The sequence below is a fragment of the Streptomyces sp. NBC_00083 genome (genome assembly GCF_026343295.1).
In the GTDB taxonomy this organism is placed as follows: Bacteria; Actinomycetota; Actinomycetes; order Streptomycetales; family Streptomycetaceae; genus Streptomyces.
Map to the genome: position 1 here is coordinate 3,297,674 of NZ_JAPELY010000001.1, position 355,061 is coordinate 3,652,734.

The window sequence follows — 355,061 nt, forward strand, 5'->3', positions numbered from 1 at the left end:
TGCTGCTCACCGCGCGGGCGTTGACGCCAGTGAGCAGTGCGGAGGCCGCGCGGTCGGACTCGTGGACTTCCGCCGAAGCCATGGTGTGCCCCGAACGGTGGAGCGTCGCCAGCGCGTGGGCGAGGAGTGCCCGCGCGATGCCGCGGCGCTGCTCGCCGGCCCTGACCGCGACCAGCCCGATACGAGGCCGTCTCGCGTGCACCACCCGGATGAGCCCCAGATAGCGGTCGGGCCCGGCGGCCACCGCGTACATCGACGGGTCGATGATGGTGTCGCCTGCGGGGCGGGGGCGTACCTCCGCCGGCATCGAATGCCACCCGACGGTCGCCTCGACTTCGGCACGGATGGCGCTGTCCACGTCCCGGAGCGCACGTTCGTCCACCTGACCCGCCGGCACGATCGTGACACCCCGGGGAGGCAGGAGCCCGCCGAGTCCGGTGGCCTGCGGGTCGGTCGGCAGGACGTACTCCCACTCGCGGCGCCACCGCGTGAAACCGGCCCGCAGCCAGCGGTCCGTCAGCTCGGCGTCGGCTTCGTCGACCACCGTGTAGAGCGGTGTGGGCAGCGCCGCCGGCAGCGCACCCACGAGCTCGTCGAAGACGGCGTCGTGCCAGGCGTCGATACTGACGAACAGACGGCCGTCGGGCCGGTGCTCCGCATGCGCCCGCCCGACGACCAGGTCGTCGTCGAGTGCATGCCATTGCCGGTCCGCGACACGCGTGATGACCACGTCGTTGCCGCGCGGGGCAGAGGTGAAGGGTTCTGTATTCATCGGAGTTCCTTCCAGGAGCCTTGATCTCAGGCGCTCCTGGCGACGCCGAACGTCAGCCGCCGGACCGTGACGGGTTGAGGGAGCACCCACGGGTAACTGCGTTCACGGGGCTCACCTCCATGCGTCGATCTACGGTCCACCGCGAAAGTAGCAGCGTGACGCCGCGCGGCTCAAACCCTTTTCGGCAGGGCAGGGCGGGGCGAGGCGGGGCAGGGCAGGGCAGGGCGGTGTGAGGCGGGGGCTGAAGGTGGGAGGCACCGGGTCCCCGGCGCCCCGTAGCCGACGGTCACGCCGTGGCACTTTACGATGGCGGCCATGTGGAGAGCGATGGCCCTGCAGGCCTTTCCCGGTGTCGAGTTGCGGGAGCCGGCGCGTGAGGCCGACCTTGTCGAGGCCGGGCGGCGCCTCGGGTGCGAACTCCCCGAGCAGCTCGCGCAGTTGCTGCGCGCGAGCGATGGCCTGACCGGACCGTCATCGGTCGACACGATCTGGCCGATCGCTCACATCGTGGAACACAACCTCCTGTTCCGGTCGGACCCGTCCTTCGCCCAGCTGTACATGCCCTTCGAGCCCCTGCTGTTCTTCGCGGACAACGGGGGAGGCGATCAGTTCGCCTTCGTACAGAAACCGCGACGCCCCGACGTCTTCGTCTGGGAGCACGAGACGGACAGCAGACGGTGGGTGGCCGGCGACCTGCGGGACTACCTGGAGCGCGCGCTCCAGGAAGACGGCGACGACGACTGGTACCGGCTGTAGGCGGACGGCCCGCCGCGAACGGGGCGTGCCGGCACGGGGGCGTCACCGAGGTGGGCGACTTCACCACCGAGCGCATATACGTCCACGGTCATGCGTCAACCGGCACCCTCGGCCCTTTTGGGCGGCAGGGGCGCCGCACCGGTCGGCCGGGCGCCGGGCCATGCGAAGAGGGTTGAGAACCAGTCCCAGCCGGTTCTCAACCCTCGGATCACGCAGTAGCGGGGACAGGATTTGAACCTGCGACCTCTGGGTTATGAGCCCAGCGAGCTACCGAGCTGCTCCACCCCGCGTCGGTAGGACCAGCCTACGCGCCCTTGGGACCGTTCATGACCACGGGCCCCCTCACGCCTTCGCCACGCGGGCACAGCACTGCGGCCCGCCGCCGGAACCGGCCCAGATGATCGTCACCGCGCAGACGCGGACGTTCCGCGCCGGGCGGCCTGGCCGGCCTGGAAGCGCACCCCGTCTTGCGGCGCGATAACCCGGGCCGCGATGTGGCCAGTTGGCAGGGGGCGAAGGTTGTCGCGCACGCGTACGCGGTCGTCGCCGACCCCGTCGACCGCTCCTCGCGCGCCCCCCTGGTGCCCGGTGTCACCGGCTGTACGGGTGCTGTTGTTGCCCGCTGCCGGAGTGTCGCCGGGGCGGGGTGGTGGACTGGCTGGGCAAGGCATGACGCCGGCAAAGCGGGCTTCCCCGAACAGAAGGAGCGTTCCGACGTGCGTATCCGCAAGAGTCTGGCCCTGGTGGTGGCGGCCACCTGCATCGCGCTGTCCGGCGCGGCGAACCCGTCCCAGGCCCGCGTCCCCGCGGCCGGACAGGCGCCGAGCGCGGCCGCGCTGCAACGGGCGGCGGCGCAGTGTGCGGCGGGGGAGGTCTGTTTCTGGCACGACAGGAACTACTCCGGCACCCCGTGGCGCTGGATGCCATCCAACGGCTACCGGGACATGCCGCCGAACCTCCACGATCACGTGTACTCCTTCTACGCCAACGTCCGCGCCTGCTTCATCGACTACAAGCCGCGCGATTTCCGCAAGGTCAACATCGGTGACTACGCGATGGCGTACGACACCAACTTCGGCAAGCGGATCGACGCGGTGGGCCTCAACAGTGCCTGCTGAGAAGGCCGTTGAGAGGTTCGGGGAACGCTCGTCCGCGGTCGTTCCCCGAGCGGTCGACGGCCCGGCACAGGACGCGCAGGGGTCGGCAGCCGAGCGGTTCCTTGGTGTCCAGACCCTTCGACGATCGATGTGGAGCGATTCGGGCGCCCGAGACCTCGGTCCGACGATCGTCCGCCTTCGGATCTGGGGCCTAGGCCGCCGTGTCCTGCGGGAACGTGACGGGGTACGGCTCCGCGAAGTCCGCAGAACGGCCGACCGCGCTCCACTTCTCGTCCTGCGCCAGCAGACGCCGGCTCTGGGCGATGGAGCCCTCCGACGCCATCACGCCGAGCGTGAGGTTGGTCGGGATGTCGCGGCGCTTGGCGACGCGTACCAGGATCTCCGCGGCGCGCACCGGGTCGCCCGCCGGCCCCTCGGTGTTCTGCCGGATGAGCTGGTTGATCGCGCCGACGGTGGTCTCGTACTGCTCGGGCACGTCGTGCACGGTCATCGAGGAGCCGGCCCAGTCGGTGCGGAACCCGCTCGGCTCGACGACCAGGACCCGCACCCCGAACGGCGCGGTCTCCACGCGCAGCACCCGGCTGAAGCCGTCGATCGCGAACTTCGCCGCCTGGTACGACGCGATGCCGGGGGAGCCGCCGACGCGCCCGCCCATGGACGAGAACTGGACGACAAGCCCACCGCCCTGCTCCCGCAGCAGGGGGATCGCCGCCTTGCTCACGTTGTAGACGCCCCAGAAGTTCGTTTCGAACTGGTCGCGGAAGTCCGCGTCGTCGGTGGTTTCGATGGGGGAGACGTTGGCGTAGCCGGCGTTGTTGACCAGTACGTCGATCCGCCCGAAGCGTTTCCTGGCCTCCTCCAGCGCCTCCTTCGCGGCCTCCGGGTCGGTCACGTCGAGGGCGATCGGTGCGATCCGGTCGCCGAACTCGGCGGCCAGGTCGTCGAGTTGCTCGGGCCTGCGGGCCGTCGCCGCCACGGTGTCGCCCGCCTCCAGGGCCGCGCGGACCAGGGCGCGGCCGAAGCCCCGGGAGGAGCCGGTGATGAACCAGGTCTGCTGCGTGTTCTGCACGTCCATGTTCTCGGTCATGCCACTTAGTGAAACACCGTTTTGTTATTAACGCAACCTCGTTGCGCTAGCATGGGCTCGTGGACACCAACGACTTCCGGCGCGCCCGGTCCCCGCAGGCCAAGCAGCAGCGGGAGGCCGCGATCCTGGACGCCGCGCGGGCCCTGGGTGCCGAGCACGGCATCCGGCAGGTCACGCTCACCGACATCGCGACGGCCGTCGGCATGCACAAGTCCGCGCTCCTGAGGTACTTCGAAACGCGCGAGGAGATCTTCCTGCGCCTGACCGCGGCCGACTGGCAGGAGTGGGCGCCGGTCCTGTGCACCGAGATCGATCGCGTGGACGACGGCGACGCGGCGGGCGTGGCCACGGCATTCGCCCGCACCCTCGCGGCCCGCGGCATGTTCTGCGACCTGCTGGCGCAGGCGCCGATGAACCTCGAACGCAATGTGTCGGTCGAGGCGGTGCGCGCGTTCAAACTGGTGACCCTCACCGCCGTCGGCGCGATCGTCACCGCGGTCCGCGCACGGCTGCCGGAGCTGACCGAGGCCGACGGCGTGGACCTGATGGCCGCCGCGACCTCGATGGCCGGCACGTTCTGGCAGATCGCGACGCCGGGGCCGGAGGTCGCAGCGCTGTACCGCGACGACCCGCGCCTCGCCCACGCGATCGTGGACGTGGAGCCGCGATTGGCGCGGATCCTCACGGCGATGCTGGAGGGCGTCATCGGGCAGCGCGCAGGCAGGTGGCCGGGACGCTGAGCCCCTCCGGCGAGGGAGCCGACCATGGGGTGGCGCCCCTCTTCGACCGAGCGGCGAACTCAACTCCGCTCACATGCAAGGCTGTTGGGCTCATCACAAGCGCGACGCTCGACGCTCTGGAACCCGACCGGGGCGAGGGGCCCCGGGCCGGGCGCTGCAGGGGTGCGGCTGCGCACAACGGGGGCGGAAGCGGCGGAGGCCGCGCCCGCACCGTGCCCTCCCGACGTTCTAGACGGCGCCCTGGCGAGCGGGCTCCCGGGGTTCCGGCTGGTCCGGAACGATGGCCCCGGCGGCGGCCGCCTGGTCCGCGACGCCGGCCCCGGTGGCGGACGGCCGGTCGGCAGCGCCGGCCCCGCCGGCCGTGACCCGGTCCGCACCCTCGGCCCCGCCCGCGGCACGCAGGGCCGCCTCGACGCGGCGGTTGCTCGTCATCGTCGCCGTGATCGCGGTCATGGTGAGGAGGAGACCGGCAGCGGTGTAGATCGGGGTGCGCACGCCGTAGGCGGAGGCCAGCCAGCCACCGAGGAAGGCGCCGAACGGGGCCGCGCACATCGCCAGCATCCGCGAGGTGGAGGTGACGCGGCCCATGAGGTGCGCGGGGACGATCGTCTGGCGCAGAGACGGGGCGAGCACCATCGTGGCGCCCATGCCCGCACCGCATACGGCCAGCGAGAGCCCTGCGACGTACGGGTTCGGGGCGGCGGCCAGCCCCAGAATGGCGAGCCCCTCGACGGCGGCCGTGCAGGTCAGCGCGGTGCCCGTGCCGAGCCGCCGGCCGAGGAAGGAGGCGATGCCCGCGCCGAGCAGGCCGCCGGTGGCCTCCGCGGTGAGAAGCAGGCCGAAACCGAAGGTGTTGATGCCGAGACGGTCGTGCGCGAAGAGGGCGAGCACGGTCTCGACGGCGATGAACGCGATGTTCCCGACCGCCGGACGCAGCGCAAGCCCCAGCAGCAACCGATCCCTGAACACATACGACGCGCCCGCCCGCGCCTGCCGCAGCAGCGACTCCCGTGCCTGCGGTACGGGCCGGGGGGCAGCGGGCAGCGACCGTACGAGTACGGCCGACAGAGCGAACGACACCGCGTCGGTGAGCAGCGGGACCGCCCGCCCGAGCGCGAGGAGGGCACTGCCCGCGGGCGGGCCGGCGAACCCGGACGCGGCGGTCTGCGCGCCACGCAGGCGGGAGTTGGCCCGCTCCAGGAGCGCGGGGTCGCGGCCGAGCAGGTCCGGCAGATAGGCCGTGGCGGCCGTGTCGAAGAAGAGCCCACCGAGACCGAGCAGGAAGGCCACGGTCGCGAGCAGCGGAATGCTCAGCACGTCGAGCGCGGCCGCAACCGCCGGAATCGCGAGCAGTACCGCACGCAGCGCGTCCGTCATCCACAAAGTGCGCCGACGGTCCCAGCGGTCCACCAGCGCACCGCCGAGCACCCCGAAGAGCAGCCACGGCAGCGTCCCGGCAGCCGTGACGACGGCGAGCGCCATCGGATTCCGCGTCAACGTCAGCGCGATCAGCGGCAGCGCGGCATGTGACACCCCGTCACCCAGCGAGGACACCGTCTGTGCGGTCCAGAGCAGACCGAACCCGGTCGCCAACTTCTCTCTCTTCACAGTCACTTGGAGCCCCCCTTGGGCTGCTGGTGCGATGCCGGGTGAAACAGTGCGAAGACCAGCGACGTGTCGGGGAGCGACGGATCGGACAGCTCCCGGTACTCGTCGGCCAACGCGTCGAGCCGGGCCCCCAACTCCGCGAACTGCTCGTCGGTGAGCCGCAGATGAGCCATCCGGACGTGCCGCTCCCCGTCCGCCGGTGACGCCTCCAGGTCCGCCACCGCATGCCGCATCAGCGCGTCCCGGCCGCCCTCGCCCGGATCCGGCAGCACGATCGACCGGGCGGCCATCGCGTAGTACCGCTCGGTCACGCCGCGGACCTTCCGTGTCCGTACGACCTTCACGAGACCGGCTCGTTCGAGCAGCCGCACGTGGTAGCTGGAGCTGCCCTTCGCGAGGCCCATGCGCTCGGCGATCTGCGTGATCGTCGCGGGCTCGAAGCGGAGGACGGCCATGATCCGGTGACGCGTGAGGTTGGAAACGGCGCGTAGCTGCTCGTCCGTGGTGACGTGAACTGACTCGGGAAGGTCGTCGGTGGGCATGTCGCCAATGGTCAACGTTTCTTGACTATTGGGCAAGGGGGTCGGGTTCGATCTCTTCAAACGAAGTCGCAGGTTCCGTTTGGCTGAGTCGCCGACGGGAGGCATCCGGTGCCTGACCCATGTCCCCGGGTACCGTCGGCAGGGCTGTTGTGTGTTGCCTGCCACGCTGGTTGACCCTCACACCGTGTCAGGCGCTGAACTCGGAGACATCATGTTCACCATCGGAGACTTCGCCCGGCACGGCCGCGTCTCGGTCCGGATGCTGCGCCACTACGACGCAACCGGCCTGCTGCGTCCGGCCCATGTCGACCCCGCCACGGGCTACCGCTCGTACACGGCCGCCCAGCTCAGCCGCCTCAATCGCGTCATCGCGCTCAAGGGTCTCGGCCTCACCCTCCAGCAGGTGCGGCAGATCTTGGACGAGGAGGTCAGCACTGAGGAACTACGGGCCATGCTGCGGTTGCGGCAGGCCGAGGTGGAGGCCGACATGGCGGCCGCCGCCGCGCGGTTGGTCCAGGTCGAGGCGAGGCTCCAGTCGATCGAGAGCGAGGGGCACATGCCCACGAATGATGTCGTCATGAAGAGCCTTCCGGCCGTCCGAGTGGCCGAGCTGACCGCGACGGCCGCGAGCTTCGAACCCGAGGACATCGGGCCGGTCATCGCGCCGCTGTACGCGGAGCTGTTCCGGCGTCTGGAGGCTGCCGGGGTCACGCCCGCTGGGGCCGGCGTCGCGTACTACGAGGACGCGCCGGGCGGCGGCGGGCAGATCAGCGTCCACGCCGCGGTCGAGGTGGCGGCGCCCCTGCAGAACGGTGCCTTCCACGTGCTGGATCTGCCGTCCGTCGAGCACGCGGCGACGATCGTGCACCAGGGCTCGATGGACACGGTGCTACCGGCGGCCCAGGCCCTGGCCCGCTGGATCGACGGCAACGGCTACGCGTCGACCGCGTACCCGCGGGAGATCAGCCTGGACTGCCCGCCCGACCGGGACGAGTGGGTGACCGAACTGCAGGTGCCGGTGACCACGCTCTGACAGGCCACAGGTGACAACTGTCAGGTGACAGCTGACAGGTATCAACTATCGGCTGACGGCTGACATGTGGTGTGGCGGTCCGGAGGCGGGGACCGTGAAGGTCACCCGCCGCCCGGCGTTCGCTACTCCGTGCCCGGTTGGGGCAATCTCCGCGTGATCCGGTCGAACAGGTCCGTCAGGGGCTCGCCGAGCTCCCGGCCGAACTCGGTGAGGCCGTAGGTGACTTGAGGCGGTGTCGTCGGCTCGACTTCGCGCCAGATCAGGCCGTCCTTGAGCAGGGCGCGCAGGGTCTGGGCGAGCATCTTCTCGCTGATGCCCCGGATGCTGTCGCGCAGTTCGAAGAACCGGAGGTCGTTGGTTCGAAGGGAGATCAGCACCCAGATGCCCCACCGGCTCGTGACGTGGTCGACCACGTCACGAGCCGGGCAGTCCGTGTGAAACACGTCATACCGGGGGCCTCTCTCGACCCGCGTAAGCTGCGCGCCTTCGCTCATGTCCGGAGCTTACCTCTGGGTATGTTCTTACGAAAAGTAAGTCCGGCTCCTAGCGTCAACATCCTTGGTGCACAGCCACTTTGTGCACAACGATGAGGAGCTGAACATGATCGTGGTGACCGGGGCTACCGGAAACATCGGCCGGCCTTTGACGCAGGCTCTGGCCGAGGCGGGCGAGCAGGTGACGGCGGTGTCGCGGCGTGCCGCGGCGGTGCCGGACGGGGTTCGGCACCTGGTGGCCGACCTGGCCGAGCCGGCGGGTCTGACGCCCGCGCTGGAAGGGGCGAAGGCGTTGTTCCTGCTGCTCTCCGGCGATATGCACGCCCCCGACGCCAGGCCGGGCGACATCATCGACGCCGCCGCGGCCCAAGGTGTGCGCCGGGTCGTCCTGTTGTCCTCGCAGGGTGTGGCCACCAGGCCGCTCGGCCCGACGCGGGTCGCCATGCGCGCTCTGGAGGACAAGGTGAGGGAGTCGGGACTCGACTGGGCGATCCTGCGGCCGGGTGGCTTCGCCTCCAACGCCTTCGCCTGGGCGGAGTCCGTCCGCACGCGGGGAGTGGTCGCCGCACCCTTCGGTGATGTCGGGGTGCCGGTCGTCGACCCTGCCGACATCGCCGATGTCGCGGCAGCCTGTCTGCTGGACGACCGGCACAACGGTGGGATCTACGCACTCACCGGGCCACAGGTGGTGACACCGCGTCAGCAGGCGGAGGCCATCGCCGCCGCACTCGGCACGCCGGTACGTTTCCATGAACTGACCCGCGACGAGGCCAAGGCCGGGATGACCCGGTTCGTGCCGGCAGAACTCGCCGACGACACCCTGGACATCATCTCCGCCCCCACCCCCGCCGAACTCGACATCAGCCAGGACATCGAACGCGTCCTCGGCCGCGCTCCCCGTGCCTTCGGCGACTGGGTGGCGCGCAACATCGCCGCCTTCCGCTGAGCGCGACTCCTGTGACGGGCCCCGGCCGCCGAGCGCGACGACGATCGCAGGCGCCGGCCGGGGCCGCCCCCCTCACAGCGATGCCGTACCCAGCGGTCGCTCGCTCTGTCCAAAGGCATAGGGCGGGATCGGTCCTGCGGCCCACGTCCGTGCCCCAGGCGCGATCCATACTGAGGGGCATGCCCCTCATCAGCCGTTTTGATCCTCCTGCCCGATCTGGGGCGGACGCCGTGCCGGGTCCCGGTGGTGTGCGTGGTCCGAGCGGTCCGCACCGGAGCGGCCGGGCTTTCGCGGAGACCGTCGCCGTGGCGGGCGCAGCCCTGTTTCTCCTGGCCGTCGCGGGGCCGCTGTGGTCGCTGCCGCACCCGGTGTTCCAGCTGGGTGCGATCGTGGGCGCCGTCCTCCTCTTCGCCGTACGCCGGCATCGGCCCGGGGCCGTACTTCTGGGCCTTGCCGTGCTGGCCGGGGCGGCACCTGTCGCGGCCCCGGTGGTGGCGGCCGCCGCCTACGCGACAGCCCTCGACGTGGTCCGCCCACGGCGCCGCGCGTGGCTGCTCGGGGGCGCGAGCCTGTTGATGATGGTGTCCGCCATCGGGACGGGCCCTGCGTTCGGCCCCGGCTCGGCCGTGTACAGCGCGGAACTCGGCTTCCTCATGGCGGCGACAGCCGTCGTGGTGCCGGGGCTCGTCGGGACGGTCCACGGGCAGCAGGCCCGGCTGCTGCGGGCGCTGCGCGAGCGCGGTGACGCGGCCGAGCGGGCCCGGCGCTCCGCCGACAACGAGGCACGCGTGCAGGAGCGCTCCCGGATCGCCGCCGAGATGCACGACCTCGTCGGCCACCGCCTCAGCCTCGTGTCGCTGCACGCGGGGGGATTGGAACTCGCTCTCGACCGGGCGGCGCCGGAGCTGCGCGAAGAGGCCGTCCTGGTCCGGCGCACCACGCGGGACGCGATGCGTGAACTGCGCCAGACCCTCGGCGTGCTCGGACCGCTCGGCCGTGACACCGGCCCGGACGCGCTCACCGATGACACCGGCACCACGAGCGATGTCGCAGCACTCGTCAAGGAGTCCCGCGACGGCGGCATCGACGTCCGCCTGACCTGGAACGGCCCCGACGTGGACACGCGCCCCGCGCCCGTGCGGCGCGCGGTCCACCGCGTGGTGCGGGAGGCGCTGACCAACGTCCACCGGTACGCCCACTCCGCCCAGGTGACCGTGCGGGTCGAGCACGACGAACGCGCGGTGAGGGTGATCGTCCACAACAGCGCGCCCGCCCGGCCATCGGACACCACGCCCACGGAGGGAACGGGGCGCGGCCTGACGGGGTTGCGCGAACGGGTCGACCTGCTCGGCGGCACCTTCGCGGCGGGCGCCGGTCCCGACGGCGGGTTCCTGGTGAGGGCGACCCTGCCCGCGGAGCCCGCCGACACCGTCATGAGCAAGGCACTCGGCGCCGGGGCCGAGGAGCCGCCGACGCCCAGGAATGCCGGGGCGTCGTTGCCGGACGGCGACCGCCGCACCGTGGGCGCCCTGATGGCCCTCCTGGGCGCGTCCGCGCTCTGGGTGCTGATGGCGCTCGCGATCGCCCTCGTGTACGGCCAGCCCCGGCACGAGACCCGCCATCCGCAGCCACGGCTGGGCATGACGTACGAGGAGTTGAACGGGGTGTTCGACAGCCCCGCCGAACGCGCCGCCGCCACCGGGCACGAACCGCCGCGCCCGGCCCGCGCGGTGGGCTGTGTCTTCCCGGCCGCCGGCCGCGGACCCCGCCCGGGATCCTTCGGCATCACCCGCTACTGCTTCGACGCGGCCCAGCGCCTGATCTCCATCGACCGCTTCACCGTCCCGTCCGTACAGGACGCCCAGCCATGGGAGAGCCGATGACCGAGCCGCCCCGTCCGATCCGGGTCCTGCTGGCCGACGACGAGGAGATGATCCGGCACGGCGTCCGGCTGATCCTGCGCCATGCCGACGGCATCGACGTGGTCGCCGAGGCCGCCGACGGGCACCGGGCCGTCGCCGAGGCCGCCGTCCACCACCCGGACGTGGCCCTGGTGGACATCCGCATGCCGCGGTGCGACGGTCTCGCCGCGATCCGGCCGCTGCTCGCTCTCGACCCCGCTCCGCGGGTCGTGATGCTGACGACGTTCGGCGACGACGACAACGTGATGCGGGCCCTGCGCGACGGCGCCGCGGGGTTCCTCCTGAAGGACGAGGGGCCGCAGGAGCTGATCAGCGCGGTCCGCGCGGCGGCGGCCGGCGATGCGGTGCTCTCCCCCGGAGTCACCGGCGCGGTGATCACCCGCATGCTGCACCGGGGCGCCGCGGACACCGGCGCGCGGGGTCCTGCGGATGAGCGGATCGCCCGGCTGACCGTTCGCGAGCGGGAGGTCCTGACGATGCTGGGGGAGGGCATGTCCAACCAGGACATCGCGGCCCGGCTGACCATCGGCATTGGCACCGTGAAGACCCATGTGAGCGCCGTGCTGGACAAGACCGGGTCGACGAGCCGCGTACAGGCGGCCCTCCTGGCACACCGGTCCGGACTGTGCCCCTGACCGCCGATCGGCCCGCAGTGCGGGCGACGGCAAGCGGCCGGCCTCTGCCGAAGGGCAGAGACGATCCTCTCGCCCCTGCCCTTCGGCAGAGCCCACATCACCACCTGGCGGCCGATGTTCACGCAGGTGAGAACGCCAAGGATGGGAACCTCCCGGCTCGCGAACGCTCGTGGGCCACCGTTCCCCATCCGGAGTCCTCGTGCCCAAGCCGCCTCTTCCCTTCGAACCCTTCGAACCCTTCCGACCTTCCGCAGCCCCCGGCGCCACCGCCGAGCCGGCGGCCCGCGCCACCCGACTGACCAAGGTCTACGGGAGAGGCGACACCCAGGTCACGGCGCTGGACGGGGTGACCGTGGAGTTCGGCCGGGCCCGCTTCACCGCGGTCATGGGCCCCTCCGGGTCCGGCAAGTCGACCCTGATGCACTGCATGGCCGGTCTCGACCGCGCCACCTCGGGTTCCGCGCGCATCGGGAGCGTCGAACTGACCGAATTGACGGACCGTCAACTCACGGCGGTGCGGCGGGAGAAGATCGGCTTCGTCTTCCAGGGCTTCAACCTGCTGCCCACCCTCACGGCGCACGAGAACATGACCCTCCCGCTGCGCCTGGCCGGGCGCCGCCCCGACCCCGCGTGGTCGGACACCGTCATCGCCGCCACGGGACTCGCGGAGCGCCTCGCGCACCGGCCGGCCGAACTCTCCGGCGGCCAGCAGCAGCGCGTCGCGGTGGCCCGAGCCCTGATGTCCCGACCGGAGATCGTCTTCGCCGACGAGCCCACCGGCAACCTCGACTCACGTTCCGGCGCGCACGTACTGGGCTTCCTGCGCGACTCCGTCGAGGAGTTGGGCCAGACCGTGGTGATGGTGACCCACGATCCGGTCGCCGCCGCCCACGCGGACCGCGTCGTCTTTCTCGCCGACGGCCGGCCCGTGGACGAACTGCACGCACCGACGTCCGGGGCCGTGCTCGACCGGATGCTCGCCTTCGAGGAGACCCAGGACCGGCACGCCGACTGACCACCCGCACCGGCCTCACTCCTCACCGCCGCCCTCCTTCCCCGCCGCCCTCCTTCCCCGCCCCGCACCGGCCCCCCTCCCTTCCCGAACCGCGGAAAGCCCCCATGCTGCGAACAGCCCTGCGCAACGTCCTCGCGCACAAAACCCGTCTGATCATGACCGTCCTGTCGGTCTGTCTCGGCGTCGCGTTCATCTCCGGCTCCCTGGTCTTCGCCGACTCCACCACCTCCGCCCACCGCGCCGCGATGTCCCGCGACTCCGCGGACATCGCCGTGAGCGTCGGCCCGAAATCCGTCCCCGGCGCCTCGCCGAAGGAGCAGTACGCGGCCCTCGACGACACCCTCGTACGCCGGCTCTCCCAGGTGCCCGGCGTCGCTGCCGCCCGCCCGACGGCCGACGGCACCGTCACCCTGGCCGCCAAGGACGGCACCCCGATGCGCGCCGACACCGCGATGGGCAAATTCGGTGCCGGCTACCTGCCCGGCCCCGACGGCAAGGACAGCCGCTACCCGCTGACCGAAGGCCGGGCCCCCGCCGGCGCCGACGAGATCGCCCTCGACCGCGGCACCGCGAAAGCCGCCGGTTACCGCCTCGGGGACGCGGTCACGCTCGCCGGCGACGGACCGGTCCTCACCCCACGCCTGGTGGGCCTGGTGTCCACCACCGACAGCCGGGTGAACGCCGGAGGGACCCTGGCGGTCTTCGACAGGGCGACCGCCCAGAAGCTGTTCGCCGCCCCCGGGCGCTACACCGGGATCGACCTGACGGCCGCACCCGGCACCAGCCAGTCCGAGCTCTCCGATCGGGTCACCGCCCTGCTGCCCACCGACCACGCCGAGGCCGTCACCGCCGGCGCCCGAGCCGCCCAGCAGTCCCTCTACATCGGCGCCAGGATCAAGAGCTACGAGCGGCTCCCGCTGCTCTTCGCGGCGGTCTCCCTGTTCATCGGGACCTTCCTCATCGTCAACACCTTCACCATGGTCATCGCCCGCCGCACCCGGGAGATCGCCCTGCTCCGGGCGATCGGCGCCACCCGCCGCCAAGTGGTCCGCTCGGTCCTGGCCGAGGCGACCCTGGTCGGCCTCGCCGCGTCCGCGCTGGGCTTCGTACTGGGCCTCGGCGTGGCCACCGTCCTGCCCCAACTCCTCGACTCGTCCGGCGACTTGCTGCCCAGCGGGCCCTTGGTGGTCGGGCCGATGCCGGTCATCGCCTCACTCGTGGCGGGCGTCGGCGTCACCGTGCTCGCCGCCTGGCTGCCGTCACGCGGCGCCGCACGCATCGCTCCTGTCGAGGCCCTGCGCACGGCCGATCAGCCGCCGTCTCCCGCGCTCTCCCGCATCCGCGGCGCCGTCGGCCTGGCCCTGCTCGTGCTCGGCGCCGGTCTGCTGATCTCGCTGAGCGACGCGGTCGGCGCCACCGACGCCAACCTCCAGACGGCCCTGCTCGGTTGCGGCATCCTCGTAGTCGCACTGATCCTGCTCGCCCCGCTCCTCGCCGGCCCCGTCATACGCCTCCTCGGCCGGCTCGTCGCCCGCTTCGGAGCGGCAGGCGACCTCGCCCGCGAGAACACCCTGCGCAATCCGCGCCGTACCGCGGCCACCGCGGCGGCGCTGATGATCAGCACGGCGCTCGTGTCCGGCCTCGCGGTCATCGACCACTCCACCAACCGGGCCCTGGACTCCCAGGCCGCCGCCGGTCTCAGCGCCGACTGCATCATCAGCACGCGCACTTCCACCACCGCCATCGACTCGGCGGCCGTCCGACGCGTCGCCGCGGTGCCCGGCGTGCGCACCGCCTCCGCCGTGGCGGACTCCACCATCACCCCGGGCGGCAAGCAGATCTCCGGAGTCGACCCCCGGACCGTGGGCGAGGTCATGAAGCTCCGCTTCGTCAGCGGCTCCGTCACCGACATCGGCCCCGGCAGGATCGCCGTCTCGCGCGGCTACGCCGCCGAACACCACCTCGCCACCGGGATGCCGCTCGACGCGAGCATCGGCGCCGGCGACCACGACCAGCGCTACACCGTGGTCGGCGTGTACGAGGACAACCCCACCGCCCAGGACGTCCTCGGCTACCGCGCCGACGTACAGAACCACGCGTACCTGCGCGACTCCGTACAGCGCCTCCTGGTCCGCACCGATGACGGCACGCTCTCCGCGGGCCTGGAGGAGCAGCTCCGCGCGGCGGTCGGCAACAGCCCGCTCCTGACCGTCCAGAGCCGCGGTCAGCTCGTCCGGGCTCAGGCCGGCACCGCGGGCGAACTCATGACCATGGTGATGGGGCTGCTCGCCATCGGCGTACTGATCTCGACGCTCGGCATGGTCAACACCCTTGCCATGTCGGTCTCGGAGCGCACCCGGGAGATCGGCGTCCTGCGGGCCATCGGCATGGACCGCCCGGCGGTGCGGACCATGATCCGTCTGGAGGCCGTGTGCGTCGCCGCCTTCGGCACGCTCCTCGGGCTGGCCGGCGGATTGTTCGGGGCGTGGAAGGTCAGCGGGCTGGCCAATGGCGCGATCCCGCAGTATTCCTTCTCGCTGCCCTGGGGCACGCTCGCCCTGGTCGTGGCGCTCGGCCTCGCGGTGGGCACGGTCGCGGCCGCAGTCCCCGCCCGGCGTGCCGCCCGGCTCGGCCCGCTGGAGGCGGTGGCGCGGGCATGACGAGGCGCTACCGGTGGGCAGTGCGCCGGCGCCGCGATGGTCGGCGTCGGGGTGACCGTCCGGTCCGCACTGCCTCAGGCCGTCTCGTCCCGGGGCGAAGTGAACAGGCTGACCATGGCGGTGATCGGGTCCGGGCCGAAGCACAGGTCGATGCCGTCGGCGGATTGCCGGGCCTTCTCGGCGCTGCGCGGGAAGAGGGCCTCTTCGTACACGGCGATCGCCTTGTCGACGTCCCCACGGTGTGCCGCGACGGCCTCCCCGAGTTCGGCGCCGTCGAGCATGGCGAGGTTGGCTCCCTCGCCGGCGAACGGGGACATCACGTGGGCGGCGTCGCCGAGCAGCGTCACACCCGGCACGGGGTCCCAGCGGTGACCGACGGGCAGCGCGTGGATCTTCCGGGGGACCAGCGGGCTGTCGGATTCCTTGATCAGTGCCTGGACACTCTCGTCCCATCCCTCGAACTGCTTCAGCACTGCCGTCGTGGCCGTCCGCGGATCGCTGAAGTCGATGCCGTCGAGCCAGTCCTCGGCGATCTGGACCGCGGAGGAGACGTGCAGGCTGCCGTCGGTCTCCCGGTGGGCCAGCACGGCCCTGCGGCCGGCGAGGGTGAAGAGCGCGCCGCCGCCGACGACGGCCGCGGCGGCCGGGTGCCGGGCGTCGGCGTCCAGCAGGTCGCTCTCCACGAACGAGATGCCGGTGTACGCCGGCTGGGCGTCGGAGACCAGCGGACGGATGCGGGACCAGGCGCCGTCAGCGCCGACCAGCAGGTCGCAGGTGATGCGCCCACCGTCGGCGAAGACGACCTCGTGCCGGCCGTCGCTCAGGGCACGGGCCCCGGTGGCCTTGCGGTTCCAGCGGACCGTGGTGGCGGGCAGGGAGTCGATGAGGAGGTCGCGCAACTGGCCCCGGTCCACCTCGGGGCGGTCGCCGTCGCCGTCGTCCGGCTCTTCGAAGTGGACGACGGCGTGTTGGTCCAGCACACGGCAGGCCTGCCCGCCGGGGTGGACGAGATCGCGGAAGCCTTCGTACAGCCCGGCGGCGCGCAGGGCGACCTGCCCGCTCTCCTCGTGGATGTCGAGCATGCCGCCCTGGCCGCGGACGTGACGTCCGGCCTCCAGGTCGAAGACGGCCGCCTCGACACCGTTCACGTGGAGCACGCGGGCGAGCGTCAGGCCGCCGAGACCGGCGCCGATGACGGCAATGGGATGGTGCGCCGTGGTGGTCATGGTGGTGCTCCTGTTCGCGTGGGGTGGTGGGGAGGGCCGCACGGGCGGGCGGCACGGCGGGTGGGCCGCACGGGCGGGCCCCGGGAACACCTCCACCGTAACGAACATGTTCGCAACGAACAAGTTCGTTACGGTCTTGTTCGGGTCACTCATGGCAAGCGAGGCCTGAGCCGGCGAATCTGTTCGCGACGAACGTGTTCGCTATGCTGAGGGCATGACCCCGAACCCCCAGCCGCGCAGCCGCCGAGAGCGCCCCGCCAAACCGGCACTCACCCGCGACGGCATCATCGGCACCGCGGTGCGGATCATGGAGGCCGAGGGGCTGCAGAAGCTCACGATGCGCAGGCTGGCGCAGGAACTCGACACCGGCCCCGCCTCGCTGTACGTGTACGTGGCGAACACCGCCGAGCTGCACGCGGCGATCCTCGAGGCGCTGCTGGGTGAGGTCGACCTAGTGGCCGCCGCGGCGACCGGCAACTGGCGCGAGCGGGTCAAAGCCGTGCTCGCCTCGTACATCGAGGTGCTCTACGCCTACCCCGGCCTGGCCCAGTCGGCGCTCATCGCCCGCCCTTCGGGTCCCCACTACCTGGACCTCGTCGAGGCGCTGCTCGCGCTGCTCGACGAAGGCGGCGTACCGGCCGGCCAGGCCGCCTGGGGCGTCGACGCGCTGCTCCAGACCGCGACCGCCACCGCGGCCGAGCACTCCGGCCGCCGCCAGAGCGCCGGCGCCGAGGACGACTGGAAGGCCCTCGCCGCCGGCCTGGACCAGGCCTCACCCGCGCGGCACCCGCACGTCGCCGCCCTCGGCGCGGACCTGATCTCCGGCCCGCCGACGGCACGGCGCGACTGGATCCTCCAGGCGCTGGTCAACGGGATCGCGCACACGCCACGCCCGCGCTGACGGGCACTCCGTAAACCGGTTGACCGGCGCCAGGCGGTCCCTGCTACCTTTCGGGTGGCCGTGCGAGAGATCGAGGAGGTGGTACCCGTGAACGCAGTATCGACATGGGTGCTCCCCTCCGGGGCCACGGTCGGGCGATAGGCCGTCGTCCGGGAGCGCCGTTCCAGCGCACTCCCGAAAGGCACGATCGTGCACTTCACTTCCGAACGACGACTCGACGACGACGTCATCGAGCGCGCCTTCTCCCTCGGCGAGATCCCCGGGTTCCTGTGGACACCCGCCCCCGCGTCCGTTTCCGCCCCGGTGCCGCTGATCCTGCTCGGCCACCCGCCCCTCGGTCTCGGCAGGATGTACCCCCGGCTCTTGGCGCGGGCTCTGCACTCCGCGGGAGAGGGTTTCGCCACCGCGACCATCGAACTCCCGGGAAGCGGCGACCGGCCCCGTTGGCCGGCCGTCGACCAGGCCCGTGCCGACCTGCGCCGGGCCATGGGGGCGGGCGAGCCGGTGAGCGACGAGATCGTCGACGCCCTCGTCCTGCCGCTCGTCGACAAGGCGGCACCGGAGTGGCAGGCCGCTCTGGACGCCCTTCTGTCGCTGCCCGAGATCGGCGGCCCGGTCGGGTACTCGGGGGGAGTCATCTCCATCGGTGTCCGGCTGGCAGTGGTCGAGCCCCGCATCGTGGCCGCCGGTCTCTTCGCCGGGAGTCTCGTGCCGCGCGCCATCTTCGACGAGGCGCGCCGGGTCACCATTCCGCTGCACGTCCTGCTGCAGTGGGACGACGAGGGGAACGACCGGCAGGCCGCCTTGGATCTCTTCGACGCGTTCGGCTCCAAGGAGAAGTCCCTGCACGCCAACATGGGCGGCCACACCGGGGTTCCGCAGTTCGCGGGGGAGGCCGCCGCCCAGTTCTTCTCCCGACATCTGAAGTAGGGCCGGCCCGGCGGCCGGCGTGCCGCCGGGGCGCCTGTTACGCCTCGGCCCCGCCCCCGGTACTCGGAGGCGGGGGCGGGTGCCCGGGAGGCCGGTGGCTCTCGACTGCGAGCCTCATCGTCGGCACAGTGCGAGAGCGGTGAGGCAGAGCGACAGGCTGGTCAAGGACATCGCGGCGACGGCGGTAGCGGTGACCCGTCGGCGCAGATGCGTGTAGCGACGGCGGTAGTCGGCATCCAACTCCCGCTTACGGTCGGCCACTTGGCGCGATGCATCGGCCTCGCGGGCGAGATGCCGGGGAATGTAATGGCGGATGACGTCGTCGCGCTCGGCCGTCGTCAGCCAGGGCAACTGCCCGGCGAACGCTTCGGCCTCCTCGCGGGCCTGGTGCCGGGCGGCCTGAACCATGAGGTAGCCCTCGAGTTCGGCAAGGCCGCCGCTCAACTCCTGCCGGTTCACGCTGAGTTCGCCTCCTACTGGTCCCGGTCGCCGGGCAGGTGCGGGTGCATCCCGTGGTCGTCGTCCACGATGTCGCGCCGGCCCTGGTTCACCAGGCGGTCGATCTGGGCCACGTCGGGGTGGTGCAGATCGAAGGCCGGTGATTCGGAACGGATGCGGGGGAGGGTGAGGAAGTTGTGCCGCGGAGGCGGGCACGTGGTGGCCCATTCGAGCGACCGGCCGAAGCCCCAGGGGTCCTCGCCGCGCACCCGCTGTCCGGTCCGAGCGGTCTTCCACACGTTGTAGAGGAACGGCAGGGTGGAGGCGCCCAGCAGGAACGCGCCGATGGAGGACACCGTGTTGAGGGCGGTGAACCCGTCCGCCGCCAGGTAGTCGGCGTACCGGCGGGGCATGCCTTCCGCACCGAGCCAGTGCTGGACGAGGAACGTGAGATGGAACCCGACGAACAGGGTCCAGAAATGGATTTTCCCGAGACGTTCGTCGAGGAACTTTCCCGTGAACTTCGGCCACCAGAAGTAGAAGCCGGCGAACGTCGCGAAAACCACCGTTCCGAACACCACGTAATGGAAGTGGGCCACGACGAAGTACGAGTCGGTCACATGGAAATCAAGAGGGGGCGAGGCCAGGATGACGCCCGTCAGGCCACCGAAGAGGAAGGTGACGAGAAATCCGATCGACCACAGCATCGGTGTCTCGAACGACAGCGATCCCGTCCACATGGTGCCGATCCAGTTGAAGAACTTCACGCCGGTGGGCACGGCGATCAGGAACGTCATGAAGGAGAAGAACGGCAGCAGCACCGCGCCCGTCGCGAACATGTGGTGCGCCCACACCGTGACGGACAGACCGGTAATGGCGAGGGTGGCACCCACCAGGCCCACGTAACCGAAAATGGGTTTACGGGAGAACACCGGGAAGATTTCGGTGACGATGCCGAAGAAGGGCAGCGCGATGATGTAGACCTCGGGATGCCCGAAGAACCAGAACAGGTGCTGCCACAGAAGGGCGCCCCCGTTCTCCGGGGCGAACACACGCGCCCCGAACCGGCGGTCGGCCTCCAGGACGAGAAGGGCGGCGGCCAGGACCGGAAAGGCCAGCAGCACGAGAACCGACGTCAGCAGGATGTTCCAGGTGAAGATGGGCATGCGGAACATGGTCATGCCCGGCGCACGCATACAGACGATCGTCGTGATGAAATTGACCGAACCCAGAATGGTCCCGAATCCTGAAAGCGCCAGCCCCATGATCCACATGTCGCCGCCGACGAACGGCGTGTGCGCGGCACCGCTCAGCGGCGTATAGGCGGTCCAGCCGAAGTCGGCCGTGCCCTGAGGGGTGACGATGCCGCCGATCACGATGAGGGCGCCGAAGAAGAACAGCCAGTACGCCAGCATGTTGAGCCGGGGGAACGCGACGTCCGGCGCGCCGATCTGCAAGGGCATGATCGCATTGGCGAAACCGGCGAAGGTCGGCGTCGCGAAGAACAGCAGCATCACCGTGCCGTGCAGCGTGAACATTTGGTTGTACTGCTCTTGCGACACGATCTGCAGTCCAGGGCGGGCAAGTTCCGCCCGGATGAGCAGAGCGAGCACGCCGCCGAACATGAAAAAGACAAATGATGTGATCAGGTAGAGATGGCCGATCGTCTTATGATCCGTCGTGGTGAGCCAAGAAACGAGCACCTTCCCTTTAGAACGTTTCTTGGGGTGGGACTCCGCGACCGGTTGAGCCGTAGTAACCATCAAAACCCCTCGCACACAGGCGGACAGACGCCACGTCAGTGCCCTTGAGGGGAAAAGCGAAACGCGAGAACCCGGACAATCAGCCATGTGGGCCTGTAATTGCTCGGCTCGGCTCGGCTCGGCTCGGCACGGCCGCCCCGCCTCGCATCGCATCGCGCCGGATTCAACCGGGGCCCGCTCGGCGGGGCGAAGGGGTAACCCGGTTTCCGGTATGCCTTGACGTCCTACGAGGCGGCGGCGCAGATTGATAGGGACCGGCGTAGCGCGGTGGAGTCGTGTGGGAGGCAGCCATGAAAGCTCCAGGCCCGCTCGCGCGAGCTGCGGGCAAAGGCCCGTACTCCTCCCGAGGGCTCGCGGCGCGCGCGAAGGGCGCCCGCACCGTCCTCGTGGAGGGCGAGCTCGATCTCGACAGCGCCGACGCCCTCTACCAGCACCTGCGCCGGGCGCTTGACCACTCGGCGGCAGGCGTGGTCCTCGATCTGCGGCAGGTCGCCTTCTGCGACTGCTCAGGACTGAGCGCGCTGCTCAGGGCCCGCCGGCGCGCGCTGGCGCAAGGTAAAACCCTCAGCATCCGTTCCGCGAGCCCCGCGATGCGCCGGCTCCTCGCGCTGACCCGCACCCGCGCGCTGTTCACCGCCGCCACCAGCTTTCCCGGCGACGCCTCGGCGGTGACCCGGGCTCTGGAACGCCCCGCGTGAGCGACCGGGCCCGCGGAGCAGGCGAACGCTCCGCTCACTCCCGTGAACGGAGCCCGTCCGCGCTGTCCGGAACGATGAGGCCGTCTTCGCCGGGCCGGGACGCCGCGGCGGTCAGGACGAGGACGGCCTGGTCGTCGTCGATGTCGTGACCCCCGGTGAACGTACGCACGGCGCTGGTCACCGCGTCGATGACGTGACCGGCGCCGCCCTCGTGCAACGCGCCGGCCAGGACGCCGACGAGGCGCTCTTCGCCGAACTGCTCGCCATCGGCGTTGCGGGCCTCGGTGATGCCGTCGGTGTAGAGCAGCAGGCTCTCGTGCGGGCGCAGGCGCAGATGGTGGGGTGTCACGTCGGGGTCGGCGGAAATGCCGAGCAAGGAGCCCTGCGCGTCCACGACACGGGCCGTGTGGTGGTCGCCGAGGTGCAGGGGGAGCGTGTGACCCGCGCGCACCAGCTCGATGTCCAGACCGTCCGGCGTGGGAGTGAGCTGCCCGTAGACGAGCGTGACGAAGCCGCCGCCGTGGCTGTCGGGACGATTGGTCAGGGCCCGGTTGACGGCCTTGACGACGGCCTCGGGACCCGGCAGGAACGGGGCGACGGCGCGTGCGGTGTGCCGGACCAGAGCGGTGGTGGTCGCGGCGATGGCGCCGCGACCGCAGACATCGCCCAGCATGAACGCCCAGCGGCCGTCATCGAGGGGGAAGACGTCGTAGAAGTCGCCGCCGATGTCGAGCCCCTCGCCGGCCGGATGGTAATAGGTGGCGACATCGGTGCCCGGGACGGCCGGCAGGTCGGGCAGGAGCAGGCCGGCCTGGAGGTCGCGGGCGAGAGTGGTGCGGTGGGCGTACTGCCGGGCGTTGTGCGCGGCCGACCCAGCGCGACGGGCCAGCTCCTCGGCCAGGGCGACGGTGTGACCGTCGAAGGTGTGCTCGCCGGTGGACAGCAGGGTCACGGTGCCGAACGCGCTGCCTCGGTCCATCAGCGGAACGCACAGGTAGCCGGTGACGCCCAGCTCGTGCCAGGGACCCGGACCGGTCGGTGTGCGACGGGCGACCTCGCTCGTGCCGGAGGCCAGGACGCGGGAGACGGCGTCGTCGTCGGCGTCGTACACCGGGATGTGGGAGGCGAGCAGAGCGCTCTGCTTCTCGGTGGGCGCGGCGGTGGCGACGCGGCGCACCCGCCCGCCCTGGACGACATCGACGGCGCACAGGGGAGCCAGTCTCGGGACGCACGAGTCGGCGAGACGGCGGAGGGTCTGGCTGGCGTCCAGGTCGGAGGTGAGCGCGGCACTCGCGTCCAACAGGAAGGCGAGGTCGTCGCGGGCGGCCTTCTCGCGGGCCTCGGCCGCCAGCCGCGCCTTCTCCGCGGCGTCCCGCTCGATCGCCAGGGCGGCGGTGCCCGCGAAGACCCGGGCCAGCGCGAGGTCGGCCTCCTGCGGTGCGCGGGGCACACGGTGGTACATCGCGAAGGTGCCAAGGAGCGAGCCGTCGCGGGCCAGGATGGGCGTGGACCAGCAGGCGGCGACGCCGGCCTGGCCGGCCAGGCCGCGGAAGTCCTCCCAGAACGGATCGGTGGCGATGTCCGTGACGATCACCGGCTGCCGCCGGTGCGCGGCCGTGCCGCACGAACCTATGCCCTCGCCGGTGGCTATGCCGTCGATGGCCTGGTTGTAGAAGTCGGGCAGACTCGGCGCCGCGCCGTGACGCAGGTGCCTGCCGTCGGCGTCCGCCAACAGCACCGAGACCAGTACCTCCTCGGGCGCCAGGTCCTCGATGACATGGGCCATCCCGTCCAGCACGTCCAGGAGCGGAGCCTGGCGGGCGATCTGCTCCAGCAGGGCCCGGTGCTCCGCCGTCAGCCGCTGGGCGTGCTTGACCTGGGTCGTCTCGACCCCGATCACCCGGACACCCATGACGTTTCCGCCGGCGTCCAGGCGGGGTTCGTAGGAGAAGTCGAAGAACGCCTCCCTGGCCGTGTCCCCGCGACCCAGCACCGCGCGGGCGTCGCGCCCCGTATGGGGTTTCCCGGTGCGGTAGACCCGGTCGAGGAGGGCGATGAAACCCTGCGCCGCCAGCTCCGGAACCAGCTGCCCCAGGGGCATGCCGGTCCGGATGTGTTCGCCGCCTCCGATGGCGGCGAAGAACGCGGCGTTGGCGGTCTCCACCATGTGCGCCGGACCGGCCAGGGACGCGAACACGGCCGTCGACTGCCCGAACAGGGCCCGCAGATCGTCCTCCGCCCCGCCCCTGGCAGTGCCGGATGCGCCCGCCCCCACGACAAGGCGGGCGGGCTGCGGCTTCGGTACACGCGTCATGCGCGGTGCCCCTCGTTCGGTAGGACCGGGCCTTCAGCACCGGCGGCGACGGCATCGCCTCTGTCCACGGCCAGCGCTCCGTCCACGTCCGCGTGGACGGAAAGCACCTGATGGAGACCCGTCAACTGGAAGAGCCGGGAGACCGGCGCCGGCACGGACGCCAGCCGCACCGCCCGGCTCCGCAGGGCCATCTGCTGGTGCAGACGGACGAGTTCACCGATGCCCGAGGAGTCGCAGAACGACAGCGCGGCGCAGTCGACCACCACCGGCCCCGCCGCCCGCCCCTCGGCCAGCTCCTGGTTCCCCGCGTCGCGCAGTTGCTCCACGCTGTCGTGGTCGAGCTCCCCGCGCAGCGCGAGCACCACGCTGCGCCCGTCCCGCCTGACATTCACCGAGAACACCCTCAGCTTCCTCCGTGTGAAGCGCTGACCGCCAACCCCCATGGGAAGAAACCGGCTTCCCGCGCCGCCTACCCCGGAAGCCCCCTGCGGAATCACACCATCCTCACGGAGAGCAGACGGCTCAGGGGCGGCCCGCCACGAACCAGCGGGCGGGGAGCTCCACCGCGGTGCCGTCGGGGTGGGTCTCGCTCATGACGAGGGCGGTCGTGCCCTCCGCGAGGAGGGTGAGGCCGGTCTCGCGCAGCAGGGCGGCCACCTCGCCCTCGGCCACCTCGCCGGGGCGCAGGTCGTGTTCCTTCACACGGCGCAGTTTCAGGGAGGGGCCGCCGGGCTGCGCGGCGATGGCGGCGATGACCTCCTTGGCCGCGCCGGTCGGTTCGAGGACGAGGGCGCGGCCGTGCGCGCCGACCAGCCGGGCGACCGTCGCGGCCACCGCGGGACGGTCCTCGGGGTCGCTCTGGTGCAGGACCGCCCGCATGTAGACGTTGGTGTCCCCGAGGCGGTCGTGCAGCGCGTCGGCCTGCGCCGGGTCTGCGAGGTTGAGCTGCTCGTACGTGGCGACCCCGTCCGGGTCGGCGCGGCGGGCGTGGGCGACAGCCGCGGCGGAGAGGTCGACGCCGACCGCGGCGGAGAAGCGGGTGGCCAGGAAGCGGGTCTGGGTGCCGTTGCCACACCCGAGGTCGGCGATGGGCAGTGTGTGGTCGGCGTACGGAGTGAGGTGGTCGAGGTCGCGCCGCGCGGTGAGGGCGGGGTCCGCGTCCCAGAAGGGCTCGCCCGCCTCGCCCGAGCTCTGCTCCCAGTAGCCGTCCCAGGAAGAGCGGTAACGGTCGGACACGGTCATGACGTCTCCTTGCGGTGGGTGATGCGCGATGTTCGGTCCGGCCGGTGCGTGGCGTGCGCTGTGTGTGCGGGGCGAGCAACAGGCCTGGTCCGGACGATAGTTGAGTGGGCGAGGTGAGAATCGCTGTTCCGGCCGCGCACCCTCGTACGAGCTACGCGGGCCGTCACGTTCACGTCCTGCCGCCGTGGGTGGGACGAGCGGTCCGTCAGTGCTCAAGGGCTCGGGCGGACACCTCTGCGGCTACCGCGCCGCGCGGATGCATGAGGTGTTCGTAACGCTCGACGGCGGCATCGAGGCCGGATCCGGTCGTGACGGCGTCGACGATGGCTGTGGCGAGGTCGGCCCCGTCGATCAGGGCGAGGTTGGCGCCCTGGCCGGCCGGGGGCATGAGGTGTGCGGCGTCTCCGAGCAGGGTGGCGCCTGCGGTGTGCTCCCAGGTGTGCGGGTAGGGCAGGCGGAAGACGGGCCTGCTGATGAAGGGGCCCTCGTTCTCGGTGAGCAGCCGCAGCAGATCGGTGTGCCATCCGGCGAAGACGCTCTGGAACCAGGCGCGTACGGCGCCGGTGTCGGCCGGATCGACACCGGCGTGTTCGGCCCAGTCCTGCTCGCACTTGAGCCCGATGTACACGCGGATGCTTTCGTTGCCGTTGCGCTGGCCGATGAGGACGTGCTCGGGGTCGTCGGCGTCGGTGGCGAGCATCATGCCGGGGCCGATCATCGCCGCCAGGCCGGGGTGGCGGCGGTCGACGTCGTGCAACCACGTCTCGACGAGGGTGTTGCCGGTGTACAGGGGTATGGCGTCGGACAGCAGGGGCCGGACCGTGGACCAGGCGCCGTCGGCCCCGACGACCAGGTCGAACTCCTCGGTGGGGCCGGCCTCGGGAGTGATCCGCGCCCGGCCGTCCGCCGTCAGCGTGACGGCCCGTACGGGGCTGCCCCAACGGACGTGGTCCGTGCCGAGCGCCCCCAGCAGCATGTCGCGCAGCTCGGTGCGGTCGATCTCGGGGCCGGTGTGGTCGTCGTGGTCCTCGGCGGCGACGCGGTGCCCGGCGTGGCCGCCGTCGTCCTGGCCGATGCGTCGCCCGGTGTGGTCGTACGCGCGCAGTTCCTGCGCCTCGGGACGGGACAGGGCGAGGAAGGTGTCGTACAGGCCTACGGTACGCAGGGCGGCCTGCCCCGTGTGCTGGTGGAGGTCCAGGCTGCCGCCCCAGTCACGTGCGCGGGGGCTGGTGTCACGCTCGAAGACGGTCGCTTCGATGCCGTGCTGACGCAGGACGGCGGCGCACAGCAGGCCGCCGGGGCCGGCGCCGACGATGGCGATGCGGGGGGTGTTCTCGCTCATGGGGTCCCTTTCAGGGGTGGTTGACCGGAGGCCCGGCGGGACCGGGCGGAGCTTCAGCGGGCGGGGCGGGTGTTGGCACGCAGGAGCAGCACCGCGGCGGCGGCGAGCATGACGAAGCCGAGCGTGTACGGCGTCGCGCGGCCGGAGCTCACGTACAGCCATCCGGCCAGCAGGGGGGCGGTCATCTGGATGGCGGAGCCTATGGAGGAGATGCCTCCTGCCAGCCAGCCCTGTTCGCTCGCCGCGACGGAGTTCGACATCATCGCGTCGAGGGCCGCGGTCGTGGCGCCCTGTCCGGAGGCGAACAACAGGGCTGCGGCGACGAGGAGTTGGGGTGCGTCGAGCGAGTGGGCGACCAGAGCCATGCCGGCACACCCCACGGTCTGGCCGACCAGGCCCGCGATGACCACGCCTCGTTCGCCGATCCTCGGCAGCAGCAGGGCGAGCAGCCCGCCCTGGATGACGATGTCGAGAACTCCGGCGACCGACATCAGCAGGCCGATCTGGGTGGCACCCCAGCCGACGGTGTCCCTGCCGAGGACCGGGAGGTTGTTGGCGTAGAAGTAGAACGGGATGCCGGCCAGGGTGAACCCGCCCAGGAGCAGGCGTAGTTCGGGGCGGGCGAAGGCGTCCTTGAGGACCTTGAAGGGGTGCAGGTCCTTCAGTTTCACCTTCGCCGTCCGGTTCTCGGGGGCGAGGCTCTCCGGAAGCGCGAAGACCGACACCGCTCCCACGGCCACGGCCATCAGCGCCGTGACATGGACCGGTGCGTCGAGGTGCCAGGTGGACAGGGCTCCGCCGATCGCGGGGCCGAGCATCATGCCCACCCCGGCGAGGGCCCCGAGCATGCCGTAGCGCTTGGCGCGGTCCTCGGCCGGCGTGATGTCCGCGACGTAGGCGAAGATCGCCGGCATGTCGCCCGCGGTGAGGCCCTGCAGCGCTCGGGCGGCGACGAGCACCCACAGCGCTCCGCCGACGCCGAACACGGCATAACCGGCGGCGGCTCCGAACGCGCTGATGATCAGGATCGGCCTTCGGCCGAAGCGGTCCGAAAGGCCGCCGAGCAGAGGCGCTACGAGGAACGCGCACAGCGCGTTCACCGATTCCAGCACCGCGACCCACAGGGCCAGCGAGCCCTCGTGGACGTACTCCAGGGTGACGAACGGGAGCACCGGAAAGACCACGGTCATCCCGATGGTGTTCAGCAGGGTCAGGCACACGATGACAACCCACGCCCGGCGGAGCGCCGGCGCGGCGGGTCCAGGTGGGGGTGCGGCCATGGGTGGGGCGGGGGCGGTGGTCTCGATGACGTCCTCCAAGCTAGAACGGAACTGTAAACAGAACCGTTCTGATTACGCAACTGTTATAGTTGGGTCATGGAGACGACACCGCAGGTCAGCCGCCGTGAACGGAAGAAGGCGGAGACGCGCAGAACGATCGCGGATACTGCGCTGCGGCTCTTCTTCGAGCGCGGATACGACGACGTGGGGATACGGGAGATCGCGCAGGAGGCCGATGTCGCCGTCGCGACGCTGTTCGCCCACTTCCCGTCGAAGGAGGCTCTCGTCTTCGACCAGGACGCCGAACAGGAGGACATGCTCCTCGACGTGGTGCGCCGGCGGCCGGACGGCGTGGCCATCCCGGAGGCCCTGCGTGGCTGGCTCCACGAGGTGGTGCGGGCCGCCCGTGCCGAGCCCGAACTGGAGCGCTTCCACCGCCTCGTCGACTCCACGCCGGCCCTGCGCGAGCACGCGGCCCAGATGTGGCTGCGTCACGAAGACGCGCTCGCCCGGACCATCGCCGCCGACATCGGCCTCGCCGCCCCCGACATTCCGTGCCGGCTGCTGGCCCGCAACTGCCTGGGCACCATTCCGGCGCTGCGCGACGCCGACCGGGCGGCCCGGGTCATCGACGAGACGTTCGCCTTCATCGAAGCGGGCTGGAACGCGACGACAAGCGCCAAGGGCTCCGGGCTCCCGGCCTGAGGGGCTGGTTCGCCCGGGGCTCCATCAGCCAGGCCGATGGGGCCCATCGGGCTCGACGGGCGGTCCGACGGGCGGCCCGGCAGGCGACTCGACAGGCGGCGGGGATGACTATTCGGGCAGTGGCCTGTCCTGAACGACGTTCTTCATGACGAGGGTCGACGTCAGGCGTTGCACACCGGGAAGCCGGGCGAGGCGCTGGTCGTAGAGCTCCTGGAACGCGGCCAGGTCGGCGGTCGCGACCCGCAGCAGGTAGTCGGGCTCTCCGAACAGCCGCTGTGCCTGCAGCACATGCGGCACCGCGGCGACGGCCTCTTCGAACGCCGTGACGGTGTCGGGGGTCTCCCAGCGCAGCGTGGCAAAGACGAGGGCCTCGAAGTTCAGGCCCACGGCCGCCGGATCGAGGATGGCCCGGTAGCCGCGGATGGCGCCCCCGCGTTCGAGATCGCGCAGCCGGCGGTGGCAGGGCGACACGCTGAGCTGCACGCGGGCGGCCAATTCGGTGACCGTCAGACGACCGTCCACCTGCAGCTCCGCAAGAATCTTCCGGTCCATGGCATCCATGAGAAAGATTCTCCCTCAGATCGCGCGATCATGAAGTAAAGACGCAAACACCTTCTGGCTCATCCCGCCTAGCCTTCCCTCGGAGCACGACATGTGAGAGGGAACAACCGATGAGCACGACGACACTGGCCGCCTTCCTGGCTGTGGACCTGCTACTGGTCTTCACCCCGGGCGCCGACTGGGCCTACGCGATCTCCGCCGGCATGGGGGGACGCCCGGTCCTCCCGGCTGTGACCGGACTGATCGTCGGCCACGCCGCCTACGCCCTGGTGGCCATCGCGGGGCTGGCGGCGATCGTCGCGAGCTTTCCCGCCGTACTCACCGCGTTGACCCTCGCGGGGGCCGGCTATCTGCTGTGGCTGGGCTGGGGCGTCCTGCGCGAGCCGGCCGTTCCGGAGGCCGCGGGCGCCGGTGAGACCGCACACGTCCCTCGCCTCCAGGCAGTGCTGCGAGGCGCCGGGATCAGCGGCCTCAACCCCAAGGCGCTCCTGCTGTACTTCTCGCTCTTCCCGCAGTTCATCGACCCGGCGACGGGCTGGCCGGTCGCCGCGCAGACCGGTGTGCTCAGCTCGATGCACCTGGCCGCGTGCGCGGTCGTCTATCTCGGCGTCGGCGTCCTCGCCCGTACGGTCCTCGCCACCCGCCCCGCGGCCGCCCGCCTCGTCACGCGCGTCAGCGGCGCCATGATGATCGCCATCGGCGCCTTCCTGCTGGTGGAACGCCTGGCCGCCTGAGGGCGCGCCCCCTCGGCCCGCCTCGGCCCCGGGACCGGACTCCCGGGGCCGAGGCTCCGCGTCACTTCCGCCAGAACAAGTGGTGCGTCACGCCGCTGGGGCTCGGCACGACCTCCAGGTGGTACCGGTCGGTGAGCTCGTCGGGCGAGTCCCACAGGCGCAGGCCGCTCCCGAGCTTCACGGGCGAGACGGCGATGTGCAGGGTGTCGACGAGCCCGGCGTCGAGGAACTCCCGGATGCTGGTGACTCCGCCGCCGAGACGGACGTCCTTGCCCTGTGCGGCCTCCCGCGCCCGGTCCAGGACCGTGGCCGGATCGCCGTCGGTGAAGTGGAACGTCGTGTCGGAGAGCGTGATCGAGGGGCGCAGGTGATGGGTCAGGACGAACACCGGAGTGTGGAACGGAGGCTCCTGGCCCCACCAGCCCTGCCACTCGTGGTCCGTCCAAGGGCCGCGCTGGGGCCCGAACTTGTTGCGGCCCATGATTTCCGCGCCGATGTTGCGTGCGAAGTCCCGCGTGAAGTAGTCGTCGAGACCCCTGCTTCCCCCGGAATCCGTGCGCATCGGCCAGCTCGCCGTGGCTCCGGCCCACGAGAACAGCCTCTCGGGGCTTTCCAGGCCGAACGGCAACTCAAGAGTCTGGTGCTCGCCGGCGGCGATACCGTCACTTGAGATGTTGAAGTTCATGACTCTCAGGAGTTGGTCGTTCATGCGTGCCTCGTCTGGTGCTGTCGTGTGGTCGCGCGGCAGACCGCCGCACACTCTGACGTCGATCGAGGTGGTGCCGGATCGACACATCGGCCCACATCTTTTTTCGCACGCCGCCGCGCCACCCCGCCACTCCGGAATCTGCCGGGGCCCACCGCTGCCACCTCTTGCTCCGTCTATCGAAAGTCGATAGATTTCGATCGTAAGGCGTTGGGTGAAGGGGTGGGTCATGGGCCGGATGACTGTGCGTGCGTTGCGCGCCGTGCTGGTGGTGGTGCTCGCCGGCACCGTGTTCGTGCAGGCGGGAATGGTCTGGGCGCTGGTCAGTGGGAGCGACCCGGAGGACGGGTCGCTCCCACTGACCCCGTTGCGGGTGGTCACGATCCTGGGCATGGGGGCGGCCCAGGTCGCCCTGGTCTGCGTGTGGCGACTGGTGACGATGGTGCGGCGCGGCACCGTGTTCTCGCACGCCGCCTTCCGGTACGTGGACGGGCTGATCGGCGCGATCGTGGCGGCCGCCCTGGTCTGGTTCGCGGTCACCGCCATCAATGCGCCGGGTCAGCGGGAGGACCCGGGAGTCTCCGTCATCATGGCCGGCATCGGTGTGGCCGTCCTGGGGGTCGCCCTGATCGTGCTCGTCCTGCGGATGCTGCTCGTTCAGGCCGTCGACCGGGATGTCGAAGCGGCGCGGATGCAGGCCGAGTTGGACGAGGTGATCTGATGCCGATCACCGTCGACATCGACGTGATGCTCGCCCGGCGCAAGATGTCGGTGGGCGAACTCGCGGACCGTGTGGGCATCACGCCCGCCAACCTGGCCGTGCTCAAGAACGGCCGCGCCAAGGCGGTGCGATTCACGACCCTCGCGGCGCTCTGTGAGGTGCTCGAGTGCCAGCCCGGCGATCTGCTGCGCTGGGAGGTCGAGGAGGGCGTGCCGGTCGAGTGAGCGGACGCGGCCGCTGCACCGGTCGGCGCGCGGCTCACTGCCCGCGGCGACAGGAGGGCCGCATCCGGCCGGAACGCCCCGTGCCGCCCGCGGCGACCTCCGGCCGGCTGGCGACAGGAGGGCCGCATCCGGCCGGAACGCCCCGTGCCGCCCGCGGCGACCTCCGGCCGGCTGTTCAGGCCCGCAGCGTCGTGAGCCAGTCGACGAGCAGCCGGTTGACGTCGTCGGGGCGTTCTTGCTGGATCCAGTGGCCGCAGCCCTCCAGGAGGTGGGAGGCGGAGAGGCCGGGGAGGGTGGTGGGATAGGCGTCGATGGCGTCGGCCATCCAGGTGGTGGAGGCGTCCCGGGCGCCGCCGATGAAGAGGGAAGGCTGCTCGACCGGGGCTCCGCGGTGCGGGGCGAGGTCCTCCCAGTCGCGGTCCATGGCGCGGTAGCGGTTGAGCGCGCCGGTGAACCCCGTGCGCTCGAACTCCCCGGCGTAGAAGTCGAGGTCGTCCTCGCTCAGCCAGGCCGGCAGAGCGGCGGTGGGGAAGCGGTCACGCAGCCGGCCGTCAGGGGCCACGAAGTGCGGGTCGGGCTCGCCGTCGGCGGGCATGGTGTCGGCGGACAGGGCCGCGTAGAACCCCGCGAGCCAGCCCCGCACGTCCGGCTCGATCTCCGCCTCCGCGCGGCCGGGCTCCTGGAAGTAGGAGACGTAGAACTCCTGCTCGGGGCCGCCGATCTGGCCGAAGACGTCGGTGGGGCGGGGGCCGCCCGGAGGGGCGTACGGCACGCTCAGCAGGCCGACGGCGTGGAAGACCTCGGGGCGGAGGAGGGCGGAGACCGCGGCGATGTTGGAGCCCCAGTCGTGACCCACGATCACCGCGCTCTCCTCGCCCAGGGCGCGCACGGCCGCGACGTTGTCCTCCACCAGGTCGACCATGCGGTACGCATCTCGCGCGGTCGGCTTCGAGGAGCGGCCGTAGCCACGCACATCGAGCGCCGCCACGCGGAAGCCGGCCGCGGCGAGGGCCGGGATCTGGCGCCGCCAGGAGTACCAGGACTCGGGGAAGCCGTGCACGAGCAGGACCAGCGGGCCGGCACCCTGCTCGACCAGGTGCATGCGCCCACCCGGGGTTTCGACCGTCCGGTGACGGAGAGCGGCGTACGGCTCGGACTGCATAAGTTCCTCCTCGGTGGGCCGACGGAAGCGGCCACGCGTCGATCATGCGTCGTGTCCGCCCGGCGGGGCCATGTTCATTGCCAGGCTGGCAAACTTGCAGGGCAGGACGGTGTGACGGCGTGTTCGGGAGGTACGGCGACGATGGCGGGCGACCACGTGGCACAGACGCTGGCGGCGATGGGCCCGCGGCTGCGCGCAGCGCGCGAGCGTCGAGGCGCGACGCTCACCGGCGTCAGCTGTGCGACCGGGATCTCACCGAGCACGCTGTCGCGCATCGAGACCGGCCGGCGCAAGCCCACCCTGGAGGTGGTGCTGCGGCTGGCGGAGGAGTACGGCGTCTCCCTGGACGAGCTGGCGGGCGGCGCGGCTGCCCCGCCGGCCGGGCCCCGCGCCCCGGCGCTGAGCTTCGGCGACGACAAGGCGGTGCTGCCGCTGACCCGCTACGTCGGAGGCCTGCACGCACACAAGCACGTCCTGCCCGCCGTCGAGGAGCCGCGGCAGGCGAGACCGCGGCAGGTCTCCCACGACGGCTACGAATGGCTGTGCGTCCTGTACGGCCGACTGTGGCTCGCGCTCGGCGGCCAGGACCTCGTCCTGACCGCCGGGGAGGTCGCCGAGTTCGACACCCGCACCGCTCACGGAGTCGCCAACGCGGGGTCCGAGGGCCCCGTCGAGTACCTGATCATGTTCGGACCGCAGGGTGAACGACTCCGGCCGCGCACCTGAGAAACGCTCTGACTGATATGCGCCGTCGCTGTCATCGGGTCCGGGTGTCATCTGCTCGGGGTGAGGTACCGGGTGGGTGTGTTCCAGCCGGAGAGGCGGATGCGGGGGAGGCCGTGGCGGGGGGAGGGGGTGCGGTAGGTGGCGGTGAGGGCGGTGCTTTCGCCGGGCCATAGGCTGACGTGGTTGTCGCTCCAGCGGACGGGGAGCAGAGGGGCGCCGTCCCGGTCGACCAGGTGAACGTCCGTCATCAGGGCGGGCGTACCTGCGGTACGTCCACGGGCCCCCACGTTGCGCAGGGTGACGGTGGTGGTGGACAGGGCGCCGGGGTGGCGGACGGTGTGTGCGGTGGCGACCATGTCGGCTGCGGGGGCAAGGGAGTTGAGGCCGGTCAGGTCGGCGTAGCCGGTGGTGGGGGTGTAGTACCAGTCGGTGGCGTCGTAGTCGAGGGTGTCCTGGCGGCCCGAGAGCCAGTACACGTTGCGGCTCACCTCGCGCCCGAAGCGGTCGCGCAGGGTCAGCCGTGCCAAGAAGGTGCCGCTCAGACCACGCACGTGGGCGGGCAGGGTGAGCACGGTGGTCTTCGCGCCGTCCCCGCGCACCCGGATGCCGTGCACCACGCGGTGGTAGTGACGGGTGCCGTCCATGCTGAACAGGGCGACGTCGGCGGTGAGCCCGGCGGCAGGAACGGGCCGACGGTTGACGACGGCCACGCTCCTGTCGTCGTACGCGTACTGGATGTGCAGCGGCTCGTTGGCCTTCTTCGCACCGTAATAGGCACCACCCTCGTCGAGATAGCGGTCGACGAGCTGCCAGTGCAGCGACGTCCAGCCGCTGTTGAACATCCAGTAGATGACGCCCGTCGCCGGTGCCGTCGCGTCCGAGGCGTTGCGGGCGTAGGCCTCGAACTGCGCCCGGACGTTCTCGTACTGGGCCAGCTGCGCCTTCGCGGTGTAGTCGGCGAGGCTGCGTGGAGCACCGTAACGGTGGGCCAGCGCGCTGTTGAACAGGCCCAGGGTCTGGAAGGTGCGGGAGGGAGAACGGTGGTATTGCGGCGCGGACGGCTTCGTCCAGAGGATGTCGAGTTCGGCGGGGGAGAGGGTGCGGCGCAGGGTGTCGAGGGTGGGGATGGAGGGGCCGGCACTGGTCTCGGAGTTGAAACCGCTCGCGCCGCCTTCGCGCTTGTCGTACCAGTACGCGGGCGGAACCCAGTCGTAGGGCCCGGTCATGCGCATGCCCGAACGGCCGCTCAGGGGAGTGGTGGTGTCGGACGCCGCCGGGACCACCGGAGTGCGCCAGTCAGCTGCGCGCAACGCTGCGAGGTACTCCCTCTCGGTGGGGAGGTCGGGCGCGTAGTCGCTGCCGATGAGGAAGGACAGGACACTGGGGTGGTCGCGCAGCCGGGCGGCCTCGGCGGCCATCGAGGCGCGGGCGGTCAGCCGGTCGGCGCCCGTCCACCTCTCAGCCGTATCGACGTGGTTGACCTGCGCCTCCCATTTGTCGCAGCACTCCCAGCCGGGCAGCGTCAGGATGCCGTGCCGGTCGGCGAGTTCGAAGAACTCGTCCGGCTCGATACGGCCCTCCAGTCGCAGCGTGTTCAGGCCGGCATCGAGCGCCGCCGTGATCCGGTCCTCGGCCCCGACCGTGTCCCAGCGCAGCAGTTGATCGGGGGACCAGCCGCCGCCGCGGATCAGCAGGGGGCGGCCGTTGATCGCGTACTGGCGGGCGCCCTCGCTGTTGAGCGGGGCTTTGACGTCGCGGATGCCGAAGGTGTGGCGGGTGGCGTCGGCCGTTCTGCCCGCGACCGTGGCGGTCAGGCTGAGGCCGTACAGGTTCTGAGGACCCATGCCCGCCGGCCACCACACTGCGGGCCGGCGCAGACGCAGTTGGGGGTGGTCGTCCGGCCCGAAGACGAGTGACCCGGTCTCGCCGGGCCGCAGCGTGACCCGCCGGCGCATGACGATCGCACCGCCCCCGCGAGGAGGTGGGGAGAGGACCGGGGCGGGAGGTGCGGTGGCGACTACGGCCGTGACCGTGGTCGTCGTGGTCGACCGGGAGTCGTTGCGCACCTGCGCCTTGACGGTGAGTTCGGCCGAGCCCAATGAGGGAACCGACAGGTCGGTCAGGACGTGCGCGTCGTGGAGCGCGACCGGCCCGCGACGGCGTACGAGAACGTCGCGGACGATGCCCATGTTGGCGTCGGGCGGCGGTTGCAACCAGTCCAGCCACCCCACCGTGAAGTGCCTGCGCGGGTCGTTGGGTTGGACGCGGAAGGCGACCGTGTTGACACCCGCACGCACCAGCGCGGTGATGTCGACTTCGTGGTGCCGGTAGAGGCCGGCGGCCGTGCCCGCGTCGACGATACGGCGGCCGTTGAGGTAGACGTCGGCGGCGGAGACCACACCACTGAAGTCCAGGTAGGCGCGGGCGCGCGTGTCGGCGAGAGTGAAGTCGCCGCGATACCACCAGGGCGTGGTGAACGCACCGGACGGGATGCGTTGTTGGTTGGTGGAGTAGAACGGGTCGGGATAGGTGCCGTCGGCGACCAGCGCGGCGAGCACGGTGGAGCGGGGCGCGGCCCGGTGCCAGCCGTCCGTCCGGAATCCGGGCGACGATACGGCGGCCGCCGAGGCGGTGACCTTGGCCGTGGACTGGATCGCGTAGCCGGTCAGCGCGGTGGCACTCCCCGCCGTCGACGACACCACCGTGGGCGCCGGGAAGCTCGGCGGCGGCCGGTCGGTCGAGGCCGCGGCCGGTGCCGCGGCGGCCATGGCCAGCAGGGCGATGACGACGACACGGCCGAGGTGTGCACGAAGGGCCGTGCGGTGCCGCCGAGGACCGCCTCGCCCGAGCGGAGCCCAGGCCCAGGCCCAGGCCGGAGTCGGTCCCGGCACCGGAGTTGGAGCCGGGGCCGCGGCCGCGGAACGAGGGCCGGTCCGTGTGAGGGGGCGCGGCGCGCGGTACATGGAGCTCCTGATGAAGGCCGTCACGGGACGCCGAAGTCTTTCGACTCGGGACGCGCCGGTGGGGGAGGCGCGAGGAAGGCAGGGAATCTCTCGGAACTGAGCCCCCAGTACCCCAGTACCCCAGTAGCTGAGTAGCCGAGTACCCGAGTACCCGCGTACCTGTGTACGAGACTGAGTAGGACGACGGTGTCAGCGGCCCCTGCCCAGCGGTTCGAATGGCTCCATGACATCGACTCCTCCCGCCCCCTCGGCCCCTCCCGCCCCTCCCGCCCACGAGGCCCTCGCTTCCTTCCGCCCCGCTCGTGTCATCACCTTGTCCGCGGTCGCGGTCGTCATGGTGCTGCTGCTCGTGGGGGCTGCCCAAGGCTGCGCGGCTCTGGAGGGCGGTTCGGTCCGTTCCGAGGCGGCGTTCCTGGATCACGTGCGCGACACGCAGACAGCCGGCGAGACCGCCGTTCGCGCCCTGGGTTCGGAACCCGCTTCCGTGCTCCTGCGCAAGTCCACGGACAACGCCTCCTGCATGGACGACCTCGGCTTCGACGACGGCGGCACGACGCGTGACCAGCCGTCCCTCTCGTGGGCCCCGGCCATCGCGGAGAGCGATGCCGGATACCGCACGGCACTCGCCACCCTGCGCGAGCGCTGGTCCGAGCGGGGATGGAAGGTCACGGCGCAGCCGGTGACGGACCCGGCGACCGGCCGCGCCACCGGCTTGCAGACGATCAGTACGACCGACGACAAGGGCGTCACGCTCTCCTTGCGGCCCGGCCGTCGCCCGGGTGAGGGACTCGTGGTCGCCGACGGCGGCTGCGTCCGGCACGAGGGTTCCTGGAACGCGAGCAGCTGGAGCTTCTACTGAGCCGAGCCGCAACTCCCGTCCCGCATATGGGGCGAGCCCCGCCTCTCGCCCCGACCTGTGGGGCCTCCGTACACGATCGACGCCCGGTTCCTCACGCGCTCCCCGCCCGGCCGCTTGCCCGATCCATACCTGACTCGACGCTCAACAGAGGCCAGCTCGGAGCAAGTTGACGCGGGGACGCTGCCGCAGACTCCGCCTCCCCGAGTGACGGCCCCGGCCCGCACCGGCGCGTGCGAGACCTCTTTACGGCCCCATGACGAACGAGTATCTTCCCGGTGCGCAAGAAGTTGCAGCAAGTTTCCGGCACAGCTTGCAGATTATGGGGTTCCCCACCCAGGACCCCCACGTCGGAGGTCGCGGTCATCGGCTGCGGCGCACCCTTGGAGAGTTCTCGATGAGACGCACGAGACGCACCAGACGCACCACCCCCTGGCGGCTCAGACGACCCTGGGCGGCGCTGGCCGCCGCAGCGGTACTGATCAGCCTTCTGTCGGCCCTGCCCCTGACCGGACCCCTGCTGAACGCGGCGCCCACCGCAGCCGAGGGCAGCAACACGGCGACGGTGTTCTACTACACCAAGAGCCGCAACTGGCCGCAGCCCTACCTGCATTTCGCCGCCGACGGCGCCGCCTGGACCCAGGCCCCCGGCGTCGCGATGGACGTCGGCTGTACGGACTGGGCGAAGAAGACCGTCACCTTGGGCACCGCCACCACCTGGCAGGCCACCTTCAACAACGGCAGCGGCACCTGGGACAACAACGGCGGGAAGAACTACGCCCTGGGCACCGGCACGATCACCGTCAAGGACGGGGTCATAGCCCACAGCGATCCGTGCGGCGACGGCAACGGCGGCCCCGGCCCGTCGCCGTCACCCACTCCCCCCACCGGCGGGACCAGTGCGACCGTCTTCTACTCCGCGCAGACCGTGGGCTGGAGCACCGTCAACCTGCACTACGCGCCGACCGGCGGTGCCTGGACGGCCGTACCGGGCGTCGGCATGGAACAGGCGTGTCCGGGATGGTTCAAGAAGACCGTCGACCTGGGCGGAGCGGCCGGGCTCGCCGCGACCTTCAACAACGGCAACGGCACCTGGGACAACAACAACGGGGTCAACTACGCCCTCGGCACCGGCATCAGCACCGTGAAGGACCGGACGGTCGCCAAGAACGCCGCAGATCCCTGCGCGTCCCGGCCGCCGGACACCAAGGCGCCGACCGTACCCGGCGCCGTCAAGGCGGCCGCCACGGACACGTCGATCCTCCTGACCTGGGACCCCTCCACGGACGACACCGGCGTCACCGGCTACCAGGTGACCCGCACCGGCGGCACCAAGGGCAGCCAGGTCACCAGCGTCGGATCCACCGTGCTCACCGAGTCGGGTCTGGAGGCGAACACCCAGTACAGCTACACCGTCAAGGCACTCGACGCGGCCGGCAACGTCTCCGCCGCCTCCGCCGCGGCGAGCGCGACCACGGGCCAGGCGCCGCCGCCGGCCAAGCAGGGCACCATGCTCGGCGGCGACCCCCGCAAGGACCCGATCTACTTCGTGCTGACCGCCCGCTTCTACGACGGCGACACCAGCAACGACCGCGGCGGCAACCAGAACGTGGCCTCCGGCAACGCCGCCAACAACGACCCGATGTTCCGCGGTGACTTCAAGGGCCTCGTGCAGAAGCTGGACTACATCAAGGCCCTCGGCTTCTCCGCCGTCTGGATCACCCCCGTGGTCCTCAACCGTTCCGACTACGACTACCACGGCTACCACGGCTGGGACTTCTACAAGGTCGACCCCCGTCTGGAGTCCGCGGGCGCCTCGTACCAGGACCTGATCAACGCCGCCCACGCCAAGGGCATGAAGATCTACCAGGACGTCGTCTACAACCACAGCTCCCGCTGGGGCGCCAAGGGCCTGTTCGTCCCCACGGTCTACGGCGTGCGCGACTCCCAGTGGTCCTGGTACTACGACGAGAAGCAGCCCGGCTTCGAGTACGACGGCCTGACCGTCGACCCCAAGACCGGCAAGTCGTACTACAACGGCGATCTCTGGTCGACCGCCGAGCCGTCCGGCAACACCTGCCTGAACTGGGGCAAGCCCACCGGCTACAAGTCCCCCGAGGGCTACACCATCTACAACTGCCAGTGGCCCAACCCCACCAGCGGCATGTTCCCGTCCGCGTACTACCACCAGTGCTGGATCGGCAACTGGGAGGGCGAGGACTCCCGTTCGTGCTGGCTCGCCGACGACCTCGCCGACTTCAACACCGAGAACCCCACCGTGCAGAACTACCTCATCGGCGCCTACAACAAGTACATCGACATGGGAGTCGACGGCTTCCGCGTCGACACCGCCGTCCACATCCCCCGCGTCACGTGGAACCGTCGCTTCCTGCCGGCCATCCAGCAGCGCGTCGCCCAGGACTGGGGGGCGGACAAGGCACAGGACTTCTTCGTCTTCGGTGAGGTCGGCGCCTTCGTCAACGACAAGTGGAACCGTGGCTCGGTCAACCACTCCGCGCAGTTCTACACCTGGAAGGAGCGCAAGGAGTACACCGACGACGACGTCCAGGCCGCCCTCGACCAGTACAACTACGAGGAGAAGCTCGGCACGGGCAACCAGCCCACCTCCACCAACGCCTTCCTCGCCGGGAACGTCTACCACACGCCCGACCACTCGAAGTTCTCCGGCATGAACATCATCGACATGCGCATGCACATGAACTTCGGTGACGCGCACAACGCCTTCAACAACGGCAAGGACTCCGACGACTCCACCAACGACGCCACCTACAACGTCGTCTACGTCGACAGTCACGACTACGGACCCAACAAGTCCAGCGTGCGCTATACGGGCGGGCAGGACGCCTGGGCCGAGAACATGGCCCTGATGTGGACCTTCCGCGGCATCCCGACCCTGTACTACGGCTCGGAGATCCAGTTCCAGGCCGGCAAGACCATCGACTGCGGACCCAGCTGCCCGCTGGCCACCACCGGCCGCGCCTACTACGGCGACCACGTCGAAGGCAGCGTCACCGCCTCCGACTTCTCCAAGGTCGCGAGCGCGTCCGGTGAGGTCGCCACGACCCTGGCCCAGCCCCTGGTCAAGCAACTCCAGCGGCTCAACGAGATCCGTCGGGCCGTGCCGGCCCTGCAGATGGGCGAGTACTCCACCGAAGGCGTCTCGGGCGGCGGCATGAACTTCAAGCGCCGCTACACCGACGCCGCCGGCGGCGTGGACAGCTTCGCCCTGGTCGCCGTCACCGACGGAGCCACCTACACCGGCATCCCCAACGGAACGTACAAGGACGCCGTTTCCGGCGACGTCCAGCAGGTCACCGACGGCTCCCTGGCCGTCGCCGCCCCCGGCAAGGGCAACCTGCGCGTCTACGTCCTCGACCTCGGAGGCAAGAACGCCGCGCCGGGCAAGATCGGCACCGACGGCCCCTACCTCAAGTAGCAGACACCAAAGGGAGTACGGCACCGCGCAGTGGAACGCGGAATGGTCTGGACCTTGACAGGTGCAGGCCATTCCGCTTGAGTCTGCCCAGACTTCACTCAACTCCCAGAAGGAGTGGTCGCGTGTCGAGACAACGGCTCTTCGCTCTGCTCACCGCACTCGCCGTCGCGGTAGGACTCGCCCTCTTCGTGCCGCTGGCGTCCCCCGCCTCGGCCGCCGCCGGCTGCGCCGGTGCCTGGAACTCCTCCTCGGTCTACACCGGTGGTACGTCCGCCTCGTACAGCAGCCACAACTGGCAGGCCAAGTGGTGGACCCAGGGCGAGACGCCCGGCGTCGCCGCGGTCTGGGCCGACCAGGGTGCCTGCGGCGGCGGCTCGGGCGGCACCGGCGGGACCTGCAACTACCCCGCCTGGGCCGCCGGTCACTCCTATGTGGCCGGTGACGTCGTCAAGTACACGGACGGCAACTACTACATCGCCGAGCACGACAACCCGGGCTACGACCCGGTCATCAGCACCTGGTACTGGGACCCGTACAGCTGCAACGGCGGCGGGGGCCCGACGGATCCGCCGTCCAGCGGGTCCTTCGTGGTCAGCGAGGCCCAGTTCAACCAGATGTTCCCGAACCGGAACGCGTTCTACACCTACAGCGGTCTGACCGCCGCGCTCAGCGCCTACCCGGGCTTCGCGAACACCGGCAGCGACACGGTGAAGAAGCAGGAGGCGGCGGCGTTCCTCGCCAACGTCAGCCACGAGACCGGCGGACTCGTCTACATCGTCGAGCAGAACACCGCCAACTACTCGCACTACTGCGACGCGACACAGCCCTACGGCTGCCCGGCCGGCCAGTCCGCCTACTACGGGCGCGGCCCGATCCAGCTGAGCTGGAACTTCAACTACAAGGCGGCCGGCGACGCGCTCGGCATCGACCTGCTGCACAACCCGAACCTCGTGCAGACCGACTCGGCCGTCGCCTGGAAGACCGGCCTCTGGTACTGGAACACCCAGAGCGGTCCCGGCACCATGACCCCGCACAACGCCATGGTCAACGGAGCCGGGTTCGGCGAGACCATCCGCAGCATCAACGGCAGCATCGAGTGCAACGGCGGCAACCCCGCCCAGGTGCAGAGCCGCATCAACGCCTACCAGAGCTTCGTCTCGATCCTCGGGGTCCCGGCGGGCAGCAACCTCAGCTGCTGACAGCTCCGGAAACCCATGTGCCCCGCTCCCGGAAGGGAACGGGGCACATCGGCGTACGTGGGGTGGTCACAGCTTCATGCGGTGCACACCTCCCTGCACCGTGCCCACGTACAGCCAGCCGCCGGCGGTCGCCAGGGTCGTGGCGTTCAGGTTCTGCAGGCCGTTGGAGATGTTCTGCCAGCTGCGGCCGCCGTCCGTCGACCGCAGGACGCCCCGGCCGCCGCGCGGCAGGGCCGCGTCCCACGAGCTGGTGGTGGCGGCGTAGAGCGCTCCGTCGACCTGGAGCAAGTCGCTGACCCGCAGCGGCAGTTGACCGGTGTCGGCGGCGCGGAAGGTGCGTCCGCCGTCCGTCGAGACCTTGATGGCGTCACCGCCGGTCAGCATCTTCGCGCCGGCGAACTCGATGGTGTCGACGCGGCCGTCGGCGACCTTGGTGAGGGTGTCGCCGCCGTCGTCCGAGCGGTACAGGCCGTCGGGGGCGCCCAGCCACAGCCGGTCGGGGTTCTTCGGATCGCCCGCCACGGCGGTGAAGTGCGTCCGGTCGTTGAGGAGGTTCTTCCACGTGGCGCCGCCGTCCACGGTGGCGAACAGGCCTGTGCCCAGCAGATTCGCGTACGAGACGTACACGCGGTCGGGGTCGGCCGGATGCACCGTCATGGCGTACACCGTGCCATTGCTCTCGCCCTTGTCCTGCCAGGTGGCGCCGGCGTCTGCGCTCCGCTGCAGATGGAAGTCGCCCCAGGCGCCGTAGCGCACCCGCCACACGATCCGTGAGTCCTTCGCGGAGGCCTGGAGCAGCCGGGTCTCCGCGCCGATCATGCCCTCGCCGCCGGTGGTCCCCCACTCCGCGCCCGTCGCGGGCAGCGGTGTCCGGTGCGTGCCCTCTTGACCGGCCGCGAGCAGCTGATTGCCGCTCACCGCAAGGGAGTTGACGGTGCCCCCCTGGACGCCGAGGCGGTGGTAGTCCGTGCCGTCCGGGGTGCCCCGGTAGACACCGGCCGCGTCGGCGGACACGGTCAGCGAACCGTCGGCCCAGCGGTCGAAGTCCGATGTGGTGGAGGCCTTGTTCACGGACGGGATGCTGCTCCACCGCCGGCCATGGTCGCGGCCGACCCGGATGTCCTTGCCGTAGCCCGCGTACATGTCGCCGCCGGTGAGGGTCAGGCCCGTCGCACCGTAGCCGTGGTTGTCCAGCGTGGCCCAGCTCCTGCCGCCGTCGAACGATCCGACGATGCCCGAGCCGATCTCGTAGATCGCCACGACCTGGCTGTCCGCCACGACGTTGACGGAGATCCCGCCGCTGGGGGAGTCGTACACCTTGGTCGCCTTGCCGAGCGTGCCCGAGGCCAGGCCGTCGCGCTTCCACAGCGACTTGCCCGCCGAGAAGTAGAGGCTGTCCCCGCCGATGGCCACGTCGTAGACCGCGTCGACGGGGATGCCGAGCGGCTCGGTGGCCCAGGTATCGCCGCCGTCCTTGCTGATCAGCAGGTCCGTGGCGGTGACCGCGACGAGGGTCCGGCCCGTCTCGTCGGTGAGGAAGCCGGTGAGCCGGGCGTCCGGAGTGTTCAGGGTCTCCCAGGTGCGTCCGCCGTCCTCGGTGCGCAGGATCGAGCCCCTGCGGGGAATGCCGGACGCGCTGTTGGCGGCGTACCACCAGCGCTCGGCGTTCTTCGGGTCGATGACGGTGAAGGCGCGGCCGTCCACGTCACCGAGCGGCAGCCGGGTGTGCTGCTGCCACGTGGCGCCGTTGTCCGCGGTCGACCACGGGCCGAGCTTGTCGTACTGGGTGAGGACGGCGGCGCCCGGCGCGCTCGGCGCCGTCGTGATGTCCCCGCTCTCGGAGTTGGGCCCCACGGGCTGCCAGCGGGAACGGCGGCTGTTCTCCGGAGTGACCTCGAAGCCGTCCTGGTTGGCGGTGAGGGTCTTGCCGTCGGTGGTGCGGCCGGTCGCGGAGACCAGATGGGCGCCGGTGCCGCGCCCGGTGATCTGCGCCTGGTAGACGTTGCCGGAACGGAGTGTCGTCGCGACCGTGTACGGCCTGCCGTGCGGCGGTGTCACGGTCAGGACGGGCGGCTCGGCGAGCGGCGCCGGGGTGAAGACGACCGCGGTGGAGGTCCCGTCGCTCGGGTCGGGGCCCGCCTGGAGGAACAACTGCCGCACGACCAGCAGGTACGGGACGCGCAGGGCGGTGCCGCGGTCCGGGGTGACGGTGACCGTACCGGCGATCTCCGCCTCGCCCGCGGGGCGGTCGGCCCGCAGCGTCACCGTCGCCGTGGCGCTGCCGCCGGCCGGGACGCGCAAGGTGTCCGGGCCGACCCCGGCCTGACCGCTCACCTTCAGCCGTACGGTACGGGCCTTGGCGGTGGAATTGGTGACGGTGAGCTGCTTGCTGCCGCCCACGGTGCGCGCGGCGAGGTCGGCGAGTCCGTAGGACAGGGTCGCCGGGCTGGTGGTGATGCCGGTGTCCGCCGCGTCGGCGGCCGCCGCGACGTCGAGGCGGCCCGAGCCGACGGTGCTCGCGCCGTACTCCTTGAGCTGCCTGGCGGAGCCCACCAGCTCGGAGGTGACCTTCGCGGGTGTCTCACCCGGGTGCAGCTGGCGCAGCAGGGCGGCCGAGCCCGCGACGTGGGGCGCCGCCATCGACGTACCCGACATGCGGTAATAGCCCGGCGCGTAAAGGGACTTGGGGATGGTGGAGCGGATGTCGTAGCCCGGCGCGACCAGGTCCGGCTTCAGGTCCCACCGCTGGTCGGGGCCGCGCGAGGAGAACGAGGCCATCCGGTCGGTGACGTCCGTGCCGGTGACCGTCACCTCGACCTTGCCGTGCGCGAGGCGGCGGCCGAGCTCGGCGTACTGGGTGGAGTCCATGCCGAACATGACGATGTGGTCCATGCGCAGCGAGTCGCCGGAGTCCTTGAGGGAGGTCTGCGGCGCGAGCGGGACGGAGCCGTCGGCGGCGGGGGAGCGGGACCCGTCCTCCTCCAGGGCCCGCGGGGCGGCGAACACCGGGCCGCTGCTCCCGGAGGGCCCGCCGAAGAGGGCGACCGCGCCGCGCCGCTCGGCCTCACGGGCCATGTCGATCTCGGTCAGGTAGAGATCCTGCGAGGACTGGGCGACGAGCATGTCGACGCGGACGGCCTTGCCCTTGACGTCACCCGCCTTGCCCCAGTCCTCCGGGGTGCCCCGGCCCACGTCGACGAGCGGGACGGTGACGGGCCTGACGGGCGGGTTCGCGGAGACGAGCCCGCGGTAGGCCTGGATCTTTCCGCCGCCCTTGTAGGCGGCGCTCGGTATGCGCAGGCCGCTGATGGACGCGCCGACCGCGATGACGCCGTCGGCGGCGGCCGGGGTGCTGATGGTGCCGCTGCTCGGGCCTTCGTTGCCGGCGGAGGCGACGACGACAACTCCCGCTCGCACGGCTGCCGTTGCGGCGGCCCCGAGCGGGTCGGTGCCGTCGCCCTGGCCGCCGAGGCTCAGGTTGATGACATCGGCGCGATGGGGATTGGCCGGGTCGATCGCGGCCTCGATACCGGCCACGATGTCGGAGGTGTAGCCCTCCCCGGCGTCGTTCATGACCTTGTACGCGAGGATGCTCGCGCCCGGCGCCACACCGGTGACGCCGCCCTTCTCGGCGGCCCTGCCCGCGATGATGCCGGCGACGTGGGTGCCGTGCCCGTTGTCGTCCATCGGGTCGGCGTCGCCGTTGGCGAAGTCGTAGCCGCCGACCACCTTGTGACCCTCGCCGAAACCGCCGCCGAGGTCGGGGTGGGTGTAGTCGACCCCGCTGTCCAGGACGGCGACCGTGGTGCCCCTGCCGTCGGCGCCGTTGCCCGCGGGGTCCTTGCGCCGCCAGACCTGCGGGGCGTTGACGAGCGGCACACTCGTGTCGGTGAGGACGTGCATCTTCGCGTCGGGGACGACGGAGGCCACCCCGGGCAGTTGCTTCAGGGCGGCGACCTCGGACGACTTCACGGTGACCGCGACCGCGTCGAGCAGGAGGGTCAGTTCGCGTGGTGCGGCGGTGTGCAGTCCGGCGGCCCTGGCGCGGTCCAGGAACGTGTTCTGGCGGGCGGCCACGGCAGCGCGGTCGGCGCCGACTCGGCCTGCGTCCGCGGAGCGCAGGACGCCCTTGCCCGCGGCGGCCGCGCCCCCGGTCAGCGTGACGATGACGCGCTGCTCCGGGTCCTGTCGGGGATCCGCGGTGGCGGAGTGGGGCACCGCGGACAGCAGGCCGCCGAGGACGGCGGCCGTGAGTGCGGCGGTGAGGGTTCTTCGAGGGGTCATGCTGGACCAAGTAATCGGAGTCCAGTGGTCCAGACAACGATTTCGCGTGGCCCATTGCTGCCCCTGGCACCTAGGGGCCAAGATCCAGGGCATGCCCCAGCTGACCGCCGCCGGAATCGAGCCGTTCGACGAGAGCGTCTACCGGGCGGTCCTCGTCCGCCATACGGCCTCACCCGTCGAACTGGCCGAGGACCTGTCGTGTTCCCCCGAGCGGGTCGCCCGCGCCCTTGACCGGCTGCGGGAGAACGGCCTGGTGGGGCGGTTGTCCGGAACGCGCCGCCGCTACGCGGCGATTGAGCCGGCGGCGGCCCTGGAGTCGCTGGTCCGCTCCCGGGCCGCCGACCTCGACGCCGTGCGCGCCGCGGCCGGCGAGCTGTCCCTGCTGTTCACCACGGCCCAGCGGGGCGGCGCCGAGCAGATCGAAGTCATCAGCGGTGGCGAGGCGTTGGGCCGCTGGTTCGTACGGCTCCAGCAGGAGGCGCACGAGGAGGTCATCACGCTCGACCGCCCGCCGTACGCCCTCACCACCTCCAACCCCGTCGAGTCGACCGCCCTCACCCGGGGCGTCCACTACCGCGCGGTGTACGCCCCGGAGGCCCTGGAGTGGCCCGGAGTCCTGGGCGACATCCGCGAGTTGGTGTCCCACGGGGAGCAGGCCCGCGTGCTGCCGGGGCTGCGCGTCAAACTCGCCATCGCCGACCGGCGCCTGGCCCTGATGCCGCTCACCCTCGACTTCACGACGGAGGTACGGGCCGCCGTCATCCGCCCCTCCGCCCTCCTGGACGCCCTCATCGACTACTGGGAACTGTGCTGGCGCACCGCCACCCCACTGGGCGCGCCCGCCGACGACCCGCTCGGCGAGGAGGACCGCCAGATGCTCACGCTGCTCGTGAGCGGCCTCAAGGACGAAGCGATCGCACGGCAGTTGGGCTGGTCGGTACGGACGATGCGGCGCCGCATCAGCCGCCTCCACGAGGAACTGAACGCGGCGAACCGCTTCCAGGCAGGGGTGATCGCGGCCCGGCGGGGCTGGATATGAGGGCGGCGCATACAGTCCGGGTGCGGCCCTTACCGACAGCATCGGCGCCGCGGCCGGACCGCTGTCCGCCCTTGCCTCGGCGCTCCCCGATCCGCCCGCCTCGATCCGCCCTGGCCCTTTCGGCCGGCAGGGCGGATCGAGGAGCGGGTCCTAGATGACGCCCTGGGCGAGCATCGCGTCGGCGACGCGCTCGAAGCCGGCGATGTTGGCGCCCGTCACATAGTCGCCGGGCGCGCCGTACCGCTCGGCCGTCTCGTGCGTCACCGCGTGGATGGACCGCATGATGCCGGCGAGCTCGTCCTCCACCCGCTCGCGGCTCCACGCGACCCGGCCCGCGTTCTGGGCCATCTCCAGAGCGCTGACAGCGACTCCGCCCGCGTTGGCGGCCTTGCCGGGGCCGAAGGCCACGCCCGCCCCCTGGAAGAGGTGCACCGCCTCGGGGGTGGTGGGCATGTTGGCGCCCTCCGAGACCGCCTTGACGCCGCCGGCGATGAGCGTGCGCGCGTCGTCGGCGCCCAGCTCGTTCTGCGTGGCCGAGGGGAAGGCCACGTCCGCCGGCACCTCCCAGACCCGGCCGTCGCGCACGAAGCGCGCCGAGGGGCCGCGCCGCACGGCGTACTCGCTGATGCGGCCCCGCTCGACCTCCTTGATCTGCTTGAGGAGAGCCAGGTCGATGCCCTTGTCGTCGACGACGTAACCGGAGGAGTCCGAAGCCGTCAGCGGGTTGGCGCCGAGCTGCTGGAGCTTCTCGATGGTGTACAGGGCCACGTTGCCCGAGCCGGATACGACCGCGCTGAGCCCGTCCAGGGACTCACCGCGCACCTTCAGCATCTCGGCGGCGAACAGCACGGAGCCGTATCCGGTCGCCTCGGGACGGATCGCGGAGCCGCCCCAGCCCTGGCCCTTGCCGGTCAGGACGCCGGCCTCCCAGCGGTTGGTGATGCGCCGGTACTGGCCGAACAGGTAGCCGATCTCCCGGCCGCCCACACCGATGTCGCCGGCCGGGACGTCGGTGTGCTCACCGATGTGCCGGGACAGCTCGGTCATGAACGACTGGCAGAAGCGCATGACCTCGGCGTCGGACCGGCCGTGCGGGTCGAAGTCGCTGCCGCCCTTGCCGCCGCCGATGCCGAGACCGGTCAGGGCGTTCTTGAAGATCTGCTCGAAGCCGAGGAACTTCACCACGCCGATGTCCACCGACGGGTGGAAGCGCAGGCCGCCCTTGTACGGGCCGAGCGCGCTGTTGAACTCGACCCGGTAGCCGCGGTTGACGTGCACGCGGCCGTGGTCGTCGGTCCACGGCACCCGGAAGATGATCTGGCGCTCCGGCTCCAGGAGCCGCTCGACGAGCCCGCTCCCGGCGTACTCGGGGCGGGCCGAGAGGACGGGGCCCAGAGTGTCCAGGACCTCTCGCACGGCTTGGTGGAACTCGGGCTGTCCGGGGTTGCGGCGCTCGATGTCCGTCCGCAGTGCGTCCAGCCTGTCCTTGGGGTCGGTCACGATCAATTTCCCTTCCGACGTGGGTTCCAGGGGCGTGCGGGCCCAGATCACAGTGCCACACCTTGCCCCGGGCGGGGGAAGCCGGTCCACCCCTCGGAAGGCCGTCGTGGGGGTCGCGCTCCACGGCGCGCTGTCGTGATCCACGGCTCGATGGCCGCCGTGGATCACGCAGGACGCCGCACAGGGCGCGACGTGCGGTTACCGGCTGAGCGACTTCAGGGCCGCCGGGTTGTACGGCTGCAGCTCGTCGAAGCGGTTGCCGAGGATCTTGGCCGCCCACTGCGGGTCCTGGAGGAGCGCCCGGCCCACGGCGACCATGTCGAATTCGTCGCGCTCCATGCGGTCCAGGAGGTTGCCGAGGTCGCCGACCTCCGAGCCCTCGCCGGCGAACGCGCCGATGAAGTCGCCGTCGAGGCCGACCGAGCCGACGGTGATGGTCGGCCGGCCGGTGAGCTTCTTGGTCCAGCCGGCCAGGTTGAGGTCCGAGCCCTCGAACTCCGGGAGCCAGTAGCGGCGCGTGGAGGCGTGGAAGACGTCGACGCCCGCGGCGGTCAGCGGGGCCAGGATGGCCTCCAGATCCTGCGGGGTCTGGGCGAGCCGGGCGTCGTAGGCCTCCTGCTTCCACTGCGAGTAGCGGAAGATCACCGGGAAGTCGGCCGCCACGCGCTCGCGGACCGCCGCCACGATCTCCGCGGCGAACTTCGTGCGGGTCACCGCGTCGCCGCCGTAGCCGTCGGTGCGGCGGTTGGTGCGCTCCCACAGGAACTGGTCGAGCAAGTAGCCGTGGGCTCCGTGCAGTTCGACGCCGTCGAAGCCGATGCGCTCGGCCTCCGCCGCCGCCTCGGCGAACGCGCCGATGACGTCGTCGAGGTCGGCGCGGGTCATCGCCCTGCCGGTTCCCTCGGTGCCGTCGACGCGGATGCCGGAGGGGCCGACGGCGGGCGCGTCCGCGTACGGGGCCTCGCCCTGCTTGCGCACCATGCCTATGTGCCACAGCTGCGGCACGATCGTGCCCCCGGCCTCGTGCACGGCCGCGGCGACCTTCGCCCACCCGGCCAGCTGGTCCTCGCCGTGGAACCGCGGCACCCGGTCGCTCTGCCCGGCGGAGTCGTGCCCGACGTAGGTGCCCTCGGTGACGATCAGGCCCACACCCGCGGCGGCCCGGCTGGCGTAGTAGCCCTGCACATCCTCACCGGGCACGCCGCCCGGGGAGAACATCCGCGTCATCGGCGCCATCGCGATGCGGTTGGGGACGGTCAGGCCGTTCAGCGTGATGGGCCGGGACAGGATCTCGGACGCGCGGGAGGCGGTGGACGTGGTGACGGTCATGCGGGTCCTCCGGGTGAGGCAGTGGCTCGTCGGGGTGAGACGAGAAGTGCATAGTACACATGTTATGTATCATGCATATTGCAGGCCGAGGTCCCGAGCGGCTCCGCCGGGGTGGCGTCGGCGATAATGGACCGATGGAAAGGGCGGGAGGCGACGTGCTGGAGAAGCTGGAACGGGAGCTGATGCTGCTCTCGCGGCACCAGGTGCTTGCCCGGCGCGAGCGCGACCCCGAGCGCCTGGAGCGGTCGGCCTACCTGCTGCTCTGCCGGATCGACACCCAAGGCCCCATGTCCATCGGGCAGTTGGCGGACGCGTTCGGGCTCGACACCTCGACCGTGAACCGTCAGACGGCCGCCCTGCTGCGCTGTGGGCTCGCCGAACGCGTCGCGGACCCAGGCGGCGGCATGGCCCGCAAGCTGCGCATCACCGGTGAGGGCGGGCGTCGGCTGGCCGAGGACCGGGAGTTCAACCGGTCCTGCCTGGCGCGGGTCGTCGCGGACTGGTCCCCGGAGGAGGTACGGGAGCTGGCGGAGGTGCTGGTCCGTCTGAACCGGAGCGCCGAGGCCCTGGAAGACCGGCTCTGGCCGCGCGCGGAGGAGAGTGAGGACCCCGGTGCGGACTGCCGGCTCCCGGTCGCGCGACCGGCGCCGCGAGTCCCGTAGGGGCTGTTCGACCTGCGCGATTCGGTAACCGGCGGCATGCCCCCACGGCGTCCATCGGGAGACCGCGGCAGAGCGCCACGCCCCACGGCGTGCATCCGGGGATCGCGGCGGAGCGCCGACGTCAGACGGGCCGCACCGTGCGGGGGCCGACGCACTCGGCGCCGTGCGCCCGCACCCGGTCGCGCAGCGCACGGTCGGCGGTGACGACCGTGCAGGGCCGGCCGGCATGGGCGGCGGCGAGCTCCACGATCAGATCGTCCCCGCTCGCGGGCGCGGACTCGACCCGCACCCCGGGTACGGACTCGACACCCCGGGCGGCGCCCTCGACGACGAGGATCACCTCCTCATCGGCGGCCCGCCGGGCCAGCAGGTCCCGCAGCCGCTCGGCGGCTCCCCTGCGGTCGCGCCACCATCCGTCGGGCACCGACCCGACGACGTTCGCGGCATCGACGATCAGCACGGGGCGCGCACTCATGACGCCCCCGGGCCGCGGCGGGCCCGGGAGGGCCTGACGCACATCGCTCTTGTGAACACGTGGCGTGATTCTGCCACGCCGCCGGGTGGGCGCCGCCGACGGTGAGGCGCTGGCCGTCGCGACCGGCCGGGGCCGGCGGGACCTCGCCGACATCGCGTAGCCGCGATATGCCGGCCTCGACCTTCACGAGCCACCATCCCGATCTCGACCCGGTCGGCGTGGCTCAGTCCTCGAAGGCGGGGCGCCTGCTCGCGCGGCGCCGGACGAAGCCGCGCCGGCCTGCGAGCAGGGTGATGCCCGTCCATCCGCCGACACCCATGGCGAGCGAGCCGAGGCGGTTGGCCGGATCGACGTCGGACGACACCTCCAGCGGTATGACGCCCTTCGGGTCACGTATGACCTCGACGCGGTCGCCCACGTGCCACGACGGGTCGTCGCCGTCGTAGTCCAGGGTCTCCTTGAGCCGCCCTGCCGGTCCGATGAGGGTGAAGCGGTGGTTCGAGTCACCGGCCGCGGCGCTGTCCGCCGCGACGCGGCCCGATTCCCGCACACCTCGGTCGTCGAGCGTGGCCTCGGGGGCGTACTGGACGGAACCCACCAGGACGAGGACCGCGGGCAGGAAGGAGCAGAAGGCGAGCCACCAGGCGCAGTGCAGGAAGCGCAGGAGGATCGCGAAGGCGAGGCACCCGATGAGACCGGTCACGATCGGGATCACGTCCATGCCCAACGCGAGGTAGGAGATGCCGGTGTTGACCGCCGCGATGATCCAGCCGATCCCCATCACGGCCAGCGTGAACAGGACGTACGAGCCCTGGTCGAGGGTCTTGTCCTGCGGCTTCTTCAGGTTCGCTTCGAGCATTGAGGCAGCATAAACATTCGCGTCGTGCCGACTTGGATCCGGGGCGGGGGCATCGGCGCTGGAGGAGTTCGGAGGAAGGCCTCACTCGGCCGTCCCGCATGGTCCTTTGGGCGCATTGGAACGCGAACTGGCAAGTAGCGAGCGCCACTTGGCTAGGCTCGCGTGCAGACCGTCGTGTCCGACCGGGAGGGGATCCCGCCATGTCTGAACGAAAGCCTGTTGAGATCCTGGAGTTCTCCGACGACCTGCACTCCGCCGACACCGAGCCCCTGCGGGACTTCCTGCGGGCCCGGCTCTCCGAACTCGCCGAGCAACAGGAGGAGGGCAGCGGCGCGGCCTGGGCCGTCCACCGGCTCCGGCAGAGCACGGACCGTATCGCGGTGTGCCTCTCCGACCTCCTGACCGGCTGGGGCATGGAAGTGGCCGAGGGGCGCACCGACGAACCGGGTCTCACCCAGCGGCTGCGCCAGGACGTCCAGATGTGGTGGAACGAACTCTGCCTGACCGCCGCCCAGTTCTCCGACCATCCCGACCACCTCCCGCGCTGGCGCACTCTGGAGCATCTGTGCCTGGAGTTCGCGGAGTGGCACGAGCACTGGAACGACGGCTTCTCCTCCGGTACCTACCAGGACGGCGCCCACCCGTAGCCGGAACGGCCGGTGAGGTGGCGCGCCGCGTCCGGCCGCAACCCTCCGCGGGCCGGGCAGCCACCCCTGCCCGGCCCGCTTCCGCCCCGGTCGGCGCGCCGAACCTCAGCTGCGGGGCAGGGTGCGGTCAAGGAGCGGAAGCAGACGGTCCCAGTGCAGCTGACGCGCGGCGGGATCGAAGGCGTCGGTGTCGGCCATCGTGTAGCCGTGAGCGGTGTCGGGGTAGATCTCCGAGGTGTAGTCGACGCCCGCCGCGTCCAGGGACTGGTTGAGCTCATCCAGGGCTTCCGGCTTCAGGTCGCTCGCGGCGTGTCCGAAGTGAACGGGGGCGGCGAGCTGCGAGAAGAGGGCGGGTCCGTCCGCGTCCACACGGGCGTGGAAGGCGGCGACGGCGGCCACCTCGTGGGGGTGCGCCGCAGCCGTGCGCACCGCGAGGAGCCCGCCGATGCAGTAGCCGGTCACCGCGACGGGACCGGCGGCGACCTCGGGCTGGGAGGTGAGGAACTGAAGGTAGGCGTCGGCATCGCGAACGGTCTGCTCGGCGGTGTGCCCCTGGATCAGGGGCATCAACTGGGCGAACACCGCGGGCCGTTCCTCGCTTCCGATGAAGTCGGGAAGCTCGATGACCGGCGTCGCGCCGTGCCGGTAGAAGAAGTTGGGGACGAGCACGTAGTAGCCGTGCCCGGCCAGTTCGAGGGCCATCTCCCGCAGGACGGGCCGAATGCCGAAGCCGTCCGCGTACATGAGCACCCCGGGGTGCCGGCCGCCGCCGTCGGGGAAGGCGGCGAACGCGTCGGACTGGCCGTCGGCGGTGGGAATCTGCAGGGTCTTGCTGGGCATGAATGCTCCTGTCGTGGTCGAAGTCTCAAGCCTGGGGGCAACACACAGGTGGCGGTACGGCTACGACAGCGCCGCCTGCCCGATCCAGCGCGGGGCGCGCACCGGGTTCGCGGAGCGGTGGGGGCGTACTTGGTTCGCGCGGAGTCCAACTGCTCTGATCCGGACCGTATTTGGCTAGTCTGCCACGACCCGGGTGAAGACTCAGTGCGCTCCTCTCGTCCGTGTCCTGTACGTGGCTCACTACACCGATGGTTGGTCGGCCGGGTGGGCCGCGGTTCGAGCGAGGGGGAGGTGCATGAGGGTGAGGTCGAGCCAGCGGCCGAACTTGGTGCCGGCCTCCGGGACGGTCCCGGCGTGACGGAAGCCGAACCTTTCGTGCAGCCGGACGGACGCCGTGTTCTGGGCCTCGATGCCCGCGACCATGACGTGATGGCCGGCCGCACGGGCCGAGCCGATGACCTCGGCCAGCAGCGCGGAGCCGAGCCCGAGTCCGTGCATGCCGTCGCGGACGTAGACCGAGTTCTCGACCGTGTAGCGGTACCCGTCCTTCTCGCGCCACGGCCCGTAGACCGCGAAGCCCGCCGTCTCGCCGCCCACTTCGGCGACGAACGCCGAGCCCCGCTCAAGGTGAGCGGCGACCCAGGCCTCGCCCTCGGCGGGGGACTGCTGGGTCTGCGTCCAGAGCGCCGTCGAGTGTTCGATCGCGTGGTTGCGGATCGCCACGATGGCCTCGGTGTCACCAGGGAGCGCTCGGCGTACCGTCACCCTCTCGCCTCTCGCATATATTGGATTCATGTCCAACATAGTAGATCCCCTGGTGGCCCGGATCTCGGCCCGCGTCCGCGCCGAACGGGAGCGCCGCCGGTGGACGCTGGCTCGGCTCGCGGTGGCTTCCGGAGTCTCGCAAGCCATGATCAGCCGGATCGAGCGCGGGGAGAGCAGCCCCACCGCCGTGGTCCTCGGCAAGCTGTCGGCCGCCTTCCAGCTGAGCATCGCCTCCCTGCTCACGCAGGATGAGGAAGCGTCGGACGGCAGAGCCGGGATCGCGGACGTGCAGCGACAGGCGGACGCCGCGACGTGGCACGATCCCGCCACCGGCTACCGTCGGCGGCAGATCACGGGGCCGCGGTTCCCCACGGAGATCGCCGAGATCCGGCTGCCGCCGGGAGCCCGCGTGCCCTACCCCGCCGCGGCCTTCGCGTTCGTCCGGCAGGTGGTCTGGGTGCTGAACGGACACCTGACCTTCCATGACGGAGACACCGTCCACGAGCTCGACGCGGGCGACGTCATCGAACTCGGTGAGCCCGCCGAGCGCGTCTTCGCCAACACCACCGACGGCGAGTGCCGCTACGCCGTCGTGCTCGCCCGCGGGACCCGGCCATGACGGCGGCCTAGAATGGACCTTTCGGTCCATTGTGAGTGAGTGGAGGCGGGCTTTGCCCAAGGAGCTGACGGCGAAGGGGAAGGCGACGCGGCGCCGCATCGTCGAGGGGGCCGCGGTGGTCTTGCGGGAGAGGGGCGTGGCGCTGGCGACGCTGGATGACGTCATGGCGCAGACCAGCACCAGCAAGAGCCAGCTCTTCCACTACTTTCCGGCCGGAAAGGACGAACTGCTGCTGGCCGTCGCCCAGTTCGAGGCCGACCAGGTCCTTGAGGACCAGCAGCCCCACCTCGGCCGCCTCGACTCGTGGGAGGCGTGGGACCGGTGGCGGGACGTGGTGGTCGAGCGGTACGAGGCCCAGGGCGACCAGTGTCCGCTCGGGTCGCTGTTCCTCCAGGTCGGTCGGACCACCCCCGGCGCACGGGCGATCGTGACCGAGCTGCTTCGCAGGTGGCAGGAGAGCCTGGCGACAGGCATCCGTGCCCTGCAGGCGGGCGGCGAGCTTCCTCGCACTCTGGATGCCGACGCCAGGGCGGCGGCGCTGCTGGCCGGGATCCAGGGCGGGGTGTCGATCCTGCTCTCCACGGGGAAGTCCGCGCATCTGCGTGCCGCTCTTGACCAGGGGATCTCCGGTCTGCGTGCGGCCGGGCGCGCGATGGCGTGAGGTGGAGCCGGTCGCCTTCGGGGGTGGTGGCGGGCGGTCGCGTGCCCGGAACGCCTGCGCGTCGCGCCGCGCGTCCCGCGTGAGGGGGTGCGCCGGACGGGGTTAATCGCGAATCCGGACGCTCGCCGGACAGCGAGAAGCGGCCGGGTCGATGCGGGAACGCGCGACGGTGTCGATGTGCCGGCGCGCGAGGGCGGCAGTGCCGGTGCGTCAGGCGGCGATGACGGCGACGCCGGTGCGGCCGCCGTCCACGTCCAGCACGACGCCGTGCACGAACGAGGACTCGTCGCCGGCCAGGTACACGGCGGCGTGCGCGACGGCGTCCGGGGTGCCCATGCGGCCCGCGGGGGTGCCCTGCATCATGACCTCGGCGGCGTGGGTCTCGCCCGGCGCTGGGGTTTGCACCACGCCGGGTGAGATGGCGTTGACCCGCACCCCGTACGGCCCGAACTCCGCCGCCCACGCGCGGGTGAGGGTCTCCATGGCGCCCTTGGTCGAGCTGTAGAGGGCGCCGACCGGGATGCCCAGCCGTGCGATCCAGGAGCCGAGGTTGACGATCGCTCCGCCGCCGGCCTCCACCATCGCGGGCGCTACGGCGGCGGTCAGGAAGAACGGTGCCTTCACGTTGACCGCGTAGACCTCGTCGAAGGTCTTCTCCGCGGTGGCCGGCGTGGTGTCCCCGGGATAGATGCCCGCGTTGTTGACCAGGACGTCGATCCTTCCGCCCAGAGCCCGCGCCGCCTCCCGGGCGAGCGCCTGGGAGGACGCGGCGCTTCCGTCCAGGTCGGCGCGTACGAAGACGGCGCGGCCACCGCGTGCGCGGATCCCGTCGACGACCTCCGCCCCGCGCTCGGCGCTGCGGCCCGAGACGGCGACGTACGCCCCCTCGGCGGCGAACGCCTCCGCGATCGCACGCCCGATGTTGCTCGTCGCTCCGGTCACCAGGGCGGTCTTGCCCTCAAGACGCACAGACACGGTCCACTCCATTTGCTCGGCTCTCCACCGTGAAACCGGACGGCGGGGCCGCACGGGACGACCCCGGGCCTCCGGCCGGACGGCGCCCGGGAGGTCCAGGGCGCAGAGACACTGTGCGACGACAGGATTGGACCCGCAAGTCCATAATCGGGCCGCGGAATCGGGCCGCGGGCTTCCGCGTGCCGATGGGGGTGTGGACCGCCCGGCGGTACATGCGGGCGCGGGCGTCACGCGGCTGAGATCCGTGCGTGCTTTTGGGTGGGCTGCGCCCTGATCGTGGCGATTGCGCCCCGATTCATCCGGTCGCCAAACGGTCGCTGACCTGGGGCGACGCGTGCTATTTTTTTGGTGAGCGATCGTTCAACTATCGAGCATCCATAGAGGTGGCCATGGGTCGTAAACAGCTCTGGGACGAGGCGGAGGTCCTGACCTCGGCCATGCGGCTGTTCCGTCGCCAGGGGTACCTGGGTGCCTCGCTGCGGGACATCGAGGCGGCGACGGGTCTGCACCCGGGGAGCCTGTACCGGGTCTTCGAGAACAAGGACGGCCTGTTCCGCGCCGCCCTGGACGCGTACAACGACCAGGTCGTCCAGGGCCGAGTCCGGCAGCATCTGCTGGAGTCGGCAGACCCCCTGGCGGGCATCCGCTCGTTCTTCACCTCGACGTTCGAGACCGGCCCCGGCCCGGATCCGGGCTGCCTGCTCACCAACACCGCCGTCGAGTCCTTCACCGTCCCGCAGGCCGCCGCCGGGGTCCGCCGGGGGCTGGACGCGATCGAGTCGGGCTTCGCCGAAGCGCTGACGCGCGCCCGCTCCCTCGGCCTGCTGCCCGCGGATCTGGACGTCGACGTGTCCGCGGCCCACCTGCTGGCGCTCTATCAGGGTCTGCTGGTGCTGGTCCGGGCCGGCACGGACCGCACGAAACTGCACACGATCACCGACGGCGCGATGGCGTCGATCGGCCCCAAGAAAGAGGAACAGCGATGAGCGACTCACAGCAGCTCTGGGAGAACTACGCGGCGTGCTGGTCGGCTTCTCCCGGCGAGCGGATCGTCGCGCTCGGCGCGGTCGCCGTCGACGACGTCGCCTACCGCGACCCGGGCACGGAGGTCGGCGGCCTGACCGAACTGGCCGAATACATGGCCGGATTCGCGGAGGCCTTCCCGGGCCACCGGTTCCGCATCGACGAAGTCCTCGAGCACCATGACCGGTCGCTCGCACGGTGGACCCAACTCGGCGAGCAGGGCGAACCCGCGATGGCCGGTGTGAGCACCGCACTCCACCGTGAGGGCCGGCTCGCCGACATCACAGGCTTCTTCCTGCCCGACCCGCCCGGCCTGCCCGCCTGAACGAACCCCGCAGCCTCGCCGCGTCCCGTCCGTGTCGGCCGGGACGGTACGCGCCGAGGTAACGCCCCCGTGAAACAACGTGGTTGCGGCCACGCGGCGCCAGGCCGACGAGCGTGCCGATCCCGGCCCCGGCTCCGCCCGCTCAGCATGGATCAGTGGCGGGAGCGGGGCGGGGCGGCCGGTGCCTTCGCCTTCGGGCGGCCTGCGGGCGCCTTGGCCGGGGGAGCGGTCTTGGGTCTCGTAGTGTCCTTCGAGCCGGGTGTGCCGGTTATTCGGGCAGTACCGCCGGGGTAGTTGGACGCCGGGCGCGTGCCGCCGGTGCGGCTGGGGGTCGCGCTCGCTGCCGTCCTCTGGCCGGTCAGGATGCACGGCCGTACACCGGCCGGGACGAGGTCGCCGCCGGTGGTGCGAACCGGGGAAGGGCAGGGCGGTGCGCCGCCGGGGTTCTTCTGATCGCTGCCGCAGCCGGTGAGAGCCAGGGCGGCGACGGCGGTCGCGGTGAGGACGGTGACAGTGGCACGGTTCATCGGGGGTGCCTTTCGTAGCGGCTCGAATGGGTGAAGACGAGCCGCTGACCATACTGGTTGCACCCGAGCACGACCGATGAGCCCCTCGCGGAGCGGCAGCGCACCGAACCGGCGGAGCCACAACTGCCGCTCCCGAGGCGGCCGTCGGCTTGGAATACGCGGAACCCGGCGCTCCCCCCACGGACATGGGGACGCGGCCCGAACGACCGTGCCGCACCGCTGGAAGCGCCCTGCCCACGCGTACTGGACGATCAGTGCAGTTGTTCCGCGAGCCCGATGATGACGCCCGCCGGGCCGCGCAGGTAGCAGAGCAGATAGCTGTCCTCGAACCGGGCGATCTCGCCGATGACTTCGCCGCCGTGGGGGCGCAGGCGGGCCACGGTGTCCTTGATGTCGTCGACCGCGAACATCACGCGGTGTGTGCCAAGGATGTTGTGGGGACGGTTGCGAGGGCCGTCGCTGATCAGCGCGGGACTGCGGTACTTCGCCAGTTCGAGCCGGCTGTGTCCGTCCGGGGTACGGACCATCGCGATGTCACAGTGGACGCCGTCGAGCCCGGTGCACTGGTCGGCGAAGAGCCCCGAGACCTCCCCCCTGCCCTCCAGCTCCAGACCGAGCTCCACGAAGAACGCGATGGCGGCATCCATGTCCTCGACGACGATGCCCACGTTGTCCATGCGCTGAACCGCCATACTGCTTCTCCTTCTCCTTCGTGCGGCCGCTGCCGGCCGCTGATGTCTCCGGGACGGAGCCGACGGCACGTTCTCGACATCCGAAGGCCGGCGCGTCCCCGACGGACTTCCCTCACTGCGACACCTTCCCGGACCCGCAACTCCCGCTCCAGCCGACACACCTGTGGCTGTGAGCCTACGGAGGGGCACGCGATGTTGCAGGGGCCGGCCGACGTCACACGGCCACCGGCGCGCACGGGGCCTCATCGAGGCGCTGCGCGAGGTCGAGCAGGTCCTCGTGGCGCAACACGCGTCCGTCGAAGCCGGGGAGAGGGACGTGGAGGGGCTGGATCCAATGGGCGGGGATCGCGTCCAGACCGTAGTACGCGCCCGCGAGGCCCCCGGTCACCGCGGCCACGGTGTCCGTGTCGCCGCCGAGGTCGATCGCCGCGCGCACCGCCTCTTCGAAGCCGGCCGTGGTGCGCAGAGCCCACACTGCGGAACCCAGACAGGGCCAGACGGCGCCGTTGAACTCCGTTGCCTGATCGGGGTGCCAGTGGGGCGAGAGGACCCTGGCGTAACGATCGCGGTGGTCCGGGTGGACGAGAGCCAGGACGTCCGGGAGTGAGGCGAGGGGATCGGAGTCCTCGAACGTGACACGGATGAGTTCGTGGAAGATCGCGGTGCCCTCCCAGGCCGCGCGGTCCCCGTGAGTGAGGGCGGCGATGCGGCGGGCCGCGTTCATGGTGGGCTCTTGTCCGGCGGCGGCGAAGTGGACCGCGGAGGTCGAAGCCCGCATCAAGGAGCCGTTTCCGGCGGCGCGTTGATTGACCTGGAAGTGGAGTGCGGCGGCGAGATCCCACGACATGCCGTTGGTCAGGACGTCCTCGGTCTGCAGGCCGATGTCCTTGGGCTCCGATGCCGCCCATCGCTGGAAGCGGGCGAAGATGTCCGGCAGATCCAGCTCACCCCGTTCGAGCAGCGATTCCGCGACCAGGACGGCCATTTGCGTGTCGTCCGTCGCCTCGCCGGGGTCCCAGCCGCCGCCTCCGCACATCTCACCGCCGACTCCGGGCGCGGGAAACCGCGCGGAGAACGCGCCCGGGGGGCCGAACTCGAAGGGGCCGCCCAGGGCGTCACCCACCGCCGATCCGACGACCGCGCCGGCGGTCCGCTGAGTCCTCTTCATTCGCGCAGGCTATCTGTGCCGCGCCGTGGGCATGCGCGGAAGGGGTGGCTCGCGTGGGCCACTGACCCGGGGCCCTGCTGTGCCGCCGTAGGCCTTCGCGTGTACGGGTGGGGTCACGAGGCTCAGTTGAGCTCGCGTACCACCCGGGCGGGGTTGCCGACCGCGAGTACGCCCGGCGGCAGGTCGCGGGTGACGACGGCGCCCGCGCCCACCACCGTGTTCGCGCCGATGGTGACCCCGGGGCAGACGATCACCCCGGCGCCCAGCCACACGTTGTCCCCGATCGTCACGGGCTGGGCCTTCTCCCACCCGGCCCGGCGCCGCTCGGCATCCATCTCGTGCGTAGGGGTGAGGAGTTGGACGTTGGGTCCGATCTGGACATCGGCTCCGACGCTGATGGCGCCGGTGTCGAGGAACACCGCGCCGAAGTTCACGAACGTCCCCGCGCCGATGCTGATGTTGTAGCCGAAGTCGCAGCGGAACGGCTGCCGTACGCGGACGGACGGGTCGACCGAGCCGAGCAGCTCCGCGAGGATCGCGTGCCGCTCGGCGGCCGGTGCCGTAACGGCCGCGTCGTAGGCGGCGCACAGCTGGATCCGGCGCCGGGAGTCGGCGAGGAGTTCGGGATCGTCCGGCAAGTACCACTCGCCGGCCAGCATCAGGCGCTTGTTCTCACCCACGGGCGTCCTCCCGGCTCGTCTGCCCAAACCGTACGCCATGCGAGGACGCGCGCGGCGAGCCTGGGCCGTATCAGGAACGGGCCGTCAGGAAGTCGATGAGCGCGGCGTTGACCTCGTCCGGGCGTTCCTGTTGGGTCCAGTGTCCGCAGCCCGGCAGCACGATGGGCTCGCGGTGCAGGCCGGGCATGCGGTCGGGCAGGCTCGCGATGAATTCGGGTGCGCCGGGGAAGGCGGGGACGAGGTCGCGGTCGCCGTAGAGGTAGAGGGCGGGCGAGGTGATGACGGCGTCCTGCCAGGGCGCGGTCAGTTCCCAGTTGCGGTCGAGGTTGCGGTACCAGTTGAGCGCGCCCGTGAAGCCCCGCGAGAAACTCTCCGTGAGGGCGTCGAGATCGCCCTCGGTGAACCAGCCCGGCATCTCCTCGGGGTCCTCCATCGCGGCGAGCCAGCCCCGGTCGGGGTCGACCAGCGGCTGGGTGACCTCGCCGGCCGTGTCGCCGGAGGCTCCGTAGAAGAACTTCCGGAGTGTGAGGCGCGGGTCCTTCGCGAACTCGGCGTCGGCGACACCGGGCCGGTCGAAGTAGTTCCAGTAGAAGCGCCCGCCGAACTCCCTCTCCATGGCCACCAGCGGAGGTTCCGGCCCGCGCGACGGTGGCGGCACACTCAGCCCGGCCACCCCGAGCACCATGTCCGGCCGCAGCAGCGCGGTGTGCCAGGCGACCGGTGCGCCCCAGTCGTGCCCGACGACGTACGCCTTCTCCTCACCCAGCGCCCGGATCAGCCCGACCACGTCGCCGACCAGATGCAGGATGCTGTACGCCGCCACGTCGGCGGGGTGGTCGCTGCGGCCATAGCCCCGCTGGTCGGGGGCGACCACCCGGAAACCGGCGGCGGCCAGCGGCCCGAACTGGTGGCGCCAGGAGTGCCAGGACTCGGGGAACCCGTGCAGAAGCACCACCAGAGGGCCCTCGCCCTCCTCGGCGATGTGCAGCCGGACCCCGTTCACGTCAATCATCCGATGCTCAACCATGCGTCCGAGCGTACGCGGCGCTCCGCGGAGTGCGCGGTCGGGCGCGGAACGCCCCGCACGGAACGGGGAAGTCGGGGGGTTCACGTGCGGGGCCGAGCTCACAGGGTGGGGGTACTGGTCGATCAACTCCCTTTCCGGGTAACGGTCGTGGGCCATCATGGAGCCGGTGTACTTGTTCTGAAGACCGATCTTCGAGATGCCGGGCACGTCGCGGTAGATGGAGAAGCGCTGGAGGTCGTCCTCCCCACGCAGGTGGCCGTCGTCAGGTAGGCCTGCTCCTGGTCGGCGATGTTCGCCGGGATGGTCGCACGCACTGGTCGGCCAGTACTCCGGCCGCATGGTGATGGGCCACTCACGTCATGCGTGCAGCCACAGGCGTGTCGCTGCACGGTCACGCCGCCCGGTCGGCTGCGCGGGTCACTTGCTGGTGATGCTCCATGTGCCGTCGCCGGCGCCGGTGTTGAGCGTGGTCCACGGGGCGCTGTCGAGCTTGAAGGCGTCGAGGAGGAAGGCGGCGATCGCGTCGGCCACGAGGGCGACGCGGGCAGGGTCCTCGTCGGTCGTCTCGGCGACCGCCTCGCCGGCGACGCCGCCCAGGGTGTGCTCGCCCTCGGCGATAGCGAGCATGCTCTTCGGGGCCGGGCTGAGGTGGTAGGCGTCGGTGAACCACTCCGGCCCCCGGGTGGAGAGCTGGGACTGGTCCCTGCCGCCCGCGATGACCAGGGTCGGGGCGGTCATGGTGGAGTAGTCCGGCCTCATGAACGGCAGATGTTCGGCGGCGAACGGAGTGAGGGAATCGCCCGTTCCGGTCGCGGCGATGAGCGCACCGGCCGAGACCGCAGGGTGGGAGAGGTCCTCTCCTGGAGTCCCGTCGGCGTCGAGTACGCGCGTGCCGAGCAGCGCGCCGGCGGTCTGGGCGCCCCAGGAGTGACCGACCACCGCGACGCGGTCCCGGTCGGCACGGGTCCCCAGATCGCCCGCCTGGCGAAGGACGGCGCCGAGGCCGTCGAGAATCGCGTGGAGGTCGGCGATCCGGACGCGCCAGATGGTGGCGAAACGCGGGTCGTCCCAGGTGATGCCGTTGCGGCGGGAGTCGAGATGGGTGGGCTGCACGACGATGAACCCGGCGGCTGCCCACCGGTCGACCAGCGGTTCGTATCCGTCCATGGACCATGCGTTGCCGTGGGAGAACACGAGGACGGGAAGGTGGTGGCCCACCAGTGGGGCGGTGACCTTGACCTGGAGGTCGGAGTCTCGACCGGGCGAGGGAACGGCGATGGGCTTGACGGAGACGATCGGCCGAGCGGGGTGGCGCGAAGACATGGGGGACCTGTGCTCTCTGCAGGGGTGCCCTGCCATACTTTGGCGGAGCAGCGTTCCGCCAAACTAGCGGAACAACGTTCCGCGAGTAAAGGGAGGGCCCTGTGCCGGATTCGGTCGGAGTGCGCCAAGCGCAGGCACAACGCACCCGTGGCGCCGTCCTGGCGGCCGCGGCGGCGGTCTTCGTGGACCAGGGCGTCCAGGCCCCCATCCGCGACATCGCGGAACGCGCCGGCGTCGGCGTGGGAACGATCTACCGCAACTTCCCCACCCGGGCGGACCTCGTCACCGCCGTCTACCGGCACCAGATCGACACCTGCACGGCGCTCGCGTCCCAGCTCCTGGAGGAGTCGGCCTCCCCGTTCACCGCCCTGACCCGCTGGGCGGACGCGTTCGTGGACTTCCTGGTGACCAAGCACGGTCTCGGTGCGGCCCTGGGATCCGGTGATCCAGGGCTGGAGAACCTCCACACCCTCATGCTGGACACCCTGGTCCCGGCCTGCGCGACTCTGCTCGAGGCGTGCGCCGCCGCCGATGAACTCGGCCCCGGCATCACCGCCTACGCACTCATGCGCGCCATCGGAAACCTCTGCATCACCGGCCCCGACTACGACCAGGCCGACGCCAAGCACATGGTGGCAACCCTGCTCGCCGGATGCCGTCGCACGGCGTAGGTCACGTAGCGCAGCAACCGTCGGTCCGTCATGGAGCCGCCGGTAGGTCGGCGGCGGGTCGTCGACCGCCATGACCGGCGGGCACGGCAGCAGGCGGCGACCCCCCCGGTCAAGCGATGTGACACCGGCGTTCCGCTCCGCGCACTCCGTCCGCTGCGGGCCGCGAAGTACGGAGCCCGAGAAAGACGTTGTGGAGGGATCGCCGAGGTTGGTAGCTTTCCTTCGACCGTGACACCGCCCAAGGAGGTGAGACCCATGAACGCTGTATCGATGTGGGTGCTCCCCCTTGCCGTCACGGCCGGCGATTGACGTAGATGTCGCCGGGAGCGCCCCGACAACAGGGCACTCCCGAAAGGCGTCACCTATGTACTCTCTGCGCTTCACCCACGAATCGTCCTCGAACGGCATGCTCCAACGCGACTTCATCCTGGGCGATGTTCCCGGTGTCCTCTGGTCGCCTGCCTCCCATGGAGGCGGCCGCGCGCCCCTGGTCCTGATGGCCCACGGCGGCGGCAACCACAAGAAGCACCCGGCGATGTCGGGCCGCGCCGGTCTCCTCGTGAACGGATGCGGGTTCCACGCAGCCGTACTGGACGCGCCCGGTCACGGCGACCGGCCGCGTACGGCGCACGACGAGGCGGAGGTCGCCGAACTGTTCCGGGCGAGGGCGGCGGGCGAGCCCGAAGGCCCGATCGTCGTGCGCTACAACCATCACCTGGCGCAGCTCGCCGTACCCGAACACGTGGCGGTCCTGGATGCCCTCCAGGCGCTTCCCGAGATCGGCGACGACGGGCCGGTCGGGTTCTGGGGCATCAACATGGGCACCGCGATCGGCGTGCCGTTCGTGGCGGACGAACCCAGGATCACCGCCGCGGTGTTCGGCCAGCACTGGCCTGACGCACTGGCCGAGAAGGCGAAGCAGATCACCGTTCCGATCGAGTTCGACCTGCAGTGGGACGACGAGCACATCTCGCGCGAGGAGGGCCTCGCACTGTTCGACGCCTTCGCGTCCAAGGAGAAGTCGCTGCACGTCAACGCGGGCAGGCACAAGGAGCTGCCGCGGTACGAGGCCGAGAGCGCGGTCCGCTTCTTCGCCCGGCATCTCGGTCGGGTTTCCACCTCGCCGGCCGCCTGACCTGCGAGGCCGCGGCGCCCGGCGAGCCGGCCGGGCGCCGCGCTGACCCGAGGCCGTCGGACGGCCAGTGTGCTCGGGCGGGCATGGCGTGAGAACCGGCCGGGGGAGGTGAAATACCGGCTTCCTGAATCCGAGCGCGATCGTAATGCCCCCGCCGCTCGAAATGGCTTGTACACGAGGGCACTTGGACGACAAAAACACAACGTCGACATGGCCCGCCGAGTCAGCTACCTTCACCCCACACCAGACACCCCCTATCAGGAAGCGATGCATGCCCCACCTCGCGCTGTACACATTCGGCGTCCTCAAGACACCCCTCGCCGATCCCGCGCCTCTCACACGCGAATTCCATGAACGCGGCGCGGCCATTTACGAGAAGTTCAGCCAGCACCCCGGATACCTCGCGCGCGCCGAGCCGAAAGCCGGCGACCAGGGCTCACACTTCGAGTTGGACTGGGGTGTGTGGGGAGAGTTCGCCGTACCGACCTGGTACGACAAGGGCCACGCGGTGGACACCACTGCCTTCGCCGCGTCCCTCTCGCTCTGGACCGACCTTCACTCCGCCTTCGACGCCATCTACACCGGTCTGCACCGTGCGGCGCTGAACAGGCGTTACGACTGGTTCGAGAGGTCGGCACGCCCCGGGTACGTGTTCTGGTGGGTCTCCGACGGCGAGACACCCACCTGGGGGGACGGGGTTTCCAAGCTGGAGCACCTCCACGATCATGGCTCCGCGCCGCACGCCTTCAGTTTCCGCGACGCGTTCACCCCGGAGGGAACGCCGAGCAAGGGCTACAGCAAGGGCAGTGGCGTCGGGCTGAGGAGCGACCACGCGCATTGACAGGAAGGGCGGGGCGGGGTCGAAGTCCCGCAGCGACTGACGCCATGTTCCGTGGGCATTCGCAGGAACGTCGTGGAGCGGCTGATCGGAGCGTCGAAGGTCAACCGGGCGGTTGCCGCGAGGCCGACAAGCGGGCCTCTTTCTTTTACGGCATCGTAACCGTTGGGGCCATACGCCTGTGGCTTCGTGCCTGACCCCTCATACGGAACCCAACAGCCGCACTCGGCCAGGGGGTTGGGCCGCCCCCGTGACCGGGGCGGCCCTGAGGCACCGCCCCGATCACGGGGCGATGATCACCTCGAAGGCTTCGTTGTCGATGATGCGGTCGGACTGTATCGCCCGCCCGTACTCCAGACCCGCGTCACCGTTGTCCTTGTTGTCGACATGGGCCCGAATGCAGGGCGCGTTGTAGGGCGGGGTGGGCTGGGCGGCCCGGTCGACGGTGACGTTCGCGATGTCCCACACGTCGCCGACCGGACGCGGAGTGATGTCTACACACTGGTTCCCGTCCTTCCCGCCCTGTCCGGACCCGGCGAAGGGGTACTCGTCACAGGAGTCGTTGAGGACACCGGTGGCGCCCCCCACGAACTTGTTCGGCCCGCCAATGCCACAGGTCTTGTCGCGCCGTTTGTCGTTCTTCGGGTCGAGGGGGTCGGTGAACCGGTTCAGCGGGTGGTCGTGGTCGCCGTACTTGCCGGCCAGGTTCTTCTGCGCCCACTCGTAGGCGATGGCCGCCCCCCGGTACCGGGCCTTGCTGAACGTCACATTGGCCAGGTGGCCCGGGACGATGCAGCCGGGCCAGCTGCCCGAGTCATCGTCGCAGCGAACCTCGATGCCGTTCCACTCCGGCCGAATGTGGGTGGGCGGCCCCGACCCGTTGAGGATGGCCCCCTCCACGTGGTAGGTCGGCAAGATCGTCGTGTTGAAGCCCTTGCCCACCGACGAACGGTAGCTCAGGGCGCCGTCCTTGCCCTCGTGGAGGCGGCGGAAGCGGACGGCCGCGCCGTCCCAGGCTGACGACCCGGACGTGCACTGGCCGCTGCAGGTCGAGCTCAGGGCCATCGTGACGGGGGGCATTGTCGCCGTCATCTCGACGACCTCGGTAATGATGTCCTCCGACCATGCCGCCTGGGGCAAAGAGTCCATGGACGCCGCCATCGCGACGAACACCGTGGCGTGGTCGGCTACGCTCCCGTCCTTGCCGAGGGCCTCATAGATGACCCAGTGGCGTACGCAGTAGGCCTTGCGGCTGGACTGGCGGGGATCGGCCCCGGTACACATCCCCAGCCCGGGGTTCGGCTTGGGATCGGCGGCCTGGGCGCGGGCCGTTGGTGCGAGGGCGGCGGAGGTGGGGGCGGCGGCGCCTGCGGGGGCGGTGTCGGTGGTCCTCACGCACGTCCAGGCCGTGCCATGGCGCTGGAGTGGGGTACCGGGTGCGGTGGCGACGCACGTTCCATGACCGGGCGGGGCCGCGCTGGCGGGCGGCGCGGCGGTAGCGGGGGCGGTGCCTGCGGCGCACAGGGATGCGGTGAAGACCAGTGCGGCTATCGCCGACAGGCCGCGTCTGCGGTGTTTCACAAGGTGATCCCTTCCGTCGGTGGCCCCGTGGCGGGCCACCGAAGGTATGGAACCTGGCAACTCCCTTTCATATCAACCGAGAACGCGACAGTTCTTGATCGCATTTGGCCAGTTGTGGTATGGACCTGCCGCCCTCGGCGGCGCTAGTTTCCCTCACACTCGCCTCACAGACCACGCACAGGGGGAAGCTACGATGCGCCGCACAAGAAACCGCCTGGGCAAAGGGCTCGGAGCGCTCTTAGCCACCGCGACGGCCGCCGTGGGCCTGGCCGCCAGCCCGGCCGCCGCCGGCCCGGCCACCCCGGCCGGCGCCTCCGGGCAGACGGTCCAGGCCGGCCAGACCTGCACGGCAGCCGATCTCGGTACCCGCCACCCGGTCATCAAGAGCACCGAAGTGTCCCCGGCCATCACCCACTTCAAGGGGTGGTACGTCACCCAGGGATCAACCGGTACCCAGACCATCTCCACGAACGTTCAGGAAACCATTTCGGTCTCCGTGGGCGTCAACGGCAGCGTTCAGGGCAGCTTCGCCGTCGAGGCCCTCGGCACCGTCGGCGCGAGCCTCGGCCTGAACGTCCAGGTCAACTACACCACCACCAGCAGCACCAACAAGTCCATCACCTGGGACTTCTACCAGCCCGGCTACTACGGGCTCTACGAGGGCACCAAGAAGGTCACCGGCACCTACGGCAGCCTCAACTGCAACCGCGTCCAACAGGGCGACGGCAGTTGGGCGTTGAAGTGGACCGAGGGACCCGACACCGGCAGCTACACCACCTTCACCACCCTCGAAGAGGGCGCAGTGCGCTGCGAGGACAAGGTCCCCGCCAACAGCATCATGCGCAAGGCACAGGGCCTCCTCGACTGCGGCTCCGCCTCCGCCGCCGCGAAGCACTCGGCCGGGCCGGTTCCCTCGGCGAAGGCCGCCGAGGCCAGGCACGAATCCGAGCAGGCGGCCCAGGCCGCCAAGCCCGAGAGGAGCGTGAAGGCCACGGGAAGCGCGGCCCCTGCCGCCCAGGCCGCCGCTCTGAACTGCCAACCCGCGGTCTACAGGATCGACGTCCCCGGCAAGCCCCTGAACTGGAGTGCACCGCTCCTCGCCAACGACGGCATCCGCCTGCGCGAATCCAACTTCTTCAGCGCCCACCTGGACAACTGGCGCCTGTGCAACGTCACGGAGAACAACGGAGTCATCGAGGCGACCCTGTGGAACTGGGGCAACGGCGGATGCGCGACCGTCCCGGCGAACATCGCCAACCAGGAGCAGGCCTACCTGACGACGGCCACCTGCGGGGAGGACGACCTCCAGCGGTTCTACATCTACCGCGACGTACCCGGCAGCTCGAAGATCGGTCTTCAGAACAAGTACACCGGCTCCATGATGGGCCACGACCGGTACGCGGACGGGGAGTTGATCCGCCAGTACTCCAGCGGCCGGCCGGACGGCACGGGCACGTACGCCCTGACCGCGGTCTGATCACCTCCACGCCGTGAACACGGCCCCGCACGTGAACCCCGGCCTCGCGGTTCCGTGCGGGGCCTTCCGCGTCTTTCCACCGCGGCGTGAGCCTTGGCGAGATCCCAGACGTGGACGCGGCGCGAGCTCAGTCGGACGGCGTGGCCGAGGACCGCGTTCCGAACCACTGCTCCGCGTCCCACTCCTCGAACCGTTCCACCTCGGTGAAGCCGAGCCTGGCCGCGAGGCGGAGTGAGGGCGTGTTGGCGGTCTGGGTGCAGAGCACCACTGGCTCGCCGGGGAGCGTGCGGGCGAACCAGTCGAGTGCCGCCCCACACGCCTCCGTGGCGTAGCCGTGCCCCCACGCCTCCGGCAGGAACATATAGCCGAGCTCGGCCTCTCCGGCTTCCGCACGGACGTGCCCCGGACGTTCCGCGTCGCGTCGATCGAACGAGACCGTGCCGATCATCGATCCGTCGAGTTCGATCACGAACAGGCCGGGGCGTCGCCCGGGGACCTCGGGAACCGTCTGTTCCAGGTGTTCGCGAGGGAGAGCGCCACCGAGGAAGGTGCGAACCTCTGCGGAAGCGAACACCTCGATGAACGCCGCACGGTCCCGCGCCTCGGAAGCGCGGAGTACGAGCCGCTCTGTCCTGATCGGAGCAGGCGGCCAGGCGACGGGCCCCAGCTCACTCATGGCGGGCAACCTATCGGAAGTCGCCGTCTCGTACGGCGGAAAGGAGCTGCCGGGTGGGGATGAGGGTGGCTCCGTCGCGTGGGGGAGGAGCCGGCGTCGTGGTCGGCTCAGAGGGTGAGTGACCGTCAGTCCCGGGCTCGATGCCGGGGGATGCGGGGCCGTGGAACCGTGTCTCGGGACACCGTCTTCCAACGCGTCAGGAGGCCCGTCCGTGTCCGAATGCGCCATCTCCCGTTCAGGGACAGCAGTTGCAGAGGTTCCCTCCCCGCCCCGGTGGGCCGTCCGAGCCGCCTATGCCTCGGCGCTCTCCGCGACCGCCGGGTTCATCCCGCTCCACGCCGTGTGGGCGCTCGGGATTCCCCTCTGGGCACACAAGGAGGAGTTCCGTGAGTGGTACGCGGTCGGTGGCGGGCCGTACCTCTTCGTACTCAGCGGCCTGGCCCTCCTTGCGGGCATCCTGGCATTGAGTCTGGTGCGGCCGTGGGGGCTGGAGTTCCCGGGGTGGACCCCGTTCCTCGCCGGACGCAGGGTGCCGCGCCGGATGCTGGCCGGCGCGGCCTTCACGGTCTCGGTGTTCCTCCTCGTGTACACCGTCTGGGCAGCGGTGCAGACGGTCAATGACTTCAGTGACGACGGGATATTCAGCCCCTGGATCCCCGTCTACGGAATCCCGCAGTTCTTGGTGTGGGGCATCGGCTTGGCCGTCGCGGCACAGTCCTATCGCCGCCGGACGTTCTCCGGGACGTAAGGACGCTCGGGCGCGGTGGAGTCGAGCTCGGCCAGGGAGGCCCCCGGGCGGCTGGTGCCGGGTGTCGCGTTCAATCCAGGCGACCTCCCGACAGTCATGGTTTATCCGTTTTGCATGTGTATTTGGCATATGCATGGGTAGGGGTTGGGGGCCCGATGGACGCTGTTGTGCGGCGTGGAGGTGTTGAGGATGACGGCTGGCAAGAAGGTCAAGAACGCGGCCCAGAAGACCAAGGGCAAGATGAAGGAGACCACGGGCCGGGCTGTGGGGAACGAGAGCCTGGAGGCGAAGGGGGCTCGTGAGCAGATCGCCGGGGATGCCAAGCAGACCGTGCAGAAGGGGAAGGACACGTTGAAGCACTGAGAAGTGCCGGGGGAGCGGAGCGCGGGGGATCGCAGAGCAAGGGCCGGCGATGGGTGCCGGCCCTTCTGCGGTCGCGGTGGTCAGCGCCGCTGCCGCCTGCGTCCACGACGTGGCGTCCCTGCCTCTTCCTCGTCGTCCTCATCGTCCTCGCGGTCGTCGTCGGATTCCTCGGGCTCTTCGTCCTCTTCGGGCTCTTCGTCCTCGTACTCTTCGTCGCCCTCCTCGTCGTCCTCCGGGTTGTCCGTCTCCTCCTCGGGCTCGGAGTCGTCCTGCTCGGGTTGTTCGTCGTCGTACTCGTCGTCGCCCTCCTCCCCGGTGCCGTCCTCGTCCTGGCCCTCCTGCTCCTCTTCCTCCAGTGCCTCTTCGTGTGTGCGCACGACCTCACCGTCACGGATCTCGCCGCGCCAGCCTTCCGCCTCGTCGGTGGTGAGCGAGACGTGCCGCAGGAAGTGCTTGAGGTCCAGACGCAGTCGTCGTCCCTGAGCGCGCCAGATGTTTCCGGTCTTCTCGAAGAGGCCGGAAGGGTAGTACTCGACGACGACCACGATGCGGGTCAGTGTCGGCACCAGCTCGTGGAAGCTGACACACCCGCGCGTGCTGCCCTTCGCCCCTTCGGAGGTCCACACGATCCGCTCGTCCGGGATCTGTTCCTGGACGGTGGCCTTGTACCCGCGCGTGGACGGGCCGACCTTCACCTTCCAGTCGCTGGTGGTGTCGTCGCTGCGGGAGACGCTGCGTACGCCCTTGGCGAAGGTGCTGAAGTCCTCGTACTGCGTCCAGTGGTCGTACACCGTGCGCAGTGGCAGGCCGACGTCGATGAACTCGATGATGTTGATGACCTTGCCGCCGCCCTTGCGGCCCTTCTTGCCCTTGCCGAACAGGTTCGATGCGGCGTCGGTGACCGTGTCCTTCACGTTGCCGAGCTTCTGGCCGACCATGGCCTTGACGGGGGAGTCGCCCTGCAGCAAGCGGCCCCCGATGCCGGCGACGTCGGAGAGCTTCCCCTTGCCGTCGGCCACGTCCTGGAGCTGGTCGGTGACGTCCCAGAGTTTGTCGGTCGCCTTGTCCGCCAGCTGTCCGGCCTGGGCCCCCAGGAACGAGGTCGCTTCCTCGATGAGCTGGTCCAGTCCTGACTTGTTGTCCCGTTCTCCGGATCGCTGTCCTCCGGATCGCTGTGACTGTGCCATGGCCTACCTCCCCGCGGACGGCCTGCGGCTCGCCGTCTTCTTCGCTGCCGTCTTCTTGGCCGTCGTCTTTTTGGCGGCCGTCTTCTTCGCGGGCGTCTTGCGCGCCGGTGTCCGCGCCGCGGTCTTCTTCGCCGCGGTCTTACGGGCGGGCCCGCTCGCGGTCTTCTTGGTGCTCGCCTTCTTCGCGGGGGGCTTGGTGGCCGTCTTCTTTGCCGTCTTCTTGGCCGGCGCGGTCTTCTTCGCGGCGGCGGTACGGCCGTCGGTCCTGGATGACGCGCTCTTCTTGGCCGTAGCCGGGCGGCCGCCACTCCGGGAGGACGCGCTCTTCTTGGCCGGAGTCTTCTTCGCCGCGGTCTTCTTCGCGGGTGCCGAGGATGTGGAAGGGCTGCGGCGCCGTGTGGGCCGGCGCGGCGAGGGCTCGGAATCGGCGGTGCCGCGGGAGCGGGGGGAAGGGCGACTGCGTCTGCGCGGAGGGGGAGCCTCCTGCTCGTCCTCCTCTTCCTCTTCCTCGTCTTCGGGTTCCGTCTCGTAAGCCTCGTCTTCGTCTTCGTACTCGTCTTCGCCTTCCTCGTCCTCCGGCTCCTCCTCCGGTTCCGCTTCGTCGTCGGCCTCGTCCCGCGGCCGCTCGTAGTCCTCTTCGTCCTCGTAGGAGCCGTACTCCTCGTCGTCCTCGTACGGCTCCTCGCCCTCGTCCTGGTCCTTGCCGGACTGTGCGCTGCCGAGTTCGAGGGTGCGTTGGTGGAGGGAGTCGGCGAGGTCGGCGAGCTTGCGGTTGGCGGCCGCGCTCAGCGCCTTCTTCCCGACATCGAGGGCTTCGCCGCGCAGTTGGTCGCTGATCTCGGCGAACTGCGGCGTTTCCTTGAGCTTGGCAAGGCCCTGCGTCATGAGCTGGGCGGGGTCCAGACCGAAGCGCCGTCCCGCGAGGTACGTGGCCACGGAGAAGGCGAGGCGGCCCTTCTTGGCGCGTCCCAGTAGATAGCCCCCGGCCACGGCGGCCGCGAGGGTGATTTTGGTCGTGTCCTGCATGAGCTGCAATCCCTTCCACCCGGGCTGCTGCGTGCGCGCCGCCCGGGAACGTCCGGGGTCCGCGGCTACGCCGGTGTGCTCGTGATGTGGGCTGCCGACGCAGGGAGACCGCCCCGCTCAGAAGGCTTGGACGCCCTCTGCCCCCGAGGCGAGAGTGATATGTACATATATGATGGCATTGTATTCGGCACGTTGTGTTCCCTCAGTGGAGTGACCGATGGCCGCACCAGAACCGGCACGACCGCGCCGCGCCCGCCCGCGTCCGGCAGCAGAGGACGCCGACGACGCGGACAGGACAGCGCCCCGCCGCGCGCCCGCCAAGAAGGACCGGGCCGGAGTCCCGGACGCGGCCGCCGCGATGCGTTCCGCCGCCGGGCAGCTCGCCCAACTCCTGGGCCGGGTCCCCGACTCCGTGACCTCGCTCAAACCGACCGAGGACGGGTGGGAGGCACAGGTGGAGGTGGTCGAACTGGAACGCATCCCCGACACGACCAGCGTGATGGCCAGCTACAAAGTGGCCCTGGATTCGCGCGGAGCGCTGGTCTCCTACGAGCGGACCCGCCGCTACAGCAGAGGCATGATCGACCGGCCGACCTAGCAGGGCCGCCCCGGGAAAGGAGGCGCCATGACCATGGTGCCGCAGAGCGGCAGCAGCATGAGCAGAGGCGGCGGCGGCAGCGGCAACCTCTACGACGTACTGGAACTCATACTCGACCGCGGGCTCGTCATCGACGTCTTCGCCCGTATCTCGCTGGTGGGCATCGAACTCATCAAAATCGACGTGCGGATCGTCGTGGCCAGCGTCGACACCTATCTGCGCTTCGCGGAAGCCTGCAACCGCCTCGACCTCGAAGCCGGCCGCAAGGCGCCCGCACAGCTGCCCGAGGTCGTCGGCGGCCTGATGGAGGGCGGCGCCCACGGCAAGTCCAAGGGCGCGCTCAGCGGCGCTGTCGAAGCCGTCACCGAATCCCTGTCCGGCCGCTCCGAGAAGGATGACGAGCCGGAAGAGGAGCCGGAGGAAGAGGAGCCCGCGCCGCGGCGCCGGCGTCCCGCCCGGCGGCCGGTGCGCCGCGAGAAGGAGTGAGCGATGGCGCTCTACGTGTACGCGATCACGGGCAAGGACCACCCGCGCCGTCCCGACGGCCTCACGGGAGTCGGCGCCGACCCGGCCCCGGTCCGCACCATCACCTCAGGGCCTCTGACCGCGGTCGTCAGCGACATCTCGGAGGAGATCAGGCCCAAGCGGCGCGACCTCCAGATCCACCAGGAGGTCCAGGAACACTTCATGGCCGGTGCGGTCGTCCTGCCGATGCAGTTCGGCTACGTCGCGGCCGACGACCAGGAGGTGCGCCAGGCCCTCGATGCGAACACCGCCGCCTACCTCGACACCCTCGAACGGCTCGACGGCTGCGCGGAGTACCACGTGCGGGCGTCCCAGAAGGACGAGGACCAGCTCCTGCGGGACGTACTCGAGGAGTCCGCCGAGGCCCGCGAACTCAACGACCGCATCCGCGCAGGCGATCAGGACCCGCAACTGCCCCTCGCGCTCGGGGAACTCGTGGCCCGCGACATCCAGGAACGCCAGGAAGCACTCGGCGCGGGACTCATCCAGGCGTTGACCGGATACGCCCGCGAACACGTCGTGCACCCGCCGGTCTACCCCGACTTCGTCAACCTGTCCCTGCTGGTTCCGCACGAGAAGAAGGACGACTTCCTCACCGCCCATCAGGGGCTCTCCGACCAGATCGCGGACGGCGTCGACCTCCGCGTCACCGGACCGCTGCCCGCCTACAGCTTCGTCCAGTGACCGCCTCGGAACCGCCCACCCCATCAACCGCTCGCCCCATCACCAGGAGAGGAGGACGACGACCATGGGCCTCCTGTCGTACTTGGTCACCCTCCCCGCAGCGCCGGTCCGGGCCGTCGTCTGGGCCGCCCAGCGCGTCACGGAGGAAGCCGAGAACGAGTACTACGACCCGGCGCCGATATGGCGCGAACTCGCCGAGTTGGAGCGGCGCCTGGTCAACGGCGAGATCGACGAGGACACCTTCGACCGGTACGAGGACCAGCTCCTGGACCGGCTGGCGGAAATCAACGAGTTCCACCAACGCCGCGGATGACAGGAGGCCGCCATCGTGAACGAACCGCTCCCCGGCCGACTCGGATCCTTCCCCTCCCGCGCCGCCCCCGCGTCCTACGGGCAGAGCTCCTCCAGCCTCGCCGACATTCTGGAGCGAGTCCTCGACAAGGGCATCGTCATCGCCGGCGACATCCGCATCAACCTTCTCGACATCGAGCTGCTGACCATCAAACTGCGGATCCTCATCGCCTCCGTCGACAAGGCGAAGGAGATGGGCATCGACTGGTGGGAGCACGACCCCTCCCTCTCCTCCCGGCACACCGGCAGCCCGCTGGAACAGGAGAACCGCCGTCTGCGCGCCGAACTGGAACAACTGCGCGGCACGGGTACGGGTTCCGGCGCCCCGCGCGAAGCGGCGGCGGACACCGCCGACCGGGAGCCCGAGGACGAGGACGACAGCGGGCCGCCCCGGAGGCGAGCGCGGTGAGCCACAGCGGCAGCACCCTCACCTACGTCTACGCGGCGGCCTACCTCACCGATGCCTTGCGCGACACCCTCACCGATCTCCGCGGCGTCTACGGTGCGCCGGTCCACCCACTGGCCGAGCCCGCCTCGTCCGCCCCCGAGACCCGGCGCGCACCCCTGGCCTTCCTGGCCAGCCACGTGCCCGCCGACGACTTCAACGAGCACGACCTGAAGGTCCACTTCGAAGACCTCGAATGGCTGGAGGGCGTCGCGCGGGCCCACAACGACGTCGTGCAGGCACTCGCCACGCGCGCCACGGTCCTGCCCCTGCGCATGGCCACTGTCTACCAGGACGACGACCGGGCCCGCCAAGCTCTGAGCCGGCAGCACACGCCCTTCACCGCGCGGCTTGACCAGCTCGACGCCCACACCGAATTCGGCGTGAAGATCTATCTGGCCCCCGTCACCGATCCCGCGGAGGCACCAAGCGGCGCCGAGGGCCCGGAGCCGGTCTCGGCCTCGCCCGGCAAGGCGTACCTGCAACGACGCAGGACGCAGCAGCACGCCGTCGAAGCCCGCTACAGTCAGGCCCAACAGGCAGCGGCAGCCCTGGAGGCCATAGCCTCCCAGTACGCCACCCACCGCGTGAGTCACCCCGTCCAGAGCGGCGCCCTGAACGGCCCGGCGGAGAACGTCCTCAACGACGCCTATCTCGTGCCGGACGAGGACGGACAACGCTTCAAGGCCGCTGTCGAGGAAGCCACGTTCGGTTTCGACGGCATCCGTGTCGAGGTCACCGGCCCGTGGGCTCCGTACTCCTTCGCCATGACGCCCTCCGAAGAGGAGCGGGATGCCCCCGCCGGCCAGGAGCGGCGCCGATGAGCGTCGTGCACCACGAGGAACCGCTGCCAGGGCGCCAAGTCGCCCTGGTGGACCTCCTCGACCGGCTGCTCAGCGGTGGCGTCGTCATCACCGGGGACATCGTCCTGTCCATCGCCGACATCGACCTGGTCCGGATATCGCTGCGCGCACTCATCGTGTCCGTGAGCTCGGAGCTGCCAGGGAGTGACGCGGAGGAGATCCCCGACCATGAGTGAGAAGCGGACCCCCCAGGGCGCCGACCCGGGCCTGCACGACGTCGGCGACGCGATATCCCACGCGTTCAGCCTCCTTCAGGCACCTCCCACGCCCGACCCGTCCCCGCGGCCCGCCCGCCGCCTGTACACCGACCGCGACACCGTGGAAGAGGACCTCCTGAAACTCGTCCTGACCCTGGTGGAACTCCTGCGCCAACTCATCGAGCGTCAGGCGCTGCGCCGCGTGGAGGCGGGGGGCCTCTCGGACGATCAGGAGGAGGAGCTGGGAGCCACCCTCATGGCCCTCCACGACCGCCTGTCCGACCTGTGCGCGGAACACGGCTACGCGCTGGAAGACCTCAACCTGGACCTCGGCCCGCTCGGGCCCCTGCTCCCGCCCCGCGCCTGATGCGAACAAGCTGCTCGCACGCCCCGACGAACGCGGACCCTAGAACTGCGCGGCGTCGGTATCGAGCTGATGGTCGGCCCAGACGTAGCTCGCGGGGAGCAGATCGGTGATGGACATGGTCCGGAGCCCGTCCGCTGCTCCGACGATGACTCGTACGGCGGGAAAGTAGTCGAGGAGGACCTGGCGGCATCGTCCGCACGGGGAAACCACCCCTCGGTCGCGGTCGCCCACCGCGACGATCGTCTCCAGCTCGTAGGCGCCCTGCGCCGCTGCCGCGCCGATCAGAACCAGCTCGGCGCAGGGGCCGCCCGTGAAGTGGTAGGCGTTCACTGCGGTGATGATCCGGCCGTCCCGGGCGCGGCCCGCGGCAGCCATGGTGTGGTGGTCGCCCCGGCAGCGTGTCCGCGCGACGTGGGCTGCGGCCTCGACGAGCTCGTGGTCGACGTCGTGGTCGTCGGTCTGCGTGGTCATCTGGTCTGCCTTCGTGAGGTGTTGGACGACGTCGGCCCACATGACGGTGGCGCGCGAGCGGCAAGTGACCGCTGCACGGCCGCCGTCGGACCGAGTGGAGCTTGAGTCTCCCGTAGGGGGAGGCGCGCGGGTGAGGGACATGGACGGCGACACGCTCCACTCGAGCCGAAGACGCGCGCGTAGCGGGCCATGAGTGTTCACCGAGGCGCTGCGGGAGGGGTTTCGACGGGGCTCTACTGACGGGTGAGGACGTTGATCTCGGCGGCCGAGGTCCACGGGCTGCCGTTGATTTCCGACAGGGCCCGGAGCCGCACGAAGCGGCCATCGACAGCGCTGGTGAAGGCGACCTGTTTGGGGGTGGTGTCCGCGGCCCAGGTGCCCGTGGCGACCGGAGCGCCCCAGCTGGTTCCGTCGGCGCTGATGTAGATCTCGTACGCGGCTATGGTGCCGTTCTTGCTGCCGTCCTGGCGGGGTACGTACTGGAGGCCCGCGCAAGGGTACGTCTGTTTCATGTCGAGCTGGATCTCGTGCGGCGGTGCGGGGTTGGCGGCGGACCACTGGGTGTGCCAGATGGTGCCGATGACGCCGTCGAGGACGTTGACGGCCGCGCCGTTCTCGCCCGCCTTCTCCTCGCTGTCCGCGTACGTGACGGTCCAGCCCGCTCGGGAGAGGGGAGCGAGCGCGCCCCGAAGCGGGTCCGTGATGCTCGGCAGGCCGTTCTCGATGTGGCCGGCCAGGCGGCGGGCGTAGGAGGTGTCCACGGAGGTGGTGACCGTCAGGTCGTACCAGCCGTGGTCCGTGGGACAGTCGGCCCGCGCCGTGCCGGACGCGGGGACGACGACCGTCCAGGGGCCGCCGGTGAGGTACGCGCCGTCGGTGACCGTCACGGTGACGGCCGAGGAGCGCAGGTTGGTGAAGGTGAGCGTGAGCTGCGAGGCGTCCGCGGCGTAGCTGGAGGCTACCTCGACCAGCGGGGCGGATATCTTGCCGGCGAAGCGGCGGTGGAAGCCGTTCGGCCCGTACAGCGAGACGTCGAACCGGTCGTCCTTGCTGAAGTAGTCGGACAGCGGCGTCGTGGTGGTGTGCGCGCCCACGGTGTAGTGCCAGGGGCCGTCGGTGCGGATGGCGTTGGGCAGCACGGTGAAGGTGACGGCTGCGCTTCCCGTGTTGGTCATGTCGAGGTAGAAGCGGCCCTCGGCGCCACTTGTGCGGCCGACCACATTGGGCTGCCAGGGCAGGGGCCGGGCTGGTTTGGTGCCGGCTTCCTGCGTGGCGGCGACCGGGTTCGAGGGAACGCCGACGGTGTAGCAGGCGGCACCGATGGCTCCGCCCAGCGGACTGGGATCGGGCATCACGGCGGGCCAGCCGCCGGGCGACGAGAAGGTGAACACCGAGGTCAGGTCGCCGCACACGGCTCGGCGCCACGGGCTGATGTTGGTTTCGGTGAACGGCTTGCCGACCGCCGCCGACCAGGTCTCCAGGAATCGAAGGAGCGAGGTGTGGTCGAAGGTCTGGGAGCAGACGAAGCCGCCGGTGCTCCAGGGCGACACGGCGATCATCGGGACGCGCCAGCCCGGTCCGGTCGGCACGTTCTGGTGGATCTCTCCCGTGACCACGCCGTTCGCGTCGACGCCCACATTGCTCTTGCTGCCGCTCCCGCTGGCGGGCGACGGCGGGACGGGCGGCGGCACATGGTCGTAGAAGCCGCCCGCCTCGTCGTAGGTGATGATGAAGATGGTGTCTTCCCAGACGCCGTGCGGGGAGCCGTCGAAGGGCGCGTACAGAGCGTCGATGATCTTCGAGGTGAATGCCTCACCGGCCGGCGGCTTGGCCTCCGGGTGCTCCGACTCCGCGTAGTCGGCCACGATCCAGGAGACCTGCGGCAGCGTGCCCGCCACCACGTCGGCCCGCAGAGCGGCCGGAATGTCGGAGACGGTACGCATCCCACGCCGGTAGAGGTCGCTCGCGGGGTCCTGGTACTGCTCGAACCAGACGAGCGGGTTGTCGTCGAAGTTGCCGCCGTCGCCGCCGAGCGGGCCCTGCTGGTAGAACTTCCAGCTGATGCCGGCCTCCGAGAGGCGCTCCGGCGTGGTCTTCCAGGTCAGGGTGCGATTGCCCGCGTTGTAGGAGTTGTCGATCGCCACCGGGCCGCCGGGCAGCGATATGCCGTTGGTGCCGGTGAACATGTACAGGCGGTTCGGATTGGTCTGTGTGAACGACGACTTGTGGTAGTTGTCGCAGATGGTGAAGGCGTCGGCGAGCTCCCAGTAGAAGGAGAGCTCGTGACGGCCCAAGTAGCCCATCTTGACGCCGCTTTCGGACAGCAGCCACTGGTCGCATCTGCCCGCGTTCCACCACTTGTGGTCGGACGCCCAGTCCTGGCTTCCCGCGGCGACACAGAACGGCGACGTCGAGGTCCAGTTCATGCGGAACGGCTGGGTCTTCGCCGCCCCCTGGGTGAACACGGACTTGCCGTTGACCTTGAGGGCGTTGCGGTCGTTGAACCCGCGGACGCCGCGGTAGGCGCCGAAGTAGTGGTCGAACCCCCGGTTCTCCTGGCTGAGGATCACGATGTGCTTGACGTCGCCGAGCGAGGTCCCGGACGCCGCCACGGCGACCGCCGAGCGCAGTGATGCGGGCAGGAGCGTCGCGGCCGCGGTGGCGCCGGCCGCGGCGCCGAGGAACCTGCGGCGGCTGAAGCCGTTGCCCTGCGGGGTGTCGGCGATGCGGGCATCGCCTTCAGGTGCGTTGCATTCCGGTGCGTGGCCTATGGGTGCGTGGCCTTCGGGTCTGGCAGACATGTGAAGTTCCCTGGGGTCGGGTCGTTCTGCGGTCGGGGGTGGGCCAACTCGCCCGTGGATAAAGGCGAGTTGGAAGAGGTCGGTCCGGCAAGGGGATCGAACCGCTCCTGCTTGCTTCCGCTCGCCAAGACCTTGGCGCCCCCAGGTGGCTCTCGGCGGCACCTTCTCTGAACGCCATCGGAACACGAGCGCACCATCGGGCTAGACCGGTTATCTATTCGTTATCAATGGCTGCGCGGGTCCCGAACCACCACCGCCGCGCCGTTGCCAACCCGGCCTTCCCCGGAGCGGGAGCCACCCTGGCACGCCCGAATGCCAGGGCTTCGGCTCGTGGTTCAGGCGGTGCGGCGGTTGCCGTCGGTGTCGCAGGGCAGGTCGGTGCCGGGGTGGTTGGCCGTGAAGTCGCGCTCCGCCTGGTGCTGGACGTCGGTGATCGCGGTCGGTGCCACATCGATGACGCCGCCGAAGGGCCGGTCGACGTCGCGGATGATGAGCAGGGCTGTGGTCATCAGGGCGGTGATGACGATGAGGGTGATGAGCTGGCCGCGGTTGTTCTTCCTTGGCAGGCAGACGCCCAGGGCGGCGACGGTGATGACGAGGGTGGCGAGCAGGAACCAGAAGATGGTGCTGGGGATGCTGGAGCTTGCCTGGGTGAGGCGTTCGTCGCGCTCGTCGGAACGCTTGTTGTCGGCGGCGACCAGCATGCCGAAGACCGGCTGACCGACCACGTTCTTGAACGACTTGCGCAGGTCGGTCGACCACACGCTGGGCGCCGCCGATCCGTTGCCGTCGGACATCGCGGGCCACTCCTGGGCGACTACGGCACGGGCGTAGCAGGCGGCGTCGGCCTGGACGATGGCCTGTTCGGCCTTGGGGGCGTAGTCCGCGGTCTCGACGAGCTGGTCCAGGGCGCGGGCCTCGCCCCTGGAGGCGTTCTCGGCTCTGCCATAGGAGCCGTTGGCGGTGACCAGGACGAAGGACAGCAGCAGGATGGTCATCGTCAGCAGCGGGCCCACGAGGTCCTTGACCGCCATCCCCTCGGTGTCGTCGACGTTCAGCAGACGCGGCCGGAGCCAGCGGTTGGCGGCGAGGCCGGCGAGCAGGGCGAGCACGGCGACGACGATAACGAGGACCACAGGGGCCACCTCCGGAGTCTGGGAATCCCGGCGGATGGGCCGGGCTCGTGATCATTTCGACGCCGGTGCGGCCCGCGGAAGGACGGAAACGTTCCCTCGCCTCCACACGGGGGACGTCTCATCCGCCAGACGGATCAGGCGCCGTCCCGGCCGATGGACGGGTGCGCGAGCGCGCTGGACCTGGTCGAGATCACGACCGCGCTCCGGGCGGGTGGGAGCAGGACCGGGGCCGATGCGTACGGCTACAAGCAGGGCGCCCACCAGAGGGGCGCGGCTTTCGGGATCGGCCGGGACGCGGTCACCGTGGGGCGGAGATGAGCCCGAACCGGGCGACGGTCGCCCGTCAGGCCGAGCGTCCGTTCGCCGAGAAGTGCTGGTAGTCCGGCGGGCTCCAGCGGCCGCCCCAGCTCCAGCCGATCGCGCGCATCGCCGTGCTGATCGCGTCCCCCCGATGGATCATGCCCTTCTCCTGCCGCGACCGGTCCAGGAAGGCGGCGCCGGCCGGAGGGTAGACCTTCTCGTTCACATCGACGTACGGGTTCTCCAGGGTGTTGATGTCCACCGCGTCCCCGTAGGAGTGCTGCGAGACCTCGGACGGGTCGCCGGTGACCTGGCGGCAGTTGAACGCCGAGGTGTTGTCGGCGGCCATCGCCGCCTCGTCGTTGCCGTTGAACTCGGCCATCACCCGCATCTGGCGAATGGGGAACCTGGCCTGCAGAGCCTGCCCGAAGACCTGGAGCAGCGGTGCCACCGCCCGGTCGCGCACCACGAGTTCGCCCCGGTGCACCTGGCCGTCGAAACCCCAGTGGTTCAGCTGCACGAGCCGGAGCCCGGACGCCGGGACCGGGCAGCCCGGGTGCCAGCTGAGGCCCAGCTTCGCCTGCGGGACGTCGGTGACGACCGCGTCGAGCGCGTCGAGCGTGTCGAAGGCATGGCCCGGCGTCCCGGCGGGGCCCGGCGGGCGTGCCTCGGCGTCGGGGCCGGGGAGCCCGCAGAGGGACAGGGCGCACAGCGCGAGCGCGGCGACGACGGTACGGGGCCGAATCTTGATCACTGGACAGGCATAGCGCGTCCGGGTGGCCCGATGGTGCTTGCTCTCGGCGATGGTGAGGAGTGTCCGGAAACTTCCCCCGAATGCGGCGATCGTTCCCGATGGCGAGCGCTCGAAGGGGCTGGGCAGGGCTTGCGCTCGGTGGTCGGGACGGGCCCGCACGCGCCCTGCCGGTCCGGGCGCGACGTGCGACGCCCGCATCGCGCCTTCTTCCGGTGTCGCGCCGAGCGCCCGGGGCCGACGCTCCCGCGCTCTTCCCTGCCTAGTCAGATGCCCCATCCCTGGGAGCCAAGTGCACTGGATTCAGGGCGTGTTGACGCCATTCGTCCCGGCGAGTCCTTGAGGATCCGTGGTGACGCCGACCATGCTCCCGCCGTGTGAGAGCGCTCTCAGATGAGGAGTGCCGCTAGGGGAACGAGGTGTCGGCGTATGAAGGTCGGGAGATTGAGCGGGGTCGCGGCTGCCGCGGTGGTGAGTGTCGCGTTCGGCGCCGGTACGGCGCACGCCGACATACCCATCGGCCAGTCGATGTCCGGTAAGGCCACGTACTACAACGACAAGGGGTACGGCGCCTGCGGCACAGTCATCGACGCGTCGAGTCAGGACCTCGTCGCCGTGTCGCCTGCCTGGTGGACCACCGCGAATCCCAACAACGACCCGCTCTGCAGAGGGATTTCGGTCCAGGTCACCTACCAGGGCAAGACGATCAGGGTGCCCGTGCGGGACAAGTGCCTCTCCTGCGCCTCGACGCACATCGACCTCAGCCAGACCGCGTTCCGCAAGTTCGCGGCGCTGGACGTCGGCGTCCTCAACGGGGTCACCTGGAAATTCGTGAAGTAGCCCGGAACCGGAGCGAGTTCGCGCCGGATCGATCGGGAGAGGTCCGGCGGCCGGTGACGGGGCGGCCCTTCGGCACCGCATCCGGAGGAGGGGGACAGGTCGGCGCGGTCTACACGTGCGGTGGCCGGGATGCGCCGGGCGGGTCGGGCGTGCCGGGTTCGGCGGGGCGGTCGTGGGCGCGGGCGATGTGGGTCAGGTCGGTGAGCAGCGAGCCCAGCCAGGACTCGGTGGCGTAGTACAACCGGGGCGCGTCGGGCGGTTCCACGGCGAGTTCGGCGAGCGCCGGATCCAAGGGCCGCAGGACCGCCGTGGGCGTGTCGTCCCCGGGGTCGAGCGCGGCCGAGGCCAGCAGCATCCGTCCCGCCACCCGCTCGCCCAGCGCCGCGACGGAGGCGGAGGCCACCGGACCGAGCCGCGGCTGTGGCGGTTCGAGCAGCCGGGCCGAACCCCACAGGGCGTGGTGTCCGGCGATCAGGGTCGCCTGCCAGTCCACCTGGCGCGGCGCCGCGCCACGGGCCGCGCCCCCGAAGGGTGTGGGCTCGCTCTGGTACTGAGCGTACGCGGACTCGGCCAGGATGACGGCGTGTTGGAGCGAGTGGTGGCCCGGGACGGCGGGCGGCGCAGAGCCCGTGGGACCGGCCGCCGCCGTCGCTTCTTCTGCCGGCCTCGTGTCGGCGACCGCGGCCGCGGTCGCCACCGCGGTCTCGGCCGCCCTGCGCAGGAGTTCGGCCGCGGTGCGGCGCAGCTCGTCGTGGGCGCCGCGTGGCCAGGCCAGCAGGCCGAAGACGGTTCCGATGGCGCTGCCGATGAGCACGTCCAACATCCTGACCTCGGCCAAGTGCCAGGTAGGAGGCGACAGTTGGGCGAAGACCAGGGCTACGAGGACGGTGAAGAGTCCCTGCGCCCAGCCGACGCCCCTGACCGGCCCCACGGTGAAGGCGAACAGCATCCACAGGGGCAGCACCGCCGCGTACCAGCCGGTGTCGGTGCCCAACAGGATCAGTACCGCAGCGGTCACCAGAGCGCCGACGAAGGTGCCGGTGAGCGCGGTGCGTACGGTGCTCCAGGTCTCGTCCACGGTCGTACGGGTGAGGGTGAGTGTCGCCAGCATCGCCCAGAATCCGTGCGGCAGGGTGTCCAGGCCGGCCACGAGCCGGGCCGCCGTGAGGGCCAGGGCCAGCCGCACCGCGTTCTGGAAGAACACCGAACGCTGCCCGGCGTGGCCCTGGATCCGGTGCCACCACAGGGCAGGGCTCCTCAGTGACGCGTACCAGAAGCGGCCGGGCGCCGCCGTGATCGAGCGGTGCCGCCCGTGCGTGGCGAGGTCTGCTGCGGTGCCCAGGGCGAGTGCCGCGTCGGCGATCTCCAGGACGGCGGCGTGCCGTCGCAGCATCGCGGGGGAGTACGCGGGGGAGGCCGGCGCGGCGCCGGCAGGGACCGGGAGGCCGGCGGACAGGGCCGACAGGCGTGCGCGGACCGTGGAGAGGCGGGCGTAGGGCGTGACCGGTGACGGGCCCCCGCGCAGGCAGGCGGCCGTGGCTCTCGCCAGGTCCGCCACCGCCGCGAGTACGGCCGTGACCTGCGGCGGCGGGGGTGTTCGCGGAGCAGGGGGCAGCAGCGCGAGCCGGCCGAGCAGGGTGCGGGTGGCGAGGCCGGTGTGGGTGAGGGCCCGGTCGCGCGCCGAGGGCCCCGCGGGCCGTTCCGCCTCCGGGACGGTCAGCAGCCGCAGTTCCTGGCCGGCTCGTTGTGCCGCGCGGAGGCCGTCGGCCGTCAGGGCGTACGGGGGCGTGGTGAGCACGTGCGCGGTGCGGGCGGCGGTCAGCGCGGCATCGGCGGCCCGCGCCCGGTACGACGGCGGCGCGGGCTCGGGAAGGACGAGCGCTTCGACGGCGACGAACAGCAGCAGGCCGGCCGTCGTGCCGATCAGCCGCTCGGAGAGCGAGCCGGGGTCGTACGGGGGGAAGGACGGCAGGATGTAGAGCAGTTGCAGGCCGGGCGCCGCTCCGGCCGGGCGCGGCCCCCCGACGGCGGCGAAGGCCAGGGCGAACCCGATCAGCAGCATCCCGGCGACCGCGCACCAGGTCCTGACCGACAGATAGGTGCCGACCACCACGAGCAGCCAGCACACCGGCAGCGCCCGGACCACGGTGGCCGCACGCTGGCGCCCGGTGCCGGGAATGCGCGAGAGCCCGCCGACGGCGACGGCGGCGAACAGGGCGTAGGTCGCGGCGACGGGTTGGCCGAGACCGTACCGGAAGAGATAGAACCCGGCTGCGGCGGCCAGCGTCACGCGTACGGCCCGGCGGCCCGCGGCGGCATAGGCCGCCGGTGCCCGACGGGCGGGGGCACCCCACACCCCTCCAGAATCACTCATCGTCCGATGCCCGGCACCTTGTCGCGGGACCGGGCGCCGTACACCGCGGTTCGGCGGCATCCGCTCCCAGGAGCGCCGTCGCCGCGGAGGCCGGCGCGCCCACCCCTTGCGGCTACTGGCCCCTGCGCACCTTGACGCCACCGGCCAGGGCATACGAGCGCACCGTGACCACCGCGCCGCCCGGTTCGCCCGCCAGGGCGCGGCTGCGCCCGCCGAACAGAGAGAACCCCTTGACCTCGACCGTCGTACCGGCCGGAACGGTCAGGTCGACCCCTCCGAACAGGGCGAAGGCGTCGACCTCGGCAGAGGCGCCCTCGGGGCAGATCAGCTCGACGCCGCCGACGAGGGACACCTTCACCAGGCGCGTGGGACCTGCCGGGAGCGTCGCGTCGGTGTAGTCCACCGTGGCGCCGCCGACCGCGGCAACGTGCACGATGCGCTCACGCGCCGCGTAGGCACCCTGGCGCCGCAGACCGCCGAGCAGGGACACACTCCACTCGGTGCGGTGGGCGGGGGACGAGGCGTTCTTGGTGAGGTCCATGCCCAGAACGTACGTCCGTGGCGTGCCGCCTCGGCAGTGTGCACCGGCACCAACTCCGCATGACAGACGTCATGCCGCGCCGCTGGGTCAGGGGCGGCGCTCCGCGTCTCGCCGCACGTTCGCGGAACGTGGTGCCGAGGCCGCTCCGAACCGGTCGATCACGCGGAGCACGTTCACTCGAATGGCCCTATGCGGGTGGCATACGCCCTCGGTGAGGCGGAACGTCGGGCACGTCGAGACCGCCGACGCGCTGCCAAGGAGGCCGTCATGGCACAGACCGCGCCCCCGCCGGGGGGACCGTCATCCACACCTCCCCGTACCGACGACAGGCCGAGCGGCGCCCCATGGGCGAGCGGCGGCGCCGTGTTCGCCGGGGTCCTGCTGTTCGTCGACGGTGTGCTGGCCGTGCTCAACGGCATCGCCGGTATTGCCAGGGACAACGTGTACGCGCGCATCGGGGGCTACACCTACGAGTTCAGCCTGACCACCTGGGGCTGGATCCACCTGGTCATCGGCGTGCTCCTCGTGATCACCGGAGCGGGCATCCTGAAGGGCGCCGAGTGGGCCCGCGCCCTCGGTGTGGGCCTTGCCGCGCTGAGCATCGTCGCGAACTTCATCTGGCTGCCCTACCAGCCGATCTGGGCCGTCATCGCCATCGCCATCGGTGTCTTCGTGATCTGGTCGCTGCTCACGGACCGGCCGAGGGCGCCCCGCTGACCCGGTCGGGGACGCCGGGTCGCGAGGCCTGGTCCTGGCCCGCACGTTCCTGATGCTCCGACAGGAGACACCGCACCGGCCGAGGAAGGCCGGTGCGGTGTCTTCGCGTGCGAAGGCCCTGGCGGACCTGGCCGTCAAGACCGCGGGGCGCGTGCCCCGTCGGGGAGTCGGTAGCGTGTGCGGGTCGCCGTGGACGATCAGTGGCGACGTGAGACGCGGCCCCGGACTCGCGGGGCCCGGTTGATGGGGAGTGTGGCCGATGAGCAGGGATCTGGAACGGCCTGTGGTTGACGTTCCGCAGGGCAGGGCGCCGCAGCTCCTTGAGATCAAGGACCTGTGGGTGGGGGAGGGGGACGAGGCGGTCAAGGGCAGCCGGGTCTCCGTCCACTATGTCGGCGTCGCGCACTCGACGGGGCAGGAATTCGACGCCAGTTGGAACCGGGGAGAGGCGTTCGAGTTCGACCTGTTGGCCGGTCAGGTCATCAAGGGCTGGGACATGGGAGTGAAGGGGATGAAGGTCGGCGGCCGCCGTCGGCTCGTCATCCCCGCGCACCTGGGTTACGGCGACCGCGGGGCGGGGGCGGCGATCAGGCCGGGCGAAACCCTCGTCTTCGTCGTCGACCTGCTCGCGGTGAAGTAACCGCGACCGACGCGGACCTCGGCGGATGGGGCCCGCCCGCCACGGCGGCCCGGCCCCATCCGCCGGTCGCCCGCGCTTCCTGCGACACGACCGCCCGGCGCGCCCCCCGCCGGCGCGCGAGCGGCCGCGGCCCGTGCGGACCGCCGCCGGCACGGTTGGTCACTCCCGCCGTGCCGAGGAGACGCACAACTTGGGCACACCCCGGCCCATGTCATCGGGGCCATCCGTGTGGCGCAGGCGCCTCAACGCGCGGCAGTGCCGTCGGGCCGGGGCAAGGTGGCCGTGACGGGCGACTGACCGGCCCGGCAGGCGACGGCGACGAGGCGGAGCGGTATGGCGTCCGAAGAACACACGGCGGTCCACTGGCTCTTCGGAGACCAGCTCGGCCCGCACTTCGTCGACCCGGCCCGCGGTGGCCCCCACCGGAACGCGCCGCTCCTGATGATCGAGTCCCGCGCGGTCTTCCGGCGGCGGCGTTTCCACCGGGCCAAGGCACACCTGATCCTCTCGGCGATGCGCCATCGCGCGGCCGAGCTGGGCGACAGGGTGCGGTACGTCAAGGCGGACACCTATCGGCAGGGCCTGAGCCAGGCGGCGCAGGACGGGGGGATCACGGTCCACCACCCCACCTCCCACGGGGCCCTCGCCCTCGTGAGGTCGCTTCCCTCCGTACGTGTTCTGCCCGCGCGCGGCTTTCTCGTGACCCACGACGCGTTCAGGACCTGGGCGGACGGCCACGGGGGTGCCGAGCGCCTTCGCCAGGAGGACTTCTACCGGTGGGTCCGCCAGACCCACGACCTGCTGATGGAGGGCGACCACCCGGCCGGTGGCCGGTGGAACCTGGATCACGACAACCGTCAGCCGCCACCGCGTGGCGCCCGCACGCTGGACGTCCCCCCGCCCTACCGGCCGAGGGAGAGCGACATCGACGCGGAGGTGCGTGCCGATCTGGACCGCTGGTCGCGTGAGGGCGACGTCGAGTTCGTGGGCGAGGACGCTCCGCGCGGCTTCCCCGCCACCCGCCGGGAGGCCCTCGCGGCCCTGCGCCGCTTCGCCGACCGCCGCCTCGCGACCTTCGGAGCCTACGAGGACGCGGTCCTGGCCGAAGACGCGACCATGAGCCACAGCCTGCTCTCCTCCTCGCTCAACCTCGGTCTCCTGGACCCGGCCGAGTGCGTCGAACTGGCCGAGGAACGCCTGCGGTCGGGAGACGCACCCCTCAACAGCGTCGAGGGGTTCGTGCGGCAGATCGCCGGATGGCGCGAGTTCGTCTGGCACCTCTACTGGTACTTCGGCGATCGGTACCGCGGCAGCAACGTCCTGCGCCATCGTGCGCCGCTCCCCGACTGGTTCACGGAGCTGTCGCCGGCGGGGACGGAGGCGAACTGCCTCTCCCACGTCCTCGAACAGGTCAGGACCACCGGCTGGACGCATCACATCCCGCGCCTGATGATCCTGGGCAGCTTCGCGCTGCAACGGGGGTGGGAGCCACGGGCCGTGACCGACTGGTTCCACCGCAGCTTCGTCGACGGCTACGACTGGGTCATGGTGCCGAACGTCGTCGGCATGTCCCAGTACGCGGACGGCGGGCGCATGACCACCAAGCCCTACACCTCCGGCGGCGCCTACATCGACCGCATGAGCGACCTCTGCGGCCCGTGCCGGTACAAGCCGTCCGTGCGCGTCGGCGAGGACGCCTGTCCGTTCACGGCCGGGTACTGGAACCTGCTGCACCGCCACCGCGACCGGTTCGAGCGCAACGCGCGGATGACACAGGCGGTACGCGGCCTGGACCGCCTCCGGGACCTCGACGAACTCCTGGAACAGGAAGCCGCACGCGACGACTGAGGCCCCGGTGGGCGCCCGGCGTTTCCCCCGCCAGGGTCCCGGTTACGCATGGCGCATGCTTGCCTCCCGCGTCACCTGCGCGAGGAGCGTTCACGTGGCCCGACGACGACCGGCCGGGGCGCTAAGCTCCGGGCAACCGTGCCGCCTCGGGGGCGTTCGTCACGACGTCCCGCCGACCATGAAGGAGACGTGTCCGTGCTGCGCCGACCTCCCGTTCTCGCCCTCGTCACGACCGCGGTCCTGGCAGCATCCACGGCGCTCGCCGCGCCGTCGGCCGCTGCGGCTCCCGCCGCCGTGCCGACCTCCGCCGTGTACGTCACCGACGGGGCCGGCAGCTCCATCAAGGGCACCCTGCACTGGTACAACCGCTCGGCCACGTTCACCGGGACGCTGACGTCCAAGGGGTGCCGACGGGCCTGGTACAGCGTGTTCGACGGTTACGCCAACCCGCTGGGAGCCAGGAGCAGCAGCACCCACTGCAACACGGTGACCTCGGTCCCCGCCACGCTGCCCGCGGACGTCGTCGGGGGCGGCTCCTACGCCGGCGTCTGCCTCGACGACGCGAAGGGCAAGCCGATCACCTCGTGCGGGGTCTACCCGCGCCCCCACTGACCGGATCCTTCCGGCGGCCGGCGCCGTCCGCGGGGTCGGCCGGCGAGCGGAACGGCCGTCAGGCCATGGGGCGCAGGCGCGCGGGGACCGCGGAATTGGCCGACGGGTACGCGACGGCCGGCGAACTGCCCTTACGCCACTGCTTCCAGGTCAGGTTCCAGTCGCCGTACCCGTTGTCGAAAGCGGTCATGGGAGTGCCGTAACCGCGCACGACGTCGACGATGTCGCCGGGGCGGACCGTGTTGAAGAACCAGGCGGCGTCGTCCGTGGACATGCCGGTGCAGCCGTGGCTGACGTCCTCGGAGCCCTGGGATTCCAGGGACCAGGGAGCGGCGTGGACGTACTCGCCGCTCCAGGTCAGGCGCGTGGCGTACGAGACCGGAAGGTCGTAGAAGTCGCTGGTGCCACGGGCGATGCCGATGGAATCGCCCCGCATCCGCACCGCGCGCTCCTTGCCCAGGACCACCTTGATGCCTCCGCGCGTGCGGAATCCCTGCTTGCCGGTGGTCACGGCGATCGTCCTGACCGTGCGGCCGTTGCGCTTCACGGTCATCTCGTGCGCCGCGACGTCGGTGACGGCTTCGATCCGGTCCCCGGTGGTGAGGGTGAGCGGCTCGGACGCCCCGCCGTACAGCGAGTCCGTCACATGAACCCGGTCGAGGCCGCTGCGCACCTGGATCGTGGCGTGGGCGGGCCAGTACGTCCGCGGGCGGTAGTGCAGCGTGCTGTCGTCCACCCAGTGCCAGGCGCCCTGCACCGAGGGCTGCGAGGTGACTTGGAGGGACCGTTCGACGAGCCTTCGTGCCTGGGGGTCGTCGGCCGGGACCGGCCGGGACAGTTCGGCCACCACGGGCTGTCCCACTCCGTAGACCCCGGCCGTAGGACCGAAGGTGGCCGTGAGCCGGCTGCCCGGCCGTGGCCGCGCGGTCGCCAGGGCCCAACTGGCCTGCCCCGCGGTGCCGTCCTGGTCCTCGGCAGTGGCCCGGATCCGGTAGTGGGTACCGGCGCGCAGCGGAGCCGTACTGTGCCAGCAGGCACCGTCCTCACTGATCCGTCCTGCCAGGTGCCGCCCCAGGGTGTCAATGACGCTCACGTCCGTGAGCCGGCCGTCCGCGCGCAGCCTGATTGTCAGCGCATCGGCCGCATCCGCCACTTCGGCGGCATCGGCGGCATCGGCGGTCCCGGTCGCTTCCGGCGCTTCGGCCGAGGGAGCGGCTCCGGTCGTTCCGGTCGACGAGGTCCTCGCCCCGGAGCCCAAGTCGGCGCGCTGGAGCAGCAGTTGGCGCCGGTCGGAGTCGTCGCTCCGGTGCAGCCGGTTCTCGTCCCAGAAGCCCGTGGTCGAGCAGGAGCCCACGGGACAACTCCCGGCGCACCGCCCGCCCGTGGGCTCCTTGCCCATCAGAGCCTCCAGCGCCGAATCCGCCAGGAGGGGGACGGTCGAGGGCGCAGGGCGCGACGAGGCGGGCATGGGCGCCGCGGCAGCCATCGTCATGGCGCTCGCCGCGGCGAGCGCCATGCTCCAGTTCCTGACCCGGGGTCTCACCGTGTGGCCTCCCAAGCATCGACAGCGGGGTGGCGTCATCAGAGCAGACCTCAGGAAAGATCATATGACCGCGCCGTCGACGATGACCCCGAACGGGTGCAGGGGACCGCCCGGTTGCACCAACCGTCGCGGCCGGGATGTGCGGCTCGGGCCGTGGTCAGGCCAGCAGCTTGGTCTTGGCCTGCTGGAACTCCTCCGGGGTGATGTCGCCCTTGTCCTTGAGCGCCGCGAGCCTGCTCAGCTCGTCCACCGAACTCGGAACGCTCCCGGAGCCCGCCGCCTTCTGGATGTACTCACGCACGGCTTCCTCGTTCTCCCTGACCTGCGCCACGTGCCGTTCGCCCATGCCTTTGCCCCGGACGATCAGATACACGAAGACGCCCAGGTAGGGCAGTACGAGCACCAGGATCAGCCATCCCGCCTTGCCCCAGCCGCTGAGGCTGTGGTCCCGGAAGATGTCCGTGACCACCTTGAACAGCAGGAAGAACCACATGACCCACAGGAAGAGCCACAACATGGTCCAGAACAGGTTGAGAAGGGGATAGTCGTCCATGCTCCACTCCGATCATGGATGTCCTCCCTCATTCATACAGTCGGAGCAACGAGGCCGCACGTCGGACGGCTGCGCCGCACGTTGGAGCGGCACACCCGCAGCACGTCGGCACTGCGCCTGCACACGGCGGGAGAACCGCAGTCCGGCGGCCGGTCTTCGTGTTGCGTTCGGCCGCGACCGGGCATAGCGATGGAGCTGTGCGTGCCCGGGGAGCCGGGTCGACGGGACGGGAGGACAGCGATGGCCGAGCCCAGCCCCCGAACCGGACCTCGATCCGACGGGCCCTCGTCCACTGCCCCGTCCTCCGAGCCCTCCCAGCCCCGAGCGGCAGACCGCCTGCGGGACATCCTGCTGACCCCCGGCTATCTGAAGGTGCTCGTCTTCTGCGCGCTCATCGGCATTCCGGTGTCCCTCGCCGCCTTCTGGTTCCTGGTCGGGCTGCACGAACTGGAACACTTCCTCTGGGTCACCCTGCCCCACGACCTGGGCTGGGACAGGCCCACGTGGTGGTGGCCGCTGCCCCTCCTGCTCATCGCCGGTCTGGTCGTCGGCCAGGTCGTCTCGCGCCTGCCCGGCCGGGGCGGTCACATCCCGGCCGCCGGACTGCACACCGGAGGCACGCTCCCCGTCACGCTGCCGGGCGTGCTCCTCGCCGCGATGGCGAGCCTGCCGTTCGGCGCCGTCCTCGGCCCGGAGGCGCCGCTGATCGCCCTGGGCGGAGGACTCGCCCTGCTGTTCCGCGACCTCGTCCGGGCACCCGCGACCCCGCAGAGCACGGCACTGCTGGGAGCGGCCGGAGCCGCCGCGGCCATCGCGGTGATCTTCGGTAGCCCGCTGGTCGCCGCGGTCCTCCTCATCGAGATCGCAGGGGTGGGCGGTCCGCGGCTGTTCGCCGTCATGCTGCCCGCCCTGCTGTCCAGCGGGGTCGGAGCCCTCGTCTTCACCGGCTTCGGGCGCTGGACCGGGCTGCAGACCGGCAGCCTCGGCCTCAAACTGCCCTCGCCGGTGCCACGCCTGGACGGACCCGACGTGGGGTGGGCGCTGCTCATGGCCGTGGCCATCGGCGTCGCGATGCGTGGGGTCCTCGGCGCGGGCCGGAGGGTGGCCGCCTTCACCGAGAAGGCCGTGATCGTACGGACCGTACTGTGCGCGCTCGGCGCGGCGGCCTGCGCCGCCCTCTACGCCCTCATCACCGGCCGCTCACCCGCCGAGGTCGCCTCGTCCGGCCAGAGCATCATCAGCGACCTGGCTTCCAACCCCCACACCTGGAGCGTCGGCGCGCTGATCGCCGTCCTCGCTCTCAAGGGGACGGCCTACACCCTGTGTCTGGGCAGTCTCCGGGGCGGCCCCATCTTCCCCGCCCTCTTCCTCGGTGCCGCCGCCGGTGTCCTGCTCGCACCCCTGCCGGGCCTCGGAGTGCTCCCCGCGATGGCGGCCGGCATGGCGGCGGCCACGGCGGCCACCCTGCGGCTGCCGGTGAGCAGCGTCGTACTCGTCGCCCTGCTCCTGGGCAGCCCCGACCTGATGCCCCTGGTGATCATCGCGGCCGTCGTCGCCTTCATCACCGCGGAACTGCTGCCCGCGGTCTCCGTCGAAGGGGACGTGCCCCGCGCCTGAGGCGGAGCCCGCCGTGTCAGGGATTCACCCAGGCCCCGGGCGCCTCGGCCAACGCCGAGACAGTCGCGGGCAGTTGGGCCCCGGCGACATCGGCGAGCGATACGCCGTCCAGGATCTCGCGCACGTTGGACCGCAGCGCGATCCACAGGGGGAGCAGTGACTCGGCGGGGCCGGTGTAGGACAGCTCCGGCGGGCGTACGCCGCGCACCGACACCAGCGGACCGTCCACGACGCGGATGACGTCCGCGATGCTGATGGACTCGGCGGGCCTGGCCAGCCGGTAGCCGCCGTTGCCGCCCCGCTGGCTGAGCACGAGACCGCCGCGGCGCATGTCGTTGAGGATGCTTTCGAGGAACTTGTGCGGGATGTTCTGGGCGTCGGCGATGGCCTCGGCCTTCAGCGGCCCGGCATCGCGTGCCGCGGCGAGCTGCAGCGCGGCGCGTACCGCGTAGTCGGCCCTGGCTGAGATCCTCATGTGCGCAGTATTCCGTATGGCTTTGATCGGTGTCGGGGGCCGGTGGGCCGGTGGGCCGGTGGGCGGTCGGGCGGGGGACGCCGCCGCCCGCGCGATGCCGTGAGGGTCAGGGCCGGACGGGCAGGACGAACGGAGGGTGTGCGCCGTTGAGGAAGTAGTCCCCGACGTCGCGGAGCCGGTGGGTGACGGGCTCGTACAGCGTGTGGGCCCTGGCGTTGCGCCAGAAGCGGTCGAAGCCCAGTCGGGAGGAGACGGAGCGGGCGCCGATGACGTCCAGCGCGCGGGCGGTGGACTCCTGCGCCGCCCTGGAAGCGGCGGCTTCGGCGATGGCCACGAGGGCGGAGACCTCCGCGTACTCCTCGAAGGTGAGGCCCGCGCCGCGGGCGAGGCCGCCGTGCACGGCCGTCAGCGCCTGATCGGCGAGGGCCGCCGCGGAGCGGGCCAGAACGGTGAGCTCTCCGTAGGTGGTCAGCACCTGCGGGTCCTGGGGAGAGCCGACCGGCCAGTCCGGGTGCCGGGGTGCGTGGTGGCCCGCCCTGCTGTAATCGCGCGCTTCGGCGAGCACCCCTTCGGTCATGCCGAGCAGGAGCTGGACCGAGAGGAGACGGCCGACCGGCGCGGACAGGGCGGCCCGGGGGGACAGGACGTCCTCGTCCGCGGACAGGGAGCCGAGCACGTCCTGGGCCGCGACCGGCACGGCGTCGAACTCCACGTTCCCGCCGGCCGCGAGCCGCTGGCCGAAGGTGTCGGCGTCGTCGTCGATCCGCACGCCGAGCCGGGCGGCATCGACGACGACGGCGAACGGCTGCCCGGTGTCGGCCCGCTCGGCCCGTACCGCGAGGCGGTCGGCGACCAGGATCCCGGTGGCGTAGCTCTGGCGGCCGTCGAGCACATAGCCACCGGCCTTCCTGGTCAGCGTCAGAGGCAGCTCCTGGGGGCCGAGCCCGCCGCCCCAACACCAGCCCTCCGCCGCGGTCCTCCGCTCGACCTCGGCGGCGCGGGCGGCCTTGGCGAACAGCCGGGTGCTCCACGACAGGAAGTAGTGACAGGCGAGCAGTTGACCGATCGCGCCGTCGGCCGCGGCGATCTCCCGGACGACGGCGTAGGCCGTGGGCCAGTCGGCGCCGCCGCCCCCGAACTCGTGCGGGACGAGAAGCGTCAGGAGCCCCGCCTCGCGCAGCCGGGACACCTCGTCGAAGGGTGCCTTGCCGGCCTGTTCCCTGGCCACCGCGTCCGTGGCCAGGTCGTCCGCCGTCTCGCGGGCCACGCGCTGCCAGTGCGTACGGCCGGGCCCGGTCCGCTCGGAATCCGAAGCGGGGACGGACGGCGCTGTGGCAACGCCCATGGCGGTGGCCTCCTCAAGGTCGCTGACGGGGGTGGGGTGGTGGGCGCGTGATGGGGGCATGCCCCAACTCCCGTGACAAGTAAGTGAGTTCGGGTCGGCCCAGGTGCCCGATATGGCGTGCGATCGCTGGATCGGCCCGGCCGAGGGGGCGGGGCGGAACGTGGGGGCGACGCGCCCTACGCGTGACGACAGGCGGCGCTGGCGACGTGGCCGAAGTCGACATGCCGACGGCGTACGAGTCGCTGCTGTGTGGGGGCCATGCGCCCATCCTGCGCACCGGCCGTGCGGGTCGTCAATGCTTTCCTATTAAATCGATGGGAAATATAGGGAACACGGCGCAGGTCGTGGCAGCACCGGTCGTCGGCGACGGGCCGGGGAGCGTCGGATGCGGTCACTTCGAGTCGGACGCGGTCACTTCGGCCAGCCTGGCACGCAGCGCGGCCCCGCGGATCCTGAGCTTCCGCAGGGGAGTTGGCGGCAACGTGCGGGCCGAGCCCCGGGCGTAGCGGCGTTCGACGTAGAACTGCCCCACGCTGAGCACGGTCGTGACGGCGATGTACCAGAGGGTCGCGACCATCAGCAGCGGGATGACCTGGTAGGTCTGGTTGTAGACCAGTTGCACCGAGTACAGCAGGTCGTGCACGGCGAGCACACTGACGATGCTGGTGCCCTTCAACGTGCCGATCAGCATGTTGCCCGCGGTCGGGACGATCGAGCGCATCGCCTGCGGAATGACGATGCGGCGCAGCGATCGGCGCCGGCCGATCCCGAGGGCCTGGGCGGCCTCCGTCTGGCCCGCGTCCACCGAGAGGATGCCGCCGCGCACCACCTCGGCGGCGTAGGCGGCCTCGTGCAGGGTCAGGCCGATGACGGCGGTGAGGGTGGGGCCGAGCAGATTGACCGTCTTGACGGTGACGAACTGCGGCCCGAAGGGGAGGCCGAGGCCCAGCGTCGGGTAGAGGGCGCCGATGTTGAACCAGAACAGCAGCTGCACCAGCAGCGGGGTGGACCGGAAGATCCACACGTAGCCCCAACTGAGCGTCCGCAGAACCGGGTTGGCGGAGAGCCGCAGCACGGCCAGTGGAATGCCGAGCAGGAAGCCGAGCACGGTCACCACGCCGGTGAGCCACAGGGTGAGGAGCAGCCCGTCGACCACGGCGGCCGTGGTGAAGTACTGGCCGACGACGTCCCATTGGAAGGCGCGATTGCGGACGACGGAGTTGACGGCCATCGCGAACACGAGCAGCGCGACGACGGCGGCCAGTCGGCGGCCCGTCCGCCGGCGCGGCACGATCCGTGGCAGACCGCCGTCAGGGCCGGACCGGCCGGGGGTCGTCGGCCGGCCCGCGAGAGGGGCGGGCGCGGAAGTGGGGGAGGAGGCGGAGGTGGCGGCGACATCGGGCGGCGAGACCATCAGGAGGCTCTCCAAAGGAGGGAGGTGCCCGTGGGTGACCACCCGGGCGGCGCAATGGCGCAGCGGGCGGTCAAGTCCCGTGGGGGCTAAGGGGGTTGGGGCCGGTTCGGCGTCATCGCGCGCACCGCGTCCCTCAACGCGGCCGGACGGCTCCCGCTGCGCGGCGGAGCCGGTCCGTCCCAGATCGTAGGGGCCCACCAGGCGGATGTGTCAACCATGCGGAACGGTCGCAGGGGCTGGTCCGGCATCCGGGCCGTGGTTGACGAGAAGCGAGATGTACTGCTCAATTAGGCGCATGAACGCCGGACAGCGCCTGGTCACCCGCGACCACATCGACTTCGGTCGCGTGTGGTCCGCGGCATGTTGCGCCTGACACGGCAGCGGGCCCTCTGACCGGCCCTTCCCTCCCTCGGTAACCCCGTCGCGGGCCGAGTTCCTCTCCGCCGAACCGTCGTACGCACGCACGGAACACGCCTGAACCGTGCCGGATCCGCGTACGAGGAGACCGGCGGGACCTGACGCGCGCTGCTGCCGCCCCCCTCTGCCCCGCCCCGCCCGGGGCCCATGCCCCGGCGGCTCATCACCGTGTTCGTCACCTGCCTTCGAGCGCTCTGCCGCACCGTCGCGCCCGCGCGCCCCGAGGGCCGCTCCGTCGTACCCGGCCGCTGCCCGCAACGCGGCCCGGAACCATAGGACTTGAGGAAAGGCCGCCTTTCATGCCAGTGGAATTCCTTGGCATCGCCGCCACCAATGACGGCTCCGAAACGACCCCGCGCTCCGGCGCCGCATTCGACAAGGAGTTCACCCTCCGGATCGCCCGTGCGCACGAGGAACACGGCTGGGACCGCGTGCTGTTCGCGTACGGATCCGGATCGCCGGACCCCGCGCCGGCCGCCGCGTACATCGCGAGCAGACTGGAACGCCTCCAGATCCTGCTGGCCCACCGGCCGAACGTCTCCTACCCGACGTTCGCCGCGAAGACCTTCGCCACCCTGGACCAGATCAGCGACGGCCGGCTGACCGTGCACTTCATCACCGGCGGCAACGACCGCGAGCAGGGCCGCGAGGGAGACACGCTCACCAAGGACGAGCGCTATGCCCGCACCCGCGAGTACATCCGGATCGTCAAGAAGATCTGGACCACCCACGAACGCTTCGACCACGAAGGCGAGTACTACCGGTTCCAGGACTTCGTCAGCGATGTCTTCCCGTCGCAACAGCCCCGCCCCGGCGTCTCGTTCGGCGGGTCCTCGCCGGCCGCATACGCCGCGGGCGGTGCCGAGGCCGACATCTACTGCCTGTGGGGAGAGCCGCTGGAGAAGACCGCCGAACAGATCGAGGCCGTGAAGACCGCCGCGCGGGCCGCGGGACGCACCGACGTGCCCCGCATCCAGGTGGCGTTCCGTCCGATCATCGCCCCGACCGAGGACCTGGCCTGGGAGAAGGCCCACCGTACGGTCGGCGCGATCAAGGCCCGTACGGAGAAGGGCGAGCCGCTCACCAACGACCACCGGGGCACGGGACGGACGCAGGCCCGGTCCCCTCAAAACGTCGGCTCACAGAGGCTGTTGGCCATTGCCGAGGCGGGGGAGCGCTACGACCGCGCCCTGTGGACCCCGACCGCCGCGGCGACCGGAGGCGCGGGCAACTCCAACGCGCTGGTCGGAACCCCCGAGACCGTCGCCCAAGCACTCCTGGACTACTACGACCTCGGCGTCGACATCCTCTCCGCCCGGGGCTACGACCTGCTGGACGACGCGATCGACTTCGGGCGGTACGTCATCCCGATCGTCCGCGACGAGGTGGCCCGGCGGGACGCCGCGCGAGCGGCCCGCTCCGCACGGACGCCCGCGGCGGCGACAGCATGACGACCACCTCTCCAACTCCGATACCCACAACGGATCTGACGATCATTCAGGTTCTCATGTCGGACCCACGGGTCGCTCCCCTGCTGCGCGAGCTCGGTGACGAGTACTCCACGCGCTACGGAAGGGACGCCCACACCGAACTCGCCCGTTACCCGGACGAGGAGTTCACCGCACCGTACGGAGGGGCGCTGCTCCTACTCCTTCAGCACGGCGATCCCGTGGCGGGCGGCGCCTTCCGCCGCTACGACGGGACCACGGCCGAGCTGAAGCGGATCTGGACGCACTCCGCCCACCGCAGGCGGGGCCTGGCGCGGCGCGTCGTTGCCGCACTGGAACACGAGGCGGCCGGCCGCGGCTACCGGCGGATCCATCTGACCACCGGACCGCGCCAGCCCGAGGCCCGTGCCCTATATCTGACGACCGGCTACACGCCGTTGTTCGACACCGGGGCCGATCCCGAAACCATCGGCCCGCTGCCCTTCGAGAAGCACCTGCGACCCGCCCCGCCCCAACGAGAGGCAGCCGGACTGTGAGCACCCGTGACACCCGAACACGACTGCGTGCGGCTGCCGCCATCGCGCTGCTGCCCGCCCTGACGCTGACCGCCTGCGGAGCCGGTGCCGCCTCCGGCCCCGCGGCGGGCGGTGTCCAGGCGCCGGCTGCGCCGTCCGGCGACCCGGTCGCCGCCGTACGCACCGTGGACTCCGTCGCCGCGTTGCTCCCCGCCGAAGTCCGCGCGGCGGGCACGCTGCGGGTCGGCAGCTCGATCGGGTACCCGCCGGGCGCGTACTACCCGAACGGACAGGACAAGCCCGCCGCCGGCCAGGAGATCGACCTCGCCAACGCGGTGGCCAAGGTCCTCGGCGTGAAGCTGGAGCGGCAGGACGCCTCCTTCGAGACGATCCTGCCCGCCCTCGGCAGCGGCAAGTACGACTTCGCCACCGGCAACTTCGGCGTCACCGCCGCGCGTCTGAAGACCATCGACTTCGTCACCTACATCAACGACGGCCAGGGCTTCGCGGTGAAGAAGGGAAACACCGCGCTCAAGACCAAGGTCACGGACCTCACCCAGCTGTGCGGCCTGACCATCGGGACCGGCGTCGGCACCACCTTCGAGGCGACCCTCACCGCGCAGAAGGGCGTCTGCGCCAAGGCGGGCAAGAAGCCGTACGACGTGAAGGTCTACTCGGAGAACGGGGCGACCCTCACCGCGCTCCAGCAGGGCCGCACCGACGTGATCATGTCGACCATCAACGGCCTGCGCTACCAGGCGGCACAGCCCGCGTCCGGGACCGCCTTCCTCGGGGAGTACCACCGCCTCGACGTGGGCTTCGCCTTCAAGAAGGGCTCCCGGCTCACCCGGGCGTTCCAGGCCGCCGTCAACGAGCTGATCAAGGACGGCGCTTACGGCCGCATCCTCAACAAATGGGGCACCACGTCGTCCGCGATCGAGACATCGCGGATCAACCCGCCCGAGCACGCATGAGAGCCGAGCCGAGCCCCCCGGACACACGTGACCGTCATGCCGGACCGCCCCGGCACACCCGAGAGCCGAGCAGGAACACCACGATGAGACCGATCACCGACACGGCGCCACCCGGCGCGGCCGTCCCGGACGGAGCCCGCGAGGCCCCGCCCGCGCCGGACGGCCCGGCGTCCTTCAAGGTCGTCCCCGCCCGCCACTACGCCCGCTGGGTGGCGGCAGCCGCCGTGACCGTGCTGACGGCCCAGTTCGTGCACGGGCTCTTCGCCAACCCGGTCTGGGAGTGGAGCGTCTTCCGTGACTACGTCCTGTCCGAGACGATCGTGCAGGCGGTGTGGGTGACCCTCCAGCTCACCGCCTACGCGACGGTGCTGGGCTTCCTCCTGGGGACCGTACTGGCCTTCATGCGGCTGTCGCGCAGCCCGGTCCTGCAGACCGTCGCCTGGACCTACATCTGGATCTTCCGGTCCATCCCGATGATCGTCCAGCTGGTGTTCTGGTTCAACCTCAGCGCGCTGTACCAGGAGTTGGGCATCGGTGTCCCCTTCGGACCGGTGCTCTGGTCGGTGGACAGCAACAGCATCATCGGCACCATGGGCGCCGCCGTCATCGGGCTGACGCTGCATCAGGGGGCGTACGCCGCCGAGGTCGTACGGGGCGGTGTCCTGGCGGTCGACCCCGGACAACTGGAGGCCGCCGCGGCGCTGGGCATTCCCCGGCTGCGCCAGATTCGCCGGATCGTACTGCCGCAGGCGATGCGCGCCATCCTGCCCACGGCGGGAAACGAGATCATCGGCCTGCTCAAGGGCACTTCGGTGGTCTATGTGATGGCGATCGGAGAGCTGTTCTACCAGGTGCAGGTGGTCTACGGCCGCAACGGCCGCGTCATCCCGCTGCTCCTCGTCGCCACCGCCTGGTACGTGGTGCTGACCTCCCTCCTTTCGATCGCGCAGTACTACGTGGAGCGCCGCTACGCCCGAGGCGCCGACCGCACCCCACCGCCCACCCCGCTCCAGCGCGCGCGCCGCTTCGCCCGTGCCGTGCGCGGGGCGGCCGCCCGGCCCGACCAGCCGGTCGTACCCCTTCAGCGCCTGGGAGACAGCAGATGAGCGACGTGAGCGTGGCCGACGACGAAGCGAAGCCGGCGCACGACGGCGTGATGGTGGACGTCCGCGGCGTGCACAAGAGCTTCGGACCGCTGAACGTACTGCGTGGCGTGGACCTCCAGGTCCGGGCCGGCGAGGTCACGGTGCTCCTCGGCCCGTCGGGTTCCGGGAAATCCACCCTGCTGCGCACCATCAACCACCTGGAGAAGGTCAATCACGGCTGGATCAGCATCGACGGCGAACTCATCGGCTACCGCCGGTCCGGAGACAATCTGTACGAGCTGAAGGAGAAGGACGTTCTGAAGCAGCGCACCCACATCGGGTTCGTCTTCCAGAACTTCAACCTCTTCCCGCACCTGACCGTCCTGGACAACATCGTCGAGGCTCCCGTCTCCGCGCTGCGCCGCCCGCGCAAGGAGGCGGAGGAATCAGCCCGGCGACTGCTGCGCAGAGTCGGTCTCGCCGACAAGAGCGACGTCTACCCGAGGCAGCTCTCCGGAGGACAGCAGCAGCGCGTGGCCATCGCCCGCGCACTCGCGCTCGAACCCAAGGTGCTGCTGTTCGACGAGCCCACCTCGGCGCTCGACCCCGAACTCGTCGGCGAGGTCCTCGACGTCATCAAGGACCTGGCCCGCTCCGGAACCACCATGATCGTCGTCACCCACGAGATCGGCTTCGCCCGCGAGGTCGCCGACACCGTGGTGTTCATGGACGCCGGCGTCGTGGTGGAACAGGGCCCGCCCGCGGTCGTCCTGGACCACCCGCGCCACGAGCGCACGCGCGCCTTCCTCTCCAAGGTCCTCTGACCGCCCCCGTACCCCATCCCCGTCCCGCAGTGCCACCAAGGAGCACGACCATGTCCCCCTCGATCACCCGCCGAACCACCGCCGCCGTGCTGGGACTGACGACCGCCCTCGTACTCGCCGCCTGCGGCAACCCCTCCGACGGCGGCACGACCGAGATCGCGGCCACGTCCGGCAGCACGACGAAGATCAACCTGAGCCCGGACCAGCACCGCCTCACCACCGGCAAGGTCGACTCCCTGGCAGCCGAGGTCCCGGAGAAGATCCGCAGACGAGGCACCCTGGAGATCGTCGGCTCGACCGGCTCCGCAGCGCCCTTGACCTTCCACGCCACCGACAACAGGACCGTCATCGGGGTCGAACCCGACCTCGCCTCGCTCGTCGCCGACGTGCTGGGCCTCGAACCGCACTTCACCACGGTCTCCTGGGAGAACATCTTCGTCGGCCTGGACAGCGCCAAGTACGACGTGGGCTTCAGCAACATCACCGTCACCGAGGAGCGCAAGGAGAAGTACGACTTCGCTTCCTACCGCAAGGACAACCTCGGCTTCGAGGCGAAGAAGGGCAGCGGTCTGAAGGTCACCGGTCCCCAGGACGTGGCGGGCAGGACCGTCGCCGTGGGCAGCGGAACCAACCAGGAGAAGCTGCTCGTCGAGTGGAGCAAGGAGAACGAGGAAGCCGGCCGCAAGCCGGTGAACATCAAGTACTACCAGAACGACAGCGACACCTACCTCGCCCTCCAGTCCGGCCGCATCGACCTCTACCTCGGCCCCAACCCGACCGCCGCCTACCACGCGGCCAGCACGGGCAGGACGGAAGTGGTCGGCACCTACTCCGGTGCCGGCGCCACGCTCCAGGGCCTCATCGCAGCCACCACGAAGAAGGACAGCGGCCTGGTCAAGCCGCTCACCGACGCGCTCGACGCGATCATCCACAACGGCACCTACGCGAAGGTGCTTGAGCGCTGGGGCCTGTCCGGCGAGGCCGTGACCAAGTCCGAGACCAACCCGCCCGGACTGCCCAGGACCAACAAGTAGGCGCCGGTGCGCGGCGCCGCGTCGCTCCGCCGGACAGTCGTCCCGCACCAGCCGTCCGCACCCCCCAACGCTTCCCGCACGCACCCCCCACGCTCCCCGCACGCACACCCACGCTCCCGAAGGGTCACCCATGGCCACCGTCCTTTCCGTCTCCGGAAGCCCCTCCGCCACCTCGCGCACCGCCCGCCTGCTGCGGCATCTGGACGCGCGGCTCATCGCACAGGGACATGACGTCATCCCGCTGGACGTCCGCACCCTCCCCGCCGAGGCCCTGCTCGGTGCCGACTTCCGGCACCCCGCGATCGCCGCGGCGAGCGAACTGTTCGCCCGCGCCGACGGCGTCGTCATCGGCACGCCCGTCTACAAGGCCGCGTACTCCGGGCTGCTGAAGGCCCTGCTCGACCTGCTGCCGCAGTTCGGCCTCGTAGGCAAGACGGTTCTCCCGCTGGCGACCGGCGGCAGCACGGCGCACGTCCTGGCGATCGACTACGCGCTGCGCCCGGTCCTCAGCTCCATGGGCGCCGCGCACATCGTCCAGGGCTGGTTCACGCTCGACCGGGACCTCCTGGTGGGCGCGGACGGCACCCTCACCATCGCGCCGGCCGCGGCCGAGGCCCTGGCAGGGGTCGTCGACCAGTTCTCCGAAGCCGTCGGCAGCCGTACGGCCCTGACGGCCCGACAGGCCGCCTGACCGCGAAGGCGCCGGCCGATGCCCGTCCTCGTGTGCGGGCCCTCTTGACGCGGAGCCAGGACCGCCGGACACTCCGAAGGAGAGATCCCTAGTGAATCAGTAGGAAATGATGGAGCGTCAGGAGTCGTGCGCCGCCGGCCCGGACCGCACCGGCGGCATCGGCCACGCAGTGCGTGCCGACCGTACGGTGCGAGCACTGCGTGCCGACCGTACGGTGCGAGCACTGCGTGCCGTGCGAGCCGTGCGAGCTGTGCGTGCCGTGCGTGCGGTACGTGCCCTGCGGCCAGGGCGGCCGCCCCTCCTGCTGACCTCCCGCCGTCACATCGATCTCCTGCGTGTCTGCAGCGCGGCGGACTCCCAGCGCTGACACCGGGGGTGCCCAGGGCACCCCATCGCTGCCGGGTACGGGTGCGCGCCCACACCGTCGCGCACCCCCCACGCCACGTGCACCGCTCGACGCGCCGCCGGGCACCGGAGACCGGAACCCGGCCCCAGGGAGACACATGACCGCCGCACCCCCGCCCACCCTGCCGTCCTGCCCCCCTTCTCCGGCGTTCCGGGGACGGATCGGCTCCGACGCGAGCAGCGGCTACTACGCCGTGTCCCGCCGCTACCGTCTTCACCTCTCGCCGTCCTGCCCCCACTGCCTGCGGATCGCCATCACCCATAGCCTGCTCGGTCTCGAAGAGACCCTGCCGCTCGTCGTGCTGCCCGCCGTGCCCGACAGCCCCGACGGCGGCTACCGCGCACTGCGCCCGCTCTACGAGGCCGGTTCGCACAGGCATCAGGGGCCGGCCACCACACCGGTACTGAGCGACGACTGGACCGGGCGGATCGTCAGCACGGACACCCCCGGCATCCTCCGAGACCTGGCGCGGCACTTCGGCGACGACCGCCCCGACCGGCCCGTCCTCCACCCCGCCGAGGCCCAGGAGGAGATCGAGCGCATCGGACGCCTCTGCGAGCAGGGCGTCAACGAGGCGGCGCAGCAAGCCGGTCGGGCGGGCGCCGATGCCGGGGCACGCCAGACCGCCGTCGGCTGCCTGCTGCGGGCCCTGGACTCCCTGGAACGGCGACTCGCCCACCACGACTTCATCCTGGGCGACCACATCACCGCCGCCGACGTGCAGGTGTGGGTGACCCTGATGTACCTCGACGTCGTGCACCGTCTGCACCTGGACGCCGTAGCGGTTCACCACATCGCCGGCCATCCGCAAGTGTGGGCCTACGCCCGGCGGCTGGCCGCCCACCCCGCCTTCGCCACCCACCTCGACCTGCCGGGCATCGCCCGTCGCCACCATGCCCACTGCCAAGGTCTGGAGGCCGCGGGTGCGGCGGTTCACATTCTGGACTGGTCCGCCCCCGCCCTGGAGGCGCCCGCCGCAAGGGCGGCCCACCACGGGCCGGACGGTTTCATGGAACCGCAATACGCCCTACACCTCCGCCCGTCCGGATGCGCCTAACGTGCGATGACAGGGGCTGCCGCGGCAGCGCGGCAAGGCCCGAACGGGACCCGACAGCGGATGACAGGGCGGAGGGAGGCGACGGTGATGTTCTCCCTTCCCCGCCTCCTCGCCCCGGCTGCTCCGGGCCGCACCGCACGGGGCTGCGTCCGTCTGTACTCCCGGCTCCACATCGATCTGCAGCGGGTGGCGTGCGCCCTTTGTCGTTCCTGACCCGTTCCTCGCAGCCGGCCCTCCGCATCAGGGCGCGGTGATCACGTACGGTCGACCAGGAAGGCACCCCTTTCGTGTCCGCACACCCTCCCCTTCACCTTGCCGTGGCGCTGGACGGCGCCGGCTGGCACCCGGCCGCATGGCGCGAGCCGGGCGCCCGGCCCCACGACCTGTTCACCGCCGGCTACTGGGCCGGTCTCGTGACCGAGGCCGAACGCGGCCTGCTCGACTTCGTGACGTTCGAGGACTCGTTCGGGCCGCAGTCCTCCCACCCGACCGAGCCCGACGGGCGTACCGACCAGGTACGGGGCCGGCTCGACGCGGTGCTCGTCGCCGCACGGGTCGCCCCGCTGACCCGGCACATCGGATTGGTGCCGACCGTGGTGGCCACGCACACCGAGCCGTTCCACATCTCCAAGGCGATCGCCACACTGGATTACGTCAGTGCCGGTCGCGCCGGGCTGCGCGTCCAGGTCGCGGCACGGCAGGACGAGGCCGCGCACATCGGGCGCCGCACCCTTCCCCGTCTTCACCCCGCCGACTGGGACACCCCGCAGGGCCGCGCACTGGCCGCCGAACTCTTCGAGGAGGCCGCCGACCACATCGAGGTGGTACGGCGCCTGTGGGACAGCTGGGAGGACGACGCGGAGATACGCGATGTCGCCACCGGGCGTTTCATCGACCGCGACAAGCTGCACTACATCGACTTCGAAGGCCGGCACTTCAGCGTCAAGGGACCCTCCATCACCCCTCGGCCACCCCAGGGACAGCCCGTCGTCAGCGCTCTCGCGCACCACAGCGTGCCGTACCAACTGGTCGGCCGTGCCGCCGACATCGGCTACATCACTCCGCACGACACCGACCAGGCCCTCGCCACCGTGGCCGAAATCCGTGCCGCGCAGGCCGCGGCGGGGCGTGAACACGAGCCGCTGCACGTCTTCGGCGACCTGGTGGTGTTCCTGGACGACGACCCCGCGGCGGCCAGGGGCCGGAAGGACCGCCTCGACGACCTCGCGGGCACCGTCTACACCAGCGACGCCGAGGTGTTCACGGGCACCCCCGGGCAACTGGCCGACCTCCTCCTGGAGTGGCGCGAGGCCGGTTTGAGCGGCTTCCGGCTGCGCCCCGCAGCGATCGGTCACGACCTGGAGCAGATCACCCGCCACCTGGTGCCCGAGCTCCAGCGCCGGGCCGCCTTCCGGCACGCCTACGAGGCGAGCACCCTGCGCGGACTGCTCGGACTCGCCCGCCCCCTGAACCGCTACACCGCTGCCTGAAGCCGGAGGAGTCGTACGACCATGAGCAAGCACACCTCGGGCAGGCCCAACCCGGACGGGCCGCTCTCGGGCAAGCCCCTGAAGCAGATCCACCTCGCGGCCCACTTCCCGGGCGTCAACAACACCACCGTGTGGAGCGACCCGCGGGCAGGCAGCCACATCGAGTTCAGTTCGTTCGCCCACTTCGCACGGACCGCGGAACGGGCCAAGTTCGACTTCCTGTTCCTCGCCGAGGGGCTACGGCTACGCGAACAAGGGGGCCAGATCTACGACTTGGACGTGGTGGGACGGCCCGACACGTTCACCGTCCTGTCCGCGCTCGCCGCCGTGACCGAACGCCTCGGCCTGGCCGGGACCATCAACTCCACCTTCAACGAGCCCTACGAGGTGGCCCGCCAGTTCGCCGCCCTGGACCATCTGTCGGGTGGCCGCGCGGCCTGGAACGTCGTCACCTCCTGGGACGCCTTCACCGGCGAGAACTTCCGGCGCGGCGGATTCCTGCCGCAGGAGCAGCGCTATTCCAGGGCCAAGGAGTTCCTCTCCACCGCCACCGAGCTGTTCGACTCCTGGCACGACGGCGCCATCGTCGCCGATCAGGAATCGGGCATCTTCCTGAAGGACGCGCAGGCCGGAGCATTCGCCCACCGGGGACAACACTTCGACATCGCCGGGCAGTTCAACGTGCCGCGCAGTCCGCAGGGCCGCCCGGTTATCTTCCAGGCCGGCGACTCCGACGAGGGGCGCGAGTTCGCCGCCGCCGGCGCCGACGCCATCTTCAGCCGACATGGCACCCTGGAGGCGGGCCAGGAGTTCTACGGCGACGTCAAGGGACGCCTGGCCCGCCACGGCCGGGCCCGTGACCAGTTGCTCATCCTGCCCGCGGCGACCTTCGTCCTGGGCGACACGGAGGCCGAGGCACAGGAGCTGGCGCGCGAAACTCGCCGTCAACAGGTCAGCGGCCAGACCGCGATCACGTACCTCGAACACATCTGGAACCGCGACCTGTCCGGCTACGACCCGGACGGCCCGCTCCCCGACATCGACCCGGACCCCGGCGAGCACACCATCGCCCAAGGGCGGGCGAGCGTCCGGATGTTCCGGGATCCGATCGCCGTCGCCAGGCAATGGCGCGAGCGCGCCGAGGCGGAGAACCTGTCGATCCGCGAGCTGGTCATCGAGACGACCGGCCGCCAGTCGTTCATCGGCTCTCCCGCCACCGTTGCCGAGAGCATCAACGACTTCGTCCAGGCCGACGCCGCCGACGGCTTCATCCTGGTCCCGCACATCACCCCGGGCGGCCTGGACGCGTTCGCCGACACCGTCGTACCGCTGCTCCAGGAACGCGGCGTGTTCCGCCACGACTACGCGGGCACCACGCTCCGCGACCACCTCGGCCTGACCGAGGCCGCCGCCTACGCCGACCCCGGCCTCGACCCCGATGCCCGCGCGCAGCGGGAGACCGGGAGGGCCGCGTCGTGAAGTTCCTCGCGGTCACCCTCATCGTGCACGCCCCGGATCCGGTGACCGGTGTCCAGAAGTCCACCAACGAGCGCTTCCGCGAGGTCATCGACAACGCGCGGCTGGCCGAGGAACTCGGATTCGACGGCTTCGGCGTCGGTGAACGTCATGAGCGGCCGTTCATCTCCTCCTCGCCACCGGTCGTCCTGAGCCACATCGCCGCGCTCACGTCCCGGATCCGGCTGTTCACCGCCGTCACCACGCTCAGCCTGCTCGACCCGGTACGGGCGTACGAGGACTACGCGACCCTGGACCACCTGTCGGCGGGCCGTCTCGACCTGATCATCGGCAAGGGCAACGGCGCCGCCCAGCGGGAGCTGTTCAGCGTCACCCCCGGGGACCAGTGGGACCGCAACGCCGAGAGCTATGAGCTGTTCCGCCGCATCTGGCGGCAGGACAAGGTGAGCGCCACGCCGCGCTTCCGCCCCGAACTCGCGGACGCCGAGGTGTGGCCGAGACCGCTCCAGCAGCCTGTCAGGGTCTGGCACGGCAGCGCGACCAGCCGCGAGTCGGTGGATCTCGCCGCCCGTTACGGAGACCCGCTCTTCTCGGCCAACGTCACCCATCCGATAGGGCCGTACGCCGAACTCATCCGCCACTACCGGGAGCGGTGGGAGCACTACGGCCACGACCCGCGCCAGGCCGTCGTCGGCGCGGGAACCGCAGGCTACTACGCGGCCCGTACCTCACAGGAGGCCATCGCCGCGTACCGGCCGGTCTTCGAGGGCCACCTCGCGTTCCAGAAGAGCCAGGGCCTCGAGCCGGTGTTCGCCACGCTGGAGGACTTCGTCGAACGCAGCTCGGCGCTGATCGGCAGCCCGCAGCAAGTGATCGACAAGGTGCACCGCTACCACGAGGAGTTCGGACACAGCGTGCTCCACCTGCATGCCGACGCGAGCGGGCTCACCCCTTCCCGGCACCGGGCCTCGCTCGAACTCTTCCAGTCCGACATCGCACCCGTTCTGCGACGTGCCATCCCCGATCCGCCGTTCCCCTGGGCCCCGCGCGTTGCCGAGCGCGAGCCGGAGTCCGAGCGCGAGCCGCAGGCCGAGGCCGGGCCCACGCGCCGGCCCCAGCCCGGGTCCACGCGCCCGATCGAGTCCGTGCCGCCGCCGGAGGGCGAGCCGGGGACCGTGCCCACCAACCGCTGAGGAGCACCACCAGATATGTCCGGCATCCATCTCGGAGTCCTCGACCTCATACCGATCCCATCCGGCTCCACCGCCGCGGACGCGCTGCGCAACACCATCGACCTCGCGCAGCAGACCGAGCGGTTCGGCTACACCCGGTACTGGTTCGCCGAGCACCACCTCAACCCGGGTGTGGCCGGGACCTCGCCCGCCGTCGTACTCGCCCTGACCGCCTCCGCGACCTCCACGATCAGGATCGGGTCCGGGGCCGTACAGCTCGGCCACCGCACCGCCATGTCGACCGTCGAGGAGTTCGGACTGATCGACGCCCTGCACCCCGGACGGCTCGATCTCGGCCTCGGCCGCTCGGGCGGCCGGCCACCGGGACGGACCGAGGGCCCCCTGCCGACCACGATCCCCGTCGTCGACGGGCGCGCTCCCAACGGCCTGAGGATCCCGCCACGGTTCTCCTTCGAGCACCTGGTCGGGTCGCCGCGCTTCCTGGCCCAGCAACACCTGTTGCGCCAGCCGGACGCGCGCGCCCAGGACTACGGCGAGCAGGTCGACGACATCCTCGCGCTCCTGCGGGGCGACTACCGCTCCAGGGACGGCATCGACGTCCATGCCGTCCCTGGCGAGGGCGCCGATGTGGAGGTGTGGATCCTGGGCAGCAGCGGCGGCCAGAGCGCGGAGGTCGCGGGCCGCAACGGCCTGCGCTTCGTGGCCAATTACCACGTCAGCCCGGCCACCGTACTGGAGGCGGCGGAGGGCTACCGCGCCGCGTTCCAGCCGTCCGACCACCTCGACAAGCCGTACGTCAGTGTGTCGGCGGACGTCGTGGTCGCCGAGGACGACGAAACCGCCCGGGAACTGGCCGCGGGCTACGGTCCGTGGGTCCGCAGCATCCGCACCGCCGAGGGTGCCATCCCCTTCCCGACCCCGGCCGAGGCACGCGCCCACCCCTGGACCGAGGAGGACCGGGCCCTGGTCGCCGACCGGGTCGACACCCAGTTCGTCGGCTCTCCGGCGCGGGTCGCCGACCAACTGGAACAACTGCAGGAGGCCACCGGCGCCGACGAGCTGATCATCACGACCATCACCCACGACCACGCCGACCGGGTGCGCTCCTACCAACTTCTCGCAGAGGAGTGGCACGGCCGGTGAGGGCGCGTGCGCCGCTCACACCGCCGGTGCCGCTGCCTCCGCCGGCGCCTCGGAGGCGAGGGCGTACCCGGTGGTGGGCGTCGTGCGGATGAGCGGCCGGTGTGTGGCGCCGAGCTTGTCGCGCAGGCTGTCGATGTGGGTGTCGACGGTGGCCAGGTCGGCCGGCGCGTTGCGCTGCCAGACCAGCTCCATGAGCCGGGCTCGGGAGAAGTCCCTGTCCGGGTTGGCCGCGAGATGGGCGAGGAGTTCGAACTCCATGCAGGTGAGCCGCAGTTGGAGCCCGTCGACCCAGGCCCGACGGCGGCCCGCGTCCACCACGAGGCGCCCGACCTGATGGCAGGGCGCCGCGGGCTGCTCGGCCGAACCGGGACGTTCGGCCGCGCGGGCCGGGGCCGTCGTCCGGAACTCGGCAAGGGTCCGGCGCCGGTGCCGGCGCTCGGCTGCGCTCGCCGGAGCGTTGCGGACGTCCGTCCGGTGTTCGTGGGTGGTGCCGCCGGAGCGGCGTGAAGTGTTGGGGACGTATACATGAGTCATGTTGTCACCTCCGTAAGGTGTCAGTGAGTGTTTGATGTGTGTGAGTGATCGATTGCCGAGGACCTGTCGCCGCGCGCGGCTCAGTACAGCCCGGATGGGCTGCACGCCGACGGATGCCTTGGCGAACAGAGTGGCGGGAGCAGGCTGAGGTGCGGTCGAGCCCCGAGCGACAGGGCCTACGCCGACGGCGCCGCGTGAGCGGGTGGGTTTACGCCGCGTGGCCGCACGGATGACGGGCCGGCCTGTACGGAGGCGGCCTGAGCGCAACGCAGTCGAGGTGGCCCAGCCCGCGGAATACGGGCGCAGCGCATGCCGTGAAAGCCGATCCGGATCCTCGGCAGGGCGGCCGAAGGGCAGGGCGCGAGCGCGGAGAACCGCGAGCGTCAGCGGATGCCGTAAGGAGACGAGTGAACGCGCTTGTGCGCGCGGAGTCGCTCCCGACTCGGACTGATGTCCATGCCCCGCCTCCTTTCCTCGGCTCCAGGACCTGCCCGCGTTCACGAGAACCCGGGGTTGCTTCCACCGTAACGGGCCGGGTGAAGCACCGAACAGGGACTAAAGACCCTTGATTGCGCGGGTGTGCAAATAAGTCCCGGATCCGGGTCGGAGGACGGCATTCGCTACGTCTCCGCTGTCGCGGGCCCGACCGGTCGGCGGGCCGTACATGGGCCGGCGCCGCTACGGCTTCGGCCTGGTCGTGGCCCGAGACGTCTCCGTTCCGGGATCGGTATGGGGTGCGTCTGGGTGGCGGGATCGGCTTGGGGTGACTCTCCTGGTGCGTAGCACCTTCTTCACGTATCGCGTATCGCGGGAGCGCCCCCATGGACCGTGCAGGCTCGGGAGTCAGCCGTCTGTCCCGGACGGTCCACGTGCTGCGCGCCCTCGCGTCGGCCGTCCTGGTGACGGCCCTGTACTACGTGGCGCCGCTCGACTGGGGCGTCGGTGTGGGCACGGTGGCGGTGCTCGTGGGGGCGCTGGTCGTGTTCGGATGGCTGCTCGCGCGGCAACTCGCCTCGATCACCCGTGCGCGCTTCCCGTGGCTGCGCGCCGTGCAGGCGCTGGCGGTCGCGGTGCCGCTCTTCCTGGTGATGTTCTCCGCCGCGTACTTCCTGCTCGCCCACGACTACCCGGAATCGTTCTCGGAGCCGCTGAGCCGGACGGCTGCGCTGTACTTCACGATCTCGGTGTTCGTGACCGTCGGCTTCGGCGACATCGTGCCGACCAGCGAGGTGGCCCGAGCGTTGACCAGCGCGCAGATGATCGTCGACCTGATCGTCCTGGCGGTGCTCGGCAAGGCGGTCTTCGGCGCCGTCCGGGTGGGCCTGCGCCGCCGAGGCCGCCCGGAGCCGGGCTACGGACTGGACCCGGGAGCGTCCGTCGAGGGCGGACCTGACGATCAAGGAAGCTCTTGATGGGCAGGTCATGAGCAGGCAGACCGGACAGCCGTCCCCATCCCACGGGTAGCCCGTCGTTCAGCCGGAGCGGGCGCTCCAGTCTCTGGTCCGGGCAGCGGAGCAAGCGGGATGAGGGCGATGCCAGAGCAGATCAAGGAACAGCTGCTGCTGTCCGCGACTTCGAGCCGTACATAGCCTCGATTGGGCGACCGACCTGCGGATCTACCCCTTCTGGCTTGAGGAGCGGCAATCTCCCACATTCACTGACCGGTAGACCGAGCTGTAGTGGAGCGCCGCAGCCGCGCCCGGTGAGGCCGAGGGGGCGGCTGCTGATCCGGGGGAGCGCGTTCCGAAGCAAGCACTAGCTCTTCAGTCCGAGTACGCCACCGCGGGCATCGACCGAACGGACGATTTCGTGACCCCGTTCAGAGGCGACAGACGCCCTGCCCGGACAGGCCGTCATGCCAGTTATCCCATGCGCGCGGACGGGAAATCTCATTACAGCGGCGACGTGCGCACCCGCGCGCCCCCCATTGCGCCCACTTGATCATCGAGAGAGGGAGACCCCGTCATGGCCTTCGCAGTACTCGACCCGGTGGAATCGACTCGGATCGATGCCCTTGCGGCTCGCGCCCAGGTCACGCATCTGATGTGCCGGCAGGCTCCTGCGACACCGCAGCACGTCGTCGACGATGCGCGTCTTGTGACGACGGAGCTGGTCACCAACGCCTTGCGGCACGGCGGGGGAGTGGAGTCGTTCATTGCGCGCGTCGTCGATGGTCGCCTGATCGTCCGTGTGGCCGACTACAGCGACACCCGTCCCGTCTCGCCGCCGCGCAGCTCCAGCGGGCCGGCGGTGGGGGGATACGGATGGGCGCTCGTGCGTCAGCTCAGTGATGAGGTGACCATTCAGAGTGGGATCGGCGGCGGCAAGTCCATCTGTGCCGTCCTCACTCTCCAGGACTGAGCTGACCTTCTCGCGTGCCTGAGCTACGGGTTGAACCTCGTGCGGGCGGTTCGGGGAGGACGGCGGCCGGGCCGGCCGCCGGCTCTCCTCGGCCAGGCGAACGTCTACCGGGCCAGGTGGGCAAGGATCGCGTCCAGCCCGAACGTGAAGCGGCTTTCGAACGCATCGTGCCCCATGTGCGCGACGACCCGGTGCAGTGCCGGGTACGTACCGGCCTCCAAGGCCTGGGCCAGCCGGTTGTCGAGCCGGCCGGGCGCGGCCTGTTCTTCCTGGACCAGCCCCAGGAGAAAGTAGATGACCGTCCACGCCGTCCAGGCGGCCTGTTCCTCGTCGGCCCCCGCTTCCAGCAGGGCGGAGATGAGGCCGTCGGCGAAACGCAACGTGTGCGGCTCGGCCGGGTAGGTCCCGGTCATCAGAGCGGCGCCGTCGCGGTGCGCGAGCAGCGCACGCCGGTACCGGTGCGCCAGTTCCCGGGCCCTGGGCAGCGGCGAAGAAGGCAGGTCCGCGTAGCCGATTTCGCCCACGATCGCGTCGGCCAGCAGCTCCAGCATTCGCGCCTTGGTCTTCATGTGCCACAGGACGGTGTTCATGCGCACCCCCAGGGCGTCGGCCACCGCCCGGGTCGACAGACCCTCCAGTCCCCGTTCCTCCAGTACCTGGAGTGCGGCATCGATCACGGCCGCGCGCGTGAGCCGGCCTGCGGCGTCTTCCCTGCCTTGCTTCTTGGTCACTGACCTAGTTTACTTCCCATCGGATCTTGGTCACTGACCAATGGGACGAGTGAGGGAGAAGAATCATGAGCTACGAGGTCGTCGTCGCCGGAGGCGGGCCCGTGGGTCTGTGGCTGGCCGCGGAACTTCGCCGCTGCGCAATCACCGTGGTGGTCATCGAAACGCGCACCGAACGCGACACCCGCTCCCGCGCTCTGACCGTGCACCCCCGCACCATCGAGACGTTCGCCTCCCGCGGCGCACACGCTCCCTTCATCACAGAGAGCGTGCCGCTGCCCGGCGGGCACTTCGGCGCACTGGACACCCGGCTGGACTTCCGCCGCCTCCCCAGTCCCTTCCCCCACACGCTCGTCCTGCCGCAGCAGCGCACCGAGGCACTGCTGGAACAGCAGGCGCTCGAACTGGGGGCGACCATCCTGCGCGGTCACGAAGTCACAGGCCTGAGCGAGGGACCAGACGGCATCCGTGTACAGGTCCAGACCCCCAATGGGCTCCTCACCATGGAGGCGGCCTACCTGGTGGGTTGCGACGGCGCACGCAGCACCGTACGCAAGGCTGCCGCCGTCGACTTCCCCGGTACCCCGGCCACCGTGTTCGGCTGGCTCGGCGACGTCGTACTCGATGAGCCCCCGGCTCCAGGCCACAGCTGCTTCGGCCCGGCCGGGACCCTGATGGTCGCGCCGATGCCCGGCGGCCTCCACCGTCTCGTCGGCCTCACGCCCCGCGACATCGCCACCACCTGGCCCGGCGACCTGACCCTGGAGGAGCTGCGCGAAAACGTCATCACCATGGCTGGGACCGACTTCGGCATGCGCGACCCTGTCTGGCTCTCCCGCTTCGGCAACGCCACCCGGCTGGCCGCCCAGTACCGCAAGGGCCGCGTCTTCCTCGCCGGCGACGCCGCGCACCAGCACTTCCCCGCTGGCGGAGTCGGTATGAACGTCGGCATCCAGGACGCCGCCAACCTCGCCTGGAAGCTAGGCGCCGTGCTCAACGGCTGGGCCCCCGACACACTCCTGGACACCTACCACGGCGAACGCCACCAGGTCGGCGTCGACCTCACCGAAACCAGCCGCGCCCAAGTCGCCCTCATGACCGCCTTCACCCCGGAGGGACTCGCCCTTCGCGGCCTGCTCGGCCAACTGATCGCGGGCCTGCCCGAGCTCAACGACCGTCTTGCCGCCCAGGTCAGTTCCCTCTCCGTCGCCTACCGGCCGACCGCACCCGACGCCCACCCGCTGACCGGCACCCGCGCCGACGACCTCGCCGTCGACGACACCGGCCTGTTCGCCCTGCTGCGCGCCGACGGCTACCTATTGCTCGACCTGACCAGCAGCCCGGACCGGCCCCTCCACCACCTCGCCCGGCCCGGCCTGCGCGTGCACACCGCCACTCCGCACCTTCTCCCGCCCGACTGGTCCGGCATACGTGCCGCCCTCATTCGCCCCGACGGCCACGTCGCCTGGGCAGGCACAGACAGCCACGACGCGACGCTCGTCAACGACCTCTCCGCCGTCCTCGCCACTACCCACCGGAAGCCATCCGGCTCGTAACCATCCAGCACAGGGCCCGCGCCCGGCTGCCCCGGCCGAACTGCGCCGCTCTGGATGGGCGACCTCTGGTGGGGCGTCAGGCGGCAGTGCGACTTCTCGGCCGGGGTGCACGGTGTCGACGCCGTCCTCAAAGCGGCCGCATCGCGTGGCGAAGTGCGGCGGCGACGGTCGGGCTCCCGTTGCTCCGGTCGAGGGATCCGACTTCCAGCTCAACGCCGGGAATGTGCACCTCCGCAGGGACTTCCTGGAAGACAGCGTCGCCAACTGAGTCGCCCACATGGGTGAGGACCAGGCCCACCTGGGTCAGGCAGACACGCTCCATGCCAGCGAGGCGACCGCAGTCGCGAAGTAGAAACCGGGAAACGCGAGGTTGTACAGCACGCGGGTACGCAGATGAAAGGCGAGCGCGCCCAGGTAGAGCAGTACGAGACCGCAGGCTGCGACGACGCCGACGGGGCGCAGCGCGGCGCTGAAGAGACCGAGGAGGAGGCCCGCCGCACCAGCCAGTTTGAGGGCGGCCAGCCGTGGCAGCCAGGTTCGAGGGACTCCTACCTCCGCCGAGTTGGCCAGTACGAAGCGTGCTCCGGCGAGATCGGCGGCGGCGACAGCGACGTTGAGGGCGGCGGTGAGCAGGGTAACGACGAAGAGCGTGAGCTGTGTACCGGTCATGCTTTGAGGGTGTGCGCGGATCTCGGCACCGTCCAATACCTGCTTCTATAACCTGGCGGCATGGACGTGGACACGCGCTTGCTCCGGTACTTCGCCGCGGTGGCGGAGGAGGGCAGCCTGACGGGGGCGGCGGAAAGGCTGTTCGTCTCGCAGCCCGCGCTGACTAAGCAGATACGGCGCCTGGAGGACGATCTCGGGGTGCGCCTCTTCGTGCGATCGCGGTCCGGGATGGCCTTGACCGAGGCCGGTCGTGAACTCGCCTCGCGGGTACCCGCGGTGCTGGACGGCTGGGACGAGGCAGTGCAGGCGACCGCCCGATCGGCACGGGTACTGCGCCTGGGTTTCCTGGACGCAGGCGCGGTGGGTGCCGTCGCCGAGGTCATCGCCGGCTTCCGCCGAGCGCAGCCGGAGTGGCGGGTGGAATTGCGGCAGTTCGACTGGTCCGACCCGAGCGCCGGCCTGGCCCGGGGTGAGGCGGACGCGGCAGTGGTGCGATTGCCGTTTCCGGGTCAGGAACGTTTTTCGGTACGCGAGCTGTTCGTCGAGGAGCGCGGGGTGCTGCTACCAGCTCGGCACCCGCTGGCGCACAACGAGACGGTGGAGTTCCGGGAGTTGTGGGACGAGCCGTTCGTATCGGCCGGGGTCGAGACCGGAGCCTGGAGGGAGCACTGGCTGGCGGTGGGGGAGCGGGACGGTCACCCCGTCCGGATCGGCGCCGTCACAAGCCGCCCCGATGAGTGGCTCGGAGCCGTCGCTGCCGGCTGCGTGGCGCTGGCACCGGAGTCGGCGTCCCGCTACTACTCCCACCCCGACGTCGTGTTCCGCCCGGTCCGGGGCGTCTCACCCAGCCGCGTCGGATTGGCCCGGCCTCGGGGAAGGACGCACGAGGCATCCCTGGATGAGCTGCTGAAGGCCATCACCCGTCGGCTGAAACGGAGTTGACGACGGGGCCGAAGGCAACGAGACCGCTGTCTTTGATCATTTGACGGAGGAATTGAGCTCCTCAAGCCGGAAGGAACTCCCGAACTCCCGGAACCTATGCCAACGTTGAGGTGGTGCTGCACAAATGAGAGATCCGAAGGTGATTGCGCTTGGTCTTCGCGAGCGCGCGATGCGTGGTGACGACACGGTGGATATTGCGCTGTGGGTAAGGGGAGAGCTTGGTAGTGAGACCACCTTCTTCGCTTTCGTCAGCTGCTTCTTCCATGGTCTGAGAGTTCCTGTCTCTGCGATCAGGGAGCTCGAGGGATGGAGGGGTGTGGGAGGAACCCGTGACGTGTCGGATGCGGAAGTGCGAAGGAGTCTGGACCCGTATGTCCTTCCGCTCAGGCACCAGCTGCCAGAGTGCGGGGAGTCGGAGTGAGGGCCTCTGGGGCGACGTGAGGAACCAGCTTTGCCTCATCCTCAACTCGCCTACCGCGCAGCCGAATTGGCACCAAATTCGGAACGTGGTGGTCCTCGGGCGGCGATCGTCGGCAGCGGGCTGGTCGCTGGGCTCAGCGGAACCTGGCCCGGACGGTCTGCGTGGGGGAGGCCATCCCCGACCACCGCCCCGATGGGCGGGCGCGACCGGTCAAGGTGCTTGACGCGCACGCCCTTCCACCCGCGAGGACGTCTGAGATCGCCGTACTGACGTCCACCCGCATCAGAGCTGGCCCGGCCCGGCCCGAACGCCCAACTGGACAAGGACCGTGAGCACCCTGGTGCCGGAGCGGAGCGCCGCAGCCCCTTCCGGGGCCCGAGTGCCGCATGCATCGGCAGGCTCCGTCTCAGCCGCCGAGCTTGACCGCACGATGTACGTCCCCCGCGTAGGCCTCGGGCTGTTCCCAGGCTGCGAAGTGGCCGCCCGCAGTGTGTTCCACGTAGTCGCAGTTGTTCAGGAACGCCTCGGCGTAGCTCCGCGGTTCCGGTTTGGTGTCGCGCGGGAACACGGAGAGCACGGTCGGTGTATCGATGCGGCCAGGGAGGGTGGCTGGTTCGACATAGGTGGCGAACGAGGTGCCGATCGTGCCGGTGACCCAGTAGGCGGTGGTCCAGGTGAGGAGCTCGTCTGTGGTGAAGGCCGACTCGTCGGACCAGGCCTCCAGTTTCTCGGTGATCCACGCTGCGAGGCCGGCGGGTGAGTCGCCGAGGGCGACGGCGAGCGTGTTCGGCCGCGTCGACTGCTGGGCGATGTAGCCGCCCTCGGCCCGGAACCACTGTGCCGACCGGGCGAGGTAAGCAGCCGCGTCGGGCGCGAGGGTCGCTGGGTCCGCCGTGAGCGCACGCAGCGGGGCGATGTTCGTGAGGTGCAGGGCAGCCACGCGGTCCGGGTGCTCGGCCGCGAGGATCTCCGCGACGGTGCCGCCCACGTCGCCGCCGGACACCGTGTACCGCGCGTAGCCGAGTTCATCGAGAGCATCCGCAATGATTCCGGCGATCCGGTTGGCCGACATGCCGGGACTGACGAGTGGGGCCGCGAACGGGAAGCCCGGGAGCGCGGGCACCACCACATGCAGGTCCGTGAGTAAAGGCAGGACGCGCTCGAACCGCAGTACCGAGTCCGGCCAGCCGTGCAGCAGCACAACCACGGGAGCATCGGGATCAGCGGATCGCTGGTGGATTACGCGCAGCTCGGTGTCGCCCGCCTGCACCGCCTCCCAGGGGTGGGCGCGAATGCGGCGCTCGTGCATGCCCCAGTCGTACCCGTTCGCCCAGCGTTCCAGGAGCTCGTCGAGGTGGGTGTCGCTGATGCCGCGCGTACCGTCGTTGCTCCACGGGGCCGTGACACGCCGCGTCCGGTGGAGTCGTTCTCGCATCTCGTCGTTCATGTGTATCAGCGTACACATTATGTGTATGATCGTATACATGACTTCGCGAAATGCGGCCGCCACCAGACAGCGGATCCTGGAGCACGCGCAACGCCAGTTCGCCCAGCACGGGTACGCGGCGACCACGGTCAAGGGCGTGGCCGACACGGCCGGCGTGTCGCCCAATCTCGTCACGCGCTACTTCGGCGGCAAGGACGGCCTTTTCCTGGCGGCGACCCGTGTGGAGATCCCGGTCTCCGACTCATTCGACGGCGACCGTTCCACGCTGGGTGCGCGCCTCGCGGCGAGCATCGTCGAGCGCTGGTTCGAGGCCCCCGGGGACGATCCGCTGCTCGTGCTGCAACGCGCGTCCGGCGAACGCCCGCAGGCGGCGGAGGAATTGGCCGCGTTCCTTGACGCGAACTCGCTGGAGCCGCTGCACCGCTACCTGCGAGACAGCGGCCTGGACGACGAGGAGGCTCGTAGCCGAGCCGCAGCGATCGACGCCTTCGTGCTCGGCGTCTCGACCCGCCGCAGGGTCCTGCGCTGCGGACTGGGCGACCCTGCTGGTCTCCAGTCCTGGCTGAGCGCCACCATCCAACGCCTCGCCGACGGCTGATGCACGACAGTAAAGGGGCAATGCGTGGCGGCAGCGCCCCGGGCCATGCGGGAGGTCCGGGGCTGCGTCATGCGTGCGCTGGCTCGTGACCCCAGTGCCACCCACTGATGGTTGTACAGCGAGGTTCTGCCTCGTATCAAACAGATGGTGCTGCAGGTGAGTTGGAGGAGTTCAAGGTGGAGGTCGCCGTGTATCTCGCCAATCCCGGGGCGCCAGGCCGTCACTCCGCTGCCGCCGATCTGTTCCGCGGAAACGTCGCGCGAGCTCACACGCTAGAGCAGCACATAGACGATTCGGCGAAGCGCGTTGCGGTCGTCCACCGGCAACCGACCGGGATACCGGTGCCGCCGGGGCAGATACACCGGCAACCGCGGACCAACACGTTCCCCCAAGTCATCAAGCTCTGGACCGGAAGCCGCACAGCCGATCCTGCCGACACCTCACCGGACTCACGAACCACCAGGCGAAGTTCATGCTGAGACCATCAGTTATGCGGGATCATGCAGTATGAATCATCTGGGCGAGGTGCACATCCGCAACTGGACGCTGCGATGGATGGCTCTCCTCGCGGCCGACCTCCAGGATCAGCTTGCCTGGCTGGGGATGCGTGAGTTGGAGACGGGGTCGGTTGTTGAAGAGGTGGGGCTCCTCTGCCGAACCTCAGAAGGGCTTGCGCAGCGCGGGGTTTTGGAACCCGATGATCTGCGCGTTCTTCAGGCCATTGGCCTTTTGCTCGGCGAAATCGATGCCACCTGTCGCGCCAGCCTCTGGGGCAGTGCCCTGGCCGCAGATCCGGCCTGGGAGCGAATACGTGCTCTCGCCCGCCAATTTCTTCTCACGACGCAGGGTGACTGGACCACGGCGGCCCTACCCGCTATCAACGGGAGCCGTACATCGCGAAGCGCTGGGGGAGAGTCACACAGGCCGCCTCGACGGGCTCAGTGATCACCCGCGTGCGGGCCCACGGCTAGGCAACTGCTGACACCCGTGCCTGAACTGGGAACGCACTCGCCTAGGTGCGGCTCGGCGCCCTACCTCGCCTGTGTCCACGAGCGGTGCTTCTGATCTGTGCCTCATGCGCGCACCGCGTCCACTGCGCGATCTTCACCCACGCACCGGCCCCCGCGCCCCGCATGGCCGCGCCAGTGCGGTCAGCAGGTGGCTGAAATGGGTGGTCCGGCCGTACGTGGTGGTCTGGGCCTGGTTGCTGGCGGGCGGGGGAACCGCGGTGCTGGTGAGAGAGGTGGTTGTACGCGGTGCCCAGGGATAGGGTCGCGTTAAGCGTTCGCTTAGCGTGTCGCATCCGCGGCGGGCACCGTGAGAGAGGCGAAGGAGTCCGATGCCGGTTATCGACGTGTGGATGCAGCACCCGACGCTCCGTCACTCCAACCATGAGATGTTCGAGTCGCTGCGCCAGTGGACCAGACAAGGTCTGTTGGAGGAGCCCTTGCCGGTCAGGGCGACGGTGGCCGCGATGGCCGCGGCGGACGTCGAGATCGGTCTCTCCGCGGCCTGGTACGGCCCTCAGGGGCCACTCATCAGCAACGATGAGGTGGCCGCCTTCGTCGCCGAGTCCCAGGGGCGGCTGCGCGGGGTGGCCGGCGCGGATCTCACCCGCCCGGTCCAGGCGGTGCGGGAACTGAGGCGCGCGGTCGAGGAACTCGGCTTCGTAGCCCTGCGGATCGTTCCGTGGCTGTGGCAACTCCCGCCCACCGACCGGCTGTACTACCCGCTGTATGCCGCCTGCGTGGAACTCGGCATCCCCTTCTGCACCCAGGTAGGTCACACCGGCCCGCTGCGTCCGTCCGAGACCGGTCGCCCCATTCCCTACATCGACCAGGTCGCGCTGGACTTCCCCGAGCTGACCATCGTGTGCGGGCACATCGGGTATCCGTGGACCACGGAGATGATCGCGGTCGCCGACAAGCACGCCAACGTGTACATGGACACCAGCGCCTATACCACCCGCCGCTACCCGCGCGAGCTGGTCGACTACCTGCGCGGCCGGGGTCGCAGGAAGGTGCTGTTCGGCACGAACTACCCCATGATCACACCGGCCCAGGCGCTCGAGCACCTCGGTGATCTGGACCTGGAAGAGGAAACCACCGAGCTGTTCCTGTCCGGCAACGCGCGCAGGATCTTCAATCTGTGACGTGAGTGGGCTCCGGAGGGGCGGGCGCGGGAGCTTGGCTGCGTCAGAAATTCAAGACGGCGTTGGGGTGCTGGGGGCAGGGCTGGTCGAGTCCGGTGATGCGCTGGGCGCGTTCGGCGTCGAGAGGGGGGGGAGGGGGCGGCGTTCATGTACGCGTCGATAGAGAGACCGGCCGTAGTTTTACCCGGAGGTGGCCCACTTGGAGACGATGTCCTTACGGCATCGTTGTCGCCGTGGCTTTCGTCAGGGGAGCCAGGCGTGTGCGGAATGCAAGGTAGCTATAAATCCGTGCCCCGGTTCATTTTCTGCTGACGGTATGGATGCCGGCGTAGCGGTCGCGGCTGCCCGAGAAAGCCGCCCCGGGCAGGGCCAGCGCTTCGTGGCGGGCCGCGCGTTGGGCCGCCTGGCCCGCTGAGACCCGCTGGGAGGCCCTTCGGCTGGCCGGCCGGGCGGGAGTGAGGGGGCGCCCTGGTGGGTGGGGGCGTGCCGGCCGCCCGGTGTCGGTTGGGCGTCGTCCCGCGGGTATTGCCACCTGTCGGGCGACGTCGAACTTCCCTTTGTCGTGTGATCAAAGGTTCTGATGGAGGGTCATCAGCGGCGCGGCTGGATTTCTCACCTGCACCGAGGGGCGCGCTGCAACTCGGCTGCCGATCCTCGGAGTTGGCCGAATCGCGGATGGCGATCGCCTGATGTGATTCCCCTCCAGAGGGTCGGCCAGAGTGCGCGTTGAGTTCCCTGACTTGGGCACGTTTTTCCTCACACCTCCTTCTTTGAGTGGGGTACCCCGTGAATTCGCGTACTGATCCGTAACGGCCGCACTGCGGATGCGAGGATGTAGCCAGTCATGGATGCCGGGTGGTGTGCACGAACGGTACGGGCCGCAGTGTTCGCGGCCATGTGCGTGCTGCTCGCTGCCGTGGGGCACATCCTGATGTCGGACTGCACTGTGCCCTGGTGGGCGCTGCTGGCAGGGTTCGTGACCACCGGTGGCGCCGGCTGGCTGGTGGCCGGCCGGGAACGCGGGCCGACCCTGATCGTCACGCTCGTGGTCGGAGCGCAGACCGTGCTCCACTGGGGATTCGCGCTCGCGCAGTCCGCGGAGGCGGGGGCCGTTACGGGCCCGGCCGGCGAGGGAATGGGCGCGATGGGGATGGGCTCCATGTCCATGAGCTCCATGCCCATGGGTTCAGGACCCATGAGTGGCATGCACGCGCACTCCATGTCCATGCCGATGCACATGGATATGGGCAGCTCGGCTCACGCGGGCGTCGTTGAGGGTGGACTGGGGCACTGGCTGGCGAGTGGTGTGCCGTCGTGGGGCATGTCAGGGGCTCACCTGGTGACCGCGGTGCTGTGCGGCCTGTGGCTGGGGTACGGCGAGCGGGTCGCCTACCGGCTGTTGCGCGCCGTGGCCGGGTGGCTGGCCGCGCCGCTGCGGCTGGTGCTCACTCTGCCCGCCCTGCCGCGCCGGCCGAGGCGTCTGGCGCGGCGGAACCGTTCGCGCTGGGTGCCGTACCGGCTTCATCTCGTCCATGCGATCACCACTCGGGGACCTCCCACGAGGACCGCTGTCGTCTAGAACAGCAGTCTGCCCGAGGCGGAATTCATGGTGTCGTCGACACCTCGCCTCGGTTCGCGGCCGTGCCCGCGCGCACCGCCGCCGTCCCCTTGTTTGCTGGAACCGGCGCGTCCGTGTGCCGCTGTTCCACGCGTGATTCGTGAAGGACACAAGGTGCTTGCTCCTGCCCTGCCCGCATTACGCGGGCTCCGCGAGAAACGTAGGAAACACGAGAACACCCCGGAGGTCGACGAACTGATCACGGGATGGGCCCTGGCGGCCCGCAGCGGCGACGCCGAGGCGGTGGAGCGGTTCATCCGGGCCCTGCACCACGACGTGAAGCGCTACGTCGCGCACTTGAGCGCGGACCCGCAGTCGGCGGACGACCTGACCCAGGAGACGTTCATCCGGGCGCTGGGCAGTCTGCACCGCTTCGAGGGACGCTCCTCGGCTCGGGCCTGGCTGCTGTCGATCGCGCGTCGTGCGGTGATCGACGACTTCCGGCGCGCCGCCGCTCGGCCCCGTCTGGCCGACCGTCATGACTGGCGGCGGGCCGCCGAACAGACCCAGCCGGTGGACCTGCCGGGGTTCGAGGAGGGCATCGCGCTCCTCGACCTCCTCGCCGCGCTGCCGGAGGAGCGCCGCGAGGCGTTCCTCCTGACCCAGCTGCTGGGTCTGTCGTACGCGGAAGCGGCCGATGTCACCGACTGCCCCGTCGGGACGATCCGGTCCCGGGTGGCCCGCGCCCGCGTGACGCTGCTGGAACTCCTCGCCGAGCCGGAGGAGCCCTGTCCGAAGATCGGTGATCCGCTGCCGGCCATCGGCCCGGCCCCCTGCGTGGTAGCCGTTCCGACAGCCGTGGCAGCCTGACCAGGAGGCTCGGCGCGTTCCCCGGCGGGGTACGCACCGAGCCTCTACATCTCGCCCAACTCACCCAATTGAGGAGCGAGTTACTGAGGCTTCGTCTCCTGATGGGCCTTTCCTGCCCCGAAGTGGAGTCGGCACCCGGGCCACCCCGATGGGGTCGGCGCCGATGCAACGATGCGCACGTCATTCGTTCGGGTTCTTCGGTCGCCCCATAGCGTCCCGGCGCCGCCACTCGTGACAGGTTGGGGCCCGAACTGGTCGGCCCGCAGGGAGAGTGGGTGAGCTCGTCGGCATGGATACGTCTGTGACCGTCGGTGTCTTCGTGTTCGATGACGCCGAGGAACTGGATGTCGTAGGTCCGTGGGAGGTTCTGGGTTTCTGGGGCGCGCACGTCGCTGCGGCGCCCGTCCGCCTCGTCACGGTCGGCCGGGAGGAGGGGTGGGTGCGCTGCGCCAAGGGGCTTCGCCTGGGCGTGGATCACGACCGTGACGCGGTCCCCGCACTCGACGTACTGATCCACCCCGGCGGCGACGGCACACAGGTGCTGGAGAAGGACAGCGCCCATCTGGACTGGCTGAGGCAGCTGCACGCGGATGGGGTGCTGCTGGCGAGCGTGTGTACGGGCTCGCACGCGCTGGCGGCGGCCGGACTGCTGAGGGGGCGTCCCGCGACCACGCACCGGGACTTCGCCGGCACGCTGGCGGACATCGACGCCACCATCGACATCCGTGCCGGCGAGCGGTATGTGGACGATGGCGCGATCGTCACCAGCGCGGGCGTGTCCGCCGGCATCGACATGGCCTTTCACCTGGTGGAGCGGCTCGGCGGCGCCAAGGCGGCGGACGAGGTCCGCCGCGGGACGCAGTACGACCGTCCCGTCAACTGATCTTGGCCTCCGCCAGCCGGTCCACGGCAAGGGGCTGCGCCGCGTAGGTGATGCGGACGACGCCGTCGGCGTGGCGGTCCGCGGTGGCGGCCACGCCGAACACCTCACGCAGCAGTCCGGAGGTCAGTACGTCCAACACCGGCCCCGCGGCCACCACTTGGCCACAGTGGAGTGCCACGAGATGGTCGCACAGGCGAGCCGCCAGATCGAGGTCGTGCAGGACGGCGAGGGTCGTGATGCCGGTGGCCCGGATGAGATCGAGGACTTCGAAGCGCGCGCGGATGTCGAGATGGTTGGTGAGCTCGTCCAGGACGAGGAGCCGGGGCCGTTGGGCGAGTGCGCGGGCCAGCAGCACACGCTGACGTTCGCCGCCGGACAGGCGGGTGGCGTCCCGTTCGGCCATGTGCCGGATGCCGCACAGGCCGAGCGCCTCCTCCACGGCCTCGCGGTCCTCGCGACTTTCGCGGCCGACGAGTCCGTGGTGCGGGGTGCGGCCGAGGGCGACGACCTCGGAGACGCACATGCCGGTCGGGCTGCCGCCGCTGTCCTGCAGGACGGCGGCGGTGCGGCGCGCGGCGCCGCGCGCGGTCAGGGCCCACACGTCGTCGCCGTCCACCCGTACCACGCCGCGGTGGGGGCGCAGGGAGCGGTAGACGGTACGCAGCAGCGTGGACTTGCCGCTGCCGTTCGGGCCGATGAGGCCGACGATGTCGCCGGGCTGGGCCTCCAGGCTCACGCCATCGAGGATCGGGCGGTGGCCGAGTTCGACATGGATCCTGTCGATGGTGAGCTTCATACGGCGTCCAGGCTCTTGTTGCGGCGCAGCAGCCACAGGAAGAAGGGTGCCCCGAACAACGCGGTGAGGATGCCGAGGGGCAGTTCGTTGGGGCGGTTGACGGTGCGCGAGACCAGATCGACGACGACCAGGTAGATGGCGCCGACCAGGGCGGCCTGGGGGAGCAGTCTGCGATGGTCGGCGCCGGTGGTGAGGCGGACCAGGTGCGGGATCATCAGGCCGACGAAGCCGATCCCGCCGGCGACGGCGATGACCGTGCCGGTCACCAGCGAGGCCAGCGCCAGCAGCAGGGCGCGCAGGCGGTGCACGTCGACGCCGAGGGCGGTGGCGGACTCGTCGCCGACGAGCAGTGCGTTGAGCCGGCGGCCGAACAGCGTCAGGACCACGGTAGTGGTCAGGACGACGGAGGCGACGACGGGCAGCTGTCCCCACTGGGCGCCGGCGACGCTGCCGAGCATCCAGAACATGACCGTGCGCAGTTCGGTCGGGGTGGCCTGCAGCTGGAGGTAGCTGGTGGCGGCCAGGAACAAATACCCCACGGCCACTCCGGACAGGACCAGACGCGTGGGTGCGAGCCGTCCTTGTTTGCGGCCGAGGAGCAGGACCAGGGCCGCGGCGGCCGCGGCGCCGAGGAAGGCGGCGGAGGACACGCCGAGCCCGCCGAGCGCGCCACTGGTGAGGGTGATGACGAGCACGGCGCCCAGCGAGGCACCGGACGAGACGCCCAGCACATAGGGGTCGGCCAACGGGTTGGCGACGACGGCCTGGAGGACCACACCGGCGACGGCAAGACCCGCGCCGACCAGCGCGGCCAGCACGACGCGCGGCGTGCGGAAGGTCCAGACGATCTGGTCCCTGGCGGGATCCGCGGCCGTCCCGCCGCCCGTCAGGTGGTGCCAGATGATGCGCCACACCTCGCCCGCCGGCACGGTCACCGCACCGATGCCGATGGCCACGATCATGGCGCCCACCAGCACGGTCAGCAGCGCCAGCAGCACGAGGAGGGGGTGGGGGTCGAGCCTGCGCCGGTCCTTGCGCGTCAGAAATCGTCGGGGTGCAGCATCTTGGCGATCTTCTCCACGGCGAGGTCGTTGCTGGGCCCGAGATAGACCGAGTCGGACAGCACCAGGGAGCGCTCGTTCTTCGCGGCCGGCCACTGGGGGAACTCCTTGAGCAGTTTGCGGGCGTACGCCTCGGGGTCGGGGTCGTTGTAGCTGATCACCACGAGGGCGTCGACCTGCTCGGCGGCGACCTTCTCCTTGCTCAGATCGGCGAAGGCGCTGTTGGAGGTGGCGGAGAAGGCGTTGGTGCCGCCCGCCTTGGCCAGGATGTCGTTCCAGATGCCGTGGGCCGCGATGGAGCTGAAGTCGTTGCCGCCCATGCTCATGTTGGAGAACACCACCATGACGTTCGGCTTCTTCTCGCTCCTCACTTTGGCCGATACGTCGCTGATCCGTCGGCGTGACTCGGTGATGAGCTGTTCGGCACGCCCGCTCACATGGAAGATCTTCCCCAGATCGCGCAGCAGTTGATAGCTGTCGTCGACGGTCATGCGGGAGGTGTCCTGGTCACAACCCTGAGGTGAGACATAGGAGTTGGCGCCGACCGCCTTGAGGTCGTCACGGGTCGCGAAGCCGTTCTTGGCGTCGAGGCCGTACGACGTGGTCGACAGCACCAGGTCCGGGCTCAGGCCCAGCATCGCCTCGCGGGGGATGTCGTAGGCGTCGTTGAGTGCGATGTGGCCGGTGGGCAGCTTCTTGATGGCCTCGGCCCGGCCCGGCACCTCGGAGCGGCCGTACGACTGCTCGTTGGCCACGATGCGGTCGCCGAGCCCCAGTGCCAGCAGCGAGGACGCCTCGGCGACGGAGGCACCGTTCATGACGACCACCCGGCTGGGTGCCTTCGTGTAGGTGGTGGTCGTTCCGCAGTTCTTGAGGGTGACCGGATAGCCCGGGGCGCCGGCGCCCGCGGCGGCCTTGGCCGTCGGGGACGGCGAGGCCCCGCATGCCGTGGCGGCCAGGCACAGGGCGCCGGCCAGGGCCACGGCAGCGGGCCGTTTCGTCTGCACACGATCTCCTAGGGGGTGGGAGGTGCTCCACCCAAGGAGTCGGGGCGAAGGGCGCCCCAGTTCCCGGGAGTTCAGTCCTTCCGTGCGCCGGGCGGTGTCAGGGTTCCGGTTTTCACACAGTGGTCCAGATATCGGAACACCAGGGCCCGGTCGGCCGAGGGGCAGCTGATGGTGGTGCCGTCGAGTCCGCGCAGCACGTTGTCCGCACGGACGCGGCCCAGGGCGAGCTCCGGCTCGGCGTCCCCTTCGGCGGCGAGGGAATCGAAGAACGCGCCGGTCGTCGCCGCCACGTCGGCCGACCGGGGCAGCTCCGCGCGCCATCGCGTCAGAGGGATCTGCTGGACGGCGTAACCGTATTCCCGCACCCAGTCGTACACGTCGGCCAGGCGTACGGGGGCGACGGGGGCGTGGTTGAAGACCGTGCCGGGTGCGGCGGTCAGGGCCAGCCGTACGACGGCGCGGGCGACGTAGTCCGCGGGGGTCCACACCTCGGCGTCGAACAGCTCGGGCACGATGCCGGCGGGTATGCCGGCGGCCAGGACGCTCCACAGGAAGTCCCGCCGGTTCACCTGGCCGGTCTCCGGTGTTCCCGTCACGCGGCCCAGACGGTGCAGGGTGACCGGCAGGCCGCGTTCGGCGGCCTGTTCCAGGAGGCGTTCGGACGCCCACTTGGACTGCTGGTAGCCGCTGACCAGCCCCGGATGCGGCGGGAAGAACGCCTCGGGCACTTCCGGGTCGTGGCTGCGGGGTGGTGCGACGGACAGCGTCGACACCAGGTGGACCGGGATCGAGCGTGCGGACGCCATGCGCAGCAGCTGACGGGTCGATTCGGTGTTGGCGGCGCGCAGGCTGGCGTACTCGCGCATGATGCTGACCGTCGCCGCGTTGTGGACGACGGCGTCGCAGGTCTCGGCCAGTTCGGTGCACCGCTCCGCACCGAGGCCCAGGTGGGGGCGGGCGAGGTCGGCGGGGACGGCGGTGATCCGTTCGGCACCCGCGGGCAGCGGGATCTCCTGAGCGGTCAGGGCGTGCCGGATGCGCTCGGCGGCCTCGGCGGGCGTGGCGGCCCGGACCGGGCAGACGAGCTCGGCGTCGGTGGTGGCCAGCAGTTCGGCCAGCAGATGGGGGCCGACGAATCCGGTGGCCCCGGTGAGCAGAATGGTGCGCGGTGGCCGGGCGACGGTACGCGACGAGGGGCCGGGCCGGATGTCGTCGTCCAGGACGGCATCGGCCAGGACTGCCGGGGGCAGCGCGGACGTGGTGGGCGGCGCGTCCGCCCGGCGTTCCAGACGGTGTGCGAGGCCGGCGGCGGTCGGGTGCTCGAAGAGCCAGGCGACGCGGACCTCCCGCCCCAGCTCGACGCCGAGCCGGTTGGCGACCTGGATGGCCTGGAGCGACTGGGCGCCGAGGTCGAAGAAGTCGTCCTCGGGTGCCATCCGATCGAGGCCCAGGATCTGGGCCCAGGTACGGCTGATGGCCGCCACCAGGCCGTCCCCGTCGTCGGCCGGAACAACGTCTTCCGCCACCGCCCCGCTGAGAGTGCTCCTGTCGATCTTTCCGGTGCTGGTGCGGGGCAGCCGGTCGGTGAACTCCACGGCCGACGGAACCATCGCCGCGGGCAGGACCTTCCGCAGCCCCTCGCGGACCTCGGTGGCGGTGGGCCGGGGGTCCTCCACGACGACGTGGGCGGCGAGCCGGCGTGTTCCGTCCGGCAGGACCTGCCCGACGACGGCGGCCTCCAGGATGTGCGGCTGGGCGAGGAGGGCGGCCTCGACCTCCGAGGGATGGACCCGGTGCCCACTGATCTTGAACTCGTCGTCCGCCCGCCCGAGGAACCGCAGCTGCCCGTCGTCACCGAGCCGCACCAGGTCGCCGGTGCGGAACGCCCTCGGGCTGCCCGGCAGTTGGGGAAGCGGAGCGAACCGGGAGTCGTCCGCCGCGTCCGCGCCCCGGTAGCCGAGCGCCAGTGCGTCACCGAGGAGGTGGAGTTCGCCTCCGACGACCGCGGCGCGCATACCGGGCAGCGGAACTCCGATCGGCACGTCGTCCGCGTCCGCGGGGCTCTCGTGGAGTGCGGCGACGGTGGCCACGACCGTCGCCTCGGTGGGGCCGTAGGTGTTGAACAGGCGCACCGATGGGCCGACCGCGTTCCGCCAGCGGGCGACGCGTTCGGGCAGTGCGGCCTCTCCGCCGATGATGACGGTCCGCACGCCCTCGGGCAGTGCGGCGGTGCCGGTGGAGAGGGTGTAGGCCAGTTCGTGCCAGTAGGCGGTGGGGAGATCGAGCACACTGATGCGCAACTGCTCGACCGCGCGCAGGAACTGCGGCACCGACTCGGTCATCTCACGTGTGCGCAGGACGAGGGTGGCGCCCGAGCAGAGGGTGAGGAAGACCTCCTCGACGCTGGCGTCGAAGTGCAGCGGCGCGAACTGAAGGACGCGGTCCTCGCGGCGCGGACCGTAGCGGTGGGCCGCGCCGGCGACGAAGGTGGCGAGCGCGCCGTGGCTGATCTCCACGCCCTTGGGCCGGCCGGTCGAGCCCGAGGTGTGGATGAGGTAGGCCGGCTCGCCTGCCGTTCCGGGCGGGGCGAGGGGTGCCTCGGTGTCGTCCCCCGGGGCGTCCAGCAGAAGCAGGGACCACCCCGCGCAGCCGTCGGCGCCCGAGCTGTCGGTGACGACGAGCGACGGCTTGGCGCTGTCCAGGAGCGTGTGCGTCCTCGACGTCGGCGCGCCGGGATCGATCGGGCAGTACGCGGCGCCCGACAGCAGGACGGCCAGGATCGCCGTGACGGCGTCGATGCCCCGCGGCAGGGCCACGGCCACCACCGCGCCGGGACCCGCGCCCCGGGCGGCGAGGCGTCGCGCGAGCCGCCGCGCCGCGCCGAGCAACTCCGCGTAGGTGACGCTGTGTCCGTCGTGCTCGACAGCGACGGCGTCACCGCGCCGGCCGGCCTGCCGGGCGATGAGCTCCAGTACCGGGAGGGCCGGGCCGGGCAGGGGGCCGCCGTCCACCACGGTGCACGCACGCCGGCCGATCGCACGGTCCGGTGCGGCGAGGGCTTCGCGCAGCAGGGCCAGCAGCTCCCGCTGGTGCGCGGCCAGGGCCCCCGTGTCGTAGAGGTCGGGGTTGGCGTCGAAGGCGATGCGCAGGCCCGCACCCTCGGCCCGGTCGTACACGTTGACCGCGAGGTCGTCGACGGGCCCCGCGGAGACGTTGTGGACCGTGCTGCGGTGCCCCGCGAACCGGAGGTCGTACTCGAAGGGCATGATGTTCACGCCCGGCCCCGACAGCCGTCGTCTGCCGCCCACCAGCTTCAGGTCCCGCCGCAACTCCTCATAGCGGTACCGCTGGTGCGGCCGGCCGGCCCGAAGCTCCGCGGCCACCCTGGCGGACAGATCCCGAAGGCTGTCCTGCTCGTCCACCGGGACGCGCAGGGGCAGGATGTTGCGCACCATGCAGGGCACGCGCAGGGACACCGAGCCGAGCCGGCCCATGGCGGGCAGACTGAGCACGACCTCGGGGGCGCCGCTGACCCGGTGGACGTAGGCGGCGGTGACCGCGAGCAGGACATCGGACCACGTCACCGACAAGGCGTCCGCGACGGCACGCAGCCGTGCCGTCTCTGCGGGATCCAGGTCGACGACGCGGCGTAGGAAAGTACGGGCGGGCAGGGCCTGTTCGTCGGTGAGGCTGGGGACCGACGGACGGTCTTCGAAGCGCTGCGTCCAGTAGGCGCGGTTCTTGGCGAAGCGTTCCGAGGCGCGGTAGGCGGCCTCCTCCTGCCGGACCGACTCCACGGTGCCGAAGCCGCTCTCGCCCGGGGGAGCATCCTCCATCAGGGCGGTGTACACCTGCGCCACACGGTGCGCGACCAGGGACAGGCCGAAGCCGTCGAGGGCGATGTGATGGACGCGGTGATACCAGAGGAACGCGTCGGGGGCCGTGCGCAGCAGGGCGTGGCCGAAGACCGGGTCGCGTTCCAGGTCGACGGGGCGGGCGATGTCCTGGGCCATCCATGCGAGCGCCGCCCGGTGCGGGTCGGCCGCGTCGGTCAGGTCGGCGATGTGCGGCTCCCACGCGACGTCCCCGGCGCGCACCTGCCACGGCCGGCCCGACGCGTCGGTGACGAAGCGTACGTTCAGCGCCTCGGCCTCCGCGACGGCGTGACGCAGCGCCCTCGCGAAGACGGCCGGATCCACCGAGCCATGGATGTGTACGTATTCGGCGGTGTTGTAGGCGGGACTGCCGGGATCGAGGTGGTGGCCGGTCCAGATGCCTTCCTGGGCGGCGAGGAGGGGGTGGCGCTCGGCGTGCCGGTCAGACGTCGGCATGGGCCGCTCCCGCCTGGCGTTCGGACAGCAGCTGCCACCACTGGCCGAAGGACGCGCGCTCGGCGAGCTCGATGAAGCTCACCTCCGCACCGGTGCTCCGCCAGCGCTCGGCGAGGGTGGTGATGCGCAGCGAGTCCAGGCCGGCGTCCAGGGGGTTTTCGTCCAGGTCGACTTCGTCGGGCTGCTGGTGCAGGAACTCCGCCAGATCCGCTCGGAAGGCGTCCAGTGTCAAGGGCTCAGACATGGTGTTCTCTCTTGGTAGCCGCACGGGGTGGCGGTGGCGGTCAGTTGACCTTGCGGTCGGCGTCGCTCCAGAAGCGGTCGCGCAGCTCGCGGCGGAGGATCTTGCCGCTGGGGTTGCGCGGGACGTGTTCGATGAACTCGTAGGCGGCGGGCAGCTTGAAGGCGGCCAGGCGGTCGACGAGGAACCGGTGCAGGTCCCGCGGGGAGGGTTCCCGTCCCGCCACGGGTACGACGAAGGCGTGGACCTTCTCGCCCCATCGTTCGTCCGGGGCTCCCACGATCACCGCCTCGGCCACCCCGGGATGGCGCTCCAGGACGTTCTCGATCTCGGCGGGGTAGACGTTCTCACCCGCGACGAGGATGGCGTCCTTGATGCGGTCCTGGATGAAGACGTAGCCGTCCTCGTCGACGTATCCGGCGTCGCCGGTGTGGATCCAGCCGTCGACAAGGGTCTCCGCGGTCTTGTCGGGCAGCCCCCAGTACTCGACCATGCGGGCCGGCGTGGCCAGGCAGATCTCACCGACGGCACCCGGCGGCAGCTCCTTGCCGTCTCCGTCGACGACCATGGTGGCGACCCCCGGATAAGGGTGGCCGGCGGCCTTCATGCGACGGTGGCCGGGGACGTGGTCGGCGGGCGGCAGGCACACGGCGGTGTTGCCCGTCTCGGTCAGGCCGTAGATCTGGGCGAACTCGCTGCCGAACATGACCAGGCTCTGCTCCAGAAGGGCCTCGGAGATCGGAGACCCGCCATAGACGATCTTGCGGAGCGTCGTGAAGTCGGCCGCCCGCACTCCGGGTTCGGCCAGCATCATGCGCAGCATGGCCGGGACCACACAGGCGGTGGTGACGCCCCGGTCGCGGATGAGGTCGATCGCGTCGCGCGGGGCGAAGGCGCGCATCGCCACCACGGTGGTGCCGGCGTTGAAGTTCTGAGCGGCCCACCACAGGCCACCGACGTGGAATCCGGGGATGCCGACCAGGGCGACGTCGCCGACTCGCCAGTCGATCCAGTCCAGTTGACGGCTCGCCAGGGCGTCGCGGATGGCGAAGAAGCTCCGGTGGGCCAGGACGACGCCCTTGGGAAGGCCGGTGGTCCCGCTGGTGTAGAGCTGGGCGACAGGTGTGTCGGGGGTCGGTGCGCAGGCGGGCTCGGTGTCCGGGTGGCCCGCCTTCCACGCGGCGAAGCCGTCGTCCGGGCCCAGCCGGACGACCGTTTTCGGCAACGCGGTCGGAAGCCGGTCGAGAACGGGAGCGAACTCGTCCTCCAGGAAGAGGAGTTCACTGCCGGAGTCCTGGAGGATGTGGCTGATCTCGGGAGCGGTCAGCCGCCAGTTGATGGGCACCAGAACGGTTTCGCTCTTGGCGCATCCGAAGAGGATCTCGTAATAGTGCTCGGATTCCTTGCCCAGGTAGGCGACGCGTGCCCCGGGTCGTGCGCCGGCGGCACGCAGGGCGTGCGCGGTGCGGTTGCTCTCCGTGTGCAGCTCGGCGTAGGTGAGGTCGCGCCCCTCGCAGGTGACGGCGGTGACCCGCGGAGTGTGGGCGGCGTGGAAACGTGCCGTGTCGACGAGGGTCTTGAGCTGGGGGTGGTGCAGCCTTTCGCCGGGTGTCTCGGGCGCGGACGGTTCGGCCATGGGCGGGTCTGCCTCTCGGTCTGTTCCGGGGCTGCCGGAGGGCGTGCCGCCACCGGACGCGATGGCGGCACGCTAGAGGTGAAGGGCCGTATGTCTAGGGGGCGTTGACGAAGGCGAGCTTCACGCTGCCGTCGCAGCGCCCGCCGGCGTCGTCCCAGTACCGATAGGCGGTCTCCGCGACGAGCAGCGGTTCTCCGCCGGGTGAACGCCGCTCCACGGACAGGAACTCGATCTCTCCGAAGAAGGACCGCGCGTTGATGGGACGCCGGAAACTGCCGCTGAAGCGGGCGATCAGGATGTCGGGCAGCTGGTGGCGCCAGTAGTCGTCCAGCGTCCAGTCGGCGAACTCTTCGAGCAGTCCCTCTTTCACCGCCTTGGCGACGGTGTAGTACATCATCTGGTTGTAGCTGATGTTGACTTCGACAGCGTTGAGATGGCCGGTGTCATCGATGTAGCAGGACTCCGGGATGGCCAGTTCGCAGCGCGCGGACACCAGGCTGGACCGGGTGCTCACGGCCGCCGATCGCAGGTATGCGCAGTGCGCCTTGTACGGCCGCAGAACCTGGGGCAGCAGTTCGTCGTCATGGGCGTAGTCCCGGACGGGCGGCTTGTGCTGTACGGGGGTACGCATCTCACGCGGCCCCGTCGTAGAGCTTGCGCTCGTCGTGCACGGTCACCCGGAAGGAGACGGTCGGCTCCGGGGTGGTGGTGTGCCGGGCGCGGTGGATCAGGCTGCGGTTGTCCCAGACCAGGAGGTCGCCCTTCTCGAAGGTCTGGAGGTGGATGTTGGGGTGGGCGAAGGTGTCGTCGAGCTGGCCGGTCGCCGCGAACAGGCGCTGGAGCAGGTCGCCCTCCAGCGGTTCGCCGTCGCCGTCCTCCATGCCGACGGTGAAGCCCTCGCTGATGTAGAGGATGGTCTCGCCGGTCATCGGATGGATGAACGTGCTGGGCTTGACGGCCGGCGGGGTCTTGGTGTCGACCTCCTCGATGATCTCCGAGAGCGGCCGGTAGACGTCCGAGGGCCGGATCTTGAAGTACTTGCGCACCGAGTGCCGCGAGAAGGTGCCCGCCGTCTCCTTCTTCAGGTCCTCGGGGAGCAGCCCGTACGCCTTGCCCATGTCGATGAAGTAGGTCCCCCGGTTCTTCTCCGGAACGACCTGCGGGTAGATGAACGTCAGGCCGAAGGGGTCCGGCATGAACTGGTAGTCGGCGTGCCAGAACTTCCCGGTCTTGGGCACGCCGATCTGCTTGCCGTCCTCGGGCACGTTGGAGGAGACGAATATCTCCTCCACCTCGGGGTGCTTGTACATCGGTTCGTAGTAGGTCTCGGGACGGCCGAACAGCCGCCCCAGTTCCAGGAATTGACGGGGCGCCAGATCCTGGTCCTTCAGGACGACGATCTTCTTCGTGTAGACGGCCGCCTTGATGGCGTCGATGTCCTCGGCCGAAGCGTTGGCGTAGTCGAATCCGTCGACCGTGGCGCCGAGGTTGGTGCCCGTGACTTCGTTGATCTGCATGGTCCCTGCTCTCGGTTGAGGTCCTGACAGTGGTGGTGGCCGCGGCTACTGGGTGAGCTTCGCGTCGATGAGTTCGGTGGTCGCGCCGAGGGTGAGGTCTTCCTCCAGTTCGTTGTCGTCGATGTGGACGCCGAGATCGCGCTCGATCCGCATGCTGATCTCGACCATCGTCAGAGAGTCGACGTCCAGCTGGGCGAAGGTGGCCTCCGGGCTGATCCGGTCGCGCGGCGCGTCGTGCAGTTTCGTGACGATCTCGACCAGCTGGTCATAGGTAGTGCTCATGACTCCTGCGTTCCTCCTGTGTCGTGCGGGTGATCGGTCCGGGCGAGAGCGGGCCAGGTCAGGAGGCAGGACCCCCAGGTCAGCCCGCCGCCGAAGGCAGTGAGCAGCACGCGCTCGCCCGCGTGGATGGTGTGCCGGGCAGCCGCGTCGGCCAGGGCGAGCGGGATGGACGCGGCGCCGGTGTTGCCCACCGACTCGACGTTGGTCACCAGTCGCTCCGGGGGCAGTCCGAGCTCCTCCGCCACCGAGCGCAGGATGCGCAGGTTGGCCTGGTGGGGGACGAGGCGGTCGATGTCGTCGGCCTTGTGGTCGGCCAGCGTCAGCGTGGCGCGGGCGGAGGCCGTCATGCGGGTGACCGCGTGCCGGAAGACCTCCTTGCCGCGCATGGCGAAGTAGTGGTCCTGCGCGGCGGCCGGCGCGGCGGCCGAGCGCTGTCGTGCACCACCGGCCGCCACCATGATCAGTTCCTCGCCGGCGCCGTCGCTGCCGAGGTCGAAGTGGCCGACGGCGCCGGGTTCATCGGCGTGTCCGGCGCGCAGCACGACGGCGCCGGCACCGTCGCCGAAGATCATCGCGTTGGTCCGGTCGTCCGGGTCGACGATCGTGGAGTAGGTGTCCGCGCCGATGAGCAGGACGCGTTCGGCCACCCGGGCCGCGATGAGCCCGGCGGCCGTGGCGAGGCCGTAGACGAACCCGGTGCACACGGCGCCGACGTCGAAGGCAGCCGCTCCCGTCAGGCCGAGCCGGTCGGCCACGAGGGGGGCGGTCGCCGGGCAGGAGCGGTCGGGGGTCGTCGTGGCGACGACGACGGCGTCGACGTCGTCCACACCCGCGGACCGCAGCGCCTGTCGGCCTGCCTCCGCGGCCAGGTCCGAGGTGGCCTGGCCGGGGCCGGCGATGTGGCGGCGGCCGATTCCGGTGCGGGAGCGGATCCAGGTGTCGCTGGTGTCGAGCCGTCGGGAGAGTTCCTGGTTGGTCACCACACGCGGCGGGAGCCAGCCGGCGAGCCCGCACAGGACGGCGGCGCGATCGTGCGGCGGGGAGGTGGGAGGGGCGGGTTTGCTGAGCGGTCGGTCGAGCGTGCTGGACACAAGAGCTCCTAGGTCTCCCGGCATGCATGAAGGGATATCTGGGATGGCGGGTACGGAAGGGGCGTGGGAGGGGGAGGAACCGGCGCGCTCAGACGTCGGCACGCCTTCGAAGGGGCAACAGGGCCAGAGCGCCGACACCGATTCCGGCCGCGATCACGAAGACGGCGCCGCGGACCCCGTCCAGCAGGCCGGCGGCCGTCAGGTCGTGGCTGCCCGTGCCGGCGACGGCCACCAGGACGGCCAGGCCCACGGCGCTGCCGACCTGGAGGGTGGTCGACGCCATGCCGGACGCGATGCCCTGGTCCTGGTCCGGGACGCCGGTGGCCGCCGCGATCCACATGGCCGTCCAGGTGGCGCCCTGCCCCAGGCTGAGCAGCGCGATCCCGGGCAGCAGACGCGCATAGGAACCGTCACCGCTGAACGCGAGGGCGAGGAGGAGGGCGCCGACGGCGCCGGTCGCCATGCTGCAAAGGAGCGTGGTCCGCACGCCCAGCGCTGCAACCGCCCGCTCGCCGGCCTTCGTCCCGGCGGCCACGACGACGGCCGGCACGAGGAAGGCGGCCCCCGTGGCCATCGCGCTGTAGCCGTGCACCGTCTGGAAGTAGAGGGTCAAGAAGTACGGCAGCGAGCTGAACGTGGCGCTGAACAGCGCGGTCAGCGCCATGGCGCCGAGCAGACCGCGGTGGCGGAACAGGTGCCCCGGTGTCAGCGGGGCTCGGCTGCGGCTCTCGGCGAGGACGAACAGGGACAGGGAAAGCGCCGAGAGGGCCGCGCAGATCAGGACACCGCGGCTGCCCCAGCCGGCCTCCGGCGCATGGATGAGGACGAAGACGAGCAGCGTGATGCCGACGGTGGCGGTCAGTGCGCCCGGCAGGTCGAAGTTCCGCTGCCGGGTCAGGGGTTCGTCCGGGGGGAAGAGGAACGTTCCGGCCAGGGCGATGGCCCCGGCGAGCGGGACGTTGACGAGGAACACCGCCGGCCAGCCGAAGGAGTCGACCAGCACCCCGCCCAGCAGCGATCCGAAGCACAGCCCGCCGGCCCCGGCGGCGCCCCACGCGGCCAGCGCCCGGTTACGACGGGGGCCTTCCTCGTACAGCGTGTTGATGAGGGAGAGGGCGGCGGGGAACAGCAGCGAACCACCGACACCCTGGACCGCGCGCACCGCGACCAGCACGCCGGGCGACTCCGAGAGGCCGCCCACCAGAGAGGAGACCGCGTACAGCGACGCGGCCACGACGAAGACCCTGCGCCGGCCCAGCAGATCCGTGGCCCGGCCGCCCAGGAGCAGGAACCCGGCGGTCGTCACGACGTAGGCGCTGACGACCCACTGAAGGTCCTGTCCCGAGAAGCCGAGCGTGCCGCCGATGCTGGGGAGGGCGACGTACACGATGTTGTAGTCGAGTGAGATGACCAGTTGCGCGGCGGCCAGGACCAGGAGCGGCAACCCGAGGCGTTGACGGGACGGAGCAGACGGCGAATTCACTGCACACATTGCGGAACGCTTCCCCCTAAGAATCCGTCCCCCTGAAACAGGACGGCGGCTCACCCCGGGAGCGTGGCTCACAAACGTCGCCATCCACAAGTTCTCGCCTCTTGTTTTCGGACTGGCTTGCGAGCCGGTTGCAAGAATCATGGATGTCTTGATTGAAGCTCGAACATTCAACAAGGGTGCTGGAGGAGCCTGCTGTGGAACATGCCAGGTGGGCATGCAGGTTACGGGGCAGAAGAGCGGGGTCGCTGCGTGTTCGAAGAGCGGGCCGGCGGGCTCCCTATGCGACAAGTCGGCTGACAGTGCCTGTGGGTTCCAGCCCTTTCGGTCGAATCTCGACGCGTCATGGATGGCTGATTTCAGCGCCCTTGAAAACGTACCAGCTCCCTTCGTCGATATCGTTCCGGGCGATCCGGAGTGCGATATTTCGAAAGGGCCGACAAGTGCTCAATCATAGGGAGTCGGATGGAAGAGTCATCCAGTTCCCGGCAGTAGCCAAGTTCTTTGTCACACGCCCGAATCGGGTCATTGGCAAGGTACCCCCCTACCGTATGGATGCATGGAGAAGTCGAGGCGTGCTCTTTCCGTCCCCCCAGCTTTATTGGCGTTCGTCGTGCTGCTCGTGACATTGACGGCGGCGTCCTATGCCGCGGGGCGCGCGGCCGGTCCGGTGGCCCCGGGGATGCACCGCACCGTGCCGGCGTCCGAGGAGTCGCCGGACCGGCCGGGAATGCCGGGCATGCGAGGCCTCGGCCCGCTCGACGGTGAAGGCCAGGTGAGCCGATGACCGCCGCCAATGCGCGTGAGGGCGCCGGTGAACCCGGCGCGACCACCGACCTGCTGGTCGGCGGCATGACGTGCGCCGCGTGCGTGGGCCGGGTCGAGAAGAAGCTGGGCCGCGTCGAAGGCGTGACCGCAACCGTCAACCTGGCCACGGGGCGGGCCCGTGTCGCCCACCCCCCGTCGGTCACCGCCGAGCAGCTGATCTCCGTGGTGGAGAGCGCCGGTTACACGGCCGAGCTTCCGCCACCGCCCGCGGAGGAACAGCCAGAGGGCGCGGCACCCGAGCGGCCGTCGGCTCGCGCGGGCGTCAGCGACGGGGGCCGGCTGCTGATCACGGCGTTGCTTTCGCTGCCCGTCCTGGTGCTCTCCATGGCGCCGTCCCTGCAGTTCACCTACTGGCAGTGGCTCTGCTTCAACCTGGCGGTCCCGGTGGTGTGTTGGAGCGCGCGGCCGTTCCATGAGCGGGCCCTGAAGGGGCTGCGGCATGCCACGGCCACCATGGACACCCTGATCTCCCTCGGCGTGTTCGCCTCGTTCGCCTGGTCCGCGTACGCCCTGTACTTCGCGGGCGCGGGCCGGCCGGGCATGCGCATGCCGTTCAGTCCGCTGCCCGAGGCCGGCGGCGGGAGCGCGCATCTGTATCTGGAAGCGGCCGTGAGCGTGCCGCTGTTCGTGCTGGCCGGCCGGTACCTGGAGGAACGCGCCAAGCGGGGGACGGGATCGGCGCTGCGCGCGCTCGCCGAAATCGGCGCGAAGGACGTCGAGTTGCGCGCGGGCGGCCAGGGCCGGCGGGTTCCGGTCTCCGCCCTGCGGGCCGGCCAGGAGTTCCTGGTACGGCCGGGGGAGAAGGTTGCCACGGACGGGGTCGTCACCGACGGCAGCTCCGCCCTGGACCTGTCACTGGTGACCGGCGAGAGCGTGCCGGTGGAGGTCGGCCCGGACTCGGCCGTGGTGGGCGGCGCCGTCAATGTGGGCGGACTCCTCGTGGTCCGGGCCACGGCGGTCGGCGCCGACACGCAACTCGCGCGGATCACGCGTCTTGTGAGCGACGCACAGGCGGGCAAGGCGCGTATCCAGCGGCTCGCCGACGCCGTCGCGGGGGTTTTCGTACCCGCCATCGTGACCGTGGCGTGCACGGTACTGGGCTTTTGGCTCGGCGCCGGAGCGGATCCCTCGGCGGCCGTGACCGCGGCGGTCGCCGTCCTGGTCGTCGCCTGTCCCTGCGCCCTGGGGCTTGCCACCCCGACCGCCTTCATGGCCGCGACCGGCCGCGGCGCGCAACTCGGCGTCCTGCTGCGCGGCCCCGAAGCACTGGAACGGCTGCGGCACATCGACACCGTCGTCTTCGACAAGACCGGCACCCTCACCACCGGACGCATGACCCTGACCGGGACGACGGTGGTGGACGGGGAGGACGCGGGCGCGATCCTCCGCCTGGCGGGGGCGGTCGAACACGGCTCGGAGCATCCCATCGGCCGAGCCGTCGCCGCCGCCGCGCGCCAGGCCGAGGACGGCGACCGGCTGCCGCCGGTGACCGGCTTCCGTGCGCTTGCCGGACACGGTGTCCGGGGCCGGGTCGACGGCCATGAGGTGGTCGTGGGCCGCCCGCGGCCCGACATCCCGCTCCCGGACGCCCTGCAACGGGCCCTGGAGGACGCCCATTCCGCCGCTCGCACGGCCGTGGTCGTCGAGAGGGACGGGCGCCCCGTCGGCGTCCTCGCCGTGGGGGATACGCTGCGGCCCTCCAGCTACTCCGCCGTACGGCACCTGCGCCGGCTGGGCATCGAGCCCATCCTGGTGACCGGCGACGGACCCGCCGCCGCCCGCGCCGTCGCCGAGCAGGTCCGCATCGACGAGGTGCACGCCGAGGTCACCCCGGAGGGCAAGGCCGCCCTCGTCGCCCGGCTCCGGGACGAAGGGCGCCGGGTGGCGGTCATCGGCGACGGCGTCAACGACGCCGCCGCGCTGGCCTCGGCCGACCTGGGCATCGCCATGGGCGGCGGCACCGACGCGGCCATCGGCGCCGCCGACATCACCCTCGTACGCGAGGACATGCAGGCCGTGGTCGCGGCCGTACACCTCACGCGCCGGACCCTGAGCACCATCCGCGCCAACCTCATCTGGGCCTTCGGCTACAACGTCGTCACCGTTCCCCTGGCCGCCACCGGCTGGCTCACCCCGATGTTCGCCGCCGTGGCGATGTCCGCCAGCTCCGTCCTGGTCGTCGCCAACAGCTTGCGGCTGCGCGCCTACGCGCCACCCGGACACCGCCACCGCTCCGGATCGGCATCCGCCGCCGGCAGGGGCGGTCGGACCCAGCCGTCCACGGCGCACGACGGCACCGCCTCGCCCCTTGAGGAGATCCGATGAGTGCCCCCTCGTCCACCGACCCGGCCGAACGCTCCTCGCCACCCCGGCGCCGGGCGGGGGCCGGAGCGCTGAGCGCCGCTCTGGTACCCGTGGTCACATGCGTGACGGCGCTGTTGCTTCTGACGGCCTATACGTCCACGGGCGCCGCTGGTGACGCGCCGGCGAGGATCAGCGTCAGCAACGCGCGTATCTTCGTGCCGCCCAACTCCGAGAACACGGCCGCCTTCTTCGACATCAGCAACACGGGAGCCACCGGTGACGTGCTGACCTCCGTCTCCTCCCCTCGGCTCGGGGGCGTCATGCTGGGGCGACGGGTCACGAAGGACGGAGCGGGACACATGGAGCCGTTGGACAGCCTGCCGATCCCGGCCCGAGGACGGGTTCAGATGACCCCGTACGGCGTCGACGTCATGGTCGAGGATCCGCCAGAGCTGAAGGCCGGGGACAAGGTCCGCTTCGATCTGAGGTTCCGTGACTCGGGCCAGGTGACGGTGGAGGCGGTGACGGTGCCCGTGCGGTCGTGACGAGGACGAGCGGCCATCGCGTCCTCCTCATGGGTCAGCCTTCGCCCATCAGCGTGCGGATCTCGGTGACGGCCGCGACGAGCGCCTTCCGCTCGGGGACGGTGGTCTCCGGGTGCCACAGGTCGACCAGCAGGCACGTCCGTGGACGCGTCCCGCGGTTCCACGCCTCGTGCTCGAAGGAGTAGTCGAAGAGCAGGCACGCACCCTCCTGCCACAACCGCGTCTCGCCCGCGACCGTGATGCCGCACCCCTCGGGGATGTCGACCGCCAGATGCAGGTTGATGCTGAAGTTCCACAGATCGCAGTGGGGAGCGATCGCCGCGCCGGGCAGCAGGGTCGAGAAATGGCTCTCCAGCAGGGGACAGAGCTTCCCGGTGTCGACCGCCTCCTCCTTCAGCATCTGGAAGGCGGTCGGCACCGCGGCGGCCGATTCCTCCACCAGGCCGCCCTTGCGGTAGAGATAGAGAGCCTGCCAGTCCGTCTGACGCGTGAGGTAGTGCTCGTAATCGGAGAACGCGCCTCGCCGGGCGGCCCAGGCGTCCTCCAACTCCTTCTTGATCGTGGCGTGGTTCGCCTCGAAGGCGCGCACCACGGGTGCTATCTCGGGGTGGCCGTATGGATCGTGCCAGGCCTGCTGGGAAACCCCCGGTAAAATCCACTTGGCCCCCTTCTGCATCGGGTGGCGGTCTTTCTTTCCCGCTGCCAGCATCTCCTCCACCCGAGCGATCGAATCCGATCCGTGCTCGCTCTTGATTCCGGCGAATGCGTCGTCTATCTCCGGGGTCATGAATGCTCCAGGATGTCGGGCGTCACAGTCTCTGCATACCGTGTGGAGGCTACCCAGCGGGCGCCCGCCCCGTCCCCGGGGAAAGGGCCCCGCACGGCCGGATCGGGTCACGGCTGGAGGGATTCGTGGTGCAGTGCGCCGGTGGTGCTTCCGGTGCCCCAAGAATTCTGCTGGTGCCGGGAACCGGGGAGGGAAATGAACCGACTCCCTTGAGGGAAATGCGCGCGGTGTGCGCGGTAGGTCGGGCCCTAGCCGAACAGCCCTAGCCGAACAGTCTGTCCAGGTGCTGATCCACGGCCTTGAGTACGTCCTGGGGATCGATCACACTCAGTTCGATCAGGGTGGCGAAGCCGGTGAGCGCGAGAAAGAGGTCGGTCTCGGTCGCCGGGTCACAGGCGGAGCGGATGTGCCCGTCCGCGACCGCTTGGCGGATCAACTGCTCAATCCGCGCGCGCCCTTGGGCCATGGCGTCACGCGTGCGAGCGAGCACCTTCTCGTCGTGCAGTGCCTCCAGAACGTACGCGGCGTTCATCCGGCTGGTCGCGCGGGCGTCGGCGTGGAGCGGAAGCATTTCCGTGAGCGTCAGTCGGAGTACGTCGCGGGGGTGCGGCGGGTCACCGAGTTCCGCCAGGCTCCGGCTGATGCGCTGCGTGGTCTGCTCGGCGGCGAAGTCCATGGCGAAGGTGAGCAGGGCCTGCCGGGAGGCGAAGTAGTGCTGCAGCTGTCCGTGGGAGATGCCTGCCTCCCGTGCCACCTCGCGCAGGCTCAGGTGCAGGACGCCGCGCAGGTCCACCACTCTCCACAGCGCTCTGGCGATCGCTTCGCGGCGCTCGCGGTGATCCACTTGTTTCGGCACGGTCTGCTCCGCTCTCGTTCCCATACGGTTGACATAATACAGCTGACCGATAACGCTGGGGAGCCTGCGGATACCGGCCGGAGAGGACAAGCTATGCCTGAGCAGCCGAGAGTGCGTACCGCCGACGGCGTCGTGGAGGGCCGCTGGCGACAGGGGCACGCGGTGTTCCGCGGCATCCCCTATGCCCAGCCGCCCGTGGGTGCGCTCCGCTTCGCCGCTCCCGCACCGGTCCGTCCCTGGGAGGAACTCCGGCAGGCGGCCGAATTCGGGCCCGTCGCACCCCAGTCCGGGCCCACTCGGGCGGAGCCGTCGGAGGACACGGGCTGGCTGACGCTCAACGTATGCACGCCGGACCCCGGCAGCGCGGGCCTGCCGGTGTTGGTGTGGATCATCTGTGGGGGCTACATGGCGGGGGACCCCGGTGACCCGATGTACGACCCCACGGCGCTGACCGGGGCAGGGCTCGTCGTGGTGAGCGTCAACTGCCGTATGGGTGCGGAAGGGTTCGCTCTCCTCGACGGCGCCCCGGCCAACCGTGGCCTGCTCGACCAGGTCGCGGCACTGGAGTGGGTACGGCAGAACATCGCCCGGTTCGGCGGGGACCCGGAGCTGGTCACCGTGGCCGGGCAGTCCGGCGGGGCAGGGTCGGTCGCCGCGCTCCTGACGATGGCGCCGGCGCGTGCCCTGTTCCGACGGGCCATCACTCACTCGGTGCCGGGCCTGCACTGCATGCCCGCCCTGGCGAAGCAGGTCACCGCCACGCTCGCGGACCGCCTCGGCACGGCGCCCACCGCCGCCGCGCTGGCCGGCATCGCCCCGCAACGCCTGGCCGACGAGCTGACCGCTCTGTGCGTCGACCTCCCCCAGTACCGGGAGCGCTGGGGGAGGCTCACCCACCTGGGTATCGCGGTGTGCCCTGTGATCGACGGCGAGGTCCTCACCGAGACGCCCTGGACCGCCCTGGCCAACGGCCGCGCCGCCGGAGTCGACCTCCTCATCGGCCATACACGCGACGAGTTCCGGCTGTTCAGCGTCATGATGGGGCGGCGGGGAACGTTCACCGCGCAGGACGCCGATACCGCCCTGGACATGTTCGCCCCCGCGCCGGGCGGTCCGGACGCGTACCGCGCAGCCCATCCGCACGCGGGCCCGGAAGAACTGCTGGAGACGGTGTACTCCGACGCCACCTTCCGCATGCCGTCGCTGCTGCTGGCCGAGGCGAACGCGGCGGCGGGCGGCAACTCGTTCCTTTTCGAGCTGCACCTCAGCTCACCGACGATCGGTGGAGCCTGCCACAGCCTCGACGTCCCCCTGGCGTTCGGCACGATGGACAGCCCCACAGGCAAGCAACTCCTCGGTGACGAGCCCACGCCCGAGGCCGTCGAGGTGTCGCGCGAACTCCAGCAGGGGTGGGTCCGGTTCGTCGCCACCGGAAACCCCGGGTGGGCGGCTTACGACCCCGACCGGCAGCTGACCCGCGTCCTGGCCACCGAACCGAGGACCGTGCCCTATCCCGAGGAGGCTTCCCGCCGGATCTGGCAGGGCGTCCCCCCAGCTCCCTTCGACCTCACCTGAAACTGAAAGGGCCGCGTAGGGCCCCCGGGGTGCCATCGCGTGAGAGACCAGGACGCGGACGCCGTGGCCTTGCGCGTGGCACCTGAAGACACTTCCCGACGAATCAGCACCACGAGCTCCGCGGTCCTGTTCGCCACCCGGGTCGTCGCGGCGCTCGCCAACGCAGGGTTCCATGCGGTCGCCCTGACTGCTGCCGCCACGATGGTCCCAGCCGACAAGGGGATTGCCCTTGTTCCACACATGGTTGGGCCGGCGAGCCCCCCTCGGCGCCCCGTGGACGAGCCCGGCATTGTCCGGGTCCGGGCTCCTTGCGACCGTTACGGGCCCTCGGACTTGCCCATGCCTTGACGATCCGTTTTCTGCTTGTTCAACCGGCCGACCACACCCCCGCAGCGTGACGTCCCTAGGTTTCCTGAGGCTTGGGAAGAAGGGACTATGGACGAACGCCTCGCGGTCCGCGCCCGTGGGATCACCAAATGTTTCGGCGACGTCGTCGCGCTCGACGACGTCGCCCTAGATGTGGCCCAGGGACAGATTCACGGTCTGGTCGGGCCGAACGGTGCCGGCAAGACGACCCTGCTCGGTCTGCTGCTCGGGCTCGCCGTCGCCGAACGCGGCACTCTCCAGATCCTCGGGACGCCGGTCGGGCGGACTCTCGCCGCACCGCGAGAGGTGGCCGGCTTCGTGGACAACCCGGGTCTCTATCCCACGCTCACGGCCCGGCAGAACCTCGCCGCGCTGGCCGCCCTGCACGGAAGTGCCGTCGATGCCAGGGGAGTTGACGAGGCCATCGACCAGGTGGGTCTCACGCAGGTGGCCGACGAGCGTACCCGCGGCTTCTCCCTCGGCATGCGCCAACGCCTCGGCCTCGCCGCAGCCCTGCTCACCCGGCCCCGGCTCCTCGTCCTGGACGAACCGTCCAATGGGCTCGATCCGGCGGGCAAGCAGCACGTGCACGGCGTCCTCACGCGGCTGGCCGAGGAGGGCACGAGCATCGTGCTCTCCAGCCATCGCATGGACGACCTCGAAGCGCTGTGCTCCGAGGTCACCATCCTCACCACCGGACGTGTCGCCTTCTCCGGGCCGCTCGACAAACTCGCCGCGGGAGACGGTGAGGTGCGCTACAGGCTGCGTACCTCCGACCCCTCGGGCACGCGCAGGGTGGCCGCCGGCATGGCGGGCCTGCGGATCGTCGAGGACTCCGCCGCACGGTACGACGCGGGGGTCCTCGTCCTGGACGCATCGCTGTCCGCGCTCGATCAACTGATCGCGCAGCTCGTCCGATCGGGCACGGCCGTGCGGGAACTCGCTCCGCTGGTATCGCCGTTGGAGGCCGCGTTCCTCGCCTTGACGGAACAGCAGGAGGCCGGACCGTGACAACGACCCTCGACCGTGCCGCCGCGTCCGCGTCCGCCGCCCGCCGCGTGCCCGTCGCGCGGGCCTACCGCTTCGAACTCGTCAAACTGATGTCCCAGTGGCGGGTCCGGCTGCTGCTCCTGGCCTGCTGGGCGGCCCCGGGGCTGTTCGTGGTCGGCGTGAGCCGGCAGAGCACGCTGCCCTCCGACACACTCTTCGGCCGCTGGATGCACGCCACGGGATGGGCCGGACCGCTGGTCATCCTGGGATTCGCGGGCACCTGGGCCCTGCCTCTGCTGATCTCACTGGTCGCCGGCGACGTGTTCGCCGCCGAGGACCGGCTCGGAACCTGGCGGCACCTCCTGGTCGCCGTCCGCTCGCCCCGCCGGATCTTCGTCGCGAAGACGCTGGCGAGCCTCACCGTGATCGGGCTGATCGTGGCCGGGCTCGCCTGCTCCAGTACGGCGGGCGGACTCGTGTCGGCCGGCAACCGGCCCTTGGTCGGCCTCGACGGCCGGCTGCTGACGCCGGGAGACGCGGCCTCAAGGGTGCTGCTCGCGTGGCTCTGCGTCCTTGCCCCGACCCTGGCCCTCGCCGGCCTCGGACTGCTCGGCTCGATCGCCCTGGGGCGGTCTCCCATGGGCCTGCTGCTGCCTGCCCTGGCAGCCCTCGTGATGCAGGTCGCGCAGATGCTGCCGCTGCCCGTCGCCGTACGCCTCGCCCTGCCCGGCTACGCCTTCATCGCGTGGAACGGGCTGTTCACCGGCCCCGCGCAGCTCGGTCCGCTCCTCATCGCCACCGCGGTCGACCTGGCGTGGGTCGTGCTGGCGACAGCGCTGGCCCACGCGCTGTTCGTGCGGCGGGACTTCACGCACCCCGCCCACGACGGCTCCGGGCGGCGCGCCATCGCGACGGGGCTTCTTCCGCTCGCCGCACTGACCGCCCTCACCGTCGGCGTCATCCGGGTGGCCGCGCCCACGTCGGGCTCCGGGATCGGGCAGGCCAAGGTCGAGAGCTCCGTCGCCACCGCGTTCGGCCACCTCTACCGCATGCAGACAGGGGAGTTGAACCGTCCCGCCGTCACCGAGGCCCAACTGCGCGTCTCCGCGGCGTGCACCAAGAGCGACGGCCGAACCGCCCAGGAAGGCGCGGGCAATGACTGGCGATGCGTGGTGACCTGGCATCTGCCCGGTGTGACGCCCACGGGCACGGCCGTCTACCAGCTCGACATCGGATCGGACGGGAGGTTCGTGGCCGACGGCGACGGGCCGAAGGAGGTCAACGGCTACTTCCTGGTACGGACTTCGGCCGGGAACGCCCCGAATCCGCTGTGGCAGTTCGACGGCTACGTCGAACTGCTCGACACCCACTGAAGGGACAGTTCCGTGCAGGTAACACGTCGGCGCCGGATCAGCGAGGACCGGCAGATCGCGCTCTTCGGCAGACGCCCCGGCCGCCGCACCACCCTCGTCACGGCGGGCATCGCCGTGGCCCTCGGCGTCACGGGAACAGCCGTCGCCTCGACCTACCAGTTCGGCACCCAGCAGGTCGGCCAGGTCACCGCCAGGGGCCAAGTCATCTCCAGCGACCAGTACATCGCGCCGTACGGCACCCGCACCGTCATCAACGACGGCAAGATCATGTCGTCCGCGCCCAGCCCGGACGGCACCCGTCTCGCCGCCACGGTCACCGACGGCGACGCCTCGCTGGTCATCATGGATCTCGCGTCCGGGCAGGTGAAGCAGCGCATCGGCACCAACGCTGCCGACGGCCTGCGCATCAAGAGCGGCGCGGTCGGCCAGGAGGGGCCGACGTACTCACCGGACGGGAAGCAGCTGTGGCTCGGCCAGAGCGACGGATACACCAGGTTCACCGTGGGCGCCGACGGCATCCTGTCCGACCCGGTCGTCTTTCCCATCGCGGCCGACGGTTCGAAGCACGCCCTGGTGGGCGCCGCGGTGTTCTCGGCCGACGGCGCGACCGTGTACGGCGCCGTGAACGGCCAGAACCGGGTCGTCGCGATCGACGCGGCCACCGGCGCCGTCCAGCACAGCTGGGCCGTGGGCAACGCCCCGCGCGGCCTCGCGCTGGCCGGCGGCAAGCTGTACGTCAGCAACGAGGGCGGCCGCCCGGCCAAGGCGGGCGACACCACGATCAACTCTTACGGCACTCAAGTGCCGGCGAACCCGGCCACCGGCGCCACCACCACCGGCACGCTGAGCGTCATCGACGTGTCCGACCCTTCGGCGGCCGTCCGCAGTATCGACGTCGGTCTGCACCCGACCGCGGTGTACGCGAAGCAGGGCACGGTGTTCGTCACCAACACGGCGGACAACTCGGTGTCGGTCGTCGACTCCCGCAAGGACAGGGTCGTCCAGACCATCGCCACCCGGCCATGGCCCGAGGCATCGGTCGGCTACGAGCCCAACGCCGTGACGCTCACCGACGACGGCCACCTGCTGGTGACGCTCGGCCGCGCCAACGCGGTCGCCGTATTCCGCTACGCCGCTCCCCAGCAGCCGGCCAACTACATCGGCCTCCTCCCGACGGACTACTTCCCCGCACAGGTCACCACGGTCGGCCGGGAAGTCATCGTCTCCAACACCCGTGGCATCGACGCCCGGCGGCCCGGCGGCACCGCGCACGGCACTCACGACACGACGTCGAGCCTGACACGGTTCAACCTGCCCGGCGACCAGGTCATCAGGGCCCAGACGGCCAAGGTGTTCCAGCAGAACGGCTGGACCAACGGATCGGTCACCTCGGCCAAGGGGAAGAGCCACACCAAGCCGGTGCCCGTCCCCGCCCGGCTCGGCGACCCCTCGACGATCAAACACGTCTTCCTGCTCGTCAAGGAGAACCGCACCTACGACCAGGTCTTCGGCGATCTCCCGCAGGGCAACGGCGACGCGTCGCTGACGCAGTTCGGCGCGAACGTGACCCCGAACCAGCACGCGCTGGCCCAGCAGTTCGGCCTCTACGACAACTTCTACGACATCGGCACGAACTCGGCCGAGGGCCACAACTGGCTGATGCAGTCCGACAATCCGGAGTACACCGAGTCCTCGGCCGGCGAGTACACGCGCAGCTACGACACCGAGGACGACGCCCTCGGCCACCAGAAGTCCGGCTTCCTCTGGACGGGTGCGCAGGCAGCGGGGAAGACGGTCAAGGACTACGGGGAGTTCCAGTCGCTGGAGACCAAGCCCTCCGGCGCGACCTGGCAGAACCTGTACTGCGACTCGAAGACCATGGCCACGACCGGCCGTCCGAGCGCGTATCCCATCAAGACCGGCTCGGCGATCCCCTCGCTCAACAAGGTCTCGGTGCCCGGATTCCCGCTGTTCGACCTCGACGTCCCGGACATCTACAAGAACGAGATCTGGAAGCAGGACTTCGAGAAGAACGGCCCCGCGAACCTGAACATGTTCTGGTTCTCCAACGACCACACGGGTGGCCCGGCGAGTCCAGCCGCGGCGGTGGCGGACAACGACCTCGCCGTCGGCAGGATGGTCGACGAGATCTCCCACAGCACGTACTGGAAGGACTCGGCGATCTTCGTCGTCGAGGACGACTCCCAGGCCGGCCTCGACCATGTCGACGGCCACCGCGCCCCGGTCCAGATCATCAGCCCGTGGGCCGCGCACGGCACTGTCGACCAGCACTACTACTCGCAGATCACCCTGATCCGCACCATCGAGCAGATCCTCGGGATCCACCCGATGAACCAGAAGGACAGCGCGGCCACCCCGATGTCCGGTGCCTTCACCCGCAAGCCGGACAACACCCCCTTCACCGCTGTCCCCAACCGGACGTCACTGACACTCGGCGTGAGCCCGCAGCCGTCCTGCGGCACGGACGCCCCGGCGGCGCAGGACACCGCCGCCGCGCCCGCGCCGACGTCCGTACGGGTGCCGGCGGCCGAGCAGGGACTCGCGGCGCAGTGGAAGACCTGGGCCGCGCACCAGCGCCTGACCGGCCCGAACGCCGTCCCGGACTACGCCAACCCCGCCCAGATGAACCGCTACACCTGGTACCAGACCCATGACTGGACCAAGCCCTACCCCGGTGACAGCAAGATCTACGCCCCGAACGCCGTGCCCGGCGCCTACCTGCCGTCGCCCGACTCCGACGGGTGACGGGCGTCGGCAGCGCGGGCTGAACGCACCGGAGTGTCGGCGCGACGGCCCCCGACGGCCCGGGTGGACCTGCGAGAGGAAGGTGGAGGGGGCCTCCTACGGCACCACCCGGGCCGGCACCGGACAGCGCACGAACAGGACCGCCTCCACATTCTCCGAGGCGGCTGCGTACACGTGGGGCACATCGGCCGCCCAGTGTGCCTGCTCGCCCGGGTGGACCAGCCGGGGCGAGCCGGCCGGGCCCACCCGGGCCGTTCCCGACAGGACGACGATGCGTTCCTCCGTGCCGGGGGCGTGGGCGGCCGACTCTTGGGTCGCGTCCGCCCGGATCCGGATGCGGAACACGTCGGTGACCGCCTCGGCGCTCTCGAACCTCTCGCTGAGGGTCGCGTCCACGGCCGCACCCGACACCCTGACCGGCTCGTCGACGTTCAGGACGCTGCTGAGGGGGACGTCCAGAGCGCGGGTGAGCGCGTACAGGGTCTCCAGTGTCGGGTTGCGCTGGCCGGTCTCCAGCTCCGACAGCGTGCCCTTGCCGATGGCGGAGCGGCGCGCCAGTTCGGACAAGGACAGCCCCTGATCCGTTCGGAGCTCCTTCAAGCGCCGTCCCACCTGGTCCGCAAGAGCCACGCTTCTTCTCCGCTCAGTTGTCGGCACCCTGCTGCCCGTTGACTGCGACGACGCCTCCGGCTTAACGTTTCGCAAGCATAGCGTTCTGTATATGGAACGCAGGGGCAGGTCTCGGAGCGGCCTCGGTCTCCCCGGAAGCCCGTGCCCAGCAGAACGGGAGTACTGAAGTGTCCGATCGAACCATCCGCCGACTCGCGCCGGCGTCGGCCGTCACGGCGGGGCTCATCGCGGTGCTGGTCGGCGTCACCAGTTCCGCCGCGATCGTCTTCACCGCCGCCCGGACGGCCGGCGCCGGGCCCGGGGAGGTCACGTCGTGGATGCTGGCGCTCGGCGTCGGCATGGGAGCCACCTGCATCGGGCTGTCCCTGCGCTACAAGGCCCCGGTGGTCACGGCCTGGTCCACACCGGGCGCCGCGCTCCTCGTGTCCGCACTCGGCGGGGTGACGATGGCTCAGGCGACCGGAGCCTTCCTGGTGTCAGCCGCACTGATCCTGCTCAGCGGTCTGACGCGATGGTTCGAGCGGGTCATGAGCCGCGTCCCGGTCTCCCTTGCGGCGGGGCTGCTGGCCGGGGTGCTCGTACAGTTCGGCACCGGTCTGTTCGCCCGCATGCACGGCCATTTCACGCTCGTCTTCCCGATGTTCGCGGTCTACCTCGTGGGGCGGCGCGTCGCCCCACGCTTCGCCATCGTCGGACCGCTCGTGGTGGGCGTGGCGATCGCCGCCGCGCAGGGCTCGCTGAAGGCGGCCGGGGTGCGCTTCGACTTCGCGCAACCGGTGTTCACCGCACCGGAGTTCTCCGGGCAGGTGATCATCGGTGTCGCGCTGCCGCTGTTCGTCGTGACGATGGCCTCGCAGAACCTGCCGGGCGTCGCGGTACTGCGGGGCGCCGGGTACGAGCGCGTGCCCATTTCGCCGTTGATCAGCTGGACCGGTGCGGTCAACCTGCTCCTCGCTCCCTTCGGTTGCTTCGGCCTGAACCTCGCCGCCATCACGGCGGCCATCTGCACCGGCCGCGAGGCCCACGAGGACCCCGAACGGCGCTACCTCGCCGGCGTGTGGGCCGGGGTGTTCTACCTCCTTGTCGGTGTGTTCGGCGGGGCCGTGGGTTCGCTGCTTGCCGCGATGCCGGACGCCCTGGTCCTGGGCATCGCAGGGCTCGGACTGCTCGGCACCATCGGCAACTCGCTGGCCTCGGCGCTGGGCGACGACGACGGGCGGGAGGCCGCCGTCATCACCTTCCTCGCGACGGCATCAGGTGTGACGCTGCTCGGCATCGGATCGGCGTTCTGGGGACTGCTGGCAGGGGTGCTGACACTCGCGGTGACGCGCGTCCGCATGCCGCGCCGTCCCGCAACGCCGAACCGCCGCCCGACCGTTCCTGCCCCCGCCCCTGCCCCCGAGGCCGAGGTGACGGGCCCGGCCACCGCCGCGTGAGGTGGCCCTGGTCCTGGTCTACCGTCCGGCGCGGGACCGGCTCAGGCCAGACCGCCCGTGGCCCGCAGGTTCTGGCCGGTGATCCAGCGACCGTCCGGACTCGCGAGGAATGCGACGACGTCGGCCACGTCCGACGGCTGTCCCAGCCGGCCGAGAGGCGTCATCCCGGCGACCGTCTGGAGAGCCTGCGGGGGATTGGTGCCCCGCAGCATCTCGGTGTCGGTCGCGCCGGGAGAGACGGTGTTGACCGTGATGCCGCGCGGCCCGAGCTCCCGGGCGGCGACCGCGGTCAGCTGTTCGATGGCGCCCTTGCTGGCCGCGTAGGGCCCGATGCCCGCCACGGGACGCACGGTGTTCATGGTGGAGATGTTCACGATCCGTCCTTCGTCGCGCATGTGCCTGGCGGCGTAGCGCATCGTCAGAAAGACCGACCTGGTGTTGCCGGCCATCACGTCGTCGAACACCTCGGCCTCGGTCTCGGCGAGCGGGGAGGGAGTGAACGACACCGCCGCGTTGTTCACCAGGAGGCTCAGGCTGCCGAGGTGCGCTTCGGCGGCTTCCATCAACCGCTCCGCGGCGTCCCGTTCCTTCAGGTCCATCCGTATGGCTCGGACCGTGCCGCCGCTCGCCTGTACGGCCCGGACCACATCGGCTGCGGCTTCCTCGCTGGTGGCGTAGTTGAAGACAACCTCCGCTCCGTCGCGGCACAAGCGTTCAACAATCGCCCGGCCGATTCCTCGGGAGCCACCCGTGACGACGGCAGTCATGTCTGTGAGCATCGATCCTCCGCGCTGACGCAGTGATGATCCTGGAAGCTCGAACGTACTGAGGGCGCCGCTTCCGTGCCGCCGCTTTCGCCGAGCGCGCTACGGCACCACCTCTGCGGCTGCCACGAGGGCGCCCGGTTCGCGGACCGTGCCCACCGGGTCCGCGTGTCCGCGAGCGGGGCCCGGCTGAAGAGGGAAGGCTTCACGGATGCATGCCATCCTCCACGCCCTGTCCATCACCGGAGCCATGACGTGGGACATCACCTGGGCCCTGATCCTGGGCTTCGCCCTGTCCGCCGTCGTCCAGGCCGTGGTACGCCGGTCCACCGTCGTCGCCCTCCTCGGCGACGACCGCCCCCGCACGCTCGCGCTCGCCGCCGGCCTGGGCGTGGCGTCCTCTTCCTGCTCCTACGCCGCGGTGGCACTGGCCCGCTCCCTGTTCCGCAAGGGCGCGAACTTCACAGCGGCGATGGCCTTCGAGATCGCCTCCACCAACCTGGTCGTCGAACTCGGAGTGATCCTGGCGCTGCTGATGGGCTGGCAGTTCACCGCCGCCGAGTTCGTCGGCGGACCCATCATGATCGTCCTGCTCGCGGTGCTGTTCCGACTGCTCCTGCGCGACAAAATGCTCCGCGAGGCTCGCGTGCGGGCCGAACGCGGCGTCGCCGGCTCGATGGAGGGCCACGCCGCGATGGACATGTCAGTCAAGCGCGAAGGCTCCTTCGCCCGAAGGCTGTTCTCCCCGGAGGGCTTCACCTCCACGGCGCACGTCTTCGTCATGGAATGGGCGGCGATCCTGCGCGACCTGGTCATCGGGCTGCTCATCGCCGGTGCCATCGCCGCCTGGGTTCCCGACTCGTTCTGGCGCGCCTTCTTCTTCGACGGCCACCCGCTGGCATCCAAGCTGTGGGGTCCGGTCATCGGCCCGCTGGTGGCGATCGCCTCGTTCGTGTGCTCGGTCGGCAACGTGCCGCTCGCGGTCGTCCTGTGGAAGGGAGGCATCAGCTTCGGCGGGGTGGTGGCGTTCATCTTCGCCGACCTGCTGATCCTGCCGATCCTCAACATCTACCGGAAGTACTACGGGGCCAGGATGGCCGCCTTTCTCCTCGGCACGTTCTACCTGGCCATGGTCGTCGCCGGATACGTCGTGGAGTTCGCCTTCGGGGGCCTGGGTCTTGTCCCCGACCGCGAGGACGCGAAGATCCCCATGGAGGGCGTGACGTGGAACTACACGACGTGGCTCAACATGGCCTTCCTCGTGGTGGCGGCAGCCCTGCTGCTGCGCTTCCTGCGCACCGGCGGAGTGCCCATGCTCCGCATGATGGGCGGCTCACCCGACGCCGGTCATGACCAGGGCGACGACGCGGGGCATGGCCACGGCCGGGGGTAGGTGCCGCACCCGGAGGCAAGCGCACGACGACGGTCTCGCCGAGGGGGGGGGCCTCTCACTGAGAGGGGCGACGGCCTCACCCCGGGGGGTGGTGCTGATCCGGTTCCGGAACCGCCGGTCGGCAGGAACGCCGTCCTCGCGCCGACTCGAGCAGGGAGTGCAGAGATGGTCAACAGGGTCGTGCGGCGACGCAGGTTCGTTGGCGCGAGGGGTGGCCCGTCAGACGAGCGAGTCGGGCCCTTACGTGTACGGCGCCCGGCAGGGCGGGCGCCGTACACGCGCGGCGAGACCTACCGGTCCCATGTCCCCGAGTTCCGCGCCGCTGGCCTTGGCTTAGTGCCGCCCGGCCGCCGTGCGGCGGCGCATCGCGAACAGGACTCCTGCCCCGGCGGCGATCACCACGGCAGCCGACCCGGCGATCAGAGGGGCGTCGCTGCCGCCACCCGTCTCGGCGAGCGCAGTGCCCGCGGGCGAAGACGCGGCGGCCGAGGGGGCGGAGGGGGCCGGAGAGACCGACGCGACCGGCGCGGCTGCTGACGAAGTCGGCTTCGCGGTGGTGACCGTCGAGGCCGAGGGGACGGGCTTGGCCGAGGTACCGGCCGGGTGGGAGGCCGTCGGCGCACACGGAGTGTCCGGGGAGACCGGCAGGTTCGTCAGCCGCTCGTCGACGAGGGGGCCCGCCGTCACGGAGACGTTCCACTGGTAGCCCTGGAGCCACGGCACCAGGATCGTCGTGCTCACACCCTTGGCCGTGGGATGGGCGATGTGTGCCGTACCGAGGGTCTCGCCGTCGAAGCCGGACGCCATCCGCACCCGTACGGTGATGTCGGCAGGCGTGCCGGACGGGTCCTTGTCCGTGATCGTGATGGCGGCACGGGCTTCCCCCGTGCTGGTGTCGCAGGTTGCCTTCGTGGTGAAGTCGCCGATGCTGCAGGCATCGGCACTACCGGCGGCGAGGAGCACGATGCCGGCCGAGGCGGCGGCTATGAGGGCAGGCTTGATCTTCACGGGTCCCTCCCCAGGGAAACGATCCAAGAGCGGTCCCGGAAGCGGGACACAGCTCGCCGCGGGTGCACACCAGCGGAAGGCCTCGCGGCCGGAGGAGCCTGACGAAGCGGCTCATCATTACACCCCCGCCGGACCACCACCACACCAGTCCCAGCAGTGAAACCACGCCCGTCGGCCCCCATGGGGCACGGGGGAATGACATCAGATCCAGGTAGTCGGAAGGCGCTGCTGATGCCGTCTGATGACTGCGGCTGAGATGGGCCACAGGCACGACGCGCTCGGCCCAGGGCGCATCGGTGCGAAGCACCATGGGCCTCCCGGGCAACGCCACCCGGTCAGCAACGGGGGCGCCCTCCCCACGCTTCCTCGTACAGAACGGACACCCAAACAAGGACAGCTCTACCGATAGAGCCCACGAGTGCGCTGCGTTGGGCGAGCGCCGTCCTTCAACGGCGAGGGGGCGGGCGCCGGGCGAAGGACATGGGCGTGGCCACGTCCGGCCTGGGCGAGGAGGCGTACGCCGCGCCGTCCGTCGACCCGGCCCGAGCGACTGACGGCGGTACGGGTGACGGTCGTCGTGGGCCCTCGCGCGGAGGAATGACCGAGCGGCCGGCCCATGCGGAATTTGCGCCTCCTTGACCAAGGCTTGTATAGGTGAAGATCACGGAATCCTCACGGGGTTGAGCGCCCTGGATATCCTCTGGTGCGCTCAGGGGGACGAACGGCGGACGCCGATGCCTCCGCCGCACCGCTCAAGTGGCGCGGACGCTGCCGCGCTCCGCACAGCATCAGCACAGGAACAAAGGGTGGGGACCAATGTCTGACAAGTCGCGCAAGCCCGCGCACCGGCTCTCCAAGAGAAACCGCTACATAGGCTGGGGTGTGGCCGGTGCCGCGGTGGCCGCGACGGGCGGCCTGATCGCGCAGAGCGCGTCGGCGGCTCCCGCGTGGCCCGCGCAGAAGACGTTCACGGGTCTCGCGTTCGACACCTGTGCGGCTCCTTCCGCCGCTGCGATGAAGGCCTGGAAGCCGGGTCCGTACGGGGCCGCGGCGGTCTACGTCGGCGGAAAGAACCGCGGCTGCGCGCAGCCGAACCTCACCGCGTCCTGGGTGAAGACGGTCACCGCCCAGGGCTGGAAGCTGATCCCGTTGTACGTGGGAGCCCAGCCCTCCTGCCAGACCGGCAAGAGCCCGGAGAAGATGACGGCCGCCAACGCGACCTCCCTCGGCGCCTCGGACGGCGCGGACGCCGTGGCCAAGGCGTCCGCGCTCGGCATGAAGGCGGGCAGCGCGATCTACCTGGACATGGAGCCGTACGACGTCAAGAACACGGCGTGCAACAACGCGGTCCTCTCTTACGTGCGCTCGTTCACCAAGACGCTGCGGGCCAAGACGTACCGGGCGGGTTACTACGGCTTCAGCACCTCGAGCGCCGCAGCCGTCGCCACGGCCACGGACCGCACCGACCTGCCGGGCAACCTCTGGTACGCGAAGTGGGACAACACCAACACGACCACCAGCGACTGGCCCTGGGCGAGCAAGCTCTACACCGACCACAGCCGCGGCCACCAGTTCATGGTCAACAGCAAGGAATCCCACGGCGGTTACACCATCACCGTCGACCGCGACGCGTGGGACGCCCCGGTGGCCATCGTCGGCTGAGTGGACCCCAGCAGCCGGTCCCGATAGGTCGAGAGCCCACCAGCGGCCGGGCAGCCCGTGACGCTCGGCTCGCCGACGGGCAGTGTGGCGCGAGGTGATGGCGGGTGCGCGTGGACGTCTCCACGAGCCTGAACCAGCCGGACGCTGCCGGCATGGAGAAGCCCGCTCCTCTGGCTCTGTTCACGAGAACGGGTTCTGGCTCGACTTCTGTGGCGTGGCCACGCTGCGCGAGCGGTCCAGGTAGCGGGCGGGTGACCCATCCAGGTTGGCGAGGATGGACCGGTGGTCAGACCCCCGCCGCCTCGGCTGCCGGCCCCGTGCTCAAGAACTGCTTCGCCGCCCCAACCGCTTCCCCGTTGAGTTCCTCGACGGAGACTCCCCAACTCTCCTCCCAGCCGTCCAGGTTATGCGCGCAGCGGACGAGCGGTTCCAGTTCGTCGGGGTAACCGAGGTCGTAGGCGATGTCTGCCCAGATGAGATGGGTGCCGACGGCGGGATCCAGGGATCCGTCGGCGATCCGACCGGCGACCCAGTAGGCCATTGCCCACGTCGCGGCCCGAGGGTCAGCGGGCGGGTGGAAGAGCAGTCCCAACTCCTCCAGCACCTGGTCGAAGAGCGCCGGAGCCTCCGGCTCTTCGCTCCGGAGGAGACCGGCCAGCAGTGCGAGGGAGCGACTCTCAACCCCGGCCATCAGGGCGTCCAGCCCAGCCTGGATGAGCCGGTCAGACCCGACGTGCCTACCGAATGCCCTCTCGCGCGCGAGGTGATTGAGCTGTTTGAGAGCGTCGTCGCGGGTCATGGCAGTCCTCTCGTTCGGTGTCTGGGAGAAGGAGGTTTGCATATCCGATCCTCGTTGAGCACGGACATGATCTTGTCGAGCGACGCAGTCTCGGAGCCGGTGGGGCCGGCGCTGTCCAAGGCGCCGAGCACAATGCAGACGGCTCCGGGAGTAACCCCTTCCAGCGGGGCGAGTCCCGGTGTCTCAGGAGCGAGGAGCCCCTGGGTGGCCCGCGGCGTACATGAATGCTTCGATCCCGGATATCCGGTCATCCATGGTGCGATTTGGGGCCGTAGCCCTACTCATAGCGTGTGCCGCCGCAGCGGTGACCTCGGCGTTCGTCGTCTCGCCGTGGTGGTGGTTCGCGGGTGCCCTGCTGGGCGCCGTCGCCCTGCTGGGCTGCTACGACCTGCTCCAGCGGCGCCATTCGGTCCTGCGTAACTATCCGGTCCTCGGGCACGCCCGTTTCGCCCTGGAAGCGATCCGTCCCGAACTCCAGCAGTACTTCGTGGAGCGCAACTACGACGGCCGCCCCTACGACCGAGACACCCGCAGCATCGTCTACGAGCGGGCCAAGGGCGTGGACGCCGAGGAGCCCTTCGGCAGCGAGCGCGACATGTACAGCCGCGGCTACGAGTTCCTGGTGCCGTCGATGCACCCGGTCGACATGCCGAAGCAGGCACCCCGGGTGCGGGTCGGCGGCCCCGACTGCACCCGGCCGTACGACATGGCGCTGCTCAACGTCTCCGCGATGAGCTTCGGCTCGCTCTCCGGAAACGCCGTCCTCGCCCTCAACACGGGCGCCGCGCGGGGAGGTTTCGCCCACGACACCGGGGAGGGCGGCTTGTCCGAATACCACCTGCGTCCCGGCGGCGACATCATCTGGGAGATAGGCACCGGCTACTTCGGCTGCCGCACCAAGGACGGCGACTTCGACCCGGACAAGTTCCGCGAGAAGGCAGCCCACCCAGCCGTCAAGTGCGTCTCCCTCAAGCTTTCCCAGGGCGCGAAGCCGGGCATCGGCGGAGTGCTGCCCGGCGACAAGGTCAACAGCGAGATCGCTCAGGTCCGCGGCGTTCCCGAGGGAGAGACGGTCGTCTCACCGCCGTACCACCGCGTCTTCTCCACCCCGCGCGAGATGGTGCGGTTCCTGGCACGCATGCGCGAGCTCGCCGACGGAAAACCGGTCGGCTTCAAGCTGTGCCCCGGCGCCCGGGTGCAGTTCCTCGCCGTGTGCAAGGCGATGATCGCCGAGAGCGTCACCCCGGACTTCATCGTCGTCGACGGTGCCGAAGGCGGCACCGGCGCGGCCCCGCTGGAATTCGCCGACCACCTGGGCATGCCGCTCACTGAAGGGTTGATCACCGTCCACAACGCGCTGGTCGGCGCCGGACTGCGCGACCGCATCCGGATCGGCGCGAGCGGCAAGGTCGCCACCGGTTCCGACATCGTCAAACGCCTCGCCATGGGCGCCGACTGGACCAACGCGGCTCGCGCGATGATGTTCGCCGTCGGTTGCATCCAGGCCCAGCGCTGTCACACCAACCGCTGCCCCACCGGCGTCACCACCCAGGATCCGCGCCGGGCTCGCGCCCTGGACGTCCCGGACAAGTCCGAGCGGGTCCAACGGTTCCAGGAGGCGACCGTCTCCAGCGCCCTGAAGATCATGGCCGCGATGGGCGTCTCCGACCCCGGCGCCCTCGGCCCGCACCTGCTGCGTCGCCGTGCCACCGACAGCGACGACTTCCGCTCCTACGCGGAGCTCTACGAGTGGCTCAAGCCCGGCGAGCTCGCCCTCAACCCGCCCGCAGGGTGGGCCGCCGACTGGAAGGCCGCCGACCCCGACAGCTTCACCGGCTGATCCCTTCCTGTGCCATGTGTCCTCATTCTGTTTGGCACGGTTCGCGACGGGCGCACCGGATGTGCAGAACCGACGTCGGCACCACTGAAATCCCCCAGGCCGGACCCCGCAGGTCGCCCCCTGGAAAGTTCCACAGAAAGCCCCACAGAGAGGACATCCATTCATGTCTCGCACCGTCGCCCGCCTCCTCGCCGATGCCCTGGAAGAGCTCGGAGTGCGGCAGATCTTCGGCGTCGTGGGCGACGCCCTCAACCCGCTCACCGATGCCATCCGGACCTCGGAGGCCCTGTCCTGGGTGGGGTGCCGCCACGAGGAGGCCGCCGCGTTCGCGGCCGGAGCCCAGTCGCAGCTCACCGACACGCTGGGCGTCTGCATGGGCACCGTCGGACCTGGTTCCGTGCACCTGCTCAACGGCCTGTACGACGCGGCCAAGAGCGGCACACCCGTGCTCGCCATCGCTGGGCAGGTCCCGCGCTCCGAGGTCGGCACGGACTACTTCCAGGAGGTCGACAACGACCTCCTCTTCAAGGACGTCGCCGTCTTCCGCGCCACGGTCACCTCGCCCGAGCAGCTCCCCGCCCTCCTCGAGGTCGCCGTGCGCACCGCCATCGGCCGCCGAGGCGTCGCCGTCCTGACCCTTCCCGGCGACATCGGTGACCAGGAGCTGCCCACCGACCGTCCGCTGCGGCTTTCCGTCGCCCGCTCCGAGAACCGGCCCGACGACCCCGCCCTCGACGAGGCCGCCGACCTCATCGACCACGGCGGGAACGTCACCCTGCTCGTCGGCCGCGGGTCACGTACCTCTCGCGAGGACGTACTGGCCCTCGCCGACCGGCTCGCCGCGCCCATGGTCCTCACCCTCAAGGCCAAGGAGGGCTTCGAGGGCGACAACCCGTTCCAGGTCGGCCAGACCGGACTGATCGGCAACCCGGCCGCCGCCCACGCCATGGACCACGCCGACACGCTGGTCCTGCTCGGCACCGACTTCCCCTACCGGGAGTGGTACCCGGAAGGCAAGAAGGTCGTCCAGGTCGACCGTGTCGCCGAGCACATCGGGCGGCGCGTGCCCGTCGACGTGGCGCTCGCCGCGGACGTCGGCCCCACTGTGCGCGGGCTCCTGGAACGCGTCGCGGTCCGAGAGGACCGCAAGCACCTCGACTCCGCACGCGAGAAGTTCACGCACTGGCAGGACGGGCAGCGCCGGCTCGCCGCGCCCGGCCACGACAAGGGCCTGATCGGCAAGGTCCGCTCCGCCTTCGACAACCGCGACCACCTCATACGTCCCGAGGCACTCGCCGCCGCCGTGGACGCGGCGGCCGACGACGATGCCGTGTTCACCTCGGACACCGGCATGGCCACCGTCTGGCTCTCCCGCTTCGTCGAGATGCGCGGCAGCCGCCGGCTGATCGGCTCGTACAACCTCGGCTCGATGGCCAATGCGATGCCGCAGGCCATCGGCGCGCAGTTCCTGGACCGCGAGCGCCAAACCGTCGCGTTCTGCGGCGACGGCGGCCTGTCGATGCTGCTCGGCGACCTGATGACGATCCGTAGCGAACGACTGCCCGTCAAGCTCGTCGTCTTCGACAACCGGCGCTTGGGCATGGTCAAGCTCGAACAGGAGCAAGCGGGGCTCCCCGAGTTCGGCACCGTCCTGGACAACCCGGACTTCGCGGCGGTTGCCGAGGCGCTCGGCATCAAGGGCATCCGCGTGGAGCGCGCCGAGGATCTGGCCGACGCGGTCGAGCGCACCTTCGCCGAACCCGGACCCGTCCTCCTCGACGTGCTCACCAACCCCGACGAAATCGCGGTGCCCGCCAAGCCCACCGTCCAGCAGGGCTGGGGCTTCGCCATCGCCAAGGTGCGCGAGAACCTGCGCAGCATGGGGAGTTGAGCTCCACGGGCCGACCCGTTCCCGGCCCGGCGTACGGCCGCACTGCCTCGCCGGGCCAGGGTGGGCACCCGGGCCCGGCACCAGACTCCAGGACCCACCTCCTCCGCCGCCCTCTTCGAGCTGGAGGGCCAGGGAGTGCTGTTGGTTTGATCTGGGTGGCCGCCGCGCGCAGGCACTCCGTACAACGTGTCAGGAGCCGTCCAGCGGAAGCAGGGCCAGCAGGTGGGCCCCGGGCCCCGAGTCCTGGACGGTGAGTGAGCCGCCCAGATGGGTGGCGATGTCGCGGGCGATGGCCAGGCCGAGGCCTGAACCGCCTTGATCGCGGCTGCGGGCGTTGTCCAGCCGGGTGAAGCGTTCGAAGACCCGTTCACGATCGGCCGCCGGGATGCCTGGTCCGTCGTCGCGGACCACCAGCAGGGCTGTGCCGTGGTCCTCGTCCACGCGCAAGGTGAGCGAAACGCGGTGGTCGGCGTGCCGTTGTGCGTTGTCGAGCAGGTTGGTGACGAGCCGGGCGAGCCACAGCGTGCTTCCGCGTACGGTGATCTCCGGGGTGATCTGCGTCTCTACCGGGACCCGGTCCAGCTTGCGCGTGCGGGCCGCTTCCCGGACGACTTCCGTGAGGTCGACCGCAGCGGAGGGCGGTGCCTGCGCGGTGTCGAGCCGGGCGAGCAGCAGCAGGTCGGACGCGAGGTCCTGGAGCCGGACGGTGTCCTCCAGCGCCCCACTGACGAGCTCACTCCACAAGTCGGGGTCGGGGTGGGCCTGGGCCACTTCGAGTTGCGTACGGATCACGGTGATAGGGCTGCGCAGTTCGTGGGAGGCGTCGGCGATGAACTGGCGCTGGCGGGACACGGATGCTTCCAGGCGGTCCAGAGTGGCATTCATCGTGGCCGCGAGCCGGGCGATCTCATCCTGGCTGTGCGGTACGGGTACCCGGCGGTGCAGATCACGGTCGCTGATCTCGGCGACCTCGGCGCGGATCGCCTCGACGGGGCGCAGCGCCCAGCCGGTGACCCGCCAGGTGACCAGGGCGACGGTGAGGACGAGCAGCGGCACCGCGAAGATGAGCGAGGCCCGGATGAACTCGTCCGCCGCGTCGGCCTCCCGCAATGACGTGCCCGCGTACACGGTGATGAGGCCGTTCCCGGTGGCGGTGGTGACCTGGACGACGCGCTGTCGGTGCTCCTCGCGCACCGGACGGCCGGTCCAGGTTCCTCGTACGGTGCCCGGTGCGCTGGGGCGGGCGGTCGAGAGGGCGGGGCGGCCGGTCAAGTTGGGGCTGGCCGCGAGCACCCGCCCGTGGGCGTCGACGACCTGGAGGAAATCGGTGCCTCGGTCCGGCGTCAACACGGCGTCCAGCCGGCCTTCGGCCGCGAGACCGGCGGTGAGGACGGCCTGCCGTTCGGCGTCGGTCTGGGCGTTGCGCATCAGGTTGTTCTCCAGCAGCCCCAGCAGCCCGAAGGAAGCGATGCCGAGCGCCAGCGCGACCACGACGGACGCGCCCAGCGTGGCGCGGGCCCGCACGGACCGGGGACGGAGCCGCCGGGCGAGACTGCGGAGCAGGGCGGCGATCCGGCGGGGCGGGCCGCCAGGCGCTGCGTCGCCGTGCGCGTCCTGCTCAGCCACCGTCGGCCGCCAGCCGGTAACCCGCACCGCGGACGGTTTCCACAGCAGCCCGCCCGAAGGGGGTGTCGATCTTACGGCGCAACGCGCTGACGTGGACCTCGACGACGTTCAGGTCTCCCTCGTACGCGGCGTCCCACACCTGCTCCAGGATCTCCCGCTTGGGCACGACCTCGCCGGCGCGGCGAGCCAGGTGCACGAGCACCGCGAACTCGCGCGAGGTCAGCCGGGCTTCGGTCCCGCCCCGCGTGCAGCGCTGGCCGGCCGGGTCGATCACCAGGTCGCCGAATTCCATGATCTGCGGGCTGCGCCGGCCCGTGCGCCGGATGAGGGCGCGCAGCCGTGCCACCAGGACGACGTACGAGAACGGCTTGGAGAGGAAGTCGTCGGCGCCGGTGTCCAGGGCTTCGGCCTCGTCGTACTCGCCGTCCTTCGCGGTGAGCATCAGGATGCCGGACTCGCAGCCATCGGCGCGCAGTCGGGCGCAGACCCGGTAGCCGTTGATTCCGGGCAGCATGATGTCGAGCACAATGACGTCGTAGTCGTGCTCGCCCGCCAGCCACAGACCCTGCGGGCCGTCGTGGGCGACGTCGACTGAGAAGCCCTCTGCCTGAAGCCCTCGTTGCAGGGCCGCGGCCAGCCGCCGCTCGTCCTCGACCACCAGTACGCGCATGGGGCAAGGTTCTCAGGTCGAGCAGCCGGCTTGCTGAAGGGTTCTTCAGGTCGCTTCAGCAAAGCTTCAGCATGTTCCCCGCATGATCTGCCCGAGCCGGGCGCGTGCCCGGTGGAACGCGAGGAGCAGCCAGATGACTCAGTCCAACCCCCAGCCTCCCGAGCACCCCGTGGGTCCGGGAGATGAGGCTGCCGGGCCGACCAAGGCGGCGCGGCGCCGCGGCAGCTTCACCCGGCTGACCCGACAGGGGCGCACGCGATGGGTGGCGCTCGGGCTTGTGATCCTGATCGGCGGAGGTGTGGCGGCTGCGGCGGTGGCGGAGCACCACCACGAGGAGCGCGCCGGCGGCCGGTACGCCTCCGAGGGCCCGGACCACCGGGGCGGGCCGCGATCGGAAGGCCGGGGCGGGGAGAAGAAGACGCGGGAAGCCGGCCAGCAGCGATGGGGTGCCGCGACCGGTGGACTTGAGCAGGCCCCGGCACCGCTTCCCGCGCTGCCGGCCGCGCAGGCCGTGGACAAGGCGACCGGTGCCGTTTCCGGCGGCAAGGTCGAATCTCTGCGAGTGGTCGCCCAGCAGGGTGGCGGCAGCGCGTGGCAGGCCGTGGTGCTCGACCCCCAAGGGGTCCGGCACGTGGTGACCCTGGCCGGCGCCGACGGCACGCCCACCAGCAACACGGTGGCCCAGCAGGGCCCGGAAGCGACCCGCTGACCGAGCGGCCATGAGCCGTTCGACATATCCCTCCGGCCCGGCAGGACGGATATGTCGAACGGCGCGAGGTTCCTGCCGTGGAGCTCCGCCGTCCGCGCTCCTGCCCGCTCCGGACCAAGGACTGACCCGCCGAGCCAGAACCCCTCCTCGTGAACGGAGCCAGTCCGGATACCGATGACTGCCAAGGCCTTCTTGGGCCTTTGTTCTCGACGGACCCCGCGCACTCGGTCAGAGGTGCACGTCGATGAGGAAGGGGCGGTGGGTGGCGTAGCCGCGGACGAGGGCTTCGGTGAGGTCTGTGGCGGATTCGACCCGGCATGCCGGTACTCCCATGGAGTGGGACAGGGCGACGAAGTCCATCGCGGGTTGGTTGAGGTCCATGCCCAGGAGACGGGACGGTTCGGGTTCGCGTTGGTGCCAGTTCGCTTTGAGGACTCCGTACTCGCTGTTGTTGGTGATCACGAAGGCGATGGGGAGTTCCAAGTGGGCGGCGGTCCACAGGGCTTGAGGGCTGTAGAGGGCGGCGCCGTCGCCGATGGTGCACAGTACGGTGCCGCGGCCGCGCGCCAGGCTGGCGCCGATGGCTGCGGGTATGGCCCAGCCGAGTCCGCCGGCCACCCATTGGTACTGGTTGGCGTGGCGGAGGTCGAGGGCGGCACGGATGTGCGGGGCGGCCTGGGGGGCTTCGTCGACGACGATGGCGTGGGCGGGGAGCGTGGCGGCCAGCGCCTCGGCTGCCGAGGGGAGGCCGAGGCCTGACGGAGCGGGGGCCTCTTGGGGTGGGTCCGGCAGGGTGTGCGTGGCTGCGGCACAGGCGGGAAGAACGTCGAGCAGTGCGCTCAGGGTGGGCTGCAGTTGGCCGTGCAGGGCCAGGTCGATCGGGGTGTCGCGGCCAGGTGCGGAAGGATCCTCGGTGATCTGAACGGCCGTGGTGCGCTCGTGCAGGAGAGGGCCGGGGGCGTAGGGGTAGTAGAGGGGGAAGGGCTGTGCTCCGGCGCTGATGACCAGGCGGTAGGGGCTGAGTGTCTCGTGGATGCCGGGTACGTGGGTGGGCAGGTATCCGCGCCACAGCGGGTGCCTGGTGGGAAAGGGGTTGGTGGCGGGCCAGCCTGTTCCCCATACGGGCGCCTGCAGCTTCTCGGCGAGGGCGAGGCCCTCGGCGGGGGCGTGGCGGGCGAGTTCGTCGCCGTAGACCAGGGCGATGCTGCTGTGCGGCGTGTCATGGAGGAGTTTCGCCAAGTCTTCGGTGGGGGCTGCCGCCGCGTAACGGATCGTGGTGATTCGTGGCGCGGCCGGCCCGATTTCGTCGAGCAGATTCATGGGAAGCGACAGGAAGACCGGCCCGGTCGGCGGTGCCATGGCCATGCGGAATGCCTGACGCAGTGCCGTGCCGAGTTCTGTTCGTGTACTGACCTGGTGGGCCCACTTGACGGTGGCGCGGGCCAGGCCCGTGAGGTCGCCGGCGAGCACGGGTGCGTGGATGAGGTGGCGCAGATCCTGCTGGCCCGCCGTGACCACGAGGGGGACGCGCGCGGCGGCGGCGTTGGTGAGCGCGCCGATCCCGTTGCCGAGCCCGGCCGCGGCGTGCAGGTTGACGAAGGCGGGCCGGCCGGTGATCCGTGCGTGGCCATCGGCCATGGCAACCGCGGAGGCCTCCTGCAGTGCGAGCACGTATTGGAGGCTGCGCCGGCTCGCGAGCTGCTGGATCAGGGGGAGTTCGGTGGTGCCGGGGTTGCCGAATACGTGGCGGACGCCCTCGTCCTGGAGGACGTCGAGTACCAGCGCGGCGCCGCTGAGGCCGACGGGATCGACCGCTGTGGGGGAGTGGGTGGAGGTCATCGGGGCTCCTGGTGGTCCCGGCGCGGGCCCGCTGCGGAACGAGTGTTGCCTGCCGGGAGCTTCATCGCTGGGTCGGTGGGGTGGGTTCCGGCGATCTGCAGGTGTCCGCAGTGGCTGTGCGGGGCGTTGAGGGTGCGCAGCAGGTACGAATCGGTGGGAGCGATGTCACTGCCGCAGGCGCCGAGGCTCTCCCGGTGGCGCCCGACGGCAGCGTTCTCCCGCACGCTGTCGGTGGGACAGCCGCCACGCGCGACGCGGGCTGACTGCACGGAAGACGAGAAGGACACTCGTTCTGTCACGGCGCGGATGATCTGCTGGTCCAGCGTGTAGAGACGGTCGCGCGCCTGGGTGAGTTCAGGGCCTTCGGAGTGTCGGGCGTACGGCATGGCGAGCCCTCCGTGGGCACGGTGACGGCATCGGTGAGTCCGCTTCTGCCCGTGCCGGTGCGCGCGCACCTGCGGTCTGCGCAGAAGCCTTGGATGTTCGACTGACCCGATATCCCATGATCATGAGAGTCCAGGCGGTGGTGCGGAAGCATTCGGCAGGCGCGCAAGACGGCACCCGCACTACAAAGAGCGCCCCTGCGCGCCCGTCATGGAGCTGTAGGAGCTCCTGCCGCAGGACCTGCCCGCACTCGGGCTGAGACGGGAGGCGGCATTGACCCCGGGTCAGTGTCGCGGGCGGGCGCCGTCGGGCCGGTTCAGGTCATCGCCCAGGTGTCGATGCAGGAGCAGGAGGGCGGCGAAGTCCGGGCCGAGGGCGAGGCGTTCGAGCAGGACTCGGATGTGGGACCCGGCGCCCTTGCGGACGCTCCGCAGTAAGCGTCTGCCCTCATCGTCGTCGCCCTGGCGCACGCGTACTCGTTCCGCCACGTGATCATTTGTGACCGCTCGGCCGTGGGCGACACTCAGGCGCCTCCACACGACGAGGCGAGCGACGGTCACCCCATGGCACTAGATTGCTAGCATGCTAGCATCGCCTGTGTGAGTGACGAAGAGGTCAAGCAGTTCAACGTGTACTTGCCGATCGGGCTGATCAAGCGGGTCAAGCATCACGCCATCGAGTCGGGCCTGTCCCTCTCGGCAGTGGTCGCTGACGCCCTGCGCGCTTACCTCGACGACACCCATGGGCAGCGACAGCAATCGCCTGAGAAGGAGACCTGACATGGCGACCGAAGGTATTGAGGCCGTGTTCCTGGAGACCCACAACTGGGGCAAGGCGGCGAAGTTCTTCCAGACGCTGGGCTTCGAATTGGAGTTCTCGACCGATCACAGCTCCGGCCGGCTCCGCAAGGGCGACGGTCCCTACGTGTTCATCGCCGAGGTCCCCGAGGGCCGCGAACTACGGACGCAGATCGTGCTGAAGGTGGCCGATGAGGATGTGTTCCATCTCGATCCCGCAGTCGAGGTGGTCACGCCGTTCGAGGACACCCATTACGGGACCAGGGAGATGACTGTCCGTGACCCCGACGGACGTCAGTGGAGCCTCCAGGCCCCGGCCAAGAGCTGACCGCAAGGAGAGGGGCATCGTGGCAGACGAGGAGAACGAGGCGCCGGACAGCACCGCGGTGCGGGTCGCCCTCTGGCGGGCACTGCACGTGCAGGTCGACCCCCCGCCCCATGTGTTCGACGACGAGATCGGCCTGCAGCTGGCGGCCCCTGACGGCGGATGGCGGCGTCGCCCGGACATGGACCCGCGCACCACCAGCGGGTTCCGGGCGGCCATTGTGAGCCGCGCTCGTTTCATCGAGGACCTGATTGCCGAGCGGATCGACCACGGCGTCACCCAGTACGTCATCCTGGGGGCGGGACTCGACACCTTTGCCCAGCGCAGACCGGAGATCGCCGCCCGCCTGCGGGTCTTCGAGATCGACCAGCCGGGCACCCAAACCTGGAAGCGACGACGCCTGATCGAGCTCGGCTACGGGATCCCCGACTGGCTGCGACTGGTGCCGGTCGACTTCGAGGCGGGCGGGGACTGGTGGAAGGAGTTGGCCAACTCCGGCTTCGACCCTGGCCGGCCGACGGCCGTCGTCTCCACGGGCGTCACCATGTACCTCACCAAAGAGACCACAGCGGCGACCCTGCGCCGCCTCGCCGACCTGGCTCCCGGTTCGACGCTCGCCATGACGTTCATGCTGCCGACCGAGCTCATCGATGACGCCGATCGCCCCGCACTCGAGTCGACCAAGCCGCAGGCGCGAGCAGCTGGAACACCGTTCATCAGCTTCTACACCCCGCAGGAGATGCTGGCGCTGGCCCGCGACGCCGGCTTCAAAGACGCCCAGCACGTGTCGGGAGCCGCGCTGGCCGACCGCTACTTCGCCGATCGGACCGACGGCCTTCGCCCGTCAAGCGGAGAGGACCTACTGGTGGCCAGTACCTGACGCTCCTCGGCCACGCCACCAGATCCGAAAAGGAGGTTGGGGGAGGGGTCGTGGCGCAGGGGGACGGCACGTCGGCCGGCTCGAAGTCCCGGGCGCCGGTCAGTGGGGCCTGGGGGCGAGTTCGAGAGCGGTCAGCCAGCGGTCGAGCGCATCGATCGCGTCGTCGTCGACTGCCCCACTGATCCATTCCTGTGCTCGTGCCCAGGCCGGCTCGGCGTCCATCAGTGCCTGATGGCCGGCGTCCGTTACGACGACGCGAGTCGTCCGGCCGGTGGCCGAGACTTCCGCGGCGCTGACATAGCCGAGCTGGGCGAGCAGATCGAGATTGCGGCTGATCGTCGAGCGCTCGATGCCGAGCCAGCCGGCGATCTCGGACGGTCGGACGGGTTCACCGGAGACGGCCATCTCGGAGAGCACTTCGAGTTGGGGCAGGGTGAGTCCCGACTTTCGCAACTCCGCTTCGAAGCGCCGCGAGACCAGACGGTGCAGCCGTGCGATGCGCCTGCCAAGACACCGGTCCGCCATCCACAGAGCCTGCTGTCGAGGCCCGTTCGACTCTTGGTGTTGCATATGCACCTCCTTCTCTGTAGCGTAGCCCATCCGATCATTGTTGTAGCTACAACACATGGAGAAGCTATGCCGGACTTCGGCGATTTTCTGGAGCGCAATCAGGTGTTCGCGGCAAACGTCGACCTCGCCCGGTTGGTGATGCCGGCATCGATGCCGGAGCGTCTGCCGCTGGTGCTGACGTGTGCCGATCCGCGAGTCGAGCCCGCGGGCTTCCTCGGACTCGGAACCGGGGACGCCGGGGTCCTGCGGAACACGGGCGGCCGGGTGGACGGCCGGGTGATCGAGGACATCGTCTATCTGGCGGTGCGGCTCGGAGTCAGGATGGACGTCGCGGTCGTACACCACACACAGTGCGGCACCGGAATGCTTGCCGACCCGGCGTTCCGCCGCGCGTTCGCGGTTCGCACGGGAGGCGACGACATGGCACTCGCCGAGCGCGCGGTGACGGATCCGGTCGCGACCGTACGGCGCGATGTCGCGAAGCTCCTTGCCGACCCGCTGATGACGAGCGAGATCCTCGCGTCGGTGTCGGGTCACGTACTACGCCTGGAGACCGGGCTCGTCGAGACCGTCATCGAGCATGGCGCGCTGGCCGGCAGGTAGCCGTACGGGAGGCGAGCGGCGCCGCCGGTCCGGTCGAGGAGTGTCGCCGCCGCCTGTCAGGTGCCAGGGCGTAGACCCGCGACATTCGGAAGTGGAAGCGGCGTTCGATCATGGGCTTGCACGATCCGCCCTCCTAAAATCACTCTGGTTCCGGGCAATTGCCGTGCAAGGATCTCGCCCGTGATGACCAGGCCCACTCTGACGGAACGGCGCTCCCCGTGGGTCGTGACCCGTGGCTGGCGTCAGAAACGGCCGCGCTCGTGCAGCGAAACGGTCTGGTCCTGCGGCTTGACGGTCGGGAAATGCACGATCCGGCCTCCGTCTTCCGCACCTTCGCCCGGGAGTTGATGTTCCCCGGCTACTTCGGCCACAACTGGGACGCGCTCGTGGACTGCCTCCACGACTGGCACGGTCCCGGCCACGGGAACCAGGACCTCGCGATTCTGATCGAGCACGCGGATGACCTGCTGAAGTCGGACTTTCTCGAGCTGCTCGTATCGGTGCTCGCACAGGCGGCCTGGAACTCCAACCTCCGCCTGGTCGGCGACGGTGAGCCCGATGACGGGTGGCGGCAGCGTATGGCTCAGCACTTCGTCTTCGTCCTCGACCGCTCTGCACCCGCTGCCTTCACAGAGAAGGTGGCCCGCGGCATGGACGTGGCGGTGGCGCTCTCGGACGGTCGCCTCCTCGCCACCCTGACCGACATCGACTGGCCAGGCGGTGACCCCGTCTTCGCCCCCTGGACGGCCGGCCCGCTCTCCTTCGCGGACGAGGAGATCCTCAGCGGCAGGAACATCAAGGCCATCAAGATGTTCCGAGACCAGCTCGGCTGCTCGATCCACGAGGCCCTCGACATCCTTGAGTCCCGCTCTGAGCACCTGCGCCGCGAGCCTTCGAACGACTGAATGGCGGGCCGCGCCGGTCGAGCAACGGGATTCGCTGAGCAGCCCCTCGCCTGGCGAGATGGGGCCGGAGGAGCGGATTTACCCGGCGAACTTCACTGCGTCCGCCAGAGCGAGACGGGTATCGCGCGGGTGGAACTCCTCTCCGCGAAGTCGCGGGTGCCCGGCTCCTGCCGTGGCCGAGGCGGTCCGCGGGGACTGACCAGTGGTGGAGACGCGGGCCGCGGGCCGGACGTGCCCGACGGCTCCGCTGATGGGCAGGGGCAGCTCTGCCAACATCAACACCACGTCAGGCTCGCGCACGGGGGCATGGGCACGCACGCTCAGCTCTTTGGCGGCTGGGGCACGATCATCGAGCGTCGTAGTGGTCTCGCGCGCTCTCGATCTCTTCATGGTGGTCCGTGACCCACTGGGCGAGCGCGTGGACGATGGTGCGCAGGCTCTCGCCGAGGGGCGTCAGTTGGTACTCGACGCGTGGCGGCACCTCGGCGTAGACGGTGCGGGAGACGACACCGTCACGTTCCAGGTGGCGCAGGGTGAGGGTGAGCATGCGCTGGGAAACGCCTGGAACCCGCTGGTGCAGGGCGCCGAACCGCAGGGGACCGCGGCTGAGGATGCCGATGACCAGGACCGACCACTTGTCGCCGATCCGGTCGAGGGTCTCCCGGAACCGTCCGCCGTTGTCCGGCCAGTTCTCGCAGGGGTGGGGGGCATCGGCAGGCCAAGCGTCACCCGGGTGCGGGGCGGCAGCACGGTCAGGATCAGTGGTGTGCTTTGCGTACATCAATGTGCCTTTTGTGAGGTCCTCGATGCATCCCTATGGTGGGGCTACGTACAAATCGTAACTGACCGAGGAGTGACATGCCGGTTCAGCGTCTCAACCACGCCGTCCTCTATGTACGCGACGTCGAACGCAGCGTCGCCTTCTACACCGACCTGCTGAGCTTCCGCACCGTCTTCCGCGTCCACGCCGACGGTGGCAAGGCAGCCGAGGGCGCGTTCCTGCAAGCCGAGGAGTCGACCAACGACCACGACCTGGCCCTCCTTCAGATCGAGGGCCCGGCTTCCCCGCAGGGCACGGACCGGCGCCCCGGACTCGCGCACCTGGCATGGGAGGTGGACACCCTGGCCGAGCTGCAGCAGATCCGCGGCAAGCTGCTGCGGTCGGGGGCGCTGACCGACGAGATCGACCACGGCACCACCAAATCGCTCTACGCCAGCGACCCGGACGGCCTGCAGTTCGAGGTGTGCTGGCTGGTGCCCGCCGACAGGATCAACGAGGTGGGCCGCGAAGCCTTCGCACCGTTCGACCTGGACGCGGTCATCGCACAATTCGGCGCCGACCTCCCCGGCGGGACCGGCATCTCCGTTCCAGCCCGCCACTGAACCAGCAGACGCGGTCTTTCGGCCCGGTGGCCTATCTGATCGGCCCACCGGAGACCCACTCAGGGCCTGCCCTACGCGGTCGACCTGCCGACCGGCAACACTCTTGCCCGAACTGCGCGCCATGCAGGCCGAGTTGTCCAGCGCAACGCAGACGCCTTCGAGCACGCCGCCCTGGTCCGGCTCGGGTGGGCATCCACGGGGGTAGATCCGTGAAGTGCCGGCGGGGGGACCAGTACGCCAACCGCGTGCGCGCTCACCAGGACCAGTCCGTGCGCCACACATAGAGGCACCCCCTGTGGCCGAGCGGGCCTCACGCCCACGGCCCCACCCCGTCACCGATCTCTCCGACGCGCGGCCTTCCGCCTTCGACGCCGGCATCATTCCTGAAAGGTCATCATCCCCATGTCGTACCTGCTGCACATAGACGCCTCCTCGCTGAGCGAAGCCTCCGTCTCCCGCAACGTTGCCCAGTCCTTCCGGGCGGCTTGGCGCGGTCCGGTCGTCCACCGCGACCTCGCCGCCTCGTCCGTGCCCCACATCACCGCTGCGGGCGTCTCCGCCCGAGTCACCGACTCCGCCCGGCACACTCCGGAACAGGCCGAGGCCGCGAGGCTTCAGGACGAGCTCATCAACGAGTTCCTCGGGGCCGGGGCCTATCTGTTCACTGTGCCGCTGTACAACCTCTCCATGCCCTCGGTGTTCAAGGCATGGCTGGACCAGATCATGGTCGCCGACCGCACTTTCGGCTTCGCCGACGGCGCCCCTACAGCCGGCCGCCCGGCCGTGGTGATCTCTGCCCGCGGCGGCGGATACGGTCCCGGCAGCCCCAACGAGGGCAAGGACTATCTGGTCCCCACGCTGGAGACCATCCTGGGCTGGTCCCACATGCTCGGACTCGACGTGACCACGGTGACTCCCGAGCTGACCATGGCGCCCCACGTCCCGGCCATGGCCGAGCTCGTCCCGCTTCACCAGACATCCCTGGCCGCAGCCCACGCGCAGGCCCAACGGCTGGCGGAAGCCATCGTCAGCCGTGCGACCTGAGGTGCGAGGCGGGCGCCCCTTCCGGGATCGGCGGACTCGACCGCATGTGCACCACCGTCCGGGATCACACCTGCCGCCGATGCCCGTACGCTCTCCGCTAGAACGGCCCCATTGAACGGCCCCTAGAACGGCCCCTAGAGCGGCCGGGGAAGAGGCTGCGTGCTCGGCTCGGATCGTCGGGCGAGTTCGGGATCGCCGCCGGGGGCCGCTCGGACAGCGGGGGTTCAGGATGCCGGCGGGGCAGTTCGCTGCGTGCCTCGCGGGCTCCTGCGAACTGCACCGGGCCGCGCTTCAACAACACTGCTCCCTCAAGCGCGCTCACAGCGCTGGGCACGGCCTCGGCCCCACCACTCGCCGGCCTACCCGACCGAAACGGGCACGGATAGTCGGGTGGGGCAGGCACGTTCCCTCCTACGGTGATGGATCAGAAGGGAAGGAGACCGGAGTGCTGGACCGGCTGAACCGGCTCATGGAGCACATCGAGACTCATCTCGATCAGCAGATCGAGGTGTCAGAGCTGGCGCGTATCGCTGCGACGTCCGAGTACCACCTGCGGCGGTTGTTCTCCGCGCTCGCGGGCGTCCCGTTGTCGGAGTACATCCGGCGCCGGAGGCTCACCATCGCGGGAGCCGAGGTGCTCGCGGGCGAACGGACGCTGCTGGAGGTGGCGGTGCGCCATGGCTACGGATCGGCCGAGGCATTCGCGCGGGCGTTTCGTGCGATGCACGGCGTCAGTCCAGGGGAGGCCAGGCGCACAGGTGCGGCTCTGCACTCCCAGCCCCGGATGTCCTTCCGCCTCGTCGTCGAAGGGAGTACCACCATGAAGTACCGGATCGTGGAGAAGGACGAATTCCACATCGTCGGCCGAAAGGCTCGCGTCCCACTTGTCCACGAAGGAGTCAACCCGCACATCCTCGAGATGATCCAGGGCATCGCCCCCGAGACCGCGCAACGCATCACAGACCTGTCGGACCAGGATCCCGAAGGCATCCTCTCGGCGATCGTGCACCACTCCGACAGCCGGGAGGAGGGCGCCGAAATGGACTACTACCACGCGGTCGTGACCGGCTCTGCCCCTCCCGAGGACCTCGATGTCCTCACCGTCCCGTCCGGCACCTGGGCCGTCTTCGAGAACACCGGTCCTTACCCGCATGCACTGCAGCACCTCTGGCGGGACGTCTTCACTCAGTGGTTCCCTTCCAACCCCTACGCGAGTCGGCCGGGCCCCGAGATACTCCGCACCCGACCGACGCACGACTGGTCCGAGTCGACCAGTGAACTGTGGATCCCGGTCGAACGGACCACTGCTTGAGGAACCCCACCACGGCGCGGCCCGTTCGGCGGGGGTGAGGGTGCGGGGGTCTCGCGGAGGAGCCGCCGCAGGTCGCGGCCGGGACCCAGCGGGCAGCGGCGCGGCGTCTCGCTCGTCGCCTCAACTGGCCAGTGTCGAGGCCCATTAGGCGCTGCGTTTCAACCCGTCCTCAGGCCACCCTGATGTCTGACGGCACCTCACCCAGAGTCGCCATTCCGACCCGCTCGCCCCCGCCCATCGCCAGTGCGCGGGGGCGTCCGGAGGCCCAGCCGCCTCCTCGTAGTAGTCCATTTCGGCCGGCCGGCTTCCTTCTGCGCATTATGGGCTGCATGGCGCGGTCGTCGAGTTCTGTCTCTGCCTCGGCGCCGCGCTCGTCACGCTCCGCATGCCGCTCCGCCGTGGTCCCACTCGCTACCGGTGGAGCGGCCGTCCCACAACAAGGCGCCTCAAGTGAGCCATGTGTCTGTCGGGCTAAGCTCGGGACGACTGATAGTTGATCAGATGGGGGGCGGTACCACCATGGTGGACGAGAACAAGAGGGCGGTCCTGGGATTCTTCGAGGCGGTCAGCAACCGCCGGCTGGAGGACCTTCCCAGGTTCATGGCAGCTGACGTGGTGGACCACAACAAGATCATTCACGGTGAGGTCGACGAGCCGGGGGCGGCTTTCGAGGGATTGCGCCAGCAGTTGGTCGCCTTCGATCCGCTCACGGTGCGCGTGGATGAGCTGATCGGAGAAGCAGACCGCGTGGTTGCCCGGGTGACCCAGAGCGGTGTTCATGGCGGAGTCCATCCGCGCATGCCTGCGCCGACCGGCCGGAGCTTCGAGAACGAGGCCATCTGGATCTTCACTCTGGCCGACGGCAAGATCACACAGATCCGAGCCGTCAGCGACCGCCTCGGACTCTTCCTTCAGCTGGGCTGGCCGTGGCCACAGGCCGACTGAGACGCCATTTCGTTTGGTGTGATCTTGCGGCAGTCCGGTGTCGTGACGACTGGGCTTGTGCAGCGGATGGTGCCGGACGGCTTGTGGGAGTTGTTCGCACGCGTGGTGCCGTCGGCGCCGGAACGTCCTCAGGGCGGTGGCCGGCGTCGAGCGAACCATGTCCTGGCTGAACGGATGCCGACGCCTGCACCGCCGCTACGAACGCAAGCCTGAGCACTTCCTCGCCTTCGTCTGCATCGCCAGCACCCTGGTCTGCTACCGCCGCATCATCAAATGAAAGGGCGTCTTACGGCGAGTGGCCAAGGTGCACCGCTCAATTCGGTGTGGGGCGGGGCTGCCAATGCGCGCCGAGCGGAGTTGAACATGTTCAGCTTTCGTGGCAGCGTGAGCGCTTGACGATCTGGTGTGCGAAGCAACCAGGGTTTGACGTACGCAAGGGGGAGTCATGCGTGATGAACGAGGGCGAGTCGCTGCGGGGTTGCGTGGAGTGGTCTTGGCGGTCGCGGTGTTGACGCTGGCCACGGGGTGCATATGGCAGCCACAGACATTGGCTCGGGCCGACATCGTAGGCACCTGGACCGAGGGCGATACCGGGACCCTGCTCTTCAAGGACGACGACACCGTCGTCGTAACCAACCTTGCCGAGTTCAATAACGACGGCGACAAGGTGTCGGAGTGCAGCGGCACCGGCGAGTGGGGCGCGTATCCCGACGACAAGGAAGCGCAGAAGGTGTGGACCACCGTCTGCGACGGCAACCCGTGGGAATTCGGCGGCTCGAAGGCGCATCCGAAGATGCGGCGCAGCGTGGGAGATCCTGATAACGGGGACGATCAAACCCTCAGCCGCAAGTAGCAGAAGCCACCCGGGGCCTCCAGCCCGCCATCCAGGTGCACCCAGAGGTGGCCACGAAGATAATCGCAGCCGGCACCTCCCGATCCCCATGCCGACGCCGGCCACCGCCCTGAGGACGTTCCGGCGCCGACGGCACCACGCGTGCGAACAACTCCCACAAGCCGTCCGGCACCATCCGCTGCACAAGCCCAGTCGTCACCACACCAGACGGCCGCAAGATCACACCAAACGAAATGGCGTCTGAGTACCCTCTCCCGTCACCTGAGACAGTCCTCGATCAGCGACAACGTCGGCTGAGACGAAGCCGCCTGAGAAGCAACGCCGTCCGAGACACTGGACCGCGCCTCGGTCGGAGGTGGCGACAGCGGCGGAGACCGGCTGCGCATCCAACAAGGTGGCAGGGCGCGCCGGCCTCGCGGTGCCTCGGCCTACCAGGCCGGGCGCGGGTCGCGTAGTTCCGCAGGAGTCTGCTGGGGCAGCCATGTGTGCCCGACGTCCGTGCGTCGCAAATACCCAGGGCGGGGTGCGTACTCCTGCGTGGGCGGGGCCGGCTCGTGGAAACGTTCAGTGCCGGGCAGCGGCAGCTCCACCAGCTTCCTCTCGCGGAACATCCACAGCCCGAAGCAGTCGTCTTCTGCGTCGTGGAGCATGACCTGTACGCACTCCGGGCTGTTCCACGGCAGTGCCTCCAGGTCTTTGAGGATGCCGGTCCGCTGACGTTCCCGGAAGAACTCCAGGTACCAGCCGCCGACGAACCAGCCGGGTATCGGTTCGAACCGGCCGCGCCATGTACGCGACTCGTCGTGCTGCGTGAGCGGCTCCATCACCTCGTCCTCGTACCGGGCCAGCACGAGTACCTGCGCCATTCTGCTCATGGCCGCATATGACCGGATGCGGTTCCCGTGGGAAAGCCGATTTCCGTGAGGTGTCCGCTGGGAAGCCTTCGTCGCCAAAGTGTCGTCCGGCTGGCGGCCGGATGGCTGCTGTTGCCCCGAGCCGGGCGGTGTGGGCAGGAGGCTGGCCGGACGCCTGGGTCTCACGGATAGGAAAAGCAACCATGTCGCCGTGGGTCGACGAGCCCAGGTACTGCGAGTGCTCGCCGCCTCCGTAGTCCGTCTACCCCGTGGGCGGCGCGGAGCCGGTAGAGAGCCGATGGCCGCTCCCCGAACGCCGGGACGACCAGGTCCCTCGATCCCGAACTCCACCGTGCCGTACCCATGGCCAATGAGGAGAATTAGGGATGAGAAATCGGGAAGTGGCTAAACCGGCCGAGATGGGGGAAGGGCGATCGCCGAAACGCCTCGACGGCTACATCCTGCTGCGCCTCGGCCGGCACGTGACTACACAATGGGTCCATGGCCACTGCTCCGATCTCTCGTCATGTGCTCCGCGCCAAGGATCTCGCGGACGCCCGCTATGCCGAGTCACTCACCGTGGCCGACATGGCAGCGGCCGCGGCGCTGTCCCCGGCCCACTTCAGCCGTTGCTTCAAGGCCGCGTTCGGAGAGTCGCCCCACCAGTACCTGCTGACCCGACGCCTGGAGCGCGCCGCCACCCTGCTGCTGGCGACCGACTGGACGGTGGCCGCGATCGGTGTTGCCGTCGGTGTGCGGAGCATCGGTTCGTTCACGACGAGTTTCCGCAGGATGTACGGGATGACCCCGCAGGCGTACCGGAATGCGCACCCTCCCGCCGCACGGCATGTGCGCATCCCGCGCTGTGTGGCGATGGCATACGGCCGGCCGCGGAACCGCACGTTTCGAGAAGACACAGGAAAGCCGACTGATTAGCGTCGAAGGCAGGCAACACACCAGGGAGCGACAATGACAAAGATCAAGATCGCCAATGCGCAGTTCTGGGTGCACGACCAGGATCAAGCGCTTGACTTCTACACGCAGAAGCTCGGCTGGGAGGTTCGGGCGGACGTCACGATGGAGGCATGGAACTTCCGGTGGCTGTGCGTCGCGCCATCCGGCGCGGATGGTCCGGCGCTGGTGCTGATGCCGGTACCGGGGCAGCCGATGCTGGACGAGGCGAGCAGTGGTCAGCTGTCGGAGCTGGTGGCCAAGGGCGCGGGCGGCACGCTGTTCTTGGAGACCGACGACTGCAAGGCCGCGTACGACGAGCTGTCCGCCCGGGGTGTCGAGTTCAACGACCCGCCGACGGTGCAGCCCTACGGGATCGACACGTCGTTCCGAGATCCGTCGGGCAACAACATCCGGCTCACGCAGATGATGGAGTTCGATCCGGAACGGCACTGACTGACTTCCGCAGGGTTCGATTCCTGACCAGGCTCGCAACGTACTGCAGATTGACGAGGCGCACCCCGCGGTGCGGGCCGGGGCCCCGGCGCTCCACGATGTGGGGACACGAGGCCCTCCCGGGTGCCCAGCTTCACGCGGAAAGGTACGTGGCGGTGAACAGCAGCGCCGGGTATGCGCCGACGAAGGCGAAGACGAATGTGCTGAGCCCCATGGTGAACGCGATGCCGACGTGCAGCGCCGCGCCCGCCGCGAGCAGACCCCAGCGCGGCCCTGCCGGCAGGACGAGGGTGACCCAGAACGACACTTCCAGGACCATGACGCTCCAGGCGAGGAGTGCCGCGATGAGCGGGCGGGTCCGCAGAACCGCGGCGATCCCGGGCGAGCCATAGGCGTCGGTGGAGAGGATCTGGGCAAGGCAGGAGCCGTCGCGCCAGGTGCGCGAGACCAGCTTGGCCGAGCCGGCGATCAGATAGCTCAGGATCAGCTGACAGGCGAGGAAGCCGAGGAAGAGCCGGCCCACCGTGCCGCCGACGACCAGAGTGGCGGTGGCGGTGAGAAGGCAGAGCGCGGCCATCTGGTCCGCTCCGTCGGTCCCGTAGTCGTTGCGGTGCAGGCCGAGGAGCAGGGTGGTCAGCAGGACGCAGGCCAGCGCTGCCGCGCCGTTCGTGGACAGTGCCGCCACGGCCGGGGCGGCGCACCCCGCCGTGAACTGGACGGCCAGCACCTTGCGATACCGCTCCCAGACGAAAAGGCCCCGCACCGCCTGCGGACAGCGGTGCTGATCCGCGCCGACCACGGTCCAGGCCAGAGCGCCGCCCTCGCCGAACTCGTGGCTCTGGCGCAGATCGCGGAGCGCCGAGACCGCGAGGCCGACACCGCAGACGGCCAGGATCGCGCGGGCCGTCTCGCTCTCGTTCAGCATCGGTTGCCCTCCCGCACGCCGCTCTCCCGCACGTCGCCCTCCCGCACCCCGGTGTCCCATGCGCCGACGCCCTCCGCCGCGTTCTCCAAGCGGTGCACCGCGGAGACGAAGACCACCTCGGGCGCCTCGTCCCGCAGGCTCGCGTGCGCGATGACGAACGCGAAGCCGATGGCGGTGGCGTCGTGCGCCGCCGACGCGGCCCGGTTGAGCAGGACGAGATAGGACGTACTGATCATCAAGTGGGCGTCCCGGGTCCGCGCGTCCTCCTCCTCCCATCCGTGCGCGGCCTGCCGTACCAGATGCGAGGCGGCGTCGAACAGCGCCTTGCCCGGCCGGCCCCGTGCGCCGCCCTCCGGCAGCACGAGCCGCAGGGGTCCGAACGTGCCGTTGGCCAGGACGTCGCGGTACATCAGCACCTTGTCCTTCGTCGCCGGATTGGGTGCGAAGAACGTCCACGACGGGAGCAGCGGAACACACCAGGCAGGCAGCCGGCCCCGGACGGTCTGGCCGAGTCGGGGCAGCGCCGCGGCCGCCGTCAACAGCAACCACGTGGCCAGCACGACGGCGACGCAAAGGGAAGCCACAGGACGCCCCGTCAGCGGGCGAAGTGGCGCCGGCGCAGCGCGAGCAGGTCGGCCACGGTGGCCGCGGGCTCACCCGACTCGCCCGCGATCTGCTGGATGTCGGCCTCCGAGAGTTCCGCCGTGGCCCCGGCCGTGGCGTAACCACCGTGCGCATGCTTCTCGTTGACGGCGTGTTGCGCCGCGCGCTGGATATTGTCCGTAATCATGTCCATCGTCGTGATCGTCTGACACGGCTCGGGCCGACGCATGTGCAGGTACCCGTCATCCGGATGCTCCATGTCGAGCAACTGCAGCTCAAGACGCGTCAGTTGGGGCGCTCGGCGCATCATCAAGTAGGTGATGTCCACGGCGGGACGGTCGGATCCGGTGTGCTCGACGATGCTGAAGTCGGTGTCACGCAGCGGCCCTCCGGTGTACGGGAAGGTCAGCGTCCGGAACGGGAAGCCGTGCGGCAGTGCCAGGTCGCGCACCAGCGTGTGTCCCGCGCAGACCAGGTCGAATGCGAGCGACGCGGCCACCAGCTGGGTTCCGGGGGCCGGACGTTGGGGTACGGGTGTGTCCCGAACCGTCTGCCAGGCGCCACTGAGCGCCGCCGCTCGCAGCCGCTGCCACGCGGGGGCCGAGGCGTCGCCCACGTAGATGACCACGGACCCCGCCGGGGGAAGCAGACCGCCGTCCGCCACGCCCCCGGCGTCGGGCGGCACGGTCACCACATCCACACGTTTCACCGCGGCCGCCAAGGCTGAGGCTCGCATCATGTACGTCTCCCATCATGCGTGGTTCTGTCCCGTTGTTGGGACACGGCCATCAGTGTTGCGGGCCGCCGGTGTGGCCAACACCCCCCGAATGTTGGGGGGCGGACAACGGGCTGCGCGCGAGTGGTGGGTTCGCGGGGCTCTACTGCCGTAGACCCGCGACGAGCTCCTCGCGTCCGGATGTGCCGGTCTTGCGGTAGACGGACCTGAGGTGGTCGGAGACCGTATACGGGGACATGTCGAGCAGCCGTGCGATCCGCTTGGTCGAGAGGCCTCCGAGGATGTATTCGACGATGGCCCGCTCGCGTGGTGTGAATCCGTACCAGACGAAGATCGCCGGCAGAAGTTGCGAGGCGGGCGCGGACTGGAAGGTGAGAGCGATGTCCCCGTGCGGTCCGCCGAGCGGCTGCGCGTGCACTGCGACCCACCCTCCGCATGTCGGGATCCGGCTGAGGGCGATGCTGTGGGTGCGCCGTGTGAAATAGGTGATGCCCCACAGGAGATGGGGCAGCGCGTCGTCCTGGGAGCGCGGGGAGCCGGGGACGAACTCGTTCAGCCAGGTTTGTGCCGTCTCCGTCATGCCCTTGATCGTGTCGTCCGGGCCGATCACGACCACGCCGGGGAACAGCCCGCGTCGGCCGGGGCGCAGGGGTTTGCCCGCCACGTACTGGCGCAGGGCGAGCGCGAGGGTGTCGCCAAGCCGCTCGGCGTGCCGGGTCTCGGCCGGCGTGAACGGCCGGCTCGCCCACCCCCGCAGCAGAACGAGGCCGCCCCACACCACCCCCCGGTGCGTCAGGGCGATGGGCATCTCGTGACCGGCGCCTTCAGCGGGCCTGGAATCGTGGTGAAGGCAGCCGACACCGGTGAGCGGATCAAGACCGGCCAGTGTGTAGCCGTCGTGCGGCAGATAGCGCTCAATGCGTTGGGACAGGGCCGATGCCAGCTCGGGAACGGTGCTGGCGGCGGCCGCCGCACAGAGCAGAGCGCGGCGGAAGTCCTGCGCCTCGGGTGCGCGCACCCGGAGCTCGGACTTTCCCGATCCCGTGGGGGCCTCCGGCTGCCTTGGCGGCCCTGGATTGCCTGGTGGGCCGGGCTTGGACGGGGTCCCGGGTGTCCCGCTGATGTGTGGGTACCGCATCAGAGGCCGGGGCGGCGGACGGCTGCTGCCGTCGTGACGGTGCGCTGTGAGAGTACGGGCATGAGCGGCACCACTCCTGGGGACGACATCCCGGACGGCGAAGGTAGTGATTGAGTCGTGCCCTATGGCTGTCCCGCCCGGCACGGCCCATGCCGGTCAACACTCCTGTGGGCGACGCCATTTCAGGCCACCTTGCGCGTCACGCCGACCCGGCCGACCATCGGCGCGCGATAGCCACGGCGTGCGACGGATGGCCCGTACGGCGGCGGAGGGACCGACGAACGGCGGCAGGAGATCCGGCAGTCCTCATGGCGGAGCGAGACGGAGCACCCACCTCGAGTTCGACCTGTAGCAGGCGTGCCCCGAACAGCCCGCGAGCCCCGGACCGATGCGGTCCGGGGCTCGCTCGCGTATCCGCGGGGGAGGGGTGCTCTGCACGCGGTGCCGTGCTCAACGACGGCGTCGCACAGCGATGCCCCCGCGCCCGTGGCCGTGCCGGTAGAAAGCCGGCCTTCATGGGCCGTGAGGGCCGCGTCGATGGAGGGTCGAACCCCGCCGAATCGAGAGGGTCACCGCCTGCATGGCCATCCGGCGGGCACGGAGTCGCGCCACTTCAGCGAGTCTCAGCGAACGTAGCCGACGGCTGTTCGGCGTTCTGGGCCTGGCGGGCGCGCTCGGCCACCATCCGGGCGATGCGCGTCAGCACCGCCGGATCGAGTGGGCGGTCACCGCCGCCGTAGACGATGTAGATCATGACGGTCCCCGCACGAGCGATCGTTTCCATGTGGAACTTCGTGGCTGAACCGTTTGACTCCTGGCCCGAAAAGGCCACGCTCTCATCGCCGATCGACCCCAAGGACATCGGCGAGTCGCCGCCTTCCTTGCCGGCCCCTTCGCTCCACCGTTTGTAGCCCTCGGCCGCCGTCCGGGCGCTGTCAAATGCCTCGACTGCGATGTCGGCCTTGGTGGAAGCGCCCGGATCGGTATAGACGACCTCGCCCAAGCCGCGCAGCCCTTTGCATTCGCCCCCACGACAGGAGTTGTCCGTGGTTGCTTCCTGGACGTTCGCTTTCCCGGACAGCGACCAACCGGACGGCATGCTGGATACATCGGGCAGGATCTTCTTGAGGAGGTCGAGGTCCTTGATCGGTACGGCCTTGTGCCCCTGTCCGCCACCCTTATCCGCCTCGGATCCGCTGCCGGCGGCCGGAACATCCGACCCGTTCGCCCCCGCCCCCGCCGACGGCGCCCGTGTTGCCTGGTCATCACCCCCCAGGACTTTGGTGAGCCCGTAGGACGCGAGCCCCATGACGAGCGCCACGGCGAGCAGCATCAACGCCACGGTGGCCGGAGTCCGGCTTCCCTTGCGCACGGTCAGGGGGCCGAACGAGATGGTGTTGTGCTTCGAGCGGTCGCCGATGTGGGCCTGGTTGATGTCTCTTCCCGCCTGCTGCGCCCCTGTCGGGCTGCGTCGCGCCGCCTCGTACAACTGCTCAAGCCGACGAGCGAATACAGCGTCCGCGGCGAGGGCGGCGGCGACTTGCCGCTCCGTCTCGCCGGAATCCCCGCTCCCCGGATCGAGGGCCGCGCGGCCCTCGGGGGAAGACCCCAGTCGCTCCCGCATCAGCCGTGCCGCCTCGGCGCCGGCCGCTCCGCCGATGGCACCCGCCGCCCCGTTCGATGCCTGGTTCAGCAGCGCCATGACCCAGGTCGTCAATTCGGATGCTTCCATGTAGTGAGTATCCGCAGAGTCACCGCAGTTCGATGGCTTCTTTTCAGCCCTTCGTCCCGGTCAGTCATCTCGATCGCGTAACCCCTCAAATGCGCCTGGGTGATGGGCTATTGGGTGGTCGGGGTCCTCGGTGGTGGTGACTCTTTTTCGGCCGGTACCGCGCTAGGCAGTTTCGTTTGGATCACCGGGCAGACCAGAGGAAGATGCCCGCGATATGGAGTCCGGCGAGGTAGATGGTGGCGGTCTTCTCGTAGCGGGTGGCGATGCCTCGCTACTGCTTCAGGCGGTTGATGCACCGCTCGACGGTGTTGCGTTGCTTGTACGCCTCGCAGTCGAAGACCGGTGGTCTTCCGCCAGCCGGTCCGCGCCGTCGGCGGTTGGTCTGCTGGTCGGCCTTTTCCGGGATCACCGCCCGGATGTCGCGTCTGCGCAGATGGTCGCGGATCGCGCGGGAGGAGTACGCCTTGTCAGCCAGGATCAGGTCCGGCCTGGTGCGGGGCCGTCCCAACGAGCGGGGAACGCGCAGACGGGCCATGACATCCGTGAAGGCCGGTGCGTCTCCGGCCTGACCGGGGGTGAGGACGAACACCAGCGGCCGGCAGTGGCTGTCGGCCGCGAGGTGGATCTTCGTGGTCAGTCCGCCCCGGGACCGGCCGATGGCGTGATCGCCCGGCTCTCCGGCCGGGCCCCTTTTTGCGGGCTCCGGCCGCGTGCTGGTGAGCGCGCACGATGGTTGAGTCCACGGACACGGCCCAGCTGACGTCTTCGTCCGCGTCGGCCTGGGCCACCAGGGCGGTGAACACCCGCTCCCACGTGCCGTCGACGGCCCACATCCGCAGCCGGTTGTAGATGCCCCGCCAGTTGCCGTACTTCTCCGGCAGGTGCACCCACTGGGTACCGGTCTGGAACTTGAAGGCGATCGCGTTGATCACCTCACGATGGTCCCGCCGGCGGCCACCCCGCTTCGGCGTGCGCGGTCAGGGAGCAACGGCTCAATCCGCGCCCACTGCGCATCAGTCAACGGCACACCCGGACCAACGACCGACTGATCCAAACGAATCTGCCTAGGGGTTGAGGCGCTTGCGGACCTGCTCCATCGCCGCCCGTCCTTCAGGGCTCTCGTATGCCTGCATGAGCGCCTCATAGCTCGGATTGACGAGGGCCGCGATGCTGTCCCGCACCTCAAGGATCCAATTGGGCTGGGCGGACGCGGCCCAGGAACCACGCTCCGCGAGACGACCACTGGCGGACACCTCGTACAGGCGGACCTGGACGACGGGGTCCGATTCGCCGATGACCGAAAGAACCCAATCGCCGGGCGAAAGTTCCACGTGGGCACCGAAGTTGGCGTACAAACCGTCGAAGGCGCGCCTGCCGATCTCCGATGTATCGACCGACGACAGCAGCATGAGCCAGTTGTCCCGCGCTGGCCTGCCGGGCTCGGTGGGCATGTTGACCATCATGGATCGAACGGTAGCAGCGACGCTTTCGCGGAGCCATATTCCGTCCTGAACTGCCGTGCACAGCATGCCACTTCGGGCAACGGAGGTCGCGTGCCGGCCACCCGCCCCGCTCAGCCACGTCCGCCGACACCGGCGCCCGCACCGTGTCCCAGCCTTGCCCCGACCTGGCACTAGGTAGTTTCGTTTGGATCACCGGGCGGACCAGAGGAAGAGGCGGGCACACCCGGTCCAACGACCGACTGATCCAAACGACAGGACCTAGTGCGACCCCTCGCCGGGACTCACGAGCGGGAGCCTCTGCGCTGCCCGAAGGGCGTTGCTGCGCCCTGCCGACGTCGAACATCGGAGAGGCGCCCCCGTGTCTGATGACACTTCACCTCGGGGCGCGCCAGACTTATCCGCCACCCAGGCCGTCCCGAAGTTCTCCGGGGGAGCACCCCGCGGATCCAGGCGCTACACGTACACCGGAGCGGTGCAGCCGCCTCCGGGCCTTTCGGTATCGCACCCCGGTGACTGTCCTCGGCAGGGTGCCGCCCCAGCCACCCCCCACCCAGGCTGGCAGAGTCCCCCCGGGGCTTACGGTGGCGACAATGCATCGCTCGCAGTAGCTCTCCGCAGAGGCACGATCATTTTGCATTCCGCCGACCGCAGCCCTGCGAGCGTGGCGTCCCCTCCATGCGAATCAGCCCCGCGCTGTCAGGGCGTGTATCGGAAGTGGTTTGAGAGGCTGTTGGTTAGTCAGTCCCGAGACAGGGCAGCGAGCCAGCGGTCGTCCTGGAACTCGGCTGGGACTTCGTCCTCCCACGGATCAACCCCACGGCGTTCCATTTCGTCGAACCATCGGTCCCGCTGTGATTCGGGCAGGCGTCGTCCGCACCAGGGGCAGAAGCCGATAGTGATGCTCGATGTTCCGCCGTCGTGGATGATCAGCCCGTACTCCTGGAACTTGGCACTGAACTTGATCAGCGCGTCCGGGCATGCGAAGGGGTCATTGTGCTGGTCGCAGGGCATGTTCACGCGTCGGCTCATCGCCTCGCAGCAGTGGTTGGTCATGACCTCGGCTTCTCGTTCATCGGCACTATGCCCAGAAGTAGATCACGGTCTGTGATGATCTCCGGATGGCACGTGAAGGTCTGACGGATACGCAGTGGACCCGGTTGGAGCCGTTGTTACCCAAGGCCAAGAAGCCGGGCCGTCCGCCGATATGGACCAGGCGGCAGCTGATCGACGGCATGCGGTTCCGCACCCGTACCGGCATCCCGTGGCGGGACGTCCCCGAGCGGTACGGACCCTGGGCCCGGGTGTACGACCTGTTCCGCCGCTGGCAGCGGTACGGCAGCCGGCAGCGGATCTTGGAGCAGTTGCAGGCCCAGGCCGACGCCAGGGAACTCATCATTTGGGACCTCAACGTCGACTCGACTGTCTGCCGGGCCCACCAGCACGCCGCCGGGGCACGGAAAGAAGGGGCCTGCAGGCCGAGTCGCCCGGCGGCGACACCGTCGAGCCGGACGACCACGGTCTCGGACGCTCGCGAGGTGGCTTGACCACCAAGCTGCACCTGGCTGTCGAGCAGGGCCAAAAGCCCATGTCCATCGTGATCACGGCCGGGCAGCGTGGGGACTCCCCGCAGTTCGAGCCCGTCCTGAAGAAGGTCCGCGTCGCCCGCCCGGGTTCCGGCCGGCCGCGCACCCGGCCCAACCGGGTCCGTGCCGACAAGGCTTATGCCTCTCGCAGGGATCGCGCCTACCTGCGCCAACACGGGATCCGCTGCACCATCCCGGAAAAGGCCGGCCAGGCCCGCAACCGCAGGGAACTCGGCTCTCGTGGCGGCCGGCCGCCAAAGTTCGACGCCGAGGACTACAAGGCTCGGAACGCGGTCGAGTGCGGCATTAATCGCCTCAAAAGACACCGCGCCGTGGCAACTCACTACGACAAACTCGCGGTCCGCTACGAGGCGACCGTGCTCGTCGTAGCCATCAACGAGTGGCTGTGACCAGCACATTCGATACACGCCCTAGACGGGCGTCGACCCGCGCTCCAGCCCAAGGGAACACCCTTCCGCGGTCGTCCTTAAGTCGGCGAGGCCCCCCCCGCACGGCGGACCCACTCCCCACCATGCGGAGGACGCCGGCAGAGGGGGCGGGCTGGCATCTTCGAGATGTGTCACACGAGCGGTGTCTGACGAATCGAAGGAGCGGCGATGTCCAGCTTCAGCCCCGAAGCACCTCTGGCGAACGGGTACTTGACCACCACTCAGGGCGCCGGCCGTCTACCCGATTCCCCTGTGCCCCGCTGGGCACGGATCGCTGCGCACGCAGTGCCCTACACGATCCTGCCCTCGGGGTTGTGGCGCCTGGGAGTGATGCTGGCCATCCCTGGTTTCGGAACAGTCGAGGCCCGCGACCACGGTGCCGGACTCGATCTGTACCTGGTCCTGCTCTTCGTGGTTTCCGAGGGACTCGGCCTGCTTACCCTGGGGCTGGTCCAGCCCTGGGGTGAGTGGGTGCCGCGCTGGATACCCCTACTGGGCGGACGCCGCGTCCCCCCGCTCGCCACCCTGGTCCCGGCCGCACTGGGCACGCTCGCAACCACAGGGGTCGTGTACTACTTCTTCCTCCACATCCTCTTCGCGGGATTTCCCCCAGGACACACGACCACGGAACAGGTCGTCCTGACGGCCTGCTACCTGCCGCTGCTCGCCTGGGGACCGTTGCTCGGATCGGTGACGTATGCCTACTACCGTCGACGTGCGAGCGGACAGAGGTCCGGTCAGTTGGGCGGGGCTGGAAGCGCCGTGTGCTCCGCTGGACGATGTGTTGGCGGGTCCGGTCTGGCGGAACAGTCCGTGGGCCACGGTGCGCGGCCTGGTGAGTGAGGTGCCGCGTAAGAACATGGGCGGCCGGCGCTGGTGGTAGGCACACCAACTTTCGTCCGGCCGCGGGGCCTCCTTGCAGGGCATCCCGTGCCGTGGGGCGGTCGAGTGGCACGGGATGCCCATCAGTCGGCTTGAGGGGTTCAGCCGATCTGTGCCCCGTACGCCTGGAGTGCTTCCGGGACGGGCTGGAAGAAGGTCTCCCCGCCCGAGGAGCAGTCGCCGCTGCCTCCGGAGGTCAGGCCCAGGGCGGTGCTGCCGTCGAAGAGCGAGCCGCCGCTGTCGCCGGGTTCGGCGCAGACGGTGGTGTCGATCAGGCCGTCGACCTGGCCCTCCGCGTAGGTGACCGTGGCATCGAGTCCGGTGACCTGACCGCCGTTGACGCCGGTGGTGGAGCCGCTGCGCTGGACCTGCTCGCCGACGGTGGCGTCACCGGCTCCGCTGATCTGCTGTGAGGAACCGTCGTACAGGTCGACCGCGCTCGGGTGGTCGATGTCGCTGGTGTAGCGCACCAGGGCGTAGTCATGGCCGGGGAACGTGGACGCCTCGGTGACAGCGATCTCCGAACCGCCTTGCTGGTCCGACCAGTTGGAGACGGCATTGCCGCAGTGGCCGGCGGTGAGGAAGTACGGCTGTCCGCCCACTGTCACGTTGAAGCCGAGCGAGCACCGTGCGTTGCTCCCCCAGATCGCGTCGCCGCCCGAGATGAGGGGCTGGAAGCGGCCGGCCGTTCTCTTCAGGGTGACGCTGTCACCGAGGTCGCGGACGGCCTTGTCGAGCTGGGCCAGCCGGGTTCCGGTGACGGTACGGTCGGCCTTGACGACCACCGTGTTGCTGACGGGGTCCATCGACCACGCCGTGCCCGGTATGGACGCCCTTGCTTTCAACTCCCTCTTTGCGGAGTCGAGTTGTGCCATCGAGTGCTTGACGGTGCGAGGTTGGGCACCTGCCGTGCGGACGGCGTCGGCGGTCGCGGCGTCGACCACATTCACGATGAGTTTCTTGGTTTTGGCGTCGTAGTACGAGCCCGCTGTTCGGTCGGCGAGGGTGGCGTCGATCCGGTGAGCCAGCCGGCCGGCCGATGCGGCGCTCATAGGGGCGGCGTTCGGCGCGGGGGCCGCGGCCGCGCTCTGCATGGTCAAGGTCGCGCCGAGCGCCAGGGCTCCGGCCGCGGCGGTGGCCGCACGTCGTCCTGACATCCATCTCTGCTTCAACTCACAACCTCCTGTGGGGGGTGAGCCCGGCCTCGGGTCGCGCACCGGGCCCATGAAGCGTGCCGGCGGCGGGCGCGCCTGCCGGGATCCCCGGCAGGCGACGCGTCCATGCCAACTCGCCGGGACGAGTATCGTCATTCCTTGCTTCCTTGCGCAAGTGATGAACTCGCGTTGTACGTAAGGGATTTGGCGATACTTGCGAACAAGTAGAGGTCCTACGTGAAGTCCTGCCGCCCGTTCGCAAAGGAAGCCGGCTCGTTCGTGAGGAGGTCGAGACAGCAGCCGCCTCGGGCACGGCTTGGCCGATGAGACCCGCGAATCGGCGCGTGGATGCAGACCGGTATCGAGGACGCCCGGATCTGTCAGCGGAATACTGGCAGGACGTTAGTGGCGCTTGCGCTTCTTCCTGCTCCGGTTGTCGGCGTTCGGCTTGCCATGGGTCGACCGGGCGGGCGCTGTCGGGCTCGCCGCCGACTCGTGCAGGCCGATCCGGCGCGTCTGCCAGACGGTCAGCTCCCACAACCCGATCGCGACGCCGACTCCCCAGACGCCGAGGGGGAGGGCGCTGAAGTCGGCATCGTCGGGCTGGGGGCCAGCCAGCCGCTCGGGTCCACCAGCAGGTTCTCGGTGGTGCCCGCGACCCTTGCCCTGTTGCAGCCCAGGCCGACGATGTCGGCGTGGTCCATCGGCTTGTCGTCGGTCCGCTTCAGCCTGCAGTGGTGGATCGGGCCGGTCTTGCCCTCGGTGGTGTGTACCGAGGTGATCCGCACCTCGGTGCGCTGCCCCTGGCTCTGCATCAGTGCGGCCTGGAAGACCAGGCCGGCGCCGAGCGTGACGGCGAGTCCGAGGACCAGCCCGGCGAAGAACACCCACCCCTTGGTCGCGGTCGATATCAGCACCGCGATCGCGAGGGCCACGGTCAGAGCAGTGAGGATGAGCGCCGCCGGGAACCAATCGGGGTTGGTGCCGAGCATGCCGATGCCCACCATCAGCAGGGGGGCGAGCGCGGTTGTCCGGGCGTGCCTCCGCACCACGTGCGCAGGCCAGGCCACGTTCTTCCGGGACCCGGGCGCCATCAGCGGCCCTCGAACCGACGCAGCCCGACCCGCCGGGACAGCCAGACCAGCAGCTCGAAGAGCCCCACAACCACAGGCAGGGCCCACGCGGCGATGTCGATCCCGCTGTAGTCCGTCTCGGTCAGCTCCGGCGCCATCCAGCCGTGCGGGTCGGTGAGGACGTCCTTGGTCTGCCCGACGTCCATCGGCCCGTCGCAGGAGTCGTTGCCCAGCTCGGCGTGGTTGAGCGGCTTGCCGTCCACCCGCTCCAGCCGGCAGGTGTACTCCGGCCCGTGCTTGGCCTGGTACCTCTTCACGGAGGTGACCCGCACCTCCGCCCGCTGCCCCTGGTGCGCCATCACCTCCGCTTCCAGCAACGGCCCCGGCAGTGACAGCGCGGCGATCCCCAGGATCACGCTGCCGACGATCAACCACCCGTTCGGCGCGGCGGTGATCATGAGGAAGAGAGTCGCGATCAGCGCGCAGGTCCCGAGCGCCAGTGCGAGGCCGCTCCAGTCCGGATCGGCGGCCAGCAACGACAGCCCGAGGATCACCGGCGGACCGAAGAACGCGATCGTGGTGAGGCGGCGGACCTTCCGGGACGAGGTGACGGTGGCTATTCGAGGCACGGCTCAGTGTGACGAACGGGGGCGTCAGGCAGAAGAACGGGGGTCCGTCATCACAGTCGTCGATCTCGATCAGCCTGGGCCTGGACCAGGACTCCCCGACCAGGGCCGTCTCCTTCACGCAGTGCACCACGCGCCGCCGCCAGGAGGCATCTTGCCGTGGCGGACGCTGACGTAGTTCGACAGGACGGCTCGTCCGGAAGGCTCGCCCTGTCGTGCGTTCCGTCGTGGGCGCCGCGCACGACGGGGTCTCCGTGGTGGTCCAGGACATCGCACACCTCGATGCTGACCCTGTCGCCATGGCGTCAGTCAGAATCGAGGCCGTCGATCAGGCGGTTGAGGAACCGCGTGAAGGTGGCGTCGGGGGTGAGGGGACGCCCGGGGGCGGAAAGGGCTTCGGCGAGTTCCGGGTGGCGGCCGTCTGCGGCGACAGCCGTCAGGTAGCGGCCCTCGGCTGCGGCTCGGTCCGGTGATCGTGAAACCGCGGCCTGCGCGATCTCATGACCAACGTGCCCGGCCACGAATGCGGTGATCTGGGCGAAGACCTCCAGCTTCGCCGCGCCGTCCAGCCCGGCGGGCCGCAGTACGGCCAGCACGTGTTCCAGGAAGGCCAGTGTGTTGGGGCCCGGAACGCGACGGGTGGACAAGGCCGCGGGCAGCCAGGGGTGGCGCAGCATGTGGGCGCGCTGCAGACGGGCCACGGCCTTCAGATCGGCACGCCAGTCGCCGGTGGGTGGGTCGGTGACCGCGAGTTCGCCGCAGACGTGGTCGACCATCAGTTCCAGCAGCGTCTCCTTGTCAGGGGCGTAGCTGTAGAGCGACATGACGCCCGCCCCGACCTCGGCGGCCACCCGCCGCATGGTGACCGCGTCGAGTCCTTCCGCGTCCGCCAGGGCGACGGCCGCCGCAGTGATCTTCTCCCGGCTGAAGGAGGGCCTGCGGCCCCTGCGGGGCTCGGTGGGACGCAGCCAGAGCTGTTCGGGATCGACGCTCTCGGCGCCGGGCTTTCCGTCGCTGGACACGGTCTCACGCTCCTTCCTGGGGCGGCTCTTGCCAAGGTCATCCAAGCATCCTCTATTCTCGTACAACGTACGGAAATAGAGAAGGGGAACGATGTCATCACGCACGCCCGACGCCGTAGCCAGGCCGGCCTGGGTGCCACCCGCCGGAAAACCGCCGCTGTCCTCACGGATGATGAGGGCGACCTGGCGAGGTCTGCCGGCGAAACGGCACGAGGTCGGATGGGAGCCGGGACTGTTGGTGCCGGCCGCCGACGGCAGCCCATTGATCACTGACCACTACTTCCCGCGCGCCCAGGGAGACTTCCCCACCCTCCTGGTCCGCTCGCCCTATGGCCGAGGCCTGCCGTGGTCACCCCAGTACGGCCTGCTCTTCGCCGAACAGGGCTTCCACGTGGTCCTGCAGAGCTGCCGCGGCACCGGAGGTTCGGGCGGCGTGTTCGATCTGTGGCGCAATGAGGCCGCCGACGGCCAGGCCACGGTGTCCTGGCTGCGCGAGCAACCCTGGTTCAACGGAACACTGGGGACGGTCGGTCCCAGCTACCTGGGCTACACGCAATGGGCCCTCGCCTCGGACCCACCGCCAGAACTGAAGGCAATGGTGGTGCAAGTAGGGCTGCACGATCCCTACGCCATGTTCCACACGGGCGGTGCGCTCCGCCTGGAGAACGCCCTCGCCGTGGGCATGGGCATGAACTACCAGCACCAGGGCATGGCACCGTTCCTCAAGGCGACGCTGCGCCTGCATCGCCGCCTGCGCGACGTCACTACCGCGCAGCCCCTGCGCGGGGCGTACGTGCCGGCCCTCGGCAGCGAACTGCCTTGGTTGGACGACGTGATGACACACCCGGACGCCAAGGACGCCTACTGGCACGGCGCGTCGATGGCGGAGTCGGCCCGACGGCTCCGCGTGCCCACGGCTCTGATCGCCGGATGGCACGACGTACTGGTCGACCAGACCTTCGAACAGTACGACCGGCTGCGCCAGGCCGGATGTGAGACCGCCCTGCTCGTCGGTCCCTGGACCCACACTTCGGCCCTGCAGCAAGGATGGCCCGCGGTATTCACCGAGAGCCTCGCGTGGCTGCGCGCGCACCTGTACGCCGATCCCTCCCGCCTGCGTCCCACCGCGGTGCGTGTGCACATCGGCGGCGAAGACACCTGGCGGGACCTCGACGACTGGCCACCGGCCGCGGTTACCACCTCGTGGTACCCCACCCCCGGCGGGCATCTCACCCGGCTGGCCCCCACGGAGTCCGCACCCGTGGCGGCGTTCCGCCACGACCCGGCAGACCCCACCCCCTCCCTCGGCGGTCCGCTGCTCTCCCGCACCGCCGGTCCCCGGAACAACGCCACTCTGGAGGCCCGAGACGACGTCCTGACATTCACCGGCCCGCCACTGACCGAGCCCATGGACATCCTGGGTCCCGTCTCCGCACGGATGAGCATCTCCACGGACACCGGACACGCCGATGTCTTCACCCGCCTTTGCGACGTGGACGCACAAGGCCGCTCCGTCAACATCTGTGACGGGTTCGTCCGACTCCGGACGAACCCGCCACAGGAGCCCTCGCAGGTCACCGTGCCGATGAGCTCCACCGCCCACCGCTTCCCCGTCGGCCACCGCATACGGTGGCAGATCAGCGGAGGCGCCCACCCGCGCTACGCCCGCAATCCGGGCACAGGTGAGTCGCCGGTGGACGCCACCACCTTCACACCGGTGCGCATCACGCTCCACACGGACTCGGCACTGATCCTTCCCAGCAGCTCTGAGCTCGCGTGATTCGTCAACTCTCCGGGAAACGGTAGACGAGCCGGGCCGTGCGGCCCGGCTCACTCCTCCTGATGTGCGCCGGGTACCCGCGGTGTCGTACCGTGGCTGGGATCCTGTGCCGAGGTTTCGGTGGCAGTGACCGGATTTCCTGTTCCTTCTGCGTGTCGATCTTGAGGTGACGTCCTATCAACCAGGCCATGTAGTCGTCCGTGTTCCCCGCGTGCTGTGTTGTCGCACGTGTCCGGGGGGCGGACGTCGCGCTGGCCTGAGTTGCGTCACCGTTCCCCGCAGTTCTCTGTCCCGGGTGCAGCTCTGCCGTCTGCCCCGGGTTCGTGTTTTCCGGCTCCGGTGCGGCTGTCGGCAGGGCTCCCCGATCTCTCTGGATCAGGAGTTCCCGCTTTGTCTTCCTCCGCGCTCGACAACGAGCCAGAGCACACCACCACCCCGACCCCGACCCGCCCGTCACCTCGGCCCTCGAAGATGGCCTTGAGAGCCTGGATCGCCCTCCTGGTGCTGCTGACGGCCGAGCTGATGAACATGCTCGACCAGTCGGTCGTCCTGACCGCCCTGCCCGCGATCCAGGAGTCAACCGGTGCAGGGCCGGTCGAAGTGCAGTGGCTGACCACCGCCTATTCCCTGCCCGTCGCCGTCGGGCTGATCACCGGCGGACGTCTCGGTGACATCTACGGCCGGCGCAGGATCCTGCTCATCGGCACCGCCGTGTTCACCGCCGCCTCACTGCTGTGCGGTCTGGCCACCGGCGCGGGCGTGCTGATCGGCGCCCGCCTGCTCCAGGGCGTCGGCGTGGCTGTGATGCTCCCGCAGGTCCTGGCGACCCTGCACGTCACCTTCGAAGGCCAGAACCGCAGTAAGGCGTTCGGTCTGTACGGGGCCGTCCTGGCCATCGCCAATGTCCTGGGCCCGGTCCTGGGTGGCGTGCTCACCCAGGCCGACCTGTTCGGGCTGTCCTGGGGGCCGATCTTCCTGGTCAATGTGCCCGTCGGGCTGGCCGTACTCCTCCTCGGACGTAAATTCATCTCCGAATCGAGCGTCCGCAAGGCTGACCGGCTCGACCTGGTCGGCATGCTGCTGTCCAGCCTGGCCATCGTCCTGATCCTCTTCCCGCTCAGCGAGGGTCACGCCCAAGGCTGGCCGCTGCGGTGCTTCGTCATGCTCGCCGCCGGCGTCCTTGCCCTCGGTGTCTTCCTGCGCCAGCAGCTGTGCAGGCAGGGCAGCTCCCCGCTGGTGACCCTGTCCCTCTTCCGGGTCAGGCAGTTCTCCGGGGGCATGGCCGCGGACCTGCTGCACGGCCTGCTGTGCGGCCTGTTCTTCATGACCTGGACGCTGTACTTGCAGCGTGGACTCGGCATGAGCCCACTTGAGGCGGCCGTGGCCTTCGTGCTGCTCTCCGTGGGAGAACTGGGCGGCGCCACGGTCGCGGCGAAGTCCGCCGGACGTTTCGCCCGCCGTCTGCCGCAGACCGGAGCCCTTGTCGCGACCGCTGCGATGGTCGCCTACGGACTCCAGATCGGCGGCCACCAGGCCGACTTGACCCTGCCGGCGATGACCGCTCCGGTGGTCTTGATCGGCTTCGGCCTGGGCATGGTCTCCGGTCCGCTCGCCGATTTGTCGTTGGCCAGGGTCCCGCACAAGGACGCAGGCTCGGCCTCGGGTTTGTTCAACACCGCCATTCACCTGGGCATCGCGCTGGGCACCGCGCTCACCGCGGTGGTGTTCTTCGCCATCACCGGCGGCTCTCCCGACGGCGCGGTGAACCGCGACGCGTTCGTCACCGTGCTGTGGTGGGTCGGCGGCCTTCTCGCCCTGATGTGGGCCCTGATGTTCTGCCTGCCCAAGCAGGCTGACAACCAGGCCGACTGAGCCACCTCCCGGTCCGCTGGCGGAGATGTTGAACAGGTAGCGGTAGCGGCCCGGGAAGTTGATGTGCCGGACCCTGAGCAGTGAGAGACGCGGGTGTCCTCATCCTTGACGACTTGTCCGCGGCGCGGAGCTGGGCGACGGCGGCGCCCAGGTGGCGGCCCTGGCTGATCCAGCTGCCTGTCCGCAGCCGCCACTGGTGGGCGCCGCGTCCCCGCGGAGCGGGCTGAAGTCGATGTCCAGGTGGGGGTCGTATGCCTCGGCGGAATACCGAGTTCGTGGGTGGAGTACTCGCCGAAGCGGCGGACGCGCCTGGTCAGGTACGGCGAGATGTAGGGCAGGTCCTTCGGGTGAATCGGTGGCGGCCCGTCCCCTTGTGAGGTCAGGATCCGGAGACGAAGCCTGCTGACTGATCGAGGTGGAACGGAGAACCGGGACTCTCGGGCATCCAGCCCCTGGCCCGAGCGGTGCGGATGGTATCGGCGACATCGGAGGGCCGGACGGGGGTGGCGGACTGGCCGAAGACACTGCTGGGGTGGGGCTGGTTCGTCGTGATCACCAGTGTCGTGCCCGGAGCGTCGGCGTGCTCGACCGCGTAGGTTGCGGGGCTCCAGCACATGTCCTGGCTGTAGGTGGGTCGCCTGCGCAGACGCCATCGGTAGTCGACGCCGTCGACGGTAATGCGCCGCGAGCCCTTCCTGGCCAGTGCCATGGTCTCCTCCTTCTGTCGAGTGGAGAGTAGTAAAGGTCTGTCGGCTGTGTCCTGGGGCTTTTGCCGGGGGATTCAGTCTCTGCGCCTGGGGATCACGTCCGGGAGGACCGGCGGGACGGCGGGGCGGGCGGCTTCCGGGGTGGCCAGCGGGGCGACGATGGTGACCGGCTGATCGCAGTGCGGGCAGTTCGGGTCGTGGTGGGTCCAATGGGTCGCGCCCTTGAGGGAGTTGGCGGGGGACCGCCGGGCGAGTGCGGGCCGGACGAGCGCTGGTTCGGGCCGGGTGTGTGTGGGCGGATTCTCGCCGAGCCGGCGAGTGGGGTCTTCGCCGCGGGCCCGGCGGCTGTGTCGGCATGCCCCGCCGACACGTGTGTCGTCGTCATACGGGATGCGCGACGGTCACCAAAGATCCCTCCGCGTACGGCCAGTTGGATGGCGGGTCTCATGGATCGCAGCGGAGGCTGGGCGCATCTGCGGGAGTGCTTACATGCGTGCGCTCAGAAGACGTGGGGGAGAGCCCCTGCAGGGAATCCGGAAACGGCCCTGAGTTGTGGAGCGTTGCGGTCAGGCACCTTGCGGATGGAGGTCGAGTGCGATGTGCGGGGCGAGTGCGCGCAGGAAGTCCGGCGCGTCGAAGATCTCGCCGGCGGACGCGACGCCGACCGTCTTGATGCGGCCGGTCAGGACGCGTTCGAGGGCCTCGGCGACGAGAGGTGCGGTGACGGCGTAGATGTCCTGACCGCCGGCCGTGGCCCGGCGTTCGACTCCGCCACGGCGCACGACGGCGTCGACGAGGAAGGCCTGGTCCGAGCGCCCGCTGCGGTCGGCGGCGGTCGGGGCCGGTGTGTGGGGTGCGGCGACATCACGCACTGCCTCGACCGTCATGTAGGTGGTCACGTCGGGGATGGACAAGTGCTGCGGAACAGTGACGACATCCGCCATCGTGAACTCGCCGATGACCTCCCGCGCTCCCATCGGTTGGGGGAAGGTCCACTGAAGGGCGGGCGCGGCGTCGGTGCGGCGCTCCCACTGGCCGCCGCGGTAGCGCAGGCGGACGTCGCCGCGGCGCTCGCGGGAGACGGCGCCCGACAGGCGAGTGCCGGCAGTGGGGTGCCAACTGCTGAGCGCATAGGCGATGTGGGCCTCGTCGGCTGCGGTCCAGTCGCCCATGGCCGCGGTGGCCAGCAGGTCGCCGAGGCCGCCGAAGAAGGCCATGGCGGGAACGATCACCGCGCCCGCTTCCCGGGCTCGCTCCTGGTAGTGGGCGAAGGTGTCGAGGTTGGCCTCGAGTTCGGCGGCCACGTCCAAATACGGGATCTTCGCTCGGAGCGCGGCCTCGATGACGGGAGCGGTGGTCGTTGCGAAGGGGCCCGCGCAGTTGACGACGGCCGCCGCACCGGCCAGGGCCCGCTCCAGTGACGAGGCATCGTCGGCCGACGCGACCCGCGCTTCAAGGCCGTGCTCCTGGGCCAGCTCCTGCAGCGCCTGGGCGTTGCGCCCGGAGGGCACCGGTACATATCCGCGCGCGGCCAGTTCCGCGACCACGAACCGCCCGGTGTGACCGTACGCGCCGAACACCGCCACCTGCTGACCTGACCCCATGAGAATCCCCCGTGCACTGGAACACCCGCCGCGACGTCGATCCGCCGCAACCTGACACGTACATCCTGTCCTCGCGGCAGCACCCGCACGAGCGTCGGAAACGACAAGGCGCGTACAGTTTCGGACATGCCCACCGTCGCGTTGGCCGTCACCGACGGCATGCTCCACTACGAACTGTCCGTAGCGATCGAGATCTTCGGCGCTGATCTGACGCACATCGTGGACCCCTGGTACGACTTCGCCGTCTGCGGAAGCGGCCCGGTACACGTCGACCGCTTCCGCCTGACGCCCGACCACGGACTCGACCATCTCGCGCACGCGGATACGGTGATCGTCCCCGCCCTGGCCGACCCTGACTGTCAACCACCCATCGCCCTGGTCCAGGCGGTGCGCACCGCCCACGAGGCCGGCGCCCGCGTGGCCTCGCTGTGTACGGGCGCCTTCGTCCTGGGCGCGGCCGGACTGCTCGACGGCAGGCGCGCCACCACCCACTGGGCCCACACCCAGGAACTGGCCCGACGCCACCCGGCGGCCACCGTGGATCCGGACGTCCTCTACGTCGACAACGGCGACGTCCTCACCTCTGCGGGCAAGGCCGCCGCCATGGATCTGTGCCTGCACCTGGTCAGCCTCGACCACGGCTCGGCCAACGCGAACAAGATCGCCCGCCGTCTGGTCATCCCGCCCCACCGCGACGGCGGCCAGGCCCAGTTCATCTCCACACCCCTGCCCGAGCCCGGCAACCATCCCCTTGACGGACTCTTCCCCTGGGCGCTGGAACGACTGGACCAACCGCTCACCGTGGAGGACCTAGCCCGCCGGGCCCGCATGAGCTCACGCAACCTCGCCCGCCACTTCAAACAACTCACCGGCACCACACCACTGCAATGGCTCCACACCCAGCGCATCCGCCACGCCCAGGAACTCCTGGAAACCACCAACGCCACCGTCGACACCATCGCAACGGCCACCGGCATGGGCACCGCCACCACCCTGCGCCGCCACTTCCACCGCAGCGTCGGCGTCCCGCCCGACACCTACCGCCGCACCTTCCGCCCCTAGAGCCAGTCTCACGTCCGCATCACGGAAGCTGACAGATCATGGTCAGCAGCGACCAGCGACCAGCGACCAGCGACCAGCGACCAGCGGCCAATGGGCTTCCCCGCCGCAGTTCGAACCGTGCTGGACCAGGTCCGCGTGCCTCGCCTCGGATCGGGCCGGCCACGCGTCCAGCCCGGTCGCGTGCGGGCTGCACTCGTCGCGCCGCCGCAGGAGGGTCGTAGGGCCCACAGGGCCTATGCCTCCCGCAAGAACCGCGCCCTACCTGAAGTCTGGCCGACCGGGGCTCGCAGGCGTTCGAGTTCCCGAATCTCCCCCGAACTGGGTGCGTTCGCCCTCGCCGCCGGTGCGTTTGCTCCGGACTCGGCGCACCGTTGCACTGTCAGGGGGAAACACGAGTCGTGGTATCCCTATCTCACGAGGCAGGGGAGGCCATGGAGATTCGTTCAACGACCAGCGAGGACTTGGATGTCTTCGTCAATACAGTGCATGCGGCGTTCGGGCACTTCCCGGAGAGCCCGGTCGAGGGCGGAGGGCTGTGGTGGTCGGCGCTCGAAACCGACCGTTGTCTGCTCGCCCTGACAGAGGAGGGGCGGCCTGTCGGCACCGCCGCCACGCACTCCTTCGAACTCACTCTGCCCGGCGGGTCCCTCGTCCCGGCTCCCGGGGTGACTGCCGTGGGTGTTCTGCCCTCGCATCGGCGTCGGGGCGTGCTCAGCGCGATGATGCGGCACCAGCTCGCCCAACTGCGGGCCCAGGGGGCGTCCCTGTCGGTTCTGTTGGCCTCTGAGGCCACGATCTACGGGAGGTTCGGCTACGGGCCGGCGACCTATACGGCGCGGTTGACGGTACCGCGTCACAAGGCCGCCCTTGCCGTTCCCCGGGCGCACAAAGCGGCCGGCGCGCCGGCGGTCGGCGAGGAGAACGGCTCGGTGGAGGTGCTGCGTCGGGCCGAGTGCGGCGAGATCCTGGAGGAGGTCTACGACCGGTATCGCCGCGCACAGCCCGGCGCGTTGTCCCGGCCGCACCGCTGGTGGGCCCTGCGCGCGGGACAGCCCCCGATATCGCCGGCCCCGCGCTACATCGCTGTCCACCGGGACAATGACGGCGTCCCTGACGGGTACGCCAGCTACTCGATCACGTCCGGCACCTTGACCGTCGACGAGACCATCGCCCTTGACGATGCCGTCTTCACGGCCCTGGCCCGCCTGGTGCTCGGGCACGACCTGGTCACCCAGGTCGTCTTCAGGCACGTTCCCCCCGATCACCCGCTGCGCTGGCAGTTCGCGGACTTCTGTGCCGCCGAGGTGAGCGGTGACAGTGACTGGCTGTGGGTGCGGCTGCTGGACGTTCCGCGTGCGCTGACGGCACGCGGCTGGCTCACGGACGGCGAACTCGTCCTCGACGTCGACGACCCGTTCCTCGGCGAGCGCAATCGCTATCTGCTGACCACGCGGGCCGGCAAGGCCGAGTGCGTCCCCACCCACCGGGAGCCCGACCTGTCCCTGGACATCAGCGACCTGGGCTCCATCTACCTCGGCGGCACCACCCCGAGCACACTCGTGCGCGCCGGCCACATCCATGCCCACCACCCGGGCGCCGCCCCCCTGGCCGATGCCCTCTTCCGCGCGGAACGCTCCCCGCACTGCCTGCACTGGTTCTAGCCCCAAGCCCGTCAACCCCACCCTCGCAAAGGACAGGCAGGCGCGCTCTCGGGCCGTGTGCGCCGGCGTGTCAGAGCGAGCCGGACGGCGCCCGCACCACCGGCGACGTAGGGGCAACAGGCTGCGCCAGGCGAACCGTCGCGGGCGCCCGGCGGGGACGAGGGGGAGGGGCTCTCGCCACCGCGTCCCGCCCAGCCGCCACGGTGCCCGCCCAGGCGCCGTACCGGCCGCTGCAGCAGAGCGCCGCCGGGCCCGGATGGCCCGTCGCGCCGCCCCGCAGTCCGACCCTGGGAGGGTGCTGCTGCACAAACTCGGAACACTCGCCGCCCGACGGCGCGGCGCGCACCGCGCAAGCACGCCGCGCACTCCCGCAGGAGCACGCCCCCGGGGCCCCCGTGCGCGCCCTACCGGGGCCGCTCCGGGCCGGAAATGATGAACACACCGCGTGAACCAGATGATCCGCACCCTCCCGCCTTCGGGCCGGTCGTGGGCGCGGCGAAAGGAGACCGTTGGTGTTGCTTCTCATTTCCCCGGACAGCGTCGAGGAGGCCCTCGACTGCGCGAAGGCGGCCGAACACCTCGACATCGTCGACGTCAAGAAGCCCGACGAGGGCTCGCTCGGTGCCAACTTCCCGTGGGTGATCAGGGAGATCCGGGATACGGTCCCGGCCGACAAACCGGTGTCCGCGACCGTCGGGGACGTCCCGTACAAGCCCGGCACGGTAGCCCAGGCCGCCCTCGGCGCCGTGGTCTCCGGCGCCACGTACATCAAGGTCGGCCTCTACGGCTGCACCACGCCCGAGCAGGGCATCGACGTGATGCGTGCGGTGGTCCGCGCGGTCAAGGACCACCGCCCCGACGCCCTCGTCGTCGCCTCCGGCTACGCCGACGCCCACCGCATCGGCTGCGTCAACCCGCTGGCCCTGCCCGACATCGCCGCTCGCGCCGGTGCCGACGCCGCCATGCTCGACACCGCCCTGAAGGACGGAACCCGGCTGTTCGACCACCTCGCGCCGGACGTCTGCGCCGAGTTCGTCACCCGGGCCCACGCAGCGGGGCTGCTCGCCGCTCTCGCCGGCAGCGTCCGGCAGGGCGACCTCGCCGCGCTGACCCGGATGGGCACCGACATCGTGGGCGTCCGTGGCGCCGTCTGCGCGGGGGGCGACCGGGTCGCCGGACGCATCAGGCCCGACCTGGTGGCCGCGTTCCGCGCGGAGATGGACCGCCAGGCACGGGAACACGCCGCCGGCGACCCCGTCGCGAGCTGATCCGCCCATGCCGACCTCCGACACCGGAGCGGAAAGCGACGCGCACCCCACACCAGCAGCCCGCCGAGAAGCGGGGCCGGGGTCCGAACTGCCCGCCTCCGCAGCCACTCACACCTCCGCCTCCCCAGCCGCACCCACATCCATGGCGCGCCGCGCCCCCGGCCCCACCCCCCGCCACTTCGCCGTCATCGACCCGGCCACCGGCGAGGCTTTCGAGGAGGCCCCCGACCAGCGGCCGGAGGAACTCGACGCCATCGTCGAGCGGGCCCGCCTGGCGTGGGCGGGCTGGCGGGCGGACCCGGACGCTCGTGCCGACGCGTTGCGGGCGGCCGCCGATGCCGTCGAGACGGCCGAGGACGTACTCGCCCGCCTGCTCAGCCGGGAGCAGGGCAAGCCGCTCACCGAGTCGGGCGCGGAGATCGCCCGTACGGCGGCCCGGCTGCGGTACTTCGCCGGTCTGACTCACCCCCGCAACAGGCCGATCCGCGACGACCGGCCCATGCGCAGCGAGGTCCGGTGGCGCTCGATCGGCCCGGTCGCGGCGATCGTGCCCTGGAACTTTCCGCTGCAGCTCGCCGCCGCGAAGTTCGCCCCCGCGCTCGCCGCCGGCAACACCATGGTCCTCAAACCGTCCCCGTTCACGCCCCTCGCCACCCGGCTGCTCGGCTCCGTCCTCGCGGCCGCCCTGCCGCGCGACGTCCTGAGGGTCGTCACCGGCCGCGAACCGCTCGGCGCCCGGCTGGCCTCCCACCCGTGCATCCGCCACGTCACGTTCACCGGCTCGGTGGCCACCGGGCGCAGCGTCGCCGCGTCGACGGCGGGCTCCCTCACCAGGGTCACCCTCGAACTGGGCGGCAACGACGCGGCCGTCCTGCTGGACGACGTCGACGTGGACCGCATCGCGGACCAGCTGTTCTGGGCCGCGTTCCGCAACTGCGGGCAGGTCTGCATGGCCGTCAAGCGCGTCTATGCGCCAACTCGGCTGTACGCAAAGGTGGTTGAGGCGCTCGCTCAGCGCGCGAGCACCGTCACCGTCGGGCCGGGTTCGGAGCCCGGCACCCAGCTCGGCCCGGTCAACAACGCCCCGCAGCTCGCCCGCGTCGAGGATCTCGTCGGGCAGGCCCTGGCCGCCGGAGCCAGGGCTGCGGCGGGCGGGCAACGCCTTCAGCGTCCCGGCTACTTCTTCGCCCCCACCATCCTCACCGACGTCCCACCCGACAGCCCCGTGGTGACCGACGAACAGTTCGGCCCCGTCCTGCCCGTGCTGCCCTACCGCACCCTCGACGAAGCCGTCGAGGCGGCCAACGGCACCCGCTTCGGGCTGGGCGGCTCCGTCTGGGGCACCGACCTCGACCGCGCCGAAGCCGTGGCCGAACGGCTCGAATGCGGCACCGCCTGGATCAACCACCACGCGGAACTCTCCCTCGCCCAGCCCTTCGCGGGCATCAAGGACAGCGGCCTCGGCGTCGCCGGCGGCCCCTGGGGGCTCTACGGCAACCTCCGGCCCTTCGTCGTCCACCGCCCCTGCGACCGCCCGCCCGCCGAGGAGGCTCCGCGATGAGGTTCCGGGCGGCGGTACTGCGTACCTACGACGCTCCGTTCACGATGGAGGAGGTGACCCTGCGCGCGGCGCCCGCCGCCGGGGAGCTCCTGGTCGAGATCGCGGGCTGCGGCATGTGCCGTACCGATCTCGCGGTACGCCGCTCCGCCGGACGCAGTCCGCTGCCCGCCGTCCTGGGCCACGAAGGCGCGGGGGTGGTCGTGGCCACCGGCGGCGGGCCGGACACCACGATCGGAGTCGGTGACCACGTCGTGCTGAGCTTCGACTCCTGCGGCCACTGCCCCACCTGCCTCGCCGCCGCGCCCGCCTACTGCGACTCCTTCGCCGCCCTGAACCTCTTCGGCGGCCGTACCGAGGATCCGCCCCGCTTCACCGACACGGCCGGACGGGCGCTGGCACCACGGTGGTTCGGGCAGTCCTCGTTCGCCCAGTACGCCCTTCTGCCGGCGCGCAACGCGGTCCGGGTCGACCCGGACCTCCCCCTCGAACTGCTCGGTCCACTCGGCTGCGGCTTCCTCACCGGGGCCGGCGCCGTCCTCAACACGTTCGCCGCCGGCCCCGGCGACACCCTCGTCGTCCTCGGCGCGGGCGCGGTGGGGCTGGCCGCGGTGATGGCCGCCACCGCCGCCGGGGTCCTGAGTGTGGCGGTGGACCGCCACCCCGGACGGCTGGCTCTGGCCGAACGGTACGGCGCGCTCGCCCTGCCCGTGGAATCCACCGGGCTGCCGGAGCGCATCCGGAAACTGACCGACGGCGGCGCGCGGTACGCCCTGGACACCACGGCCGCGCCCGCACTCATCAACGACGCGCTCCTCGCCCTGCGCCCGACCGGCACCCTGGGCCTGGTGGCCCGGCTCCCCACCGCGCTGCCCCTCGAGCCGGGCACGCTGGACCGGGGCCGGAGCATCCGTCACATCTGCGAGGGCGACGCCGTGCCGTCGCTGCTGGTACCCCGACTGGCGAGGCTCTGGCAGGACGGAAGGTTCCCGTTCGACGAGCTCATCCGCACCTACCCGCTGGCCGACATCAACGAGGCCGAACGCGACTGCACGGAGGGGCGCGTGGTCAAGCCCGTTCTGATCCCGGAGAGGGCACGCCGCTGAACCGGACGGCCCCTCGCTCCCAGGCTCTCCCCCGGCTCCCGCGCGCCCTTTCCCGCATGCGCTCCCACCCAGGCAGGACAACGGAGGGCATATGGCCGGCCCGACCACGCAGCAGACGGACGACGAGAAGGCGGTTCCGCGAGCCCGATCCGAAGCCGTCGCCGGGATCGATGCGGGAGGTGTGGACGGAGGCGTGGGCCTGACCGCCCTCCTGGTCGCAGCGGCGCGGGCGATCGAGAGCCATCGCGACGACAGCCTCGCCCAGGATTTCTACGCGGAACACTTCGTGCGCGCCGCCGCGCCGTGCGCCGACTGGCCGGTGCGGATCCAGGAGGTGCCCAAGAAGGACGACGATCCGTTGTGGGGACGGTTCGCCCGCTACTTCGGACTGCGGACCAGGGTCCTCGACGACTTCGTTCTCGCGTCCACCGCGGCGGGAGCGCGCCAACTGGTGCTGCTCGGCGCCGGGTTGGACACCCGTGCCCTACGCCTGGACTGGCCGGCGCCGGACTGCGTGGTGTACGAAATCGACCGGGCGGGTGTACTGGACTTCAAGCACCGCGTGCTCGCGGACCTCGGAGCTCGACCGACGGTGAAGCGTGTGCCGGTGCCGGCCGACCTGCGCTCGGACTGGACGGGCGCGCTGGCCGCCGCCGGATTCGACGATGCGGCACCCACCGTCTGGCTGGCCGAAGGGCTGCTCTTCTACTTGCCGGGGCCGGCCGAGACCGAACTCATCGACACCGTCGATCAGTTGTCGGCCGACGGCAGCGCCCTGGCCTTCGAGGCGAAGCTGGAGAAGGATCTGATGCAGTACCGCGACAGCTCGATCTACGTGGCGACACGGGAGGAGATCGGCATCGACCTGCTCGACCTCTTCGCCAGGGGACCCCGGCCCGACTCGGCGGGCCGTCTGGCCGACCGGGGCTGGTCGACGTCGACGCTCACTCCCTTCGACTTCACCCACCGGCACGGCCGCGGCCCCCTCCCGCAGCCGAACGACGCGCTGGAGGGGAACCGTTGGATCTTCGCGCACAAAGGACGGGATCAACGCGACTGACCCGGCCCGACCGCATGAGGCAGCGCGGCCGGCCCGGACGGGTCACGGCGAGGGCGTACGGTCCGTTCGTCACACCGTCCCAGTGCTGACCAGTCGGTCTCCGGGAATGCCGGCCAGGTCCGGCGCGTAGAACTCCTCGATGCCGGTGGCCCACGTGGCCACGGTGATGCGGTCGTCGGCGTCCGGGGCGAACGCGTCGAAGAGGGCGTGGATGTTGGCCTCCTCGAAGCCGATCGCCCTCATCAGTGCGACGAACAGCGGCCGTTCGATCAGCCCGTCCTTGTCGGGGTCGCCGAGTGCGGACAGCGCCTGGGCGAACTCGCTGACGGTGGGTCCGAACCGCTCGGGATCGAGCACGAAGGGCCGGAACTCCTCGACGCTGATCACCCCGTCACCGTTCGCGTCCAACTCCGTGGCCAGCGTGGTCCAGTACCGCCGGAACGCGGCCCGGATGGCCTCCTTCTCGCTGTCGCCCGAGGAGGCGGCGGCCTTCACCACTCGGTCCGTCATGAGATCGAAGTCGTCGGGGTCGAGGACCCCGTTCCCGTTCGCGTCGAAGAGGGAGAAGACCAGCTCGATCCGCTGGGCGGCTTCAGTCCGCATGTGTCCGTCACCTGTCGTCCGCGGCCCGCCAGTCGCGGGCCTTGCCGGTTATGTGCCCTCAGGCAAGCGCTTGGCGTGAAGACTGGGAGCGACAAAGCAATACAAACCACCGGAAGGAGTGACGTGCCCGCAGCCGCCCGGCAGTGACCCCGGATCGCCGGGTCACGATTGTCGTCCCTCTATCGCGCGGATAGGGGACCCGTCGACAGCCCCCCGTGAGAAGCGAGTTCCCGTGGCCGGTGTTCCCGGGCGATCCCGGTAGACAGTACGAACAGGATGCCCTGGAACACCAGCGACTCTTGTGCCCGCGCCACCGGCCACCACATTCCGCACCAGCCCCCCACCTCTCAGTGATCACTGCGCACTCCTGTTCTAGGGTGTGGGTGGAAGTGCGGTAGAGGGGACACTGGGTGTGAGCAGGCGCGGTTGGGCTGGGCGGGGGCGGCGGGGTGGCGAGGAAGACGGCCATGGCGTCGCTCACGGGCGTCGGCGCGCGGCGGTCAAGCGTGGCCCGAGCGGTGCGATGGCGAAGTGGTGGCGTGCGCTCTCGCCGCTCGTCGCCTTGCTGCGCACCGTGCCGCGGCGCCTGCGGCCCGCCTACCCCCGGCCCGGACGCTCCGGCTGGCGGCGCTGGGTGCCGTCCTGGCGGCAGTGGCTCGGGCTCGTCGGCTCCGGATTCCTCGGTCTGTGCTGCTTGATCGGATACGCGTACGCGACCACCGACATACCGGACGATCTCAACACCTTCGCGACGCAGCAGGACAATGTCTACTACTGGTCCGACGGTTCCAAGATGGCTCGTACGGGCTGGGTCAGCCGGCAGGAGATGCCGCTCGACAAGGTGCCTCCGCAGGTCCAGGGCGCCGTACTCGCGGCCGAGAACGCGAGCTTCTACAGCGACTCCGGAGTCTCGCCCTACGGCATCCTGCGCGCCATGAAGGCCGCGGTCACCGGCGGCGAGTCCCAGGGCGGTTCGACCATCACCCAGCAGTACGTGAAGAACGCGTACCTCAACCAGGACCGCACCGTCTCGCGGAAGTTCACCGAGATCCTGCTCGCGGTGAAGCTGGACCGGCAGACCAGCAAGAAGCAGATACTCCAGGACTACCTCAACACCAGTTGGTTCGGGCGCGGTACGTACGGCATACAGCGGGCCTCACAGGCGTACTACGGCAAGGACGTCTCCCAGCTCAATCCGAGTGAGGGCGCCTTCCTGGCCTCGCTCCTCAAGGGCGCCGCGCTCTTCGACCCCGCCATCAGCAAGGACAACCACGATCGTGCCGTGGAACGCTGGGGCTGGACACTGGACCGGATGGTCTCCACGGGCGCTCTCACCCGCGCCGAACGCGCGAAGTACACGAAGTTTCCCGAGCCGCTGGCGCCTACCGTCACCGGCGATGCCAAGGGCCAGGCGGGATACCTGGTGGAACTGGCCAAGGCGTACGCGACCAGGGCCGGTCACATCAAGGACGCCGACTTCGACCTGGGCGGCTACCAGATCTACACGACGTTCGACAAGTCCCGCATGACGGCTCTGACCGCTGCCGTGCAGAAGGCGAAGAAGAGTTTCGACGCCACGCGGCGGCCCGCCACCGACGCGCACGCGAAGATCGGTGCGGCGAGCGTCGCCCCCGACGGCCGGCTGCTCGCGGTCTACGGCGGACCCGACTACCTGAAGCAGGGCTTCAACGAGTCCAACGCGACCACCGTTCCGGTCGGGACCGTCTTCACGCCGTTCGTGTACGCCACCGCACTCGACGACGGCATCGTGCGCTCACGCGACAAGCCCCGCACCCCCATCAGCCCGTCCGCCAAGTACGACGGAAACGACAATGTCACCGTGAAGACGCCCGAGGGCCCGTACTGGGACCGCGGCGGCAAGGTGGCGAAGGGGCAGAACGACGGCGGACGGAACTGGGGGCAGGTCACCTTGCGCCAAGCCATCGCCAACTCCGTCAACACCCCGATGCTTCAACTCGGCCTCGATGTCGGGCTCGACCGCGTCGACGCCCTCGCCGAGCGCTCGGGCATGCTCCCGTCGAGCCTCGGCCCGCACGTCCCCCTCTTCGCTCTCGGGGAGAACTCGACACCCAGTGCCATCCGCGTGGCCGGCGCCTACGAGACCTTCGCCGCCGAAGGCATGCACACCGAGCCGTACTCCGTGCGCGCGATCTCCCGCAACGGCGCCGCGATGCCGCTCGACAAGCCGAAGCCCGCCCGCGCGATGTCGGCCAAGGCCGCCCGCGCGGTGACGGACGCCCTGCGGGACACGGTGACGCAAGGGACCGCGAAGAGCGCCCGTACGGTGCACCCGGGCACGGGGGGCAAGACCGGGACCACCGCCGGGAACACGGTCGGCTGGTTCGCGGCCAACACCGCGCAGGAATCGACCGCAGTGGTCATCTACCGGATGTCCCTGACCGATCTGGTTCCGCTGTCCCTGACCGGGCTCGGCGGCGACGCGCCCAACACCCCGAGCAGTGAACGAGCGGTGCGGCTGTGGTCGGACTACATCAGGGCGGTGAAGTGAGCGCCCGCGTCGAGCCGGCAGCCGCCACATGAAGGCGGTGAAGTGACCGCCGCGCGTGGCCCCGGGCATCCACGGCGCATACCCCGCGCCGCCGCGCTTCCAGGGGAAGGCCCACCCCGGCTCGGCTTCGCCCGCTCGACCTATTTGATCTACTTGACCAGCGTCTTCCAGTCCGGTGCCTGTGCGGGGTCGAGCAGGCGCAACTGGGCCAGCACCTTCGGATCCTGCACGTCCAGCCAGTCGGACAGTTCACGGAACGACACGCACCGCACGCCCTGGCGCGGACAGACGTCCTTCATGACGTCCTCGACGGCCTTCATGTAGATGCCGCCGTTCCAGTCCTCGAAGTGGTTGCCGATGTACATCGGGGCCCGGCTGCCGTTGTAGACGCGGTTGAAGCCGTTCAGATACGACTTGCGGGTCTGCTCCAGCCACGCCGGGTACTTCGAGGGGTCGCCCTGGGTGCTCTCGCCGGACTGGTTGTAGAGGAAGTTGAAGTCCATGGAGAGGACTTGCACCTCTTTGTCCTGCAAGGGCATGAGTTGCAAGGGGAAGTTCCAGATGCCGTCGATCTTGTTCGGCCAGAGCTGGAAGTCGCCCGATGAGCTCGCGTCGTAACGCCAGCCGTACGGCTTGATCGCGGGGATGAGGTTCTTCTGCCCTTCAAGGCAGGGGGCGCGGCCGCCGACGACCTCGCGGTCGGGGTCGAAGGGGAGCGGCGCCTCGTCGGTGAATCCCGTGTTGGTCTTCCACGTCTTCACGAACGAGTACGCCTGGTCTATTTCGCTCTTCCACTCGGCGGGGCTCCAGTCGCCACCGCCCTTGGGGCCGCAGAAGTGGCCGTTGAAATGCGAGCCGATCTCGTCGCCGTCGGCCCAGGCGCCGCGCAACTGCTCCAGGGTGGTCTTCACGTGCTCGACGGTGGGGTAGGAGATCGCGGCCGACCCCTGGCTGTGCTGCGGCGGGCGGTACAGCATCCGCTTGCTCTCGGGCAGCAGGTAGATGCCGGTCAGGAAGAACGTCATGTGCGCCTTGTTGGCCTCGGCCACCTGACGGAAGTGCGAGAAGAGGTGATCGTCCCCCTCCAGCGCGCCGTCCCAGGAGAAGACCACGAACTGCGGGGGCTTCTCGCCCGGCTTCAGCCGCTGCGGCTTGAGCTGGCCGGGCTGCGGGCCGGTGTACGAAGTGGAGCCGTCCCCGAGCACCTTGGTCTTGCCGTCCCAGGCCTCTTCCTTGCCCTTGGCGGGGCCGGCTTTTCCGTCCGGTCCGGAGGAGGGGGAGGCCGTGGTCTTCTTGCTCCGCTCGGCCGCGTCGGACGGGCTGCCCGCCGTGAGGGCGTACGCGGTGGCAGCGGTCGCGCCCAGCGCCAGGATGGCGGCGCCGACTCCGAACCTCTTGCGGTTCTGCGCCTTCCTGCGCGCCTTGCGGACGGCCCGGGACTCCGGCGGGACACGGGAGGCGTCGTCGGTGTCAGCCATCGCAGTCGTGTCCCCCATGGTCGCCGCAGCCGCCGCGTGTGGATAGTTGGTACGAATATAGAACTTATTTGGCATGCCTGTCGCACCACAAGTCCCAGTGGTCGCCCCTCAAGCACCACACCCTGCGGGCGCCGCAGGAGCGGCCCGGCGCGGGGCGGACGGCCCGGTTTGCCCGTGCCGCTCGCAACCGCTTCTGCGGGCCCGCGCAAAACGGCAGGAATCCGGCGGCAGGAATCCATCAGTCGGAGGTCGACCAGACCGAAATGCGGCGCAGACGCGGGGCCCGGCGATTACCGCCGGGCCCCGCACCAGTGACGTTCCACCCCGGTGTCCCGTCAGACGTCGACTCCGGTCGGCGTGTAGCCGACGGCCGCGTCGGTTCCCGGAGTTCCGGAAGGCGGGGTCCTGCCGACCCGATAGCGGACGTTGCCGTGCTCGACCACGTCGCCGGCCCGGTAGCGGTCCACCACCGCGGGGTCGAACGCGAAGGGTCCGGTGACGCCATCGGGTCGCCCTTGCTTCGAAGCCACCCCGAAGACCTCGCCGTCGTACTCGTTCGCCATGCGTCCTCCTTGCCGTTCGGGCGGTGACGCGACCCTCCTTGGTCACGCCGCCGTCGTCGTGCCAGTTGCGCCTGCCCGAGCACGGCGGACGCACACACCATCCGTCCAGGGAGCCCGGCCGAGACCTTCGAACGAAGCAGGGTTGCGGTCGCGGCCGACGAACGGGTCCAAAGACGCGGCAACTCATGCCAAAATTCCACCCCCCAGGTCCATGTGGACCGGTGACAAGGGGAAAACAGTGATATCAAAGACATTGCGACCTGCCATAGGCGTTGCCTTGGCCGCGGTCCTGTCGTCGGCGTTCCTGCCGACGACGTCCGCCAGCGCCGCCCCGCGGCCGCACGCGGCGGACAGCGCGACCGTCGGCACCTTCGCCCGCATCGCCGGCGACGTCCTCACGCAGCGCAGCCAGGCCCTGGTCGAAGACCGGGCCGGCCGCCACACCGCGGCGACCACCGGCTCCAAGGCCCGTATGTCGGCACAGTTGAAGCAGGACGAGGACGCCGCACTGGCGTCGCTGCGCTCGCGCAAGACGCGGCTGAACGCACTCGGTGAGAGCTACACCGACGCGAACACCCACGTCGCCGTGGACCAGGCGACGGTGTCCGGTCGCCAGGCGACCGTGGAGGTCACCGAGGACACCACGCTCACCTACAAGAAGATCCGTGGCGACGAGCCCGCCACGACCGGCTTCCGGACGCGGTACGAGCTCGCGCTCACCAACACGGCGGGATCTGGCTGGGAGTTGACGTCGATCCAGTCCAAGGACAATGGACCGGTGGCCGTCAACGAGCCGACGGTTGCCAAGGCCGCGGTCGTCACGGACGACGGACAGACCTACCCGGACGGCACTCCGGCATCCACGAAGTACCCCGCGCCGGCCAAGCCCAAGACGAAGACCGGCACGGGTTACGACTACGCCGCGATGGCCGCGTACGCCGAGAAGTACTGGAAGAACTACAACCCCGCCTACCGGCAGTTCAACGGCGCGGGCGGCGACTGCACCAACTTCGTCAGCCAGGCCCTCAAGGCGGGCGGATGGAAGAACGCGCCCGGCTCGACGTCCGACTACCGCAACTGGTGGTACGACGGCGCCCTCCAGACCAACTCCTGGGTCGGCGTGAACGACTTCGCGTGGTTCACGCTCTCCAATCAGCGTGCGACCAACCTGGCCAACGTCTACCAGATGGACGTCGGCGACGTCCTTCAGATGGACTTCGACCGGGACGGGTCCAAGGACCACTCCATGATGGTGACTTACCGGAGCAGCACCGGAACTCCGTACCTCACCTACCACTCGACCAACACCTACCGGAAGTCGCTGGCGAGCCTCATCGCCTCGTACCCCAACGCGGTCTACTTCGCCTACCGCACCTGACGGTCGGGCCCGGCGGACCGTCACCCGATCCGCCGGGCCTCGCCCCAACTGGGCCTTCGCGACGGGGCGTTGAGTACGAGTACTCATGATCCGGCCGCCCCTGGAGGCGCAGCGGTTGTCCCCCCGTGACGTCCCCGGTGGCTCCTCCGGCGAGAACGAGGTCGTCGATCGGCCTCGATCCTCCTCGACCCACCCCATCCGGACAGACGCCCGCGGACACGGCTCGTACGTGAACTCGTACGTGAAGTGGTCACGCGTATGGAGAGCGAAGGCTGGAAGGGGCCACGCCCCGTCGGCGTCGTCGAGGTGGCGCGTGAGGTCTCCGTGAAACTCACCCCCTCCGGCTCGGTTCGTCAGCGGCCGACGGACCGTCATGCGAGCCCAGCGTGGTGCAGAAGGTGCTTCGATCCAGCACACATACTCGTGACATCACTCACAGGAAATCCACAGACTGCGAGGGCAACTTTCCGCAATTGCCCGAATTCGGGATGTCCCACGGGGGTGGGCGGCGGAGGATAATTCCTCTTGGTTATACGAGTTGAAGCCTAGGATTCACGAACTGTCGTACCCGCGGGGAGTGCTGCCGCCGTGCGACGCCCCATTTCGTTTCAGACCCAGAAGAGGGCTGTTCGTGCAGATCCGTCGAATTCTCGCTACAGCCGTCGTGGCCACCGTGACCGCTCCTGTCGCGATGCTGTCCGTCGCGCCGGCGCTCGCCGACACCAAGCCGGCCGCCCAGACGCAGAACAAGCCGTCCATCGCCGAGCTGGAGCAGGCGGTGAAGGATGCTCAGAAGGCATTCGACGACGCCGTCGTCGCCGAGAAGGCCCTTACCCAGTCGTTGACCGACACTCAGGCTCCGACTTACCCGCTGCTTGCCGCATTCAACGCCGCGCACAAGGCGGCGGGTGAAGCGGAAAGCAAGAAGTCCGCCGCGGACAAGGCCGTCACCGAGACGAAGGCGAAGCTCGCCGCTGCCGTGAGCGACGAGGACAAGACCGCCGCGCAGCAGGCGCTCACCGAGGCCGAGGCCTCCGCCAAGGACGCCGCGGACGCGAAGTCCACCGCTGACAAGACGGCGGCCGACGCAAGCAAGGCTCTTTCCGACGCCAGGGTCGAGATCTCCAAGAAGATCTACGCGGCGCAGGAACTGATAAAGAGCAATCGCGCCAAGAAGACGGCTGCGGAGAAGGCCCTCGCGGACGCCAAGAAGGAGGCTGGGGAAGGGGACTGTGTTCCCACGGGCGGGCTGACTGCCGCGGCGGTCGGGCTCCCCTCCAAGATCCCCGCCGGGGCGACGGTCGATTTCACTCTCCACCTGGCCAACACCACGGGCCGGACCCTCGACCAGGTCATCCCGACCGCCTACGCCCACGCCACCGACAAGAGCGGCACCAAGGACCTCGACGGGCTGCTGCACGTGCAGTGGTCCAACGGGTCGGGCTGGCACGACATCGACGGCCAGCACCGTGCCGGTACGGTCAAGGCGCTCCGGACGGGTGCGCTGACCGACGTCAAGCTGCGTCTCACCCTCGGCGCCCAGGCTCCCGCCGATGGCACCGGTGTCGTCTTCATCAACGCCAGTTACACAAACAACGACGGGACCTGTGGAGGGGTTCCGGACGCCGGGATGTATCCCTTCCAGATCACCGCGGCGGGCAGCAAGCCCTCCACCGAACCGTCCAAGCCGACGGCCACCTCCACCCCGGCGGCCCAGAGCAGCAAGAGCCCGGCGCCCGTCGGCGCCACCAGCGGCGCTGGAGACAGCGGCAGCTCCAGCGGTTCGCTTGCTAAGACCGGCTCCTCCTCGGCCGTCCCGCAGCTCGCCCTTGGCGGCGGCGCTGCGATCGTTCTCGGGGCCGGCGCAGTATTCGTCGTGCGTCGCCGCAAGGCCGCCGACAACGCCTGACACCGTGTGGCCCCGGGGGCTGTCCCATCGCCAGCGCGAAGGGACAGCCCCCGGGTGCGTTCAGGCGAGGATCTGAAGGAGGCCGACTTGGAGCGGCGCCTGCCTCCCGAATGCGTCAACCCTGTGTCGACATCGACGGCGACCATCGGGGCCGGTGCACCCCATCTGCTGCGATCGCAGGAGACACAAGTGTCTGCGAACGGCCAACGACGAGAGAACGGGGAAATGCGCGCGTGAGGTTGGGCCGTGACCGTCGGCCCGGCCCGAGCGCAATCGCAGGCGGGCGTCTCATCCGGCCGGCGGCCCGCATGCTCCGGCCAGCGCACCCGCAGCGTCAGAGCGGTGTCTCCCCATCGCAGTCGCCCCCGGACGCGCTAGCCGGGCCGAGCACTGCGGCGTGAGCGGAGACCTTGTTCGTCATGGCCTGGATCGACTCGCGAAGCTCGGGTTCCGACAAGAACCTGAGCAGCACGATCGTCCTCATGACCGGCCTCAGCTCTCGGAGGAACGGGGCCCGCTCAGCATCCAGGGGCCTGATCGATCTGTTCCGGGGTCCCGTGAGAGGAGCGGTGGAGCGTCGTGTGGTTAGGGTGCGGGTGTGCAGTACTACACGATTGGTGAAACGGCCCGGCTCCTGGGCGTCAGCGTGGACACGGCTCGCCGCTGGGCCGACGCCGGCCGCTTTCCCGTCCTGCGCGAGGACGGGCGGCGGCTTGTCGAGGGGCGTGAACTCGCCGCGTTTTGCGTGCAACTGGCTCAGGAGAGCGCGGTGGATGCGGAGAGCGAGCTGCGGACATCCGTGCGCAACGCGTTCTCGGGGATCGTCACCCGGGTGGTGCTCGGTGATGTCTCTGCCCAGGTCGAGATCCAGGCCGGCCCGCATCGCGTCGTCTCCCTCCTGACGCGAGAGGCTGTGGAGGAACTCGGTCTTGAAGTCGGCTCCCAGGCCGTGGCGCGAGTGAAGTCGACGAACGTCCATATCGATCTGGCCTGATCCTGCCCGCCGGAGCCCGCCGGTCCAGCGTCCGCCTGGCTCAGGCCTCCGCGTCGTCAGCGGTCAGGGCGGCCACGCCCGTTGCTCTCCGTCCTGATCGGCGGCTCAGCTTGGCAGCCCGCAGCCCGCAGCCCGCAGCCCGCAGCGGTTTGGCTTCGGCGAGCCTGGTGGTCGGGTCGGTCGCACCTAGAACCCGTCGTTGTTGCGTTCGACGTCGGTGGATACGGTGCGGAACAGAGACGGATCGATGGTGATCACCCCGCCGCCCCGCCCGGAGCCGACCGCTCCGGGTCCGCCGTTCGGCGTCGGAGGTAGGAGAGGGCCGTCGCCGCAAGGAGCGGGGCGTAACAGGCCAAGAGGAGCGCATGCTGTGCAGGTGTGCGTGTGACCCGCTCGATCAGCTCGGGGACCTGCGTCCAGGCGAACCAGCACGAGAACGTGCCGAGCACCGCCGCGCCGAACAGCGCGGGCACCACCGCCGCGAGCGGAGGCACGCGGCGTCCGCCGATGAAGGGCAGCCGGCGGGGCGCGGTCTCACCCCAGGGCCGCACCAGGCCGAGCGTCAGCAGGGCGAGGGCCTCGGAGATCGCGGCGAGGGCGAGGGCGAGCACCATTTCGCGGCCGTCGCGCCCCGACTGGTCGGCCACTGGGGGCCCCGGGCGCCTGGGCAATCCGCCACAGGCTGGCGGGCAGGGTGACGACGGGCACGGCGTGAGCGGTGAGGACCGCCCAGCGCGGAACGCCGGGCAGCGTGTCGGTCTTCGGCATGCGTCACAGCGTGGTGACCGGCGGCGCGCCGGACATCAGCCCGAAGCACGATGCGGTCCGTCGCGCGGGGGAGGCCGCGCGGCGGGTGTACGACCCAAAGAGCCACCCATCTGCTACACACCATCTGGTACACCCGGATCTGATGACCGCCGGGTACGCCCAGATCAGCCCCGATGGTGGGGCGGTGGAAGGTCGGGCACCCCGTAGGCGGGGGCACGTCGATGCCTGCCCCATGGCGTGACGTGCGTGTTAGCGGAACGACAGTGCCACGTTAGTCGGGTCGCCAAGACTGGCCTGATCCCCTGTCAGCCAACGTGTTGCTCTGAGGGGCCCGTTTCGGCAGTACTCCGGCCCATGAGTCAGGGCCCGGCTGCCCCCTTGCTGATGAAGGCGACCACGTGACTTCGAGCGACTTCCGTGCCCAACAGGCGCATGACCAGGCACAGTCCCCTTCTCGGCGTGCTGCTGCACCGGCGCGGGCGACGGCGCCGTCCATGGCAATGGCGGCACTCCAGGCCACTGCGGGCAACGCGGCAGTCGTACAGATGCTGCGCCTCGCCGGTCACCCCGGGGCCGCCCAGGAGCAGCACCAGCACTCCACCGGGTGCGGACATCAGCAGGCCGGCGCGCCCCCGGTGCAGCGCTCCACCGTCCACGACATCCTGCGCGCCCCTGGACGGCCGCTCGACGACACTACTCGCGCCGACATGGAGTCGCGGCTGGGGGCGGACTTCTCGGACGTACGCATTCACACGGACTCCGCCGCGAAGGCCTCGGCCGCCGAGGTCGGTGCACGTGCCTACACCTCTGGGAGCCATGTCGTCATCGGTGACGGCGGTGGGGACAACCACACCCTCGCCCACGAGCTCACCCACGTCATCCAGCAGCGTCAGGGCCCTGTCGCGGGAACCGACAACTGCTCTGGGGTGAGTGTCTCCGACCCGTCGGACCGGTTCGAACGCGAAGCCGAGGCTAACGCACGCCGGGTCATGAGCGGCCCGGCCGTCCAGCGGGAGGTCGAATCCACCCCGCAGGCCGCCACCCACGGGGCACCCGCCGTGCAGCGGATCCGCGCCGTACCCGGCGTGGCAGGGGTCCGGGCCTCGCAGAACGGCATGTACATCGTGCCCAGCACCCAGACCGGGGAAGCCAACGAGATCTGGGTGCACGAGAGCGCCGCCCCGCCCCGCTACTGCGTGGTGCACCCGGCGCTGGACCCGGGGAACATCGGCGGCATGCAGGGCACCTATACCCCCTACATGCCGAGCACGCGGTTCCTGGCCGACTGTTCCCACACCGCTGAGGAGGTCATGCACCAGGCGAGTCTCGACTTCGAGGCCGAGCAGGACGCCAGCGCCTTCACCTCGACCGGCCAGACCTTCGGCGAGACCCACGGGGACAACGTCACCAGGGCGCAGGCCCACGCCGGCAGCAGGCCTCCGGGGATGACGGACCTCGATGAGGCGCCCCAGGCCGGGCAGGCTTTTGCCACCATCGAGACCGCCTGGATGGGTGACGTACACAACGACCCCGACAACGCCTACCCGAGGGGGCCGAAGAACTGGCCTTACCACGTGGCCGCCGTCGTGGCCACGGACGGCGGAGACCAGATAACCCTGGAGCAGACCGCCGGCGACACGAACGCCGTCCCGGGCGAGGGGCACGCGGGCATTTTCGACATCTACCAGGCGGGCCATCAGTCGAAGAGCTTCCACGGCCGCTATGCCAACGGCCGCAGCTTCACGCGGGGCGCGATCACCGTGACCCTCTTCCCCATCAACGTCGGCCGGCTCGCTTTGGACCCCACCCCTCGTGACTGACGTGGAATGGCTCTGCTCCAAGTCCCGTAGGAGCCGCGAAAGGTCGGCGGGACGAACCCGCACGAACCTCAAGATGCTTGTGCCCAGTACCGCCGGATAGGGCGAGGTGGCGGCTCTTGCAGAGCGGTACGAGCGTGTGACCTTCGACGAGGTGCACCGCGAGGTGCTTCACCTCTTCGTCCCACCGGATCTGCTCCGGGGAGAGTTGGGGCTTCGGCGACGTCGTCATGATGGCCTGTTCTGCGCTTCGGCAGCGCAACCGCTGCGCCTGGCCTGTCGGGCCCACCCCCCAGAGCCGTGCCCTGTTGGTTGTCATCGAATTGGCGCGGATCACCGCCGACCCGGCCGGGGCAGCAGGCCGGGTATGGCCGCGGCTCGGGCGCGATGAGTGACAGACACTGAACGAGGCCCTGGTACAACCGCGACGGTGAGCGGCTGTACCAGGTGGAGGAGGAGCAGTCCCGGCGTCAGCAGGCGGAGCGCAAAGCCGCGGAGCGTGAGGCGCAGCGGCCGATGTGTGCCCGGTGCGGGACGAAGTACTCCGGCGAACGCTGGCAAGGACGACCGCGACCGTGTGGAGGCGGAGCCGTGTCGCCCGGCGCGAGGCGGAGGAGGCCGTGCGGGGCGGTGAGCGGGGCAGCAATAACCGCGCTTGCCGTCGTGTACGGGCCGCCTTCCGAACGCGACGACCACTGACCGCCACCGCTCCGACCGGCCACCGGGCCCCCGCAAGCCCGGGATCTCGCACATCACGGCGTAGGTGAGCCGCTACCGGCGGCGCGGAACGGTGATCTGGATCCAAGCCGATCCAAGTACTGCTGTCTGCCACGGACATGACTATCCCAGCGGATCGGGCGGCGGCCAGCCAGCGCAGGCCGGACTCACCAAGGGGGCGTGCGGCCGTGGCAGTCACCTGTGCGAAGATTCTGCGACGTTCGGGGGAGGATTCATGCGTGGGATCAAGGCGGCTTTGGTGGCTGTCGCAATAGCGGCACTCGGGGTGGGGGTGAGCGGCGTCTTTGACCCGCCCCGCAGGTCTCCCTCGACTGCCAATGACCTCACCCCGCGTGACCGTGCGACGCGTTACAAGGAACAGCTGAGGATCAGCGCGGACATGAACTGGGAGGTCAAGCAGGAGTTCATGTCGGTGGGGCTGGACGTCACGGACGACATGTCCACCTACACGGCGGAGGCCACCTGCACGCTTGGGCTGCGCGTCATCTACGACGAGGCGAAGAGGCCCCGGCTGGCCAAGGCGTACGCAGACTTGGAAGCAGACGGCTGGCAGCAGAACACGGACGCGGAGCCGGGTGCGCTGCGGTACCACAAGGACAACTCGGTCACAGCCAAGTCGAAGTACGCCAACGACACATGGCAGCTGGCCGTGGGGCGCGAGCACGATGTCAACGAGCCCGGCAGCGACATCGACTCTGACAGGCCGGGCAAGTACGTCGACATCACGGTCGACAACTGCACGCCGCCGACCTGAACCGGGCTCGCCGGGCCGTCCGGTAGGCGGCAAGAAGGGCATCGGCCAGGGCGGGTGTCCGGCCTGCGGGGTCCACGTCTCGATCCGTAAAGGCAGTCGGGATCTCCTACTTCGACGCGTTCACTACTCAGCAGAGCAAGGTGGGCGGACATCCAGGGTGGACGCAGAGCCCGGACTGGCCGGACTGCTCCTGTGGCGTGCCGATGGAGCGCCTGGTGACGATCTCGGCGAGCGAATCGTGCGGCCGATGGGTTCCCGTGGAGGAGCGCACACGTCCCGGGTCCGGGTGGGAGGCCCCCGACTCACCCGCGTACGAGGACAATAGCCACGGTACGGAGATGGGAGACATGGGCGGCATCTACGTCTTCATCTGCCGCCGCTGCCCGGCCTGGCCCACCGTGCACCGCTACGACTGCTGCTGATGCCGGTGTGTATGCCGCTGCCGGTCGACGAGATTGCAGGATGACGATCGAGTGGGGCAGCAGGGGCCGGAGCAGTGGCTCCGGCCCCTTTGGCCAGCCGATCAGCTTGTGCAGTTTGCACACACTGCCTCCAGCCGTCGGCAGGCCCGCTGTGACCGCTGCGGGCACGGACTTGGTCTGTAGGAACGTCAGGGCGTCCATGACGAGGCCGATGATGACGGCCGTGAGGAGCACCACGGCGGCGTGCACCCGTTGTGCCCAGACGGAACAGCCTGCTGACGGTTCGTCAAGACGTTGATCCACGTGAAGACGTCCGAGCGATTCCTGTCGATACCGCCGAGGCAGCGGTGTGTGCCGGCAACGGGCAGCTGTCCCTGGCAAGCATGGATGATGCCGGATCGTGGCCATACCTTGTCGCCGCCAACCTCGATATCGGCAGCTCTGTGACGGCTATTGCCCGTTCGCGCCGTGATCCGGCGCTTCCCCGCCAGCACTGGCCCCGGGGCCTGCATACCGTGGCGGCCGGGGCCCTGAACTCCGGCGCGTACGCGTATGCCGCCGCCTCCACAATGCTGGTCTACGGCGTGTTCCAGTTTCCCGCGCCCAAGGCTGGGCCGTAGCTCGTCGCGCCAAAAGTGCACGGGGAACACTTTGCTGTGGGGGACCGCCGACCACCATCCACGAACTGCACGCCTCCGGAACCGGGCGGCAGAGCCTTCGCTGCTGGATTTACTGTCAGAGAAGCCAAACAAAGCCACCCGGGTCATGCTGCTGCCGGCTGATCTGTAGCTTCTGCCGGCAGCCATCTCCCCGCGGCGCCGGGCGCTGGGGGCGCCGACCGCGCGCGGGACGCCTGGCTGGAATTCAGCTCTAGGCTCAGCACCTCGGCACCGCGCAGAAGGCCAGGGGTGCCCGCTTCCGCAGGATGCTGAGTCCGTTCCCGGCCCTACGGAGCGTTCTGTGCCTCGATCAGGTCGAGGTCGCGAACGCAGAAGCCGTGGTGCTGGAAGGTCTCGTTGAGTACCGTGCGCAGGCACTGCCCTACCGAGCGGCCCCGGGCGTACGGCGGCCAGACATCGTCATCGGGCACTGGAGCTCGCGCTGCGAACCGCACCGCGGTGGCCTCGTCGAGCCAGGCCTCGAGCTCGGCGGCCTGTGCGTCACGCACGCTCACGATCTCGTCGAGGGCCGGATCGAGCGAGAGGTCGAGCCCGTGCGCTCCACGGTAGGGCTCGACGCTCGGTCCGATACCCATCGGCGTGAACAGCTCCGTCGAGCCCAGGCAGCAGCGGCGGAACCACGAGTCGTGGACGAAGACCAGGTGGCGCATCGTCTGCACCGCCGACCACTCGTTGTTCACGCTGCGGCGCTCGATGCCGTGCGTACGGCGGATTCGCGCGATTGTGGAGGCCCAGGCGGCATGGAGTTGACGCGATGCCTGGCGCAGATCCGTAGGGTCGTCGGAGCGGATCAGCACGCGCACCGGATGTCGTCGGTCGAGCTCGGCCTCGACGTACTCGGTGACCTCGACACCGTTCACCACGAGGTTGGTGACGAGGCCGTCGATCACGGCATCCTGCATGACGACGCCGATCAGACGTGCCCCGGTCAGATCGCACTCGCGGAACTCCGCACCGTGCAGGTCCACTTCGTCGTACCGCATCATGCTCCGCATAGTAGGTCCGAGCACCGACAAGCCGGCCTCCCCGGCTGGATGTTGCCTTTGAACCTGCCGGGCTTGACCGTCGACCAGATCGAGGAGACCGAACGGGAGTCACTGCGCCTGCGTCAGGAGTGAATCGGGACTGGGCCCCTCTTCAGTCGGGCTCTCCACGGCATGGTTCAGGCGCCGGTCAGAGCAGGTTGTAGATGTTGTAGCCCCAGCCGATCTTGACACGGGCGTCGAACGGGTCACCGCCGTGCCCGTTGCCGAAGTAGCGGTACAGGTCGCCGTTCTTGGCGCGGGCTACGAGGTCCGTCCGGCCATCACCGTTGAGGTCTCCCACCGACAGGATGCGGTCGTACGCGTTCCAGCCACCACCGATCTTGGTGCGCGAGTTGAACGGCGCGTTGTAGTTTCCGGTTCCTGTGTAGAGCCACAGCACACCCGCCTTGTCGGCGGCGACGATGTCGGCCTTGCCGTCTCCGTTCAGATCGCCCTGGCCGGCGATCTCGGTGTATGCGTCCCAGCCACCGCCGATCTTGATGCGGGGAGCGACTCGGCCGTCGGAGTAGCCGAGGTAGAGCCACAGCACGCCGGACTTGTCGCGGGCGATCATGTCGGCCTCACCAGCACCGGCCAAGTTGCCGGGAGAGAGGACCTTGTCGTAGATCTGCCATCCCCCGCCGATGGTCTTGGTGTCCAGTTCGAACTCCGAGACGTGGTAGGTGTAACTCAGCCGGCCCTGCTTGTCGATGTGCCAAGTACTCTCGCCGTAGCCGTCCTTGTCGTTGTCGACCTCAGCCTCGAAGGCGGCGAAATCGTAGGTGACGCCGACGTCGTAACGGGCCTTGAAACCACCCTGACCGTCCGGGAAGTACAGGTACAGGTTCCCGGTCCGCTTGTCGACGGCCGTCATCGAGAAGCGGGGCGTCGCCCCCTGGCCGGGCGCGCCGACACGCGGTGCGGCAAGCTGTGCGGGGCCATGGGCACGCTGCTGGGTCTCGGCCTCGGCGCGCTGCGCCATGGCGGCGGTCGGGTTATCGGCGGCTACGGCGGTGCTTGCGGCGGTGGCCATCACCGCCGTGATGGCGGTGGCGGCGAGCGCGCGCTGGTACGCACGGCGCTTGATGAACTTCATGAACTAGCCCCCCGGCTGTCGTGGAAGATGGCGCGATTGGTATGGACCGCGACATAGTTGTTCGAACGATACCTGGATCCTTCACAGCTCCCTCACAGGGGGCTGGTCGGCTGGACGCGGTCGAACGCGGCGCCCACGGGGCGGCGAGGGCCTCCAAGGCCCCTCGCTGTCGGTCGTCCGACGCCGTCTCACCGCCGCCCTCGGCCCGCCCCGGCCGGTTACGGCGGGCCCCGGCCGAGGAGTACCGCAGGCCGTAGGTCACGCGGCCTTGTCCGGCCTGGGGCACGATTCGGCCAGCGTGATGATGGCCGGGTTGTTTCTGCTGGGACTGGGCTGGTCGTTCAGCCTGGTGGCGGGCCGGAACTCCTGCGGGTCGAACCCGGCCAGCCCCCTTCGCCTGCTGGTCGCTGCCCGAGACGGTCGCCTACCTGCGCACGGCCGGGCGATCCTGCGTTGGCCGCCCCGCCGCAGCGTAACCTTCCAGCGCGTCAAGACTTGGAAGAAATGTCAGGATTCGGGATGAGCCAGGCGGCCGAGGAGGGATACCGCGTCGTCGAGGGGTACCGGTTGGAAGAACCGCGCGTCGACGTGCTCAACGGCGGCAATCGCGCGTGGGGCCAAGTCGGCGCCGGCGTCGGTGACGCGTAGCCGTTTGGCACGGGTGTCGGCCGGGTCGACGGCACGCTCGATGAGTCCTTTGTGTTCCAGGGTGCGTAGTACCTGGGAGGTCATCTTGATGTCGGTGCCGGCTTGGCGGGCGAGCGCCAGCTGGTTGGGGTGTTCGCCCTGGGTGTTGAGCCACCAGGCGCAGGCGAGCAGTACGAACTGCACGTGGGTGAGGCCGAGTGGGGTGAGAGCTGTGGCAATGTCGCGCTGCCAGCGCAGGGTGGCATGCCACAGCAGGAATCCGGGGCTGTCGCCGGGGCTGAGGGGCATCAGCTGAGAGCCAGCTTGACCAGTGCGGCCATCGTGTCGGGCCAGTCGGCGGTGATACCCGGGCCGATCTGCGGGCCGGCCTCGTTGGCGCCGGTGCCGGTGATCTCCATCCGATACACCACCCGGATCCGGTCCTGGTCGATCCGCTCGATCCGGTGGGTGGTGCGCAGCACCAGGCCGTCGAAGCGGGCCTCGTCGACGAACCGTTCATTCTCGACCGCCTCGGCGATGCGAAGGAATACCGGGTCGTCCCCGGGCGGTGTCATCGCGATCTGCGTGCCCGCCGCGAACGGCCCATTCAACTCGATCTTCTCGATCTCGGCGTTCCAGGTGCCCCAGTTCTCAACGTCGGCCCAGAGCCGCCAGATCGCCTCGGGGGTGGCGCCGGTCTCGATGCTGTGCTCGTACTCCCACATGAGTACCCTCCTTCAACAGATAATCTGTGAGTAGATTATCTGTGCGGAGACTATCTGTCCAGCAGCGGCACGATCTCTTCCGCCGTGCCGCCACGACCCACTCAAGCGGCCGCCCGCGTTCTCGCTGCTTCACCGCCTCGCCGCCTCTGCCTGGCGGCCGCTGGTTCGGAGCAGGCAGGGGAGCAGCTCGCTCGCCGTAACTCTCCTGCCGACAAGAACTCCTGAGTCATAGCCCGCCCCTTACGTTGGCCCAGAGCTCAACGGGGCCGCGCGAGCCGCGGATGGTCACCCTGGGCGTGGGCGCTTCGGCCGCGTACTGCTCGCGGTCCTCGTCGGGCCTGAAGGAGTCGCAGAGCCGCACGCTGACGGAGCAGTTGTTCTGGCAGCGGGGGGTCGCGGCGGTCGGCGTGTCGAGGTCGGCGTCCAGGGAGCTCATCGGTTGAACGGTGGAGCACGCAGGCCCCAGCCCCTCCCGGCGGTTACGCGTTGGGGAGCCGTCCTGCGTCGACATGATCGGCGAGGTAGATCATGACGCCCTAGGGATCCCTGCCGCGGAAGGTCAGGGTCACCCCCGCAATTCCTGGAATATCAACCTCTGGAACGAGGTTTGGGGAGTGTCCCATGCAGAGCGGCGTTCCCCTGGGCCGGCAGCCCGAGGGTGAGCGGAGGAGTGAGAGATGAAGTCCGTCATCCGGACGACCGCCGGTGGCCCCGAGGTGCTCCAGCTAGTCGAGCGCCCCGTGCCCGAGCCCGGCCCAGGCGAAGTACGGGTCCGTGTGAACGTTTCGGGTGTCAACCCCACCGACTGGCGCAGTCGCAGACGTGCGCTGCCGCCGGGCATGATCGAGCAGGTGCCTCACCAGGACGGTGCCGGAGTCATCGACGCTGTCGGTCCGCAGGTCGACCCGGCACGGGTCGGAAAGCGGGTGTGGATCTGGGAGGCTGCATGGGAGCGGCCCTGGGGAACGGCACAGCAGTACACGCTCGTGCCGGACCGGCACGCCGTCGACCTGCCCGACCACGCTTCATTCGAACTCGGGGCCGCCCTGGGTATTCCGGCCCTAACTGCCCACCGCACGCTGACAGTTCATGACGGCGGACCAGGGCGTCTCGCGCCCGGCGCACTGCTGGGCGCGACCGTATTGGTGGCAGGCGGCGCCGGTGCGGTCGGCAACGCGGCCATCCAGCTTGCCCGTTGGGCCGGAGCGCGTGTGGTCAGTACAGTCAGCGGTCCTGCCAAAGGCGCGCTGGCGAGAGCGGCAGGCGCCCACCAAGTGGTCGACTACCGCTCGCAGGACGCGACCAGAGAGATCCTGGCCTTCGCCCCCGAAGGCGTGGACATCATTGTGGAGGTGGCCCCGGGCACCAACTCCACTCTCGATATCTCCGTGGCCGCGCGGGGAGCTGTGGTGGCGTACTACGGGGGCGGCGAGGACGAGCGGCTCTGCGTCCCGGTGCTCTCCTCACTGGCGGCCAACCTGCGCTGGCAGAGCGTCTTCGTCTATACCGTGCCGCCTGCCGCGAAGCAGCGGGCCCTCACCGACGTTGCGGCTGCCGTGGACGAAGGTGCGCTTCGGGTGGGTGAGGAGGCGGGGATGCCCCTGCATCACTTCACTCTGGAGCGGACGGCCGAAGCACATGCCGCGCTCGAAAGGGGAGTGGTCGGCAAGGTACTGCTCGACATTCCGTGACCTGTTCAGAGACCAACACAATGCCGGTCACCGCGCACGCGGTAGAGCCCAGGGGGACAGGTCCTCGATCTCGCGGGTGAGGTGGGCGCGGCCGACCGGCCCGCGGGTGAGCAGCGAGGGCGCGCCGGGGCGTCGGACTCGTAGTTTCGACACGACCGGCGCCGCGACTCTGAGGTGGCCGGTGCCGAGGTCGTCGAGGCCGACTTCGGCGGCCTCCCGCAGGGCGATGACCGAGGGCCGGGTCTCGATTCGCTGACGGTCTGGGCGCCGATGCCGCCATCGGGTTCGTGCCCGCTTCGGGGTCGGCGTTGATGTACATCCGGGGCACCCCGATGCGCCGGCCGGCGAGCGCATCGGCTGTCGCTTCGACGACGTCGGCGAGGGCGAGGGCCGGATACAAGGCGGGCCGCACCTGCGAGGCCGTGGGCAGCGCCAGCCAGGGCTGTGCACGCCCCAGGTCACCGCGCGTGTGCGGGTCGTCGGCCACGATGACGTCGAGGAGTTCGAAAAGGGTCGGCCATGGTGCGGGGGTGCGGGACCACGACGTCCATGGTCGGCACCGGCGGCCAGTTCCCGCGCACCGAGATCACCCCGCGGCTGGGCGTGAACGCGCACAGCGCGTTGTTCGACGTGGGAGCCCGGCCCGAGGTCTCCTCACCCAGACCGAACGCCCGAACGATGCCGAGGGCGCGGTGCCGGAGCCTTGGAGGAACCGAAGCCGTAGGCACTGGTCAGCCAGGCCGCGCTGTGCGGGGTCTCCGCACACCTCGAAGCCGCTCTTGCGTAAGGGGGCAAGGAGCATCGGGAAGTGCTGATCGGCTTGGGCGCCGACTGGTGCTCTGACTGGAGGGTTGGACGCGGCGTGGGGGCCGACGGCACCCGCGAGCTGATCGCGAACGGCTGGTAGCCGGTGATCCGGGTGGACAGGGCGGTTCGGGCCTCTCGCCTTTGAGGCGCGCTCTGCCGAGAGCCGCGCTCGGAGCCGCGCCTGCGATGCCGGGCTCGGCGCACTCGGCACCGGACTCGGCCGCCGACATCGCGGTGCGCCCGACAGCGCCCAGTCCCAGGCCGGTTGGGGCCGGCCGGACAGGGAGCACGTCTCGTCGTCGGGGCGGGTGGCGTCGGCGGCCCAGGTCTAGCCGAAATCGTCCCGCTCCGGCCCAGGCAGCCCCAGCGCAGAGCGGGTACCCACCCCCGCCGTGGCGCCTGAAGCTTCGCCCGCCTGAACCATCAGGAGGCCGACGAGGTTGGATGTCCTCATGGTGAGACGACAGCGGGAGAAAAAGGGGCGACCCCCCTGGGGCGTACCCATGGGCCTCGTCCTTCTCGCGACGCCGGAAGGGTGGCGCCACAATGTCCGCACCGTGGAAGGCGGGATGCTCTGTGGGCGCCTCGCCGGCGTTGCGCCCGACGCCGACCCAGCCGAGGCACGGGCCGCCGCGGCGGCCGTTGTGAGGGAACTCGCACGCGACGTCAACGCACAACATGTCGACGTGATGTGGGACCCGCCCCGGGAGCCCGGATCCTGGACCGCTCAGGTCACCGTTGCCGCGACCCCGCCGAGCACCTGCGGTTGAGTGACAGGCTCACGGGCAGTCCCGAACCTGCACTCTCTGCAGTTGGGAGGCAGCTCTCGTCCTGAGCACCGGCCCTCATGCGGAGGGGCGCGGGCCTCTCAGAGGTTCCGCTCATAAGTATGGAACGGTGTTTGCCCACCAAGCCGTTGCGTGTCGGGTCCGGGGCGCTGGCGCTCGGCGCGCTCGCTGTCGTTCTGTTCGGGTCGCCGTGGCTGCCGAGTTCGCTGCCACCAGCGGTTCGTCACACCCCGTTGTTGCTGACCATCCCTCTGGGGATCCTCTTGATCGTTGATGGGGCCGACTCCATGCGTCTGGTGCGCGCGATGAGGACGGCGTCTCGCGATGGCGCGCCCGGGTCGGCATCGCCCTGGGCTCGGTGGCGATACCTCCACCGTGCCGACAGCCGAGGGAAGCAGCCGCGCAGCGGCCCTTGCGGTGGTGGGCGATGTGCCCCTCGCGGCAGCGCGCACTGGCCAACAGCGACACGCGTCGGCGCTGCCGCGGGCGTTTTCCGGAGAACTATGCCGCTGATATGAGTTTTTGGTCTGGTCGAGGTGTCGCGGGGCTGGGCGGGTGTGGTGCTGGCTCGGGCCAGGAAGGAGGGCTGGGAAAGATCGGCACGCGTGCTGGTCGACGTATCCCCTGAGAAAGGCTTCTGATGAAGAGCAAGTTCAGCAAGGCTCTGGCAGTGTCGGCCGTCGTCATCGCGCTGGGAGGCGTCGCCGCTCCCGCGTACGCGGACGTCGCGACCGGCGGGCACTCCGCCGGTGTCGCCTCCGGAAGCGAGCCCTTCGTCGCCGGTCGCTGGATGCACTTCGCTCACACCACGCACGTCCACACCGCGGACGCCGGACGCGGCTGGGCCACCGCCACCCACGACGGCACCGCGGTCGGTGGCGAAGAGAGCAGCCTCGTCGTCATCCGCTGACCCCGCAGCACATCCAAGGCCTGCACGCCCGTGCGGCGACACCACCGGCCCTGGGGCTCTGTGGTCGCTCTGGGGTCGCCGTCGCAACACGTGCAGGCCCTGGGCGAGGCGCCGCGGGTCCGGCAGTGAGCCCGGCCGCGCGCCTCGCTTCTGTCCTGTCGGTCGCCGGTCAGGGGTCGTCAGGAAGGGATGGCGCCGCTGAGCACCCACAGGTGGCCGAAGGGGTCCTTCACCCGCCCCTGCCGCTTGCCGTAGGGACGGTCCTCGACCGGGATGACGATCTCGCCGCCGAGCTGGGCCATGCGGTCCGCCGCGGCCACCGGGTCGGGCAGGTCGATCTGGAGTAGGACGGGGGATCCGCCGATGGACAGCGGGTCGTTCCATCCCCACTCCTCGACACTCTGCGCCAGGGCGAAGGTGCCTGCCGCCAGGGAGAACTCGGCGTGCATCACAAGCCCCTGGTCGTCGGCCACCCGGTCGGTCAGGGACGCGCCCAGGGCCTTGGTGTAGAAGTCGATCGCGGCGTCGGCGTCGGAGACGAGCAGCTTGGGCTGGAGTTCATTGGTCATGATTCGATGGTCGCGAAGAACCTCGTGCCCCGCCTTGTAGATTTCGGCCTTCCTCCGCGAGCCACGCCGTCGGCGTCGTCCCCATCAGGTCCTGGAAGTCCCGCACCAGATGGCTCTGATCGTGGTAGGCGCACTCGGCCGCGATCTCCGCCCAGGAGTCGGCCCCGTTCCCCGCGCGGCGCACGGTCGCCGTGAGGCGTGCGACCCGTGAGGCGAACTTCGGGGTGATCCCCACCGTGCTCCCCAGCACCTGCCGCAGCCGACGCGGACTGAGGTGCAGCTGCCGGGCCACGTCCTCCACCGGCACCCGGCCGTGGCCGACACGGATGACTCCGAGGGCCTGAACCGCGTAGGGGGAGACGTCGGGACGCCGGGCCCGTACCAGATGGTCGAGCAGCCGCCGGCGCATCAGCCTGACCCGCTGGTCGGCCGGCAGCTCCGCCAGCTCCTCGCTCAGGAGACCCAGCCATGGCAGGAGTGCGATCGCGTCGAGACCGCCCGCGTCCAGTTCGCTCAGCGGGACGCCGGTGAGGCGCTGGGTGGCCGTGGGGGACAGCTCGACGTACACCGTCGGCTGGCCGGGGCGCAGCGTGAGGGACGGGGTGCCGGTCCCGGGCCGCATCAGGCCCGTAACCACGGCCTGCGCCCGCCGGGCCTGGTCTCCGTAGCAGACGTCGATAGGTGTGCCGAGGCTCAGGACGAGGCGGCACGAGAGGACCGGGAGCGCACGGTGCAGCCGGGGAGGGCCGGTGTGCTCACTGACGGCGACCACGCCGATCCCCGCGGCCTCGCATGCCTGGCTCAACTCCACAGGGCCAGTGTCCCACCGGTGCCGGTCCCGCGCCGGAGATCGCCCGACGTGCCGGGCCCTCCCGGCCGCGGCCGCCGGACACCCCGGGCCGGCCGGTGCGGGACCGCGTCGCCCGGATCGAAGCCGAACGCGTCGCGCAGCGCGAGGCGCCCGATCCCGCCGGACGTCGAAGCGCAGGCGGACGAGTCCGGCCTGCGCTCGGTGGGTCCGGCGACCTCGCTATCCCGGACCCGTGTGCTGGTCCTCCCTGACCGCGCGGAGCTCCGGGAAGGGCATGCGGATCCGGGCCACCAGATAGGACAGGCCCGTGGTGCCCGCCGTGCCCCGCAGGGTGCCGACGGTACGGTCCACGAGGGAGAGGTGCGTGATCTTCCAGCGCCAGAACGAGTAGCCGACGTCGAGCATCGCCTCGGCCAGGCGGTGCTCGACCCCCGCACCGGCCGCGCCCCGCTCGCACACCTCCTCGACATCGGTCGCCCGCGCCGCCAGCGCCTTGAGATAGGCGCTGTACAGCGGGCTCGTCGCCCCGTCGGACGCGGTGCCGAGCCGGTCGTCCAAGGCGTGGAAGCCCCGCGACTGCGCGCCGCTCGCGGTGCCGAGGTAGCCGCGGAACGCCGCGAAGTGCTGGATCGGCAGGCGCTCCAGGAGCCGTACGGTCTCGTCCAGGATGCGGATCATGCCGGTCACCCGGCCCAGGTGCTCCAGGGCACGCTCGGGGCCGTCCCACGTCGGCGAGCCGTCCGCCTCCGCGAGCGCGTCCACCGCCGCGTCGATGTCCACGGCGGCCTGCGCGAGCCAGAGTTCGCTCGCCTGGTGGGCGACGATGAAGAAGCGCTCGGCCGCCTCGACGGACAGGTCCTTGCCCGCGGGATAGAGCGGATGCTGGAGGCCGAGCAGCTGTTCGAGACGGAGGTACCCCCCGTAGTCCGGCGGGCTCACGGGTGCCCGCCGCTCGCTGCCCGCCATTGCGCGGTGTGGGCGAGCAGCCGCTCGACCCCGGTGTCCAGCTCCTGGGGATCGCCGCAGAACGCCAGGCGCACCAGGGTCCTCGCCTCGGGCGCGGGCTCGGCGGAGAGCGTCCGCACGGACTCCGACACCACCGGACGCAGCGCGAACCCCGCGGCCGGCGCGAGACCCACGTCGTACCGTTCGAGCAGGCCCTGGACGAACTCCTCCGCGTCGTCGCACACCCCGGCGACGTCGAGGACCGCGTACCAGCCGCCCTGCGGGAGCTCCGCGAGGAGCCCGGCGTCCCGCAGCGCGGGCAGCGCCCGGTCGCGGTTGGCCCGCACCAGGGCCGCGTTGCGCACCGCGCTGTCCCGCGACTTGAGCGCGGTCAGGCCCGCGTACTGCACCGGCGTCGACGGGCTGACCAGGCTCGCCTCCTGCACCACCCGCATCGCGTCGGCGGCCCGTCGGTTGGGGGTCACCACATAGCCGAGCCGGTAGCCGGTCATCGCGAGGCTCTTGGAGAAGGAGAACGTCGAGGAGATCCGGCGCTCACTCTCCGGCAGGCCCCGCTCCAGGGAGGCGAACGAGGTGTGCTCGCCGTCGTAGACGAAGTGCTCGTACGCCTCGTCACTGATGATCTGGACGTCGCGTTCCCGGGCCACCGCCAGGATCGCGGCCAGCGCGTCGGCATCCAGGACCGCGCCGGTCGGGTTGGCGGGGGAGTTGATGAGGATCGCGCGGGTCCGCGGGGTGAGGGCCGCCCGGATGCCCTCGGCGGTGGGACGGTAGTCCGCGCCCAGCGGATAGAAGACCGGTCGGAACCCGGCGAGCAGACACTGCTGGAGGTGGATCGGCCAGTGCAGCTCCGGCAGCAGCAGCTCGTCGCCGGGCTCGGCCATGGACTGCATCAGGGCGGCCAGTCCCTGGCATGAACCGGGGGTCACGAAGATATGGTCCGGCGAGGTGTGGTGGCCGTTCTCCATCTCCAGCTTCACGGCCAGCGCCTCGCGCAGCGCGGGCATCCCCTCGGCCGAGGTGTACGCGGTGCGGCCGCCGCGCACGGCCTCCGCGGCGGCCTCGGCCACTTCCTGCGGCGGCTTGAAGTAGGGCTCTCCGACGTGGAGTTTGATGACGGGGCGCCCGGTGGCCCGTTCCCTCAGCTCCGCCGCGTTGAACACCTCGTGCAGGCAGGAGGAGGGGATGGTGCCGGCCCGCGACACGGCGTTCACGAACGCCCCTGACCGGCTACGGGACCCTCGGATCCGGCGACGGTGAACTCGTAGACGAAGAAGCTCTGCAGGGCCGGCTCACGGTCGCCGATGACGTGCTTGGCGCGCTGCTGGAAGCCGTTGACGGCCAGCTCGTGCTCGACGATCAGCGGGGACAGCTTGTGCTCCTCCTCGAAGGAGGTCACCATGTCGTCCTTGGTGATCTGCATTTCCGCGATCGCGACCATCCAGTTGTCGCGCTCGATGGCGTAGTCGATGACGAACTTGTACCAGTTCCACAGGGTCTTGCGGCGGCGGGCCTCCAGCTCGCGGGACCACTCGGGCACCGACCCGTCCTTGTGGTACGCCGCTATCTCCTCGTCGCTGGCCAGCAGATGGCCGCCGCCCAGCTCGATGATCTCGGCGGACTTCAACCGTTGGGCGTCCTCGGGAGTGCAGTACTCCGGACAGAACTCGTCGCCGAGGATCAACAGGCCGTGCTCGCCCAGGAGTTGGCGGGCGTGCGCCAGGTGGCTGTGCGGCAGGTGGTGGTGGCTGCCCCAGGAGATCATCACGTCGAGCGGTTCCTGCCACTGCTCGAACGGGGCACCGTACACCTCGCCGCCCGGCTTGTCCGCGAGGCGCTCGCGCGCCTGCTCCAGGGGGTTGCGCGCGACGTCGTTGGCGATGACCCGGCAGTCCGGCAGCCGGTCGGCGATCATCCCGGCGAGCACGCCCGAGCCCGAGCCCACGTCCATGACGGTCAGCGGCCGTCCCAGTTCCTCGCGCCGGGCCGCGACGCGCTCCACGATGAGCAGGTCGCCGTCGGTGATGTCGGGGTGCCCCTCGCGCATGATGGCGCCCACGTCGATTTTGCGGAACTCCTCGCGGGTGTAGATGGTGCTTTCCTCGATGACCGTGTCCGTGGTGCCGTCAACGGTTTCCATGTGCCTGATTCCTTCCGCGTCGCCGCTTTCCGATTCGGTGATCACGCGCTACGTCCCCCGTCGATGGCGACCAGCGCACCGGTGACCCAGCCCGAGGCTTCCGGGTCCAGCAGATTGCACACCCACCCGGCGATGTCGTCGGGTGTTCCGAAGCGACCGAGCGGGGTCGCCTCGACCATGTCCGCGACCAGGTCGCGGGTGGCTCGTTCGTCAAGGCCCAGGTCCCCGTACATGGGGGTGTCCACCGGGCCCGGCAGAATGGCGTTGACCCGGACCCGCGGCGCGAGTTCCCGCGCCAGCGAGCGGGTCAGACTGTTGAGCGCCGCCTTCGTCGCCCCGTACAGGGCGCGGCCCGGCATCGCGAGCGCCCCGCCGACCGACGAGACGTTCACCACGGCGCCCTGCCGTGCGCGCAGTTCGGGCAGCGCCGCCCGGATGAGGTGGACGGGGCCCAGGAGGTTGACACCCAGCATGGCCTCCAGGTCGGCCAGGTCGGCCGTGTCGATCGGCGCGAACCGGGCGAGACCCGCGTTGTTGACCAGGCCGTCCACGGCGCCGAACCGCTCGACGGCTGCCTCGACCGCGGACCGCGCGCCGTGCTCGGTGCTGACGTCGGCGGGGTGGAGCAGGGCCCGCTCCGCACCCTCGGCGTCCGCCGCCTCGCGCAGCGCCTCGGCCCGGCGGCCGACCAGGGTCACCGACGCTCCCGAGGCCAGCAGCCGGCGGGCGGCGGCCCGTCCGATTCCGGTGCCGGCTCCGGTGACCACGATGCTCTTGCCGTGGAGGCTCATGGACGTAGGGCCCACTTTCCTTGATCCGCGGACGTGCCGTCGCGGCTTACGTTAGGGCGCCGCCGCACAAGGGAGAGGAATTCTTTCACTGGCCGAAAAGAACCCGGCCCACCTGGTGTCCGGGGCTCACACGCGCCGGATGAGGGTGATGCCTTCGCGCACCGTGAGCACGACCTGCTCCACCCTCGGGTCGTCGCGCACCTGCTCGTTGAACGCCCGCAGGGCGACGGTGTCCTCGTTCTGGTCCAGGGGGTTGGCCACCCCGCCGAACTGGAGCACGTTGTCCACCGCGATGACGCCGCGCGCCGAGAGCAGCGGCAGCACCCGGTCGTAGTACGCGCTGTACCCCGTCTTGTCCGCGTCGAGGAAGACGAAGTCGAACGGGCCCTGCACGTCCGCGAGTTGATCGAGGGCGGGGCCTTCGCGCAGCTCGATCCGGTCCGCCCAGGGCGACGCCGCGATGTGCCGGCGGGCGATCTCGGCGTGCACCGGGTCGATCTCGCACGTCACGAGCTGCCCGTCGGGCGGGAGTTGAGCCGCCATCGACAACGCGGAATAGCCGGTGAACGTGCCGATCTCCAACACCCTGCGCGGTCGCAGCATGTACAGCAGCATCGAGAGGAAGCGGCCCTCCATCGGGCCCACCATCATCTGCGGCAGGTCGCAGACCTTGCGGGTCTCCTCGGCGAGCGCGGCCAGCCAGGGCGGCTCGCCGGTGGAGAACTCCTCGGCGTACGCGTCGACCTTGGGCCTGACGATCATGGGTTCTCCCTGTCGGCGGTGGTCAGCAGCCAGGAGGCGAGGGCCTCCTCCCGGCCGCGGAGGTAGAAGTGGTCCCCGTCGAAGAGACGGAACGCGAAGGCGCCGTCCGTCACTTCGGCCCAGGCCCGTGCCTCGGACTCGGTGACCTCGGGATCCTTGTCACCCAGGCAGGCGGCGACCGCGCAGCCCACCCGGGTCTCGGGCCGCGGCCGGTACCGCTCGACCAGGCGGTAGTCGGCGCGCAGCGTCGGCAGGACGACCTTGCGCACCTGCGCGTTGCCGAGCAGCGCCTCCGGGGTCGCGCCCAGCCGGGACAGCTCGTACCACAGGGCCGCGTCGTCGAGGTGCTTGTCGCCGGGCCTGTGGAAGCGGGGTGCCGGGCGGCCCGAGACGGCGAGCAGGGACGGTCCCAGCCCGTGCCGGGTCTCCAGCCGCGACGCTACCTCGTGGGCGACGGCCGCGCCCATGCTGTGCCCGAAGAACAGCACCTCGCGGTCGAAGGCCGGCAGCAGCGCGTCGCACACCCGTGCCACCAGGCGGTCCATGGCGTCGATGTGCGGCTCGTCGAGCCGGTCCTCGCGCCCCGGATACTGCACCACGACCGGCTCGACCCACGGCGGCATGCGCTTGGCGAACGGGCGGTAGAAGCTGGCCGAGCCGCCGCCGTGCGGGAAGATCACCAGCCGCCGGCGCGCACCCGGCCGGGGCCAGTAGCAGCGGCACCAGGTGCGGTACGGCGCGTCGGCGCCCGGTGGCCTGTTCACGGGCCGCTCCTCGGGTCGGGTTCGCCCGGACCCGCGTCGACCGCGGAGCCAGCCAGCACCTCGGGCGTACTGCCCCGGTGCAGACGTACAGGGCCGAACCGCTCCGTGGCCTCGGCGGTCAGCCGGCACAGCGCCAGGTGGTACTGGCCGTCCTTGGCGGGGTCCTCGCCCGACGCGACGGCGGTCCGCAGCGCCCCGAGGGCTCGCGCCGCGGCCTTGGGCCACAGCTCGCCCAGGATGCCCCGCTGGTCGGGAGCGGTGGCCGGGCCGAGCGGCTCTGCGCTGGGGTAGACGGCGTAGGGGTCCGCCGACTCGGCCAGGGTGGCGGTGGCGCGGATGTCCTGCGGCATGTGCGGGCGGGGGCTCCACAGCAGCGGGCCGTGGGTGTTGGCGAGGGTGAGGTGGCCGCCCTCGGTGTGCAGGGTGATCCGGTGGAAGAGGTGGATGTGGTTGTCGGGGTCCCCGGGGTCCATGTCGTTCTGCAGCCGCAGAGTGAGCGGCACCCCGCCGACTACTCCGTCCAGGCTCCGGTAGACCGGCGTCGATGCCGACAACTCCTCTGCGCCCGGTGGCAGTTGCGAGGGCTCACCTAGGGCGAAGGGGCGCACCCCGCCCAGCGCGCGGCCGATGATGTCGAACGCGGTGTAGAGCACCTGGAAGGAGCACGCCGCGTCGACGTGCAGCGGCCGCTGCCGGATCAGCAGCCGCCGCGCGGTGGCGATGAACCGCCGCACCGGCTCCACATGCGGATAGTGCGTGTTCAGGCGGTAGGCCACCCGGTGCTCCCGGGCGGACCGCAGGCAGTCGGCCAACTCCCGCTGGTGCAGCGGGTGTTCCTGGAGCACGTGGTGCCCGCGGGCCATCAGCTCCCGGGCCAGGCGGGCGCCTGGGCCGCCGTTGATCCCGGCGCCCACCACGACCGCGCACGCCTCCACGTCCTTCGGTACGGCGTCCACCTCGGTGAACAGCGGCACGCCGTAGTGCTCGGCCACCCGGCGCGAGCGCTCACTGCCCCGGGCGAGCACGCCCGCCAACGCGTACGGCGAGTCGGCACGGGCGGCCCCGGCGAGGTAGATCCGGCCGAACTTGGTGCCGCACACCACCAGCCGGGGCCGCCGCCCGGCCGTGCTCACAGCTCGCCCTCCTCGGTGTCGGCGGCCTCGGCGAGCGGAACGCGGTAGGTGTCGAACAGCGACACCTCGTCCAGCTTCGCCACCTGCTCCACCACCACGGACGGGTCGAGCACGTCGGCCGCGTAGTACACACCGGGCGCCACCGAGCCCGCCACCAGGGCGCTCGCCGCGAGCGCCGCGACGAGCCCGGTGAGCCGGTAGGTGTCCCCGGCCCGCAGCACGAGGCTCCGGGTCGCGTCCGCCCCGTTGTGGCGGCCCGTCAACTCCAGTGCGAACAGCTGGTAGGGGGCGCGGCCGAACAGGTCGAGGGCGGCGGCGTCGATGAGTTCGCGGGCGGCCGGGCTCAGATCGCTCTGCCCGGCCATGGCGCCCTGGAGCCGGCTGAGCGCCTTGAGCATGTGGGAGCCGCCGTCGAACACGTTGTACCAGTCCACCGTGGCCAGACCGAGGTCCTGGGCGACCCGCTCGATCTCGTAGCTCAGATACGGGTAGGCGCTGACGGTGCCGGGGAAGAACGGCAGCCGCACATCGGCGAGCGGGGTGAGCGCGCGCAGCACCCGCGCCCCGTCCCGCCACGCCGACTGGGCCTCCCCGTAGCCCCCGCCGAGGCTGAGCAGGTAGTCGGCGGCGCCCGCCGGGGTGAGCCGGTCCATGGTGCCCGCGTACGCGGTGAGCCGGACGGGCTCGCTCAGGTCCTGGGCGGCGAGCCAGCGCGGGAGCAGCCCGGTGAGGCCCGGCATCATGCCGGCCGTGAGCAGCGCGGTCCGGCCGCTCTCGGCGAGCCCCTGCTCCGACAGGGCCCGGTGCACGGGTTCGTCGCCGCCTGCGTCCACGTAGTCGGCGCCCGCCGCGAGGGCTACCCGGGCCACGGTGTCCAGGACCACGTACGACGGGCCGGCGCAGTTGACGACGATGTGACTGCCCCGGCAGAAGTCGTGGAGCGAGGCCGCGTCGGCGGTGTCCGCACGGGCCGGCTCCACGGCGCCGGGCCGGCCGGTCGCCGTGAGCTCGGCGGCCAGTGCCGTGGCCTGCCGGGGGTCGCGCCCGCCGATGCGCAGCGTCGCCCCCGGATGGGCGGACGCCAGTTCCTGGGCCACGACGCGGCCCACCGCGCCGTAGCCTCCGAGGACCGCGATGATCGGAGCGTTCACGCTTGGTTCTCCTTCTCCGTACGGACGTCGGTGAGCAGGGCCGCGATGCGGGCGGCGCGCGCCGGGTCCAGGCAGTCGAAGTGGGTGCCGGGGGCGTCGAGCCGCCGTACCTCACCCAGGCACTCCGCGGTCCACCACTCGGTCATGTCCACGCGCAGCGTCGGCCACAGGGCGATCTCGTCGGTGTGCAGGACCAGGGTGAGATCCCCGGCGTACGCCTCGGGCCGGTGCACGGCGCAGGCGTCGGCCAGCGCCCGGCCGGCCCGCAGCCGCGGCGCCAGGGCCTCGGCATCGGTGCCGAGGGCGGCGGCGAGCGCCGCGATCCGCTCCTCCTCGGGCCGGGCCGCGTACTGCCCGAAGGACGCGGCGAACCGGGCGTGCGGACCGTCGAGGCGGGCCAGGGCTCCGTCGGGGACCCGGCCGGGCGTCGCGGCGAGCACGTCGGCGAGCGCGGGCCCGGCCGACGCGTCCCCGGGCAGCCCGAGGACCGTCGGATCGAGGCCCGCGCCGAGCGCGAAGAGGTACTCGGCGAACGCGTCGTCCTCGACCACGGCGGGCAGCGGGTAGCTGCTGATCACCGTGAGGTCCACCTCGGCGCCGCCCTCCGCGAGCAGCCGGGCCGTCTCGGCCGCGAGGACCCCGCCCACATGCGCCCCGACGAGATGGAAGCGGCTGTGGCCGGTGGCCCGCAGGGTCTTGGCCCGGTCGTGGGCGATCCGCTCGATGAGCAGGGCCGGGGTGGCGTCGGCGTAGTCGGTCAGCGGATGGCTCGCCGAGAGGTCGAGCAGCGGACCCGCGTCCTCCAGGGGGCCGCACAGCGCGGCGTACCGCTCGACGGTGCCGAAGCCCTCGCCGCAGGTGGCCCACACGCCCTCGTCGTCCCCGCCGACCAACGCGGCGGCCGCGGCCGGTGCGCTCTCCCGGGCGGCGCTGTGTTCGCCGTCGATCTGGCCGGTGGCGAGCAGGGCGGCGAGCCGGGCCACGGAGGCGCCGTTGAGGACCTCGCGGAGCAGCTCGTCGAAGAAGGTGTGCTTGGCCTCGGACACCTCCTCGCGCAGCACGCCCACCACCTGGGCGGCGAGCAGCGAGTCGCCGCCGGCCTCGTAGAACGTCTCCTCGCGGCCCACCGCGGTGGTGCCGAGCACGGAGCACCAGGCGGTCTGGATGCGCTGCTCCAGATCGGTCATCGGCACCCGGTCGCCCGCTCCGGCACGGTGCTCGACGGCGCCCTTGGGCAGCAGCCAGGAAGCGAGGGTGCGCCGGTCCGTCTTGCCGTTGTCGGTCAGCGGCAGCGCGTCGACCAGCTGGAGGTGGGCCGGGACCATCTCCTCGGGCAGCCGCACGGCGACATGGCCGAGCACCTCGGCCGCCCTCACCGGCACCCGGTCCTGCTTGAACTGCACCGCGAAGACGTGCATGCCGATGGTGGCGAGCGGGTCCTTCGTGTCGGGCAGGCACACCACCGTCTCGCCGCCCGCCTCCGCCAGCAGGTCGAGCCACTGCTCACGGGCGACGAACGTCTGGTCCGCGCCCTTGCGCACGTCCTCGAAGTCGCCGTTGGTGGCGTCGAAGAGGAACTCCATCGACGTCAGGATCTGGTAGTTGTCCCGGGTCGTCTCGATGAAGATGAGCCAGCCGCCCGGCGCGAGCATCTCCCGCATCCGGCCCAGGACCATTGAGGCGTTGCGCGAGTAGTGCATGACGTTGCCGCACAGGATCACGTCGAGCGAGTTGGGCTCGATGCCCTGCGGGCGGTACTCCTCGTTCATGTCGAAGAGCTGGTAGTCCACCCACGGGAAGTCGGTGAAGCGTTCGGCCGCCTTGTTCAGGAAGAACTGCGACACGTCGGTGAACAGGTACGAGCAGTCGGTCCCGGCGAGCCGCGGTACCGCCTCGACGCTCACCCCGCCCACGCCCGCGCCGACCTCGAGGAGGCGCAGGGTGCCGCGCGGGGCGTGCTCCTGGGCGATCCGCTGGACGACGGAGGTCGCGACGCGGTTGAGGTAGGAGTTGAGGAAGCCCTCGGTGTAGGCGGCCTCCTGAATCTCCAACCTGCCTTCGGGAAACAGGAGTTGGACCGGGTCCTGCTCGTCGCGCAGCAGCTGGGGCAGGTGGGCGGTGGCCGTGCGGAAGTAGCTGAGGAGCTCCGAGCCGTCCTGCGCGGTGGGCAGCGCCTCGTCCACCCGCAGCCACGCCTCGTCGACCGACCCGGGCTCGGCCCGCCGCAGCGCGCGGTACTCGCCGTCCTGCGGCGAGCGCTCCACGTACTCCTCGCGTTCGAGCGCGGCGAGCCAGCGCCGCACCAGGCGGTGGTGTTTGGGTGCCACGCCCGCGGACGACAGGATCGTCCCGAGCGAGTGCCGGTCGTCCGCCGTGGCGAACAGGCCGCTGTTCTGGAGCACATCCATCATGGCGAGCAGCGCCGCCTCGTCCAGCCGCCGGGCGAATCCGACGACCTGCTCGGCGTTGACCCCGGCGCGGACCTCTTCACCGTCGGCGGTCACCGCCTCGACGAGCGCGCTGTCGCGCTCGGTGGCGCCGGCGGGTACTCGCGCCGTCTCGGCGAACGCCATCAGCCGCCGCTCCCAGGGGCGCTCGCCCTCGACGAGGACCACGCAGTCGGCGACCGCCGGGTGACTGCGCAGGGCCGCCTCGACCTCCGCCGTCTCGATGCGATGGCCCCTGATCTTGACCTGGCGGTCGTCGCGGCCGAGGAACTCGATCTCCCCGTCGGGCAGATACCGGCCGAGGTCGCCGGTGCGGTAGAGCCGCTCACCGGTGCGCGGATGGGTCACGAATCGCTCGGCGGTCCGCGACTCGTCGCCGAGGTAGCCGAGCGCGAGCCCGATCCCGGCGATGTAGAGCTCGCCCGCCACCAGGTCGGGACAGGGCTCCATCGCCGCGTCCAGGACATGGAAGCGCTGGTTGGTGAGCGGCCGCCCGTACGGGATCGACGGCAGCCCCGGGGTCACCTCGTCGACGGGGTGCAGGATCGACCAGATGGAGGCTTCGGTGGCGCCGCCGAGCGACACCACGCTCAGGCCGGGCACCTTGGCGCGGACGGAGTCGGGCAGCGACACCGGTATCCAGTCGCCGGAGAGCAGCGCCAGACGCAGCGACGGCAGCGGCAGCGGCTCGGTGCCGAGGTACTCGTTGACCATGTGCAGCTGGGCGGGGACGGAGTTCCACAGGGTGACCCCGTGCCGGGCGACGAGGTCCGCCCAGTGCGAGGGGTCGGCCCGCCGGTCGGGGTCGGGCAGCACCAGCGCGCCGCCCGCGGCGAGGACCCCGAACACGTCGTAGACCGACAGGTCGAAGCCGAGATTGGCGAGGGCGAGGACCCGGTCGTCCGGGCCCACCCTGAACCGCTCGTTGATGTCGTCGATGGTGTTCACCGCGCCGCGGTGACTGATCATGACGCCCTTGGGGCTGCCGGTCGACCCCGAGGTGTAGATGACGTAGGCGAGGTCGTCGGGCTCGCGCAGCCGTTCCACGGGCGCCACCGGAGCGGGAGCCAGCGTGTCCACCGCGATGGCGGTGACGCCGTCGGGCAGGACGGTGCGGCCCGAACGCACCAGCGCGCAGCGGACCTTGGCGTCCTGGAGCATCTGCTCACGGCGGACCTCCGGCTGGTGGGTGTCGACCGGGACGTAGACCGCGCCGGCGAGCAGCGTGCCGAGGACGGCCACCACCTGCTCCCAGCTCTTGTCCATCACGACGCCGACCAGGTCGCCGGGCACGCAGCCCGCGCCCTTGAGGGCGGCGGCGACGGCGTGCGCCCGCGCGGCCACCTCGCCGTGGGTCAGGACGGTGTCGCCGCTGATCACGGCGGGATGCTCGGGCGCGCGGGCGGCCGCCGCGAACGCGCCCTCGTGCAGCAGGGCCGGGGAGAGCGGTCCCTCGGTGGCGTTGGCTTCGGCGCGGCGTGCGCTCTGTTCCGCGGGCAGCCCGGTCGGCACCGCCAGGTCCCACACGGCGGGGTCCACGGCCATGCGCTCGACGAGTGCGCGGAAGGAGGCGAACATCGCGTCCACCACACCGTCGGCCAGCACGCCCTCGCGGACGTCCCAGTTGAGCGAGAGGCCCTCGCGGTCCTCCATCACCTGGCAGTCGATCCACACCTGCGGGGTCTGGCTGATGCCGTGCACCAGCCGCCCCTCGGCGTCGTCGGCCGGGGCGGACGCGGCGTCCCCGAGCCCGATGGCGCTGGTGAAGACGACCGGCATCAGGGCCGCGTCCTGGCCGCGCCTGCGGGCGATCTCACGCATCACCTCGACGCCGGTGAACAGCCGGTGGTCGAGGTCCTCGAAGAGCCGGCCCACCAGCTGCTTGCCCCGCTCGGCGAAGGTGCCGCCGCTCGCTCGGTCGACCTCCAGGAGCTCGACGGAGGTGAAGTCGCCCACCAGCGAACCGACTTGGGGGTGCAGGGGAAGCCGGTTCAGGAGTGTGAGGTCGAGCGTGAAGCGCTGCCGGTTGCACCAGCGGCCGATGACCTCCGCGTACGCGGCGAGCACCGCGCCCGACGGGGTGAGGCCGCGCGCGGTCGCCGTGTCGCGCAGCGCCTGCCAGTCCGGACGGGACAGCGCCATCCGGTGGCGCACGAACCGGGCCGGGCCCTCGGCCGCCGGGGCGCCCCGCATCGGGAACGCCGGGGCGGGCGGCAGCTCGTCCACGCGGGCCAGCCAGTAGGCGCGGTCCCGTTCGTAGCGGGTGCTCTGCCGGAGTCCGCGTTCGGCGAGCAGATAGTCCCGGAAGGTCACCGGCAGCTCGGGCAGGTCCGCGCACGGGTCCGCGTACAGGGTGCGCAGCTCGTCGAGCAGGAGGTTGATCGACACGTAGTCGGCGATCAGGAAGTCCAGCGAGACGTGCAGCAGCGCGTGGTCGGCGAAAAGGGTGGCCCGCAGCTCGAACAGCGGCCAGACGCCCGCCGGCCTGATCTCGTGGTCCATCGCGTCGCGCTGCGCCGCGAGCGCCGCCCCGGCCCGCTCCGGAGGAGCCTCGCGCAGGTCGGTGACCTCGATGCGGTACGGGGCCACCGCGGTGAGCACCCGCTGGGACCCCTCCTCGTCCACGACCGCCCGCAGCATGTCGTGCCGCTCGATCAGCCGCTGCCAGGCCTGCTCCATCCGGGCCGGGTCGAGCGCGGTGAAGCGCAGCTCCCCGTACGCGTGGCAGGCCACGCCGCCGTACGCGAAGAGGTCCTTGCGGCCCAGCAGATAGGCGGTCTGCACATCGGTGAGCGGGAAGGGGGTGTGGCGGTCCTCGGGGTGGTGCGTGACCGTGGTGCGGGTGCGCTCCTCGCGCAGGTGGTCGAGCACCTGCTCCTTGTGGGCGCGCAGTGCCTCGCGGCGGTCGTCGGTCAGCGCGCCCTGGGGGGCCCGGAACCGCAGACGCCCCGACTCCTCCCACAACTCGACCCCGGCGGCCTCCAGTTCGGCCAAGAGCCCGGCGATGTTCATAGGGTTCCCTCTTCCATGGCGGTCAGGGCGGTCGTGTTCCGCTGCTCCTGGACGAGCGCGGCGAGTGCGCTCACGGTGGGCGCGGCAAAGAACTGACGGAGCGTCAGTCGAACTCCAGTGGCCCGGTACAGCTCCTCGGCGGCGCGGGTGGCGGTGAGGCTGTCCCCGCCGAGCAGGAAGAAGCTCTCGCCGCGGCCCACCCGTTCGGTCTCCAGAACCGCGCCGAAGACCCCGGCGACCACCTGCTCGGTCTCTCCCCGGGGAGGCTCGCCCCGGTCCGGTCCGGCGCCCGCGCCGGCGGCCAGCTCGGTGAGGGCGGCGCGGTCCACCTTGCCGTTGGCGGTGAGCGGCAGCCGCTCCACGGCCTCGATCCGGTCCGGGATCATGTAGTGCGGCAGCCGTTCGGCGAGCGTGGCGCGCAGCGTGTCGGTGTCGGGCGCGATGCCGGTGTCGGAGACGACGAAGGCGACGATGCGGTGGCGCGGGCGCTCCCCGACGGTCAGCGCCACCGCGCGGGCCACCGTGGGCGCCGAGCCGAGCGCCGCCTCGATCTCACCGAGTTCGATCCGGTGGCCGCCGACCTTCACCTGGTGATCGGCGCGGCCCAGGAACTCGATGACCGCCCCCGGCCGGTAGCGGCCCAGGTCCCCGGTGCGGTACCAGCGCTCTCCGGCGTACGTCACGAACCGCTCGGCGGTGCGCGCCGGATCGCCCCGGTAGCCCGCGGCCACACCGGCCCCGCCGATCCACAGCTCGCCCGGCACCCAGTCGGGGCAGTCCCGGGCGTGCGCGTCGGCGACGCGGTAGCGCTGGTTGCGCAGGGGAGCGCCGTACGGGATGGAGGGCCATCCCTCCAACAGGCCTTCCACCACGTGGTAGTTGGACCAGATGGCGGCCTCGGTGGCGCCGCCCAGGGCGATCAGGCGACAGCGCGGGGCCCGCTCGGCGAGCCGGCCCGGCAGGTCGAGCCCGACCCAGTCCCCGGAGACCAGGGCCAGGCGCAGCCCGTCGAGCGCGGGGCCGTCGCCCGCCGCCACGAGGAGCATGTCGAGCAGCGCCGGCACCGTGTTCCACAGGGTGACTCCGTGGTCGCGGACCGAGCCGAGCCAGCGGTGCGCCTCGCGGCGGTCCTCCTCGGCGATCAGGACGAGCGCCCCGCCCGCCGACAGCGGCCCGAAGATGTCGTACACGGACAGGTCGAAGTCGAGCGCGGAGACGGCCAGGACCCGGTCGTCGGGGCCCACACCGAACCGCTCTCCGATGTCCTCGACGGTGTTGGCGGCTGCCCGGTGGGTGATCTCGACGCCCTTCGGTTCGCCCGTGGAGCCCGAGGTGAAGATGGTGTACGCGAGGGCGTCCTCGGACACCTCGACCGGACCGGGCAGTGGCTCGGCGGCGAACGCGCCGGTCACGTCCACCCGGCGGACCGTCGCGGGCCAGTCCCCGGAGGTGCCGCTCGTGAGCGCCACCCGCGCCCCGGCGTTGGCCAGGATGCGGTCGCGCCGCGCGGCCGGCTGGTCCACGCCCACCGGCACGTACGCGGCTCCCGCGGCAAGGACGCCGAGCACCGCGGCGATCTGGTCGGGCCCCTTGGGCAGTACGACGGCGACCATGTCCTCGGGCCGCACCCCGGCCTCCCGGAGCGCGCCGGCCACCGCCAGGGCGCGCGCGGCCAGGCCCCCGTAGTCCAGCGCGCCGGACTCGCCCCACAGCAGTGCGCTGCGCTCCGGCGCGCTGCGGGCCCGAGCGAAGAACGCCCGGTGCAGGGGGCCGCCGCCGGCCGGAGCCTCCGTGGCATTGGTGGCGACGCGGGCCGCGCGCTGCGCGGCCGGGAGCGGCACGGTGATCTCGGCGGCCCAGTCCGCCGTGCACAGGCTGCGCAGCAGACGCTCGTACGCGCCGAACATGTCGGCCACGACCCCGTCGGGGAAGAGCTCCTCCACCACGTCCCAGTTGATGGCGAGCCCGCCGTCCCGCTCGACCACCTGGCAGTCCAGCCACACCTGGGGGGTCTGGGACAGGCCGTAGACCTGCTCGCCGAACGGCATGCTCAGGTCGGCGAGCTTGTCGGAGACGCCGAGGGTGCTGGTGAAGACGACGGGCATCGGCGAGTCCATCACCCCGTCGCGCAGGGCGAGTTCGCGCAGCACCCAGATCGCGGACACCGAGCTGTGCTGGAGGCCGTCCCAGATCTGCTGCTGGAAGCGGCGCGCGGCCGACGCCCAGCCCTCACCGGCCCGTGGCCGGTGCCCCACCAGGAGCAGCGAGGTGAAGTCGCCCACGATGTCGTTGATGTCGGGGTGCACCTCGCGCCGGTCGAACAGGGTGAGGTTCAAGGTGACGTCCGGATGGGCGCTCCACGCGGCGAGGACGTCGGCGAAGGCGGTGGCGAGCAGCGCGGAGGGCGTGAGGCCCACCTCGCGGCCCCGCGCGGTGAGCGCCGCCCACGTATCCGGCTCCAGGGCGAACTCGCGCCGGGCGAAGCGGGGGGCGCTCACCTGCACCGGGTCCACGGCGAGCGGCAGCGCCGGCGCGGGCGGCAGGTCGTCGAGACGGGCCCGCCAGTAGTCCCGGTCGGCCGCCAGATCGTCGTCGGCGGGCGCGGCCTGCAGCACATAGTCCCGGAACGAGACACCCAGGGCGGGTAGGTGGGTCCTCGGGTCGCGGTAGAGGGTGGAGAGCTCCCAGAACAGGGTCATGATGCTCAGGGCGTCGAGCACGATGTAGTCGAAGCCGAAGGCGATCCGGGTGCGCCCGGCGCCGTAGCGGGTGGCGGCGATGTCGAAGAGCGGCCAGCTGCCCACGTCGAAGACCCGGTGGTCCATGGCCGCGCGCTGGGCCGCGAGCGCCGTCTCCTCCTCGCCGGCGGGAGCGTCCGTGACGGTGAGGCGGAACCGGGGCACCTTCGGCAGGATCTTCTGGTTGCCGTCGTCGTCGAAGACGGCCCGCATCATCTCGTGCCGCTGCACCAGCCGGTTCCAGACGTCCTCCAGGAGGGCGAGGTCCACGTGCTGCCCGTCGAACTCCCAGTACCAGTACGAGCCGACGCCGCCCAGGGTGAAGTCGGAGCCCCGGCCCAGCCAGTAGGCGCGCTGGACGTCGGTCGCCGGGAAGGGCTCGCCGCGCCGTGCCAGGTCGGCGGTGACGGTGGGCAGCCGGGTCGGGCGCCCCGGGGTGAGACCGGCCGCGAAGTCCCGCAGTGTGGGCGCGGCGAACAGCCGCCCGAGGTCGGCGTCGTGCAGGCCCTCGGCCTTGAGCCGGGTGAGCAGCCGGGTGGCGAGCAGGCTGTCGCCGCCCAGCGCGAAGAAGTCGTCGGTGCGGCCGACCCGTTCGGTGCCGAGCAACTCCTCCCACAGTGCGCCGACGGCCGCCTCGACGGGGCCCTGCGGCGGGATGTGGGCGGCGCTCGCGCGGGGTGCGCCGGACAGGAGCTCCGTGAGCGCGGCGCGGTCCACCTTCGCGTTGGCGTTGAGCGGCAGCGCGGCGACGGCGGTGATCCGTTCGGGCACCATCGCGGCCGGGAGCAGCGCGGCCAGATGGTCCCGCAACGTGGACTCCAACTCCGCTTCCCCTTGTGGGAGTTCCGTGCCGTCCGTGCTGTGACGACCGGCCGCGCCGGGCGCCGGCACCACGGCCGCGGCGAGCCGGCGCGGCTCGTCGCCCACCGGCACCACGGCGGCGGCCGTCACCTCCGGGTGCGCGACCAGGGCCGCCTCGATCTCGCCGGGCTCGATGCGATGGCCCCGGATCTTGACCTGGAAGTCGGACCTGCCGAGGAACTCCAGCGTGCCGTCCGGCCAGTAGCGGGCCAGGTCGCCGGTGCGGTACCAGCGCAGTCCCTCGTGCGTCACAAACCGGTCGGCGGTGCGCTCCGGGTCGCCCCGGTATCCGTCGGCCACCGAGGCGCCGCCGATCCACAGCTCGCCCGGCACCCAGTCCGGGCGGTCCCTGCCGTTCGGGTCGCTCACCCGGCACCGCTGATTGGCGAGCGGCACCCCGTAGGGCACACAACTGCCGTGCAGGACGGGCCTGTCGGTCTCGAACACGGTGGAGTGGATCGCGGTCTCGGTCGTACCGCCGAGCCCGGCGAAACGAAGCCCGGGGAAGACCTCGGCCGCGCCCTCGGCCAGGTCCACCGGCACGCGGTCGCCGCCGAGCAGGGCCACCCGGAGGGAGGGTGCGCCGCCGTCGGCCCGCGCTGCCTCCAGGAGCATGGCGAACAGGGTGGGCACGCAGTTGACAACGGTGACGGCGTGCTCGCGGGCCAGCGCGAGCCAGGACCGGGCGTCGCGCCGCTCGGGCTCGCTCACACAGACCACCGCGCCGCCGGCCGACAGGGGGCCGAAGATGTCGTAGACGGACAGGTCGAAGTCGAGCGCGGAGATCGCGAGGGTCCGGTCGTCGGGCCCCACCGAGAAGTGCTCGCCCAGCGCGGCGACGGTGTTGCCGGCGGCCCGGTGGGAGACCACGACCCCCTTCGGTGTCCCGGTCGAGCCCGAGGTGTAGATCACGTACGCGGGTGCGGCGGGATCGGGTGACGCGGGTATGTCCAGCGGGGGCGTGGACGCGGACGCGGCGAGCGTGGCGGCGGTGACCTCGGCGCCGGCGCCGCTGGACTCCCGGATGCGGGCGCGGCGCTCGGCGGGCTGGTCCACGCCGACCGGCACGTAGACGCCGCCCGCCGCGAGCACCCCGAGGACGGCGACGATCTGGTCCGGCCCCTTGGGCAGCGTGACCAGGACCGCCTCGCCGGAGGTGAGCCCGCCCTCGCGCAGCGATCCGGCGAGCCGCAGCGCCCGTTCGGCCACCTCGCCGTAGCTGAGCGCGCCGCCCCGGGACAGGAGAGCCGCCCGGCCGGGATCGGCGGCGGCCCGCGCGAAGAACGGCGCGTGCAGCGGGGAGACGGGCAGATCCCGCGCGGTGGCGTTCACCGCCTCCCGCACCTGGCGCTGGCGCGCGGGGAGCAGATCGGGCAGCGGGGCCTCCCAGTCCGCGCCGGGCGCCGTCAGATGGGACACCAGGGTGCACAGGGCAGCGAACATCGCGTCGACGGTGCCCTCCGGGAAGAGCGCGTCCACCGCCTCCCAGTTGAGCCGGATGCCGTCGGCCTCCTCCACCACCTGGAGGTCCATCCACACCTGCGGGGTCTGCGAACTCATCCAGGCCGGCTCGCCCAGGACCCCGCGCACCTCCGGCCCGAACAGCTCGCCCATGCTGAGGGCGCTGGTGAACACCACCGGAGCCAGGGCCCCGCGCCGGCGCGTACGGGCCAGGTCACGCAGCACCTCGGTGCCCGGGTAGTCGCCGTGCGCGGCCGCCTCCCGGAAGCCGGCCTGCACCTGGCGGGCCCGCGCGGCGAAGGAGTCCGCCTCCTGGCCCTCGACGGTCAGCAGTAGCAGACTCGTGAAGTCGCCCACCAGCAACGGCACGTCGGGGTGGACGGGGTCGCGGTCGAAGAGCGGCAGATTGAGCAGGAAGCGCTCCTCCGCGCTCCACAGCGCCAGCACCTGGGCGTAGCAGGCGGCGAGCGCCATGGAGGGGCTGACGCCGTGCGCGCGCGACAGGGCCAGGAGGCGTGCGCGTTCGGCGGCGTCGAGCAGATGCCCGCGGCGGGTCGTACGGGCGTCGCGGACCTGCTCCGGGGCGACGGCCAGGGGGAGTTGGGGTCCGGACGGCAGCGCGGCGAGCCGGGACGCCCAGTGCGCGCGGTCGCGTTCCCGGCCCTCGGCGGGGCGCGCGGAGCGTTCCGCGAGGTAGCGCCGGTAGCTGTAGGCGGCCGGCTCGGGGTGCTCCTCCGGGTGGTCGTAGTGGTGTGCCAGGTCCGCGATGACGATGCGGAAGCTCATCGCGTCGCAGACCAGCATGTCGATGTCGATGTGCAGCCGTCCGGCGCCGCCGGGGAGCAGGCTGACCCGGACGTCGAGCACCTGGCCGCGTGCCGCGTCCATGCGCTGGTGCGACAACACGCCCCGCAGACGGGCCAGTTCGGCCTCCGCTTCCGCGGGCGCCAGGGCGCGCAGATCGTGCACGCCGGCCAGGCCGGTCGGTGACTCGTCGATGCGCTGGGTGCCGTCGTCGAGGAAGCGGGCCCGCAGCATGGGGTGGCGGGCGGTGAGGGAGCGCAGGGCGGCATCGAGGCGGTCGGGGTCCAGGGCGGGACCGTCGAACTCGAAGTAGAAATGGCTGCCGGAGCCGAGCGCCTGCCCCGGCGCGCGGCCGATCCAGTAGGCGTACTGCATGGGGGCCAAGGGGAAGGGCGCCCGCTCGTCGAGCTCGGTGTACGCGTCGTCGAGCACGGCCGCGGTGTCCCGGGGCTTGTCGCCGTCGGGCCCTCCCGCGCGCCCGGTCGCCAGCCGCCACCAGTCGCACAGCCGGGGCTGCTCGATCAGCTCGCCGAACGTGACCGCCACGCCCTCGCGGCGCCACTGCCCGGCGAGCCGCATGATGCCCATCGAATCCAGACCCCGGGCCACCAGGTCGTCGTCGTCGAGGATGGACGCGACGGGTTCCTCCAGCAGGTCCGCGACGGCCCTGCGCATGTCATCGAGCGAAATTCCCATGGGTGCCCCCGATGGTGGTCAACAGATCCGGCTGACGGGCAGGTCCGCGTTCTTGGCGACCAATTCGCAGGCGCCCACGAAGCGTTGGACGAATTCCTCGGCGAAGGCGGGGGTGAAGCGGCCCTCGTTGTAGAAGAGCAGGACGTGGAATCCCTCGCTGTGCGGCACCAGGACCAGTTCGAGCTCGAATCTGCTGCCCACTCCGTCGGGTACCAGGACTTCGATGTCGAGATCGCCGACGGTGATGCTGTAGACCGGTTCGGCCAGCATCTGAAAGACGATGTCATCGGCGCGCGCCCCGTCGTTCCCGGAACCCGGAAGCGGCAGCAGCTGATAGGGAATTCCCTGGTTGAGGAAGCCGCCCACGACGGTGGCGTGCGTGGTTTTGAGCGCGTCGAGTACCGGCGCCGACGGGGTGATCCGGGTGCGCAGGACGACCATGTTGGCGAGGAAGCCCACCGTTCGCCGGGTCTGCGGACGCAGCCGGTTGGCGTAGAGGGAGGCGACCGCGAGATCGGTGCGGCCGGTCGTGCGGTGCAGGGTGGCGTAGTAGAGGGTCAGCATCGCGGCGAACAGCGAACTGCCCCGGCCGACGGCCAGCGCGCGCAGCGCCCCCACGGTGGCTTCGGACAGCTCGCCGCGCACCAGCGCCGTCCGGCGGGGCCCGGGGTCGGGCCGCGCCGGCAGCGGAGGCAGCGCGAGGTCCGCCAGCTCGCGGCGCCAGTAGTTCAGCTGCCCCTTGAGCTCGCCGTTGTCGAGGGCCTCGCGCTGCCAGTCGGCGAACTCGGTGAACTGCCAGCCGGGATCGGGGAGTTCCTTGGTCCCGCCGGCCAGCCGGTCGAGCACGGCGCACAGATCCTGGAAGACGACACCGCAGGACCACGAGTCGGTGACCAGATGGTGCATGTTGACGCACAGCACGTGCTCGTCGTCGGCGACCTGCCACAGCGTGCAGCGCACCGCGTTCTCGGTGGCGTCGATCCGGGTGGCGAGCTCCTCGGAAATGCGGGCGTCCACCGCCGATGCGGGATCCGCCTCGCCGCGCAGATCGACATGGCGCACCTCCACCGGATGCGGTTCCCGTACGATTTGGCGGAGCTTTCTGCCGCCGCCGCTGAATACCGTGCGCAAGGCGTCATGGCGGGCCGACACCCGGTCCAGTGCCGTGCGCAGAACGGAATGGTCCAACGGCCCTCGAAGGCGGCACATCATGGGGCAGTTGAGGGCTCCGTCCTGACCGCGGTAGCGATCGAGGAACCACAACAGCCGCTGTCCCACGGAGGGTTCGGTCTCGCGCTCTTCGGAATTCCCCACGGCGCACAAGCTACCGACCGCCACCGAACGGGCTTCGGGGACTGAAAGATACTTGGCGGCATTGAAAGAAACCGGTGGTGGCGCGCCGTGCGCTGCTAGCGTCCCCGGCATGCGGGACCTCGACATACCGACACCGGCCCACACCCGACTGTCCTGGGACTACACACCGCGCACGCCCCAGCTGCAACGTCTCTACCAGCGGGCCCAGGAGCAGCAGTGGAGCGCCGCCGAGGACCTGGACTGGACGCAGGCGGTGCCCTTCGGCGCACCGCTCCCCGACGGCACCGACTTCGCGCGGGCCTCCTTCGAGGCCTCGCCGATGGCGGTGCGCGGGCGGCCCATGTGGGACACCTTCCGCTGGGAGCTGCAGAGCTGGCTGGTCAGCCAGTTTCTGCACGGCGAGCAGGCGGCGCTCGCCGCGGCCGCCCGGCTCGTGCAGGAACTGCCCGACGTCGAGGCCAAGCTGTGCGCGGCGAGCCAGGTCGCCGACGAGGCCCGGCACGTCGAGGTCTTCTCGCGCTACCTGCGGGAGAAGATCCCGCAGCCGTACGCCATCAACGAGGCGCTGCACGCACTCCTTGAGGACGTCCTCACCGACGCCCGCTGGGACATCACCGCGCTCGGCATGCAGATCGTCGTCGAGGCCCTCGCGATGGCGGCGTTCCGGCTCGCGGGCACCACCTTCCACGACCCGCTCATCCGCCGGATCGCCGCCCTCGTCGCCCGCGACGAGGCCCGGCACGTCTCGTTCGGGGTGCTCTCGCTGCGCGGGGTGTACCGCGAACTCACCGCGGCGGAACGGGCCGACCGTGAGGACATGGTCCTCGACGCGGCCTCCCTGATGCGCCGGCGCTTCCTGCTCGCGGACCTGTGGGAGCGCCTGGAGGTCGATCACGCGGCGGGTGTCCGGTTCGCGGCCGGCGACCGCGCCATGGTCGCCTACCGGCGGACCGTGTTCACCCGGGTCGTGAGCGCGCTCGACCACATCGATCTGCTGACCGACCGGGTCCGCGAGGGACTCGACCGGCTCGATCTGCTCGGCGACGGCTCGCAGGTGCGCCGCCCGGCCGGGCGGACCGGCTGAACTCGACGGAGGCATCCACTCATGACCGTGCCCGACCGCTTCGCCCCGACGCCGCCGCACCCACGCGACGGCGCGCCGCCCCGCGTCCCCGGCGCCCGCACCGCGGCCGCCCCCACCGCGCCCCCGACCACCGCCCAGGCGCTCTCCGTGCGCCTGTTCATGGCGGGCCTCGGCGCGGCCGAGCTCATGACCGCCTATCTGGGGCTCAGGCTCGGCCTCTACGACGCCCTCGCCGAGGGCGGCCCGGCGACCGCCCCGCAACTGGCCGAGCGCGCGGGCATCGCGCCGCGCTACGCCCGGGAGTGGCTGGAGCAGCAGGCCGCGGCCGGCATCCTGCTCGCCCAGAGCGGTGACGTCCCGCCGGAACAGCGAATGTTCACGCTGCCCGCCGGACACGCCGAGGCGCTGACCGACCCCGGCAGCCTCTTCTCGATAGCCCCGCTCGTGCTGCTCCCGATCGGCGGCATGGCGTCCGTCCTGCCCCTGCTCATCGAGGCGTTCCGCACCGGCGAGGGCATCGCCTACGAGCGGTTCGGGCCCGAACTGCGCGGCGGGCAGGCCGGGTTGAACCGCTCGGTGTTCCAGCACCAGCTGGCCGGGTGGATCGCCGCCACCCTGCCCGCGGTGCACGCCGCGCTCGGCGGGGAGGGCGGGGTCGTCGCGGACGTGGCCTGCGGCTCCGGCTACTCCTCCATCGCCCTTGCCCAGGCCTACCCCAAGGCGCGCGTGCACGGCCTCGACCTCGACGAGCGCTCGGTGGCCGACGCACGGCAGAACGCCCGCGAGGCGGGCGTCGCCGACCGGGTGACGTTCGAGGTCCGCGACGCCGGCGACCGCGACCTCGCGGGCCGCTACGACTTGGTGTGCGTCTTCGACGCGCTGCACGACATGGCACGGCCGGTGGAGGTGCTGCGCTCCTGCCGGGCGCTGCTCGCACCGGGCGGGTCGGTGCTCCTGATGGAGCCCAATGTGGGGGAGAGGTTCACGGCTCCGGCCTCGGAGACCGAACGCTTCCAGTACGCGGTCAGCCTCCTGCACTGTCTGCCGGTCGGCATGGCCGAGCAGCCCTCGGCGGCCACCGGCACGGTGATGCGCCCCGGCACGGTCCGCGCCTACGCCGCGGAGGCGGGCTTCGCGCGGGTGCGGGTGCTGCCCGTGCGGCACACCTTCCACCGGCTGTACCAGCTGCTCTGACCGCGCGCCCGGTCGACGGCGAAGGGCCCGGACATCCACGCGGATGTCCGGGCCCTTCGCCGCTCCTACTCCTTGGTGCCGCCCAGGAATTCGTCGAGCAGCATGTTCACCTCGGTCGGCTTCTCCAGGAGCGCCGCGTGCCCGCTGTTCTTGATCTCGCGGTACGCGCAGCCCGGGATGATCTTGGCGAGTTCGCGGGCCATCGGATACGGCGACATGATGTCGTGCTCCATGCCGACCACCAGACAGGGCACGGTGATGCCCGCGATGCGCTTGGGGTCGGGGTCGTACGACGCCGACGCCTCGGCGTGGCCGAGCGCCCCGTGTCCCCCCGATTCGGCGAGTCCGCGCAGCCCCTCCAGGTACGGCCCGATGAAGGCATCCCGGTTCAGGGCGCGCGGGCCGAACAGGTACATCGCCCGGTAGATGCCCTCCATCACGGGCGGCATCACCACCCCCGCCCGCAGCCGCTCCAGGGCGTCCTCGCGGATCGCCCGGTGCAGCGCGCTCGGCTTCCACGGCACCCCGACCAGCGCGGCCCTGGTGAGTAACTCGGGCCGCTCGACGGCGAGTTCGAGGATGATGGTGGCGCCGAGGGAATAGCCGACGATCGCACAGGGGCCGATGTCGAGCTGCTCGATGAGCGCGGCCACGTCCTCGGCCAGACCCTCCATGGTGTACGGGGGAGGGGTCTCCTGCGACGGCGGCACGCCCCGGTGGTCGAAGGTGATGACTCGGTGGCCGCGCTTGGTGAGGAACGGGACCTGCATCTGGTTGAACAGGTTCGCCTGGTGCTGTCCCGGGACGAGCAGCACCGGGCTGCCGTCGGGGTCTCCGAAGATGTCGTAGCTCAGGGTGACGCCGGTCTTGAGAGAGATCTCCACGCTGCCGTCCTTCACGGACTCGCCCGGCGGACCGGGCGGGGATTCGGTGGGTGGGGCCCGGGGTGGGGCGGGCCGGGACCGGGCGGTCGAGGACCGGACCGGAGGGGCGAGGCCCGGTGTCGGGCTGGGAGCCGGGCCGGGGACCGCGCGGTGCGGTCGCCGGCTGGTGCGGCCCGCCCGCCGACGCTATCGGCGGGGGGCGGGGTGCGGTGGCGCCGGTGACAGGTCCTGTACAGAACCGCCCGTCACCAAGGACTCGAACGCGGAGCGCCCGGGGCCCTCCACGGGCGGTTCGGGGAGCGGGTTGTCGCGCAGGAAGGCGAGGATGCGGCGGGAGACGACCCGGTCCGCCATGAGCTCCTGCGGAGTCATCAGCATGTTGTAGAGGCGCAGCGCGGCATCCCGGACGTCCTCGTCGTCCTCACGGAGCACCGCCATCGCCCGGACGAACCGGTTGGGCAGATCCTCGGCAGGCGCCGCCCGCTGCCCGCGCAGCCCTGCCCGCAGCTGCGCGAACCTGGCCTCGTCCGTGGCCAGTTGGAGCCCGAACCAGCGCCCCGGGCCGTCCGCCGTCCACTTCTCGTACGCGAGCAGCGCGGCGAGCGGGTCGTCGGCCGCGCGGTCCGCGACGCGGGCCAGTTGCCGCGCGTGGCTGAAGGCGAGGGAGGTGCCCCGGCCGAAGGTGGGATTGGTCTGGACGGCGGCGTCGCCGAGCAGCACCAGCCCCGCGACGATCGGGCGGCCCTGCTCGTCGAGGAGCCGGCGCCAGCGGTTCTCGATGTTGCCCATCGGTGCCGGGTCGTCGAGCGGCTCCCCGCGGTCGAGCCAGACCGCCGTGCGGGGCACCGCCGACAGGAAGCGGGTGAACGTGGCGGGGTCGCGCAGCCGGTGACGCAGCGGGTCGGACACGGCGACCGTCGCCGAGAGCTGGAAGGTGCCGTTGTCGCCGGGGAAGACCAGCGCGGTCGCATAGTCGAGTTCGGCGACCTGAGGCACCGTGGTCGAGGGGAAGTTCCGGCCGGGGCGCAGCCGGTAGTGCCGGGTCAGATAGAAGAAGCCGCACGGCTGCGCGGTCTCGCTCGGCACGGGCAGTGCCAGGTCCGAGAGCCAGCGGGCGACCCGGGAGCGCCGGCCGCTCGCGTCCACCACCAGGTCGCCCCGGAACTCCTCGCGCCCGGCCGCCCGGACCGCCACCACGCGGGGCACGCCCTCCACCTCGCCGGAGAGGCGCAGGCCGGTGACCCGGGTGCCGTGCACGTAGGTGACGCCCGGCTGGGCCAGCGCGGCCCGCCGCAGCACCCCCTCGTACACCAGGCGCCGGGACAGCACGGTCGCGTCCGGCCGGCCGTCCTTCAGCGGGACCGGCAGGGCGCCCCGGGCGGCCAGCGCGGTCAGGACGTCGGGCGCCTCCTCGCTCAGGACCCTGGTCGCCAGGGCGAGGAAGGCATGGCCCTGGCGGGCGTGCGGGACCTCGGGGCGCCGCCAGTGAAGGACGTCGTCGTCCGGGCCCGCGTCCGGTGGCGGCTCCCCGCTCTCCAGGACGGTGACCCGGTGGCCGCGGCGGGCGGCGAACAGCGCGGCCGCCGACCCGGCGAGCCCGCCACCGATCACGATGACGTCGGTCATGGCGCGCTCACCCTGCGGCCACGCGGTGCGGAGCGTCCCAGGGGACCCGGTAGCCGTACACGTCGTCCGCGCTCTTCAGGCTCAGCCGCAGGAAGAAGGGGAGCATCAGATCGCGCATCGCCCGGCCCACGGGGCCGTTGGGCGTCATGTGTCCGCCCGTCTTGCGGGCCCGCCGCACCAGCCCCTCCACGCGCGGGCGCCGGATCCCCTCGAACGCGGCGAACGCCCGCTGGGGATCGGCCTCGTCGCGCAGGCACGTGGCGAGGACCGCGGCGTCCTCCATGCCGAGGGCGGCGCCCTGGCCCAGATGCGGTGAGATGGCGTGGGCGGCGTCGCCCATCAGGCATACGTTCTGCCGGTGCCAGGTGGGCAGCGACGGCAGGTCGTAGAGCGGCCAGCGGCCTATCGGCCCCTGGGTCGCGCACAGGATCCCGGCGACCACCCGGTGGTCGGCCGCGTGCCGGCGCAGCAGCTCGGCCCGCCACTGCTCGTCGGTGATCGAGGCGGCCCAGCCCCGGGCGGGCTCCTCGGGCTCGGTGTGGTTCTCGAACCAGTACACCTCCCCGCCGGGCAGGACCTGGTAGCCGAAGAAGCCGCGCAGCCCGAACACCATCCGCAGGACGCCGTCCGCCTCGCCCGCGCCCTTGGTGCGGGCGAAGCCGCCCGAGCCGATGCCCTGGGTGAAACTGGGCGCCGGAGCCTCGGGGAACACGGCCGCGCGGACCGCGGAGTTGATCCCGTCGGCGCCGATCAGCACGGCGCCTTCGGCCGCTGAACCGTCGGCGAACCGGGCCGTGACGCGGCCCGGTCCGTCCTGCTCGACGCCGACGACGCGCTTGCCGAACTCGACCGGCACGCCCGCCTTCTCGGCCGCGTCGCGCAGCCCCTTGTTGAGCAGACCGCGCTTGATGACGGTGGTCCGCTCCGGGTTCTTTCCGATGGTGCGGCCCCGGTGATTGGCGAACACCAGCCGGGTGGTGGGCTCGCCCGCGCCAAGGACCTCGTCCGGGACGCCCAGGCTCTCCAGGACGCTGCGTCCGTTGGGCCCCAGGTTGATGAACGACCCGGCCGCGTCGTCCGGCTCCTCGCGGCCCTCGTACAGCACGGGCTCGAATCCGCAGCTTCGCAGGAACAGCGCGAGCACCGGACCGGTGATCCCGCAGCCCGCGACGAGGACCCGCTGTTGGCCGGGGGTGTCGAAGGAACGTGCGTGAGGCATGGGCGTACTTCCTCCTTCGCCCGGTCGCCGGACTGGCCGGAACCGGAACTAACCAGCAACGAAATGACGGAACTTACGGACCGTCACAAATCCGCAGAGCACACTGATGCCGACCGTCCAGGCGACCGTGGCGAGCACCGGCACCAGGAGCGGCCCGCCGTGCGAGAGCCCCACCAGTGCCTCGACGGCCGTGGAGACGGGCTGGGCGGCCACGACGGAACGGATGCCGCTCGGATAGGCGTCCAGTGGCATGTAGCCGGACGACATCAACGTCAGCGCCAGAGTGGGCAGTTGGACCCACGCCATGATGACCGGTGGATACGGCGCGGACAGCGCGGCCACCACCGCGATGGAGGTGCACATCAGGCCGAACAGGGCCACCAGGACGAAGAAGCCCACCGCGGCCCCGAAGCCCTGCTCGAACCGGAACCCGGGCACGTAGGCGATGACCGCCACCAGGACGGCGATGCCGAGGATCCGCACCAGATCGCCGAGCATGCGCCCGAACAGAATCGACAGGGCGTTGATCGGCATCGCGCGCAGCCGGTTGAAGACACCGCTGCGGATGTCCACCCAGAAGGCGATCGCGCTGGAGCCGATCGCCGAGAACGCCGTGATCAGAATGATCAGCGGGGCCAGGCGGACGACATAGCGCTCGCCCAGGGTGTCGTGTACCAGGATGTTGAACGCGGCCAGCAGCATGAAGAGCTGGACCAGCGGAAAGCCGAAGGTGGCGAGCAGCATCATCGGGCTGCGGACGAAGAGCCTGAGCACCCGGCCCGCGATGACGCGGCTCTCCGCCCAGAGCCCTCCGGCGCGGGTGGGAAGGGTGGCGGGCGCGGTGGTTGTCGCGGTCACTGGGTCACCTTCCGGAAGGCGCGCGCGGTGGTCCACCCGCACAGCAGGATCAGCCCGGCGCACCACACGAGGGCGGGCCAGACCCGGCCGGTGCCGGTGCCGCTGTCCGACAGGGCGCGCAGCGCCTCGATGACGGCGGAGACGGGCGAGACGTTGACGACGGGCTGGAGCCAGCCGGGGAAGAGGGTGGCCGGCACGAACCCGGTCGACACCACGAGCAGCGGCAGATAGGGGAGGTACAGACAGGCGGCCAGCGCCTCCTGGCTGCGTACGGTGAGACCCAGGGTCGCGGTCACGGCGGCGAGCGCCGCGGTGAACAGGACCGCGACCAGGAGGAAGCCGATCGCCGCCAGCGGCCCCTCGTGGAAGCGGAATCCGGCGAGGTGGGCCACGAGCACGATCACCACGGTGGAGATCACCGCTTCGGCGGCGACCGTGAGCAGGCGGGCGGCACCGAGCGCGGAACTGCTGATCGGCATCGTGCGCAGCCGGTTGAACAGGCCGCTGCCGCGGTCGGCGGCCAGAGCCATCGCCGAGGCGATCGCGATGAACATGAGGGCCTGGACCACCAGGGTGGGCGTCACCGAGGGGCCGAAGTCGATGCCCTTGTCGGAGAGCATGCCGCTGAAGGTGGCGTAGAAGATGCCGAAGAACACCAGCGGCTGCACGACGGTCCCGAAGAGCGCCGGCTTGCTGAAGGAGCGCTTGAAGTCCCGCTCCGCGAGGACCTGGACGTCGTTGAGGAAGGCCGGTCCCGTCGGGGCGTCCGGCGCCGCGGTGGCCGTCGGGGTGCTCATGAACGGCCCTCGCCCGCGTCGAAGGCGGGGCTGTCGGCGCCCCGGTGGTCCTTGGTCAGCGCGAAGAACACGTCGTTGAGGGTCGGCGGGTGCACGGCGATGTCGTCGGCCTTCAGGGCCGCGCCGTCGAGGGCGCGCACGATCGCGGAGAGTTCGTCGGTGCCGCGCAACGGGACGACGAGGACGTCGTCGCGTTCCTTGACTCCGGCGAAGCCCGCGAGGACGCCGGCCGCGCGCGACCGGTCGCCCGCGTCGGTGATCTGCACCTCGCAGACCGAGCCGCCCACGTCCTTCTTCAGCTCCTTGGGCGTGCCCTCCGCGATCACCCGGCCCTCGTCGATGACGACGATCCGCTCGGCGAGGGCGTCGGCCTCCTCCAGGTACTGCGTGGTCAGCAGGATGGCCATGCCGTCGCGGGCCAGCCGGCGCACCGCGTCCCACAGGGCCTGCCGGCTGCGCGGGTCGAGTCCGGTCGTCGGCTCGTCCAGGACCAGGATCGGGCGGGGCACGACGAGGCTCGCGGCCAGGTCGAGCCTGCGCCGCATGCCGCCGGAGTAGTGCCCGGCGGGCATGTCACCGGCCTCGGCCAGCCCGAACTGGTCGAGGAGCTCGGCGGCGCGGGCGCTCGCACCGGCCCGGGACAGCCGTAACAGGCGGCCGAAGAACACGAGGTTCTCGCGGCCGGTCAGCGTCTCGTCCACGGCGGCGAACTGGCCCGTGACCGCGACGCTCGCACGGACGCCCGCCGGATCGGTGGCGACGTCGTGCCCGGCCAGCCGGGCCGTGCCGCCGTCCGGGGTGAGCAGTGTGGTGAGGCAGTTGATGACGGTGGTCTTGCCCGCTCCGTTGGGCCCGAGCAGTCCGACGACGGTGCCCGCGGCCACCGAGAACGACACGTCGTCCACTGCCGCCTTGGGCCCGAAACTCTTGCGGAGCCGATCGATCTCGATCGCCGCTTCGGCCACAGCAGGACCCCTTTCCTCACACCGGAGGCTCCGCGGGCGCGGAACCTGTACGAACGGAACGCCGCAAAGGCGCACTAATCGACTCATTGGGTACGCTCCGCGCCGCGACGGTAGCAACACACGCCGTGATGGGAGCCGTTGCTGTCAGAGATCTGTCAATCAGCCCACCAGGAGCTTCTGTTCCCTCAGTTGCGTCAGCACATAGGCGACCACGTCCTCGGAGGTGACGATGCCGCGGCCGGTCTCCTCGTCGATGGGCGGCAGGTCGAAGTCGTCCTCGATCGCGAACGCCAACTCCAGCAGGGCCAGCGAGTGGTAGCCCAGGTCGTTGACGAGATGGGCGGGCCGGTCGGTGGGCATCTCGTCGGCGTCCGGGGCGAGTTGGCGCACCAGAGACAGGATGCTGTCGCGTACGGAGCTCTCGGTGTGGGCCATGTCCGTCTCTCCTACGTCCGGGTCGGTTCGGGTGAAGCGGCGCGGTACGCGCGCCACAGCGAGCGGCGGCGTGGTTTGCCGCTGGAGGTCCAGGGGATCGAGCCGCGGGGCACCAGGTGCACCACCGCGCGGGCCCCCGTGGCGCCCCGCGCGAGCAGCCGGGCCAGGCGGTCGTCGTGGGCCGTGTCGCGTGGCCCGCCGTCGGTCTCGATCACGGCGACGGCCACCGGTCCCGCCGGGTCGTCGCCGAGGACCACGGCCGCAGCGCGCGGCAGGACACCGGCCTCCCTGAGCGACTGCTCCAGATCCTCGGCGAACACCCGGGTGCCGCGCACCTTCAGGCTGTCGCCGAGCCGGCCCTGCACGAAGAGCTCGCCGGAGTCGAGGAATCCCGCGTCGCCGGTACGGAGTTCACCGTCCGTAAAGCGGCTGCCGGCGCCCGCCTCCCCGAGGTGGCCGAGGCCGAGGGAGGGGCCGCGCACGACGATCTCGCCGACCGTGCCGTCCGGCAGCGGCCTGCCCTGCTCGTCCACGACGCGTACGGTCGTGCCGGGCAGCGGGGTGCCGCAGCCGACCACGGGGCCCCGGTGGCTCCACCCGGCGCCGCGCCGCACCCCGGTCACCGCGAGTGTCGCCTCGGCGAGGCCGTAGGCGGGCAGCAGGGCCGAGCGGTCGAAGCCGTGCGGGGCGAGCAGGGCCGTGAACCGGTCGAGCAGGCCAGGGGCCATGCGCTCGGCGCCCACGACCATCGAGGTCACGGAGGAAAGGTCCAGACCGCCCAGTTGGCCGGGATGCACCTTGCGCACCACATGGTCCAGACCGAAGGCGGGCGTCGCGGTGATCGAAGCGCCCCGCTCGCCGAAGCACCGCAGATGCTCCAGCGGGCGGCGCACGAAGTCCTCCGGGCGCATCAGCCACAGATCGTTGCCCGCGACGACCGGTCCCAGAAGGCAGCCGACGAGCCCCATGTCGTGGTGGACGGGCAGCCAACTCGCCCAGACCGACTCCGGGCCGACGCCCAGCCACTCCCGGATGACGGCCAGGTTGTCGCACAGCCCGTCCCACCCGATGCGTACGCCCCGCGCGGGACCGGTCGACCCGGAGGTGAACTGCACCAGGGCGGTGCGGTCGTGCTGCACCTCGCCCGGCTCCGGCCCGTCGGGCCCCGGCGCGAGGAGATCGGCGCCGCTCAGGACACCGATGCCCGCCGTCCGGGCGCCGCCCGCCGCGTCGCCGACGACCAGGCGCGGACGCGCGGCCGCGAGCAGGGCCGCCATCCGCTCCTGGTGGCCGGTGGCGACGGGCCGCCCCGAGGCCTCCGGGGCGAGCGGCGCCGGGACGGCCCCCACCAGCAGAGCGCCGAAGAAGGCCGCGACGAACGTGGGCCCCGACGGCAGCACCACGGCCACCAGATCGCCCGGGTGCACCCCGGCCCGCGTCAGCCGGCCGGCCGCGCGCCGCGCGTCGGCGGCCAGCTCCGGGTAGGAGCGGTACCGCCAGCCGCCCTCGCGGGTGCTGAAGTGGATGCCCCGGGAGGCGGCGGGATCACGGATCCATGCGAGCAACGGCCCTTCGGACACGCCCTGTTCACCTCCCCGTTCGGTCATCATGCAGGCTTCGCTGCGGGAGCCTAGGCACCCTCAGGCAAGGGCCGGTGGATGCTGTTGAGTGTCTTTCACCGGCCCGCGGCCGACGCCCCTTCGCGGCGGACCCTGGTTGTCCCGCGTGCGGGGAAGCCTCCTCGCACTCACCCAACGGCGTACGCGTATCTCCCGCGTACCGGCAGGAGGGGCCCATGCTGGACGGATTCGTCCCCTGGCCGAGCGAGTTCACCGAGCGGTACCGTGCCCGCGGCTACCGGCAGGGCCGCACCCTGCACGACCTGCTGCTCGCCGCGGCCGCGCAGCACGGCCCGCGGACCGCCGTGGTCTCCGGGACGACTCGGCTGACCTTCACCCAACTCGTCGACCGGACCGCCGAGTTGTCGTCGGGGCTGCACCGGATGGGGATCCGGCCGCGCGACCGGGTGGTCGTCCAGCTCCCCAACCGTGCCGACTTCGTGGTGCTGTGCTTCGCACTGTTCCGGCTGGGCGCGGTGCCGGTGATGGCGCTGCCCGGCCACCGCCGCAACGAACTGGTGCACCTGTGCCGCCGCAGCGAGGCCGTCGCCCTGGTGATCCCGGACCGCTTCCAGGGCTACGACTTCCGGGCGCTCGCCCGTGAAGTGCGGGCGGAGGTACCGGAGGTGCCGCATGTGCTGGTGTCGGGCGACGCACAGGAGTTCACCGCCCTCGACTCGGTGCCGTGCGCCCCGGTCGCGCTCGACCCGGTCGACGCCGGCGAGGTCGCGCTGCTCCTCCTGTCCGGCGGGACCACAGGTCTGCCCAAGCTGATCCCGCGTACCCACGACGACTACGCCTACAACGCGCTGGCCTGCGCGGAGGCACTGCGGGTCGACCAGGACAGCGCCTATCTCGCGGCCACCCCGGTCGCTCACAACGCGGCGCTCGGCTGCCCCGGCGTGCTCGGCACCCTGATCCGCGGCGGCAAGGCGGTGCTCGCCGCGAGCCCGAGCCCGGACGAGGCGCTGCCCCTGGTGGTCGAGGAGGGGGTCACCCTGACGACCCTTGTCCCGCCGCTGGTCATGATGTGGCTGGCCGACCCCGAGGTGCTGAAGGCGGATCTGTCGGGGCTGCTGCTCCAGGTGGGCAGCTCCAAGTTCCAGCCGGAGGTGGCACGCCGGGTGCGCGAGGGGCTCGGGTGCCGGCTCACCCAGTGGTACGGGATCGGGGAGGGGCTGCTGACCCACACCCGGCTCGACGACCCGGACGAGGTCGTCACCCACACCGAGGGCCGCCCGCTCTGCCCCGACGACGAGATCCGGGTGGTCGACGAGGAGGACCGGCCGGTGCCGGCGGGAGAGGTGGGGGAGTTGCTCACCCGGGGGCCGTACACCATCCGCGGCTACTACCGGGCGCCCGAGCACAACGCGCGGGCCTTCACCGAGGACGGCTTCTTCCGCACCGGCGACCTGGTGCGGCTGCGCCCCGACGGCAACCTGGTGGTGATGGGACGGGCCAAGGACATCATCCACCGGGGCGGTGACAAGGTGTCCGCCGAGGAGGTCGAGGAACATCTGCTGACCCACCCGCAGGTGCGGGACGTCGCCGTGGTCGGCCTCGCCGACGACATGCTCGGCGAGCGGATCTGCGCCTATGTGATCACGGACCCGTCAACTGGCCCGGCAGAGACGGGACTTGCCCGCCTCAAGGCGTATCTGCGGGAGCGGGGCCTCGCCTCGTACAAGCTGCCCGACCAGGTCGAGCGGGTGGACTCCTTCCCCAAGACGCCGGTGGGCAAGATCGACAAAGCCGCGATGCGTGCGCACGGAAGCCGCTGAGGCGCTGCTGCGGGCCGTGCTGCCGCCCCGGGCGGTCGGCGCGGCCCGCGCCGACGACGTGCCCGGACCGCTTTTCGCGGCGGAACGGGAGCTGTGCGCGGGGGCCGGGCCGCGCAGAGAAGGCGAGTTCACCACCGGCCGGTGGTGTGCGCATCGGGCACTGGCCCGGCTCGGCGAGCTCCCGGTGGCGGTCGGACGGGGCCCGCGCGGCGAACCGGTGTGGCCGCACGGTGTCCTCGGCAGCATCACCCACTGCCCGGGGTTCCGCGCGGCCGCCCTGTGCCGTGCCGACGACGCGTGGGCTCTCGGCATCGACGCCGAGGTCGACGCTCCGCTGCCCCCGCGCGTCCGCGAGCGGCTGATCAGCGCGGACGAGGCAGGCCGTATGCGGCCGGAAGTCGCCGGAGAGCGCCTGCTGTTCAGCGCCAAGGAGGCCGCCTACAAGGCGTGTTCGGCCCTCGTGGGTGACGGCCGGCTGTCTCCACTGGCCGGCCTGCGCATCTTCGTCGAACCCGGCGAGCACGGGCCGGGGGCCGCCGGGCGCTTCCGCGCGCGGATCCCTGCCGTGAACGGGCTCAGGGGCGCGGACACGTACCGGTTCGAGGGAAGGTGGCAGCGGTCCCACGGTCTGGTGGTCACCTCGTGCGTGGTGGTGCGCTCGGGCACGGAGGTGCCCACGACACGTCCCCGTCGTGTCGTGGGCACCCCACTCGGCCCTCAGACCAGATCGGCCTGGGACTCCAGTACATAGCCCCGCCCCCATACGGTGCGTATGGAAAGGCCGAGCGGTTGTATTCGCTCCCTGGTCCGCATCATGTGCAGGTCCAGGGCGTTGCGCGTCCTCGAACCATTGACCTGGCCGAGCCGGTAGCGCAGCGCCTCGCGGGGAACGACCTCGCGGAAATTCGGTACGAGCAGTTCCAGGAGCTCCGTCTGGGTGGGCGAGACCGTCACGGAACGCGAGGAGAAGTGCAGTACCCCGCTCTCGTCCAGACACGGAAGCCGGTTCATTCGATACCGGCGGCTGAGGGCGTTCACCCGGGCCTGTAAGTCGTGCGCCGCGATGGGGGCTCTGACCCAGTCCTCGCAGACGTCCTCGCAGACGGGAGCCTCGGCCCTCGCCTCCACGACCAGTATGCGAGGCACGCCGATCGTGCGGTAGCGATCCCGCAGTTCCTGTTGCGCCGGCCATCTCAGTAACCGGACTTCTTCACGTGACAAGTACGCGCCCCTTCCACGCCCATGGAGTTATACGCTCACTCATCCCCGCACCCTGGAACCCGGGAGCGGGAGCCACCCAACGATGAAATTGCGGCGCGAAGAGACGCCGGTGAACAGCCGCTTGCCGCCGGTCACATGGAGCACGCCCGACGAGTCGACGTGACAGCCCCGTTCAAGCCATTCACCTCGTGTGCGTGCCTCTGAAATTGTTGACCATTGGATCAAAATCGATTGGCGCCCGCCGGGTCCTGACGACCGGCGGAGGTCCTTCGCCGTAACGATTCAGTCGGGGTTGCCGATAAAGATCGGCGGCTGGCCCACCCCTGTCACCTGTCCTCCACGGCGTGATGCAAACCCCCGCCGTGCCCCCTCGCCTCCTCATATGAGCTGGACGAACAGGCTCAATCTAAGGGCTCGCGCGGGTCCGCGTCGCTAAATCTGTCACTCATATTTTGGCCACCGTCATCGTAAAGCGACGGGAACGCTCGCGTACGACCGGAACGTCACGCTGGGTATCCGGACCACCTCGCCGGCGGGCTCGAAACGGGGGGCCCGGCTCAGCAGCCGACCCAGCGCGACCTGTGCCTCGATCCGCGCGAGGCCCGCGCCCAGGCAGTGATGGGCGCCACCGCCGAAGCTCACGTGCGGGTTGGGGGAGCGGCCCACATCCAGCCGCTCCGGGTCCTCGAACCGCTCCTCGTCGTGGTTGGCCGAACCGAGCAGGAGCACCACCACCCGGCCGGGCCGGATCATCCTGCCCCCGATCTCGATCTTGTCGACGGCCATCCGGGCGGTCGCCTGGATCGGGGCGTCGTAGCGCAGGAACTCGTCCACGGCGCTGGGCAGCAGACCGGGATCGGCGCGGAGCCTGGCCAGCTCGCGGGGATGGCCGAGCAGCGCCGCGCAGCTCGTCGCGATGAGGTTGGTGGTGGTCTCGAAGCCCGCGAAGAACAGGAAGATCGTGTTGTCCACGATCTCCTCCCGGCTCAGCCGCGCCTGCGGCTCGTCGGTCACCTCCGCCGTCAGCATCTGCGACAGCAGGTCGTCCCCGAGGTTGCGCCCCCGCTCGTCGAGCAGCGCCCCGATGTACTCCCGCAGCCAGGCCACGGCCGCGTGCGCGGCGGCCCGGTCCTCCTCGGCCACGTACAGCGCGAACGCCTTCGCCAGCTGGATGGCGTGCGGGCGCACCAGGTCCCGGTCCACCGGGGGAATTCCGACCAGTTCGCACACCACCATGACAGGAAGCGGAAAGGCGAGCTCGGTCACGGCATCGAAAAGTCCCCCGTCGAGGCCCGGCGCGATCAGCTCCTCCACCTGCTCCTCGATGAAATCGTGCATACGCTGCACCAGCCGCGGGCTGAACGCCTTTGCCATCAGACGCCGCAGCCGCGTGTGATCGGGGGCGTCGCGGTCCAGGATTATTCGCTGGAAGAAGCTGTTCGCCGGACCGTCCCCGATGCTGAATTCATGGTATTCCGGCGGGTATTCATGGCTCAGCCGGCGATCTCGCAGCAGCGGCACCACGTCGGCGTACCGGCTGACCACCCACTGGCCTGGGCCGCCCCTGCTCAGCGGCCCCGAGGCGCGCAGTTCCGCATAGACGGGGTACGGATCGGACAGCACTTCAGGGGCGCGTGAATTGAACCGCAGGGGCAGATCCGACGTCATGCCGCTCTCCTGTCGAAAGGCGGGGATTTCGGCCCGGATCCTAGCAGCGGGAATCGCCCGTGCGGCAGCGGAAGACGGAGAGGATCTTCCTTTCGGAGTTGTTCTGTCTCTTTCCTTTCAGGGCTGATGAAGACTCGGTCCGCTGTCCTACGCTGCCAGTTGTGACCGATGTGAGAGACAGGGAACTGCCGAGGTTCAGTCTTGACGACGCGGCGCTGCTGCGTGATCCCTATCCGGTCTACCGGAGGCTTCGCGCGGCCGGACCGCTGTGCCGGGGCGGCCCCGCCCAATGGGTCGTCACGCGGTACGACGAGGTGTCGCGGCTCCTCAAGGACCGCAGGCTCGGCCGCGCCTTCCCCGTCGAGTTCCAGGAGATGTCGGTGGGTGCCGGGCCCGCCGTCGACTTCCTGCGCGGCATCGTCATCGACCGGGACCCGCCCGACCACACACGGCTGCGCCGCCTGCTCACCAAGGCGCTCCCGCCGACCACCGTCCGCACCCTGAGCGGCCTGATCGGCGACCTGGTGGACGAGCTCCTGACGGCGGCCGAGGAGCGCGGCTCCTTCGACGCGGTCACCGACCTCGCCCAACCGCTGCCCGTCCTCGTGATGAGCACCCTGCTCGGCATCCCGCACAGCGACCGCGCCGAGGTCATGCGCCGCTCCCTCGACGTCGCCAAGGCCTTCGCCGTGTTCATACCCGAGGAGGAGCGGGCCGCCGCCCACGACGGGGTCCGCTGGCTGCGCGGCTACCTGCGGGGCCTGCTCCGCGAGCGCCTCGCCCACCCCGGCGACGACCTGCTCAGCGCGATCGCGCTCGCCCGGGACGACGAACACCGCCCGCTCACCGAGGAGGAGACCGTCGACAACGCGCTCTTCCTCTACTACGCGGGCTTCGAGACCACCACCAACCTCATCGCCACCGGCTGCCACGCGCTGATCCACCACCCCGACGAACAGCGCCGGCTGCGCGCCGACCGCGCTCTGATGCCGACCGCCCTGGAGGAGTTCCTGCGCTGGGACGCCCCCATCCACACCACCACCCGCCTGACCCTGGAGCCGGTCGAGGTGGGCGGGCGCACCATCCGCCCCAACCGGGTCGTGGTCCTGCTCCTGGCGTCCGCCAACTTCGACGAGCGGCAGTTCGCCGACCCCGAGCGCCTCGACCTCGCCCGGCGGCCCAACGCCCACCTGAGCTTCGGCGGCGGCGCCCACCACTGCCTGGGCGCGATGCTGGCCCGGGTGGAGGGCTCGGCCGTGTTCGGCCGGCTCCTCGACCGTCCGGGCCTGCTGGAACCGGCCGGCGAGGCCGACTGGCAGCCGAGCGCGGCGGGCTTCCGCTTCCCCTTCTGCGCCTACCGCAGCATCCCGGTCGCCCGCACCATCTGACCGTATGCGGGGGCGTACACGACGAAGGGGCCACCGGTACGCACCGGTGGCCCCTTCGCGTCGCCCCTGCGGTCAGTTCGCCGGAAGGATGTTGTGGTTGACCCGGAACAGGTTCTCCGGGTCGTACTTCGCCTTGAGCCGGGTGAGCCGCTCGAGGTTGGGGCCGTAGGCGTCGCCGAGCCGCTGCGGGCCGTCGTCGCCGAGGTGGTTCACGTACACCCCGCCGGTCGTGTACGGCAGCACGCGCTCGTAGACCCGCTGGGTCCACTCGATGTTGGCGGCGTCGTCGGCCGGGTCCTCCCACTGGCTCAGCACGCTGACCAGGTAGCCGGTGCGGTGCGGGAACGCCGTTGCCTCAGCCGGGAGTTGGGCCATCACGCCGCCCATCAGACCGCCGCCCACCAGGGACAGGGCGGAGGGGTTGGTGGTGAAGCCCTCGCCCAGGATGTCCAGGGCCTCGCCGTGCAGCTCGTCGAAGTGGAACGACCGGGCGTACAGCCGCCGGCCGGCGACGGTGTTGTCGTCGAGCATCCGCTGCACGGCCAGATACGGCATCCGGCCCACGTGGTTGAGCAGCGGCTTGCGGCCGAGCCCGCTCAGCGGAGCGACCGCCTCCTCGCCGCCGGCCTCCGGGTCGGCGTGCACATAGCCGAGACCGACCGCCGGCTCGCCGTCCACGGTGAGGAAGGCGAACGAGGTGGTGAGCGCGTCCGGCGCCGTCTTGTTGAACTCGCCCAGTCGGCGGGCGACTTCACCGGTCTCCGCGACAGGGAAGGCGAGCAGCCCGGCAAGGCAGTCGCCCTGCGGATACAGCTTGTACTGGAAGGAGGTGGCCACGCCGAAGTTGCCGCCGCCGCCGCGGATCGCCCAGAACAGGTCCGGGTCCTCCTCCTGGCTGACCCGGCGCAACGTGCCGTCGGCGAGCACGAGGTCGGCGGAGATCAGGTTGTCCACGAGCAGGCCGCGGTAGCGGGCGAGCCAGCCGAGGCCGCCGCCGAGCGTCATTCCGCCGATCCCGATGTACGACTCCTGCGAGCCGGTGACCGCGAGCCCGTAATGCATCGTCTCCGCGTCGAACTCGCCCTGCACCAGGCCGGGTTGGGCGAGCGCGGTGCGGCCCGTGGGGTCGACCCGGATGCCCTTCATGGCGGACGTGTCGATCACGAGTCCGCCCTCGACGCTGCCGGTGCCGGCGAAGCAGTGCCCGCCGCCCGTCACCGCGAGCAGGATGTCGTGCTCGCGGGCGAACCGCACGACGGTGGCGACGTCCGCCGCGCCCGCGCAGCGGGCGAGCGCGCCGGGCCGCTTCTCGAAGTAGGCGTTCCAGATCGACTTCGCTTCGGTGTACTCCTGGTCCGCCTCGGTGATGAGGGGGCCGCGCAACTGCTCGCGCAACTCCTCGACGAGTCGCTCCGGGACAGTGTCGCCGGAGGTGGTGGTGAGCCGCATCGCGCCTCCCGTACGGCTGGACATCGAATGGTGTCGCTCATCCAACCCCGGCCCGGCAGGGGGCCCCGGGGACCGGACAGAGTACGGAAAGGTCCGTACGGCGCCGCCGGGGAAGGGCTGCGCCTTCGGTAGCGTGGGACCCCCGCATGTTCCCGCGTCCACGGAGTGGCTCATGTACGTTCGCCGGATCGTCCCCAACTTCGAGTCCGAGGGGCAGGCCCTCGCCGACAGCTCCGACTTCTACGGAGTGCTGGGATTCGAGGAGGTCATGAACCACGGCTGGATCGTGACGCTGGCCTCCGAGGACAATCCCGCCGTGCAGCTCAGCCTGATGACCAAGGACATGACGGCCCCCGTCATCCCGGACGTGAGCATCGAGGTGGACGACGTGGACGCGGTGCACCGCGCGATGGTGGAGCGCGGCGCCGAGATCGTGCACCCCCTGACGGACGAGGAGTGGGGAGTGCGCCGCTTCTTCGTCCGTGACCCGAACGGCCGGGTGGTGAACATCCTCAGCCACTCCTGACACCGGGATCACCGGCGTCATCGGTAACGCCCGCCCCGCGCCGCCCTGTCGGGCGGCGCGGGGCGGGCGCAGCCGTGCGCCGGGTAAGGGCGGTTCTCGCGGGGTGCCCGGGGCGCCCGGGGCGCGTGAGGCGCGTGAGGTGCCCGCCGCCGTCTCCACCAGCGGAACCCCGAGAGCAACCGGAAGTCCGGTCGGCTGTCAGGCGCGCCCGGGCCAGACCGGCCCCTCTTCGGTCCACACGACACCCTTGTTGCGGCAGAGGCAGAAGGGGTGACCGATCGGGTCGGTGTAGATTTGCCAGCCGTAGCCGTTGGGGCCGACGAACTCCTGCCTCAGTGTCGCCCCCAGGTCGAGGAGGCGGCGCTGCTCGGGCTCGAACTCGTCCACTTCGAAGTCGAGGTGGAACTGCTTGGGGTGCTCGGTGTCGGGCCACTGCGGAGCGCGGTAGTCGTCCACCCGGATGAAGGCCAGCTCGATCTCGCCGAACTGGATGCCGGCCCACTCCTCGGAGCTTCCCTCCTTGACCGGACGGCCCGTCACCTCGGAGTAGAAGGCCGCAAGCTTCATCGTGTCCGGGCAGTCGATAATGAAATCAGTGAGTCTCAGCATCCCGCGATTTTGCCACGGGACGACGGAATCCAGGGCGAGATGGGGGGCGGAGACGGCCGCTCCTCCGTTTAGAACTACGCCCGCCCCCCTTCGGACTGCCCAGGGAGCAGCGTGCCGCCGTCCTTCGCGTACCGGCGTGTACCGGATCACCGAGTACGACCTCGCCGACCGCGATGAGCACGGCCACTACAACGGAGCGGAGGACGTCGTCAGCGGCCATAGGCCGGTCGAGGCGACGCAGCTGGCGGTGATCGCCGCGTTCGTGGAGGCTGCGGGACTCGCCCACCTGACGATTCGCGAGCCCGCAGTCGCGGGCTTCGTCCACTTCGGCGGGATGGAAGGACACGGCTCGGCGCTCTCTTCCCGCCCGATCTCACCGGCGGCTCGCACATCACGATCCCCGTCCCCCCTTGGGTAGCAACCCCGACCGCAATCCCCTCCGGGCCTTCCTCCGACCGCCGGGCAAGGGCGAGGCCGGCCGCGGCCTCACCGAGCCTCCGGCCCCGCGCCGCCACCCGCAGGGGAGCAGTCCATGCCGGGTAAGAGTTCACTAGCCCTCGGTCACTCCCATTCTCGGATCGAGGCCTAACTGGCCGACGAATCACTCACCAGCCCGTGCATGAGGCCGTCCTGCTTCCCCTCCAACATTGGTGATACGTCTGCCCCGCCGCACTGATTGAGGGGACTTCCCAAGGGGAGGCCGAGCAGATTGCCGTTCATGGTTCCGGAGCCGGCCGTGGTGGCTCCGGCAGCGTGGGACCCAACGTTGTGATTGGCGCACTTGGTAGCGAAGGCGGGCGAGAGGAAATCGCCGACTCCGCCGGCTGAAGCCGGAGTAGCAGTCACGAGGCCGATGCTGAGGGCGGCACCTACCAGGCCGAGCGCCGTGGAGCGATACGCAACGGATGTCATGCCTGGCGGAACGACGCACACAGGAGTTAGTAACGGCCGACCACATGACCGGATCCACGGGGAGCGGCACGGTACCCAGACCCGGACACTTTGAGGTGCCCCAGCCGTACTGACAACTGCCTCCCGCAAGCATAGGTGTGCCCTCACCCGGCACCGCCAAAGCACTGCGCAGAGGCGACCGCCATCCGCGTGCAAGCGCCTTGGCGGCGTGGCCTCGCTGGCACCCACCGCGCCCTTGTGCCCCGCTCCCGACTGCCAGGGGGCTGCGCTTCGGCAAGACCCGAAAGGGACGGCCGCGCACTCCACGGCCTGTCGGCTCAGATCGACCGGCAAATGGCTCACTTGAGGCGCCCTGTGGTGGGGCGGCCGCCCCACCGGTAGCGGGTGGTGGCGCGGCGGATCAGCATGCGGAGCGTGACGAGTGCGGCGGCCAGGTGGAGATAGAACTCGACGACCGCGCCGTTCCTCTCGGTACAGCGCCGCAGCTTGCCGTAGCCGCTCACCCACGAGTGCGTTCGTTCCACGATCCACCGCTTGCCGGCCTGGATTGGGGCGGGTACGCCCTTGCGGGCGATCTCACCGGTGAAGCCCAACTCCTGAAGCAGAGTGCGGGACTTGTTGTTGTCGTAGCCCCGGTCGAGGTTGACATTCACGTCCTGAGGCAGGGGCCCGACCTGCCCGATGGCGGCCTCGAGGGTCGGCCCGAGAAGAGGCGAGTCGTAGCGGTTGGCCCCTGCGGCGACCAGGCCGAGCGGGACGCCGTGGGCCTCGGTGGCGATCGAGCGTTTCAGGCCCTGCTTCCCGCGGTCGACCGGGGACCGGCCCGCACGCTCGCCGCCGCACGGGGCCTTGGTGATGCAGCCGTCGACGGATATCTCAGACAGGTCCAGGCCGATCATGCGGTCGTGCGACCAGCGCGAGCACCACGTGTTCGAACACGGTTCGGTCGGGGTCTGCGGCGGTGGCAGCCGAGTGGGTGGCCCGCAGCGAACTCCGGTCGTGTGGGCAGCAGTGCGGCGAATTGGTCCCAGAGGGGTTCGAGCAGGCAGGATGGCAGCGCGGGCACGGCTGTCCTTCGGGGTCACAGAACGTAGAGCACTCCATGATCGCGTAGGGCCGCGTGCCCGTTGCTGCCCGCCCCAGCCCTTCAGTGCCCATCGCCGGTCGGTCTTGTTCCGGGGGGGCGTCGTATTCTCGGGCGGCGACCCGCCCATTGGGTCGGCCTGCGGTCGGGCTCGCTCTGAGTGCGGTGAACGTCTCGAGCCCGGGTGGTCTCTCCGGTTAGTCGGCGCCGACGGCGGGCAGGAGCAGGAGCTTCCCGCGGGCGTGCCCGGTCAGGCTGATCTCAAGGGCCTTGCGCCAGTCCGCGAGGGGGAAGGTTCCGGCGACCGGCACGGTGAACCTACCTTCGGCGGCCAGTTGGGCGAACTCGGGGAAGACGCCGAAGAGTTCGTCGTCGGTCCGCTTCGCGGGGTCTTCGTGAAAGGTGTCGCGCACCCCGATCTCCGGCGCTGCGGCCAGGTCGGAGCAGGTCAGCACACGCTTGGGATCGCCGCCGACGATCTCGACGAGTTCGGGCAGGGCGCCACTGGGCGGCGCGGTATCGAAGGCGAGGTCGACCTGGCCGACACCGAGGTCCTTGACCCGCTCGGCCAGGCCTTCGCCGTAGCCGACCACCGTGGCTCCGAGGGAGCGCAACTGCTCGGTGAAGGTCTCCCCGGCGGTCGCGATCACCCGCGCCCCGCGGACGAGGGCGATCTGCACGGCTGCGTAGCCGATGGTGGTTCCGGCACCGTTGACCAGGATCGTGCGGTCCGCGGCCAAGCCGAGTCGCGCGAGGTGCCAGGATGCGGTGCTCAGCGCCATCGGGAGCGCGGCGGCCCGGGTGAGGTCCAGGCCCTCGGGCACGGCGAACCAGTGGTCCAGCACGGCGCGGTCCGCCGCGCCGGCGCTCGGCTGGCCGGCGAAGTCGGCGGTACCGAACACGCGGTCGCCGACGGCCACGTCCGTGACGCCTGCGCCGACGGCCTCGACGGTGCCCGAGACGTCGCAGCCGATGCCGCGCGGCAGGCTCCCGGGGAAGAGTCCGCGGCACAGCGCCCAGTCGGCCGGGGCCAGTCCGCACGCGTGCACGGCGACACGGATGCGGCCGGGCCCCGGTTCGGGCACGGGGACTGTCTCCAGGCGCAGGACGTCGACGGGCTCGCCGTTCTCGTGGAAGCGCACCGTGCGCATGATGCCCGGCGCGGAAGCGGGTTCGGTCATGAGTCTCCTCCAGGGTTAATCGGAACGTGTTCCGTTTGCCTCCGGCATAGACTACCGCCAGGACCGACTCAAATGGAACGTGATCCGATTAGACATGGCCACCGAACCGTCCCCGGCAGCCCACCAGCTGCGCGCCGATGCCGCGCGCAACCGCGAGACTGTGCTCGCGGCGGCCACCCGCGCCTTCGCCACCTCCGACACCGAGCCATCGATGCGCGCAATCGCCCGACAGGCGGGCGTCGGCGTCGCCACCCTCTTCCGCCACTTCCCGACCCGGGAAGCGCTCGTCGACGCCGTCTATCAGGACCAGGTCGTCCGACTGACGGCCGGGGCACACGAGTTGCTCGCCAACCACCCGCCCGCGCAGGCGCTGCGCCTGTGGATGGACCTGTTCGCGGAATGGCAGGCCACCAAGCACGGCATGACCGACACCCTGCTCGCCATGATCGATTCCGGCGAAATCTCCCTCGCTCACACTCGACAGGAGCTCCTGTCGGCCATCACCACGATCCTCGACGCCGGCGCCACCGCTGGGGACATCCGCGCCGATGCTCGCGCCGACGACGTCTCCGCCAGCATCCTCGGTATGCTCGCCGTCGCCGCCAAGTCCGGAGAACCCGCCCAGGCCCGACGCCTGCTCGACCTGCTCATGGACGGCCTCAGACCGCGCTGAGGTGGCGCGAGGCGCCCCACCACCCACCGCCTCAAGCGATCCATTTGCCGGTCGGTCTTAGAAGCGTTAATCGTTCTCCTGCGGTTGTGACGAGGGACGGTACGGGCTGCTTGGCCCCGCGGTCGGCGGGGCGTGTGCCGAGGGGGCGCGCCTGCCCGCGCGCGTGGTGTGGGTGCCGGGACGGGGAGCCACCCGGCCTGTGCCCGGTACGCGGCGGTGCGCTCCTTGATTCGGCTTGTCGGGATCGCGGCTGTCAGGGGGATCGGGTAGGGGCCTGCGGCGGCCCGGTCGCGAAGAGCCGTGACGGTGCGGTCATGTGAGGTATCGGTGGGCCCGTCGGGTCTGCGCGGGTTCGGTGGTCTGGCCGGGCCGGTCAGTGCCGGGTACTCGCGTCGTAGGGGTCCAGGCCGGGTGGGTGGCTGAGGTCCCGATGCCTCGTGCTGTGGGGGGACGGTAGCTGCGGCGCCAGGACGATTCGTGGTAGCGGCGGGTTTCCAGGTGCCATTGGTAGTCGCCCGCCAGCCAGTGCTTCAGACCGTCCAGGTAGCGCATGACTGCACTGGTGATGTCTGCGCCGACGGCCTCGGAGGCGAGTGTGGCGGGGATGTCGGTCGTGATCAGCCGATCGAACAGTGCCAGGCGGGAGTCGAGCAGGCGCTCCACCGCGTCGGCGGCCTTGGTCTGCCCGTCACCGGTGTGTGCTCGGAACACCACCACCGCGTTGCTGACTTCCTGCTCGTACTCGGTCTCCCGCCGGTACGACACCAGGTCGTTGTGCAGGTCGACCACATCGGTGAAGGCGTCGGCCGCCCTGGTGAACACCTGGCGAGCCATCAAGTCCGCTGGCAGGTCCAGACCGAGGACGTGCTCCACCAGTTGGGCGGCCCACAGGGCCCCACCGGCGGCACGCCGCACCTGCAGGTAGTCGACCGGCTCCGGGACCTGCCCGCGGGCGAGGTTGTCGATCTCCCAGAGCGCGTCGTCGAAGAGGTTGGGCAGACGGCCCCCGAGCCGGTCCCGCCATGCGGGCGGGTGGTTCGAAATGGTCCGCGCCCACAGGTCGGCAAGACCCCGTTCGGCCGGGTTGGCCGGTCGCGGTGGGCTGCCGCAGGCGAAGGCCGACAGCCTCTTCAGGAACGCCTGCGCGCCGAGCAGGTCGCGTGGGCGTTTGAACCGGTGCAGCATCAGGTCGTCGAGGTACCAGCCCCACACGTACCAGTCGGCGACCAGGTTGAGCAGATCACCGCGCGCGCTGGGATGCACCAGCGCGCCGAACAGGGCGAAGTCGAAGTCGCTGAAGTCGCGCTCGTCCCAGACCCGGAATCCTGACTCCGGCGCGGCGAGGATTCCGATCTCGTGGGCCCACCGGGCACTGTGGCTCCTGGCTGCTGCGACGTCAGGGCTGCGGCGCACGGGGTACGGCGGCCGCAGGACCTTCGCGTGCATCTCTTCCCCCACCTGTCTGCCGCCGATCACGGGGACCACCGTTCCACGCATCGTCGCCACGTTGCAGCCGAGAGGGCCGACTTCCATTCCATCGGGTGACCGGCGTGCGGAAGGCAGCCAGGCCCTCGGCCATGCGACGGTCCACATCGTCCGGGAGCTGGTCGGTGAGAGCGAGTTCGTCGGTGGCGCGCAGGGTCGGCGCATGCGGTCGCCGAGGTGATGCGGGCCTGGGCCCTGGCGTGCTCGCCCGCCAGGGGGCGGGAGCGCTGGAGCGTCGTGTGGTTGGGGTGCGGGTGGGCAGCACTGCACGATCGCTGAAACGGCCCGGCTCCTGGCGTCAAGTGTGGGACACGGCTCGCCGCTGGATCGCGCGGCAGCGCAAGGAGATCCGGGCTGCGTACGAGTTCCGGGCGGGCACCGGGGAGGACCAAAAGCGGCTGGCCGGGTGGCAGACTGCCGAGTTGTGCCCGGGGGAGTCGTCGCGGGACCTGATGGTGGCCGCACCGGTGACCCGCGGCCGGAACGACTGCACCGAACCACCAGCCCCGGGGCGGGTGAAGCGGTCGGACGGCACTTCATGCTCCGCGCCTCGCCGCGTCCATGGCAGATACCTCAGGTGATCAGGCCGGCGCTGGTCAGCCAGATGTGTTCGCATGTCGCCGACGCCTCCTGGAGCTTCTCGCGGGATTCCTGTGAGGCGTGGTAGAAGGTCCGCTCGATCATCCAGCACAGGGCGCGTGCCATCGCCGAGGCCTGATCTGGTGCGGTGCCGGCCTGAATGCCGGCGCGTTCCAGGACTGCGGTGATGGCCGCGATGAACAGGTCAGCCGTGTGGTTCCACAGCTCGCCGATCTCCGGCACGGTCAGCGACAGGTCGATCGCCGTACGCATGACCCGGCCGTGCTCATTCCACAGCTCGACCGTGCGCTGCATCGCCGCCGCGATGGCCTGACGCGGCTCGTCCGTCTGCGCCGTGACCCGGGATCGCTCCCACAGATGCTCGACGGTCCGGGCCACCAGTGCCGTGACCACTTCTTGCTTGGAGCCGAAGTAGAAGTACAGGGCACCACGTGTGATACCGGCGCCCTGGGCTACGTCGCCGACGGTCATGGCGTCGTAGCCCTTGTTCGCCAGCAAGGCCTCGCAGGTGTCGAGGATGGCCCGCTCCCGGACATCCCCCTTGCGCTCGGTGGGGCGACGGCCGCGCGCGGAATGGTGGCCGGACATCAGAGCTGAGCCCCCTCGGCGAAGTCGGTCGTACGGGAGAGCGCCTCCCACGCGCGGATGTCCTCGTCCACGGCCGTGCGCGCGGCGGTGACCAGCCGCAGCGCGTCCGAGCCCAGGACGAGGTGGGACGGCGGCTGCTCGACCGACGTTATGTGTACGACCGCTTCCCCGGCCTTGGCCGGATTGCCCAGCTGATTCCCGCTGGCCTTCTGCCGCGCTTCGCGGATGGGGGTGAACAACTCGTCGTAGTCGTCGACCGTCCGCGCGGCACGTGTCATGGACCGTCCGGCCCAGTCGGTGCGGAACGAGCCCGGCTCGATCGCCGTCACATGGATCCCGAACCGCGCGACTTCCTTGCCCAGCGACTCCAGGATGCCCTCCAGGGCGAACTTGCTACCGCAGTAGGCGGACATGCCGGGCACCGCCATCAACCCGCCCATGGAAGTAACAGCCATCAGGTGTCCGCGGCGCCGGCGGCGCATGTGGGGCAGCGCTGCCTGCAGGGTGGCCACTGCCCCGAACACGTTGACCTCGAACTGCCGGCGCACCTCGGCCAGCGGGGTTTCCTCGAACGTCCCCTCCAGGCCGTAGCCGGCGTTGGCGACAACGACATCCAGCGGGCCGACGCTCCGCTCGACCTCCGCGACTACGCCGGAGGCGGCGTCACCGTCCGTGACGTCCAGGATGCGGCCGTGAGCATGTCCGGGCCCTAGCGCTTCGAAGGCCCGCAGGTCCTTCTCGGAACGGACGGTGCCGACGACGGTGTGCCCGGCGGCCAGGGCGGCTTGCGCGAAGGCGCGCCCCAGACCCGTGCTGACGCCGGTGATGATCCAGTTCCGCTTCTCCATCGTTCCTCCAGAGGTCGCGCGCCGGGGTCGGTCCCCTGGAGAAAACTCTACACTCTGTCGATTTTTATCGTTACCGCGTTGATTCTGATGGTGCTCACGGGATGGAGTCCTCAAGGCCACCCGCGTGCCGCCCATCGCCGGGATCGGCGCCGTCAGGGCCCCGCAGCCTGGCGGTCAACCAGAGCCGCGCCCCGGTCATCACAGGGACACCCGGCGGGGCCTGAGGGAAGGTGCGGTACTTGACCACCGGCAAGCCCCGGTCGCTCTGCGAATCCACGATGGCGCGTTCTCCGCAAGAGACCTCACCGCCTGCCGTCCGCGCACCGGAGAACTGCTGCCCACGGTGAAGTTTCTTCCGGTTGGGTGCCTCGCTGGCCTGCGTTGATGCCGTGCCGCGCGGGGGCTGCCGGACGGTGCTGGGTCCGCGGCTCGGCGAGGCCTGGACTGCCTCGGCGGTGGATCCGCGGGCTATCCCGTCGCCTCGCTGCCGCCGCGCCCAGAAACGACGGCCGCGGCGCCTTCGCCGAAGCCGTCCTCCGCGCAGCCGACGGCCACCTGCCCACCATCCACCCCGCTCACGGGCACCGCCCAATGCGCCCAGAACCGCGCCCGGTTCGTCCAGGCCCGCTACACCCGGCCGGACCGCCTCACCGAACCCGCCCCGGCCGCCCCGTAGTTCGACGGCCCGATGGGCCGGACATCGCTGAGTAGCTGTTTTCGCTCCCAGGTGGGTGTGCTTCGCATGGGCGAAGGCCGGGGGGGGCGAGGTTGGTGAGGGTGCGTACTCGTGGTCAGGAGGTTCGTGCGTCGTGGCTCTCGCGGTGGGTGAGGACGGCATCCATGTGGGTCTGCGCCCACTGCCTGAGGTCGCGTGTCAGGTGGTGGAGTGAGTGGCCGAGGTCGGTCTCCAGTGACGATGTGGCCGAACTGGACACCATCGGTCACTGACCAGCACGCGGGGCACCCACCAAAATCCGGCGGTCAGGGCTGATGAACGCCCGTGATCTCAGCTGTTGCGATGGGTTCCCGGGCGGTGGGTGCGTCGGCTCATCATGACCCTGGCTCTGGCCGGTGACCTCTCGGTGCTGGCCAAGGGTCTGGTGGGGGTCGCGTGACGCCGACCGGCCAGCCAGCAGCCCTGTCCATGAAGGAAGTTGCGTACGGCGCGTGGCGCGACTCGCCGCCGAGGCGGGCTTCGTCGACCTCGCGTGGCGCATGCCAAAGGAGGCCGGGTTCTTCCAGCCGCTGCTCGTGGCTCGCGCCGGCAACCGATACGAGCCCCTCGGTGGGCGCGATGCGTTCCGGGCGCCGGTGGCCGGCGCGGGGGCGCAGGGTGACGCAGTAGCTGTTGGCCGCCGCCCCGCAGGACGCCACCTGGTGGTGGTGTTGATGGTGGTGGGCGCGGACTCGCACCGCGCGGACGCCCCCGTCACCTCGTCCCATTGCCCTGCGAGGTTCGCCTGCGAAGCCGAGTCGATCATGGTTGACTGCTGCGCGCCGCGGTGCCCGGGGGTCGGTGCCGCGCTCGTTCACTCCCTCTCTCCAGGGCGTGATGCAGGTCACGCTGCCCCCATGTCACGAACGGAGCGGCTACTTGCGTCTGCTGGTCGTCCGCACGGTGCGGAGCGAACGACTTCGAGGAAGCGGCGGAGCGATGAACACGACAGCGGCACAGCAGCACGAGGTTCTGGTTCTGGGCGCCGGCTACGCCGGGCTCTCGGCGGCGATCCAGCTCGCGGCCCGCACCAGGAAGCGCGGCAATCTGCGCGTCACGGTGATCAACCCCTACGACACGTTCACCGAGCGGCTCCGGCTGCACATGACCGCCACCGGTCAGGAGACGGCCGAGCTGAACATTCCGGAGTTGCTCGCAGGAACCGGGGCCTACTTCGTCCGCGGCTGGGTCACCGCCGTCGACGCCGAGGCGAAGACCGTACGGGTCGACGACGACCGGGTCCTGCGCTACGACACACTGGTCTACGGCCTCGGCAGCGTCGCCGACACGTCCACTGTGCCCGGTGTGGACGACCACGCCCACACCCTCAACGGCCCGCAGGACGCGGCCGTACTCGCGCACCGGCTGGCCCGGCCCGAAGGCGGGACCGTCGTGGTCGGCGGCAGCGGCCTCACCGGTGTCGAGGCCGCAGCAGAGATCGCCGAGCGCCACCCGGAACTCCACGTGGTGCTCCTGGGGCGCCAGGAGCCCGGCGCGGGCATGCACCCGAAGGCCAAGGCCCACCTGGACACGGCACTCGCCCGGCTCGGCGTCGACGTACGCAGCGGCGCGGACGTCACCAAAGTGCTGCCGGACAGCGTCGAACTCGCCGACGGCACCGGCATCCCGGCCACCGCGGTGCTGTGGACCAGCGGCACACGTGTCGCGCCGCTGGCCGCCGCCGCGGGCCTCGACGTTGACGAGCGCGGTCGCGTCGTCACCGACGGCGCACTGCGTTCGGTCTCCCACCCGGATGTGTACGCCGTGGGCGACGCGGCGGCGATCCGGCAGGGCTACGGCGTGATGCACGGGACCTGCCAGAGCGGCATGCCCACTGGGGTCCACGCGGCCCTCTCGATCCTGCGCGTGCTGGCCGGCAAGGAGCCCAAGCCGTTCCGCTTCGGCTACTACCACACCCCCGTGAGCCTCGGTCGCAACGACGGCGTCGTGCAGTTCACCCACCCCGACGGCAGCCCCCGCCGGGTCGTGCTGACCGGCAAGCGGGCCGCGAAGTACAAGGAGACGGTCACCGCCTCGCCGTGGCCGACCTTCGCCCGCATGAAGAAGATGCCCGCATCGGGCGCGTTCTGGCCGCACGGCGGCCGCTACACCCGGATCAGGAGCACCAAGTGACACAGCGTCAGCCGCAGCCCCACCAGGCCGACCCCGACCAGCTCGTCTTCCAGCAGTACCGCACGCTGCTGTTCTCCGTCGCGTACCGCATCCTCGGCTCCGCGGCCGACGCGGAGGACGTCGTCCAAGATGCCTGGCTCAAGTGGTCGGCTTCCGATCGCTCCCAAGTCGCGGATCCCAAGGCGTACTTGGCCCGCATCATCTCCAACCTGGCGATGGAGCGAATCCGTTCGACGCGCCACCAGCGCGAGACGTACGTCGGCCCCTGGCTGCCCGAACCGATCCTCACCGGTCCGGACACCGCCGAGGGCGCCGCCGCGGCGGACTCGGTCTCCATGGCCCTGCTGGTCGTCCTGGAGACGTTGAGCCCGCTGGAGCGCGCGGTGTTCGTCCTGAAGGAGGTCTTCGCCTTCAGCTACGGGGAGATCGCGGAGGCGGTCGAACGCTCCGAGCCGGCGGTCCGGCAGGCCGCGCACCGCGCCCGCGAACATGTGCAAGCCCGCCGGCCCCGGTTCACCGCGGACCGCGCCAGCCAACGCGACGTCACCGAGCGGTTCTTCGCGGCGGCGACGGGCGGTGACATCAACACCCTGATGGAGGTGCTGTCCCCGGACGTCACCCTGTGGACCGACGGCGGCGGCAAGGTTCGCCAGGCGCTCAAGCCGGTCATCGGCCTGGAGACCGTCGCCCGCTGGTTCGCCGCGCTCGGCACCACCACCTACCAGGGTGTCGAACCCGGCCAGATGCGAGCGGAGATCACCTCGATCAACGGCGGACCGGGTGTGGTCTTCCGTGGTCCGGACCGCGTGATCGCCACGATGACCTTCGACCTCGACCCAGAGGGCCGTATCGCGGCGATCCACAATGTCGCCAACCCCGACAAGCTCCTCGCCGTGGCCGATGGAGCACGACACCAACTCATCTGATGCGTGGGGGAGTTGTTGCCGATATCCGCTGATGGCTTCCCGTCGACCGTGACACCGCCCGAGGAGGTGAGACCCGTGAACGCTGTATCGATGAGGGTGCTCCCCCTTGCCGTCAGGGCCGGCGAGGACGGGCCTTGCCCTGTTCGACTCCTTCGCCTCCAAGGGAAGTCGCTGCACGTGAACTCCGGCAAGCACAAGGAGCTGGGCTCGGCCGCGATCGGCTCACAACGCCTCTAGCATCGTCTCGAGGTCATCAACGGCTTCATGGCAGGCACCGGTCCGATTCGGGCAGCGCCTCGACGTGGCAGTCAGTCGCTGCGGGTCGCCCAGATCTCTACGTACGGGCCCCGATCCACCTCGTCGATCGTGAACCCCGTCCCTGCCACCGCGGCTGCGAACTCATCGGGATCCCACACGGTGTACCACCGTCGGCCGTCCGGCTCATCAAGCCAGCCGGTACGGCCGGTGGCACTCAGACACGCATACATCCGGCCCCTGGGTCGCAACAGTCCGGCGAACTGCCCCAACACGTCCACCACGTCCTCGGTGTCGAGGTGGACGAGCGACGCGGATGCCCAGATCCCGTCGAACGTTCCGGCCGGAAACCGTGATCCGACCTCGCGCAGGTCACACTCAGACGTGGGCGCGTGGGCGTTGGCCATCGCCACGAACACTGGATTGAGATCGACACCGCGCACCACATGCCCGTGCGCCCGGAACCTCGCGAGGTCACGTCCGGGACCACACCCCGCGTCGAGGATCAGCGAGGGCGCGGGCAGGGCGCCCGCGAATCGCTCAACACGATCCGCCATCTTCGGAGCATGCGCAGCCGCGTATGCGCCGGCGTGGCCGCTGTAGACGGCGACCGACTCGGCTACCGGGTCCTGCTGCCCTCCGGGGGATGTGGTGCGTGACTTCATTCCCCCATCATGAGCCGCCCCTACGTCGTCGACCAGTGGCCAGAACTCCAAGGGATCAAGCTCATACGCTCCCACCCAGCGATCCAGGCAGTCTCCCTGGCTCATCCTGAAACGCTGGTGTCAGTGACGCTTCCGTCCCGCGGGCGGGGCCGTCGAACGCGGCGGCCCGGTGCGCTGTTCCAGGCCGGCGAGGATGAGGGCGAGGCCGGCCTCGAATGCCTCCCCGTGGTCGAGTACGGGTACGTCGTCCGGCAGGTCCCCGTCCGTCTGCCTGTGCGGCTCGGCCTGCTTCTCCAGGACACAGCCCTTGCCCGCGGCGACGGCGCGACATGGGCCGCGCGTCTGCGAGGTTCGCGGCTGCCGCCGGAATTGCGGATGCGCCCCGCCCGTCCGAGGGCGGGTGGGGCGCATCTCCTGAGGAGTCGAAATCCTGGGGTCAGGAAGCCATCAGGCGGAACATGTCGTACCCGAAACCGATCTTGACGGCGGGGGCGTAGGGGGCGGCGGCGTTGCCGGTGCCCCGGTAGTAGTACAGGTCGCCGTTGGCGGCACGGGCCAGCAGGTCGGCGGTGCCGTCGTTGTTCATGTCGCCGATCGACACCAGCTTGTCGTACATGTTCCAGCCGGCGCCGATCTTGGTGCGCGCGGCGAACGGCGCCTTGTAGTCGCCGGTGCCCTTGTAGAGCCACAGCACGCCCGCCTTGTCGCGAGCGACGATGTCGGCACGGCCGTCCCCGGTCAGGTCGCCCTGACCGGCGATCTGGGTGTACGCGTCCCAGCCCGAACCGATCTTGGTGCGCGGGGTCACCCGGCCGTCGGCGTACGCGAGGTACGTCCACAGCACGCCGGCCTTGTCGATGCCGATGATGTCGGACTGTGCGGCGCCGCCGAGGTCACCGGGCGAGAGGACCTTGTCGTAGATGCCCCAGCCGCCGCCTACGATGACCGTGTCAGTGTCGGTCGTGAACGACAGCTGGCCGTTCCACCAGAAGTAGAAGCCGTCCTGCAGGCCGTCCTTGTCGTTGTCGACGGCCTGGCTCTGGTTCAGTTCCGCGTAGCTGATGTCGGCGGCATCGATGAGCTTGATGCCTGCCTGAAGCCCGCCCGACAGGTTCTGCGGGTACAGGTAGAGGCTGCCCCGCTTGTCGACCGCGGTCAGGTCGAAGGCCGGGGTGCTGACGGTGCCCGGCGCCGCGGCTGCTCGCGGTTCGGCGGCGAACGCCGACGGCGCGTCCTTGTGGATCCTCTTCTGGACGGCCTCGGCCCGCTTGGTGGCCGCACCGCTCGGGTCCGGGCTCGCCGAGGCGGAGCCGACGGCCGCAGTGCCGGCGATCGCGAGGCTGAGCGCCGTGGCCGCGATGGTGTTGAGGACGCGGCGGCTCTTGAAGTACGTCACGAATTTCCCCCCTGTTGCATGTTCAGCAGCGGCATCACCTCGAAGGGGTGCCGCAGTTTCCCCGATAGTCTTTCACAGCCTCTTCACAGCTTGTTCGGCCGATCCTGAATTCCGGACGTACGAATCCGAGCGGTGAACCGTCGCGTTCGGTTCCGCCGTGTGCGAATTGCCGGATCGTCCGGCGTCACCAGCGGACGCATCCGGCTCCTTCCGCGGCGTCGGTCGGGCCCGATGCATGCCCCGCACGCCGCCCGCTCACCTGTCTGTCGCACAATTGAGGTTCTCTGCCTTCCCCTTGACGGTGATTCAGGACCAGTGGCCAGACCCGCAGGGGCGAGGTAGGCAGACCGAAGCACACCCCCGGCACATTGGATGACTATGTGGACTGCCCTAGAGCCTCCCGCCATTACCGTCGCCCCCGGTGACAGCGCCGTCGTCAGGTTGCGGGTGCGCAATACGGGGGACACGGTCGAGGAGTACCGGCTCACGCCCGTCGGTGACGCGGCCGGCTGGGCGAGTGTCGAGACGCCCGTGTTGCGGCTCTACCCGGGGGCGGAAAGCACCTCCGACATCACGTTCGCACCGCCGCGCACCTCGGATGCCGTGGCGGGCCCGACCCCGTTCGGCATCCGGATCGAGCCGCGCGAACACCCCGGGGACGCCGACGTCGTCGAGGGCCGGATCACCATAGGACCGTTCGCCGAGGTACGGGCCGAACTGGTGCCGCGCTCCGTGCGGGGCCGCCGTCGCGCGCGTGGCCGGGTGGCCGTCGACAACCTCGGCAACCAGCCGCTGACCGCGTCCTTCTCCACCCGTGACAACGGTGACGCCGTGACCGTTGAGGCAAACCCCACCGCGGTGCGGGTTGACCCCGGCCGGGCCGGGTTCGCTGAAGTGAGACTGGCCGCCGTCAACGTCAGCTGGTTCGGCGGAACGCGCCAACACCCGTTCACCGTCGCGGTGTCGAGCCCAGGTGAGCCAACTCCGCAGGAGCTGCGGGGCACCTACCTTCAGCCGTCCGTGTTTCCGCGCTGGGTGCTCGCGCTCGGCTCGATCCTGCTCGCGTTGATCGTGGCGTTCATCATGATCTGGCTCCGGCACGACACCGGAGTCAAGAGCCAGACCGCCGAGCAGGCGCCGGCCCGGCAGATCCCGCTCCCGCAGGGCACCCCGAGCGCGCTGCCGTCCGCCCCTGCCGCACCGTCGAAGGAGCCGAGTCCGCCGCCGTCCGTGCCGGCGCCCGATCCGTCCAAGCCGAAGCCGGGTGCGGGGGGATCCGGCGGTGGCGGTGGTGGGGGAGGGGGCCCGAAGAAGCCGCAGTACGACCCGACGAAGCTGGTGCGCATCCAGTCCGGACTCGGGATGTACCTGACGACGAAGACGTCCGACGCGCGGGAGGGGCGCTACGTCACCACCTGGGGCGAGATCAAGGACAACCCCACGTGGGACCAGTATTGGTACGTCCGCCCGCTTCCTCGCGATGAGTTCGCGTTCACCTCGTCCTCCGAGCCGTGGGCCGTCGTCGACAACCTGCGTGAGGGCAACAAGATCGAGATGTGGGGGGCGGTGGGCGGGGACCCCAGCCTCACCAACGGGCAGATGACCAGCAATCAGAAGTGGGCGATCCAGCCGATCGAGGGCGCGGAGGGATTTGTGAAGCTGGTCAGCAAGGACGACAAGTGGTGCCTGTCGGACCTGTCTCCCAACGACAAGGTGCTCCAGGTCGCGGAGGTCCGCCCGTGCGGCGCCCTCCCCGCCGACCAGCAGCGCTGGCGCATAGTCGCCTGAGTTGACGCGGGGGTTCGAGACGCGAGCAGGGCCGGCGGTCCCGGCTGATCTCCGCGATCCGCGAGTACCGGGGCCATGAGGACGAACCGAAGGGCTTCGGCCGGCGCGACTTCCGCTGCCTGATCGTCCGCGCCCGCATCCAACTCGGCGGACCGGCCGTGCTGGTCTGGGACAGCGTCCGCCTGTACCTGGCGGCCGGTATGCGCGAATTCATCGTGGCGGACGCCGAGTTGCTCACGGTGTTTCGGATGCCCACTGATGCCCGGACCTCAGCCCGACCGAGGGTGTCTGGTCGCTGGTCAAGCCTGATCTCGGCAATCTTGCCACGGCTGACTTCGGCCAGATCACCCGCGTCGTGAAGCGCAAACTGACGATGCTGCAGTGCCGACCCGAGGCCATCGATAGCTGCCTCGCAGGCACCGACCTGGACCTGTACCTGGACCTGGACCCGTGTGCGTCGGGTCGACGGACCCGAAATTGGTCGAAGCTCAAAGCTGCTGGTCAGCTACGGTGATGGCATGACTGCCAGCCTGCCCGAGGACGTAGCCGACGTGCTTGACCTCGTCCTGAACCTGGATGAGCCCGTTCATGTCGCCCTCCGACGGCAGGTGCCCCAACTCAGGGTGGAATCCCGCTGCAAGTGTGGGTGCGGCACCGCCTACTTCGAGTTCGACGCCGACGCGGTCGAGCCCGCGCCAACGGGCCCTGGCACCGTCGTGGCTGTCGACGTGCAGCTGTTCACCGAGACCGGCGAGTGCCCTGGCGAGGTTCTGGTCTTCGCGCAAGGCGGCTACCTCTCATGGCTGGAGATCTGCTCCTGGAGCGATGACGTCGAGGTGAATCTCGCCGCGGCACGGCGCTGGCTACAGCCACCGTCCTGAACCCGAGCCGACAACAGCCGGCGATCCCGGACCCTGACGCCGCCACCACGAGCCGTCCGACATCACGAGTTCGAGTTCAGTGGCATCGGCTTGGCGAGACCATGAACGGGCTTCCTTCTCACTCTTTGAATGAGTTGGTCCGATCTCTTTCCTCGCCTTCCGCTCCCGCGAAGAACGTCGGGCTCGCAGCGTGCCGCGCGGTGTGTTCACGGTCGACTGCATGGTCCTGCACCGGCTTCGACTTGTCGGCGGGACCTAGCCCAGTACCCGCCCGAGGAAGCCGCGCAGGTAGCCCGCGACGACGTCCAGGTGACTTTCCAGCAGGAAGTGACCGCCGTTGACGAGGTGCACCTCGGTGTCCTGGGCGTCGCGGGCGAAGGCCTGTGCACCCGCCGGCCCGAAGATCTCGTCGTTGCGGCCCCACACGGCGAGCACGGGGATCGCGCTGGTGCGCAGGAACTCGTGCAGCAGGGGGTAGAGCGGGCGGTTGTTCTGGTAGTCGCGGAACAGAGCCAGCTGGATCTTGTCGTTGCCCGGGCGGGAGACGAGTGCGAAGTCGTGCTGCCAGGTGTCGGGGCTGACCAGGCTCGGGTCGGGTACGCCGTGCAGGTACTGCCATCGGATGGCGTCGATGTCCAGCGCGGCGCGGACGGCGGGTTCGGTGTCGGGGCCCGGGTTCGCCCCGTAGGCCCAGACATCGGTCCAGAACGATTCGACGAAGCCGTCTTCGTATCCGTTGCCGTTCTGGGTCACGAGGGCGGAGATCCGGTCGGGGTGCCTGAGCGCGACGCGCCACCCGATGGGGGCGCCGTAGTCCTGGACGTAGAGGGCGTAGTGGTCCGCGCCCAGCTGATCGAGCAGTCCGCTGGTGATGTCGGCGAGGGCATCGAAGGTGTAGGTGAACTCATCTGCGAGGGGGGCCGCGGAGTGGCCGAAGCCGAGGTGGTCCGGCGCGATGACGTGATAGCTGTCGGCCAGCCGCGGGATGAGGTCGCGGAACATGAACGAACTCGTCGGGAAGCCGTGCAGCAGGACGATCATGGGAGCGTCGGCGGGGCCGGCTTCGCGGTAGAAGATCTCGTGCCCGTCAACGACAGCGGTCCGGTGGTGCACCATACTCATTCTAACCCCTTCGGATATCTGATCTGGTTAGCTTGGTGTCATGCAAGCATGTCATCGGCTAACCTGTCAAAGGATTCGAACTGGTTAGAGGAGGTGGCGCCCGATGGACGTTCTGCTGGACCTGCTCAACAGCAGGCCGCTGGTCAACGGCGAGGAACGGGACGGGCTTGGTGACGCGGCCGCCGGTAGACGCTGGGCGCGGGAGCACGGCGGCGACGGCACTCTCGCGGAACTGGAGCTGCTGCGCGAGGCGCGGGACGCCCTGCGAGACGTCGTGTGCGGAGCGAGCTCGCCAGATGTGTTGGGCCCGCTGCTCGACGGAGTCCGTCAAACTCCCGAGATCACCCCGGACGGTCTTCGGTGGACCGTCGAATCCCCCCGGCACGCCCGGCTGGCCGTGGAGGTGATCCTCGCCTGGGCCGCCACGGAGAAGGAGTTGCCCGGCCGGCTCCGCCCCTGCGCCAACGCCGAGTGCCGCCTGTTCCTGCTCGACCGCAGCCGCGCCAACCGTGCGCGCTGGTGCTCGATGGCCGTCTGCGGGAACCGCGAAAAAGCACGCCGCCACTATGAGCGCAGCCGCTGATTTCTCTCGAGGCGCCAGTCGTCTCCACCTGGTAGAGCAGAGCTTGGAACACGTCCGGGATCAGGGGATCGCGCCCTTGCTCGACTCCAGGATCTGCCGCTCGATGCTGAACTCGTGGAGGAGCTGGGCGAGTGTGACGGCGATGGCGGTGCGGGCGGCGGCTGTCCCGCAAATGATCTTCGCGGGCGATGCCGAGCACAGCGTGGTGGAAGCCGTCGCCTTTCAGGCGGCAGTCACGGAGAATTTCCGGTACTTCATGCGGGCGAAGACGCGCTCCACGCGAGCCCGGACCTGTCTGTGGACTCGTTGTGCGCTTTCTTCCACTCGGGCAGTTCCCCGCCCTGGCGGCGCCGGTGGGGCATCACGAGTCCGGTGGCGGGATAGCTGCCGTCGGCGATCGGCATAGCCTTGCCGACCGCGGCTTCGGCTCCGGACTCCGCCACCACCTCGCAGTCGTTGCGGTTGCCGGGGAGGGGCCACCCGACCACGACGACCCGGCGGGTGTCGGCGTCGATGACGACCCGGTGGATGGTGGAGCGCCGATAGTTCTTTGACTGCTCGACGGCTCGACTGCTCGACAGCGGGACGGGCTGGCGCAGGGTCAAGTTGCGCGCCAGTACGCCGCGAGCAGCAGCACTCGGTCCTCTAACGGCAGCCCCCATGGCCGGTCCCGCCGGGCGGCGTCCGGTCCGGATCCTGAGGCGCCGGCCTTCTCAGCCGTTGGCGGAGCCAGATGACGACCCCGGCCAGCAGCGGTGGGCCGAGGATCACCGCCTTGACCGCGGCCTTCGACGCCAACCACGCCATACCCCAGTAATGCCAACCGAGGAAGTACCAGGCGCCCAGCCACACGAGGGCGGCGACGCTGATGGCCAGGACGGCGGCGAGGGCCGTTCTCCATCGGCTCCATTCGGTCGCACTGGCCGCGGAGTTGTGGTCGGTCATGGGGCTGAGCCTATAAAACGGACCCACCTGCGTGATCACCCCGGTGCGTGAACCGGTCACCAGCGAAGCCGGGCCAACATGTTCCGGATCACATGTCCGGCCGTCGGCAGTGCAGGAACAGGTGGGGCTCCGGTGTGGCGCCGGGGTGTGCCGGGGTGAAGAGCAGGCTCTGCTCGGCCTGCACCGTCAGGCCCGCGCCGGTGACCATGGTGACGAAGTCGTCGTGGGAGAAACTCGTCGCGCGCACGGGCTGATCCATGAAGACGACGTCGACCTCTTCCGCGTCTACGGGAACGGTCGCCAACGCCACATGGCCGCCGGGCTTCACGGCGCGGGCCACCCGAGCCACGAGGTGGGTCTGTTCCTCGCGGGACATCTGCAGCAGCGAGAAATACACGCATGCGGCGTCGTAGGAAGCGTCGTCGAGCGCGACGGTCCGGGCGTCCGCGCACCGGAACCGGGCCCCCGGAACCTGCGCGGTGGCGATCTCGACCATGACGGGGGAGACATCGATGCCGAGCACCGTGTGCCCGGCGGCGGCGAGGGTCGCCGCGGTCGGCCGGCCCGTTCCGCTGCCCACGTCCAGCACGCGGCCCTGCGGGGGGAGTTCGCCCAGCAGCCACGTCAGCGACGCCAGATGCGCCGGGGCGGCGCCGAACGCCTTCTCGTAGGTGATGCCCAGCGCATCGAACACGATCCGGGCAGGCTGTGACTCTGACTGTTCCTGTGCCTCGTCCTTGGCCGGATCATGGGCCGTGCCTTGATCGGTCCCGCGGCACTCGTCGCTCACGTCGGCTCCTCCGGTCTGCCACTCACGCCCTGCCGTGGACACCCATCGTGCCGCTCCCCGCCACCGCCCGAACAGAGAACAGGGAATCCGGGCCCCGCAGCCTTTCGGTCGCGGGGCCCGACCGTTCGCGGCGACCGTCCGCCTCGCCCGGGGTCCGATGTGAGCGTCGGGAGCCTCAGGCGTGCGCAGAACTCGTCAGGTCGCGGTCAGTTGTGTCAGTTGTGGCAGGATCCCTGTCCCAGCAGCAGGCCGAGCCCGCACAGGAGGTTGAGGCCGAGCCCCGTGTCGCCGTGGCTGCTGCTGGTGCTCGGCGGGGTGGGGTCGTCGGGGGTGCTGTGGGCCGAGGCGGTGCCGACGGCTCCGAGGAGCGTCGTCGCAGCGAGCACAGTGGCGGCCAGGAAGGTGCGGAATTGCATTGTTTCGTTTCTTTCACTTCGGGCCGGGACGGTTTCCCAGCCCCTCGACTCCATGGTTCGGCCCCCGTACGGCTCGCGCATTTCCTGGGGCGGCATTGGAGTGGCAGGCCCGCGATAGCGCGGAAAGACCCGGTCGGGGGCCAAAGCTTGACAGGGTGCGACGCCTCGACTCCCTGTGCGGGGCGCCCGGTTGTGGCGGCGCGATGCAGGTCGCGGCGTCGGCCCACTTGGCCCCCGGTGGCCCGTAGTTGCGCGTACCGGACCCGAACAGTGCGTAGGGCATGGGCTGTTGGCCGCCCTGAACGGAGGTGTCAGGGCGACCCGAATCGCCCGTCCTCTCGTGGTCAGCCGGCTCGCCCGTTGGCGTCCAAGGTGTTGATGTCGACCGCGTCACCGTAGGAGTGCTGGGACACCTCGGACGGATCGCCGGTCATGGCGCGGCAGTTGACGGCCAAGGTATTGCTGGCGGCCATGGCGGCCATGGCGGCCTCGTCGTCACCGTCGAACTCGGCCATGACCGCATCTGCCGGATGGGGAACTTCGCCGTGAAGGCCTGGTCTAAGGCTTTGAGGAGTGCGGCCACCGCCCGTGCGCGCACCACGAGTTCGCCCCGGCGGACCCGGCCGTCGAACCCCCAGTGGCTCGGCTGTACGAGCCGGAGATCCGACGGTGGGACCGCGCAGCCGGAATGCCGGCTGAGGCCCAGTCTCTCCGACGGGGCGGCGGTGACGACCGCGTCGAGGGGATCGGGCGCACCGAGGTGGTGGCTCGGGGATGGCTGTGGGGGAAGTTCTCCCGAATGCGGTCCGTCCCCCTTCAGGCAGGGGTGCCTCACTGACGGGTGCCTCGCTCGTGCAGAGCACGCGGGCCGGGCGTGGGTGGTGCCGTGTGTCCGTGGCGGTGATCGCTGGGCGCGATGCCGTAGGCCGTTTTGAACGCACGGGTGAACGCGGACGCGTGGGTGAATCCGCAGCGCGCGGCGATGACATGGATCGGCACGGACCGCAGGGCCGGGTCGAGGAGGTCGCGGTAGGCCTTCGTCAGGCGTTGGTGGCGGATGGCGGCGACGAGGGTCGTCCCGTGGGAGTCGCGGGTGAAGAGCCGGTGCAGATAGCTCAGCGAGACGTGATGCGCCGCCGCGATCATCGACGGGGTCAGGGCGGGGTCGTGGAGGTTCTGCCGGATGAACGCCCGGACGTCGTGGAGCATGGCCCGCTGGCGGGTCTCCGGCGGCAGCGCGTCTTCGACGTCGAGCTCACTCGCCAGATGGGCGGCGAGCAGGTCGACGACCACACTGCCCAGCCGCGCGGCCTCGGCGGGCCGGAGCGCGGGCAGTTGACGGTCCAGGCCGTGCAGAAACGCGGTCAGGAGCGAGCCGGTGCCCTCGTGCCCGTGCAGGACCCGCCCGAGCAGATGGCTCACGCGGCGCGGAGGCAGCGGCAGCAGCGACACCGGCAGGTCGATGCCGATTCCCTCGGTGCGCGGGTGCGCCGGTTCCGCGCCGGGGGCGGCGCGGAACCGGGAATCGTACGGCTGCGAGCTGGTCACCAGGTGCATGTGCCCGGGGGTGAGGGTCCGTGTGGGCGCCGAGCCGGACGTGAGCATGGTCAGGTGGTAGACCTCCTCGTCGCTCCGGCGGATCATGCGCCCGGTTCGTCTGACGCGGATCGACGGGAACGCGGTGGCCAGGAGGGTGACGGGCCCCAGCCGTGCTTGCCGGACGGTGGCGGTGAAGGTGGCGGCATGGTCGCTCGTCATCTCGGCCGCGCGGGAACGGCCCATGACCTCCCGCCAGCGTTCGAAGCAGTCGGGCCCGTCCGCCCCCGCGCCGCCGTCCGCGCCGTCCTTGCCCGCGCAGGCCTCCGCTCCCGCTGTCATCCGGCTCGTGCCCCCGTCGTGTGGATCTTCCGGGATGCTAACCGAGTCGACCGGGTGTCAACGCGGTAGGACGGCTCCGCGGCAGGACGGATGCCTGGCGCGGGGGAGGGGAGCGGCCCGGGTCCGCGCCGAGGACCACTTCCGGATGCGCGGGCCCGTGCCACCCCGCAGTGTGGATGGCGCCATGCCTGCCCTGCGATGGAGCGAGGAGACCGAGATGACGCCAGCGAAGGACACCGGCCCGCGGGAACCGTCCAAAGGCGACAAGGTGACGTGGAAGAGTCACGGCAGCCAAGCCGAGGGGAGTGTGGAGAAGAAGATCACCAAGCGGACGGAGGCGGCCGGCCGCACCGTAGACGCCTCCCCCGATGATCCTCAGTACGAAGTGCGCAGCGACAAGTCCGGGCGGACGGCCGTGCACAAACCCTCGGCGCTCAAGAAGAAGAAGTAGCAGAGCGCGTGGGACGAGTGTCCGATCCGCGCGGACGGGTCAGTCGCGCTGCCAGAGCGCGGGGACGTTCGGAGGCTCCCAGCCCGTGATCGCGGTGTGTGCCTGGAGGCACCGGTAGGAGGGGCCCGCGTACGTCACGGTGTCGCCGGCCCGGTAGGACGTCCCCGCGGCCCAGGTGCCGGAAGGGGGCGTGGTGGGTGGCGTCGTGGGGGGTGTGGTGGGGTCCTGGGGGGTGTCCAGGACGAAGTCGTACGTGCCCTCGCGCGCGGGCCCGACCTGGCGGACGTTCATGAGCAGGCGCGCGTCGAAGATCGTGTCCGTGCTGTTGCGCGGTTCTCCGGGGAAGTACAGCTGCGTGGTGATGATGCGCCCGCCCGGGGCCTGCACCTTGACGTGGAGGTGCCGCGTCCGGCCGGGGTAGAGGCCCGGCACGATCGTGGTCAGGCTGAACGCGCCCTGGGCGGTGCTGAATTGGTGGCCTCGGAACGTGTAGCCGGTGTTGTCGTAGTTGCCGTTGTCGTCGGCCTGCCAGAAGTCGAGCAGTGCCCCGGCGATCGGCCGGCAGGTCCGGCTGAAGACGTAGCCGCTGACCGTGAGGCGCGTACCGGGGGTGCCGTCGGTGATCAGGGTCGTCCGCAGAGGAGAGTTGGGTTTGAAGTACGGGCCCTCGATCTGCTCGACGGTCGGCTCGTCCCCGTCGTGGCACGACGGGGTCGCCGCCAGGGGCCGGGCCGCGGTGCCACGGTCGCGGGCCAGGGCCACGCCGCCGCGGACGAGTAGGGGGGTCGCGCCGAGCGCGGCAGCGGCACGCAGCACCGACTTGCGGCTGACCCGCGGGGACGCGGCGTTTTCGGCCGATGCCTCGACGGGCTCTTCGGAAGCGGACATCACGAACCTCCTGAGGACGGGCGGGGAGCGGGGAAGCACGGGAGCGGACGGTGTGAGCGGTGCGCGTGTGCTTGCCCGTAGCCAAGCTAGGAGTCGACGGGGTCGGTCGCGATGGACTCGATCCGGGGATCGTGGTGATTTCCCGCGGCGTCGGACCGGAACGCGCCCGGCGACGTACCGGTCTCTCTGCGGAAGAACCGGCAGAAGTACGCGGGATCGGGGAACCCGACCGCGCTCGCGACCTGACGTACCGTCAACTCTGTGGCGATCAGGAGGCGTTTGGCTTCCAGCGTCTTCTGGCGACGGATGAGCGTGCCCGGTGTCAGGCCGGTGGCCTGCCGTACCAAGGTCTGTAGATGGCCCGCTGACATGCCGAGTTCCTGCGCGCAGGAGTCGACCGATCGGCCGGTGCCGCCGGGCAGCCGGAGCAACCGGGCGAACTCGGCCGCCACCTCGGCGGCGCGGCTGCGCATCGAGGCCTCCCCGGCGGGCGAACAGCCGCGCAGCGCCCGCGCGATGAGGATGTGCAGATACGCGCGGAGCACCATCGTGTAGCCGGGGTGCAGCGCCCGGTACTCGGCCTCCATCTCGGCCAGGAGCGCTTCGATGGAGGTGGACTGGCCGGCCGGATCGTGGCCGGGCCCGGTCGACAGGGCGCGCAGTGCGGTCACGTCCTGGGGCCGGGAGAGCAGGAAATCCTCGTTGAAGAGGACCACATGGCCCGTGAGGTCTTCCGCGTCCGCCCAGTGGTGTATCTGGCCCGGCGTGATCACGCACACCTGCGGGGGCCTCAGGGGTCGGCGGGCCGAGTCCAGCACGTGGGCGCCGTGGCCCCCGGTGACGTACACGATCTCGTAGAAGGTGTGCCGGTGCGGGAAGTTGGCGCGCGACAGCGCGCCGATGGTGTCGAAGGTGCCGATGGCGAAGGGGAGCAGATGCGGGAACGGGACGTCCAGGCGGTGCAACGGGATGTCGAAGCGCGGGGCACGCCGTGGCTCGTCCATCCCGGCAGTGTGGGACACCGGCCGCTCGCAGGTCCAGACCAATCGTCGCGATCGGGCCATCCGGCCGGGGCCCAGCCGCTGGCGCTCGCTCGGGAGGTGCTCGCACAGGGGGATGTCCGGGAGGCGGACACCGTGCGGCCCCGGCGCGCGATAATGGCCTCATGCTCGTGGACACGGTGCGTACGCGACTCGGATCCGCCCTCTTCTCCCGTGTGGCGGGGCCGGACGGACCCGTCAACCGGGCCCGGATCCACGACACGCCCGGTCCCCGCTGGTTCGCCCCCGACTCGCCGGTGCGAACGGTGCACGGCGACGCCTCCATGTTCATAGGCGGCATCGCCGCCCTGCTCCTGCAGTCCCTGCACCCTCTGGCCATGGCGGCCGTCGCCGGGCACTCCGGTTACAAGGGCGACCCCTGGGGCCGCCTCCAGCGCACCAGCACCTTCCTCGCCGTCACCACCTTCGGCACGGCGGACCATGCCCAGCACGCGGTGGACCAGGTGCGCGCCGTGCACACCCGGATCCGCGGGACCGCTCCCGACGGGCGCCGCTATCGCGCGGACGACCCGCACCTGCTCACCTGGGTGTACACCGCCGAGGCGTACTGCTTCCTCCGCGCCCACCAGCGCTTCGGCGCCCGCCCGTTGACCCCGGAACAGGGCGATCGGTACGTTGCCGAGGCCGCGCGGGTCGCGCAGGCACTCGGGGCCGACACGACGCCGACCGGCACGGCCGGGCTGCTCCGCCGCCTGGACGACTACCGCCCCGAACTGCGCGCCACCCCGGCGGCCCGGGAAGCGGCCCGCTTCCTGTTGCTCACCCCGCCGCTGCCGTGGGCGGCCCGCCCGGCGTACGGGGTGCTCGCCGCGAACGCGGTCGGGCTCCTGCCCGGCTGGGCGCGCCGCGCACTGACGCTGCCGCACGTCCCCGTGGTGGAGGAGACCCTGGTACGGCTGGGCGGCCACGGGATGACCCGCACGATCCGGTGGGCCATGCGCCCCCCGGCCTGACCGGCCCGGGGCCCCGTCAGCGGTGCGACCGGCCCGTGCCGTCCTCGGGCCCGACCACCGGCCCCCGTCCCTCAGCGGTGCGCGGGGGCCCTGTCCTGTCCTCGGACCGGCGGGGGGCATGCGGAGCACAGGGCTCCGTCGTGCCGCCGCGCCGCACCGACGGGCCTGCCCGAGACGCGGATGCGGCGCAGGAGGCCGGGCGTGGTGCGCAGGGCCGGGGCGCTGCGCCAAGTGACGCCCGAATGGCGGGAGTACAGATGCGACAGGGCGCGGTTGGGCAGCCCGCTGGAAAGGAACTCCGCGTCGATGTCCACACCCGTGATCAGGCCTCGTCCGCAGGTGGTGCAGAGCCGGTAGTGGATCTGGCCGACGACCTTGCGGATGTGCACCAGGAGCAGGCACTCCTGGCCGGGGTTGGCGCCGGTGCCGGTGCCGGGCTCGCCAGGAATGTGGGTGCAGAGGAACTCGATGTCGCGGTACGCGAAGATCCTTCGCCGCAGCCGCCTCGTGAACCGTTCGCGGCGGCCGTGCCGCGCACCGTGCGCCGTAGACGGCTCGGCGGCGGGCGCGGAACGGACGAGGACGCTCCTGGGACGTGCGTGGTGTCCGGACATGGGCCACGTGTGCCCTGCCGGCCGTCCCTGACACCTGTGCGCCGCTCCCCGGCGCGCGGCCGAGCCGCGATACTGCGGGTTTGGAGCGGGCTCATCGGGTACTCGCGCCGACGTACGACGTACGACGCACGCGCTTTTCGCGGGAGGTATTCATGAGCGAGCTGGGAGACATGGTCGGCAAGGCCAAGGAATGGGCCAAGGGCCACCCCGACCAGGCCGACAAGGGAGTGGCGAGGGCCGAACGGCTGGTGGACGAGCGCACGGGCAACAAATACGACGCCCAGACCGACAAGGCCGCCGACGCGGCCCGCCGCTCCTACCGGGCCGATACGCCGGAGCGCTGACCCGCTTCCCGGGCTTCTTCGCGCCCCCGGCATCGTGTGCCGGAGGCGCGTCATGCCCATGCCGTGCGCTCGCGGCAGTCGAAAGGCAGAACCCGGCCCGTCCGAGAATCGCTCCGGGCCGGAGCACCGCCGGAGAGTTCCTCCGTTCTGTGTCCGTGACGAGATCGCCTACGACGGGCGTCGGTGTGCGGGTCCCCATGTCGGTTGTGGTTGCCGGTCGTCCACTTCGGGCTCATGTGCCTGATCCATCCGGACCGCAGCGGCCCCTTTCGACGGTGACGCGGTGTTAATGGCGTGACATGAGTGACGGCTGGCGCGCCATCGGCATGGCGATTTCGCGCCCGGTCCGCCGGGGCAGTCGACGTTCCGCGGGACGCGATGGTCGGCCTTCACCGGCGTATCCGGCTCGGGCAAGTCCTCGCTTCGGTCATCGACCTGGGACCTGGCGGTGGCGACGCGGGCGGCCGCGTCGCCGCCACGGGCCCCCGGCCAAGGTGGCAAAGTCCCGCCGCAACGCCACCGCCCCGCACCTCGCGGCCCGCCGGACGGGCTCCTGATGGCCCTCGGGTTCGTCCGAACCGTGCTGGCACCCTCAGTCCGTCGGGACGGGCACCTCCGCCCCCTGCTGCGGAACGACTCCACCGGGGGCGCACCGCGCGGAACCAGTGCGGGCGACTTCGTCGCGAAGCGGGGCGAGGAGCATCTGTACGGTCGCCCTCAGGTCGGCGGCGGCCTCCGCGCCCGCGATGGTGGGGCGAAGAGGAAAGGGCAGGAGCCACCACGTGGCGTCCCGGTCTGCTCGGTCGGTGGCCGGCAGAGCGGGCAGATCCGGCTGGTGGCGGTCGAGCAGCCGATCGGCGGCGCGATGCATGGCGAGGTACACCTGGTACAGGCGGTCGTGGGAGAGCTGCGCCGCGGCGGTGCGAAAGCCCACGCGCAGGGGTGAGCGGCAGCCTTCGAGTCCCCAGTAGGACGTGGGCTCCATGCACACGGAAAGCCCCGACCACGCCCCGCAGAACTCCTGGCCGTACCAGTCCCACAACTCCGTCGACGGCAGCACCGCGTTCTTCCCCGGAGCATGCCACCGCGGGGCGTACGGGGCCTCCAGTTCCGCCCCGACGATCCTGCAGAGCACCCGTGTCGTATGCAGGGCCTTCGCGAACGTGCCCCCCACGCCACCCGCGGTCAGCTCCTGCGCTGTCCAGCCCACCAGCTCGTCCTCGAACTTCGTGATGATTCCCCCCAGTTGATAGAGATCCGACTCCAACTCCCGCCCTCCCGGTGCGGCATCACCGAGTACGGCAAGGAGCCTCGGCCAGGCCGTGATGCCCATCCGGCGGCCCCCGCCCAGCGCCAGCCACTCCACGCCGGACGGCTCCGCCCGCCACGGTTCGCCCGCGACGGACAGGCCCGCCGCTGCCGTACGGGCCGCCAGTGCGGCCCGCAGGTCCGGGATGCGGGGGGCTGGGCAGACCAGGAGCGTGGAGCCGCCCACTTCGAGCGCTCTCAGATAGGCGACCGGTTGCTTGTCGGTCAGCGGCGCGCCGAACTTCCCTTCGATCGACATCCAGGTCCTGCTTCCGGCCCGCCCGGCGATGTCCACCCGGCCGCCGCCGCCGTCCGCGCCGGCCACCTCGCTGCTGAACTCGACCCGGCCGCGCACCTCTTGGGGCACCGCGTCCGAGGAGAGCAGCGCGACCATCGCCGCGCGCGCCGCGGGATGCCGATTGAGCACGAAACACAGCGCTTCGGTGACGAGAGTCTCCGGGTGCGGCACTTTGAACCGCTCGGCCAGATGCGCGAGCACGGACGTGTTCATGGCGGCTCCCTGGATGACGCCGGTCCACACCGGCACAGCGGACAACTCGACTGCCGCGGAGTCGACTTGATGGCAGGACCGAGGCCGGGTCCACCATGTTCTGCGGCTACGCCCGCCCGGTCGGGGAGAGTCTGTCGGCCTGACGGCGCGTGCGTCGGTCGAGCGTTGCCAGTGCGGTGTTGACGAGCACCACGACAGCGAAGGACACGGCCATGGCGTGGTGCCCGACGGCGAAGAGTGCGGCCGTGGCCGAGCCGAACACCACGGCCTTCACCAACAGGACGCCGGACTGCGGTAGGTGCACACGGGCCTTCGGGGCGGCGAACATTCCCCACACCACGGCCGCCAGGCCCGGCGCGGCGAGCGCGAGGAGGATGCGTACGGCGACGGGGCCGCCCTGCGCGTACCCCCACACGCCGATCGCGGTCAGGGCGCAGAGTTCCAGGACGAACGCCAGGCCCTCATTGATCAGGTGCGCAGGACGAGGGAGTTGCAACGGACGTCCTTCGTGATCGCCGGGCCCGGGTGGGAGCAACCCGTATTAGAGCAAGAGGAGCCCGCTGGCGGAAGAGGCTGGTGCCGTCCGCTGCGGTCCGCCGCCGTCGGGTCGTCGGCTCACGCCTGGATGGTGGTGAGGTGGCTGCTGGGGTTCCGCCGGGCGATGGAAGCGTTGAGCGCGGTGGCGAACAGGCACCACCCCGCGTACGGCAGGAGGGCGCGCCCTGCTGTGCGGTCCGTCCGGGCGAGCCGGCGCAGGAGTTCGAGATTGCTGAGATCGAGCAGTACGGTACCGGCCAGGCCGGCCCTGGGGCTGCGCAGGCCGAAGAAGAGCCAGTTCCAGCTCGCGTTGAGAGCGAGGTTCCCGGCCAGGCTCGCGGCCACGTGGCGCCGCTCGCGCCGGTCGCGCACCCCGCCCAGGGCACGGCCGCCGGCATAGGCGACCGTCGCGTACAGGGGGGTCCACACGAGACCGAACGCCGCCGACGGAGGCTGCCACGCGGGGGTGCGCAAGGACTTGTACCAGGAGCTGTCGGGATCGACCGCCCGCGCTCCGACCACCGCCGTGGCCGCGACCGCCGCGGCGGTCGCCCCGTAACGCAGCCAGGGCCGCACCGCGACCGGGGAGCCCGAGGTGTCCGTGGTGCCCGGGGTGTCGGGGGTGCTGAGGTCGGGCTTGCGCATGATGGCCATACGGGTTCTCCGCCTTACGCTGCGAGATCCGCCTCGTCGCGACGCGCGCCGACGCTCCCGCCGCGGCGGGGGTCGGCGAGGAGCAGGTCGGCTGCCGCGATGGCGTCATCCACGCAGGCGGTGCCGGTGGCCACGCACAGGGTGTAGGCGACATCGTCCGCTTCCCTGGCGGCGGCGGGGTTCTGGGAGTAAGCGTGCGCGATGCGAGCCTCGGCGTACCGGGTCAGAAGGATCCGCAGGGTCTTGGGGTGGGCTTCAGGCATCGCAGCGCGACCTCTCGTCGTGTCGTATACCCGTCGGCTGCCCGCTTTGCCGCTCTTCATGCCTGGGGGCGGTCTGCCACGGATTCCGTGGATTGCACGGATTGCACGGATTCCACGGACCCGACGAACTCGGCTGCACCAGCGGAGACGACCAGTGCGGCCCAGTGTCACATCGCCCGGGGCCGAGTCGGGCGTGAGTCGCGTGGGCCGGTCGGGTGTCGTCCTGGGCGAGGCGGGCACGCGGTCGGGGCCGGGCGCTCCCGCCCGGCGCTGAGACCCATGCAGACGGAGCGCCTGTGTCGAAGGTCGAAGAATCCGTCGAGGTCGATGTCCCCGTGCGTGCCGTGTACGACCAGTGGACGCAGTTCGAGTCGTTTCCGCACTTCATGGACGGCGTGGAACGCATCGAGCAGCGCACGGACCGGATGACGCACTGGGTGGCGAAGATCGGCGGCGTCAGCCGGGAGTTCGAGGCGGAGATCACTGAGCAGATCCCCGACGAGAGGGTCGCCTGGACCACCCTGGGCGGCGATGTCAGGCAGGCGGGTGTCGTCACCTTCCACCGCATCAGCGACACGCGGACGAAGGTGATGCTCCAGCTCGACTACACGCCCGAGGGGCTCGCGGAGAACGCGGCCGACAAGCTCGGCATCGTCAAGCACCGGGTCGTCGGCGACCTGAAGCGGTTCAAGGAGTTCATCGAGGACCGCGGGCGCGAGACCGGCGCCTGGCGCGGGCAAGTCTGAGCGGCTCCCTCTCCGCGGTGGGGCCGCCCACCGGCTGACTGGCATCCGGATGGGGTGGGGCATGGCAGGGCTCGGCAGGCCGTGGCACGGCCGGGCGGCGCCACGCTCGCCTCAGCCGGTCAGGATTCCCGTCACGCCGCTGCCCGGCACGGCGCCGTCGTCGGACGGAACGGTGACACGGGTCGGCTTGCCCAGGGCGGAGAGGCCGGTCGTCACGGTCACGTGCGCACCCCCGAGGTCCATGGACATTCGGGTTCGGACGACCCGCCCCTGCTGGTCGACCCACGCTTCGCCGTAGGCGGGCAGATCACCACCGACGAGGTCACGGGCCTGGTCCACCTTCTTCCGCGTCTCCGGGTCCATGCGCAGGGTGAGCGTCTCGTGGTCGAGCATGCCGCGGTAACGCGTGGTGGGTACCCCCGCCACCTTTTCGCTCCCCGCCTCGGTCACGCGCCGCATCGCGGAGATCTGCCGCAGCACATGCTCGGGGTCATTGAGCGGGGCTCGCAGGACGTAGTGCGCCACCGCGGTGTCGCGCGGCACCACCACCCAGGTGTCGTCGTCCAGACCCGACGACGCACCGCGCACGTAGGCCTGCTTCCCGGCGAGAACCTCGTCGAGGTGGCTGATGCCGCCCTGCGGGAAGTCGACGGCGAGGGACGCCTTGTGGGCGGCGAAGTCGACGTCGCCGGTGACGGTGATCGCGGCGTTCACACCGCCATCGCTGATCTCGATCTTCTGATCCATACGAGCGGGGCCCTTGCTCGTGGCCGCGACGGCTGCCTTCACCACAGGCGCCTGGTCGGTGGCGGGCTCGGCGGCCCCGCCGGTGGTGGTTGCCGTCGAGCAGCCGGCACACAGCAGCAGGGCGCCGGTGGACAGGAGGCCGGCGGACAGGGCCGCATGGCGACGCATCAATGCTCCGGGATGTGCGAGAAGGTGTGTCGAGCTGCGTCGCCCAGCGGGTCTTGCTTGCCTCGAACGGGGGGGTGAGGCCTCGCCGACTGGAAGACGGCCGCAACGCCTCACCAGCGGACTTTACCGTGCCTTGGGATCTGGTCGGTCGGCCGCCTCGCTTCCCACCGAACGTGCGCCGTTCATCGCCCGTCGATCCGTCGACAGGGCCTCTCCAGTCCGCCCCGCTGGACATCGCCCAACTACCCTGCATCCACCGGGATTTGACCCCGCCGTGAGAAGCGGTGCGCCACCATGGCACCGTGGTGATCATGACCACTGATACACCGGCGGATGTGCGCGTCACTCAGGCATGGAGCCGGATCACGGAATGGCTGGCCGACTACGCCCCACCGTCGTACGCGGCCCTCAGGCCCGGCGCGTCCGACCACGAGATCGCGTCCCTGGAAGCAACCCTCGGCGTGTGCGTGCCGGAGGAGTTGGCGGCGCTGTGGCGGCTGTCCGCCGGTGAGGACGGAGTGGACGGCTCGGGGCTCATGCTGGGTGATTGGACCCTGCTGCCGCTCGACGTGGTGATCCGGGTTCATCAGGAGCAGATGGACTTTCAGAAGGGGCTCGGCGAGGGGGAGGACGAGGACGCCTCGGCGGTGTGGAGGCCGTCGTGGATTCCGTTCTGCGCCCTCAACACCGACGACACCGCCTCCGGCCTCTACCTGGACGGGACGACCGGATGCGTCGGCCGGTGGACCAGATACGGGGAGCGCGAGCAGGAGTACGCATCTCTGCCCGCCTACCTGGAACTCATGGCGGTCAGCCTGGAAGCCCCCCTGGCGGCGGCCGGCCCGGAGCACCCCGGCATGAGGGGCGGCGCCTTGGTGTGGGGATCGCGCAGCGACGGACCCGGCGAGGAGCGCGGACAGCGGTGGACCCACCACCTCGGTCAGGCTCCGCCGCGCCACCCCGCGAAGACGCTCGGCGCGATCCGGGAGGCGCTGCCCGTCGATGAGCGTGCGGAGTTCGACGTACAGCGCGACGCCCTCGACCTGGCCGACCCCGACTCCGTCCGCGCCTTCCGGGACCGCTGGTGGGAGCGTGCCGTGCGGGCCCAGGAGGAGTTGGAGCGCGAAGTCGCCGCCGCGCTGGGCGGCAACATCCTGGCCCAGCCCGGCCACACGCTCGCGCCGCAGTACGCGGCCACGCTGCCGCCCGCCATCCGCCACGTCCCGCCGTCCCTGGACGACATCCAGGCCGCCCTGCGCCACGAGAGCATCCGCGCACGGTTCAACCAGGACTTCCTGGCGGCGGTACCGCCGCACTATCCGGCGCTGCTGCTCCGGTGGTGGGACATCGCCCGCCTCATGGCCGACCCCCGTGGCGAACGGGCCGTACGCGCCGTCATCAAGGGCCGCCGCACCTCGGAGTAGTGCATGGTCCGGCTCGGACGCCCCGGCCGGCTCCACGCGTGGCCGGGACGCGGCCGCCGCCAGTACCGGTCCGATGGGTGCGCCCGTCTTAGTTCTGCCCCTGACGCCCCGGTCGAAGGGCGGGGCGACCGGCCCACGGCGTGCACGACGGTGTGGGCCGCCATTAATGGAGCGAACGGAGAGGATTGGTGTGCGGTAGCCCGTCCGTGACGGCATATGGACCTGCTCGGGGTCGCCGATCGTCTCGGGGTATGTGATCACCGACCACGACCGCAACGGGTGCAGCGGCGTGGGCGGCTGGTACCACCAGTTGGTGCGCAACGGCATCTGGACCTGCCCCTACTCGCCCATCCCGGCCGGCTACCGCGGCACCACGTACGACGCGTGCGGATGCAGCGGTCTCGGCGCGTGGCTGACCATTCGCGCCGGACACCGGGCACGGGCGGGCGCCGGGTTTGACGGGGCGCCCGCCGCCCACGCCCCACGCGCACTGACGCGGCGCGGGCGCCACCCCTTCCGGATGGCACCCCGCGCCGCCGTCGCAGAGGCTGATTTCGGACCAACTTCCGCGACGAACAGCCGAAGAGGGTCGTCCGGCGCCTCCTCGGGCGCGAACGCGGGCATCGGCCGGACGCTCGGCGCTCGCGCGGGCGGTCGCGGCCACGACCGGGGGAGCGTCGGCGCGGCCGGGGGAGTGGGGCCGCGGGCTCCTCCGGCGAGGAGGAGGCCGAGGTGCCGGTGCCCCTGACCCTGCCCCTCGACGACCCGGCGGCCGGGCAGGGCCTCGTCGGCGCCCCCGTATCGGCGGAACCCACCCCGCAGGGCACGAGGACGTACTGACTTTGACGGAGGGCGGGGCGGCGGCCGCAGCGGGTGCACGATCGCGTGGCCTGCGCGAGCCTGGAACCATGAGTGATCCACTGGTACCCCCCGAGGAGACGCCGCCTGCGGAGGGCTCGATCGCCGAGGCGCACGAGGAACGTCCGGACGGTGGGCTCTGGGAACATCCACGGCTCTGGCTGTGGCTGATCGCGGCGGGAGCGGTGCTCGTCGCGGCCTTCTTCATCGCGCGCGTCATCTCTCTGTAACCGCGACTGGACGCACCGGGGCGGTTCTGCCGATACCCGAGCCAACCCTCCCGATACCCGAGTCAAGCCGACTCGGATTCGGACTCGTCGAGCGCGCTCAAGCCCTCCTCCCAGCGCCGCCGCCGCTGGTCGGCGCTCTGCTCCCACCAAGGGGCGCCCCGTTCCCCGAGCGCGACCTTCGCCCGCTGCACACGCCCGCGCGCGGACCGCTCAGCCGCTACGTCCTCATCGGAGAGCGCAGTGCGCACCGCGCGCCGCGCCGCCATGAGGTGCTTGCGCAACCGGGCCGCGATGTCCTCGGGGAGCATCGGGTCGGTGGCCCGCCACCTCCGCCCATCGATGACGACGAAGCGCCCGTCAGGAGTGTGCTCGATGCTCCGGTTCGAGGACATGCGCCAGATTCTCCCCCGCCCGCGCCGGCCCCACCAGCGGAACCGACCCCGCGACGGGCAGCACCGCGACGTTACTTGCCGCTGTGGACGGGAAAGGCGCTGCGTTCGCCGTACTCCACGCCGCGCATGCCGCGCAGGGTGCCCATGTCCGCGCCGGAGATCTCGAAGTCGACGTCGGCGTTGCAGCGCATGTGTGCCGGGTTCGCGGCCTTGGACAGCGACACCGTACCCAGTTGCAGCGTGTAGCGGATGCACAGCTGCGGGCCTACAAGTCCCGAGGCCGGCTTCCGCGAGGCGCCCACCGAGAACGGGTTGCACACTCCCCGACGCTCGTTGCGCCTAATGTCGATCCGCGCTTAGATCTCCATCGAATGCGGCGTAACTGCCGTGCTCCCTAAGGTAATTGATTGATCGGGAGGACTCCGTGAAAGGCGGTGCGAGGGCGAACGCGGACTAAAAGCTCCCGCACAACTGCTACCCCGGCGGTGTGGTGGCCGGCGGAACCACCCCGACAACAACATCTGGGTGACCGTCCAGGGTGTCTGCTCCTCCGAGGCGCGGTGAACAGGGCCTGCCCCAGACGTTCTTGACCGAGCATCAGCGTGGTGCGCGCGGAATCGTCCGCACGCACCACGCTGCCCTGTCCGCCGTTCGTGGTCAGGCGGATACGGAATGGCTTCCGGGGCCGAGTTCCGGGTGGGCTTCGAGCAAGCGATCGGGGGCCGCCTGGCGCCAGGAGTCCTCCAGGACGTCGCGCAGCTCGCCCAGTCCCTCCAGTGCGGCCAGCCGCACTCTCACCCAGGCCGATCCCGCCTCGTGCGCGGGCACCCAGAACTTCTCCGGTTCGGCCGCGATCAGCTCGGTCCGCTCATGGCGGGGACAGCGCACGGCGAACGAGGTCTGCTCGTCCGGGACGGTGATGAACATCCGCCCGGCCACCCGGAAAGTGGGCATGCTCCAAGCCTCCTTCTCCACGGTCTCGGGAAGGGACAGGGCAATGCGCCGGACGTCCTGGGCGGTGGGTGTGTGCGTCATGAGCACCACGGTAGTGAACCCTCGATGCCCGGCACGCGCCAGAGTGGGCCGCAGCTGTGTGACCATCTGTGTCAGGCCGAGGGTGGCAGGGCCGTGTGGTCGGGGTGGCCGCCGGTACGGCGCTCTTCTTTGAGTTCCGCTTCGAACAGATGGTCACGACCGTCGGCGAGCTCGGCTCTCGCAGCGGATTCAAGAGCCTTGTACGGCTCGTAGAAGGTGGTGTTGTACGCCTCGATGATCTGGAACGTCCAGTGCCCGGGGATGACGTTGCGGCCCAGGATCTCGTGCCGCACCCGCTCGGCCCAGTCCTCGTGCCCGGCTTCCCGCAACAGCTCGACCGTCCGGTCCAGTTCGAAGTCGCTGGTGCCGGTGAGCTGATGAAACGCGTACAAGTGTCCGCGGGCGCGCTCGGTGGTCTCCAGGGCCTTCGACAGGGCGCCGAGCGCTTCGACCGTCGTGTCGCAGACGCCGGGCGGACGCTTGTGGGCCTGGTCCGGGGCTTCGTGTGAATCGCTCATGCGTCAGGCTTAACCCGCAGCGGCCCTTTTCTCTCGCCTGCGACCGGCCTCCTGCCTCCTCGACGACCCATGCACGTCACGCATGCACGTCACGCACGCCATCGGACGCACCCTCCCGGCCGACGAGCGAGGGCCCCTCCCGGAGTACTCGGAAGCCGGCTGCCCGCGCGGGGTGCGCGGAGCCATCAGGGCGGTCGGTGATCACGACACGGAGTCGGGAACCGGTACCGCGTGGGCATCGATCAGGGCGGCTGCCACCGTGTCCACGAGTCGGTCGGGGGCGTCCGCGCGGCGGGCAAGCACGATGCGGCTCGGGGGATGGCCGTCCACCGGGACGAACGCGATGCCCGGACGCGCGTGCCTGCGCGCGGCCCCGGCCGGGAGCAGCCCCGCCACCCCGTCCCACGCCACCGCGTGCAGGCATTCTTCGACGGACGCCACGACCGGACCGGGAGTGCCCTCATCGGCGGCGAACCAGTACGCGCGCCATTGCGCGTCCGTCCCGGCCGGCAGCCGGAAGCGTGGCCGTCCGGTGAGTTCCCGTATGTGCAGCCGCGGCCGCGCGGCGAGCGGGTCGTCCGCGGGCAGCGCCACCACCAGCGACTCCGTACCGAGCTGACATACGGTCAGCCCCGAGGTGTCGAAGGGGAGCCGGGTCAGCGCCAGATCGACCCGGCGCCCGCGCAGCCCGCCCGACGGATCGGTCAGGGGCGCCTCGTGGAGCCGTACCCGTAGCGCGGGGTGGCTGTCGCGCAGCACGGCGAGGACGGCGGGGCCGGCCTCCAGTCCAGCGCCGGCGACCGTGCCCAGGACGACCTCGCGTGCGGACTCCACGGCGCGCACCCGCTCACGGGCGCGCTCGGACCGGGCCAGCAGGTCGCGCGCTTCAGCGAGCAGCACTTCTCCCGCCGCGGTCAGACGGGCCCCGGTCGGCATCCGTTCGAGCAGGCGGCACCCCAGGTCCGCCTCCAGGTCACGGATTCTGCGACTGAGGGGCGGCTGGGCGAGATGCAGCCGCGCGGCGGCCCGGCCGAAATGGCCCTCTTCCGCGACCGCGACGAAACACCGCAACGCCCTCAAGTCCATGACCGGCAACGATACCGATATCGACACCGCCCCTGCGGATCCGGTCTTGGACGCGGGCGCGGGATCCGGGGTGAGCTGGAGCCGTCCCCGCGTGGACCACACGCTCGTCCCGCACCACACGCTCGCCCTGCACCGCACACTCAACCGGCCCGACCCGGCCGCATCCTCACCTTTCCGCTTTCCGTCTCGTCTGCTGTCGACTGTCCAGGGAGTACCCATGTACGCGCACCCCGACGACCTCAACCGCGCCCGCTCCGTCGGCGCCGCCGCCGCACCCGAGTTCGCCGCATGGCTAGCCTTCCAGAACGCGGTCGATCGCGAGGACGGCGCCGTTCCGCGCCGCTACCGCGAGCTGATCTCGGTGGCGGCAGCCCTCGTGACCCAGTGTGCCTACTGTCTCGACGTCCACACCGCGGCCGCCCGCCGGCACGGCGTCACCGCCGAAGAACTCGCCGAGACCGCCTTCGTCACCGCCTCCGTCCGCGCCGGCGGAACTCTGGCCCATGCGCTCCTGGCCGACCGCCTCTACGAACACCACGGCCACGGTGCTCCGTCGGCGTCCCCTGCGACCCCGGCCGGCCCGGTGGCCCACACCTGCTGACGGAATCGACGACGGCCCGCCCACGTGAGACGAGGGCGGGCCGGCCGGCCTTCGGCCGAACCGTACTCAGTGCCGGTTGGTGGCCGTACGGCGTCGGGCCGCGAGCAGCACACCCGCGCCGGCCGCGATCACCGCGGCAGCCGCGCCACCGATGAGGACGGTGTTGCTGCCGCCGCCGGTCTCGGCGAGAGCGGAGCCCGAGTCTTCCGGAGTCCCTGGCGTGGCCGAATCCGCATTCCCTTCAAGTCCTCGTCCGCGACGAGGAGGACGACTGCTTCGGCCTCTGGATGATCTACGACGGCAAACTGGTAGAGGTGTCACTGCCGCGTACCGTACGAGAGCCGTCTTCGTGGTCCGTTACCGGAGTCCTCTCCCGTACCGACCGTGGCGCCTGAGCGTTGCGCTCCGGTTCGTCAACTCGCCCACATCAGAGGTGAGGCGAGGGTGACGGCTGCTTCATATGGCTGAGTGGTCTTGTCGTAGCGGGTGGCGATACCACGGCGTTGCTTCAGGCGGTTGCAGCACCGTTCGACGACGTTGCGGTGCTTGTACGCCTCGCGGTCGAAGGCCGGCAGGTGGCCTCCGCGGCTGCCGCGCCGGGCCCAGTTGCGGATCTGGTCAGCCCGCTCGGGAGTGGTGTGCGCGATGTCGCGGCGGCGGAGCCAGGCGCGAATCGCTTTCGAGCCGTAGCCCTTGTCGCCCAGGACACGATGGGGTCGGACGCGCGGCCGTCCCGGTCACGATCCGGGGCACCCGGATCGCCGTCATCACAGCGATGAACCGGGTGCAGTCGTTGGTGCTGCCGCCCGTCACGACGAAGGCGAGCGCACGGCCCCCTCCGTCACAGGCCAGGTGAATCTTGCTGGTCAGGCCACCTCTGGACCGGCCGAGGGCCGGGTCACGGAGCCCCCTTTTCGGGCTCCGGCCGCATGCTGGTAGGCCCGGACGATTGTGGAGTCGACGGACACCAGCCAGTCGACGTCGCCCGCCGCGTCCGCCTCGGCCTGGACGGTCCGCAGCATCCGGTCGAACGTCCCGTCCGCCGTCCACCTGCGAAAACGGGTGTGGAGTGTGGCCCACGGCCCGTAACGCTCGGGCACGTCCCGCACCGCCTAGGGTGACAGGATGCAAATCGTCCTGGTGAGCGGGCCCTCGGGGTCAGGGAAAACGACCGTCGCGCGCATCCTGGCCGAGAGGATGCTTTCTCCCAGCGTGCACCTGCACACCGACGACTTCTACGCGGCGATCAAGCAGGGAGCAGTGGCGCCGTACCTCCCAGAAGCGCACGAGCAGAATCAGACCGTCACCGCAGTGATCGCCCAGGCCGCCGCCGGATACGCCGCAGGGGGCTACCACACCGTGGTCGACGGGGTCGTCGGCCCGTGGTTCCTGGAGGCGTACGAGAAGGCGGCGGAAGCCGCAGGCGTCGGACTGGTCTACGTGGTGCTGCGGCCAGACAGGGAGTCACGCTCGCTCGCGGGACGTCCCGCGATCAACACCCGCTCACCGACCGGCCGATCCTCAACCAGATTTACGACACCTTCACCGACCTCGGCCCTCACGAGAAGAACGTCCTCGACTCCACACACCTCAGTGCGGAGGAGACAGCCGAGGCCGTGCTCGAACTTCCGTGAGACTGCTCAACCTTCGCCGTGAGGGGGGCATATAGAGGGAATCGGCCTCCGTGAAGCCCTGATTGGCGTCGTTCGGGCCACCACGGCGCGCTGTCAGCGGGCGCAGATAGTGTCGCGGCATGAGCCGGATCATCTCGTACAGCACAGCAGACAAGTCACATGTCATCGGATTTCTGGGAGCCGCAGGTCACTTCACGCAAGAGCAGCAGCGCCTTGCGGGCATCATGCGCCAGAAGGCGCTGGCCGCCCAGACGGAGGTGGACAGGCAGGATCTGGGCTGGGGTCTGACAGTGCCTGAAGCACTGGAGCATCTTCTGCACGGACACGCTTCCTCTGCTGCCCCTGCCTCCGGCAACGCCTATGCGGCCGCGATGCAGATCGTCATCGACTGCAACGCCAGCGATTCGATGGACTGGGCGGTGTACTCCAAGCCGGCCACCTTCCTTGACGCACTGGACCGCGAACTGCTCCGCGTGGGAGTGAGTGCGGACCTGTTGCCCGGAGCCTTCATCGTGGGCGGCCTGCCCAGCGGATTCCCTTTCCACCTGCCGCTGCCCTCGCACGCCATGGAGAACTTCGGCTTCTGGCCGTTGGAGAAGACCCTGCCCGCCGCCGAGGCCTATCGGGCGGTTCTGGACCACGTCGACGAGGACTTCACCTACGAGCTTGAGCAACTCATCGAGAAGCTCGACGAGGAGCACGAGAACTGGGTCGAGAGCCAGGACATCGACTGGTACACCCAGGACACCATCTTCTTCTCCATCACCGGATGAGCAGGACGCACCACGATCTGGGCGTTGTGGTCGCAGGCTCCGCCCGGATGCCCCGTAGGCGACTTGCAAGAACGGTTGTCGCTGGGGCTCGGGGAACGGCCGCGGCCCTTTGGTGCAGAGAATGTTGGTGAGGAACAGGAACACTGTTCAGTGCGTGTCGGGCGACGGTAGGTTGCTGCGTCGCGCGCCGGCCGACGCTGGCGCCCTGAGTCGCGTCAGGAGAGCACCCATTGGGGCGGGTGCTCTGGGCCGGCCGGGCAGGTGAAGACGTGCAGGTCGCGATCACGGCCGAAGCGGAGCCGGGTGGGCTGGGCGACGGACCGGCCGCCCCTGATCGAAGCCATCCCCTGTTCGGACGGATCGCGGTCTTCCACGGGCATCCAGCTGTGTGAGTCGGGGTCCGTCTCGTCGCCCCCAGCCGTCAGCAGGAGCCGCATCGGGGCCCTACAGGACGCGCACGCGATGTCCAGCGGGCCCGTCGAAGCCCAGCTGGGAAAGCCACCGACCCGCCATCCGGGAGGGATCGAGAGGGCGCCCTGGTAGTTCGGCGCGTCCCGGCCGCCTTCCGCGGTCTGGGCATCGTCCCAGGCGTCGATGCGGGCGATCAGAGCCGCAGGCAGCGTGTCGTCCTCCGCCCACGGATAGGTGTGCACCTCCTCGGGGTGCACGACACAGGGTTCGGGGAGTTCGTCCTCCCGCCGGAGCAATGGCACTTCAGGTGCGGCAGCAAGGAAGCGGCCCGCGCTCTCCGTCTGCGCGGCCAACCTCCACCGCAAGAGATATCGGCGCTCCAGGTACCGGCCGTGGGTGCGCGGGCAGCGAAGGAGCTGCACCAGGTCAGCGCCGCCGGGACCAGCGGCCAGCCCGGGGACGTCCCGGCCGAAGAACTGGGCGAGCCCCACGAAGGGCGCCGGCCCGTCCTCCCCCGGGCTGCCGGCGCCGGGCCACGGGCGGCTCCGAGGCCACACGCCCGCGGACCGGGCGGCGCGGATCTCCTCTGGTGCATACCCCTCGGTCTCGGGCTCGTGCAGTTCGCGGCAGACCGGCCACGGCTCGTCGCTCGGCCACAGCAACGGCCCGCCGACATGGCTGTCGTGCCGTTCGGGCTGCCCCAGCCGCGGGTGCAGGCGGGTCGTCCGCCCTCGATATGCCGCCAGCTCCGGGAACACCGCTTCCACTGCAATCGGCCTCGCCGGCGTTGTCCTGGTCATACGCGGAACGTACGCGGTCGGGACCGCGTCACACCAACGGGATACCGCGCACCCTCCTGCGAGGAAACACCATGTCCGGTCGAATCAGCATGGTTCGGGCCGGCACGACCACCGTCCTGACACAAGCCACATATGCGATCTCAAGTCTCGGCAACATCACTTCCCGGAGGAGGAGAGCGTTCCCGCCACTGAGCAACAGACGTTCTCGAAACCAACCCACAGAGCCAGGCTCCGACGCGCCATCAGGGCTTCCGCCATGAGGGAGATCTCGTCCAGTTCCGCGCTGTCCCGTCTCACCGAAGTTTGACCGCAGCTTCGACAGGCGGAGATGGTGCCGAAGGTGCTGCTGAGAGTTGCCATCGCGGGGCGCCGAGCAGGTCGCCATGGATGTGGCGCCGCCGAGCTCCGAGGGGATTGGGCGTTCCACCACTCATCTGTGCCGCAGCCTACTTCGTAGTGCCACCAACCCTCATCCTGCCCTTGGTTCAGGAGCGCTTTGATCTGGGCGAAGTCCGCGTCGGCCGGTACGTTGAAGGCCACCATGGGGGCGTCCGCGCTCATGACCGCACCGCCGAGGTGGAAGACGGCCAGGCGTTGGTGTACCTCCTGAGGGCTGCGGCCCGGCGGCCCGGAGGGTATGGGCACGACGCGAATCGTGCAGTTGCCGGCCGAACTGGCCCTCTCGGCTGCCCAGTGCAGCCCATCTGAGATGGTCCGGAACTGCACGACGTCTCCCTCGGCCACACCGTCTTGCAGAAACGAGGCGGTTTCGATCACGGCCGTGACGGCACTGAGCCGTGTCGCCCGCAGGCCCTCGGTCCTGCGGGAACCAGCCCTCGCGGGGGACGAACCGGAACCAGACCTTGACCTTCTCAACCGCGTGCACGGCGCCGATCATGCTCGGGTCGCCAGCAGCATCTTGCATCGGGGCTGAGCTGAGCGGTAGAGCTTGGGGACAAACCCGTCGGCGCGTCGCCCCAGGCCCCGTCGACGACGAGTCGGGTGTGGGCGGTGGGCATCAACTGGTGTCGGGAGCGTTCACCCCAGGCAAGGGCCTTGTCGGGGCCTTCGAGAGCGGGGGCATGGCGAAGTGGCGCGCCCAGGCGGACTACCTCGTGGCCGCAGGTGCGCTGTACCGACAACCCGACCTGACTCCGGGCCAGTTCAGAGGTTTCACGCCCGGCCAGCTTTTCCGGCAGGCGATGATCCGTGCCCAGATCCCACCGAGATCGAGCAGCCCATGGTCGACATCCGGCGCGCCGCCCAACTCTCGAAGCACGGCATGCAATGCGGCGCGCAAGACACCGTCACCTGCCCCAAGTTCCGTGAACTCGCGGCGTGGTGGTGCGTCCCCACACCCGGTGAGGGCCATCGGAACCTCGCGGAGAGGGCGCCCGACCGCCAGCGCGGCCGGCCGAAGCGACCCTATGGCACCGGCTACCCGGTGAAGCGCCGCTGAATGTCGCCCGCACTCCCGCTCGGCCGTCACGGGGCGGTGGCGGTCGCCCAGCAACACCCGGGCGCTCCCCGTTGTCGCCGAACGGTTTCCAGAATATTGACTTCGTCGACTTCTCCGCACTTCTACGGGAGGGCGTCAGCGTACCCGAGAAACCGCCATTGCGCGTGTCTGCCGGGTGGGTGTCCCCGTGGGTGAACTCGCCTTTGGGTGACTGGCGAAGGACGAATATGAGCCAGGGAGCACCAGAATCGGTCATCCCATGGAACGGAGCGCTTCGTTCCTTGGAGGCGGTGAAATCTGAGGTGTAGCGATCCCTTGCATCCGGATATAACCCGATTACGTTGTCCAAATGCACGCGAGATCGGTCCGGTCTCATGGTTGACACGTGCGGCATCGGGTCGTGAATATGCAGTGCAGATCACGGCGCATGATCCAATCCGGTCCCGACACGGCGGGGTTTGGGCGACTGTCCTATTCGTCGGCCCCGTCATCCAGATCTGTTCGCAGGGAGGGAATTCCAGGCTCAAGGTACGAATCCGACAGCGCTCCGTGTCCAGCTGTCGCTTTCCATCCCTAGGGTCCTCCCGTGCCCGGCAGAGGTGGTATGCGGGCGATCCGGCCGGAGAATTCATTTCGCCGTCATTTCCGTCACCCAATCATGACACCCGCGATTCCGTGTGCCCGGACGCAGGTGATGAAGGAGTGTGCACATGACGCTCAACGCCCTGATGGGCACGTCGTCGAACGGCGACGAACTGCCGCGTGACGGCGCGACCGCACGGCTCCACAGCGTGATCAGCGGCCACTGGTCCTCGGACGTCCTGCTGCGCCTGCGGCTGAAGCGATGGCCGGACCCTGCGGAACCGCTTCCGGGGAACCATGAGGTCGTCGCTCTCGACGACGGCGGCTACGCGCACACCGTGGACACCGGCACCGGCTTCGTCACGGTGCAGTTCACGCCCGAGCCCGACTCCGCGCCGCACGCGCTGGAGCACAGCGATCCGCCGACCCCACGCTGGCGCGCAGCCGTGCTGACGGAAAGCGTCAGGGCGGACGATCCGAGGGCTGCCGCGGTCGCCGGGGCGCTGGCCGATGCCCTGCGCGGTGAAGGCACCGCCTTCAGCGAGACCGAGGTGGCGCGGCTGTGGGGGGCGATGCCGCTGCTGCGCCGGTACGCCACCGAGGACAGCGCCCTCACCGACTGGGCACTGATATTCCGCGACCACTACGTGGAGAACAGCGTCGGCTTCCTGTTGGCCGCCGAACGCGCCGGGTTCGCACCGCAGTGGATCTACGCCCTGGACAAGGGCGACAAGACGTTACGCCGGGACCGCGTGCACGGGTGGTTCCTGTCCCGGGGCTACCGCAGCGCCACCCTCGACAACTCCGTCGTGAACGGCACCGCCACCGAGGAGGAGGTGCGCCGGGCGCGCGAGGTGGGCTCCGACGTGGACGCCTTCATCCGGGCGGCACACGCCGAGGGCCGACGCGTGCTCATGGTCGACGACGGCGGCATCATCGCCCTCGGCTCCGCACGCGAACGCCTGGTCACCGAACAGCCCGACGCCGCACTGGAGTTGACCGTCAGCGGCCTCAAACGCATATCGGCGGCCACCGACATGCGCCTGCCCGTCCTCAACATGGCGCGCTCCGAGGTCAAGACGCATTTGGCCTACAACGAGATCGCCGACTCCTGTGTGCGGCGGCTGCGCGCCATCGTGCCGGGCGAGAAGTTCGTGGGCCGGCGCGTCCTGTCCCTGGGCTTCGGCACCCTCGGCGCCCGGGTCGCCAGAGCGCTGCGTGCGACCGGGTGCCGCGTCACCGTCGTGGACACCGACACACTCGCCCTGGTCCGCGCCGCCGAGGAGGGCTTCGACACCAGCCGCTCGGCCCATGCGGCCCTGCTGCACACCCGCCCCTTCCTGATCATCGGGACCACCGGCGAGGACGCGCTCACCGAGGCCGACCTGCCGCTGCTGCCCGACGGCGTGCTCCTGGCCGGATTCGCCACCCGGGACTTCAGCCTGCTCAGCGAGCGTCGCGTCGCCACGACGGCGTCGGACGTCCCCGGCGTGGGTGTGCGCTACACCCTGCCTGACCGCCGTTCCGCTGTCCTCCTCGGCGACGGCCGCTCTCTGAACCTGTACACCTACGAGGGCATCCCCAACCGTGGTTACGACGCCTACCGCGCCGCCACTCTGGTCACCGCCAAGCACCTGTGCCGCTCCGCCGCAGACTTGGCGCCCGGCATCCACCTAGGGGTGGTCGACCAAGTGGTCCGCGACGCGGGGCTGTTCGACGCGTACTACGACACGTACCTCGCCGACACGGTCCAGCCGGCCGAGGACGGCGTCGAGAACGGCGGGGACGCACATGAGTGACCTGCCCCGTGTGTGCGTCGTCGGCTACGGAGTGGCCGGCAAACTCCACCACCGCCTGCTGGAAGCCGCCGGTCTGCGCGTGTGCGCCGTGGACCCGGCCCTGACCGGCGTGCCCGTCGGCGTCCACAGCCGCCGGCCCGTCGACCACAGCCCCACCGTGCGGGACATGACGGGGCCCGTGCACCTGTGGTCGCTCTGCACACCCACCCGGGTGCACGTCGACGTCCTGGCAGAGGTCCTGGAGCGCGACCCGCTGGCCCGCGTCATCATGGAGAAACCGGCCTGCCGGGCACAGGACGTGCCCCGGCTCCAGGATCTGCTGGAGCGGTATCCCGGAGCGCGCGTGGTCGTGATGAACCAGTACCGCCACGCCCATGCGCTGCGCCTGCTGGACGGCCTGCGGCGCCATCACCTGCCGGACCATCCGGTGACGGCGGTGCGCGTCGCCTTCAGCAAGGACCGGCGGGCCGACATGGAGGCGGGCCGGTTCGTCGACCGCGACCACGGCGTCTTCGGCTACGAATGGCCGCACATGCTGGCGGTGGCGAGCTGGCTGCTGCCACCGGACGCGTACCGTGCCTATGTCGAGAGCCCGGTCGAGGACGTGCGCGGCGACGTCCACGAGGACTACTTCGTCACGGCCGCCCGGGAACGCGCCGTGGTGGCGGACGGTGTGGAGCTGGATCTGTACTCGTCGGTCGTCGGCGACGCGCCCGGGGACACCGGCGTGCCCGACTGGGCCCGTCCCTTCGGCCACTCCACCGGCGGCCGCCGGCGACTGGCCCAACTCCAGGTCGGTCCGGCGCTGTTCACGGCCGAGCTGGATCCCGTGGCCCTTCCGGGCGGTGGCCGGCTGCCCAACAACACCCACCGGCTGACGGCCCAACTGCCCGGCGGCTGCCAGGAGACGCTGGTGAACGACTCTCCCATGGACAACGCCCTGCGCACCGCGGTCGCCCAACTGCTCGGCGACCTGCCCCTGCCTCCGGTCGACCTGCGGCCCGTGCACCGCATCAGCGCCCTGGCGGGCCACTTCGGGCACGCCCGTGAGACCGCGGCGGTCGGACAGCTGAGCGGAGGCGCCGTATGAGCAGGCTCCGCTTCGGTATCATCGGCTGCGGTGTGATCGGCGGTCTGCACGCCAGGGTGCTTCACACCTACGCACCGCTCGCCGCACGGGCACGACTCGTCGCCGTTGCATCGCCCTCACCCGAGCGCGCGCACCGGCTGGCCGGGGAGACCGGCAGCGAGGCGACGGACATCGCCACCCTCATCGAGCGTTCTGATATCGATGTCATCAGTGTGTGCACCCCCAGTGGCCTCCATGCCGAGCTGGGGCTGCGGGCACTGGCCGCGGGCAAGCACGTCGTCGTGGAGAAGCCCATCGACGTCACCGCCCAGGCGTCGGACCGGCTGATCGCCGGCGCACGACGAGCCGGGCGTGCCCTTGCCGTTATCAGCCAACACCGCTTCGACCCCGCCTCCCGGCTGCTGCGATCCGCCCTGGACGCCGGGGAGTTCGGAACGCTGACATCGGGACTGGTGGAAGTGCCCCTGTGGCGTGGCCAGTCCTACTACGACTCGGGCGGCTGGCGCGGCAGCCAGGCCCTGGACGGCGGAGGCGCGCTCCTCAACCAGGGAGTGCACGCCGTCGACCTCGCCCAGTGGCTGATGGGCCCGGTCGTCGAAGTCGCCGCGCACACCGCCCTCAAGGGGCACCGCGGCATCGAGGTCGAGGACGTCGTCACCGCGAGCCTGCGGCACGCAAATGGCGCCCTGACGTCCCTGCTGGCGACGACCGCGGCGTACCCGGGGCGCACCACGCGCCTCACGGTGCACGGCGACCAGGGCAGTGCGGTGATCGACAACGACGAACTCATCTACTTCCACGCCGCCGGACCCGGGGACGACACCTCCGCCTACGGCGCTTATGGTGCGGGCAACCAAGCCGCCGAGCGCTGTCCGCCCGCTCCCGCCCAGCAGCGGGACGCCAGCGGCCTGCTTCCTTCGCCGCACGGCGACCAACTCGTCGACTTCTGCGACGCGGTCGCCGAGGGCCGGGCGCCAGCCGTCGACGGAGAGGAGGGCCGCAGGGCCCTGCTCACCGTGCTCGCGGTGTACGAAGCGGCGCGCACCGGCGCCGTCACCCAGGTGGCGCACGCCCCCGATGCGACACCCCACCCTTCCGCCACCATGACCCCGGAGCCGGCATGACCAGTGTGAGTTTCGTCGTCGCCGACGACGAGTTCGAGCGTGACTTCCTCCAGCTTCCCCTCGACGTGGCCAACGCGGCCGCCCTGCTCGGGCGGGACGGAATGGACGTCGTCGTCTGGGACCGCCGCCTGAGCGACGAGCCGCCCCACGTCGACGCGGTCGACGTGGCCGTCGTCGTGACGGCGATCGCGGACCGCGCCCAGTGCTACCCCCTCGATCTGGGCCCGGTGCGCACCGCCGTGGAACAGGTACGGAGGACCTGGCCGAAGGCCACCGTCCTGGCCGTCGGCCCGCACGCCACCCAACTGCCCACGGCCACGCTGCGCGAGCTGGGCGTGGACCACGTGGCGCGTGGCGAGGCGGACGCGGCGGCGGTGCACGGCGTACGGGACCTGCTGAGCGGCAGGCCGGTGCTGGGCGAACTGCCGCTGAGCGGGACGTATCCGCCACTGGACTTCGACGGGGCGCCCCTGCCCGCCTACGACCTGCTGGACCTGACCGCCTACACGGCCGAAACGTTCACCGGCGGGCGGGTCAAGCGAGGACCGTGCGGCATGGTGCTCGGCGTGCGCGGCTGCACCTACGGATGCACCTTCTGCCACCTGCCGTTCGGCACTCGGATGCGCCCGGAGCCCGTGGAGCGCACACTCGCGGAGATCGCGGCGATGCGTGAACGCGGCGTGGACTCGCTGTTCTTCCTCGACTACGTCTTCGGTCTGCACCCGACCTTCTACAAGGAGCTGTGCACCGGACTCGTCGGCGGCGGCCTGGAGTGGAGCGGGCAGAGCCGGGCGGAGGTGGTCCTGCGCCAGGACGTGGATCTGTGGGCCGCCGCGGGATGCAACGGCATGTGGCTGGGCGCTGAGTCGCCGGCCGTCTCGGAGACCGGCGTCGGCAAACGAGTCCCGGCGGAGAAGATCGACGCGGCGATCCGCCGTCTTTCGACGGCCGGGATCACCCCGTTCGCCTTCGTCCTGCTGGGCCTGCCCGGCGACCCGGCCTGCCTGAGCGGCGAAGTGGTCGACTGGGCCGCCTCGCTGCCGGGATACTTCGGACTCAACCAGCTCTTCCTGCGTCCCGGCACACCGCTCTACGACGAACTGGCGGCCGATTACAACGGCGGTACGACGCCCACGACATGGGCCGAGGTGGAGGCGGTGACACGGCGCTACCGGGAGCGCTATCCGGTCAGCCTCGACGACCTCTGGCAGCGGCTCGTCAAGCTGCCGAACTACATCGGCAACGCGATGGCCGCCGTATGAGCACCCGCCGCCTCATAGCCGATGCCGGGCCGGTGCGCCGCACCGGGCCCGGGGCCGAGTGGCAGGAGTCCGTCGTACCGTGACCGCGGATGCCCAGAGTGCGGCGCGCGGGACGACTGCCGCCGGGCCGGTGCTGCCGCGCGCGTTCTGGTGGCTGTGGACCGCCACGCTCGTCAACCGGCTCGGCGGCTTCGTCGTCGTGTTCCTGTCCCTGTACGTGACACTCGACCGGGGCTACTCGGCCTCGTTCGCGGGGCTCGTCACCACGCTGTACGGCGTCGGCGGCGCCGTCGGCGCGGTCGTCGGCGGCCTGCTCGCCGACCGCCTGGGCCGGCGAGCGACCCTGCTGGGCGCTCAGTTGCTGTGCGCCGTCGGCACGGGGGCGCTGGCGTTCACCCAGGGACGGGCCGCGCTCGCGGCCACCGCGTGCCTGGTCGGCCTGGCGGGCAACGCCTCCCGGCCGGTCGTCCAGGCCATGGTGGCCGACATGGTCACCGCGAAGGCGCGTGTCAGAGCCTTCTCCTTGGTCTACTGGGCCGTCAACATCGGGGTGGCGGTCTCCGCCGCGCTCGCGGGAGTGCTGGCGCAGCACGGATACACCCTGCTGTTCCTCGGTGAGGCAGCGGTGACCGTGGTGTGCGCCCTGACCGTTTACCACGCGGTGCCCGAGACGCGGCCCGACCCGGCCCGGCAGGGAAACGACGCCGACCCGGGCGCGGACGCGGGCGCGGACGCGGACGCCGGGAAACTGTCACGACGGCGTCGCTTCACGGCCTTCGTGGCCGTGACCTTCCTGGTCGCACTGCTGATGCAGGAGGTCAGTACCGCGCTGCCGCTCACCATGACACGGGAGGGCCTCAGCGCACGCGACTATGGCCTGGTCATCAGCCTCAACGGCCTGCTCGTGGTGGCGCTGCAACTCCCCGTGAGCCGGATCCTCGCGCGCTTCGGCCCGGCGGGCCCCCTGGCCCTGGGGACGCTGCTGCTGGGCGGGGGGCTGGGCATGACGGCCATGGCGGGCTCCCTCACGGCGTACGCCCTGACCGTCGTGGTGTGGACGGTCGGCGAGATCCTGCTGGCCCCGACCGCCATGGCAGCTGTGGCCGACCTGGTGCCGGGCCACGCGAACGGCCGCTACCAGGGGATGTACAGCTTCGCCTGGTCGTCCGCGGCGTGCGTCGCGCCAGCGGCCTCGGGATACGCGCTGGACACCGTGGGCCCGACCCCCCTGTGGGCGGGCAGCGCGATGCTGGGCGCGCTGGCGGCCGCCGGGTACTTCCTCATCCTGCGCGGACGGCCGACGGGCAGCACCACGGATGAATAGGACGACGAGCGAGCAGAACGACGCACGAGCAGAACGACGCACGAGCAGGACGAGCAGGAGGATGTACAGGGATGGCCGATGAGATCACGTTCTGGGATTTCTCCAGGTCGCAGGCGCTCAGCCGCCACAACGGTTCGCGCATCGACGTGCGGGAGATCTCGGAACTGTGCGCTGTTCGCGGGGAGATCGAGGCCGTCGATCCGCACCTGCCCTCAGCGGACGAGATGGTGGGAATCCATCCTTTGGCGCTGAAGCGGCCGCGCAGATGGGAAGCGGCGATCGCCGCGATGATCTACGCATCCAGCGGACAGGTCGCCTTGCGGGAGGAGATCATCAAGGCGCGAGAGCTGCTGGACCGACTTTCGAAGCACGACCGCAGCGCTCTCACGGTGCCGCGCATGCTGGCGCTGGTCCCCACCATGATCGCCGGCTTCCGCTTCAGCCGGCAGGGCGAGACGTTCAACCCGGAGGCGAACCGCTATCTGGAAGGCGCTCGCTTCCTGTCGGTGCTGCTGGAGGAGCGGCCGGCCCTGGAGGTGGAGATCGGACTGTGCGCGCACCGGGCGGGTGTGAGCAATCCGGTCCTTCCGGAGCACGTCAGCTCGACGGGCGCGAACCGCATGGTGGCGTTCGTGGCCTCGCTCCTGGACAACTCGCGGGCGGGGCGGCGCACGGTCAGTGTCTCCCAGCAGACGGCGACCGACCGGGCCGCCGGCACGGTGAACTCCCTCGTCTTCCTGCACTACGCGCACGGAGGGAAGCTGGAACACTTCCTCCGCACCCTCGACCAGCATGCGGACGACATACGCGCCGTGCTGGCCCGGCACGACGCCGCCTCGGCGACGCGTTTCCGGTTCACCCCGCTCGATCCGTTCAGCGAGGTGGTGGAGCGGGACATGGAGGAGGTGTTCGGACCGGACTGGACCGGGGCGCCCACCGATCCGCGATGGCGGCCCGGGGGCACACTGGACTCGGCCGTCGAGGAGGCGAAGGGGAAGATGGCGCGATTCATGCGGGACGCGCCGCTGGACGTCGACCGGCTGCTCAGGCTGCACAAGGACTCCGACACTCCAAGCGAGCGAGGTGTCTCGGCGCTCCACTGGTTCGACCGGCACCAGCGGCAGCCGCTCGGCGTCCGGGCCCGTTACGACGTCGCCTTCCACCACCGCCTGGCCCTGACCACCCTGGAGAAGGACGGTGTGGGGATCGGCATGGAGCGGGGGTGGGACGCGTACCAGTGGCTGGCCTGGAGCGCCGCGTACGGCTCCGCGGGAACGGCGATGCCGCTCCTGTACGCAAGGAGCTCGACCGAACCCACGCACCACGTCTCGCTGCGGAGCTTCAACCTCCGGCAGTTCTGGTGAAGGGCGGGAGCGTCGGCACCCCCACCTGGCACCTTCCGGCGCCCGGTCCCGCGGGCCGGGCCGAACGCCAGTAACCCAACCACCCCAGTCACACCGCTCGTTTTGCAGACCCACTACGCGGACATGGTGGATCGCCGCCGCACCGACAGCGGTGGCGATCCCGTTGGCAGTCGTGCTCTGCGGGACGAGAGGGCGTAGCTGGTCGATGTCGGGCCTCGTCAGGCGCGGTGGTTGGGGAGAACGCGTGCTGATGCCTGGTCAGTGTGACGCGGATTCGGGAGCGAAGCTGCGCAGGAGGTTACCGGTCGTGTCGGGGCCCTCCAGCATGGGTGTGTGACTGACACCGTCCAGGATCTCGATTCGGGCGTGGGGGACTCGGCGGTAGTCCTGGGCGGAGGCCGGCTGCCAACGCCGGTCCTGGGAGCCCAAGATGACCAGCGTGGGCAGGCCGAGACCGGCGAGCCGGTCAGGGATGGGTTGCTCCTTCACATACGCGGTGGACGCCTCTTGGGTCGTGGTGAGGCCGCGGTGCGTCATGCCCCGGATGTCGGCGATCATCTGGTGGGGGATCCGTACCTTGCGGGTGGAGGCGGTGTTTAACCCGTCACGGATCAAGCCGTCGGTACGCAGCCGCCAGAGCAGTTCCCCCAGCACCGGCGTCAGGCGGCCGGCGACGCTGTCGCCGAGGAACGCGTCGTGTCCCGACACCGCGTCTTGGCGTGGAACCCCTCTGTGATGGTCTACGTCTTCTCTGCTGAAGATCATGGTCGTAGGAGAGGACACAGGGTGAGTGACCGCGAGCGAGGCCAGGACACCGAACCCGCGCCCACCGGAGACGCTCCCTGGTGGGCCGGGCTGAGGCTGACCGGAGGAGTGGTTCTCGCCGTGAGCGGGATAGGGCTGCTGCTGTGGCTGATCCTGCGCGGAGGCGCGGCTGACGACGACTGGTCCCGCTACTACGGGGCCGGGAAGATCGTGGCCATCGGATGCGTCATTGTCGGCACGACGCTCCTGGCCCGCCGCCGCGGGTGAGGCGGTGTTGGAAAGGCGGACGAGTGCGACACAGCCTGTTTCGGCCGGCGATCAGGTCGCGGTCAAGGGGGTGTGTGATGGGGGAGCCCGGCCGTGGCGCGCGTCCGGTGCGGTGCGGCGGTGCCGGTGGAGCGCACCACGACGGGCGGTGCGCGGGTGGTGCGTTCTTGCTGGCTCAGAGCAGTACTCAGGCGTGCCAAATGCCTCCAAGGGGCGTCACGATGTGTGATGGATCGCTCGCAGGGCAGGGCGCCTGCCGGTGCGTCATCTGGGGGCCGACCTGTTCCGGGGTGCTCGGTCGCGCAGGACAAGCAGGGTCCAGCCGCGGCCGGCTGGATCGAGTGGTCTGGTCGCGGCGGTGAAGAGTTCTGCGGCTCGGCGGTAGGAAAGCCGTCCTCGGCCCGTCACCGGGCAGCGGTCGGCTGGCGGTGTGGCGGCGGGAGCCCGCCGGGCGGTGACGAACACCGGCCCCGCGGTGCGCCCGGCCAGCAGCATGGGCAGCAGGCGCGCTGTGCCTTGTCCCCAGCTCAGGTGTCCTGCCGCATGCTCCTTGGTGCGTCGGCGGGGTAGGTCTAGGTGGTCGATGTTGAGGGCGAGTACCTGTTCAACGGGGGCTCGCGACTCGTGGAGGAGGTGCCACAGAGCCAACTCCCTGAGTGGAGCCCGCAAGGCGAGGGCGGCGCGGGCCCGATCCGGGTCAGCGGCGGTCGCCCTCGCAGTCGTAGAAGCACCAGAGGGGGCGGGTGTCAGTGCAGGGTTCGGTGTTGGCGGGGCCAGTCCGGTCGCTGGGTCTGTGGTGGTCCAGCCTTGTGCCAGCCACCATGCCGTAGCTGCTCGAAGGCAGGCCAGTTCGCGGGCCAGTGTGCGTGGTTGCGCGGCGGCGGCGCGGTCGGCCAGTCCCCGTAGCAGCCGCTTTGGGGCCCTCGGGTCGTCGAGCAGGGCAAGAGGAACGACGGGTGGGTGGGCGCCCCTGCGCTCGCGACCGGTCGGGGCCCGGCGGTCGACCAGTGGCCAGGCCCATCCGTGCAGCGAGATGCGGTAGACGCGGCGGGAGGCGCTGCCGAGATCGGCCGCAGCGAGGTAGCGGTCGACGGCGGCACTGTATTCCACCGGTGCCGGGCGGAGTGTGCCCACGTCGCCGGTTTGGCGCTGACTCATGCTAGCCATCCGCAGTAAATGAGCTTCGTGAGGACTGCCTCGGTCTTCCATAACTGAGCCTATCACCAGGCATGTTGCAGTAAATACGGGCCATTTACTGCGGTAATTCATGCCGATGGGAAATTGCTCGTGGGAGACTCAGGTTTCTTCCTGGAATTGCTTGCAGGGAATAGGTTGATGGAGGAAGAGTGCGGACCCATGACGCTTCGCACTTGCCCTTCCGCTGTATCCAGGCCCCGGACGGCTGCTCACCGTCTGCGCACGCTGCGGCACCCTCGATTCCGCCGTTTCCTCGTCGGCCAGAGCACGTCGCTGCTCGGCTCCGGGATGAACACGATCGCCACGACCTTCGCTGTGCTGCAGCTGCCTGGCGGCGGGGTCGACGCTGTCGGCGTGGTGATGGGGGCTCGGATTCTCGCGGTGTTGGCGGTGCTGCTGCTCGGCGGAGTGTTCACCGATCGGCTCGGGGCCCGTGCGGTCATGCTGACAGCGGATCTGCTTCGATTCGCCTCTCAGGGCGTGCTCGCCGTGCTGCTGCTCACCCACAGCGCGAGAATCTGGGAAGTCGTCGCCCTGGCGGTGGTCCTCGGAATCGGTGAGGGAGGGTTCAGTCCGGGCCTGACAGCTCTGGTGCCTGGCCTTGTTCCTGCAGACGACCTTGCGGACGCCAACGCGGTGCTGCAGATCGCCCAGGCTGTGGCCTCGGTGGCGGGGCCAGGTCTGGCCGGTCTGCTCCTCGCGGTTTCTGATGCGGGCTCAGTGGTCGCTGTCGACGCGGTCAGCTACGGCATGAGCGTTGTGGCCCTGGCCGGGCTGCCCCTGTCGCAGTCGGCCGCGCTCCGCCGCGGGTTGTTCACCGAACTGGGGCGCGGCTGGAAGGAGTTCACCTCCCGCACATGGTTGTGGGTCACGACCCTCCACATCAGCCTGTTCAACTTCCTCCTCTGGGCTCCGTTCCTGGTACTTGGACCGGCTCTCGCCCAGCAGCGGCTCGGCGGCGCGAGGGCCTGGGGACTGGTATTGGCCTTATACGGCATCGGCTCGATCGTCGGCGGCCTGGCGCTGCTCGGCAGGAACCCCAACCGGGCACTCGCCTGGTCCATGGCCGCATCCGTCGGCTGGGCCATTCCGGCGGCGGCGCTGGCCGCGCGGGCACCCCTGGCCTGGGTGGGAGCCGCTGCACTCCTAGCGGGGGGCGGAGCAGCGGTGTGCAATACCCTCGTGACGACTGTCATCCAGCGCGAGATCCCCGCCGAGATCCGCGGACGCATCAGCGCCCTCGACAGCTTGGGCGCCTTCGCTCTGGGACCGCTCGGACTGGCGCTGGCCGGGCCGGTGTCGGGCGTCGTGGGAGCAGACCGGCTCCTGGGGCTCGGTGTGCTGTGGCAGCTGACCGCAGTCGCGGTGGTACTGGCGCTCCCGTCCGTGCGAAGGCATGACGCAAAGTGAAATTCTTGAGCTGGCCGTCAAGTACGGCAGACCCTGGTCCCCTACTCGGGTTCGGTGCGTGCTTGAGAGGCTTTGAGTCGGCTGACGACGTAGCTGGCGGGATCTCCCCGTTGCGTTCGTGCCAGTTGTGGGCCGTGCCGTCGGCGGGGCCGAGAAGGTCGGCGGGGCCGAGGAGGTCGGCGAGCATCTTCCAGTCAGCGGCGCCGACCATCGCCAGCCAGGCCCCGTTGCGCCCAGCTTGGTCAGTCGCTCTCTCTGCTCGGGCAGCAGCTGTGTCTAGGTGCGGGGTTGCTGCTGGCGCCACCTGCGGGTGCCGATGTCGTCGCCGTTGTAGGCGACGCGCGGCGCGACGTGGGCGGGGCGCTGTCGGCGTCGGCCAGGTCGGTGGGCGCCGGGTAGTGCCGTTAGAGGAGGGGACCGTCTACGAATTCGGCTCCGGCGGCGATGGCGAGGTCTGGTCCGAGAGCGGCGGACGGGGTGTGAGCGCCGGGGCGTCCCTTGCCTGCGGCGAGCTGGAGAGCGGTCTGCGCGGCTACGGCGGAGGTGAACTCCATGGCGTCGCCGGCTCGGAGCCAGCCCTCGCGGACGGTGCCGTCGGGCCAGGTGATGAGGGCGTGGCCCCAGGTGTGGGGGCGCGGGCGGGGGGCGGCCTTGGCCTTGATCCCGGCCATCCTGCCGATCGCGAAGGTCTGCACGGCCGGGATCCGCAGGATCGCTGACAACACGGGCAGGGCCGTTCGGACCGCGAGCGAGGCGGGAATGAGGCCGGAAGCCGCCGACGCCGAGGGGGCGCCGCTCACCCTTTGCGCGGCGATGAGTTCACCGGAGGGGACGCCGACCGAGGAGATGTGCTCCCCGTTGGGCAGGGTCAGGTGATGGATCTCCCCGCCGAGGCGGGTCTTGACCAGCTGGCCGCCTTCGTAACGCCGGCCTCCCATCGCGAGGCTGTTCACGATGCTGGCGGCAAGAGCGGTGCCGAGTACGCCTTCCTCGACGGCGACCGAGGCGATGGCGTCTACCCGGACTCGGCTTGGGACAGGGCGGTTCTCGCACATGCGTGCCACGATCGCCTCCGTTCCGACGACGCCGAACCCCGCTCCGGTCACCAGCGTGCTTCCTGCGGTGGTGGCTTCGTCGTGCAGGGCGAACAGGCGGTGGAAGGCGGTCGGGTCGTTTGCCTGGTCGACGTAGTGGCCGCCGGGCATGCAGGCGCGTGCGAGCCGGGCGGCGCTCTCGGCATAGTCGCCGATGGTGTTGACGACGACGGCGGGCCGCTGGTGGGTGATCTCGGCGGCCATGGCATCGGCCCCTGACGCGACGACAATCTTCGCGTCCGCGTCGAGCCCGAGGTCGGCGGCGGCCTTACGCAGTCGGTCGGCATCGCGTCCGACCAGGACGGGGACGGTTCCGGCCGCCACGGTCTGTGCCGCGACGGCACGCCCCACGGGGCCGGTGGCCCCCAGAATCCAGATCTCGCTCTGTGTCATAATTCCTGCACCCTCCGCGATGTCTCACTGTGTCATCATCAGGCTAGCATTGATGTCACAGTGAGACATCTGTGCGGGTAGGATACGGGGATGGCACGTTGGGACGCTGGAGCACTGGAACGCCTGCGCCAGGCAGCACTGGACCTGTTCGGCGAGCATGGCTACGACGCCGTGACGGTGACGCAGATCGCGGAACAAGCGGGGCTGACGCGGCGGACCTTCCACCGGTACTTCCCCGACAAGCGGGAGATTCTTTTCGCCGGCTCCGAGCGGCTGCCCCCCGCCGTGGCGGAGGCCGTCCTCGCCGCGGATCCCGAACTCGCACCGCTGCAGGCGGCGCTGTCGGCCCTCCGTATGGTCGGTGCGGAGGTCAGCGCGATCATCTCCGATTCCGCACAGCGCAGAGCGATCATCGAGACCAGTCCGGAACTACGGGAACGCGAGCGCACCAAGGCCGCTGCGGTCACCGCTGCTCTCCGGGACGCCCTGGAACGGCGCGGGGCCGGGCCTACTGAGGCGCGCCTCGCGGCGCAGGTGGCCTCGATCGTCTCCGAGGAGGCGTTCGGGCGCTGGACCGACGGCGAGGGTCCCTTCCCCCGGTGTTTCGACGTCGCCGAGGCGGCGGTCCATGCGGTGCTGACCAAGGACACATGAGCCAACGCTCCAGCACGGTGGCTCTGTGGACCGAGGCGTTGTGCAGAGGCCAGTCGGACGCAACGAGATCCTCGATGTGATCCCACTACTCCACCCGATCTGGGCCGACGCCGACCCCGACGGCGTCACCTTCGCCGAGAGCCAGGCTGTTCAAGCGAGGACGAGGAGCTGGAACGGGACTTCGTGGCGCGCACGGCCCGCTGGAGCCACACCGAGCGGGTGCTGCTCACCTGCAACCAGGTTGTCCACGACTACGAGCTGCCCGCGACCGAGGGCAAGCGCGGCGACCCGCGATGGCCGGTCTTCGTACGCCGCCACGGCTTCGACATCGAGCACCCCGTGCAGTGGTAGGTCGAAGCGCTCGCGCCGGACGAACTCAGCCCCCTGGTCCTCGCCGCCGCCGACCTGCACGTCGACCGTCAGGTCCTCGCACGGCAGAGAGCCTGGCAGGAGGAGCAACGCCGCGCCCTGGCTCCTTCGTATGGGCTCGGGCACGCCGGGCGGGACGTCGTCCTGGACGGCCGCTTCGGCCCTGGGCCGCAACACCCGGTGCGACACCACCGCGCAACGCGAGCGCCGCAACGGGCCCTCGCCGATGCGGTATATCCAGGCGAAGGCCGGACCGGCCCGCGGGATTCTGCTGTCAGGTCAGGTCAGGTCAGGTCAGGTCAGGTCACGTCAGGTGGAGGTGGGCAGGGTTTTCATGGTGACGTAGCTGGTCACGGTGGCGATGTTGGGCAGTCCTGCGAGCTGGTTGGCGTGGAAGTCCTCGTAGGCGGGGAGGTCGGCGATGTCGATCTGGAGCAGGTAGTCGTAGTTGCCGGTGATGTGGTGGGTGAAGACCACCTCGGCGAGCCGGGTGACGGCGCGTTCGAAGGCGGTGACGTCGGGCCGGGTGTGCCGCATGAGCCGGATGCCCGCGAACACCGTCAGCCCGCGGCCGAGGGCGGTGGGTTCGATGTCGGCGCGGTAGCCGCGGATGACGCCGGTGGCCTCGAGGCGGTTCACGCGCCGCAGGCACGGCGAGGGGGACAGCCCCACGCGGACGGCCAGCTCGGCGTTGCTGATCCGTCCGTTCTTCTCCAGCACGGCGAGAATTGCTCGGTCCACGTCATCCATGGAGACAGATTAATGCGCAGATGCTTTCAGCTACGCATAATTATGCCCCGTACAGGCAGCAATTTGCTGCCAATATTGCCGCGAAAGTGGGCCGTCGCGGGTCTCGCGAGCGATGCTTATTTGGTCATCAACCCGGCCAAACCGAGTTCGTTTGCTGAGGAGCTCCCCGATGAAGACCCTGATCACAGGCGGTACCGTCCTCACCATGGACCCGACCGTCGGCGACCTGGCGCGCGGCGACGTACTGATCGACGGCGGGCGGATCGTGCGGGTCGCGGAGCACATCGAGACACCCGAGGATGCCGAGGTGGTCGATGCGAGGGAGCGGATTGTCATGCCTGGCTTCGTCGACAACCACCGCCACAACTGGCAGACCGCGTTCCGTGGCATGGGCGCCGACTGGACCTTCGGCCAGTGGGCCGCTGCCATGCACGGCACGGTCAAGCCCCACTACACGCCGGAGGACGTCTTCGCGGCCACCCTCCTGGGGCGCCTCGAAGCCCTGCACTCCGGCATCACCACGATGCTCGACTGGTACCACGTCGCCCAGGGACCCGAGCACGAGGACGCCGCCGTCACCGCCCTCCAGCAGGCTCCCGGCCGGTCAGTGTTCTGCCTCGGCGCCGGCTGGGCCACCCCCGTCTCCGTCGACGCCGACATCCATCGCGTCCGCGCCCAACTGGCCGACGATGACGCACTGGTCACCATGGCCTGGGGACTGCGCGGAGCCGACGACACCGGCATGGACACCCTCGCCCGCGAGCTCCAGCTCGCCGATGAACTCGGTCTGCGCACCAGCCTCCACACCGGCGGCGACCACCGTCCCGTCGCTGCCATGCACGAGCGCGGACTCCTGCGCGACACCACCACCTTCGTGCACGGCAACGGCATCGGCGACGACGAGCTGCGCATGCTCGCCGGCGCGGGCAGCCATCTGTCCGTCAGCCCGGACGTCGAGCTGAAGATGGGTTTCGGCGCGCCACTGACCGGCCGGGCATTGGCCGCCGGTCTGCGCCCCACCCTGTCCATCGATGTCGTCCCCTCCGTCGGCGGCGACATGTTCTCCACCATGCGCACCGCCTTTTCCGCCCAGCGTGGCCTCGACGGCACTCTGCGCGCCCGTGACCTGCTCCACTTCACCACCATCGACGCCGCCCGCTCCTGCGGCCTTCACGCCCGTACCGGCAGCATCACCCCCGGCAAGGACGCCGACGTCATCCTCCTGCGCACCGACGACCTGACCGTCTTCCCCGTCACCGACCCGGCCGGCTCGATCGTCACTGCCGGCCACCCCGGCATCGTCGACACCGTCCTTGTCGCCGGCCGCATCGTCAAGCAGAACGGCGCACTCCTCGGCGCCGGCCTGGGGCCGCTCAAGCAACGCCTGCTCGCATCCCGCGACCGGATCGCCGCGGCCGCCGGCATCCCGCTGGACGGCACCTGGAACCCGAAGCCGTAACGCGGGCATTCGATGGGGGCTGTGCCCGACAGGGACCGCCTGTCGGGCACAGCCCCCATCGGCGCCTCGGGGTGACAGATAGTTCGATCGTTCGGCACTGGTGCCAAACGGCGTGCCCATTCAGTGCCTAGTAGGCCGCTGGCTTCAGTTGCCTTCCCCGGGAATGTCGCTGGCGCAGGGGTGATGGTGAGACTCGCCAGAGCCGGCACTGTGACGCATGGCGCGCGCACTGACCGGCACCTCTCGGTGCGAATGCACTCCTTGTTCCGAACCTCGGATGGGGAGCTCAGGGCCGGTGGCTGATCAGGGCCGTGGCCGTGGCCGTGTCCGGGTCCAAGGGGCGTCCTGGGAGTGTGGCCGATGGCCGATGGCCGATGGCCGGGGGCTGGTGGCTGGTGTCTGTGGCTGATCCGGCTGTGGGGTGGGTGGTGGCTGGTCGGGGGAGCGTCGGCCATCGGTGATGACCGATCCGGGGGGATTGGTCATCGGCCACCCGGTCACGGTGACTGCCGGGCGGCCCCTGCGCTGCTTGCTGGTGTCCGGTCGGCAGACTGGCTTGCCCAGCCCCGACTGTGGCTTGCCCGGGGGTTGTTCGGGTGGGTCGTCGGGGTTTGCTCTGGCTATCGGTGGTTTGCCCGGTGCTGCCATGCCCTTCGGTCACGTAGTGGGTAAGCCTGTGACCTGTGCTTTTCGGGAAGTGGGCATGCCTTCGGGCAAGCCCCGATGAGGAGAGTTCACGGCACGAGATCCGAAAGGAGCTGTGTCGTGCTCAACTTGCTCCACGCCGCTCGCGCTGCCCGCACTGTTCGCGCTGCCGACGCTGCCTGCGCCGCTGGTGGTGTCTTCGACCGCCTGGACGCCGAGTGGGCGGCCTTGTGCGCGGACGTCACCGTTCAGGCGGTGGTGGCTGACTGGCTGATGGCCGATCAGCTGGGCGAGGACGTCGCCGCCGTGACCGATTCCTGGGCGTGCACGCTCGGCCCGGCCCAGCTCCTTGCTGCCCTCACCCCGCACGTGGCGCACCGCTTGGACGCGCTGGCCGATGCCGTACTGCGGGCCCTGCTGGTCCGCGCCGCCGGCCACGACGGGTCGGCCACGCTGGCCGCCCGGATCATCGTGCAGGCGATGGTGCCGGCCGCGGTCCGTCTCACCCGCGGCCAGGTCCGGCCCTTCGGTGGCCGATGCTTCGAGACCGTCGGCCACACCGTGATCGTCGCCCTGTACGAGGCGGCGCGCTCCGGCCGCATCCACCACCGCGCCTCGCAGCCCGCCGCCAACTTGATGCTCGACGCCCTGCGCCAGGTATGCCGCGAGCTCGACGCCGACCGCGAGACCAGCGGCGCCGACCTCGCCCTCCTACAGGACTGGAGCGACCCCGGACTCGGCCCGGCCGGCCATGCCCACGCCTGGACCGTGCATGCCGCCGCCACCACAGCCGGCCTCCACGACAGCACGCAGGAGGAAGCCAGCCAGGCCCGCCTCGAACTGCTCGCGCTGCTCCTGGACGCGATGGAGACCGGCACCCTCACGCCGGCCGACGCCCGGTCCATCGCCTGGCACTACAGCACGCGGCCTGTCCCGGACGCGGCCGCCGCCCACCGGGCCGGCACCACGGCGGCGGCCTGGCAGCGCCGCCGCTCCCGCGCCGTCCACGCACTCAAGGCCGCCCGCGCATCCCTCGCCTGACGACTCCTTACCTGTCCGACCGGAGAGAAGAAAGGCCCGGCTTGCCCTGCGCGTAGAAGCCCCTCGATGCCCATGAGGCACGAGTCACCCGCGCCCAGCACCGCCTGGTCGTTATTGGCGCTGCCCTGGTGAAGGCACCGTTCGGCATGGCCGCCCGTGCCCGGTGGGCCGGTGGCCCGCCACGATCCGTGTATATCCGGGCGAGCCTGTCCCCGGGGCAGCGATTGATTCGTGGGAGGTCGGCTGTTCGCGGTCCGTCTTGTCCGGTTGCTGTCCGGGGCCCGGTCGGCGGGGCGGAGCCCGGTTGTGCTTGGGTAACGCGCTGCTGCGCGCGGAGTGCGAGGGCGGCGGCAGCGTGGAGAAGGGGCGGCTGCGTGGGGGTAGGGCGGCGGTGCGGGGGTGGTGTGCGGCGCGTGTCCCGGGTCTTACCGTGCTGTGTTGTGTGTTCCTGTTTCGAGGAGTTCGCGGAAGCTGCGGGGGGTGTGGCCGGTCAGGCGTCGTACGGTGTCGGTGGTGCGGTTCTCCGTGCCTCGGGCCAGGTTCAGGTCCATGGCGGCCAGCATCGCGGCGAACGGGGCCGGGATTTCGCGTGTGTGCCGGTCGCGGATCTCCTCGTAGGAGAGGCGTTGGTGGGTCACGGGGCGGCCGGTGACCTCGGTGAGGATGGCGGCGATGTCGTCGTGGCTGAGCGCTTGGGGCCCGGTGAGGACGAGGTCGGTGTCGGGTGCCTGTTGGTCGGTGAGGGCGTGGAGGGCGACGGCGGCGATGTCGTGGGCGTCCACGAAGCCGATGCGGCCGTCCTCGGTGGCGGTCCTGATGACTCCTTCCTCACGGATGCTGCGGGCGTGCGTGTGTGTTCCGGTGAAGTTCTGCATGAACCATGAGGGCCTCAACACCGCCCATTCTTCGATGAGTTCGGGCAGGGCGCGGTGTACTTTGCCGGCCGCGGGGCCGCCCTCGGAGATGGCGGAGGAGCTGAGCAGGACCGCGCGGCGCACACCCGCGGCGCCGGCGAGGCGGAGGAACGGCAGCATGACGGCTGCGGGGTCCGGGTCGCCCACGGGTGGCACCAGGTAGAGGCGGTTCGCGCCGTGCAGCGCGCCGGCGTGGGTGGCGGGGTCGTACCAGTCGAAGGCGACGGGCTCCGCGCCGGCCACCGGGGCCGCCCGGCGGCTCGCGGCGCGGACGCGGTGGCCGGCGCTCGTCAGCCGGGCGGCGAGGCGGCTGCCCGTGGTGCCCGTCGCGCCGGTCACCAGGGTGGTGGTGTTGCTCATCGGGTGCTCCTGGTGATGTCGGTGCCCGGCTGGGCTGCGGCGAGGGGGTTCCAGTAGTCGCGGTAGGAGGTGATGCGCCCTTCCCGGACGGTGACCACGGCGATGTAGGTCATGTCGAAGGGTGCGCCGGTCTGCACCACGCGGCCGATGCCCCGCATCTCGACCACGATGGTCTCCGGCTCGGCGGTCTCGAGGATCCTGAGGTCGGGGAAGGCGTGCAGGTCGATGTGGTCGGGATAGTGCTGCATGTACGCGGCGACTGCCTGCCTGCCGTCGAGGCGCCGGGGCCATCCGTGCGGGGCGAACGGGAACTCCATCACGCCGTCCTCGTCCCACAGGGCGACCCATGCGGGAATGTCCTTGTCGAGCAGCAGGCGCAGGCCGTGGCGGAAGAGGTCCGCCGGGGAAGTGGGTGCGGGCATGGGTATCCTCCAGAGGAAACAATCCGGACCGCAAGTCCGGTTTGGCGGCACGACGAGAATACGGACCGCTGGTCCGCTTTGCAATCGAGGGAGCAGCATGCCGGAGCGCACCCGTAAGGACGCCACCCGCAACCGCGAGGCCGTGCTGGCCGCCGCCGACGCCCTCTTCACGCGGTGCGAAAGCCCGGACTCCGTCACGACGGCCGACATCGCGGCAGCGGCAGGCGTCGGCAAGGGCACGGTGTTCCGGGCCTTCGGTGACCGCGCGGGGCTGCTCCGCGCGCTGTACGAGGCACGTCTCGAACCGGTCCGGGCGGCCGTGGAGGCCGGCCCGCCGCCTCTGGGCCCCGCCGCCCCGCCGCGGGACCGCGCTCTCGCGCTGCTCGACGCGGTCCTGTGCTTCAAGCTCGACAACCGCCGTCTCGCGCTGGCGCTCGAGGGCAGCGGCGGCAGCGAGGGCAGCAGCCCCTACCGGGCGGAGCACTACGAGCGGTGGCACGGCCTGCTGCGGGAAGTCCTGGACCAGGTCCCCGGCCTGACGGACAGCGCGTTCACGGCCCACGCCCTGCTCGCCGCCACCCGGGCCGATCTGGTCGAGCACCTCGCCGGGGAGCGGGGCCTGCCGAGGGAGCGCATGCGAGCGGACCTGGCGGCGCTGGCAAGGAGAGTGCTCGCACCGGGTGGCGCGGAGTAGGCTCCACAGGCCCCGCATCCGCCGGCCGGGCCGACCTCGGCTCGAAGCGGCAGGGGCCTCGGCCCGGCGCCGCACCGGATGACCGACCGCGACGGACCCCCGCTCGCCTCGGCGACAGGCACCGGCGGTAGGTGTGGTCACGGTCTGGCTGGGTCACGGTCCGGCTGGGGTCACGGTCCGGCTGGAGGCGGCGGGAGTGCGAGGTGATCGATCCGGCCCTCGAGGGGCGACGCCTTTGCGCAACTCCCGTGAACTACGAGGGATATGGCCCGCAGTGGAGGAGCGGGACGGACGGTCTGTGCGGGTCGTGCGAGAGGGTGCACTACACCCGGATCGAAGCCGAACGCGCCGCGCAGCGCGAGGCGCCCGAAGCGGACGCGAAGAAGAACTGCGGCCTGTTCCGCCGCCGGTAGCCCCAGGCAAGCCCAAGGGGAACCTGGGCAAGCCACCCCCGGATGGAGACCTGCCCACCGGCCGGGACGGGCTGAGACGGGCAAGCCGGGCCGGGACACCCCGTCCCGGAACGCGACGGCGGATCCGGTGCGCAGTTTCGAGACGGGTCGGACGGTCGCGCGACGCGATGTCCACCGCCCCGGCCGGTTGCGGAGCGAACCGGCGCTGCGGGTCCTCACCGGCACTGGCGAGGCGCTGGTGACCGTCTACGCGGCCGGCGCGCAGGTCCGTCGGCCCGCCCTGTACGCCAAGGCCCGCACCGAGGGGGACCGCTCGGTGCGTACGGAGGCGTTCGACGCGACGGTGTCCGGCCGGTGAGACCTAGAGGCCGTGCCGTGTGGCAGGACGCCGGCCTGTGGATGCCGCCGGCGGCCGGCCCAGCATCAACGCCTCCTTCCTTCCGGACGGGGAGGGGCGCCGGCTGCGGCACTGGTACGTCAACTTCGAGCGCCTCGCCCGCCGCACCGCGGGCGGGGCCGACATCTTCGACGTCACGGTGGACCTGCTCATCGGCCCCGGTGGCTGTGGACGGACGCGGTCGAGGACGAGTACGCGCAGGTGCGGCGCCTCGGCATCGTCTCCGACGTCGAGCACCAGGCAGTGGGCACCGCCTGAGGCGGGGTCCTGGCGGTGCTCGCCGGGGGCTCGGGTGGTTCGCTGGCGCCGAGCGGTGGGGCGCTTGGGAGGTGTGAGTCGGCCTGGTTCACGCTGTTGTGCCGGGCCACCGTAGTTGTCACCGGGCGGCCCCGACGGCCTGGTGCTCGATGGCGTACGGGCCACGCTTGTGGTCACCGGCGGGAGAGCGCTCCTGTCACCACGACGCCGTGGACAGAGCATCTGTCACCGATCCCACGGCGCCGACCAGCATGGACGGTTCGGCCGTACTCACCGCGCCACTCGTGGTGACAGAAATCTTGGCCAGGTGGCAACTACCGTGGCCCGGCACAGCCGTGCCTTCGCGGCCCCGCGGCGGCCGCTGGAGGGTTGTACCGGAAGGGGGCTAGAGGGTTGTCTGCACGGGTGCACTAGGCGGGGGACTGCGGGTGTGACCGAGGGTGTGAACCCCCGAAATCGGCGGCCGGTCGTTTGCCCTGGCCGGCCCCCGTGGGCACGCCCTCTTCGGGGAACGACACCTCTTACCTGCGCGATAGCCGAAGGCAAGAGGCCATGTTCCAGGCCGGGACGCCCGCAGACCGCCTTGCCCACCGTCACCACCGGGCGAACGGGCCGACACGGCACGGACATCACGAGCGAGGGGGAAGTACACGGTGAGCAACAAGCTGCTGGCGCCGGACGGATGGCTCGTGCCGGGACTGCCCTGGCCGGAGCAGACCCGGGACGGCTGGGGCGAATGCGCGGTGGCCGTCGCCCCGACCATGATCGCGCGCGACCTGGTCGGCAAGAGCGCCCGGATCGCGCTCGATCTCGCGGCCGGCCTGGCCCGTGACCCGAAGGACGGGCCCGGCAAAGCCGTCTTCTTCTCCGACGTCACCCTCTGGCTCGACAAGCAGGGCAAGGACTGGGCGGACTTCGGCGCCGACTACGAAGCCGTCATCGACGAACTCGTCAGAGCACCGGTCCCGTAGCTCTACACGACGCTCGTGCAGAAGCCCTACGCCATCCTGTGCGACGCCAGCCGCGACGGGGTGCGCCTGTACTACCCGGGCGGCGACGTCGAGCACATCACCCCGCAGGTCCGCGCCGACGTCCACGCCGCCATCACCACCAGCCTGGAACGGGTCCGGCCGCCCAACATCCAGGGCCTCACCGACCGCGGCGCCTTCCAGACCCGATAGCCGCACCGCGCACAGCGACGGGCCCGGCCTCCACCCAGGCCGGGCCCGTCGGCCATCGGCGGCCCGCGCTGTCGGTGGCGGCTGGGAGGCTGGCCGGATGAACGACGGTGACGAGCAGCTGCTGCGCGGCCGGGTGTACGGCCACGGCCATGAGGACCGCAACTCTGGTCCGCTGCCGCACCAGAGGTAGGCCGCGCGGGTCGGTGGCCCGCTGGACGGACTGCTGCTCGACATCACGGGCTGGCGGCCGGAGGAAATAGACGACGGTGTCGCCTTGATGACCGAGCTGGGGCGGTGGCCCGGTGGCCGGGCGCTGTACGACCCGCGCCCCGGTGAGCCGCACCCGCCGGGCGGCTCGGGTGTGGTGTGCCGCTTCCACTACTCCGGCGGCACGTCCTGACCGACAGGCGTCAGAACCCATCTTTGAACCCGACTTGGTCTCTTGCATTCGCCAGATGGGGTGGGCGGAGTAGCCGCATGACGGCGTTACTCCCTTCGTGGTGGGCCCAGTGGGCGCATCTGACGGGGAGGTGGCGTCACGTCAACCGGCCTGCTTCTCCACTGACATCACCGAATTGGACATGCCTGAAAGAGCGCTGGGCGGGTACAGGCCGGGACGGTTTGTCTGGAATCTGTCCGCACCAGGGCTCTTGACGAACCCTCAGCGTGGGAAGTGACCGCGCCGGTTCCGCTCCTGTGGCTCGTCTCGATCCTGCGAGGCCGGATATAGAGCCATGTTTACGGACAGTCTCCCCCCTGTCTCAAAAGCCCTCACTGGTCACATGAACCGATCTCTACATTGAGTAATGGATCAACCACGTGATGTAGGGAGCTATATGCGCAAGCACTACCGCGTCCTGGGCGCGCTCGCCCTTCCGGCCGCTCTCACCCTGACGTTGACGTCTCCGGCCGCGCACGCGGACGCGAAGTCGCAGACGGCGGTCACCTTCGACACCGTGGGAAGCCACGACTGGACGGTTCCTGAGGGCGTCACGAGCGTCACGCTGGACCTGTGGGGCAGTGGCGGAGGCGCTTCGGGTGGCACCGGCGGTGCGGGTGGCGGGGGCGGTGGCGGCGCGTCGGGCACGAAGGGGCTCGTCGGTGCGGGCGGCATGGGTGGCGGCGGTGGCGGTGGCAACGGGGGTGGTGGCGGTTCCTCCGGCTGGCACTCGGTGTGCACGCTGGCTGTTGCCCCCGGTCAGACGCTCAGGCTGGACGTCAGTGGCGGCGGGAGCGGTGCCGGCGGCACCGCGGGATCCAACGCTGTCGGCAAGCGGGGCAAGTACGGCACGTTCAAGGCGAGTGGGGGCAGTAACGCGCCTGCCGCCGCCCAGAGTGAGGCATCTCGCGCGGACAGCCTGGGGGAACTTACCCGGGTCGATCGTGTATTCGTCGAGGACGGGCAGGAGGAAACCCAGCCTCTTGCCGGTGCTGATGGTTCCGGCGCCATGGTCAAGAAGGGCCCGGTGGGAGCTCCGGGTGGCGGCGGTGGCGGCTGGGGCGCCGCGGGCGCCATCCCCGGTATCCAGGGCTCGGGCGGTTCCGCCAACGGAACCGGCGGTGCGGGAGCGTCCACCAGCATGGGCGGAGGTAACTTCTGCCAGGGCCGGATGACGGACATCGACGGGCAGTTCTTCTGGCCGACGGCTGCGGATGGGCAGGGCGGGACGGTCGGCGCGGACGGCCGCTGGGGCAACAGCGGCGGTGACCCCAACGGCGGGACCGGCGGCGCTGGAGGTAAGGGCGGCAGCATCGACCCCCGCGGCTACGGTGACGGCGGCACCGGCGGTAAGGGCGGCGACGGCGGTACGGGTGGTCTGGGCGGCGAGACCGCGGGCGCGGACGGCGCGGACGGCAGCGCGGGTCAGGACGGCGCGAGGGGCGGCGACGGCCACTCCGGCGCGGCGATCATCACCTACCGCACCACCTCCTGACCCACACAGCACTCGGCGGTGGCCTCCCCGGCAGCAGCACGGGGAGGGCACCGCCATATCCGGCCGGGGCTGGGAGCAGCGCCAGGCGCGCCGTTTTACCAGGTGGTGATGCGGAAGCGGTCCTGGGGGTTGTTGTCGTGCTGGATCACGTTGCAGATGGATGCGGCTTTGGTGTCGAAGGCGCAGCTGAGGTGGTCGCGGACGGTGCGTGCCGGGCGGCCTCCGAAGGAGGGCCCTCCGCCGCCTCCCGCGGCGGGCTGGGCGGCCTGGGTGTATTCGGGGCCGTAGATGAGGTCGCCGTTGCGGTTGCCCATGCCGTGTTCCCAGCTCTGGCGGTCCTTCATGTCGGGGCTGCAGAGCATGAGTTCGAGGCTGCGGGTGTCCATGTCGGGGCGCAGGTTCTTGGAAGTGGCGCAGCGCTTGGGGTGGGAGAGGGGGGTGAGGTGGCCGGTCGCCTTGTCCCAGCGCCACTTCTGCCGCTGGTCCTTGGCGTTGCAGGGCCGCGGGACGAGGTTGTAGTGCTCGGTGCCGCCGACGGTGCTCTTCTCGGCGGCGAGGCAGTTGCGCGGGTCGCTGGGGCCGGCTCCGTGGGAGGTGATCTTGAGGTCGGCTCCTTCGGTGAAGGGGTCGGCGAGTGCGGGTGCGGCCGCGGCGAGGGTGGCGGCGCAGACCGCGGTGGCGAGGACGACGTTCTTGATCATCATGTCCGGCTCAACGACGGCCCGGCTTCGGAGTTACCCGCAGAGGCGGCCGCCGCTTTGGAGGTCGCCCCGCGCGCCCTGCCGGCAGCAGGGCAAGCCCGACAGCTGCTCGGCGCCGACCGCGAAGTCACGGAACCCGGCCCGCAGTGCAGGGCCGCCCGACCCCCGACTCATACAGCGCGAACGGTTTGCGCCGGCCGCGGCCGTGCTGCGTCAGGGTGGACCGCGGGCCGGGTGAGCCGGCGCGTCATGAGCGTGATCGCGGCAAGAGTCAGCATCGTCTCCGAGTGGCCAGGCAGGGTCTCGTAGTCGCGTACGTTCCGGCGCGCGTGAAGCAACCACGCCATACTGCGCTCTACCACCCAGCGGCGCGGCAACAGCACGCACCCCTTGGCTCCTTTGGGCCTGCTCACGGTTTTGATCGTCAGGTGGAGATAGACCTTGGCCCAGTCGATGAGAGTGCCGGCGTACGCGAGATCGGCCCAGACGATCGTGATCTCAGGGTGCATCAGCCGCAGCCGGAAGAGGACTTCGCGAGCCGCAACGCTGTCGTGGACGTCAGCCCGGGTGACCATGAGGAACACTGGCAGCCCCTTCAGATCGACGACGACGTGCCGCTTTCTCCCGGGAGTCTTCTTGCCTGCGTCGTAGCCTGAAGTGGAGCGCGGGACCGTGGCGGCGACCTTCATCGACTGCGAGTCGAGCACGACCGCCACTGGGTGCGGGGAGGTACCCATCGCGCGGCGGACCCGGCGGCGCGGCTGGTCACGGATAAGGTTGAAGACTCCGGCCGACGACCAGCGGGTGAAGAACCCGAACACCGTCTTGAACGGCGGGTAGTCGCTGGGCAGGGCACTCCACTTGCAGCCCGAGTCAACGAGATAGCGGAGCGCGTCGACAATCTCCCGCCGGGGATGCGCTTCCGGACGGCCCCCGCGCGCGGTCTGGCAAGCGGGCACCGGTAGCAGCGGCTCGATCAGCAGCCATTCCAGGTCTGTAGTGTCCGAGGGATACCGCCTCCGGCGCATAAGACCGCCCCCTGTCCCGCCAAGCGATGAGGTCGAGGGTCGACTCGACGGAGTTGAGCTGTGCGACGATATGGCGCACCCGCTTGTCTTGCGGGTCCAGGGGGGCGTGCCGGGCGAAGGTGCCGGTGACCAGCCGGCGAACCTCTGTGAGCAGCACATACACTCTGACCGTCTCGTACGATTCCAGCTCGTTGGGATCGGCGGTGAACTGGTAGCCGTCCCCACGGGTGTAGATCACCGGGGGCCATCCCCTCGTCATGATGATGTCGCGCATCATGGCCATGCCCGACTGCACTTAAATGCGGGAGAGTTGAGTGGCCCGCATCAGCTGGGGCATGTGAAGCCCGGCCGGGCGGGCCTGCATGAGCACTCGCCAGATGACTTCAGCGTGTCCCCGTGCCGCGTCGCCCCGGTGCCGTGACCGGGGCATGTCTACTCGCCTAGCAAGAGCTTCGAGAGTTCCTCGTCCACGTCCACCTCTCCGGTGTCCACGGCTGTGGTTATCCACTCGCAGGTAGCGCGGACACGGTCGATGTTGCGGTGCACCGTGTTGCGCTCGTCCTCGGAGAAGCGGCGCTCACCCAGTGACGGCACGATCCGGCCCGTGGCCGCGACGAACCGCTGGCAAGCGCCGACCAGGTCCAAGAACTCCAACGTGTGGTTGAGCCGGCGCACCGTCGGCCCGAACGGGTCCTCGGTGCCGCTGAGTTCCCGTTCCTGTGCGGCGCGGATCTGCCGGGGCTGCTCTACCTGTGCGTGATTCACCTGATGGCGGGCGGTGTCGTCGGTCATGGCCTTGAACGCCACCGACGGCCGCCGCAGCAGATCGGTCGCAACCTGGGTGGCGACCTGCTCGTCGCCGACCAGGTCATGCACGGCCTCGATCTTCTCCTGCACAGTCTCCGGGCCCGGTCCGTGGTAGCCGACTCGTTGCCGGGACGTCTCCGGTGTCCACCGCCGCCTTCCCGTCCGCTCGTCCAGCGGCGGCGTCTTGATCGCCGTCCAGCGTTCCTCCGGATCGGACATCGCGGCAAGAGTCTGGTGCGTACTGAATGCCGCCCCCGGGCACCGGTGCCGCTCGGGCCATCGGCTGGCCACCCACCGGTACGACTTGAGCGTCTGCTCCGTACTGGGCACGTCAATCCACCCCCTGCCAGGCTGAAGCACGGCCCGGTGACCGTGAGAGGTAACTCCAACCGCCCGGCACCCGGCTGAAATCCGCCCATCGACCCGTGCCGCAAAGGCGTGGCACGTCAGCGTCTGATGCACCGGAAAGCGCTCCGCGAAGCCCTCTACTGAACTACCGCGGACAAAGAGTCTTGCGCACAACGAGACCTCCACTGTGGCGCGTGCACGAGATCAGCAGAGGTTCAAAGATGGGTTCTCAGGAGTCGCCGATGGAGTCGAAGCCGCGCATCGGCGTGAGTTCCTGCGCGCACCCGCACGGCGTGCACAGCCGCGTCCCCGGGTTCTCCGCGGCGTCCAGGGCGCGCTGCACATCGAGCAGCGGCGCGTCCTGCGGCGCTGCCTCGCGGTCCGGCGCGTGCAGCACGCCGCGCGCCGGGCCCCGGCCCTCGCGCACCTTCGCCGGCGGGCGCCGTGTAGGCGCAGGCGGCGAGTGATGCTGACGGCGGTTGGGCTGGTCATGGTGGGGAGCGTCCGCAATGGACATGAGTCCCCCTATGGGTGCAGACGGGCCAGGGTGATGGCCTGCGCTAGGAGCGCAGCGTCCGCAGGGAGTCGCCGTGCGGTCGGCCGTCCTTGTAGGGGTAGTAGTACTCATCAGCTCGAGGTGGCTGTGAGAAAGAGCGCATTGCACAGGGGGCGGTTGGTTCCCCTGGTTGTGGAGGCCATGGCCTTCACCTCTCGCTCATGCATGGGAGGCGGACCATGGACCATGCGGGACGCAAGGGTGGCAGCGTCAGGCAGGCAGAGGCACGATGCTCACCGCACGGTAGGCGTAACCGTCTTGTCTGAAGCCGGGGGCTTCCCACGCGAGGTTCACTTGCTGTCCGGACGACAGAGCGCGGAAGCCGGTCATCTGGATGGTGGAGTAATGGCCGAAACAACCGCCGGGGGTCTCGGGCGAGTCGAGCACCCCCCACCCCTCCTCGTCGCTCCACCATCGGACAGTCGCAGTCACCATGACCGAAACCTTACGAGTTCTGAGGCGCCCACCACAGGAGATCGGGATCTTTCAAGATTCCCGGCGGCGTCGGGTTCTCAGGGTCTGGTGAGGATGTCGTGGGTGCCGATGCGACGCCAGATGACGTGCGGGGTGTCTGGGCGACGTGGCGGCCCGATTGCCACGTGGCGCGCCCTGCGAGTCCGGTGTCCATGGACCAGGTGAGTTCGTAGATGCCGGTCGCCCGTCGAACGCGCTTGACGCGGAGGCCGGGGCGGAAGCTGCCGGTGCGTAGGTCCTCGACGAAGGCCGCCACGGTGCGGTGGAGCTTGCGGCGCTGTTCGGTGCCGGTCCGGGCCTGGGCCAGCTTCTCCGAAGCGCATGCTGACGATGTGGCGCTCCCGTGGTCGAGCCGGCCCACGAGCGGGGCCAGCTCGCCATGCCCCGCACAACCAAGAGGCCACCTGGCCGGCTGAACCGGCGACCGCCCCGGTCCCGCACTATGTCCTCTGCGAGAGGGGGCGTCCGCCCCGGCGGGCAGCTGATCACCTCGGCGGAGTGACCGTGTTTCTTGACCGATCCACCCGGCGGGGGCGCAGGCCCCAGCGGATGGGGGCACTCTTCGTAGGTGCGGTGATCAGTTTTGCAGGCGGGCCAGGAGTACGGGATGGTCTGCCAGGGCTGATTCCAGCATGGCGCGGGCATGGGGCTCGAAGGAAGCGAGGTCGGCCGATGTCCAGTCGATGCCGCCCAGTGGTGGTTGCGGGTCGTATTCGATGAAGAGTTGGACGGTGCGGGCGGTCTGCTTTCCTGCGAGGCGTTCGACCAGGTGAAGCGCCATATCGATTCCGGCCGAGACTCCGGCGGCGGTGAGTACGGGTCCGGCATCGACCCAGCGTTCGGCGACAGGGGTGGCGCCGAACTTGGCCAGCAGGTCGCGGAAGCCCCAGTGGGTGGTGGCCTGACGTCCGTTGAGCAGGCCGGCGGCGCCGAGGATCAGTGAGCCGGTGCACACGGAGCCGACGATCTCGGCCGTTCGCGCGGCCTTGCGGATCCAATTCAGCAGGGGCTCGTTGGCCAGAGCCGCGAGGGTCGGCTCGGTTCCGCCGGGCACGATCAGTGCGTAGGGCTCGGCGACTTGGTCGAATGTGTGGCTCGGTGTCAGCTTCAACGGGGTATCGGTGTCCAGGGGCTTGAGTTCCGGGCCGACGACGACCACCTCGAACGACGGGTCGAGCTGGGTCAGAGCCGCCAGCACCTGAAGCGGCCCTACGAGGTCGAGCGGGGTGATGCCGGGGTAGAGCACGAGAGCGAGCGTCTTGGTCATTGCGTCACCTTCGGCTCCTGGTCGAAGGGAGGCCAGGGGAGGGCCGGTAGCTCGTCTGGATTCTTGGGATGCAAGTCATTCCGACATAGGGTCCGTGTCATGGAGCAACGACGGGTGGTTGTGGTCGGGTACGACCAGGCGGAGTTGCTGGACATCGCCTGCGTGACGACGAGCTTGATCACGGCCAACCGGCTCGGGGCCAGCCCCGCCTACGCCGTGGATGTAGCCACGCCCGGAGGACGCGCGGTCACCTGCGAGGCGGGTCTGACGCTGCAGGGCCAGCGTTTCCTGGAACGAGTGAAGGGCCCCCTGGACACGATGATCGTCTCGGGAGGCTTGGGCCATGAGGCTGCGGCGGACAGTCCTCTGATCATCGGCCACATCCGACGCCTGGCCAGGGAGAGCCGCAGGGTCGCCTCGGTATGCACGGGGGCCACCGTCCTGGCGGCTGCCGGCCTCCTGGACGGCAAACGCGCCACGACGCACTGGTCGTACGCCCAGCAACTTGCCTGCAACTACCCGGAGATCGACGTGGATCCCGCACCGATCTACATTCGCGACGGCCGCGTCTCCACCGCCGCGGGCGTCACCAGCGCCCTGGACCTGACGCTTGCCTTCATCGAAGAGGACCACGGCTCGGAGTTGGCGCGCGGGGTGGCCCGCGGCCTGGTCACGTATCTGCACCGGCCCGGCAACCAGGCACAGATGAGCATGTTCACGACTGCCCCAGCACTCACGAATGGGCTGGTCAGGAGGGTAGTTGATCACATCGTCGGCCACCTGGCCGGCGACTTGAGCGCCACCGCACTGGCAGCCTACGCGGGGGTGAGCGAACGTCACCTGACCCGTCTGTTCATCGACCAGCTCGGACAGGCACCTGGCCGGTTCGTCCGGAACGCGCGCACCGAGGCGGCCGCCCAGCTTCTGGCCTCCACCTCGCTACCCATGGCGAGGGTGGCCGCACGGTGCGGCTTCGGATCAGCCGAAACGCTCCGCCAGGCGTTCGCCGGCCGTTATGGCACATCGCCGTCACGCTACCGCGCAACGCAAAGCACATAACCGGCACCGGTGTCCATCGGTTCGATCATTCGCGCAGCCTCGCGAGCAGAATGCCGTATGCGGCGCTCTCGGGGTCGGTGGCGGTCGCCATGAGTCTTTCGCTCGACGCGAGTTGTCGGCACCGCCGCCTGCAGGTGCGTGACCATCGGTGCTGCGCTGCCCGCTTGAGCTCGCCGTCGTGGCCGACACTCGTGTATGCCGCTTCTGTACGCCGGGAGCCTCGTTCTCCTCGAGTTCGGGGGTGCGCCGCGGGACCTGAAGAACCTGTGGCCGCCCGAGCCGCGGTACAGCGCGGGCGGCAAGACTGCGGGGGGACAAGGGCACTGTCGAGAACCGTTTCAGGACCGCCGTCTGCAACGGGCAGGTGGCCCCTCGGCGACGCGCGCCACGCGATCGCAAGCGACTGGACCGCTGCACTGGCCGCCGTCGGACCGCCTTCGATAAAAACGGCAGCTGATCCCCGTAACCCGAGGCGAGATCGTCATCGACTTCGGCCGTACGTTCTTCTGATGCCAGGTGCGCCAAGGATCCGTACTCGTCGGATGCTCCACTCGCTACTCGACGCGCTGCGCGGCGTCTCGTGCAGCGCTGGTGACGACACTGAGCAGACTCCGGCCAGGAACCGCCCCGCCCGCCTCGGCTCCTACACGCCCTGGCCCGACGGGCTCCGGGGCTGGGTGAACCGACGGACCCCCTGACGACGGCGCCCTCACTAGGACTTATCCGGGCGATCTCTGGGGGCAGAGGCGCCCAGCACCCGTGAATCTCGTTACCGAGGGTCTTGTCCAGTGAGGTAGAAGGGCGGCATGGACACCACCGTACTTGAGCAGATGCTGGACGAGACCTTCGATCACGCCGTCGTGCACCACGGATACACCAACTACATGCGCGACTACGAGGTCATCATCTACGCGACGGCTGATCCCCGAACCGGCATCGCGCCGTCCCACCTGCGGTATCTCTTCCGGTACTGCGTCGAGGCCCGGTGCGATACGTCAGTGTCGGCGGAGATCTGGCGGGTTTCTTTGGACGACCGGCTCATCGACCACGAGACTGGTGTCGACCTCGATGGATATGTCTGGGGGGCGAAGTGGCACTGCCTGTACCCGGGATCCAAACTCCTCCCCGGGTCGGAGGCGACCCAACACTGGTCGAAGGCCCTTGGGATCGACTTCCATGAGGTACGCATTGAGACGAACGCGCACAACCTGACCCTTCTCTTCTCTGACCTTCAGGTGAGCGAGGTCCCGTTGGGATACGCCCCCTTCGTCGTGGATTAGAAATCAGGGTTCGTGTGATCTTGTGACTTGGGCTTGTCCAGGTCGTTCTCCCTGTCGTGGGGCGGGCTTGTCTGAGTGACGCGGAGTGGGAACGGCTGCGGCCGTTCCTGCCAGTCGGCAACAGGCGTTGTGGCAGGCGGCGGTATCGCCGGCAGGTGATCGACGGGATTCTGCACCGGGTGCGGACCGGCGTTCAGTGGCGTGACCTGCCCGAACGGTTCGGCCCGTGGAAGACGGTCTACGAACGGCACCGGCTGTGGTCGGCCGACGGCACCTGGGAACGTCTGCTCCAGCAGGTCCAAGCCGCCGCCGACGCCGCCGCAGGCGAGATCGACTGGGACATCTCGGTCGACTCCACCGTCGTCCGCGCGCACCAGCATGCGGCTGGCGCCCGCACCGACCCGCCTCCGGGATCGAAGAGGGGCCGAAGAGATGGAGCACCAGGCTGAGACGCCGTGGCAGAGCTCGTCGCCCGCCTGGTGGAGGTGGTGCGGGAGGGGAGGGCTTGGGCCGCTCGCGGGGTGGGTTCATCAGCAAGCTCCAGATGACGGTTAGCCGCTGCGCGGCCGGGTGTACGGCCACGACTACGGCCGCCCCGCCCCTGGCCCGCTGCCGCACCAGAGGTACGCCGCGCTGGTCGGTGGCCCGCTGGACGGCCTGCTGCTCGACATCGCGGGCTGGCGGCCGGAGGAGGTGGACGGCGGCGTCGCGGGTCGGCGGCGGGCTTCGCGGCCTTCTTCGCCGCGGGGCGCCGGGACGACGTCGCCGGACGGGCGGGCCGCTCGGTCGCGGCTGGAGCGACCGGGGCATGAACCGGTGCGGTGGCAGTCGGCTGCGGCTCGGCCTTCCCCACGAGCGGCTGGACGGCCTGGAGGTCACCGCCGCCGTTGCCGCGATCGAGGCCCGCGAGATCGCATGCTCGCCGACCGCGACATCGCCGTCGGCCCGACCGCGACCGGGCTGGTGCGCGAGTGACTGGTTGATGTGGTCCTCCTTTACGCCGCGCAGCTGCGCGGCACGCGGCCGGCTGCCGCAGCTCTCCTGTCGATCGCGGCCTGATCGTCCCCGCCCCACCCGCCGGGACGCGCGTGCCGGGTGGACTCAGGCCGGCTCCGATACCCGGTGCCGGCTCGCGACGACGACCAGGCTGCCGATGACCGCGAGGCCCATCAGGACGGTGCCGAAGATCGTCGCCCCGTTGGTGAGTCCCACCGCGTCGCTGAGGTAGCCCGCCGACACGGGCAGGATGCCCGCGGGGATGTAACCGCCCACGTTGAGCGCTGCGTTGGCTTCGGCCAGCTGCTGCGGCGGAACGCTGTGGTTGAGCAGGGAGAGGCCGCCGAGCTGCCCCATGCCCTGGCCGGTGCCGGCCAGCAGCGCGGAGGCGATGAGTACGGGGACCGACGAGGTTTGCACGGCGATGATGAGCGTGATCATGCTGAGCGTGGTGCTGACCGCTCCGGCGGTCAGGATCGTGTGCCGGCGCAGCTTCTGGACCGCGAACTGTACGCCGGTGGCGGCCAGGAACATCGCGAAGGCCATGGCTCCGGCGACGATCCGGCTGGTGGTGCCGAGCAGGCCGGACAGCAGTGAGGGTCCGAGTGAGAGCACGAACGACGTCGCGGTGATTCCAGGCGCGAACGCTGCGATGCCAAGCGTGAGTTGCAGGCCGTTGCCGCGCGGTACGCCGGGCACCCGCACCCAGGCGCCTTTCGCGGCCTTGGCGGGACGCCGTACGGGCATGCGCAGCACGGCGAGGATCGCGGTGGCCAGCAGGACGCTCTCGACGCCGAAGACCGTGACGGTCGGGGCCGGGACGCGCTCGGAGAGGATGCCCGCGAGGAGCGGTCCCAGACCGGCGCCGAAGACCATCGCGCAGGAGGCGAGCAGGGCCGCGAGCCGCTTGCGGCCCTGGCCTGCCACGTCCGTCACGGCGGCCATGCCCGCGGAGACGACGGCGCCGACGGCGATGCCGGTGAACAGCCGGGCCACGATCAGGGCGGCCACGCTGGATGCGGTGGCGAAGATGACGCAGGCCGCGACGGCGAGAGTGAGCGCGGGCAGCAGTACCGGCTTGCGCCCGAGCCGGTCGGAGACGACGCCGGAGACGAGCAGCGAGCCGATCAGCCCGACGATGTAGAAGGCGAAGATCACGGTCAGGGTGCCCTTGGAGAACCCGATGTCGCGCTGCCACAGCACGTAGAGCGGGGTCGCCGCGTTGGACAGGACGAAGACTGCGGTGACCGGCCACGCGGCGAGCCACACCCACCGGGCGGGCGCCGGGGAGGGGCTGGTCTCCGGAGATCCGCTCGCCTGCGACCGCCCGCCCACCCTGGGGTTCTGCGGTTCGCCCACCGCCTCCACGGGCATCGTTCGACTCTCCGACATGGCCGCTCCTTCCAGCAGGCTCAGTACGAGTTAAGTCGAACTTAGCATGCAGTACGATTGGAATCGTACATAGAGTTCGGATTATGAGGAGCTGGCTATGCCTTCGACAGTGCGTCCGGCGCCGACCCGGCTACCGGCCGTCACGGTGCTGCCGGAGCCGGCGGACCTGCCCGAACCATTGCCCGAGCCGGCGGTCGAGGACTTGCGACTGGAGCGGGTGCTGGGCGTGCTGAGTGACCCGCTACGCCTGCTGATCGTCCGCAAACTCCTCCTGGAGTCGGAGCAGTTCGACCACTCGTGCGGTTGGTTTGGTATCGACCGTCCCAAGTCCTCCCTCACCCACCATTTCAAGGCCCTGCGCGAGGCGGGGGTCACCAGGCAGCGCCAGTACGGCCTGGAGCGCCGCAGCCACGTTCGGGTCGACGACCTCAACACCCGTTTCCCCGGCCTTCTGGACCTGGTCGTGGCGTGGACGCCTGACACGCCGAGCTGAACCGGTCGGAGGGGCATGTCCGTTGTGCTCCTGCGCGCCCTCCTCGTCCTGACCAACTTCGAAGTCAACCGGTGACGGACGATCAAGACCGCAGACTCCCGCCCGTGACCAGCCCGACAACCCCGACCGATTCTCGGGCTCGTGCGTCAGACGCCGGATGAGCCCAAGAACTCCCCAGGCACGGCCAGTCGTTGAGGAAACTGAGCGTGGCCACCATCGGCTTGCCCTGCGGCTTGAGTCGTTCGTGGCCAAGTCGACCATGCGCCTCACGCGGGATGGCAGACTGCACAGATGATCGATGATCTTCCTGCTGGTCTGATTGCTCGCCACCCTGCCGATGACGACCATCTCCGCGTGCTCGCCGTACTTGACGCGTGGTGGGGCGGCCTCAAAGGAGAGGCGGGGGCGACGGAACGGGCATTGCTGTTGCCCCGGCTGTACTTCCAGCACTTCACCACCACCAGTTTCCTGGTCGAACGCGGCGGTGGCGAGATTGCGGCCTTCCTCGTGGGCTTCCTGTCGCAGACAGCCCCCGAAACCGCCTATGTACACTTCGTCGGCGTCGATCCGGCGCTGCACGGGCAGGGAGTCGGGCGCGCCCTCTACCGGGCCTTCTTCGAGCTTGCCCGGTCACATGGGCGCCGTTACGTGCACTGCATCACCAGTCCGGAGAACACGGCGTCGCAGGGATTCCACACCCGGCTGGGCTTCACGGCCTCGGATGTGAAGCCGGACTACGACGGCCCCGGCCTCGACCGGGTGGCGTTCACCATCGAGCTTGGCTGACGTGACTGGGCGGGGGCGGAGTTATCGATATGTCGGGCCGGTCGAGCTGAAGACTGCCGTCGCCTGACATCCCTTGTGACACCGATGGCAACCGGCGCACCGCCTGAATCACGGTCCGGGTCCCTCGCGTTCGTTACTGCCCACCAGGCGGGGCCGTCTCCGACCGGTTCCGCCCCCGGGCAGGAGTTGATCGTTCCGCCCGTGCGCCCACGAAGACCACAAATGGTACGCGTCGTCTGAGTACGTGTACTCAGGCACCTGCCTGCCATTTAGGCGAGCCTGCCGTCATGAGTACTCCCTCTCGTCTCGAACTCCGGCCGGCGGTTCGGCTGTCCGTCATAGCCGTCATCGGTGCCGTATTGGCCTGTGGTGTCTGTGCTTTCTTCGTCACGGTCAAGGAGCACAGCGCTCGGTCCTGTGAGTCGACCGACGGCATGTGCTTCACATGGCCGGACGTGACAGTGGTCCCCGTGAGTCTCGCGACAGCTCTGATCGCCCTGTCGGTCGTCTACAAGTGGCTGGAGATCCGACCACGACTCGCGATCATCCCGCCCACCGTCCTGCTGGCACCCTTCCCCCTCGCCGCAGCACAAACGGCCGCCGACTGGCGGGCGGTCACCCTCGCAGGCGGAGCATGGACGTGCTCCCTCGCGCTGACCGCCTGGAGCCGCTACCGGCCCTGGGGACTCTCGTCCGCCGCGATGCTCCTCCTTGCTTCCCTCGTCGTTCTATACCGATGAGGTGCCCCGTGCCCCGTGCCTCGTCCACCGGCAGATCTCCCGTAGACAGGAGCAATGCTGAGCGTGCGACGCGCCGCTGGCTGACGCAAACTTGAGGGCAGGTCATCCGTGTGCGATCCAGCGGAAAGGCGGATTCCACAGTCACGCAAAAGGCCTCCTTCCACACAGGAGCGCTGCCCCCAGCAGCCGCGATTGACATCCGTGCGCACACCACCTGCCACGCCTCCACAGGCGAACGCCGTAACGGGCACGCCGCGCCCCCCGTTATCCGAGACGGGCACGAGGCCTCAAATCAGCTGGTCGGCGCGGCGCGCCGGCGATAGAGGTGTAGAGCGCAGTCGACGAGGGCGACGCCTGCGTGGGCCCTCTAGCGCAGCATGCTGACGCTGCCGGTGAGCCGGGCGAGCGCGGCGTGACCGCCTTGCTCGACGATCTCGACATCGAAGGGGCAGGCCGGCCGTGTCGCCGTGGGCCAGGGCTCAGTGTTCTGTTGCCAAACGAATCTGGACCATTTGCCATCCAAGGTGGACTGCTCGCAGGCGCTCCAGCGGCGCCGGGGTGGGTAGCCGCTGTATATGGGGCGGTGGTGGAAGCAGATCGGTGCAGCAGACTCTTTCTTCAGTGACTGATCGGCACGGCAAAAAGACGGCTAGCGACCGGCTGGCGGGTACGAACGCGGAGCAGGGTGGAGAACACCCGCCCTACGGTCAGCGGTTTGCGCCACCCTTCCTGCCGCCGTCGCGCCGCCGTATCCAGTCCGGCGGCGGCGCAGCCTGCTCTTCCCGGTCGTCGGGTGCGCTGCCCTTTCGGGCGGTCGTCTGCGCCTGGTTCGGTACGTGCTCAAGCGCCGGCCTGGTGGGCGAAGTCGCCGATCATGTTGCCTGTGTTGATGCCTACGGGGCCGACCTGCTGAGCGGGACTGACATCCGCGCCCCCGCATTGGTTAAGGGGGCTTCCGATGGGGATCCCGGCGAGGTTGCCGCTGGCACCACCAGCCCCCCGGGTGGTGACACCATTGGCTTGGGCACCGGAGTGCAGGTTGGAACAGCCGGTGGCGAAGGCGGGGGACAGGAAGTCCCCCACCCCTCCGGCTGCCGCCGGGGCCGCGGCGGCAAGCCCCGTGCCCAAGGAGATGGCGAGGAGTCCGAGCGCGATGGACCTGCGGCGAGTGATCATGACGACCTAACGACGGCCGCGCCCGCTCGTCACGTGACACAGACAGCCATCACGGCCACGAGCTTTCGACCTTCAGCCCGCGGCCCAGTGCATGCCGAGCTTGGCGAGTGCGTCGAGTTGGTCGGCGTCCAGCCGCTCCCGCCGGCTCTTGGTGTTGGAGAGCCATACGCCCAGCTTCACGACCACCGGCTCGGCCTCACCGTCGGCTGCGACCTCCTCGCTGTGCGCGCGGGGCACCGGCCGGTCCGCGCCTTCCCGCTCCACCCACTGCGCAAGGGCCGCCAGGCCTCGTTGGAATGCCTGCTGCGCCTTGCTCGGGCCCTTCGCCGTATGTGCCGCTGCGGGTGCGGGAGACGGCACCTCAGCGCCCTTGATGCCCAGCGCGGCGAGTCGCTCCTGCTGCTCGGGCATCAGCTGTGTCCAGGTTCCTGGTTCCTGCTGGCGCCAGCGCCATCGTCCGATGTCGTCACTGTCGAAGAGCACGCCCGGCGCGATGTAGGGCAGGGCCCCGTCGGCGTCGACCAGGTCGGCGAGCACCCGGTAGTGACGCTGCCAGTCCAGCGGCCACGGGCAGTCCCAGTCCGGGTCGATGGCCGTCAGCTGTGCCGCGCGCTCCGCTGCCCGCTTCGGGTCCTTCCCGAGCCCGCCTTTGCGGCGGAGGTTGGCGAGGTGCTGCCCGATGGGCATCAGCGCCTGGCCCTCGCCCCACACCTGGTCCTGACGGGGTGCGAGGTGTCCGGTGGCCGTCCGGTAGGACCGGAGCGCGGCGAGCTTGGTCTCCCACGCTTCCTCGCCCGGCTCCCACACCATCCCGGCCTCCGGGGCGTCCAGGAGCGTCTTGCGCCGTTCCTCGAGCTCTCCGGCCCGCAGCGCTTTCCGCTGCTGGTGCACCCATCGGCCGAGCGGAAAAGACTTCGTGACGCCCACTTCGACCTCGACGTCGTAGGGGACGGCGTGGACGCCGGTGATCTCGTTCTCCTTCCGCCACCGGATCAGGGCCTGGTAGCCCTCCAGCCACACCAGGGACTCCGGGCGGTAGACCCGGGTGCGGAGGAACGCGGCGATGGTAGCGGCGTCGCGGGGGCTGGAGAAGTGGAGCAGGGCGGCTTCGGCGGCGGCCTGGGTGTCGTCGTCCTCCTGGTCCTCGCCCTCACCCGCGCCGCCGGCCCCGACGATCTGCCCGTCCTCGTCACGCCGGACGTGCACCTTGCGCTTGCCGCTCGTGAGCGCCCGGGAAGCGAGCTGCTCAACAAGTCGATCATCATGACTGCGGAGCCCCTGGAGGACCGCTACCAGGGGGCGGAAGGTGGCGCTGGCGACCATGTCGGTGGGGTCCTCGTTCGGCTCCAGGAAGACCGGCACGATGATCCTGGCCACCTTCGTGGAGCCGTCGCGGTTCAACCTGAGCGCGCGGCCGATGTTCTGCACGATCTCCACCTGGGAGCCGCGGGTGTCCGCGAAGCAGATCGAGTCGACTCCCCGCTCGCCGGTGATGTCCACGCCCTCCCCGAGAACGCGAACGCTGGCGAGGAAGGCACGGTGCACCCGGCGCCCGGCCGCGTCGATGCCGTTGGCGAACTGCCGCAGCGCCTCGCGCCGCTCGGACACCAGATGATCCCCGCAGAGCCACGCCGACCACACCCGGTCCGGTGGGACGTGGCGGCCGGCTTCCAGCTCGTAGAACTCCGCGTCGATCGAGGACGCGGGGAGCTTGTCGGCGGCGGCCAGATCGGCGTCGGAGGCATCGTTCAGGTACAGCTCGGCAGCCGTCTCGGGCAGCTTGTCCGCGAACGCGCGGGCCTCTTCGACTTTCTGGTGGAACGTCATGACTGTACGGAGGTTGTACGCAGCGGCGTGCTCCAGGAGCGCGGTCTGCAACAGGGCCAGGCGCCGGCCCCGCTGCGCCTCCTCCGACTCCCCGAGGACGGGGGAGGGGTCGCGGATCTCCAGGACGTCGATCTCGAATCCGGCAAGGATTTCGCGCTCGATGGCCTCGCTCAGACCCAGCTCTGCGAGCCAGGCGCCGTAGGTTCCCTCCGGGTCGTCCGACATCGTCGCGATCTCCGCCTCCTGGCCGTCCGCGCCCTTCTGCGGGCGGGCCGCGGCGAGGATGCGCGGGGTCGCGGTGAGGTAGAGCCGGAAGTCGGCGGGGATGCGCTGATTATCGTGGATCGCCGCCCACGGACGACCAAGATCACCAGCGGTTCCGTGGGCCTCATCCACGATGGCGAGGTCGAACCGGTCCATTTGCTGCCCGTAGAGCCGCTCTCCGCCCGCCAGAGCGGCCTCCAGCGGCCCGCGAACCTTCCGCTGGCCCTCTGGTGCGTCAATGTCCTCGCGGTCCACGAGGGAGGCGTACGTGGCGAACACGACGACCGGCCCGTGCCCGGCCCACAGGGCGAGCTGGATCGGGTTGGTCGTGGTGCGCACCCCGAGCTCGTTCAGCACCGCGTCGTTCTCCAGCGAGCACACCGCGACCATCGGGGCCCGGTGGCCCACCAGGCGCCACGCCTGGGCGGTCTGGGCGAGCAGGTCCAGGGTCGGCACGGTCACGAGGATCCGGTCGTCCGCGAACGACTCCAGCGCGCACGCGGCGGCCGTGATCGTCTTGCCAGAGCCGGTCGCTGACACGATCGTTCCCCGGGCACCCTGCGGGGGCACGGATGACCTTGCAGGGAATCCCACCCACTTCCTAAACGCGGACCGCTGGTCTACCTGGTGTTCCTTGAGCCGAATCGCTGACATTCCATGCCTCCCCTGGAGTTGAATTCCTGCGGTCTTTCAGAGGGCCGCGTGCGGAATGCAGGCCGCGCCCATGTCGTTCCAGATCGACGCATCCGCCTTGTGCCACCCGCCCGGCTTTCCGTCCTTGAAGGGCGGCACGTCGTCCGGGTCGTAGTGACCGGTATCGAGCGTGCACACGACGACGTCCCCGTCCGCGTTCCGTGTCCGGGCCGTGCACAGACCGCCGGCGTCGCCCAGTGCTTCCAGGACCTGACGGCGCGCCGTGGTCTGCGGGTGAGTGGCCGGGAGCAGGGCGCGCCGGACGTACCTCTCCAGCCGCACCAGGTCGGCACGCTCACGCTGCCTCACGTCCGCGATGTGTACGGCCAGTTCAGCGGTCCCAGCGGACCGGCCGCCGCGCCGGGACCAGTCCCGGTCCGCGATGCCCACCAGGGCCTCGTTCACGGTGGTCACGCCCTCATCCCAGCCGTCCCCGAACACAGGGCCCCGCGAGCGCGGCGCCATGCCGTCCAGCTCCACGACCTCGCTCTGGGCTCCGGCGACCGCCCCGGCCACCAGGTCGTCCGCCTCGCTCGCGGGCACGCCTGCGCCTCCAGGAGGGCGAAGAGCCGGATCCGGGCGTTGACGCCCGCCGTCTGGTACTGACCCACCCTGCGGATGGAATCGCTGCTCAGCGCGGGATCGGGACCGGTAGATTCGTGGTGACCGGTCATCTGCGGTCGTTCCTCGTGACCGGTCATCTGCGGTCGTTCCTCTCGGAATTCCGGGGAGGTTCCCGGGTGGTTGGGGGGTGCCCCGTGTTTCTGCCAACGTTACATGCTGCATCAATCTGATGCACGCGGTACACTGGAACCCACACGAATGGACGACCCCCCACCCCGTAGCCAGCCAGGCCCGCGCAGCGGGCCTCAACGGTCCTGGAGGCGCAGCCGGAAGGACCGTCATGCGGGGGAGCGCAGCGGAGCCGCCGGCCAGACCGGAGCGAAGCGAAGGACTGGCAGCGGGACGAAGTCCCGCCGATCCGGAAGCGCAGCGGACGGATCGTCAACCAGACTGCGCAGCAGTCTGGTTGAGCGGGATGCGCAGCATCCCGCCAGCGCTCCCGCGGCGCGGGAGCGCAACCACCGCGCGCAGCGCGGTGGTTCGCTTGCACATCGCGCAGC

Annotated in this window: 322 protein-coding genes, 1 tRNA gene and 13 pseudogenes (1 of these 336 cut by a window edge); 163 read left to right on the top strand and 173 right to left on the bottom strand. The window is 70.4% G+C overall.

Translation table 11 applies throughout. The annotated features are described in order from the left end of the window. A protein-coding gene (locus OOJ98_RS14750) for a GNAT family N-acetyltransferase (protein WP_267055133.1) crosses the window boundary here: on the bottom strand, positions 1-772 show its 5' portion. The gene continues 23 nt to the left of window position 1, outside the view; 772 of the gene's 795 nt are visible here — the first part of the coding sequence; it begins with the start codon at positions 770-772; its stop codon lies beyond the left edge, outside the window. 315 nt (positions 773-1,087) lie between these two features. Here OOJ98_RS14750 and OOJ98_RS14755 point away from each other — a divergent pair, with 315 nt between their 5' ends. Next, a complete protein-coding gene (locus OOJ98_RS14755) occupies positions 1,088-1,528 on the top strand; it encodes an SMI1/KNR4 family protein (protein WP_267055134.1) in 441 nt (146 codons plus the stop codon). 216 nt (positions 1,529-1,744) lie between these two features. Here OOJ98_RS14755 and OOJ98_RS14760 read toward each other — a convergent pair. Next, positions 1,745-1,818 (bottom strand) — tRNA-Met (locus tag OOJ98_RS14760). Positions 1,819-2,244: 426 nt separating this feature from the next. On the opposite strand from OOJ98_RS14760, the gene OOJ98_RS14765 reads away from it, so the two are divergent. Then, positions 2,245-2,646 carry a peptidase inhibitor family I36 protein gene (locus OOJ98_RS14765; protein ID WP_267055135.1) on the top strand — a complete coding sequence of 134 codons (402 nt, stop codon included), beginning with the start codon at positions 2,245-2,247 and terminating at the stop codon, positions 2,644-2,646. Positions 2,647-2,836: 190 nt separating this feature from the next. On the opposite strand, the gene OOJ98_RS14770 is transcribed toward OOJ98_RS14765, so the two are convergent. After that, on the bottom strand, positions 2,837-3,721 hold the full coding sequence (locus OOJ98_RS14770; protein WP_267055643.1) for an SDR family NAD(P)-dependent oxidoreductase: 885 nt from the start codon (positions 3,719-3,721) through the stop codon (positions 2,837-2,839). Positions 3,722-3,792: 71 nt separating this feature from the next. Here OOJ98_RS14770 and OOJ98_RS14775 point away from each other — a divergent pair, with 71 nt between their 5' ends. Continuing rightward, positions 3,793-4,473: a TetR/AcrR family transcriptional regulator gene (locus OOJ98_RS14775; RefSeq protein WP_267055136.1), complete on the top strand. Its 681-nt coding sequence runs from the start codon at positions 3,793-3,795 to the stop codon at positions 4,471-4,473. Positions 4,474-4,701: 228 nt separating this feature from the next. Here the strand turns inward: OOJ98_RS14775 and OOJ98_RS14780 are convergent, their stop codons facing one another. Together OOJ98_RS14780 and OOJ98_RS14785 are read right to left on the bottom strand one after the other, a co-directional pair. Beyond that, the gene (locus OOJ98_RS14780; RefSeq protein ID WP_267055644.1) at positions 4,702-6,066 is read right to left on the bottom strand and encodes an MFS transporter; all 1,365 of its coding nucleotides are present in this window, start codon (positions 6,064-6,066) and stop codon (positions 4,702-4,704) included. A 17-nt stretch (positions 6,067-6,083) separates the two neighbouring features. Next, the gene (locus OOJ98_RS14785) at positions 6,084-6,623 is read right to left on the bottom strand and encodes a transcriptional regulator (RefSeq protein WP_267055137.1); all 540 of its coding nucleotides are present in this window, start codon (positions 6,621-6,623) and stop codon (positions 6,084-6,086) included. 211 nt (positions 6,624-6,834) lie between these two features. On the opposite strand from OOJ98_RS14785, the gene OOJ98_RS14790 reads away from it, so the two are divergent. Continuing rightward, on the top strand, positions 6,835-7,656 hold the full coding sequence (locus OOJ98_RS14790) for a MerR family transcriptional regulator (RefSeq protein ID WP_267055138.1): 822 nt from the start codon (positions 6,835-6,837) through the stop codon (positions 7,654-7,656). Positions 7,657-7,778: 122 nt separating this feature from the next. Here OOJ98_RS14790 and OOJ98_RS14795 read toward each other — a convergent pair whose 3' ends face one another. After that, positions 7,779-8,150 (bottom strand): helix-turn-helix domain-containing protein, encoded by a 372-nt coding sequence (locus OOJ98_RS14795; protein WP_267055139.1) that lies wholly within the window; start codon positions 8,148-8,150, stop codon positions 7,779-7,781. Positions 8,151-8,256: 106 nt separating this feature from the next. Here OOJ98_RS14795 and OOJ98_RS14800 point away from each other — a divergent pair, with 106 nt between their 5' ends. The 5 genes from OOJ98_RS14800 to OOJ98_RS14820 all read left to right on the top strand — a co-directional run bounded on the left by OOJ98_RS14800 (position 8,257) and on the right by OOJ98_RS14820 (position 15,328). Then, the gene (locus OOJ98_RS14800) at positions 8,257-9,096 is read left to right on the top strand and encodes an SDR family oxidoreductase (RefSeq protein WP_267055140.1); all 840 of its coding nucleotides are present in this window, start codon (positions 8,257-8,259) and stop codon (positions 9,094-9,096) included. A gap of 305 nt (positions 9,097-9,401) precedes the next feature. Continuing rightward, positions 9,402-10,979 carry a sensor histidine kinase gene (locus OOJ98_RS14805; protein ID WP_267055141.1) on the top strand — a complete coding sequence of 526 codons (1,578 nt, stop codon included), beginning with the start codon at positions 9,402-9,404 and terminating at the stop codon, positions 10,977-10,979. Continuing rightward, positions 10,976-11,653, top strand: coding sequence for a response regulator transcription factor (locus OOJ98_RS14810; RefSeq protein WP_267055142.1), 678 nt, complete (start codon positions 10,976-10,978; stop codon positions 11,651-11,653). The genes OOJ98_RS14805 and OOJ98_RS14810 overlap by 4 nt, the downstream gene beginning before the upstream one ends. A gap of 199 nt (positions 11,654-11,852) precedes the next feature. After that, the gene (locus OOJ98_RS14815; protein WP_267055143.1) at positions 11,853-12,668 is read left to right on the top strand and encodes an ABC transporter ATP-binding protein; all 816 of its coding nucleotides are present in this window, start codon (positions 11,853-11,855) and stop codon (positions 12,666-12,668) included. Between the two features lie 104 nt (positions 12,669-12,772). Continuing rightward, positions 12,773-15,328 (top strand): ABC transporter permease, encoded by a 2,556-nt coding sequence (locus OOJ98_RS14820; RefSeq protein WP_267055144.1) that lies wholly within the window; start codon positions 12,773-12,775, stop codon positions 15,326-15,328. A 74-nt stretch (positions 15,329-15,402) separates the two neighbouring features. Here OOJ98_RS14820 and OOJ98_RS14825 read toward each other — a convergent pair whose 3' ends face one another. After that, positions 15,403-16,554 carry an NAD(P)/FAD-dependent oxidoreductase gene (locus tag OOJ98_RS14825; RefSeq protein ID WP_267055145.1) on the bottom strand — a complete coding sequence of 384 codons (1,152 nt, stop codon included), beginning with the start codon at positions 16,552-16,554 and terminating at the stop codon, positions 15,403-15,405. 214 nt (positions 16,555-16,768) lie between these two features. On the opposite strand from OOJ98_RS14825, the gene OOJ98_RS14830 reads away from it, so the two are divergent. Both OOJ98_RS14830 and OOJ98_RS14835 read left to right on the top strand, forming a co-directional pair. Next, the gene (locus OOJ98_RS14830) at positions 16,769-17,455 is read left to right on the top strand and encodes a TetR/AcrR family transcriptional regulator (protein WP_267055146.1); all 687 of its coding nucleotides are present in this window, start codon (positions 16,769-16,771) and stop codon (positions 17,453-17,455) included. A 189-nt stretch (positions 17,456-17,644) separates the two neighbouring features. Beyond that, a complete protein-coding gene (locus OOJ98_RS14835; RefSeq protein WP_267055147.1) occupies positions 17,645-18,385 on the top strand; it encodes an alpha/beta hydrolase in 741 nt (246 codons plus the stop codon). Positions 18,386-18,499: 114 nt separating this feature from the next. Here the strand turns inward: OOJ98_RS14835 and OOJ98_RS14840 are convergent, their stop codons facing one another. Beyond that, positions 18,500-18,844, bottom strand: a complete 345-nt coding sequence (locus tag OOJ98_RS14840; protein WP_267055148.1) for a hypothetical protein — start codon at positions 18,842-18,844, stop codon at positions 18,500-18,502. Positions 18,845-18,858: 14 nt separating this feature from the next. Further along, a complete protein-coding gene (gene ctaD / locus OOJ98_RS14845; protein WP_267055149.1) occupies positions 18,859-20,586 on the bottom strand; it encodes a cytochrome c oxidase subunit I in 1,728 nt (575 codons plus the stop codon). A 290-nt stretch (positions 20,587-20,876) separates the two neighbouring features. On the opposite strand from ctaD, the gene OOJ98_RS14850 reads away from it, so the two are divergent. Continuing rightward, the gene (locus OOJ98_RS14850; RefSeq protein ID WP_267055150.1) at positions 20,877-21,284 is read left to right on the top strand and encodes an STAS domain-containing protein; all 408 of its coding nucleotides are present in this window, start codon (positions 20,877-20,879) and stop codon (positions 21,282-21,284) included. A gap of 34 nt (positions 21,285-21,318) precedes the next feature. On the opposite strand, the gene OOJ98_RS14855 is transcribed toward OOJ98_RS14850, so the two are convergent. The 5 genes from OOJ98_RS14855 to OOJ98_RS14875 all read right to left on the bottom strand — a co-directional run bounded on the left by OOJ98_RS14855 (position 21,319) and on the right by OOJ98_RS14875 (position 27,501). Beyond that, positions 21,319-23,598, bottom strand: a complete 2,280-nt coding sequence (locus OOJ98_RS14855; protein WP_267055151.1) for a SpoIIE family protein phosphatase — start codon at positions 23,596-23,598, stop codon at positions 21,319-21,321. Further along, positions 23,595-23,990 carry an STAS domain-containing protein gene (locus tag OOJ98_RS14860; protein ID WP_267055152.1) on the bottom strand — a complete coding sequence of 132 codons (396 nt, stop codon included), beginning with the start codon at positions 23,988-23,990 and terminating at the stop codon, positions 23,595-23,597. Before OOJ98_RS14860 ends, OOJ98_RS14855 begins: the two co-directional genes overlap by 4 nt. Before the next feature lie 130 nt (positions 23,991-24,120). Next, the gene (locus OOJ98_RS14865) at positions 24,121-24,840 is read right to left on the bottom strand and encodes a class I SAM-dependent methyltransferase (protein WP_267055153.1); all 720 of its coding nucleotides are present in this window, start codon (positions 24,838-24,840) and stop codon (positions 24,121-24,123) included. A gap of 205 nt (positions 24,841-25,045) precedes the next feature. Continuing rightward, positions 25,046-26,182, bottom strand: coding sequence for an NAD(P)/FAD-dependent oxidoreductase (locus OOJ98_RS14870; RefSeq protein ID WP_267055154.1), 1,137 nt, complete (start codon positions 26,180-26,182; stop codon positions 25,046-25,048). Positions 26,183-26,235: 53 nt separating this feature from the next. Further along, positions 26,236-27,501 carry an MFS transporter gene (locus tag OOJ98_RS14875; protein ID WP_267055155.1) on the bottom strand — a complete coding sequence of 422 codons (1,266 nt, stop codon included), beginning with the start codon at positions 27,499-27,501 and terminating at the stop codon, positions 26,236-26,238. A gap of 57 nt (positions 27,502-27,558) precedes the next feature. Here OOJ98_RS14875 and OOJ98_RS14880 point away from each other — a divergent pair, with 57 nt between their 5' ends. Beyond that, entirely contained in the window at positions 27,559-28,167 is a 609-nt protein-coding gene (locus tag OOJ98_RS14880; RefSeq protein ID WP_267055156.1) for a TetR/AcrR family transcriptional regulator, read from the top strand. 108 nt (positions 28,168-28,275) lie between these two features. Here OOJ98_RS14880 and OOJ98_RS14885 read toward each other — a convergent pair whose 3' ends face one another. Beyond that, positions 28,276-28,728 carry an Lrp/AsnC family transcriptional regulator gene (locus OOJ98_RS14885; protein WP_267055157.1) on the bottom strand — a complete coding sequence of 151 codons (453 nt, stop codon included), beginning with the start codon at positions 28,726-28,728 and terminating at the stop codon, positions 28,276-28,278. Between the two features lie 110 nt (positions 28,729-28,838). Between OOJ98_RS14885 and OOJ98_RS14890 the strand changes: the two genes are divergently transcribed. After that, positions 28,839-29,462: a LysE family translocator gene (locus OOJ98_RS14890; RefSeq protein ID WP_267055158.1), complete on the top strand. Its 624-nt coding sequence runs from the start codon at positions 28,839-28,841 to the stop codon at positions 29,460-29,462. 61 nt (positions 29,463-29,523) lie between these two features. On the opposite strand, the gene OOJ98_RS14895 is transcribed toward OOJ98_RS14890, so the two are convergent. Continuing rightward, positions 29,524-30,171: a dihydrofolate reductase family protein gene (locus tag OOJ98_RS14895; RefSeq protein ID WP_267055159.1), complete on the bottom strand. Its 648-nt coding sequence runs from the start codon at positions 30,169-30,171 to the stop codon at positions 29,524-29,526. A gap of 226 nt (positions 30,172-30,397) precedes the next feature. On the opposite strand from OOJ98_RS14895, the gene OOJ98_RS14900 reads away from it, so the two are divergent. Then, complete coding sequence (locus tag OOJ98_RS14900; protein ID WP_267055160.1) at positions 30,398-30,889, top strand: DUF2975 domain-containing protein; 492 nt, start codon at positions 30,398-30,400, stop codon at positions 30,887-30,889. Then, entirely contained in the window at positions 30,889-31,113 is a 225-nt protein-coding gene (locus OOJ98_RS14905; protein WP_267055161.1) for a helix-turn-helix transcriptional regulator, read from the top strand. Before OOJ98_RS14900 ends, OOJ98_RS14905 begins: the two co-directional genes overlap by 1 nt. Positions 31,114-31,288: 175 nt before the next feature. On the opposite strand, the gene OOJ98_RS14910 is transcribed toward OOJ98_RS14905, so the two are convergent. Beyond that, the gene (locus tag OOJ98_RS14910; RefSeq protein ID WP_267055162.1) at positions 31,289-32,275 is read right to left on the bottom strand and encodes an alpha/beta fold hydrolase; all 987 of its coding nucleotides are present in this window, start codon (positions 32,273-32,275) and stop codon (positions 31,289-31,291) included. Between the two features lie 141 nt (positions 32,276-32,416). On the opposite strand from OOJ98_RS14910, the gene OOJ98_RS14915 reads away from it, so the two are divergent. Then, entirely contained in the window at positions 32,417-33,001 is a 585-nt protein-coding gene (locus OOJ98_RS14915; protein WP_267055163.1) for a helix-turn-helix domain-containing protein, read from the top strand. Positions 33,002-33,048: 47 nt separating this feature from the next. Here the strand turns inward: OOJ98_RS14915 and OOJ98_RS14920 are convergent, their stop codons facing one another. Then, entirely contained in the window at positions 33,049-35,769 is a 2,721-nt protein-coding gene (locus tag OOJ98_RS14920; protein ID WP_267055164.1) for an exo-beta-D-glucosaminidase, read from the bottom strand. 418 nt (positions 35,770-36,187) lie between these two features. Between OOJ98_RS14920 and OOJ98_RS14925 the strand changes: the two genes are divergently transcribed. The 3 genes from OOJ98_RS14925 to OOJ98_RS14935 all read left to right on the top strand — a co-directional run bounded on the left by OOJ98_RS14925 (position 36,188) and on the right by OOJ98_RS14935 (position 41,476). After that, positions 36,188-36,823 carry a hypothetical protein gene (locus OOJ98_RS14925; protein ID WP_267055165.1) on the top strand — a complete coding sequence of 212 codons (636 nt, stop codon included), beginning with the start codon at positions 36,188-36,190 and terminating at the stop codon, positions 36,821-36,823. Positions 36,824-37,217: 394 nt separating this feature from the next. Beyond that, on the top strand, positions 37,218-40,277 hold the full coding sequence (locus OOJ98_RS14930; protein WP_267055166.1) for a carbohydrate binding domain-containing protein: 3,060 nt from the start codon (positions 37,218-37,220) through the stop codon (positions 40,275-40,277). A 122-nt stretch (positions 40,278-40,399) separates the two neighbouring features. Continuing rightward, on the top strand, positions 40,400-41,476 hold the full coding sequence (locus tag OOJ98_RS14935; RefSeq protein ID WP_267055167.1) for a glycoside hydrolase family 19 protein: 1,077 nt from the start codon (positions 40,400-40,402) through the stop codon (positions 41,474-41,476). A 66-nt stretch (positions 41,477-41,542) separates the two neighbouring features. Here the strand turns inward: OOJ98_RS14935 and OOJ98_RS14940 are convergent, their stop codons facing one another. Further along, on the bottom strand, positions 41,543-45,760 hold the full coding sequence (locus tag OOJ98_RS14940) for a S8 family serine peptidase (RefSeq protein ID WP_323177896.1): 4,218 nt from the start codon (positions 45,758-45,760) through the stop codon (positions 41,543-41,545). 91 nt (positions 45,761-45,851) lie between these two features. On the opposite strand from OOJ98_RS14940, the gene OOJ98_RS14945 reads away from it, so the two are divergent. Further along, the gene (locus OOJ98_RS14945) at positions 45,852-46,799 is read left to right on the top strand and encodes a helix-turn-helix domain-containing protein (RefSeq protein ID WP_267055168.1); all 948 of its coding nucleotides are present in this window, start codon (positions 45,852-45,854) and stop codon (positions 46,797-46,799) included. A gap of 150 nt (positions 46,800-46,949) precedes the next feature. Here OOJ98_RS14945 and gdhA read toward each other — a convergent pair whose 3' ends face one another. Next, entirely contained in the window at positions 46,950-48,305 is a 1,356-nt protein-coding gene (gene gdhA, locus OOJ98_RS14950) for an NADP-specific glutamate dehydrogenase (RefSeq protein WP_267055646.1), read from the bottom strand. Between the two features lie 192 nt (positions 48,306-48,497). Beyond that, positions 48,498-49,628, bottom strand: a complete 1,131-nt coding sequence (locus OOJ98_RS14955) for an NADH:flavin oxidoreductase (RefSeq protein WP_267055169.1) — start codon at positions 49,626-49,628, stop codon at positions 48,498-48,500. A 134-nt stretch (positions 49,629-49,762) separates the two neighbouring features. Here OOJ98_RS14955 and OOJ98_RS14960 point away from each other — a divergent pair, with 134 nt between their 5' ends. Beyond that, complete coding sequence (locus tag OOJ98_RS14960) at positions 49,763-50,290, top strand: MarR family winged helix-turn-helix transcriptional regulator (RefSeq protein ID WP_267055170.1); 528 nt, start codon at positions 49,763-49,765, stop codon at positions 50,288-50,290. 121 nt (positions 50,291-50,411) lie between these two features. Here OOJ98_RS14960 and OOJ98_RS14965 read toward each other — a convergent pair whose 3' ends face one another. Together OOJ98_RS14965 and OOJ98_RS14970 are read right to left on the bottom strand one after the other, a co-directional pair. After that, complete coding sequence (locus OOJ98_RS14965; protein ID WP_267055171.1) at positions 50,412-50,765, bottom strand: NTP pyrophosphohydrolase; 354 nt, start codon at positions 50,763-50,765, stop codon at positions 50,412-50,414. Between the two features lie 223 nt (positions 50,766-50,988). Further along, a complete protein-coding gene (locus OOJ98_RS14970; RefSeq protein WP_267055172.1) occupies positions 50,989-51,624 on the bottom strand; it encodes a hypothetical protein in 636 nt (211 codons plus the stop codon). A gap of 200 nt (positions 51,625-51,824) precedes the next feature. Here OOJ98_RS14970 and OOJ98_RS14975 point away from each other — a divergent pair, with 200 nt between their 5' ends. Further along, complete coding sequence (locus OOJ98_RS14975) at positions 51,825-52,271, top strand: hypothetical protein (protein WP_267055173.1); 447 nt, start codon at positions 51,825-51,827, stop codon at positions 52,269-52,271. 105 nt (positions 52,272-52,376) lie between these two features. Here OOJ98_RS14975 and OOJ98_RS14980 read toward each other — a convergent pair whose 3' ends face one another. Together OOJ98_RS14980 and OOJ98_RS14985 are read right to left on the bottom strand one after the other, a co-directional pair. Further along, positions 52,377-53,111, bottom strand: coding sequence for a dienelactone hydrolase family protein (locus OOJ98_RS14980; protein ID WP_267055174.1), 735 nt, complete (start codon positions 53,109-53,111; stop codon positions 52,377-52,379). 240 nt (positions 53,112-53,351) lie between these two features. Continuing rightward, positions 53,352-53,906 carry a GNAT family N-acetyltransferase gene (locus OOJ98_RS14985; protein WP_267055175.1) on the bottom strand — a complete coding sequence of 185 codons (555 nt, stop codon included), beginning with the start codon at positions 53,904-53,906 and terminating at the stop codon, positions 53,352-53,354. Between OOJ98_RS14985 and OOJ98_RS14990 the strand changes: the two genes are divergently transcribed. Together OOJ98_RS14990 and OOJ98_RS14995 are read left to right on the top strand one after the other, a co-directional pair. Continuing rightward, positions 53,905-54,495, top strand: a complete 591-nt coding sequence (locus OOJ98_RS14990) for an XRE family transcriptional regulator (protein ID WP_267055176.1) — start codon at positions 53,905-53,907, stop codon at positions 54,493-54,495. The two genes, OOJ98_RS14985 and OOJ98_RS14990, sit on opposite strands and share 2 nt — an antisense overlap. Before the next feature lie 52 nt (positions 54,496-54,547). Continuing rightward, on the top strand, positions 54,548-55,156 hold the full coding sequence (locus tag OOJ98_RS14995) for a TetR/AcrR family transcriptional regulator (protein ID WP_267055177.1): 609 nt from the start codon (positions 54,548-54,550) through the stop codon (positions 55,154-55,156). 210 nt (positions 55,157-55,366) lie between these two features. Here the strand turns inward: OOJ98_RS14995 and OOJ98_RS15000 are convergent, their stop codons facing one another. Then, positions 55,367-56,131, bottom strand: coding sequence for an SDR family NAD(P)-dependent oxidoreductase (locus tag OOJ98_RS15000; RefSeq protein WP_267055178.1), 765 nt, complete (start codon positions 56,129-56,131; stop codon positions 55,367-55,369). Between the two features lie 389 nt (positions 56,132-56,520). Between OOJ98_RS15000 and OOJ98_RS15005 the strand changes: the two genes are divergently transcribed. Then, the gene (locus tag OOJ98_RS15005; RefSeq protein WP_267055179.1) at positions 56,521-57,117 is read left to right on the top strand and encodes a TetR/AcrR family transcriptional regulator; all 597 of its coding nucleotides are present in this window, start codon (positions 56,521-56,523) and stop codon (positions 57,115-57,117) included. Beyond that, positions 57,114-57,479 (top strand): nuclear transport factor 2 family protein, encoded by a 366-nt coding sequence (locus tag OOJ98_RS15010; protein ID WP_267055180.1) that lies wholly within the window; start codon positions 57,114-57,116, stop codon positions 57,477-57,479. Before OOJ98_RS15005 ends, OOJ98_RS15010 begins: the two co-directional genes overlap by 4 nt. A 152-nt stretch (positions 57,480-57,631) precedes the next feature. On the opposite strand, the gene OOJ98_RS15015 is transcribed toward OOJ98_RS15010, so the two are convergent. The 6 genes from OOJ98_RS15015 to OOJ98_RS15040 all read right to left on the bottom strand — a co-directional run bounded on the left by OOJ98_RS15015 (position 57,632) and on the right by OOJ98_RS15040 (position 62,896). Further along, complete coding sequence (locus tag OOJ98_RS15015) at positions 57,632-58,006, bottom strand: hypothetical protein (protein ID WP_267055181.1); 375 nt, start codon at positions 58,004-58,006, stop codon at positions 57,632-57,634. Positions 58,007-58,257: 251 nt separating this feature from the next. Beyond that, positions 58,258-58,698, bottom strand: coding sequence for a VOC family protein (locus OOJ98_RS15020; RefSeq protein WP_267055182.1), 441 nt, complete (start codon positions 58,696-58,698; stop codon positions 58,258-58,260). 214 nt (positions 58,699-58,912) lie between these two features. Then, positions 58,913-59,866: an ADP-ribosylglycohydrolase family protein gene (locus tag OOJ98_RS15025; RefSeq protein ID WP_267055183.1), complete on the bottom strand. Its 954-nt coding sequence runs from the start codon at positions 59,864-59,866 to the stop codon at positions 58,913-58,915. A 122-nt stretch (positions 59,867-59,988) separates the two neighbouring features. Further along, positions 59,989-60,546 (bottom strand): sugar O-acetyltransferase, encoded by a 558-nt coding sequence (locus OOJ98_RS15030; protein ID WP_267055184.1) that lies wholly within the window; start codon positions 60,544-60,546, stop codon positions 59,989-59,991. A 70-nt stretch (positions 60,547-60,616) separates the two neighbouring features. Continuing rightward, complete coding sequence (locus OOJ98_RS15035; RefSeq protein WP_267055185.1) at positions 60,617-61,573, bottom strand: alpha/beta fold hydrolase; 957 nt, start codon at positions 61,571-61,573, stop codon at positions 60,617-60,619. Between the two features lie 417 nt (positions 61,574-61,990). Continuing rightward, on the bottom strand, positions 61,991-62,896 hold the full coding sequence (locus OOJ98_RS15040; protein WP_267055186.1) for an alpha/beta fold hydrolase: 906 nt from the start codon (positions 62,894-62,896) through the stop codon (positions 61,991-61,993). 101 nt (positions 62,897-62,997) lie between these two features. Here OOJ98_RS15040 and OOJ98_RS15045 point away from each other — a divergent pair, with 101 nt between their 5' ends. The 3 genes from OOJ98_RS15045 (at position 62,998) to OOJ98_RS15055 (ending at position 65,543) form a co-directional block, all read left to right on the top strand. After that, positions 62,998-63,567, top strand: a complete 570-nt coding sequence (locus OOJ98_RS15045) for a TetR/AcrR family transcriptional regulator (protein WP_267055187.1) — start codon at positions 62,998-63,000, stop codon at positions 63,565-63,567. Between the two features lie 364 nt (positions 63,568-63,931). Next, entirely contained in the window at positions 63,932-64,702 is a 771-nt protein-coding gene (locus OOJ98_RS15050) for an alpha/beta hydrolase (RefSeq protein WP_267055188.1), read from the top strand. A gap of 271 nt (positions 64,703-64,973) precedes the next feature. After that, on the top strand, positions 64,974-65,543 hold the full coding sequence (locus tag OOJ98_RS15055) for a DUF3291 domain-containing protein (protein WP_267055189.1): 570 nt from the start codon (positions 64,974-64,976) through the stop codon (positions 65,541-65,543). Positions 65,544-65,822: 279 nt separating this feature from the next. Here OOJ98_RS15055 and OOJ98_RS15060 read toward each other — a convergent pair whose 3' ends face one another. Next, a complete protein-coding gene (locus OOJ98_RS15060) occupies positions 65,823-66,935 on the bottom strand; it encodes a hypothetical protein (RefSeq protein ID WP_267055190.1) in 1,113 nt (370 codons plus the stop codon). 379 nt (positions 66,936-67,314) lie between these two features. Between OOJ98_RS15060 and OOJ98_RS15065 the strand changes: the two genes are divergently transcribed. After that, on the top strand, positions 67,315-68,598 hold the full coding sequence (locus OOJ98_RS15065; protein ID WP_267055191.1) for a hypothetical protein: 1,284 nt from the start codon (positions 67,315-67,317) through the stop codon (positions 68,596-68,598). A 127-nt stretch (positions 68,599-68,725) separates the two neighbouring features. On the opposite strand, the gene OOJ98_RS15070 is transcribed toward OOJ98_RS15065, so the two are convergent. Continuing rightward, positions 68,726-69,274 (bottom strand): GNAT family N-acetyltransferase, encoded by a 549-nt coding sequence (locus tag OOJ98_RS15070; protein WP_267055192.1) that lies wholly within the window; start codon positions 69,272-69,274, stop codon positions 68,726-68,728. A gap of 211 nt (positions 69,275-69,485) precedes the next feature. Between OOJ98_RS15070 and OOJ98_RS15075 the strand changes: the two genes are divergently transcribed. Next, on the top strand, positions 69,486-70,022 hold the full coding sequence (locus tag OOJ98_RS15075; protein WP_267055193.1) for a hypothetical protein: 537 nt from the start codon (positions 69,486-69,488) through the stop codon (positions 70,020-70,022). A 189-nt stretch (positions 70,023-70,211) separates the two neighbouring features. After that, on the top strand, positions 70,212-70,385 hold the full coding sequence (locus tag OOJ98_RS15080) for a CsbD family protein (protein WP_267055194.1): 174 nt from the start codon (positions 70,212-70,214) through the stop codon (positions 70,383-70,385). Positions 70,386-70,465: 80 nt separating this feature from the next. Here OOJ98_RS15080 and OOJ98_RS15085 read toward each other — a convergent pair whose 3' ends face one another. Both OOJ98_RS15085 and OOJ98_RS15090 read right to left on the bottom strand, forming a co-directional pair. Then, on the bottom strand, positions 70,466-71,572 hold the full coding sequence (locus OOJ98_RS15085) for an SRPBCC family protein (protein ID WP_267055195.1): 1,107 nt from the start codon (positions 71,570-71,572) through the stop codon (positions 70,466-70,468). Between the two features lie 3 nt (positions 71,573-71,575). Next, the gene (locus OOJ98_RS15090) at positions 71,576-72,598 is read right to left on the bottom strand and encodes a histone protein (protein ID WP_267055196.1); all 1,023 of its coding nucleotides are present in this window, start codon (positions 72,596-72,598) and stop codon (positions 71,576-71,578) included. Between the two features lie 217 nt (positions 72,599-72,815). Between OOJ98_RS15090 and OOJ98_RS15095 the strand changes: the two genes are divergently transcribed. From OOJ98_RS15095 to OOJ98_RS15130, 8 genes are all read left to right on the top strand, one after another. Beyond that, on the top strand, positions 72,816-73,196 hold the full coding sequence (locus tag OOJ98_RS15095; protein WP_267055197.1) for a gas vesicle protein: 381 nt from the start codon (positions 72,816-72,818) through the stop codon (positions 73,194-73,196). A gap of 27 nt (positions 73,197-73,223) precedes the next feature. Continuing rightward, complete coding sequence (gvpJ, locus tag OOJ98_RS15100; RefSeq protein ID WP_267055198.1) at positions 73,224-73,682, top strand: gas vesicle protein GvpJ; 459 nt, start codon at positions 73,224-73,226, stop codon at positions 73,680-73,682. 3 nt (positions 73,683-73,685) lie between these two features. Next, the gene (locus tag OOJ98_RS15105; protein ID WP_267055199.1) at positions 73,686-74,405 is read left to right on the top strand and encodes a GvpL/GvpF family gas vesicle protein; all 720 of its coding nucleotides are present in this window, start codon (positions 73,686-73,688) and stop codon (positions 74,403-74,405) included. 64 nt (positions 74,406-74,469) lie between these two features. Then, positions 74,470-74,718 carry a gas vesicle protein GvpG gene (locus tag OOJ98_RS15110; protein ID WP_267055200.1) on the top strand — a complete coding sequence of 83 codons (249 nt, stop codon included), beginning with the start codon at positions 74,470-74,472 and terminating at the stop codon, positions 74,716-74,718. Positions 74,719-74,733: 15 nt separating this feature from the next. Then, a complete protein-coding gene (locus tag OOJ98_RS15115; protein WP_267055201.1) occupies positions 74,734-75,165 on the top strand; it encodes a gas vesicle protein in 432 nt (143 codons plus the stop codon). Next, on the top strand, positions 75,162-76,025 hold the full coding sequence (locus OOJ98_RS15120; protein ID WP_267055202.1) for a GvpL/GvpF family gas vesicle protein: 864 nt from the start codon (positions 75,162-75,164) through the stop codon (positions 76,023-76,025). Before OOJ98_RS15115 ends, OOJ98_RS15120 begins: the two co-directional genes overlap by 4 nt. Continuing rightward, positions 76,022-76,240, top strand: coding sequence for a gas vesicle protein (locus OOJ98_RS15125; RefSeq protein WP_267055203.1), 219 nt, complete (start codon positions 76,022-76,024; stop codon positions 76,238-76,240). The genes OOJ98_RS15120 and OOJ98_RS15125 overlap by 4 nt, the downstream gene beginning before the upstream one ends. Beyond that, entirely contained in the window at positions 76,233-76,628 is a 396-nt protein-coding gene (locus OOJ98_RS15130) for a gas vesicle protein K (protein WP_267055204.1), read from the top strand. The genes OOJ98_RS15125 and OOJ98_RS15130 overlap by 8 nt, the downstream gene beginning before the upstream one ends. Positions 76,629-76,667: 39 nt before the next feature. On the opposite strand, the gene OOJ98_RS15135 is transcribed toward OOJ98_RS15130, so the two are convergent. The 4 genes from OOJ98_RS15135 to OOJ98_RS15150 form a co-directional block, all read right to left on the bottom strand. Continuing rightward, positions 76,668-77,099 (bottom strand): cytidine deaminase, encoded by a 432-nt coding sequence (locus OOJ98_RS15135; protein WP_267055205.1) that lies wholly within the window; start codon positions 77,097-77,099, stop codon positions 76,668-76,670. Positions 77,100-77,332: 233 nt separating this feature from the next. Further along, positions 77,333-79,900 (bottom strand): phosphocholine-specific phospholipase C, encoded by a 2,568-nt coding sequence (locus OOJ98_RS15140; protein ID WP_267055206.1) that lies wholly within the window; start codon positions 79,898-79,900, stop codon positions 77,333-77,335. 335 nt (positions 79,901-80,235) lie between these two features. Continuing rightward, on the bottom strand, positions 80,236-81,036 hold the full coding sequence (locus OOJ98_RS15145) for a DUF4239 domain-containing protein (protein ID WP_267055207.1): 801 nt from the start codon (positions 81,034-81,036) through the stop codon (positions 80,236-80,238). Between the two features lie 343 nt (positions 81,037-81,379). Beyond that, positions 81,380-82,090 carry a M15 family metallopeptidase gene (locus OOJ98_RS15150; RefSeq protein WP_267055208.1) on the bottom strand — a complete coding sequence of 237 codons (711 nt, stop codon included), beginning with the start codon at positions 82,088-82,090 and terminating at the stop codon, positions 81,380-81,382. A 426-nt stretch (positions 82,091-82,516) separates the two neighbouring features. Here OOJ98_RS15150 and OOJ98_RS15155 point away from each other — a divergent pair, with 426 nt between their 5' ends. Continuing rightward, complete coding sequence (locus OOJ98_RS15155) at positions 82,517-82,927, top strand: cysteine/serine endopeptidase inhibitor (protein WP_267055209.1); 411 nt, start codon at positions 82,517-82,519, stop codon at positions 82,925-82,927. A 109-nt stretch (positions 82,928-83,036) separates the two neighbouring features. On the opposite strand, the gene OOJ98_RS15160 is transcribed toward OOJ98_RS15155, so the two are convergent. Together OOJ98_RS15160 and OOJ98_RS15165 are read right to left on the bottom strand one after the other, a co-directional pair. After that, positions 83,037-85,301: an FUSC family protein gene (locus OOJ98_RS15160; RefSeq protein ID WP_267055210.1), complete on the bottom strand. Its 2,265-nt coding sequence runs from the start codon at positions 85,299-85,301 to the stop codon at positions 83,037-83,039. Positions 85,302-85,413: 112 nt separating this feature from the next. Continuing rightward, positions 85,414-85,842, bottom strand: coding sequence for a hypothetical protein (locus tag OOJ98_RS15165; RefSeq protein ID WP_267055211.1), 429 nt, complete (start codon positions 85,840-85,842; stop codon positions 85,414-85,416). A gap of 267 nt (positions 85,843-86,109) precedes the next feature. Between OOJ98_RS15165 and OOJ98_RS15170 the strand changes: the two genes are divergently transcribed. The 4 genes from OOJ98_RS15170 (at position 86,110) to OOJ98_RS15185 (ending at position 89,659) form a co-directional block, all read left to right on the top strand. After that, positions 86,110-86,559 (top strand): hypothetical protein, encoded by a 450-nt coding sequence (locus OOJ98_RS15170; RefSeq protein WP_267055212.1) that lies wholly within the window; start codon positions 86,110-86,112, stop codon positions 86,557-86,559. A gap of 259 nt (positions 86,560-86,818) precedes the next feature. Next, positions 86,819-87,199, top strand: coding sequence for an FKBP-type peptidyl-prolyl cis-trans isomerase (locus tag OOJ98_RS15175; RefSeq protein ID WP_267055213.1), 381 nt, complete (start codon positions 86,819-86,821; stop codon positions 87,197-87,199). Positions 87,200-87,532: 333 nt separating this feature from the next. Next, positions 87,533-89,047 (top strand): cryptochrome/photolyase family protein, encoded by a 1,515-nt coding sequence (locus tag OOJ98_RS15180; RefSeq protein WP_267055214.1) that lies wholly within the window; start codon positions 87,533-87,535, stop codon positions 89,045-89,047. A gap of 195 nt (positions 89,048-89,242) precedes the next feature. After that, on the top strand, positions 89,243-89,659 hold the full coding sequence (locus tag OOJ98_RS15185; RefSeq protein ID WP_267055215.1) for a hypothetical protein: 417 nt from the start codon (positions 89,243-89,245) through the stop codon (positions 89,657-89,659). Between the two features lie 58 nt (positions 89,660-89,717). Here the strand turns inward: OOJ98_RS15185 and OOJ98_RS15190 are convergent, their stop codons facing one another. Next, a complete protein-coding gene (locus OOJ98_RS15190; protein ID WP_267055216.1) occupies positions 89,718-91,175 on the bottom strand; it encodes an Ig-like domain-containing protein in 1,458 nt (485 codons plus the stop codon). Positions 91,176-91,359: 184 nt separating this feature from the next. After that, on the bottom strand, positions 91,360-91,755 hold the full coding sequence (locus OOJ98_RS15195; protein ID WP_267055217.1) for an SHOCT domain-containing protein: 396 nt from the start codon (positions 91,753-91,755) through the stop codon (positions 91,360-91,362). 240 nt (positions 91,756-91,995) lie between these two features. Here OOJ98_RS15195 and OOJ98_RS15200 point away from each other — a divergent pair, with 240 nt between their 5' ends. After that, complete coding sequence (locus OOJ98_RS15200) at positions 91,996-93,372, top strand: chloride channel protein (RefSeq protein WP_267055218.1); 1,377 nt, start codon at positions 91,996-91,998, stop codon at positions 93,370-93,372. A gap of 16 nt (positions 93,373-93,388) precedes the next feature. Here the strand turns inward: OOJ98_RS15200 and OOJ98_RS15205 are convergent, their stop codons facing one another. The 3 genes from OOJ98_RS15205 to OOJ98_RS15215 all read right to left on the bottom strand — a co-directional run bounded on the left by OOJ98_RS15205 (position 93,389) and on the right by OOJ98_RS15215 (position 96,606). After that, positions 93,389-93,847, bottom strand: a complete 459-nt coding sequence (locus OOJ98_RS15205; protein WP_267055219.1) for an Rrf2 family transcriptional regulator — start codon at positions 93,845-93,847, stop codon at positions 93,389-93,391. 106 nt (positions 93,848-93,953) lie between these two features. Further along, a complete protein-coding gene (locus OOJ98_RS15210) occupies positions 93,954-95,192 on the bottom strand; it encodes an acyl-CoA dehydrogenase family protein (RefSeq protein ID WP_267055647.1) in 1,239 nt (412 codons plus the stop codon). 391 nt (positions 95,193-95,583) lie between these two features. Next, complete coding sequence (locus OOJ98_RS15215) at positions 95,584-96,606, bottom strand: amino acid ABC transporter permease (protein WP_267055220.1); 1,023 nt, start codon at positions 96,604-96,606, stop codon at positions 95,584-95,586. A gap of 716 nt (positions 96,607-97,322) precedes the next feature. Between OOJ98_RS15215 and OOJ98_RS15220 the strand changes: the two genes are divergently transcribed. The 13 genes from OOJ98_RS15220 to OOJ98_RS15275 all read left to right on the top strand — a co-directional run bounded on the left by OOJ98_RS15220 (position 97,323) and on the right by OOJ98_RS15275 (position 110,359). Next, the gene (locus tag OOJ98_RS15220; protein WP_267055221.1) at positions 97,323-98,474 is read left to right on the top strand and encodes an LLM class flavin-dependent oxidoreductase; all 1,152 of its coding nucleotides are present in this window, start codon (positions 97,323-97,325) and stop codon (positions 98,472-98,474) included. Further along, a complete protein-coding gene (locus OOJ98_RS15225; RefSeq protein WP_267055222.1) occupies positions 98,471-99,007 on the top strand; it encodes a GNAT family N-acetyltransferase in 537 nt (178 codons plus the stop codon). The genes OOJ98_RS15220 and OOJ98_RS15225 overlap by 4 nt, the downstream gene beginning before the upstream one ends. Further along, positions 99,004-99,960 (top strand): ABC transporter substrate-binding protein, encoded by a 957-nt coding sequence (locus OOJ98_RS15230; RefSeq protein ID WP_267055223.1) that lies wholly within the window; start codon positions 99,004-99,006, stop codon positions 99,958-99,960. The genes OOJ98_RS15225 and OOJ98_RS15230 overlap by 4 nt, the downstream gene beginning before the upstream one ends. Before the next feature lie 83 nt (positions 99,961-100,043). Beyond that, a complete protein-coding gene (locus OOJ98_RS15235; RefSeq protein WP_267055224.1) occupies positions 100,044-101,066 on the top strand; it encodes an amino acid ABC transporter permease in 1,023 nt (340 codons plus the stop codon). Next, positions 101,063-101,869, top strand: a complete 807-nt coding sequence (locus tag OOJ98_RS15240; RefSeq protein ID WP_323177897.1) for an amino acid ABC transporter ATP-binding protein — start codon at positions 101,063-101,065, stop codon at positions 101,867-101,869. Before OOJ98_RS15235 ends, OOJ98_RS15240 begins: the two co-directional genes overlap by 4 nt. Positions 101,870-101,919: 50 nt before the next feature. Continuing rightward, positions 101,920-102,903, top strand: a complete 984-nt coding sequence (locus tag OOJ98_RS15245) for an ABC transporter substrate-binding protein (RefSeq protein WP_267055225.1) — start codon at positions 101,920-101,922, stop codon at positions 102,901-102,903. A gap of 130 nt (positions 102,904-103,033) precedes the next feature. Then, positions 103,034-103,594 (top strand): NADPH-dependent FMN reductase, encoded by a 561-nt coding sequence (gene ssuE / locus OOJ98_RS15250; protein ID WP_267055226.1) that lies wholly within the window; start codon positions 103,034-103,036, stop codon positions 103,592-103,594. A gap of 503 nt (positions 103,595-104,097) precedes the next feature. Next, positions 104,098-105,057: a glutathione S-transferase C-terminal domain-containing protein gene (locus OOJ98_RS15255; RefSeq protein ID WP_267055227.1), complete on the top strand. Its 960-nt coding sequence runs from the start codon at positions 104,098-104,100 to the stop codon at positions 105,055-105,057. Positions 105,058-105,144: 87 nt separating this feature from the next. Then, the gene (locus OOJ98_RS34825) at positions 105,145-105,270 is read left to right on the top strand and encodes a putative leader peptide (protein WP_323177909.1); all 126 of its coding nucleotides are present in this window, start codon (positions 105,145-105,147) and stop codon (positions 105,268-105,270) included. 74 nt (positions 105,271-105,344) lie between these two features. Further along, entirely contained in the window at positions 105,345-106,547 is a 1,203-nt protein-coding gene (locus tag OOJ98_RS15260) for an LLM class flavin-dependent oxidoreductase (protein ID WP_267055228.1), read from the top strand. 21 nt (positions 106,548-106,568) lie between these two features. After that, the gene (locus OOJ98_RS15265) at positions 106,569-108,026 is read left to right on the top strand and encodes an NtaA/DmoA family FMN-dependent monooxygenase (RefSeq protein WP_267055229.1); all 1,458 of its coding nucleotides are present in this window, start codon (positions 106,569-106,571) and stop codon (positions 108,024-108,026) included. Next, the gene (locus tag OOJ98_RS15270; RefSeq protein ID WP_267055230.1) at positions 108,023-109,216 is read left to right on the top strand and encodes an LLM class flavin-dependent oxidoreductase; all 1,194 of its coding nucleotides are present in this window, start codon (positions 108,023-108,025) and stop codon (positions 109,214-109,216) included. The genes OOJ98_RS15265 and OOJ98_RS15270 overlap by 4 nt, the downstream gene beginning before the upstream one ends. Positions 109,217-109,231: 15 nt before the next feature. Continuing rightward, a complete protein-coding gene (locus OOJ98_RS15275) occupies positions 109,232-110,359 on the top strand; it encodes an MsnO8 family LLM class oxidoreductase (protein ID WP_267055231.1) in 1,128 nt (375 codons plus the stop codon). Positions 110,360-110,374: 15 nt separating this feature from the next. On the opposite strand, the gene OOJ98_RS15280 is transcribed toward OOJ98_RS15275, so the two are convergent. Next, positions 110,375-110,893, bottom strand: a complete 519-nt coding sequence (locus OOJ98_RS15280) for a winged helix-turn-helix domain-containing protein (RefSeq protein ID WP_267055232.1) — start codon at positions 110,891-110,893, stop codon at positions 110,375-110,377. Between the two features lie 821 nt (positions 110,894-111,714). Between OOJ98_RS15280 and OOJ98_RS15285 the strand changes: the two genes are divergently transcribed. Both OOJ98_RS15285 and OOJ98_RS15290 read left to right on the top strand, forming a co-directional pair. Beyond that, positions 111,715-112,305, top strand: a complete 591-nt coding sequence (locus OOJ98_RS15285) for a potassium channel family protein (protein WP_267055233.1) — start codon at positions 111,715-111,717, stop codon at positions 112,303-112,305. 553 nt (positions 112,306-112,858) lie between these two features. After that, complete coding sequence (locus OOJ98_RS15290; protein WP_267055234.1) at positions 112,859-113,254, top strand: ATP-binding protein; 396 nt, start codon at positions 112,859-112,861, stop codon at positions 113,252-113,254. Positions 113,255-113,358: 104 nt separating this feature from the next. Here the strand turns inward: OOJ98_RS15290 and OOJ98_RS15295 are convergent, their stop codons facing one another. Next, the gene (locus OOJ98_RS15295; protein WP_267055235.1) at positions 113,359-113,985 is read right to left on the bottom strand and encodes a TetR/AcrR family transcriptional regulator C-terminal domain-containing protein; all 627 of its coding nucleotides are present in this window, start codon (positions 113,983-113,985) and stop codon (positions 113,359-113,361) included. A 65-nt stretch (positions 113,986-114,050) separates the two neighbouring features. On the opposite strand from OOJ98_RS15295, the gene OOJ98_RS15300 reads away from it, so the two are divergent. Continuing rightward, positions 114,051-115,538, top strand: coding sequence for an FAD-dependent monooxygenase (locus OOJ98_RS15300; RefSeq protein WP_267055236.1), 1,488 nt, complete (start codon positions 114,051-114,053; stop codon positions 115,536-115,538). A 303-nt stretch (positions 115,539-115,841) separates the two neighbouring features. Here OOJ98_RS15300 and OOJ98_RS15305 read toward each other — a convergent pair whose 3' ends face one another. Then, positions 115,842-116,207, bottom strand: a complete 366-nt coding sequence (locus OOJ98_RS15305) for a DoxX family protein (protein WP_267055237.1) — start codon at positions 116,205-116,207, stop codon at positions 115,842-115,844. A 60-nt stretch (positions 116,208-116,267) separates the two neighbouring features. On the opposite strand from OOJ98_RS15305, the gene OOJ98_RS15310 reads away from it, so the two are divergent. Then, positions 116,268-117,149 carry a LysR family transcriptional regulator gene (locus tag OOJ98_RS15310; RefSeq protein ID WP_267055238.1) on the top strand — a complete coding sequence of 294 codons (882 nt, stop codon included), beginning with the start codon at positions 116,268-116,270 and terminating at the stop codon, positions 117,147-117,149. Positions 117,150-117,976: 827 nt separating this feature from the next. Here OOJ98_RS15310 and OOJ98_RS15315 read toward each other — a convergent pair. Beyond that, positions 117,977-119,017, bottom strand: a complete 1,041-nt coding sequence (locus OOJ98_RS15315; protein ID WP_267055239.1) for an epoxide hydrolase family protein — start codon at positions 119,015-119,017, stop codon at positions 117,977-117,979. A gap of 37 nt (positions 119,018-119,054) precedes the next feature. Here OOJ98_RS15315 and OOJ98_RS15320 point away from each other — a divergent pair, with 37 nt between their 5' ends. After that, positions 119,055-119,615 carry a TetR/AcrR family transcriptional regulator gene (locus OOJ98_RS15320; RefSeq protein WP_267055240.1) on the top strand — a complete coding sequence of 187 codons (561 nt, stop codon included), beginning with the start codon at positions 119,055-119,057 and terminating at the stop codon, positions 119,613-119,615. Positions 119,616-119,824: 209 nt separating this feature from the next. Here the strand turns inward: OOJ98_RS15320 and OOJ98_RS15325 are convergent. After that, a pseudogene (locus tag OOJ98_RS15325) lies at positions 119,825-120,013 on the bottom strand (IS5/IS1182 family transposase); the annotation flags it as partial. Between the two features lie 941 nt (positions 120,014-120,954). Between OOJ98_RS15325 and OOJ98_RS15330 the strand changes: the two are divergent. From OOJ98_RS15330 to OOJ98_RS15345, 4 genes are all read left to right on the top strand, one after another. Then, positions 120,955-121,767: an amidohydrolase family protein gene (locus tag OOJ98_RS15330; RefSeq protein ID WP_267055241.1), complete on the top strand. Its 813-nt coding sequence runs from the start codon at positions 120,955-120,957 to the stop codon at positions 121,765-121,767. 895 nt (positions 121,768-122,662) lie between these two features. Continuing rightward, positions 122,663-123,346 (top strand): hypothetical protein, encoded by a 684-nt coding sequence (locus OOJ98_RS15335; RefSeq protein ID WP_323177898.1) that lies wholly within the window; start codon positions 122,663-122,665, stop codon positions 123,344-123,346. Positions 123,347-123,514: 168 nt separating this feature from the next. Continuing rightward, a complete protein-coding gene (locus OOJ98_RS15340) occupies positions 123,515-124,195 on the top strand; it encodes a sigma-70 family RNA polymerase sigma factor (RefSeq protein WP_267055649.1) in 681 nt (226 codons plus the stop codon). 289 nt (positions 124,196-124,484) lie between these two features. Then, positions 124,485-125,078 (top strand): DJ-1/PfpI family protein, encoded by a 594-nt coding sequence (locus tag OOJ98_RS15345; protein ID WP_267055243.1) that lies wholly within the window; start codon positions 124,485-124,487, stop codon positions 125,076-125,078. Here OOJ98_RS15345 and OOJ98_RS15350 read toward each other — a convergent pair. From OOJ98_RS15350 to OOJ98_RS15400, 11 genes are all read right to left on the bottom strand, one after another. Beyond that, positions 125,071-125,874, bottom strand: coding sequence for an ABC transporter ATP-binding protein (locus OOJ98_RS15350; protein WP_267055244.1), 804 nt, complete (start codon positions 125,872-125,874; stop codon positions 125,071-125,073). The two genes, OOJ98_RS15345 and OOJ98_RS15350, sit on opposite strands and share 8 nt — an antisense overlap. Next, the gene (locus OOJ98_RS15355; protein WP_267055650.1) at positions 125,871-126,836 is read right to left on the bottom strand and encodes an iron ABC transporter permease; all 966 of its coding nucleotides are present in this window, start codon (positions 126,834-126,836) and stop codon (positions 125,871-125,873) included. The genes OOJ98_RS15350 and OOJ98_RS15355 overlap by 4 nt, the downstream gene beginning before the upstream one ends. Before the next feature lie 77 nt (positions 126,837-126,913). Beyond that, the gene (locus OOJ98_RS15360; protein WP_267055245.1) at positions 126,914-127,942 is read right to left on the bottom strand and encodes an ABC transporter substrate-binding protein; all 1,029 of its coding nucleotides are present in this window, start codon (positions 127,940-127,942) and stop codon (positions 126,914-126,916) included. A 71-nt stretch (positions 127,943-128,013) separates the two neighbouring features. Beyond that, positions 128,014-132,273, bottom strand: coding sequence for an amino acid adenylation domain-containing protein (locus OOJ98_RS15365; RefSeq protein WP_267055246.1), 4,260 nt, complete (start codon positions 132,271-132,273; stop codon positions 128,014-128,016). Continuing rightward, complete coding sequence (locus OOJ98_RS15370) at positions 132,260-132,517, bottom strand: phosphopantetheine-binding protein (protein WP_267055247.1); 258 nt, start codon at positions 132,515-132,517, stop codon at positions 132,260-132,262. The genes OOJ98_RS15365 and OOJ98_RS15370 overlap by 14 nt, the downstream gene beginning before the upstream one ends. A gap of 40 nt (positions 132,518-132,557) precedes the next feature. Next, positions 132,558-134,150, bottom strand: coding sequence for a long-chain-fatty-acid--CoA ligase (locus tag OOJ98_RS15375; protein WP_267055248.1), 1,593 nt, complete (start codon positions 134,148-134,150; stop codon positions 132,558-132,560). Between the two features lie 94 nt (positions 134,151-134,244). Beyond that, on the bottom strand, positions 134,245-134,781 hold the full coding sequence (locus tag OOJ98_RS15380; protein WP_267055249.1) for an FcoT family thioesterase: 537 nt from the start codon (positions 134,779-134,781) through the stop codon (positions 134,245-134,247). 1 nt (position 134,782) lies between these two features. Further along, positions 134,783-135,667, bottom strand: coding sequence for a TauD/TfdA family dioxygenase (locus OOJ98_RS15385; RefSeq protein ID WP_267055250.1), 885 nt, complete (start codon positions 135,665-135,667; stop codon positions 134,783-134,785). A 45-nt stretch (positions 135,668-135,712) separates the two neighbouring features. After that, positions 135,713-135,949, bottom strand: a complete 237-nt coding sequence (locus OOJ98_RS15390; RefSeq protein WP_267055251.1) for an acyl carrier protein — start codon at positions 135,947-135,949, stop codon at positions 135,713-135,715. Further along, positions 135,946-137,040, bottom strand: a complete 1,095-nt coding sequence (locus tag OOJ98_RS15395; RefSeq protein WP_267055252.1) for a beta-ketoacyl-ACP synthase III — start codon at positions 137,038-137,040, stop codon at positions 135,946-135,948. Before OOJ98_RS15395 ends, OOJ98_RS15390 begins: the two co-directional genes overlap by 4 nt. A gap of 88 nt (positions 137,041-137,128) precedes the next feature. Next, on the bottom strand, positions 137,129-138,523 hold the full coding sequence (locus tag OOJ98_RS15400; protein WP_267055253.1) for an MFS transporter: 1,395 nt from the start codon (positions 138,521-138,523) through the stop codon (positions 137,129-137,131). 565 nt (positions 138,524-139,088) lie between these two features. Here OOJ98_RS15400 and OOJ98_RS15405 point away from each other — a divergent pair. From OOJ98_RS15405 to OOJ98_RS15415, 3 genes are read left to right on the top strand one after another with little or no spacing between them, the layout of a single operon-like run. Then, on the top strand, positions 139,089-139,316 hold the full coding sequence (locus OOJ98_RS15405) for a hypothetical protein (RefSeq protein WP_267055254.1): 228 nt from the start codon (positions 139,089-139,091) through the stop codon (positions 139,314-139,316). Then, positions 139,313-141,682, top strand: coding sequence for a cation-translocating P-type ATPase (locus tag OOJ98_RS15410; protein ID WP_267055255.1), 2,370 nt, complete (start codon positions 139,313-139,315; stop codon positions 141,680-141,682). Before OOJ98_RS15405 ends, OOJ98_RS15410 begins: the two co-directional genes overlap by 4 nt. Beyond that, entirely contained in the window at positions 141,679-142,206 is a 528-nt protein-coding gene (locus OOJ98_RS15415; protein ID WP_267055256.1) for a copper chaperone PCu(A)C, read from the top strand. Before OOJ98_RS15410 ends, OOJ98_RS15415 begins: the two co-directional genes overlap by 4 nt. A 34-nt stretch (positions 142,207-142,240) precedes the next feature. Here the strand turns inward: OOJ98_RS15415 and OOJ98_RS15420 are convergent, their stop codons facing one another. Both OOJ98_RS15420 and OOJ98_RS15425 read right to left on the bottom strand, forming a co-directional pair. Next, positions 142,241-142,993 (bottom strand): aspartyl/asparaginyl beta-hydroxylase domain-containing protein, encoded by a 753-nt coding sequence (locus tag OOJ98_RS15420; protein WP_267055257.1) that lies wholly within the window; start codon positions 142,991-142,993, stop codon positions 142,241-142,243. Between the two features lie 262 nt (positions 142,994-143,255). After that, on the bottom strand, positions 143,256-143,849 hold the full coding sequence (locus OOJ98_RS15425; protein ID WP_267055258.1) for a TetR/AcrR family transcriptional regulator: 594 nt from the start codon (positions 143,847-143,849) through the stop codon (positions 143,256-143,258). A gap of 93 nt (positions 143,850-143,942) precedes the next feature. Between OOJ98_RS15425 and OOJ98_RS15430 the strand changes: the two genes are divergently transcribed. The 5 genes and pseudogenes from OOJ98_RS15430 to OOJ98_RS15450 all read left to right on the top strand — a co-directional run bounded on the left by OOJ98_RS15430 (position 143,943) and on the right by OOJ98_RS15450 (position 150,919). Next, positions 143,943-145,424 carry a carboxylesterase/lipase family protein gene (locus OOJ98_RS15430; RefSeq protein WP_267055259.1) on the top strand — a complete coding sequence of 494 codons (1,482 nt, stop codon included), beginning with the start codon at positions 143,943-143,945 and terminating at the stop codon, positions 145,422-145,424. Positions 145,425-145,526: 102 nt separating this feature from the next. After that, a pseudogene (locus tag OOJ98_RS15435) lies at positions 145,527-145,655 on the top strand (Cmx/CmrA family chloramphenicol efflux MFS transporter); the annotation flags it as partial. A 204-nt stretch (positions 145,656-145,859) separates the two neighbouring features. Next, positions 145,860-146,801, top strand: coding sequence for an ABC transporter ATP-binding protein (locus tag OOJ98_RS15440; protein WP_267055260.1), 942 nt, complete (start codon positions 145,860-145,862; stop codon positions 146,799-146,801). Continuing rightward, the gene (locus OOJ98_RS15445; protein WP_267055261.1) at positions 146,798-148,153 is read left to right on the top strand and encodes an ABC transporter permease; all 1,356 of its coding nucleotides are present in this window, start codon (positions 146,798-146,800) and stop codon (positions 148,151-148,153) included. Before OOJ98_RS15440 ends, OOJ98_RS15445 begins: the two co-directional genes overlap by 4 nt. A 12-nt stretch (positions 148,154-148,165) precedes the next feature. Then, entirely contained in the window at positions 148,166-150,919 is a 2,754-nt protein-coding gene (locus tag OOJ98_RS15450) for an alkaline phosphatase family protein (protein ID WP_267055262.1), read from the top strand. A gap of 96 nt (positions 150,920-151,015) precedes the next feature. Here OOJ98_RS15450 and OOJ98_RS15455 read toward each other — a convergent pair whose 3' ends face one another. Continuing rightward, the gene (locus OOJ98_RS15455) at positions 151,016-151,549 is read right to left on the bottom strand and encodes a helix-turn-helix domain-containing protein (RefSeq protein ID WP_267055263.1); all 534 of its coding nucleotides are present in this window, start codon (positions 151,547-151,549) and stop codon (positions 151,016-151,018) included. Positions 151,550-151,716: 167 nt separating this feature from the next. On the opposite strand from OOJ98_RS15455, the gene OOJ98_RS15460 reads away from it, so the two are divergent. Next, positions 151,717-152,985: a benzoate/H(+) symporter BenE family transporter gene (locus OOJ98_RS15460; RefSeq protein WP_267055264.1), complete on the top strand. Its 1,269-nt coding sequence runs from the start codon at positions 151,717-151,719 to the stop codon at positions 152,983-152,985. A gap of 41 nt (positions 152,986-153,026) precedes the next feature. Here OOJ98_RS15460 and OOJ98_RS15465 read toward each other — a convergent pair whose 3' ends face one another. Further along, positions 153,027-153,764, bottom strand: a complete 738-nt coding sequence (locus tag OOJ98_RS15465) for an SDR family NAD(P)-dependent oxidoreductase (RefSeq protein WP_267055265.1) — start codon at positions 153,762-153,764, stop codon at positions 153,027-153,029. Between the two features lie 196 nt (positions 153,765-153,960). On the opposite strand from OOJ98_RS15465, the gene OOJ98_RS15470 reads away from it, so the two are divergent. Next, positions 153,961-155,142, top strand: a complete 1,182-nt coding sequence (locus tag OOJ98_RS15470; RefSeq protein ID WP_267055266.1) for a permease — start codon at positions 153,961-153,963, stop codon at positions 155,140-155,142. Between the two features lie 333 nt (positions 155,143-155,475). Here the strand turns inward: OOJ98_RS15470 and OOJ98_RS15475 are convergent, their stop codons facing one another. Further along, the gene (locus OOJ98_RS15475; protein WP_267055267.1) at positions 155,476-156,150 is read right to left on the bottom strand and encodes an LAETG motif-containing sortase-dependent surface protein; all 675 of its coding nucleotides are present in this window, start codon (positions 156,148-156,150) and stop codon (positions 155,476-155,478) included. Positions 156,151-156,966: 816 nt separating this feature from the next. On the opposite strand from OOJ98_RS15475, the gene OOJ98_RS15480 reads away from it, so the two are divergent. Beyond that, positions 156,967-157,812 (top strand): glycoside hydrolase domain-containing protein, encoded by an 846-nt coding sequence (locus tag OOJ98_RS15480; protein ID WP_267055268.1) that lies wholly within the window; start codon positions 156,967-156,969, stop codon positions 157,810-157,812. A gap of 286 nt (positions 157,813-158,098) precedes the next feature. On the opposite strand, the gene OOJ98_RS15485 is transcribed toward OOJ98_RS15480, so the two are convergent. After that, complete coding sequence (locus OOJ98_RS15485; RefSeq protein ID WP_267055269.1) at positions 158,099-158,653, bottom strand: hypothetical protein; 555 nt, start codon at positions 158,651-158,653, stop codon at positions 158,099-158,101. Positions 158,654-158,864: 211 nt separating this feature from the next. On the opposite strand from OOJ98_RS15485, the gene OOJ98_RS15490 reads away from it, so the two are divergent. Together OOJ98_RS15490 and OOJ98_RS15495 are read left to right on the top strand one after the other, a co-directional pair. After that, positions 158,865-160,451 (top strand): FMN-binding glutamate synthase family protein, encoded by a 1,587-nt coding sequence (locus OOJ98_RS15490; RefSeq protein WP_267055270.1) that lies wholly within the window; start codon positions 158,865-158,867, stop codon positions 160,449-160,451. Between the two features lie 163 nt (positions 160,452-160,614). Continuing rightward, positions 160,615-162,342, top strand: coding sequence for a thiamine pyrophosphate-dependent enzyme (locus tag OOJ98_RS15495; protein ID WP_267055271.1), 1,728 nt, complete (start codon positions 160,615-160,617; stop codon positions 162,340-162,342). Between the two features lie 189 nt (positions 162,343-162,531). On the opposite strand, the gene OOJ98_RS15500 is transcribed toward OOJ98_RS15495, so the two are convergent. Further along, entirely contained in the window at positions 162,532-163,968 is a 1,437-nt protein-coding gene (locus OOJ98_RS15500) for a cell wall metabolism sensor histidine kinase WalK (RefSeq protein ID WP_267055272.1), read from the bottom strand. Next, positions 163,961-164,638, bottom strand: coding sequence for a response regulator transcription factor (locus OOJ98_RS15505; protein ID WP_267055273.1), 678 nt, complete (start codon positions 164,636-164,638; stop codon positions 163,961-163,963). The genes OOJ98_RS15500 and OOJ98_RS15505 overlap by 8 nt, the downstream gene beginning before the upstream one ends. A 133-nt stretch (positions 164,639-164,771) precedes the next feature. Between OOJ98_RS15505 and OOJ98_RS15510 the strand changes: the two genes are divergently transcribed. Further along, complete coding sequence (locus OOJ98_RS15510; protein WP_267055274.1) at positions 164,772-165,347, top strand: hypothetical protein; 576 nt, start codon at positions 164,772-164,774, stop codon at positions 165,345-165,347. A 228-nt stretch (positions 165,348-165,575) separates the two neighbouring features. Here OOJ98_RS15510 and OOJ98_RS15515 read toward each other — a convergent pair whose 3' ends face one another. The 3 genes from OOJ98_RS15515 to OOJ98_RS15525 form a co-directional block, all read right to left on the bottom strand. After that, entirely contained in the window at positions 165,576-167,186 is a 1,611-nt protein-coding gene (locus OOJ98_RS15515) for a thiamine pyrophosphate-binding protein (RefSeq protein ID WP_267055275.1), read from the bottom strand. Next, positions 167,183-167,572 (bottom strand): hypothetical protein, encoded by a 390-nt coding sequence (locus tag OOJ98_RS15520; RefSeq protein ID WP_267055276.1) that lies wholly within the window; start codon positions 167,570-167,572, stop codon positions 167,183-167,185. Before OOJ98_RS15520 ends, OOJ98_RS15515 begins: the two co-directional genes overlap by 4 nt. A gap of 282 nt (positions 167,573-167,854) precedes the next feature. Continuing rightward, positions 167,855-168,058, bottom strand: coding sequence for a hypothetical protein (locus OOJ98_RS15525; protein WP_267055277.1), 204 nt, complete (start codon positions 168,056-168,058; stop codon positions 167,855-167,857). A gap of 111 nt (positions 168,059-168,169) precedes the next feature. On the opposite strand from OOJ98_RS15525, the gene OOJ98_RS15530 reads away from it, so the two are divergent. The 3 genes from OOJ98_RS15530 to OOJ98_RS15540 are packed head-to-tail and all read left to right on the top strand — an operon-like array spanning position 168,170 to position 169,572. Beyond that, on the top strand, positions 168,170-168,349 hold the full coding sequence (locus tag OOJ98_RS15530) for a CopG family transcriptional regulator (protein WP_267055278.1): 180 nt from the start codon (positions 168,170-168,172) through the stop codon (positions 168,347-168,349). Position 168,350: 1 nt separating this feature from the next. Then, entirely contained in the window at positions 168,351-168,695 is a 345-nt protein-coding gene (locus OOJ98_RS15535; protein WP_267055279.1) for a glyoxalase/bleomycin resistance/extradiol dioxygenase family protein, read from the top strand. Positions 168,696-168,714: 19 nt separating this feature from the next. Then, positions 168,715-169,572 carry a class I SAM-dependent methyltransferase gene (locus tag OOJ98_RS15540; RefSeq protein WP_267055280.1) on the top strand — a complete coding sequence of 286 codons (858 nt, stop codon included), beginning with the start codon at positions 168,715-168,717 and terminating at the stop codon, positions 169,570-169,572. A 99-nt stretch (positions 169,573-169,671) separates the two neighbouring features. Here the strand turns inward: OOJ98_RS15540 and OOJ98_RS15545 are convergent, their stop codons facing one another. Continuing rightward, positions 169,672-170,142, bottom strand: a complete 471-nt coding sequence (locus OOJ98_RS15545) for a MarR family winged helix-turn-helix transcriptional regulator (RefSeq protein ID WP_267055281.1) — start codon at positions 170,140-170,142, stop codon at positions 169,672-169,674. Between the two features lie 66 nt (positions 170,143-170,208). Here OOJ98_RS15545 and OOJ98_RS15550 point away from each other — a divergent pair, with 66 nt between their 5' ends. Continuing rightward, positions 170,209-170,745, top strand: a complete 537-nt coding sequence (locus tag OOJ98_RS15550) for a carbonic anhydrase (RefSeq protein ID WP_267055282.1) — start codon at positions 170,209-170,211, stop codon at positions 170,743-170,745. A 260-nt stretch (positions 170,746-171,005) separates the two neighbouring features. Further along, positions 171,006-171,650: a barstar family protein gene (locus OOJ98_RS15555; protein WP_267055283.1), complete on the top strand. Its 645-nt coding sequence runs from the start codon at positions 171,006-171,008 to the stop codon at positions 171,648-171,650. Between the two features lie 346 nt (positions 171,651-171,996). On the opposite strand, the gene OOJ98_RS15560 is transcribed toward OOJ98_RS15555, so the two are convergent. Next, entirely contained in the window at positions 171,997-172,431 is a 435-nt protein-coding gene (locus OOJ98_RS15560) for a helix-turn-helix domain-containing protein (protein ID WP_267055284.1), read from the bottom strand. Positions 172,432-172,508: 77 nt separating this feature from the next. Here OOJ98_RS15560 and OOJ98_RS15565 point away from each other — a divergent pair, with 77 nt between their 5' ends. From OOJ98_RS15565 to OOJ98_RS15595, 7 genes and pseudogenes are all read left to right on the top strand, one after another. Continuing rightward, positions 172,509-173,033 carry a VOC family protein gene (locus OOJ98_RS15565; protein WP_267055285.1) on the top strand — a complete coding sequence of 175 codons (525 nt, stop codon included), beginning with the start codon at positions 172,509-172,511 and terminating at the stop codon, positions 173,031-173,033. Positions 173,034-173,435: 402 nt separating this feature from the next. Then, complete coding sequence (locus tag OOJ98_RS15570; RefSeq protein WP_267055286.1) at positions 173,436-174,077, top strand: FMN-dependent NADH-azoreductase; 642 nt, start codon at positions 173,436-173,438, stop codon at positions 174,075-174,077. 445 nt (positions 174,078-174,522) lie between these two features. Then, positions 174,523-175,389, top strand: coding sequence for an AraC family transcriptional regulator (locus tag OOJ98_RS15575; protein WP_267055287.1), 867 nt, complete (start codon positions 174,523-174,525; stop codon positions 175,387-175,389). Positions 175,390-175,726: 337 nt separating this feature from the next. Then, positions 175,727-175,843: pseudogene (locus OOJ98_RS15580) on the top strand (IS5/IS1182 family transposase); the annotation flags it as partial. A 65-nt stretch (positions 175,844-175,908) separates the two neighbouring features. Continuing rightward, complete coding sequence (locus tag OOJ98_RS15585) at positions 175,909-176,334, top strand: ester cyclase (protein WP_267055288.1); 426 nt, start codon at positions 175,909-175,911, stop codon at positions 176,332-176,334. Positions 176,335-176,468: 134 nt separating this feature from the next. Further along, a pseudogene (locus tag OOJ98_RS15590) lies at positions 176,469-176,611 on the top strand (transposase); the annotation flags it as partial. 216 nt (positions 176,612-176,827) lie between these two features. Next, positions 176,828-177,187, top strand: a complete 360-nt coding sequence (locus OOJ98_RS15595; protein WP_267055289.1) for a hypothetical protein — start codon at positions 176,828-176,830, stop codon at positions 177,185-177,187. Positions 177,188-177,218: 31 nt separating this feature from the next. On the opposite strand, the pseudogene OOJ98_RS15600 reads toward OOJ98_RS15595, so the two are convergent. Both OOJ98_RS15600 and OOJ98_RS15605 read right to left on the bottom strand, forming a co-directional pair. Continuing rightward, positions 177,219-177,386 (bottom strand): annotated as a pseudogene (locus tag OOJ98_RS15600) (transposase); the annotation flags it as partial. Between the two features lie 229 nt (positions 177,387-177,615). Continuing rightward, positions 177,616-178,062 carry a hypothetical protein gene (locus OOJ98_RS15605; RefSeq protein ID WP_267055290.1) on the bottom strand — a complete coding sequence of 149 codons (447 nt, stop codon included), beginning with the start codon at positions 178,060-178,062 and terminating at the stop codon, positions 177,616-177,618. A gap of 480 nt (positions 178,063-178,542) precedes the next feature. Between OOJ98_RS15605 and OOJ98_RS15610 the strand changes: the two genes are divergently transcribed. Together OOJ98_RS15610 and OOJ98_RS15615 are read left to right on the top strand one after the other, a co-directional pair. Next, a complete protein-coding gene (locus tag OOJ98_RS15610) occupies positions 178,543-178,977 on the top strand; it encodes a helix-turn-helix domain-containing protein (RefSeq protein ID WP_267055291.1) in 435 nt (144 codons plus the stop codon). Between the two features lie 33 nt (positions 178,978-179,010). After that, positions 179,011-179,448: a VOC family protein gene (locus tag OOJ98_RS15615; RefSeq protein ID WP_267055292.1), complete on the top strand. Its 438-nt coding sequence runs from the start codon at positions 179,011-179,013 to the stop codon at positions 179,446-179,448. 133 nt (positions 179,449-179,581) lie between these two features. Here OOJ98_RS15615 and OOJ98_RS15620 read toward each other — a convergent pair whose 3' ends face one another. The 8 genes and pseudogenes from OOJ98_RS15620 to OOJ98_RS15655 form a co-directional block, all read right to left on the bottom strand. Continuing rightward, the gene (locus OOJ98_RS15620; RefSeq protein ID WP_267055293.1) at positions 179,582-180,373 is read right to left on the bottom strand and encodes a hypothetical protein; all 792 of its coding nucleotides are present in this window, start codon (positions 180,371-180,373) and stop codon (positions 179,582-179,584) included. After that, positions 180,367-180,957, bottom strand: coding sequence for a hypothetical protein (locus OOJ98_RS15625; RefSeq protein ID WP_267055294.1), 591 nt, complete (start codon positions 180,955-180,957; stop codon positions 180,367-180,369). The genes OOJ98_RS15620 and OOJ98_RS15625 overlap by 7 nt, the downstream gene beginning before the upstream one ends. A gap of 11 nt (positions 180,958-180,968) precedes the next feature. Continuing rightward, the gene (locus OOJ98_RS15630) at positions 180,969-181,676 is read right to left on the bottom strand and encodes a hypothetical protein (protein WP_267055295.1); all 708 of its coding nucleotides are present in this window, start codon (positions 181,674-181,676) and stop codon (positions 180,969-180,971) included. 178 nt (positions 181,677-181,854) lie between these two features. Continuing rightward, positions 181,855-182,730, bottom strand: a complete 876-nt coding sequence (locus tag OOJ98_RS15635; protein ID WP_267055296.1) for a helix-turn-helix transcriptional regulator — start codon at positions 182,728-182,730, stop codon at positions 181,855-181,857. A gap of 733 nt (positions 182,731-183,463) precedes the next feature. Beyond that, the gene (locus OOJ98_RS15640) at positions 183,464-184,582 is read right to left on the bottom strand and encodes a hypothetical protein (protein WP_267055297.1); all 1,119 of its coding nucleotides are present in this window, start codon (positions 184,580-184,582) and stop codon (positions 183,464-183,466) included. 181 nt (positions 184,583-184,763) lie between these two features. Then, positions 184,764-185,636: pseudogene (locus OOJ98_RS15645) on the bottom strand (IS5 family transposase). 10 nt (positions 185,637-185,646) lie between these two features. Further along, positions 185,647-186,045 (bottom strand): hypothetical protein, encoded by a 399-nt coding sequence (locus tag OOJ98_RS15650; protein ID WP_267055298.1) that lies wholly within the window; start codon positions 186,043-186,045, stop codon positions 185,647-185,649. A gap of 738 nt (positions 186,046-186,783) precedes the next feature. Further along, positions 186,784-187,098 carry a hypothetical protein gene (locus OOJ98_RS15655; protein ID WP_267055299.1) on the bottom strand — a complete coding sequence of 105 codons (315 nt, stop codon included), beginning with the start codon at positions 187,096-187,098 and terminating at the stop codon, positions 186,784-186,786. A 65-nt stretch (positions 187,099-187,163) separates the two neighbouring features. On the opposite strand from OOJ98_RS15655, the gene OOJ98_RS15660 reads away from it, so the two are divergent. Further along, positions 187,164-188,038, top strand: a protein-coding gene (locus OOJ98_RS15660) for an IS5 family transposase (RefSeq protein ID WP_267055300.1) whose coding sequence is annotated in 2 segments (ribosomal slippage) — positions 187,164-187,554 and positions 187,554-188,038 — 876 coding nt in all. Because the reading frame shifts where the segments join, the coding sequence is not laid out codon by codon here. Positions 188,039-188,245: 207 nt separating this feature from the next. After that, on the top strand, positions 188,246-188,920 hold the full coding sequence (locus OOJ98_RS15665; RefSeq protein WP_267055301.1) for a hypothetical protein: 675 nt from the start codon (positions 188,246-188,248) through the stop codon (positions 188,918-188,920). Positions 188,921-189,060: 140 nt separating this feature from the next. Here OOJ98_RS15665 and OOJ98_RS15670 read toward each other — a convergent pair whose 3' ends face one another. The 4 genes from OOJ98_RS15670 to OOJ98_RS15685 all read right to left on the bottom strand — a co-directional run bounded on the left by OOJ98_RS15670 (position 189,061) and on the right by OOJ98_RS15685 (position 192,834). Next, on the bottom strand, positions 189,061-190,116 hold the full coding sequence (locus OOJ98_RS15670) for a S1 family peptidase (RefSeq protein ID WP_267055302.1): 1,056 nt from the start codon (positions 190,114-190,116) through the stop codon (positions 189,061-189,063). Between the two features lie 524 nt (positions 190,117-190,640). Continuing rightward, entirely contained in the window at positions 190,641-191,165 is a 525-nt protein-coding gene (locus OOJ98_RS15675) for a hypothetical protein (RefSeq protein ID WP_267055303.1), read from the bottom strand. A gap of 41 nt (positions 191,166-191,206) precedes the next feature. Beyond that, positions 191,207-191,815, bottom strand: coding sequence for a hypothetical protein (locus tag OOJ98_RS15680; protein WP_267055304.1), 609 nt, complete (start codon positions 191,813-191,815; stop codon positions 191,207-191,209). Between the two features lie 302 nt (positions 191,816-192,117). Beyond that, complete coding sequence (locus OOJ98_RS15685; RefSeq protein ID WP_267055305.1) at positions 192,118-192,834, bottom strand: TetR/AcrR family transcriptional regulator C-terminal domain-containing protein; 717 nt, start codon at positions 192,832-192,834, stop codon at positions 192,118-192,120. A gap of 172 nt (positions 192,835-193,006) precedes the next feature. Here OOJ98_RS15685 and OOJ98_RS15690 point away from each other — a divergent pair, with 172 nt between their 5' ends. Both OOJ98_RS15690 and OOJ98_RS15695 read left to right on the top strand, forming a co-directional pair. After that, positions 193,007-194,614 (top strand): CocE/NonD family hydrolase, encoded by a 1,608-nt coding sequence (locus tag OOJ98_RS15690; RefSeq protein WP_267055651.1) that lies wholly within the window; start codon positions 193,007-193,009, stop codon positions 194,612-194,614. A 471-nt stretch (positions 194,615-195,085) separates the two neighbouring features. Continuing rightward, positions 195,086-196,486 (top strand): MFS transporter, encoded by a 1,401-nt coding sequence (locus OOJ98_RS15695; RefSeq protein ID WP_267055306.1) that lies wholly within the window; start codon positions 195,086-195,088, stop codon positions 196,484-196,486. A gap of 379 nt (positions 196,487-196,865) precedes the next feature. On the opposite strand, the gene OOJ98_RS15700 is transcribed toward OOJ98_RS15695, so the two are convergent. Both OOJ98_RS15700 and OOJ98_RS15705 read right to left on the bottom strand, forming a co-directional pair. Next, complete coding sequence (locus tag OOJ98_RS15700; protein WP_267055307.1) at positions 196,866-197,195, bottom strand: hypothetical protein; 330 nt, start codon at positions 197,193-197,195, stop codon at positions 196,866-196,868. A gap of 564 nt (positions 197,196-197,759) precedes the next feature. Next, positions 197,760-198,797, bottom strand: a complete 1,038-nt coding sequence (locus OOJ98_RS15705) for a trans-acting enoyl reductase family protein (RefSeq protein ID WP_267055308.1) — start codon at positions 198,795-198,797, stop codon at positions 197,760-197,762. 126 nt (positions 198,798-198,923) lie between these two features. Between OOJ98_RS15705 and OOJ98_RS15710 the strand changes: the two genes are divergently transcribed. From OOJ98_RS15710 to OOJ98_RS15735, 6 genes are all read left to right on the top strand, one after another. Further along, a complete protein-coding gene (locus OOJ98_RS15710) occupies positions 198,924-199,859 on the top strand; it encodes a helix-turn-helix domain-containing protein (RefSeq protein ID WP_267055309.1) in 936 nt (311 codons plus the stop codon). 431 nt (positions 199,860-200,290) lie between these two features. Continuing rightward, positions 200,291-201,520: a GNAT family N-acetyltransferase gene (locus tag OOJ98_RS15715; RefSeq protein WP_267055310.1), complete on the top strand. Its 1,230-nt coding sequence runs from the start codon at positions 200,291-200,293 to the stop codon at positions 201,518-201,520. Between the two features lie 512 nt (positions 201,521-202,032). Further along, on the top strand, positions 202,033-202,788 hold the full coding sequence (locus OOJ98_RS15720) for a (5-formylfuran-3-yl)methyl phosphate synthase (protein WP_267055311.1): 756 nt from the start codon (positions 202,033-202,035) through the stop codon (positions 202,786-202,788). A gap of 142 nt (positions 202,789-202,930) precedes the next feature. Further along, positions 202,931-204,349 carry an aldehyde dehydrogenase family protein gene (locus tag OOJ98_RS15725; protein WP_267055312.1) on the top strand — a complete coding sequence of 473 codons (1,419 nt, stop codon included), beginning with the start codon at positions 202,931-202,933 and terminating at the stop codon, positions 204,347-204,349. Further along, on the top strand, positions 204,346-205,452 hold the full coding sequence (locus tag OOJ98_RS15730; protein ID WP_267055313.1) for an NAD(P)-dependent alcohol dehydrogenase: 1,107 nt from the start codon (positions 204,346-204,348) through the stop codon (positions 205,450-205,452). Before OOJ98_RS15725 ends, OOJ98_RS15730 begins: the two co-directional genes overlap by 4 nt. Positions 205,453-205,543: 91 nt before the next feature. Continuing rightward, the gene (locus tag OOJ98_RS15735) at positions 205,544-206,512 is read left to right on the top strand and encodes a class I SAM-dependent methyltransferase (RefSeq protein WP_267055314.1); all 969 of its coding nucleotides are present in this window, start codon (positions 205,544-205,546) and stop codon (positions 206,510-206,512) included. A gap of 69 nt (positions 206,513-206,581) precedes the next feature. Here OOJ98_RS15735 and OOJ98_RS15740 read toward each other — a convergent pair whose 3' ends face one another. Then, a complete protein-coding gene (locus OOJ98_RS15740) occupies positions 206,582-207,115 on the bottom strand; it encodes an EF-hand domain-containing protein (protein ID WP_267055315.1) in 534 nt (177 codons plus the stop codon). A 523-nt stretch (positions 207,116-207,638) separates the two neighbouring features. Between OOJ98_RS15740 and OOJ98_RS15745 the strand changes: the two genes are divergently transcribed. After that, positions 207,639-209,645 carry a transglycosylase domain-containing protein gene (locus OOJ98_RS15745; protein ID WP_267055316.1) on the top strand — a complete coding sequence of 669 codons (2,007 nt, stop codon included), beginning with the start codon at positions 207,639-207,641 and terminating at the stop codon, positions 209,643-209,645. Between the two features lie 149 nt (positions 209,646-209,794). On the opposite strand, the gene OOJ98_RS15750 is transcribed toward OOJ98_RS15745, so the two are convergent. Next, on the bottom strand, positions 209,795-211,123 hold the full coding sequence (locus tag OOJ98_RS15750; RefSeq protein ID WP_267055317.1) for a hypothetical protein: 1,329 nt from the start codon (positions 211,121-211,123) through the stop codon (positions 209,795-209,797). Between the two features lie 335 nt (positions 211,124-211,458). Continuing rightward, complete coding sequence (locus OOJ98_RS15755) at positions 211,459-211,686, bottom strand: hypothetical protein (RefSeq protein WP_267055318.1); 228 nt, start codon at positions 211,684-211,686, stop codon at positions 211,459-211,461. 277 nt (positions 211,687-211,963) lie between these two features. Here OOJ98_RS15755 and OOJ98_RS15760 point away from each other — a divergent pair, with 277 nt between their 5' ends. The 3 genes from OOJ98_RS15760 to OOJ98_RS15770 all read left to right on the top strand — a co-directional run bounded on the left by OOJ98_RS15760 (position 211,964) and on the right by OOJ98_RS15770 (position 215,967). Further along, complete coding sequence (locus OOJ98_RS15760) at positions 211,964-213,064, top strand: amidase domain-containing protein (RefSeq protein WP_267055319.1); 1,101 nt, start codon at positions 211,964-211,966, stop codon at positions 213,062-213,064. A gap of 664 nt (positions 213,065-213,728) precedes the next feature. Beyond that, positions 213,729-214,973 (top strand): LPXTG cell wall anchor domain-containing protein, encoded by a 1,245-nt coding sequence (locus OOJ98_RS15765; RefSeq protein ID WP_267055320.1) that lies wholly within the window; start codon positions 213,729-213,731, stop codon positions 214,971-214,973. A gap of 598 nt (positions 214,974-215,571) precedes the next feature. After that, positions 215,572-215,967 (top strand): molybdopterin-binding protein, encoded by a 396-nt coding sequence (locus tag OOJ98_RS15770; protein WP_267055321.1) that lies wholly within the window; start codon positions 215,572-215,574, stop codon positions 215,965-215,967. Positions 215,968-216,221: 254 nt separating this feature from the next. On the opposite strand, the gene OOJ98_RS15775 is transcribed toward OOJ98_RS15770, so the two are convergent. Continuing rightward, positions 216,222-216,614, bottom strand: a complete 393-nt coding sequence (locus OOJ98_RS15775) for a hypothetical protein (protein WP_267055322.1) — start codon at positions 216,612-216,614, stop codon at positions 216,222-216,224. Between the two features lie 615 nt (positions 216,615-217,229). On the opposite strand from OOJ98_RS15775, the gene OOJ98_RS15780 reads away from it, so the two are divergent. From OOJ98_RS15780 to OOJ98_RS15790, 3 genes are all read left to right on the top strand, one after another. Next, positions 217,230-218,555 carry a DUF4157 domain-containing protein gene (locus tag OOJ98_RS15780; protein WP_267055323.1) on the top strand — a complete coding sequence of 442 codons (1,326 nt, stop codon included), beginning with the start codon at positions 217,230-217,232 and terminating at the stop codon, positions 218,553-218,555. Between the two features lie 1,114 nt (positions 218,556-219,669). Then, positions 219,670-220,044 carry a hypothetical protein gene (locus OOJ98_RS15785; RefSeq protein ID WP_267055324.1) on the top strand — a complete coding sequence of 125 codons (375 nt, stop codon included), beginning with the start codon at positions 219,670-219,672 and terminating at the stop codon, positions 220,042-220,044. Positions 220,045-220,849: 805 nt separating this feature from the next. Then, the gene (locus OOJ98_RS15790; RefSeq protein ID WP_267055325.1) at positions 220,850-221,086 is read left to right on the top strand and encodes a hypothetical protein; all 237 of its coding nucleotides are present in this window, start codon (positions 220,850-220,852) and stop codon (positions 221,084-221,086) included. Positions 221,087-221,412: 326 nt separating this feature from the next. Here OOJ98_RS15790 and OOJ98_RS15795 read toward each other — a convergent pair whose 3' ends face one another. The 5 genes from OOJ98_RS15795 to OOJ98_RS15815 all read right to left on the bottom strand — a co-directional run bounded on the left by OOJ98_RS15795 (position 221,413) and on the right by OOJ98_RS15815 (position 225,055). Next, on the bottom strand, positions 221,413-222,132 hold the full coding sequence (locus OOJ98_RS15795) for a DinB family protein (RefSeq protein WP_267055326.1): 720 nt from the start codon (positions 222,130-222,132) through the stop codon (positions 221,413-221,415). Positions 222,133-222,319: 187 nt separating this feature from the next. Then, positions 222,320-223,267, bottom strand: coding sequence for a VCBS repeat-containing protein (locus OOJ98_RS15800; RefSeq protein ID WP_267055327.1), 948 nt, complete (start codon positions 223,265-223,267; stop codon positions 222,320-222,322). Between the two features lie 507 nt (positions 223,268-223,774). Next, on the bottom strand, positions 223,775-224,203 hold the full coding sequence (locus OOJ98_RS15805) for a MarR family winged helix-turn-helix transcriptional regulator (RefSeq protein WP_267055328.1): 429 nt from the start codon (positions 224,201-224,203) through the stop codon (positions 223,775-223,777). Beyond that, on the bottom strand, positions 224,203-224,619 hold the full coding sequence (locus tag OOJ98_RS15810) for a polyketide cyclase (protein WP_267055329.1): 417 nt from the start codon (positions 224,617-224,619) through the stop codon (positions 224,203-224,205). Before OOJ98_RS15810 ends, OOJ98_RS15805 begins: the two co-directional genes overlap by 1 nt. Before the next feature lie 226 nt (positions 224,620-224,845). After that, on the bottom strand, positions 224,846-225,055 hold the full coding sequence (locus OOJ98_RS15815) for a hypothetical protein (RefSeq protein WP_267055330.1): 210 nt from the start codon (positions 225,053-225,055) through the stop codon (positions 224,846-224,848). 241 nt (positions 225,056-225,296) lie between these two features. Here OOJ98_RS15815 and OOJ98_RS15820 point away from each other — a divergent pair, with 241 nt between their 5' ends. Together OOJ98_RS15820 and OOJ98_RS15825 are read left to right on the top strand one after the other, a co-directional pair. Further along, a complete protein-coding gene (locus OOJ98_RS15820) occupies positions 225,297-226,310 on the top strand; it encodes an NADPH:quinone reductase (protein ID WP_267055331.1) in 1,014 nt (337 codons plus the stop codon). 2,235 nt (positions 226,311-228,545) lie between these two features. Beyond that, complete coding sequence (locus OOJ98_RS15825; RefSeq protein WP_267055332.1) at positions 228,546-228,815, top strand: hypothetical protein; 270 nt, start codon at positions 228,546-228,548, stop codon at positions 228,813-228,815. 179 nt (positions 228,816-228,994) lie between these two features. Here the strand turns inward: OOJ98_RS15825 and OOJ98_RS15830 are convergent, their stop codons facing one another. From OOJ98_RS15830 to OOJ98_RS15890, 13 genes are all read right to left on the bottom strand, one after another. Next, entirely contained in the window at positions 228,995-229,384 is a 390-nt protein-coding gene (locus OOJ98_RS15830) for a VOC family protein (protein ID WP_267055333.1), read from the bottom strand. Continuing rightward, the gene (locus OOJ98_RS15835; RefSeq protein ID WP_267055334.1) at positions 229,374-230,195 is read right to left on the bottom strand and encodes an AraC family transcriptional regulator; all 822 of its coding nucleotides are present in this window, start codon (positions 230,193-230,195) and stop codon (positions 229,374-229,376) included. Before OOJ98_RS15835 ends, OOJ98_RS15830 begins: the two co-directional genes overlap by 11 nt. 219 nt (positions 230,196-230,414) lie before the next feature. Further along, entirely contained in the window at positions 230,415-231,134 is a 720-nt protein-coding gene (locus tag OOJ98_RS15840; RefSeq protein ID WP_267055335.1) for a tryptophan 2,3-dioxygenase family protein, read from the bottom strand. Then, entirely contained in the window at positions 231,131-232,375 is a 1,245-nt protein-coding gene (locus tag OOJ98_RS15845) for a pyridoxal phosphate-dependent aminotransferase (protein ID WP_267055336.1), read from the bottom strand. The genes OOJ98_RS15840 and OOJ98_RS15845 overlap by 4 nt, the downstream gene beginning before the upstream one ends. Beyond that, positions 232,372-233,301, bottom strand: a complete 930-nt coding sequence (locus tag OOJ98_RS15850; RefSeq protein ID WP_267055337.1) for a trans-aconitate 2-methyltransferase — start codon at positions 233,299-233,301, stop codon at positions 232,372-232,374. Before OOJ98_RS15850 ends, OOJ98_RS15845 begins: the two co-directional genes overlap by 4 nt. Positions 233,302-233,342: 41 nt before the next feature. Further along, positions 233,343-234,092 (bottom strand): SDR family NAD(P)-dependent oxidoreductase, encoded by a 750-nt coding sequence (locus OOJ98_RS15855; RefSeq protein WP_267055338.1) that lies wholly within the window; start codon positions 234,090-234,092, stop codon positions 233,343-233,345. A gap of 126 nt (positions 234,093-234,218) precedes the next feature. Continuing rightward, a complete protein-coding gene (locus OOJ98_RS15860; protein ID WP_267055339.1) occupies positions 234,219-234,854 on the bottom strand; it encodes an O-methyltransferase in 636 nt (211 codons plus the stop codon). Beyond that, positions 234,851-235,618, bottom strand: coding sequence for a thioesterase II family protein (locus tag OOJ98_RS15865; protein WP_267055340.1), 768 nt, complete (start codon positions 235,616-235,618; stop codon positions 234,851-234,853). Before OOJ98_RS15865 ends, OOJ98_RS15860 begins: the two co-directional genes overlap by 4 nt. Further along, positions 235,615-236,751 carry a Gfo/Idh/MocA family oxidoreductase gene (locus tag OOJ98_RS15870; RefSeq protein ID WP_267055341.1) on the bottom strand — a complete coding sequence of 379 codons (1,137 nt, stop codon included), beginning with the start codon at positions 236,749-236,751 and terminating at the stop codon, positions 235,615-235,617. The genes OOJ98_RS15865 and OOJ98_RS15870 overlap by 4 nt, the downstream gene beginning before the upstream one ends. Further along, positions 236,748-237,902, bottom strand: coding sequence for a saccharopine dehydrogenase NADP-binding domain-containing protein (locus OOJ98_RS15875; protein ID WP_267055342.1), 1,155 nt, complete (start codon positions 237,900-237,902; stop codon positions 236,748-236,750). The genes OOJ98_RS15870 and OOJ98_RS15875 overlap by 4 nt, the downstream gene beginning before the upstream one ends. Further along, positions 237,899-243,361, bottom strand: a complete 5,463-nt coding sequence (locus OOJ98_RS15880) for a non-ribosomal peptide synthetase (RefSeq protein WP_267055343.1) — start codon at positions 243,359-243,361, stop codon at positions 237,899-237,901. Before OOJ98_RS15880 ends, OOJ98_RS15875 begins: the two co-directional genes overlap by 4 nt. Further along, a complete protein-coding gene (locus OOJ98_RS15885) occupies positions 243,358-249,900 on the bottom strand; it encodes a non-ribosomal peptide synthetase (RefSeq protein WP_267055344.1) in 6,543 nt (2,180 codons plus the stop codon). The genes OOJ98_RS15880 and OOJ98_RS15885 overlap by 4 nt, the downstream gene beginning before the upstream one ends. A 39-nt stretch (positions 249,901-249,939) precedes the next feature. Then, a complete protein-coding gene (locus tag OOJ98_RS15890) occupies positions 249,940-251,235 on the bottom strand; it encodes a condensation domain-containing protein (RefSeq protein ID WP_267055345.1) in 1,296 nt (431 codons plus the stop codon). A gap of 109 nt (positions 251,236-251,344) precedes the next feature. Between OOJ98_RS15890 and OOJ98_RS15895 the strand changes: the two genes are divergently transcribed. Both OOJ98_RS15895 and OOJ98_RS15900 read left to right on the top strand, forming a co-directional pair. Continuing rightward, positions 251,345-252,319: a ferritin-like domain-containing protein gene (locus tag OOJ98_RS15895; protein ID WP_267055346.1), complete on the top strand. Its 975-nt coding sequence runs from the start codon at positions 251,345-251,347 to the stop codon at positions 252,317-252,319. 21 nt (positions 252,320-252,340) lie between these two features. Continuing rightward, the gene (locus OOJ98_RS15900; RefSeq protein WP_267055347.1) at positions 252,341-253,513 is read left to right on the top strand and encodes a bifunctional 2-polyprenyl-6-hydroxyphenol methylase/3-demethylubiquinol 3-O-methyltransferase UbiG; all 1,173 of its coding nucleotides are present in this window, start codon (positions 252,341-252,343) and stop codon (positions 253,511-253,513) included. A 65-nt stretch (positions 253,514-253,578) separates the two neighbouring features. On the opposite strand, the gene OOJ98_RS15905 is transcribed toward OOJ98_RS15900, so the two are convergent. The 8 genes from OOJ98_RS15905 to OOJ98_RS15940 form a co-directional block, all read right to left on the bottom strand. Beyond that, positions 253,579-254,397 carry an alpha/beta fold hydrolase gene (locus OOJ98_RS15905; RefSeq protein WP_267055348.1) on the bottom strand — a complete coding sequence of 273 codons (819 nt, stop codon included), beginning with the start codon at positions 254,395-254,397 and terminating at the stop codon, positions 253,579-253,581. A 186-nt stretch (positions 254,398-254,583) separates the two neighbouring features. Then, a complete protein-coding gene (locus OOJ98_RS15910; protein WP_267055349.1) occupies positions 254,584-256,023 on the bottom strand; it encodes an NAD(P)/FAD-dependent oxidoreductase in 1,440 nt (479 codons plus the stop codon). Between the two features lie 7 nt (positions 256,024-256,030). Further along, positions 256,031-257,242 (bottom strand): NAD(P)/FAD-dependent oxidoreductase, encoded by a 1,212-nt coding sequence (locus OOJ98_RS15915; protein ID WP_267055350.1) that lies wholly within the window; start codon positions 257,240-257,242, stop codon positions 256,031-256,033. 48 nt (positions 257,243-257,290) lie between these two features. Then, positions 257,291-258,100: an ABC transporter permease gene (locus OOJ98_RS15920; protein ID WP_267055351.1), complete on the bottom strand. Its 810-nt coding sequence runs from the start codon at positions 258,098-258,100 to the stop codon at positions 257,291-257,293. Beyond that, on the bottom strand, positions 258,097-258,897 hold the full coding sequence (locus tag OOJ98_RS15925) for an ABC transporter permease (protein ID WP_267055352.1): 801 nt from the start codon (positions 258,895-258,897) through the stop codon (positions 258,097-258,099). The genes OOJ98_RS15920 and OOJ98_RS15925 overlap by 4 nt, the downstream gene beginning before the upstream one ends. After that, positions 258,894-259,862, bottom strand: coding sequence for an ATP-binding cassette domain-containing protein (locus tag OOJ98_RS15930; RefSeq protein WP_267055353.1), 969 nt, complete (start codon positions 259,860-259,862; stop codon positions 258,894-258,896). The genes OOJ98_RS15925 and OOJ98_RS15930 overlap by 4 nt, the downstream gene beginning before the upstream one ends. Positions 259,863-260,021: 159 nt before the next feature. Beyond that, the gene (locus OOJ98_RS15935; protein WP_267055354.1) at positions 260,022-260,297 is read right to left on the bottom strand and encodes a hypothetical protein; all 276 of its coding nucleotides are present in this window, start codon (positions 260,295-260,297) and stop codon (positions 260,022-260,024) included. A gap of 11 nt (positions 260,298-260,308) precedes the next feature. Then, complete coding sequence (locus OOJ98_RS15940; protein WP_267055355.1) at positions 260,309-261,877, bottom strand: AMP-binding protein; 1,569 nt, start codon at positions 261,875-261,877, stop codon at positions 260,309-260,311. A gap of 215 nt (positions 261,878-262,092) precedes the next feature. Here OOJ98_RS15940 and OOJ98_RS15945 point away from each other — a divergent pair, with 215 nt between their 5' ends. Then, entirely contained in the window at positions 262,093-263,697 is a 1,605-nt protein-coding gene (locus OOJ98_RS15945) for a (2,3-dihydroxybenzoyl)adenylate synthase (RefSeq protein ID WP_267055356.1), read from the top strand. Beyond that, positions 263,678-264,448 carry a 4'-phosphopantetheinyl transferase gene (locus OOJ98_RS15950; protein WP_267055357.1) on the top strand — a complete coding sequence of 257 codons (771 nt, stop codon included), beginning with the start codon at positions 263,678-263,680 and terminating at the stop codon, positions 264,446-264,448. The genes OOJ98_RS15945 and OOJ98_RS15950 overlap by 20 nt, the downstream gene beginning before the upstream one ends. Here OOJ98_RS15950 and OOJ98_RS15955 read toward each other — a convergent pair. Both OOJ98_RS15955 and OOJ98_RS15960 read right to left on the bottom strand, forming a co-directional pair. Then, a complete protein-coding gene (locus tag OOJ98_RS15955) occupies positions 264,415-264,843 on the bottom strand; it encodes a winged helix-turn-helix domain-containing protein (RefSeq protein ID WP_202518752.1) in 429 nt (142 codons plus the stop codon). The genes OOJ98_RS15950 and OOJ98_RS15955 overlap by 34 nt on opposite strands. A 537-nt stretch (positions 264,844-265,380) precedes the next feature. Beyond that, positions 265,381-266,586 carry a cytochrome P450 gene (locus OOJ98_RS15960; protein WP_267055358.1) on the bottom strand — a complete coding sequence of 402 codons (1,206 nt, stop codon included), beginning with the start codon at positions 266,584-266,586 and terminating at the stop codon, positions 265,381-265,383. A 161-nt stretch (positions 266,587-266,747) separates the two neighbouring features. Between OOJ98_RS15960 and OOJ98_RS15965 the strand changes: the two genes are divergently transcribed. Next, a complete protein-coding gene (locus tag OOJ98_RS15965; protein WP_267055359.1) occupies positions 266,748-267,974 on the top strand; it encodes a cytochrome P450 in 1,227 nt (408 codons plus the stop codon). A gap of 72 nt (positions 267,975-268,046) precedes the next feature. On the opposite strand, the gene OOJ98_RS15970 is transcribed toward OOJ98_RS15965, so the two are convergent. Next, the gene (locus OOJ98_RS15970; RefSeq protein WP_267055360.1) at positions 268,047-269,447 is read right to left on the bottom strand and encodes an FAD-binding oxidoreductase; all 1,401 of its coding nucleotides are present in this window, start codon (positions 269,445-269,447) and stop codon (positions 268,047-268,049) included. Positions 269,448-269,595: 148 nt separating this feature from the next. On the opposite strand from OOJ98_RS15970, the gene OOJ98_RS15975 reads away from it, so the two are divergent. After that, a complete protein-coding gene (locus tag OOJ98_RS15975) occupies positions 269,596-269,949 on the top strand; it encodes a VOC family protein (RefSeq protein ID WP_267055361.1) in 354 nt (117 codons plus the stop codon). 198 nt (positions 269,950-270,147) lie between these two features. Here OOJ98_RS15975 and OOJ98_RS15980 read toward each other — a convergent pair whose 3' ends face one another. Then, positions 270,148-270,558: a VOC family protein gene (locus tag OOJ98_RS15980; protein WP_267055362.1), complete on the bottom strand. Its 411-nt coding sequence runs from the start codon at positions 270,556-270,558 to the stop codon at positions 270,148-270,150. Between the two features lie 136 nt (positions 270,559-270,694). Between OOJ98_RS15980 and OOJ98_RS15985 the strand changes: the two genes are divergently transcribed. Further along, complete coding sequence (locus tag OOJ98_RS15985) at positions 270,695-270,976, top strand: hypothetical protein (protein WP_267055363.1); 282 nt, start codon at positions 270,695-270,697, stop codon at positions 270,974-270,976. Positions 270,977-271,808: 832 nt separating this feature from the next. On the opposite strand, the pseudogene OOJ98_RS15990 reads toward OOJ98_RS15985, so the two are convergent. Then, positions 271,809-272,536 (bottom strand): annotated as a pseudogene (locus OOJ98_RS15990) (transposase). Positions 272,537-272,751: 215 nt separating this feature from the next. Beyond that, positions 272,752-273,705, bottom strand: a complete 954-nt coding sequence (locus tag OOJ98_RS15995; RefSeq protein WP_267055652.1) for an NADP-dependent oxidoreductase — start codon at positions 273,703-273,705, stop codon at positions 272,752-272,754. 124 nt (positions 273,706-273,829) lie between these two features. Between OOJ98_RS15995 and OOJ98_RS16000 the strand changes: the two genes are divergently transcribed. After that, entirely contained in the window at positions 273,830-274,408 is a 579-nt protein-coding gene (locus OOJ98_RS16000) for a TetR/AcrR family transcriptional regulator (protein ID WP_267055364.1), read from the top strand. A gap of 312 nt (positions 274,409-274,720) precedes the next feature. Here the strand turns inward: OOJ98_RS16000 and OOJ98_RS16005 are convergent, their stop codons facing one another. From OOJ98_RS16005 to OOJ98_RS16020, 4 genes and pseudogenes are all read right to left on the bottom strand, one after another. Further along, the gene (locus tag OOJ98_RS16005; RefSeq protein WP_267055365.1) at positions 274,721-275,905 is read right to left on the bottom strand and encodes a hypothetical protein; all 1,185 of its coding nucleotides are present in this window, start codon (positions 275,903-275,905) and stop codon (positions 274,721-274,723) included. 561 nt (positions 275,906-276,466) lie between these two features. Further along, complete coding sequence (locus tag OOJ98_RS16010; RefSeq protein WP_267055366.1) at positions 276,467-277,081, bottom strand: TetR/AcrR family transcriptional regulator; 615 nt, start codon at positions 277,079-277,081, stop codon at positions 276,467-276,469. Beyond that, positions 277,081-277,929, bottom strand: a complete 849-nt coding sequence (locus tag OOJ98_RS16015; protein WP_267055367.1) for an oxidoreductase — start codon at positions 277,927-277,929, stop codon at positions 277,081-277,083. The genes OOJ98_RS16010 and OOJ98_RS16015 overlap by 1 nt, the downstream gene beginning before the upstream one ends. Before the next feature lie 791 nt (positions 277,930-278,720). Continuing rightward, positions 278,721-278,840 (bottom strand): annotated as a pseudogene (locus OOJ98_RS16020) (transcriptional regulator); the annotation flags it as partial. Positions 278,841-279,583: 743 nt separating this feature from the next. Between OOJ98_RS16020 and OOJ98_RS16025 the strand changes: the two are divergent. Continuing rightward, positions 279,584-280,777 (top strand): NAD(P)/FAD-dependent oxidoreductase, encoded by a 1,194-nt coding sequence (locus OOJ98_RS16025; RefSeq protein WP_267055368.1) that lies wholly within the window; start codon positions 279,584-279,586, stop codon positions 280,775-280,777. Beyond that, the gene (locus OOJ98_RS16030; protein ID WP_267055369.1) at positions 280,774-281,703 is read left to right on the top strand and encodes an RNA polymerase sigma-70 factor; all 930 of its coding nucleotides are present in this window, start codon (positions 280,774-280,776) and stop codon (positions 281,701-281,703) included. Before OOJ98_RS16025 ends, OOJ98_RS16030 begins: the two co-directional genes overlap by 4 nt. Positions 281,704-282,011: 308 nt before the next feature. Here the strand turns inward: OOJ98_RS16030 and OOJ98_RS16035 are convergent, their stop codons facing one another. Beyond that, entirely contained in the window at positions 282,012-282,728 is a 717-nt protein-coding gene (locus tag OOJ98_RS16035) for a bifunctional 2-polyprenyl-6-hydroxyphenol methylase/3-demethylubiquinol 3-O-methyltransferase UbiG (RefSeq protein WP_267055370.1), read from the bottom strand. A 331-nt stretch (positions 282,729-283,059) separates the two neighbouring features. Next, on the bottom strand, positions 283,060-284,019 hold the full coding sequence (locus OOJ98_RS16040; RefSeq protein WP_267055371.1) for a VCBS repeat-containing protein: 960 nt from the start codon (positions 284,017-284,019) through the stop codon (positions 283,060-283,062). A 378-nt stretch (positions 284,020-284,397) separates the two neighbouring features. On the opposite strand from OOJ98_RS16040, the gene OOJ98_RS16045 reads away from it, so the two are divergent. Next, complete coding sequence (locus OOJ98_RS16045; RefSeq protein WP_267055372.1) at positions 284,398-285,807, top strand: hydrogenase expression protein; 1,410 nt, start codon at positions 284,398-284,400, stop codon at positions 285,805-285,807. A 518-nt stretch (positions 285,808-286,325) separates the two neighbouring features. Then, positions 286,326-286,688, top strand: coding sequence for a hypothetical protein (locus OOJ98_RS16050; protein WP_267055373.1), 363 nt, complete (start codon positions 286,326-286,328; stop codon positions 286,686-286,688). Between the two features lie 255 nt (positions 286,689-286,943). Here OOJ98_RS16050 and OOJ98_RS16055 read toward each other — a convergent pair whose 3' ends face one another. Continuing rightward, on the bottom strand, positions 286,944-287,810 hold the full coding sequence (locus tag OOJ98_RS16055) for an alpha/beta fold hydrolase (protein WP_267055374.1): 867 nt from the start codon (positions 287,808-287,810) through the stop codon (positions 286,944-286,946). 103 nt (positions 287,811-287,913) lie between these two features. Between OOJ98_RS16055 and OOJ98_RS16060 the strand changes: the two genes are divergently transcribed. After that, positions 287,914-288,393: a CGNR zinc finger domain-containing protein gene (locus OOJ98_RS16060; protein ID WP_267055375.1), complete on the top strand. Its 480-nt coding sequence runs from the start codon at positions 287,914-287,916 to the stop codon at positions 288,391-288,393. Between the two features lie 169 nt (positions 288,394-288,562). Here the strand turns inward: OOJ98_RS16060 and OOJ98_RS16065 are convergent. From OOJ98_RS16065 to OOJ98_RS16090, 6 genes and pseudogenes are all read right to left on the bottom strand, one after another. Continuing rightward, a pseudogene (locus OOJ98_RS16065) lies at positions 288,563-289,078 on the bottom strand (transposase family protein); the annotation flags it as partial. After that, the gene (locus OOJ98_RS16070; RefSeq protein ID WP_267055376.1) at positions 289,039-289,338 is read right to left on the bottom strand and encodes a hypothetical protein; all 300 of its coding nucleotides are present in this window, start codon (positions 289,336-289,338) and stop codon (positions 289,039-289,041) included. The pseudogene OOJ98_RS16065 and the gene OOJ98_RS16070, both read right to left, overlap by 40 nt. An 88-nt stretch (positions 289,339-289,426) precedes the next feature. After that, positions 289,427-290,035: a class I SAM-dependent methyltransferase gene (locus tag OOJ98_RS16075; protein WP_267055653.1), complete on the bottom strand. Its 609-nt coding sequence runs from the start codon at positions 290,033-290,035 to the stop codon at positions 289,427-289,429. Positions 290,036-290,343: 308 nt separating this feature from the next. Beyond that, complete coding sequence (locus tag OOJ98_RS16080; RefSeq protein WP_267055377.1) at positions 290,344-290,544, bottom strand: hypothetical protein; 201 nt, start codon at positions 290,542-290,544, stop codon at positions 290,344-290,346. 344 nt (positions 290,545-290,888) lie between these two features. Beyond that, entirely contained in the window at positions 290,889-291,059 is a 171-nt protein-coding gene (locus OOJ98_RS16085) for a hypothetical protein (protein WP_267055378.1), read from the bottom strand. Positions 291,060-291,375: 316 nt separating this feature from the next. Further along, on the bottom strand, positions 291,376-292,422 hold the full coding sequence (locus OOJ98_RS16090) for an AraC family transcriptional regulator (protein ID WP_267055379.1): 1,047 nt from the start codon (positions 292,420-292,422) through the stop codon (positions 291,376-291,378). 217 nt (positions 292,423-292,639) lie between these two features. Between OOJ98_RS16090 and OOJ98_RS16095 the strand changes: the two genes are divergently transcribed. Beyond that, positions 292,640-292,873 (top strand): DUF2945 domain-containing protein, encoded by a 234-nt coding sequence (locus OOJ98_RS16095; RefSeq protein WP_267055380.1) that lies wholly within the window; start codon positions 292,640-292,642, stop codon positions 292,871-292,873. A gap of 39 nt (positions 292,874-292,912) precedes the next feature. Here the strand turns inward: OOJ98_RS16095 and OOJ98_RS16100 are convergent, their stop codons facing one another. Together OOJ98_RS16100 and OOJ98_RS16105 are read right to left on the bottom strand one after the other, a co-directional pair. Then, on the bottom strand, positions 292,913-293,761 hold the full coding sequence (locus OOJ98_RS16100; RefSeq protein WP_267055381.1) for a carbohydrate-binding protein: 849 nt from the start codon (positions 293,759-293,761) through the stop codon (positions 292,913-292,915). A gap of 86 nt (positions 293,762-293,847) precedes the next feature. After that, entirely contained in the window at positions 293,848-294,765 is a 918-nt protein-coding gene (locus OOJ98_RS16105) for an AraC family transcriptional regulator (protein WP_267055382.1), read from the bottom strand. A gap of 161 nt (positions 294,766-294,926) precedes the next feature. Between OOJ98_RS16105 and OOJ98_RS16110 the strand changes: the two genes are divergently transcribed. Further along, positions 294,927-295,775, top strand: coding sequence for an oxygenase MpaB family protein (locus OOJ98_RS16110; RefSeq protein ID WP_267055383.1), 849 nt, complete (start codon positions 294,927-294,929; stop codon positions 295,773-295,775). A 71-nt stretch (positions 295,776-295,846) separates the two neighbouring features. Here the strand turns inward: OOJ98_RS16110 and OOJ98_RS16115 are convergent, their stop codons facing one another. Continuing rightward, the gene (locus OOJ98_RS16115; RefSeq protein WP_267055384.1) at positions 295,847-296,389 is read right to left on the bottom strand and encodes a hypothetical protein; all 543 of its coding nucleotides are present in this window, start codon (positions 296,387-296,389) and stop codon (positions 295,847-295,849) included. 152 nt (positions 296,390-296,541) lie between these two features. On the opposite strand from OOJ98_RS16115, the gene OOJ98_RS16120 reads away from it, so the two are divergent. Beyond that, entirely contained in the window at positions 296,542-296,733 is a 192-nt protein-coding gene (locus OOJ98_RS16120) for an antitoxin (protein WP_267055385.1), read from the top strand. Between the two features lie 592 nt (positions 296,734-297,325). On the opposite strand, the gene OOJ98_RS16125 is transcribed toward OOJ98_RS16120, so the two are convergent. From OOJ98_RS16125 to OOJ98_RS16140, 4 genes are all read right to left on the bottom strand, one after another. Further along, positions 297,326-298,552 carry a hypothetical protein gene (locus OOJ98_RS16125; protein WP_267055386.1) on the bottom strand — a complete coding sequence of 409 codons (1,227 nt, stop codon included), beginning with the start codon at positions 298,550-298,552 and terminating at the stop codon, positions 297,326-297,328. A 106-nt stretch (positions 298,553-298,658) separates the two neighbouring features. After that, complete coding sequence (locus tag OOJ98_RS16130) at positions 298,659-299,048, bottom strand: YrdB family protein (protein WP_267055387.1); 390 nt, start codon at positions 299,046-299,048, stop codon at positions 298,659-298,661. Between the two features lie 119 nt (positions 299,049-299,167). After that, positions 299,168-299,743 (bottom strand): TspO/MBR family protein, encoded by a 576-nt coding sequence (locus OOJ98_RS16135; RefSeq protein ID WP_267055388.1) that lies wholly within the window; start codon positions 299,741-299,743, stop codon positions 299,168-299,170. A gap of 14 nt (positions 299,744-299,757) precedes the next feature. Further along, positions 299,758-300,006: a DUF5133 domain-containing protein gene (locus OOJ98_RS16140; RefSeq protein WP_267055389.1), complete on the bottom strand. Its 249-nt coding sequence runs from the start codon at positions 300,004-300,006 to the stop codon at positions 299,758-299,760. Between the two features lie 296 nt (positions 300,007-300,302). Here OOJ98_RS16140 and OOJ98_RS16145 point away from each other — a divergent pair, with 296 nt between their 5' ends. Continuing rightward, positions 300,303-300,752, top strand: coding sequence for an SRPBCC family protein (locus OOJ98_RS16145; RefSeq protein WP_267055390.1), 450 nt, complete (start codon positions 300,303-300,305; stop codon positions 300,750-300,752). A gap of 111 nt (positions 300,753-300,863) precedes the next feature. Here OOJ98_RS16145 and OOJ98_RS16150 read toward each other — a convergent pair whose 3' ends face one another. Further along, the gene (locus OOJ98_RS16150; protein ID WP_267055391.1) at positions 300,864-301,667 is read right to left on the bottom strand and encodes a hypothetical protein; all 804 of its coding nucleotides are present in this window, start codon (positions 301,665-301,667) and stop codon (positions 300,864-300,866) included. A gap of 311 nt (positions 301,668-301,978) precedes the next feature. On the opposite strand from OOJ98_RS16150, the gene OOJ98_RS16155 reads away from it, so the two are divergent. Together OOJ98_RS16155 and OOJ98_RS16160 are read left to right on the top strand one after the other, a co-directional pair. After that, positions 301,979-303,091 (top strand): SMI1/KNR4 family protein, encoded by a 1,113-nt coding sequence (locus tag OOJ98_RS16155; RefSeq protein ID WP_267055392.1) that lies wholly within the window; start codon positions 301,979-301,981, stop codon positions 303,089-303,091. Positions 303,092-303,999: 908 nt separating this feature from the next. Further along, on the top strand, positions 304,000-304,179 hold the full coding sequence (locus OOJ98_RS16160) for a DUF6480 family protein (protein ID WP_267055393.1): 180 nt from the start codon (positions 304,000-304,002) through the stop codon (positions 304,177-304,179). A 62-nt stretch (positions 304,180-304,241) separates the two neighbouring features. On the opposite strand, the gene OOJ98_RS16165 is transcribed toward OOJ98_RS16160, so the two are convergent. From OOJ98_RS16165 to OOJ98_RS16185, 5 genes are all read right to left on the bottom strand, one after another. Further along, complete coding sequence (locus OOJ98_RS16165; RefSeq protein ID WP_267055394.1) at positions 304,242-304,571, bottom strand: hypothetical protein; 330 nt, start codon at positions 304,569-304,571, stop codon at positions 304,242-304,244. 71 nt (positions 304,572-304,642) lie between these two features. Next, the gene (locus tag OOJ98_RS16170; RefSeq protein ID WP_267055395.1) at positions 304,643-304,891 is read right to left on the bottom strand and encodes a hypothetical protein; all 249 of its coding nucleotides are present in this window, start codon (positions 304,889-304,891) and stop codon (positions 304,643-304,645) included. Between the two features lie 337 nt (positions 304,892-305,228). Beyond that, positions 305,229-305,606 (bottom strand): MmcQ/YjbR family DNA-binding protein, encoded by a 378-nt coding sequence (locus tag OOJ98_RS16175; protein ID WP_267055396.1) that lies wholly within the window; start codon positions 305,604-305,606, stop codon positions 305,229-305,231. Positions 305,607-305,677: 71 nt separating this feature from the next. Beyond that, positions 305,678-306,124: a hypothetical protein gene (locus tag OOJ98_RS16180; RefSeq protein WP_267055397.1), complete on the bottom strand. Its 447-nt coding sequence runs from the start codon at positions 306,122-306,124 to the stop codon at positions 305,678-305,680. 201 nt (positions 306,125-306,325) lie between these two features. Continuing rightward, positions 306,326-307,210, bottom strand: a complete 885-nt coding sequence (locus OOJ98_RS16185) for a LysR family transcriptional regulator (RefSeq protein WP_267055398.1) — start codon at positions 307,208-307,210, stop codon at positions 306,326-306,328. A 217-nt stretch (positions 307,211-307,427) separates the two neighbouring features. Here OOJ98_RS16185 and OOJ98_RS16190 point away from each other — a divergent pair, with 217 nt between their 5' ends. After that, on the top strand, positions 307,428-307,811 hold the full coding sequence (locus OOJ98_RS16190) for a carboxymuconolactone decarboxylase family protein (protein WP_267055399.1): 384 nt from the start codon (positions 307,428-307,430) through the stop codon (positions 307,809-307,811). Between the two features lie 66 nt (positions 307,812-307,877). Here the strand turns inward: OOJ98_RS16190 and OOJ98_RS34830 are convergent, their stop codons facing one another. Continuing rightward, positions 307,878-308,132, bottom strand: coding sequence for an LAETG motif-containing sortase-dependent surface protein (locus OOJ98_RS34830; protein ID WP_323177899.1), 255 nt, complete (start codon positions 308,130-308,132; stop codon positions 307,878-307,880). Between the two features lie 92 nt (positions 308,133-308,224). Further along, positions 308,225-308,917, bottom strand: a pseudogene (locus OOJ98_RS16200) (IS5 family transposase); the annotation flags it as partial. 19 nt (positions 308,918-308,936) lie between these two features. Between OOJ98_RS16200 and OOJ98_RS16205 the strand changes: the two are divergent. After that, a complete protein-coding gene (locus OOJ98_RS16205; RefSeq protein WP_267055400.1) occupies positions 308,937-309,467 on the top strand; it encodes an AAA family ATPase in 531 nt (176 codons plus the stop codon). A gap of 97 nt (positions 309,468-309,564) precedes the next feature. Beyond that, complete coding sequence (locus tag OOJ98_RS16210; protein WP_267055401.1) at positions 309,565-310,218, top strand: hypothetical protein; 654 nt, start codon at positions 309,565-309,567, stop codon at positions 310,216-310,218. A 215-nt stretch (positions 310,219-310,433) separates the two neighbouring features. On the opposite strand, the gene OOJ98_RS16215 is transcribed toward OOJ98_RS16210, so the two are convergent. Together OOJ98_RS16215 and OOJ98_RS16220 are read right to left on the bottom strand one after the other, a co-directional pair. After that, positions 310,434-311,429, bottom strand: coding sequence for a hypothetical protein (locus tag OOJ98_RS16215; RefSeq protein ID WP_267055402.1), 996 nt, complete (start codon positions 311,427-311,429; stop codon positions 310,434-310,436). A 417-nt stretch (positions 311,430-311,846) separates the two neighbouring features. Next, a pseudogene (locus OOJ98_RS16220) lies at positions 311,847-312,327 on the bottom strand (DUF4265 domain-containing protein); the annotation flags it as partial. A gap of 342 nt (positions 312,328-312,669) precedes the next feature. Here OOJ98_RS16220 and OOJ98_RS16225 point away from each other — a divergent pair. From OOJ98_RS16225 to OOJ98_RS16255, 7 genes are all read left to right on the top strand, one after another. Next, positions 312,670-312,888 carry a hypothetical protein gene (locus OOJ98_RS16225; protein WP_267055403.1) on the top strand — a complete coding sequence of 73 codons (219 nt, stop codon included), beginning with the start codon at positions 312,670-312,672 and terminating at the stop codon, positions 312,886-312,888. A 710-nt stretch (positions 312,889-313,598) separates the two neighbouring features. Further along, positions 313,599-315,269: a hypothetical protein gene (locus OOJ98_RS16230; RefSeq protein ID WP_267055404.1), complete on the top strand. Its 1,671-nt coding sequence runs from the start codon at positions 313,599-313,601 to the stop codon at positions 315,267-315,269. Continuing rightward, positions 315,262-316,359 carry a hypothetical protein gene (locus OOJ98_RS16235; protein WP_267055405.1) on the top strand — a complete coding sequence of 366 codons (1,098 nt, stop codon included), beginning with the start codon at positions 315,262-315,264 and terminating at the stop codon, positions 316,357-316,359. Before OOJ98_RS16230 ends, OOJ98_RS16235 begins: the two co-directional genes overlap by 8 nt. After that, positions 316,356-317,483, top strand: coding sequence for a Gfo/Idh/MocA family protein (locus tag OOJ98_RS16240; protein ID WP_267055406.1), 1,128 nt, complete (start codon positions 316,356-316,358; stop codon positions 317,481-317,483). The genes OOJ98_RS16235 and OOJ98_RS16240 overlap by 4 nt, the downstream gene beginning before the upstream one ends. Next, positions 317,480-318,745: a radical SAM protein gene (locus OOJ98_RS16245; protein WP_267055407.1), complete on the top strand. Its 1,266-nt coding sequence runs from the start codon at positions 317,480-317,482 to the stop codon at positions 318,743-318,745. Before OOJ98_RS16240 ends, OOJ98_RS16245 begins: the two co-directional genes overlap by 4 nt. Before the next feature lie 79 nt (positions 318,746-318,824). After that, a complete protein-coding gene (locus tag OOJ98_RS16250) occupies positions 318,825-320,069 on the top strand; it encodes an MFS transporter (protein ID WP_267055408.1) in 1,245 nt (414 codons plus the stop codon). Between the two features lie 71 nt (positions 320,070-320,140). Continuing rightward, positions 320,141-321,433, top strand: a complete 1,293-nt coding sequence (locus tag OOJ98_RS16255) for a hypothetical protein (protein WP_267055409.1) — start codon at positions 320,141-320,143, stop codon at positions 321,431-321,433. A 258-nt stretch (positions 321,434-321,691) separates the two neighbouring features. Here the strand turns inward: OOJ98_RS16255 and OOJ98_RS16260 are convergent, their stop codons facing one another. Further along, positions 321,692-322,198: an alpha/beta fold hydrolase gene (locus OOJ98_RS16260; RefSeq protein ID WP_267055410.1), complete on the bottom strand. Its 507-nt coding sequence runs from the start codon at positions 322,196-322,198 to the stop codon at positions 321,692-321,694. A gap of 21 nt (positions 322,199-322,219) precedes the next feature. Between OOJ98_RS16260 and OOJ98_RS16265 the strand changes: the two genes are divergently transcribed. Together OOJ98_RS16265 and OOJ98_RS16270 are read left to right on the top strand one after the other, a co-directional pair. Then, positions 322,220-322,465, top strand: coding sequence for a hypothetical protein (locus tag OOJ98_RS16265; protein WP_267055411.1), 246 nt, complete (start codon positions 322,220-322,222; stop codon positions 322,463-322,465). A gap of 1,356 nt (positions 322,466-323,821) precedes the next feature. Next, positions 323,822-325,072: an MFS transporter gene (locus tag OOJ98_RS16270; RefSeq protein ID WP_267055412.1), complete on the top strand. Its 1,251-nt coding sequence runs from the start codon at positions 323,822-323,824 to the stop codon at positions 325,070-325,072. 404 nt (positions 325,073-325,476) lie between these two features. Here OOJ98_RS16270 and OOJ98_RS16275 read toward each other — a convergent pair whose 3' ends face one another. Beyond that, the gene (locus OOJ98_RS16275; RefSeq protein WP_267055413.1) at positions 325,477-326,559 is read right to left on the bottom strand and encodes a hypothetical protein; all 1,083 of its coding nucleotides are present in this window, start codon (positions 326,557-326,559) and stop codon (positions 325,477-325,479) included. Between the two features lie 90 nt (positions 326,560-326,649). Here OOJ98_RS16275 and OOJ98_RS16280 point away from each other — a divergent pair, with 90 nt between their 5' ends. Both OOJ98_RS16280 and OOJ98_RS16285 read left to right on the top strand, forming a co-directional pair. Beyond that, positions 326,650-327,213, top strand: coding sequence for a TetR/AcrR family transcriptional regulator (locus OOJ98_RS16280; RefSeq protein ID WP_267055414.1), 564 nt, complete (start codon positions 326,650-326,652; stop codon positions 327,211-327,213). Positions 327,214-327,396: 183 nt separating this feature from the next. Beyond that, entirely contained in the window at positions 327,397-327,564 is a 168-nt protein-coding gene (locus tag OOJ98_RS16285; RefSeq protein WP_267055415.1) for a hypothetical protein, read from the top strand. A gap of 327 nt (positions 327,565-327,891) precedes the next feature. On the opposite strand, the gene OOJ98_RS16290 is transcribed toward OOJ98_RS16285, so the two are convergent. Then, positions 327,892-328,332, bottom strand: a complete 441-nt coding sequence (locus OOJ98_RS16290; RefSeq protein WP_267055416.1) for an Lrp/AsnC family transcriptional regulator — start codon at positions 328,330-328,332, stop codon at positions 327,892-327,894. Between the two features lie 169 nt (positions 328,333-328,501). Between OOJ98_RS16290 and OOJ98_RS16295 the strand changes: the two genes are divergently transcribed. Together OOJ98_RS16295 and OOJ98_RS16300 are read left to right on the top strand one after the other, a co-directional pair. Then, complete coding sequence (locus tag OOJ98_RS16295) at positions 328,502-329,791, top strand: amidohydrolase family protein (RefSeq protein WP_267055417.1); 1,290 nt, start codon at positions 328,502-328,504, stop codon at positions 329,789-329,791. A 765-nt stretch (positions 329,792-330,556) separates the two neighbouring features. Further along, positions 330,557-331,477, top strand: a complete 921-nt coding sequence (locus OOJ98_RS16300) for a hypothetical protein (RefSeq protein ID WP_267055418.1) — start codon at positions 330,557-330,559, stop codon at positions 331,475-331,477. A 425-nt stretch (positions 331,478-331,902) separates the two neighbouring features. Here the strand turns inward: OOJ98_RS16300 and OOJ98_RS16305 are convergent, their stop codons facing one another. Further along, positions 331,903-332,751, bottom strand: a complete 849-nt coding sequence (locus tag OOJ98_RS16305) for an NmrA family NAD(P)-binding protein (protein ID WP_267055419.1) — start codon at positions 332,749-332,751, stop codon at positions 331,903-331,905. Beyond that, complete coding sequence (locus tag OOJ98_RS16310) at positions 332,748-333,173, bottom strand: nuclear transport factor 2 family protein (protein WP_267055420.1); 426 nt, start codon at positions 333,171-333,173, stop codon at positions 332,748-332,750. Before OOJ98_RS16310 ends, OOJ98_RS16305 begins: the two co-directional genes overlap by 4 nt. A gap of 97 nt (positions 333,174-333,270) precedes the next feature. Between OOJ98_RS16310 and OOJ98_RS16315 the strand changes: the two genes are divergently transcribed. The 6 genes and pseudogenes from OOJ98_RS16315 (at position 333,271) to OOJ98_RS16340 (ending at position 338,050) form a co-directional block, all read left to right on the top strand. Continuing rightward, complete coding sequence (locus OOJ98_RS16315; RefSeq protein ID WP_267055421.1) at positions 333,271-333,867, top strand: TetR/AcrR family transcriptional regulator; 597 nt, start codon at positions 333,271-333,273, stop codon at positions 333,865-333,867. Positions 333,868-334,407: 540 nt separating this feature from the next. Beyond that, positions 334,408-334,638: a hypothetical protein gene (locus OOJ98_RS16320; protein ID WP_267055422.1), complete on the top strand. Its 231-nt coding sequence runs from the start codon at positions 334,408-334,410 to the stop codon at positions 334,636-334,638. A gap of 950 nt (positions 334,639-335,588) precedes the next feature. Then, the gene (locus OOJ98_RS16325) at positions 335,589-335,906 is read left to right on the top strand and encodes a hypothetical protein (RefSeq protein ID WP_267055423.1); all 318 of its coding nucleotides are present in this window, start codon (positions 335,589-335,591) and stop codon (positions 335,904-335,906) included. Positions 335,907-335,921: 15 nt separating this feature from the next. Next, entirely contained in the window at positions 335,922-336,116 is a 195-nt protein-coding gene (locus OOJ98_RS16330) for a hypothetical protein (RefSeq protein WP_267055424.1), read from the top strand. Between the two features lie 97 nt (positions 336,117-336,213). Further along, positions 336,214-336,516 (top strand): annotated as a pseudogene (locus tag OOJ98_RS16335) (hypothetical protein). A 436-nt stretch (positions 336,517-336,952) separates the two neighbouring features. Further along, a complete protein-coding gene (locus tag OOJ98_RS16340) occupies positions 336,953-338,050 on the top strand; it encodes a hypothetical protein (RefSeq protein WP_267055425.1) in 1,098 nt (365 codons plus the stop codon). Between the two features lie 95 nt (positions 338,051-338,145). On the opposite strand, the gene OOJ98_RS16345 is transcribed toward OOJ98_RS16340, so the two are convergent. The 7 genes and pseudogenes from OOJ98_RS16345 to OOJ98_RS16375 form a co-directional block, all read right to left on the bottom strand. Further along, the gene (locus tag OOJ98_RS16345; RefSeq protein ID WP_267055426.1) at positions 338,146-338,754 is read right to left on the bottom strand and encodes a hypothetical protein; all 609 of its coding nucleotides are present in this window, start codon (positions 338,752-338,754) and stop codon (positions 338,146-338,148) included. A gap of 167 nt (positions 338,755-338,921) precedes the next feature. After that, entirely contained in the window at positions 338,922-339,779 is an 858-nt protein-coding gene (locus OOJ98_RS16350) for an IS5 family transposase (RefSeq protein WP_323177900.1), read from the bottom strand. A gap of 22 nt (positions 339,780-339,801) precedes the next feature. Next, positions 339,802-340,209: pseudogene (locus tag OOJ98_RS16355) on the bottom strand (RacP protein); the annotation flags it as partial. 2 nt (positions 340,210-340,211) lie between these two features. Next, positions 340,212-341,120, bottom strand: a complete 909-nt coding sequence (locus tag OOJ98_RS16360) for a DUF6192 family protein (RefSeq protein WP_323177901.1) — start codon at positions 341,118-341,120, stop codon at positions 340,212-340,214. Between the two features lie 43 nt (positions 341,121-341,163). Beyond that, the gene (locus tag OOJ98_RS34835; protein ID WP_323177902.1) at positions 341,164-341,562 is read right to left on the bottom strand and encodes a DUF6233 domain-containing protein; all 399 of its coding nucleotides are present in this window, start codon (positions 341,560-341,562) and stop codon (positions 341,164-341,166) included. Between the two features lie 138 nt (positions 341,563-341,700). Then, positions 341,701-341,925: a cold-shock protein gene (locus OOJ98_RS16370; protein WP_267055428.1), complete on the bottom strand. Its 225-nt coding sequence runs from the start codon at positions 341,923-341,925 to the stop codon at positions 341,701-341,703. A 616-nt stretch (positions 341,926-342,541) separates the two neighbouring features. Further along, positions 342,542-343,231, bottom strand: a complete 690-nt coding sequence (locus tag OOJ98_RS16375; RefSeq protein WP_267055429.1) for a DJ-1/PfpI family protein — start codon at positions 343,229-343,231, stop codon at positions 342,542-342,544. Positions 343,232-343,330: 99 nt separating this feature from the next. Here OOJ98_RS16375 and OOJ98_RS16380 point away from each other — a divergent pair, with 99 nt between their 5' ends. The 3 genes from OOJ98_RS16380 to OOJ98_RS16390 all read left to right on the top strand — a co-directional run bounded on the left by OOJ98_RS16380 (position 343,331) and on the right by OOJ98_RS16390 (position 346,019). Further along, positions 343,331-344,290, top strand: a complete 960-nt coding sequence (locus tag OOJ98_RS16380; RefSeq protein WP_267055430.1) for a GlxA family transcriptional regulator — start codon at positions 343,331-343,333, stop codon at positions 344,288-344,290. A gap of 806 nt (positions 344,291-345,096) precedes the next feature. Further along, positions 345,097-345,570 (top strand): hypothetical protein, encoded by a 474-nt coding sequence (locus OOJ98_RS16385; RefSeq protein ID WP_267055431.1) that lies wholly within the window; start codon positions 345,097-345,099, stop codon positions 345,568-345,570. 56 nt (positions 345,571-345,626) lie between these two features. Further along, entirely contained in the window at positions 345,627-346,019 is a 393-nt protein-coding gene (locus tag OOJ98_RS16390) for an IS5 family transposase (RefSeq protein ID WP_267055432.1), read from the top strand. A gap of 652 nt (positions 346,020-346,671) precedes the next feature. On the opposite strand, the gene OOJ98_RS16395 is transcribed toward OOJ98_RS16390, so the two are convergent. Next, complete coding sequence (locus OOJ98_RS16395) at positions 346,672-347,958, bottom strand: MFS transporter (protein ID WP_267055433.1); 1,287 nt, start codon at positions 347,956-347,958, stop codon at positions 346,672-346,674. A gap of 97 nt (positions 347,959-348,055) precedes the next feature. On the opposite strand from OOJ98_RS16395, the gene OOJ98_RS16400 reads away from it, so the two are divergent. From OOJ98_RS16400 to OOJ98_RS16410, 3 genes are all read left to right on the top strand, one after another. Next, a complete protein-coding gene (locus tag OOJ98_RS16400; RefSeq protein WP_267055434.1) occupies positions 348,056-348,451 on the top strand; it encodes a helix-turn-helix transcriptional regulator in 396 nt (131 codons plus the stop codon). 291 nt (positions 348,452-348,742) lie between these two features. Then, positions 348,743-349,237 (top strand): N-acetyltransferase, encoded by a 495-nt coding sequence (locus OOJ98_RS16405; protein WP_267055435.1) that lies wholly within the window; start codon positions 348,743-348,745, stop codon positions 349,235-349,237. Between the two features lie 470 nt (positions 349,238-349,707). Further along, the gene (locus tag OOJ98_RS16410) at positions 349,708-349,977 is read left to right on the top strand and encodes a hypothetical protein (protein WP_267055436.1); all 270 of its coding nucleotides are present in this window, start codon (positions 349,708-349,710) and stop codon (positions 349,975-349,977) included. Positions 349,978-351,225: 1,248 nt separating this feature from the next. On the opposite strand, the gene OOJ98_RS16415 is transcribed toward OOJ98_RS16410, so the two are convergent. Together OOJ98_RS16415 and OOJ98_RS16420 are read right to left on the bottom strand one after the other, a co-directional pair. Beyond that, positions 351,226-353,898 carry a DEAD/DEAH box helicase gene (locus OOJ98_RS16415; RefSeq protein ID WP_267055437.1) on the bottom strand — a complete coding sequence of 891 codons (2,673 nt, stop codon included), beginning with the start codon at positions 353,896-353,898 and terminating at the stop codon, positions 351,226-351,228. Positions 353,899-353,934: 36 nt separating this feature from the next. Then, positions 353,935-354,480, bottom strand: a complete 546-nt coding sequence (locus OOJ98_RS16420) for a hypothetical protein (RefSeq protein ID WP_267055438.1) — start codon at positions 354,478-354,480, stop codon at positions 353,935-353,937. Positions 354,481-355,061 lie beyond the last annotated feature (581 nt).

Bases quoted from the DNA above. Each gene is read 5' to 3' on its own strand.
- OOJ98_RS15535 (WP_267055279.1), top strand. From the start codon at position 168,351: ATGGCGACCGAAGGTATTGAGGCCGTGTTCCTGGAGACCCACAACTGG.
- OOJ98_RS15520 (WP_267055276.1), bottom strand. From the start codon at position 167,572: ATGCCGTACGCCCGACACTCCGAAGGCCCTGAACTCACCCAGGCGCGC.
- OOJ98_RS15380 (WP_267055249.1), bottom strand. From the start codon at position 134,781: ATGCGTACCCCCGTACAGCACAAGCCGCCCGTCCGGGACTACGCCCAT.
- OOJ98_RS16310 (WP_267055420.1), bottom strand. From the start codon at position 333,173: ATGCCCGCACCCACTTCCCCGGCGGACCTCTTCCGCCACGGCCTGCGC.
- OOJ98_RS15215 (WP_267055220.1), bottom strand. From the start codon at position 96,606: ATGGTCTCGCCGCCCGATGTCGCCGCCACCTCCGCCTCCTCCCCCACT.
- OOJ98_RS15305 (WP_267055237.1), bottom strand. From the start codon at position 116,207: ATGACCGGTACACAGCTCACGCTCTTCGTCGTTACCCTGCTCACCGCC.
- OOJ98_RS15785 (WP_267055324.1), top strand. From the start codon at position 219,670: ATGAACTGGGAGGTCAAGCAGGAGTTCATGTCGGTGGGGCTGGACGTC.
- OOJ98_RS15350 (WP_267055244.1), bottom strand. From the start codon at position 125,874: ATGAAGCTCACCATCGACAGGATCCATGTCGAACTCGGCCACCGCCCG.
- OOJ98_RS14965 (WP_267055171.1), bottom strand. From the start codon at position 50,765: ATGAGTGCGCGCCCCGTGCTGATCGTCGATGCCGCGAACGTCGTCGGG.
- OOJ98_RS16180 (WP_267055397.1), bottom strand. From the start codon at position 306,124: ATGAGCGATTCACACGAAGCCCCGGACCAGGCCCACAAGCGTCCGCCC.
- OOJ98_RS15470 (WP_267055266.1), top strand. From the start codon at position 153,961: ATGCATGCCATCCTCCACGCCCTGTCCATCACCGGAGCCATGACGTGG.
- OOJ98_RS15020 (WP_267055182.1), bottom strand. From the start codon at position 58,698: ATGGCGGTTCAGCGCATGGACAACGTGGGCATCGTCGTCGAGGACATG.
- OOJ98_RS14925 (WP_267055165.1), top strand. From the start codon at position 36,188: ATGACATCGACTCCTCCCGCCCCCTCGGCCCCTCCCGCCCCTCCCGCC.
- OOJ98_RS14900 (WP_267055160.1), top strand. From the start codon at position 30,398: ATGGGCCGGATGACTGTGCGTGCGTTGCGCGCCGTGCTGGTGGTGGTG.
- OOJ98_RS15755 (WP_267055318.1), bottom strand. From the start codon at position 211,686: ATGGCGAACGAGTACGACGGCGAGGTCTTCGGGGTGGCTTCGAAGCAA.
- OOJ98_RS15515 (WP_267055275.1), bottom strand. From the start codon at position 167,186: ATGACCTCCACCCACTCCCCCACAGCGGTCGATCCCGTCGGCCTCAGC.
- OOJ98_RS16000 (WP_267055364.1), top strand. From the start codon at position 273,830: ATGGCCACCGAACCGTCCCCGGCAGCCCACCAGCTGCGCGCCGATGCC.
- OOJ98_RS15820 (WP_267055331.1), top strand. From the start codon at position 225,297: ATGAAGTCCGTCATCCGGACGACCGCCGGTGGCCCCGAGGTGCTCCAG.
- OOJ98_RS15885 (WP_267055344.1), bottom strand. From the start codon at position 249,900: ATGCGCAGGGCCGTCGCGGACCTGCTGGAGGAACCCGTCGCGTCCATC.
- OOJ98_RS16370 (WP_267055428.1), bottom strand. From the start codon at position 341,925: ATGGTGACTGCGACTGTCCGATGGTGGAGCGACGAGGAGGGGTGGGGG.
- OOJ98_RS14930 (WP_267055166.1), top strand. From the start codon at position 37,218: ATGAGACGCACGAGACGCACCAGACGCACCACCCCCTGGCGGCTCAGA.
- OOJ98_RS15200 (WP_267055218.1), top strand. From the start codon at position 91,996: ATGGCCGAGCCCAGCCCCCGAACCGGACCTCGATCCGACGGGCCCTCG.
- OOJ98_RS15650 (WP_267055298.1), bottom strand. From the start codon at position 186,045: ATGATGGTCAACATGCCCACCGAGCCCGGCAGGCCAGCGCGGGACAAC.
- OOJ98_RS15975 (WP_267055361.1), top strand. From the start codon at position 269,596: ATGTACGTTCGCCGGATCGTCCCCAACTTCGAGTCCGAGGGGCAGGCC.
- OOJ98_RS15550 (WP_267055282.1), top strand. From the start codon at position 170,209: ATGCCGGACTTCGGCGATTTTCTGGAGCGCAATCAGGTGTTCGCGGCA.
- OOJ98_RS15370 (WP_267055247.1), bottom strand. From the start codon at position 132,517: ATGTCTGAGCCCTTGACACTGGACGCCTTCCGAGCGGATCTGGCGGAG.
- OOJ98_RS15385 (WP_267055250.1), bottom strand. From the start codon at position 135,667: ATGCAGATCAACGAAGTCACGGGCACCAACCTCGGCGCCACGGTCGAC.
- OOJ98_RS15085 (WP_267055195.1), bottom strand. From the start codon at position 71,572: ATGGCACAGTCACAGCGATCCGGAGGACAGCGATCCGGAGAACGGGAC.
- OOJ98_RS15900 (WP_267055347.1), top strand. From the start codon at position 252,341: ATGACCGTGCCCGACCGCTTCGCCCCGACGCCGCCGCACCCACGCGAC.
- OOJ98_RS16305 (WP_267055419.1), bottom strand. From the start codon at position 332,751: ATGAGCAACACCACCACCCTGGTGACCGGCGCGACGGGCACCACGGGC.
- OOJ98_RS16090 (WP_267055379.1), bottom strand. From the start codon at position 292,422: ATGACAGCGGGAGCGGAGGCCTGCGCGGGCAAGGACGGCGCGGACGGC.
- OOJ98_RS15545 (WP_267055281.1), bottom strand. From the start codon at position 170,142: ATGCAACACCAAGAGTCGAACGGGCCTCGACAGCAGGCTCTGTGGATG.
- OOJ98_RS15160 (WP_267055210.1), bottom strand. From the start codon at position 85,301: ATGAGTGATTCTGGAGGGGTGTGGGGTGCCCCCGCCCGTCGGGCACCG.
- OOJ98_RS15110 (WP_267055200.1), top strand. From the start codon at position 74,470: ATGGGCCTCCTGTCGTACTTGGTCACCCTCCCCGCAGCGCCGGTCCGG.
- OOJ98_RS16405 (WP_267055435.1), top strand. From the start codon at position 348,743: ATGATCGATGATCTTCCTGCTGGTCTGATTGCTCGCCACCCTGCCGAT.
- OOJ98_RS15040 (WP_267055186.1), bottom strand. From the start codon at position 62,896: ATGTCTTCGCGCCACCCCGCTCGGCCGATCGTCTCCGTCAAGCCCATC.
- OOJ98_RS15335 (WP_323177898.1), top strand. From the start codon at position 122,663: ATGTGCGTGCTGCTCGCTGCCGTGGGGCACATCCTGATGTCGGACTGC.
- OOJ98_RS14910 (WP_267055162.1), bottom strand. From the start codon at position 32,275: ATGCAGTCCGAGCCGTACGCCGCTCTCCGTCACCGGACGGTCGAAACC.
- OOJ98_RS15410 (WP_267055255.1), top strand. From the start codon at position 139,313: ATGACCGCCGCCAATGCGCGTGAGGGCGCCGGTGAACCCGGCGCGACC.
- OOJ98_RS16240 (WP_267055406.1), top strand. From the start codon at position 316,356: ATGAGCAGGCTCCGCTTCGGTATCATCGGCTGCGGTGTGATCGGCGGT.
- OOJ98_RS15065 (WP_267055191.1), top strand. From the start codon at position 67,315: ATGCGCCGCACAAGAAACCGCCTGGGCAAAGGGCTCGGAGCGCTCTTA.
- OOJ98_RS16100 (WP_267055381.1), bottom strand. From the start codon at position 293,761: ATGTCCGCTTCCGAAGAGCCCGTCGAGGCATCGGCCGAAAACGCCGCG.
- OOJ98_RS15235 (WP_267055224.1), top strand. From the start codon at position 100,044: ATGAGACCGATCACCGACACGGCGCCACCCGGCGCGGCCGTCCCGGAC.
- OOJ98_RS15690 (WP_267055651.1), top strand. From the start codon at position 193,007: ATGAGGGCGACCTGGCGAGGTCTGCCGGCGAAACGGCACGAGGTCGGA.
- OOJ98_RS15315 (WP_267055239.1), bottom strand. From the start codon at position 119,017: ATGAACGACGAGATGCGAGAACGACTCCACCGGACGCGGCGTGTCACG.
- OOJ98_RS15570 (WP_267055286.1), top strand. From the start codon at position 173,436: ATGTCGTACCTGCTGCACATAGACGCCTCCTCGCTGAGCGAAGCCTCC.
- OOJ98_RS15195 (WP_267055217.1), bottom strand. From the start codon at position 91,755: ATGGACGACTATCCCCTTCTCAACCTGTTCTGGACCATGTTGTGGCTC.
- OOJ98_RS15300 (WP_267055236.1), top strand. From the start codon at position 114,051: ATGAGCTACGAGGTCGTCGTCGCCGGAGGCGGGCCCGTGGGTCTGTGG.
- OOJ98_RS15605 (WP_267055290.1), bottom strand. From the start codon at position 178,062: ATGAGCAGAATGGCGCAGGTACTCGTGCTGGCCCGGTACGAGGACGAG.
- OOJ98_RS15405 (WP_267055254.1), top strand. From the start codon at position 139,089: ATGGAGAAGTCGAGGCGTGCTCTTTCCGTCCCCCCAGCTTTATTGGCG.
- OOJ98_RS15005 (WP_267055179.1), top strand. From the start codon at position 56,521: ATGGGTCGTAAACAGCTCTGGGACGAGGCGGAGGTCCTGACCTCGGCC.
- OOJ98_RS16295 (WP_267055417.1), top strand. From the start codon at position 328,502: ATGAAGACCCTGATCACAGGCGGTACCGTCCTCACCATGGACCCGACC.
- OOJ98_RS15960 (WP_267055358.1), bottom strand. From the start codon at position 266,586: ATGACGTCGGATCTGCCCCTGCGGTTCAATTCACGCGCCCCTGAAGTG.
- OOJ98_RS15710 (WP_267055309.1), top strand. From the start codon at position 198,924: ATGCCCACCGTCGCGTTGGCCGTCACCGACGGCATGCTCCACTACGAA.
- OOJ98_RS15855 (WP_267055338.1), bottom strand. From the start codon at position 234,092: ATGAGCCTCCACGGCAAGAGCATCGTGGTCACCGGAGCCGGCACCGGA.
- OOJ98_RS15860 (WP_267055339.1), bottom strand. From the start codon at position 234,854: ATGATCGTCAGGCCCAAGGTCGACGCGTACGCCGAGGAGTTCTCCACC.
- OOJ98_RS15565 (WP_267055285.1), top strand. From the start codon at position 172,509: ATGCCGGTTCAGCGTCTCAACCACGCCGTCCTCTATGTACGCGACGTC.
- OOJ98_RS16210 (WP_267055401.1), top strand. From the start codon at position 309,565: ATGAGCCGGATCATCTCGTACAGCACAGCAGACAAGTCACATGTCATC.
- OOJ98_RS15245 (WP_267055225.1), top strand. From the start codon at position 101,920: ATGTCCCCCTCGATCACCCGCCGAACCACCGCCGCCGTGCTGGGACTG.
- OOJ98_RS15935 (WP_267055354.1), bottom strand. From the start codon at position 260,297: ATGGCCCACACCGAGAGCTCCGTACGCGACAGCATCCTGTCTCTGGTG.
- OOJ98_RS15745 (WP_267055316.1), top strand. From the start codon at position 207,639: ATGGCGAAGTGGTGGCGTGCGCTCTCGCCGCTCGTCGCCTTGCTGCGC.
- OOJ98_RS15205 (WP_267055219.1), bottom strand. From the start codon at position 93,847: ATGAGGATCTCAGCCAGGGCCGACTACGCGGTACGCGCCGCGCTGCAG.
- OOJ98_RS15365 (WP_267055246.1), bottom strand. From the start codon at position 132,273: ATGCCGACGTCTGACCGGCACGCCGAGCGCCACCCCCTCCTCGCCGCC.
- OOJ98_RS15970 (WP_267055360.1), bottom strand. From the start codon at position 269,447: ATGTCCAGCCGTACGGGAGGCGCGATGCGGCTCACCACCACCTCCGGC.
- ssuE (WP_267055226.1), top strand. From the start codon at position 103,034: ATGGCCACCGTCCTTTCCGTCTCCGGAAGCCCCTCCGCCACCTCGCGC.
- OOJ98_RS15695 (WP_267055306.1), top strand. From the start codon at position 195,086: ATGGCCTTGAGAGCCTGGATCGCCCTCCTGGTGCTGCTGACGGCCGAG.
- OOJ98_RS16070 (WP_267055376.1), bottom strand. From the start codon at position 289,338: ATGACCGACCACAACTCCGCGGCCAGTGCGACCGAATGGAGCCGATGG.
- OOJ98_RS14830 (WP_267055146.1), top strand. From the start codon at position 16,769: ATGACCCCGAACCCCCAGCCGCGCAGCCGCCGAGAGCGCCCCGCCAAA.
- OOJ98_RS15135 (WP_267055205.1), bottom strand. From the start codon at position 77,099: ATGACCACGCAGACCGACGACCACGACGTCGACCACGAGCTCGTCGAG.
- OOJ98_RS16160 (WP_267055393.1), top strand. From the start codon at position 304,000: ATGAGTGATCCACTGGTACCCCCCGAGGAGACGCCGCCTGCGGAGGGC.
- OOJ98_RS14770 (WP_267055643.1), bottom strand. From the start codon at position 3,721: ATGGACGTGCAGAACACGCAGCAGACCTGGTTCATCACCGGCTCCTCC.
- OOJ98_RS16215 (WP_267055402.1), bottom strand. From the start codon at position 311,429: ATGACCAGGACAACGCCGGCGAGGCCGATTGCAGTGGAAGCGGTGTTC.
- OOJ98_RS15355 (WP_267055650.1), bottom strand. From the start codon at position 126,836: ATGATCGTGGCCATCGGCATCGGTGCGGTGACCGTGCCGGCGGGCGAG.
- OOJ98_RS15430 (WP_267055259.1), top strand. From the start codon at position 143,943: ATGCCTGAGCAGCCGAGAGTGCGTACCGCCGACGGCGTCGTGGAGGGC.
- OOJ98_RS14880 (WP_267055156.1), top strand. From the start codon at position 27,559: ATGGAGACGACACCGCAGGTCAGCCGCCGTGAACGGAAGAAGGCGGAG.
- OOJ98_RS14890 (WP_267055158.1), top strand. From the start codon at position 28,839: ATGAGCACGACGACACTGGCCGCCTTCCTGGCTGTGGACCTGCTACTG.
- OOJ98_RS14785 (WP_267055137.1), bottom strand. From the start codon at position 6,623: ATGCCCACCGACGACCTTCCCGAGTCAGTTCACGTCACCACGGACGAG.
- OOJ98_RS15495 (WP_267055271.1), top strand. From the start codon at position 160,615: ATGTCTCGCACCGTCGCCCGCCTCCTCGCCGATGCCCTGGAAGAGCTC.
- OOJ98_RS15750 (WP_267055317.1), bottom strand. From the start codon at position 211,123: ATGGCTGACACCGACGACGCCTCCCGTGTCCCGCCGGAGTCCCGGGCC.
- OOJ98_RS15130 (WP_267055204.1), top strand. From the start codon at position 76,233: ATGAGTGAGAAGCGGACCCCCCAGGGCGCCGACCCGGGCCTGCACGAC.
- OOJ98_RS14955 (WP_267055169.1), bottom strand. From the start codon at position 49,628: ATGACCGTCACCACGTCCACCGCCTCCCGCGCGTCCGAGATCCTGTCC.
- OOJ98_RS16245 (WP_267055407.1), top strand. From the start codon at position 317,480: ATGACCAGTGTGAGTTTCGTCGTCGCCGACGACGAGTTCGAGCGTGAC.
- OOJ98_RS15140 (WP_267055206.1), bottom strand. From the start codon at position 79,900: ATGTCTGCCAGACCCGAAGGCCACGCACCCATAGGCCACGCACCGGAA.
- OOJ98_RS15090 (WP_267055196.1), bottom strand. From the start codon at position 72,598: ATGCAGGACACGACCAAAATCACCCTCGCGGCCGCCGTGGCCGGGGGC.
- gvpJ (WP_267055198.1), top strand. From the start codon at position 73,224: ATGACCATGGTGCCGCAGAGCGGCAGCAGCATGAGCAGAGGCGGCGGC.
- OOJ98_RS16115 (WP_267055384.1), bottom strand. From the start codon at position 296,389: ATGTCCGGACACCACGCACGTCCCAGGAGCGTCCTCGTCCGTTCCGCG.
- OOJ98_RS15280 (WP_267055232.1), bottom strand. From the start codon at position 110,893: ATGACTCATGTATACGTCCCCAACACTTCACGCCGCTCCGGCGGCACC.
- OOJ98_RS15375 (WP_267055248.1), bottom strand. From the start codon at position 134,150: ATGGCCGAACCGTCCGCGCCCGAGACACCCGGCGAAAGGCTGCACCAC.
- OOJ98_RS14975 (WP_267055173.1), top strand. From the start codon at position 51,825: ATGTCTGAACGAAAGCCTGTTGAGATCCTGGAGTTCTCCGACGACCTG.
- OOJ98_RS15070 (WP_267055192.1), bottom strand. From the start codon at position 69,274: ATGAGTGAGCTGGGGCCCGTCGCCTGGCCGCCTGCTCCGATCAGGACA.
- OOJ98_RS14885 (WP_267055157.1), bottom strand. From the start codon at position 28,728: ATGGATGCCATGGACCGGAAGATTCTTGCGGAGCTGCAGGTGGACGGT.
- OOJ98_RS15345 (WP_267055243.1), top strand. From the start codon at position 124,485: ATGGATACGTCTGTGACCGTCGGTGTCTTCGTGTTCGATGACGCCGAG.
- OOJ98_RS15620 (WP_267055293.1), bottom strand. From the start codon at position 180,373: ATGCTGAACGAGAGCGAGACGGCCCGCGCGATCCTGGCCGTCTGCGGT.
- OOJ98_RS14945 (WP_267055168.1), top strand. From the start codon at position 45,852: ATGCCCCAGCTGACCGCCGCCGGAATCGAGCCGTTCGACGAGAGCGTC.
- OOJ98_RS15175 (WP_267055213.1), top strand. From the start codon at position 86,819: ATGAGCAGGGATCTGGAACGGCCTGTGGTTGACGTTCCGCAGGGCAGG.
- OOJ98_RS16340 (WP_267055425.1), top strand. From the start codon at position 336,953: ATGCGCAAGCACTACCGCGTCCTGGGCGCGCTCGCCCTTCCGGCCGCT.
- OOJ98_RS15485 (WP_267055269.1), bottom strand. From the start codon at position 158,653: ATGCAAACCTCCTTCTCCCAGACACCGAACGAGAGGACTGCCATGACC.
- OOJ98_RS15390 (WP_267055251.1), bottom strand. From the start codon at position 135,949: ATGAGCACTACCTATGACCAGCTGGTCGAGATCGTCACGAAACTGCAC.
- OOJ98_RS16095 (WP_267055380.1), top strand. From the start codon at position 292,640: ATGACGCCAGCGAAGGACACCGGCCCGCGGGAACCGTCCAAAGGCGAC.
- OOJ98_RS15170 (WP_267055212.1), top strand. From the start codon at position 86,110: ATGGCACAGACCGCGCCCCCGCCGGGGGGACCGTCATCCACACCTCCC.
- OOJ98_RS16035 (WP_267055370.1), bottom strand. From the start codon at position 282,728: ATGAGCCAGGGAGACTGCCTGGATCGCTGGGTGGGAGCGTATGAGCTT.
- OOJ98_RS16205 (WP_267055400.1), top strand. From the start codon at position 308,937: ATGCAAATCGTCCTGGTGAGCGGGCCCTCGGGGTCAGGGAAAACGACC.
- OOJ98_RS15480 (WP_267055268.1), top strand. From the start codon at position 156,967: ATGTCTGACAAGTCGCGCAAGCCCGCGCACCGGCTCTCCAAGAGAAAC.
- OOJ98_RS16110 (WP_267055383.1), top strand. From the start codon at position 294,927: ATGCTCGTGGACACGGTGCGTACGCGACTCGGATCCGCCCTCTTCTCC.
- OOJ98_RS15025 (WP_267055183.1), bottom strand. From the start codon at position 59,866: ATGAAGAGGACTCAGCGGACCGCCGGCGCGGTCGTCGGATCGGCGGTG.
- OOJ98_RS15790 (WP_267055325.1), top strand. From the start codon at position 220,850: ATGGATGATGCCGGATCGTGGCCATACCTTGTCGCCGCCAACCTCGAT.
- OOJ98_RS15925 (WP_267055352.1), bottom strand. From the start codon at position 258,897: ATGAGCACCCCGACGGCCACCGCGGCGCCGGACGCCCCGACGGGACCG.
- OOJ98_RS14820 (WP_267055144.1), top strand. From the start codon at position 12,773: ATGCTGCGAACAGCCCTGCGCAACGTCCTCGCGCACAAAACCCGTCTG.
- OOJ98_RS14895 (WP_267055159.1), bottom strand. From the start codon at position 30,171: ATGAACGACCAACTCCTGAGAGTCATGAACTTCAACATCTCAAGTGAC.
- OOJ98_RS15255 (WP_267055227.1), top strand. From the start codon at position 104,098: ATGACCGCCGCACCCCCGCCCACCCTGCCGTCCTGCCCCCCTTCTCCG.
- OOJ98_RS15980 (WP_267055362.1), bottom strand. From the start codon at position 270,558: ATGCTGAGACTCACTGATTTCATTATCGACTGCCCGGACACGATGAAG.
- OOJ98_RS15125 (WP_267055203.1), top strand. From the start codon at position 76,022: ATGAGCGTCGTGCACCACGAGGAACCGCTGCCAGGGCGCCAAGTCGCC.
- OOJ98_RS14870 (WP_267055154.1), bottom strand. From the start codon at position 26,182: ATGAGCGAGAACACCCCCCGCATCGCCATCGTCGGCGCCGGCCCCGGC.
- OOJ98_RS16050 (WP_267055373.1), top strand. From the start codon at position 286,326: ATGACTGCCAGCCTGCCCGAGGACGTAGCCGACGTGCTTGACCTCGTC.
- OOJ98_RS15670 (WP_267055302.1), bottom strand. From the start codon at position 190,116: ATGTCAGGACGACGTGCGGCCACCGCCGCGGCCGGAGCCCTGGCGCTC.
- OOJ98_RS15155 (WP_267055209.1), top strand. From the start codon at position 82,517: ATGAAGGTCGGGAGATTGAGCGGGGTCGCGGCTGCCGCGGTGGTGAGT.
- OOJ98_RS15220 (WP_267055221.1), top strand. From the start codon at position 97,323: ATGCCAGTGGAATTCCTTGGCATCGCCGCCACCAATGACGGCTCCGAA.
- OOJ98_RS16235 (WP_267055405.1), top strand. From the start codon at position 315,262: ATGAGTGACCTGCCCCGTGTGTGCGTCGTCGGCTACGGAGTGGCCGGC.
- OOJ98_RS15010 (WP_267055180.1), top strand. From the start codon at position 57,114: ATGAGCGACTCACAGCAGCTCTGGGAGAACTACGCGGCGTGCTGGTCG.
- OOJ98_RS15640 (WP_267055297.1), bottom strand. From the start codon at position 184,582: ATGGAAGCATCCGAATTGACGACCTGGGTCATGGCGCTGCTGAACCAG.
- OOJ98_RS15240 (WP_323177897.1), top strand. From the start codon at position 101,063: ATGAGCGACGTGAGCGTGGCCGACGACGAAGCGAAGCCGGCGCACGAC.
- OOJ98_RS16350 (WP_323177900.1), bottom strand. From the start codon at position 339,779: ATGCGCCGGAGGCGGTATCCCTCGGACACTACAGACCTGGAATGGCTG.
- OOJ98_RS16120 (WP_267055385.1), top strand. From the start codon at position 296,542: ATGAGCGAGCTGGGAGACATGGTCGGCAAGGCCAAGGAATGGGCCAAG.
- OOJ98_RS14940 (WP_323177896.1), bottom strand. From the start codon at position 45,760: ATGACCCCTCGAAGAACCCTCACCGCCGCACTCACGGCCGCCGTCCTC.
- OOJ98_RS14905 (WP_267055161.1), top strand. From the start codon at position 30,889: ATGCCGATCACCGTCGACATCGACGTGATGCTCGCCCGGCGCAAGATG.
- OOJ98_RS16385 (WP_267055431.1), top strand. From the start codon at position 345,097: ATGGACACCACCGTACTTGAGCAGATGCTGGACGAGACCTTCGATCAC.
- OOJ98_RS15415 (WP_267055256.1), top strand. From the start codon at position 141,679: ATGAGTGCCCCCTCGTCCACCGACCCGGCCGAACGCTCCTCGCCACCC.
- OOJ98_RS16315 (WP_267055421.1), top strand. From the start codon at position 333,271: ATGCCGGAGCGCACCCGTAAGGACGCCACCCGCAACCGCGAGGCCGTG.
- OOJ98_RS15465 (WP_267055265.1), bottom strand. From the start codon at position 153,764: ATGCTCACAGACATGACTGCCGTCGTCACGGGTGGCTCCCGAGGAATC.
- OOJ98_RS15055 (WP_267055189.1), top strand. From the start codon at position 64,974: ATGCCCCACCTCGCGCTGTACACATTCGGCGTCCTCAAGACACCCCTC.
- OOJ98_RS16085 (WP_267055378.1), bottom strand. From the start codon at position 291,059: ATGGCCGAGTTCGACGGTGACGACGAGGCCGCCATGGCCGCCATGGCC.
- OOJ98_RS15730 (WP_267055313.1), top strand. From the start codon at position 204,346: ATGAGGTTCCGGGCGGCGGTACTGCGTACCTACGACGCTCCGTTCACG.
- OOJ98_RS14795 (WP_267055139.1), bottom strand. From the start codon at position 8,150: ATGAGCGAAGGCGCGCAGCTTACGCGGGTCGAGAGAGGCCCCCGGTAT.
- OOJ98_RS16380 (WP_267055430.1), top strand. From the start codon at position 343,331: ATGGAGCAACGACGGGTGGTTGTGGTCGGGTACGACCAGGCGGAGTTG.
- OOJ98_RS14985 (WP_267055175.1), bottom strand. From the start codon at position 53,906: ATGAATCCAATATATGCGAGAGGCGAGAGGGTGACGGTACGCCGAGCG.
- OOJ98_RS16190 (WP_267055399.1), top strand. From the start codon at position 307,428: ATGTACGCGCACCCCGACGACCTCAACCGCGCCCGCTCCGTCGGCGCC.
- OOJ98_RS15225 (WP_267055222.1), top strand. From the start codon at position 98,471: ATGACGACCACCTCTCCAACTCCGATACCCACAACGGATCTGACGATC.
- OOJ98_RS15050 (WP_267055188.1), top strand. From the start codon at position 63,932: ATGTACTCTCTGCGCTTCACCCACGAATCGTCCTCGAACGGCATGCTC.
- OOJ98_RS15180 (WP_267055214.1), top strand. From the start codon at position 87,533: ATGGCGTCCGAAGAACACACGGCGGTCCACTGGCTCTTCGGAGACCAG.
- OOJ98_RS15810 (WP_267055329.1), bottom strand. From the start codon at position 224,619: ATGTGGGAGTACGAGCACAGCATCGAGACCGGCGCCACCCCCGAGGCG.
- OOJ98_RS16010 (WP_267055366.1), bottom strand. From the start codon at position 277,081: ATGTCCGGCCACCATTCCGCGCGCGGCCGTCGCCCCACCGAGCGCAAG.
- OOJ98_RS15330 (WP_267055241.1), top strand. From the start codon at position 120,955: ATGCCGGTTATCGACGTGTGGATGCAGCACCCGACGCTCCGTCACTCC.
- OOJ98_RS15440 (WP_267055260.1), top strand. From the start codon at position 145,860: ATGGACGAACGCCTCGCGGTCCGCGCCCGTGGGATCACCAAATGTTTC.
- OOJ98_RS16375 (WP_267055429.1), bottom strand. From the start codon at position 343,231: ATGACCAAGACGCTCGCTCTCGTGCTCTACCCCGGCATCACCCCGCTC.
- OOJ98_RS14990 (WP_267055176.1), top strand. From the start codon at position 53,905: ATGTCCAACATAGTAGATCCCCTGGTGGCCCGGATCTCGGCCCGCGTC.
- OOJ98_RS16105 (WP_267055382.1), bottom strand. From the start codon at position 294,765: ATGGACGAGCCACGGCGTGCCCCGCGCTTCGACATCCCGTTGCACCGC.
- OOJ98_RS15895 (WP_267055346.1), top strand. From the start codon at position 251,345: ATGCGGGACCTCGACATACCGACACCGGCCCACACCCGACTGTCCTGG.
- OOJ98_RS15610 (WP_267055291.1), top strand. From the start codon at position 178,543: ATGGCCACTGCTCCGATCTCTCGTCATGTGCTCCGCGCCAAGGATCTC.
- OOJ98_RS15740 (WP_267055315.1), bottom strand. From the start codon at position 207,115: ATGCGGACTGAAGCCGCCCAGCGGATCGAGCTGGTCTTCTCCCTCTTC.
- OOJ98_RS14980 (WP_267055174.1), bottom strand. From the start codon at position 53,111: ATGCCCAGCAAGACCCTGCAGATTCCCACCGCCGACGGCCAGTCCGAC.
- OOJ98_RS15015 (WP_267055181.1), bottom strand. From the start codon at position 58,006: ATGAACCGTGCCACTGTCACCGTCCTCACCGCGACCGCCGTCGCCGCC.
- OOJ98_RS15105 (WP_267055199.1), top strand. From the start codon at position 73,686: ATGGCGCTCTACGTGTACGCGATCACGGGCAAGGACCACCCGCGCCGT.
- OOJ98_RS14810 (WP_267055142.1), top strand. From the start codon at position 10,976: ATGACCGAGCCGCCCCGTCCGATCCGGGTCCTGCTGGCCGACGACGAG.
- OOJ98_RS15320 (WP_267055240.1), top strand. From the start codon at position 119,055: ATGACTTCGCGAAATGCGGCCGCCACCAGACAGCGGATCCTGGAGCAC.
- OOJ98_RS16345 (WP_267055426.1), bottom strand. From the start codon at position 338,754: ATGATGATCAAGAACGTCGTCCTCGCCACCGCGGTCTGCGCCGCCACC.
- OOJ98_RS15880 (WP_267055343.1), bottom strand. From the start codon at position 243,361: ATGAACATCGCCGGGCTCTTGGCCGAACTGGAGGCCGCCGGGGTCGAG.
- OOJ98_RS14850 (WP_267055150.1), top strand. From the start codon at position 20,877: ATGAAAGCTCCAGGCCCGCTCGCGCGAGCTGCGGGCAAAGGCCCGTAC.
- OOJ98_RS15290 (WP_267055234.1), top strand. From the start codon at position 112,859: ATGGCCTTCGCAGTACTCGACCCGGTGGAATCGACTCGGATCGATGCC.
- OOJ98_RS15800 (WP_267055327.1), bottom strand. From the start codon at position 223,267: ATGAAGTTCATCAAGCGCCGTGCGTACCAGCGCGCGCTCGCCGCCACC.
- OOJ98_RS16155 (WP_267055392.1), top strand. From the start codon at position 301,979: ATGACCACTGATACACCGGCGGATGTGCGCGTCACTCAGGCATGGAGC.
- OOJ98_RS15805 (WP_267055328.1), bottom strand. From the start codon at position 224,203: ATGCCCCTCAGCCCCGGCGACAGCCCCGGATTCCTGCTGTGGCATGCC.
- OOJ98_RS15700 (WP_267055307.1), bottom strand. From the start codon at position 197,195: ATGGCACTGGCCAGGAAGGGCTCGCGGCGCATTACCGTCGACGGCGTC.
- OOJ98_RS16165 (WP_267055394.1), bottom strand. From the start codon at position 304,571: ATGTCCTCGAACCGGAGCATCGAGCACACTCCTGACGGGCGCTTCGTC.
- OOJ98_RS16140 (WP_267055389.1), bottom strand. From the start codon at position 300,006: ATGCCTGAAGCCCACCCCAAGACCCTGCGGATCCTTCTGACCCGGTAC.
- OOJ98_RS16125 (WP_267055386.1), bottom strand. From the start codon at position 298,552: ATGAACACGTCCGTGCTCGCGCATCTGGCCGAGCGGTTCAAAGTGCCG.
- OOJ98_RS16045 (WP_267055372.1), top strand. From the start codon at position 284,398: ATGTGGACTGCCCTAGAGCCTCCCGCCATTACCGTCGCCCCCGGTGAC.
- OOJ98_RS15665 (WP_267055301.1), top strand. From the start codon at position 188,246: ATGTCCAGCTTCAGCCCCGAAGCACCTCTGGCGAACGGGTACTTGACC.
- OOJ98_RS14915 (WP_267055163.1), top strand. From the start codon at position 32,417: ATGGCGGGCGACCACGTGGCACAGACGCTGGCGGCGATGGGCCCGCGG.
- OOJ98_RS16415 (WP_267055437.1), bottom strand. From the start codon at position 353,898: ATGTCAGCGATTCGGCTCAAGGAACACCAGGTAGACCAGCGGTCCGCG.
- OOJ98_RS15715 (WP_267055310.1), top strand. From the start codon at position 200,291: ATGGAGATTCGTTCAACGACCAGCGAGGACTTGGATGTCTTCGTCAAT.
- OOJ98_RS14825 (WP_267055145.1), bottom strand. From the start codon at position 16,554: ATGACCACCACGGCGCACCATCCCATTGCCGTCATCGGCGCCGGTCTC.
- OOJ98_RS15210 (WP_267055647.1), bottom strand. From the start codon at position 95,192: ATGGGCGTTGCCACAGCGCCGTCCGTCCCCGCTTCGGATTCCGAGCGG.
- OOJ98_RS15655 (WP_267055299.1), bottom strand. From the start codon at position 187,098: ATGACCAACCACTGCTGCGAGGCGATGAGCCGACGCGTGAACATGCCC.
- OOJ98_RS15310 (WP_267055238.1), top strand. From the start codon at position 116,268: ATGGACGTGGACACGCGCTTGCTCCGGTACTTCGCCGCGGTGGCGGAG.
- OOJ98_RS15505 (WP_267055273.1), bottom strand. From the start codon at position 164,638: ATGCGCGTACTGGTGGTCGAGGACGAGCGGCGGCTGGCCGCGGCCCTG.
- OOJ98_RS14790 (WP_267055138.1), top strand. From the start codon at position 6,835: ATGTTCACCATCGGAGACTTCGCCCGGCACGGCCGCGTCTCGGTCCGG.
- OOJ98_RS15615 (WP_267055292.1), top strand. From the start codon at position 179,011: ATGACAAAGATCAAGATCGCCAATGCGCAGTTCTGGGTGCACGACCAG.
- OOJ98_RS15830 (WP_267055333.1), bottom strand. From the start codon at position 229,384: ATGACCAATGAACTCCAGCCCAAGCTGCTCGTCTCCGACGCCGACGCC.
- OOJ98_RS15165 (WP_267055211.1), bottom strand. From the start codon at position 85,842: ATGGACCTCACCAAGAACGCCTCGTCCCCCGCCCACCGCACCGAGTGG.
- OOJ98_RS15705 (WP_267055308.1), bottom strand. From the start codon at position 198,797: ATGGGGTCAGGTCAGCAGGTGGCGGTGTTCGGCGCGTACGGTCACACC.
- OOJ98_RS14970 (WP_267055172.1), bottom strand. From the start codon at position 51,624: ATGCTCGAAGCGAACCTGAAGAAGCCGCAGGACAAGACCCTCGACCAG.
- OOJ98_RS16275 (WP_267055413.1), bottom strand. From the start codon at position 326,559: ATGACACAGAGCGAGATCTGGATTCTGGGGGCCACCGGCCCCGTGGGG.
- OOJ98_RS16175 (WP_267055396.1), bottom strand. From the start codon at position 305,606: ATGACGCACACACCCACCGCCCAGGACGTCCGGCGCATTGCCCTGTCC.
- OOJ98_RS14865 (WP_267055153.1), bottom strand. From the start codon at position 24,840: ATGACCGTGTCCGACCGTTACCGCTCTTCCTGGGACGGCTACTGGGAG.
- OOJ98_RS15915 (WP_267055350.1), bottom strand. From the start codon at position 257,242: ATGCCTCACGCACGTTCCTTCGACACCCCCGGCCAACAGCGGGTCCTC.
- OOJ98_RS15510 (WP_267055274.1), top strand. From the start codon at position 164,772: ATGACTCAGTCCAACCCCCAGCCTCCCGAGCACCCCGTGGGTCCGGGA.
- OOJ98_RS14855 (WP_267055151.1), bottom strand. From the start codon at position 23,598: ATGACGCGTGTACCGAAGCCGCAGCCCGCCCGCCTTGTCGTGGGGGCG.
- OOJ98_RS16150 (WP_267055391.1), bottom strand. From the start codon at position 301,667: ATGCGTCGCCATGCGGCCCTGTCCGCCGGCCTCCTGTCCACCGGCGCC.
- OOJ98_RS15945 (WP_267055356.1), top strand. From the start codon at position 262,093: ATGCTGGACGGATTCGTCCCCTGGCCGAGCGAGTTCACCGAGCGGTAC.
- OOJ98_RS14755 (WP_267055134.1), top strand. From the start codon at position 1,088: ATGTGGAGAGCGATGGCCCTGCAGGCCTTTCCCGGTGTCGAGTTGCGG.
- OOJ98_RS15825 (WP_267055332.1), top strand. From the start codon at position 228,546: ATGAAGAGCAAGTTCAGCAAGGCTCTGGCAGTGTCGGCCGTCGTCATC.
- OOJ98_RS14920 (WP_267055164.1), bottom strand. From the start codon at position 35,769: ATGGCCGCCGCGGCACCGGCCGCGGCCTCGACCGACCGGCCGCCGCCG.
- OOJ98_RS15190 (WP_267055216.1), bottom strand. From the start codon at position 91,175: ATGGCGCTCGCCGCGGCGAGCGCCATGACGATGGCTGCCGCGGCGCCC.
- OOJ98_RS15275 (WP_267055231.1), top strand. From the start codon at position 109,232: ATGTCCGGCATCCATCTCGGAGTCCTCGACCTCATACCGATCCCATCC.
- OOJ98_RS15735 (WP_267055314.1), top strand. From the start codon at position 205,544: ATGGCCGGCCCGACCACGCAGCAGACGGACGACGAGAAGGCGGTTCCG.
- OOJ98_RS15420 (WP_267055257.1), bottom strand. From the start codon at position 142,993: ATGACCCCGGAGATAGACGACGCATTCGCCGGAATCAAGAGCGAGCAC.
- OOJ98_RS15780 (WP_267055323.1), top strand. From the start codon at position 217,230: ATGGCAATGGCGGCACTCCAGGCCACTGCGGGCAACGCGGCAGTCGTA.
- OOJ98_RS16185 (WP_267055398.1), bottom strand. From the start codon at position 307,210: ATGGACTTGAGGGCGTTGCGGTGTTTCGTCGCGGTCGCGGAAGAGGGC.
- OOJ98_RS15285 (WP_267055233.1), top strand. From the start codon at position 111,715: ATGGACCGTGCAGGCTCGGGAGTCAGCCGTCTGTCCCGGACGGTCCAC.
- OOJ98_RS14800 (WP_267055140.1), top strand. From the start codon at position 8,257: ATGATCGTGGTGACCGGGGCTACCGGAAACATCGGCCGGCCTTTGACG.
- OOJ98_RS16015 (WP_267055367.1), bottom strand. From the start codon at position 277,929: ATGGAGAAGCGGAACTGGATCATCACCGGCGTCAGCACGGGTCTGGGG.
- ctaD (WP_267055149.1), bottom strand. From the start codon at position 20,586: ATGGTTACTACGGCTCAACCGGTCGCGGAGTCCCACCCCAAGAAACGT.
- OOJ98_RS16135 (WP_267055388.1), bottom strand. From the start codon at position 299,743: ATGGCCATCATGCGCAAGCCCGACCTCAGCACCCCCGACACCCCGGGC.
- OOJ98_RS16280 (WP_267055414.1), top strand. From the start codon at position 326,650: ATGGCACGTTGGGACGCTGGAGCACTGGAACGCCTGCGCCAGGCAGCA.
- OOJ98_RS16230 (WP_267055404.1), top strand. From the start codon at position 313,599: ATGACGCTCAACGCCCTGATGGGCACGTCGTCGAACGGCGACGAACTG.
- OOJ98_RS15815 (WP_267055330.1), bottom strand. From the start codon at position 225,055: ATGAGCTCCCTGGACGCCGACCTCGACACGCCGACCGCCGCGACCCCC.
- OOJ98_RS15725 (WP_267055312.1), top strand. From the start codon at position 202,931: ATGGCGCGCCGCGCCCCCGGCCCCACCCCCCGCCACTTCGCCGTCATC.
- OOJ98_RS16400 (WP_267055434.1), top strand. From the start codon at position 348,056: ATGCCTTCGACAGTGCGTCCGGCGCCGACCCGGCTACCGGCCGTCACG.
- OOJ98_RS16060 (WP_267055375.1), top strand. From the start codon at position 287,914: ATGGACGTTCTGCTGGACCTGCTCAACAGCAGGCCGCTGGTCAACGGC.
- OOJ98_RS15095 (WP_267055197.1), top strand. From the start codon at position 72,816: ATGGCCGCACCAGAACCGGCACGACCGCGCCGCGCCCGCCCGCGTCCG.
- OOJ98_RS16055 (WP_267055374.1), bottom strand. From the start codon at position 287,810: ATGAGTATGGTGCACCACCGGACCGCTGTCGTTGACGGGCACGAGATC.
- OOJ98_RS16080 (WP_267055377.1), bottom strand. From the start codon at position 290,544: ATGCAATTCCGCACCTTCCTGGCCGCCACTGTGCTCGCTGCGACGACG.
- OOJ98_RS34825 (WP_323177909.1), top strand. From the start codon at position 105,145: ATGTTCTCCCTTCCCCGCCTCCTCGCCCCGGCTGCTCCGGGCCGCACC.
- OOJ98_RS16270 (WP_267055412.1), top strand. From the start codon at position 323,822: ATGACGCTTCGCACTTGCCCTTCCGCTGTATCCAGGCCCCGGACGGCT.
- OOJ98_RS16225 (WP_267055403.1), top strand. From the start codon at position 312,670: ATGGTCGACATCCGGCGCGCCGCCCAACTCTCGAAGCACGGCATGCAA.
- OOJ98_RS16005 (WP_267055365.1), bottom strand. From the start codon at position 275,905: ATGCGTGGAACGGTGGTCCCCGTGATCGGCGGCAGACAGGTGGGGGAA.
- OOJ98_RS16025 (WP_267055368.1), top strand. From the start codon at position 279,584: ATGAACACGACAGCGGCACAGCAGCACGAGGTTCTGGTTCTGGGCGCC.
- OOJ98_RS14960 (WP_267055170.1), top strand. From the start codon at position 49,763: ATGGAAAGGGCGGGAGGCGACGTGCTGGAGAAGCTGGAACGGGAGCTG.
- OOJ98_RS15080 (WP_267055194.1), top strand. From the start codon at position 70,212: ATGACGGCTGGCAAGAAGGTCAAGAACGCGGCCCAGAAGACCAAGGGC.
- OOJ98_RS15035 (WP_267055185.1), bottom strand. From the start codon at position 61,573: ATGGTTGAGCATCGGATGATTGACGTGAACGGGGTCCGGCTGCACATC.
- OOJ98_RS16290 (WP_267055416.1), bottom strand. From the start codon at position 328,332: ATGGATGACGTGGACCGAGCAATTCTCGCCGTGCTGGAGAAGAACGGA.
- OOJ98_RS15490 (WP_267055270.1), top strand. From the start codon at position 158,865: ATGGTGCGATTTGGGGCCGTAGCCCTACTCATAGCGTGTGCCGCCGCA.
- OOJ98_RS16255 (WP_267055409.1), top strand. From the start codon at position 320,141: ATGGCCGATGAGATCACGTTCTGGGATTTCTCCAGGTCGCAGGCGCTC.
- OOJ98_RS15850 (WP_267055337.1), bottom strand. From the start codon at position 233,301: ATGGAAACCGTTGACGGCACCACGGACACGGTCATCGAGGAAAGCACC.
- OOJ98_RS15795 (WP_267055326.1), bottom strand. From the start codon at position 222,132: ATGATGCGGTACGACGAAGTGGACCTGCACGGTGCGGAGTTCCGCGAG.
- OOJ98_RS15910 (WP_267055349.1), bottom strand. From the start codon at position 256,023: ATGACCGACGTCATCGTGATCGGTGGCGGGCTCGCCGGGTCGGCGGCC.
- OOJ98_RS15560 (WP_267055284.1), bottom strand. From the start codon at position 172,431: ATGTACGCAAAGCACACCACTGATCCTGACCGTGCTGCCGCCCCGCAC.
- OOJ98_RS16395 (WP_267055433.1), bottom strand. From the start codon at position 347,958: ATGTCGGAGAGTCGAACGATGCCCGTGGAGGCGGTGGGCGAACCGCAG.
- OOJ98_RS15995 (WP_267055652.1), bottom strand. From the start codon at position 273,705: ATGCGCACGGTGCGCTTCCACGAGAACGGCGAGCCCGTCGACGTCCTG.
- OOJ98_RS16260 (WP_267055410.1), bottom strand. From the start codon at position 322,198: ATGATCTTCAGCAGAGAAGACGTAGACCATCACAGAGGGGTTCCACGC.
- OOJ98_RS34835 (WP_323177902.1), bottom strand. From the start codon at position 341,562: ATGAGTACTACTACCCCTACAAGGACGGCCGACCGCACGGCGACTCCC.
- OOJ98_RS15585 (WP_267055288.1), top strand. From the start codon at position 175,909: ATGGTGGACGAGAACAAGAGGGCGGTCCTGGGATTCTTCGAGGCGGTC.
- OOJ98_RS15265 (WP_267055229.1), top strand. From the start codon at position 106,569: ATGAGCAAGCACACCTCGGGCAGGCCCAACCCGGACGGGCCGCTCTCG.